This window comes from Rhizobium sophoriradicis, from assembly GCF_003939025.1.
Taxonomy (GTDB): domain Bacteria; phylum Pseudomonadota; class Alphaproteobacteria; order Rhizobiales; family Rhizobiaceae; genus Rhizobium; species Rhizobium sophoriradicis.
Window position 1 is genome coordinate 1 of the sequence record NZ_RQIH01000002.1, and the last position, 447,736, is coordinate 447,736.

Consider the following 447,736-nt stretch of genomic DNA (forward strand, 5'->3'; position numbering starts at 1 on the left):
GGCAAATCCGTCGTCGCCCGGCTGCGCGCCGATGCCGGCATCGCGCCGGGCCAGAACACCCGCCTTGCCTTCAATCTCGACAAGGCCGTGTTCTTCGATCCCGACAGCCAGATGCGGATCGCGTGATCTCCAGGGGCTAAGATGAGCAGTTCACCAGACATCGTCATCATCGGCTCAGGCGTCGGCGGCTCCACAGTCGCCGCGGGCCTGGCCGCGACCGGCGCCGAGATATTGGTCCTCGAAGCCGGTGGTCACATTGCCGATCTTCCGGTCAATCGTGACCAGCGCGCCATCTTCCAGCGAGGGCATTTCCGACCGAGGGAAATCTGGTACGAGGCCAACGGCAAGGGCTTCAATCCCGGCAATTATTACAATGTCGGCGGCAATTCGAAATTCTACGGCGCCGTCCTTTCGCGCTATCGCAAGGAAGATTTCGAGGTCATCGAGCACCGCGAGGGCGTATCACCGGCCTGGCCGTTTCCCTACGAGGAGCTGGAGCCGTGGTATTCGAAGGCGGAACTCATGTATCAGGTCCGCGGCAGTCTCGGTGACGATCCCACGGAACCGTATCACTCCGCCGCCTACGCGTTCCCGCCCGTGCCCGACGAGGCGCCGATCGCCGATGTCAGGGCGCGCCTGCGGGCGAAAGGCCTGCATCCGTTTTCCCTGCCGCTCGGCCTCGACCTTGACGCCTGGCTCTCCAAGGCGCGCACGCCCTGGGACGCACATCCGAACGCGCGAGACGGTAAGATGGATGCCGAGACCGCAGCGCTTGCGGTGGCGCTGAGACACAAGAACGTGCGGCTCGAAATCAATGCGCGCGTGACGCGGCTCGATACGGGAGCCGGCGATCGGATCCACCGCATCACCTATGTCAAGGACGGGCAGACGCTGACTGTCTCGCCTGACATCGTGATCCTGTCGGCCGGGGCGGTTCAATCGTCCGTGCTTTTGCTGCGCTCGAAAAATGATCGCTTCCCCAGAGGCCTCGCCAACTCTTCCGACCAGGTGGGCCGCAACTTCATGAACCACAACGCTTCCGCCGTGATCGGCGTTTCGCCGCCTTTCAGGAACACCGCCGTCTACCAGAAGACCTTTGCCTTCAACGACTTCTATCTCTCGGACGGGGAGGGCGGCCCGCCGCTCGGCAATGTGCAATTGCTGGGGCGTATCTCCGAAAGAGTTCTTAAGGGCTCTCTGCCGCAGGCTCCGGAATGGCTTCTGCGTTTCATGACGGACCATGCCATCGACTTCTATGCCATGAGCGAGGACGTCCCCAATCCCGAAAGCCGCGTCATGGTCGATGGCGATCGGATCATTCTCCAATGGCAGAGAACCAATTGGGACGCGCATCTGGCGCTTGTCGCCAAGCTGAAGGCGATCCTGAAGTCGATCGGATTTCCCATCGTGTTGTCGAGACCCTTCGACAAGCGCACGCCCTCCCATCAGTGCGGAACAATCCGCATCGGCAACAACCCCGCGACGGCGCCGCTGGACCCCTATTGCCGATCCTACGACCACGAAAATCTCTTCGTCGTCGACGCCGGCTTCTTACCCACGTCGGCTGCGGTCAATCCGGCGCTCACCGTCGCCAGCCAGGCGCTCAGAGTTGCAGATCACATCGCGTCGAAAGACTTGCAGACACGAGCAGACCCATTGGCGCGCGCCGGCCTCGAATAGGATAGTGAAATGGCATTCGATTATATCATCACCGGTGCCGGCCCTGCAGGCTGCGTCCTGGCAAGCCGGCTCAGCGAAGATGCCGATGTCAAAGTACTGCTTCTCGAAGCGGGCGGCGGCGACTGGAACCCGCTTTTTCACATGCCTGCCGGCTTCGCCAAGATGACCAAGGGCGTGGCCAGCTGGGGCTGGCAGACCGTTCCCCAGAAGCACATGAAGGGCAGGGTGCTTCGCTATACCCAGGCGAAGGTCATCGGCGGCGGCTCCTCCATCAACGCCCAGCTCTACACGCGCGGAAACGCGGCCGACTACGATCTCTGGGCCAGCGAAGACGGCTGCGAGGGTTGGGACTATCGCTCGATCCTTCCCTATTTCAAACGGGCCGAGGACAATCAGCGCTTCGCCGACGACTACCACGCCTATGGCGGTCCGCTGGGTGTTTCGATGCCGGCGGCAGCGCTGCCGATCTGCGACGCCTATATCCGCGCAGGCCAGGAGCTCGGCATTCCCTATAACCACGATTTCAACGGCCGCCAGCAGGCCGGCGTCGGATTTTACCAGCTGACGCAGCGCAACCGCCGCCGGTCCTCGGCATCGCTCGCCTATCTCTCGCCGATCAAGGACCGGAAGAACCTGACGGTGCGGACGGGCGCGCGCGTCGCGCGGATCATCGTCGAAGCAGGTCGAGCGACAGGGGTCGAGATCGCCACCGCGCGCGGCTTGGAGATCGTGCGCGCCGAACGTGAGATCCTGGTGTCGTCAGGCGCAATCGGATCGCCGAAGTTGCTTTTGCAGTCGGGCATCGGGCCGGCCGATCACCTCAAATCGGTGGGCGTCAAGGTGCACCACGATTTGCCCGGTGTCGGCGGCAACTTGCAGGATCACCTGGATCTTTTCGTCATCGCCGAATGCACCGGCGATCACACCTATGACGGCGCCGCGAAGCTGCACCGCACGCTATGGGCTGGGGTTCAATATGTCCTGTTCCGCACCGGTCCGGTGGCCTCGTCGCTCTTCGAGACCGGCGGCTTCTGGTATGCCGATCCCGAAGCGCGGTCTCCCGATATCCAGTTCCACCTCGGCTTGGGATCAGGCATCGAAGCCGGCGTCGAGCGGCTCAAGAATGCGGGCGTGACGCTCAACTCCGCCTATCTGCATCCGCGCTCGCGAGGGACGGTGCGTCTGTCATCCGCCGACCCGGGTGCAGCACCCTTGATCGATCCCAACTACTGGTCCGATCCGCACGACAGGAAGATGTCGCTGGAGGGGCTCAAGATTGCCCGCGAGATCATGCAGCAGGCGGCGCTGAAGCCCTATGTCATGGCTGAAAGGCTTCCCGGGCCGAAGGTCGTGACCGACGAGCAGCTCTTCGATTATGGCTGCGCCAACGCCAAGACCGATCATCATCCTGTCGGCACCTGCAAGATGGGAACGGGGCCGGAGGCGGTGGTCGGGCTGGATCTCAAGGTCCATGGCCTCGAAGGCCTCAGGGTCTGCGATTCCTCCGTCATGCCGCGCGTGCCGTCCTGCAATACCAACGCGCCGACGATCATGGTCGGCGAAAAGGGCTCGGACCTTATTCGGGGGTTACCTGTGCTGCCCTCCGCCATTTTCGCCTATGAGCGCAACGACACCCGGCCTCGAGCCCGCGCAGAAATCCGCTAAGGAGAACGACGATGTCTGAAGTGAGAGTGGCAGTGCTTGGCGCCTCGGGCTGGATGGGCAAGGTCCACACCATGGCCTATCAGACCTTTCCGCATTTCTTCGGCGTCTCGGACGGAACGGCGCGGATCGTGGCGCTTGTCGAAGGCAATCCTGAGGCCGTCGCGGATATCAGCAACAGGGCGCCGGGCGCCAGGATCTATCAGGACTGGAAGCTGGCGGTCGCCGATCCCGAGGTCGATCTCATCGATATCTGCCTGCCCGACCATCTTCACTATCCTGTGGCCAAGGCGGCCTTGCTGGCCGGCAAACACGTCTATTGCGAGAAGCCACTGGCAAACACCGCCGATGAAGCGCGGGAACTGGCCGAGATCGCCAGAGAGAAGGGTGTGATCACCCGTGTCGGTCACGCCTTCCCCCGAAACCCCGTCCATGATCTCGCGAAAGACATCATCGATTCGGGCGAAATCGGCGAGATCAAGCTGTTCCGCGGCTGCCAGCACGTCGACATGTACGGCGATCCGACAGCGCCCTTCATGTGGCGCGCCGATGGCAAGCTTGCGCCGACGGGGATCGTCGGGGACACGGGCTCGCATATCTTCAGCTTCATGGATTTTCTGGTCGGCCGCGTCAGCTCCCTGATCGCCGACAATCTGATCGTCACGCCGCGACGGCCGGTCGTCGAGGGCCTTGCCTATGGCGAGCAGGTGAAACTGACAGGCGACGAATCCTGGGCCGATATCACCAATCCGGACGCGACGAACCTGTTGTGCCGGTTTGCCAACGGCGCCGGCGGCATCGTCGATTTCAGCCGTGTCGCGACTGGGCGCAAATTCATGCAGACCTACGAAATCTACGGAACGAAAGGCAGCATCGCCTATACCTATGACGAGATAAACCGCTTGCGCTTTTATTCCAACGACGACCGGACGGGACGGCGGGGGTTTCGCGAGATCGACGTGGGGCCGGAGAACCCCACCTTCCGAGCTTTCCTGCCTCTGCCGAACTTCGGCATCGGCTACAACGAAAGCAAGATCATCGAGGTCGCTGAAGTGATCCGCTCGATCGTCTCCAACAGACCGATGTGGCCGACATTCGATACCGGTCACCACATTTGCCAAATCGTCGACGCATGCATGGAGTCTTCCCGGCAAAAGCGCTGGGTTGACATCCCGCTCGGATAAACGCTGATGACCATAGACGTCCCGCAGGAAATTCTCGACGCGCTGACCGATGTCGATATGCCGAGGCTTCCGCCTGAAGCCGGTCCCTCGGCAACGGCTCGGCTCGCTGGTGTCGAGGTGCCGATCTATCGAGCCGGCTGTGTGATCGTTGGATCCGGCGCTGCAGGCCTGCGCGCGGCCGTGGAACTGAAGCGGCGCGGCGACGATGTCGTCATCGTCAGCCAAAGCGCCTGGGGCGGAACCTCGGCCTGCTCCGGTTCGGACAAGCAAACCCTGCACACGGCTAACACGGCCGATCAGGGCGACAACTACAGAGCGATGGCCCGCGCCATCCGCAGCGGCGGCGCCATGGACGAGGACACGGCCTATGTCGAGGCGGTGGGCTCGTCGCGGATGATGGCGTCGCTGCAGTTCCTTGGCCTGCCGCTGCCGCAGGATCCGCTTGGTGGAACGCTGCGATATCAGACCGACCATGACGAGGTCGGCCGCGCCACCAGCTGCGGCCCGCGCACTTCGCGCCTGATGGTCAAAGTGCTGGCAGAGGAGGCGCTCCGTCTCGATGTGCCGTTCTACAATCAGACCACCGCGGTCAAAATCCTCACCGAGGGCGAGGGAGGGGATCACCGCATCGCCGGCATATTGGCCATGCGCGCCGGCGACCGTACGCAGGAGAATCCGCTGGGCATCGCGCTGTTCGTCAGCGGCGTAATCGTGCTTGCGGCCGGCGGGCCTGGCGAGCTCTATCGCGACAGCGTTTACCCCAATGGCTGCTTCGGCTCTCTCGGGCTGGCGCTCGAAGCAGGCGTCGAGCTCGTCAATCTGACCGAAAGCCAGTTCGGTATCGGAACGCGCCGGGAGGGATTTCCGTGGAATCTCTCCGGCACTTATGTCCAGGCAGTCCCACATATCTATTCGGTCGATGGGGAAGGCGTCGAACACCATTTCCTGGCAGGCTATTATCGCAGCACGCAGGAACTGGCGTCGAACATCTTCCGCAAGGGCTATCAATGGCCTTTTCACGCGACGCGCATGCTCGATTTCGGCTCGAGCCTGGTCGATCTTGCCATCTCTAGGGAAACCGCCGCCGGTCGGCGCGTGTTTATGGACTTCAACCGCAATCCGTTGCCTGTTCCCGGCGACCTGCCGTTCAGCCTGGAGCGACTTGGTGAGGACGTTCGCCTGTATCTCGGCAAGGCCGGAGCCGATCAGCAAATGCCGATCGACCGGTTGAAGCACATGAACCCGCTCGCGATCGAGCTCTATCGCCGCTACAAGATCGACATCGCCGCAGAGCCGCTGGAATTCGCGGTCAACAATCAGCACATGAACGGCGGCATCATGGTCGACACCTGGGGCCGCAGCAATCTTGCAGGCTGTTATGCAGTCGGCGAAGCGGCGGGCACGCATGGTGTAACAAGGCCCGGTGGAGCGGCGCTGAATGCCGGGCAGGTCTTCGGCACCAGGGTGGCCGAACACATCGGCGCCAGCGGCAGGGCGAAACGGGCCGCCTCAGTGAGTATACCGGCGGCCGCAGAGGCGGGCATTGCCGACCTCCTTACCGCCCTGCGCGCTGAAAGCGCGCTGACTGTCAAAGCGATCCGCTCAGCAGTACAGGCGCGAATGAGCGAGAAAGCGGGCATCATCTGCGATCAAGAGAGCGTCGCCCAGGCGTTGATCGAGGCCCGCAAACTGAACGCGGAAATTCGCGCCAGCGGCGTCGCCTACGGGCGTGCCGCAGAAGCGGTCCGAGGCGTGCAATGGCGGCACATGGCGCTCGCCTCCGAAGCCGTGCTCAGTGCGCTCGATTTCTTCATTCGCAATGGCGGCGGCAGCCGCGGGGCACGCGCGATCTGCGATGCCGACGGCGAATCCCTTCCGCTGGCAAGCTCTGGTCCGTTGGAGGATTATCGCTTCCGACGGGAGCGCGAAACCCATCGCAACGAGCAGATCGTCGTTCGCCTCGAAGCCGATGAGATCAGGCTTTCAACCCGGCCGAACCGCAAGCTGGATGAAAACGAAAAATCCTTTTTCGAGCGGGATTGGCCCGCCTGGTTGACAGGTGGAATTTATGATCTCGACACGAAGGAACAGGCATAATTCAATCAGGATTGGCAACCGGCGGCGGAACCCGCACGCGCTCGGTATCGTCGGAGCCTTCGGCAACGGCTTCCTCGCTTTTGCGAACCTGCCGCGGCGGGTCCTTTCCCTCGACCGGCTTCGGTGACAGCTGGTCGTCGGCCTGGATCTCGTCAGTATTCAGGTAGTTCTTGGCTTCGTCCATGATGGTCACTTCCGGTTGGAGAATTGTGGGGTGGGAATCCGGTCCTTCTGATCGGTGCGCTAGCCACGGGGCGATCTCCTTTCACAGGCTAACTCCGGCTGGCATCATCAGGTTCCCTGGCCTCTCTGCGCGATACTTACGGGTCAGGCGCCTCCAGCTTCGGGAGTGTCGAGCTCGATCATGACCGGGGCATGATCGCTCGTATGTTCCCAGCCCCTCGGTTTTCGCCGGACACTTGCCGATCGAAGCCACGGCGCCACCGTCGGGCTGAGCAGAAAGTGGTCGATCCGCAGCCCGGCATCGCGTTCGAAACTGTTGCGCCAGTATTTCCAGAAAGTGTAGATGCGCTCGTCCGGATGCAGATGCCTGACGGCATCCGTCCAGCCCTGGGCGACAAGTTGAGCATAGGCCTTGCGGACTTCCGGCCTGAAAAGCGCGTCGTTCAGCCACCGCTCCGGCTTGTAGACATCGATCTCGGTCGGCATGACGTTGAAATCGCCGGCCAGGATCGACGGCACCTCGATCTCGAGGAGTTCGGCGGCATAGGCGTGCAGGCGGCGGAACCAACGTAGCTTGTAATCGAACTTGGCGCTGGGAAAGGGGTTGCCGTTCGGCAGATACAGGCATCCGATCAGCATGCCGTCGACGGCGGCTTCGATATACCGGCTGTGCGTATCGTCTGGATCGCCGGGAATGCCGCGGCGTGTCAGGATCGGTGTCTTGCCTTTCGCCAGGATGGCGACACCGTTCCAGGATCTCTGTCCGTGCCAGACGGCGCCGTAGCCGGCCCGTTCTATCTCCCTTCGCGGAAACCTGGCGTCGTCGGTTTTCAGCTCCTGGAGGCAGGCCACATCGGGGACATCCTCCGACAGCCAGCGCAGCAGGATGTCCAGCCGCCCGTTTATTCCGTTGACGTTATAGGTTGCGATTTTCATGGATATGATGTGGAGGCGATGCGACCATAATCTAGAACCGCTCCTGTGACACTTCCTCCGGGAGCCGGCGCCCGCAATCGGCCCATGCAAGACGGCTCTCCACACCATAGTGCCCCGCCGGTTGAATCCGCTCGGGGTGATCGAGCGAGCCGGCCGTCACGCGGATCAGCTCATCACCGTCGTACTGGAGGTAAAGTGGCGTCCCACACGTGCTGCAAAAGCCGCGCGTTGCAATAGGCGAGGATCGGTAAACGGCGGGAGCAGCATCCGTCCATACGAGTTTCTCGACTTTGGCCTGGACAAGAACCGCGAAAGGACCACCGGTCGCCTTCTTGCACATGTCACAATGGCAGTAACCCGAATGTGGCGTGTCGCCGGTGAATTCATACCGGCAGGATCCGCAGAGGCAGCCGCCGGTCCATCGCGTTGCCATGGCCTACACCTCAACGCGTCGCGCCGAAGACAAAAGCGATGCCGGCGACGATCGCTGCGGCCGTTAACGGCTGCCGCCTTATCCGCTCCTCGATCTCCTGGACGAAGCTCTTCGCTTCCGCCTTTGCCAGGCGGGCCGTGCCGGAAGCGAGCTCCGCAGCGGACTCCGCGATGCGGCCAGCTTCTTTCTGAAGCGCACGCAGTTCCTCGTGGTCGCGGCCGCTCGAGCGCAGGACCTGGTCGACCAGCGGATATTCTTGGTCCATCGCTGTCGGATCAGGCTCACGCTTTACGCGCTCAGCCGCTTCGACGTCGCGACGACCGGCGGGTATCGAGGTATGGGTAATCGAAACCGGATCGGACGCCGGAAACGTGTCTTCGATCGCCTTGTCGAGCTCGCCCTTTCGGGCCTTGCTTCGCTGCTCTGCCTGCTCTTTGCGCAGGGACTGGACCGCCGGGGATTCGTTGGGATTTGGCATGGGGGCTTCCTCTGTTGCACTTTGACAATCAAAGCGATGACAAAGAAAGAAGTTCCAGAAAAATGCGTCAGCGCCTCAAGCCGCAACGTCTTGGCAAGGGAAGGTGAATTATTCGCCCCGCACCCGTTTGCGATGACATCGCCCGCATATGGGCCCATTCAACTGTAGGCCGGTTTGCCGGACCAAAGTCCTGCCTGTTTTAGTACCTTTGGTCCGGTTGCATTTAACCCTCGGAAAAGCGAAAATTCGCGCGCGTAGAGCAAGCATAGAATTGGGAAGAACGGATGAACGAGGCGACGGCATGACAATCTCCAAGCGCAATTTTTTGAGATTGGGTGGTTGTGCGGCCGTCGCGCTGGTTGCTGCCGCATCACCTTTGACGCTTAGTTTGGACGGCTCCCTGCCTACGCTGGCGGTCGAGCATGCGCAGGCAAAGGACGGCAATAACGGCAATGGGGGCGGAAACGGAGGCGGCGGCGGCGGTGGCGGCGGCAACGGCGGTGGCAGTGGTGGAGGCAATGGTGGAGGGAACGGCAATGGGGGCGGAAGCAGCAATAATGGTTCCGGCAACAGCGCGGGCGGAAACTCCGGCAGATCCTCTTCAGCCGCCTCGCGGACAGAAGTGGGGGCGAGGGCGACTGAAGATTCCGACGGATCGATCAACGTTCGCCACGCAAACGGCATCACCGAAAGCCTGCGCAGCGGCCGCTATGTCATGAAGGACCCGAAAGGCAGGACGATCATAAGCCGTCAGGCAACGGCCAACGATGCACGCCGACTGAGCCGCTTCTTTCGCTAGAGCTGATGCCGAACAGTGTGAGCGGTTTTCGGACGACATCCTGTTTTTAGGGCCGGTCGGCGCAGCGCTACCGACGTTCGCGCCATTGCAGGGCCGCTTCGGTCCTGTTTGAGACGCCGAGTTTGCTCAGAATCTGGGTCATATGGTGCTTCACGGTCTTTTCCTGCAGGTTGAGCCGCAAGCCGATATGCTTGTTGGAGAGACCTTGAGCGACGAGATCCATCACCTCGCGTTCCCGTGGCGTAAGGCTGTTCTTGTCGGAGGCTGAGTCATGCAGCGAATTTTCCATGACCTTTGTCGACATCGTCGGCGAGATATACCGTGATCCGCTGAGGACGGTCTGGATCGCTTCGGCAAGACCACGGGAGCCGACACCCTTGAGGACATAGCCCATTGCGCCTTGTTGCAGGGCTCCAAGCAGCGTGTCCACCTCCTCTGATACCGTCAACATCAGCACTTTCGTCGTCGGGCTGCGCGCCAGGACGTCGCCGATGGCAGCCAATCCGCCGCCCGGCATCGAGACATCGAGAAGCATGACGTCTGGGCGGTTGTTCAAAGCGATCATGGCGGCGTCTTCGCTGCTGGCGCCTTCGCCAATGACCACGAAGTCGCTCATCTCCGACAAGCTGCGCGTTACGCCCTCGCGAAAAAGCGGGTGGTCGTCCACGACGCCGACGGTGATTGCTGTCATCTCTCTAGTCTCCAACTTCCATGGGCTCGAAGGTCATGGTCACCATCGTTCCTTCTTCGCCTGTCTTGATATCGAAGGATCCCCCCAGGCTGTCGATGCGTTCGCGAAGCCCCACCAGCCCGAGGCTTGTCGGCCTCACGTCCGCCGGGTCGAAACCATTGCCACGATCGCTGACCTCAACACGAACGTGACCGTTGTGCGACACAGCTTTGACGGTTTGCTGAACGCCGCCGCCGTGGCGATAGGCATTGTTCAGAGCTTCCTGGATGAAGCGATAAATACAGATCTTTACGGCAGTCGCGAGTTCGGGTCCATCCTCGTCGATGATCGTTTCGACAATGGTCCCAGTCTTTTGCTGATGCGCTTCGACGACCCGCAGCACGATCTCGCTGATCGTGGATTTTTCGATCTGCGGGAGCACCAGTCCGCTGCAGATATTGCGAATCTCCGCCATCGCCTCGGCCAGGCTCGAGCGGATCCAGGCAAGTTCCTTTTCCCGGGCTTCGGGTTGGGTAGACGCGTTGATCAAGAGGTCGCTGTCCAGTCGCAATGAAGCATAGGCGATGTGCTGTGCCGGACCGTCGTGCAGATCGGCGCCGATGCTGCGCAGATATGTTTCATTCAGCGCCGCCACCCGTTGCGAGGCGCGCTGCAGCCGCCGCTGCAGCCCGCGGTTTTCGGAGAGCAACGCCGACAATTCCGTAACCCGTTCCTTGAGATCCTTGCGCTGCGCTTCGATCGTGCGGCTGCCGCGAAACACCAGAGCGGAGAGAACGAGGAAGAAGATCGCTGTGAGGGCGGCGACCGCCCCCCAGCTCCGCAGCCTGGCATTTGCCAGGCTATCGGCAAGTCCTTCCGCGCTCTCGTAGAATTCGAGAACGGCGACCGCCTGGCCGGACCAGGGCTGGAGGACCGGGTTGTAGATTTCCATCAGCGGTCTGCCGAGCGCGCGCTCCTTGCCGCTTTCCGGATCGCCGGCGATCTCATAACGCGCGACGAGCGACCCTGCGAATGCCTTCTGAAGTTTGTCGCTTACCGGAAACTTCTGGCCCACCAGCTCCTTCTCGTTCGAATAAAGAACGGTGCCGTCGGCTCGCCACAGCTTGAACGACACAAGCCGCCGGCCCAACGCGCCCTGGCCGAGCGTTTCGTCCAGAGCCTGGGCGCTGCCTTCGTCGAGCAGCGATTCCGTTTGCATGTCGGGAAGCAGCGGCGCGACTACGCTGTCGACGTAGAGCGCCGTTGCCGCGCCGGAATTGTGAATGACGGCCTCCTCGATCAGATGGGTGACGAGAATACCCACCAGAAACATGACGGCGATCGAGACCAGGCCGCCCGCGATGAAAAATTGGGAGGCGAGTGAGCGGGCATTCCAGCGGCGAAGCCAATTCATTTTGATACCGGAAAGTGACTTTGCCGACTAACCTACAGCGTCTTCAGAGTTTTTCCAGGCAGTATCAGGGCAGATTCCTGGTATCGAAGACCTCGGCGCCCCTGACGCTCTCGGTCAACGGGACGCTATCGCCCGACATGGCTGCGCCGAAGACATAGAGGAGGCCGGCCAGAACGACGACGAGAGCGATGACGGAGACGCTCCAGGCCTCATTCACATGGGATCTGTTACTGCGGTTCATGTGCGGGATCTCCTTTCGTGTCTTGCAAACGACGCCATGAGGCACCCGTTCCACGCCGGGGACTTCGGTCGAAGAGGCTTGGGACTATGGTCCGACCACCGTGGACAATGGCTGATTCAGCCATATTTTCCCGTTAGCGGAGTTGGTGTTGGAGACGTGTGAGTGACAATTTCTGCGGACATCGAAGACGGCGCAGCCGCCGCATGGGCCACCTCTCCGGCGACGTTCGGGGAGGGCGTCGCCGACCTTTACCAAACGCTTCTCGTGCCGCTCCTCTTCGAACCCTATGCGTCGGAGATGGTGATTGTCGCCGAACGGTTTAAACCCGTCAGCGTGCTCGAAGTCGCGGCGGGGACCGGCGCCTTGACACGCGCTCTGCGCGCCAGGCTCGATCCGGCGGCTGAGATCGTCGCCACCGATCTCAGCCAGGCAATGATCGACGTCGGTGCCCCGTCCTTGACGCTGTCGCGGACCCATTGGATGCATGCGGACGCACAAGATTTGCCCTTCGCCCACGCAATGTTCGATCTCGTCATCTGTCAGTTCGGCGTCATGTTCTTTCCGGACAAGCTCAAGGCCTATGGCGAAGCAAAAAGAGTTTTGCGCAGCGGAGGCCGTTTCCTGTTTTCGACATGGGATTCGCTTGCGGCCAACGACTTCGCAAGATGTGTGAACGAATGTCTGACACAGCTCTTTCCGTCGGATCCCCCGGACTTCCTGGAACGTTTGCCATACTCCTACTTTGATCCCGATACGATCAAGGCACAGGTTTCTTCGGCGGGATTCGAGGCGGTTTCCTGCGATCGGGTGACGTTGACCTCGAGCGCGGCTACCGCCCACCACGTTGCGGCGGCGTTCTGCAAGGGTTCGCCGCTCAGAGGAGAGATCGAATTGCGGGCGCCGGAGCGCATGTCCGAGATCGTCGATGAGGTGGCGGAGCAGGTAGCGTCGCGCTACGGCGCGAGCCCTAGCGGAGGCATGAGCGCGTTCATCGTCACCGGCCGCGTTCGGTAACTAGAGCGGACGCCTAATCGGCGCGGAGTCTTGATTAAGGGATCATCCAGTAGTTCGCACGGGAGGGTTCGTGCATCGCGTCGATAACGTGCTGTTCGATCTCGATACAGGTCTCGTCATATTCCCGCACCAGCTTCAGATTGAACCCTCGCTTTCGAAGACGATCGCGTGCTTCAACCGCCATCTGATAGGCCTCGAAGAGCTCGAGTTGCCACGGCTCGCGCGCCGCCATGATCAGCGTCCGCATTTGCGGCAGGCGCATCGCCAAGCGCCTGCGTCCAGCTTCCCGGCGGTTGGATCGTGTCATCTCCCTCAGTCTCCTGCCATGTCCGCAACGCGGTTCCCTTCGATTCTCAGATAGGGCCGGCACCGATTATTGACATGGATTTCGGACCAAGGACCGGGACCTCTCAGACTGAGGTCCGAGATCTGGAACGACCCGCTGCGCAGATAGTTGCTCTGCCAGCGGTCGCGAAGACCGTCTTGAAAGAGAAGGAGGAAAACATGCACTTGAAGCTTATTGCCGGGGCGGCAGCCGCCGTGTCCCTGATGTCGAGTATCGCATTCGCCCAGTCCTCAACTGTCAACGGTGCGGCGGGCGGCGCGATCACCGGAGCGATCGTCGGTGGTCCCGCCGGCGCTGCCATCGGCGGTGTTGCCGGCGCAGTTGTCGGCACGGCGATTGATCCGCCGCCGCAAAAGGTCGTCACCTACGTCCGCGAAGCTCCGGCCCCGTCGACGCGCGTGGTCGTGAAGGAGAAGGTTGTCGTCGGCCAGCCGTTGCCGGAGACGGTCGTCGTGACGCCCATCCCGGACGATCCGACATATGCTTACGCGGTGGTCAATGACGAGCGTGTCATAGTCGAACCGTCGTCTCGCAAGGTGATCCAGATTATCAAGTGATCTGATCGTGCACGCGACCCCTGCCGCGTCTTGCCTTGGAAAATCATCTTTCAAAATCATCCGCGCGACAGTCGGGAACGCCGTCGCGCGGTCGAAAAAGCAGAGAGATCGTTATGAAGACCAAGACATTTGCCGTCTATTCCGAAGAAAAATCCACTGGCTTCGCCGTGCCGCTGATCGCGATCCTGCTCGCAATCGCCGGCATTCTCGCCGTGCTTGTCGCCACCGGCGGCGATAGCAGTGCCGGCGCGCGCGTTTGGGTTCCCCAGGCACAACAGCAGGGGGCGGGCCAATGAACGGTATTGCCTCCGTCGCCTTCGGCATCGTCAGCTCGGTCGGCGCCTGTATGGCCGCGGCATCGGTTGCCTCGCACGTCGTGGCGAACTCCGAGCCGCACGCTTTCCCGGAACTGGCCGCGCGCGATCTATGGACGACGCACCCGGTGAAAATCGATCCTCACCAACAGCATTATGAACGAATTGCCCCACTCTATTCCAGTTATGTCACCGAAGCGCCGGCCACCGTGGCGTCGAGGACGACGACGCAGCCCGCTCGTCGCTCGAGCGAACTGCAGACGCCGCAGCCAAAATCGTCTGCCCAGCATCTCGCCTGGTGCGCGCAGCGTTACCGCTCCTTCGATCCGGCGACCAATAGCTACCGATCCTATAGCGGCGAAACCCGCGAATGCTCTTCGCCGTTTCAGACGCAGAATATCGCCGAAAGCGATGACGTAGGCGGCACGAGAGTGAATGCGCAGGCTGCGGCCCGATGCGCCGCCCGCTACCGATCCTATCGGCCGGAAGACAATAGTTATCAACCCTGGGACGGACCGCGGCGAAGCTGCGACATATCCGATTTGGTCGCGACCAGCAATTAACCGTGGCCGGCGGGGCGTACGAAATCGCGCCAATGGGAGAGGCCAGACTAAAGTCCGTGTTGTGATCGCAGCGGTTGTGATATCCGGTTGTATTTGAGGGCGGAGAGCGGGGATGGCGACGACGCTGATAGCAGAAATCCATAAGGCCCAGACAAGGCTTCCGTTCCTGAGCAGAGCGGAGCGGGGAGCCCTTATCATGCGCATCCTTCGCGAGCTGAAGACGCTGCGTCAGGAGGTTCTCGGAAACGTGCCGGCCGATCGCTGTGTCTGGATCGACAAGCTTATTGCCTCGGTCTCCTCGACGATATCGGAAATCGTCAACATGCAGGACGCCGAGTTCAATCGGGTTCTGAACGAATTCGAAAAGCTGATGGCGACGCTGCATAATATTTCGCGCCCGCAAAAGCAGTCGAAGACGATTCACTAGTTCGGCCCTCGCTTAATGCGGCGGCCGATAGTGACCCGACTGGTCACCCTGTCAAGGATGAACCTTACGGCGGCCCGCTGCGCTGGAAACCGATCCCAGCGCGCAAGCGTTCTCCTGGTATGATCGACACAAAAGCTCCCGCTGGTGAAGATAAGGCGCCGTCCGGCGAGGATGATCGAAAGCCGGGCGCTGACGTTTCCTTTCCTTACGACAGGATGACCGTCGAGCAATTCCGAAGACGCTTCCCCCGCGCCCGCTGGAGCGATGATCGCAAGGCCTGGTTCGTTCCCGGCAGGACGGCATCCCGCCGCATCGGACGATGGCTGGCCGAGCTGGAGGCCGAGGCCGACGCGCATGCGGATGCGAAGGGGCGCGATGCCTTCGCCTTCGATCCTATCGACAGCCCATATCTTGAACTCGGCAAGGCAGGCTTTCGAATCCGTACACCCTATTCGAAGACCGTCGTCGACGAACTGCGCGAAGTGCCGTTCTCGCGATGGGATAGCGACCTCCGTTTATGGCACGTCCCCTTCCAGTCCTATGAAGATTTAAGACGCAGATGGTCCGACATCGAAGCGGCGGCTCGCAGAAACGAGCCGGAGGAGAGACGACGGCGCGCGGAGGAGCGTAAGGGAACCGAACAGGATATGCGCAGCAGGCTTCGCTCGGCGGAACGAAAGCGCCGTCGTTACCCGCTTCCTGCCGACGACCTGCCGCCGATAGGACGTCCCGTGTCCACCGCCTATGGGATCGTTGTCTTCACTGGTATTACCGGCGAACTGGTCGATCCCCACCTCGTTGAGGACTTTTATCCCGGCGTCGACAAGGATGATCTCTGGGGATATTGGCGGGTGCCGGTATTGGAAGAGCTTGTCCGTACGTGGCCGGCAAAAACACCGCCCCCTCAAGGTGCCAGATGGTGGCTGCCGACGATCGAAGAATTGAGGCCCGCCCGCCGCGCGGCAAGATCGCGCGCGGCGAGGAGGCAACCAAAGACACCGTGACGGCAGCTGTCGCAAGGGGCCGGACCTGTCGCAGAGGCAGTCCCGGGTCTGCGCAGTCCGCGTGGGAACAAATTCCCACGTCGGCCATTTGTCATCCATGAAAACAGCCCTGCCGATGTCGCTGCTCGCTTTGGCCATCTTCGTTGGCGGCGCCGATGCGCGGGAGCTCCGACCCGACGCGATCAATGCTGCGTCGCTTACCAACATTGAGACGGCAAAGCCATCAACCGCCGATCCGGACCCCGCGATCGTCCGCCTTCAGGTTCTTCTCGACCGCGCCGGGTCGTCTCCCGGCGTTATCGACGGCCTCCCCGGAGAGAACGTCGACAAGGCGGTGGCAGGCTTCGAGGCTATGAACAAGCTTCCGGTGGATGGCCGGCCGGATCCAGATCTCGTCTCCCGTTTGGAAGACAATGCCCCCATTGTCGAGACATATGTCGTCTCGCCGGAGGATGCCGCCGATCTTGTTGACAGCATCCCCGAGGATTACGGCGAGAAGGCCAAGATGCAGAGCCTCGGCTATACCAGTGTCGCGGAAAAGCTGTCCGAACGCTTCCATATGGATCTCGATCTCTTGAACGCGATCAATCCGGGTTCGCAATTCGCAGCCGGAGACACTGTATGGGTCGTAAGCCCCGGTCCGCCAAGGGAGGGCAGGGTCAAGCGGATCGAGGCCGACAAGAAGACGGGGCAGGTACTGGCCTACGGCGAAGACGGGTATTTACTTGCGGTCTATCCGGCGACGATCGGCAGCAAAGACAATCCGTCACCCTCGGGAAAGCACAAAGTTAAAGGCGTCGCGAGAATGCCGGTCTACCGGTACGACCCGAAGCGCAACTTCAAACAGGGTAACAACAATAAGGTCCTGACCATTCCGAAGGGACCGAACGGGCCGGTCGGCACCGTCTGGATCGACCTTACTGAGCCGACCTATGGGATCCATGGCACACCCGAGCCCAAACTAATCGACAAGGTCGGCTCGCATGGTTGCGTGCGGCTGACGAACTGGGACGCCGAAGAACTGGCCGGCATGGTCAAGCCGGGCGTCCTGGTCGATTTCGTCAATCGCAGTCCGGCCGCTCCGAAGTGAGACGCGGCATCTCGCACACCGCTGTTTCCCCGTCGAGGAGCGGCTACGAGGCCTTCGCCTCGAAAGCTGGGGCGAAGTCACCCAGCGTTTTCGCCTTCAGGATCATGCCGCCGATATCCTGCTCCACGATCGCTTCCAGGTCGGCAAAGCTGTCGATGACATAGTAGATCGGTTGCAGGATATCGATGCGGTAAGGAGTCCTGAGAACGCTCAGCAGATCGAACGGCCGGAATTCGCACGCGGTGCCTTCGGTAGCCGCCTTGGCTTCACTCGGCGATGAGACGATGCCGGCGCCGAAGCAGCGGCGGCCTTGCGGCGTATTGATCAGGCCGAATTCGACGGTGAACCAGAAAATCCGGAACAGGTGCCATGAATAGCCCTTGCCGAGGCGCATGGCCGTTTCGCCGAAATGCCGGACGAAATTGGCGTAACTCTGATTGGTCAGCAGCGGGCAATGGCCGAAGACCTCGTGAAACAGGTCCGGCTCCTCGATATAGTCGATATGTTCGCGACGGCGCAGGAAGGTTGCCAGCGGGAATTTGCCTTGTGACAGAAGCTCGTAAAAGCGCGAGGGCGGAATGAGCGCCGGCACGCCTTCGACGCCGAAGCCGGTGGTCTCGTTGAGGCGTCTGTTCACATCGAGAAGCTGAGGCACTTTCTCCGGCTTCAAGCCGAGCAGCTTGACGCCATCCAGATATTCCTGGCAGGCCGTTTCGGCCAATATCTTCATCTGGCGCCTGTAGAGTTCGCCCCAGATCGCATCTTCCTCGGGGCTGTAGTCGTAGAGGCCGTCCGGGCCGGGCAGTTTGGCGGTGTAGCTGCTTTCTTTGGTCATCGGCTAATCCTCCCAGGAATGGCGCTATTTCTGCGATTATGCTCCGTGCCGGGCGGATTTTCTTTTCTTTCGTGCCGCTCCTCGCCATAGTGATGAAAAATATTCTCCATCAAGAGAGTGAAAATGAAAGAAACCGGGAACTTTCGCCGCAAGCTTTTGAAGCTCATCCAGGCCGATGGCAGCCTGTCGCTGGCGGACCTGGCGGAGAAGGCCGGCATGTCGCAGAGCTCCGCCTGGCGGAAGATCCAGGAGCTGGAAGCCGACGGCGTTATCCGCAAGCGCGTAACGCTTCTCGATCCCGGCAAACTCGACCTCAAGCTCTGCGTGATCGCGCATGTGACGCTGGAGGATCACCACGAGGAGGCGGTGGCCTCCTTCGCTTCCGTTGTGCTGGAGCGGCCCGAGATCATGGAGTGTTACGCCTTGTCGGGCGCCTTCGATTATATGTTGAAGATCCGCGCCAGCGACGTGGAAAGCTACGAAGCCTTCATGACGCGTTATCTGATGCGCAACCCGCATGTGCGCACCGTGGTCTCGAGCTTTGTGCTGCGCGAGCTGAAGTTCTCGACCGAACTACCGCTTTGACGCTTGTCGCCAAATAAGTCGCCGATCGGTGGCAACGGGAGATCAACGGGCGCTGTCGCCGTGCGAGCTGCCGGGCATGCGCACCGGAAAGCCCTCGAAGGTCTTCAGCGTATCGAGCACGATCGAGGTCTTCACGTGCTGCACCGACTCGTGCGGCAACAGAACGTCATTGACGAACTTGGAGAGGTCGGCGAGCCCGCGTGTTGCCACCTTCAGGTGATAGTCCATTTCACCGGTCAAAGCATAGGCTTCGAGAACCTCCGGCAGTCCGTTGATCAGTTGGGAGAAACGCTGGGCATTGTCTCTGTTGTGGGTGGCAAGCGTCACGGAAATGACCACCAGCATATCCAGACCCAGCTTTTCCCGATCGAGATAGGCCCGGTAGCTGCGGATATAGCCCTCGGCCTCTAGCCGCGTCCGCCGGCGCGAGCATTGCGACGGAGAAAGCGCGATCCGATCGCCCAGCTCGTTATTCGTCAGCCTGCCATCTTTTTGCAGTTCCTGGAGCAGGCGCAAATCCAATTTGTCGATCTGTTCATCCATTGCGTGGAATCTCCAAAACACTCACGAACCGTGCATAATATCTTCCTGCAGCCTAAAGAATGCAAGGATTTTGCACGCGTTTTGCGCCACACTTTGCGCAGTTAAACTCCATCTCGTTAGGAGGAGAAAATGGGTCCTTTCCCGCATGATGCGCCGCCATCCGAAATCACCGCCGACAACCCGGCCGGCACCGACGGTTTCGAATTCGTCGAGTTCGCGCATCCCGAACCCGAGAAGCTCAGTGAGCTCTTCACGCGCATGGGTTATGTCGCCGTCGCCAGGCATAAGACGAAAGACATCACCGTCTGGCGCCAGGGCGACATCAACTATGTCGTCAATGCCGAACCCGGCAGTCACGCCGCCCGCTTCGTCGAAAAGCACGGTCCCTGCGCGGCATCGATGGCATGGCGGGTCGTCGACGCCAAACACGCCTTCGACCATGCTGTGTCGAAGGGCGCCGTTCCCTATGAAGGCGATGACAAGATGCTCGACGTCCCGGCGATTGAAGGTATCGGCGGCTCGCTGCTTTATTTCGTCGAGACCTATGGCGCCAAGGGATCGGCCTACGATGCCGAGTTCGATTGGCTGGGCGAACGTAACCCGCGTCCTGAAGGGATCGGCTTCTACTATCTCGACCACCTCACGCATAATGTCTTCCGGGGCAACATGGACAAGTGGTGGGATTTCTACCGCGAGCTGTTCAATTTCAAGCAGATCCACTTCTTCGATATTGACGGCCGCATCACCGGTCTGGTCAGCCGCGCCATCACCTCACCTTGCGGCAAGATCCGCATTCCGCTGAATGAATCGAAGGACGACACCAGCCAGATCGAGGAATATCTGAAGAAGTACCGGGGCGAGGGCATCCAGCACATCGCCGTCGGCACCGAGGATATTTACGCGGCCACCGACCGGCTTGCCGACAACGGGTTGCGTTTCATGCCGGGTCCGCCGGAGACCTATTACGACATGTCCTATGAACGGGTGAACGGCCACAGTGAACCCATCGAGCGCATGAAGAAGCACGGCATCCTCATCGATGGCGAAGGTGTGGTGAATGGCGGCATGACGAAAATCCTGCTGCAGATCTTCTCGAAAACCGTCATCGGCCCGATCTTCTTCGAATTCATCCAGCGCAAGGGTGACGAGGGTTTCGGCGAAGGCAACTTCCGCGCTCTTTTCGAGTCGATCGAGGCCGATCAGATCAAGCGTGGTGTCATCGGGACCGCAGCGGAGTAAACTCTACGGGCGCCCGTGCGTCTGAAGGGCGCGCGGCGCCGGAGTTTTCGGGCCTTGAGTTTTCGGGGAGGAGTTGAGCAATGGACCAGACATCGATCCAGGCTTCCGGCGGTGAAGCAGCGGCGGCAGACAAAGTGAAATATATGCCGGGCTTCGGCAACGACTTCGAGACCGAGTCGCTTCCCGGCGCTTTGCCGCAGGGCCAGAACAGCCCGCAGAAATGCAATTACGGTCTTTATGCCGAGCAGCTGTCCGGCTCGCCGTTTACCGCGCCGCGCGGGACGAACGAAAGGTCCTGGCTTTATCGCATTCGCCCGAGCGTGCGCCATACGCGGCGCTTCTCCAACGCTTCCTATCCGCTTTGGAAGACCGCGCCCTGCCTCGACGAACATTCGCTGCCTCTCGGCCAGCTTCGCTGGGACCCTATCCCTGCGCCCGAGGAAAGACTGAATTTTCTGGAAGGTGTGCGCACGATCACGACGGCCGGCGACGCCACGACCCAGGTGGGCATGTCGGCCCATGCCTATGTCTTCAACGAGGACATGGTCGACGACTATTTCTTCAATGCCGATGGCGAACTGCTGATCGTGCCGCAGCTCGGCGCCATCCGGGTGTTCACCGAAATGGGCATCATGGATGTCGAGCCTGCGGAAATATGCCTCATCCCCCGCGGCATGATGTTCAAAATCCTCACGTCAGACGAGCAGACGGCCTGGCGTGGTTATATGTGCGAGAACTACGGCGCCAAATTCACGCTGCCGGAGCGTGGCCCGATCGGCGCCAATTGCCTGGCGAACCCGCGCGATTTCAAGACGCCCGTCGCCGCCTACGAGGACAAGGAGAAGCCCTGCCGCGTTCATGTGAAGTGGTGCGGAAAATTCTACGTCACCGAGATCGGCCATTCGCCGCTCGATGTCGTGGCCTGGCACGGCAATTATGCCCCGTTCAAATACGATCTCAGGACATTTTCTCCGGTCGGCGCCATCCTCTTCGATCACCCGGATCCGTCGATCTTTTCGGTGCTGACCGCGCCGACCGAAGATGCCGGTACGGCCAATGTCGATTTCGTGATCTTTCCGCCGCGCTGGCTGGTGGCCGAGCACACATTCCGTCCGCCCTGGTATCACCGCAACATCATGAGCGAATTCATGGGGCTAATCCATGGACAGTATGACGCCAAGGAAGAGGGTTTCGTGCCGGGCGGCATGAGCCTGCACAATATGATGCTGCCACATGGGCCGGATGCGGTCGCCTTCGAAAAGGCCGCCAATGCCGAGCTCAAACCCGTGAAGCTCGATCACACCATGGCTTTCATGTTCGAGACCCGATACCCGCAGCAACTGACGAAATACGCCGCCGAGCTGGAAACGCTGCAGGACGATTATCTCGAGTGCTGGGACGGTCTGGAACGCAAGTTCGACGGAACCCCAGGTATCAAGTGATAACATCGGAAATTGGAACATGAAACTTGCGACGTTAAAGGACTCCACCCGGGACGGCCGCCTCGTCGTCGTTTCCCGCGACCTTACCCGCTGCTCGGAAGTCGGTCACATCGCCCGCACGCTGCAGGCAGCTCTCGACGACTGGGAGCATGTCGCGCCGCGCCTTCAGCTGATTGCCGAAGGCATCGAAACCGGCGCCCAGCCGACGCTCCGCTTTCACGAGCATGACGCTGCGTCACCTCTGCCGCGGGCCTATCAATGGGCCGATGGTTCCGCCTACGTCAACCATGTCGAACTGGTGCGCAAGGCGCGCGGCGCCGAAATGCCGGCAAGCTTCTGGACCGATCCGCTGATTTATCAAGGCGGCTCGGACAGTTTCCTTGCGCCGCGCGATCCGATCGTAATGGCAGACGCCGCTTATGGCATCGACATGGAGGGGGAGGTCGCCGTTATCACCGGCGACGTCGCCATGGGATCGGACCCGCAGGCGGCGCGCGACGCCATCTGCCTGGTGATGCTCGTCAACGACGTCTCGCTGCGCGGCCTGATCCCCGACGAACTCGCCAAAGGGTTCGGTTTCTTCCAGTCGAAGCCCGCTTCGGCCTTTTCGCCGGTAGCGGTGACGCCGGACGAGCTTGGCGACGCCTGGGATGGCGGCAGACTGCATCTGCCGCTGCTCGTCAGCCTGAACGGCAAGCCTTTCGGCAAGGCCAATGCCGGTATCGACATGACCTTCGATTTCGGCGAGCTGATCGCCCATGCCGCCAAAACCCGCCATCTCGCGGCCGGAACGATCATCGGCTCGGGAACGGTTTCCAACAAGCGGGACGGCGGCCCGGGCAGGCCGGTCGAAGACGGCGGCGACGGCTGTTCCTGCATCGCCGAAATCCGGATGATCGAGACGATCGAAAGCGGCTCGCCGAAGACCCCCTTCATGCAGTTCGGCGACCAGGTCCGCATCGAGATGAAGGACCGGGCCGGCCATTCGATCTTCGGGGCGATCGATCAGACCGTCGAACGCTATGGAGGAGCGGGACCGCAATGAGCGAGGTCGTTCTTTACGACTACTGGCGATCGTCGGCGAGCTACCGCGTCCGCATCGCCCTCAACCTGCTGGAGATCGACTACAGGACGGTGCCGGTCAACCTCTTGGAGGGGGCGCACAGGAAGCTTGACTATCTCGCGCTCAACCCGCAGGGGCTCGTGCCGACCCTGGTGATCGATGGAAGGCCCCTGACGCAGTCGCTGGCGATCATCGAATATCTGGCCGAGCTGCGGCCGGAATGCGGATTGCTGCCAACAGACAGTGCCGATCGCCAGCATGTGCGCGGGCTTGCCTATGCAGTCGCCATGGACATCCATCCGATCTGCAACATGCACGTCGTGTCGCATGTCATGACCCTGACCGAGAAGGCGGATGCCCGCGAGGAATGGATGAAGCATTTCATCGCCGACGGACTTGGCAAACTGGAAGCGATGATCGGCGAAGCCGGCGGAACCTTCAGCTTCGGCGATGCGCCGACAATGGCGGACCTCTGCCTTGTCCCGCAAGTTTATAACGCCCGCCGCTGGGGCGTCGATCTCACGCATCTCAGGCGCATCGTCGCGATCGACGCCCGGTGTGCCGAACTGCCGGCCTTCCAGGCGGCGCATCCCGACCGCGTAAAGCCGTGACGTCACCGCCCGGGTACAATGCATCAGCCTGAGGCCCGGCGGCTGGCCGGCGAGCCTACGCGTCCCGCCACGAAGGGAATATCGCAGCCTGGCCCAAACGTTTGCCGCTTTCGTCGATAAGCTGCCAGACAGTCACCTTCTCGATCCAGAAACGGCGCCCCGATTTCGCGATCCTGACGCCGCGGCCATTCTCGACAAAACCGTCGCGCGTCACGCTATCCAGCAGCCGCTGACGCTCGGCGCGATCCGGCTGCTCGGCCGAAAGCCGCGACGGCAGCGCGATGAATTCATCCCAGCTATATTCGAAACAGGTCTGCGCGGTGCGATTCGCGTAGATGAAGCGCGGGTCGGGTTCGGTATTGTGGGCGAGGACCACGAAAGGAGCAGAGTTGTAAAGCCAGTCCGGCCCCTGTCCGTCCTGGACAAGAGGACGGCCGACGATGCGCATGTAGCTGCCGGTGAGAAGGGAGAAAAAATCGGGATCGCTCGTCAGGTCGAGGGCGTGATTGTCATAGATAGATGTCACGAAGTGCCTCGCTGGTCAAATGCCTCGGAGCAGGCGACATGGTGGCAGCTTGCCTCAGGCCGAGGCGATCATCTGCGGCGACTGTGGTCATGCTAAAGCTATTGCTTAACAGCCGTCCAGTGCCGTGATCTTCGAGACCAGCGTCTTGCCAAAGGCGTAAGTGGTCTGGACATCGGCCCGGCCCTGACAGCGCCGTCCATCACGGGTGACGTATTCGTACGAAACCCGCACATCATTATCGCCGCGCAGCGCGGTGCCCGTGAGTTTGAGCGGCTGCGACATCGCACCGAAGAAGGCGTGGATCGAAGCTTCGTTGAAGGGGCCTTTGCCGCGCTTTTCCGGAATGACCAGAGCCGAAGCGGTTTCACCATCGGCCACCGCGAGTGCGGAGTAGAACGCCGTCACCGTGCCCATCGGATCATACGGAAACGTCTTGCCATCGTCGGACGCCGCATCCGCCGCGTCCAGCTGAACCGTATCATAGGCGATGCCGACGCCTTGTGCCTTGGCGGGCGTCAGCCACTCGATGCCTTCAGGCGGCGCTGACGTCACGTAAGCGATCGCGGTGTCGGGCAGTCCCAGCTGATTGAGATAGGCGCCAACCAGAGCATTGGCGACGCCGCTTTCGGTGGCCTTGCCATCTATCACGCGATAGGCAGCATGGAAGCCGAGATTGGATGTGGCCTCAAGCATGCGCGGCGAACCGGCAAGCCAGGTGAGGGCGCAAGCTGAAGCGCACAAGGTCCCCGGAGGGACGGCCGTGGCAAAGTTCCGAAGACGTATCGCGCGTCCGATCTCAATGCCGGCTTTGAGATCCCCGCCCTCGCTGTTTAGAAATACCAGCGCCTTGTTGGGGGCCGCGGCCACGTTTCTGAAAACGATTTCGTCACCTTCGTTTAAGACGCCCGTGACCGAGATCAGGTCCGTGTCACCTTCCAACGGCTCTCGCGTGATCTCCGCTGCTGACAGAGGAAATGCGCATAGAAACAACAACCCAGCCACGATGTAACGCATCGATTCCCCCGCCTTCGCTCGCGTTATTGAACATCGCAAGGGATGTTTTGCAAGACTGATCATGCAACCCTGCAGAGGGCTCGGCCTGTGGATCGAAGTGAAGGAAGGCGGACGCCAATCTCTTGGCAAATCCGCTATGACATTCCTTCGCGCGGGTCTCGATCTGATATACAGCGAATGTCGCCATCCTTGTTAACGTGATACGACAGAGCATGTCAGACGACGAGCATCCTGAGGAAAACGCGGTCTTGTCTGGATCCGACGAACCCGAGAAGCCGGCGAAGCGTTATCAACTCGGCCTCTGCCTTTCGGGCGGCGGCTATCGGGCCATGCTTTTCCATGCGGGATCGCTGGCGAGGCTGAACGAGGCCGGTCTTCTGGCGAAGCTCGATATGGTCTCCTCGGTCTCAGGCGGATCGATCACCTCCGGCCTGCTTGCCCATGTGTGGCCGCGGCTGATCTTTGAGAATGACGTCGCCGTCAACTTCAAGACGGAATACCTGGATCGCATCCTGGCCTTCAGCCAGGTCTTTGCGGATGGGCCAAGCTTCCTGAAGGGCGTGTTAAACCCCTTCTCGAGTGCGGCGGAGGAAGCAGCCAAACTCTACGACCGACATCTGTTCGACGGAACGTCGCCGAGCCTGAAAGACCTGCCGGGATCGCCCTGGTTCGTTTTCTGCGCCAGCAATCTCAGCACTGGTTCGCTCTTCCGCATGTCCAATCGCTATATCACGGATTATCGGATCGGTCTCTCGCTTCATCCGGCGCTTCCGCTTGCGACCGCAGTTGCCGCCTCGGCCGCATTCCCGCCCGTGCTGTCACCGCTGCGATTGGACCTGTCGCAGTTTTCATGGAAGAGAGAAAAGCTCGATGAGACGGTCGGCGAACCTGTCACTCCGGGCAGGGCAATATTGAGCGATGGCGGCGTTTACGACAATCACGGCATCGAGCCGGCGTTGAAACGCTGCGACTGCCTGCTCGTCAGCGATGCCGGCGCGCCCTGGCGTTCCTCCACCCGCGGATATTGGAACTACTTCAGCCAGCTCAAGCGGGTGCTCGACACGGCGGACAATCAGGTGAGGGCGCTGAGGCGGCGGGACCTGATCGGCGGCTTCAAGGCAGCAAAACAGGCTGATCTGCTTGGCCTCGACGACCTTACAAGATCGGCTCTGCGCGCAAGAACGCAAGGCGTCTATTGGTCAATCGACAGCAGGGATGTCGAACTCAAGCCATATGCCTCCTTCACACTGCCGCCGTCGTCAGTCGTTCCCTCCGAGGTCGGCACCTACCTCCATTTCCTCGGCGCGAGAGAGACGGAGCGCCTGGCGAATTGGGGGCACTATGTCTGCGATGCGATGCTCAACCGGTTTTACCCATCGCCGCTGGCTCCATCGTCTGGGCCGCCGTTCTCCGCCGGGGCCGTGAAGCCGTCTTGGGGGGCGAGGGCGAGCAAGCGCCTATTCGACATTCTGCCCTTTTGACAATGGCCGGAGGTGCCGGCTAAGGAGAGCCGAAGGCGGAACTCTGGCGGGGTGAGGGAAGCGGCTGCCCAGCGTGTAGCAATCCGCCACCATATAGGGGAAGAGATGCCCGCAATGGATTACCTTGTAGAACCGATCCAAATTCGTTGACGAGAACGGGTTCTCCAGCCAAGTCGGGGTTGTCGAACCATTGTTCCGTGAATGGCCAGTTCGGACACGCGGGGTGGAATCAGCGCCGGGCACCTTGGCCGTCAAATTCAAAACCAGACAGTGTCGTACTATCCCAAGGATCTCGGGGTTACGAACCGCTCGAGATAACCGGTGCCCGCCGCAATCTCGTCCCATCCGCCGAGATCGAGGTCGATGACGGCGAGTCCCGCCGTCGGGAACTTCTCCCGCATGCGTCCCACGGCAGCGGCATCGCCGTCCGCCACGATAAGCGAGGCCGCGTTCTCCATGCCGGGATTGTGGCCAACAATGAGCAGCGTGCGGATATCAGGTTCGACGGCCCGGATCACATCGAGGATGCGCTCGGCCGACACCTCGTAGATATCAGCCGCCTCGCGGTCGGAGACCTTTTTCGAAAGGGCCTGGCGGATGAGCTTCCAGGTTTCCTGCGCCCGGCGGGCCGGCGAGACGAGGGCGAGATCGGGGATCAGCTTTTCGCGCGCCATATAGGTGCCGATGACGGGTGCTGCCTTGCGCCCGCGACCGGCCAATGGCCGTTCACGGTCGGCCACACCGTTGGGCCAGGCGGATTTGGCGTGGCGCAGAAGGATGAGGCGGTGTTTCGGCATGGGCTTGAGCGTCATTTTATCGCGAGGCCGATGTGTTGACTCCTGAAGCGTAAAGAGTCTGCGAACAACCTCAATAATTGTCCGCCATTTTGTAGCGGGAGGTGATCACGTTGGGGTTATACAGCTTAGTTGCTTGTAAGCTAACTGGCGATACGCGGAAAATCGCTCACGTGAACTTTATCTTCTGCCGCCATTTCTAGCGCTGACTTGTAGGCATTTAGTTGTTTTTCTTCAAATACCTGCTGGCCGAGAGTGCGCGTAAGTTCCTGCAGGACGTCAACAAGTTCTATGAACTGCGGACAATCTGCACCCAGGCGATTTTTTAGATTTCTATTGTAAAAATTCTTAAAGCCCTTGAGTTTGAAACCAATTAGCGAGCGATCTTCCATTGAAAGTACAAGTGTTAGAGCTGTATCTATTCTCCTATAGATTGCAGGAACGGACGCGCGCAGATATTCCAGGCTATCTGAATCTTCATAGTAGATAGCCGCTGGCTCGTACTCCTTTGAAGCTACCAAATCAAACTTCATATTTTCTCGCTTCTCTACCACATTTTGCGGCGATAACGCTGTCGATAGTCAATAGGAAGTTGGCCTGTATCATCGGCTTCCACGAGTTCCCAATGCGTGACAACCCCGCGGCTAATCGGTGTCGCCTTCTTGGAAGTGGCATATCTGCCATAGGGATAATCCATCCTAACGTAGATAACACAAACCAAATCGTTTGGTATCTCTACTGGCTCGACCACGCAACTCATAGACGGAGCATATTTGAAAAGTATGCTCGGCTTCGAAACCTAAGCGTAGATATCATATCCCTGATCGTCATCACCCAGGGGTCTCTTTATACCACGGAAGCAGGCATGCGCGCCATCGATTCCGCAAAGGCCCTGCTGCACGTCAGCATTTCCCCACTTTATCTGAGCGTTGTTAACAGGGGGTATTTGCCCCAATACGAGGCTCCACAAATCAAGCAATGGCTGTCTATGACCAAACTCGAGGGCCTTCCGAACCCCCGCGGCTGTTATGCGAAAAGTCGCTGCTTCTGAGCGACTTGTAGGTGACGAACAAATTATAGTCTTTGGAATTTCAATCCAGGCGGAGGGCTTGCGCCCTCCGCCTTCGATTACGACTAACTTATGGTTTTCCACAGGTCGCCGCACTGCGATTGTCCCCTATCAAGAGCACCCACTCGTCGCGCCACACGTGTCGCACTTCTCGCAGGTGCCATTCCGCACCATCGTGAAGTTCTGGCACTCCGAGCACATGTTGCCGGTATAGCCCTGCATGATCGAGCGCTGGCGGCGTTCGGCTTCCACCTTCTTGGCTTCGGTCTTGGCCGTTGCCGCGTCCGCTGCCGCCTTGTCGGAGAAGAGGGCGGTGGCGTCGCTGGTGATTTCTTCCATCACCTCTTCGGCGATCTCTTCGGCCAGTTCCTTGGCGCGCTCCTCGTAGTCGCGCTTGAAGGCGACGATTTCGGAGGTGGAGATGGCCGTGGTCGGTTCCAGCTTGCGGGCGGCACTGCCGGCAAAGGCGGTGACGGTGCCGGTGGAGGCGGCGCGGGCAGGGGCTGCGGTGGCGGCACCCTTGGGTTCGCCCGCCTGGCGTTCACCGCCGGTGCCGGAAACCAGCGTCGGCTTGTAGCCGCGGGTCCAGCCGGTCGACAGCAGGTTGGTCTTGCCTTCCTGGATGCCCTTGCCGAGCGCCGTGTTGGAGAAATCCGACGTATCGACATGGGCGAGGTCATGACGGCCGAGATAGGAGACGGCCAGCTCGCGGAAGACGTAGTCGAGGATCGACGTGGCGTTCTTGATCGCATCATTGCCGATGACCATGCCGGCCGGCTCGAACTTGGTGAAGGTGAAGGCCTCGACATATTCCTCGAGCGGCACGCCATATTGCAGGCCGAGCGAGATGGCGATGGCGAAATTATTCATCATCGCACGGAAGGCAGCGCCTTCCTTGTGCATGTCGATGAAGATCTCGCCGAGGCGGCCGTCGCCGAATTCGCCGGTGCGCAGATACACCTTGTGTCCGCCGACGGCGGCCTTCTGGGTATAGCCCTGGCGGCGGTTGGGCAGCTTCTCGCGTTCGCGCGAAACGCGTTCGATCACCCGCTCGATGATCTTCTCGGTGATGGTGACGGCCTGGGCGGCGACGGGCGCCTGCAGCAGTTCCTCCAGCGCATCCTCGTCGTCCTCGTCCTCGATCAGCGAGGCGTTGAGCGGCTGCGACAGCTTCGAGCCGTCGCGATAGAGCGCGTTGGCCTTAAGGCCGAGCTTCCAGGAGAGCAGATAGGCGTTCTTGCAATCCTCGACGGTCGCCTCGTTCGGCATGTTGATCGTCTTGGAAATCGCACCGGAGATGAAGGGCTGGGCGGCCGCCATCATGCGGATGTGGCTCTCGACCGAGAGGTAGCGCTTGCCGATCTTGCCGCAGGGGTTGGCGCAATCGAAGACCGGCAGGTGCTCGGCCTTCAGGAAGGGCGCGCCTTCCAGCGTCATCGCGCCGCAGACATGGATGTTGGCGGCTTCGATATCCTTCTTCGAGAAGCCCATATGGTCGAGCAGGCTGAAGCTCATGTCGGCGAGCTGTTCGTCGGAAACCTTCAGCGTCTCCTTCAGGAAGTCGGCGCCCAGCGTCCACTGGTTGAAGACGAACTTGATGTCGAAGGCGCTCTTCAGCGCCGCGTTGACGGCTTCCACCTTCTCGTCGGTCAAGCCCTTGGCCTTCAGCGTCGACGGGTTGATCGCGGGCGCCTGGTTCAGATTGCCGTGGCCGACGGCATAGGCTTCGATCTCGGCGATCTGGCTCTCGGAATAACCGAGCGTGCGCAGCGCTTCCGGCACGGCGCGGTTGATGATCTTGAAGTAGCCGCCGCCGGCGAGCTTCTTGAACTTGACGAGGGCGAAGTCGGGCTCAATGCCTGTCGTGTCGCAATCCATGACGAGACCGATCGTGCCGGTCGGGGCGATGACCGAGACCTGAGCATTGCGGTAGCCATGCTGTTCGCCGAGCTCGAGCGCCTTGTCCCAGGCCGATTTGGCATGGGCGGCAAGATCCTGATCCGGGTTTTCCGAATGAATCAGCGCGACCGGGTCGATCGACAGCGCCTCATAGCCGGAGGTTTCGCCGTAAGCGGCGCGGCGATGGTTGCGGATGACCCGCAGCATGCTCTCGCGGTTCGGCGCGAAATTCGGGAACGGCCCGAGTTCGGCAGCCATTTCGGCCGAGGTCGCATAGCAGATGCCGGTCATGATCGCGGTCAGCGAGCCGGCAATGGCGCGGGCTTCGGCCGAGTCATAAGGAATACCCGAGGACATCAGCAGGCCGCCGATATTGGCGTAGCCGAGGCCGAGCGTGCGGTATTCGTAGGAGAGTTCGGCAATGCGCTTCGACGGGAACTGCGCCATCATCACCGAGACTTCGAGCACGACGGTCCACAGCCGAACCGCGTGTTCGTAATCGGCGATATTGATGCGCTTGGTGGCCTTGTCCTTGAACTGCAGGAGGTTCAGCGAAGCAAGGTTGCAGGCGGTGTCGTCGAGGAACATGTATTCCGAGCACGGGTTCGAGCCGCGGATCGGGCCGCCGGCCGGCGAGGTGTGCCAGTCGTTCATCGTCGTGTTGAAGTGGATACCCGGATCGGCCGAAGCCCAGGCGGCGTAGGAAATGGTTTCCCAGAGATCGCGCGCCTTCAGCGTCTTCATCACCCGGCCGTCCTTGCGGGCGGTCAGGTTCCATTCGCCGTCATTTTCGACGGCGCGCAGGAAGTCGTCCTTGATCGAGACGGAGTTGTTGGAATTCTGGCCGGAGACCGTCAGATAGGCTTCCGAATCCCAATCCGTGTCGTAGGTCTTGAATTGAAGATCCTTGTAGCCCTGGCGGGCGAACTGGATGACACGCTGGACGTAATTCTCCGGGACCTGGTCCTTCTTGGCGGCGCGGATTTCGCGCTTCAGGGCAGGGTTCTTGGCCGGATCGAAGCAATCGCCATTGTCGCCGCCGTCGCAATTGACGCAGGCCTTCATGATCGCCTTCAGGTGCCGGGCGACGATCTTCGAGCCGGTGACGAGGGCCGCGACCTTCTGCTCTTCCTTGACCTTCCAGTTGATGTATTCCTCGATATCCGGATGGTCGATATCGACGACCACCATCTTGGCGGCGCGGCGCGTCGTGCCGCCCGATTTGATGGCGCCGGCGGCGCGGTCGCCGATCTTCAGGAAGCTCATCAGGCCGGAGGAGCGGCCGCCGCCGGAAAGCTTTTCGCCTTCGCCGCGCAGCATCGAGAAGTTGGAGCCGGTGCCGGAACCGTATTTGAAGAGGCGCGCTTCACGCACCCAGAGATCCATGATGCCGCCTTCGTTGACGAGGTCGTCTTCGACCGACTGGATGAAGCAGGCATGCGGCTGCGGATGTTCGTAGGCCGACTTGGACTTGGTCAGCTTGCCGGTGAAGGGGTCGACGTAGAAATGGCCCTGGCCGGGGCCGTCGATGCCGTAGGCCCAGTGCAGGCCGGTGTTGAACCATTGCGGCGAGTTCGGCGCTACGCGCTGGGTGGCGAGCATATAGGCAAGCTCGTCCTTGAAGGCCGCCGCATCTTCCTCGGAAGAGAAATAGCCGCCCTTCCAGCCCCAATAGGTCCAGGTGCCGGCAAGACGGTCGAAGACCTGGCGCGCATCGATTTCGGAGCCGGTCTGCTCCTCCTTCGGCAGGGTCTTCAGCGCGGCATCGTCGGGAACGGAGCGCCACAGGAAGGAAGGAACGTCGTTTTCCTCGACCTTCTTCAGCCGGGTGGGAACGCCGGCCTTGCGGAAATACTTCTGCGCCAGAACGTCGGTCGCGACCTGGGAGAACTGGGCGGGGACGTCGATATTCTCGAGGCGGAACACGATCGAACCGTCCGGGTTCTTGATCTCGCTCGTCGCCTTGCGGAATTCGATATCCGCATAGGCGCCTTGGCCGGCCTTCGTGAAACGACGTTCGATGCGCATAGTCTTGACCTCGCGTTGGCGCCTGTCCCCAGGGCGCAAAATTCCTATCCGGCGGCACATTCAGTCGTGCAGCCAGTCTCGTTTCCGTATCGTGACAGGGGTGTCATCCGGAGATGAGCTTCCTGTATATTGTGGTGATGGTGGCTGCAAACACTAAATATAGTATTAACAGCTTATTATCGCCAGTCCCGATGTCACTTTTTTTGGGGGCTGAAAATCGCGCGGAAATCCTGTCGGGCCTGAACCGTTTTTCGGTGCAGCACCCCATTCCGCGTCCTATTTTCAAAAGGGAACCGGGCTCGTTACCTCCGGTCCTGTCGCCGCCGCAACATCAAGGACAGTAAAGTTTGAAACAGCTGATTCCGTCAAGGGCTGGGTTTTAATTGATTGCTAACCACAACATCTTGTGGATGCGCCTGTGGAGATTGGGGAAAGCCGGGGAACGCTGAAATTACAATGGCTTGCGGGCGCTGCCGGCTAAGGAAAATGCCGGAACCACAAAAAAGCGTCCTGCGGCAAATCTTGTGATGGCATTTCCGGCGCAAATGCGCATGGCGATTCGCCGGAAATATCGGGGCTGTCGAACTGCGCCGGCGACGCTGCCGGCGCACTCCGAGAGGTGGCGGTCAGCGCGCCCCCTTGGCGATCGGCTCCTGATAGGTGAAGCCCATATCCCAGGGGAAATAGATCCAGGTATCCTGGCTCACCTCGGTGATGAAGGTGTCGACGGTCGGCACGCCCTTCGGCTTGGCATAGACGCAGGCGAAATGCGCTTTCGGCAGCATGGTGCGCACCTGCGCGGCGGTCTTGCCGGTATCGGTGAGGTCGTCGACGACGAGCACGCCTTCGCCGCCGTTTTCCGCAAGCTCGGGCGCAATTCCCTTGAGCAGCACCATGTCGCCCTGGTTCACATAATCATGGTAGGAGGCGATGCAGACGGTCTCGATCAGGCGGATGTTCAGTTCGCGCGAGATGATCGCGGCCGGAACAAGGCCGCCGCGGGTGATGCAGACGATCGCCTTGAACGTCTGGTCGAGGCCGGCAAGCCGCCAGGCAAGGGCGCGCGCATCGCGGTGGAACTGATCCCAGGAAACGGGAAAGGCTTTATCGGGAAGGGACATCGGGCTGCTCCGCGGCATGATAGAGATGACACGCCGTTTGCCGGCGACCGGACGGGCTTGCAGCGGCGATCGGCAAAACAAGAAATCGCGCAAGCCGGAACTGCGCGAAATCGGCCGAGGCTCGAAGCCCTCATCGGTCGCTGCAATTAGCGGGATTTGCCGGAAAAAGGCAAGAGCGCCGATCCTTGCGGCAGGCAGTCATCGCGACAACAGCGTCAGCGCCGTCATCGATTGCAGCAAGCTCTTCGTCGTGCCGCCGAAGATCATCTGCCACAGCCATGAATGCGTATGCGCGCCCATGACCAGGAGGTCGATGCTGTCGTCCGAAAGCCGGTTTTCGATGACATGCGAGGTGTTCCTGTCCACGCTTCGGGCCGTCGAAAGCGTCGTCTTCACGCCGTGGCGGGCAAGTCCCGCGGCGATCTCGGCGCCTGGGGTCAGCGATGAATGCGGCGCCGTCTCGGCCGGATCGACCGAAAAAATCTCCACCGCCTCGGCCGCCTTCAGGAACGGCAGCGCGTCGAAGGTTGCGCGTGCCGCCTCCTTCGAGCCGTTCCAGGCGATCAGCACGCGTTTGATCGGCTTCGGCTGGCGGATGATATAGGGGATCATCAGCACCGGCCGGCCGGTTTCGAAGAGAAAACTGTCGAGATCGACATGGCTGTCGGACGGGTTGGCCGGGTCGGCCTGCGAAGCGATCAAGAGATCGGCGCTGCGCGCGCTGTCGATCAGCGGCGCCGAACCGTAGCCGGTCGAGGTGGCGAAGCTGCGCCATTCGGAGGAGGCGCCGGCGGCGTGCGCCTTGGCGCGGAATATGGCCTCGATGGCGGTCGTTTCGCTATGCGCCATATCCTGCAGCGCCTGCACGGCGACGGGATCAGGAATTTCCATCGGCGCCACCAGCGGCACGGCGGAGATATTTTCGGCGTGCAACCCGATCACATGAGCGCCGTTTTCGGCGGCAATGGCAAAGGCGAAATCGGCAACGGCGGCGCTATTGTCTCTCGTGTCGAGAATGGCGAGAATGGTTTTGTAAGACATATCAATTCTCCTTGCGCTGAAATGGCTGGCGCGAGGGAAGGGATGCACCGGACCTTCTCCTGTTCCTTGACTGATATCAAGGATGGCCAGTTCCCGTACGGTCCTCACGCCTCGGCGGAATGGTTCTCCGTGACTTCCTTTTTTCGGCGAATGGCGTCGATCATCGCATGCACCTCGGCGCCGGCCGCATCGATCGCCGCCTGCGCGCGGCCGCGCACGACGATCTCGGTCGAGAATTTCTGGCCGATATATCTAGGGTAGGAGCCGATGCTGGTGTCCGGATGAGCTTTCTGGATGGCGGCAAGCGGCGTGCCGATATCGCCTTCGCCATAAGGGCAGGCAATGGCGAGCGACAGCACCGGCGTGCCGGTTCGAAGCGTTGGCAACACATTGTCGACCATCGCCTGAAAAACCTGCGGCACGCCGGCCATGACATAGACATTGCCGATGATGAAGCCCGGCGCGGTCGAAACCGGATTGGCGATATGGGCCGCCCCGCGCGGCATGCGCGCCATGCGCTGGCGCGCCTCGGTGAATTCCATCTCGCGGCGCCGATACATCTCGGCCAGCAGCGTCATGGCCTCCTCGTCATGCTCGCAAGGCAGGCCGAACGCCTTGGCGATGGCATCGGCGGTGATGTCGTCATGCGTCGGCCCGATGCCGCCAGAGGTGAAAACGTAATCATATCGAGCGCGAAGTGCATTCAGCGCCTCGACGATCGCCTCCTCGTCGTCGGCGACGATGCGCACCTCCTTGAGATCGACGCCGGAAAGGGTGAGCAGCTCGGCGAGATGACCGATATTCTTATCCTTGGTGCGGCCGGAAAGAAGTTCGTCGCCGATGGCGAGCATGGCGGCGGTGACGACGGTGTCATGGCTCATGGGGTGTTCCGTGATGTGAGGCTGGTCAATAGGTAGCGCCCTTCGGCGGCTTTGCAAACCACCAGCCCATGCGTCAATTTTGCTGAACGAAAACAGCAGGTGAATTTTCGCCTCGTTGAACACTGAGTTCCTCGCGGCGGTGGCGTATTTGTGCTTGGCCCTTGCAGAATGCGCTCGGTCTTCCTCACCGCTGCCCGCAATCGATGCGGGATTTTTACCGGGGGCTCTTCCCATCGCCGATGACGCAAGATATTGAAAACGCCGCAAGCGGGCGTGGCGAAACTGGTAGACGCAAGGGACTTAAAATCCCTCGGCCTTAGGCTATACGGGTTCGATCCCCGTCGCCCGCACCACCTTCATAATCCTGTATGAGAATGCGGTATTTTGTACAGAAAGGCGCGTTATTGCTTGACAATGGCATTTTCGGTGCAAGTATTGCGCGCGACGAGCGAGTAAGTGTTGTCTTGTGGGAGTAAGACGATGGTTTACGATTGGAGCGGGACCAGGGTCCGGCGCATCCGAATCTTCAAGACCAGCGTCGCACTTGTTTTCGCAACTGCGATGGCTGCGATACCATTGATTTTCTGGGCAGCGGAGTTGCCGGGTTTCTGATCCGGGCAATCAGCGTTCTGCGAAGGGAAGCGTGTTCGCCGCCCGGGTTTCTCGCCACCTGTTGATCACCCAGCCGGCCAGCAACCCGAGGGCCGCGCCCATCGCCTTGACGCCGGCGTCATGCAGGCGCGGATGGCGGGTCGGCGTGAAGTATTGCAGATATTCGATGGCGACGGCGCCCGTTATCAGCAGCACGGCAACCAGTTTCCACTGTCTGGGATAGGCGAGCGCGAAGGCGAGGCCGAGGAGAACATAGGCGCCGCCACGGTCCGTATCGACGCTCGTGACCGTATGCGGTCTCAGCCCGATCGGCGAAACCGTGACAAAGAGAATCAAGGCGAGCAGCAGCCAGGCGAGCGGTCTTGCGAATTTGACGATCATCATCGCTCCATATAAGTGGCAGGCCTTTGCATTGACAGTTAAAATCAGTTCATCTTGCCGCCGATGTTGCGATTGGCTTAAGAAACGCTTCCCGAGGCCGGAACCGGCATCAGGAGATGAGCGGCTCGGTCAGCGAACCGGAAATGGCGGGAGCCGGCTTTCTTTTGCCGGCCGGCCTGTGCCATAGCGGCGGCGGTTAATCTTTAGGAATGGACCACGCCCGTGACAAGACTTGAAGTCGAAAGCGCCGAAGCGGCAATGCGCAGCCTTTTCCCGGCGACGCCACTGCAGCTCAATGACCATCTCTCCGCCCGCTACGGCGCCGATATCTGGCTGAAGCGCGAGGATCTGTCGCCGGTGCGCTCCTACAAGATCCGCGGCGCCTTCAATTTCTTCCGCAAGGCGATCGGGCAGGGTGCTTCAGGCAAGACCTTCGTCTGTGCCTCGGCCGGCAATCACGCCCAGGGCTTCGCCTATGTCTGCCGCCATTTCGGCGTGCCGGGCGTCGTCTTCATGCCGGTGACGACGCCGCAGCAGAAGATCGACAAGACCCGCATGTTCGGCGCCGAATTCATCACCATCCGGCTGTTCGGCGATTTCTTCGACCAGTGCTACCAGGCCGCGCGTGACCATGTCGAGGCGATCGGCGGAGTCATGGTGCCGCCCTTCGATCACGCCGATATCATCGAGGGGCAGGCGACCGTCGCCGCCGAAATCCTGCAGCAGCTGCCTGATGGAGCGGTGCCTGATATGGTCGTGCTACCGGTCGGCGGCGGCGGGCTTGCCGCCGGCTTTACCGGTTATCTCGACGGCGTCGTGCCGAAATCGGCCTTTGTCTTTGCCGAGCCGGCGGGTGCGCCGAGCCTCAGGCGCAGCATCGAGGCGGGCCAGGTGACGACGCTTGCCAAGGTCGACAACTTCGTCGACGGCGCCGCCGTCGCCCGCATCGGCGACCTGAATTTCGCGGCTCTGCGCGATTTTCCGGCAAGCCAAGTGCAACTGATGCCGGAGAACGCCATCTGCGTCACCATTCAGGAGATGCTGAATGTCGAGGGCGTCGTGCTGGAGCCGGCGGGCGCCCTGTCGCTGACGGCGATCGCCGCGATGGATGCCCAGGCGATCCGCGGCAAGACCATCGTCGCGGTCGTCTCCGGCGGCAATTTCGATTTCGAACGCCTGCCTGACGTAAAGGAAAGAGCCATGCGTTACGCAGGGCTGAAGAAATACTTCATTCTCAGGCTTGCCCAGCGCCCCGGCGCGCTCAGGGATTTCCTCAATCTGCTCGGCCCCGACGACGATATCGCCCGCTTCGAATATCTGAAGAAATCGGCGCGCAATTTTGGCTCGATCCTGATCGGCATCGAAACCAAGGCGCCGGAGAATTTCGCCCGGCTGATCGCGAATTTCGAAGCCGCCGGCATGGGTTACGAGGATATTACCGAAAACGAGATCCTCGCCAGTCTGATCATTTGACTTGGCGAGCGCGATACCGCCGTGTTAGAGACGGATCATGGCTTCGTTCCTTTCAAATCTCTTTTCGATGTTCTCCGGCGGCAAGGCCGCTTCGGAGGCGGCAGGCCCCTCGGGCGAGCCGCAGCTTTACGGCGACTGCACGATCTATGCGGAGCCTCGCAAGGAAGGCAGCCAATACCGTCTGGCCGGCCGTATCGAAAAGAAGGTTGGCGACGAGGTGCTGGTGCGCAATTTCATCCGCGCCGATCTCTTCTCCTCCTCCGACGACGCGATCGAGTGCACGGTGCGCAAGGCGCACCAGATCATCGACCAGCATGGCCCGTCGCTCTTTGGCGACGGCGAGAAGCTTCGCCAGGTCTGAAGGTGCGATCTGTTCCGACTCGGGGCGCCGGCAGAAATTCCTTGCTTTTCAATCGTATGACTTGAGCGTTCATCGCAAATATGAGAACGCGCTCACGTAATCTTAAACGATTGCGGTGAAAGCTATGTCCTGCAGGATTTGCAGGGCGCCCTCGTGTTTGACTTTTTCGGACGATCGATCAAAGGATCCGCAGCCGCGATCGCCGCGTCGGCGCGACGCCGGCCTGTAGCCGAGGTGTCGTAATGGAAGCGCTGAACCTCGTTCTCTTCGTCGTCGAAGCCGTCGCCTATTTCGTGCTGATGGTGACGCTTCTGCACTTCCGCCATCGGCTCGGTCTCGGGGTCTTCCTGACGGCGCTCGGCGTCATGCATTTTATGGAAACCTATCTGGCGGCGGTCTTTTACGTCTCGCTGCCGTTCGGGGATGTGTCGCCGGGTTCCTCCGTCTTCTTCTCCGGCAAGCTGATGATGATCCTGATGTTATACTTGTGGGAGGATGCCGCGACGGTGCGCCAGCCGATCTACGGCCTGTTCCTCGGCAACCTGCTTACCGTCGGCATCGCCTGGGTGCTGCAGCTGCACCAGCCGCTGCAACTATCGTCAAACCATGCGCCCGACGTCGATTTTCTAAAGGAGATGGGCTGGCTGATGATTTGGGGCACGGCGCTGCTCTATGTCGATTCGCTCGGTATCATCCTGCTCTACGAAAAACTCGGCGATTTCTTCCGCAGGCGCGCTGTGCTGCGTTTCATGATCTCCGGTTTCGTGCTGCTGACTTTCGACCAGATCGGCTTCTTCGCCGCGCTGCATTATTTCCTCGATGTCCCGGTCGCCGTATTCTGGGGTGGCTGGAAGGCGAAGATGCTTTCCGTCTGCCTCTATGGGGCGATGTTTGCGATCTATGAATATCGTATCCGCCGCCTCGGCGCCGACGCCGCCGCGCGCTCCATCAGCGACGTGTTCGGCGATCTGACATTCCGCGAGCGCTACAACGATCTTCTGGAGCGCACCGGCCGCGACATGCTGACCGGCGTCTATGACCGCACGCGCATGGAGCTGGAGGCGCCGCTGATGTTGCGCGAGGCGCTGCGGCAGGGGCTGTCTGCGACGGTTCTCATTATCGACGCCGATCACTTCAAGGACGTCAATGATGGTTATGGTCATCTCCAGGGGGACGTGGTGCTGAAGTCGATCGCCGCCCGGCTCGGCACGACGCTGCGCTCCAGCGACCGCATCTTCCGCTTCGGCGGCGAGGAGTTCGTCGCCGTCTGCCCCGGCACGAACCATGAGGAAGGACTGCTGCTTGCCGAGCGTCTGCGTTGGACGATCGCGACCAGCGTCAAGACGCCGGATGGCAGTCCGGTCACCGTCAGCATCGGCGTTGCGACCGCCGACGAGGACGGCACCAGTTTCACGACGGTGCTGTCGGCTGCCGACGGCCGGCTTTACGCGGCAAAGAAGAGCGGCCGCAACTGCGTCGTCGGCCGCTCCGGCGTGGTGAACTCGGGTAAGCCGGCCGATCCTCCGATCAATGCGATCGGTTGATTGTTGGTTTGAGGTGTTGCGTCAACCAGAATAAGTGCCCCTCTGATGAGGCGCTGTCGGACGAGATCCTCGAGATGATCCGCAATTTCGTCGGCAGTATCGACAAATAAGGAACGGCCGGCGAAGGCCGGCCGTCCACGGAACATCGAAGAGCCGATCAGGCTGCGAGCGCGATTTCCTCGACGCGCGACTTGGCGGCGTCAATGGCCTTTTCCGCAGCTTCCGGGCCGAAAGCCAGGCCCTCGACATAGATCGTCTCAATGTCAGTGATGCCGAGGAAGCCGAGAACCGACTTCAGGTACGGCACGGCATGGTTCAAGGGAGCAGCCGGTCCCTGCGAATAGACGCCGCCGGAGGCCAGAACCACATAGACCTTCTTGCCGGTGAGCAGGCCGACCGGACCGCTTTCCGTGTATTTGAAGGTCAGGCCGGCGCGGGCGACGTTGTCGATCCAGGTCTTCAGCGACGAATAGATGTTGAAGTTGATGAGCCCGGTGCTGATGACGATGGTGTCGGCGGCAAAGAGTTCGTTGACGAGTTCGTCGGAGGTTTTGACGGCGGCGGCTTCTTCCGCCGTGCGGGCCTCGGCCGGCTTGCGGATGGCGCCGGTGAAGAGGTCATCAATATGCGGCAGCGGGTTGGTTGCCAGGTCGCGGCGAACGACGACGCTGCCCGGCTTCTGGTTCTTCAGCTTTTCGGCGAGATCAGCGGCGATCGGGGTCGAGAGCGACTCAGCGCGCGGGCTGGACGTTAGAAGGAGGATGGACGACATGCTGCATTTCCTTTCGAATGGAATTTGACGGCTCGTTGCTGGGAGGTGAGCCGGCGGTGTCGAGGAGGAAAATAAGTCTGGCCCGCTATCGAAAAAACGGTGATAATGTCGATCGAAATTATCGATGGAATGGATGGAAGATGCTTCCGAACCCGACTTTGGACCAGTTGCAGGTGTTCTTGACCGTTGCCGAAACGGGCAGCTTTTCGGCCGCATCGCGGGCGCTGAACCGGGCACAGTCGGTCGTCAGCTATACGATCGCCAATTTGGAAGCGCAGCTTGAAATGCCGCTTTTCGAGCGGTCCGGCGCGCGCCAGCCGAAGCTGACCGAGTCGGGCAAGGCGATGCTCGAGGATGCGCGTCGCATTCTCGGCGACCTTCAGGTCATGCGGGCGCGCGTCAAGAGCCTGAGGGAGGGCCTCGAAGCCGAGGTTTCCGTCGCCATCAGCGTCATGGTGCCATCGCAGGCGGTCGTGGACGTGCTGCACGAATTCCGCGAAAGATACCCGACCGTTTCGTTGAACCTCAATGTCGGTGAACTCGGAATGGTCATGGATCTCGTTCTGAGCGGCAAGGCAACGATCGGCATCGGCGGCGCGGTGCTCAAGCCGGACGATTCGATGGTCACGGAACGGATCGGCCATTCCTTCATGCTGCCCGTTGCCGCGCCCAACCACCCGCTTGCCGCGATCGACCGGCCGCTCACGCTCGGCGACGTGCGCGAGGAAGTGCAACTCGTCGTCACCGACGCGTCGGGCCGCACAAAGGGGCGGGATTTCAACGTTCTGTCCTACAAGACGTGGCGCGTCAGCGATATCGCGACAAAGCACCAGCTGATCAAGGCCGGCCTTGGCTGGGGCGGTCTTCCGGCGTCCATCATCCATGACGATCTGCGCAGCGGCGCGCTCATCCACCTCGACCTGGATGCCTATGAACAGGGTGAGTATGGCATCTATTCGATGCGCCAGCTCGCCAACCCGCCCGGACCGGCCGCCAGCTGGATGATCGATGCCTTCCGCACGCGGCTTTCCTATTGCCCGAACCAGGCCGATTTTCATGCTGAGATGGCGGAACTGCGGGACACCGCTCCACCGCTCGCGGCCGAATGACGAAGGCGCGGAGCCGCGCCTTCGTCGGAATACTTTTGCTTAAAGTACCAGCCTGAATTTCGAGAATCCGTCGGCCCCGTCGCCGGCCTCCTCGATCTTGACGCTCTTGACCGCAGCGAGGAACTGCTTCGCCTTCGGGCCGCTTTCGAAGGTCGCCGTCGTGCCCGGCAGCGGCTTGAAGGTCCAGTTCGCATCGGCCGACGGATTGATCGTACCTTGCTCGTGGACGTAGCGGACGATGACGTCGCGGTTGGTGTCCGGCGCCTGGAAGATCACCTTGTCGGCAGCGATCTCCGGGAAACTGCCGCCGCCGCCGGCGCGATAATTGTTGGTGACGACGACGAACTTCTGGGCCGGATCGATCGGCTTGCCGTCGAAGGCTAGGTTCTGGATACGGTTGGCATCCGGATTGATCGCCTTGCCGGACGAATCATATTTCGGCGGCTGCGACAGGTCGATCTGGTATGTAACGCCGTCTATCACGTCAAAATTGTAAGACGGGAAGTCGCTATTGAGCAGCGGCGCATCCTTGGTGCCGGCGTTGATGTGATTGAACATGCCGGCCGACATTTCCAGCCAGTTCTTCACCTGGGCGCCGGTGATCGCGACAGCCTGCACCGTGTTCGGATAAAGATAGAGGTCGGCGACGTTCTTGATGGCGATATCGCCGGCCGGGACATCGGTATAATAGTCGGCGCCGCCGCGGCCGCCGGCCTTGAAGGGAGCTGCGGCCGAAAGCACCGGCAGATCCTTGTACTCGGTGTCGGCCAGCATCTGCTTGATGTACCAGGTCTGCGCCTGGCTGACGACCTGCACTGAAGGATCGTCGGCGACCAGCGCGAAATAGGAATAGAGCGGTGCGGAGGTCTTGCCGACCGGCGTGCGGACATAGGCGAGTGTCGCCTCGTGCTCGGCCTTGGCGGCTTCGACCACGTCCTTCTTGTCGGCGTAGTCGGCGATCACTTTCTTCTTGTCGTCGCGATGGTAGATCGGCCGCGCTTCCGAGGTGAAATCGACGATCTTCCAGCTGTTGCCGTCCTTTTCGAGCAGCAGGTCGATGAGGCCGAGATGCGAACCCCAGAAGCCGGCCATCACGGCGGGCTTGCCATGCAGCGTGCCTTTGACGGGATCGGCATTGGCGATGCCGTCCCAGCTCTTCGGGCCGGGGAAGACGAGATGCTGATGGCCGGTGAAGATCGCATCGATCCCCTCGACAGCGGCGAGATGCAGCGAGGCATTCTCCATCTTTTCGGACGGTGCCGCTCCGTCGATGCCGGAATGGGAGAGTGCGATGACGATATCGGCGCCGGCTTCCTTCATGGCGGGAACCCAGGCCTTGGCGGCCTCGACGATGTCGCGGGTCTGCGCCTTGCCTTCGAGGTTCTTGATGTCCCAGAGCATGATCTGCGGCGGTACGAATCCGATGAAGCCGATGTTGACAGGGCTCTCCTTGCCAGCGCCGTCTTTGATCTGCTTTTCGACAATGATGTAGGGTTTGAAGAAGAGATCGTCCTGCTTGGGATCCGAGGCGAGCTGGCCCTTGGTCAGGTTGGCGCAGACGAAGGGGAAGTTCGCGCCGGACAGGACCTTGAACATGAAGTCGAGGCCGTAATTGAACTCGTGATTGCCGAGCGTGCCGACCGTATAGCCGAGCGTGTTCATCGCCTTGATCACGGGATGGACGTCGCCGTCCTTCATGCCGTGCTGATAGGCCATGTAGTCGCCCATCGGATTGCCCTGGAGCACGTCGCCATTGTCGATCAACAGCGAGTTGGCCGCTTCGGCACGGATATTGTCGATGATCGTTCCGGTGCGCGACAGGCCCATCGTGTCGTTCGGCTTGTCGGCGTAATAGTCATAAGGGAAGACGTTGACGTGAATGTCGGTCGTTTCCATCAGCCGCAGATGCGCCTGATTGGCGTTGGCACGGGCGCTGAAAGGGTGCAGCAGCACCAGGGCGGAAGTCGCGGCGAGACCGCCAAGCAGGGAACGGCGGCTCATGAGACCGACATCAAAAATGGAAGACATGGAACTCTCCTATGGGATCATGCATCGTCCGGCCCGTCAGAATTACGGACGATTTGGCGAGGAGTACACTGCCAAAATGACAGGACGGCAAAACAATCGCTAGCAAGGGCGGCGCGATCTGAAAATGCAATGTATAGTGCGGCACTCCGGCTCAAATCCATCGAGGGCGGGATCATGAACAGGGTCGTCATCGGGTGGCGCCATCGACATCGGGACCATCGACCTTAGCCTGCGGCAGACGCAAGGCTCTTGTTGAGCTCGACGTCAATGTCAACCAGCAGCTCCTGGAACGATGTCAGTCGTTCCTTTGCTGCAGAAGCGGTGCTGTCCTAAGACTTCAGCGTCACTGTCGCCGAACGAAGCGGGCGCTCGACGTTGGTAGCGGCTCTCAGTTGGCGCACCGCCAGCACAGGGCGTATTTCCTGATGGAAGAAGCGGAAATAGGAGGAGACCTGCGCCCGCGCATTCGAATTCACGTCGAACTGGATGCCGACGCGGCCATTGTGCTTCCAGCGGATGATGCCTTCGAGCATTCCGAGGTTTTCGGCTTCGATGCGCACCTTGCTGCCGGAAGCGGCATGGAGCGGCGTCTTCGTCTCCAGCGCGGCGCCGGTCGCCGACAGGTTGAGAATTCGCACATCCACTTGGCTGTTCAGATATTTGACACTGCCGAAGACGCGGCAATTCTTCCGATCCGCCTTCCGTGCCGTGATTTTCAAGTTGCTGCTCATACTGTCTCCCTTTGAAACGCGAGGGGAGCATAGCGACGGAAAATTGAAATGGTTTTAGGGGCTTGGCTAAAATTGCAGTGAAACTTCAGTTGGCGGCCGCCGCCCTGCGCCCCACCACATGTTCGCGCCAGATGGTGAAGATGCCGGCGGCAACGACGATGACCGAGCCGATGACCGTGTTGAGACTGAGCGTTTCGTCATAGATCGTCACACCGATGATCGAGGCGTAGACCAGTGACAGATAGGTCAGCGGCTGCACGGCGGCGGCATCGAGAACATCGTAGGCGCGGATCAGGAAATAGTGGCTGGAAATGCTGGTGATGCAGACGAGCGCCATCCAGCCCCAGTCGCCCGGCGACATCCAGCTCCAGTAGAACGGGCCGACGAGCGTCATCGTGATGCCGCCGATAACGCCGGTATAGAAGAAGCTGGTCATCGACGAATCGTCGCGGCTGACGAAACGGGTGACGATGACGTAGAAGGCGAAGTTGAAGCAGGAAAGAATGGCGAGAAGCAATTTCACGTCGAAAAACTCGCCTTCCGGCTTCAGGATCAGCAGCACCCCGCAAAGCCCGACGCCGATCGCCGTCCACCGTCGCCATCCAACCCGCTCGCCGAGGATCGGCATCGACAGCAGCGCGATCAGGATCGGCGTCGCGGAAAAGATCGCTTGCGAACGGGCAAGGCCGATTACGGAAAAGCAGGTGATGGCCAGAACCACCTGGACGGCCAGCAGCACGCCGCGCACCACCTGAAGAAGCGGGCGTTTTGTGCGGGCCGTCGCCTGGAGGCCGCCGCGCATTTTCGAAGCGAGGACGATCGTGAACAGCGCGAAGGCCCAGTAGCGGATCATCGTCACGAAGATCGGCGGATAAGTCGACGCCAGATGTTTCGAGATGGCGTCCTGTAAAGAGAAGATGGTGGTCGCCAGCAGGGCGAAAATATAACCGTGGGTCTTCGATGTCATGATATGCCGTAAAGGGGAAAACGTCCGCGAGCCCCGAAAGTCTGGGCAGCGTTTCGGCAAATAAGCAAGGCCTCAAAGTCCCACATTCGGCCTGTCGATGATTTCTCTGAGTGCGAAGCTCGAATTGATCTTGACCACATGCGGAAGCGCCGACAGCCAGTCGCGATGAATGCGCTCGTAATCCTCGAGATCCCGGGCGGCGACCCTGAGGATATAGTCGTATTCGCCGGACATCAGGTAGCAGACGAGCACGTTTGGGCAGAGTTTCACAGCGGCTTCGAATTCCGCCAGCGTTTTGGCGAACTGGCCGGACAGCGAGATATGCACAATCGCGATCATCTTGTAATCGAGCGCCTTGTGCGAAAGCCGCGCATGATAGCCGCCGATGACACCGCTTCTTTCGAGTATGTCGAGCCGGCGCGAACAGGCCGAAGGCGACAGCCCGATCTTTTCGGCAAGCTCGGCGTTGGTGATCCGGGCATTGGCCTGCAAGACCTTGAGAATCGCAAGATCGATAGTGTCGAGATCAGTCATTCGCAGACCCTTCGAAGAAAAAGGAGATACACGCAACAATCATCGAAAAATCCCTTCCGCGCAAATCGTCTTTGCAAGGACATTTCACGCCCTTGATGGTTGGATTCATCGTCCGAGGAGATCCGCGGCTGCGGAGAGGAAATGGAGAGGAACGCCAATGCGTGTCGGTTGCCCGAAGGAAATCAAGAACCATGAATATCGTGTCGGCCTGACGCCGGCCTCGGTGCGCGAATACGTCGCCCATGGCCACGAGGTCTGGGTAGAGACCAAGGCGGGCGCCGGCATCGGCGCCGATGACGCTGCCTACGCGGCGGCTGGCGCGAAGATCGCCGCCTCCGCCAAGGATATCTTCGAAAAGTGCGACATGATCGTCAAGGTGAAGGAGCCGCAGCCCGCCGAATGGGCGCAGCTGCGCGACGGTCAGCTTCTCTATACCTATCTGCATCTGGCACCCGACCCCGAACAGACCAAGGGTCTGATCGCCTCCGGCGTCACCGCGATCGCCTATGAGACGGTGACCGACGAGCGCGGCGGCCTGCCGCTGCTGGCGCCGATGTCGGAGGTGGCAGGACGCCTGTCGATCCAGGCGGGAGCCACCGCGTTGCAGAAAGCCAATGGCGGTCTCGGCGTCCTGCTCGGCGGCGTACCCGGCGTGCTGCCGGCCAAGGTCGCCGTCATCGGCGGCGGCGTTGTCGGCCTGCACGCCGCCAGAATGGCCGCCGGCCTCGGCGCCGATGTCAGCATTCTCGACAAATCGCTGCCGCGCCTTCGCCAGCTCGACGACATTTTTGCGGGCCGTGTGCACACCCGTTATTCCAGCATCCAGGCACTGGAGGAGGAGGTCTTCTCGGCCGACCTCGTCATCGGCGCCGTGCTCATTCCCGGGGCCGCTGCCCCGAAGCTCGTCACGCGCGAAATGCTGTCCGGCATGAAGAAGGGTTCCGTCATCGTCGACGTCGCCATCGACCAGGGCGGTTGCTTCGAGACCTCGCATGCAACCACTCATTCCGATCCGACCTATGAAGTCGACGGCGTGGTGCATTATTGCGTCGCCAACATGCCGGGCGCTGTGCCCGTCACCTCGGCGCACGCGCTGAACAACGCCACGCTGGTTCATGGCCTGGCGCTCGCCGATCGCGGCCTGCGCGCCATTGCCGAAGACAAGCACCTGAGAAACGGCCTCAATGTGCACAAGGGCCGCATCACCAGCAAGCCGGTCGCCGAAGCCCTCGGCTACGAAGCCTTCGCGCCCGAGAGCGTGCTGAACGTAGCGTAAGCTTCCTCACTCAAGGTCAGGTCAAGGCGCCGATTTCCGCAAGGGCCGGCGCCTCTATGTTGTCAATCCGGCACTGAAAGCAGTTGTTGCGTGCCGAACGCACGTGGACATAGGCGACGTCCGGCCGTGCCAGCAGCTTTTGGCCATAGGCTGCGATTTCGTCGATCACGGTCACCGCGCCGGTGCCATAGACGATGCGGTTGTCTTCATTGTAGCCGCGGAGAATAAAGTCCGGACTCGTCGTCAACACCGGCGGCAGGATCTCCTCGGCAGCATAGCGTTTGCAAGGCCGCTTGTGCAGGAAGATCGGGCCGGTTTCGGCATAGGGCTGCAACTCCGGGAATGGCCGATAAGCGAAAACCAGCAGTTCCTCGCCCTCATCGATATTCTCAAGGCAGTGGCGGCAGGGATGACCCGGGCCGTCGGAAATGATCGTCTCAGGCAGCCTGTCGTAAGCATCGCGGCCGCCGCTCCAGAGATGCTCGGCGTCGATGGTCGGCATGGCGGCAAAGCAAATGGCGGTCATGGCAAATCTCCTTTGTGGTTGCCATGAAGTGCATTCGTATCATTGTATAAGCCACCCGTTTCTTGCCACGCTGCATCGTCAAAGGAGAGTTGCCATGGCTGAAGTCGATTTGGCGCTGCTGGCGCAGCAGAGCGCCGAAATATTGGAGGAACTCAGGGCCTTGCGCCGGGAGGTGGCGGAACTTAGGGAGCTGTCGGGCCGTACGCTCGACTTCGAGCGCCGCAATGATCCACGCCGACCAAGCAGCCTGACGCGGCGTTAGCTGCTGTGGCCCGCGCGACCGATCCGACCCTGAAGCCCGGCACCGCAGCACATCCGGTGTATCAACCGTTGGTCTGCACAGGTTGCGGCTCTGCTGTGGCCGGCATCGGAACCGCGGAAAGCGCCTTGATGACAAGAAGCGCGGTGACCATTACGGGGACCACCACCCAGTAGGACATGCGGATGCCGAAATATTCGGCAATAAAACCAAGCAGGGGCGGGCCGGCGAAAAACACGAGGAAGGTCGTCTGCCCAAGGGCCGCGACGTTAACCGGAGCCGGCCGGTACGTGCGGCGGGCCGCAGCCGAGATGGCAAGCGGATAGACCGATGAGCAGCCGATGCCGGTCAGGCCGAAGCCTATGAGTGCTGTGGCCGGATGTGCCGCCGTCGCGACCATAACAAGCCCGACGACGACGATTCCGAGAAGGACTATTGCGACCGGGTGTGGGTTGAAGCGGTCGATCACAGGGTCCATTGCGAGCCGTCCGATGGCGATGCACAGGGAGAATATCGTCACGCTGAGCCCGCCGATGAAGGGTTCGGCCGCAAAGACGTCACGCATATAGATCGCTGACCAGTCGACGCTCGCGCCTTCAGCCAAAAGTGGCGCTGCGCCTATCAGGCAAAGGGACAACAGCCCCATTGTGGGAAAAGCGATGAGCGGGATTTCTCCGGAGTGCGCGTCCTGCCGAGGAGGCGCGTTCTCGATCTTCGAGAAAACGACGGAACCTGAAATGAGGACGGTCAGGAGGACGAAGAAGGTGTGGAGTTCGATGGAGATGGCGGCTTGCCGCATGCCGGCGGCGATAAGGGCAGTCATGCAGAAACCGAGGCTCCACATGCCATGAGCGCGGCTCATGATGCGGTAACCAAGCAGAGCCTCGTGTCGGTCGGTTTCGATATTGGCATTGATCTCGAACGCCCCGGTGAAAAGACCGGCGATGAAGAACAGAGGCATTGCCGATAGCGCTGAAGGCATCCAGGAGATCAGCGACAAAAACAAGGATGCACCGAACACCGTGACGAAAGCTGTGGTGCGCGCACCGAACCTCTCGATTATCCTCACCGAAAATGTCAGCCCGCAAAGAACCCCCAATGACATGACAGCGAGCAAAAGCCCGAGTTCGCCCTCGGTGAGACCGAACTTGCGCTGAAGATCAGGCAGTCGCGATAGGAAGGCACCCACGGAAAGGGCGACAGCAAACTGGATGAAGAAAATGCGGTGGTGCGGCTTCATCTCGGGACCTGCTCCGATCGGATTGGATTGAGGCCCAGCCAACGGCAGAATAGCAGGGCTCTACGGTGAGATGGCGGCGGGTTCAGAAACCGGCGGCTTACGGATTATCTACACCGCTGCTGACAGACACTGTCAACATGAAGTCCGCCGTCCGCGATAATCCTCAACTTTTCCGCGCCAGCTCCAGAAGCTCCTTGTCACTCAGCGGCCGGACGATGCCGGTGCCGGTCGAGACCGGGGAGAAGCCGTACATCTGGTAGAGCTGCAGCGCGCGCGGGTGGTCGAGATTGTTTGTTGTGGTGGTGACCCGCTTCGGATTGAGCGACCAGATGGCATAAAGCGCCTGCAGCAGAAACCACTTGCCGATGCCGAGGCCGAGTGCATGTTCGATCAGGCCGAAATGGCTGAGTTCGATCGTATCCTCGTCCTCACAGAAATATTCATAGAAGCCGGCCGGGGCGCCGTTCACATAGAGGACGCTGATATTGTTGCGCTTGTCGGTCAGCATTTCCGCCAGTTGCTCGTCGCTCATGCGCAGCCGGTCCACCCACTGCCAGCGCGCGCCCACCTGTCGGTAGAGATAGCGGTAGAAGGGCAGCGGGATGCCGGGCGCGCGCATGATCGCCGTCTGGATATTGACCGGCACCGGCAGGCTGGCTTTTGGTGGCGCCGTCATTTCGAGACGGGTGATGTGCGCTTTGAGCGAAGCGGGCGTCTTTCCCATGGCGGTCAAGCTTTGACCGGCGTCGGCGGGCCGGTGACGACAGGCGTATCGTCACGGCTTCCCCATTCGCTCCAAGAGCCGTCGTAAAGCTTGTTGTCCTGATGGCCGAGCGATTCCAGTGCCAGCGTGATGATCGCCGCAGTGATTCCCGAGCCGCAGGAGGTGACGACCGGCTTAGAAAGATCGATGCCGGCATCCTCGATCGTCTGGCGGAGTTCGGGCAATGATTTGAACCGGCCCTGGTTGGCAAAGACGCCGGAGGGCAGGCTGCGGGCGCCGGGCATATGGCCGGAGCGCATGCCGGCCCGCGGCTCGGGCTCGGTGGCGGCGAAGCGGCCGGCGCTGCGGGCATCGGCGATCTGCATCGCGCCGCTCGAGACGATGTCGCGCATGGTATCGAGCGTCACCACGCGGCTCGCATCGAAGTTCGGCGTAAACGTCGCCGGCGCATGGCCGGGCGTCGTCGTTTCGAGCGGACGCCCCTCGGCCTTCCAGCCGTCGAGACCGCCGTCGAGCACGAAGACGTTCTTTGCCCCCATCACCCGGAACAGCCACCACACTCGCGGCGAGGCAAACAGGCCAATGCCGTCATAGACGACGATGCGATCGTTCTCGCTGATGCCGAGGCGGCCGGCTTCGGTGGCGAAATAGTCGGGCGAGGGGATCGTGTGCGGCAGCGACGTCGAATGGTCGGCGATCTTGTCCTGATCGAAACGGATGGCGCTGGGAATATGGCCGGCAGCATATTCGGCATCGGCATCGCGTTTCTGCGCCGGCAGATAGAAGGATGCGTCGAGCACACGCAGATCCGGTTTGCCGAGCTCGGCCTGCAGCCAGTCGGCGGAGACGACGAAACGGCTCTTGCTCTCAGTCATTATGCTCTCCCCTGTCAGGCTTCTTCGCCGGGCGCGCCGAAGCGGATACGGAAGCGCCGGTTCTCCTTGCCCTTCTTTTCAATCTTGGCGATATGGATCTGGCCGACTTCCTGCGTTTCCGAGACATGTGTGCCGCCGCAGGGCTGGCTGTCAATCGAGGAGTTTTCGCCGATGCAGACGAGGCTGACACGACCGAGGCCGATCGGCGGGCGCACATTCTTCGATTTGACAATATCAGGATTGGCCGCAAGCTCGTCGTCGGTGATCCATTGCAGGTAGACCGGATGGTTCTGGCCTACCAGTTCCATCAGCCTCGCCGTGACCTCGTCCTTATCGATCGTCTCGCTCATGTCGAAGTCGATGCGGCTTTCTTCCTCGCCGACAGCGGCCCCGGTGATCGGATAGGAGCAGATGACCGACAGCAGGTGGCAAGCCGTGTGCATGCGCATCAGCCTGTAGCGGCGCGGCCAATCGACATGCAGCACCAGTGTCTCGCCGATCTCAGGCTGCGGCTCATTGTCGAGCGGCACATGGATGATGATATCCTTGCTCGCGCCATGTTTCGTCTGGCCGAGCACGATCTTGCTGCCGTCGGCGCGTTCAAGCTGTCCGGTGTCCCCGGGCTGGCCGCCCGACGCCGCATAGAAGCAGGTCTGGTCGAGTTCGATGCCCCCGTCGTCGTGAACGGCGGTGACGACCGCCTCGCATGTGGAGAGATAGAAGTCGTCACGATAGAGGGCATTGACGGGCATGGGTATCACACGGGTTCGTAGGGAACGTGTATGTCGGAGGACCTAGCCATCCAGCCCGGAACGGGCAGCCCCTTCGACCGCAGAAAATCCGGGTTGAAGAGTTTCGACTGATAGCGGTTGCCGTAGTCGCAGAGGATTGTCACCACCGTGTGACCGGGTCCGAGATCCCGGGCGAGATTGACGGCGCCGGCAATATTGATCGCCGTCGAGCCGCCGAGGCACAGGCCTTCATTTTCGACGAGATTGAAAAGATAGGGAAGGGATTCGGCATCGGAGATCCGATAGGAAAAGTCCGGCGTGAAGCCTTCGAGATTGGCGGTGATGCGGCCCTGGCCGATGCCCTCCGTGATCGATGAACCTTCGGATTTCAGCGTGCCGTTCTGGTAGAATTCATAGAGAGCGGCGCCGTCGGGATCGGCGATGCCGATCTTGACGTCGGCGTTGAAAGCCTTGAGGCCGGCCGCGACACCTGCCAGCGTGCCGCCGGAGCCGACGGAGCAGATAAAGCCGTCGACCTTGCCGTCGGTGTCCTTCCAGATTTCCGGCGCGGTCGTCTCGACATGCGCCTGCCGGTTGGCGACGTTGTCGAACTGGTTCGCCCAGATGGCTCCGTTCGGCTCGCTCTTCGCCATTTGTTCGGCAAGCCGCCCCGACACCTTCACGTAATTGTTCGGGTTCTTGTAGGGAACGGCGGGCACTTCGACGAGTTCGGCGCCGAGCAGTTTCAACGCGTCCTTCTTTTCCTGGCTCTGCGTTTCCGGGATGACGATGACGGTGCGGTAGCCGAGGGCCTTGGCGACCAGCGTCAGGCCGATGCCGGTATTGCCGGCCGTGCCTTCGACGATGACGCCGCCGGGCCGAAGCAGCCCCTTCCGCTCGGCGTCGCGGATGATGAAGAGCGCGGCACGATCCTTGACCGACTGGCCGGGGTTCAGGAACTCCGCCTTGCCGAGAATGGTGCAGCCGGTTGCCGCCGAGGCGCCCTTGAGTTTGATCAGGGGCGTATTGCCGATGGCTTCGAGGACGGAGGGATGGAAGGTCATGGAATCTGCCTCTTTCGAACTCTTACTTTAAGAACGGTCTTTTCCCTTCACAAGGCTGTGTTGGCAAGAAATGCTATTCCATGCCGCTGTCGGCCACGACAAAATTTCGCTTTCCCTGCCCGAAAAGGCCCATCACCCGCCATCCGGCGGTTGCGCGGTGATCCGAAGATTGACTTTACCCGTACGGATGATGACAAAGCGAAGCGGGGCGCAGCAACAGGGCGTGACCAAAACCGACATGGTTCACGAGCAGATCGATACGATCGACACATTGATGGCGCATTACGTCGCCGGTTCCTTGCCCGAGCCGGCGCGGGTGCTCGTTCGATCCCATCTGCAAATGAAGCCGGACAATCGATACCTGGTGAGCAGCCTCGAGCTTTTGGCCGGGGAAGCCCTTGAAAGCACACCGGAAGCCGCCATAGCCGATCGCGACCAGCGGCTTGCGGCGATATTTTCCTCTATGCCTTCTGCTTCGGAATACTATGTTTCCAAAAAGGTGGCCAAAAGGGCGCCGTTTCCCCAGGCTTTGCGCGATCTCCTCGGCTTCGACGCCGAGGATGTGCCCTGGCGCAGGCGCTTGCCCGGCTTCAAGGACTATTCGTTCGACATGGAAGGTTGCGAGGTCAGCCTGATGTGGATCCGGCCGGGCCGTGCCTTACCGGCCCACACCCATAAAGGCCTGGAACTGATCCTGATCCTCGACGGCGCCTTCAACGATGAACGCGGCCGTTTTGGTCCCGGTGACATCTCCATCGCCGACGAGACGGTCGAGCATCGGCCGGTCGCCGAAAAGGCCCGGCCCTGCATCGCCTTTGTCGTTTCCGACGGGCCGGTCAAGCTCACCGGATCCCTTCGTCAGATGATCGGCGACCTGATCGGCTGAAAGCAGCCACAATGGTGTGATAGAGCCGTAAATCCGGGAGGAGATGATAACTTCCGGACCCGTTGTCGTGTTGGTCAGGCAGAGCCGGAGGACATGTCATGCGTGATTTCATCGCCCGTCCCGAACATGGAATTGTCTGGATTTCGGGCGCGAGTTCCGGCATCGGCCGGGCGCTTGCGCTGAAGCTCGCCGGCGAGGGATACAAGGTCGCCGTCACCGCCAAAAGCCATGAGAAACTGGTCGAACTGCAGGCCGAGGCCAGCGGCCTTGACGGCAGCATCGTCGTTCTCGACGGCGACGTCACCGATGCAGAGGACATGGAACATGCCATGGCCTCCATCGAATACGAGCACGGCACGCTCGCCATGGCGATCCTCAATGCCGGCATCTATCTGCCTGTTCATGCCGAGGACCTGCACCGCGCCGATTTCGAAAAGAGCTTCGCCATCAATCTTTCCGGCGTCGTCAACTGTCTCTTGCCGGCGATCCGCCATATGAAGGCGAAAGGGCAGGGGCAGATCGCCATCGTCTCCTCCGTTTCCGGCTATGGCGGCCTGCCGACGGGGGCGGCCTATGGCGCCACCAAGGCGGCGCTGATCAACATGGCCGAAAGCCTGAAGTTCGATCTCGACAAGATGGGCATCCGCATCCAACTCGTCAGCCCGGGCTTCATCGATGCCCCGGCGACAGGCAAGAGCGCCTTGCCGATGCCGGCGCTGGTGTCGCCCGAGGAGGCTGCCCGGCAGATCGCAGCCGGACTGAAATTGCAAGCCTTCGAGATCACGTTCCCCGGGCGCTTCACCACGATGCTGAAGCTTGCGCGTCTGCTTCCCTACGGCGCTTATTTCCCGCTGGTGAACCGCTTGACCGGCTGGCGCGAACGGCCGTCATCGGCAGGTCACCAACCGGCGACACCGCATCCGGCGGAATGATCAGCTGCGCGAGAACACCACCTGGCGCACATCGATATTGCGGGCCCGGAAACCGGCTTCGCAATAGAACAGATAGAATTCCCAGAAGCGCTTGAAGCGCTCGTCGAAACCCATCGGGCGGATGCATTCCCAGACCGACCGGAAGCGCTCGCGCCATTCGGCAAGCGTACGGGGAGCCCGAAGCTGAAGTCCCTGACCAGTGACAGGTCGACCCTGCCGGCGAGATCGGCCAGGTGGTTGCGCGTCGGCAGCATGCCGCCGGGAAAGACGTATTTCTGAATGAAGTCGGGATTGCTGCGATATTGGTCGAAGGCTTCAGGCCGGATGGTTATGATCTGCAGGCCGGCCTTGCCGCCCGGCTTCAGGCATTGCCGGAGCTTGGAGAAATAGGACGGCCAATATTTTTCGCCGACAGCCTCGAACATTTCGATCGAGACGATCCGGTCGTGGAGCCCGGCTTCATCACGGTAATCCTGAAAACGAAATTTGACGCGATCGCCAAGACCTGCCTTTTCGATGCGCGCTTCGGCATAGGCGAGCTGCTCCCGGCTGATCGTCAGCCCGGTGACCTTGCAGTCCAGCTCGCCGGCTGCGAATTCGGCAAAACCGCCCCAACCGCAGCCGATCTCCAGGACGTGATCCTGGTTCGCCGGCACTCTCCAGTGCGCGCCAGAACGGCGTGTAGACCCGGTAGGGGGTGCCCTTGCCGGTCACCAGCCGGCACGGATCGTGCGGCAGCTGGCCGGTGAAACTCCTTGCTTCGATCCCCTGCTTTTCCAGTTCAGCCTTGATGCGAACATCGATCGACATTCCGGACGGGTCGTAGCGCCGGTTCCAGTAAACGGCGTCTGCGCTGCTCTTCCTGATGACGCCACGCAGCACCTCGAGCGCCTCGCCGCTTGCAAGCACCAGCCGTCCCTGCCGCTTGCGCAACGACATATCCAGCGCTTCCAGCGAATGATGCAGCCACCAAGCCTGAGCGGCACCGAGCGGACCTGTGCCCGCGGGCGTCGGCTCGCGGATATAGAGGGGGGATGATCGGTCGCCCGGAACGATGAGCGGCCCCAAGAGCCTGGTTGTCGTCAAGGCGCAAATCCTTGCGAAACCACAGTATGACAGGTTTTGTCTCGCCCGCTGCCAAGAAGCCGTCTCCGCTCGTGTCATTGACGCTGCTACGAATCGACGGAATGGCCGGATCAAATTTTCAGCCGAAGACATGAAAAAGGCCGGCGTGAACCGGCCTTTCTCAAAGTGGGCGATGGCCTGCTCAGTTGTCGTATTCGCGGCAGGCTTCGCTGATCGATGCGCCGCTCTGACCGCCACGGGTGTCGACGCCTGAATTCTGCTGCGGCATGCCGGGGCATTCCATCGTCTGGGGCCGGCCGATGCTCTGTGTCGTGGTCGGATCGACCGGGGCGACCTGCACCGGACGGATGCCATTGTCGCTGTTGGTGTAATCGGACGAATAGTTACCCGAACTCGGATCGGTCGAACCGCCATTGGTCGGCCCGATCGGATCGGGGTTCGACTGGGCAAAGGCCGACGATGCCATGCCGATCGCGAGCAGCGAAGCGGCGATAAGAGATCTGGTCATGAGGATATCCTCCTTTGATTTTCATCTTGGATGACCGTTGGGTAACTGGCCCACGGAGGCATTGTTCCAAAATTTAGGAAAAACCTGCACGCTGGCCTTGCATGGTTACGCATAAACCTTAACCGGCCAAGCCGCTGGATCGCTGCCACTGTCTGCCTTAGGCACACGAAACGCTAATCCGCAGCATGAGGCCGCTATGTTCGTTTCCCCTCGCGAGGCCGCAGATCTCGGTCTGCAGATTGCGCTTTCACTTGCTTTGACGGCAGGTGGAATGGCGATCGCTGCCACGGCCATAGGCGGCGAAAGAGCCGATATTTCCGCGATCGACGTCAGCCGCCCCTCCTTGTGGACCGCCATTCCGACACGCGTCGATCCGACAGGACAGGCCCGTCTCCGGGCGGACGCGCCGGCTGAACTGCGGCTAGCCGCCAGAACTGGCGACCTTTGCCATGACCGGATCGGCCTTCGCCTCTCCTGCGATCTGATAGCGGCTTCGGGCGCCGCCGCCTTTTAGGACAGATTTGCGACATCGTCGCAGTCACGCTCGAAAACTTGCAAAACATGGCGATTTGCCGTTTCATCGCGTCCAGCGACTGCCATCCGACTCTCTTTCCCGAAGGATTCAGCATTTTGTCCCAGCCGATGCCGCGTGGCTTCGAGAAGCCTTATGCCGCCTTCCTGTTCGATATGGACGGTACCATTCTCAATTCGATCCGTGCGGCCGAACGGGTGTGGAGCGATTGGGCCAGGCGTCAAGGGCTCGATGTTGCGGACTTTCTGCCGAAGATGCATGGATCACGCGGCATCGACACGATCGCCCGGCTGAACCTGCCGGGCGTCGATCCCGAACATGAAGCCAAATTGGTGACCGAGGCCGAAATCGCCGATGTCAGCGATGTCGTCGCCATTTCTGGCGCTGCCGCCTTCCTAAGTTCGCTGCCGCCGGATCGCTGGGCGATCGTCACCTCCTCGCCCTTGCGTCTTGCCCGCCGGCGGCTGGAAGCGGCAGGCCTGTCACTGCCGAAATTCATGGTGACGGCGGAGGACGTCAAAGTCGGAAAGCCCGATCCGCAATGTTACATTCTCGGCGCCGAACGTCTCGGCGTCAGCACCCAGGACTGCCTGGTGTTCGAGGATGTCACAGCCGGCATCATCGCCGGCGAGGCCGCGGGCGCCGACGTGATGGTAGTGACGGCAACCCATCACCAGAAGATGGAGACGTCGCATCCGACCCTCGCATCCTACGACGAAATTTCGGTGCGCATCTCGGCCGACCACAAGATGTTGATCGCCCCGAACGTGGCCTGATATCGCCACGTTACAGTTTTTCGCCTTTCACTCCGCGGCCGCGGCAAGACAGCGATCGATGATCCGGCCGATTTCGCCGCGGCAGGAGCCGCAATTGGTCCCGGCGCTGGTTTCCTTGCCGACCGCCTCGACGCTGTGGCATCCGCCGCGCACGGCAGCGGCGATCTGATTGACCCCGACGCTGAAGCAAGAGCAGACGGTGGCGCCCGGATCCGGTCTGCCGGCCCCAGGGCGGCCTGCTACCAGCGCGAAGCGTTTCCGCAGGTCACCATGCGGCACCGAGAGCTGCGAGATTGCCCAGTTGCGCGCCACGGCGACCGGCGCGCGCGCGAGGAACAGCGCGGCGAGCAGCGTCTCGCCGTCGAAGAAGGCGAGCCTGAGGTCGCCGGTTTGCCGGTCGGCGTAACCCAGCGGTTCGATTTCGTCGGGAATGGCAAAAACCGCCCGGCACCAGGCCGTCCAGTCCTCGACGGTTTCGCCGAAGGCAAGCTCCAGCCGCCAGCCGCCGTCGGCTTTCGCCAGCGCCCAATAAGCCGCCTCCGGCGTGGCCGGTTTGACGGCCGAGACCGCGAAGCCGTAATGCGCGGCGCGGAAGGGGCGGACGGCGACGGCGACGTTTTTCGATGCCGGCTGGCCGGAAATCGGATCGGTGATCGGCGCGACCACGGCGTCGATCCGCGCTTTTGCCGCGAACTGGTCGTTCCAGTGCATCGGCGCGAAAATGCTGCCGCGCGCCTGGCGATCGGTCACCAGCGCGCGGACGATCGCCTTGCCGTGCGGGCTGTCGATCTCGGCGAGACCGGCGCTCGATATACCGGTCTCGATCGCATCGCGCGGATGGATCTCGGCAAAGGGTTCGGCGATATGGGCGGAAAGCCGCGCGCTCTTTCCGGTTCGCGTCATCGTATGCCACTGGTCGCGGATGCGTCCGGTATTCAGCGTAAAGGGGAAGTCGGCATTGGTGCGATCGGTTGCCGGCGGTTCCACCGCAACGAAGCGCGCCTTGCCATCGGCATGGTAGAAGCCGCCATCGGCGAAGAAGCGGGTGACGCCAGGCGCGCTCCCTGCCGCCTGCGGCCATTGGAAGGGCGACAGTTCCTCATAGGCGGCGCCTGAGATACCGGCGCGGGAGCCGATGTCGAAGTCGCGGCTGCCGTTGTTTTCGAAGGCGGAAAGGGCCGCGTGTTCGGCGAAGATTTCGGCCGGCGCATCGAAATCAAAGGCAGCGGCAAATCCCATGCGGCGTCCGACCTCCGCAAGCTGCCACCAGTCGGCCTTCGCATCGCCAGGGATGCCGAGAAACGGCCGCTGCCTGGAAATGCGCCGTTCGGAATTGGTGACTGTGCCATCCTTTTCGCCCCAGCCGAGCGAGGGCAGAAGCACATCTGCATGCCGGGTCGTATCCGTCTCTCTCAGAATGTCGGAGACGACGACGAAGGGACAGGCGGCGATCGCGCTTTTGACGCTATCGGCATCCGGCATCGAGACGACGGGGTTGGTGGCCATGATCCAGAGCGCCTTGATGCGCCCGTCGACGACGGCGCGGAACATGTCGACCGCCTTCAGGCCCCCTTTTGCGGCGATGACTGGCGAATCCCAGAAGCGCTGCACGCGGTCGCGGTCGTCAGGATTTTCGATCGCCATATGGGCGGCGAGCATGTTGGCGAGACCGCCGACTTCGCGCCCGCCCATGGCGTTCGGCTGGCCGGTCAGCGAGAACGGGCCCATGCCCGGACGGCCGATGCGGCCGGTCGCCAGATGGCAGTTGAGGATGGCATTGACCTTGTCAGTGCCGGAAGAGGATTGGTTGACGCCCTGGCTGTAGCAGGTGACGACCTTCGACGTTGTCTCGAACAGGCGGAAGAATTCCCGGATCTGCATGGCCGGCAGGCCGGTCCGCTCCAGGAGATCGTTGATATCAAGTGCTGCGGCCGCCGCAAAGGCGCCGGCGAAGCCTTCCGTATGGGAGGCGATATAATTCTGGTCGATCGCTTGGCTTGTGGCGAGATGGGCGAGCAGCCCCATGAACAGCGCGACGTCGCCGTCCGGGCGGATAGCCAGATGCAGGTCGGCGATATCGCATGTCATCGTCCGGCGCGGATCGATGACGACGATCCGCATGTTCGGCCGCGCCGCTTTTGCGGCGGCCAGCCGCTGGTAGATGACGGGATGACACCAGGCGAGGTTGGAGCCCGTGAGCACCACGAGATCCGCAAGTTCGATATCCTCATAGGTCCCTGGCACGGTATCGGCGCCGAAGGCGCGGCGATGCCCGGCCACCGACGAGGACATGCAGAGCCTGGAATTGGTGTCGATATTGGCCGAACCGATGAAGCCCTTCATCAGCTTGTTGGCGACATAATAATCCTCGGTCAGTAACTGGCCGGAGACGTAGAAGGCAACAGAGTCAGGCCCGTGTTCGGCTATCGTTTCGGAAAAACGCCGGGCGACCAAATCGAGCGCCTCGTCCCAATCGCTCCGTTCGCCTGCAATTTCGGGATAAAGCAGCCGGCCGTCGAGATCGATGGTTTCGGCAAGCGCCGAACCCTTCGAGCAGAGCCGGCCGAAATTCGACGGATGCTCGGGATCGCCCTTGACGCTGACGGCGCCGGCCTCGTCCACCGTGGCGATAACGCCGCAGCCGACGCCGCAATAGGGGCAGGTGGTCTTGACCTCAGCCGCCATTATTCAGCCGCCATCATCAGGCTTTCGAGCGCGATGAACAGGGCGCCGTCCTCGTTGCGGACCGGTATGGTCCGCACCGCGCCATCGTCGGCGCCGAGCGCCTTGCCGGTTTCCAGAGAGATCACCCAATTGTGCAGCGGGCAGGTGACGGCCTTTGCATGCACGATGCCCTGGGAGAGCGGACCACCCTTGTGCGGGCAGTGATCCTCGATGGCAAAGACCTCGTTTTCGGCCGTACGGAAGACGGCGATCTTGCCCTGCGGCGTCTTCACGCAGCGCGCGCCGCGCAGCGGGATATCGGAGATGTCACCGATTGCAACCCAATTCATGTCCATCTCCTTACTCGGCAGCCTGCGGATAGCCGATCGTCGCCATCGGCTTGAATTCATGCTTGTCCTTGCCGGAGACGCGCTCCGACCAGGGATCGACTTGGGCGAATTTCTGGCTGAAGACGAAGCGGTCGTAATAGGCCTTGCGCTTTTCGGCATCGTCCATGATCTGGCGGCGAATTTCATCCAGGCCGACGCGCTTGGCCCATTTGTAGATGCGCTCGAGATAGCGGGCCTGCTCGCGGTACATCTGCGTCAATGCCACGATATGCTCCAGCGCCTCGTCCTCGGTCTTCACCAGGCCGAGCACTTCGGTGCCCTTGATATCGAGACCGGCGGCGCCGGCGAAATGGATCTCGAAACCGGAGTCGACGCAGATCACGCCGATATCCTTGCAAGTCGCTTCGGCGCAATTGCGCGGGCAGCCGGAGACGGCCATCTTCAGCTTGGCCGGTGTCCATGAGCCCCACATGAATTTCTCGATGCGGATGCCGAGACCGGTCGAATCCTGCGTGCCGAAGCGGCACCAGTCCGAACCAACGCAGGTCTTCACCGTGCGCAAGCCCTTGGCATAGGCCTGGCCGGAGACGAAACCGGCTTTACCGAGATCGGCCCAGACGGCGGGGAGGTCTTCCTTCTCGATGCCGAGCAAGTCGATGCGCTGGCCGCCCGTCACTTTCACCATCGGGATTTCGAACTTGTCGACGACATCGGCGATGGCGCGCAACTCGTTCGAATTGGTGACGCCGCCCCACATGCGCGGAACGACGGAGTAGGTGCCGTCCTTCTGGATGTTGGCGTGGACGCGCTCATTGATGAAACGCGACTGGTAGTCGTCGGCATATTCGTCCGGCCAGTCGCAGACGAGGTAATAGTTGAGCGCCGGCCGACACTTGGCGCAGCCGCAGGAGGTCTTCCATTCCAATTCCTGCATGACGGCGGGGATGCTCTTCAGACCTTTCGCCTTGATCAGGCGGCGAACATCGTCATGGCCGAGTTCGGTGCAGGTGCACATCGGCTGCACGGCAGCCGGATTGTAGCCGTCGCCGAGCGTCAGCGCCATCAGTTGCTCGACGAGGCCGGTGCAGGAGCCGCACGAGGCGGAGGCCTTTGTATGGGCGCGTACGTCGTCGAGTGACGTCAGCCCTTTGCTCGTGATCGTCGAGGTGATCTTGCCCTTGCATACGCCGTTGCAGCCACAGATTTCCGCGTCATCCGGCAAGGCTGCAACGGCCGCCATAGGGTCCAGCGGCGACCCTCCCTGATAGGCTTGACCGAAGATCAGCGTCTCGCGCATCTCCGAAATATCGGTCGCCTTCTTCTTCAGATCGTTAAACCAGGCGCCGTCGGCGGTTTCGCCGTAAAGCACGGTGCCGATGATCTTGTTGTCCTTCAGCACCAGGCGCTTGTAGATGCCAGCGCTGGCATCGCGCAGTACGATCTCCTCGCGGTCGTCGCCATCGGCGAAATCGCCGAGCGAATAGAGTTCGATGCCGGTGACCTTAAGCTTGGTCGGGGTGTCCGCATGCACGAAAGCAGGCGAACGGTCGCCGGAGAGATGCGCTGCGGCGATGCGGGCCATTTCGTAGAGCGGCGCGACGAGGCCGTAGACCATGCCGCCCACCTCGGCGCATTCGCCGAGCGCGAAAATGTCGCCATCCGAAGTCTGCATGCCGGCATCGACGACGATGCCGCGATTGACCGCAAGGCCGGCGTCCTTCGCCAGGCCGACACTCGGGCGAATGCCGACGGCCATGACGACGAGGGTGGCCGGGATGATGCGGCCGTCGTCGAGTTCGATGCCTTCGACCTTGCCATTGCCGATGATCGCCTTGGTGTTGGCCTTGCAGATGACCTTGATGCCGCGTTCTTCGACCGCCTTCTGCAGCAGATAACCGGCGGCGGGATCGAGCTGGCGCTCCATCAGCGTCGGCATGACGTGCAGGACGGTGACGTCCATGCCGCGCTGGGCAAGGCCGGCCGCCGCTTCGAGGCCAAGCAGGCCGCCGCCGATGACGACCGCCTTTTCGCGCGACTGGGCGGCAAGCAGCATCGCTTGCACGTCGTCGAGATCGCGATAGGTGATGACGCCGGGCAGATCCTTGCCGGGAACCGGGATGATGAAGGGCACGGAACCGGTGGCGATCACCAGCTTGTCGTAGCTTTCGGTGACGCCGTGGTCGGAGGTGACGGTCTTGGCGGCGCGATCGATGTTGACGATCTTGTGGCCCTTGTAGAGCATGATGCCGTGCTTGATGTACCAGCCGTCACCGTGAATGATGATCTGCTCGTAGTCTTTCTCTCCGGAGAGAACCGGCGACAGCATGATGCGGTCGTAATTGACGCGCGGTTCGGCATTGAAGATCGTGACGTCGTAGCGTCCGGGCGCCCGTTCGAAGAGGTGCTCCAGCATGCGCCCCGGCGCCATGCCATTGCCGATGATGACGAGTTTTTCGGTCATACGTTCAAGTCCCTTGGATTAGGTTGCAGGCACGGGCGCGGAGTGCCCTTGGCGCGACAGTTGCTTGACGGACAGGTGCATCCAGATGAGCGAGATCGCGACGATTGCGAAGAGCAGCAGGAAGCAGCTGGACCAGAGGCCCGTCATGTCCTTGAGGAGGCCGAAGGCGATCGGCAGGATGAAACCGCCGAGACCGCCCATCATGCCGACGACGCCGCCGACGGCGCCGACGCTGTCGGGATAGTAGCCCGGAATGTGCTTGTAGACGGCGGCCTTGCCGAGGCTCATGAAGAAGCCCAGCACGAAGATGACGGCGATGAAGATGACGGGTGTGATTGTCGCGACCGGCAGCGACAGGATGAGCGTGGCCACGGCCGACACGGCGAACATTGCGTACATCACGCTGCGTGCGCCCTTCTTATCGGACAGCACGCCGCCGAAGGCCCGGAAGATGCTGCCGGGGATCGAGTAGGCCGCCGCGATCATGCCGGCAGTTTCGAGGTTGAAGCCGTAGACGCCGACCAGATAGCGCGGCAGCCACAGCGACAGGGCGACGAAGCCGCCGAAGGCGAAGAAATAGTAGAGCGAGAAGCGCCAGACCTGGACGTTCTGCAGCGGTGCGAATTCCTGGGCTAGGCTCTTCGAAGCGGCGCCGCGCTCGCGGCGAAGACGGAAGGCCGGATCGTCCGTGGTGGTGAACCAAAAGACGATGGCCATCACCGCCAGACAGACGGCCCAGATTTCCGCAACCGCCTGCCAGCCCCAGGCGAGCAGAACGAAGGGAGCGGCGAATTTGGTCACAGCCGCGCCGACATTGCCGGCGCCGAAGATGCCGAGCGCCGTTCCCTGCTTCTCCGCCGGGAAGAACGGCGAGACATAGGCGACACCGACCGCGAAGGAGCCGCCGGCAAGCCCGACGCCGAGGCCGGCGATCAGCATCTGCGTATAGGTGTGGGCGTAGGAGAGCAGGAAGGTCGCCACTGCGGCGGCAAGCATCGTGAGCGTGTAAACGAGACGGCCACCGTAACGCCCCGTCCAGATACCGAGCACGATGCGCACGAGCGAACCGGTCAGAACCGGAGTGCCGATCAACAATCCGAACTCAGCCTCGTTGAGGTTGAGCTCCTGCTTGATGCGGACGCCGATGATCGCAAAGATCGTCCAGACGGCGAAACAGAGGGTGAAGGCAACCGTGGAGATCCACAATGCTTTGGCTGGTTCGCCGGCGGACATAGGCTTCGCTTTCTCGATGACAGACATGGCTTCTCCGTGGCCCGACAAGGTCGCGCCGATCCATCGCTGGGGGTTAAAAACAAAAAAGCCGCTGGTCAGGCTGCGCTGCACGAGGTGCGCGAAATATCCTGATCAGCGGCTTTGCTGGTGGCGCCCGCCGTTGGACGCCGAATTCATGGTCTTCTGCGAGCGCCTGTTGCGCTCACATACTGCGCTGATCGCCATTGATCTGTGCGCTAATAGTCTTGCAAACTGCGTGCCAGTTTTGTGGTTTTTCTTTAAGTTGTTGGATATAAAGGGAATTTGCCGCCAGCATCCATCTGCTCGTTTTTACGGCTGCCAAAAATCGTGCAAATCTTTTGTGCGTCGCGGTGATGGTGGGCATCGAACTTTGCTGGCGTTTTGTGCAGTCCGGCAAGGATCAGGTCTCATCGCTGTGGGGAGCGAAGGGCAGGGTGCTTTTGACGGCAAAGCTCGCTACATAGCTCGGCAGTTCCGTCGGATCGAAGACGTGGCCGTCCATGAAGCGGTCGCCCTCGTCATTGCCTTCGATACGGATATCGGCGTCGTCAGGTGCGTTGGCGTCGCCGAGAGCGGTGCGATAGAGATCGGGGCGGTAGGCGGAGGCGGCGGCCCGCGCCTTGACGAGGCTGGCCTCGGCCTGCCCCCAGCGCATCATCTGGCTGTAAATCCACAGCGCATGGCTCGGCCGGGGATAATTGGCGAAGCCGGAATGAAACTGGAAATAATCGGCGATGATGCGCCGGTTTCCCCTGCCATCGAGGCTGAATTCGCCGGCGAGAACGCGGCGAATGATGTCGACGGGGGCGGCAATATAGCGCGGATCGGCGAGGGCGGCGGCCAGCGCGTTGTGATTGTCTGGCCGGTCGCACCAGCGGGCAGCCGCGTCGAGCGCTACGATCAGCCGGGAAACGGTCTCCGGATGGCTTTCCGCCCAATCCGGCCGCATGCCGATCACCTTTTCCGGCGCCGACGGCCAGATGTCCTGTTTGGCGGCGACGATGCGGCCGAGACCGCGCTCCGAGGCGACCATGTTCCAGGGAGCGCCGACGCAGAAGCCGTCGATCGCGCCTGCCGCCAGAGCATCCGATGTCAGCGGCGGCGGCACGACGACGAGCTTGACGTCCTTGTCGGGATCGATGCCGCCGGCCGCCAGCCAGTAGCGGAATTCGTAATTGTGCGAGGAGAAGGGATAAGTGACCCCGAAGGTCGGCAGCGGCTCGCCGCGCGCCTTGATCGCGGCGATCGTTTTTGCCAGAGCATGGGCGTTATCCAGCGCGGTTGCTGTTTCCGGCAATCCGGTGTCATCCCGCATCCTGTCGAAGAGCCGCGCCGACAGCGTGATCGCATTGCCGCCCCGGCCAAGGGAAAACGGCGTGATTGTCGGCGAGGGATTGGAGCCGAGGCCGAGCATGGACGCGACCGGCATCGGCGACAGCATATGGGCGATATCGAATTGGCGGAATGCCAGGCGGTCACGGACATTCGCCCAGGAGACGTCCTTGACGAGATGGAGCGTCAGGCCTTCCTTCTGCGCGAAGCCGAATTCCGCTGCCGCGATCAGCACCGATGCATCGACGAGCGGAATGAAGCCAGCCCGCAGCACTTTCGGGCCTTCATTGTTGATCTGCGCGGGCGAGGGCAGCCCGCCGCTGGAACTGGCGGTCTTCGTCATCATGTCCACTCCGGTTTCCTCCGGAAATTTAGGAGGCCCGCCATCACATCAAAAGCCCCGCGGCGGTGACAACGCTCTGGGCGATTTCCGACATCTTCTTCTTCTCGTTCATCGCGGTCTGGCGCAGTAGGGCGAAGGCCTCTTCCTCGCTCAGGCCCCGTTTCTTCATCAATATGCCCTTGGCGCGCTCGATGAGCTTGCGTTCCTCCAGCGCCGAACGGGCATCGGCAAGCTCCCGCCGCAATCGGCTGAAGGCGTTGAAGCGGCTGACGGCCATGTCGAGGATCGGTTTGACGCGTTCCTTCTTCAGTCCGTCGACGATATAGGCGGATACCCCGGCCTCGACCGCAGCCTCGATCGAGGCGGTGTCGGAGCGATCGACGAACATGGCGATCGGTCGGCTGACGGTGCGCGTCAACTGAAACAGATGCTCCATCATATCGCGGTTGGGATTTTCGATATCGATGATGATCACGTCAGGCATCAGCGTTTCGATGGTTCGTGCAATGCCGTTGACTTCATGCACTACGGTAACGCGCGCGTGCCCAGCCTCGCGCAGCCCTTCCTCGATGATGGAAGCGCGAATGGTATTTTCGTCGATCACCAGAATCGTCAGATCGAGATGCGTCATGCCTCTAATAATGACGCAGTGCAGCAATTTTGGCAAGATATCCGCCCTAAAATTGTGCATAAATAAGATCGCACAAAAAATAGCCAGTGTGCTGCGCTTTTAAGCGCGGGATCGGAAGAAAATTTCGAAAGAGCTCCTGCTGGGCTGTGACAAGACCGATCAAAATTGATCGGTCTTGTCATCGCGCCAGCTTGCCGGGAAAAATAATGCCGGCGGAGGCTGCAAATCGAAAGAGCGTACCTTCGGTTATCGTGGTATATAGCTTAAAGAAATGCAGCGAAAACCGTGGGATGGGAGAGTTTTCCGCTCGCAGCCGATGCTATCCGGTCGATCGCAATTAATCACGACTGCGGCAGGCAGTCCCATGGCCGCCGTTTTGAGATAATGAAACCAACAACGGCTTTGGAGGGCCGACCATGAGCTTACGTATCAACGATATCGCTCCCGACTTTACCGCTGACACCACGCAGGGACCGATCAGCTTCCATGACTGGATCGGCAACGGCTGGGCCGTGCTGTTCTCACATCCGAAGAATTTCACGCCGGTCTGCACAACCGAGCTCGGCGCGATGGCAGGCTTGGCGGGCGAATTTTCCAAGCGCGGCGTCAAGATCATCGGCATCTCAGTCGATCCGGTCGAAAGCCACTCCAAGTGGAAGGGCGACATTAAGACGGCAACCGGCTTCGACGTCGATTATCCGCTGATCGGTGACAAGGATCTTAAGGTCGCCAAGCTCTACGACATGCTGCCGGCCGGCGCCGGCGACAGCTCGGAAGGCCGCACGCCCGCTGACAACGCGACGGTGCGTTCGGTTTTCATCATCGGACCCGACAAGAAGATCAAGCTGATCCTTACCTATCCGATGACGACGGGCCGCAATTTCAACGAGATCCTGCGCGCCATCGACTCCATCCAACTGACGGCCAAGCACCAGGTAGCGACACCGGCAAACTGGAACCAGGGCGAGGACGTCATCATCACCGCCGCGGTGTCCAACGAGGACGCGATCACGCGTTTCGGCTCCTTCGATACGGTTCTGCCCTATCTCCGGAAGACTAAGCAGCCGACGGCCTGATCGCTGTTTTCAAGCTGTTTCCAAGCCGCCGCGGCCATATGGTCCGGCGGCTTTTTCGTGCCGGCATTGCTGAAATGGGGAAGCTTCGCGCCTCGATTGATGTTATCTAAGATCAGCGTCGCGATGGAAGTCGAACCTGCCGAGATGATAGGGCGAAAACGTCAGTCCGACATGGGGAGGAGATCGGCGAAGGTCATGCTTTCGCTCGGCTTGCTGTTTTCCACGGCGGACACGCCAAAAGCCCAGCCGGAAGGAAGCGATGCGCCACCGGCCTGCCTCTATTCCGGGCCTGCTGCCTCAGGATCAGGCGAGACGCTCTGCATCCGCAAGGACAATTTCAATCGCGACCTCTGCGCCGCTATCGAGCATTTCGCCGGGGCCAGTCGCTTGCCGCCGGATTATTTCGCCCGTCTCATTTGGCGCGAAAGCACCTTTCGCCCCGATGCCGTCAGCTATAAAGGCGCGCAGGGTATTGCGCAGTTCATGCCCGGCACGGCGAAACTGCGCGGCCTCGACGACAGCTACCAGGTGCTGGAGGCGCTGCGGAAATCGGCGCAGTATCTCGACGAATTGCGCAACCGTTTCGGCAATCTCGGCCTTGCCGCCGCCGCCTATAATGCCGGCGAAAACGGTCTTGCTTCTTACCTTGCGTCAGGGAGATTACCTTACGAGACGCGGAGCTACGTCATGGCGATCACCGCCCATACGGTCGAGGAGTGGAAGGACAATCCGCCGAAAGACGCGGCAGCCCCGCTCGACAAGGACAAGCCCTTTCTCGATGGCTGCGTGGCGCTCGCCGAAAGGCGGAGGTTGAAGGACACGCCCTGGCGTCAGGAGGGCAATTGGGCGCCCTGGGGCGTTCAACTGGCCGCGAATGCCGATGTGGCGGTGGCACGGCGCTTGTTTCTCGATGCCGTGCAGGATCTGCCTTCACCTCTGAATGCGGAACAGCCGCTGATCCTGCGCCAGCGCGATCGCAGCTTCGGTTTCCGCCCGCGTTATGTCGCCCGCATCGCCCGGCAGACGCGTGGGGAAGCCAACGACGTCTGCAACCAGATCCGCCGGCATGGCGGCACGTGTCTTGTTTTCAAGAATCGATAGCCGGCCCGCTCGCCACTCTCGGGGAAAACTCCGCTTGCAGGATCTTGGGCCGGCGCAGCATAGTCGGTGCGGATCACGCCAACGGAGGAACGACAATGCGGGTTTTGGTCATCGGGGCGACGGGCCATGTCGGAACCTATCTCGTTCCGCGCCTGGTGGAGGCAGGTCACGACGTCGTCACCATCAGCCGCGGCGCGGCAAAACCTTATATGGAAAACCGGGCCTGGGCCTCCGTCGACCAGCGCCGGATGGATCGAGCCGGGATGGAGCGGGCCGGCGAATTCGCCCCTGCCGTGCGCGCATTGAAAGCCGATATCGTCATCGACATGATCTGCTTCACGCTGGCAAGTGCCGAGCAGCTGGTGACGGCCTTGTCCGGGCATGTCGGACACTTCCTGCACACCGGCACGATCTGGACACATGGCTATCCCGTGTCTGTGCCAACCTGCGAGGAAGCCCCGAAGTCTCCGTTCGGTGACTATGGTATTCAGAAGGCGGCGATCGAAACCTATCTGCTGCAGCAGGCAAGGCTGCAAGGCTTCCCGGCAACCATCATCCACCCTGGCCATATCGTCGGCACCGGATGGGCGCCGCTCAACCCGGCCGGCAACTTCAACCTGGAGGTCTTCTCGACCCTTGCCCGGGGCGAAACCCTGACCCTGCCCAATTTCGGCCTGGAGACCGTTCATCACGTCCACGCCGATGACGTGGCGGCGATGTTCATGGATGCAATTGCCCACTGGAACGCGTCGATCGGTGAGAGTTTCCACGCAGTTTCCGAGCAGGCCTTGACCCTTCGCGGTTATGCGGAAGCCATGTCGCGCTGGTTCGGGCGGGAGCCGAGGCTCACGTTCGCGCCTTTCGATGCCTGGGCCGAAGGCCAGACGGCCGAGGATGCGGAGGCGACATGGGAGCATATTGCCCGCAGTCCAAATTGCTCGATCGCGAAAGCCCGACGCCTGCTCGGTTATGCGCCGCGATATACGTCGCTGCAGGCAGTGCAGGAATCAGTCGGCTGGCTGGTGGGGCAGGGGCGGATCAAGACGTGATCCGGCCGGATCTCAAGCGATCAGGATGGCTCTGAAATCATTGACATTGGTGCCGGTCGGGCCTGTCTCGAAGAGATCGCCGACGGCAGCAAAGCCCGAATAGCTGTCATTGCCGTCCAGCAGCCGCCGCGCATCGAGCCCGGCGGCGCGAAGGCGCTTGACGGTGCCGCCATCGACAAAGGCGCCGGCATTGTCCTCCGAGCCGTCGATGCCGTCCGTGTCGGCAGCAAGGAGATGAATGCCTTCCTGTCCGTTGATCGCGAGCGCCATGGCGAGCGCGAATTCGCCGTTGCGCCCACCCCTGCCGCCCTTGGCCCGGAGCGTCACCGTCGTCTCGCCACCGGACAGGATGACGACCGGCTTCGAAAAAGGCCTGTTCCGGCCGAGCACTTCGCGGGCGATCGCCGCATGCACCTGCGCCACGTCGCGCGATTCACCTTCGATCGCATCCGAAAGGATCGCCGGTTCGATGCCATGCTCTTTCGCCTGGGCGGCCGCCGCCTCCAGCGATACGCCGGCCGAGGCGATGACGTGATGCTCGTGCCGTGAAAACACCGGATCGTCGGGCCGCGGCGCATCGGCCTTCGGCGAGTTCAGATGATCGAGGGCGGCCTGCGGCAGCTGCAATCCGTATTGCCTGATAATCTCAAGGGCCTCGTGCCGAGTCGAACCGTCGGGCACGGTCGGCCCGGAGGCGACATGGGCGGGATTATCGCCCGGAATGTCGGAAACGATCAGGCTGACGACCTTCGCTTTCGTCGCCGCTGCAAGCCTGCCGCCCTTGATGGTGGAGAGATGCTTGCGCACGATATTCATCGCCGAGATCGGCGCACCCGAAGCAAGCAGCATCTCGTTGAGCGCGATCTCGTCTTCGAGGGTCAGCCCCTCCGGCGGGGCGGGTAGCAGCGCCGAGCCGCCGCCGCAGATCAGGGCAATCACCAGATCGTCTTCCGTCAGCCGGTTCACCGTTTCCATCAACCGTCTTGCCGCGGCAAGCCCCGCCGCATCGGGCACAGGGTGGGCGGCCTCGATGATCTCGGTCTGGCGCGTTCCGCAGCCATAGCCGTATCTGGTAACCACCAGTCCCTCGAGCGGTCCGTCCCAGACGCTTTCGAGCGCCTGCGCCATTTGCGCCGCGCCCTTGCCGGCGCCGATCACCACGGTTCTGCCTTTCGGCTTCTCCGGCAGGCGCGCCTTTATGCCGGTCAGAGGATCGGCGGCACGAACCGCCGCGTCGAACAGGCTTTTCAGGAAGTCGCGGGGGGCGGCGGTTATTGTCATCATTGGTCTCTGCTGGCTGAGGTGTCGGTCACGACTGTCGGCGCATCGGCGTGCCGCCGTCAAGGTCGAAGACACTGCGATTTGACCACGCGGCACCACGTCTTGCCGCCGAACCAGTCAAATGAATAGAAAGCATTAACCATCGTCCCGTAGACAACATATAGGATCAAAGGAAACCTGTGTTCGATGGCCACTGAAACGACCCGCCGCCCTGCTATCTCTCATGAAGGCAAGGTTATCGCCTTTCCCTCCGGAACCGGAATCGCCAATATCGAGCGCTGCGCCCGAGAGCTCGGCCGCCGGCATGGCGCCGAGGCGATCGAATTCTGGAAGAGCGAATGCCGCAGGCTCGCCGATCAGCTTTTGGCCGCAGGGATGTCGGAGAGTGAGGTCGGTCAGCGAGTGCTGGAGTTTCAACAAGATGTCCAGATCGAGCTCGTCCTAAGCCACCAAAAACGGGCTGTTGCAAAATCTCAGAAAGGCTGATGCAGGTCGCCGGAGGCGCGCAGCGGCTGTGAAGAGAATACGATTTAATGCCATCCACGTGCATCTGGTCTAATGCAATGTACTGTGGCGGCAACTTCGAAGATTGAGCCGCCGCCCCCCCGGACAGGTCCTACGGCATGAGGAACTTCCGCCCGGATCTGGAGTTGATTTGTCGAATGACAGCATTGACGACGCGGGAGCCTGCTCAAATGTCAAACAAATCAAACTTCTTCTCTTCTTTTTCAACCGCCGTCGCCGAGCTTTCGGGAAGACCATATACCTTTGTCGCCGCTCTGGCGCTCGTCCTCGCCTGGGCGGTTACCGGACCCTATTTCGACTATTCTGAAACCTGGCAGCTTGTGATCAACACGACGACCACCATCATCACCTTTCTGATGGTGTTTGTGCTGCAGAACACTCAGAACCGTGATGGAAAGGCTCTGCAGGCCAAGCTCGACGAGCTCATTCTCACGAGCCAGGCCGCCAATAAATTCGTCGGCATCGAAAAGCTGGATGAGGGCGAACTGAGGGAAATGAGCAAGTCGCTCGCTGAAAAGGCCGAATGCGTCGAGGAGAAAGCGGAGGAGAAATCTGACGCAGAGGCAACATCCGCCTAAATTCGTCGCGCTTCAGGCTTGCCTTTCCGAAATCTGTGCTTGGTGTTGCCGGCGCATAGCCTCGATGGCGTCGGCATCTCTCTTCTCGGCCGCAATCCAGTGGTTTCCCGCCTCGCTTGAACGGATGAGTTCGTCAAGCTTGGCATGGAGCGCCTTCGTGTCTCGATTTTGGGCGTGTTGCACCAGCAGCACTACAAAGAACGCGATGAGCGTGCAGAAAGTATTGGTCAGCAAAAACCACCGCCGAGGAAAGGAAAAGTTCAGACCGACCGCCGTCCATATGACAACGAACGCGATCAGCGCGACGGGCAGCACACGATGTCCTGCCCAGGACGCGGCGAGGTCAGAAATCTGTCGAAAGCGCCAGCGCATACGGCTCTCCACAGCCTGTAATCAGAGATGGAGCAGATTGGAGCCTTGTCCATCACCCGAACGCGTGGCGAGCCTAAAGTTCGAAAGGTTGGCACCTACAAACTGAAGCTTTGCGGCGGCCCCGTGTTCGGCGCGAGCGAAGCCTATGACAAAAGCGGCCGCCTGGATGACGCCTCATCCGACCTGAGAGAGCCGAGGGTGTTTACATGGGGGCACAGCATTTCCGCGCCCCCATTGCTCATCCTCTACACCCGGGGGGTGACGATGAGATCTTCCTCTTCGTCGCGCTGCGATCCTCCGAGAGCCGCGGCCGCAGCGGCGATGAAAGCACCGACCAGAAGCGACAGGGATCCAAGCAATGCCGTGGTGGAAGCGGCCTTGCGTGCCTCGTCGGCAGCCTTCTGGGTGGCGACCTTGGCGTCGTCGACACGTTTCAGAACCGTGTCAACGCGGGCGCGCGCATCGGCTTCGGAAAGACCGGTCCGGGCAGAGACGATGGTGGCAAGATAGGCCTTGTCCTCATCGGGAACTTGCCCCTCGGCGGCACCATTGAGGAGAATGCGGGAGACTTCCGATGTCGCCGCGACATCATTGGATGTGGCCGCCGCACGCGCCTGATCAGGACGCAGCAAGGCGTCGGTGAAATAGGCGGTGGAAAGATCCAGCGGCGACGTTGCTGACGATGCGGCTGCCGTACCGGCGGCTGTGGCAGTGGAACCCACGGCGTGTGCGGCCGATCCCACCGCTTGGGCGCCGGCGCCGGCGAGCGATGACAGCGACGATGCGAGGAACCCGGCGACAAAGATCGTCGCCAGAGCCCAGCTTAAGAACCCATGTGCGGTGTCCCGGAAGAACACCTCATCGGTGTGGACGGCCGCCCATTTGGTCCGCAAGCGGCCGGTAACATAGCCTCCAAGCGCAGAGGAGAGCCATTGCACGAGAACGAGCCAGATTGCCGCCGTAACGCCAAGTGTTCCGAGCGAACTGCTTTGCCCCGACCAGGGAGACACCATCGTCAGCCCGAGCCCGGATCCCAGAAGCAGAAGGATGAGGGTCACTCCGATGGCGGCGGCTGCGCCGCCGAAGATGGGTCCCCATGTCATGGCCGATTTGGAGGATTCGACCGGAGTGGCAACTTCTCCGGAACCTGTCATTGAAACCGACATGATCTGTTCCTATCGCATAAACAGAGCCAGAAGAATGATGATAGGCAGTGGAACACCGAGCAGCCAAAGTAGAATACCGCGACCCATGAGAGACCTCCTGTCAAAGTCGACGTTACATGGTTGATGCCACACAACTTTTAACCACGAGGTTTGTTCCCGGCAGACTATGTCGTCGCGCAACGCGCGGGGACGTCCTCAATCGCGCGGCAGCATCCGAAGGAGCAGCAGGTTGGCGGAGCGGTTGTCGCATTCCCGACATCTGAGGCGCTTGGCCAGCGTGGCGAGGGATAGGTTTTGGCCGCAGCGCCAGGCAACGTCCCGCCGGTCTATAGGCGCTTGGTGGCGGCAAGCACGGCAACGGGCGTAGATGACGAACCACTCCGGCAGGTTCGCCAGCGTTGCCTTGTCGATTTCAATGGCATGACGATCAGGCGGCACGAGCTCGATGCTGCGACGATGTTTCATGTCCCTTCGCGAGACGTCGAGCGTTCACATGCCGTGCCGCGGCTCACCCCTCCATCTCGAAGGGCAAGCTGAAGTCGCAGGTGACGGCAATCCAGCAGCAGCGTCGTAATGGCGGCACGAATGTCGCCGTCGTGAAAAGCGACGACTGCGTCGACTTCTCCTTTCAGCGCGTCTTCTGCCAGTTTTTCAGCTGCCTGCGGACGCACGACCCCGATCTCCTTCAAAACTTTCGACCATGTTTTCAGCTTTTGCCATACGGATGTTCTCATTATGTTCCGACTGGTCGTCGAGTCAAGAAAGAACGCGTCTCGCGCATCGATCGTGCAAGTGCGAGACGCTGCACGCGAAAATATCGGTGGTGAAGGAGGTCGCGCAAAGCGAGGGTGGTGCGTGCGGGACAGAGCCTCCGTCTGCGCGATCCAGCTCAGGCAACAAAATCGGCGAGGGCGGAAGTTCCAGTACGCTTTCGAACTGAAACAATCTTCTGGGGCTCTTGTTTGCTGCCTATCGGCAATGAAGCCTCGAGGAGGATACCATGCTTCTGAGAATGATGGCAGTAACGGCAATTTCGATTGGCCTGGCAACATCGGCAATGGCGCAATCGGGCGGCGGGGGATCTGGCAGCGGTAGCAGTGGCGGAGCTTCAGGTTCCGGCAGCGGCACCACGTCTGGTACTGATGCTTCAGGCTCCGGCAATACCAACGCCAGCGGCACCGGCGCAAATACCACCATCGGCGCCGGCGCGACTGGTGCGAACAGCTCCGGTGGCGACCCGAACGACTGTCAGCGCCAGCAGGCCGGTGGCACCGGCAACCCGGCTCCCACTTCCGGCAACAGCTCGACACAGCCCGATGCTGCAAATGCATGCCAGTAAGCCCGGGCGCCGCGTCACAAAGCTACCCCGGAAGGAACATCGCTTCCGGGGTACGCATCCAATGCTATTCGAGATGCCTTAGCAAAGGCGGTCATATCGGACCGCCTGCACGCGAAATTCATGACGATCGGCAAGAATACGCGCTGCTGGAGCTGCGTCCCTTGCAGAAGTGCCTATATCTCTAAGCGCAAGCGATTTCGGAGTAAGTTTGGAAAACGACTCCCTTTGTTCCTGGGGAGCTCGCTCACCGATCGCGGCGACAATGGGAGAAGTAGAGATGAAGAGATTTCGGGCATTTTTAGCGGCCGGCACAATTACTCTGGCCGCCCTTGCCTCAGCCTGCTCGACGCCACCAAACTCATACGGCTCGGCATCGGGATATCAGCCGGGCGATTCAATGAACCCGGCCTGTGCCGACGGCTTCCGACCCGGCAACGGTCGGTCGTGCAGTTATTAGAGATGGTACCGTGGTCAATCCGCGGAGGCCACTGTGATTGATCTGTGGTGTGTGAATATTTTTCCGCAAGGTGGAACCGCCACCGCTGACCGAAGCGGAACCCTTATCGTTCGTCCCCGTTCCTCTATCCCAAGATAGGAGGAACTAACCATGGATTGGAATCGCGTCGAAGGTAACTGGAAGCAGATGAAAGGTAAGGTCAAGGAGCAATGGGGCAAGCTGACCGACGATGATCTTGATGTCATCAACGGTAAGCGCGATCAGCTCGAAGGCAAGATCCAAGAGCGCTACGGCTATGAAAAAGACCGCACCAGGAGAGATATCGACGATTGGTATAATCGCCAGACCTGGTAATTCACCTGCACCGCGCAGCGGCTGCCGTTAGCCTTAATCGCTGACCTGCTGCGCCTAATTTCGCGACGGGCGTTCTCATCTCTTTCGGCTGCGTCCCGTCGCAAGTTGGGCGCTGTCAATTGATCGATTTACATTGGCTTCCGCGGCGCTCGGAAAAAATGCCCCGCCGTGGCGGGGCAAGCTTGGCGAGCGGACCGCACAGAAAAAACGAGGAACACCCGTGCGATCCTACGCCTTAACGGCAGGGGCTCGGCCAAGTTCCTGTACGGTATTTGACAGAGGATATTCCGCTAGTCGCACCAGTCGTTACGCTGCTTCGAACTCCAGGGGGTCGAAAACCCTCCGTAAGCATCTTCTTCCCAATCTCTTCCCTTTTTTATGCTCCAGGTGACTCAGAATATCTTCGTTCCAATAAACCGTACTTGTTGAAAAACTTATGAGAGGGGTATGGCGCACCTTCGATCCGCAGCGGAGAGCCGTTCATCCTAGGTTAATGCCTATTAACCCAGACTTGCGGGCTGGAAAGGATGCGCCGATGAACAAGCTTTTACCCGCAGTCGCAGCGTCAGTCTTGGCTGCATGTTTCGCTCTGCCGCTAAACGCCATGCCGATCGTCGTGCCAAAAGCGGTAGCTGTGCACACCTCCGACGTCGAGCAGGTCAAACACCGTCGTCACGGTAATGGACATGCGTATGGCCACTGGAAGAAACGCCGGTACGCTTCCCGCGACTGCCGGTACTACGACTCTTGCTACCGTCCGCGGTATTATCGCGAGCGTTACGGCTATCGCGATTATTCCCCCTATCGCCGTCGGTCGGGTGTGACTGTGTACTTCAATTTTTAGGCGGCAGTGCCCGGGCCACTTGGCCGTCGGCCTCACAGGCCGGCGGCACGCTTCCGTATCGCCGGCATCTTGTCTGAAACCGGCTGTATGCGAACACAACCCGTTTTACATCTCCGACAGAAACGCGTGCGCCATCGGGGCGCACCGATTTCGCTCGGAATAAACATGCATCACAAAAGAAGGCGCCCGCGCAAAGCTGCGTGCGGTGCAGAACTTCAACCGCGAATTATCACAGGATGCTAAAGCGGGGAGGGAAGGTGGGAAGTAAATGCCTGTCTTCGGATTTCTCAACAAAACAGGCAATTAAGAAATGGCTCCCCGGGCCGGATTCGAACCGGCGACCTGTCGATTAACAGTCGAATGCTCTACCGCTGAGCTACCAGGGATCACTGCTTGGCGCGGTGTGAGTGGGCTAATACAAATGCTTGCCCGATTTGCCAAGCGGTTTTTTCAAAAAAATGAAATGAACTTGTATTTGGGTGGCTTATGCCCATCTCTGGGAAATGACAAAAAGGGATGATCGCCAGAACACGGGTAGCGAGAAGCGCAGGGTGCGGGCACGGCGCTTCGGCATCGATCACGCTAGCCACAGGCTTATGCTCGGCTCCTTCAGCATCGGTATGCCGCGTTCGCGCATCGGGCGGATGGCAATCGGCGTGGCCCTCGTCTTGTGCGGCTTCCTGGGCTTTCTTCCGATCCTGGGTTTCTGGATGATACCGCTCGGCCTCCTGGTGCTCTCGCATGATCTTCCCATAGCGCGCAGGCTTCGACGCCGGCTGGCAGTCTGGTGGCATAAGCGGGGAAGACCGGCCGGATGAGGCTGATCACCGCAGAGCCCCGCGGGAGTGCGGATCGCTTGCGCCAACACGGCACTACCGAGGGTGAGGTAATGAAAGTGTTCTTGATTGTCGTCCTGTCAGCGGCGGCGATTCTTTCGGCGAGGTCCGCCGGAGCCCAACCCGTCGACAGCCGCGGATTTGACGCCGGCGGTATTTGCCGCCGTCCGGAAGGCTGCGTCATCGATCAAGGCCAGGGCGGCGGATATAGCGGGCCTCGCAACTATCGCAATTTTAACGGCCGCAATGAGCGCGACGGCGAGAACGACCGTGGCCGGGACGATCGCCGCTACCGCTCCCGGAGCAGGACCTCGCTTGCGACGGTCAGCATCGTTGCCTGATTGCGCGCTGCAGGCTGTCGGGATCGAGACGCATGGACCCGGGGGCGCACGCGGTTCTAATTCGATCTCAGTTGGCTTTCCTCGAAAATCACGTCATGGCCCGGATCGAGATCGGTTGCCATCAACAGGCTGCAGGCGGCCAGAAGCAGAACGAGCTTCAGTCCGTAGGAGACCATCGAGATCGGCCCTCGACGAGCCGGCGAGACGCGCGATGGCGCGATATAGTACTGGTAATAGAAATGGGGATCGTTCGTTTCCAGCAGGTTCTGGTAGACATGCGGCGGAATGTCGGCATGTCGTACCGCCGCGGAACCGGAGAACTTTACGCGGAGATCGCCGGTTTCGGCGTTATACGCCGCACGTCCCTGATTTGACTTGAGGGCAGCCCATTTCATACAGCAGCTCCTATACCCTCCCGGGGCGGAAGATGGCGGGTAGGCGTCCGAAGTCAAGTTAAGAGTTGGTTCAAATGCTGTGGTTGGTGCGAAACAGGGCGTGATCGCCGAGAGGAAGTTTCAGCCTGGGCCGCGGCGTGTCCCGGGATGGAAAAATGGTCTTCTCGGCTGCCGCGGAATGGCGTTTTTGCAAAATGCCCTCTTGCGATTTCCTTACGATCATTCTAAACGCTCGCCACGGCTCAGATGATGAGCATGTGAGGCCTCGTGGCGGAGTGGTGACGCAGAGGACTGCAAATCCTTGTACCCCGGTTCAATTCCGGGCGAGGCCTCCAATATTTCCCCACCGCTGATAAATGATTGTGAAACCTTGATATTTCAAGGCTATCGCGCCGAATTGCAGCCGCCGCTCGGTCCAGCCTATGCCAACCGGCGTGCGCAGCCCGCGTCCGCCCGGATGAGATCGTGACCGGCGCCAGCGGCTCCATGCCGCAGCGCGCGCTCCTCAGCTTGTTTCACCGTCCAGCAACCTGCAACAGAAGATGCCGATGAGCGCTGCGAGGATGAAGAAATCGAACAGCGTCAGATATTCGAAAATCGCAGACATGGCCTGCTCCTCCCATTTCCTCCGCTGCAAATCATACCATGAAGGGGCAGGGGATTCCATGTTTGGTCTGCAGCGCCTTTCCCCTCCTGTGGCTCGAAAGAGGCGTCCGCCGGATTCTTTTCGCCGACTGCTGCCAAGCCTTGAAAGCATTCGTGTCGGAGATTAAGAGACGGGGGACAGGAACCGCTTTCAAGAGCGAGAGGACATGATGGATTTCGAAGCAGCGCGCGCAAAGATGGTCGACAACCAAGTTCGCACGACCGACGTGACCTCGCATTCCGTGCTGACGGCGTTTCTCACGGTGCCGCGTGAGGCTTTCGTGCCGGAGAAGGCAAAGCTCCTGGCCTATGTCGACAACGATGTCGAGATCTCCGCTGCCGCACCGGGCAAGCCGGCCCGCTTCCTGATGGAAGCTTCGCCACTCGCCAAGCTGCTGCAGCTCGCTGCTATCAGCAAGGATGATTTCGTGCTCGAAGTCGGTTGCGGCACCGGTTACACATCGGCGCTGCTGTCGATTATCGCCGGCTCGGTCATCGCGCTCGAATGCGACGAGGGTCTGGCCGCCGAGGCGAAGGAAAAGCTTGCCGGCTACGGCAAGGTCGAAGTTGTCACCGGCCCGCTCGAAATGGGCTACGCTGCCGGCGCTCCCTATGATCTGATCTTTATCAATGGCGCGGTCGAGGAAGTTCCGGCCGCTCTTCTCGGCCAATTGCGCGATGGCGGCCGTCTGGTCACGGTCGAAGGTCATGGCAATGCCGCCCGCGCCAAGGTCTTCGTCGCCGAGCGCGGCGCCATTTCGGAGAACGTCTTCTTCAATGCTTCAGTCAAGCCGCTGCCGGGTTTCGCCAAGGCGCGCGAATTCGTTTTCTGACGCTGGTCTCCTCGACGAATTGCAGCGACGGGCGCCGATGGCGCCCGCTTTTATTTGCGCGCCGCGTGTCTTTTCAGACGCGCAAAGGACGCTGTGACAGTTTGCATCAGCGCATCCGCCCTCAAGATCGATTCCGATTTCCGGGCGGAGTCGTTCGCGCTGCCGGAAACCCTTCACAAACATCATTTATCCTGACGCCTCGGCCGCGAATTGCCGACGGCATTCATTGGGTAACAAAACTGTGCATGGCCGCATTCATTTGATTCGCGATGATTTTTTTCACGTCTGGGGTATTCTAAGGTCGTGGTGATTCGGATGAACGCTCCACACCATCCGGTCGTTGTTTTGGGATAACGGGGATAGATATGGCTCAGCCAAGTGTAGCGCGTGAACCGTCCATGGAAGAAATTCTGGCGTCCATCCGCCAGATCATCGAAAGCAATGAACCCGGCGCCGGCAAGGCGATTTCCGCATCCCTGCCGCCGGTTTACGGCTCCGACGAGGACGTGAACGGCTCCGAGATCCATCTGACCGTCGATGACACCTATGCCGGCGTCGAGTTCCCCGAGCCGGCCATGCGCTCTTCCGATCCGCGTTTCGTCGCCGCCAATTCGGCCGGGACCGCCCCCGAGACGGAAGCGCCGGCCCGCGCCCTGTCGCTTGCCGATGTCGCCGCCCGCGTGCGCGCCGCCTCCGAGCGCAGTGCCGTGCAGGCCGGTCAGGCCCTGCGGGAAATTCCGAGCGGCTTCCGTCAGCCCGAACCGCAGCCGGCCGTGACGCCGGAACCGTCGCGCGCGACGGCGCCGCAGCCGCAGCCGGTCCAGCCCGTTTTCCCGGCCGCTGCAGCACCCGTTCCGCCGCATGGCATTCAGCAGCCGGCCGAGCCGGCTCCTGTCGAAACGCCACGGGTGGCCGTCGCCGAGCCGGCCCCGGTCGTCGAAACGGCGCCGCCTGCCTTAGAGCCCGCCGGTTCGTCGACCGAGCGCTTCCTGCCGAGCGTTGTCGATGAGGTCCAGTCGACGCTTCTCTCCGAAGATGCCGGTCTGCAGATCAGCCGTTCCTTCGAGGAGCTTGCTGCGGCGATCGACGGCGCGGAGCGCCGCTCGCTGGATGAAATCGCAGAGGACATGCTGCGCCCGATGCTGCGCGAATGGCTTGATGATAATCTGCCGACGCTGGTCGAGCGGTTGGTGCGCGAGGAAATCGAGCGCGTGGCGCGCGGCCCGCGCCGTTGATCGGATTGCTTTTTCTTGGAAAAGCCGCTCCGGTCTCCGGGGCGGCTTTTTTATTGACTTGGCCGTGGCCATCCTATTTACAAACGCCACCCTCGAACCTCGAAAATTGGTCAGAAAATGCTCGACAAGACCTATGATTCCGCCGCCGTCGAACCAAAAATCGCAGCGAAATGGGATGAAGAGGACGCCTTCCGCGCTGGCGCCAACGCCAAGCCCGGGGCCGAGACCTTCACCATCGTCATCCCGCCGCCGAATGTCACCGGTTCGCTGCATATGGGCCATGCGCTCAACAACACGCTGCAGGACATCCTGGTGCGTTTCGAGCGCATGCGCGGCAAGAACGTGCTCTGGCAGCCGGGCATGGATCACGCCGGCATCGCCACGCAGATGGTCGTCGAGCGCAAGCTGATGGAACAGCAGCTGCCGGGCCGCCGCGACATGGGCCGCGACGCCTTCATCGACAAGGTCTGGGAGTGGAAGGCTGAATCGGGCGGCCTGATCTTCAATCAGCTGAAGCGCCTGGGTGCCTCATGCGACTGGTCGCGCGAACGCTTCACCATGGACGAAGGCCTGTCGAAGGCCGTTCTCGAGGTTTTCGTCACGCTCTACAAGGAAGGTCTGATTTACCGCGACAAGCGTCTGGTCAATTGGGATCCGAAGCTGCTGACGGCAATTTCCGATATCGAAGTCGAGCAGCACGAGGTCAAGGGCAATCTCTGGCACCTGCGTTATCCGCTAGAAAAGGGCGTCACCTATCAGTTCCCGATCGCTTTCGATGAGGAAGGCAAGCCGACCGAATTCGAGACGCGCGACTATGTGGTTGTCGCAACCACACGGCCGGAGACAATGCTGGGCGACACCGGTGTTGCCGTCAATCCGAAAGACGAACGCTACCAGGGCATTGTCGGCAAGCATGTCATTCTGCCGATCGTCGGCCGCAGGATTCCGATCGTTGCCGACGACTATGCCGATCCGGCCGCCGGCAGCGGCGCGGTGAAGATCACGCCCGCGCATGATTTCAACGACTTCGACGTCGGCAAGCGCGCAGGCCTTCGCATCATCAATATCATGAATGGCGACGGTACGATTACCATCAAGGACAATGAGGATTTCCTCGAAGGTCTCGATAATCCGGCGGCGCTGCACGGCGCCTGGGATCGCCTGGAAGGGCAGGATCGTTTCTTTGCGCGCAAGGTCATCGTCGAGATTTTCGAAGAGGCCGGTCTCGTCGACAAGATCGAGCCGCACAAGCACATGGTCCCGCACGGTGACCGCGGCGGCGTGCCGATCGAGCCGCGGCTGACCGAGCAATGGTATGTCGATGCCAAGACGCTCGCCGAACCGGCGATCGCTTCGGTGCGCGAGGGCCGCACCAGGATGGTGCCGAAGAGCTGGGACAAGACCTATTACGAATGGATGGAAAACATCCAGCCCTGGTGCGTTTCCCGCCAGCTCTGGTGGGGTCACCAGATCCCCGCCTGGTACGGTCCGGACGGCCAGGTCTTCGTCGAAAAGACGGAGGAAGAGGCGTTGCAGGCGGCGATCCAGCATTACCTCTCACATGAGGGGCCGATGAAGGCCTATGTTGAGGACCTCCTCGAAAACTTCAAGCCGGGCGAGATCCTGACGCGGGACGAGGACGTGCTCGACACGTGGTTCTCCTCCGCTCTCTGGCCCTTCTCGACACTCGGCTGGCCGGACGAAACGCCGGAACTCGCCCGTTATTATCCGACCAACGTTCTCGTCACCGGCTTCGACATCATCTTTTTCTGGGTTGCCCGCATGATGATGATGGGCCTGCACTTCATGAAGGATGACGACGGCAACCCCGTTGAGCCCTTCAGTACCGTCTATGTCCACGCGCTGGTGCGCGACAAGAACGGGCAGAAGATGTCGAAGTCGAAAGGCAACGTCATCGACCCCCTGGAACTGGTCGACGAATACGGCGCCGACGCGCTGCGCTTCACCCTGGCGATCATGGCCGCACAGGGCCGCGACGTGAAGCTCGATCCGGCCCGCATCGCCGGCTACCGCAATTTTGGCACCAAGCTCTGGAACGCCACGCGCTTTGCCGAGATGAACGGTGCAAAAAGCGATCCGCATTTCGTGCCGGAGGCGGCCGAACTCACCATCAATCGCTGGATCCTGACGGAACTTGCCCGTACGGAACGTGACGTTACGGAAGCGCTTGAAGCCTTCCGCTTCAACGACGCGGCCGGCGCGCTTTATCGTTTCGTCTGGAACGAGGTCTGCGACTGGTATCTCGAACTTTTGAAGCCGGTCTTCAACGGCGAGGACGAAGGCGCCAAGGCCGAAGCCCAGGCCTGCAGCGCCTATATTCTCGAAGAGATCTACAAGCTGCTGCATCCCTTCATGCCCTTCATGACCGAAGAGCTCTGGGCGCATACGGCAGGTGAAGGCAAAGAGCGCGACACGCTGGTCTGCCATGCCGAATGGCCGGCGCCCTCCTATGCTGACGACGCGGCTGCCGACGAGATCAACTGGCTGATCGACCTCGTCTCCGGCATTCGTTCCGTGCGCGCCGAAATGAACGTGCCGCCGTCGGCCACAGCGCCGCTCGTCGTGGTCAAGGCCAACAACCTGACCCGCGAACGGCTGTTCCGCCACGACGCCGCCATCAAGCGACTCGCGCGTGTCGAGGCGATCTCGCTGGCCGACGATGCGCCGAAGGGAGCAGCCCAGATCGTCGTCGCCGAGGCCACCATCTGCCTGCCGCTCGGCAATCTGATCGACCTTTCCGCGGAAAAGGCGCGTCTCGAAAAGGCGATTGGCAAGATGGAAGGCGAGATGTCGCGCATCGACGGTAAGCTCTCCAACGAGAAGTTCGTCGCCAATGCCAATCCCGAAGTGGTCGAGGCTGAGCGCGAGCGTTTAGAGGAACTGAAGGGTCAGATGGCGAGCCTGAAGATCGCCCTTTCCAGGGTGAGCGAAGCCGGATAAGTTTCGCTGCCCATTTTGGCAAATCATTTCAAAGACGCGCCCGGCTAAGGCGCGTCTTTTGTCGTTCTAGGCGCCCGCGTGATTCGGTCATGAAAGCGGCTGATTTCAGGCCCTGAGCCTGTGGATTGTGGCTCTGCTGGCATGCCAAGGGCGAAAACTGCCACTGTTGTCGGATTGATACAGCTTTCGCAATGTGTGGAATGAAAACCCAAAAGCGAGACTGAAACCCGGTGGTTTCGGAATAGAATTTTATTAACCAGATTTTTTGACGTGTCCGTCAATTTCTTTACGTAAGTTGGCCACTGCAATGCCCGGGAGCGCTGCCGTGGGGCGCGTTGCCATGTCAGGCGAACACTTACTAGAGTGGCGCAACATCAATTGCTGGAGTGGGGGAGACACAATGGCATCGCGTAGGTTTTCCAAGGGCGTAACGTCGCTCGTTCTTCTTTCGTCGCTTACATCGCCGTCCTTCGCCGGCGGTCTGGAGCGCGGCGGCTACAATATTGACCAACTGTTCGACACGTCGCCTTTTTCGTTCCAGTCGGGTGTGACCTACGTCACCCCGCAGCGCAAGCTGAAGGACGTCCGTGACACGAATACCTCCGTCTTAACTGGGGGTGGCAATCTCAACACCCGTTCGGACACCGCCGACGAGACGTCGAATTACACCATTCCCTATGTCGGCTTCAAAGCCGGCTTCGCCGATACGATCGATTGCCTCGTCGATTATTCCGAGCCCTTCGGCGGCCACTCCGATCCTGGTCTGAACTGGGCGGGCGCCAACAACAACATCGAAACGGAAATCAAGACCCGCAACTATGGCGGCACTTGCTCCTATCGGTTCGATGTCGGCCCTGGACAGCTTCGCTTCATCGGCGGTGCCTTCTATCAGGAAGTCGAGGGCTTCAAGGAACGTCTGGTTTCAACACTTCCGCTTCTACTCGGCGTAGGCACGGGCGTCGGCCGCCTTGATCTGGAAGATAGCGGTTGGGGTTGGCGGGCCGGCCTCGCCTATGAGATTCCGGAATATGCGATGCGCGCGAGCCTCGTTTATAACAGCCGCGTCAAGTACGACGACCTGACCGGAACTGTTGATCTCCGTCAGGTTCCAGTTGTGCCGGTTTATGGAGGTCAAGTCACACCTGTTTTTGGTTCCGCCGAAGCGCCGGATTCACTTGAGCTGAAGTTGCAAAGCGGTATTGCTCCAGACTGGCTCGCCTTCGGCTCGGTGAAATGGACGAACTGGAGTGTGCTTCAATCCGTGCCTTTCTGCCCGACCTCGACAAAGGGATTGGCCGCCTGCAAATCCGGCGGCGCGACGGAACTGACCTCCCTCGACCTGCTTTATCGTGACGGTTGGACGATCTCCGGTGGTGTCGGCCACAAGTTCACCGATCAATGGGCCGGTGCGGTAAGCCTGACCTGGGACCGCGGCACCAGCCAGGGCTATGGTGCACAGACAGACAGCTGGACGCTGGGTGTCGGTGCAGCCTATACGCCGACCGAACATATCGAATGGCGCATCGCCGGCGCCGTGGGTCTGTTGACGAGCGGATCGTCCGGCGTTGTGACCCAGAATGGTGTCACCTTTGGAGATGATGTCTCCTATTCCTTCGGCAACGATCTGGTCACTGCACTGTCGACGAGCCTAAAGGTCAAGTTCTAATACTCCGGTTTGAAGAATTGAGAGCCCGGCACTGCCGGGCTTTTCTGTTTTACGTCCGTTAATCATACTATTCCCCGCCGATTTTGTGACGATTCAGCAACACTTTTTTACGACGGTTGGCATATGGTGACTGCGCGGCGAATTTGTCTATTTCCCGCCACAAAGAGAGCGCAGCGATATTGGCAGGCGACGAGACGGCAGACGTAGGGTGCGTGTAAAGAGTAGCATGGGTCGATTTTTTTCCGGCAACAGCAGGTCATACGACGCGATTGGCGACATTCGTTCGATTGCGGCCGTTTCGCTCTCTGGACAAGGCTGTTCCGGCCGCAGATCCAGCCTCGCAACGAGGTTGTCGATCCGTCGAGTGCCGGTTTTTTCGGCCAACACGCCTGAGCAGCGCGGCTTTGGCGGAGAAGCCGATACTGGTTTCGTCACATTTGCTGTTTACCAAAGCGATCAAGGCAGGAAGGCGAATACCGCGCCTGCCAAAGGAATGCCAGGCAGATTGCAGTGGGGCCATGCCGGGAGCCGGGTGGTTCTAGATGACATGCTGAAAATTCGGCTGGGAAACGGCCAATGGGCTGGATGCGACGCGGGCAAAGGGGCCATGGAGCCCACCGCGGGATCGCTCGCCTCGAATGAATACATCGACCGTCTGCCCGGCGCCCGCGCCGGCTGCGTGCGATGAACGAAAGAAATCGGTTGAAATGGTAACGTCCGAGTTCAAGTTGTTCAAATTCATGCTGATAGGCATAGGGATCGCGCTGGCAATGTCTGGCCCGGTTCGCGCTTTCGACATCAAAAGCGACGTCAGCAAGGAATCCGGTCCTTTCGACCTCTTCAAGTTCGGCTTCAAGGCCTACAAAAACGGACAGAAGGAGGAGGCGGTCGAAGCTTACAAATATGCCGCCGAAAAAGGCCATACCGGTTCACGCTGGGCGCTCGCCAATATGTATGCCGACGGCGACGGCGTCACTCAGGATGATTTCGAAGCCTTCAAGATCTACAGCGAGATTGCCCAGCAGGGTGTCGAACCCGGCTCGGAGGACACCGGCTTCTTCGTCAACGCGCTTCTCTCGCTCGCAAATTATTACAAGCACGGCATATCCGGCAGCCCGGTCAAGATCGATCTCACCCAGGCACGCCAGCTTTATTTCCAGGTGGCCTCCACCTTTGGCGTTCCCGAAGCTCAGTTCCAGCTGGCGCAGATGATGCTGGCCGGCGAGGGCGGCAATGCCAGCCCGCAGCAGGCGAAGAAATGGTTGAACCAGGCGCGCAAGAGTGGCCATCCCGGCGCCATGGCAATTTTCGGAAATATTCTCTTCGACGAAGGCCAGACGGCCCGCGGTCTCGCGCTGATGACCGCCGCTCTCGACCGCTGCAAGCCCAAGGACTGCGGCTGGATGGAAGCCCTGCAGGAGCAGGCTTTCTCGGTTGCGAACGAGGCCGACCGCCGCACGGCAGTATCGCTGTCGCACGCCATCGCGAGCGGCTCCGACTGAAGCCTGCGATGCAGCGCCCTGATACGCGCTTGCAATGACGCGGTGCTATGGGCTGCGAATGTCAGGCCGCAAAATCGAAATAGGCGATGACAGGCACGTGGTCGGACGGCTTTTCCCAGGCCCGCACATGTTTTTCGATCGCCGCCGACGTCATCCGGTCGGCAGCCTCCGGTGAGAGCAGCAGGTGGTCGATGCGGATGCCGTTGTTCTTCGGCCACGCACCTGCCTGATAGTCCCAGAAGGAATAGAGCCGCGTCGCGTCCGTCGTTGCGCGCACCGCATCCGTCAGCCCGAGATTTTCGAGCCTGCGGAATGCCTCCCGCGTCTGCGGCAGAAACAGCGCATCGTTTTCCCAGACCTTGGGGTCGAAGCAGTCGTGCGGCTCAGGGATGACGTTATAATCGCCGGCAAGCACCAGCATCTCCTCATAGGCGAGGCGCTCTGCGGCAAAGCTCCGCAGGCGTTCCATCCAGGCGAGCTTGTAGGGATATTTCTCCGTTTCGACGGGATTGCCGTTCGGCAAATAGATGCAGCAGACGCGCAGGATGCGCGTGTTCGGCAGCGTGAACACCGCCTCGAGGAAACGCGACTGTTCATCCAGCGCATCGCCGGGCAGGCCGCGGTTGACTTCGGAAGGCGAAGTCTTGGAGAGAATCGCCACACCATTGAAGCCCTTCTGGCCGTGCGTCTCGACGTGATAGCCGAGCGCCTCGATCTCCAGCCTGGGAAAACCTTCGTCGATCGTCTTGATCTCCTGCAGGCAGACTATATCAGGATCGGAATCCTTGAGCCATTGCGTCAGATTGTCGATGCGCGCCTTGACGCCGTTGATGTTCCAAGTCGCGATCTTCATCTCTTCGTCCTATTTCGCTGCGTGCGCTTCTTTTATCGTGGTCTTTCACAACAGGACAAGACGATAAACCGGCCGGAAGCGCTTCTTCGGCCGGTTCGTTCGCACAGCGAAATGTTTCTGGAAGGTCAGATCGAGAAGCTGGTGCCGCAGCCGCAGCTTGCCACCGCATTCGGGTTCTTGATCTGGAAGGATTGACCAAGCAGATTATCGACGAAGTCGATCTCGGAGCCAGCCATATAGACGAGCGACAGGCTGTCGATCAGCACTTTCGCGTCGTTCTTTTCGACGATGATGTCATCGTCGCCCGCGCTGTCGGCAAGGTCGAACTTATAGGAAAAGCCCGAACAGCCGCCGCCTTCGACCGAAACGCGCAACGCGCTCTTGCCGGCCTCCGCGCCGATGATCGCAGCGATACGCTTTGCGGCGGCATCTGAAAGGGTTACACTCGTATCCGTCATGTTTCCTCCTGCCGGGGTCAAGATCCGGAGAGAATGGGTTTTGGCACTGAAATGTTCAAATGCCTGATATCAAAAGAACTTACCATGATCTTCGCAAAAAGGCCATGATGTGCGAAACGGTCGGCGGGCGCCTTTGTCGTTTCGTCGGGCTATAGGTATGAACAGGGCAAAGCGGCGTCAATGGGCAGATGCGGCAACAGGCAGAATGACGGTGAAGAATGACGGTTGACAGGCGGGCTTTGGGTTTCGGCAACAGCGAAAGGGCGGTCTATGCGGCGGACCCCTGGACGACGCGCGGGCGCCTCTATCAGGAGGATGAAAGTCCGACGCGATCCGATTTTCAGCGCGACCGCGACCGCATCGTCCACACGACGGCTTTCCGCCGGCTGAAGCACAAGACCCAGGTCTTCATCGCCCAGGATGGCGATCACTACCGCACCCGGCTGACGCATACGATCGAGGTGGCGCAGATCGCCCGCGCGCTCGCCCGCGCCCTGAAACTTGACGAGGATCTGGCCGAGGGCGTGGCGCTCGTGCACGACTTCGGCCACACGCCGTTCGGCCATACCGGCGAGGACGCATTGCACGAGGTGCTGCTGCCCTATGGCGGCTTCGACCACAATGCCCAATCGCTGCGCATCGTGACCAAGCTGGAGCGGCGTTATGCCGAATTCGACGGCATCAACCTGACGTGGGAAAGTCTCGAAGGCCTCGTCAAGCACAATGGTCCGCTGCTGACGCCGGATGGTGTCGGCACACGCGGCCCGGTTCCGCAGCCGATCCTCGACTATTGCGAACTGCACGATCTCGAGCTTGCAACCTACGCCAGCCTCGAGGCCCAGGTCGCGGCGATTGCCGACGATATCGCCTATAATACCCACGATATCGATGACGGCCTGCGCTCCGGCTACCTGACTTTCGACATGCTTGAGGAAATCCCGTTTCTGGCCGGGCTGATGGCCGAGGTGAGGGCGCGATACCCGCATCTGGAGCCGAGCCGCTTCACTCACGAGATCATGCGCCGGCAGATCACCCGTATGGTCGAAGACGTGATCGGCGTCGCGCAACAGCGTCTTTCACTTCTTCGCCCTGAGAGCGCAGCCGACATTCGCGCTGCCGACCGGGTTATCGCCACCTTCTCCGACGCGATGGCCGAAACCGACAGGCAAATCAAGGCGATGCTCTTCAAACGCATCTACCGCAATCCCGATATCATGCGTATCCGCGCCGGCGCCGCCCAGATCGTCTCCGATCTTTTCGGCGCCTACATGGCCAGCCCCAAGGAGATGCAAAGCCATTACTGGGTCGATCATATCGCCGGCCTCGCCGATGCGCCGAAGGCTCGCCATGTCGGCGACTATTTGGCCGGCATGACCGACACCTATGCAATCAGTGCCCACAGGCGATTGTTTGACCACACTCCGGATTTGCGATAGGCAGCGGTCGCCCGCCGAAGGCCGATTTGCGCCTTTGGCACAGCCTATGCATGGAAGAGTGCGATGAACCTTTTTACCGACTTCGAAGCCAGGATCAAAACCGCCCTTGAACAGATCGATCTGGTCAGGGAAAAGCGATCCGAGCTCGATTTCGGCCGCATCACCGTCGAGCCGCCGCGCGATGCGAGCCATGGCGATGTTGCGACCAACGCCGCGATGGTCCTGGCAAAGCCGCTCGGGTCCAATCCTCGCGCGCTTGCCGATGTCATCATCGCCAAGCTCAAAGAGGATGCCGACGTCGCCGATGTCTCGGTCGCCGGTCCCGGCTTCATCAACATCCGTCTCGCCGTCGGTTATTGGCAGCGGCTGCTCGCCTCGATGATCGCCTCCGGCACCGACTACGGCCGCTCGACCCTCGGGGAGGGGCGCAAGGTCAACGTCGAATATGTCTCGGCCAATCCGACCGGGCCGATGCATGTCGGTCATTGCCGCGGCGCCGTCGTCGGCGATGCGCTCGCCAACCTGCTCGCCTTTGCCGGTTACGGCGTCGAGAAGGAATATTACATCAACGACGCCGGTTCGCAGATCGACGTGCTCGCCCGCTCGGTCTTCCTGCGTTATCGCGAAGCGCTCGGGGAACGGATCGGCGAAATCCCCTCGGGTCTCTATCCAGGCGATTATCTCGTGCCCGTCGGCCAGTCGCTTGCCGCCGATTACGGCGTGCGGCTGCATAACATGCCGGAAGTGCAATGGATGCCGATCGTCAAGGATCGCACCATCAGTGCGATGATGGTGATGATCCGGGAAGATCTGGCGGCGTTGAACGTCCATCACGATATCTTCTTCTCCGAACGCACGTTGCATGCCAATGGCGCCGCCGCGATCCGCACGGCGATCAATGACCTGACGTTCAAGGGTTACGTCTACAAGGGCACTCTGCCGCCGCCGAAGGGCCAGTTGCCTGAGGATTGGGAGGATCGCGAACAGACGCTGTTCCGCTCGACCGAGGTGGGCGACGACATGGACCGGCCGCTGATCAAGTCGGACGGCTCCTACACCTATTTCGCCGCCGATGTCGCCTACTTCAAGAACAAGTTCGACCGCGGTTTCGACGAGATGATCTATGTGCTCGGCGCCGACCACGGCGGTTACGTCAAGCGCCTGGAAGCGGTTGCGCGTGGTGTTTCGGACGGTAAGGCGAAGCTGACGGTGCTGCTTTGCCAACTGGTCAAGCTCTATCGCAACGGCGAGCCGGTGAAGATGTCGAAACGCTCGGGCGATTTCGTCACGCTTCGGGACGTGGTCGAGGAAGTCGGCCGTGATTCGGTCCGCTTCATGATGCTTTACCGCAAGAATTCCGAACCGCTGGACTTCGATTTCGCCAAAGTGACGGAACAGTCGAAGGACAATCCTGTTTTTTACGTGCAGTATGCGCATGCCCGCTGCATGTCGGTCTTCCGGCAGGCGAGGGAGGCTTTCCCAGGCCTCGATGTTTCGTCTGAAGATCTGGCGAAAGCCGTTGCTGGCATTGGCGATCCGGCCGAATTGCAGCTCGTCGCCAAGCTCGCCGAATTCCCGCGTGTGGTCGAAGCAGCGGCTCAATCGCAGGAGCCGCATCGCATCGCTTTTTACCTCTACGACCTCGCCAGTTCCTTCCACGCGCACTGGAACAAAGGTAAAGATCAGACGGAATTACGATTTGTTAATGATAAAAACCGAGAATCAAGTATTGCCAGACTAGGGCTGGTGTACGCCGTCGCGTCGGTTTTGAAGTCGGGACTTGCCATTACAGGCACTGCCGCACCTGACGAAATGCGATAACGTCACCATTTCCCCACAATGCGCTGGCATTTGAGCGTTGGCGTTTGCGAGTGGGAAAAGCATGGCTGAGAAACAACTTGCGTATGATACGCGCGGAAGAGACGATCTGTTTGCTGACGACGATCCGTTGGCCGAGCTTGCTCGTATCGTCGGCTTCGAACCGCGTGTTGCAGCAAATACGGTGACCGAAGCCGCACGGCGCGAGCCCGCCTTCGATCTCGAAGATGAGCTCGGGCGCGAATTCGACCGTTACGATTCGCCGCGTCCGCTCGCAGAGCTCGACCATCCGGCCGAGCCGATTTCCGACGAGGTTGCGCCCGAGGATTATGTCGAGCCCGTTCTCGATGCCTCTCCCGCTGTCGGACATGCCGAGATTTCCGAGCCGGTTTCCGTCGCCCCCGTTGTGGTCGAAGAAATAGCTGCCGCACCTGCCGCAAGCGGTGCAGACGAGCAGGCCGCCGCCTGGGCGGTTGCTCCTCAGCCGGTCTCCATCGATCCCGCTTTCGAGGCGCCGGTGCAATCGGCCTTCGGCGGTGCGCGCGACCTCATCGAAGAGCTCGAATTGTCGATCGGTGCGGCGCCGGTCTCTGCTGTGCCGCAGCCTGTCAAGGCGCCACAATGGTCGGCTGCCAGCATCCGGCTGCCGCTTGCCAATTTTCATGCGACCAAACGCGAGGAGCCGGTCGTTCAGCCGGAGCGGGTCGAGCCGGTGGCTGAACCGACCGCCGCAGCGCCGGCCGAGACGTCGCTTGCCGATCTTCCCGAGGTGGAGCCGGCGCCCGTGATCGAGGAGCCGGCGCCCGTCGCCGCTATTGAAGCTTCGGCCGCCGTCGAACCTCCCGAGGAGTTCGCATCCGTTTCTCCGTCGCTCGGCTTCCCCGCCGAACTCGATCGTCACGATGATGAGATGGTCGCGCCGGAAGAGATTGCAGAAGCAGAGGATTTCGTTGAGATCGAGGAGGACCTTCAGGAATTTAGGCCCGACGCCGGTTTCGATCTCATTGCCGCCGCCGTCGAAGGCGAGATCCAGGCCGATGCGGCGCTGACCGAGGTCGTGCCTGAAGTGCCGCATACTGCCGGCACGTTCGATCTCGACGATCTGCTCGCCGATGTCTCGCGTTATCCCGTGCCGCATCCGGTATTGCAGCGTACCAATCCGGTGCCTGTCACATCGCAGCCTGCCTCGATCGACGTCGCGCCCGTGGCTGCTGCCCCCGTGGCCGAAGCGCCCGTCCGGCCTGCGCCGGCCGAATCGGCTCCGGCCCATGCTGTCGAAGCCGTAAGGCCGATCGCGCCGCCGCCTACTGCGGTTGCCGCACCCCAGCCTGCCGCGCCGTCATATTCGCGGGCGCCGCAGCCGGTGCCGGAAGCCGACGACCCCTTCGCCGGCCACGATTTCGAGCTGGATCTTGCCGGCATCGAGCTGGAACTTTCCGATCTCGATTTCTCGGAAGCATCCGAACCCGCGCCGCAGCCAAAGCCGCAGGCGCCGGTCATCGCGCCTCAGCCGCAGGCGGTCGCTCCCGCACCCCAGCCGATGGTGCCTGCGCCCCAGCCGGAAATGCGCCCGATCGCCGCTGCCGCTCCACGACCCGCGCCGGCTTTCGTTCCCGAGCCGCCGGCCCCAGTTGCGGCTTTCAACTGGGCGCCGCCAGTCGCAGAATCGACTGAAGACCTGCCTTTCGATCCGGCGATGATCTCTGACCCGGAGGAACGTCCCGAAACCGTCGACGACATGCACGTGCCGGCGCTGCCGCCGGTCGAGCAACCTGCTCCGGTCGCGAAAACGGCAGACTTCGATTTCGATCTCGACGCGGAGATCGCGAGCTTCTTCGAACCGGCCAAGCCGCGGGAAATGCCGGCGTCGCCCCGGGATACCGCAGCCGCGGCCAAGCCGGTCAAGCCGACCATTGCCGACGGCCTCGACGATTTTGAACGGGCGCTGGAGGAGGATTTCCGCCGCAGCGTGCGCGAGCCGGTCGAGCGCCGCGAGACCTCCGAGGTCCGCATCGAGTCAGCAAGCCAGGCCGCCGATTTCAGCCGCGCCCGCTCGATGCGCCGGTTGCTAGCCGGGGCTGTCGTGCTCGTGGTCTTCGCCGGCGTCGGTTATGGCGTCTATTCCTCCGTCTGGAACGGCGAGGGACTTGGCATTGTCGCATCCGGCGAGCCGCGCGTGATCACCGCCGACAAGGAGCCGGTCAAGGTCGTTCCGGAAAATCCCGGCGGCAAGACCGTGCCCAACCAGGACAAGGCCGTTTATGATCGGGTTGCGGGTTCTGCCGAGGATCCGAAGCAGAAGGCGCTCGTGTCGTCCGACGAGGCGCCCGTCGATGTCGTCCAGCGGACACTGACACCGGAAGCGCTGCCCGAGGACGACGAGAACGCCGGCGCCGACGATCGGGTCACGCCGACTGCGGTCGGTGAGACGGAGGATCCGCGTCTGTTGCCGAACCAGGCGAACGCCGACGACGCGCCCGCAAGCAGCGCCGACAAGACGCCGTCCGTTTCGCCGCGCAAGGTCCGCACGATGATCGTCAAGCCTGACGGCACCCTGGTCGCCCGCGAGGAGATTGCGCCGCTCGATCAGCCGGAGCCGCCTGCACAGTCTGCCCAGACAACGCCGTCTGCCCAGCCGCCGGTCACCGCCCAGTCCGCGCCGTCGACCCCCGCCGTGCCGCCGGTCGGCGGAACGGCTGCAAGCTTCCCGGCAAGCGCCGAGGTTGCTTCCGCCGATTCGCGTTCGGCAGCACCTGTTGAAGCAGCGCCGGCTCAGCCGTCGCCTGCGGCAACTGCCGATGTGCAGCAGGAAAATCCCGCCCCGGTCGATGCGCCGGTACGGCCGGTCAAGACGACGGCGGTCGCCGATACGGCCCCGGTTCCGATCGCCCGCCCGGCCGATCAGCCCGTCAATGTCGTCGGCACCGTCACCGAAAGGGGCAATGTCCGCACGCCCGCGCAGCAGCCGAAGCCGACGCAGGTCGCCTCTGCCGCGCCGGCCGCCGCCCAGCCGCAGCAGGCCGCATCCACCGGCGGCTACGGCCTCCAGATCGCGTCCCTGCCGTCGGAGGACGAGGCCAACAAATCCTATGCCAACCTCTCGAAGAAATTCGCCGGGGTGCTGGGTGGCCGTGCTCACGAGATCCGCAGGGCCGATATCGCCGGCAAGGGCACTTTCTACCGTGTTCGCATCCCGGTCGGCTCCAAGGATGAGGCCGCAGCACTTTGCGAAAAGTATCGCGCAGCCGGTGGAAGCTGCCTGATCTCCAAATAAAATCAGGTCACAGAATTGTGAGAGCGGCGGGCCGATCGGCCCGCCGCTCTTTTTTGTGCATCGCGCCCGCGCTTGCTCGCATTTGGCCCGGGACGGTCTATGATTCCCAAATGACCGAATCAAAAGCGATGATCCTGGGCTGCAGCGGCCTTGCCCTCACATCCGAAGAGAAAGCCTTCTACCGGGGCGAACGGCCCTGGGGCTTCATCCTTTTTGGGCGCAACATTTCCGAAGCTTCGCAGATTGCCGATCTTGTCGCCGAACTGCGCGACAGCGTCGGTTGGCATGCGCCGGTGCTGATCGACCAGGAGGGTGGTCGCGTCCAGCGCATCCGCCCGCCGGTCCTGCCGCGTTATCCATCGGGTCAGGCGCTCGGTGATCTTTATCGCCGCGACACAGCACTCGGCCTGCGCGCCGCCTGGGTGATGTCGCGGCTGCATGCTTTCGACCTTGCGCGGCTCGGCATCAATGTCGATTGCCTGCCGGTGCTCGACGTGCCGGTCGAAGGCAGCAGCAATGTCATCGGCGACCGCGCCTATGGCGGCGATCCCGGGACCGTCATCGCCATGGGCCGGGCGGCGGCCGAAGGGTTGAAGGCAGGCGGCCTGTTGCCTGTGATGAAACATATGCCCGGCCATGGTCGCGGTTTTGCCGATTCCCATCTGGAACTGCCTGTCGTCACCGTCTCGCGCGATGAGTTGGAAACCCATGATTTCCCGCCCTTTATCGCCATGAAGGACGAGCTGATGGCGATGACCTGCCACCTCGTCTTCACCGCCATCGACCCCGACAATCCGGCGACGACCTCACGCAAGGTGATCGACGGCGTTATCCGTCAGCATATCGGCTTTACCGGTCTGCTGCTTTCCGACGACAGCTCGATGAACGCTCTTTCCGGCACAATCGGCGAGCGTGCGGCGAATATCATTGCAGGCGGATGCGATATCGTGCTGCATTGCAATGGCAAGATGGACGAGATGCTGGATGTCGTGGCAAACGTTCCGCCGCTCGCCGGCGCGTCGCTTGCGCGCGCAAAAGCGGTAGAAGCAGGTTTTGCCGCGCCGGATACAGCCCATGAGGCTGAGTTGCGGGCGGAATTCGAGGCGATGTTTGCGATTGTCTGATCGCAGAGGAGCAGGTTGGTGAACACGGTCAAGGGCACGGAGCGTCCGCAGGCGGCAACGCCGATGGACAAGCTGTGGCAGGACAACGGCGCCGAGCGCGCCAGCCATGAGCCGGCGCTGGTGATCGACGTCGCCGGTTTCGAAGGTCCGCTTGACCTGTTGCTCTATCTCGCCCGCAACCAGAAGGTCGATCTGTCGCGCATTTCGGTGCTGGCGCTCGCCGAGCAATATCTGCAGTTCGTCGAGAGCGCCCGGCGCATCCGCATCGAACTTGCCGCCGATTATCTCGTCATGGCGGCCTGGCTTGCCTATCTCAAGTCTCGCCTGCTCATTCCCCAGCAGGTCAAGGATGACGGCCCCTCGGGCGAGGAGATGGCGGCAACGCTCGCCTTCCGTCTGAAACGTCTCGAAGCCATGCGCCAGGCGGCCGAAGGCCTCGTCAACCGTAACCGCCTCGGCCGCGATATTTTTGCGCGCGGCGCGCCTGAGCATATTCCCGACCGGCAGCAGTCGGCTTATGCGGCCAGCCTCTACGATCTCCTGACCGCCTATGCGGCGCTGCGCCAGCGCCACGCCATCACCCAAGTGACGATCGAGAGGCGCAATGTCTGGTCGTTGACCGATGCCCGCGAGCTACTGACCCAGATGATCGGCGAGGTCGGGGACTGGACGGCGATGGAGCACTATCTGCTGCGTTATCTCGCGGCGCCCGAGGAACGTGTTACCGCCATCGCCAGCGCCTTTGCCGCTTCGCTGGAACTGGTGCGCGAGGGCAAGCTCGAAATCCGCCAAGACGGCGCCTTTCAGCCGATCTATATGCGCCGAGGCCCGAAACATGCGACGCTGCAGGTGGTGGAACAGGAGCGGCCGGCTTGATCGATCTGAAGGGCGACGAGGATTTCGAGGACGAGGGCCGCGATCTGCAGGCCGCGATCGAGGCCGAGCGCATCGCCGAGGCGCTGGTCTTCGCCTCATCGCAGCCGGTCCCCGAAGCTTTCCTCGCCGAGCGCCTGCCTGAGAAAGTCGATGTGCGGGCGATCATGCTGCGCCTGAAGGCGCAATATGCGCCGCGCGGCGTCAACCTCGTGCAGGTGGAGGGAGCCTGGGCCTTCCGGACTGCCGCCGATCTCTCCTTCGTCATCCGCCGCGATGAAAACGAGGTGAAAAAGCTTTCGCGCGCCGCCCTGGAAGTGCTTGCAATTATCGCTTATCACCAGCCGGTGACGCGCGCCGAAATCGAGGATATCCGCGGCGTGCAGACTTCGCGCGGCACGCTCGACGTGCTGATGGAAGCGGGCTGGGTGCGGTTTCGAGGCCGCCGGCGCACGCCGGGCCGGCCGGTTACATTGGGCACCACGCGGGATTTTCTCGACCATTTCGGCCTCGAGGAATTGCGCGATCTGCCCGGTCTCGAAGAATTAAAGGGAGCAGGCCTGCTCTCGGGCCGCATTCCGGCGAATTTCAATATTCCCTCGCCATTGATGAACGACGAGCTGAGCGAGGACGAAGACCCCATTACCCAGATGGATCTCGAAGAACTTGGGTTGCTTGCCCCGCGTTCTACGTCCGAAGATTGAAGGACTTCCTCTTGCTTTTGCCATGCTTGACGAAAACAATGGTGCTCACCATTTTTCGGCGGTTCTGTGGCTTGTCACAAAGGGCGATACCGTGACATTAAGCGCAGTTCGAAGGACTTGATGTTGGAAACGGTGTGGGAAATCCTTACATCGAGGGAACATCACAACAGGGAGTAAGCGTAATGGGTTCTTTTGGCATCTGGCACTGGCTGATCGTTCTGGTCGTCGTGCTGTTGTTGTTCGGTCGCGGCAAGATCCCGGAACTGATGGGCGATGTCGCCAAGGGCATCAAGAGTTTCAAGAAGGGCATGACGGACGAAGACGCGCCGGAAACGGCAAAGACCGTCGATCACAAGGCCGACGAAACGAAGTAACCAAAGTCCGGGAAAAAGCGCCGCCCCCGCGCTTCCCGTCCAGGAGCCTTGCATGTTCGATATTGGTTGGACCGAGCTTTTGGTCATCGCGGTCGTGCTGATCGTCGTTGTCGGTCCCAAGGATTTGCCGCCGATGCTGCGCGCTTTCGGCAAGATGACGCAGCGCGCCCGCAAGGTGGCGGGTGACTTCCGTGCGCAGTTCGATGAGGCGTTGCGTGAAGCCGAGCTTGACGATGTCCGCCAGACCATCGGCGACGCCCAGAAGCTCAACCCGGTCAACAGTCTGCGCGAGGCAATGAACCCCCTTCGTCAGATGGGTAACGAGATCAAGGCCGATCTGCAGAAGGCAAGCACACCTCCTCAGAACAAGACCGAAGTGCCGCCGACTGCGGCTTCGGCCCCGGCGCCTTCGATGAGCCTGCCGGAAACGCCGCCACTGGTGCCGACACCGGCGCCGACGCCGGAACCCGTCGCCGCAGCGGCCGTCCAGGCCGACACGATTGCCGCCAAGCCGAAGGCTCCGAGGAAGCCGCGCGGCAAGGCCGCTGATAAGGCCGATGCCGTCGCGGCCACTGCAGCGCAGGTGGAAAAGCCGAAGCGCGCGACGGCAACCAGGAAGCCCGCAACGCCGAAAACGCCGGCGCAGACTGAGAAGAAGGACGAGGCATGAGCGGTGATATCGAAGACAAGCCGCAGCCGTTGATCGAGCACCTGATGGAGCTGCGCACGCGGCTTATGTGGTCGATCGGCGCGTTCTTCATCGCCTTCGTCGTGTGCTTCTTTTTCGCCAAGCACATCTTCAACTATCTGGTCTATCCCTATAAGCTCGCCGTCAGCTGGGCCAACCTCGATGTCGAGAAGGCGCAGCTCATCTACACCGCGCCGCAGGAATTCTTCTTCACGCAGGTCAAGGTCGCCATGTTCGGTGGCCTTGTGATCGCTTTTCCGATCATCGCCGCCCAGATCTACAAGTTTGTCGCTCCAGGCCTCTATAAGAATGAACGGGCGGCCTTCCTTCCGTTCCTGATCGCTTCCCCACTTCTGTTCCTCTTGGGCGCCGCGCTGGTCTATTTTTTCTTCACGCCGATGGTCATGTGGTTTTTCCTGTCGATGCAGCAAGCGCCGGGCCATGACGAGGTAGCGATCTCGCTTCTGCCGAAGGTCTCGGAATATCTGAGTCTGATCATGACGCTGGTCTTCTCCTTCGGCCTCGTCTTCCAGCTGCCTGTTGTCACGACACTGCTTGCCCGTGTCGGCCTGCTGACGTCGGAATGGCTCGCCGAAAAGCGTAAATTCGCCATCGTGCTGGCCTTTGTCGTCGCTGCCGTGCTGACGCCGCCGGACCCCTTATCCCAGATCGGCCTTGCGATACCGGCGATCCTTCTCTACGAGATTGCCATCTATGCGGCGCGACTCGTGGAGCGCCAGCGTGCCCGGCAGGCGGTCGAGAAGGAAACCGGATCCGCAGACGTTGCCAAGACGGACAGCGTCTGAAGCGGCGATCCGGCAATCCTTTCATGAGCGCCGTCCCATCCGGTCGAAGCCGATCAGGCTTTGGCCGGGTCACTTCTGTTGCAACGACCTGGAACGACGATGCTCGATATCAAATGGATCCGTGAGAATCCCAAAGCGCTCGATGCCGCCCTTGCCAAGCGCGGTGCGGAGCCTCTTGCGCAAAGCCTCATTTCCCTCGATGAAAAGCGCCGCTCCGCCGTGCAGAAGGCGCAGGACCTGCTGTCCCGCCGCAATCTCGCCTCCAAGGAGATCGGCGCGGCGCTGTCCCAGAAGAACGGCGAACTCGCCGAGAAGCTGAAGGCCGAGGTCGCCGAGCTGAAGACGTTGCTGCCGATGGTCGAGGAAGAGGACCGGCAGCTGACGGCCGAGCTCAACGACGCGCTCTCGCGCATCCCGAACGTGCCTTTCGACGACGTCCCGGTCGGCAAGGACGAGCATGACAATGTCGTCACCCGCACCGTCGGCGAAAAGCCGCGCTGGAACCACACGCCGAAGGAGCACTTCGAAATCGGCGAGGCGCTCGGCTATATGGACTTCGACCGCGCCGCCAAGCTCTCCGGCTCGCGCTTCACGGTGCTGACCGGGCCGCTCGCCAGGCTCGAGCGCGCGCTCGGCCAGTTCATGATCGATCTCCACACCCGCGAGCACGGTTATACCGAAGTAAGCTCGCCGCTGATGGTTCGGGCTGAAGCGGTGTTCGGCACCGGCAGCCTGCCGAAGTTCGAAGAGGATCTCTTCAAGACGACGGATGGCCGCTATCTCATTCCGACGGCGGAGGTGACGCTGACCAATCTGGTGCGCGAGGAGATCCTCGACCAGGAAGAGCTGCCGCTGCGCTTTACCGCGCTGACGCCGTCCTTCCGCTCGGAAGCGGGCTCGGCCGGCCGCGACACGCGTGGCATGCTGCGCCAGCACCAGTTCTGGAAATGCGAGCTCGTTTCGATTACCGACGCCGAGAGCGCCATCGCCGAGCATGAAAGGATGACCGCCTGCGCCGAAGAAGTGCTAAAGCGTCTCGGCCTGCACTTCCGCACCATGACCCTTTGCACCGGCGACATGGGCTTCGGTTCGCGCAAGACCTACGATCTGGAAGTCTGGCTGCCGGGACAGAACACCTTCCGCGAAATCTCCTCCTGCTCGGTCTGCGGCGATTTCCAGGCCCGTCGCATGAACGCGCGCTATCGCGGCAAGGATGACAAGACCAACAGGTTCGTCCACACGCTGAACGGCTCCGGCACGGCCGTCGGCCGCTGCCTGATCGCCGTGCTTGAAAATTATTTGAACGAGGACGGTTCGGTCACGATTCCGGACGTTTTGCTGCCTTATATGGGCGGATTGACCAAGATCGAACGGGCGGCCTGAGGCGATGCGCATCCTGCTTACGAATGACGACGGCATTCACGCAGAGGGCCTGGCCGCACTGGAGCGGATCGCCCGCACGCTGTCCGACGATGTCTGGATCGTGGCGCCCGAGACCGACCAGAGCGGTCTTGCCCATTCGCTGAGCCTGTCCGAACCTCTGCGGCTGCGCAAGATTTCCGACAAGCATTTCGCCTTGCGCGGCACGCCGACCGATTGCGTCATCATGGGTATCCGCCAGGTGATGGACATCAAGCCCGATCTCGTTCTATCCGGCGTCAATTCGGGTTCGAACGTTGCCGACGATGTGACCTATTCCGGTACGATCGCCGGTGCCATCGAAGGCACGATGCAGGGCGTGCGCTCCTTCGCGCTCAGCCAAGCCTATCTCTATGAGGATGGCGCACGCATCGTGCCCTGGGAAGTCTGCGAGGCACATGCCCCGGCTCTTCTGGAAAAGCTGATGGGTCTGGACTTGCCGGAGGGCACGTTCCTCAATCTCAACTTCCCGAACTGCCGTCCCGATGAGGTCGATGGCGCCGAAGTGACCATGCAAGGCAAGCTCGCCTTCAATCTGCAGGTCGATGCCCGCTCCGACGGCCGGGGCTTTCCCTATTACTGGCTGAAGTTCGGCGAACGCGCCGGCGCCTTCATCGAAGGTACCGATATTCACGCCCTCAAGCATAACAAGATTTCGGTAACGCCTTTGAAACTGGATCTGACCGATTATTCCGTGACGGACCGCGTGGCGCGGGCCCTGGGATACGGAGCACAGGTTTGACGGCAAGACTGGCGGAGAAGGAGGGCTTTGCGGCGCTCGTCCTCAGATTGCGTGCCGAAGGCATCTCCGACCTCGATCTGCTGACGGCGGTCGAGCAGACGCCGCGCTCGCAGTTCGTGCCGGCGCAATTTTCCGACAATGCCTATTCGAGCCGAACGATCCCGATCGAATGCGGATCCTTCCTCGAAGGCATCGATTTTGCGGTCCGCATCCTGCATCACCTGAAGCTCAAGCCGGGCCAGCGGGTCCTGGAAATCGGCACCGGCAGCGGCTTCACCGCCGCCGTCATGGGGCGCCTGGCCGAGCGTGTGCTGTCGATCGACCGCTACAAGACGCTGACATCGGCAGCGCAGCGGCGCATGGAATGGCTTGGCCTGCGCAACGTCGTCATCCGCCATGCCGACGGCAGCGCCGGCATGCAGGGCGAGGGCACCTTCGACCGTATCCTGGTGACGGCGGCGTTCAATGCGATGCCGCGCTTTTATACCGACCAGCTCGTTTCCGGCGGTTCGATGATCGCGCCGCTGATGATTTCCGAAAACGAATGTCGCATGGTGCGGCTGACGAAAACCGGCAGCCGTTTCGAACGCGAGGAACTGTTCGAAGCCCCTTATCTGCCGATCGTTCCGCGTCTTGCCTCGCTGCTGTAGGCACTGCGATTTTTCACCCGTAAGCTATGGTTATCAACTCCTCAAAAATATCGCACTGATTCCAGCATCTTAACCGCGTGGTAATACTAACGCGTTTTAATAGACTCACAAATGGTTGCGTTCTCAGTGGGTCGAGTCAATGCGTTTCAGTCTTTCGCCAAAGTTCGGTAAGTCGGCCGGTAATCTTCTGGTTGTGGGCCTGCTGGCGAGTGCCGCAACGGGCTGCAGTTCCGATGTGACACGGTTTGGCAGTTTGTTTTCCTCCTCCGGTCAGGATCAGATCACCACAAGTTCCATTCCGCGCCGGGGCGGCGTCCAGGGCGATCCGGTGCCGCGTGCCGATCTCGGCGGTACGGCCCTCGCCAGCCAGCCCGGTTACGGCGGCAACAATGCGCCGAACCAGCCCTATCCGGTAAACCCGGGCTACGAGCCGGTCCGTCCATCGAGCGCACGTCTGGCTTCCTCGCCGGTCTCGATACAGCGTTCCGAGCTTGCCGCGCCGACCGCTGCCGCGCCATCCCGTCAGCGGGAAAAGGAAGTGGCGCTCGCCCAGCCGTTCCCAGCTTCGCCACGGGCTGAAAAACCGCGGCTGGTGGCGCCGAAGGCGGCGCCCGATTCGCTGACGACCGGCACGACGCCGAAGATTTCCGGCTGGTCGGCGACCAATGCGCCTTCCGTGACACTGCGTCCGGGCGAAAACATCGCCACGCTGTCCAGACGTTTCGGCGTTCCGGAAAAGGAAATCCTGCGCGTCAACAATCTGAAGACGGCCTCTGCCGCCCAACCCGGCCAGGCGATCCTGATACCGACTTTCAATGGCGGCAATGCCGCCAAGGCGGCATCGCAGGCGGCCGACCTTTCCAAGCCCGGCAATATGCCGGGACCGGCCAAGGCGCCGGAGCAGAAGGTCGCCGTCGTCCCGGGCGCCAATTCCGCGCGTGACAAGACCATGGCGAGCGCCGAGCCGACCGGCAAGCTTCCCGCCGGCGCGGGCAAGGATCCGAAGGCGCCTGCCGGCACTTATGTCGTCAAGCAGGGCGATTCGCTGGCAAAGATTGCCAAGGCGACCGGCGCCAATATCGACGATCTCAAGGCCGCCAACAATATTTCGGCGAGCTCGCTGCGTGTCGGCCAGGCCCTGAAGATTCCGAACGGCAAAGCCGACACGATCAAGACCGCCTCGATCCCGGCTGAAAAGGTCGAGTCGAAGCCGGTCGAGCCCGCGCCTGCCCAGCAGACGGCGTCCGTTCAGCCCGCACCCTATAAGGCGCCGGCCGCCACCCAGACCCTCGACGAGGTCGAGAAGAAGGCCGATGTCAGCGCCGACGCGCCGGAATCCACCGGCATCGGCAAGTATCGCTGGCCGGTGCGCGGCCAGGTCATTGCCGCCTATGGCGCCAACGTCAATGGCAACCGCAACGACGGCATCGATATCTCGGTACCGCAGGGTACGCCGATCAAGGCGGCCGAAAACGGCGTCGTCATCTATGCCGGCAACGGCCTGAAGGAACTCGGCAACACGGTTCTCGTCCGTCACGACGACGGCACCGTCACCGTCTACGGCAATGCCGACACGCTGAGCGTTGCCCGCGGCCAGAAGATCCAGCGCGGTCAGACCGTCGCGGTCTCCGGCATGAGCGGCGACGTCAAGCAGCCGCAGGTCCATTTCGAGGTGCGCAAGGACGCGTCACCGGTCAACCCGATGACTTTCCTGGAATAGGTACAGCGTACCAGGAAGCGCAAAAGCCCGGCCAACCGCCGGGCTTTTGTCATTTTAGACTCTATCGATATGGACGCGCATGCGTCCCGCCAGATCCTGAATATACTGCCAGGCAACGCGGCCCGAGCGCGCACCGCGCGTCGTTGCCCATTCCAGCGCCTCGGCATGCAGCGTGTCGCGCGCGAGCCCGAGTTTGAAGTGATCGGCATAGCCGTCGATCATGCCGAGATAGTCTTCTTGGCTGCATTTATGAAATCCGAGCCAGAGGCCGAAACGGTCAGACAGCGAGACCTTCTCCTCGACGGCTTCGGACGGATTGATCGCCGTCGATTGTTCGTTTTCCATCATGTGGCGCGGCAGCAGGTGGCGCCGGTTCGAGGTGGCGTAGAAGAGCACGTTGTCCGGCCGTCCTTCGACGCCGCCGTCAAGCGCCGCCTTCAGCGACTTGTAGGCGGTGTCGTCGTGATCGAAGGAGAGGTCGTCGCAGAAGACGATCACCCGGTACGGCGTGTCCTTTAAGAGGTCGAGCAGGTTGGGCAGGCTGGCGATATCCTCGCGGTGAACTTCGACCAGCTTCAGCGCGACGCCGCTTTCGCGCCTGACATCCTCGTGCACGGCCTTGACCAGCGATGATTTGCCCATGCCCCGTGCACCCCAGAGCAAAACGTTGTTGGCCGCATAACCCTCGGCGAAACGCACCGTATTTTCATGCAGGATATCGCGCACGTGGTCGACACCGCGGATGAGCTTCAGCGCCACCCGGTTGGGTTTCTTGACAGGCTGCAGATGCTGGCGCAGCGGCGCCCAGACGAAACAGTCGGCCGCATCCCAGTCATTGACGGAGGGTGCCGGTCCGGCAAGACGCTGGACGGCATCAGCGAGGCGCTTGAGCTCGGCAAGCAGGGCGGTGTTGATTTCCTCGGTCATCGCAAGCTCCTGATTTCTTGCTGCGGCTATCCGCTTTATCTTTCGATGCGGGTAGCATGGCGTTTTGCCGCCGGAAAGGTTATGAGGCAGCGGAATCGGTACTGTTCCCGGCTGTTTCTGTTGCATTCATCGAAGCGGCAACTATAGTCCGGCAACCTGAAAAACGAGGCGGAGTTCCGCCGCCAAGCCTGAGGAGTTTAGCATGTTCATCACCCCGGCATTCGCCCAGAGTGCGACCGATACCGCAACCGGTTTCGGCGGCTCCGGTTTCGAAATGATCATTCTGTTCGTGCCGCTGATGGTCGTCTGGTATTTCCTGCTGATCCGCCCGCAGCGCGCCCAGGCCAAGAAGCGTGAGGAAACCCTGAAGGCGATCCGTCGCGGCGACCAGGTCGTGACCGGCGGCGGTCTCGTCGGCAAGGTGACGAAAGTCGTCGACGACAAGGAAGTCGAAGTCGAGATTGCCGAAGGCGTTCGCGTGCGCATCGTCCGCAGCGGAATTTCGGAAGTTCGCGTCAAGGGTGAACCTGTAAAGGCCGACGCGGCGTAACAGGCGATAACGGCAAACCGCCGGATCGGAAGATCGTCGAGAGAATGTTGCATTTTTCCCGCTGGAAAACACTTCTGATTTGGCTGGTTGCGTTTGCGGCCGTCGTCATCGCTGCGCCCAATCTGCTGAGCGAGGCACAGCGTGCCTCTCTGCCGGATTGGCTGCGAAACGATCGCGTGATGCTCGGCCTCGATCTGCAGGGCGGTTCGCATATCGTTCTGAAGGTCGAGCGTTCCGATATCGTCAAGGACCGCCTGGAAGAGGCAGTCGCGAATGTGCGCAACGCGCTGCGCGGCGCCGGCATCCGCTATACCGGGCTGACCGGCAACGACCGGACCGTCACTGTCCGGATCACCGATCCTGCCGAGACGCAGAAAGCGGTCGATCGTCTGAAATCCCTGACGATGACCGGCGGCGATTCCGCCGCCGGACTCGCGCTGCAGCAGGGCGGCGAAGGGCAGCTTTCGCTGCAGATTTCCGACGCCGGCATTACAGCTGATGTCGCCTCCGCCCGGACCCGGTCGCTCGATATCGTCGGCCGGCGCATCGCCGGATTCGGTTACGAGAATTTCCTCGTTCGCCCCGACGGGGACGACCGAATCACCGTGCAGGTGCTGGGATCGGTCGATGCCGAGCGGTTGAAGAATCTCCTTAACCAGCCGGCCAAGCTTTCCTTTCATCTGATCGATGAAAGCATGTCGGGGCAGGAGGCGCTGAACGGCCGCTGGCCGGCGACATCGCAGGTGCTCTATTCGCTGGACGATCCGCCGGTTCCCTATCTCGTCGACCGTACGGCCTTTGTCACCGGCAGCAACATGGTCGACGTCGAGCCTGTGGTGGATCCGCAGACCCAGGATGTCTCGATCACCTATCGCCTGGACGCGGAAGGCACGCAGCGGCTGGCTGAGGCGACGGCGCGGAATATCGGCAAGCACCTTGCCGTCGTCTTCGACGACCAGGTTATGTCGGCGCCGGCCATCGATGCGGCGATAACCAACGGCGAAGGTCGGATCTCAGCGAACTTCTCCGAGGATGGCGTCCGCGACCTGGCAGTCATGCTGCGGGCAGGGGCCCTGCCGGCAACGCTGACGAGCGTCGAGGAACGCAGCGTCAGCCCGCGCTTCGGCGCCGACTCCATCTTCTCCGGCCTCATCGCCGGCTTCAGCGCCGTCGTGCTGGTCGCAGCATTGATGATCGCGCTCTATCGTATTCTCGGCCTTGTCGCCGTCGTCTCGCTCTTCTTCAATCTGATCTTGATCATTGCGGCGCTCAGCCTTGCCGGCGCGACGCTGACCTTGCCCGGTATTGCCGGCATCGTGCTCATCGTCGGCATGGCGGTCGATTCCAACGTGCTGATCTACGAGCGCATCCGCGAGGAGGAGAAAACCGCCCATTCCTTTGCGCAGGCCGTCGAGCGCGGTTTCTCGCGCGCCTTCGCAACCATCGTCGATGCGAATGTCACGATCTTCATCGCCGCCGTCATTCTCTTTTTCCTCGGCAGCGAATCCATTCGTGGATTCGCCGTGACACTGGCGGTCGGCATTCTGACGACGGTTTTAACGGCATTCACGCTGACCCGCTCGATCGTCGCCGTATGGCTGGCGCGACTCCATCCACGGCACCTGCCGAAAAGCGTCCTGACCCATCTCTTCGAGCACGCCAATATCCGGTTCATGGGGATCCGCCGCTATGTCTTCACGGCGTCGGCTGCGATCTCGCTGATTGCCATGGCGGCTTTTGCCACTGTCGGCCTGCAGCTCGGCATCGACTTCACCGGCGGCTCGCTTATCGAGGTGACGGCGAAACAGGGCAATGCCGACATCGCCGATCTCAGATCGCGCCTCAACGATCTCAATCTCGGCGAGGTCGGGGTCGAACGCACCGGCGGGCCGGCCAACGCGCGAATCCGCATCGCGTCCCAGGGCGGCGGAGAGAATGCCGAGCAATCGGCAGCGACGCTGGTGCGCGGCGAGCTCGAGGCGGATTATGATTTCCGCCGCGTCGAAGTCGTCGGCCCTGCGATCTCGGGCGAATTGACGATGATGGCGACGCTTGGCGTCGTTGCCGCGCTGGCGGCAATCCTGCTCTACATCTGGATCCGCTTCGAGTGGCAGTTCGCCATCGGCGCCATCGTCGCAACGCTGCACGACGTCATCATCATGCTGGGGCTTTTCGTGCTAACCGGTATCGAATTCAATCTGACGAGTATCGCCGCGGTGCTGACGATTGTCGGCTATTCCCTGAACGACACCGTCGTTGTCTATGACCGGATGCGCGAGAACCTGAAGCGTTACACGAAGATGCCGCTGCCGATCCTGATCGATGCCTCGATCAATCAGACATTGTCGCGCACCGTCCTGACGGCGGCGACGACGCTGCTTGCCTTGCTGGCGCTCTACCTGTTCGGCGGCGACGTCATGCGGTCGTTCGCCTTTGCGATGCTCTTCGGTGTCGCTCTCGGAACTTTCTCTTCGATCTATATCGCCGCTCCCGTGCTGATCGTCTTCCGGCTGCGGCCGGAAAGCCCCGACGGGCAAGAGAGCAACAAGACGGATGCTAGTGTAAGATCCGGCACGGTGGTTTGAAAACATGGCAAAAGGCATAGAAATCCGCGCCGCGCATTTTCCCGGCCGCGCCCCGATCGATACTTACGGCAATGGCGGTTTCCGTTTTGCCGACATGTCGCATCGCGGCTCGATCCTTTGCCTGCCCTCCGGGGTTCATGGCTGGGACATGGACATGTCGAAGCCGCTGTCGCCTGAAAATTTTCGCCGCGTGTTGGAAGAGGCCGGCGATATTGAGGTTCTGCTCGTCGGCACAGGAACCGAGCTTCGCCGTCTGCCCGAGGAATTGAAGCAGGCGCTGAAGGCGCGCGGCGTCGCCTCCGATCCGATGAGCACGGGTGCCGCAGTGCGCACGTTTAATATCATGCTCGCCGAACAGCGCGCCGTCGCCGCGGCATTGATTGCGGTCTGACGATGGCGGAAGGAAATATTGCGACGAACCAGGATATCTGCCTGGCGATGCTGCGCGACAATGATCGCGACCGCTATCTCGCCTGCCTTCTGTCACCGCAGGACAAGCGCGGGGCGCTTGCGGCGCTTTACGCTTTCAATGCCGAGCTTGCCCGCATCCGCGACCTGGTGCACGAGCCGCTGCCAGGCGAGGTGCGCATGCAATATTGGCGTGACCTGCTGGAAGGCAGTGCGCATGGCTCGACGGCGGCCAATCCCGTCGCCGTGGGCCTTCTGGGCGCAATCGAAACGCATCGCCTGCCTCGTAAGACGCTGATCGATATGATCGAGGCTCGCACTTTCGATCTCTACGACGACCCTATGGAAACGCGTGTTTCGCTTGAAGGTTATGCCGGCGAAACGGCGTCCGCGCTGATCCAACTCGCAAGCCTTGTGTTGTCGCCTGAGGCAGCCGCCCAATCGGCCGGCGCGGCCGGCCATGCCGGTGTCGCCCAGGCGGTCGCCGGCCTGCTGCTGCTGATGCCGCTGCATCGTCGCCGCGGCCAGCTCTATATTCCGCTGCAGATCCTTTCGGCCACCGGCCTCGACCGCGATACCTTCCTTGCCGGCGAAGACCGGCCGCGCATCTCCGCCGCCGTCGAGGCCTTCGCCGGCCTCGGCCGCGAGCATCTGGCAAAGGCAAGGGGGGCAGGACCGATTGCGCCGGCCGTCTTTCCGGCCTTCCTGCCGGTCACGCTGGCCGAGCCGGTGCTCCGCAAGGCACAGAGGCGTGGCGCCCTTGTGTTCGAGCGGCCGCTGCAGCCGCCGCAATGGCGCCGCCAGCTCGCAATGGCGCTGGCTGCATCGCGCAGGAAAATCTGAGATCGGTCAAATTCGCGCAAGTCTCGCGCGCTACAAGCTCCTCACCGCTACCCATTGAACGGAGACTCGGCGTGGGCATTATCGTCTGGTGCGTCCTTTTCGCCATCGTCATTTTCTTTGCCTTCGTGGCAACACGCATGGCTGCGCAAAACAAGGACGACAGCCTGCACGACACCGGTCTCGCCATCATCGAGTTCGGCCGCGCCTTTCCCAACGAGGCGATCCGGCAGTTGCAGGCGACTGAAAACGGCCAGGCGATCTTCGTGCGTCTACACGACAACAAGGCTGGCCTGATGCGCAACATGGCGCGCCACTTCTCCTGCCATCTGATCGAGCCCGGCCGTGTGCGCGTGGTAAGCTCGGAGACGGGCAGGGGACTGGCGATCGATTTTCTCGACGCCCCTCATCACAACGGCAAGTTCGAATTCGCCTCGCCCAAGGAGGCGTCCGAGGTCGCGCTCTGGCTGCTCGGCAACTACATCGCCGAGCCGGATAAGGATCTGCCTCCGGGCACTATCGCCGCGGCGAACAAACAGTAGAAGTGTTGCTTACGGCTTTGCGCGCTTGAAAAGACGCCCAAAAACGGTTTCAGCATTATGCAGAGGCGCTTTCGGCAACCCCCTGCGTCTGGCCGAGCCAGGCGGCGCAGTCAGCAAGCGCGCGACGCGCGATCAACTGCCGTTTCATGATCGTCTTGTCCTTGCCGCGGAAACGCTTCACGCCCTCGGGCTTGACGATCGAACCCGGCTGAAGCTCCGGAAACAGCCCGAAATTGATGTTCATCGGCTGGAATGATCGTTTGCCGGGCTCCTCGTCGGAGACGATGTGGCCGCCGGTGATATGACCGAGCAGCGAGCCGAGCGCGGTCGTTGCCGGCGGCAGCAAGATCGCTTCGCCCTTGCGTTCGGCGGCGGCGAAACGGCCGGCCATCAGCCCGACGCTGGCGCTTTCGACATAACCCTCGCAGCCGGTGATCTGGCCGGCAAAGCGCAGGCCGGGCCGCGATTTCAATGTCAGCGACGGATCGAGCAAGGTCGGGGAGTTGATGTAGGTGTTGCGATGCAGACCGCCGAGGCGGGCGAATTCGGCATTTTCCAGTCCGGGGATCATCCGGAAGATTTCCGCCTGCGCGCCGTATTTCAGCTTCGTCTGGAAACCGACCATGTTGTAGAGCGTGCCGAGCGCATTGTCCTGGCGCAATTGCACAACGGCATAGGCCTTGACTGTCGGATTATGCGCGTTCGTCAGCCCCATCGGCTTCATCGGCCCGTGGCGCAGCGTCTCGCGGCCGCGTTCGGCCATCACTTCGATCGGCAGGCAGCCGTCGAAATAGGGGGTGCCTTCCCATTCCTTGAAGCCGACGGTGTCGCCCGCTATCAACGCATCGACGAAGGCATTGTACTGCGCCTCGTCCATCGGGCAGTTGATGTAGTCCTTGCCGGTGCCGCCGGGGCCGACCTTGTCGTAGCGCGACTGATACCAACAAATATCCATGTCGATGCTGTCACGATAGACGATCGGCGCGATGGCGTCGAAGAAGGCGAGCGAATCCTCGCCCGTCTGCGCCTGGATGGCGCTGGCGAGCGATGGCGCCGTCAGTGGCCCGGTGGCGACGATGGCAAGATCCCAGTCGCGCGGCGGCAGGCCGGTGACTTCCTCGCGCACGACGGTGATGAGCGGGTGATCGTGGATCGCCTTGGTCACGGCTTCAGAAAAGCCGTCGCGATCGACGGCCAGCGCGCCGCCGGCCGGCACCTGGTGGCGATCGGCGGCGGCCATGATCAGCGAGCCCGCCATGCGCATCTCGGCGTGGATGACGCCGACGGCATTGCTGGTCGCATCGTCGGACCGGAAGGAATTGGAGCACACGAGCTCGGCAAGAGCGTCAGTCTTATGTGCGTCCGTGCCGCGCACCCCTCGCATTTCATGCAGAATGACGGGAACGCCGGAGCTGGCGATCTGCCAGGCGGCTTCCGAACCGGCAAGCCCGCCGCCGACGACGTGAATAGGAGGATAGGAGATCGTGTTCATTCCGGGCTGATATCATGTCGGCAGATGCGATCCAACACCCCCGAATCAAAAACGGCGCCCTGATGGCGCCGTCTTGAAGCATCGTGCCGGTTACCCGCTATTAGCGGAACGAGCGGGATGCAATATTGCGGATGTCGTAGCGGCTGACGCCGATGTCGGACAGGGTCTGGTTCGACAGGCTGCCGAGTTCGTTGAGTGTACGGCGGTAGCTGAGCCAGCTTTTTGCAATGCGGATCGGGTTCATTGTCATCTTCCTCGAACAAATGTCCGCTGGACGGCGGGATCGCCTGTCTCTCTGCGGTTGATGTTTACATAGGCGCAAACCCTCTCATTGTGCAGTGCAAATAAAAGGCGTCTGCCATGCAAATGTGCAATATGATGCTTCAGAAATAAGCGGTGAACATTTTTTGAGCGGACAAAGGAACCAGGAAGATCCTGTAACCGCGACGACCGTCGATCGCCGAAAAAGAAAACGCCCGCTGTGGTGCAGCGGGCGTTTTAATCTTGGAGGGATCTGCTTGGGAGGAAGCAGAAACCTTTGAATTAACGCGAAGAAGCTTCGCGGGCAACGCGATGGATGTCCGAACGGTCGATGCCGAGGTCATGCAATTCGCGGTTGGTCATGCGGCCGAGTTCGGTGACCGTCTGACGATACTTGCGCCAGTTGTTGAAAGAGCGTGTGATGTTCATGTTAAGCCCCTTTCCGAGGGTTTGATCTGCCAGCAGCCACCCATCGGCGCTGACCTCTATTTGATGGCCGGAATATATGTTGCGGCGCGAAGAACGAAAACAGCCAAGTTTTCAGGTCACCTATGCGAGATATGCAATGCTTTACACAATCTTACCGCACTCTGGTCAACGATTAGGCAAAGTCACTTGAGCGAATACTCGAGCTTTGAAGTGGCGAAGGGGCTGCGATGAGGAAAACCCGCCTCTGGCGAGTTGCGCGCTGGGCAAGTGATCCGGTGCCGGTTCGACAAGCCTGTCCGTCATTGCGTCTGGCCGCCGCAAAGCGTCGCGATCACGAATCCGGCGCCACGGCTTGATGCGAAGAAAAATCCGGTGAACCTTGTTTTCTCGGTGGCGCAGCGCAACCAGCCTCGAGGTGCTAACGCCTTGAACTTACGTAGTATGCCGTCATCAAATAAAACGCCCGCCGGGGGAGGATCCGGCGGGCGCATTATAGTGACTGGCAACTGGGAGGAGGAGTGTCGCCAGTCTATCGCGGCGCGCTTGGGAGGAGGAGTGCGCGGCTGCGAATCTCGTCACGGACAAAGCCATCCGCGGGCGTCCGGCAGTGCCGGGCCGGGGCGCCACCCCCGTGCTTCGATATGTCGGTAAATAGTATGACTAATTGATATTTTGCAGTGCAATAATTACATGTGAGATATGCCGATCGCGCATACCTCGTCCTTCATATGCTGATGTTAGCAGTTCCGACGTTAGCGCCCGGTTAACACCTGACCCAAATTAGACCAATGAGGAATTTGCATATTCAGCGCTGAGGCGTTTGCGAAGCTGCCTGCTGCGTCTATAAATGACGAAGCCGCAGCGCCGGGCGAGCGTCGCGAAACTGAGGGGTGGAATCATGTATCGCGGCAGATTGGAGCGGGATCTCTCGCTCTGGGTGGGCAAGGGTCTGCTGGCAAAGGAAACGGCCGGCGCGCTTCTCGCCGAATATGACAGCCGCCCGGCCAGCTTCAGCCTCGGCCGGGTGCTGATGGGGCTGGCGGCGGTGCTGCTTGCTGCTGCCGTTCTGCTGGTCGTCGCCTCCAATTGGGAAGCCATTCCGCGCCTCGTCCGCGTCGGCGCCATCCTCGCTCTGATCTGGGCGGTGCATATCGCCGCCGCCCTGATGCTCGCACGCGGTGCGACAGCCGCTGCAAGCGGCCTGCTGGTCATCGGGGCGATGAGCTTCGGGGGTGCCATTTCTCTGGTCGGGCAGATGTATCATCTCTCCGGCGACCAGCAGACGGTGATGTATCTCTGGTTCGCCATCGCGACGATCTCGGCGATCCTGTTCCGTTCGGGCGCTGTGGTGGTCGTCGCCGGCTTCCTCTCCTGGGCCTCCTTTGCCGTTTACCTCGAGAATAATGACACGCATTGGATCGGGCCTGATCCCTGGATGGCGCCTGTTATGGCGGTGATCGTCATCGCGCTGGTGCGTTACACCGGCGCTGCGCGGGCTCGTCATCTGGCCTATTTGCTGATGATCGGCTGGCTTGCATGGCTCTACACGCTTTATGAGGAGATGGCGGTAGCGCTTGCCTTCGCCATCGGCGGCATGGCGGTTTTCGTGCTGACGGCGTTGCCGCATCCCCGTATCGCGCCACTGGTCAGGAGTGCCGGCGCGGCCCCGGCATTCTACAGCTTCCTCGTCGCGGCGATCGGCTTGCTGCTGCTGCATATCGAGATAGAGCAGGGATGGCGGCTGGTGGTGCTCGGTCTGGCGACACTTGCCGCCGCCGTGCTGGCGATCGCGCTGCATGGCAGGAACAACGGTGCCGTGCGTTACCTTGCCTATACGGCCTTCGCTGCAGAGATGCTCTATCTCGCTTCCGTGACCGTCGGCTCGATCCTCGGCACGTCGAGCCTCTTCCTGTTTTCCGGTCTCGTGGTTGCGCTGGTCGCATGGATCGTCATCCGTCTCGAGCGGCGCTTTTCGGCAAATGCACGGGAGGAGCTCGCATGAGCTCGTTGATGGCACGGCTGCAGTCCGGCAAGGGCTACCTGCTTTCGGCAATCATCGTCGCCGGCCTGCAGACTGTGATCCTCGGCACGATCATCCAGAGCCGGGCGTCGATTCTCACCAACGGCACCGAAGTGCTGCTGAAGACGGCCCCGGTCGATCCGCGTGATTTCCTGCGCGGCGATTATGTCGTCCTGAACTACGACATTTCCACTGTGCCGGTGCAGACAGTTTCCGGCGGCATTCCGGCGGAGCCGGGCGAACGCACGCTGTGGGTCCGGTTGAAGAAGCAGGGGGACGGTTTTTGGACGGTGACCGAATCGTCCTTCCAGACGCTGCCGCGTCAGCCGGAAACGGTGATCCTGCGCAGCCAGCCATTCTATAGCGGCGGACTGGCTGCGGGTGACAGCAACCGCGTCGAATACGGCATCGAGCGCTATTACGTCCCCGAAGGTCAGGGTAAACCGCTGGAGGAGGCGCGCAATGATGGCAATGTCGCCATAGCGGTGCGCGTTTCGCCTGACGGAAGCGCGCAGATTCGCAGTCTGCTCGTTGACGGCAAGCCGGTTTACGACGAGCCGCTTTACTGATCCCGCAAGCCTTCGGAGCAGGGCGGCTGGAGACCTTAAATCCCTTGTCATTTGCCGTTCATTTTTCCTTTGCCTCGACCAAATCGGGTGATATAGAGACGCCGCGCTCCGGAAGGCCTCATGCGCAGGCATAGGCATGCGGTTCTGTGGACGCGGGTATGGTGAAATTGGTAGACACGCCAGATTTAGGTTCTGGTGCCGCAAGGCGTGGGAGTTCAAGTCTCTCTACCCGCACCAGGCTGTTTGCAGGGGGAGACTAAGATCTTAGTTGTCCCCGAATGACCGAAGGTTGTTCCGAATACTCGGAAGTGAGTGCCGTTCCCCTTTTTGGCGGAATGATACAGGAATTGGGAAAAGCCACGCGCGGCACGCAGCCGGCGTCGTGCTCATCGAAACGAACGGCGTCTGGGCACGGCCGCCACGACATGAAGGTAGGAAGACATGCAGGTTATCGAAACGCTCGCTGAAGGGCTGAAGCGCGAAATCAAGGTCGTTATCCCGGCCAAGGACATGGAAGACAAGATGAATGCGCGTCTTGCCGATGTGAAGGACAAGGTTCGCATCAACGGCTTCCGTCCGGGCAAGGTCCCCGCAGCTCACCTGAAGAAGGTCTATGGCAAGTCGATCATGGCCGAACTCGTCAACGAGATCGTCCGCGAACAGCCGTCCGCCATCCTGTCCAGCCGCGGCGAAAAGTCGGCCACGCAGCCGGAAATCGCCATGACGGAAGACAAGGACGAAGCCGACAAGATCCTCTCCGCCCAGCAGGATTTCGAATTCACCCTTTCCTATGAAGTGCTGCCGCCGATCGAGCTGAAGTCGGTCAAGGGCATCAAGGTCACGCGCGAAGTCATCGACATCTCGGATGACGAAGTCAACGAGCAGGTCCTGAAGGTTGCCGAAAGCGCCCGTTCCTACGAAAGCAAAACCGGCAAGGCCGCCAACGGCGACCGCGTCACCATGGATTATGTCGGCAAGGTCGACGGTGAAGCCTTCGAAGGCGGCACCGACCAGGGCGCCGAGCTGGTGATCGGTTCCGGCCGCTTCATCCCGGGCTTCGAAGACCAGCTCGTCGGCGTCAAGGCCGGCGAAGAGAAGACCATCACCGTGACCTTCCCGGCCGACTACCCGGCCAAGAACCTCGCTGGCAAGGACGCGACCTTCGACATCACGGTCAAGGATGTTGCAGCCCCCGGCGCTGTCGAGATCAACGACGAACTCGCCTCCAAGCTCGGCATCGAATCCGCCGACCGCCTGAAGGAGATCGTCCGTGGCCAGATCGAATCGCAGTACGGCTCGCTGACCCGCCAGAAGCTGAAGCGTCAGATCCTCGACCAGCTCGACGAGATGTACAAGTTCGACACTCCGGCTTCGCTCGTCGACGCCGAATACAACGGCATCTGGAGCCAGGTGAACAACGACCTCGCCCAGTCGGGCAAGACCTTCGAGGACGAAGACACGACCGAAGAGAAGGCGCGTGAGGAATACAAGACGCTCGCCGAGCGTCGCGTCCGCCTCGGTCTCGTTCTCTCCGAGATCGGTGAAAAGGCCGGCGTCGAAGTGACCGAAGACGAAATGCAGCGCGCCATCTACGATCAGCTGCGCCAGTATCCCGGCCAGGAAAAGCAGATCCTCGAATTCTTCCGCAGCCAGCCGGGCGCCGCCGCCTCGATCCGCGCCCCGATCTTCGAAGAGAAGGTCATTGATCACCTGCTGACCGAAATCGACGTCACCGACAAGAAGGTGACGAAGGAAGAACTGCTCGCCGAGGGAGAAGGCGAGGCCAAGGCTGACACCAAGAAGGCGGCGCCGAAGAAGAAGGCTGCCGCCAAGGCCGAAGCTGCCGACGCCGCTGAAGGCGAGGAAGCCGCTCCGAAGAAGAAGGCTGCTCCGAAGAAGAAGGCAGCCGACGAAAGCGCCTAATAATCGCTTTTCAGTTCTGAAGCTTGGAAAGGCCCCGCCATCGCGCGGGGCCTTTTGTTTTTTCGGATCATCCGGACGGTTCATTCTCCAATGCCGTCTTCGTGGTCTTGTCTTGAATGCAACAACAAAGAGTTGAAATGAAGTAGTATTCAAGGCAGATTTTACGGGGGAATGGGAGGACCGGAAAATGACTTCAACGCATGAGATGAAAAAGCTGGTAGAGGAAATCTATGCTGTGCGTGGTCGCGGCGATATCGAGGGCACGCTGGCGCTGCTCGGCGAGAATTGCACCTTTCGCATTGTCGGCAATACGCGGATGGCGCCTTTTTCTACTGAAACAGGCGGACCTGCCTTTCGCCAAGCGATTACGCAGCTGATCAATGACTGGGATCTGTCCGGCATGAGGACAGCTGGGATGTATGCCGATGAGGACCATGAGGTGGTCGTTGCGCATCGTGAAGGCGAGGTCCGACATATCCCGTCAGGGGTGCGCTTCCGCACCGAGTTCATCGACAAGATCCATTTCAGTGGCGGCAAACCAGTGAAGATCGTGGAATTTCTCGATACCCTGCAGGTGGCTGAGACCAGCCAAATGATCCGAGTGGCTTAGTCGCCGGTCAAAGTCGGAGCGCCAGGCTTCGCCTTTGACGTCTCCGGTGATTTCCGGCCAACAGGGCGTCAGCCGCCGTTGCCGGGATTGCAGCTCAATGCCGTGTCAGCTCCGCGACTTTCCGGACATGGCTGACGGCCGCCGCTCCCCCGGCGGTTTTGGTGAAGAGGCTGAGCGTCTCTTCCTCGTCGTCGGCGACCGGCGTCAGAGCCTGATCCGTGTAGCTCTTCGATTTGGCATCCCACGAAATCAGGAATGCCGAAATTGTCAGGCCGATAATCGTGCCGGCGAGCGAAGCATGTTTGCTCAAAGTTTCCCAGGCAAAGCGCGGCCAGAAGACCAGCGGGTTTTCGCGCGGCAGTTCCGGGCGTCGCTCGGCCGGCGTCTTCAGGCGCATGAGGCCGCTCTGCAGCGGATGCACGTTTTCCAGCGGAACGGTGGTCGCGAAGGAGACGAGAACCTTGACGAGCCTTGCGAGCGGCACCCCGGTCGCGACAGCGCGGCGCAGCAGCGTCTTCATATGATCAGGCGAATAATAGAGCGACCAGGCCTCGTGGTAGATGTCCTCCCACTCCTGCTTGCTCATCTTCTGATGCGCGGTGCAGACGTGCTCGACATCGTAGATGTTGAGGTCGCCATCCATCTCGACGCCCTTCTTCCACAGGACCTGATGGTCCTCGGAACCCGGCAACGGCGTCAGGATGAAGAATTCGATGACGTCGAGCGGCAGCTCTTCCTGAATGATCGCAATATCGCGGCGGATCGATTCCGGCGTGTCGGCGGGGAAGCCCAGAATGTAACCGGCCAGCGTCATGATGCCCTGCGCCTTCCAGGCGAGCAGCATCTTGCGGTATTCGGTGATCTTGTTCTGGTTCTTCTTGGCGGCGGTCAGATTGTCCGGATTGACGTTTTCAAGACCGATGAACACGCGGGTGACGCCGGCGCGCCGGGATTTCTCGATGAAGTTCGGGATTTTGTGGCAGAGCGTGTCGACCTGGATCATCAGGCCGAGCGGAATTCCGTCCCGCTCCTTGAGCTCGATCAACCGGTCGAAGATCGCTTCCCAATCTTTGTTGCGGGCGAAATTATCGTCGGTGATGAAGAATTTGTGGATGCCCTGCGCCCAGTTCATCCGCACCAGCTTTTCGACATCGTCGGCCGAGCGGAAGCGCGACTTGCGTCCCTGCACGTTGATGATGGTGCAGAACGAGCACTGGTAAGGACAGCCGCGCCCGGCATCGAAGCTGGTGCTGAGGCCGAGCGTGCGCTGGATATTGTCCTTCGGCAGGAAGGGAACCGGTGTGCCGCCGATGCCGGGAAGGTCGTTCATGAAATTGTAGAGGGGCTTCAGCTCGCCGTTGGCGGCATCGCGCAACACCATGTCCAGCCGCCCCTCGGCCTCGCCGGCGAACATCGAGATGCCCATGTCGCGGCAGGCGTCGAGCCCGACCGCCTTGCCGTCGAGCATCGACAGGCAGCCGGATACATGAAAGCCGCCCATCGAAACCGGCAGGCCGGCATCACGGAAGGGGCGGGCGATATCGAGCGCGCGCGGATACTGGTTTGACTGGACGCCGACCAGCGCGACCATGCCGAAATTGCCGTGGCGCTTGAACTGGGCGAGCAGCCTGGGGAAATCGATCCGCGTATTGGTCTCGTCGATGACGGTGATATCGATTGCGGTATCGGGCCCGAGCACCTGGCGCTCGGCGCATTCGGCGGCGATGCCGTAGAGAGCTGCGAGTGAATTGGAAGGGATCATCGCCCGCCACCAGCGGATGACGTAGCCGTCGTCATCATAATGCGACGGCTTGATCAGGATGAGCTGAAAACGTCTGCGTGCGGCTTCCAAAGCATGGGACAAGAGTATCTATCTTTCTTTAGAAACGTCTGCCCGGAGGCAAAATGGCGTTGAGGGCACAAATCAGGCACGGCGTATTAATGCGATTGATCACGGTTCAACCTAAGGCGTAAAATCGTACATTGCGCGCAAAAGTTTGGGCGGCGCGCGCCGTTCCTCAATATACTACACGATATCGAGCAGCAATGCGCGGTGGTCGGAGACCTCGGGGCTCGCCACCACCTCGAACTTGGCAATTTTCACCTCCGGCGTCACCAGCATGTAGTCGGCAAAGCGGCCTTGCTTCAGATAGTAGGAGGTCCGCGTATCGACAAGGCCGTTTCCGGTGACGAGATCGGAAAGACCTAATCGGGCGAGGATCTTAAAGGTCGCACTGTCAAAGTCTATCGCCTGGGCGATGACGGAATGCGATTTGCGCACGAAGGTCGCCAGCCCGAATTCGGCGACAATGGCGGCATCGCCGTCGAAGAGCGTGCCTCGCGATGTCGGGCAGAAGAAGCCGTCATGGCCGGGCAGGGCGGCGCTGATCTCCGCAAACAGATTGGCGCGCTGCGGCAGCTCCAGCCCCGAATCGCGATAGATCGGCCATCCGGAACCAGGATCCGGCGCCCGCAGCACCTCCTGCAGGCACAGCACATCAGCATCGGACTGCCTGACATAATCGATCAGGGCTTCATGCAGCCTGCCGCCCCATGCGTTCAGGGAAATGATGCGCAATGCCTTCGGCGCCCTTCAGGTGGCGGGATTGAGATGGCTGCTCTGTCGCCGTGCGGCTACAGTTCCGACTTGATGTCGCCCATCCGGTTCCAAGCATCGAGCCCGGCGATCTTGTAGGCTTCGGCGAGCGTCGGATAGTTGAAGGTGTTCTCCACGAAATATTCGACCGTGCCTTTGAGATTGAGCACCGCCTGGCCGATATGCACCAGCTCGGTGGCGCCTTCGCCGACGATATGCACGCCGAGCAGGCGGCGCGTCTTCAGCGAGAAGATCAGCTTCAGAAGTCCGGTGTCGAGACCCATGATGTGGCCGCGCGAGGTCTCGCGAAAGCGGGCAATACCGCATTCATAGGGAATACCGCGCTCTTTCATTTCCTCTTCGGTCAGGCCGCAAGTCGAAATCTCCGGCACGGCATAGATGCCGTAGGGGAAATATTTCTGCGGCTCCTTGGCAACCGCCCCGATCGCTACGCGCGCGGCGATGCGGCCCTGTTCCATCGAGGTCGAGGCGAGGCTCGGAAAGCCGACGACGTCGCCGGCGGCGTAGACGTTGGCAACCGATGTTTGAAACGTCTCCGGGTTGACCTTGAGGCGGCCGCGGCTGTCGGCTTCGAGGCCGATGGCCTCAAGGTTCAGCATGTCGGTCGCCCCCATACGGCCGGCGGCGAAGAGCACCATATCGGTGGTCAGGCGCCGACCGCTATCGAGCGTCAGCTCGACCTTGCCGTTTTCGAGCTTCTCAACTTTGTCGGCCTTCTGGCCGAGCAGTAGCTTCATGTTGCGGTCGCGCAGCTGATAGGTGAAGTCCTCGATGATTTCCTTGTCGATGAAGTCGAGCATCGTCGCCTTGGGGTCGATGACGGTGACGGCGGTGTCGAGTGCGCTGAAGATCGTCGCGTATTCGATGCCGATGACGCCGGCGCCGATGACGATCATCGAGCGCGGCAGCTCCTCGATGTCGAGCAGTTCGTCGCTGTCGAGGACCGTCTTGCCGTCGAAGGGGATGTAATCGGGGCGGAACGGCTTGGTGCCGACGGCGAGCAGCACGCTGGCGGCGCTGACCTGGGTGATCTCGCCGTCATCCTTGATGACCTGCAGCGTCGACGTATCGACGAAGCTCGCCCTGCCGCGCATATGGTGCACACGATTGCGGGCGAACTGATGCTCCAGCACTTCCACTTCATGGTTGAGCGTAATCAGCAGGCGACGGCGCAGATCTTCGGCGCTGATCTCCTGCTTGACGCGGTAGGATCGGCCGTAAAAACCGCGTTCGCGCCAGCCGGAAAGATTGAGCGCGGTCTCGCGCAGCGTCTTCGAGGGAATGGTGCCGGTATGGACGGACACACCGCCGACGCGCTTACCCTGCTCGATGACAAGCACTTTCTTGCCGAGCTTGGCAGCCTGGATCGCGCCGCGGCGCCCCGCAGGACCGCTACCCACCACAACGAGATCGTACTGAAACATCATCAAGCCCCGGATTGGAATGGAATCATTTGCGACAAAAATGTCGCGCCTCATCGGTAGCCGGTCAATGTTACAGATTGTTTTACGACCGCCGATTCAGCCGGACCTGTGTTTTATCAGCTTCAGCATCTTCAGGCGACATGGCCGTTCTTGCCGATGATGATCTGGTCGTGGACGATGATATCAAGTGCTTTCACCGCGTCGATGATCAGCTTCGTCCTATCGATGTCAGCACGCGACGGCTTTTCATGCGCGGGTGATGTAGTCCGCAGAAATATCGCCCACCTTGGTAACGCCGAGCAACGCCATATTGCTATGCAGTTCCGCCGTCAGGATATCCGCCGCCTTCAGCACGCCCGGCAGCCCCGCGACGGCTGCGGCATAGAGGAACGGCCTGCCGACGAACACGAAACGGGCCCCCAGCGCCAGCGCCTTCATGATATCAGTTCCCCGCCTGATGCCGCCGTCGATCATGACGGCAATGCTGTCTCCGACGCGTGCCGCAATCTCCGGAAGGACCTGAAGGGGAGATGCGGTGCCGTCGAGCTGGCGGCCGCCATGATTGGAGACGATCACGCCATCCGCCCCGGTATCGGCCGCCCGTGCTGCGTCTTCGGGATGCATGATCCCCTTGACCACGAGCTTGCCGGACCACCTCTTGCGGATCTGCTCCAAATGGGCCCAGTTGAGATGGTCACGCCTGCCGAAATCGCGCATGACGTTGGAGGAGATGATCGGCGCGCCTCTTGTGGCATAGGAATTTTCAAAATGCGGAATGCCGTGCCGGGCGATCGTGCGCAGCAATGTGCCGGTGGTCCAGCGGGGATGCGAGATGCCTTGCCATGCCAAGCGGAGGCCGGGACGCAAAGGCGTCGAAAATCCAGCCCTGACATTGTTTTCGCGGTTGGGCAGCGTGGCAGTGTCCACGGTCAGCAGAAGCGTGTCGATGCCGGCCGCACCGACGCGATCGATGAGGGCATCAATACGATCGGGTTCGCCGGGCAGATAGGCCTGAAACCATGCTGGTGGCGAAGCCGCAGCGATCTCTTCCAAGGGGATAAGCGACGAGCCGCTGATGATCATCGGGATTCCCGATTGGTCCGCGCCTTGCGCGAGCACGATGTCCCCCCGATAGGCCATCAGCGCGCTGATCCCCATCGGCGCGATGCCAAACGGGGCGGCGTGGGTCTTGCCAAAGAGGCTCGTCTCGGTGCTGCGCGTCGAGACGTCTCGAAGGACCCGAGGCCGGAAGGCATAGGCCTGGAAGGCCTCGGCGTTACGCCGCAGCGACGCATTGGTCTCGGTCGCGCCGGCGATGTAACCGAACAGCGGCTTCGGCAAATGTCGCCGTGCCTTCATTTCAAAGTCGTCGAGGCAGAGCACGCCGCGGCAGAGCCGGGTCGATCGATCAATGTTACCGCTGCGGATCGTCATGGAGCTTCATCTTCTCGGTATCCCCAGCGGGCATTGTTCAGCGAATGGAGCGCAGATTGCATACAATCGCGCGCCACCGACTGCTGTCAACTCCAGCCTTGCTTCTCAGATCAGCTTCAGCCCCTTGAGGCTGACATGTCCGTCCTTGCCGATGATGATGTGGTCGTGGACGGTGATGTCGAGCGCCTTGGCCGCCTCGATGATCACCTTCGTCATGTCGATGTCGGCGCGAGAGGGCGTCGGGTCGCCGGAGGGGTGGTTGTGGACGAGGATGATCGCTGTTGCCGAAAGCTCGAGCGCGCGCTTGACCACTTCGCGCGGATAGACTGGCGTATGGTCGACCGTGCCGCGGCCCTGTACCTCGTCGGCGATCAGCACGTTGCGCTTGTCGAGGAAGAGGATGCGGAACTGTTCGCGGGTCTCGTGCGCCATGGCGGCGTGGCAGTATTGAATGACCGAGGACCAGGAGGAGAGCACCTGTTTGCTTCTGATCTCGCTTTTCAACGTCCGGTGGGCCACCGTCGAGATCAGTTTCAGGTCGAGGGCTACATTCTCGCCGACGCCTTTGACCTCGGTCAGCAACGCCGCCGGCGCGCCAAAAACGCCGGAAAGTGAGCCGAAGCGTTCGATCAGCGCCTTGGCGATCGGCTTGGTGTCGCGCCGCGGGATCAGGCGGAAAAGCAGGAGCTCGAGGATTTCATAATCGGCCAGCGCCGTGTCGCCCTGCTCGCGGAAGCGGTCACGCAGCCGCTCGCGATGACCGTGGTAATGTTCCGGTGCGGAGAGCGAGGCGGGCAGGGCGGTCCGGGCATTCGGCACGGTTGGGTTTTGCGGCCGGCCGCCGAAGAACGAACGTTCGTCGGCAACAGGCTCTTCAGTCGCGAAAGGCAGCTCGTCGTCAGAAGATGTTGCAGCAGGCCCCTTCGCCATCGGATCGTCACCTGGCAAGCGACGGCAGTCCGGGCCGGTCGAGCCCAGCAGGTGACAGCGTGAAGATCTCGCAGCCGTCGGCGGTGACGCCGACCGTATGTTCGTATTGTGCCGAAAGCGAGCGGTCGCGGGTCACCGCCGTCCAGCCGTCGGCCAGCACCTTCACATGCGGCCGGCCGAGATTAATCATCGGCTCGATGGTGAAGATCATGCCTTCACGCAGTTCGGGCCCTTCATTGGCGCGGCCGTAATGCAGGATGTTCGGTGAATCATGGAACAGCCGGCCGACGCCGTGGCCGCAGAAATCGCGCACCACCGAACAGCGCTCGGCCTCCGCATAGGTCTGGATCGCTTCGCCGATCGCCCCGGTGCGGGTGCCCGGCCTGACCGCGGCAATGCCGCGCATCAGCGATTCATAGGTCACTTCGAGCAGTCGCTCGGCGGCGCGCTTAACGGTGCCGACGGGATACATCCGGCTGGAATCGCCGTGCCAGCCGTCGAGCACGAAGGTGACGTCGATATTGACGATATCGCCTTCGCGCAGCGGCTTGTCGTTCGGAATGCCGTGGCAGACCACATGGTTGATCGACGTGCAGGTCGACTTGGTGTAGCCGCGATAGTTCAGCGTCGCCGGATAGGCGCCGTGGTCCATGCCGAAATCGAAGACGAACCGGTCGATCTCATCGGTCAGCAGGCCGGGCTTGACGATATCGGCCAGCGCATCGAGGCAGCGGGCGGTCAGCTGGCATGCCTTGCGCATGCCTTCGAATGCTTGCGTGTCGTAAAGCCGGATGGCGCCGGTGTTCTTCGGCGGCGCGGAAGAGGCTTCGATATAGTTCACCATTGCAGGGCCTTAGCGGAGAATATTAGCTTTGTTCATAATTCAGCTATGACGGGTTCGTCCATCGCGATCAACCGTCGGGGTGAGATTTCTCAAGGGATTTGGCCGCCTCAAGCAGCCATTCGCAGCCGAATTATTCGTGCCGAACGAAATATCCACAATCTTCCCAAAGGGATAGGATTGATCGGAGGAAGCCTCCCCGCTATTCACCGATTGGTGACAGCGGGGAAGGGTCGGTCATGCTGAATGAAGCAATAAATCTTGATAGTTCGCCCGGCGCCGGTGGCGAGCCGGAACGGCGGGTGCGCGATCGCGGCGCCACCGAGCGCGCCATCCTTGCCGCCGCAAAGGGCCTGCTGGCGGAAGAAGGCTTCCAGAATTTCGGCATCAATGCCGTCGCCCGCCGCGCCGGTTGCGACAAGCAACTGATCTACCGGTATTATGGCGGCCTTGACGGTCTGGTCGAGGCGATCGGCGCCGATCTCGGCACATGGGTGAGGGATCGCATTCCGGAAGATGCTGGCGGCATGTTCCTGCTCACTTACGGCGATCTGATGGAGCGGTTGGCGCTGCTTCTGCTCGACGCCTTGAGAAATGATCCGCTGATGCGCCGCATCCTCGCTTGGGAGGTATCGGAAAATACCGAGCAGGTGAGGCGCCTTTCCGAAGCACGATCGAAGGCTCTCGCCCTTTGGCTGGATCGCATGCGCGGCTCGCTGGCGCCGCCGAAGGGTGTGGATGCGGCGGCTGTCAATGCCGTCGTCATCGCTGCAATCCAGCATCTCGTGCTTGCCGGGTCCGCCGGCGGCCAATGCGCCGGCCTGTCGCTCAAGACATCAAAGGACTGGGAGAAGGCGGCGACGGCGCTGAAGCGTCTCGTTCGCGGCGTCTATGGCTGACATTTCCGTTACCCACAGGAGGCGGATGCGGCGTTAACCTTAACGAATGGTTTACGTTGCGTGGGGCGGGTTAAGCCGACACTGTGACACCAGCAGAGATGGTACGAGTGAAAGTCCCCGAGTTGACATCCATGGGAAGCAAGATCGCCAAAGCCGCATTTTTGGTGACGGCAATGATGTTCTTCGCGCTCCTGGCGCTGGATATTGCAATTCCGACGCTGGTGCTTTGCACCATGGCATTGTCGACTTGGTTGGTCTCCCTCGATCTGCCCGTCGCGCGCAAGCATGGAGGAGAGGCCGCATGAAGTGGTTTCTGATCTTCTGGGCCGGCCCCATCGTCTTTCTGGGCGGATGGTACTGGCTCTCTTATTACGACATCAATTTCGGCATCTTCATGCTGACACGGCAGGTCCATGACCTGACGTTCCAGATCTACGGCGAGGCGCTCGGCATGCCGCCGGAGGCTATCCCGCCGCTCGTTGCCCGGGCAATCGCCGTCGACAGTGTCATCGTCTTCGCCCTCCTTGGCTTCAGAAAGCGCAAGTCGATCATTGCCTGGTGGCAGGCGCGTCAGGCGCTGAATTCCTCCCCTGCAGATCTTGCCAGCAAGGAAAGTCTGTCGAGCGCGCCCTGAAGAATGAAGCTGGCCGCGGCCGAATCGATCCGTTCGGCGCGTTTGGCGCGCGAGACGTCCATTTCGAGCAGCGTCCGTTCGGCCGCAACCGTTGAAAGCCGCTCATCCCAATAGACGAAGGGCAGCGCCGTTTTCTGCTCCATGTTGCGTACGAAGGCACGCGTCGCCTGCACGCGCGGGCCCGCCGATCCGTCCATATTCATCGGCAGGCCGATCACGAAGCCCGCGACCTTTTCCGTTGCCGCGAAATCCAGCAGCGCCTGCGCATCGATGGTGAATTTGACACGGCGGATCACCGGCCGTGGCGTGGCGAAACGCCGTCCGAGGTCGGACATCGAAAGCCCGATCGTCTTGGTGCCGAGATCGAGGCCGGCAATCGCCTTCCCGGGGGCGAGGGTTGCGGCCATTTCCTCGATGGTCAGCACCGTCATTGCCATTTCATCCCGTCAAAAGAAATTGAAGTCGCCGCCGCTTTCCTTCGCCGGCGCATGAGATATGTCCTTACCATCGAAATCAGATTTTGCATCACGTAAGGAGAGATTTTATGAAGATCACCTGGCTTGGCCATTCCGCCTTTCGCATCGAGACCGGAAAGGCGAAGATCCTGCTCGACCCGTTCCTCAATCATAACGCTTCCTTTGCCGGCCAGGACATCAAGGATGTTTCTTCAGGCATCACCCATATCCTGCTGACGCACGGCCATGGCGACCATGTAGGCGATACGGTCGCGCTCGCCAAGGAAACCGGCGCCGTCGTTCTCGCCAATGCCGATCTCGCCGGTTGGCTGGGTTCCAAGGGCGTCGACAGGATCGAAATGGGCAATACCGGCGGCACGATCACCTTCGGCGGCTTCTCGGCGACCTTCACCAATGCGCTGCATTCCTCCGCCCAGATCACCGAGGACGGCGTCTCGCATGCGCTTGGCAACGCCAACGGACTGATGCTGCATTTCGACGACGAAGCCTCGATCTTCGCCATGGGCGACACCGATATCTTTTCCGACATGGGGCTGATCAACGAACTGCACCAGCCGGATATCGGCTTCGTGCCGGTCGGCGACCGCTTCACCATGGGCGGCGCAGTGGCGGCACTCGCCTGCCAGCGTTACTTCAGCTTCAAGACCGCGATCCCCTGTCATTTCGGCACCTTCCCGATCATCGATCAGACGGCCGATAAGTTCATTGACGGCATGGAGGGATCGAAGACTGAGGTGAAGGCGCTGAAGCCTGCCGAGAGCCTGTCGATCTGACGAAACCCCGTTGCACCGGGCGGACATGGCCTTTATAGCGATAGGAAAAATCCTATCCGGAGAATGCCATGTCCGTCGATCTTGCCACCGTGAAGCGCGTCGCCAAACTTGCCCGTATTGCCGTCTCCGAGGACGAGGCAAACCGCATGGTCGGCGAGCTGAACGGCATCTTGGGCTTCGTCGAGCAGCTCTCCGAAGTCAATGTCGACGGCGTCGAGGCGATGACGTCGGTCACCCCGATGGCGATGAAGAAGCGGACCGACGAGGTGACCGATGGCAACAAGGCGGCCGATATCGTCGCTAACGCACCGGTCACCGACCACAATTTCTTCCTGGTGCCGAAAGTCGTCGAATAGGGCGCCACAAGCCTCTTTCCGACCCTGTTGCCATTTAAGATCTGAAGCGAAAACACGATGAGCGAACTTACCAGCCTGACCATTGCCGAAGCCCGCCGGAAGCTGCGCGCCAAGGAAATCACCGCACTCGAACTGACCGACGCTTACATCGCGGCGATCGATGCGGCCAATGAGCGGCTGAACGCCTATGTGAAGGTCACGCCGGATCTGGCCCGCGTCATGGCCAGGAAATCGGACGAGCGCATCGCCGCCGGCACGGCGGGCGAGCTCGAAGGCATTCCGCTCGGCATCAAGGATCTCTTCGCCACCGTCGGTGTCCACACCCAGGCCTGCAGCCATATCCTCGATGGGTTCGAGCCGCGTTATGAATCAACCGTCACGCAGAACCTTTGGGACGACGGCGCCGTTATGCTCGGCAAGCTGAACATGGACGAATTCGCCATGGGCTCGTCCAACGAGACCTCCTATTACGGCCCGGTGATCAATCCCTGGCGGGCTGAGGGCTCCAACCAGCAGCTCGTTCCGGGCGGCTCCTCCGGCGGCTCGGCCGCCGCCGTCGCCGCGCATCTTTGCGCCGGCGCCACCGCAACCGATACCGGCGGCTCCATCCGCCAGCCGGCTGCCTTCACCGGTACGGTCGGCATCAAGCCGACCTATGGCCGCTGCTCGCGCTGGGGCACCGTGGCTTTCGCGTCCTCGCTCGATCAGGCCGGTCCGATCGCCCGCGACGTGCGCGATGCCGCGATCCTTTTGAAGTCGATGGCAAGCGTTGACGCCAAGGACACGACCTCGGTCGATCTGCCCGTGCCGGATTATGAGGCAGCCCTCGGCCAGTCGCTGAAGGGCATGAAGATCGGCATCCCGAACGAATATCGCGTCGACGGCATGCCCGAGGAGATCGAGACCCTGTGGCGCCAGGGCATTGCCTGGCTGAAGGATGCCGGCGCCGAGATCGTCGATATTTCGCTGCCGCACACCAAATATGCGCTTCCGGCCTATTACATCGTCGCCCCCGCCGAGGCCTCCTCGAATCTGGCGCGCTACGACGGCGTGCGCTACGGCCTGCGCGTCGACGGCAAGGATATCGTCGACATGTACGAGAAGACGCGCGCCGCCGGCTTCGGCCAGGAAGTCAAGCGCCGCATCATGATCGGCACCTATGTGCTGTCGGCCGGCTATTACGATGCCTATTACATCCGCGCCCAGAAGGTCCGCACGCTGATCAAGCACGATTTCGAACTCGCCTTCGACGCCGGTGTCGACGCCATCCTGACCCCGGCCACCCCATCCTCTGCCTTCGGCGTCGCCGACGAGAACCTCGCCGCCGATCCGGTGAAAATGTATCTGAACGACATCTTCACCGTGACGGTCAACATGGCTGGCCTGCCGGGCATCGCCGTGCCTGCCGGCCTCGACCACAAGGGCCTGCCGCTCGGCCTGCAGCTGATCGGCAAGGCCTTCGACGAGGAAACTCTCTTCAAGACCGCTTACGTCATCGAACAGGCCGCCGGCAAGTTTACGCCGGCCAAGTGGTGGTAACGGATCTCACGATCCGAACGATAGTCCCCGCCGACCACGAAGCGGTCGGTGCCGTCGGCTTCGCCGCATGGGCCGCAGGCGGCGCCTTCGAGGATTGCTATCGCGATCCTCATGTGATCGCCAAGGTACAGCAAGAGTTCGCCGCCTTTCCACATGAGACGAAGGGCGAAATCTTCGTTGCTGAACAAGCGGGCGAGATCGTCGGCTGGACAGCACGGGAAGGCGAACGGAATTATGTGTCCGATCTCTGGGTGCATCCGTATTCTCAGGGCAAGGGTGTCGGCCGGGCTCTGCTGTCGTATTTATATGAGCTGATGGCGGCCGAAGGGCTGGCGACGGTCCGGCTCGACACACATGCAAGGAATGAGCGCGCGATCCGTCTCTACGAACGCTGCGGCTTCACCATCATCTGGCATGGCGTCGAATTCTCCAAGAGCATGGGCGTTCCGCTCGAAAAGGTGCATATGGAGAAGCAATTGGCTGATCGACCAAATCGGAGATGAGGTCTTATGGCGAATAGTGATCTTGTGCGACTGATCGAGGCAATCGATCGTCTGGCGGCAGGCGGTTTCGTCATGGGCGCGGATTGGCAGGCGGTTCACGATATCTGTCAGCGCCATGAAGGCGAACAGCCGTTCGACTGGGGCCATGCCCTCTGCCACCGCATCGAGGGCGACGACTGGAATGCCGATTACTGGTATCGCCGCGCCGGCAAGACGCGCGGCACCGGCACGATGGCCGACGAATGGTCGGCGATGCGAGCGGTATTGTCTCAGAAGGCTTGAGGCCGTGCCCTGACCGCGCCGGTTTGAGGCGCGATCAGGTTGATGGCCCTATTATCTGTTGTCCAGCTGTGATCTGACCAGCTTCAACCCCCTTTCGGTAATCCGGTAGGGCTGGCCGCCAGACGATTTGATCGCCTTCAGCCGCTTCAGCCTGCGGAAGAGATCGAGGTCGACGCCGGGATAGAGCCAGCCGTCACGGGTGAAGCAACTGACGTTCTCGATCTTCCTGTCGTCGTCGCGGGTGATTTCGATGCGGCCGCCTTGGGCCATGAGATGCAGGATGCGCTGATCCGTGCGGGAAATATCCATGTGTTGAGATCCGGTATTGCGCCCGGCAGGGCGCACAAAAACGGTCTGACGCTCAATCGAACGTCAGGGCTTCGTTTTTTCGGGCCCATGCGCGCAAGAAAACTTGCGGGCAGGGCCTTTACCGGGTCTCAGGCAGGTTCAACATAAACACCTCGATAATGTTTTGTATTGAGGTCGCAAAAAGCGGTCAAGAGCGCCCTTGTCGTTCAAAACCGGTCGAAAACCATGGTTTCCACCAGTCATCCTTTTGGGGGCACTGGTAAAATCCGCGACTCAATGGTCTAGTTGTGGGCTAACGCGGAGGTGTCGTTGATCCACATTCGCAATGCCCGCGACGGGGAAGCGGAACTTTTGAGTGAGATCGGGCTGAGGGCCTGGCAAAAGGCGATGGCGTCGATCGGCGAATCGGACGCGATGATCGACGCAGCGCGTAGCGCCTTTCGCAACTTCGTGGAAAACGACTGGCTGACCATCACCGTCCTCGAACAGAACGGCCAGGTCGCCGGCTGGGCGGCGCGCGAGGGCCTGGATGAAACCATCTCGGATTTCTGGATCGACCCCGTCTTCACTCGACAGGGGCTGGGTTCGGCGCTCCTCGAGCGCATTGAAAAGGAGATCGCCGAACAGGGCTTGGAGAAGGCGGCGATGCAGACTCACTCTGGCAACAGCGAGGCGATCGGTTTCTTTCGGAAGCACGGCTACAGCATCCATTGGCTCTCGGTCGCCTATAATCCGAAGCTCGACCGCGACGTACCCTCCGTCGGACTGACGAAGCAGCTCGTCTCCGACGGCGGCGGATACGGACAGGAATTCTGAGGTTTCAAATCCCCGCAGAAGGCGGATGAGTGCTTGCGGCGCGCATGTGCAAATGTCGCCGGGCGCCGTACGCGAGGCTATTCGGAGGTGACGCAGAAGTTGTTGCCTTCGGGGTCATTCAAGACCGTGTAGGCATCCGTCTCACGCACGAAAGTCGCGCCGAGGGATAAGAGCCGTTCCACTTCTTGTCTGCGATCCGAAGCGGCGATGTCGAGATGGACACGGTTGCGGGCGGGGCGCTCTCCCTGGCGAAGGTGGAAGCAGAGGCGTGTTCCGGGACCGTCGACCATCACGGTCGGGTCCGTCTCAGGTGTCAGCCCCATCTCGGCAAGGCGGGCCAGCTCCGCATCGTCATAAGGCATCACTTCGTAGCCATCGAGCGCCGCGGCCCAGAAACGGGCGACACGCGAGGGGATGTCGCAGTCGATGACGATCTCCTTCAGCCTTCCCATGACGCTTCTATGACTTGCGGGATCGGCGCTGGGAAACGCGCTCGACGATCGCGCCACCGATAGCCGGTAGCAGTGCGAAAAGCATGAGCTGCGGTGTTCCCTGCAGCGTCAACAAGGCGGAAATGATGAGCGCGACCAGCACCCCCGTGAGGGTTCCGACCAGATAGGGCAGATAATCCTTCAATCGAGCCTCCATATTGTCAGGGCCTCAAGTCCGAACGGTATTTTGAGACAAACATAGAGAGGACTGCGGTATCGACAATCGGGGACGGTCGAAGCTCGTTTCGGTCGCTTCGCATATCGGAGCATACCGCGCTCCGGTGCAAAGCAGCGTCTCGGCCTTAAGCGACCATAGGCGGCTGCTAACGCCGCGAAAGCCTTGCACCGGCACGCCATTTCCTTTACCTCACCAATGGAAAAGAACAGCCTGCAAAGAGTATCAGATGACCCTTGTCGACGTCCGCACGCCTGATCCGAAACGCTTCATCCCCGGCGCCACCGGCGACTGGGAAGTCATTGTCGGCATGGAGGTTCATGCCCAGGTGCTGTCCAATTCGAAGCTCTTCTCCGGCGCCTCGACGGAATTCGGTAAGCCGCAGAATTCGAACGTGTCGCTGGTCGATGCCGCCATGCCCGGCATGCTGCCCGTCATCAACGAGGAATGCGTCAAGCAGGCGGTGCGCACCGGTCTCGGCCTCAAGGCTCGGATCAACAAGCGCTCGCTCTTCGACCGCAAGAACTATTTCTATCCCGATCTGCCGCAGGGCTATCAGATCTCGCAGTTCAAGGATCCGATCGTCGGCGAGGGCAAGATCGTCATTTCGCTCGGGCCGGACCGTCAGGGCCAGTTCGAGGATATCGAGATCGGCATCGAGCGCCTGCATCTGGAACAGGATGCCGGCAAGTCGATGCATGACCAGCATGCGACCATGTCCTATGTCGATCTGAACCGGTCCGGCGTGGCGCTGATGGAAATCGTTTCCAAGCCCGACATGCGTTCCTCCGACGAAGCCAAGGCCTATATGACCAAGCTGCGTTCGATCGTGCGTTATCTCGGCACTTGCGACGGCAACATGGACGAGGGCTCGATGCGCGCCGACGTCAACGTCTCCGTCCGCCGCCCGGGCGAGGCTTTCGGCACCCGTTGCGAGATCAAGAACGTCAACTCCATCCGCTTCATCGGCCAGGCGATCGAATATGAAGCCCGTCGCCAGATCGGCATTCTCGAGGATGGCGGCGAGATCGAGCAGGAGACGCGCCTCTTCGACCCGAACAAGGGCGAGACGCGCTCGATGCGCTCCAAGGAGGATGCGCACGACTATCGTTACTTCCCCGACCCGGACCTGCTGCCGCTCGAATTCGACGATGCCTTCGTCACGGCGCTGGCAGCCGATCTGCCGGAACTGCCTGACGACAAGAAGGAGCGCTTCGTGCGCGAGCTCGGCCTGTCGGTTTACGACGCCTCCGTGCTTGTCTCCGAAAAGGCGATCGCCGACTATTTTGAGGCTGTGGCCGCGGGCCGCGACGGCAAGACAGCGGCAAACTGGGTGATCAACGACCTGCTCGGCGCGCTGAACCGCACCGGCAAGGACATCGAGCAAACGCCGGTCTCGCCGGCCCAGCTCGGCGCCATCATCGACCTTATCAAGGCTGGAACCATATCAGGCAAGATCGCCAAGGACCTCTTCGAGATCGTGCTGACCGAAGGCGGCGACCCCGCCGAAATCGTCGAAGCGCGCGGCATGAAGCAGGTGACGGATACCGGCGCGATCGAAAAGGCCGTCGACGAGATCATCGCTGCCAATCCCGATCAGGTGGAAAAGGTCAAGGCGAAGCCGACCATGGCCGCATGGTTTGTCGGCCAGGTGATGAAGGCGACCGGTGGCAAAGCCAATCCGCAGGCCGTCCAGGCGCTGGTCAAGGCAAAGCTCGGCATCGAGGAATAAGCGGTGTATTTCGTCCGCACCGCCGGCGAGGGCGACCTGGAGAAGGTTCGCGCTCTTCTGGTGGAGAGCTTTCACGCCACCTATGACGACCTGCATGGCAAGACCAAGGTGGACGAGCTGATCGCCCATCTTTTCACACCGGCGGCGCTGAAGGCGCGCCTTGCGCGCAAAGATGCCGAGTTCCTCATTGCCGACGACGGCCGCAAGTTCGGCGGCGTGGGGTATGCGGCGATGTCGCAGGCGTTGACGAAAACGGTCATGCTGCATCTGCTCTATGTCAGCCCGACGCTGCAGCGCCAGGGCATCGGCCGCGACATCTTCGCTGAACTCGAAACCTGCTTTCCCGATGCGGAAATCATGCGTCTCGAAGTCGAGCCGCAAAATGCGGCGGCCATCGCCTTCTACCATGCGCACGGCTTCACCGAGGTCGGACGCAACGAGTATAGCGCGCCCGGGCAATCCGGCATTCCGGCGCTGATCTTGGAAAAACCGCTCGAGGGGCACTGAGCCATGCAGGTCGGGGTGCCTGATATTCTCGTTCGTCAGGCGCGAAAGGACGATCTCCCGGCCCTCGTGGCAATCTTTGCCGCCGATGCGCTCGGCGGTCACGGCGATACGACGGATCCTGAGGCCTTTGTCGATTATGTCAGGGCTTTCACAGCCATCGAGGCCTCGCCCAACCAGACGCTTTACATTGCCGAGCGCGGCGGCGAGGTCGTCGGTACGTTCCAGACGATGCTGACGATCTCGTTAACCGGCCGCGGCTCCTCGGCGATGATCATCGAGGCGGTGCAGACGCGCTCCGATATGCGCGGGCAGGGGATCGGCGCGCGGATGATCGAATTCGCCATCGCCGAGGCAAAAGGTCGCGGTGTGCGCCTTGTGCAATTGACCTCGAATGCGATACGCAAAGACGCCCATCGTTTCTATGAAAGGCTTGGCTTCAAACCTTCGCATCTGGGCTTCAAGATGGCCTTGAAATGACCCTTGGCTCTCGTGGAATCGCTGGACAATTCGGCTTGGCGACGGCATAAGCGAGAAAACGAATTCTGGTTTGGTCCGCGCTGGCGGGCACAAGGAAAAGACATGTGGAATCTTCTGGTTCAGACCTTCACCTGGTGGAATAGTCAGACGATGGGCACGCGTTTTGCGACCTGGCGTTTCGGCAAACGCGTCGGCGAGGATGAATTCGGCAACGTCTATTATGAAGGCGGCATGTCGTCCTACGGTCTGCCGAAGCGCTGGGTGATCTACAAGGGTTATGCCGAAGCCTCGGCCATTCCGCCGGGCTGGCACGGCTGGATGCACCATCGCACCGATGTACCTCCGTCCAAGGAAAACTACGTCGCCAAGGAATGGCAGAAGACGCACCGCCCCAACCTCACCGGATCGCCACAGGCTTACCGCCCGCCGGGCTCTCTCGCGGTTCCCGGCGAGCGTCCGCGCGTCACCGGCGATTACGACGCCTGGACGCCAGGCAACTGAGACGGCTGACCGGGCGATCCCCAAGCCCGGCTTTTGGCCACAATTGACCTTTACCCGCAGGTTGGCCGCGCTTGACCGCGGATGAAACTGAAAATTATCTGGAGACGGGTACATGAAGCTCTTCACGCGGAACATGGTCCTGCGTGCCGCCGGATCGCTGCTGGCGCTCACGGCTTTGCTTCCGATCGGTGCGGCACATGCCACCCGCATCGAAAACCCGGTTGCCGTCTTCTCCGGCCTCGACAAGATCACCGGCCGCATCACGACCTTCGACGTCTATGTCAACGAGACGGTGCAGTTCGGCGCGTTGCAGGTGACGCCGAAGGTCTGCTATTCGCGCGATCAGGCTGAAGCGCAGAAGATCGACGGTTTTGTCGAGGTCGACGAGATCACCCTCGACCGCAAGATCCGCCGCATCTTCACCGGCTGGATGTTTGCCGCCAGCCCCGGCCTCAACGCTGTCGAGCACCCGATCTATGACGTCTGGCTGAAGGACTGCAAGACAAGCTCCGACGTCCCGGCTCCTGACGGCACCAAGGCGACCGCCCGTTAACACGTGCCGCGCGAGGGCACCGCAGCGTCAGCGCGTCTTTTGAGACACGCAGGGGAAGCCGCAGCACTTTGCTGCGCTCGCGCGCGTACCGGTGGTGTTTTGTTCCTCGATCGCGCTTAAAACTTGAGGTGTGGCGATTCCATCGCGGCGGCAAGCAGCAGGGCATAATCGGCCTTCGGAACGTCGATCGCTCCGAACGTCTTCAGATGCTCGGTGGTGAACTGGGTGTCGAGCAGGGTGAAGCCCTTTTGCCGAAGCCGGTCGACCAGATGCACGAGGCAGATCTTCGACGCGTCCGTTCGGCGTGAAAACATGCTTTCGCCGAAGAAGGCCGAGCCGAGCGAGACGCCGTAGAGGCCGCCGACCAGTTCATCGCCGTGCCAGGCTTCAACGGTGTGGGCGTGGCCCATGTCGAACAGCGTCGAATAGAGCGATCGGATTGTCTGGTTGATCCAGGTGCTCGGGCGACCCGATGTCTCCTCGGCGCAAGCCGCAATCACCTGCTCGAAGGCGTGGTCGAAACGGATCTCGAAAGGATGCCGGCGCACCGTCTTGGCGAGGCTCTTCGATACATGGAAACGATCGAGCGGCAATACGCCGCGCATTTCCGGCTCGACCCAGAAAATCTCCGGGTCGTCTGCGGATTCGGCCATCGGGAAGAGGCCGATGGAATAGGCGCGCAGGAGAATGTCAGGGGTGATGCCTGGTGATTTCCTGCGCGGTCCTGCCATTCCTATCCTATGCCGCCGGTGTGTTGGCGAGGTGGTGTTCCAGCCAGTGGATGTCGTAGTCGCCGTTGGCGATATCCTGGTTGGAGACGAGTTCCTGGAACAACGGCAGCGTCGTCTTGATGCCGTCCACGACGAATTCATCGAGCGCGCGGCGCAACCGCATCATGCACTCGACGCGGGTGCGGCCGTGCACGATCAGCTTGCCGATCAGGCTGTCGTAATAGGGCGGGATCTTGTAGCCCTGATAGGCGCCGGAATCGATGCGCACGCCAAGGCCGCCCGGCGCATGGAAATGCGTGATCGTGCCGGGCGAGGGCACGAAGGTGCGCGCATCCTCGGCATTGATGCGGCATTCGATGGCGTGGCCGGAAAAATGCACTTCGTCCTGCGTCACCGACAGGCCGCCGCCGGAAGCGACACGGATCTGCTCGTGCACGAGGTCGATACCGGTGATCGCTTCGGTGATCGGATGTTCCACCTGCAGGCGGGTATTCATTTCGATGAAATAGAACTCGCCATTCTCGTAGAGGAATTCGATCGTGCCGGCGCCGCGATATTTCAGCTTCTTCATGGCGTCGGCGCAGATCTGGCCGATCTTCATCCGCTGCTCGACATTGAGCGCCGGCGAATTCGCTTCTTCCCAGACCTTCTGGTGGCGGCGCTGCAGCGAGCAGTCGCGTTCGCCGAGATGGATGGCGTTGCCTTCGCCGTCGCCGAACACCTGGATTTCGATGTGGCGCGGCTTGCCGAGATATTTTTCCATGTAGACGGCATCGTTGCCGAAGGCGGCTGCCGCCTCCGTGCGGGCCGTCGACCAGGCCTCGATCAGATCGGCCTCGCTCCTGGCGACCTTCATGCCGCGCCCGCCGCCGCCGGCGGTTGCTTTGATCAGCACGGGATAGCCGATTTCGGCGGCCGTCCGCAGCGCATCCTCTTCGGTCTTCACTTCGCCGTCCGAGCCTGGAACGACGGGAATGCCGAGTTCCAGTGCCGTCGTCTTGGCGGTGATCTTGTCGCCCATAATGCGAATATGATCCGCAGTCGGTCCAATGAAGGTGATGCCGTGGGCTTCGAGAATGTCGGCGAACTTTGCGTTCTCGGAGAGAAAGCCGTAGCCCGGATGCACGGCGTCGGCGCCGGTGATCTCGCAGGCGGCGACGATCTGGTGGATATTGAGATAGCTCTCGCGCGAGGAGGGCGGACCGATGCAGACGCTTTCGTCGGCAAGGCGCACATGCATGGCATCGGCGTCGGCGGTGGAATGCACCACGACGCAGGCAATGCCGAGCTCTTTGCAGGCCCGGAGCACGCGAAGGGCGATTTCCCCGCGATTGGCGATGAGGATTTTCGAAATCATGGGCATAGGCCTATTCGATGACGACGAGGGCTTGGCCGTATTCGACGGGATGTCCGTCATCGACGAGGATCTCAGTGACCTTGCCCGACTTCGGCGAAGGGATCTGGTTCATCGTCTTCATCGCTTCGATAATGATCAGCGTCTGGCCTTCCTTGACGGTGGCGCCGATCTCGATGAAGGGGCGCGCGCCCGGAGCCGGCGCCATGTAGACGGTGCCGACCATCGGCGCATTGACGACATTGGCCGGATTGCGGGTGGGTGCTGCGGCCGGTGCTGCGCCTGCCGCTGCCGGAGCGGCGACTGCGGGCGCGGCAAAGGCCGGTGCTGCGATCGGCGCCTGCACGTATTGCGTCGCGCCGGCGCGCGAAACGCGGATGCGCAGGTCGTCCTGCTCGACCTCGATCTCCGTCAGATCCGTCTCATTGAGGATGTTGGCGAGATCGCGGATCAGTGCCTGATCGATACCCGATTTCTTTTCAGCCATGGTGTTGCCCTGTCTTCTTCTTATGCCGTGATGTTTTTCAGCGCATGCAGCGCCAGGATGTAGCTGTGAGGCCCGAAACCGCAGATCACGCCCTTGCATGCAGGCGCGATCATCGATTTGTGGCGGAATTCTTCCCGTGCATGGACGTTGGAAATGTGCAGTTCGACGACGGGAATGGAAATAGCGCGGATCGCATCATGCAGCGCGACCGATGTGTGCGTATAAGCGCCTGCATTGATGGCGACGCCGACGGCCTTTTCGTCGGCCTCGTGAAACCAATCCACAAGCGTACCTTCGTGATTGCTCTGGCGGAAATCAATATCGAAGCCGAGTTCGCGGCCGGCGGCCCTGCAGTCCGTCTCGATGTCCTTCAGCGTCTTGCCGCCATAAATGCCGGGCTCTCTTTTACCGAGCATGTTCAGGTTGGGGCCGTTCAGGACAAAAATCGTTTGCGTCATCGAATGTTCCGTAAAATGCACGACGGCAACCTATAGACTCCGCGAGGGCTGAATGAAAGCCCTTACGGATTGGCCGGCCGGAATCGCGCCACATTTGTCCACATGGCTGAAACGCTTCGATTTTGGCGATTTGATGAGATGGCCGCTTTGCTCAGCAGGCGGTCTTGCCGCAGTTGCGCATATTCTTGACCTTGGCTTCGAGATCGTCGAGGCCGACGGCGCCCGGCACCAGTTCGTTGCCGATTACGTAGGACGGCGTGCCGCTGATGCCGAGGCTGGAGGCGAGCTGGTAGGTCGCCTGGACGATGCCGTCATTCGGGCTCTTCGCCATCTCGGCGCGGATCTTGTCTTCGCTGACGCCGAGCGAGGCGGCAACCCCGATCGCGCTTTCGTCGGAGGCGCGGCCCTCGCTGCTGAGCAAGGCAAAATGGAAATCGGCGTATTTCTCCGGCGCCAACTTGCGGAAGGCGTCCGCCACCTTGTGGGCGGCAACCGAATCCGGCCCGAGGATCGGAAATTCCTTGAGCACGAATCGGACATTCTTGTCCTTCTTCAGCATCGCCTGCATGTCGGAAAGCGCATGACGGCAGTAGCTGCAATTATAATCGAAGAACTCGACGACGGTGACATCGCCCTTCGGATTGCCGAGCGTGACGTCGTTCTTCGAATCGAAGATCGCGGCCGTGTTCTCTTCGATCGCCATATTGGCCTTCACCAGCCGCTGGGCTTCCTGCTTCTTCTGCAGCGCCTCCTGGACATCGAGCATGATCTCGGGATTCTCGATCAGATATTGCTTGATGAATTCGCCGAATTCCTTCTTCTGCTGGTCGTCGAGCGCTGCCGCCGGAAACGGAAGGGCGATCGATGCGGCAAGCGCCAGTGCGGTGAAGGTTTTCGGGAAGAAGGCCATGATATCCTCGTCAACGGCGATGGGTGGTCTCCTATTGAGAAGACCGTCGCCGGGTTAATGGACTTGAATGCGTCGCGTCAAGGTAGAGGGCGTTCGGTTCCGCTCAAACAGGAATTTTTCATCCCCGCGTAACGCTCGCGGGATTGTGATGAGCCGATTAATGCGGCAATTGTCGGGCCGTCATCGAAGAAGCCGAGCGAGAAACGACCTTGTTTTCCATATCCAAACGCAGCGAAGTCGAGCCTTTTCACGCCATGGATGTCCTGGCCGAGGCGACGAAGCGGCGCGCCGGCGGCCATCCCGTCATCTCCATGGCGGTCGGTCAACCCTCGCATCCGGCCCCTCAGGCGGCCCTCCAAGCGGCCCGCGAAGCGCTGGCAGAAGGCCGGATCGGTTACACCAATGCGCTGGGAACGGCGCGGTTGAAATCGGCACTTGCCTGGCATTACCGGAATCGCCACGGCCTGGAGATCGATCCGGCGCGTATCGCCGTCACCACAGGTTCCTCGGCCGGCTTCAATCTCGCCTTCCTGTCCCTCTTCGATGCCGGCGATGCGGTGGCGATCGCAAGACCCGGTTATCCCGCCTATCGCAACATCCTGGGCGCGCTGGGCCTGAAGGTTGTCGAAGTGCCGGTAAGTGCCGAGACTCACTTCACCCTGACGCCCGAGAGCCTCGAGGCGGCGCAGAGGGAAAACGACGTGACGCTGAAAGGCGTGCTGCTCGCAAGCCCAGCCAACCCGACCGGAACCGTGACTGGCCGGGACGGACTGAAGGCGCTTGCGGATTATTGCGCGGCGCATTCCATCGCCTTCATCTCCGATGAAATCTATCACGGGCTGACCTTCGCCAGTGAAGAGGCGAGCGCGCTGGAGCTGACCGACGAGGCGATCGTCATCAACTCCTTCTCCAAATATTATTGCATGACCGGCTGGCGAATCGGCTGGATGGTGCTGCCCGAGCGCCTGGTGCGGCCGATCGAGCGGGTGGCGCAGAGCCTTTATATCTCCCCGCCCGAGCTCTCCCAGATCGCCGCCACGGCGGCGCTCGGCGCAGCCGAAGAGCTTGACAAAGTCAAAGCAAGTTACGCCGCCAATCGTGATCTGCTGCTCGACCGCCTGCCGAAGATCGGCCTAGCACCCGCTTCACCGATGGACGGCGCCTTCTATGCCTATCTCGATGTCTCGCGCTTCACCAATGACAGCATGGGCTTTGCCAAGCGGATGCTCACCGAAATCAATGTCGCCGCAACCCCTGGGCTGGACTTCGATCCGCTGGAGGGACACCGCACCCTGCGCGTGTCTTATGCGGGATCGCAGGCAGAGATCGCTGAGGCGGTGGAGCGAATCGCTGCCTGGTTGAAGTAGCGTTCGGCGAGAGCAAAACTGCTTGTTCTCTTATCCATCAGCTGCGCGATGAAAACAGCGAGGCAAGCGTCGAAGCCGGCTTGTTGTTCAGCCGCGGCACGACCACGAGCTGCTTGATCTCGCCACGCTTGTAGGCGGCCAAGAAGCGCTTGTAATCCTTGAAGGAAACGCAGCCGTTGGAATCGCCGTTCTTGCCGAGCATGTAGGTGTGGGCGAGCAGGCCGACCCGATCGTAGATGGCGTCAGAGCCCTCGACCGGCGTCAGCCGCAATGCCTCGACGCCGTGGAACGGGGCCTCGCGCATGGTGAGGACATAGGTGTGGGGCGGTGTCGGTCCGCGCATCTTCTTGTTGGCGTAACGCGGATTGTCGCGCATCTTGCCGAGGCCGGAATGGGCCTCCAGCCGCTCGCCGTTCGGCAGATAGACGGTGCTGTTTTCGATATCGTAGATGGCGACGCCGGCGCGCAGCTTCGGCGAGAAGACCGGCTTGTCGTAACGCGGGACGGCGTCGTCCTCATCGTCCTCGATCGGCGCGTTCGGCTTGGCATAGGCAAGCACGGGCGCGGCGGAACGCTGCACCTCCTTGGAACCCAGGGCCGGTTTGCCGATCAGGCCATCCGGACGCGCCATCGGCAGCGGCACTGAACCGGCATCCGGCGCCAGCACGAGATCGAAGGGTTGCTGTTCTTCGGCCTCGGCAACTTCTACCGGCGCAGGCTTTTCCTGCGGCAGCGACGCCGTCTTGAGGGCGGGTGCGGCCGGCTCGACCGGGGCTGGCGCAATCTGCTGGGGCCCGGCATCCGCAAGGGCGAGCAGGGCAGGAAGTTCAACGGCTGCGACGGTTTCCTTGGAAGGAATGATGATGCGGTCGCCGTCGTTCTCTTCCGTATCCGCCCGGGCAAGCTCGACCGACGGCGTGATGCTGTCGTCCTTGACGAATTTCGCGGTGTCGGAAGGCGTTGCTGCGGCAACGGCGACCGGCGGTTCGGCAGGGGTGACAGGGCGATTCTTTGCAAGCGCCAGCGATGCCGCTGCGGCAGCGTTGGTCTTTTGCGCATGCGATTGGATGAGATGAGCCGTCAGGGCAACGACCGGCTTGGCATTGAAGGCGGCCAGCCGATCGGCTTTGCCGACATGGATCAGTCGTTCGTGCGACGTCGCCGGCTTAGACTTCGGCGCCGACGCGACATGCGTGAAGCTCTCGGACGGAGAAACGGGTGCGCCGATCGAATGCATTGTCGCGAAGGTCGCGATCAGCCATGTCGAGGTCAGGAATCCGGCGCCGACGACGCCGTAAAGAAAGCCGCGAGATCTGCGCAAACGAACAGCAGATCCACCAAGTGAGGTGGCGCCATTAAACGCCCCGACCGCAAACGCCATACCAGACTCGTCTTTCAAACTCGCTACGCAGGCCGGCGGCACTGACTGACTACACTTCGCCGGGGCCGGTAATGGCGCAAATGGGCCGAATTTAGACCATTCGCGACATCCGACTGTTTCGCAAGAATGACGAATTATGGTTTCTAATTTGTTTACGCGGGATTGCTCTTTCCCAAGACGTCTCAAAGAGAGATGCGGGTAGGCTTCTCAGACGCGTTCCATCACGTAACTTCCCGGCGCTTCCTCGATCGCATTCAGCGCATCGCCGCCGGGTTTGCGCGCCGCAACGCGTCTGCCGTCATGCGTCTCGATCCAGGCCCGCCAATGCGGCCACCACGATCCCGGCGTCTCGGTCGCCTGCTCGAGCCAGGTTTCGTACTCGCCCTTGGCCGGGCCGCCCGTCCAGAATTGATACTTCTTCTTGTCGGGCGGGTTGACAACGCCGGCGATATGTCCCGAGCCGGTGACGACGAATTCCACCTTGCCGCCGAAGAACCGGCTGCCGAGGAAGACGGATTTGGCAGGGGCGATGTGGTCCTCGCGGGTGGCGAGATTATAGATCGGGATCTTCACGTCCTTCAGCGACACGGGCTTGCCGTCGAGGATCATCTCGTTCTGCGTCAGCGCGTTGCGGAGATAGCAGTTGCGCAGATAGAAGGCATGATTTGCCGCCGCCATGCGGGTCGAATCGGCGTTCCAGAACAACAGGTCGAAGGGCAGTGGCTCCTGGCCCTTGAGGTAGCTGTTGACGAAATAGGGCCAGATCAGCTCGGAAGCGCGCAGCATGTTGAAGGCCATCGACATTTTCGAGCCGTCAAGATAGCCGGCGGACTTCATATGCTCTTCGAGCGCGGCAAGCTGCTCCTCGTCGACGAAGACTTTCAGGTCGCCGGCATGGGTGAAGTCGACCTGGGTGGTGAAGAGCGTCGCAGTCTTGATGCGCTTGTTCTTCTCCTTGGCGTGCAAGGCCAGCGTCGCCGCCAGCAGCGTGCCGCCGACGCAGTAGCCGACGGCATTGACCTCCTTCTCGCCGGTCGCCTTCTCGATTATCTCGAGCGCGAAATCGATGCCTTCTCGGGCATAGGCCGCCCAGTCCTTCTCGGCGTGCCGCGCATCCGGGTTGACCCAGGAAATCACGAAGACGGTCTGCCCCTGGTCGACGCACCATTTGATGAAGGATTTCTGCGGGTTGAGGTCGAGAATATAGAATTTGTTGATCCAGGGCGGGCAGATCAGCAGGGGCCGCTTCAGCACCGTCTCGGTGGACGCCTCGTACTGGATGATCTGGCAGATATCGTTCTGGGCGATCACCTTGCCCGGCGTCAGCGCCATGTCGCGGCCGACGGCGAATTTCGTCATGTCGGTCTGGCGAAGGCGAAGCTCGCCCCTGCCGGCGGCGATATCCTCGGCGAGCATTTTCATCCCGCGCACCAGGTTTTCGCCGTTGCTGGCAATCGTCTCGCGATAGAGCTGCGGATTGGTGGGGATAAAGTTGCTCGGCGAAAGCGCTGCCGTGATCTGCTTCACATAGAAGCCGGCCTTGTGCTTCGTGTGCTCGTCAAGGCCGTCGGTCTCCGACACCAGCTTCTCCACCCAGTCGGTGGTTACGAAATAGACCTGGCGGAGAAAATCGAAGAAGGGATTCTTCTGCCAGTCCTCGTCGGAGAAGCGCTTGTCCTTGCGGGTGTCCGGCTCGGGCGGCAGGGGCTCGCCTGGCAGTCCGCTCATGCTTTGCATGCGCTGCATCGAGCGCATCCAGATGCCGAAGAACGAAGACATCAGCTGCGTCTGCGCCTCGAAGGTGCGGCGGGGATCGGAGATCCAGTATTCGCTGACCTTGGAAAGCGTCTTGACCATGTCTGCCATCGGATCGATGACGGTTTCGCTGATCTCGCCGCGTTCGCGCGGCGCAAGCCAGGCCGAAGCGGCTTGCCCGAGATTTTCGAGCGCCCGGGCGAAATTCATCGCCATGGTCTCGGGATCCTTCAACACATAGGGATCGAGATCGGTTGCGTCGAAACCGGCCTTGCCGCCATTCTTCTGGCCGCCACTCTCCTGCTTGCTGTCGGTCACCATTTCCTCCGGCGGCAGCACCCTATTTATCCGTTCGTTGTACATCGTGATCGAACGAGAAAACAAGTTCCACCCGCATCGGCTCGTGCTATTGCTTTGTGGCTGCGACAAATTTAACAGTCGAAGCAGTCAGAACTGGATTTTGAGGCATGACGAAGAACGGCATTCGGCGCATCGCAACCTTCAACCGCACCGCATTGATTTGCGCCGCGGCGGCGATGGCCCTTGCCGGATGCAATCTTACGACGGAGGAGAAGGCCGCGGCCGCTGCCAAGCGAGCGGCGCCGACCGCCGTCGTCATGCCGGCCACCAAGGGCGATGCAATCGAAGGTGGGCTTGCGAAGTCGCCGGACGGCTATCCGAATTTCGGCGCGCCGCTGACGGCCGCCAATGTCCAGATGAGCGACGAGCAGGCGGCCGAACTGCAGCATCAGCTGACAGCACTTGCCGCCCGGCGCAAGGCCGGCACGATCTCGGAAGCCGAATATCAGGCCAAGGTCGCCGAAATGCGCCGCCTGGCCGCCGAGCACGGCGAGCAGACGCTCTCCGAAATCTCCAAATAAACCTTGCCTTTCAAGCGATTTGGACGCAAAGCCTTCGGCAAGGATCGGAAGATGCAATTTTCCTGATAATGCGCTTTGCGCGGCCTTTTCGTCAAAGATTTGCCGCGTGGCTTGGGTCTGATGAATACGGCGCTGCGATTCTGAAGTTCGTGTCGCAGCCGCCGGGAGACGGAACGAACTTCGACTGCGGCCCGAAATGCCGCCTTTCCATGGGGAATGAAATGGAAGAGTTTCACAAAGTCCGGCGTTTGCCGCCTTATGTTTTCGAACAGGTCAACCGTTTGAAAGCAAGCGCGCGAGCGGGCGGCGCCGATATCATCGATCTCGGCATGGGAAACCCTGACCTTCCCACTCCCCAGGCGATCGTCGACAAGCTCTGCGAAGTCGTGCAGGACCCGCGCACGCACCGTTATTCGTCGTCCAAGGGCATTCCGGGGCTGCGTCGCGCTCAGGCCGCCTATTATGCCCGCCGTTTCGGCGTCAAGCTCAACCCGGATACGCAGGTGGTCGCCACCTTGGGCTCCAAGGAAGGCTTCGCCAATATGGCCCAGGCGATCACGGCGCCCGGCGATGTCATCCTCTGCCCGAACCCGACCTATCCGATCCACGCCTTCGGCTTCCTGATGGCGGGCGGCGTGATCCGCTCCATGTCGGTCGAGCCGGACGAGAGCTTTTTTCCGCCGCTCGAGCGCGCCGTCCGGCATTCGATCCCGAAGCCGCTGGCGCTGATCCTCAACTATCCCTCGAACCCGACCGCCCTCGTCGCGACGCTCGATTTCTACAAGGACGTCGTCGCCTTCGCCAAGAAGCACGACATCATCGTGCTGTCCGACCTTGCCTATTCGGAGATTTACTTCGACGGCGCTCCGCCGCCGTCGGTTCTCGAAGTGCCGGGCGCGATGGATGTGACGGTCGAGTTCACCTCGATGTCGAAGACCTTCTCCATGCCCGGCTGGCGCATGGGCTTTGCCGTCGGCAACGAGCGGCTGATCGCGGCGCTCACCCGCGTCAAGTCCTATCTTGACTACGGCGCCTTCACGCCGATCCAGGTGGCGGCGACGCACGCGCTGAACGGCGATGGTTCCGACATTGCCGAAGTCCGCAACGTCTATAAGCGCCGTCGCGACGTCATGGTCGAAAGCTTCGGCAAGGCCGGCTTCGAAGTGCCGCCGCCGGCTGCCACCATGTTCGCCTGGGCGAAGATTCCGGAAAAGTTCCGTCATCTCGGCTCGTTGGAATTCTCCAAGCTCTTGGTCGAAAAGGCCGACGTCGCCGTTGCCCCCGGTATCGGCTTCGGCGAACAGGGCGACGACTATGTCCGTCTGGCGCTTGTCGAGAACGAACACCGCATCCGCCAGGCTGCGCGCAACATCAAGAAGTTCATGTCGACGGCGGACGAGACGATGCATAACGTCATTTCGCTGAACGCACACCGCTAATTTCAACGCTCGGCAGCCGCCTTCCGCGGCTGCCGCCACACAGACATTTCAGGATCGATCCATGGCAGATGCCCTCAAAATCGGCATTGCGGGCTTGGGCACCGTTGGCGCCTCGCTTGTCCGCATCATTCAGCAGAAGAGCAACGAGCTTGCCGTCACCTGCGGGCGTCCGATCACGATCACGGCGGTCTCCGCGCGCGACAAGACGCGGGACCGCGGGATCGACCTTTCCGGCGTCACCTGGTTCGACCGGCCGGAAGAGCTTGCCGAAAAGGGCGACATCGATGTCTTCGTCGAGCTGATGGGCGGGGCCGAAGGGCCTGCCAACGTCTCGGTGCGTACAGCACTGCGGCGCGGTCTCCATGTGGTGACGGCCAACAAGGCTCTGCTTGCCTATCACGGCGTCGAGCTTGCAACGATCGCCGAGGAGAAAGGCTCGCTCCTGAACTTCGAAGCAGCGGTCGCCGGCGGCATTCCCGTCATCAAGGCCCTGCGCGAATCTCTGACGGGCAATGCCGTCTCGCGCATCTACGGCATCATGAACGGCACCTGCAATTACATCCTGACCAAGATGGAGAAGGAAGGGCTTTCCTTCGCCGAATGCCTCAAGGAAGCGCAGCGGCTGGGTTATGCCGAGGCCGATCCTGCCTTCGATATCGAGGGCAACGACACCGCCCACAAGCTCGCCATCCTGACGACGCTTGCCTTCGGCAATCGCATCGCCGCCGACGATATCTATCTCGAGGGTATCACCAACATTTCGATCGAGGATATCCATGCCGCGGCCGAGCTCGGCTACCGCATCAAGCTGTTGGGCGTTGCCCAGCGCACCGAGACCGGCATTGAGCAGCGCGTCCATCCCACAATGGTGCCGGTCGATTCGGTCATCGCCCAGGTGGACGGCGTCACCAATGCGGTGGCGATCGAATCCGATGTGCTCGGCGAGCTGCTGATGGTCGGTCCCGGTGCCGGCGGCAATGCCACGGCCTCGTCGGTGCTCGGTGACATCGCCGATATCGCCAAGAGCCGGCCGGGCGCCCAGCGCGTGCCGGTGCTCGGCCATCCTGCAAAGGCGCTCGAGCCCTACCGCAAGGCGCAGATGCAGAGCCACGAGGGCGGCTATTTCATCCGCCTGACGGTGCTCGACCGCACCGGCGTCTTTGCAAGCGTCGCCACCCGCATGGCCGAAAACCACATCTCGCTCGAATCGATCGTGCAGCGCTCCAAGCAGCATCTGGCGCCGTCGCACCACCAGACGATCATTCTCGTTACCCATGCGACGATGGAGGAATCGGTGCGTAAGGCCGTCGCCTCGATCAGGTCGGAAGGTTATCTCTTCGGCGAGCCGCAGGTCATCCGCATCGAGCGGCCGAAAGAGGAAGCTTGATCCTTTCCCGTTCGGGAACACGAGCCGCCCTGTCTTCTTGAACTGACCCGCGAAAGTTGGACATCAAACTTCGGGGCAGTTCACGATGGCAGCGCGGCTATTTCTGTTGATCGTGCAACCCGTCCGTAATGAAGTCTATATTAACAAAGACGCAAATATTGATATAAATAAAACCATAGATGGTGAGTCGTCGGCGTGGAGAATTTCATGAGCAAGGACAGCCATGCCGGGAAGGGGTATGGCTGCCCGAGCGAGGCGCCGCCAAACCGTCCTGATGTGCCTGGGGCAATTCTCAAGCCGGTCCATCGCGACATTCGCGGGGAGATTGCCGATGACATTGACGACGAAGAAAACACCGAGGGCCGCAACTGGGCCATTCTGCTGACGCTCTTTTCGTTCCTGCTGGTGCAAATCGGCGGCATTGCCATGATCATCTGGGCGATCTTCTGGTAAAAATCCGTGTCTGCACGTCGATCCCTATGTTATCTCCGCTGCTCCTGTAGAAAGAACAGATGACATCAGCGGAGTTTGGCATGGCAGATCTCGTCGATCCGGTACAACGCGCGTTTCTCGGCGTGGAGAAGTCCGCGCTCGACAATCGCTGGGTTGCGCGGCTCGACCAGGCCGGCCAGAATCGGGCGCTCGCCATGTCGCAGGTTCACGGGCTGCCGGATCTGATCGCTCGCGTGCTCGCCGGACGCGGCGTCCCGGTGGACGAGGCGATCGAATTTCTCGATCCGACGATCCGCAGCCTGATGCCCGATCCCCACACGCTGACCGACTGCGAGAAGGCGGCGACCCGCCTCATGCGGGCGATCGAGCGCGGCGAGAGCGTGGCGATTTTCGGCGACTACGATGTCGACGGCGCGGCCTCATCGGCGCTGATGTTTCGCTTTCTCAGCCATTTCGGCGTCAAGACGAACATCTACATTCCCGACCGGATCTTTGAAGGCTACGGCCCCAATCCGGCAGCGATCAACCAGCTGATCGACAATGGCGCCCGGCTGATCGTCACCGTCGATTGCGGCTCCACCAGTCACGAGGCGCTTGCGGCGGCTGCGGCGCGCAATATCGATGTCGTCGTTATCGATCACCACCAGGTGACACACGAGCTGCCGCCTTGCCATGCGCTGGTCAACCCGAACCGCGAAGACGATCTCTCGGGGCAGGGGCATCTGTGCGCGGCCGGCGTCGTCTTCATGGTGCTGGTCGCGACGCTGAGGCTGCTGCGCGCGGCCGGCAACAAGGGCATCCTGGCCATCGACCTGTTGCAATGGCTGGATATCGTCGCACTTGCGACGGTCTGCGATGTCGTGCCGCTGAAGGGGCTCAACCGCGCCTATGTGGTGAAGGGGCTGGTCGCCGCCCGCCACCAGAGCAATGCCGGACTTGCCGCGCTCTTCCGCAAGGCCGGGCTCGCCGGCCCGGTGACACCCTATCATTTCGGCTTCCTGATCGGCCCGCGCATCAATGCGGGTGGGCGAATCGGCGATGCCGCACTCGGAAGCCGCCTGCTGACGCTCGACGATGCGGGCGAGGCTGAAATGATCGCCCAACGCCTCGACGAGCTCAACCGCGAGCGCCAGGCAATGGAGGCCGTGATGCTACAGGAGGCGGAAGCCGAGGCGCTGGCCGAGTACGGCGACGGCGAGGGCGCCTCCGTCATCGTCACCGCCCACGAGAAATGGCATCCCGGCATCGTCGGGCTGATCGCGGCGCGGCTGAAGGAAAAGTTCAAACGGCCGGCCTTCGCGATAGCCTTCGATCCCTCCGGCCGCGGCACCGGCTCGGGCCGCTCCATCAACGGCTTCGACATGGGCAAAATGGTGCGGGCGGCGGTCGACGAGGGGCTGCTCGTCAAGGGCGGCGGCCACGCCATGGCCGCGGGCCTGACCGTCGAGCGCGCCGATCTCGGCAGGCTCAGAACTTTCTTTACCGAAAAGGCGGCAAGGACGGTGGCGAACCTCGTCGCCAACGAGACGCTGAAGATCGACGGGGCGATCGGCGCCAGCGGCGCCACGCTCGAACTCATCGATCGCCTGGAGGCCGCCGGCCCCTACGGCTCCGGCCACGCCCAGCCGCTCTTTGCCGTGCCGGCGCACCGCGTGCGCGACGCGCGCCTAGTCGGTGAGAAACATGTGAAGGTGACGCTGGAGGCGATGGACGGGTCGCGGCTCGATGGAATCGCGTTCCGCGCCGCCGATACGGCGCTCGGCAATCTTCTCGTCAATTCACGCGGCGCCAGCCTGCATGTGGCCGGTACGCTCGGCGCCGAGCATTACCAGGGCGCCCGCCGCCTCCAGCTGCGCGTCTGCGATGCCGCGCCGGCAAAATAGAAGGCCGCACAAAAGGGCTGATGTTGAGGAATTCGCGGGGAGAAAAGTGGCACGCCCTAGGGGAGTCGAACCCCTCTTCCCAGAATGAAAATCTGGTGTCCTAACCGATAGACGAAGGGCGCTTCCTTCGTGGTGGCGCCCTTATAGTCAGCACCTTCAAAAGCCGCAAGCGCCAAGGCGCGAAAAAATCATCGTTTTCGCCGATTTTTTTGCTGCTGTGGAAAACGTGGCGAACGGTATGGCGGACCGGGAGAATTCAAGCCCGGCGGATCATTTGGGGGGCACGCCCCACCCCTTACGAGAGCTCTGCGCAACGTCGGTTGTGTGCGTCAAGTTCAGCAAAATGGGGCAGTCATGAGACTGGTCATGCGGCATTGCGGAGAGCGAGTTTCTTGTGCTCTCTGAGGTCGTCCATGTTGATGTAGCGGTTGGCCTCCATCCAGTTTTCGTGGGTTTCGACGGCTAGTGCCCGGACTAGGCGCAAGCAGCTGTCGGTGTTGGGAAAGATGCGCACGACATAGGTTCGCAACGTCTTACGAGAGCTGTCGCCGCGATGACTGCCGCAAAGCGGTCGCCTCCTCGATGATCAGATTTTCTTCGGCGCGCCTTCGTCAAAGGCAAGCTCTAGCCCAAATGTGGTACGCCCTAGGGGAGTCGAACCCCTCTTTACAGAATGAGAATCTGTCGTCCTAACCGATAGACGAAGGGCGCAGGCCGGCTTTGCTAAAATAGGAGCGCACGCCGGCTTCTGCAAGCGGATGCGTTGGCTTCAATGTGGAGGAGAATGGCACGCCCTAGGGGAGTCGAACCCCTCTTCCCAGAATGAAAATCTGGTGTCCTAACCGATAGACGAAGGGCGCTTCCTTCGTGGTGGCGCCCTTATAGTCAGCACCTTCAAAAGCCGCAAGCGGCAAATTCAATTTTTTTCAAAAAAATGACAGATATTTTCGCGGCTCAAGGATGGGACATTACCGCTGCCGAATCAACGGCTTGTATGGCTTGCCGGAAGCGCGGCAAGCCGAGATGACGTAACGTGATGCCATTCCATGCGGTCGATATCAGATCGCTTTGGCGGTCGTCATGGGCGCGCGTTTGCCGCCGCAGCCCCAGTTCCAGTCGCGGCTCTTGCCGGTGTCGAGGTGGACGGACTCCGTGTGGCAATAGGTGCCGACGCCGCCGCGATCCGGCAAGGAGCGGATATAGGCGGCGACATCCCATTTCGACACGCCGTCGATCCGGATGTCGGCGGCCTCACAGCTCTTGTGCATCGATTCGTCAGCGCCGCCGACCAGGCGGTTATGCTCTTCGTCGCGATAGCCCGAGGTGACGATGACGGGCCGGCCGAAATGGTTTTCGACCATTTTGATCACTTTCAACAGGTCGGGCTTGAAGCAGCCGACCTCGACATGATCGTTCTGGACATGCAGCCCGTTCGGGGCGACACGCGTCACACCGGGCAGGGCGGCCTTGTGCAGGAGGCCGGAAAGGCTGCCGAGCAGGTTCTGCTTCGGCGCGCTGTAGAGCGCGTTCGTCGTCGAGGCCGGAATGCCCCCTGTTGCCAGCGCGGCGGTTTGAACGGGTAGAGGCTGCGTGCCGGAGTTCTCCGAGGATTGCTGCGGCAGCACCGGCGTCGCCGGCTGTGCGGGCACGGCAGGCTGGCTGTAAACGCTGCTTCTTGTCGGTGCCACGCCCTGCGTCGGCGCATAGGCTTGCGGCTGGATGATGGTGGACGTGCTGTTATTTTGCGGCAGCGGCTGGCGATCGGAAAAGATGCTCATCGCCTGGGCGTTGATCCGTGTCGACTGCATGACCAGCCCGCCGATATTGGCAGGCGCTGCCATTGCCGGATCGGCCGGCGGAACGGCGGCATTCGGATCCGCTAGCACGCCCTGGGGCGCGGCCTGGGCGCCGGAGACATTGACAAGGCGGGGGTCGGTGTAGACTGAGCGCGGCGCAGATTTCGCCGGCGCTGTCGCGGCAAGTTGGGGCGCTGCGGCGGCCGTTGCCGGAACGACCGGAACAGCGGCGGCTGAATCGAGCGCCTTCTTGTCCGACGCGCAGCCAGACAGCGCCAGCATCGAGGTGGCGATCAGCAAAGCGCCTGTTACGGGCATCCGCATCTCATTGTTACGCAAGCAACCAGTCTCCAGTTGATGCGGAAAACGGCCGAAAATCGCCATTTTCCGCGTCGAGTCAGCTGGAGATTGCCTGCGGGGCCGGACCGCGGCAAGCACCAAGGCGCCGGCCGGACCCGAAATCGCAAAAGCCGCAAGCTTCGCAAAAGCCTTGCGGCGAAAACCCTTACCAGGCGCCGGTATTGCCCATGGACGCCCAGGGTTCGGAAGGTGGAAGCGGGCTTCCCTTCTGCAGGATTTCGATCGAGATGCCGTCGGGCGAGCGCACAAAGGCCATATTGCCGTCGCGCGGCGGCCGGTTGATCGTGATGCCGTTGTCCATCAGCTTCTGGCAGATCGCATAAATATCGTCGACTTCATAGGCGAGGTGGCCGAAATTGCGTCCTCCGCTATAATCCTCTGTATCCCAGTTGTAGGTAAGCTCGAGGCAGGGCGCTTTTTCGCTGCGCGCACGCTCAAGATCGTCGCGGGCAGCCAGGAAAACCAGGGTGAAACGGCCCTTCTCGTTTTCGTGGCGGCGAATCTCCTCCAGCCCGAACAGGGTGGTGTAAAAGGCGAGCGAAGCGTCCAGATCTTTGACGCGAACCATCGTATGAAGATAACGCATTCTATCTACTCCTTTATTGGGGCTGGCCCTTATCGGCCAGCCGTGGTCAGCTTCGGGCAAGTCATCTTTATAAAATGTGCAGCTGGGAATAACCGAAAACTAGGACTTGCGCTTATCCGTTACCAAGATGTTAATCTTGATTTCAAGAATCAGTTAACCGTAACAGTGTGACGCGTATTCGAGGGGCTGGCGACTATGGCTGATAGGATTTCATCGAACGAATACACTGATCTCGACGAGCTGTCGTCAGAGACGGTCGATCTTGTTGAAATCACCGGGGTCGTCAAGTGGTTCGACGTCGCCAAGGGCTTCGGCTTCATCGTTCCGGACAATGGCATGCAGGATGTTCTCCTGCACGTGACTTGCCTGCGCCGCGACGGTTACCAGACGATCCTCGAGGGAACGCGGATCGTTGCCCTCATCCAGCGCCGCGAGCGTGGCTACCAGGCTTTCAAGATCCTTTCAATGGATCAGTCGACCGCGGTTCATCCCTCGCAGCTGCCCCCGGTCCGCACCCATGTGCAGGTCACCGCCACCAGCGGTCTCGAGCGTGCGCTCGTCAAGTGGTTCAACCGCACCAAGGGCTTCGGCTTCCTGACGCGCGGCGAGGGCACGGAAGACATATTCGTGCATATGGAGACGCTGCGCCGTTTCGGCCTGACGGAGCTGCGCCCCGGTCAGGTGGTTCTCGTCCGCTTCGGCGATGGCGAAAAAGGCCTGATGGCCGCGGAAATTCACCCCGATATTCCGAGCCCGGCAAGCCGGTCGCACTGAGATGCGAGATCTCGTCCTTCATGCGATTAGAAGCGCCATCACGGCGCTTTTTTTCTTGGTCGCCCTGCCGGCCCTGGCTGAGGAGCCGATGCGGTTCGACAAGGAGCCGCTGCTCATCCAGACGGCCGCCGGCAAGACGCTGCATTTCACCGTCGAGGTCGCGGTGACCCCCGACCAGCGCGCCCATGGACTGATGTTCCGCAAGACGATGGGCGATGACGCCGGCATGATCTTCGATTTCGGCGAGCCGCGGCGCGTCGCCATGTGGATGGAAAACACCTTCCTGCCGCTCGACATGCTCTTTGCCGACGACACCGGCACGATCCGCCACATCAAGGAAAACGCAACGCCCTATTCGCGCGACATCATCGATTCGATGAGCCCGGTGAAATACGTCGTTGAACTCAATGCCGGCATTGTCGACAAATTCGGAATCAAGGTGGGCGACAGGATCATGAGCGCCACGACGACAAAGGTGAAATGACGGCGCGCAAGCGTGTGCGCCCGCGGGCTGCGACGCAACTATCGAAAACTCGGGAATATCGGGATATTGAATGGTCGGAGTGGAGAGATTCGAACTCCCGACCCTCTGGTCCCAAACCAGATGCGCTACCAGACTGCGCTACACTCCGTGCCGTGATTGGCAGGGGGAATACACGGTTCACTTCGCCCTCGCAACCCATAAATCCCGCTCTGCCCGGAGATTTCTCACCGGCCTGTGGACGCAATGCGGAAAATCTTCAGCGGCCCCCGATTTGTTGGTGCGATCAGCCGCCAGCATGGTTCAGCCTTCAGCCGCGGGCGAGCAGGCCGATATATTGGGCATAGCTGATGGCGACATAGAAGAACGCGGTGATGCCGGCTCCTATCACAATGGCATTGAACTCTGCCGAACGTCTCATCATGCTTGCAAATCCACTGAAGTCGATTACGCCGTAAACTAGTTCCCGGCACCGACTGCGGCAATCAGGTTGTGATCACAACATGAGACAATCGGTTACATTGCGAAATCCGTCGGATTGGCCGTGACGGCGGGCGATAGGATGGAAGATGTCTGCAGCCGCCTGATCCGCCTTTTTTCTTGAAAAGGCAGGGATTCGCGGATAAGCAAAATTCACCTCTTCGCGTTATCCCTGACGACGAAGCAAAGCCCGGCGACGGGATTGAGACCATGAAAGGCGGGCACTGTCCCCGCATATTCGGAGATGCCGCAGTCATGTCTGCCAAGATCTATCGTCCTGCTAAGACCGCCATGCAGTCCGGCAAGGCCAAGACCCATCTCTGGGTGCTCGAATTCGATCAGGAGTCGCCCCGCAAAATCGATCCGATGATGGGATATACCTCCTCCAGCGATACCCGCCAGCAGGTCAAGCTTACCTTTGAAACGCAGGCGCTCGCGGAAGCCTATGCCCAGCGCAATGGCATCGAATACCGCGTCATCGCGCCGAAAGAGCCGGCTCGCCAGGTCGTGGCCTATCCGGATAATTTCCGATATACCCGCACGCAGCCCTGGACGCATTGAGGTTTCTCGTCCACATATGCCGCATCCGGTCGCGCTTCTTGGGCGCGGCCAGCAGACGGCCCCTTAGCTCAGCTGGATAGAGCACCTGCCTTCTAAGCAGGTTGTCGCAGGTTCGATTCCTGCAGGGGTCGCCACCATTTCAAAAAGTTAGCAGTCCTTGTTCTCTTTGGCCACTTACTACGAACATCTGATGGTTTTTCGCAGAAGGGCTTTAGCATTGATGTTTGTCAGCGAGGTATTGCCGGACCTTTTGCCCAACGGTGCTTCACTCGCATTCATAGGCATTTAGCACAAAGCTCGAATGCCCGTCTTTGAATGTGTAATCATACAAGGCTGACGTAAATTCACCTGCCTTGAATTTGGGCTTCCAAAAGTCGCACGCCTCTTTGCCCAACCCAGCCTTCATCACTTCTCCGCTAGCGGTGGGGACTGTGTCGCTCAGACGATAGAAGTACCTGATCGCCTTCCCATCCATCTCGACGCAACGTCGTGATTGCGTCTAGCTTCCTTGGAAGACCCTTATTGGCGTAATCGCTCGCCACTCTTGCAGCAACGAAATTTTCGGTAATGGGTCTGGAGAGAACTATCCCAATGATCACAAGGATCGTGCGGGCCTTGTCAAAACGCGCTGATAATAACCCGCCAATTAGGGCGCCAGCGGCCCCGCACACCGCGCCCACAAATCCATACATGGCCCAACTTGGCCACTCGCCCATAAATGCAAACATTTTCCCCCTCAGTCCGAAGCGCAGCCCTTCAATAGGTCGTCCCAGGTCTAGATTTTGGCATCAACATGTAGCTACTCCCGCGTGGAAAAGCCCTTTCTGGACTGCGACCGAAGGACTGATGCCCGGCAGTCACGGCAGCATGGACGATCATCGACGACGGCCGATGTTTCCGACCGGCCTCGCTTGACCTGATACCGTTTCGCTTGGCTGTGGCGCTCCCCCGAAAGCTGCTACCCGTGTCACATGGACCCCACAGTGTTGTCCAGGTCGAAACCCTCAGTCGATCAGAGCGGGTTCTGCACGGCAACGGGTGCGCCGGTAGAATATCACTGTGGTTGTAAATTGCGAGTGTGATTGCAGACCGTAGGCTCCGATCAAAAGCGATTGAGTTAGCGCGCCTTTAAGTATGCCTTTCACAAGTCGCCTTACCCCGACGAACCGCTCGGCAGAATTCTTCAAACTAACGCGGGAGAGGCACGAGACCGGTGCGGAATTATTGTTCGAGCTGATATCGCAACACCACGAACGCATTGCCACCTTGATCGCCAGCAGCTTTTCCGTTCGACGAATGCACGGCCTGCCCCGTATCCGGGCGCCCGACCGGCGCTCTGCTCGATCGCGTCACCCGCCATGTCAACATCCTCGAGATGAACGGCGACCGCTATCGCCTCCCGCAAAGCGGCACCGGAAAGGTCGGCTGACACCCGTCAAAAACGCAGCGCGTGGATGAGATCGCCGCTCGGGCTATGCCCTCCCAGCTTGCTCATCCACGCGCTGAAGTAAACCGAAGTTTGCGCGCCGTGGGGCGGTTTTTACTCCGCCGTCGACATGTTTCCGATTGTTGCGGCGGTCCGACGACCGCCGCAACGGATCGTTACAGGAGAAAATCGGCTGCCCCCAGCTGGACGTGGCCCTTCAGCTGAATCTCGAAGTCATGAACGCCGTCGCCGTTCAAGTCGGCCTGGATAACGGTATCATCGTCCTGGTAGTGCCAAGCGAGCGCGCCGGCCTTCCTATCGAACAAGGCATTCTCCTGCGCCTGGAAATGGAAGGTTGCATCGCCCTGCGCAGAGCCATTCGCATCGATCGCCGAGACGTCGATCTTATCGATGCCATGCCGGAAGTCGGTGATGAGGTCGCGGGCCCAGCCGGACCCGGTCTCTGTCGGTGCCTTGAAGGCGAAGGTATCCGAGCTGGTGCCACCGGTCATGATGTCCTTTCCGGTACCACCAATGAGGATGTCCGAGCCGGCGCCGCCCTTCAACACGTCATTGCCGCCGAGACCCTTGTAGGTTTCGTTACCGCCGTTGGACTGGCCGGTGTGTGGCAGGTAGTCGTTACCACTGGTGCCGGTGTATACCTTCGTCGATGTGGTCGGCGCGGTGGGCGCGGTGGGCGCGGTGGGCGCGGTCGGCGCGGTGGGCGCTGTCGGCGCGGTGGGCGCTGTCGGCTCTGTCGGCGTGGTTGGCGCTGTCGGTTGCGTCGGCGTGGTTGGCGTTCCCGAAACCGGGGCGGAGCCAGATTCGTAGGCACCCATATCGATAGTTCCAACGACGCGGGCGTCGCCGTCCAGGTCGACCGAGTCGACGCCGTACTTGGTGGTTCCGCTGTCGATTGCCGCCGAGCCCGAGGCGAGGTGGAAGTCGCCGTTCGCTGCATTCACGAAATGCGGGTCGACGCCAAGCTTGTTGCCGTTCGCTGTGCTCGGCATCGCGTTGCCGCCGTCGGTCTTGACCGAGGCCTGGCCGGCCGTGCCGTTATAGGTGATGTTGTTGGCCCAGACGACGTTGTTGTTGGTGTAGCCGCCGGTTGACGTGTTATCGATCGCAGTGTTGTTCTTGTTCAGCGATGGGTCGGCTACGCCAATGTTGTTGACCCAGGTGTTGTTGCTCGACGCCGAGTTGCTGAGCTCGCCGCGCCAGGTGCCGTCATTCTGCGGGTCCTGATTGTTGTGGTATGCGGTGTTGTTCGACACAGTGACGGAGTCGCTCCAGGTAACCTGGATGCCTTTGCCGCCGTTCTCGTAGACAAGGTTGTTGTCGACCAGGGTCTTGAATGTGTAGTTCGGATGACCGCTCGTCTGCGTGCTCTGGAAATCGTCGATGATGATACCGTTACCATCGGTGTGCGCACCCGATTTCGTGACGTTGTCATGGGAGATGTTGTCGCGCACGATGTTCCGGTAGCCGTCCGTCGAGGTATCACCGGTGATGTTCCGGTTCTGGTAGAGCGAGATGCCCGAGAACCAGCCCGACGACGCATTGTTGTAGGTCTCGTTGCCTTCGACGTGGATGAAGTCCGACTGGTTGAACTGGATGCCCGACTCCCCGTTGCCGTGGACCTTGTTATTGAGGATCTGGACGTGGTGGACACCGTTCGCTTCGATGCCGTCGCCGGCGGCGCCGCCGATGTCAAAGCCGTCGATGACCACGTAGTTGGCGTTGACACTGATCGCGTTCCACGAGCCCGCGGGCGGCCGGATCAGCGCTGCGCCGGGCACTTCCGAGCGCAGCGTGATGTCGGCTGCCGCCGAGCCGTCCTTATCGAAGTTGATGCTCTCATTGTAGGTCCCGGGCTTCACCACGACCTCGTCGCCTGGCTTAAGGTCCGCCCTCATCGCCTCACTGATCGTGCGAAAGGGGGAAGAGGCACTGCCGTTTCCGCCGCTGCTGGTCGTCGATACGTAATATGTTGTCATAGTCCTGTTCCTCAACTCTGACGTTGTGTTTGTCAGTTAATATTTTCTAGCTAATCAGCCGTTACGGCGGGGGTTATAGGACGTCATCCTGGGAAAGTGCAACAGCATCGCGACAGTAAGTACTTGAGAAGTATGGCCATATTGCTGCCATAATGTGCCGATCACTCCGGAGTTACATTTTGAAATATTTGCGGAATTTTGACTGACTCAAAATGTGGCAGTATTTCTATCCCGCAAGCCGCGAATTATTCTTTCTGCAACTATAGCGATATGCACAGATTGAAAACATTACAAAAAACTTGGTGGGCGTGAGCGAATTCCTCCGGCCAAAGGTGGAATCTGCATTTTTTGTGAATCCAGCCCTTTTTGGGTAGATTCGCCCTCAAAAGTGATACTTATCGACATGGTAAGGGAGGACATGACCGTCGAATCGCCCACACCTCGAACGTCAAAATGAGCCCCCAATCAAGGGAATTGCCGGTAAGGCAATGCTCTCGTGTTGAGCCCGACAACGATCGAGGTACTCGGAAAGCATGCCGCAAGGAACCGCGCCAACCACTCACTCGAGCGAGGCTGAACCAATTCCCAGTTATCCGCAGAGCAGGCGATCGCTTTGGATCGACCGTCAACATTGCAGCACGAACCGCAGCACTCGCATCACTCGGTCAATTGCTCGCCGCCGCAAACCCGTTGCCGACTGATGTCACAGGGAAAGCCCCGGCTCAGGCTAGGCGTTGACAAAGTCGAGAAGCAAAGATTTCCTCAAGGGACTGCTGCGGCAATTGGTCTGTCGTCAGCAGGCCGACCCGGACGGAACGTCACGGTCACTTTCTTCGCGCGGATGAAACCATCCAGCCCGTAACAGGGTCGGAGCTCGATTTCGATGTCTTCCGGTAGTAGCCAGCTCGACCGCGATCTCTTGCGTAGCGGAGGACGAGACCATTGATCACGTTCTGGTGGCTGAAGCCGTCCAACTGCAGGTCCATAATATCTTCGAAGGCGAAAGTGACGACTGCATGCTTGTCAAGGATGCAGTATCCATCTTGATCAACACCATCGGTGGCGATCCACCCATGAATCGTCAACTCGCTGACCCCAGTGCGATTGAGTGAGAGACTCAGAATTTCCGCGTCATGAAAGGTCGGCTTCTGGCCAAACCATGCCAGCAGTTCCGGGCCTCCTGCTATCTTCTCGTAGGTCATCTCTCATCTCACGCGTCAGATTGGTGATGCCACATGCCACACGATAGCAATCTCAGATGAGTTGGCCATCGGCGCTGAATGCACCGCGTGCGTCGCTTTCTGGGCGGCGGCTTCGCTCCGGAGCGAGTTGTCGACGGCTTGAGCTTGAGGCTGCAAGCCGCCGCGCGATCTTGTTTAGCGACCTTGGAAAATTTTGATTATTTTGGGAGTGGGCCGTTGGCGTTTGATATCAACGACGTCGTCATAGGTGGCGCGACCGGAAACGACCGCTGCAATAAAACGATCGCAACCAACGCGTACAGCGTCCTTGTCCGATGTGTCTGTCAAAAGGCCGAGGTTGCGACTGGACTTTCCATCGAAGCCCCTCACGCAATCTTTAGTTGCTTCATTTCTTGCTCTTGAGCTGCCCTGTAGCAATGTGACGTATGCATCATAGTCCTGGCGCGTCGGCACGCAGGCAGTCAGAAGTCCCATGGCAATTAATACTGTTGTGGTACGAGCGCGCATTATTATTCTATTCCCTAATTACCCAATGATCGGCGTCCGATGTTTATTTCGATTCGTGTGACGCCGGAAAGACCTCGCGCGAAATCACAAGGTTTTCACCGGAGCTGGAAGCAATTGCTTATTGTGGATTGCCGCAGCGACGGCCGAATTTCATCGCGTTCCCAGCCGTCGCGCTGAAGCTCTTCTCAGCGATCCAGGAAATGATCGAAGTAAACCTTGGGAATGGGGTAGGCATAGACGCCACGGTCGACGAAGCCGCGTCTGTAAAGGCAGTTTCTGAGCGCTGCGTTGTAATGCAGGCTTTGCGAATCCGGCGAGCCGCGTCGCGATGAACCGGCCTCCGGTACGCACCAGCCGAGGGCTTTGTCGTATCGAGCCAGGAGGACGGGATCGGTATCGACCCGAACACCGCTGTAGGATCGATAGTTTGAAGGGGATTCTGCGGCCGAGATACAGCCCAAGCTAAGTGCAACGCCAACGACTGCCATCAATCTCATTGGATTTAGATTCTCCCCTGATCGATCCTCGAAGTAATCGAGCGTGAGGTTATTTGCTTCAACGCCTGCGGGCAAGAGGGGGCGCACTGCCGGCGCATGGTGCCCAAAGTGTGAGCGGTTTTCGGATGACATCCTGTTCTAGCCTGGCCGGATGACCACCGCCGCAGCGTGGCGGCTGTGGTCATCCATCATTTTGATGGATCAATCCAGGAGATCGGCCGGCACCTTGCCGCCATTTTGCGAAAGCCGCTTCATCAGCGCCTTGTGCAGCCACATATTCATTTTTGCGGAATCACCGCTGTCGCCGGTATAGCCGAGCTCGGCGGCGAGCTCCTTGCGCTCGGTCAGGCTCGCATCCATCCCGACGGCTTTCATCAGGTCGACGATCGAGTGACGCCAATCGAGTTTCTGGCCGCTCTTTTTTACCGCCGCGTCGAGGATAGGGACGATATCCACTGCGGCTGTGGCCGGGGCGGTGGCCGGCTTGCTCTGAGCGGGGGAGGCCGCAGGCGCCGGACTGGGTGCTGGTGACGGCGAAACGGGCTGTGTCTTCGGCGCGCTGGCCGGTTCGGCTGCTTTCGCTTCTCGAAAGATTGCCTGTTTGATCTTGTCGAAAATGCCCATTCCAGAACCTCCACTCGGTTAGATGAGAACATGCTGAAACATGGATTTCTCGCCCGATATATCCAGGCGGAAGAGGAGTTATTTTTGGCGGCATCGATCAGCGGCAGAACGTCCGGTTCTGGACAAGGTATTGGCGATCTGCGCGACAGCGTTGCGATAGATCAATCGCGGCAATTCCGTCGACAACTGAGCTTTTCTTGCTCACCCCGGGGATTTCCTGATGCAACCCAAAAGGACATAATCGGTCGGCGTTCTACTCGCTGCAGGACACGTTTGTTTTTGGCACAGTCTGGCCGGCAATTGGTATTTCAATAACCCTGAAAGAACATTGCTCGCCCTAGAGCCAACTTGCCGGGCAGTGTCGTGAAACATTTGTCATCTCCTCACGTTGCCTTGCCGTGGACGCCCTGTAGGTTTGCAGGCGTCCGGACGATCGACGGCACGCGCGTTCCTCGATTTTCAACTGCCGGACAAGTTCGCCCGGCAAATGACAACGGAGAGGAAAACATGACCCACAAGCACCATAGACTATCCCTCGTAGCGCTTGCATCCACCTGCGTCCTGTTTGCCATACCCGCAGGCGATGCGCATGCGATTGATGTCGGCGTGTCCGTGAATGCAGGCAATGCCGCCAGCGCCGATGTCGGGGCTTCGCTTGGCGGCGGCATCAGCGCCGATGCCAATGCGTCACTCGGCGGCTCGAGTGGTGTCAATGCCGATGCGGCGGCCAATTTCGGCGGCGGCAGGGGCGTCGATGCCGATATCAATGCCGGTCGCGGCGGCGGCAATGGTCTCGACACGAATGCCAATGCCAGGCTCGGCGGCGGCCGCGGCGCCAATGCCGATCTCAATGCGCGCATCGGGAGGTCCGATAGGCTCGATAACGCCACCGCCTCCGTCAGACGCGGTAGCGGCGTCGAAGCTCTTGCGGTCGGCAGAGGAGCGGGGGCAGACGGCAGCAACGGGTCCGCGGCTGACGGCACGCTTAGCGCTGCCCAGGCTCGCACCCTGAAAGACTTCCGGGCAAGGCCGGTCAGTGAGCAGCGCAAGATGCTTGTCCGCTGCGCTGATATCTCGTCGCCGGGCGGCTCTGCTTCAGGTGGCTCCGATTCCGGTCTTGCCGGCCTCTGCAGCCTGTTACAGGCGGCAACCTTCCGCTGAATGTAAAAGGCCCGCCGAACCGGAAGGCTGCGGCGGGTCTTTGAAAGCTTCGGCCTTGGCTCAGTGCAGAATCTGGCTGAGGAACAGCTTGGTGCGCTCGTGCTGCGGATTGTCGAAGAACTCGGCGGGCGAATTCTGCTCGACGATCTGGCCCTGATCCATGAAGATGACGCGGTTGGCGACCTGGCGGGCAAAGCCCATTTCATGGGTGACGCAGAGCATGGTCATGCCTTCCTCGGCAAGACCCACCATGGTGTCGAGTACTTCCTTGATCATTTCGGGATCGAGCGCCGAGGTCGGCTCGTCGAACAGCATGATCTTCGGGTTCATGCAGAGCGACCGGGCGATCGCCACGCGCTGCTGCTGGCCGCCGGAAAGCTGTCCCGGATATTTATTGGCCTGTTCCGGGATCTTGACGCGCTTCAGGAAGTGCATAGCGATCTCTTCCGCCTGCTTCTTCGGCATTTTGCGCACCCAGATCGGCGCCAGCGTGCAGTTTTCGAGGATCGTCAGGTGCGGGAAGAGGTTGAAGTGCTGGAACACCATGCCGACTTCGCGCCTGACTTCATCGATCTTCTTCAGATCGTTGGTTAGCTCTGTGCCATCGACGATGATCTGGCCCTTCTGATGCTCTTCCAGGCGGTTGATGCAGCGGATCATGGTCGATTTACCCGAGCCGGATGGGCCGGCGATGACGATGCGCTCGCCGCGCATGACCTTCAGGTTGATGTCGCGCAACACGTGGAAATCGCCGTACCACTTGTTCATGTTGATGATTTCGATCGCCACTTCCGTTGCGGAAACGGTGAGCTTTTTAGCTGGAGCTTCAGCCATGATTGTTTTCCCTCATTCTTATCGTTTGTGGCCGGTGTCGAGGTGACGTTCGACGAATGCTGAATAGCGCGACATGCCGAAGCAGAAGAGCCAGAAGGCGAAGCCGGCAAATATCAGTCCCGTCAGCGGCGTTACTGCGGTCGCCCAGTTCGGATCGACGAAGTTGAGGCGAACGATGCCGAGAAGGTCGAACATGCTGATGATCGAAACCAGCGAGGTGTCCTTGAACATGCCGATAAAGGTGTTGACGATGCCAGGGATCACCAGCTTGATTGCCTGCGGCATGATGACCAACCGCATCTTCTGCCAGTAGCCGAGCCCCAGCGAATCCGCTCCTTCGAACTGCCCCTTAGGGATTGCCTGCAGACCGCCGCGAATGACCTCAGCCATATAGGCGGAGGCAAAGATCGATACCCCGATGATCGCGCGCAAGAGCTTGTCCACCGTCCAGCCGGCAGGCAGGAAAAGCGGCAGCATGACGCTCGCCATGAAGAGGACCGTAATCAGCGGCACGCCGCGGACGACCTCGATGAAGACGATGCAGACCGTGCGGATGATCGGCATTTGCGAGCGCCTTCCGAGCGCCAGGATGATGCCGAGCGGGAAGGAGACGGCGATGCCGACGAAGGAGAGGACCAGCGTCACCAGCAAGCCGCCCCAGAGCGGGGTCTCGACGATTTCCAGGCCAAATCCACCATAAAGCACAAAGAAGGAAATGACCGGCAGCACGCCGAAGAGCAGGATGGCGTTGAGGCCCTTGCGTGGTGCCGAAGGGATGAGCATCGGCACCAGCAGGAGCACGAAAAGAATGCCGACCAGCGTCGGGCGCCAGCGCTCGTCAAGCGGATAACGACCAAAAATGAATTGGTCGAATTTGGCGTTGACGAAGGCCCAGCACGCACCGTTCCAGCTATCCGGCTGGATGCCGCCCTGTACGGCAGTGGCACAGAAGGTGCGGTCTGGGCCACTCCAGACAGCCTGTACGAAGAGCCAGTCGATCGCGTGGAGCATCGCCCAGGAGATAAAGACTAGCGCCACGATGGTAAGAACGATGTCTTTCGGCGTGGCAAGCAGGTTGCGGCGAATCCAGGCGACCGCGCCCCTTTCTCCCGGTGGAGGCGGCTCCGGCGCGAGTATGGCGGTTCTGACGAAACTGTTGCTCATCTTACCTCTCCACTAGCGCCATCTTGGCATTGAACCAGTTCATGAACAGCGAAGTCACGATACTGAGCGCGAGGTAAATGACCATCCAGATGAGAATCACCTCGACGGCCTGACCGGTCTGGTTCAGCGTTGTGCTGCCGACGGCGACGAGATCGGCGAAACCGATGGCGATCGCCAGCGATGAGTTCTTGGTCAGATTGAGATATTGGCTGCTCAGCGGCGGAATGATGATGCGGAACGCCTGCGGAATGACGACCAGCCGGGTGATCGACGAGGGATGAAGCCCAAGTGCACCTGCCGCCTCCGTTTGTCCCTTCGCCACGCCGCGAATGCCCGCGCGCACGATCTCGGCGATGAAGGCTGCGGTGTAGAAGGAAAGCGCCAGGAAGAGCGACATGAACTCAGGCCCGACGACGGAGCCGCCGGTGAGGTTGAATTTACCCACGATCGGATAATCGAAGGAAAGCGGCGCGCCTGCGATCAGGAAGGCGATGAGCGGCAGGCCGATCAGCAGGCCGATCGAAGCCCAGATCGTGTGGAACGGCTGACCAGTGGCCGCCTGCCGGCGATGCGCCCATCGGGCCGTCGCGATGACGGCGATGATCGCGATGACGAAGGAGACGCCGACGAGCCAGAAACCCTCACCGAAAATCGGCTTGGGGAAGGCAAGGCCGCGATTGTTCAGATAGGATCCGAGCGGCAGATGCAGCGATTCGCGCGCATTCGGCAGAACCGCCAGAACGCCCGAATACCAGAAGAAGATCACCAGCAGCGGCGGAATATTGCGGAAAACTTCCACGTAGACCGTACACAGCTTGGCAATCAGCCAGTTCCGCGACAAACGGCCGATGCCGATGATGAAGCCGATGATGGTGGCGGTGATGATGCCGGTCACCGCGATTAGCAGCGTGTTCAGAAGGCCGACGAGCAGCGCGCGGCCGTAGGTCGAATCGCTTGAATAGGCGATCAGCGACTGACCGACCTCGAAGCCGGCGCGGCCATTCAGAAAGCCGAATCCCGATGCGATGTTGGCGCGCGCCAGATTGACGGCAGTGTTATGTGCAACCCACCAGACGAAGGCCACCAGCAATACGATGGTAAGAATCTGGAAGAAAATGCCCCGAATTCTCGGGTCGTAGAGGGCAGTCTGGAAGCTCCAGCCGCTCTTGGGTAAATGTGTCGAATCCACAGCCTGATGCGTCATGCCTGGCCAATTCCCCATTACGCTCCTTTTCGGAGCTTTTTTATTGGAGGAGGAAAGGCGGTCGCCCGCCTTTCCGGCTTTCCTGCGTGATACCCCTCAGCGAACCGGCGGGGCGTACTGGATGCCGCCCTTGCTCCACAGGGCGTTGAGGCCGCGATCGATCTTCAACTGGCTGCCCTGGCCGATATTGCGCTCGAAGACTTCGCCGTAATTGCCGACGTTCTTGACGATGTTGTAGGCCCACTCATTGGTCAGCCCGAGATCGGTGCCGATCTTGGTGTCTGCTTCCACGCCGAGGAAGCGCTTGATGTCAGGGTTCGGCGAATTTTTCATGTCGTCGACATTGGCCTGAGTGATGCCGAACTCTTCAGCATTGATCATGGCGTAGCCAACCCAGCTGACGATGTCGAACCACTGGTCGTCACCCTGGCGAACAGCCGGCGCCAGCGGCTCCTTGGAAATGATTTCCGGAAGGATCGCGTGCTCGTCGGGGTTCTTCAGCGTCAGGCGCAGCGAATAGAGACCGGACTGGTCGGTCGTGTAGACGTCGCAGCGGCCGGCGTCATAGGCGGCGTTGACCTCATCCAGCTTTTCGAAAACAACCGGATTGTACTGAAGGTTGTTTGCCTTGAAGTAGTCGGCGAGGTTGAGCTCGGTGGTGGTGCCCGACTGGACGCAGACGGATGCGCCGGAGAGTTCGAGCGCCGACTTCACGTTCAGGCTCTTGCGGACCATGAAGCCTTGGCCGTCATAATAGTTAACGAAACGGAAGTTCAGGCCGAGAGCGGTGTCGCGGTTGATCGACCAGGTCGTGTTGCGAGCCAGAACATCGACTTCGCCGGATTGAAGCGCCGGGAAACGGTTGGCGGCGCTGAGCGGGGTGAACTTCACCTTCGTGGGGTCGCCGAAGACGGCTGAAGCGACGGCCTTGCAGAAATCGACGTCGAAGCCGGCCCAATTGCCGGAAGCGTCGGGTGCAGCAAAGCCGGCCAGGCCGGTATTGACGCCGCATTGTACGAAACCCTTCGCCTTGACGTCACCGAGAGTGGTGGCCGAGGCTGCCGATGCGCCAAGTGCCAAAACCGCTGCGCCGATGGCGGCGGACAGGAGCTTATTCTTCATTTTCCCAACCTTTTTCCGTTGTCTTATCTTTATCTTGTGGGGAGTGCGCCCGAACGTTGCGTCGGCCTCCCCAATCGTCTCGACACCCTCCCGGCGCGAGTGGGTCTATCACAGTCGCAAATGTCACCATGGTCAAGTGTCGCCATCGATAATTGCGGCAAAATTCAGAAATTTGGTCAATTGCGCCGCATTCATGGGCGGTTGGCCAGGAAATGGGCGTCCAATTGCGGAAAAATAACGCGAAAATCATACTTTTCGATGGGATCTACCCCAAGGTCCCAAGGGGTTGACCGGAGGCGGCGAGGTGTCCAAAAGTCTCGTTTTCGCGTTCTTCGCCAAAGGCTATTCCCGACCATGAAAGACAAAGACAGCTTGCTGCAGAATGCCGGTATCAACACCCGCTTGAGCCATATCGGCAACGATCCCTTCGACTATCACGGTTTCGTCAATCCGCCAGTCGTGCATGCCTCGACGGTGCTGTTTCCGAATGCCCGGACGATGGAGACGCGTTCGCAGAAATACACCTACGGGACCCGCGGCACGCCGACCACGGATGCGCTCTGCGAGGCGATCGACGCGCTCGAAGGTTCGGCCGGCACCATCCTCGTTCCCTCGGGGCTTGCGGCCGTCACCATTCCGTTCCTGGGTTTCGCCGCCGCCGGCGACCATGCTCTCGTCGTCGATTCGGTTTACGGTCCGACCCGACATTTCTGCGACACGATGCTGAAGCGCCTCGGCGTTGAGGTGGAATATTACGACCCGTCGATCGGCGGCGGCATAGAGGCGCTTTTCCGGCCGAACACGAAGATCGTGCACACCGAGGCTCCCGGCTCCAACACCTTCGAGATGCAGGATATTCCGGCGATCTCGGCGGTTGCCCACCGCCACGGCGCCGTCGTCATGATGGACAATACCTGGGCGACGCCGCTTTATTTCCGGCCGCTCGATCATGGCGTCGACATCTCCATCCACGCGGCGACGAAATATCCGTCCGGCCATTCCGACATTCTGCTCGGGACGGTGTCGGCCAATGCCGAGCATTGGGAGCGGCTGAAGGAGGCGAACGGCGCCCTCGGCATCTGCGGCGCGCCCGATGATGCCTATCAGATCCTGCGCGGATTGCGCACTATGGGCCTGCGCCTCGAGCGCCATTATGAAAGTGCGCTTGCGATCGCCGAATGGCTGGAGGGCAGGGACGATGTTGCCCGCGTGCTGCACCCGGCGCTGCCGAGCTTCCCCTCCCATCATCTCTGGAAGCGCGATTTCAAGGGGGCCAGCGGCATCTTTTCCTTCGTGCTTGCCGCCAATGGTCCCGAGCAGTCCAGGGCAAAGGCGCATGCCTTCCTCGATGCGCTGCGGATCTTCGGCCTCGGCTATTCCTGGGGCGGTTTCGAAAGCCTCGCTCTGCACGCCTATCTCAACGACCGCAGGGTCGCCAAGGCCCCGACCGACGGTGCGGTCATCCGCCTGCAGATCGGCATCGAAGACGTGGCTGACCTCAAGGCCGATATCGAACGCGGGTTTGCCGCGGCAAGCGCCGTCTGAGGGCAGGCGTGGGCGCCTCCGTCTCTTGCGGCGCTCTATGGCCGCATGGCGCGATAACCGTAGATCCAGTCGAGATCCGCCGCCAGGCTTTGCGGCGGCTTCAGCCCGAGCACGAGGTCGCGGCCGATGCGGATCGGCCCTCTCGCATGATAGGCAAACCGGTTGAAGGCGCCGCGCTGGCGAAGCTTGGCGATGCGCGGCGCGCGATGCCTTTCGAAATGCGCCAGCGCTTCGGTCACGGGACTATCCGACAGAAACGCGGCAAGTTCGTAGGCATCTTCGATTGCCATCGCCGCTCCCTGGGCGGCAAAGGGCATCATCGCGTGAGCGGCGTCGCCGATCAGAACCGCCCTGCCGTCCTGCCACGCGCCTGACGTCGTTTCGAACAGCGGCCAGAAGGTCAGCTTCCGCTGCCTTTCGAGCAGCGAGACGATGGCCGCGTTCCAGCCGGCGAGACGCGCTCGCAGCTGTGCGCGTTGCTCTGTCGTCGGCTCGCTTTGCCAGGTCTGGGGCGCAATGTTGCCGGCAGTGATTGCCACCATGTTGAAGCTGCCGGTCTCTTTTAGCGGATAGCTGACCAGATGCGCCGACCCGCCGAGGAAAGCGGAAACGCTTGTCCGATCGAGGAAGCCGGGGGCTTCATCCTCGGCAATGGTGAAGCGGTAGGCGATATTGCCGGAAAAACGTGGCGAGGGGCCGCCCGCAATAGATTGCCGCAGCTTCGACCAGACGCCGTCGGCCCCGATCACGACATCGGCCGGCCGCTCGGAAGGCGGACCCGCTTCCATGCGCACGCCGAGACGAAGCCGGCAGAGCGGATCGGCTTCGACCGCGGCGAGCAGCGCTTTCTGCAAAGTGGTGCGGTGCAGGACGCCATAGGGCGCGCCCCAGCGCTGCCGCGCGAATTTGCCTGCCGGCACTGCCGCAAGCTGGCGCAGCGAACTGCCCGAAATCAGTCGGATGCTCTCTGGTTCGAGCCAGATCTTGGAAAGTCCGTCGAGGATGTCGAGGTCGGCAAGAATACGCGAGGCATTCGGCGAAAGCTGCAATCCGGCGCCGATTTCGGTGAGTTCGTCCGCCTGCTCGACAATCTCCGACCTGATGCCCCGGCGCGAAAGCGACAGCGCAGCGGTCAGCCCGGCAATTCCGGCGCCGATGATGACGGCATGTTCGACGGGCATTGCCAGTCCGTTCCGGCTTCTAGTCGGGCTACGCCGCCTTCACATGGAAAACGCAGCCGGCCGGATTGGTCTGGCTGGGCTTGAGGGAGGAATTGAAGCGATAGAGCGTCGAACAGTAGGAGCAGACCTTCTCGTTGTCGTCGCCCATGTCGATGAAGATGTGCGGGTGATCGAAGGGAACCGAAGCGCCCGTGCACATGAATTCCTTGACGCCTACTTCGATGACGCGATGACCGCCGTCGTTCTGGAAGTGAGGAATGTTGTGGCCGGCCATGTCGCTCTCCGAATGCTTTGCAAGGTGCGCGGACCTTATAAGCCTTCGCCGCAAATGTGTAGAGCCAAAGCGCCGCGGCAAGCACAGTTTTCAGCTACGGTTTTTGGCTTCACGCTGGCAGGCGGCTCAATTATGGTCGCGCCAAAAAGGAAGACCCGATGAACCTGAACACGCCCGCATTTTCAAGCTTCACTCATGACGGATTGCGGCTCGCCTTTTTCGACGAAGGCGATCCCTCCGGTGTGCCTGTCCTGTTGATTCACGGCTTTGCCTCGACGGCAAACGTCAACTGGGTGCATCCGGCCTGGCTGAAGACGCTCGGCGATGCCGGCTACCGGGTGATCGCCATCGACAATCGCGGTCATGGCGCAAGCGACAAGCCGCATGACGCCGAAGCTTATCGTCCGTGGGTGATGGCCGGTGACGCAATTGCACTGCTCGACCATCTCGGCATCGCCGAAGCCAATGTCATGGGCTATTCCATGGGCGCGCGCATTTCCGTCTTTGCCGCACTTGCCAATCCGCATCGCGTCCGCTCGCTGGTGCTCGGCGGCCTTGGCATAGGCATGACCGACGGCGTCGGCGACTGGGACCCGATTGCCGATGCGCTGCTGGCTCCGTCGCTGGACGTCGTGACGCATGAGCGCGGCCGCATGTTCCGCGCCTTTGCCGAACAGACAAAGAGCGACCGCACCGCGCTCGCCGCCTGCATTCGCGGCTCGCGCGATCTCGTCGCTCGCTCGGATATGGCCAAACTCGATATGCCGGCACTGATCGGCGTCGGCACCAAGGATGATATCGCCGGCTCGCCGCAGCAGCTGGCCGCACTGATGCCCGAGGCCGAGGCGCTCGATATTCCCGGCCGCGATCATATGCTCGCCGTCGGCGATAAGGTCTTCAAGCAGGCGGTGCTGGCCTTTTACGCAAGGGTCGGCGAGGGCTGACATCATCGTGATGTCGAAAAACCACGCTAAAAAACCATGGTGACGGCACCCATTTATGTTATGGGCGTTTTCCACTATATACTGGCATTGCGAAAACGGCATTCCTGTTGGTACCGAGGAGAGTGGCGATGGTCGCCAAGACAGACATTCGTGCTTTTGAGACAGGCCATCCGCTGAAAGTGATGGATCCCATCTGGGACAGCCTGCGCGAGGAAGCCCGCGCCGCCGCCGAAACGGATCCGGTTCTCGCCGCCTTTCTCTATTCGACGGTGATCAATCACCGTTCGCTCGAGGAATGCGTCATTCACCGCATCTGCGAACGCCTCGATCACCCCGACATGCAGGCGATCCTCCTGCGCCAGACCTTCGAGGAAATGCTCGCCGATTGGCCGGAATGGAGCTCGATCCTGCGAGTCGATATCCAGGCGGTCTATGACCGCGATCCCGCTTGCCTCCGCTTCATGGAGGCCGTGCTCTATTTCAAGGGTTTCCATGCGCTGCAGACGCATCGTCTGGCCCACTGGCTGCTGAACCGCGGCAGACGTGACTTCGCCCTCTATCTGCAAAGCCGCTCCTCCAGCGTCTTCCAGACCGACATCAATCCGGCCGCCCGTATCGGCAAGGGCATCTTCCTCGATCATGCTACCGGCCTCGTTATCGGCGAAACGGCTGTTGTCGGCGACAATGTCTCGATCCTGCATGGCGTCACGCTCGGCGGCACCGGCAAGGAGGGCGCCGACCGCCACCCGAAGATTGGCAGCGGCGTGATGATCGGCGCCGGCGCGAAGATCCTCGGCAACATCGAAATCGGCTTCTGCTCGCGCGTTGCCGCCGGCTCCGTCGTGCTCAAGGCAGTGCCGCCAAAGAAGACGGTAGCCGGCGTGCCGGCCAAGGTCGTCGGCGAGGCCGGTTGTTCCGAACCGTCGCGCAACATGGACCAGGTGATCGGCGCCGATATCTGAGCGCCTGTTGGAAAAAGGATAGGAAACCGGCAGGAGCCGAGCGGGGACAGCCACTGCGCAAGCAGCAGCCCGCCTTTACACCGCTGCTTTTCCTGTGCGAGAAGCGGCCAATTAAGACCGCTTACGGAGATGACAGAGTGAAGCCTGAAGAAATCAAGAAGCTCGACGCCTATTTCAAGCGCATGTTCAACCCGCAGATCATCGTCAAGGCGCGTCCGCGCAAGAATGATTCCGCGGAAGTCTATCTCGGCGAAGAGTTTCTGGGCGTCGTCTATATCGATGACGAGGACGGCGACCGCTCCTACAACTTTTCGATGGCGATCCTCGACGTCGATCTTTGATCGCGCGCAAACGTTTCAAGAGGACCGGGCGGCGCGATCCGCCCGGTTTTTTCGTTTTTTGGCTTGTCAAAAAAATTTTTTTTTAAAATCTTGGGTTGTGGGCATTTGATATATATTAGCAAAATCAGTTAAAGACGTACGTGCCCCGGCGCGCGGCCTTTGTTTTATTACTGCCATGCAACCTCAGGGTTGTTTTGCATTGCACAAGACTACTTGACTATTTGTGCGTCGCAGTTACCCTGCCGCCATCCACAGCCCAACGGAGGACGGTCATGTTCAACTTTGATGATGCAAACAGGAAGAGCAAGGAAGCCGTCGATACGGCGCTGAGAACCTATTCCGAAACGGCGAGGGGCTTTCAGGCAATCGCCGCCGAAGCTGCTGATTATTCGAAGAAGTCCTTTCAGGATGCGGTGACGCATTTCGAAACGCTGGCCGGGGCCAAGAGCTTCGAGGCCGTGTTCGAACTGCAGACCAGCTACGTCAAGTCCAGCTATGAGAGCTTCGTTTCCGAGGCCACCAAGCTCGGCGAAATGTACGCCGATCTCGCCAAGTCCGCCTACAAGCCTTACGAGGCTCCGATCGCCGCTGCCGTCGCCAAGACGGGCAGGCAGGCGCCGGCGGCAACGCCTGCCGCCGCATGAGTTGATTGCGACGGCGCAACCTGCGCGACATATTGAAATACCGGGGCCGGCTACGCATCTGTAGCCGGTCTTTTTTGTTTCCACTTTCGCCACAGCGTCCGCTTGGATCGGCCCGGGGACTTTTTTGGTCTTTCCCGTGCATGCCGGCATTTCTTGATTGCAGTGTCTGACAGGGGGCTTAAAATCGGCCTATTATGAACTAAGTTAGTGTTTCAGATATTCGGCGGGAAAAGCACCCTCCCATGCTCCGCCGGATTGATTGAGGAATGAATGACAATGATCGCAAAGCCGATCCGGATGCAGAACGACAGCGAAAGGAACGGGGACAACGGAAATCGCGGAACCTCGGTCATCACGCGCACCAAGCCGAAGACCAAGAAGCCCAACCTCTATCGCGTGCTGCTTTTGAATGACGATTACACGCCCATGGAATTCGTCATTCATATTCTGGAGCGGTTTTTTCAGAAGGATCGTGAAAGTGCCACCCGCATCATGCTCCATGTCCACAATCACGGCGTCGGCGAATGCGGAATATTCACATACGAGGTAGCGGAAACGAAGGTCAGCCAGGTGATGGACTTCGCCCGGCAGCACCAGCATCCGCTGCAATGCGTCATGGAAAAGAAGTGAGGATCTGAACGTGCCAACATTTTCGCCTAGTTTAGAGAAGGCGCTCCATCAGGCACTGACCTTTGCCAACGAGCGGCATCACGAATATGCGACGCTCGAGCATCTGCTGCTCGCCCTGATCGACGATGCCGATGCGGCCGCGGTCATGGGTGCCTGCAATGTCGATCTCGACGCGTTGCGCAAGACGCTCGTCGAATATGTCGATAATGAACTTTCCAATCTGATCACCGGATATGACGAGGATTCGAAGCCGACCTCCGGCTTCCAGCGCGTCATCCAGCGCGCCGTCATCCATGTGCAGTCTTCCGGGCGCGAGGAAGTCACCGGCGCCAACGTGCTCGTCGCGATTTTCGCCGAGCGCGAAAGCCATGCCGCCTATTTCCTGCAGGAGCAGGAAATGACCCGCTACGATGCCGTCAACTACATCTCTCACGGCATTGGCAAGCGGCCGGGCGCGTCTGAGGCCCGCCCTCCGCGCGGCGCCGAAGAGGAAGCCGAGAGCAAGCCGACGGCACGCGGCGGCGAGGAAGAGGGCGGCCCCAAGAAGCAGCAGGATGCGCTGAAAGCCTATTGCGTCAACCTCAATGAGAAGGCCAAGGGCGGCAAGATCGATCCGCTGATCGGCCGTCACGCCGAGGTGAGCCGTACCATCCAGATCCTGTGCCGCCGTTCGAAGAACAATCCGCTCTATGTCGGTGATCCCGGCGTCGGCAAAACGGCGATCGCCGAGGGCCTCGCCAAGCGCATCGTCGAGGGCAAGGTTCCCGAGGCGCTTGCCGATGCGACGATCTTCTCGCTCGACATGGGCACGCTGCTTGCCGGCACGCGCTACCGCGGCGATTTCGAGGAGCGCCTGAAGCAGGTCGTCAAGGAGCTGGAGGAATATCCGGGTGCGGTGCTGTTCATCGACGAGATCCATACGGTGATCGGCGCCGGCGCCACCTCGGGCGGCGCGATGGATGCATCGAACCTGCTGAAGCCGGCGCTGTCATCCGGCGCGATTCGCTGCATCGGTTCGACCACCTACAAGGAATATCGCCAGTTCTTCGAGAAGGACCGGGCGCTGGTGCGTCGTTTCCAGAAGATCGACGTCAGCGAGCCGTCGATCAACGATGCGATCGAGATCATGAAGGGCCTGAAGCCCTATTTCGAAGAGTATCACCACCTGCGTTATTCGAACGACGCCATCAAATCGGCCGTCGAACTCTCGGCCCGCTACATCTCCGACCGCAAGCTGCCGGACAAGGCGATCGACGTGATCGACGAAACCGGTGCGGCCCAGATGCTGCTGCCGCCGTCGAAGCGCCGCAAGCTGATCACCGAAAAGGAAATCGAGGCAACGATCGCTACGATGGCGCGCATTCCGCCGAAGACCGTCTCCAAGGATGACGAAGCGGTGCTCGCCAATCTCGAGCAGGAACTGCGCTCGGTCGTCTACGGCCAGGATATCGCCATCGAAGCCCTTTCGACCTCGATCAAGCTGGCGCGTGCCGGCCTTCGCGAGCCGAACAAGCCGATCGGCTCCTATGTTTTCTCCGGTCCGACCGGCGTCGGCAAGACCGAGGTCGCAAAGCAGCTGGCGTCGTCGCTCGGCGTCGAGCTTCTGCGCTTCGACATGTCGGAATATATGGAGCGGCATACGGTCTCGCGTCTGCTCGGTGCACCCCCCGGCTATGTCGGTTTCGATCAGGGCGGTCTTCTCACAGATGGCGTCGACCAGCATCCGCATTGCGTGGTCCTGCTCGACGAAATCGAAAAGGCGCATCCTGACATCTACAACATCCTGCTGCAGGTCATGGACCATGGCACGCTGACCGACCATAACGGCAAGAAGATCGACTTCCGCAACGTCATCCTGATCATGACGACCAATGCCGGCGCGTCCGAAATGGCCAAGGCTGCGATCGGCTTCGGCTCGTCCAAGCGCACCGGCGAGGACGAGGAGGCGCTGACCCGTCTGTTCACGCCGGAGTTCCGCAACCGTCTCGACGCGATCATTCCCTTCGCGGCGCTGCCGACGGCTGTCATTCACAAGGTCGTACAGAAGTTCATCATGCAGCTGGAGGCCCAGCTTTCCGAACGGAACGTCACCTTCGACCTGCATGAGGACGCGATCGCCTGGCTGGCGGAAAAGGGTTACGACGAGAAGATGGGCGCCCGCCCGCTGGCCCGCGTCATCCAGGACACCATCAAGAAGCCGCTTGCCAACGAAATCCTCTTCGGCAAGCTGAAGAAGGGCGGCGTCGTCAACGTCACCGTCGGTCCCAAGGAAGACGGCAAGCCCGGCATCGTGCTGGAAGCCATACCGGATACGGCGCCGATCAAGCCGAAGCCGGAAGCCGAAGTCGTGCATCCCGAAGCCGATGACGAGGGCGACGGCGAGCTGAAGACGAAGACGGCCCGCAAGACCCGCGCCAAGACGGTCCCGCAGGCAGAACCTGAAGTCCGCGACGCCCCGAAGAAGGGAAGCACGGTCCCCAAGGTTCCCCGCAAGAAGTGAGATCTTGCCACTGAATTGGAAAAGGCCGCGTCATCCGCGGCCTTTTTGATTTTCCGCTTTGTTTGTTAGCTAAGGGCGCACTGTAAAATCGCGTACGAAATCTGCGAAAAAGGCTGAGGCATGAACGGATCGCTTATGCACGGCGATCGTCTGGGGGATTTCGGAGAATGTTCCTTCCACGAGCCGGAAGCCTGAAATTCTTTCCGAAGTTTGGATGAGATACTCGGTCAGTCCAGCCGCCGCAGCGCACTGCGATTCGACAAGCAGATTAATGGCCGTTGCAGGGCTATCGGTGTAGGAGACTGAACCTCTTTGAAGGATTCGTTCGAGCTGCTTCGTATAGGCTGCACTCCTTGCAGAGGCGATCTGGACTCCTTCGACGTCAATATCTTGGACACGCCGGAATGACGAACTGTCAGGCACGAGATAGGTCGCTTTGACGGAGATGTATGGAGGTGAGAAGGAGAAGCGGTCGGCTCTTGATGGATCCGAGGCAATGAAAGCGATGTCCCATTCGTCGCCGTCGGCATTGGCAAGTATGTCGGCAGCCGAGCCGTACTGGATTAGAGAGAGGCCGCAATCCAATTGTTCGGCAATCTCGTGGGCTATCTGGGCGCTCGGACCGACCAGGGCGCCCGCCTCATCGTCCCATCGGACCAACGCCGCATTTGACATATTGATGGCGGCCCTGATAGCGCCGGTCGGCGCTATCTCAGCCAAAATCTGCTTCCGCGTCGACATCTTCGAACTCCCTAAGATGCGAACCTGGCCGCGAGCGCTTCGGATCCTCTTGCGAGTAGGGCGACATCTACACCGACTGCGGTAAACAGCGTCCCCAGCGAAATGCAGCGGGCTGCGAACTTCTCGTCGGGGGTGAGTATGCCCGTCGGCTTTCCAAGCGCCTTCAAGCGCCTTATCGCATCCTCGATCGCCACAACCACTTCCGGGTGGCCCGGTTGACCAGGATGGCCAAAGCTCGCCGCGAGATCAGCCGGGCCGATGAAGATGCCGTCCACTCCTTCGACAGCGGCGATGGACTCGAGATGATCGAGCGCTTCCCGGGTCTCGATTTGAAGAAGCAAGCATATCTCCTGCTCCGCGACCTGTGCGTAGTTCAAAACGCGCCCGAAGCGCGTGGCACGCGTCAAGGCGGAGACACCGCGAATCCCGCGCGGCGGATACCGAATGGCTGCTACGGCGGCCATCGCCTCCTCTTCATTCTGCACATACGGAACGAGCAGCGTCTGCACGCCAATGTCCAGGAACCGCTTGATCAGCACAGGGTCATTGAAGGCAGGGCGTACGACGGGAGAAACGCTGTAGGGCGCGACCGCCTGCAATTGGGGCAGGACGGTGAGGACGTCGCTGGGAGAGTGCTCGGTGTCGAACAGCAACCAGTCGAAGCCTGCCGGCGCCACGATTTCCGCTGCGTAGCTTCCCGGAAGGCCGCACCATAGACCGATCTGGCTTTGCCCAGCCATAAGATTCCGCTTAAAGTGATTGACGGGGAGTTCCATCGCCACCTCACACGAACGAAACGCCGATGGAGCCGACCGGCCCGTAATCAGCCTGGATGACATCGCCCTTGGCGATATCCACGGGGCGGGTGAACGAACCGGCAAGAACGATCTGGCCCTTCTTCAAGCCACCTCCGACAGCATGGAGCTTGTTCACGAGCCATGCGATTCCGGCGGCTGGATGCCCCATGATGGCTGCGGAAACGCCAGACTCCTCGATGATGCCATTTTTCGAAAGCGTCGCGCCGACCCAGCGGATATCGATATCCATCGGCCGGACGATACGACCACCCACGACGATCGCTCCGAAAGCCGCGTTGTCGGCGATCGTGTCGGTGATCGCTCTTGGCACTTCGGTTCGATAGTCGATGATTTCGAGAGCTGGAACGACAAATTCGGTCGCCCTCATCACGTCATAGATACGGGTGCTTGGACCTTCAAGATCCTCGCCCATTACGAATGCGAGTTCGACTTCGAGACGAGGCTTGATGAACAGATCCGCTTTGATCTGCGCTCCATCATTGAAGAGAGCGTCGTCGAGAATGACGCCGTAATCGGGCTCCGTCATCTTCGAGGCCATCTGCATTGCCCGCGACGTCAGTCCGATCTTGTGGCCGACGATCCGTGCACCTTTCGCAACCCGCGCCTGCGCCCAGAGCGCTTGTATATTGTAGGCGTCTTCGAGTTCCAGGTTCGGGTATGTCTTGCTTGGCTGGACGATTGGCTTGCGTTCGACTTCGGCCCTCAGCAGCGCGTCGGCTGCCTCCTGGCGTTCCTTTTCCGTGATCATGATTTGGCTCTGCTGGTTTCGTTATTTGATCGGAGGGCGCGGCAGGGCGGCCTCGCCCCGCTCCATGACATAGGTGTAATCGAGCGAGAACCACGGGCCTGCGACGTCTGAGTAGGACGGGTGCGGCTCTTCATGCCGGACAAAGTCGCCCGTCAGCGCCGCGGTCACGCCAAACTGCACGTCGGAGTCGATATTTGGATCGCTCGGGTCGAAGACCTGGGAGATGAGTGTCTTGTACCCGTGCTTGAAGATGAGTGCATGGAGGTGGGCGGGGCGATAGGGGTGACGGCCTTGCGCCTTGAGAAGGCGGCCCACGACCCCGTCGACGGGGATAGGATAACCAACCATCTTGACCGTTCTGAACCAGAAGCGGCCTTCTTCGTTCGTGGTGAGCTTGCCGCGGAGATTCATTTCTGCCTGATCGGGATCCTGGTTTTCGTAAAGACCGACAGGCGACGCATGCCACACGTCGACCTCGGCGCCTGCTATAGGCTTGCCGTCCCGATCAATCACCTTCGCGTGGACGAACAAAGGCGTTCCTGGAGTCTCGGACCGGATGATGGTTCCGCCGTTCTCGACCCGCGGGGAGTTAAGCCGCCAGAATGGTCCGAGCAACGATTGCGACGTCTCCGTCTGCCCCTTGTCACCGTTATTGAGCAGGCAGACGAGCGAAGAGACGCCGAGCGATCCTGCCATCAGCACGAACTCGTTGTGGCTATTAGTCTGCAATTGGCCAATTTCGTTGAGGACCGCTGTGGCCTCGCGGAATTCAGCTTCCGAAAGCCTGACCTCCCGTACGAACGCGTGGAGATGCTTCACCATTGCGACGAGTATTTCGCGCAGTCTGGGATCCTCGGTGCGGTTCATCACGGCGAGGACGGCGGGCGTCAACTCGCTCTCGGTTCTGATTGGCATGCTGCCACCTCCTCATGGCGCTCCAGTATTGAAATAATCGATTATTTGTCAAGCTGATTAAGTGCGTCTCAACCGCCAAGTTTGTCTAGCTGGCCGGTAAAGCAGAATTAACCTATTGATTATGAATAATATTTTTAAAAATCGTGAATCGATTTGTGGGAGTCGAGGAGCTTTTCTTAGGGGAAGTTGACATCAATAATCGTTTATTATATCGATCATCGAAAGTTTTGATAGTCTGGGAGGAGAGATGGACTCGAGCGACGACGGCGCCCGTGGCGCACTGACAGAAGAAGACGCGCCGTCCGCTGCTTTTGCCGATGATGGAAAAAACACCATCGGCAGCCAGCTGGCTTCGCGTCTTCGAGAGGCCATCATTTCTGGGGAACTGGAGGCGGGCAGCAAGATCAATCTCGACAGGGCGCGAAAGACGTTCAACGTCAGCCTGAGCCCGTTGCGCGAAGGCCTGGCCCGACTCATTTCCGACGGCTTGGTTGAGTTTCAGGACAATCGAGGCTATCGCGTCGCCCCGATCTCGCTTGCCAATCTCGAAGAAGTTACGACACTTCGGGAGGAGCTCGAGGTCTTCGCGCTACGCGAATCTATTCGCGTCGGCGACGTCGAGTGGGAGGGCAACATCATGCGTGCGCTCCATCGTTTGAACCGCACTGAGCGCGATGCCGCCCGTCCCGAAACCCTGGAGCACTGGGAAGCGCTGCACCGCGAATTCCACCTCACCTTGATCTCGGGCTGTGGCAAGCCCCTGCTTCTTCACTTTTGCAATCTTCTGCTGAATCTGAACGACCGATACCGCCGCGCCTTCCTTGTCCGCACATCCGGGGACCGCAATGTAGGTCAGGAACACAGCGAGATTGCGCAGGGCGCCGTGGCGCGCGACGTTGAATATGCTTGCGAGAAGCTGCGACAGCACATCCACCGCACCGGAACCAATCTTCGCAACCATCTTGCGACGAAAGGCGTCGCATGATGGCCGCCTCAAGACCAAGAGCGACGCTCCCGATCGGCGTCGCGCACTTCTCGTCTATAATGCTGCCCCCTGCGGAGTTCGCAAAGATAGCCGGACGCGCAGGTTTCTCCAGGATCGGCCTCAGGCTCCACCCAGCCTTTCCCGGTGCGCCGTACTATGAGCTGCCTGTCGGTAGCGCAGCAGCCGGAGAGTTGAAGGCTGTGCTTGCCGGTGAAGAAGTAGAGGTCTTCGACATCGAGTTCTTCGTCATCGATCCCTCTTTCGACGCGTCGTCAGTGGAGTCGACCCTCGCCGCTGCTGCCAACATTGGAGCGCGTCGGCTCAGCGTCTGTGGTGACGATCAGGATCATGCCAGACTGTTATCGAACTTTTCGGATTTCTGCGTTCTCGCGGGACGGTACGGCTTGGCGGTCGACGTCGAAAACATGGGCTGGCGGGTGGTCAAAGCCTTTGAAGACAGCATTGATCTCGTGAGAGGGGCGGGGATCGAGAATGCCGGCGTTCTCGTCGATGGCATCCATTTTTTCAGGAACGGCGCGGCTCTGGCAGAGTTGCGGGCCAACCTCGACAAAGTGAAACATGTTCAAATATGCGACGTAGCCGGCCCGGCGCCGACAAAGCCGGAGGAAATGATCGCGGAAGCACGAAGCGGCCGACTGCCTCCAGGCGAGGGGGAGCTGCCGCTGAGGGATTTGGTTGCTGTGGTCGGCACCGCCGCTTCCATCTCGGTGGAGGTGCCTCTGGTCGGATCCGTGGCGCCGGAGGTCCACCTTAAACATCTTTTCAACTGCGCGGAAAGAATGGTCAGACCGGATCGATAGTCCGGCGCGGGTGCAAATTTTCCGCACGGGGAGGAGGAAATCATACATGGGTTATACGTTCGATTTTGGTGCGGTCTTTGACCGCGCCCCGGAGTTGCTTTGGGGTTCGCTCGGTACGATGGGGCTGGCGCTGGCCGGAATGCTCCTCGCGCTCCTAATCGGCGTTCTCGGCGTTGCCGCCAGAACGTCCAAGATTCCGCTCGTTCGAGCTCTCGTCATCGGGTTCGTTGAAGTCGTCCGGAACACGCCTTTCCTCGTGCAGATTTTCTTCATCTACTTCGCGCTTCCCTTGATGGGGATACGCCTAAACCCGACCGTCACCGCGATCATCGCGCTGGGCATCAACGGCGGTGCATACGCGATCGAGATCATCCGGGGCGGCGTCGAGAGCATCAGCAAAGGTCAGATCGAGGCAGGCTTCGCGCTTGGCCTCCATAAGGGCGACGTCTTCCGGTTGATCGTGCTGAAGCCGGCTCTGCGGGCAATCTACCCGTCGCTCACAAGTCAGTTCGTGATGCTGACCCTCACGACCTCCGTCTGCACCTCGATCGCAGCCTACGAGCTGACATCGGCGGCGCAGAGAATCGAATCCGATACGTTCCGCAGCTTCGAGGTCTACTTCACCGTAACAGCCATCTACCTCGTCATTTCGACCCTGATGATGGGTATGTTCGCCCTCATTTCCCGCCACCAGTTCAATTACCCGACGCGATAGGAGGCACTTATGAGTCCCATCGGCGAAAACGAATTTCTCTTCATCTTGCAGGGCCTCAAATGGACCGTACTGCTAGCGATCATCGGCTTTGTAGGTGGAGGCGTGTTCGGGATATTGATCGCCCTGGCGCGCACATCGAGAAATCGGACCGCGCGCATCGCGACTTCGGGCTACATCGCACTCTTCCAGGGCACGCCGCTCCTGATGCAGCTTTTCGTCGTGTACTACGGCGTGGCGCTGCTCGGCATTGATGTCAATGCCTGGCTCGCGGTGGCTATTGCCTTCACTCTTCATGCGAGTGCCTTCCTCGGCGAGATCTGGCGCGGCTCCATCGAAGCCGTTCCGAAAGGTCAGAGCGAAGCCGCAAACGCGCTCGGCCTCCACTACGTATCGCGGATGAGGGACGTCATCCTTCCGCAAGCCCTGAAAATCTCCATGCCTGCGACCATCGGCTTCCTTGTCCAGCTCATCAAAGGAACCTCGCTCGCGGCGATCGTCGGCTTCATCGAGCTGACCCGAGCTGGACAGATTATCTCGAACCAGACCTACCGGCCGCTCCTCGTCTTCGGGGTCGTCGGCGTGATCTATTTCATCATTTGCTGGCCGCTGTCGCACCTTGGAAGCGGCCTCGAAAAACGGATGGCGAAAGCAGTCCGCTAACCGCTTCGTTCGAAGCAAAACCAAAGAGGAGGAATAAGCAATGCAGATCAACCGTAGGAAATTTCTGGGGATCGCTTTTGCGACGGCCGCTTTCGCCACCATCGGCGCTGCCGCCGCATCGGCCGCCACGGTCGAAGAGATCAAAGCCAAAGGCACTCTCGTCGTCGGCATCCAAGGCGACAACGCACCATGGGGCTTTGTGAATACGAGCGGCAAGCAGGACGGCTTCGACGCAGATATCGCAACGCTGTTCGCCAAGGAACTCGGCGTGAAGGTCGAGTTCCAGCCGCTCGCCGTCGCCAACCGAATTCCGGCGCTGACGACGGGGAAGGTGGATATCCTGTTCGCCACAATGGCCATGACCGAGGAGCGCGCCAAATCGATCCAGTACAGCAAGCCGTATGCGGCGAACACAATCTCGCTCTATGCCGCGAAGGCCGATGCCGCAAAGGCGCCGGCCGATGTAGCTGGCTGGGAGATCGGTGTGCCGAAGTCGAGCTCGCAGGATAAGGCTGTGACGGACGCCGTAGGATCGACTGCAACGATCCGCCGCTTCGACGATGACGCCGCCACTATCCAGGCTCTCATCTCGGGACAGGTAAAGGCTGTCGGCGGCAACCAGTTCTACGGACAGAGGCTCGATACGGCCAGCGCCGGGACTTACGAGCGTAAGATCGACTTCCTGAAGACCTATAACGGCGTCGGAACTCGCCTTGGCGAGAAGGACTGGAACGAAGCCGCCAACAGCTTCATCGACAAGATCAAGGCAAGCGGGGAGCTGGCGGCCATCACCAAGAAGTGGATGGGCATCGACCTTCCGACATTCCCCGAATCCATCCCCAACATCCCGTTCACTGTCAAGTAAAGCATAGATGGAGGGCGCCGTGCTCAATTCTTCAAACGATCAGTCGACGTTGATTTCACTCGAGAAGCTGGAGAAATGGTACGGCTCCTTCCATGCTCTGAAAAACGTCAGCCTGTCGGTTCGCAAAGGCGAGAAGATCGTCCTTTGCGGCCCATCGGGTTCTGGCAAATCTACTTTGATCCGCTGCATCAACGCGCTTGAAACGGTCCAGGACGGGAAGATTGTCGTCGAGGGACAGCTGCTGGATGGCAGCACCAAGGCTGTCGACACGATCCGACGCGAAGTGGGCATGGTGTTCCAGAGTTTCAATTTGTTCCCTCACATGACCGTACTTCAGAACTGCACGCTAGCGCCCATGCGCGTTCGCGGCACCAGCCGCGCCGACGCCGAACGACTGGCACGAAAATATCTGGAGCGTGTCAGAATTCTTGATCAGGCGGCAAAATATCCCGCCCAGCTTTCCGGAGGCCAGCAGCAGCGCGTCGCGATCGCGCGTGCGCTCTGCATGGAGCCGAAAGTGATGCTGTTCGACGAGCCCACGAGCGCGCTTGACCCTGAGATGGTCAAGGAAGTGCTGGATACGATGATCGGGCTCGCACGCGACGGCATGACCATGATCTGTGTGACCCATGAAATGGGCTTCGCCCGCCAGGTCGCAGACAGGGTCATCTTCATGGCCTCCGGTGAGATCATCGAAGAGGCTCAACCGGAGATTTTCTTCAAGTCTCCTCGGCACGAGCGCACCAAGGCGTTTCTCGGCGAAATACTTGCCCATCACTGATCCGGTAGAGCTATCAAAATGGACAACAGGAAATTTCATGTCGGGCTGATCGGAGCGGACATTCAGATGTCGAAGTCGCCCGCTCTCCATGAGACCGAAGCATGTCAGCTTGGACTGGAATATCGGTACGAGCTGCTCGATCTGGCCGAGCGTGGTCTCCCTGCATCTGCGCTGCCAGACCTTCTCGACGAGATCGAACGCCGGGGCTTTGCGGGAAGCAACATCACTCACCCGTGCAAGCAGACCGTCATCGCTCACCTTACCGATCTGTCGGAAGATGCCCGGATGCTCGGTGCAGTCAACACGGTCGTGCTTCGCAATGGAAAGCGGATTGGGCACAACACCGATTGGTATGGCTTCTATAAGAATTTCGAGCTTGGATTGCCCGATGTTGCCAAAACGCATGCGGTCCTGCTTGGCGCAGGCGGCGCGGGGGTCGCAGTCGCGCACGCAGCCATCAAGCTCGGAATCGAGCTGCTTTCGATCTTCGATCAGGACGCAAATCGCGCCGCCACGCTTGCCGATCAGCTCAATCAGCGCTTCTCAAAAAGGTGCGCGCAGGCGATCAGGGATGTCAGGGCCACGCTCGCTTCGGCCGACGGGCTGATCCACGCCACGCCGACGGGTATGCGAAGCCATCCTGGCATTCCGATCGACCCGGAAGCGCTTCAGTCGCGTCACTGGGTGGCCGATATTGTCTACATGCCCGTCGTGACCGAACTTCTGGCTTTGGCCGAGAAGAAGGGCTGCAGAACGCTGCCCGGTGGTGGAATGACGGTATTCCAGGCCGCCGCGGCGTTCGAATTGTTCACCAGCGTGCAGCCGGACGCGGAACGAATGTCGCGTCATTTTGAAGAGTTGTGCTGAGCTGGAGGACATGCGATGCCGCATATCATCATTGATTATAGCCGGGGCGCTGCCGAGCGCGTCGTTATCGACGAGCTGACCAGAGCAGTGCATCGCCGAGTCCGCGACGGGGGACTGGTAAAGCCTACTATAGTTCGTACATTCGCCAGGGAAGCGACTTTCTCCTGCGTCGGTGACGAACATGCCGACAATCACTTCATTCAAATAATTGTGCGTGTGGCTCCCGGACGGCCGACGGAGACCAAGCGAGAACTGCTGAAAGCGGTTCTCGACGCCGCTCAGAATGTCGCAGCACCCGCACTGCAGGAAGGGCGGCTTGGGCTTCGCGCGGATCTCTACGAATCCGATCCGAATTTCGCATTCCAGGAAATAGCACTCGCCTGAACTTGTCGGTGCTTTCACAAGGGTAATTGCAATGAGCCTGATCTATGTTTTGAACGGCCCAAACCTCAACCTACTGGGCAAGCGCCAGCCCCACATCTACGGCCACGAGACACTGGCCGACGTCGAGGCGTCCTGTCGGAGGCTGGCATCGGAACTCGGACACGAGCTCCGCTTCCACCAGAGCAACCGCGAATACGAAATCATCGACTGGATCCATGAAGCGCGTGAGAATGGAGCCGGGATCGTGGTCAACCCAGCTGCATTCACGCACACGTCGCTTGCCATCCTCGACGCTCTGAATACGTTCGAAGGTCCCGTCATCGAGATCCATATCTCCAACGTGCATAAGCGCGAAAGCTTCCGCCATCACTCCTTTGTCTCCCATCGGGCAGACGGCGTAATCGCCGGCCTTGGGACGGAAGGCTACCAGCTCGGTATCCGCCGCGTCGCGACAATGCTGAAGACCCCGAAGAACGACTAGCGCAAAATGGTCGACCGGTTCAAACGAGCGGTCGGCCGGTCTTCCTAAACCTCATCCACGACATCGACGATCTTCGCTACCTGTTGGGGGATATCGCGGCCGTCCAGGCGCGGCTCCAACGCAATGCGCGGAAACACCGTCGAGGAGACAGCCGGGATCCTCATCGCTTAAGCGCGTTGCGCTGCCCTGAAGCACGTCACGTGCTACCTATGCCAGAGCTGCCCTGATTTTCTCGGCGTTGGCGGCAAGCACCGCGCCGTCCTCCATCTTGCCGGAATGCGGCTTGAGCGCCACGCCTTCATGGCGGGGAATGACGTGGAAATGCAGATGAAACACCGTCTGCCCGGCGGCCGGTTCGTTGAATTGGGCGATGAACACACCATCGGCATCGAAGACCTCTTCGAGCGCCTTGGCGACCTTCTGGACGACAGTGATGGCATGGGCGAGGGTGGCGGGATCGGCATCGAGGATATTGCGGGAAGGCGCCTTCGGGACGACGAGCACATGGCCCGGCGCCTGCGGCATCACATCCATGAAGGCGACCGCATGCTGATCCTCATAGATACGGTGCGAGGGAATTTCGCCGCGCAGGATCTTGGCGAAGATGTTGTTGTCGTCATAGGCGGCCGGCTTGGTCATCGCGAAATCTCCTCGTTTCTGGTTGGGGTAACGCGGCCGGCAGGGCAACGTCAATCCTCCTGCTGGCGCTCGCCCTTGCGGAAGGGGCTGTGCTCGGCCAAGAGCTCACCCATCTGTTCGACATCGGCGCGCTCGCGGGCGAGATAATCGTCGATCGCCCGACGAAGGCCGGCATGGGCGACATAATGGGCCGAATGCGTCGTCACCGGCAGGTAGCCGCGGGCGAGCTTGTGTTCGCCCTGGGCGCCCGCCTCGACCCGCTTCAACCCTTTCGTAAGGGCAAAATCGATCGCCTGGTGATAGCAGACCTCGAAATGCAGGAAGGGATGGTCCTCGATGCAGCCCCAGTGACGGCCGTAGAGCGTATCGCCGCCGATGAAGTTGATCGCGCCGGCGATATAGCGCCCGTCGCGCTTGGCCATGACGAGCAGGATGTCGTCGGCCATGCGCTCGCCGATCAGCGAGTAGAATTTGCGGGTGAGATAGGGCCGGCCCCATTTGCGCCCACCCGTATCCATGTAGAATTTGAAGAACTGGTCCCAGATGCGTTCGGTCAGGTCGCGGCCGGTCAGCCAGTCGATGCTGATGCCGTTCTCCAGCGCGACACGGCGCTCCTTGCGCAGCGCTTTGCGTTTGCGCGAAGCGAGCGTTTCGAGGAATTCCTCGTGATTGGCATAGCCGTCATTGATAAAATGGAACTGCTGGTCGGTGCGGTGCAGATAGCCGTCCATCTCGAAGACGCCGATCTCTTCATCAGGCACGAAGGTGACATGGGCCGAGGAGATGCCGAGCCGGCGCACGACCTCCTTCAGGCTTTCGGCGATCGCACTCTGGATCGGCAGCCGTTGCAGCCCCTCGGTGACGAGAAGCCGCGGGCCCGTCGCAGGAGTGAATGGGATAGAGCATTGAAGTTTGGGATAATAGCGCCCGCCGGCCCGCTCGAAAGCATCGGCCCAGCCATGGTCGAAGACATATTCGCCCTGGCTGTGATTCTTGAGGTAGGCGGGCAGGGTGCCGATCAGTTCGCCGCGATCGGTCTCGAGCAGCAGGTGATGGCCGAGCCAGCCGGTCTCGGCAGTGGCCGAACCCGATTCTTCCAGCGACGACAAAAAGGCGTGCGAGACGAAGGGATTGTAAGCGATCGTGGTGGCGCTCTTCGATGCCCCGGAAAGCCTGGACCAGCTCTCCGGGGAAATCGCGGTGAAGGAGCGTTCTACGCGAATGGATAATTCATCGGTCATGGAGCAGATGCGAAGCCTGTGGGAAGATGGTCTCGGCTTTGCTTCAGTCTGCGCATGATCTTGGCCAAAAAGCGAGCCTCAAACCGCCGCACGCGGATCGAACCCTTCGAAGGTCATTTGGTCTGCGTTGGCGAAGGTCCGCTGGCGCGCCTCTTCGTCGCGGACCGTCCAGGTGATGACGGGAATGCCCTTTTCGCGTTCGCCTGATATGAAGGCATTCGGCAGGTCGTCGTAATAGTAGGAGATGAAATCGAGACCGATCTCCATCGCCTGGGCGTGGGTTGCGAACTCCTCCGGTGTGTTGCCGATGGCGGTCAGCCCGAGCGGGTAAGGGGGGCCAAGCGCCTTCAGATCGCGCAGCAGCCAATGGTCGAAGCTCATCAGCGCCACCTTGCCTTCATAGCCTTCCAGCACTTCGAGAACAGATTCGGCAAACCCTTCGTCATCGGCCTCGCGGCCCTTCAGCTCCAGTACCAGCGGCACCTTGCCCTGGACGAGATCGAGAAGCTGGCTGAGCGTCGGCACCTTGTCGCTGGTGCCGCCGACGGCGATCAGTCCAAGCTCCCGGGAGGTGCGCTCGCGAACGTCGCCGGTGAGACTGCACAGTCGCTGCAGGTCCTCGTCATGAAAAATGACCGGCACGCCGTCGGAGGCGTAATGCAGATCACATTCGATCGCAAAGCCCGCTTCGACGGCGCGCGAAAAAGCCGAAAGCGTATTTTCCCAGACGAGCTTATTGAGGTCGTGAAAGCCGCGATGGGCGACCGGCACGTCCTTGATCCAGTCTGCATTGGTCATTCTGTGATTTCCATGATAGCATCGATCTCGACGGCGGCGTTCAGCGGCAGGGCTGCCATGCCGACGGCGGCACGCGCATGTTTGCCGGCCTCGCCGAGCACGCCGGCAATCAGGTTCGAAGCGCCGTTGATGACGAGATGCTGCTCGACGAAGTCGGGCGCCGAGGCGACGAAGCCGTTCAGCTTGATCACCCGGCGGATGCGGCCGAGATCGCCGCCAAGTGCGGCCTTGGCCTGAGCGAGGATGTTGATGGCGCAGAGTTCGGCGCCGCGTTGACCGCTTGCAACATCAACCGTCTTGCCGAGATGGCCGGCGACGGCGACCTTGCCGCCTTCGAGCGGCAGCTGGCCGGAGATGTAGAGAAGATTGCCGCTGATGACATAGGGAACGTAATTTGCGGCTGGGGCTGCGGCTTCGGGCAGGGTTATCCCCATCTCAGTCAGGCGCGCAGCAATTTCATCGGACATTTTCGTCTCCGCTTTTGTTGTCAATGTTTCAAAAATTATGCATCAAGACTAGAATCTTTATTATGACAGCTTCGAGCCTCGATTTGGCCGAAAGAGTTCATATAACATTGCGGCCGAGTCCAACAGGAGTGAATGAATGTTCCGATCGTCGCTTGCCGCTCTGCTTCTTGCCAGCGTATCCGCCAATGCATGGGCGGGCGCGCCTGCGGCAAGCGCTGCGGCCGCGACCGGCCTCATCGCCCATCGCGCCGTCTACGATCTGGAATTGAAGGACGCTTCGGACCGCTCCGGCATCGCCGGCATGTACGGCCGCATGGTCTACGAGTTCGACGGCAGCTATTGCCAGGGCTTCACCACCAATTTCCGCTTCGTGACGCAAATCGACACCGGCGACAGCGTGCGCGTCAGCGACCAGCAGACGACGACCTTCGAGAACCTGAAGGACGGCAAGTTCACCTTCGACACCAAATCCTTCACCGACGACCAGCTCGACAAGGAGGTCAACGGCGCCGCTCAGGACCAGCCTGATGGCGTCAAGGTCGATCTCAAGCAGCCGGCGAGCCGCGAGTTGCAACTGGCCGAAAGCCGCTTTCCCACCGAACACATGCTTGATGTGATCCAGAACGCCAAGGACGGCAAGCGCTTCTTCGAGGCGCGCGTTTTCGACGGTTCCGATGACGGCGACAAGGCGCTGGTGACGACGACGATCGTCGGCAAGCAGCAGACGCCGGTTGCCGAGGAGGCCGATGCCGGCAATGCCGGCGCCTTCTCGAAGACCGCGTTCTGGCCGGTGACGATCGCCTATTTCAACGAGAATGCGAAATCGGATGCGCTGCCGGTCTATCGCATGTCCTTCAAGCTTTATGAGAACGGCATCACCCGCGACCTGACGATGGATTACGGCGATTTCGTCCTGACCGGCAAGCTGGCCAAGCTGGAACTGCTTGAACGCAAGGCCGAGGCTTGTCAGTAAACTGCGGCTTGTCCACTGTCATAAATCTGTAGCATAAAGTTCATTATTGTGTCGGGACCAGCGATGATTGAGTCGCATTCTATCGTCCTGCTCACCGGGTCGATGCGATCCCAGCGGCCAGTCCATCGCGATGAGGCCTGTTTGTTGCGAAGATGGGCCTCCAGACGATTCCTGCCGCAAGCCTGGAAAGCCCTGCCTCATGGCCGATACCGATCTCGCGACTGTTCAAAACGCCGCCCTGCCGGTCGTCGCCGCCGATCCGGCGGAAATTGCCCGCATTTCCGATACGATCAACATCACCGACCGCGCCGGCATCTCGGTCTATGGCGACCGAGCCCAGCAGGCGGTCAGCGACTATGCCGACAGGATCCTGCGCGAGGTCCGCAGCAAGGATCTCGGCGAGATCGGCCGACTCCTGAGCGATATCATCCTCAAGTCGAAAGGCCTCGATCCGGCGTCGCTGAAGGACAAGGGTTTCCTCAGCCGCATATTTCTTTCCGCCAAGGCCCGGCTCGAACGGTTCAAGGCGGAGTTCGAGGACGTGGCCGGCCAGATCGACCGGATCGGCCTGGAGCTCGACCGTCACAAGGATACGCTGCGGCGCGACATCGCGCTGCTCGACGACCTGCATGAGGAAACCCGGCAGTCGATCATGCGGCTCGAAGCCTATGTGCAGGCCGGCAAGACTTTCGCCGAGCGTTTTCGCAGCACCGAGCTGCCGAGGTTGAAAGCGCAGGCCGAAGCGGCCGCAACCGGCCCCGGCGGCGGCATGCTGGAGGCGCAGACCTATCAGGACAGTCTGCAGGCGCTCGACCGGCTGGAAAAGCGGGTGTTCTACCTGCAGCAGGCGCGCCAGCTCGGCATTCAGCAACTGCCGCAAATTCGCATCGTCCAAGCGGGTGACGAGACGCTGATCGAGAACCTGCAGGCGACTTCGGCGCTGACGGTGCCGGCCTGGAAGCAGAAGATGGTGATCCTGCTCGGCCTGACGCGGCAGAAATCGGCGCTCGAGCTGCAGAAGGCGGTGACCGACGCCACCAACGACATGATCCGCCAGGCATCCGAGATGATGAAGGACCAGGCGATATCAATCGAGCAGCAGTCGCAGCGCGGCATCGTCGATATCGACACGCTCGCCAAGGCGAACAAGGATCTGATCGATACGATATCAGGCGTGCTTCGGGTTCAGGAGGAGGGGCGTCGGAAGCGGGCGCTCGCCGAACAGCAGATGGAGCAGATGACGAGCGAGCTCAAGAAGGCGATGACTCAGGCGTGATCGACAGGATGACGATGCGAGCGCTGCTTTCAGGCCTGGCACTTCTTGCCGCTCTCCCCCTTGCCGGCTGCAATCCCTTCGGCCAGGGGCCGGAGTTCTCGATCGTGTCGGGATCGGAGAATACCGTCCTGCAGCCAATCGTCGAGGAATTCTGCAAGCAGAAGAATGCCACCTGCACCTTCAAATACGAAGGCACGCTCGATATCGGCCTGGCGCTGCAGAGCGACCAGGGTGTCGCCCAGGATGCGGTCTGGCCGGCCTCGAGCGTCTGGGTGGACATGTTCGACACCAAACGCCGCGTCAAGAGCCTGACCTCTATCGCCCAGACGCCGGTGGTCTTGGGCGTGCGCCGGTCGAAGGCCGAGCAGCTCGGCTGGATCGGCAAGGATGTCTTCATGAAGGACATTCTTGCTGCCGTCGAAAGCGGATCGCTGAAATTCCTGATGACTTCGGCGACGCAATCCAATTCCGGCGCCAGCGCCTATCTCTCCATGCTGTCGAGCGCGCTCGGCAATAAGCCTGTGATCGAACCCGGTGATCTCGACGACAGAGCAGTCCAGGAGAGCGTCCGGTCGCTGCTGTCGGGTGTCGTGCGCTCTTCCGGGTCCTCCGGCTGGCTTGCCGATCTCTATGTCGAATCCGCCGGCAAGGGCACGATTTACGACGCGATGTGGAATTACGAGGCGGTGCTGAAGGAAACCAACGACAGGCTCGCCGGCCTGTCGCAGGAACCGCTTTACGCGATCTATCCGGCCGACGGCGTCGCCATGGCGGATTCGCCGATCGGCTTCGTCGATCATGGCCGCGGGCCCGAAGTCCAGACCTTCTTCAACGATCTGCTCGCCTATCTCCGCTCAGGCCCCGTGCAGCAGCGCATTGCTGATACGGGCCGGCGCATCCCGTTGACCGACGTCGCCGCGAAGCCGGAACCAAACTGGAATTTCGATCCGACCCGGCTGGTGACGGCGATCCGTATGCCGGAGCCGGGCGTTATCCGCCAGGCGCTCAACCTTTATCAGGCGGCGCTGCGCAAGCCGTCCCTGACCGCGCTCTGCCTCGACTTTTCCGGCTCGATGCAGGGCGACGGCGAGGACCAGCTGCAGAAGGCTATGCGATTCCTGCTGACACCGGACGAAGCGAGCAAAGTGCTGGTGCAATGGTCGCCGGCCGACCAGATCATCGTCATCCCTTTCGACGGCCGCGTGCGCAACACCTTCATGGCAAGTGGAAATCCGCTGGAGCAGGAAGGACTGCTGAACGAGATTTCCCGGCAGAAGGCCAACGGCGGCACCAACATGTATGCTTGCGCCGAACGGGCGCTGCAGCAGATCGCCGGAACCGACCGGCTCTCGACTTATCTGCCGGCCATCGTCATCATGACCGACGGCAGGTCCGATGATCAAAGCCGGGCCTTCATGAGCGAGTGGAACGCGATCGAGCCGCGTGTACCGATCTTCGGCATCACATTCGGCGACGCCGACAAGACCCAGCTTGACAGTCTTGCCAAGCAGACCTCGGCGCGTGTGTTCGACGGTGGTTCGGATCTCGCCACCGCCTTCCGCACCGCGCGCGGTTATAATTAGGACAGGCATGCGCAACTGGCTCGGCAATGACGGCAACTGGATCGTGGCGGGACTGGCGGCGGCCATCACCGTGCCGCTGTTGAGTTTTGCCGCCGGCATGCCCTTCTGGATTGCCGCCATCATCGCCCTTCTGGTCTTTGTCGGGCTCGTATCTCTGCTGGCGCCGCGTCGGCTGTTCGAAGGTCTCGATTTCAAGCGCATCGGCAGCGGGCGCGTCGCTTTTGCCCGCGACCTCTTGGAGGCGGCCGTTCCCTTTGCTGAAAGGCTGGAGACTGCCGCCGATGCGATCGGCGACAAGCCGGCTGCAGCCGCCGTCCGGCACCTTGCCGAAATCGCCGCCGATGTCTTTCGCAAGGTCGAGGCCAAGCCCGAAAGCGCCAACGCCGTTCGCCGGTTTCTCTCCTATTATCTGCCGCGCGCCGCCGAGGTGGCGGAGGGGTTTGCCGTGATCGAAGCCAAGCGCGTTCCCGACCCGAAGCAGTTGGGGGAGGTGCGCGGCGTTCTGGTGAAGCTCGAAGAGGCTTTCGTTCATTATGCCGATAGTCTCGTCGACGAGGAACTCGGCACGCTCGACACCGACCTGCGCCTCATCCAGGCATCGCTCAAAGAGGATATCGGACGCTGATGGCCCTTTCTCGTCGCGCCTTTGGAGTGGGATTGCTCGGAGCCGGTGTCGTCGGCACCGGCGGTTATTTCGCCGTTCGGGACCGGCCGGAATTGCAGGGCTTGCTGGGCAGCCGCACGACGCTGTTTGGCTTCGTCGGCGGTGAGAAGGAGGCCTTCCTCGCCGACCCCGAAGTTGTCAGGGCGCTCGGTTCATACGGATTGACGATGGACAGCCGCGTCGCCGGCTCCGTCGAGATGGTGCGCGAACAGGCGCTGCTGTCGCAGCATCCGCAATATTTATGGCCGTCCTCTTCGATCATGGTCGATATCGCCCGGCAGAGCGGCATCGGTATCCGCAACGACCGCGTCGTGCTGAATACGCCGATCGTCGTCTATTCCTGGCAGCCGGTGGTCGATGGGTTGATGAAGGCGGGTTTGGTGACGGTGATCAGCGAAGGTCATCATCAGCTCGATCTGAAGGCCCTGCTCGATGCGATCCTCGCTGGCGCCAACTGGTCGAAGCTCGGCGTCAATTCGCTCTATGGCCGCGCTCGCATCGTCTCGACCGATCCCAACCGCTCCAACTCCGGCTTCATGTTCGCGGGGCTGGTGCTGAGCCTTTTCAGTGGCAATGTCGCGACGGCAAGCGATCTTGCGACGTTCGGCGGCAAGGCGCAGGCGATCTTCCGCAATATGGGTTTCAAATCGCCGTCGTCAGGCAAGCTTTTCGACCAGTATCTGGCCGGCGGCCTTGGCGGCGAGCCGATGATCGTCGGCTATGAGAACCAGCTGGTCGAATGGATCCTCGCCGACCCCACGCGCTGGGATCGCATCAAGACGAGCGCGGGCGCGAAGCCGGTGGTGCTCTATCCCAGACCGACCGTCTATTCCGCGCATCCGCTGATCGTCGTCGACGAAAACGCCAACCGACTGATCGAGGCGCTGGTGAGCCCGCGGCTACAGGAACTTGCCTGGACGAGACACGGCTTCCGCGGTCCCTTGGGCACTGCGACCGGCAATGCCGACAGTGCGATCGGCAGCCTGTTGCCGGCCGAGGTCGACGCTATTCTGCCGATGCCGGACGCAGGCGTGATGCTGTCGCTGCTGTCGACGCTGGTGAGCTGAGCGGCGGCATTTGCAGGGCAGGGCAGCGTGGGGATGGGCGGCGGAATCCGTGTTTCTGTGCCGAATGGAATGTTTTCCTTGCTTTTATGCCGAACGGGATGTATGGGCACCGGCATTCCACACGTAAGGCATGGGATCGTCCGGGAGAAATCCGGGCTGTTCCGCCCGGTGGCATCCTCGAAGAGGATGCTGTTCGCCTTGCGGAGGTTCAACCGGAAAAGGATAAAAAGGCATGGCATTGCCCGATTTCTCTATGCGCCAGCTTCTTGAGGCAGGCGTCCACTTCGGCCACCAGACGCACCGCTGGAACCCGAAGATGAAGCCGTATATCTTCGGCGATCGCAATAACATTCACATCATCGACCTGGCACAGACCGTTCCGATGCTGTCGCGCGCCCTGCAGGTTGTCAGCGACACCGTTGCTCGCGGCGGCCGCGTTCTCTTCGTCGGCACCAAGCGCCAGGCGTCCGAGATCATCGCCGACAGCGCCAAGCGCTCGGCCCAGTACTACGTCAACTCGCGCTGGCTCGGCGGCATGATGACAAACTGGAAGACGATCTCCAACTCGATACAGCGCCTGCGCAAGCTCGATGAAATCCTCGGCGGCGAAGCCCAGGGCTTCACCAAGAAGGAACGTCTGAACCTCGAGCGCGAGCGTGAAAAGCTCGACAAGGCTCTCGGCGGTATCCGCGATATGGGCGGCACTCCCGACCTGATGTTCATCATCGACACCAACAAGGAAAAGATCGCGATCGACGAAGCTAAGCGCCTCGGCATCCCGGTTGTCGCCATCATCGACTCGAACTGCGATCCCGACCTGATCGACTATCCGATCCCGGGCAACGACGACGCATCGCGCGCAATCGCTCTTTACTGCGAACTGATCTCCCGCGCTGCCATCGACGGCATCGCGCGTCAGCAGAGCTCTTCCGGCCGTGATCTCGGCGCATCCTCCGAAGTTCCGGTCGAGCCGGCTCTCGAAGAAGCAGCCGAAGGCTGATGAAAGCGGGCGGATCGGAAACTCCGCCAAAGCTTGCATAGACTGGGAAGGCCGCTCGCGACTCATCGAAGTTCGGCGGCCTTACCTGTTTCAGGGCGGAGGCGTCAGCCGTTCGCCAGATAAGTTTTCGTTATGACGCGTCTTCATCACGCTGTCATACATACAGGTACATTTCGTGCCTCAATCCGGTGCCGCGCCGCGCTTTGCGGTCCACCGTTTGAACCGACAAGAGGAAGATAATGAGCGAGATTACGGCTGCAATGGTGAAGGAACTGCGCGAAAAGACCGGCGCAGGCATGATGGACTGCAAGAAGGCGCTTGCCGAAACCAATGGCGACATGGAAGCGGCAATCGACTGGCTGCGCGCCAAGGGCATTGCCAAGGCCGACAAGAAGTCCGGCCGTACCGCTGCCGAAGGCCTCATCGGCGTCTCGAGCGAGGGTACCAAGGCCGTCGTCGTCGAAGTCAACTCCGAAACCGACTTCGTCGCCCGCAACGACGCCTTCCAGGATCTCGTCCGCGGCATCGCCAAGGTCGCCGTCTCCACGAACGGCAGCGTCGAGGCCGTTGCGGCCGCGACCTACCCGGCATCCGGCAAGTCGGTTTCCGACACGATCAAGGATGCGATCGCAACGATCGGCGAGAACATGAACCTGCGCCGCTCGGTCGCTCTCTCCGTCGAGGACGGCGTTGTTGCCACCTATATCCACAATGCCGTTTCCGACGGCCTCGGCAAGCTCGGCGTCCTCGTCGCGCTGAAGTCGACCGGCGACAAGGAAGCCCTGAACGCAATCGGCCGCCAGGTCGCCATGCATATTGCCGCGACCGCGCCGCTGGCGATCCGCCCCGAAGAAGTCGATGCCGCCGTCGCCGAGCGCGAGCGCAACGTCTTCATCGAGCAGTCGCGCGCCTCCGGCAAGCCGGACAATATCATCGAGAAGATGGTGGAAGGCCGCATGCGCAAGTTCTTCGAAGAAGTCGCCCTTCTCTCGCAGGCTTTCGTCATCAATCCTGATCTGACCGTCGCAGCCGCCGTCAAGGAAGCTGAAAAGGCCGTCGGCGCTCCGATCGAAGTTGCCGGCATGGCCCGTCTTCTGCTCGGCGAAGGCGTCGAGAAGGAAGAAACCGATTTCGCAGCCGAAGTCGCGGCTGCCGTCAAGGGTTGATCTTCCAGCCATAATTCTGAAAACAAGAAGGGCATCGCGTGACAACGCGGTGCCCTTCGTGTATCGGGCATTCACGGCAATTTACGAGGAGCCAAGATGTCTTTAGAGCCTGTCTATAAACGCGTTCTGCTCAAGGCTTCCGGCGAAGCGCTCATGGGTGCTCAGGGTTTCGGGATCGATGTCGCGGTGGCGGACCGCATTGCATCCGATATCGCCGAGGCAAGGCATATGGGCGTGGAAGTCGGCGTCGTCGTCGGTGGCGGCAATATCTTCCGCGGTGTCGCGGTGGCATCCAAGGGCGGCGACCGGGTGACCGGCGACCATATGGGCATGCTCGGCACCATCATCAACGCGCTGGCGCTGGCGACCTCGCTGCGCAAGCTCAACATCGACACGGTGGTACTTTCGGCCATCTCCATGCCGGAGATCTGCGAGAGCTTTTCGCAGCGCGCGACCCTCTATCATCTGTCGATGGGACGCGTGGTGATCTTTGCCGGCGGCACCGGCAACCCCTTCTTCACCACCGATTCCGCCGCCGCGCTGCGCGCTGCCGAAATGGGTGCGCAAGCGATTTTCAAAGGCACGCAGGTCGACGGCATCTATACCGCCGATCCGAAGAAATATCCCGACGCGACGCGGCTTGATCGTCTGACGCACCAGGAAGTGCTGGACAGGGGGCTTGCGGTGATGGACGTTGCCGCCGTGGCGCTCGCCAGGGAGAATTCCATTCCGATCATCGTCTTCTCGATTCACGAGAAGGGCGGTTTTGCCCAAATCTTGACGGGCGGTGGCCTCAAGACCATCGTCTCCGACAATTGACAATAGTTAGAGCATGATGGTGTCCGAAACCGCTGACGCTTTTTCGGCATCGTGCTTGAGACGGGAGCATCGACATGAGTGAAGGTATCGATATCAAGGAACTGAAGCGTCGCATGGATGGCGCAGTTTCCGCATTCAAGAGCGACATCGCATCGCTGCGCACCGGCCGTGCCTCGGCCAACATTCTCGATCCGGTGACGATTGAGGCCTATGGTTCGCGCGTGCCGTTGAACCAGGTGGCCAACATCACCGTGCCCGAGCCGCGCATGCTGACTGTTTCCGTCTGGGACAAGTCGATGGTCAGCGCCGTCGAGCGCGGGATCCGCGAATCCAACCTCGGCCTCAACCCGATCGTCGACGGCCAGAGCCTGCGCATCCCGCTGCCGGAGTTGAACGAGGAGCGTCGCAAATCGCTCGTCAAGGTCGCTCACGACTATGCCGAAAAGAGCAAGGTCGCGATTCGCCATGTCCGCCGCGACGGCATGGACGGTCTCAAGAAGGCCGAAAAGGATGGCGTGATCGGCCAGGACGAGAGCCGTGCACAGTCGGAACGCGTACAGAAGATGACGGACGAGACGATTTCCGAAATCGACCGCTTGCTTGGCGAGAAGGAAAAGGAAATCATGCAGGTCTAGTGGATCTGTGCCTTTGCCTGGAAAGACCGGACGGGAAATGTCGGAAACTGTATTTTTGACTGTGCCAGAGCATGTTGCCATCATCATGGATGGCAATGGCCGCTGGGCCAAGCAACGTGGCCTGCCGCGCACGATGGGCCATCGCAAGGGCGTCGAGGCTGTGCGCGAGACAGTGCGCGCGGCCGGCGCGGCCGGCATAAAATATCTGACCCTCTTTGCCTTCTCCTCGGAGAACTGGCGCCGGCCCGAGGCTGAAGTCTCCGATCTGCTTGGTCTGCTCAAGGCTTTCATCCGCCGTGACCTGGCCGAGCTTCATCGCCAGAATGTGCGCATCAGGGTGATCGGCGATCGCCACAGCCTGCGCAGCGATATCCTCGGTCTGCTGCTCGAGGCGGAGGAGACGACCAAGGATAATACGGCGCTGACGCTGGTCATCGCGTTCAATTACGGCTCGCGTGATGAAATCTCCCGCGCTGTGGTGAGCCTGGCCAAGGACGTCGAGTCCGGCCGCCTGAGGGCGCAGGATATCACGCCTGCGCTGATCGACGCCCGTCTCGACACGGCGGGCATCCCCGATCCGGATCTCATCATCCGGACCAGCGGCGAGGAGCGGCTTTCCAATTTCCTGCTGTGGCAGGCCGCCTATTCGGAATTCATCTTCGTTCCGGAATATTGGCCGGATTTCAGCCCGGAAATCTTTCGCTCGGCGCTCGAAAAATTCGCCTCCCGCGACAGGCGTTTCGGCGGCCTGTCGTCGCAGGCAGCCGCGGTTGGCACCTGATGCAGCAGGAACTGAAACTGCGCATCGCTTCCGGGCTGATTCTCGCAGTCATCGTTCTTGCCGCCACCTGGTATGGCGGCCTTGCCTTCCGCATTCTGGCGGCCGTGATCGGCCTGCTGATCTATTATGAATGGTCGAAAATATCAGGCGTCGCACGTGACTGGGTTTCCAATGCCGTCGGCTGGATCGGCGAGGCGGCGATCGCTTTGCTGGTGCTTGTCGGCAATTTCGAATTTGCCGCCGGCATGCTGGCCGGCGTGACCGCCGTCGGCATCGCGCTGATCATCCTTCACGGCACCAGCCGCTGGTTCCCGGCGGGCCTGTTTTATGCCGGCGCCACCGGCGTGGCGCTCGCCGGTATCAGAGGCGACGACCGGCCCGGCCTTTATGCCATGCTCTTTGTCTTCGCCGTCGTCTGGACAACCGATATCCTCGCCTATTTCGTCGGCAGGGCTCTGCGCGGGCCGAAGCTTGCGCCCTCGATCTCGCCCGGAAAGACCTGGTCCGGCGCCATCGGCGGCGCCGTCTCGGCGGTCGCAGCCGGCGTCGTTCTTGTCCATTTTCTTGTTCCGGGCGCGGAAGTCGTTGCCGCCGGCGTGGCGCTCATTCTGTCGGTTTGCAGCCAGTCGGGCGATCTGTTCGAATCTTTCATCAAGCGAAAATTCGGGGTCAAGGATTCAAGCCGTCTCATCCCGGGCCACGGCGGCGTCATGGATCGAGTCGACGGACTGATTTTCGCCTGTTTTTCGGCGTTCTTGCTTGCTGGGCTTTTTTCCTTGATAAAGGGGGCTGAAATGACGTCTCTCGGCTCGGCATTGTTCGGCCTCTGATGAGGCTGCAGGCTGACGGAAGGAACTCAAGGAAGTGATGAGCGGCCTATATACATTTTTGATGGGGAATGTCGTCACCTTCATCCTGGTGCTGTCGCTGCTCGTCTTCGTGCATGAGATGGGCCATTACCTCGTCGGGCGCTGGAGCGGCATCCGCATCCTGGCCTTTTCTGTCGGCTTCGGTCCGGAGATATTCGGCTTCACCGATCGCCATGGGACACGCTGGAAGATTTCGGCAATCCCGCTTGGCGGTTACGTCCGTTTCTTCGGCGATGAGGATGTTTCGAGCAAGCCCGACAACGATGGGATCGCCGCCATGTCCGAGGAGGACAGGGCGCGCTCCTTTGCCGGCGCCAAGCTGTGGAAACGCGCCGCGACCGTCGCCGCCGGCCCGATCGCCAACTTCCTGCTGGCAATCGCCATTTTCGCCGTTCTTTTCTCGGTTTATGGCCGCATGATCGCCGATCCCGTCGTTGCCGAAGTTGCGCCGGACGGAGCGGCTGCTGCCGCCGGCATCCTTCCCGGCGATCTGCTGGTTGCCATCGACGGCAACAAGGTCGAGACCTTCGACGACGTGCGCCGCTACGTCGCCATTCGTCCAAGCCAGAAGATTATTGTGACGGTCGAGCGCGGCGGCCAGAAGCTCGATGTGCCGATGGTGCCGCAGCGGACCGACCGGACAGACCAATTCGGCAACAAGATCGAACTCGGCCAGATCGGCATCATCACCAACAAGGAAGCGGGCAATTTCCGCCTGCGGACCTACACGCCGCTTGAGGCGGTGCGTGAGGGTGTGATCGAAAGCGCTGGCATCGTTACCGGCACCTTCAAATATATCGCCAATATCTTCGCCGGGTCGATGCGGGCCGATCAACTGGGCGGGCCGATCCGCGTGGCGCAGGCGTCCGGCCAGATGGCAAGCCTTGGTATCGGCGCAGTGCTGCAACTTGCTGCCGCACTTTCAGTTTCGATAGGATTGCTTAACCTGATGCCCGTTCCGGTACTTGATGGCGGCCACCTGATGTTCTATGCGGTGGAGGCGGTGAGGGGCAGACCCCTGGGTTCCAAGGCTCAGGAAATTGCGTTTCGCATCGGCTTGGCAATGATACTGACATTGATGGTTTTTACGACCTGGAACGACATAAGCGTGAGCTCAGGGTAAACGCGCAAGGCAAGGGAATTACTATTTATTTACGATGTTTCAAGGCTGTAGTGGCGAATGGGTCACGCTTCGAAATGAAGTAAACAGAAATTAACGCCCTCCCTTGCTTGTATGTCAAAAGCGGGTAAAACGACACACGTGACCGGAATCGGGTTCTCCCGGGGACGGGGACGAGGGAAAAAGGTAATAGGTGAAATGAAGGCTGGTTCAAAGTTTTTGAACGCAGTATCGGCGGTTGCGCTGTCTGCTAGTGTTGTTGCTTCGGGCGCAGGCGCTTTGACGTTCGTTTCCGCTACGGCCGCCGAGGCCGCGGTTATCCAGCGCATTGATGTGCGCGGCGCCAGCCGCGTCGGCGCGGAAGCTGTCCGGTCGAACCTGACCATCACGCCCGGCAAGAGTTTTTCGAACACAGACATCGATGACTCGGTCAAGCAGCTCTATGGCACCGGTTACTTCTCCGACGTCAAGATTTCGGTCTCCGGCGGTACGCTCGTCGTCAATGTCCAGGAGGCCCAGCTCGTCAATCAGGTCGTCTTCAACGGCAACCGCAAGATCAAGGACGACAAGCTCGCGACGATCGTCCAGACCCATGCCGCCGGCCCCTACAGCGACACCCAGATCCAGGCCGATATCCAGGCGATCAAGGAAGCCTATGCCGCCACCGGCCGCAGCGAAGTCGAAGTGACGACGCAGGTCGTGCCGCTCGGCGAGGGCCGCGTCAACCTTGCCTTCGTCATCAACGAGGGTGACCGCACCAAGATCGATGCGATCAATTTCGTCGGTAACAATGCCTACAGCGCCGGCCGCCTGGCTGCCGTCATCAACACCAAGCGTTCGAACTTCCTTTCGTTCCTGACCCGCAAGGACGTCTACAACGAAGACAAGCTCCACGCGGACGAAGAAGCGCTTCGCCAGTTCTATTACAACCGCGGCTATGCCGATATGCGCATTGTCTCTTCCGATGCGAGCTTCGACGAGGCAACCAACAAGTACACGCTCACCTTCAACATCGAGGAAGGTCAGCGTTATGACTTCGGACCGGTGACCGTGCAGTCGACCGTCGAAGGCGTCGGCTCGGATCAGCTGCTGCCGCTGGTGCGCACGAAGGAAGGCCATGTCTACAGCGCCAAGGAGGTGCAGAAGTCAATCGAAGCGATCTCCGATCAGGTGGCCTCTGCCGGTTATCCCTTCGCGCGCGTCACGCCACGCGGTAACCGCGACCTCAACAACAACACGATCGGGGTCGAATATCTGGTCGACCAGGGCGAGCGCGCCTATGTCGAGCGCATCGAAATCCGCGGCAACAGCCGCACGCGCGATTACGTCATCCGCCGCGAATTCGACATGAGCGAAGGCGACGCCTTCAATCAGCAGATGATCACCAAGGCCAAGCGCCGCCTCGAAGCGCTCGGCTATTTCTCCTCCGTCAATATCTCCACCCAGCCGGGCAGCTCGCCGGATCGCGTCGTGGTGGTCGTCGACGTGCAGGATCAGTCCACCGGTTCGTTCGGCGTCGGTGCGGGTTATGCCGCCGGCGGTGACGGTCTGCTGCTCGAAGCTTCGATCGAAGAGAAGAACTTCCTCGGCCGCGGCCAGTACATCCGCATCTCGGCCGGCGGCGGTCAGGAAGGTTCGCGCGCCTACGGCGTCAGCTTCACCGAGCCCTATTTCCTCGGCTATCGTCTGGCGGCGGGCTTCGACGTCAACCACAGCGAGACGTCGAGCAACGACAACTACGATTACGAGGAAACCAGCGTCGTCCTGCGCGTCACCGCGCCGATCACCGAAGATCTGGCGACGACCTTCCGTTATAACTACAAGCAGATGAAGTATGACGCTGATAACGGCGATCTTTCCGACCTGTCGGCTCCATATCAGCACCTCGTCGAGGACAGCCCGTGGACGCGGTCTTCCATCTCGCAGACGCTGACCTACAACACGCTCGACGACACCGTCCTGCCGCGCGAGGGCATCTACGCGACGGCGACGCAGGAAATCGCCGGTCTCGGCGGTGACTCGCAGTTCTACAAGATCTACGGCAAGGCGCGTTATTACCACCTGCTCGCTGACGATGCCGATATCATCGGCTCGGTTTCGGCCTCGGCTGGTTATGTCGTCGGCTTCGGCGAGCACCTGAACGTCTTCGACCAGTTCACGCTGACCAACGGCGACATTCGCGGTTTCGAAAACAAGGGCATCGGCCCTCGCGTTGCCGGCACCAACGACGATCCGCTGGGTGGTACGACGTATTTCACGGCGTCGGCCGAAGCAACCTTCCCGATGCCGGGCTTCCCGCGTGACTTCAATCTGCGCGGCGCGGTCTTCGCCGATGCGGGCACGCTGTTCGGCAACGACGTCGACCTCAGGGGCGACGGCATCGAGGGTGAAGACGCCTCGCTGCGCGCTTCCGTCGGTGTCGGCGTCGTCTGGCAGTCTCCTTTCGGTTCATTGCGTCTGGATTACGCAATCCCAGTGCTCAAGGAAGACTTTGACAAGACGCAGAACTTCAAGTTTGGCATCAACAACCAATTCTGATATCGGCAGTCCGGAACTGTAAGACTCAATTCCGTTCTGGAGCATTGCCGATGGAGCAAAACGTTTTTTTTCTGCCCCATGAAGGTCTGAAGCTCGCTGAGCTGGCAGAGTTTCTTGGGGCGGAACTCGCCAATTCCGATCATGCCGATGTCATTGTCCGATCCGTCGCTCCCATCAACCGGGCGCGGGCGGGCGATGTTTGTTACATCCTGTCGCGCCGCAGCCGGGATGAGCTGCTGACCTGCGAGGCTTCGGCGGTGATCTGCGACAAGGCGCTCGCCGACCTCGTACCTCAGCATATCCCGATCATCCTGTCGTCCAATCCGCATGCGGCTTTTGCGATGGCAGGCGGCCTGTTCTATCCGGCAGCACTGCGTCCGGTCGCCATTTCGCCGGGTGAAAGCGAGATCGCGCCGAGCGCGGTGATCGATCCGAGCGCCAGGCTGGAAAAGGGCGTGATCGTCGAGCCGCTGGCGGTTATCGGCGCCCATGCCGAAATCGGCGAAGGCACCCGCATCGGCGCGCACAGTATCATCGGTCCGGGCGTCAAGATCGGCCGGGATTGTTCGATTGCAGCCGGCGCCAGCATTCTCTGTGCGCTGATCGGCAACGGCGTCATCATCCACAACGGCGTTCGCATCGGCCAGGACGGTTTCGGGTATGCGCCCGGTCCGCGCGGCATGATCAAGATCGTCCAGATCGGCCGGGTGATCATCCAGGATAATGTCGAGATCGGCGCCAATACCACGATCGACCGCGGCGCCATGGACGATACGGTAATCGGCGAGGGGACCAAGATCGATAACCAGGTCCAGATCGGCCACAACGTCCAGATGGGCCGCCATTGCGCCATTGTCGCGCAGGTCGGCATCGCCGGCAGCACCAAGATCGGCAACGGCGTGCAGATCGGCGGCCAGGCCGGCATCAAGGGCCATGTGACGATCGGCGACGGCGTGCAGATCGCCGCCAAAAGCGGTATCATGACCGATCTTGCCGCCGGCGGGCAATATGGCGGCGTGCCGGCTCGTCCGCTGAAAGACTATCTGAGAGAGGCGGCGCAACAAGTGGCGAAGTCCAAGTTGCGCGGGCGGAACCCTGGAGGCAAGGAAAATGACTGAGGAAGCCACGACGACGCTTTCTTCGGCTGACATCATCGAGATCATGAAGCTGTTGCCGCATCGCTATCCGTTTCTGATGGTCGACAAGATCATTGAGATCGATGGCGACAACTCAGCGGTCGGCATCAAGAACGTCACGGTGAACGAGCCGCATTTCACCGGCCATTTTCCGGAGTCGCCGATCATGCCGGGCGTGCTGCTGATCGAGGGCATGGCGCAGACGGCGGGGGCGATCTGTGCCAAGAAGGAAGGCCAGCCCGGCAACCTTGTCTACTTCATGACCATTGAGAATGCGCGCTTCCGCAAGCCGGTTGTGCCCGGCGATCGCGTCGAATTCCACGTTAAGAAGCACAAGCAGCGTGGTAATATCTGGAAATTTCATTGCGACGCCAAAGTGGACGGCGCGCTGGTCGCCGAGGCCGATATCGGCGCGATGATCGTTCGTAAGGATCAGGCATGAGTACGATTGCCGAAAGCGCCCGCATTCACCCGATGGCCGTCGTCGAAGACGGGGCCACCATTGGTGAGGGCGTGAAGATCGGTCCCTTCTGCCATGTCGGGCCGCACGTCGTCCTGCATGAAAATGTCGAGCTCCTGGCGCATGCGATCGTCACCGGCCGGACCGTGATCGGCAAGGGCACGCGCATCTTCCCGATGGCGGTCGTCGGCGGCGATCCGCAGAGCGTGCATCACGCCGGCGAAGAGACGACGCTTTCGGTCGGCGCCAACTGCACGATCCGTGAAGGCGTGACGATGAATACCGGTACCGCAGATTTCGGCGGCCAGACGATCGTCGGCGACAACAATCTGTTCCTGGCCAATTCGCATGTGGCACATGATTGCCGCGTCGGCAACCACGTGATCATGTCGAACAACGTCATGCTCGCCGGCCACGTCGTCATTGAGGATCGTGTCATTCTCGGCGGCGGGTCGGCCGTTCATCAGTTCACCCGCGTCGGCCGCCAGGCTTTCGTCGGCGGGCTGTCGGCAGTGAGTTACGACGTCATTCCCTACGGCATGCTGAACGGCAATCCCGGGCTGCTGGGCGGCCTCAATGTCGTCGGCATGACGCGCGCCGGCATCGACCGCGCTGTCATCCACAGGGTCCGCCGCGCCTACAAGGCGATCTTTGAGGGAACGGCCTCCGTGCGTGAGAACGCCGCGGCCATCCGCGAGGAATATGCCGATTGCGCAGAGGTGATGCAGATCCTGGATTTCATCGCCGCCGATAGCGACCGCGCCCTGTCCTCGCCGACCCGAGGTCAGAAGGGCTAGCCGTGGCTTTATCAAGCGACACCGCGGCGGGCCGGCTAGCGATCATCGCCGGCGGCGGCCTTCTGCCTTCCTATGTCGCGGAAGCCGCACGCGCCGCTGGCGAAAATCCTGTTATCGTCGCCCTGAAGGACGAAAGCGACCGGCGTTGGGAAGGCTACGACCACGCCATTATCGGCATCGGCGATTTCGCCGCTCTCGATAGTCTTCTCAACCGTTATGGCATCGGCCGCGTGGTGATGTCGGGCAGCGTGCGCCGCCGGCCGGAATGGCGTGAGGTGCGCCCGACGCTGCGTATTCTGATGAGGGTGCCGGCTGCGATCCGCACCCTGCTCTCCGGCGGCGACGATACGGTCCTGCAGATGGTGATCCGGCTGATCGAGGGAAATGGCCGGCGCGTCGTCGGCGCCCATGAGATCGCCCCCGACCTGCTGGCTTCCGTCGGTCCGCTTGGCGCCGTCACACCCGGTGACGAAGATCGGCGCGATATCAGCCGTGCTGCCGAAGCCGCCGAGACGCTCGGCCGGCTGGATGTCGGGCAGGGCGCCGTCAGCATCGGCGGGCGGGTTGTCGCACTGGAGGGTCTTGAGGGCACCGACGAGATGCTTGACCGTGTCGCCGGGCTCAGAGCCGCCGGGCGCATTTCGACGCGCCGCCGCGGCGTGCTCGTCAAGCTCTGCAAGCCGCAGCAGGATATTCGTGCCGACCTGCCGGCGATCGGCGTTTCCACGGTGCTGAACGCCGGTAAAGCCGGCCTTGCCGGTATCGCCGTCGAAGCCGGCCGCTCGCTGGTGCTCGATCGTGCTGCCGTCATCCGCGCCGCCGACGAGACAGAGCTTTTCGTCTGCGGCATTGATCGCGGCCTGCCGGAATGGGGGCTGGAATGAACGGCGCGCCGCTGAAGATTGCCGTCATTGCCGGTGAGGTGTCAGGCGATCTCCTCGGCGCCGACCTCATCGCTGCGCTGAAGCGCATCCATGACGGACCGGTGGAACTTGTCGGCGTCGGCGGGGAGGGGCTGCAGGCGGAGGGCCTGCGATCCCTGTTCGATTTTTCCGAACTGTCGATCATGGGCATCACCCAGGTGCTGAGCCGGCTGCCGAAGCTGTTTGGCCTTATCCGCCGGACAACGGCCGAGATCATCGCCGCGAAGCCTGACATTCTGCTCATCATCGACAGCCCGGATTTCACTCATCGCGTGGCAAAACGTGTCCGCACGGCGCTGCCGGATTTGCCTGTCGTCAATTATGTCTGTCCGAGCGTCTGGGCCTGGAAGGAATATCGCGCCAACCGCATGCTTGCCTATGTCGATCACGTGCTCGCCGTTCTGCCTTTCGAACCGGCGACGATGCAGCGCCTCAACGGCCCGGCAACGACCTATGTGGGGCATCGCCTGACCGCTGACCCTGCGCTCCTGGAGACCCGACGCCTGCGCGCCGGAAGACGGCCCGGCAGCGGCACAATCCTGCTTCTGCCCGGCTCACGCTCCTCGGAAATCCAGAAGCTCCTGCCGCATTTCGAGGCGGCGGTGAGCGAACTTGTCTCCCGCAATGGGCCGATGCGTTTTATCCTGCCGACGATGAGACACAAGGAAGGGCTTGTGCGCGAATTGACTGCGAAATGGGCGGTAACGCCGGAGATCGTTATCGGCGCAGAAGCAAAGTGGAAGGCTTTCGTCGAGGCCGATGCGGCCATGGCCGCATCCGGAACCGTTATTCTCGAGCTGGCGCTTGCCGACGTTCCCGTCGTCTCAGCCTACAAGGTCGACTGGATCATGCGGTTGCTGACATCGGGCATCAAGACCTGGACAGGAGCGCTGCCGAACCTGATCGCCGATTACGCGGTCGTGCCGGAATATCTGAACGATATCGTTCGCGGGGCAAGTCTCGCACGCTGGATGGAAAGGCTGTCGGCCGACACTCTCCAGCTCAAGGCGATGAAGGAAGGCTATGAGCTGATCTGGCAGCGCATGCAGACCGAAAAGCCGCCCGGCGAACATGCTGCCGAAATCCTGCTCGAGGTGCTGAAAAAGAAAAAACCCGGTCGTTTCTGACCGGGTTTTCGTTTGAGCCGATTGGTCTCAAGCGATCAGCGCTTCGAAACCGGGATGTAGTCGCGCTTCGGTTCGCCGACATAGAGCTGGCGCGGACGGCCGATGCGCTGTTCCGGATCCTCGATCATCTCGTTCCACTGCGCGATCCAGCCGACGGTGCGGGCAAGCGCGAAGAGCACGGTGAACATGGTCGTGGGGAAGCCCAGCGCCTTCAACGTGATGCCGGAATAGAAGTCGATGTTCGGATAGAGCTTCTTCTCGATGAAATATTCGTCGGTGAGCGCGATGCGCTCCAGCTCCATCGCCACTTCCAGCAACGGATCATCCTTGATGCCGAGTTCGCCGAGCACTTCATGCGTCGTCTTCTGCATGATCTTGGCGCGCGGATCGTAGTTCTTGTAGACGCGGTGGCCGAAGCCCATCAGGCGGAACGGATCGTTCTTGTCCTTGGCGCGGGCAATATACTCAGGAATGTGGTCGACCGTGCCGATCTCCGTCAGCATGTTGAGCGCTGCTTCATTGGCGCCGCCATGCGCCGGGCCCCAGAGGCAGGCGATGCCGGCGGCGATGCAGGCGAACGGGTTGGCGCCCGACGAACCGGCGAGGCGGACCGTCGAGGTCGAAGCATTCTGCTCGTGGTCGGCATGCAGGATGAAGATGCGGTCCATGGCGCGCGAAAGCACCGGATTGACCACATATTCCTCACACGGAACGGCAAAGCACATGCGCAGGAAGTTCGACGCATAGTCGAGGTCGTTCTTCGGGTAAACGAAGGGCTGGCCGATATGGTACTTGTAGGCCATGGCGGCAAGCGTCGGCATCTTGGCGATCATGCGCAAGCTGGCGACCATGCGCTGGTGCGGATCGGTGATGTCGGTCGAGTCATGATAGAAGGCCGACAGCGCGCCGACGCAGCCGCACATGACGGCCATCGGATGCGCATCGCGGCGGAAGCCGGTAAAGAAGCGGCTCATCTGCTCATGCACCATGGTGTGATGCGTGACGCGATAGTCGAAGTCCTTCTTCTGCGCTGCCGTCGGCAGTTCGCCGTAGAGAAGCAGATAGCAGACCTCGAGGAAGTCGCCATGTTCGGCGAGCTGCTCGATCGGATAGCCGCGGTGCAGCAGAACGCCTTCGTCGCCATCGATATAGGTGATTTTGGATTCACAGGATGCGGTCGAGGTGAAACCCGGATCGTACGTGAAGGAGGCGGTGTTCTTGTAGAGAGCACCGATATCGATGACGCTCGGGCCGATCGTGCCGCTTTTGACGGCGAGGTCGACTGATTTGTCACCGATTTTTATTGTTGCGCTTTGATCCGTCATGCTGATCCTCCGAAATGTCGGTGGCGCCACAAAAGCGCCATAGGGGTTAAGCGTCCTTTGCGATAGCTATATGATCGCGAGGCTAATGCCAAGTTACCGTGACGCCATTTTGTGCATTGCGGCATCACCTTTTAGGCACTGCAGCGATGAGCAGCACGCATAGCGGAAGCCGATGATTCAACTGATCTTTTCGCGCTCGCAATTTTCGCCCGTATTTCAATCGATTATTCTTGCCGGATGAGCTCGGAGGTTGCATTCTGGGCCCAGGGTAAGGTCATTTTGGGCGGCGCATGCAGGAGTTGACGACAGTCGAATTGCGGCCGCAAGCAGGCGTCGGCCTTGCCGATCCCGTCGCGTTTCCGGCTCCTGCCGTGGGATCGCGGCCGGCAAAAACGCAGTCTGCGGTGCCATTGCGCCACCGGCTGACGACCGCGGTCGCACAATTGCTGCGCGCTGCCGGCCGTTTGCTCAGCGAGGAGGCCGACCACGGCCGCCTGCTCCTGTTCTCGCCGGTCTTCCTCGGCGCCGGCGCGGCATACTGGTTTCTTGCTGCAACGGATTTTCCGCTCCTTCCATCGTTGCTCTGCCTGTCGGTGCTGATGCTTGCGGTGCTCGTCGCCGGCCGCAGCCGGCCGGCCTTGCGGGCAACCTTTATGGCGCTTGCCCTCGTGGCATGCGGCATGCTCTGTGCGCAGCTCGAAAGCTGGCGGGCGTCGACTGTCATCCTCGATTCATCCGTGACAACGACGGTGACGGGCCGCGTCGAGCGGCGCGAAGGCGACGATCGCGGGCGGTGGCGCTATGTTCTTGCGGTCACCGGCACCGAGGCGCCACAGGTGAAGCGGCCGCCGAGGCGCATAACCGTGATCGCCCGCGGCGCCGATGCGTCCTTCGAGATCGGTGACGTCATCACCGGCCGAGCACGGTTGACGCCGCCGGCGGGACCGGCGCTTCCCACCCTCAACGACTTTTCCTTCGGTGCCTATTTCGATGGCATCGGGGCCAACGGCTTCTTCTACGGCGCGCCCGAGAAAGTCGATTCGCAGGCAGGCCCGCAGCCTGCGAGATCGACGTCCGAAGCTCTGCTCGAATGGCTTTACCAGTTGCGCAGCGGCATCGGCGATCGCATACGCTCGATTCTGCCCGGCGACACGGGCGCTTTTGCCGCTGCTCTGGTGACCGACGAGCGGCGCGCCATCTCGAAGGAAACGACGGAGGCGCTGCGCCAGTCCGGCCTTGCGCATATCGTGGCGATCTCGGGCCTCAACATGGCGTTGTCGGCCGGCATCTTCTTCGTCGGTTTCCGGATGCTGCTCAGCCTCGTTCCTGGTGTCGCCCAAGCCTATCCGACAAAGAAGATCGCCGCCGCCGGCGCGCTCATCGCCGTCACGGCCTACTTCCTGATCTCAGGATTCGGGGTTTCGGCCGAGCGCGCCTTCATCATGATGGCGATCATGCTGATTGCCGTCTTCTTCGATCGGCCGTCGATCAGCCTGCGCAATGTCGTTCTCTCGGCGCTCGTCATCATCGCCATTTCACCCTCCGAAGTCCTGGGTCCGAGCTTCCAGATGTCCTTTGCCGCGACTTTGGCACTGGTATCGGGCTACCAGCTGTGGAAGGAGCGGCGCGTCCGGGAAAACCCGTTGCTGAAGCTGCCGGTGCTGCGGCTGGTCGTGGCGGTCGCCGGTTTCTTCGGCGGCGTCTTCCTGACCTCGCTGATCGGCGGCTTTTCCACGGCGTTGTTTGCGGTCGAGCATTTTCATCGCCTGACAGCTTATGGCCTGCCGGCGAACCTTGCGACGATGCCGATCATCTCCTTCATCGTCATGCCGGCCGGGCTGCTGGCGATGTTGCTCATGCCATTCGGCCTGGACGCTCCGCTCTGGACGGTGGTCGGCTTCGGCCTCGATCTGGTGATTGCGGTCGCCAAGACGGTGTCCGCCTGGGGCGGCGATATCGACCTCGGCCGTTTGCCCGCCTGGTATTTCGCGGTGGCCGTGGCAGGCTTTCTGCTGCTGACGCTGCTCCGCACCCGATTGCGCCATGCCGGCACATCGATCCTCGCCGTCTCGACGCTTATCGTGCTGATCCTGCCGGGTTCCCGACCGCCGGATCTGGTGATTTCCGAGGATGGTGGTCTGGTCGCGCTCGTCGCGACGGCGGCAATGGCTTCCAACCGTGAAAACCCGCCGGACTTCATCTTCGACCAGTGGCAGAGAGCGCTGGTCCTGCCGACGCACCACCCGCCGAAGATGCTGGATGGCCCTGCCATCCCGCCGCAGGGTGAGGACCGCCGCCTCAGGCTTTCCCGCGATCAGCAGAATGAGGCGAGGACGGCAATGATGGCCGCCGCAGCCGGCGGTGAGGCAAATCGTTTTTCCTGCGTCAAGAAAGCCTGGTGTATCGCCAGGCTCGGCAATGGCCATGTCGTCGCCGTCATCGACAATGCCGCCTATCTCGGCCCGGCCTGCGACGCCAGCGAGATTGTCGTGACCGCGGTGCGCCTGCGTTTCGACCGCTGCCACTCGGGTGCGACACTCTTCACCGGCGAGACGCTGCGCAGGACCGGTTCCGTCGAATTGCGTTTTGCGCAGACAGGCCCCGAGGTCGCAACCGCATTCGATACCTTGTCGCGTCCATGGATGCGCCATCGCGCCTATGATTGGCGCAAAGACGCTTTTACCGAATCAGCCCCGTTGGCTGTCAGTGATAGCGGCGAATGAGGCCGACCAGCTTGCCCTGCACCTTGACCCGGTCAGGCCCGAAGATGCGGGTCTCGTAAGCCGGGTTGGCGGCTTCGAGGGCGATCGAGGCGCCCTTGCGGCGAAAGCGTTTCAGCGTCGCTTCCTCGTCGTCGACGAGCGCAACGACGATATCGCCGGGGCTTGCGGTGCTGCCGTTGCGGATGATCACGGTGTCGCCGTCGAAGATCCCGGCGTCGATCATCGAATCGCCCTTGACCTCCAGCGCGTAATGTTCGCCCGAGCCGAGCATATCCGCAGGAACGACGATGTCGTGCGTATTGTTCTGGATCGCCGAGATCGGCACGCCGGCGGCGATCCGGCCCATGACCGGCACGGAGACAGAGCTGCCGTTGTCGGCGATCGGCTTTGCGGCAGCGGGGGCGGCGACCGGCTGGGGCTTGCCGAGGCTGCCTTCGATAACGCTCGGTGAAAAACCGCGGCGCGGCTGAAGACTGGGGCTATAGGCCTCCGGCAGCTTGATCACTTCCAAGGCCCGGGCCCGGTTCGGTAGGCGGCGAATGAAACCACGTTCCTCCAGCGCCGTGATCAGGCGATGAATGCCGGATTTCGAGGCGAGATCCAGGGCATCCTTCATCTCGTCGAAAGAGGGAGGAACGCCGGATTCCTTCATGCGCTCATGAATGAAAAGGAGAAGCTCCTGTTGTTTGCGCGTGAGCATCGACGTCAGACCCCTGATTGAAACAAATCCAGAACGGACCCTATATGTTCCATATGTGTTCCGCAAGTAGCTAAATTTCCGTAAAACTTCGCGCCAACTCGTCCAGATTTTTATTTTCCTTCGCCGGATTGGCGCACATGTCTTGCATTGGGAATGGGGCTGTCGCACATCTCTTTGACGTGTCAGGAGGGATCCTATGATCGCACATTCCGCCAAGCCGCACCCGCTGGATCATGTCGTGCTGCCCGTCGTCAATATCGATCTGGCGCGCGAAAGGCTCGGGAAGCTCGGCTTTACCGTCGCCGCCGATGCGCGCCATCCGTTCGGAACGGAAAATGCCTGCGTCTTTTTCGCCGACAAGACCTATATCGAGCCGCTCGGCGTGGCGAGCGTCGAGGAGAGCGAGGCGGCGGCCCGTCAGGGGAATGTCTTCATCGCCCGCAATCGTGCCTTTCGCTTCCGCTGCGGCGAGGAGGGGCTTTCGGCGCTGGCCTTCCTCACCGAGGATGCCGGCCTCGATCATCGGCGATTCGTCGGCAACGGCGCGAGTGCCGGCGAGATGCTGCAGTTCAGCCGGCCGATGCGAATGCCGGACGGTTCGGAAAGCGTCGGCAGCTTCAAACTGGCCTTTTCAAGCGATCTGCGCGCGCCCGACTTCTTTCTCTTCACCTGTCAGCGCATCAATTCGTTCCCGGCCGACCGCGCGGCGCTGGAGGCGCATGCCAACGGCGTGACGGGCCTTGCCGAGATCGCGCTTTGTGCGCCGGAGCCGGCTGCGTTTGCCGCCTTCGTTGGTCTTGCCGTCGGGCAAACGGCGGTGGAAAAAACCGGTTTCGGCATGAATATCGCGGCATCGAATGCCAAGATCAGCCTGATGACGCCGGAAGGGCTGGAGGCCTATTTCGAGCTTGTCGTCTCCTCCGCCGATCGTGGTCTGCGCGGCCGGGCAATCCTCTTCACCGTTACCGATCTTGCCGTGACAGAAGCGCATTTGGCTGCTAACGGAGTGACATACACACGCAAGAACAATCGCATTCTGGTGAAGCCCACGCCCGGGCAGGGCGCGCTTTTTGCCTTCGAGGAACCACGATGAGCACTGATACAAATTCCGAGGTCAAGATCGGCGAAGGCGAAGGCCAGGTCACCTTTTCCAATACCGGCCGCCTGTCGCTGATTGCCGGCCCCTGCCAGATGGAGAGCCGTGATCACGCTTTCATGGTCGCCGGCACGCTGAAAGAGCTCTGCGCAAAGCTCGGCATCGGCCTCGTCTATAAGAGTTCCTTCGATAAGGCGAACCGCACCTCACTCTCGGCCGAGCGCGGCATCGGGCTTGAAAAGGGCATGCAGGTCTTCGCCGACCTGAAGCGGGAATTCGGCTTTCCCGTCCTGACCGACGTCCACACCGCCGAGCAATGCGCCGAGGTGGCGGAGGTGATCGACGTTCTGCAGATCCCCGCCTTCCTATGCCGCCAGACGGATCTTCTGATCGCTGCCGCCAAGACGGGCCGCGTCGTCAACGTCAAGAAGGGCCAGTTCCTCGCCCCCTGGGACATGAAGAATGTCCTGAAGAAGCTCAATGCCAGCGGCAATCCGAACGTGCTGCTGTGCGAGCGCGGCGCCTCCTTCGGCTACAACACGCTGGTTTCCGACATGCGCTCGCTGCCGATCATGGCGGCGATGGGCGCGCCCGTCATTTTCGATGCGACCCATTCCGTCGCCCAGCCCGGCGGGCAGGGCGAGTCCTCCGGCGGCCAGCGCGAATTCGTCGAAACGCTGGCGCGCGCAGCCGTGGCGACGGGTATTGCCGGTGTCTTTCTCGAAACCCACCAGGACCCTGACAACGCTCCGTCCGACGGCCCGAACATGGTCTATCTCAAGGACATGCCGCGGCTGCTTGAGAAATTGCTTGCGTTCGATGCGGTTGCCAAGGCTTGACGTTCAACAGGTTGACATGATCGTGGTTTAGGCCACTTCAGAACGCCGGTACGAAGGCTGGAAATTGCGGCATTGTAATTTGCACGCCTTCGATTATGACAGGCTTCGAACGATTGATCACCCACCGAGCAGGAAGAACCCATGACTGCAATCACCGATATCATCGCCCGCGAGATCCTCGATAGCCGTGGCAACCCCACCGTCGAAGTCGACGTCTATCTCGAAGACGGCAGCATGGGCCGCGCGGCTGTTCCCTCGGGCGCCTCGACGGGCGCCCATGAGGCGGTCGAGCTGCGCGACGGCGGCAAGCGCTACCTCGGCAAGGGCGTAGAGAAGGCCGTCGAGGCCGCCAACACCGAGATCTTCGACGCCATCGGCGGCATCGACGCCGAAAACCAGATCCAGATCGACAACATCATGATCGAACTGGACGGCACGCCGAACAAGTCGCGTCTCGGCGCCAACGCCATCCTCGGTGTGTCGCTCGCCGTCGCCAAGGCTGCCGCCCAGGCCTCCGGCCTGCCGCTCTACCGTTATGTCGGCGGCGCTTCGGCGAGCCTGCTGCCGGTGCCGATGATGAATATCATCAACGGCGGCGCTCATGCCGACAATCCGATCGACTTCCAGGAATTCATGATCCTGCCGGTCGGCGCCGATTCGATCGCCGAAGCCGTGCGCATGGGTTCGGAAGTCTTCCATACGCTCCGCAAGGAGCTTGCAGCCCAGGGCCACAACACCAATGTCGGCGACGAAGGCGGTTTCGCACCGGGCCTGAAGAGCGCTTCGGAAGCCCTCGACTTCATCGTCAAGTCGGTTGAAAAAGCCGGCTACAAGCCGGGTGAGGACATTTACCTCGGCCTCGACTGCGCCTCGACGGAATTCTTCAAGGACGGCAAATACGTGCTCGAAGGCGAAGGCCGCACGCTCGAATCGGGCGCCATGGCCGAATATCTGGCCGAACTCGCCGCCAAGTACCCGATCATCTCGATCGAGGACGGCATGGCTGAAGACGATTGGGACGGCTGGAAGGCGCTGACCGACCTCACCGGCAAGAAGACGCAGCTCGTCGGAGACGATCTCTTCGTCACCAACTCCGCCCGTCTGCGCGACGGCATCCGCATGGGTGTCGCCAACTCGATCCTCGTCAAGGTCAACCAGATCGGTTCGCTGACGGAAACGCTCGATGCGGTCAATACGGCGCACAAGGCGGCCTACACCGCCGTCATGTCGCACCGCTCCGGCGAGACCGAGGATTCGACCATCGCCGATCTCGCGGTTGCCACCAACTGCGGCCAGATCAAGACCGGTTCGCTGTCGCGTTCCGACCGCCTCGCCAAGTACAACCAGCTGATCCGCATCGAGGAAGGCCTTGGGCCGCAGGCCCAGTATGCCGGCCGCTCGATCATCCGCGGCTGAGCAAATCTGATTTCAATGGCTTCACCCGCGCCCACCTGGCGCGGGTTTTTTATTGCCTGATTTTTACGGTCAACGAACGGTTAATCTCTGCGCATTATGCTGAACGAATTGGTAATGCGTTCAAGAGCATACGTGTATGTGGACAAAGCATCATAAGAAGAGAAAGCTCGGTCGCTTCGTCATTCCGGCCATGACGGTCGCCTTCCTTTCCTATTTCGGTTATCATTGCATCCATGGCGATTACGGGTTGCGGGCGACGGAGACGTTCGAGCGTCAGCGCGTCGAGCGCGAAAAAGAGCTTGCGGTATTGAAGGCGAAGCGCGAACATCTGGAAAGTCAGGTCGCGCTCCTCAGTGACGGTTCGCTCGACAAGGATATGCTGGACGAAAAGGCGCGCTATCAGCTGAATATGTCGCGCGCGGACGAGATCGTCATATTCAACCATTATTCCAATTAACCTGAATTCGGTTAATTTCAATTTCTGCTGTATTTCCAACAGCTTGGTGACGAATACGAGCCATGCAATTATGGCATTGCTGTGGTCATATTTCTTCCCTATGGTACGCGCCATCGAGAAACGACAAACCCATAGGGAGGGTTGAATGGCGCCGCGAAAGACCGCGACCGTTTCCAGCCGCAAAACTGCAGCAAAACCAGCAGCCAAAGCATCGAATGGAGGCCCGGTAGCCGACTTCGATCGGGATGAGGAACTCAAGGCCTATCGCGAGATGCTATTGATCCGCCGCTTCGAGGAGAAGGCCGGTCAGCTTTACGGCATGGGCTTCATCGGCGGCTTTTGCCATCTCTACATCGGTCAGGAAGCTGTCGTCGTCGGCATGCAGATGGCGCAGAAGGAAGGCGACCAGGTCATCACCGCCTATCGCGACCACGGCCATATGCTGGCAACCGGCATGGAAGCGCGCGGCGTCATGGCCGAGCTGACCGGGCGCCGCAGCGGCTATTCCCACGGGAAGGGCGGCTCGATGCATATGTTCTCGAAAGAGAAGCATTTCTACGGCGGTCACGGCATCGTCGGCGCCCAGGTTTCGCTCGGAACCGGTCTCGCCTTTGCCAATCGCTACCGTAACAACGGCAATGTCGCGATCGCCTATTTCGGCGACGGCGCCGCCAACCAGGGCCAGGTCTACGAGAGCTTCAACATGGCCGCTCTCTGGAAGCTGCCGATCGTCTATATCGTCGAGAACAACCGCTACGCCATGGGCACGTCGACGGCCCGCGCCACCGCGCAGTCGAACTATTCGCTGCGCGGCTCCGGCTTCGGCATCCCCGGCATCCAGGTCGACGGCATGGACGTGCGCGCCGTCAAGGCGGCGGCCGACGAGGCGCTCGAACATTGCCGCTCCGGCAAGGGCCCGATCATTCTCGAAATGCTGACCTACCGTTATCGCGGCCACTCCATGTCCGACCCGGCGAAGTATCGCTCCAAGGAAGAAGTGCAGAAGATGCGCTCCGAGCAGGATCCGATCGAGCAGGTCAAGGCGCGCCTCATCGAAAAGGGCTGGGCCTCCGAAGACGATCTGAAGGCGATCGACAAGGATGTCCGCGACATCGTCGCCGACAGCGCCGACTTCGCCCAGGCCGATCCGGAGCCGGATGCATCCGAGCTCTACACCGACATTCTGCTCTAATCGGGGGAGGGAACCCATGCCTATCGATATCCTCATGCCCGCCCTCTCTCCGACGATGGAAGAAGGCACGCTGTCCAAATGGCTGAAGCAGGAAGGTGACAAGGTCACCTCCGGTGACGTGATCGCCGAAATCGAAACCGATAAGGCGACGATGGAAGTCGAAGCCGTCGACGAAGGCATCATCGGCAAGCTGCTGGTCGATGCCGGCACTGAAGGCGTCAAGGTCAACACCAGGATCGCAGTGCTGCTGCAGGACGGCGAATCGGCTGACGCGATTTCCACCGCTCCTGCCGCTGCTCAGCCGGCTCCGGTCGCTGCTCCGCAGGTTGCTCAGGAAGAAAAGCCGACAAATACCGGTTCCGCTTCTGCTCCCGTTCCCGCAGAGCCCAAGGCCGTCGTTCCGAACGACCCGGAAATCCCGGCCGGCACCGAAATGGTGTCGATGACCGTGCGCGAAGCGCTCCGCGACGCCATGGCCGAAGAAATGCGCGCCAGTGACGACGTCTTCGTCATGGGCGAGGAAGTCGCCGAATACCAGGGCGCCTACAAGGTCACTCAAGGACTGCTGCAGGAATTCGGCCCCCGTCGCGTCATCGATACGCCGATCACCGAACACGGCTTTGCCGGTGTCGGCGTCGGCGCCGCCATGGCCGGCCTTCGCCCGATCGTCGAATTCATGACCTTCAACTTCGCCATGCAGGCGATCGACCACATCATCAACTCGGCCGCCAAGACGCTCTATATGTCCGGCGGCCAGATGGGCGCTCCGATCGTCTTCCGCGGCCCGAATGGTGCAGCCGCCCGCGTCGGCGCCCAGCACAGCCAGGATTATGCGGCCTGGTACAGCGCCATCCCCGGCCTGAAGGTTGTCATGCCCTACACGGCATCCGACGCCAAGGGCCTGCTCAAGGCGGCGATCCGCGATCCGAACCCGGTCATCTTCCTCGAAAACGAAATTCTCTACGGCCAGCACTTCGATGTGCCGAAGCTCGATAATTTCGTCCTGCCGATCGGCAAGGCCCGCATCCATCGTCAGGGCAAGGACGCTACCGTCGTCTCCTTCGGCATCGGCATGACCTATGCGACGAAGGCGGTTGCCGAACTCGAAAAGATCGGCATCGACGTCGAACTGATCGACCTTCGCACTATCCGCCCGATGGACCTGCCGACGGTTATCGAATCGGTCAAGAAGACCGGCCGCCTCGTCACCGTCGAGGAAGGTTATCCGCAGTCCTCCGTCGGCACCGAAATCGCCACCCGCGTCATGCAGCAGGCCTTCGACTATCTCGATGCGCCGATCCTGACGATTGCGGGCAAGGACGTGCCGATGCCTTACGCCGCCAATCTCGAAAAGCTGGCGCTTCCGAACGTCGGCGAAGTCGTCGATGCGGTGAAGGCTGTTTGCTACAAATAAGGGGAGGGTATCTCGATGCCGATCAATATCACGATGCCCGCCCTCTCTCCGACCATGGAAGAAGGCAATCTTTCCAAGTGGCTGGTCAAGGAAGGCGACAAGGTCAAGTCTGGCGATGTGATCGCCGAGATCGAGACCGACAAGGCGACGATGGAAGTCGAAGCCGTCGATGAAGGCACGGTCGCCAAGCTCGTCGTTGCCGCCGGCACCGAGGGTGTCAAGGTCAACGCGCTGATCGCCGTTCTCGCCGCCGATGGCGAGGATGTCGCCGCCGCCGCAAGCGGCGCAGGATCCGCCGCTCCGGGAAAAGCTGAGGCCGCCCCGGCTGCGAAGGCCGAGGCTGCACCGGCCCCGGCCGCTCCGGCTGCTGCGCCCGCTGCCGCACCCGCGGCAGTTTCGGCCGGCGGCAACCGCACCTTCTCTTCGCCGCTTGCCCGCAGGCTAGCGAGAGAAGCCGGCATCGACCTTTCGGCTGTCGCAGGCTCGGGCCCGCACGGTCGTGTCGTCAAGAGCGATGTCGAAGCCGCCGTTGCCGGCGGTGGCGCCAAGGCTGCGCCCGCACCGGCTGCTGCTGCTCCGCAGGCCGCCGCGGCTCCGGCCGCCGCAGCGCCGAAGGGCGCTTCCGAGGAAGCCGTGCTCAAGCTCTTCGAGCCGGGCTCCTACGAGCTCGTGCCGCATGATGGCATGCGCAAGACGATCGCCCGGCGCCTGGTTGAATCCAAGCAGACGATCCCGCATTTCTATGTCAGCGTCGATTGTGAGCTCGACGCTCTGATGGCGCTGCGTGCCCAGCTGAACGATGCGGCGCCCCGCAAGGACAACGCTCCGGCCTATAAGCTTTCGGTCAACGACATGGTCATCAAGGCCATGGCGCTGGCGCTGCGCGACGTTCCCGAGGCCAACGTGTCGTGGACGGACAGCAACATGGTCAAGCACAAGCACGCCGATGTCGGCGTCGCCGTCTCGATCCCCGGCGGCCTGATCACCCCGATCATCCGCAAGGCCGAGCAGAAGACGCTGTCTGTCATCTCCAACGAGATGCGCGACCTCGGCAAGCGGGCCAAGGATCGCAAGCTGAAGCCCGAGGAATATCAGGGCGGCACCAGCTCCGTCTCCAACATGGGCATGATGGGCGTCAAGAACTTCGCCGCCGTCGTCAACCCGCCGCATGCGACGATCCTGGCGGTCGGCGCCGGCGAGCAGCGGGTCGTCGTCAAGAACGGCGAAATGGCGATCGCCACGGTCATGAGCGTCACGCTTTCGACCGACCATCGCTGCGTCGACGGCGCGCTGGGCGCCGAGCTTCTCCAGGCCTTCAAGGGCTACATCGAAAACCCGATGGGCATGCTTGTCTGATCGCGAAGCGGAGGCGGAAATGACCAAGACCGTTCTTTGCTATGGCGACTCGCTGACCTGGGGTTATGACGCCGAGACGATCGGCCGTCATGACTACAAGAATCGCTGGCCGAGCGTGCTTCAGGCAGCGCTCGGCAGCGAGGCCCGCATCATTGCCGAAGGCCTGAACGGTCGCACCACCGCCTTCGACGATCACCTCGCCGATTGCGACCGCAACGGGGCGCGCGTCCTGCCGACGATCCTGCAGACGCATGCGCCGCTCGATCTTGTCATCCTCCTGCTCGGCACCAACGACATGAAGCCGGTCGTGGCGGGTTCGGCCTTTGCCGCCTGCCAGGGCATCAGCCGCCTCGTGCGGCTGATCCGCAATCACGCCTGGCCCTTCGAATTCGATGGGCCGGAGATCCTGATCGTGGCGCCACCGGCGATCTGCGCGACGGGCAATGTGCCTTTTGCCGCATCCTTTCCCGGCGGAATCGAAGAATCGGCCAAGCTTGCAACGCTCTATCGTGACCTTGCCGACGAACTTGGCTGCGGCTTTTTCGACGGCAATTCCGTCGCCAAGACCACGCCGATCGACGGCATTCATCTCGACGCGGAGAACACGCGTGCGCTCGGACGCGGCCTGGAATCGATCGTGCGGATGATGCTGGGGATCTGAAAATGGCTGCCTTCGTCGCCCTGCGGCAGGCCTCGCGGCGGGATGCCTCGGAGCTGGCGATCCTGGCGGATATCGCCTCGCATGGCTTTGCCTCCTGGCTCTGGTTCGCCGATGTGGCGAACGGCATAAGCGACACGCCTTTGGAGCGGGGGCGGCTGAAAATGAGTGAGGAGGAGGCTGTCGGCGGCTGGCGGGATGCGGTGATCGCCGAGGCTTATGGCGAGGTTGCGGGCGTGGCAATCGGCCATACGCTCGGGGAAGGCATAGGCGATATCGAGGCGACGAGCGCGGCGACCGAGCCGATGCTCGTCTTGCAGAAGACGGTTGTGGGAAGCTGGTTCATTGGCAGTCTCGGCGTCTACCGCCATCTGCGTGGCATCGGCATCGGGCGAACGTTGCTGGAGGATCAGATCGACAGGGCCGATGGCCGGCCTGTCAGTCTCATTACCGCAAGTGATAACGAGGCGGCTCTGTCGCTTTATGGAAGAAACGGATTCTCGGAGGCTGCGCGCGCTGATGCCGTGCCGCTCTTCGAAAACAGCAAGAGACACGCGTGGGTGCTCATGACCCGCAGCGCAGCGTAAACGAAGGGCAGGACACATATGGCTGAATCCTACGACGTCATCATCATCGGCTCCGGCCCCGGCGGCTATGTCGCCGCCATCCGTGCGGCCCAGCTCGGCCTGAAGACGGCGATCGTCGAGCGCGAGCATATGGGTGGCATCTGCCTGAACTGGGGCTGCATACCCACAAAGGCGCTACTGCGTTCGGCCGAGGTGCTGGATCACGCCAACCACTTCAAGGATTTCGGTCTCGTTCTCGAAGGTACCGTCAAGCCGGACGCCAAGGCCGTCGTCGGCCGCTCGCGCGCCGTCTCCGCCCGTCTCAATGCCGGCGTCGGCTTCCTGATGAAGAAGAACAAGATCGACATCATCTGGGGCGAGGCAAAGATCACCAAACCAGGCGAGATCGTCGTCGGCAAGTCGTCGAAGCCGGTCGTCGAGCCGCAGCATCCGCTGCCGAAGAACGTCAAGGGCGAGGGCACCTATACTGCCAAGCACATCATCATCGCCACCGGCGCCCGTCCGCGCGCACTGCCCGGAATCGAGCCGGACGGCAAGCTGATCTGGACCTATTTCGAGGCGCTGAAGCCCGACGCGCTGCCGAAGTCGCTGATCGTCATGGGCTCGGGCGCGATCGGCATCGAATTCGCCAGCTTCTACCGCTCGATGGGCGTCGATGTGACGGTTGTCGAAGTCATGCCGACGATCATGCCGGTCGAGGATGCCGAAATCACCGCCATCGCCCGCAAGCAGCTGGAAAAGCGCGGCCTGAAGATCTTCACCAGCGCCAAGGTCACCAAGGTCGAGAAGGGGGCGGGCAGCATCACTGCCCATGTCGAGACGTCGGACGGCAAGGTGCAGCAGATCACCGCCGACCGGATGATTTCGGCTGTCGGCGTTCAGGGCAACATCGAAAATCTCGGCCTCGAAGCGCTCGGCATCAAGACCGATCGCGGCTGCGTCGTCGCCGACGGTTACGGCAAGACCAATGTCGCCGGCATCTATGCCATCGGCGACGTCGCCGGCCCGCCGATGCTGGCGCACAAGGCGGAACATGAAGGTGTCGTCTGCGTCGAAAAGATCGCCGGCCTGCCGAACGTTCATCCCACAGACAAGGGCAAGGTCCCCGGCTGCACCTATTGCAATCCGCAGGTCGCCTCTGTCGGCCTCACCGAAGCCAAGGCCAAGGAGCTCGGCCGCGACATCCGCGTCGGCCGCTTCTCCTTTGCCGCCAACGGCAAGGCGATCGCGCTCGGCGAAGACCAGGGCATGGTCAAGGTGATCTTCGACAAGAAGACCGGCGAGCTGCTCGGCGCCCACATGGTCGGCGCCGAAGTCACCGAACTCATCCAGGGCTTCGTCGTTGCGATGAACCTCGAGACGACAGAGGAAGAGCTGATGCACACGATCTTCCCGCATCCCACAGTTTCCGAGACGATGAAGGAAGCGGTGCTCGATGCCTATGGCCGTGTGCTGAACGCTTGATAATTTCCGGGGCCGCCCTCTTTGTCCGGGGTGGAAATTTGCTCCCGGGGTGGAAAGCCACGCCGGGAGTGGAAAAATCGAAAGGAAATCCTCATGTCTATGGAGACGCAGGCGTTGCTGGTGTTTTTGCTGATCGGCCTGGTGGCGGGCTTCCTTGCAAGTCTCGTCGTCGGTGGCGGCGGCTTGATCAGGTGCCTGCTGAGCGGCATCATCGGCGCCTTCGTCGGCGGCTATCTGTTCAGCGCGCTCGGCATTTCGCTGGGCATTGAGAACGCGCTGGTCGTACAGATCATCCACGCCACCGTCGGTGCCATCATAGTGGTTCTGGTCGCCAGAGCGGTCGCTTAGGGGTAAGGGCGGGTATGGAAGGCGTGGGCTGGATCTCGGCAATCATCATCGGCGGGCTTGCAGGCTGGCTCGCCGGCAAGCTGATGGAGGCGCGGTACGGGATTTTCCTGAACATCGTGCTCGGCATCGCCGGCTCGGTCGTCGCCACCGCCATCCTCGCCCAATTCCATGTCCAGCTCGCCGGCGGCCGGCTCGGTTATTTCGTGACGGGTTTCCTTGGCGCCTGCCTGCTGATATTCCTTGCGCGGCTGGTGCGGCGCTAGATCAAGAGATGATGCCGCTTAAAGGGCGACGGAAAGCTGAAACTGCAATGGTGACCATTCTCGACACGATCAATCCCGACGCCAAGCGCGTGCGCCATCCCGAAAAGGCGCATCGGCCGGATACGGAAGTCATGCGCAAGCCGGACTGGATCCGCGTCAAGGCGCCGACCTCCAAAGGTTATGCCGAGACGCGGGCGATCGTGAAGGAGCACAAGCTCGTCACCGTCTGCGAGGAGGCCGGCTGCCCGAATATCGGCGAGTGCTGGGACAAGAAGCACGCCACCTTCATGATCATGGGCGAGATCTGTACCCGCGCCTGCGCCTTCTGCAATGTCGCCACCGGCAAGCCGAATGCGCTCGACATGGCCGAACCGGAAAATGTCGCCAAGGCGGTCAAGGAGATGGGCCTGTCCCACGTCGTCATCACCTCGGTCGACCGCGACGACCTCGAGGACGGCGGCGCCGAACATTTCGAAAAGGTGATCTGGGCGATCCGCGCCGCCTCGCCAATGACGACGATCGAAATCCTGACGCCGGACTTCCTGAAGAAACCGGGCGCGCTGGAGCGTGTTGTCGCCGCCAAACCCGACGTCTTCAACCACAATATGGAAACGGTCGCCGGCAACTATCTGACGGTTCGCCCCGGCGCCCGCTACTTCCACTCCATCCGGCTGCTGCAGCGGGTGAAGGAACTCGATCCCACCATGTTCACCAAGTCTGGCATCATGGTCGGCCTCGGCGAGGAGCGCAACGAAGTGCTGCAGCTGATGGACGACCTGCGCACTGCCGATGTCGATTTCCTGACGATCGGCCAATACCTGCAGCCGACCCGCAAGCACCACAAGGTCGAAAGCTTCGTCACCCCCGAAGAGTTCAAGTCCTATGAGACGGTCGCCTACAGCAAGGGCTTCCTGATGGTCGCCTCAAGCCCGCTGACCCGCTCCTCCCACCATGCCGGCGACGACTTCGCCCGGCTGAGAGCGGCTCGGGAAAAGAAGCTGTTGATGGCGGCTGAGTAAGGTTCGGCGCGCAATCTTTCGCCCTGGTCGGTCTGCGGACGACAATGCTTGCTAACCTCTCCTGCGTCATGCTCGGGCTTGTCCGACGGTTGTTCGGTTCACACTCACGATTGCCCCTCACCCTAACCCTCTCCCCGTTCTGACGGGGAGAGCCCTGCGAGTGACTGGAGAGAGGCGGAGAGGTCGCGACCCGCGGCTCGACCCCGGTCGGTGGCGGCAGGCGGATGAGGGGCAGCCTTCGCCGATCTCCCAGGCCGGGGGATGTCGCCTAGGTAGTGAGCTGCCGTTCGTGTCCCGAACAGCGAAAAACGCCAGAATCAAAGACAATCAGTGTCTTCCGTCCAGTCCAAATTTTTTAACCGGACGGCTGTGGGCTTGTCCGGAGCATCTGCTACCGATTAATGCGCAGCAGATCCTCCTTCTAATGATGCTCAAGCTGTGCAGATGCCGGCTACGGCGACCTTCTGAAACAGGTGCGGCCGAGCGACGGCGGATGCCGGGTATGCAGCGACCTGGGCGCGAAAGTCGGGATGAGTGAAGGCGGCTCGGAATGCCTCGTTCGATTCCCACATCGCATAATTCAGGTAGGTCATGCTCTCGCCGAGTGCTCGATGAAGCTGCGTCGAGATGAAGCCGGGCTGCCGCTTCATAAACTCGGCATCACGGCTCCAGACTTCGAGAAAACGCGGCTCATCAGCGGGATCGAGCGTGAAGAGGTTGATCAGCACGACCGGGGCTGCATCGACATCGAGCTGGCGGTGGATCGGAAAATTCTCATCAAGTGGTTGCATGTGCATGACTTCAGATCCCTTTCGTATTGGTGTAATGATGTCAATTTGGTGTGGTGCATACGTAATAACTTGACATGATGATGTCAATAACAATATATGGTGACAAATGGATGAAGCGACGAGAACCACGACAGGCGACGCCTTGACGGAACTGATCCTTTCAATGTTTCGGGTGAATAACTTGACCTTGACCTGGGGAGACAGACTTGTGGCGGCCTTTGGGCTGACCAGCGCACGCTGGCAAATCCTCGGGGCCATCGTCTATGCGGATCGGCCGCAGCCGGTGGCATGGCTGGCCCGGGACCTTGGTGCCAACCGCCAGAACGTGCAGCGCATCGTCAATGATCTGCACGGAGAGGGGCTGGTCGCCTTTGAACCCAATCCGCATCACCGGCGGGCGCAGCTCGTCGTGCTGACCGACAAAGGACGACAAACCTACGATGCTGCGATCGCAGCCTACAACCCGCGCGTCAACGCCATGGCCGCAGGGCTTTCACTTGCCGAAATCCAAACCGCACATCGCGTCATGACGAGGCTGCGGCACAGTCTCGAAGGAGAAATTGATGCTGAAAAGCACGACTGATCGCTACGGCGCCATCGCCGTCTCCATGCATTGGCTGACCGCCATATTCTTGCTCGTTGCCCTCGTCTCCGGCTTTCGAGCAGGCAATATCGTCGAACCGGTCGCAAAGGTGGCGCTCCTTCGTGTTCATATCCCAGCGGCGATCATGGTTCTTCTGCTGACCGTGTGCCGCATCGTGTGGTGGTGGCTTTTCGACAGGAAGCCGCTGCCTGTTCAGGGCGCGCCCTCGTGGCAAGAGTGGCTGGCCCGCGCCGTCCATCTTGCCTTCTACGTGGTCATCCTCGGCATGATTGCGAGCGGCGTCGGCATCATCGCGCTGAGCGGCGCGGCGCAAGCCATATTCGGTGCTGGCACGGAATTGCCGAACTTCCATCTCTATCCGCCGCGCCTGCCGCATGGGCTTGGGGCAAATCTCCTGCTGGCACTGCTTTCCGCACATATTGGAGCGGCACTGTTCCATCAGTTCGTCCGCAGCGACAGGTTGCTCCAGCGTATGTGGTATAGGCGCTGAGACCGCGCCGCCTTCGCCCCGTTCTCAGCTAAAATCCCGCCGTCGTATGCGCCAGCTTCTTGATCTTCTTGGCGCAGCCGCTTAAGTGCCGCCTATGCCGCACTTCGAAACGCACCGTTCCGTACCGCATACGCCCGACCAGATGTTCGATCTCGTTGCCGATGTCGAACGTTATCCCGAGTTCCTGCCGCTTTGCGAGGCGCTGTCGGTCAGAAGCCGCAAGGAGCGTGACGGCAGGATCCTGCTCGTGGCCGATATGACCGTCGGCTACAAGGCGATCCGCGAGACCTTCACGACCCAGGTGCTGTTGAACCGGGCCGAGCGTGTCATCGAAGTCAAATATATCGACGGTCCGTTCAAATATCTCGACAATCGCTGGCATTTCATCGAGACACCGGCTGGCGGCTGCACCATCAATTTCTTCATCGATTACGAATTCAAAAGCCGCATCCTTGGCGCTTTGATGGGCTCGATGTTCGACCGCGCCTTCCGCATGTTCACCGAAGCCTTCGAAACGCGCGCGAGTAAGATCTACGCTCCGGTCTGACGGCCGGTTGCAGGCACATCAATGCGTGAGCAGCAAACGCACCATCTCCAGCGCCGTCCTGACCGTTGCCAGCCGAACCTCACTGCGGCCGATGTCGCCATAGAGCATTTTCCGATGGATAAGGACGCCGGCGCGCGATTTGGCAGCGAGATGCACGAGGCCGACCGGCTTCTCGGCTGATCCGCCGCCGGGGCCGGCAATGCCGGTGACGGCGACGGCGATATCGGCGCGCGAGCGGAAGAGGGCGCCGTGCGCCATTTGCCGGGCGGTCTCCTCGGAGACTGCGCCGAAACGCAGCAATGTTTCCGCCTGCACCCCGAGCAGCTCGGTCTTGGCGCTATTCGTATAGGTGACGAAGCCGCGGTCGACGACGGCGGATGAGCCGGATATCTCCGTCAGCGCGCCTGATATCAGCCCGCCGGTGCAGGATTCGGCGGTTGACACCATCAGCCCTGCCGCGGTGAAGTCACGGATGATCGCCTCTGCCGCCGTAAGGATATCTGGAGGGAAAGGGCTCATCATTTCCTCCCGCGATAGACGACGGTCGCCGTGGCGATCGCCGCGATGCCTTCGCGCCTGCCCACGAAGCCGATCGTCTCGTTGGTCGTCGCCTTGACCGAGCAGCGCTCGAGATCGATGCCGAGATATTCCGACAGGTTCGCCCGCATGGCCTCGCGATGCGGGCCGACCTTCGGCGCCTCGGCGATCAGCGAGACATCGGCATTCATGATCGTGCCGCCGCGTTCGCGCACGATTCGCGCGGCATGCTCGATGAAGATCCGCGAAGCCGCTCCCTTCCACTGCGGGTCGGATGGCGGGAAATGATCGCCGATGTCGCCGGCGCCGCAGGTGGCAAGCAGCGCGTCGGTCAGCGCATGCAGCGCCACGTCGGCATCCGAATGGCCTTTCAGCTTCTGGTCGTGCGGAATGAACACGCCGCAGAGCGTGACGCCGTCGCCTGCTTCGAGCTGGTGCACATCGTAGCCGTTGCCGGTGCGCACATCAGGAAGCAGCGACGCCGACAGCTTGTCGTCGGCCATGACAATATCGCTTTTAACAGTCAGCTTGACGTTATCTCCCGTGCCCTCGACGATCGTCACCGGAATGCCCAGCCATTCGGCGATCGAGGCATCGTCGGTGAAATCGCTGCGCCCGCTCGCCGCCGCCTTTTCATGCGCGTCGAGAATGGTTTCGAAAGCGAAGGATTGCGGCGTCTGCGCCGAATAAAGCTGCTCGCGTGAAACCGTCGTCAGCACCGTGCCGGCGCCGTCGGCGCGTTTCAGAGTATCGGTTACCGGCATGGCCGGCAGCACTGCCGCTGCGCCGTTGCCAAGGCTTTCGGCAATGCGGTCGAGAAGCGCGTGGTCGAAAAAGGGTCGCACCGCATCGTGAATCAGCACATGGCTGACATGCTTGTCCTTGAGGTATCGAAGGCCCGCCAGCACCGATTGCTGCCGGGTCGGGCCGCCATGCACCGTTTGGATCGGCGTTGCCGAAATGATATGGCGGAGCGCCTTGGCAAACAGCGCCTCGTCATCGGGATGAATGACGACGACGATCTCGGTCGCCAGCTCCCATGTCATGAAGTTTTCAAGCGTATGAACGATAACCGGCGTGCCGCCAATCGGGCGATATTGCTTGGGGCCGTCCTTGGAGGATCCGGCCCGCTCGCCGCGGCCGGCGGCAACGATGACAATTCCGGCCGATATCAGTTGCTTGGACGGCATTTGCAGCATAAATCCCCTAAAATACGCGGAATTGACCGGAGTGCTCTAACCGCTTGCTTTGGCCTTTTCCAGCATCTGCCCGAAAAATATCGATTCCGACCCAAGCCCCCTTGGCAAAGCCATGGATCTGTGGCTAAAAATAATGCAGTTACATGGTGTGCCTGAAAGATAATCATTTGATTTGCAAGGACCTCGCAGCGCCTCTCCGAATCGGATCCGTATCCGTGCGGAACCGCGTTGTGCTGGCGCCGATGTCCGGCGTCACGGACGTGCCGTTCCGCGAGCTGGCTTGGCGCTTTGGCGCCGGGCTCGTGGTCACCGAGATGGTGGCGAGCCGCGAGCTGGTCAACGACACGGCCGAATCCTGGTCGCGGCTCAAGGCGGCGGGCTTCCGGCCGCACATGGTGCAGCTTGCCGGCCGCGAGGCGCACTGGATGGCGGAGGCGGCGAAAATCGCCGCCGATCACGGCGCCGATATCATCGACATCAATATGGGCTGCCCGGCAAAGAAGGTGATCGGCGGTTATTCCGGCTCGGCGCTGATGCGCGACCCCGATCACGCGCTCGGCCTGATCGAGGCGACGGTCAAGGCCGTCGACATTCCGGTGACGCTCAAGATGCGCCTTGGCTGGGACGAGAATTCCATCAACGCGCCCGACATTGCGCGCCGCGCCGAAGCCGCCGGTATTCAGCTCGTTACCATTCATGGGCGGACCCGCATGCAATTCTACGAAGGCCGCGCCGATTGGGATGCGATCCATGCCGTCCGTGACGTCATCTCCATCCCGCTGATCGCCAATGGCGATGTCGAAACCGCCGCGGATGCGCAGGAAATCCTGCGCCGTTCCGGCGCCGATGCAGTGATGATCGGCAGGGGCTGCCAGGGCAGGCCGTGGCATGCCGGCGTGCTTGCCGGTGCCGCGGAGCCGCGGCGCGAAGACATTGCCGATATCGCCGTCGAACATTACCGGATGATGCTCGATTTCTACGGCGAGGCGGTGGCGATCCGCCATGCCCGCAAGCATCTCGGCTGGTATCTCGAGCGGTTTGCCCCCGCGCTGGCCGGCGGCGAGAAGGCTGCGATCATGACCTCGCGCGATCCGGGCGAGGTGGCCGCGCGCCTTTACGATGCGCTTAGCGCAGCTCTTGTCGATAGCCGGGAGGCGGCATGACGAAGGATACGATATCTCCGCCCGATCAGACCGGGGGAACCGTCGCCATGGCCGTGCTGAACGCCATCCAGAACCCGGTCGTCATGGTCGACGAATCCGGCTTCGTCGCCTTCGCCAATTGGGAGGCGGAAGCCTTCTTCGGCGCCAGCGCCCCGCATCTGGCGCGTTACCGCATCTCCACCTTCATTCCCTTCGGCAGCCCGCTGCTCGCCCTGATCGATCAGGTGCGGGAGCGCAAGGCGCCGGTCAACGAATATCGCGTCGACCTGAGTTCGCCCCGCCTCGGCCAGGACAAGCTCGTCGATCTCTACGTCGCCCCGGTGCTCAGCGAGCCCGGCGCCGTCGTCATCGTGTTTCAGGAACGATCGATGGCCGACAAGATCGACCGGCAGCTGACGCATCGCGCCGCCGCCCGCTCGGTGACCGGTCTCGCCTCGATGCTGGCGCATGAGATCAAGAACCCGCTCTCCGGCATCCGTGGCGCCGCCCAGCTGCTCGAACAGTCCGCGGTTGACGACGACCGGGCGCTGACCCGGCTGATCTGCGACGAGACCGACCGCATCGTCTCGCTGGTCGACCGCATGGAAGTCTTTTCCGACGAACGTCCTGTTGACCGCATGCCGGTCAATATCCATTCCGTTCTCGATCATGTGAAGGCCGTCGCCAAGGCCGGTTTTGCTCGCAACATCCGCGTCACCGAAAGCTACGACCCGTCGCTGCCGGCCGTCTATGCCAATCGCGACCAGCTCGTCCAGGTCTTCCTCAATCTGGTGAAGAACGCCGCCGAAGCGGTCGGCGATCGGGCGGACGGCGAGATCATGCTGACGACCGCCTATCGCCCGGGCATCCGTCTTTCCGTCGCCGGCACCCGTGAAAAGATCTCGCTGCCCTTGGAATTCTGCGTTCACGACAATGGCCCCGGCGTTCCCGCCGATCTGCTGCCGCATCTCTTCGATCCCTTCATCACCACCAAGACGAACGGCAGCGGACTCGGCCTGGCGCTGGTCGCCAAAATCATCGGTGATCACGGCGGCATCATCGAATGCGACAGCCAGAACAGCCGCACGACTTTCCGCGTTCTCATGCCGGCGTCGAAAGACGTTTCGCTCGAGGATGCCTCTTCCGCAAGCTCGACAGGACCTTCTCGATGACAGCCACGATCCTCGTTGCAGATGATGATGCGGCGATCCGCACCGTGCTCAATCAGGCTTTGAGCCGCGCCGGCTATGACGTTCGCATCACTTCCAACGCCGCTACCCTCTGGCGCTGGATTTCGGCGGGCGAGGGCGATCTTGTCGTCACCGACGTGGTGATGCCTGACGAAAACGCCTTCGACCTCTTGCCGCGCATCAAGAAGGCGCGTCCCGATCTGCCGGTTCTCGTCATGAGCGCGCAGAACACCTTCATGACCGCCATCAAGGCTTCGGAGAAGGGCGCCTACGATTATCTGCCGAAGCCCTTCGACCTGACCGAGCTGATCGGCATCATCGGCCGCGCGCTCGCCGAGCCGAAGCGCAAGCCCGCCAAGCTCGAAGAGGATATGCAGGACGGCATGCCGCTCGTCGGCCGGTCGGCGGCGATGCAGGAAATCTACCGCGTGCTCGCCCGTCTGATGCAGACGGATCTGACGCTGATGATCACCGGCGAATCCGGTACCGGCAAGGAGCTTGTCGCCCGCGCGCTGCATGATTACGGCAAGCGCCGCAACGGCCCCTTCGTCGCGATCAACATGGCGGCCATTCCGCGCGACCTGATCGAATCCGAGCTCTTCGGCCATGAGAAGGGCGCCTTCACCGGCGCGCAGACCCGCTCGACCGGCCGTTTCGAGCAGGCCGAAGGCGGCACGCTCTTCCTCGACGAGATCGGCGACATGCCGATGGACGCCCAGACCCGGCTTCTGCGCGTGTTGCAGCAGGGCGAATACACCACCGTCGGCGGCCGCACGCCGATCCGCACCGACGTGCGCATCGTCGCCGCCACCAACAAGGATCTGAAGCAGGCGATCAACCAGGGCCTCTTCCGCGAGGACCTCTATTACCGCCTCAACGTCGTGCCGCTGCGCCTGCCGCCGCTGCGCGACCGCGCCGAGGATATTCCCGATCTCGTGCGCCATTTCATCCAGCAGGCCGAAAAGGAAGGCCTCGGCTCCAAACGCTTCGATCAGGAGGCGCTGGAACTGATGAAGGCCTATGCCTGGCCGGGCAATGTGCGCGAACTGGAAAACCTCATCCGCCGCCTGATGGCGCTCTATCCGCAGGATGTCATTACCCGCGAGATCATCGATGCCGAGCTGCGCTCCGACGTTCCCGACAGCCCGATCGACAAGGGGCCGATCCGCAACGGCTCGATGACGATCGCGCAAGCGGTCGAGGAGAACATGCGCACCTACTTCTCCAGCTTCGGCGAAAACCTGCCGCCGCCCGGCCTCTATGACCGGGTGCTGACCGAGATGGAATACCCGTTGATCCTTGCTGCGCTCACGGCAACGCGCGGCAACCAAATCAAGGCGGCCGATCTCCTCGGCCTCAACCGCAACACATTGCGCAAGAAGATCAGGGAACTCGGCGTTTCGGTTTACAGAAGCTCCCGCACGGCCTGAAAAAAAGGCGGTGGGCTCCTCGTTTGCCCACCGCCTCCTCCTCCCAGTATCCGCCGCCACGGTCGGGAACAAAATTAAATCTATCGCAGCCCCGTCACGGTTTGTATCTGCGCCGGAAAACAAAAACGCAGTGTCATTTGATAGTCACATAGTATTTGCGAGCTATTGTTTGCCGCCGCGCAAATGTCATTGAAGTTGCTGCGGTCGCCGCCACCACGCCTGTGGATAAGCTGTGGATAACAGGTGGATGGCATGGGCCGGTCAGCGGGCGACGGCGGCCCGATTTCGCCCGGATGTTGCTAATTCGTTCCAAGGAGCGTCATCGCCGTTGCTTCCGTCGGGCTTAGGTCATTGAGGAAGTAGCTCTTCGCGGTCAGAGTGACGAGACAACCGCCGAAACAGCCTGTTTCGCAGCGGCTACGGCCCCGGCAAGAAAGCCGGGTTCAATCGCGCTCGTCTCGCTGCCGGCCATGGCCAGCCGCCGGCTCCACCGTCCCGACACCCAATTCGTGTCCTCGGCCGATAGGTGTCCCGCCGCGACGCGGTCACGGCTTGTGGCAGTCAATGGATCGGCTGCCCAGTCTTTCAAAATAGTGCTGCGCGGCTCCAATGCGCCAGCGCCGAAAATTCGCCCGAACTGAGCAAGGCAGGCCTTGTTCAACAGCTCTTCGCCGAGTGCCGCTCGCTGATCCGCGCCGGTGCCGATGAAGCCGAAGAGGGCTGCCTTTCCATCCGCGAGGGTCGCGTCATGCATTTCGACCATGGGGCCAACCATGCTCTGGGCGGTTCCCGACAACCCGCCGTCGCGCCAGAAAGGCCGATCATAGATCGCGAAAAACTTGGCGTGTGGCGCCATCCAGGTCGGCGTATCCCGCCAGCGAGCCAAGGTGGATTGGTCCTGCTGCGGCGTGAACGTCACATTCGCCTCAAGCAGTCGAGGCGGCAGGGCGCAAATGACCTGCTGCGCCTGGATCACTGCGGCCGTGCCGTCCGCAGCGTTCGAGGTAATCTCGACACCGTCACCGGTAAGCGCCATCGCCGACACATGGGTATTGAGTTGAATTTTGCCCGCAGGGATGTCTCGTTCCAAAGCACGCACCAGCGCCGCCGACCCGCCGGTCAAGCGAAGAGATTTTCCTTGCTGTTCGACAGGACGATACCTCTGCGGTCCTTCGCGCGACATTCGCTCGAAGATCACATCGCCGTCGTTGGCTTGCGCGAACGACAAAAGCCCAAGTTCCAGCACCAGGTCGGCAAGCTCCGGCTGCATCATCGGCCAGAACCAGGACGGACCGAGATCGAACCCGTTGTCGGAGGCAATCCCATGTTCATCTGTCGTCAGGATGCGACCGCCCAGTCGATCTCTAGCTTCGAACAAAAGGAAGTCGACGCCCTTCGAATTCAAGGCCCGTGCGGCGCAGAGCCCAGCGAGCCCTCCGCCGACAATCGCGACTTGGTATCTTTTCATCAACATACCCCTGGCTTACCGGCAGAATGCGGATGCGGGCGAATTCAGCGCGGGCACGCACGGGCCGGCGTCTAGTCAAAGCACAGAGGTTGCCTTGCTAGGGGAGTTTCAAAACATCGGCATGCTGCAATGGCGCGTCCTTGATCCAAGCATAGGCACCCTGTGCACCGGCGCTCGTCATCAGGTTTTCGCCTGCGGGCAGCCGCATCCAGCTCTGGGATACAAGTCGTTGCGCGCCGACGGACAGCTCGCCTTCGAGAACCAGCAGCTCCAATCCACGATGATTCGAGAGTCTGATCGAGGCGCTGCTACCCCACCTTTGCAGATAGACCTGCTCATGACCGTCATCGAACAGGATCGTTGCGGTGACGGCATCGTTTTGAAGTCCAGGCTCTCCTTCACCCGTTCTGCGCACGATTTGCGCCTCGTCGCCCTCGCGAAACTGCCAGAGCTTGACGAAGATGGTGCAGCCGTCAGCGGATGCAGGCGCATGCGACGTACCCGGCGGATTTCGGAAGTATGATCCGGCCGGGAAACGACCGTGTTCGTCCTCGAATATCCCATCGAGCACCAATATTTCCTCACCGCCCGTGTGGGTATGAGACGGAAATACGCTGCCTGCGGCATAGCGGACAATCGAGGTCGCCCGAGCCACTTCCTCGCCGACACGATAAAGCATCCGACGATCGACCCCGCGGGCCGGACTGGCAACCCAGTCGAGTTTCGCGGCGTGCACAACGGTCGGCTTAGTGAAATCATCATTCAGACGCATTGTTTTTCTCCATGGTCAGCACCACCCGAAACTTGACGCCACCGGACTTCATCTTTTCGAAAGCGCTCGCGGCCTGTTCGAACGGCATGGTCTCGAACTGGGGACGCACGCCAACGAGGACTGAAAAGTCCAAGGTTTTTTCGTTCTCGAAAGGCGTTCCGGTGATCGAACCCAACACGCTGCGCTCGCCGCCGACCAGCGGTCCTGACGACACCGTCAAAGGGTCCTTTCCGATCCCAAGGACGACAAGCCGGCCTTGCGCCGCGATCCCCGGCATGAGTGCCGAAACCATCTGCAGGTCTCCGATGGTGGAAATAACGGCCTTCGCACCGCCAAGGCGCTGCAGATACTCTACTGCGTTTTCCCTCGCCGTATCGATATAATCATGGGCGCCGAGCGATCTGGCGTCGTCAGCAATGTCGTCGCCCCGTCCGATGGTAATCACCTTGAATCCCATCTTGCGGGCATATTGCAGCGCCATGTGGCCAAGACCGCCTATGCCGACAATGGCCACGACGTCGCCGGCTTCCGCGCCGCATTTCTTCAGTGCGTTGAAGGTGGCGAGCCCCGCGCACAGGATCGGCGCGGCCTCCTCGGCCGTGAGTTCGTCGGGTATCGCGACAAGCCCGGTATTGCGGGCGATCATCATCTCGGCATAGCCGCCGTCACAGGTCGCGCCGACGATCGGCTGGTTCGTGCACAGCTGAAATTGGCCGCGTCGGCACGGGTCGCATTCGTTGCAGTGACCGCCAAGGCGGCCGACGCCAACTCTCTGGCCGATTTTCCATCGTCCGGGTGTTCCCCGTCCTATGGCGGCAATCCTGCCGACCACCTCGTGCCCCGGCACTCGTGGCAAACGGCCATTGGTGTCCGGCCCCTCAATGTCTTTGGCGTCCGCACCGCAGATTCCACAGGCATCGACCTCAATCAGCACTTCGCCATCGCCCGGCGTCGGAATTGCTCTCTGCACCAGTTCAAGCGTGCCGGGGCTCGTCACCTGCATCGCGCGATATGTCCGTTTCATATGAACCTCCTGGAATGTCACAAGGTGGATGCCGAGGCCGAGCGCCTGGGAAGGCCTTGCCATATCCGTTCAATGTCTGCCGCGACCCGTGGAGCCGCTTCCGCCGCGCCTTCCAGGTAGCCCGGGTTGGTCACGCTGGTTTCGGAACCGGCCAGCATCAGCACCGGCGACCAGTCTCCCGATACCCACGGCCGAGCGTCGGGGAGGGGATGACCGGCGGCGATCAGGTCGTCCTCGGTCGCCGTCAACGCGTCGGCGGCCCAGTCTTTGTACAACGTCGCCACCGGTGTCCGGGCTTTATCTCCGAACAGTCGGACGAGCTGTTCAACAGACGCTTGGATGATCGGTTCGGGTCCGATCGTTCGACGCTGCGCGGCAGTTAGGCCGACGAAGCCGAACAGCGCTGCCACCGTCGAGGCAAGGCAGGATCGATGGGCGGCTCGAACGTAATGGAGCGGTCGATCAGGCGGGGCGGCATTGCGAGCACCACGATCGCAGCCTCCATCGTCTCGGCGGCTCCATCCGGGCCTTCCAGCGTTACCGACACCGAGCCGTCCGGACGAGTGAGACCCGTCACTCTCATGCCGAGCCGCACATGTTCGGCGGCAATTCGACCTCTCAATGCCGCGATGAGCGAGGCGGTGCCGCCCTTTATGCGCATCGAGCGCGGCTCGCGTTGAAAGGTTGGAAAGCGCTGAGGCGCGATGCTTGCGGACCGCTCAAGGACGATGTCGCCCTCGTCATTCTGTGCAAAAAGCCGGATGCCCAGCCTCTCTGCCAGAGAACAGAGGACTGGCTGCATCTCCGGCCAAATCCAGGATGGGCCGAGATCGAATCCGTCTTCGGACGGCAATCCGCCGTTCCCGGCCGAAAGAATTCGGCCTCCCAAGCGGTCACGCGCTTCGACGAGCACGAATTCAATGTCTGCCGACTGCATTGCATGAGCAACCGTCAGGCCCGCAATACCGCCGCCAACAATCATAACCGGAAGGCTCATTGGCCGCCCCAAAGGCAGGTCTCGTTGTTCAACATGATCTGCTTCCCCAAACCCCGGCGGAGAGCGCCAGGATTTGATTGAAAGAAAAACTTTGTGTCTCCGCAAACCGCAATCGCGTCGCGAGCAGCGACACAGCGCCGGAGATACTCCACCGATGTCAGGATTGATCGAAGCTGCACGAACTCGCAAACGCGAAGTTCTTCGTCGATCGGAAAGAAAAACTATTCAGGCCGCGGGCCGCTCGGCGAGCGCTTCCTCGAACAGCCAGTCCCGGAATGCGGCAAGGCGCGGCAGTCCGGCAAAATCGGGCCGATAGGTCACGTAATAGGCCAGCGGCGAAGCGGCCGACCGATCGGGGAACAGTCTGACCAGCCGGCCGGCCGCAAGGTCGTCATGCGCCAAAATACTTCGGGCCAAAGCAACGCCACGCCCATCGATTGCGGCTTGCAGCACAGCTGCCGAATTGTTGATGGTTAAGCCCCTTGGCTGCGTCGTCTGCGTAGAGCCGACCGTCTTGAACCACAAATCCCAGGTCATGAAGCCGGAACTCGGATCGACCGAGACGTCGTGAATAAGCGTGCAGGCAGCAAGTTCATCCGGCTGCTGTAATTTAAGGGAGCCCCTCAGCGTCGGAGAACACACTGGAAAAACCTCTTCCTCCATCAATTTCTCCGAAACCAGGCCGGGCCAATCACCGGCGCCGTATCGGACGCCGATATCGATGCCCTGGGCAGCATAGTCGGCCAGCTTCAGGCTGGTGTCCAAGCGAATATCGACCTCCGGTACCCTCGCTTGGAACCGCTCGATTCTGGGAAGCAGCCACTTTGCCGCAAAAGCGGGACTGACCGTGACCGTGAGGACCCGGCCGGCCGCCCCTTCCTTCAGGCGCTCAAGTCCGAGGCTCAGTCGATCCAATCCTTCCCGGATGTCAGGCAAGGCCCGGTTTGCCGCCTCCGTTGGCATCAGCCGGGTTTTCCCCGTCGCCGTTCGATAAAAGAGCGGCGTGCCGAGCCATTCTTCAAGGCCGCGCACGATCTGTCCGACGGCAGGAGCCGTCACATTGAGCTCGGCGGCGGCTTCGACGAAGCTGCCATGCCTGGCGCTGGCTTCGAACGCGCGGAGAGCATTGAGATAGACGGGCGATTTCATGGAAATGTTTTCTTTGTCGTGAGCGGAATTTTTCGATGTTGTCAGAACGGGGTGAAACTCTAAATTGCCTCCGCCTTCCCATGGCGATGTCGCGAGGGGTGCCGGCCCCTTTCTTGCATTATGGGTCAGTTTTTCTATTCGAGACAAGTCCGGGAAGTCGCCGCTGCGGGCGCCGGTCTGGCAGAACGAATTGCAGGTGAAGCTTGATCGATGAACGCGCCAAAAACCGAAACACATACATTCTGGCGGGAAGCCAGGTTTTTGGCGGCGCCAATGGTCCGATCGTGATTTCCCTGGGTGGATTGGTCGGACAGCATCTCTCCTCGAACCCGGCGCTCGCCACACTTCCCGTCAGTCTCTACAATGTCGGGCTGGCGCTCGGCACCCTTCCAGCCGCTTACTTCATGCGCCGTCTGGGCCGCCGCAATGCCTATATCCTTGGAGCCTTCCTGGGGATATCAGGCGGTTTGATTGCCGCTTTCGGGATCATCGCGAATCTGTTCTTGATCTTTTGCCTGGGAACAATGGCTGCCGGCTTTTATGGCTCCTATGTTCAAAGCTATAGGTTCGCAGCCGGCGACGAGATGTCGGGATCGCAGCGGGACAAGGCTATTTCCCGCGTCATGGTGGGCGGGCTGCTTGCTGCTATCATCGGGCCGCAGCTCGTCATCTGGACGCGGGATTCCGTGCCCGGCTTTGCCTTCGCCGGCAGCTTTGTCAGCCAGGCGGGCCTGGCGCTCCTCGCGATCCCGCTGCTTCTGGCCTACCGCAGCACGCCTCCTGCAGCGAAGACTGGCCGCGGCGGTGGCGGACGTAGATTATCCGAGATCCTCACCACGCCCCGGTACGTCCTGTCGGTGGCCGCGGGCGTCGTCTCCTACGGTCTCATGACCTTCGTCATGACGGCAGCGCCGATAGCAATGGTCGGTCACGGCCATTCGATGGACAATGCGGCGCTCGGCATTCAGTGGCATGTTCTTGCCATGTATGCTCCGAGCTTCCTGACGGGTCGCTTGATGGCGCGTTTCGGCAAAGAGAAGATCACCGCCGTCGGACTGCTTTTGATCGGCGGCTCGGCGATGGTGGCGCTTTCCGGCCTCGATATCGGACATTTCTGGGGTTCGCTTATCCTCCTTGGCATCGGCGCGACGGCAATGGTGTCGGATTGCCACACGCCTGAGGAACGGGGCAAAGTCCAAGGGGCAAACGACTTCGTCGTGTTCGGGACCGTGGCGATGGCTTCGTTCTTCTCGGGCTCGCTGATGTTCAGCTCCGGCTGGGAGACGGTGAACTGGTTCGTCATCCCGCCGTCGCCCTGGTGCTCGTTCCGCTTGTATGGCAGTCGGCGCGGGCGTGATTGGCAGTTAGAGGTATCGAGGAGGCATCAAAACCGCATTGAGCGTTTTTCTTGGGGCTGGTTTAAGCAGGTTGTTGCGCCGAGGCTCGCCTATCGTTGTTCATGCCATAGATTAAGCCGGTCGGTCGTTGATCGATTGTGTGAATGTCGAGGCCGGCACCGGCCGGCACATGCTCAAAACCTGCGGGAGCTGCATGATGGAATATCGTCGTTTGGGAAAGTCGGGCCTGAAGGTGAGCGAGTTCTCCTTCGGCTCATGGGTGACTTTCGGCAAGCAGGTGGACGGCGGTGACGCCGTCGACCTCATGAGGCTTGCCTACGATAACGGGGTGAACTTCTTCGACAATGCCGAAGGCTATGAGAGCGGCAAGTCCGAAATCGTCATGGGCGAGGCGCTGAAGGCGCTGGGTTGGAGCCGCGACAGCTACGTCGTCTCCAGCAAGGTCTTTTGGGGAGGGGAGAAGCCGACGCAGCGCGGCCTGTCGCGCAAGCATGTGACCGACGCCTGCCATGCAGCGTTGAAGCGGCTTCAGGTCGATTATCTGGACCTCTATTTCTGCCATCGCCCTGACATCGACACGCCGATCGAGGAAACTGTGCGGGCGATGCACGATCTCGTCGCCCAGGGTAAGGTGCTCTATTGGGGAACATCGGAATGGTCGGCGCAGCAACTAACGGAAGCCTACGCCGTTGCCCGGGACCTGCGCATCACGCCGCCGACCATGGAGCAGCCGCAGTACAACATCTTCGAGCGCCAGAAGGTCGAGGCCGATTATCTCCCCCTCTATGACCTTATCGGCCTCGGCACCACCATCTGGTCGCCGCTCGCCTCGGGCGTGCTCACCGGCAAATACAATAACGGCGTGCCGGACGACAGCCGCATGAACCTGCCCGGCTATGAATGGCTGAAGGAGAAGTGGTCGAGCGATGCCGGCCGCGCCCAGCTCCAGCAGGTCGGCCAACTGGCAAAACTCGCCGGCGATGTCGGCCTGTCGATCACCCATCTCGCCCTTCTGTGGTGCCTCGCCAATTCCAACGTCTCCACCGTCATTCTCGGCGCCTCACGCGCCAGCCAGCTGCAGGACAACCTCGCGGCCCTCTCGCACCGGCACAAGATGACGCCTGAGGTGATGGAGCGGATCGATGCAATTGCAGGAAATAAGCCGGAAGGTGCACGTCGATTCTGACGCGTGTCGCGCAAAAGTGTCCGAGGCGGGGCTCCACCGGAGCTTGACAATGTGACAAGGCGCGTTGCATTTTCGCCACAATGCGTTGCTTAAAGGTCACGCAGGGTTTTGGACATTTCGCTCCCGATCGAGTCGTCTTGGCGCTGGCTTTCTCAAGCCGGCGTTGGCTGGTTTCGGTCGGAGGGCAGGGCGGCGGGCGCCGCCTGAAGAGAGGCCGAATGACGCAGGATGGGGTAGCGCCGGCGGCGGCGGGCGAGGCGGTGACGACGGTGACCGATCGCCGCGCCCTTTTTGCCGTGCCCGGCCTCGTGCTCGCCGGCGGGGCGCTTCTCTGCGCCACGATTACGCTTTTCATACTGCTGGGCCTGACGCCGATTGCGCCGACCTCGCATGTCGTCATCACCTCGGTCATCGTCAATTCCTTCTTCGTGCTGACGCTGCTGGCGTTGATCGGCCGCGAGGTGGCAAGGCTGCTCAAGGCCCGCACCCGGGGTAGGGCGGCCGCGCGCCTGCATATCCGCATCGTCGTGCTCTTCTCGATTGTCGCGATCACGCCGGCGATCCTCGTCGCCATCTTTGCCAGTATTACGCTGAATGCCGGCCTCGACCGCTGGTTTGCCCTGCGCACCCAGTCGATCGTCAGCTCGTCGCGCAATATCGGCCAGGCCTATATGATGGAGAACGCCAGCTACCTGCAGGGGCAGACGGTTTCCATGGCCAACGACCTGGAGCGCAACCGCGCCCTCTACAGTCTCGACCGGACGGGGTTCGCCGAATTGATGACGCGCCAGGCGAGGGGCCGCGGCCTCCTCGGCGCCTTCCTGGTTGAGAGCGACGGCTCGGTAAAGGTCCAGGCTGACATCGCCACCGAAAAACCGTTGCCGGCCATTCCGCAGGACGCTCTGCAAAAGGCGGCGGCCGGTCAGCCGACGCTGATCCCGCCCGGCGTCACCAACCTTGTCGGCGCCATCATCAGGCTCGATGCCATCCAGGGTACCTTCCTCTACACTGTGCGTGCGGTCGATCCCAAGGTCATGGGCGCCATGCGCATGATGGAGGAGAACGCCACCGAATACCGTTCGATGGAGGCCAACCGTTTCTCGCTGCAGATCGCCTTTGCCGTGCTTTACATCGGCTTTGCGCTGATCGTGCTCCTGGCGGCGATCTGGACGGCGATCGCCGTTGCCGACCGCATCGTCCGGCCGATCCGGCTGCTGATCACCGCGGCCGACAGCGTCGCCTCGGGCAATATGGACATCGTCGTGCCGGTGCATGCCGTCGATGGCGACGTCGCCAATCTGTCGCGCACCTTCAACAAGATGATCTCGGAAATCCGCACCCAGCGCGACGAGATCCTTGAGGCCAAGGACGAGGTCGACGACCGCCGGCGCTTCATCGAGGCGGTGCTGTCGGGTGTTACCGCCGCCGTCATCGGCGTCGAGCAGGAGCGCCGCATCGCCATCGTCAACAGTTCGGCCGAGACGCTGATGTCATTGTCGGCCGACGCAATGCTCGGCAAGCAATTGGCAGACATTGCGCCGGAGGTCGATCAGGTGCTGACCGAGGCGGCGGTGCGCCATCGCGGCGATTTCCGCAAGCAGATCGCGCTGGTGCGCGGCGGCACGGTCAGGACGCTGAGCGTCCAGGTCACCCGCGAGGAAGTGCGTGACATGAGCGAATCCTATGTGATTACGCTCGACGACATCACCGACCTCGTCATTGCCCAGCGTTCGACCGCCTGGGGCGACGTCGCACGGCGCATCGCCCATGAGATCAAGAACCCGCTGACGCCGATTCAGCTGTCCGCGGAACGCATCCAGCGCCGCTATGGCAAGCAGATCGACCAGAACGACCGAACCGTCTTCGACCAATGCACGGATACGATCATCCGTCAGGTCGGCGATATCGGCCGCATGGTCGACGAATTCTCCGCCTTTGCCCGCATGCCGAAGCCGACCAAGGAGCCGAGCGATCTGCGCGAGATTCTGCGCGACGCGATCTTCCTGCGTGAGATGGGCAACCAGCATGTCGCCTTCCAGCAGGATTTCGGTGACCAGCCTCTGGAGGGCCTGTTCGACAGCCGCATGCTCGGCCAGGCCTTCGGCAATCTCATCAAGAATGCCGTGGAAGCAATCGAGGCGGTTCCGAGCGATGAACGCGACGAGCGCAAGATTCTCGTCCGCGCCGCCCTCGACGCCGGCCGCGACCGCTTCACCGTCGACGTGATCGACAATGGCCGCGGCCTGCCGGTGGAAAACCGCCACAGCATTCTGGAGCCCTATATGACGATGCGCGAGAAGGGCACCGGCCTTGGCCTCGCCATCGTCAAGAAGATCATCGAGGAACATGGCGGGCAGCTCGAACTGCACGATGCGCCCGCCGATTTTGACCGGGGAAGTGGGGCCATGATCCGCGTGCATCTGCCACGCCGGGATCCGACGCCTGCTGCCCCCGCAGCCAATGACAAGGAAAGCGTTTATGGCCTCTGATATTCTCGTCGTCGATGACGAGCACGATATTCGCGAGATCGTTTCCGGCATTCTCTCGGACGAGGGACACGAAACACGCACCGCCCATGACAGCGACAGCGCGCTGGCGGCGATCTCCGACCGCGTGCCGCGGCTGATCTTCCTCGATATCTGGATGCAGGGCAGCAAGCTCGACGGCCTGTCGCTGCTCGACGAGATCAAGACCCGCCATCCCGATCTGCCCGTCGTGATGATCTCGGGCCACGGCAACATCGAGACCGCCGTCTCGGCGATCAAACGCGGCGCCTTCGATTTCATCGAAAAGCCGTTCAAGGCCGACCGGCTGATCCTGATCGCTGAACGGGCGCTCGAAAATTCTAAACTCAAGCGCGAGGTTTCCGAGCTGAAGCGGCGCACCGGCGATGCCCTGGAGTTGATCGGCACCTCGGTCGCCGTCTCGCAGCTGCGCCAGACGATCGAGAAGGTTTCGCCGACTAACAGCCGCATCATGATCCTCGGCGCCTCCGGCTCCGGCAAGGAGCTGGTGGCGCGGATGATCCACAAGAAGTCGGCCCGCGCCAACGGTCCCTTCGTGGCGATCAATGCCGCCAACATCACGCCCGATCGTATGGAAGTCGCGCTGTTCGGAACCGAGGGCACGCCCGGCCAGGCGCGCAAGATCGGCGCGCTCGAGGAAGCCCATCGCGGCATCCTCTATCTCGACGAGGTCGGCGAGATGCCGCGCGAGACGCAGAACAAGATCCTGCGGGTGCTGGTCGATCAGCAGTTCGAACGGGTCGGCGGTTCCAAGCGCGTCAAGGTCGATGTCCGCATCATTTCCTCGACCGCCTATAATCTCGAGAGCCGCATCGCCGAAGGCTGGTTCCGCGAGGATCTCTATCATCGCCTCGCCGTCGTGCCGGTGCGCGTACCCGCCCTTGCCGAGCGGCGCGAAGACATTCCCTTCCTCGTCGATCAGCTGATGCGGCAGATTTCCGAACAGGCCGGCATTCGTCCGCGCCGCATCGGCGACGACGCCATGGCGGTGCTGCAAGCGCATGACTGGCCGGGCAATATCCGCCAGCTGCGCAACAATATCGAGCGGCTGATGATTCTTGCCCGCACCGACGGGCCGGATGCGCCGATCACCGCCGACATGCTGCCGACAGATCTCGGCGACATGCTGCCGAAGGTGTCGGCCAAGAATGACTATCACATCATGACGCTGCCGCTGCGCGAAGCCCGAGAGATGTTCGAGAAGGATTATCTGATCGCCCAGATCAACCGCTTCGGCGGCAACATCTCACGCACCGCCGAATTCGTCGGCATGGAGCGTTCGGCGCTGCACCGCAAGCTGAAGTCGCTCGGCGTCTAAAGCATGACGCCGAAATGTGTGAGCGGTTTTCGGGCAATATCTTGCTCCAGTTTGTGATCTAGCAGGCGCGGCCATTGCCGCGCCATATCCTTCTCTCGCTTCCCGGAAGACCAGGTTTCCCATGCCGAGAATCGCCTATGTGAACGGCCGTTACGTCAAGCATTCCGATGCGAGCGTCCATATCGAGGACCGCGGCTATCAGTTCGCCGACGGCGTCTACGAAGTCTGCGAGGTCCGTCACGGCTATATCGTCGATCTCACCCGCCACCTGAACCGTCTCGACCGGTCGCTCGGTGAATTGCGCATCGTCTGGCCGATGAGCCGGGCGGCGCTGACGCAGGTCATTCGCGAGACCCTGCGCCGCAATCATGTCCGCAACGGGCTTTTCTACCTGCAGGTGACGCGCGGTGTCGCACGCCGCGATCATGTCTTTCCCGCCGAGGGCACGCCGCCGTCGCTTGTCATCACTGCCAAGAGCACCGACCCGAAGATCATCGCCGCCAAGAACGCCAACGGCATCAAGGCGATCACCGTTGCCGACAATCGCTGGGACCGCGTCGACATCAAGTCCGTCGGCCTGCTGCCGAACGCCATGGCGCGTCAGCAGGCGAAGGAAGCCGGCGCCCAGGAGGCGATCTATGTCGATGGCGACGGCATGGTGAAGGAAGGGGCGGCGACCAATGTCTGGATCGTCGACCGGGACGGAACTCTGGTGACGCGGCCCGCCGAACACGGCATTCTGCGCGGCATTACGCGCACCACCTTGATCGACGTCGCAGCCCGGCTGGGGCTTGAGATCACCGAGCGGAATTTCTCCGTTTCAGAGATGCTCGCGGCCCGCGAGGTTTTCTTGACGGCAGCCACAAGTATTTGTTTTCCGGTGGTTTCCGTCGATGGCCAAGCCATTGCCAACGGTCATCCGGGCAGCGTCTCGCAGAAAGTCCGTGAAGCCTTTTTCGACGTTGCGGAAAAGATTGCGATTTGATACCAAGATTTGCTGGACAGGTGGAATGAGGGTGCCGCCGGTCTTGCATTGAGAGGTTGATTAATATTCAACCGGCCAGATCAGGTCGGCAATAAAGAAAGAAGCGGCGCGATGGCGGAACGTTCTCAGAATCTGCAGGACTTATTTCTCAATACTGTTCGCAAGCAAAAGATTTCCCTGACAATCTTTTTGATCAACGGCGTGAAACTCACGGGCGTTGTTACCTCTTTCGACAATTTCTGTGTTCTTCTTCGCCGTGACGGCCACTCGCAGCTGGTGTATAAGCATGCGATCTCGACGATCATGCCGGGTCAGCCGATGCAGATGTTCGAGAGTGAAGAAGCCGCGTCCTAACAGGATCAGCCGTCATTTCGACACGCGATACCAAGAACGATTCGATCATCCCTGAGGCAGCCAAGCACAGGGATGACATGCGCGCGACCGTCGTCGTGCCGGTTCTGAAATCCCGCAACCGCGGCGGCCAGACCGAATCGGCCTCGACCCGCACGCCGGAAAGCCGGCTGGAGGAGGCGACGGGCCTTGCCCAGGCGATCGACCTCGATGTCGTTAACGGCTCGATCGTCCCAGTCAATGATCCCCGACCGGCGACGCTGCTCGGCACCGGCAAGATCGAGGAGATCAAGGCGCTACTCGACGAGCGCGATTCCGGTCTGGTCATCGTCGATCATCCGCTGACCCCTGTGCAGCAGCGCAATCTCGAAAAGGAATGGAACGCCAAGGTCATCGACCGCACCGGCCTGATCCTTGAAATCTTCGGCCGCCGCGCCTCCACCAAAGAGGGCACGCTGCAGGTCGATCTGGCGCATCTGAATTATCAGAAGGGCCGGCTGGTTCGCAGCTGGACCCACCTTGAACGCCAGCGCGGCGGCGGCGGCTTCATGGGCGGCCCCGGCGAAACTCAGATCGAAGCCGACCGGCGGCTGCTGCAGGACCGCATCATCAAGCTCGAGCGCGAGCTGGAGCAGGTCGTGCGCACCCGCCAGCTCCACCGCGCCAAGCGCCGCAAGGTGCCGCATCCGATCGTGGCGCTCGTCGGTTATACCAATGCCGGCAAGTCGACCTTGTTCAACCGCATCACCGGCGCCGGCGTGCTGGCCGAAGACATGCTCTTTGCCACGCTCGACCCGACGCTGCGCCGCATGAAGCTGCCGCACGGCCGCACCGTCATCCTGTCCGACACCGTCGGCTTCATCTCCGACCTGCCCACCCATCTCGTCGCCGCTTTCCGGGCGACGCTGGAGGAGGTGCTCGAAGCCGATCTCATCCTGCATGTCCGCGATATGTCGGATGACGACAATCAGGCGCAGAGCTCCGACGTGATGCGTATCCTCGGTGATCTCGGCATCGATGAGGCCGAAGCCGAGAAGCGACTGATCGAGGTCTGGAACAAGATCGACCGGTTGGAGCCCGAGGTGCATGATGCGATGGTGCAGAAGGCTGCCGGCGCTAGCAACGTGGTGGCGGTTTCAGCCGTCAGCGGCGAGGGCGTCGACACGCTGATGGACGAGATCAGCCGCCGGCTCTCCGGCGTGATGACCGAAACCACCATCCGCCTTCCGGTCGACAAGCTGGCGCTGCTGCCCTGGCTCTACGACCACGCGATCGTCGATGCCCGCGAGGACAACGAAGACGGCTCGATCACGCTCGACCTGCGCCTCTCCGAAACCGAAGCCGCCGAACTCGAACGCCGCATCGGCAACGGGCCGAAGGCTCCGAAGGAAGATTGGGAGCGGTAGCGTACGCGTTTGGTGCTACGCCTCTGACGGGGTTGAGTGGTGAGAAGCCACCCCGCTGGTGGGTGCGGTGTGGATGCTCGGCTCAGGGCCGAGCATGACGGAGGGTGGGGTTGAACCTCACGCCAACTCACTCAGCCGCAGTCATCACAGCCCTCTCAATCGCCTTCCCGGCTACAAGCTGGCGCTGCCGCTCTGGCACTACGAAGCCGCCGCGCGAGGATTGGGAGCGGGGCACGCATTTGGATGCTAAAACATTGATGGGGTTGAATTTGGCGAGAAGCCAACCCCACTCTAGGCCGAGCATGACGGAGGGTGGGGCTGACCCCACGCCAACTCACTCAGCCCCAGCCGTCACAGCCCGCTCAATCGCCTTCGCCGCCTGCCAGATCTCCTCCATCCGCTCCAGACTGGCCGCCTCCAGCGTCTCGCCTTCCGCATCAAGAACCTGCTCGATATGATTGAACCGACGTCAAAATTTCGTATTCGTTCCGCGCAGCGCTTGTTCCGGATCCGCCTTCACATGCCGGCCGATATTGACGACCGCGAAGATCAGGTCGCCAAGTTCGTCGTTGACCTTCGCGCGGTCACCGTCTCTGAGCGCCATCCGCAATTCGCCGATCTCCTCCTCGATCTTGTCGAGGATCGGCTCGGGCGCCGACCAGTCGAAGCCGACTTTGGCGGCGCGTTCCTGCAGCTTCAGCGCTTCCGTCAAGGCCGGGAAGCTGCGCTGCACCGAGCCGAGGAAGCCGCCGTTGAAATCCTCGGTAATCCCGCGCCGTGAGCGGCGCTCGGCGCGCTCGCGTTTTTCCGCTTGCTTGATCTCGTCCCACTGGATCTTCACCGCGTCGGGTGTATCCGCTTCCGAGCGGGCAAAGACATGCGGGTGGCGGCGGATCATCTTGGTGGTGATGGCGTTGACCACGTCGCCGAAGGAGAATTCGCCGGCTTCCTCGGCCATGCGGGCATGGAAGACCACCTGCAGCAGCAGGTCGCCGAGCTCGTCGCAGAGATCGTCCATATCGCCGCGCTCGATTGCGTCGGAAACTTCATAGGCCTCCTCGATCGTATAGGGCTTGATCGTCTGAAAATTCTGCTCGATGTCCCAGGGGCAACCAGTCTCGGGATGGCGCAATGCCGCCATGATCTCGATCAGCCGCGAAATGTCTTTTGAAGGTTCCATGGTGCCTCGGTTCAGCATCCTCAGTTGAGGGGAATATCGTTGGCGCTCTTCGATGACTGGTAGCTGGCCGACAATGCGTCGTAGCGCGCCTTGATGCGGGCGGTCTGCGCCTTGAGCGCCTCTCTCATTTGAGCCTCTTCGGTCTCGACGAGATCGGCGACCGCAAAGCTGTTCCAGAAGGCGTTCTGCCTGCGATAGCCGCCGGGTTCAAGCCCGAAGACCTCCTTCAGGATCTTCAGGTCATGCGGAATGGCGAAGGCATCGCGGGAATCCTCGTGGCTGAAGAAATAATAGAAATTGTCGAAGCCCGCCCAGGTAATCGCCGACATGCACATGGTGCAGGGTTCGTGGGTGGAAAGGAAGATCAAATCCTTGGTCGCGGGCTTGTCGCCAAGTTCGTAGAAGCGCTTGAGCGTATGCACCTCGCCGTGCCACAGCGGATTCTCCAACTCGTTGTTGGTCTCGGCGACGACGAGCGACAGATCGGATTTGCGCAGGATCGCCGCGCCGAACACCTTGTTGCCAAGCGAAACGCCGCGTTCGGTAAGCGGCAGGATATCGTCCTCGATCACCGAAAGCAGGCGGGCGGCGATGGTCTTGTCAGGCATTGGCGTCTCCGGTTTTTCCCAGTCTATCGCCTTGGAGGCGCGAGCGAAATGCGCCAAACGCCGGTGGACGCCGTTTATCACAGGCTTTATACTGCAATGCAACAAAGGGAGTGGGCAAAGAGAATGGGAACAGGTGGTTTTCGTCGGCACGGTTGACTTTTCTCAAATCGCCGATGGCGCGAGCATAAGAATACGCGCTTGCTGGGGCTTTCGAATTTCTGTTCCTTCAATCGCTTGTCGATCACGGGCATATTCTGGCAACTTCGAAGTGGATTGATGATGTCTCCCAAGACTGAGCAGCTTTCGGTATTTCCAGCCTTCTTTCGCGTCGAAGGCCAGAAGACGGCTGTCTTCGGTAATGGCGACGAAGCCTTCGCCAAGGTGCGGCTGCTGCTCAACACGCGGGCGCGGATCGTCGCCTACGCCGAGCGGCCGGAAGCCGATTATCATGCCTTCCTGATCGCCAACCGGATCGAGACCGTGCGCGCCGCCTTTGCCGCCAAGCAGGTCGAGGGAGCTGCACTGGTCTTTGCCGCAACCGGTGACGAAGCTAGCGATCGGGCCATCGTCGATGCCGCGCGCGCCGCCAAAGTTCCGGCCAACGCCGTCGATCAGCCCGATTACTGCGATTTCTTCACACCGGCGCTGGTCAATCGTGCGCCGGTTGCCGTCGCAATCGGCACCGAAGGGGCAGGGCCGGTCCTGGCGCAGATGATCCGAGCCCAGATCGATCAGCTTCTCTCTCCTTCGCTTGGGCGTCTGGCCGCGCTGGCGACGAGCTACAGAAAGGCCGTCGATCAACTGATCCCCCGTGGCGTTTCCCGCCGCGTCTTCTGGCGCCGCTTTTTCTCCGGCGCCGTTGCCGATGCTGTTGCAAACGGCAACCTGCCGCAGGCCCGCCACGCCGCCGACCGGCTGCTGGGCGCGATGGACAAGGTCGCGGGCCACGTCTGGCTGGTCGGTGCCGGTCCGGGGGCTGAGGATCTGCTGACGCTGCGCGCCCAGCGCGTGATGATGGAAGCCGACGTCATCGTTTTTGACGCGCTCGTGCCGCAGGCGATCGTCGATATGGGCCGCCGCGATGCCGAGCGGCTCTCCGTCGGCAAGCGCAAGGGCTGCCATTCGAAATCGCAGGAAGAGATCAACGAGCTGCTGGTCGAGCTCGGCCGCCAGGGCAAACGTGTCGTCCGCCTCAAGTCCGGCGATCCGCTGGTCTATGGCCGGGCAGGCGAAGAGATGGCTGCATTGCGCGCTGCCGGCATCACCTATGAGGTCGTGCCCGGCATCACCTCGGCTTTCGCCGCCGCCGCCGATTTCGAGCTGCCGCTGACGCTGCGCGGCGTTGCCTCCTCGCTGGTCTTCACCACGGGCCATGATCTCACCGGCGATGTACTGCCCGATTGGGCGAGCCTTGCCGTCTCCGGCGCGACGATCGCGGTCTATATGGGCCGCACCGTTGCCGCCTCGGTCGCCGAGCGACTGATGCAGGCCGGTATTCCCGCCGAGACGACAGTCGCCGTCATCGAAAATGCCAGCCGCGCGGAGCGCCGCCTGCTGCATGGCACGCTTGCCGATCTTCCCGATCTGCAGCACCGCGACGAGCTGACCGGACCGGTCATGGTCATTATCGGCGATGCGGTCGCCGGCGCCAATTTCGAACTGTCCGAGCCGCTGGTGCGTGCGAACGCCCGGCTCGAGGAACTTGCAAGGAGCTGAATATGGTAGACAAGGTTCTGACGGCCAACCGGCTGACGGACGGCATTGCCGTCTGGCTGGATGCGAACGGGAAATGGTCCACCTCGCTGCAGGAGGCGCTTGTCGCCCGCCACAACGAAGCCGTCGAAGCGCTAGAAGCGATCGGCAAGAAATCCTATGCCGACAACGAAGTCGTTGACGTCGCCGTCGTCGACGTTCAGGAAACCAACGGCATTCTCTGGCCGCTTCGCCTTCGCGAGCGCATTCGCGCGCATGGGCCGACCATGGAATATGCTCCGGGCTACGCTCCCGCCGATCCCGAATTCATTGCAGTCTGAGGAAGACGATGTACCGTTACGACGAATTTGATCATGCCTTTGTCAGCGAGCGCGTCGAGCAGTTCCGCGACCAGGTTCAGCGCCGCCTTTCCGGCGAGCTTGCCGAGGATGCGTTCAAGCCGCTGCGCCTGATGAACGGCGTCTACCTGCAGCTTCATGCCTATATGCTGCGCATTGCCATTCCCTATGGCACGCTGAGCGCGCGCCAGATGCGCATGCTCGCCCATATCGCCCGCACCTATGACCGCGGCTACGGCCATTTCACCACGCGCCAGAACCTGCAGTTCAACTGGCCGAAGCTGTCGGAGATCCCCGATGCGCTGGCCGATCTCGCCAGCGTCGAGATGCATGCCCTGCAGACCTCGGGCAACTGCATCAGAAACGTGACGGCCGATCACTTTGCCGGTGCGGCCGCCGACGAGGTCGCCGATCCCAGGCCTTATGCGGAAATCCTGCGCCAGTGGTCGTCGGTCCATCCGGAATTCTCCTTCCTGCCGCGCAAGTTCAAGATTGCCGTCACGGGCGCCGAGCGCGACCGCGCCGCCATCCAGGTCCATGATATCGGCCTGCATCTGAAGAAGAACGACAAGGGTGAGATCGGCTTTGCCGTCTATGTCGGCGGTGGCCAGGGCCGCACGCCGATGATCGCCAAGCTGATCCGCGACTTCCTGCCGGAGGAGGATCTGCTCTCCTACACAACGGCGATCGTCCGCGTGTACAATCTGCACGGCCGCCGCGACAACAAGTACAAGGCTCGCATCAAGATCCTCGTGCACGAAACCGGCGCCGAGGAACTGGCCCGCCAGGTGGAGGCTGAATTCGCTGCCTTGAAGGATAGCGAGCTCAAGCTGCCGGAACAGGATGTCGAGGCGATCGCCGCCTATTTCGCGCTGCCTGATCTGCCGCAGCGCCCCGAGGGCTGGGAAAACCTCGCCCGTTGGAAGAAGGCCGATCCGGCTTTCGCCCGCTGGGTCCAGCAGAATGTGCAGCCGCACAAGAACCCCGATTACGGCATGGTGACGATCTCGCTGAAGCCGATCGGCGGCATTCCGGGCGACGCCACCGACGCGCAGATGGATGCGGTAGCCGATCTCGCCGAGGAATATGCCTTCGACGAAATCCGCGTCAGCCATGAGCAGAACCTGATCTTGCCGCATGTGGCGCTGGCCGATCTCGAAGCCGTCTATCGCGGCCTTGTCGCCATCGACCTCGCCGAAGCCAACGCCGGCCTGATCACCGATATCATTGCCTGTCCCGGGCTGGACTACTGCGCGCTTGCCAACGCGCGCTCCATTCCGGTCGCGCAGGAAATCTCCCGCCGCTTCGGCAATCCCGAACGCCAGGCCGAGATCGGCGAACTGAAGATCAAGATCTCCGGCTGCATCAATGCCTGCGGCCATCACCATGTGGGCCATATCGGCCTGCTCGGTGTGGAGAAGAAGGGCGCCGAACTCTATCAGATCACGCTCGGCGGCTCCGGCGACGAGCATACGTCGATCGGCGAAATCATCGGCCGCGGCTTCGAGCCGGACCGGGTGACGGATGCAATCGAGACGATCGTCGATACCTATCTCGGCCTGCGCCTCGATCCGTCCGAAACTTTCCTCGCTGCCTATCGCCGCGTCGGGCCGCAGCCCTTCAAGACTGCGCTCTACGGCTCGGCCGCCGAAGCGGCATAAGGAGGGGGATGATGACGAAGATCTGGAGAGAAACCGGTTTTGTCGAAAACGATCCCTGGGTGATCGAGACCGACGAGGTGAAGGCGACTGGCGAGGAGAAGCCGCTGCTCGGCCTCGACGAGCTGATCGCCAAGGCTGATGAAAGCAATGAAGTTGGCCTTGGCGTGCTGATCAAGCCGGCTGACGACGTGCGGAGGCTGGAGCCCTATCTCTGTCGCCTTGACATCGTCGCCGTCGCCTTCCCGGCCTTCAACGACGGCCGCGCCTTCAGCCACGCCTCGCTGCTGCGCCAGCGCTTGGGCTACACCAACGAGCTGCGCGCCGTGGGCGACGTGCTGATCGATCAGGTGCCGCTGATGCTGCGCGTCGGCATCGACAGCTTTGCCGTCAGCAATGCGACCGCACTCAAGCGGCTTTCCGAAAACCGTCTTCCCGCCATTCCCCATCATTATCAGCCGGCGGTGCGTGACGCCGAAGCCGGCAAGGGCTATAGTTGGCGCCGTCAGGCGAAGCCGGCCGCATAAGCGGCTGGTCCGCCTCTTGCGATGGCGGAACAATAGCATGAAGACATTTGAAATCGCGGTGATCGGTGGCGGGCTCGCCGGCATGATCACCGCAATCGCGCTCGCCCGCGGTGGCCGCAGCGTGGCGCTGGTTGCACCCGTTGCCGCGAAGGAGGACCGGCGCACCACGGCGCTGATGGATCAATCGATCCGCTTCCTCGATCGCCTGACGCTCTGGGACAGGCTGCGCCCGGCGGCAGCACCTCTCACCAGCATGCGCATCATCGACGGCACCGACCGGCTGCTGCGCGCGCCGACGACGACATTCCGCGCCGCTGAGGTCGGCCTTGATGCCTTCGGCTATAATTTCCCCAACAAGGCGCTGATCGACATCCTCGAACAGGCCACGGCCGGCGAGGGCAACATCAGCCGCTTCACCGACATGGCCGAATCGATCGAGATCTCGGCCGAGAAGGTGTCGATCACACTTGCCGGCGGCGATACGCTCGCAGCGGATTTTGCCGTCGGCGCCGACGGCCGCGGCTCGAAGCTGCGCGAGACATCAGGGATCCGCGTTCGCAACTGGTCCTATCCGCAATCAGCCATGGTGCTGAATTTTGCCCATTCGCTGCCGCACCAGAACATCTCGAGCGAATTCCACACCAAACACGGCCCCTTCACCCAGGTGCCGCTGTCGGGAAGCCGCTCCAGCCTCGTCTGGGTGCAGAATCCCGCTGAGGCCGCCGCTCGCATGGAATTGCCGCTGGCCGAACTCTCGGCCATGGTCGAGGCGCAGATGCAGTCCATGCTCGGCAAAGTCGACGTGGAGGAGGGCGTCCAGCTCTGGCCGCTGTCCGGCATGATGGCGCATCGTTTCGGCAAGGGGCGCATCGCGCTGATCGGCGAGGCGGCGCATGTTTTCCCGCCGATCGGGGCGCAGGGGCTGAACCTCAGCCTGCGTGATATCATGGCGCTCGTCGACATCCTCTGTGACAGGGCCGAATTGCCGTTGCCGGCCGATGCCGGCGACAGCTTCGACCGCAAACGCCGCGCCGACATCATGACGCGCACCGCCAGTGTCGATCTTCTCAACCGCTCGCTGCTCTCCGATTTCCTGCCGGTGCAAATGCTGCGGGCTGCCGGCCTGCATATTCTTTCGGCCATTCCGCCGCTGCGCAACCTCGTCATGCGTGAGGGCATTGAGCCCGGCCGGGTCTTCCGTGATATTCCCGATTCCTTAAAGGAAAAGCTGAAGCGGAAGAAGGCCTGAGCGGATCACGACCAGCCAGAGCGAAACGCTCGCCACCGAAAGCACCGTCGTGATCAGGATCGTCGCCGAGGCGCGCTCCTGCCAGACGCCATATTGCTGGCCGATGACGAAGACGTTGGTCGCCGTCGGCAATGAGGCGAGCAGCACGGCTGCCTGGATCCAGACCGGCTCGAAACCGCCGACAGCTGTCAGCGCCAGAAAAACCGCGATGGGATGCAGGATCAGCTTGGCCGGCACGATATAGGAGATTTCCGCCGGGATGCGCTTCAGCGGCCGCAGCGCCAGCGTCACGCCCATGGCAAAGAGCGCGCAGGGGGCGGCCGCCTGGGCGAGGTAATCGACCAGGCGCTGAAACGCCAGCGGCTGGGCGATATCGAAGGCGGCGACGGCAAAGCCTGCCGCCGTCGACAGGATGAAGGGATGCAGCGTCACCTTCCGGGCGATATCGGCCGCAAGCTGGCCCGCTGAACGCTTGTCGTCGCCGGCCGCCATCAGCGTCGGCGCGACGATGAAATGCAGCGCATTCTCGAAGCAGATGATCAGCGCCACTGGCACGGCGGCGCCTTCGCCGAGCGCCAAGAACGCCAGCCCCGGCCCCATATAGCCGATATTGCCATAGGCGCCGGCAAAGGACTGGATGGTGCAGTCATCAAGCGCATTGCCGCGCACGAAACGGCCGATGGCAAAGAGCAGGATGAAGACTGCATAGGTCGCGGCGATATCGGTGACGATGAAATCGACCCGCGTCAGCTCTTCGATCGGCGTGCGCGAGACGAGCTTGAAAAACAGAGCGGGCAGGGCGGCATAGATGATGAATGTGTTCAGCCAGCCGAGCGCTTCCGCCGGCTGCTTCGTCGCCTTGGCGGCGAAGTAACCGATCAGGATCAGGCCGAAGAACGGCAGAAGTAGACTGACGAAATCAGCCAAAAGAGTTTTCCAATGTGCGGGGACAGATCGGCGAGGCTAAGAGCTGTTTAGCCGATTTTCATAAGGATCGGAAAGGTCTGCTGAAACCAGATCGCCACATCGCTGACCCAGCCGAACAGGAAGGCGAGGCCGGTGAGGATGAGGAAGACGCCCATCACCTTTTCCACCGTGCCGAGATGGCGGCGGAAGCGCGACAGGAAGCGCATGAAGGCGCCGGAAAATCCGGCGGCGATCCAGAAGGGAACGGCAAGGCCCAACGAATAGATGGCGAGCAACCCGGCGCCGGAGCCGACCGTGTCGCGCGAGGCGGCCACACCGAGAATCGCGCCGAGCACCGGGCCGATGCAGGGCGTCCAGCCGAAGGCGAAGGCCAGGCCCATGACATAGGCGCCCGTCAGAGTCGCGGGCTTCCCGCCACTTTGGAAGCGTGCCTCGCGGCCCAGAATTCCGATTCGGAAGAGCCCGAGGAAATTCAGCCCCATGACGATGATGATCAGCCCGCCGATCTTGGAGAGCAGGTCGAGATGCTGGCGCAGCGCCATGCCGATGCTGGAAGCGCCGGCGCCGAGCGCCACGAAGACGGTGGCAAAGCCGAGCGTGAAAAGCAGCGCGGAGAACAGCACGCCGCGCCTGACATCGGGCGCCACCGCCACCGCGGAGCCGCCCCGGAACTGCTCGACTGAAATACCGGCCATATAACAGAGATAGGGCGGGACGAGGGGAAGCACGCAGGGCGAGAGGAAGGAAAGCGCCCCGGCTATCAAAGCGCTCCACAGGGAAATATCGGCAATCGACACGCACTCTCTCCGGCTGCAATCTGCGCCCTGTTCCTAGCTTTGCGAGGCCCGGATTGCCAATCACCTTTTTGCGTGCGCAAGAACTCAAGTTGTCGCACGCAGGCGATAAGCCTTGAAAGCACAAGGGATACCCTTGAACGCGCAGGGATAACCCTTGCACGCGCGGGGGATAAGCCTTGCGCCCGCAAGAAATGTGCCGATCGCTGGAAAAAGCCGAATTTTTCGGTTGACCACAATGGGTCGCCTGCCTATGTTCCGCCCACTTCCAGCCGGGCTGCTTCACACCCGCGGAGAGGGAGAGCGTAGCTCAGCCGGTAGAGCAACTGACTTTTAATCAGTAGGTCTCGGGTTCGAACCCCGACGCTCTCACCATAAATCAAAGAACAAGTAAATTAGTGGCTTTTGCGACGCGGCGGAAGTCACACGCGTCACACGGTTAATTCGTCGACCGCTTTTGCGTCGTCTCGATCCGTTGCAGGTTCTCTTTCGTCGCGCGAGATGATTGACCTGTCATCTGATGACAGGAATGGCGGGAGTCTATCTAGCCAGGATTGGACGCGTAAGCCTACGGAGAAAACGAGTGACCGCACTCTTGGCCGTGATCTGAACTGGGGGCGTAACTACGCCTGTTCCAATGTACTGTCGGCCTTTATTCGTCAGGGAGAGTGTTTCGGTGAAGCCAAAACCGCCGCCATTATTCTCTCTTTTGATCAAGCCAAGCAACTCTGCCTCTGCATCACAAGGGCAATAGTGATCTTCCAAGACCTCGACACTGCCACCTTTGTCAGCGATCTCGCCAAGCATAGTCTTGATATCCACACGAAGCCCTTACCCAAATAGACCGCCAGCCGAACGTGAGAGCATTATCCCATCGCTTCTAAGAGCGAATAGTACAATTTCTCGGCATGAAAATTTACACCTGGATCGAGCTGCTTTCGCAATAGATCGGGATCGATAACGTCTGGCGATCTCAGGTAAGATATGCGGCAACTAGCGCAGAGGGCTGATTGGCCGGTGCGAGCAAAATACCGGGGCTTGGGTCGCGCCGGGTCGAAGTGGCGCCGCTCCGCCTGCGGCGGTGATGGGTGCGGCAGAGATTCTTCTCGTGTCGGTGGGTTGGAAGCGCTGTCCTGCGCGTCTAGAACGACGAGATCAGCAGGATAGCGACTGGCAAGGCTGAAGACGCCACTGAGAATCAATGCGCGAGAAGTTTGGCGAAATCGGATCTGCAAGTGGCGCCGAGCGCGATAGTCGCCTCAGAGTAGCGGCAGGTGATTGAGAGTAATCATTTCTTTTCGCTCGGCGCGCGGCTCGCCGCTAAACGGCTGCGCCGGCCTATGCAGCGAAACGCGGTGCGAATTTTGGTAGAGGCAGGGATTGACGATTTCATCGATGTCGCCGGCGCGGCGCGGCGTTTTCAACAATTCGACGACCAGCGAAGATGTCCGGTCGGCCGCATGCTCAGATCGTATTCTCAATGAAGAGGTTCCAATACCCAGCGGCGTCTTCGGGCGCCGTCTTTTATTGAGGCGCCGCCGATCCGCGGACGTTTGAGACTCTGAATTCGCCGGGCCAGCCTCACACCCACCGGATACGATAGCAGACATCAAGCCACTGCTAATGCTACCATCACGCTGCGCCTGACATCGTGCTCTGCGGCCAGAGCAGCGGCGCGCTGTTGCGTTGTGGATGGTGCGGTCGAGCCGCAGATCCTTTTTCTCAACGGAAGCCGAAGAAGCTCAGGATAGCGAGCACGATGACGACGGCACCGACGATCCAAATAAGCTGGTTCATGTGAAATCTCCTTCGAAATGGAATGAGCCAAGTTGCAAGCAGGTAATGCGTCGCGGCAGCTCTGGTTCCAATTTCGCATTACCATGCGCGTCTCCTCGCAATGACGCCCTGCGACCTCAGGCGAGACATGCGGCAACTGGGGCCGAGGGCTGATCGGCCAGTGCGAGCAAAAAATAAGCGGCGGTTTGATCGCCGTGTCGAAGCGCCGCCGCTCCGCCTGCCGTTTTGATGGGGGCGGCAAAGACCGCCACACCGAGATCGACGCGCGAGAAAATTGGCGAAATTGGATCTGGAAGTGGCGCCGAGCGGGATCGTCGCTCAGGGCAGGGGCAGGGAGACTAATGATTTCGTTTCGATCACGGAGCGGCTCACCGCTAAACGGTCCGGCCCCATATGTCGCGCGTGAACCGCGACGTGATCCGGAGGAATGAAAAAGCCCCGCCGAAACACGGCGAGGCTCTGATGCTATCGATCCGAGGAATTCTTATTAGAACTTCACACCGATACCGAACTTCAGTTCGTGCTGATCGAGGTCGACGTCAACGCCCAGGATATCTTGTTCGCCATAGTCATTGTAGCGGTATTCGCCGCGGGCGAAGATGTTGTTGGTGATAGCAAAGTCAACGCCTGCTCCAACCGTGTACCCGTTGAACGTCTCGGTTTCCTTATCGAAGCCGGGCGCATCGACGTAACCGCGCGTGGCGGCCCAGCCGGCTGCGCCGTAGATCAGAGCCTTATCGAAGGCGTAGCCGACACGACCGCGAACGGCTCCAGCCCAATCCGTCCCGACTTCTGCGCCGAGCGCGTCCTCTTCATTCCAATTGTGTTCGAGGTTTCCTTCGATGCCCACGACAAAGTTATCGAACTGGAAATTGTAACCTGCGAACCCGCCGAAGACGCCGCCGTTAAAATCCTCAGAGGCAGAGGCACCGCCGGCGCTGAAATCACCGTTCAACCAAGCGGCGCCGCCATCGATACCGAAATACGGACCAGACCAGGTGAAAACAGGCGCTGCCGCAAGCGGGGCGGTCGGGGCCTCCTGAACGACATCTGCCGCGAACGCAGTCGTAGCGACAAGTGCGAGAAAGGTAGTGGCGATAGTTAACTTCATTTTCGTACCCCGTGGATTACATTAGAACCAAAGGATATACAGCTATTCAACAGAAGGCTGTAGCAATAAGGACACACTCGCGGAATTGTAAGCTGTCGTACAAGTTGTCATGTCGCCGGACGAGAGGGCGAGCCGAAGCCGGCGTCGTCAGAAACTGTCCTGATGCGGGCACATAGACCGACGATTTGCCTTTTCAAGATGTTCAACCCCGGAACCAAACGCGCTCGCATTTACTTTGACGGCTGAGCAATTTTGGAGATCCCATATGGAAGAGACACCCAAAACCGCTATCCGGGGAATGATGTTATACGTGCTTGCTCTCCTAGTCCTGGGCGTTCTGGCAGGCGCTGTCTACACGATCTACGGCCATCCCGCCGATCCCTCGGAGCCGCCGGCGGCTGAAACGATTCCGCAAAAGGCCACGGCTCCGCAGTGAGCGGCAACCACACCCAGCTAATATTGATCGCCCTTCGAGAACGAATGGTGAAATTGATGGCGTTTTGCCAAATCCGGCGCTGACCCGGTTTGGTCGTGTTGAAGCGCCTGGGTCTAAGCCAAGAAGCCGCACGAGCGGCAACGAAAAGGGCTTTGGAAGGCAAGCCGAAATCCTGTCGCAAGTCCTTCCCACCAGTAGAGAGCTTATATTTATAGGGGGAACAACCTGCGACAGGGGAATTCGGCACCTGAGAGAGCCGGTCAAACAGCAGGAGCACCAAGCCGCCGGTCGGTGTGGAATGCTGAGACGTTATCCTGACAGTCGGAGCAGAGGAGTTTGCGGATGAGGGAACATGCGGTCGTGATTGCCGGAGGAGGCCCCACGGGGCTGATGCTGGCGGGCGAGCTGGCCTTGGCGGGCGTCGATGTCGCCATTGTCGAGCGTCGCCTGAACCAGGAGATCGTCGGTTCGCGTGCCGGCGGCGTGAGCGCGCGCACGCTCGAGGTTTTCGATCAGCGGGGCATAGTCGAGCGGTTCCTGGCCGAGGGGCAGGTGGCCCAGGTGACCGGATTTGCGGTCACGCGGCTTGATATCAGCGATTTTCCGACGCGGCACAATTACGGGCTGGCGCTGCGGCAGAAGCATATCGAGCGCATCCTGGCCGGCTGGGTCGAAGAGCTGCCGGTCGTGATCTATCGCGGTTGCGAGCTGACGGGCTTCGTGCAGGACGCTACTGCTGTGACCGTCGAACTCTCCGACGCTTCGGAAATCCGCGCAGATTACCTGGTCGGCTGCGATGGCGGCCGCAGCCTGGTTCGCAAGCTGGCCAATATTGAATTTCCCGGCTGGGACGCGACGACCAGCAATATTCTCGCCGAGGCCGAGATGGAGGAGGAGCCGCCGCTCGGCGTCCATCGCACGGCGCTCGGCATGCATGCCTTCGGCCGCGAGGATTATGAAATTCGCGACGGCAAGGTCGTCTTTGCCAGCGAAGGCCCGATCAACATCATGGTGACGGAAAGCAATGCCGGCGCAGCAGGCGAGCCGACGCTCGGCGATCTCAGGCAAGCGCTGATCGCCGCCTGCGGCACGGATTACCGAATTCATGGTCTCAAGTGGATTTCCAGATTCACCGACATGTCGCGGCAGGCGGCGGCCTATCGCAAGGGCCGGGTATTCCTGGCGGGGGACGCAGCGCATGTGCATTCGCCGGTGGGCGGGCAGGGCCTCAATACCGGCGTCCAGGATGCCGTCAATCTCGGCTGGAAGCTTGCCCAGGTGGTGAAGGGACTATCGCCTGAGCCCCTGCTCGATACCTATCATGCCGAGCGGCATCCGGTCGCCGCCCGCGTGTTGCGCACGACAATGGCCCAGGTCGCCCTGCAGCGCTCAGATGACCGCACCGAAGCTCTGAGAGACATCGTGCTGGAGCTGCTTGGGCTGGAGGAGGCCCGCAAGACGATTGCCGGCGAGATGTCCGGACTTGCCCTCCGCTACGATCTCGGCGAGGGGCACCCGCTGCTCGGCCGCCGCATGCCCGACCTCGACCTCGCCACCCCGGACGGGGCCATGCGTGTCTTTGCGCTGCTCAGAAACGCGCGGCCGGTGCTGTTGAATCTCGGCGCCGCCGGCAGCCTCGACATCGCGCCATGGTCAGGCCGCGTCCGGCTGGTTCAGGCGAGCTATGGCGGTCCATGGGAACTGCCGACGCTCGGGGCAGTTTCGGCGCCGAGCGCGGTGCTGATCCGGCCCGACGGATATGTGGCATGGGTCGGCGAGGGGACGCAGGATGGGCTTCACGACGCGATGATCCCCTGGTTCGGACCACCCGCCTGAGAGCCGCAGCCCCGGTTAAGCGGCGAGCGGGATCGAGCCGCCCTCCGGTATCGCCTCGGGTTCCGGCATCGGCCTGCCGCGCCGTTCCCACGTCCGACGGCTGATGCCGAAGGCCTCCCATGGGCGGGACTGGCTGAGGGAGTTGGAGAGATAGTCGGCTCTGGGAACAGCGCCGGCGGCGCGGCGTTGCTGCTCTTTGCGGTTCTGCTCGCGCTGGCGGCGCTTTGCCTTTTGCAGTTTTGCCCTTTTCGCCGTCGGTACGTCGAAGGCGCCGACGGTGCGGATATCGAGCGCGCAGCGTTCGGCGTAGCTCAGATGCAGGGCATGGCCGAGCGCGTCGGCGGAAAGCGGGGAAAAGCGCACCTTTGTCCGCTCATAGATGATTTCCTCGATCGCGGCCTTCCCAGCCCAGGGGACCCACCGCGCCGCCCAGCCGAGCACCACCTCGACAAACCCTTCCTTGAACTCGACGAAAGCAAGGCTGGCGATCACCTCGACATAGATCAGGGCGTCATCCGCCTCCGGCACGATCTCTCCATGGCGGTGCCGGATCAATTTCTCGATCTCGCGCATGCGACCGCGGAAATGGTTCCAGCGGCCGCCCCGCATCCGGCGCTGCACGGCCTTGTAGCCCAGCAGACAATCGCCGATTTTGATCGCCGTGATATCCCGTGCGAGCGCGTCCGCATGAGCGGCTTTTTCCGCCGGCTTTGCCGATCGAGCCCCTTTCTCCTCAAGACGATCCATCGCTTCTCCTTCGTCGATCGGCCGGAGCCGAACCGATCGATTGTAAAGGAGGGCGAGGGGGTGATGCTCGCACTTTTCTCCGTTGTCCTGCAAATTGTTGAAACGGAGATGCAACGGGGACGGGCGGCCCGACAGGCGATTGCTACCGGCGGACTCTGTCGATCGGCAAGCAAGCGGCCCCATCGATTTCTATTGGCAGGTTGTCGTGTTATGATCGCGCATTGACGTTGTCTGTCCTGTCATGCGCGTAGAGACTATCCAAATGAGCGAAATGGACGTGCTTTTTGCCACCCTGCGACAGGCGGCTGACCCGCAGGTAGTCGAGTGCATCGAAAACGTCGTCAGGCATGGCGCCGATCGCGAGCTCAATCGCATCAATGTACTCGCCTTCGCCGAAAAACATCATCTCGAGGAAGAGAAAACCATTGCCGCCTTTCTGCATGCCGCCCGCATAGGCGCGTTCGAGATGACCTGGAACGTGCTTTGTCCGGGATGCGGCGGCGTTCTGGACAGCGGCGCGACCCTGAAAGGCGTCGTCCAGGACACCTATCATTGCGCGCTTTGCGCGGCCGGATACGAACCGACCCTCGACGAGATGGTCGAGGTCACCTTTACCGTCAGTCCGCGGGTGCGCGGGATTGCCGCCCACGATCCCGACAGGCTGCCGCCGCTCGAATATTATCGCCAGATATTCTTCAGTTCCGGCGTCGACCTGCCGCAGGATCTGGAAGCGAAGTTTCAACGCATACTGCTGGAGATGATCGAGCTGGCGCCGGGCGAGAAGGCTTTCGTCTCGCTGCAGCTACCGGCGCAATTCGTCATCATCTTCGAGGCGGTCACGCACTCGGCGCAGTTTATCGATGTGCAGGGTGAACCCACCAGCGAACGCCAGGCCCTGTCGATGGTCATCAGCCGCGGGCATGCGCTGAACGAAACCGTGACGCTGCGCCCGGGTCTGCTGCGGCTCACCCTGGAGAACCATACCGATCGCCGGGTGGTGCCGAATGTCTGCATCGCCGGAGATGATTTGCACGATCTCCTGGGCCGCCGGCGGCCGTTTCTGACGGCCAAGCGCCTGCTGACCAACCAGAGCTTCCGCGACATCTACAGGACCGATACGCTCGACGTCGACCAGCGCCTGAAGATCACCAGCCTGACTTTTCTGTTCACTGATCTGAGGGGCTCGACCGCGCTTTACGAGCGTGTCGGTGATCTTGCCGCCTTCGACCTGGTGCGGGCGCATTTCCGCGTTCTTCACGAGATCGTCGCCACCGAAGCGGGCGCCGTCGTCAAGACGATCGGCGATGCTGTCATGGCGACCTTCCCGAGCCCTGACCGTGCGGTGGCGGCAGCGCTCAGAATGCGCGAGGCGATGCGCCGGTTGAATGCCGAACACGGCAGCGAGGACCTGCTCCTGAAGATCGGCATTCACGAGGGACCGTGCCTCGCCGTCAACCTCAACGATCGGCAGGACTATTTCGGCCAGACCGTCAACATCGCCTCGCGCGTCCAGGGCCTTGCCGACCCCAACGTGATCATGACGACGGAGGCGATCGTCGAGGATGTCAATGTCTCGGAGATCCTGCGTGACAGCGGCATCAGCTCGGCCTCCCGGATGGCGGAACTCCAGGGCATCGGCAGGGAGGTCAGGATCTTTGCCCTGTCGTGAGCGTCGTTGCGCTGAACGCCGGCATCGAGGCGAAAGCGCGTTCGACCTGAACACAGCCCGGATGAGAAGGTCTGTGCGGTTTTGACTGGCGGGAGCTGGGACTTGTGCGACCTGGCCGAGATATACCGGGTGGTCGAGTAGGATGCACGCCTAGTGAGAGGTTACGCGAGCACCGAATATCCGCTGCAGGAAGGGCCGAAGGGCCGCCTGAGAGTGTTCGCGCGGGATACGATGCCCGCATTCGAAGATGCTGAGACTAACCGGGACTCCGGCATCGGACAGAGCCTTCGAGAAACTTTCGGCCTGAGCAACGGGAGCGCGATCGTCGTGCCGTCCGTGCAGAAGGAGTGTTTCCGAGCGGATATTTTGCGCATGGTGCAAGGCTGAGCGCTTTAGGAAAGCCTCTTTCGACAGGCCGGCTTCGGTTTCGATCGCTCTTTGCAGGCCGGGTGGGCTGTTTATGAAGACGGCTTCAAGATCATAGACGCCGCTCGAGAGAACGATGGCTCTAAGGTCGGGAAACTGAGCCGCGACCATTGCCGAAGCAACGGCTCCCCTGCTGTTGCCGTAGAGGACGATGCGCTCGGGAGCGACGGACGGTTGTTGCTTCAGGAAGGAGAGGGCGGCCATGATCGCCCGCTGAGTGGATGGACCGCAGAAATCGGCCGGGCCGTCCGAAGCCCCAAAGCCGGGCTGTGATACAGCCGCCGCCGTGATATTCAGGCGGGACGAGAAGCGAAGCAAGGTTCCATTATCGGCGAATTCCTTCGCTCCAAGCAGAAGGCCGCCCTGATTGCCGTGGACGAACAGGATCGCACCGGCCGGCGCCGCACCGGCGGCCTCAGCCTGGAAAAGCTCGACAGCAGCGCCATCGCCTCGATCAATCAGATGCCGCGTCACTCCAGGCATGAACACCAAAAGGTTTTCCCGCCGGCCGACGATAGGCGGGCAGGGGAGGTTGTCAATCTCTGATGTTGGTAGAAGGCGGAGGTGGTTTGGGAGCAGTGGCCTTGGCGTTTCGGCCATTGGCAAACCTTGCCCTTAGCTCTGGTGCTTGCCAAGCCCCCTGACGAAACGAAGGGGCGCCTCTTGTCAGTCGTCTGAATGCCGGGACGTCAGCCCCGGCATTCAGGTTCAGGCCACCAGTCCCTTGGTCAGTTCCAGTGCCTGGCGTTCGAACAGCCGGCGATAGATGCCGCCATTGAGCCGGATCAGCGCCTGGTGGTCACCCTCCTCGACGATCTTGCCCTTGTCGAAGACGAGCAGCCGGTCGAGCGCCCGCACCGTCGACAGGCGGTGGGCGACGACGAGCGTCGTGCGGCCGACCATCAGCCGTTCCATGGCCTGCTGGATCTGCTGTTCGCTCTCGCTGTCGAGGCTCGAGGTCGCCTCGTCCAGGATCAGGATTGGCGCATCGGCCAGAAAGGCGCGGGCGAGGGCGACGCGCTGGCGTTCGCCGCCCGACAGCTTGACTCCGCGTTCGCCGACCATCGTCTCATAGCCCTTGGGCAGGCCGATGATGAAGCCGTGCGCATTGGCCTGTTTCGCCGCCTGCTCGATCTCGCGCCGCGAGGCGTTCGGCCTGGAATAGGCGATGTTTTCCGCCAGCGTGCGATGGAACAGGATCGGCTCCTGCTGCACGATGGCGATCTGGCCGCGCAGGTCCGATTGCCTGACATCGGCGATATCCTGTCCGTCAATGCGGATGGCGCCTGAATTGACGTCGTAGAGGCGCTGGATGAGCTTGACGAAGGTCGTCTTGCCCGAGCCCGAATGCCCCACGAGGCCGACACGCTCGCCCGCTTTGATGGTGACTGAAAAGTCCTGATAGAGCGGATCGGGATGAGCACCATACTGGAAGGTGACGCGATCGAAGACGATCTCGCCCGTATCGATCGCGATCGGCCTGGCGTCCGGCCTGTCCTCGACGCCAAGCGGCATCTTGTCGAGCAGCACCAGCTCTTCCATGTCGTTGACGGCGCGCTGCAGGTTGCGGATGTCCTGGCCGACATTGCGCAAATAGCCTTGCAGAACGAAGAACATGGCGAGCACGAAGGTGATGTCGCCGGGCGTCGCCAACCCCCGCTGCCACATGACCAGACCCGTTCCGAGGATGCCCGCCTGCATGGACACCATCATGAAGCCCTGGATCGTGCCACTCAACGTGCCGCGCTTCCATGTCCGCCGGGTGCGCCTGTCCCATCTTGCCAGCACGTGGCGCAGGCGCGCCTCTTCGCGGCTTTCGGCGCCGAAGGCCTTGACCACCGAATTGCAGCTGATGGCATCGGCCAGCGCGCCGCCGAGCTTGGTGTCCCAGGCATTGGCAAGCCGCGCTGCCGGGGACACGAAACCCATGGAAAGCGCCACCGTCGCGCCGATATAGATCAGCGATCCCACTGCCACGAACAGTCCCATGACCGGCCAGTAGCTGCCGAGCACGATGCTGGCGCCGATCAGCATGACGATGGAGGGCAGCAGGGCGACGAGCAGCAGGTCATTGAGCGAATCGAGCGCCCACATGCCGCGGGTGATCTTGCGCACTGTCGAGCCGGCAAAGCTGTTGGCGTGCCAGTCGGTCGAAAAGCGCTGCACCTTGTGGAAGCCGTTATTGACCACATCCGCCATGATGCGGAGCGTCAGCCGGATAATGCCGTTGAAGATGAACCAGCGCAACACCACGCTGGTGAGGCCGAGAACCACGACGACGGCGAAAGCGTTTAGGGCGCCGTCGGCTGCCGTGGCGCCGGCAATGGCATCGACGATGCGGCCGGAAAACACCGGCACCATGACTTCGGCGAGCGTGCTTGATATCACCAGCACGACAATAGCGCCGACAAGAGAGCGCTGATGGCTCCAATGATGAAAAACGAAGCCGAGCACCTGGCGATAGGCATCGGCACGGAAATCGAGCTTCTTGCGCGTCATTTTAACCTGCCCGGCCCGTAATTCGGCAACCGGCCTCAAAATCGAGAGTTGGATGACACAGCCCGGGCGGGAGGCGAAATGATCCCGTCAGATCAATCGGGCTATGAAGAGTGGAAAAACCGCATGTGGCGCGCTCGGGGCGGGCCGCGAATGGCAAGGACCTAGTGTCGTCGCATGCCGTGCGGGAAGCTGTCGATGAATGCTGCTGTCATGCAACGCCTCCCTATGTTCGATCTGAAGCGGTGAGCTTTATGTACCGGAGCATTTCGCCATTGCCAAGCGGATTTTTACAACCCTGCAGGCAGTGGTGCGGAAACGACACAATTTAAAGGCTGAAGAGGGCGGGAAGGGACGCATTCCAACGACGCTCGAGGCGGCCGGTCGGGCAGCCTGCGAACAGCTGTTACGGACAGATCGCATCCCCTATCGGTTGGCCTCGATCCACCTGCGCAGACAGGGCTCCCAGCCGCACGGGGAAGCTCCGTCACCGCTCTGCCGCTTCAGATGGTGCCTCGCAGTACATATTCTGCTTTACAAATATGCAAAAATCTGTGAAGCAGTGTAAAGCTTCACAGACGGGACGAATGCCTTGAGCGAGACACGTTTTGCCACACGATTGAATTCCTTCGCCTCTGGTGCGCACCTCGCCTGGCCCGGGCAGTCTGGAAAGCCGTCCGTCCTGCAGATGGCGGAGCGTGCGGCTCGCGTGCAAGGATTGACCGACCTCGACCTGAATTACCCCGATCACGTGAACGACAATCCGGCTGAGTTGGCCCGGAAGTTTGGCGATTTCGGCCTGTCGATCAATGGCTTCGCGATGCGCTACTACACCAATCCGGATTTCAAGCTCGGCGCCTTCACACATCCGGAGGAAGCGGTTCGCCGCGAAGCGATCAATCTGACGAAGAAAGGCATCGACGCAGCGCGCGAGGCCGGCGCGAACCTGATGACCATCTGGCTCGGGCAGGATGGCTTCGATTACGCTTTCCAGGCCGATTATGCTCGGTTGTGGCAACACGAAATCGACGGAATCCGTGAAGTTTGTCAACATGACCCGGATTGCCTGATCTCCATCGAATACAAGCCGAACGAGCCGCGCTCCTACAGCCTGCTGCCTGATGCCGCGACAACGCTGCTCGCCATCAAGGAAGTGGGGGCCGGGAATCTCGGCGTGACGCTTGATTTCGCCCATGTCCTCTATGCCGACGAACAACCCGCCTTCGCGGCGGCCCTGATCGCACGTCACAGCCGGGTTCTCGGCGTCCATCTGAATGATGGCTACGCCAAGCGCGACGACGGGCTGATGGTCGGCGCCGTTCATTCGCTGCAGACCATCGAGTTGCTCCGCCAGATTCGCCGGGATGGCTATGACGGCGCGATCTATTTCGACACGTTCCCCGATCTGACCGGTCTCGACCCGGTCCGCGAATGCGAGGTCAACATCAAGACCGTCCGACGGATGTTGAGGGTCGTCGACCGCCTCGAGCAGGACAACCGCCTATCGAGCGCGATTGACCGACAGGACGCCCTTTCCACGCTGGCCATTGTACAGGAGTTGATGCTCGGCGCGGACCACTGAACCGACTTAACTCTCCGGGAGGAATTCCATGAACAGATTTTTTGCCGCGGCTCTTGCCGCCACCCTTTGTGCTGGCATCGCGACAGCGCAGGAACTGAAGCCGCTCAACTCGGACTCCGAGCCGGACCGCATGGACTGGTCCGACCTCGATGCCAAGCTCGGCGCACTGGCGAAACCGCCCGAAGGTCTCAAGGTCGGCGGTGTCTCCAAGACGCTGACCAATGAATACTGGCGCTCGCTCGGCGAGGGTTACCAGAAGTTCGCGGACAAGCTCGGTGTGAGCGTCGCCTATCAGGCTGCCCAAAGCGAAGGCGATCAGCTCGGCCAGCTGACGATCGCCGAAGGCATGGTCACGCAGGGCTACAATGTTCTGCTCGTCTCTCCGCAGACTGACGCCAATCTCCAACCGGTCATGGAACAGGCCAAGGCGGCCAATGTCCCTGTCGTCAATGTCAACGACGCCGTGATCCCGCAGGCGGAGCACTATGTCGGCAATGTCCAGCGCGACAACGGCGTCCGCGTCGCCAAGTGGTTCGTCGAAAACCGCCTGAACGGCGGCAAGGTCGCGATCATCGAAGGGCAGGCGGGAGTCTACGCCGCCGTGCAGCGCACCAGCGGCTTCAAGAGCACGATCGAGGAAGGTGGCAAGTTCACCGTGGTCGCAAGCGTTCCCGGCAACTGGGATCGGCAGATGTCCTATGACGCCGCGACCACCATCCTGCAGCAACATCCCGATCTCGTCGGCTTCTACTGCAACAATGACGGCATGGCGCTCGGCGTCGTCGAAGCCGTGAAGGCGGCGGGACTGCAGGACAAGGTCGTGGTGTTCGGCACCGACGGCATATCGGACGCCTATAAGTCGATCGAAGCCGGCGAGCTCACGGGCACCGTCGACAGCTTCCCGATTCTGACGGGCGAGGTCGCGATGGAAGTCGCTCTTCGCCTCGTTGCGGGCCAGAAGCTGCCGCGCGTTGTGGCGACGCCGCAGGCGCTGATTACCAAGGACAACGTCAAGGACTTCCAGGGTCAGGGCGTCGACATACGCACGGTGCTGATGAAGGCCGCAGGCAAGTAAGCGCCTCCCAAGGCGGGACGGCCGGCGCTCGGCCGGTCGTCCTCATTCACAAAGGGTTCGGTTCCATGGCTCCTTCCAGACTGGCATTCGAAGACATTTCCAAGGTCTTTCCCGGCGTCAAGGCGCTCTCGGAAGTCTCCTTCGACGTCGCGCCAGGTGAAATTCACGCGCTTCTTGGGGAGAACGGGGCGGGAAAGTCGACACTCCTGCGCATCCTCTCCGGTGTCTTTCGGCCGACGCAGGGCGAGGTGAAGGTCGATGGGACGGTCCATCATTTCCGCAAGCCGGAAAGCGCCCGCCAGGCAGGGATCGCCATGATCCATCAGGAGCTCCAGCAGGTTCCCCATCTCACCGTCGCCCAGAATATGTTTCTTGGTCATTCCCTCACCAGGCTTGGAGGCATCATCGTTGACCGACGCGAGCAGGAGCGCCGAGCGGCTGAAGCTCTGGCGATGATCGATCCGGCGATCGACCCGTCTGCGCCGATTTCCTCGTTGAAGGTGGCCCGGCGGCAAGTCGTCGAGATCGCCCGCGCGCTGCTCGACAAAGCCAGGATCGTTGCCATGGACGAGCCGACATCGAGCCTGACGCCCAGTGAGTTTGACCGGCTGGCCGAGATCATCGAACGGCTTGCCGCCAGCGGCGTGTCGATCATCTATGTGTCCCACAAGATGGACGAGGTCTTCCAAGTTTGCCGCAGGGCGACGGTTATGCGTGACGGAAGGGTCGTGCGCACAGGCATCGATCTCAGGGCGAGCGCGCCTGATGAAGTCATCGGCATGATGGTCGGCCGCGAATTGCTGGCTGAAGAGCACCATTCGCACGCGACCCGCACGGTGAGTGTCGAAGTCCGCAATCTTTCAACGCACCGTATCCGCGACGTATCGTTCGACCTGCACCAGGGCGAGGTTCTCGGCGTGGCTGGTCTGGTCGGCTCCGGCCGGACGGAGCTTCTGCGCGCCATATCCGGCGCTGATAGGCTGACGTCAGGCACCGTCAAAGTCGATGGGACGACCTTGGCGCTATCCAATCCTCGTGCCGCGATCGCCGCCGGCATCGGTCTGCTCCCAGAGGAGCGTAAGCGGGAAGGGATTATTCCGGGGAGGTCGGTGACCTCGAACATGGCGCTGCCTTCGATGGCGCGTTTCTCCAAGGCAGGTATGATCAACCACCGCAAGCTCAAGCGAACCGCGGAAGACCTTCTCAAACGCGTCAATCTGCGGCCATTTCAGCTAGATCGCCAGATCAAGCTTTTCAGCGGCGGCAATCAGCAGAAGGCGATCATTGCACGGTGGCTGGCGGCCGGCTCGCGCATTCTCCTTTTCGATGAGCCGACCCGCGGCATCGACGTCGGCGCCAAATCCGAAATCTATCAGCTGATCGAAGACCTTGCCGCCGACGGGCACTGCGTCGTCGTCGTCTCCTCCGAACTCCCGGAGGTGCTGAGGGTATCCGACCGTGTGCTCGTGATGCGCGACGGCGCTATCGCGGCTGAACTCGGCCGCGACCAACTCAGCGAAGAAACCATCGTCTCCCATGCCGTCGGCACGACCGCAAGCCGCATCGGCTCGGTGTGACCAACAGGAAAGAGCCTATGTCTGACACCATCGAGAATACCGCAGCGCCATCAACCAGGCTTGTCGGATCCTTATCGGTCCGCGACGCCGGCACGCTGATCGGCCTTGTCGCCATCGTGATCATCTTCGGCCTTCTGGCTCCCGATTTTCTCTCGCAGCGAAACCTCCTGAACATCCTCCAGCAGTCCAGCATCAACGCCTGTCTGGCGCTCGGCATGACCCTGGTGATCATCTCCGGCGGCATCGACCTCTCCGTTGGTCCGACGGCGGCGATTGCGGCCGTCATTTCGGCGACGCTGCTCGTGGCCGGCGTCCCGGTTCCTCTCGCCATCCTTGCCGGGCTCGGCATCGGCGTCCTCTGTGGCCTCGTCAATGGCGTGCTTGTCGCCTATGCCGGGCTGCAGCCCTTCATTGTGACGCTCGGCACGCTCAGCACCTATCGAGCTATTGCGCTCATCTATACCGGCGGCAACCCTGTGCTCGGTGTCCCGCAAAACTTCCGGACGCTGTTCAACGGCAGCGCCGCTGGCATTCCAAATTCCGTCGTGATGGTGGCGGTCGTCGCTCTCCTGGCCTGGGTGCTTCTCAAGAAGACTCCGCTGGGTGAATATCTGCTTGCGGTCGGCGGCAATGAAGAGGCGGCCTACGTCGCCGGTGTCCCGATCGCCATGACCAAGATCACGGCCTATGTGATCTCCGGTGTACTGGCGGCGCTCGCCTCGATGATCCTCATCGGTCGGCTTGGGGCCGCCGAACCGATCCTCGGCAATCTGTGGGAGCTCGACGCAATCGCCGCAGCGGCAATCGGCGGGGCGTCGCTGATGGGCGGCAAGGGCAGCGTCATCGGCACGCTGCTCGGGGCGATCATTCTAGGGGCGATGCGCAATGGATTGACGTTGATGAACGTGCAGGCCTTCTACCAACTTCTTGCCACTGGCCTTATTATCCTTGTCGCGATGATGATCGATCGCGTCACAAGGGGACGGGGATGAATTCTGCAAATGATCTCAAGGCGGTGGGCCCGCGCATCCGGATGATGATGCCTCAGCTCACCCCCTTGGAGGCGCGTGTCGTCGAGACGGTTTTCGGGCTGAGGGATTTCTCCGAAGACACCGCTCTCAAGGACCTGGCGGCCGAGGCCGGGGTTTCCGAGGCAATGGTCGTGAAGATCACCAAGAAACTGGGATTCAGCGGCTTTCGTGACTTCCGCACCGCCGTCTCAAGTTACAACAAGCTACCGACCGCGGAAATGCATCAGGAACTTTCCGCGGAAGACAGTTCCGCCGAAATTATCCAGAAAGTCTTCCGTACATCGATCAACGCGCTGGAGGAAACCCTTGCGATCCTTGATGTCGATGCCTTCGATCGCGCTGCCGACTTGTTGGCGAAACCGGGACAACGCGATTTCTATGGTGTCGGAGGTTCGGCGCAAATCGCCCGCGATGTCGCGCACAAATTCCTGAGGATCGGCGTGCGCTGCAGCGTCCAGGACGACTCGCACATGATGCTGATGTCGGCCTCCCTGCTGGGGACAGACGACGTGGCTATAGGATTCTCCCATTCGGGCAACACGACGGCGGTGATCGAGGCGATACAGCTCGCGCGGAAGTCCGGCGCGCGTACGATCGCCATCACCAATTACGGCGGATCGGCTTTGGCTCAGATCGCCGACATCGTTCTGTGTTCGACGGCGCAGGGATCGCCGCTGATGGGCGAAAACGCCGCGGCGCGGATTGCGCAGCTCAACATACTCGACGCGCTTTTCATGGCCGTCGCCAAGAGAAACTACCAGGCGGCGGAGAGAAACCTCGAAAGGACGATGTCCGCCGTTACATCCAAACGCAAGGACAAGCTTCCATGACCAGTGCTTCACCCTCCGTCGTCGTCTTCGGCAGCCTGCACTACGACATTATGGTGTACGGCCCGGCGCGGCCGCGCAAGGGTGAAACGGTGACGGGAAGCAGCTGGCATCCCAAATGCGGCGGCAAGGGCGGCAACCAGGCGCTGTCGGCCGCCAAGGCAGGCGTCTCGTCACATATGGTCGGTGCTGTCGCCGACGATGATTTCGGACGCGCTTTGACCGACCACCTTGCGCTTGGCAACGTGGATCACCGCTTCGTCAAGACGGTGGCCGGCGTCGGCAGCGGCATGAGCGTTGCAATCTTCGATGGGCAAGGCGATTACGGCGCGGTCATCGTATCGGGCAGCAACCTTGCGCTCGGCCAGTCGGATGTCGATGCCGCCCGGGAGGTGTTTGCCGGCGGCGGCGTCCTGGTGTTGCAGAATGAAGTCCCCGATCCTGCCAACGTCGCGGCGGCACGGGCGATGAAGGAGGCCGGCGGGCAGGTGGTGCTGAATGCGGCGCCGGCGCGGCCCTTGTCGGACGGCCTCGCGGAGCTTGTCGATATCGTCGTCGTGAATGCGATCGAGGCGGAGCAGTTGGCGCAGGTTCCGGTCGTCGACAGCTTGGCCGGGGCGCTGGAGGCGGCAAGGCGGCTGGCGGAACGTTTCCCGGTGGTCGTGGTCACGGCGGGTGGGGAGGGGGTAGCCTGCGCGACGAAGAACGGCGAAACCTTCTCGATTGCAGCGGTCAAGGTCGACGTGGTGAGCACGCACGGCGCCGGTGACGAGTTCACGGGTGTGCTCGCCGCCGAGCTCGCCCGCGGTCGTGACATCCGCTCGGCGCTGGCTTCGGCGAACCGCGCCGCTGCTGTGCTGGTCAGCACGCCCCGCACCAGCTGAACGCGGCGCGCTTGGAGCGGCGCCCCTGGCGAGGTTGGCGCTCAGGGAAATCCCTGATGCTTTTCAATAGCTGCAGGAGCGAGCATTGCCGGGCCTGAACCCGCCTGCGCAAGCCGGGTTCCTCGATGTATCCAGCTGATACTGATAATCCTCCCTGTCGTGTTTCGCAGGTGAGGTGCAGGCGGAGCCCAGAGCGGAAAAGCCGATCAGCACGCCGGCTGCGGCCAATCTGATAATCCGGTTCATCTGCATCTCCTTCGGCTCGATTCTCGCAATCTATCATGGCAGCCCATGGATTCGCGAGCAGGGATGGACGTGATCACGCGCGCGGCAAAAGCTGTAATTGCATATTTTATGTTCAGCTGATCTGTCGCGCTATTCTGCCGTTATGGAAGTAGTTGCATTGTCTTTGTTGGCAAAAAATACTCGATTCATGTTGAAATATTCAAGCTTTTTCAGTAATATAAACCCATAAAAAAGTAATATAAATGGGAGGATACTATGCCAGAAGCTCGGTTCGAGCCGGTTTTTCTTCGCCGTCAGCATTTCGTCGCTGAGATCACGAGTCTCGACGAAATCATGGATTTTCTGGACGAATGGCCGCAGGACAAGCGAGGCCTGGCATATGACACGCTTCTGAAGGCGTGCAGAGATACGGCGAGCGGCCGCTTCCCGTTGAACGCGGCGAGGGAGAATTTCCGCCGCTTCCTAAAAATGTCGGGCGTGCTTGCAAAAGGCGAGGGCGCGCCAAAATTCGAGCAGCTGATGAACGATCGAACGATCGGCGCTGCTTGATCTGATTGAGACAGGCGACGGATAAGGGCGCTGCCACGGCCGCATCGAGGCGGGTTCGGCCACCGCGAGAAATCGGCGGCGTGCTTGTCATGGCGCGTGGCGACGCGCACCGACCCGAAAATCGGGATGGTTTTTTCGGGTCGGTGCGCTAGCTCACCTGCCGGCGGGCGTTGGCCCAGTCGCATCGGAAGGCCAGCACGGGCTTGGCAAATCCCTTGAGACGGCGGCGTGTCGCGTGGGCGAAGAGATCGGCGGCGCCGTATTCCCGGAAAATATTCTCCGAGACGAGGATCTGGTCGCTGGCGGCTGCCGCGCAGAGGCGGGCCGCCAGCTGCACGGTCGAGCCGAAGAGGTCGTTGCTGTCCTCGACCGGCTCGCCGCAATCGATCCCGATGCGGATATGGATCGGCTGGGCATTGTTGCCGCTGTTGTAATGCTGGAATTCCTGCTGGATCGCCATGGCGCATTCGACGGCTGCCGTTGTCGCCGAGAAGGCCGCCATGATGCCGTCGCCGGTATGCTTGACTTCGCGGCCTGAATTCTTGCCGAGGCATCGGCGCACGATTGCGTCATGCGCCCTGACCAGCTCTGTCCCCATACGGTCTCCAAGGCGCGCCGTCATCTCGGTCGAGCCGACGATATCGGTAAAAAGGATCGCCCGGTGGCCTGGATCCATTTGTGGCGACGACTGGCCGGGCGCCGGATCAGGGTCATTGATGCGGCCGAGAAAGGCCTCCACCGCCGACAGCGCCACCTCGACGATCTCATTGGCGACAAAGCCGTGCGCCTCGCGATGCACGCATTGGACGGTTGCCATATCGGGCGCATCCACCAGGCAGAAGGCCGTCCCTCGCCGCTCGTCGAACCAGTAGGTGAGGAACTTGACGCCGTATCGATCCTGAATGTCGATATCCATGCGATGTGCCTGGGCAACCTCGGCGGGCGAGGTACCTTCGAGAAAGTGCCGATCCATGAAGATGGGCATCGCGCGTCCTCCCAGATCCGCCGCGTGCAAGAGGCGGGCATTGTACGATCTGGATATCTCCCCGTCCACCTTCGGGATTATCGACGTTGCATTGTTGCGCTGCGTTGCTTCCGCAAAAGCAACGCGTTGCTGCATCGTCGGTAGAATAATCAAGAAAATAGCCAGTTTTAACGAGTAGGCCTGGCGCGCTAAGTCTGATATTTACCATAGTCTGTCGTTTATTGACTGATGGCAGGGTTTCCGGACCCCCTCGAGAGGCTGCAGGCGTTTCCTGTCTCAAGCCTAGCCCGCCGGATCCTGGATGGAGAGACATGTTTATCGCGGCCATGATTGGCCAGGATCGAAAAGCCGCCGCCAACGGCACGCAAATTGCTTATTATCGATTAGCTCGCCGAAATCAGGAAAAGCTGTAGCAAAGTGAGACAGAGGGCACATTTTCGACCGGTCGGCCTGGCCTCGATTCGGCTCGGGCACTATGCGGTTATTAACTCTGTGTGGGATGCCGCGCGCACGCTCCTCCATGACTGGCCGGTGGACGACGGCGAGGAATATTTCGAAGCCGTCAAAGCCTGCCTGGATGCGATCATCGGCGATCTGCCGCCGGATCATGTGCGGGCCGCCTTCGTCAGGGCTGCTCAGGAGGCGGGCATCGCCGTCATAGAAGCCGCCGACTGAACAGCGGTCGCATCTCGATCTCTGTTTTCTCCCGTTTCCACGAGAAGGTCGCGCCGCACTTGACTTCTGCGGGTCAGGGTCTAAATTAGAACAAAACAGGAACACTGGAGATGGTCATGACACATACGGAACAGGTGATCGCCAACGCCCTGGCCCTCGTTGAAGCCTCCCGCGCGGCCCGCGAACGGGATCAGCAGCGTCGCGCTGCCTGGCAGAAAAAGGTCGAACTCAGCCGGCCGCTGCCGCCCTTGCCGCGGCCGGTCCAATTGCCGCTGGCGTTGAACTGATGCAGCCGGCAAAGTCATTCAGGCTCGATCTCGCTTGCTCCACCCCGGCTTGGCCTGATCGCGCATGGGAAGTGGAGGCCGTGCTCGCCTGGCATGACGACGATGCCAAGGCGGCGATCCGCACTCTGCTCGACGACTGCAGGCATCTGCGCCGGCAACTGGCGCTGGCGGAAAGCGTGATGAGCCGCGGGATGGCCCGCGGCTGGACACCGCGATACGAACGCGACACACTCTGAAACATGCCTGCCCGTGATATCAGTGACGATATCGGTAACGGCGCCGAGGAAGCGCAGGAAGAGGGCGGCTGATCGAAGCCGCAGAGAAGGCAGCGGGCATCCGAGTGATGGTGCAGGATGTCCGCCACGCCATCTAGGAACGGCAGGATTGGTTCTGACCTGGAAGACTCTAGTCGACCGGCGTCACACGGGTCCAAAAGGCGTTGAACGCGACCGAATCGAAGAAGGCCGAGGCACGGACGATGCGGCCGTCGCGCATGTCGAGAAACCAGGCATAGGTGTTTGCGTAGGGCTCTCCGTCGCGGGCGACGCCGCGGGCGTCGAAAAAGACGATCACAGTGTCGCCGTCGACATATACGTTGCGGATCGCCGGCTTCAGCGGTGCCTTCATTCGGGCGTTAAACGGGCGGATCACCTCTCGCAGGAATGCCTCGCGGCTGGGATAGGTCTTCGATGCCAGCGAATAGCCCTCGATTGTCCAGCGGGCGTCGTCGGCGAGGAGGTCGTAAGGACTGCCTGTACCGGCCGCCCAGGCTTCGAATCCAGCCTCGACGGCTGCCTTGTTGCGGCGTTCGGCTTCAGTGAGAGACTGCGCTGCGGCGCGAGCTTCGAGCCCGCCCAGAGCAAGGATGGCGGCGGCGACGCCGAGAGTTGCATTGAAGATGCGCTTGGCCAGGGATTGCGGGCGGCAGACGGTTGCCGTTGCAGTGTAGGACATGGTTTTCTCCAGAGGTAAACGAGTGGGGCGACACCCGCTGGCCGGGTGCCGCTTGCGGCGCACGCAGCCGGCAATCTGCTTAGATCTGGTTTTCCCAGGCTCTCAGCTGATGCTCCTTCAGCATGTCCTCGATGACCTTCGGAACGACGTTGCGGAACCTGCCGATATCGGCCGGAACGACTTCGATCATCCGGTCGATCATCTCCTTCGGATCCATCTTGCCTTCGGGCGTCGCGAAGAAATCATCGAAGCCCTTTCGCAGATCTGCGCGCTTTGTGAAGTTCTTGCTGTCATCCAGCCAGCGGAACGGATTGTCCGCCATCGTCTCGTTATAGCCGGTGTAGTAGGCGCCTGGGTTGATCGTCTGGATCTTGATGCCATAAGGGGCGAGTTCCTGCTGCAGCGCTTCGGCGATCGATTCCAACGCGTGCTTGGTGGAGACATAGGTGCCCCAGTTGGCCGGAGTGAAAAGGCCGCCCATCGAGGAGGTGAACACGACTTTGCCCCTCTTGCCTTCGCGCACCCATCTCTGGACGACGCCCTGAGTCAGCACCAGCGGCAGGAAGACGTTGACTTCGTAATTTTTGCGAACAAGTTCGATCGGGATTTCCCAAACCGGGCCGGCTTCGCCCATGCCGGCATTGTTCCAAAGAACGTCGAAATCCCAGCCCTGCGCCTGCTTGATGTCGTAGGGATCGGTGAGGTCGAGCCGCTCGACACGGACGTTCTTGAGGCCGAGGGCGGCGACCTCCTCACGCAGTGGCGTAACCTGCGAGGAAACCTGCGTGGTCGCGATGATGCTGTGGCCGTTCCTGGCCATGCCGATGGCCGCACCCTTGCCGAAGCCGGAGCCTGCGCCAGTGATCAAAATGGTCTTGCTCATGAGACATTCCTTTCGATGGTTTCGGGTTGGTGGAAATCAGGTCTTGGCACAGCTCACGCGACGGCCGCAGCCGCTGCCTGCGCGATTTCGAGATCCTGTGGAACCGCTCCGCCGGAAACGCCAACGGCGCCGATCACCGTGCCGTCGCGGGCAAAGAGCGAGATGCCGCCGGCAAAGGGAGTTAGGCCGCCATTGGACAATTCGAGGCCATGGGCGGGAGCGCCGGGCTTGCAATATTCCCAGACGGCCTCGCTTGTCGTTTGAAACAATACGGCCGTTCGCGCTTTGCCCATAGCGAGGTCGATCGAGCCGAGCACTGCGCCGTCCATTCGGCTGAACGCCTTGAGATGCGCTCCGGCGTCCAAGACCGTGATATTGACTGGCACACCGATCTCATTGGCCCGCGCCTCACCTGCGGCGATGACCCTGCGAGTGTCGTCAATGGTAATCATCTCCTGTCTCCTCTTTTCGTTCGGGCGCTAGCGCTCCCCGCGCGATGAGACAGGTGTATAGGCGGAACCGCTCTGCAGTATTTTCAGCTCTTGCTGCGCTATGCTCAAATCTTGCTCTCCGGCTTGCCGGCATACGCGAACGGAGAACTATGTCCGATAGGCGGAACCCGCTAACCGGTGATGAGCGAGCGGTATTGGCCGGGCGTCAAGCCGGTCATCTTGCGGAAGACCCGGGTGAAATTCGCCTGCGAGCCGAAGCCGGTGTCGAGCGCGATCTCCACCAGCGAGGACCGTGCGAGCCGCAGCTTTTCCTTGGCCGCTTCGATCCGTCGCTCGGTGACGTAGCGATGCGGCGTCAGGCCGGTAGCCTTGCGAAACATGCGGGCAAAATGAAAGGGGCTGAGGCAAGCCTCCGCCGCAAGGTCATCCAGCGAGATTTCTGCCGCGATGCGGGCTTCAATGAAATCGAAGACGCGTTGCAGCCTTTTTCGGTCGACATTCGGCGCCCGTGCGGCGGGTTGCCAGCGAACGGGTGAATAGGTGCCGAGCAGGTGCGCCGCCAGCGCCATCTGAAGTCCGTCGAGGAAGAGTCGGTCAGTAGGCTCGAGGCGTCTGTTCAACAAACCCCGAAAGAGCTGACCGATCTGCAGCACCGTAGGATCAGGGACGCCTCCTGCATAGGCAAGCTGCACCTTGGCCGGGTCAATGTCGAAGTTTGAAAGCGCGCTCTCACCGACGAGCGACGGCGGTAGGAAGATGTGCAGGGACTCGGGCATGGTACCCACAATTTCTACGCCGCTCTCATGCACACCCGCCGGACATACCCAAGCGACACCGGGGCGAGCGATCGCCTCCCGCCTGTGGCCGTCACCGGTCCACCTGATCTTCGACTGACCCGAGAGCAGGACGGCTATTTCCGTGCATTCGAGTGTCAGGTCGACCTGCCAGCCCGGATCGAAATGCCTGAGTTCGACCTGCAGCGATGAGCAGTCAACAAGCCCGCCCACCCGCTCGCTGGTCCGATACTTTTTGTCCCCTTGCGATTCCACGAAAGTCATGTCGCATCCACGCCGTGAAGATAGGAGAAAAGTTCGAATTGTTCAGTCTCGGCGGGCCGATTACGCTGCCGTCAATCTGCAATCATCTTTGATCTATTAAATGGATAGCCAGGCGCGCCGCATTGCCGTCCGGGGGCGGGTATTGCGATGAGGATTTTTCGCTAAATTTCAGGGGAGCGCAAGTCTCATGACACGAAGCGATACCGCACCCCTTGTTGCGGCTTCCGAATGTGTCGGACGAAAGTCCGCCAAAGTCGCAGCTATTCAAAGCGAAGTTGAGGCAATGAATTCGCGGCAGCCTTGCGCCGGCGCGTCCGCAATGGTTTGGTAGCGTCCTGCATTCGCAACACTTTCCGGTGATTCCCGATGTTCGATATTCTATTGCGCGGCCTGGCGATCGGCGCCGGCGCAACCATCCTCATGGATCTCTGGGCGATCGTGCTTACCAAGGTCTTCGGCCAGACACCGGCCAATTGGGCGCCGGTCGGCCGCTGGTTCTGGCATCTTCGCCGCGGCAAGGTCTTTCATGACAACATCGCCGATGCCGAACCTTATGCCGGGGAATTGGCGCTCGGCTGGATCAGCCACTACGCCGTCGGCATTCTCTATGGCGTGATCTTCGCGATCATCATGGGGCAGGGTTGGCTCGCTACACCGACATTTCTCCCCGCCTGGATTTTCGGCATCATCACCGTCGGGGCAGGGTGGTTCCTGCTGCTGCCCGGCCTCGGTCTCGGCTGGGCGGCTTCCAAACATCCGAAGCCGATGAAAGTCCGGTGCTTCAACCTGCTTGCGCATACGGTGTTTGCGCTGGGGCTATTTGGGACGGCGTTGATTCTGCGCTGAGATTGCCAAAAACCCCTCCCCACAAGGGGGAGGGACTATGCTGTGGCGTCCGGCGGCGACCGAACGCAGAGGTCTTGCTGGCTGTTACCGTTCGACGGATTGATACAGTAGAGTTTATGTTAAGCGGTGCGGCGTCTTAGTCCCTCCCCCTTGTGGGGAGGGGTTGGGGAGGGGTCTTTTGGTTCCCCGCGAAAGGCCCTATCTCACCGCGCCGCCCAGTTCGCGCCACGGCGGAAGATCGTCTTCATCTCCGGCACGTCGAATTCCTTGGCCTGATGGCCCAGCGAGGAATAGAAGACGCGGCCCTTGCCGTATTTGCGCTTCCAGACGACAGGCATGACGACGCCGTCGATCCAGTAGGCGTGCTCGCCGGTGAATTTGGTTGTCGCCAGAACCTCGTTCGAGGGGTCGACATGCATGTAATATTGCTCCGACCTATAGGGGAAATCAGAGATCCCCCCCATCAGCGGATCGTCCGGTCTGGTGATGTTGACGGTATAGTCGATGATGTTGCCGGGATGGGCCACCCACTGGCCGCCGATGATGAATTGGTAGTCGACGGAGTCGCGGAAGGCGTCGCCCGCGCCGCCGTGATAGCCGGCAATGCCGACGCCGCTCTCGATCGCCGCGGCGAGGTTCTTGACCTCCTCCTTCTCGATCTTCGACATCGTCATGATCGGCACGACCAGGCTGAGATCATGGACGGAAGGGTCGGCAAGCGCCTCGGTGCCATGTTCGAGATAGACTTTGAACCCGTCCTCCTCGAGCATCCCCTTGATGATTTCGGCGCATTCCTGCGGCTCATGCCCGCTCCAGCCGCCCCAGACGATCAGTGCTTCACGCATAGTCATTCCTCCTGAAATTATTTCGCCAGCCGTCCGTCGATGATGGAATCCGACAAGGGGGCAGGGCGCTCCGTCACCGTGGTGATGGTGACCGTCCGGCCGGTTTTGGCGGCGGTGTGGAAAGCTTCCATGACTTCGAGCACATGCAGCGCCAGGTCGCCATTGGCGCGATGTGGCCGGTTGGAGCGGATTGCATGCGCCATGTCGGCGACGCCAAGCGACCGGTAATTGCCCTCGGCATAGGGTGATGTGACCGGCTGATCCTCGAATGCGGCGCCCTTCTTCAGATATTCCACCGGGCCGCCAAATTTGTTCGGATCGGGAACGATCAACGTTCCTTCGGTGCCGTAGACTTCGAGCGGCACATGCTTGTGACCGGCGACATCGAAGCTCATGGCGATCTGGACAACGGCGCCGTTCTCAAAAGCCATCATGCCGGCAACATGGGTCGGCACATGGACTGGAATGCGTTCGCCGTTGCGCGGCGCGCTTGATATCAGCCGTTCTGACCGCGGCGTCGTCGCAAAGCCGGAGACTTGAGCAACCGGCCCGAGAAGATTGACGAGATCGGTGATGTAATAGGGACCCATGTCGAGCATCGGCCCGCCACCGACTTCGTAATAGAAGGCCGGGTTCGGATGCCAGCGCTCATGGCCGGGGCACATGAAGGTGGCCGAACCGCCGACCGGCTGGCCGATGGCGCCCTGGTCGATCAGGGCCCGCGCCGTCTGATGGCCGCCGCCGAGGAAGGTGTCGGGCGCCGCGCCGATGCGCAGATTGCGGGCGCGCGCCGCTTCGGCCAATTTTTTCCCTTCCGCGAAATTAATCCCGAGCGGCTTTTCCGAATAGGTGTGTTTGCCGGCTTCGAGCGCCTGCAGCGCGACAGCGACATGGGCTTTCGGGATCGTCAGATTGACGATGATCTCGACCTTGGGGTCGGCGAAAAGCTCCTCGACCGACCTGGCGGGAACGTTGAATTCGCGTGCCTTGGCTTCCGCCAGTTCCCGGTTGAGATCGGCGACGCCGCGGATGTCGAGAATAGGAAATGACGCCATTGCCGTGAGATAGGCGCCCGAAATATTGCCGCATCCGATGATGCCGATACCGACTTTATCCATAAACTCCTCCATTCATTGTGATTTTGTCGCTAGTCAGAGCGCCGGCCCGGTCGTGCTCCAGGGCGATTCGTAGAGCTCGTAGAGCGCCACCGCGGCGGCACCCTGCGCCCAGAAATCATCACTCGAATCGTCGAAGACGAGTTCGCTGACCCCCTTCAGCGAAGGCGGAATGGCGAGCGCATAGGCATCGCGCAGGCTGTTCAAAAAGGGTTCGCCAAGCGCCAGGCTCGACCCGACAAGAATGACCCGCGGCGGCGCAAACAGCGTGACGATATTGGCGATGGTCAATCCCACCGCTTCGCCGGCGCGAATGGCGGCGCTGATCAGCCGGTCGTCATCGGCCTTGATCAGCGCCTGGGCGTGGGTCATGCCGCGGCCGAGCCGGATTGCTTCGGCAAAACGCCCATCGGCCTGCTGTTCGCCGAGTATGGCGCTTTCGCCGGCCTGGCTGAACAGCCGCACGACGCCATTCGGCCCCATGCCGAGCACGAGATCGCCGAGATTGTGGCTGAGGCCGCCGGCACCACGAAACAGGCTGTTGCCGTGCAGAACGCCGAGACCCAGCGTCTGCTCCAATGAAATCAACACCATATCCTCGAGATCGCGCGCTTTGCCGAACCAGTGATGGCCGAGCGTGATGGCATGCGCGTCGCTTTCGACAATGGTCGGCGTTGCGAGCCGCGTCGACATCTCGGCGGCGAAATCGACATTGATGTCGCGGAAGATCGGGCTGCTTCTGATGTAGCCGGTGCGGTGCTCGATGACGCCGGGAAAGCCGAGGCAGACGCTGTCGACATCTTCGAGCGATAGCCCGGCGTCGACGACGCAACGCCGCACACCATCCTCGACGAGATCGGCGATGACGCCGATTGGCTGCCGGTCGATGCGGATCGGCAGCGCGAGCTTCGACAGCACGTCGCCGCGGAAATTGGTCACGACGAAGACCATCCGGTTGGCGGCGATTTTGCCGCCGACCACTCGCGCGGCGTCGGGATTGAGCTCCAGCGCCACGCGTGGCCTGCCGCGCACCGCTTCGTTGCGGATATCGCCTTCGTGGCGCGGCAGAATAAGCCCGTCGTCGAGCAGCGAAGCGGTGATGGCGGAAACCGTGGTGGTTGAGAGTTCGGTGCGTTCGCTGATCTCGATGCGCGAGATCGGCCCATGGCGCCGGACGGTATCAAGCACGTTCAAGCGATTGATCGCGCGCATCAATTCTGGATCTGCGGTCTTCATGAAAAACTAGCCGGCATCGTTCGTTGGGCGGAAGCCAATATTTTTAACGGGTTACGAAATAAATAGCAGGCAATCCCACGAGCCTGTCAAGCGCATTTGGTAAAAATAGCGCCTATTGGGTTGACATCCGACGAAAGCTCCGTTGAATTAATCCGCATAGGGGAAAAATTATGAGGATAGGTCCCCTGGGAGGAAAATCATGAAGTTCATGCTGAAGAACGCAGCATTCGGCGGCAGGCGTTTCGTATCCATGGCCGCGGCAGCCGGCATGCTGCTGGCGGGAGCAGGCGCTGCCTCGGCGACCACGGTGGTCAAATGGCTGCATCTCGAGCTCGACCCGAAAAATGTTGCGGCCTGGGAAGACATCGTCAAGAAATACGAAGCCCAGCATCCCGACGTCGACATCCAGATGCAGTTCCTCGAAAACGAGGCGTTCAAGGCCAAACTTCCGACGCTGTTGCAGTCCGACGACGTGCCGGATTTCTTCTATAGCTGGGGCGGCGGAGTGTTAAAGCAGCAGTCCGAGACCGGCGCTCTGCAAAATGTGACGGCAGCCCTCGACGCCGATGGCGGCAAACTGCGCAAGGCTTATACGCCGGCATCGGTCAAAGGCCTGACTTTCGAGGGCAAGACCTGGGCTATCCCCTATAAGGTCGGCCTGGTCAGCTTCTTCTACAATAAGGCGCTGTTTGCCAAGGCAGGCGTCAAGGCCGAGGACATCAAGAGCTGGGCTGATTTTCTCGACACGGTGAAGAAGATCAAGGCGGCCGGTATCGTCCCGATTGCCGGCGGCGGCGGTGAGAAATGGCCGATCCATTTCTATTGGAGCTATCTCGTCATGCGCGAGGGTGGCCAGAAGGTCTTCGACGCGGCCAAGAACGGTGAAGGTGAAGGCTTCCTCGATCCCGCTATCATCAAGGCCGGCGACGATCTCGCCGAACTCGGCAAGCTCGAACCGTTCCAGCCCGGCTATCTCGGCGCCACCTGGCCGCAGACGCTCGGCGTTTTTGGTGACGGCAAGGCTGCGATGATCCTCGGCTTCGAAAACACCGAAGCTAACCAGCGCAAGAATGCCGGTGACGGTAAGGGGCTAGCGACCGACAATATCGGCCGTTTTGCCTTCCCGGCGGTCGAGGGCGGCGCCGGCAAGCCGACCGATACGCTCGGCGGTTTGAACGGCTGGGCCGTCACCAAGAAGGCGTCCAAGGAAGCGATCGACTTCCTCGCATTCCTGACGAACGCGGAGAATGAGCGGGCAATGGCCAAGGCCGGCATGCTTCTGCCGGTTGCCGTCGGCGCCGGCGACGGTGTCACAAGCCCGCTGCTCGCCGAATCGGCCAAGCAGCTTGCGGGTTCGACCTGGCATCAGAACTTCTTCGACCAGGATCTCGGCGCCGCCGTCGGCCGCGTCGTCAACGACGTCTCGGTGGAAATCGTCTCTGGCCAGATGAATTCCAAGGACGGCGCCCAGATGATCCAGGACGCTTTCGAACTGGAACAATAACCAGCGCCCGCAGAGCCTTCCCGGCGCTCCTGCCAAAAGCGGCGGAGCGCCGGCATTGCTGCCGACGAACGAAAGCAGGATCCATGGCCAATATTTCAGTCCCCTCGATGACATCGGCTGCAAGGCCGGCCCGACGAGCCGCAAACCGGAAAAGCTCGGTCGCTCACGACCGGCTGGCCGTGCTATTGCTCTTCCTGCCGCCGGCGCTGCTGCTGTTCACGCTCTTCGTCATCATGCCGATGGGCGAGGCGGCCTGGTACAGCCTCTATAAATGGAATGGCTACGGCACGCCGACCGAGTTCATCGCCCTGCGCAATTTCCAGGTCCTGTTCAGAAATGCGGCATTTACCCAGGCACTGGTCAATAACGGCCTGATCATCGTCATCTCGATCTGCATCCAGGTGCCGCTCGCCATCTGGCTTGCCACCATGCTCGCCCACCGCATTCCCGGTGTCGTCGGCTACCGGCTGATCTTCTTCCTGCCCTATGTTCTGGCGGATGTCGCCGCCGGCCTGATCTGGCGCTTCGTCTATGACGGCGATTACGGCCTGTTTGCCGCCATTTCCAACTTCTTCGGCTTCGCCAACCCCTATGTGCTCGCCGACAAGGACGTGGCGATCTATGCCGTGCTCGGGGTCGTCGTGTGGAAGTATTTCGGCTTTCACATGATGCTGTTCATCGCCGGCCTGCAATCGGTCGACAAGAGCGTGCTTGAGGCGGCCGAGATCGACGGCGCCACCGGCTGGCAGAAATTCCGTTACGTCACCTTGCCGCTGCTCGGCTCGACCTTGCGCCTGTCGATCTTCTTTGCCGTCGTCGGCTCGCTGCAGCTCTTCGACATGATCATGCCGCTGACCGGCGGAGGACCGTCCAACTCCACCCAGACGATGGTCACCTTCCTCTACACCTATGGCGTCATGCGCATGCAGGTCGGTCTCGGCAGCGCCGTCGGCGTCGTGCTCTTCATCATCTGCGTGACGCTCGCCTTCGGTTACAAAAGGATCTTCATGCGCCATGACTGATATGAGCTCTTCCATCCGCATGCGCACATCGACCCGCATCTACCTCTACGTGTCGCTGAGCCTGATTGCCGCCATCGTGCTGATCCCGCTGCTGACGACAGCGCTTGGCGGCTTCAAGACGCTGGGCGACCTGCGCACCAATCCATTCGGCCTGCCGACCGAATGGCAGTGGACGAACTACACCGATATCCTCTTCGGCGAGCGTTACTGGCTGCAGATCGGCAATTCGCTTGTCATTGCAGCGCTCACCGTGCTGCTGACGCTGATCGTCTCGTCGATGGCGGCCTTTGCCTTTGCCCATGTCCGTTTCTTCGGCTCGTCCTTCCTGCTCAATTATTTCCTGCTCGGCCTGATGTTTCCGGCGGCGACCGCGATCCTGCCGCTCTTCATCCGCATTCGCGATCTCGGCTTGCTGAACACCTATTGGGGCGTGGTGCTGCCGCAGGTGGCCTTCGGCCTCGGCATGAGCATCCTCTTGTTCCGCAATTATTTCCGCAATCTGCCGGAGGAGTTATTTCAGGCGGCCTTCGTCGACGGCTGCGGTTATCTCCGGTTCTTCTGGCATATCTCGCTGCCGCTTTCGCGGCCGATCGTCGCCACCGTCAGCATCATTTCCTTCGTCGGCAGCTGGAACAGCTACATCTTGCCGCTGATCATGCTGAACTCGGAATCGAAATATCCCTGGCCACTCGGCATCATGGTCTATCGCGGCGAATACGGCACGGAATGGCAGCTGGTGCTGGCCTTCATCACGCTGACCATCCTTCCCACCATCATCGTCTTTTTCGTCGCCCAGCGGCACATCATCGCCGGCCTGACCGCAGGCGCCGTCAAGTCCTGAGCCGAACCATTGGAGTTGCAATCATGGCATCCGTTTCACTGCACGATGTAAGCAAGGCCTATGGCGCCGTCGACGTCATCCACGGCATTTCGCTTCATATCGAAGATGGCGAATTCGTTGCCCTGGTCGGGCCGTCCGGCTGCGGAAAATCGACGCTGTTGCGGATGATCGCCGGCCTGGAAGAGATCACCGACGGCGAGATCGCGATCGGCGGCAATGTCGTCAACGGCATGACGCCGCGCGAGCGCAATATCGCCATGGTCTTCCAGTCCTACGCGCTCTATCCGCATATGACCGTCGCCGAAAACATGGGCTTCAACCTGAAGCTTGCCGGCGTTCAGAAGCCTGAGATCGAGGCCCGCGTTGCTGAAGCCGCCCGCATGCTCGATCTCGCCCAGTTGCTCGACCGCAAGCCGGCCCAGCTTTCCGGCGGTCAGCGCCAGCGTGTCGCCATGGGCCGCGCCATCGTGCGCAATCCGGCCGTCTTCCTGTTTGATGAGCCGCTCTCCAACCTCGATGCTAAACTCCGCGTGCAGATGCGTTCGGAGATCAAGACGCTGCACCAGAAGGTGAAGACCACCTCAATCTATGTCACCCACGACCAGATCGAGGCGATGACGCTCGCTGACCGCATCGTCGTGCTCAACCAGGGCAGGGTGGAGCAGTCGGGGACGCCGCTCGAGCTTTACAAAAAGCCGGCCAACCTCTTCGTCGCCGCCTTCATCGGCTCGCCGGCGATGAACATGCTCGACGGCACCGTCGACGGTGAAAATGGCGCACCCGCCGCCCGCCTCGAAGACGGCACGGCGATCCGCCTTGCGCCCGACCGCAGGGTCAGACCCGGCCAGGCCATCACCATCGGCCTGCGCCCCGAACATCTCGTTCCCGGCCTGTCAGCCGGCACGCCGCTCGCCGGCCGCACCATGCTGGTGGAACCGACAGGCGCCCAGACCCATGTGGTCTTCGATCTCGCCGGCCAGCAGGTGACCGCAATTGTCGACGGCGAATATCCTGCCCGCTACGGCGCCGTCTTCGAGGCAAGCATCGCCAGCGACCAGGTGCATGTCTTTGATCGCGGCAGCGGGATGGCGCTGTAAACGCGGTTAAGTCTGCTGGGGAACGGAGAGGGTGCGGCGCATCCTCTTCTCCCCTCGGGGAGAAGGTGCCGGCAGGCGGATGAGGGGGCGGCACCCCCTCACGTAAATTCTATTCCGGCTCGCCGACGGAAATGTTGTGCCCAGCACCCCGAGCATGGTCGAGATGAGCCGGACGGTCGAAGCCCGCAGAGGGGTGAAGGAGAGACCGGCAATGCCGGCCCCCTCATCCGCCCTACGGGCACCTTCTCCCCGAGGGGAGAAGAGGAATCGAGAGGGCGCGGCAGATACTCCTGCTGTCCTCCGTCGACGATTATTCCGCCGCGATCTTCGAGACGCCGTTGGCCTGGACGATCTTGTCCAAGAGCACCAGCTCCTCCTGCGTGAGATCCGTCAAAGGCGGGCGCACAGGCCCTGGGTTCTGCCCGAGGACGCGAAGACCCGCCTTGATGATTGAGACGGCATAACCCTTCTTGCGATTGCGCAAGGCGACGAAGGGGAAGAAGAAGCTCTTCAGGATTTCGTCGACGGTCGGCTGGTCGCCGGTGCGCAAGGCGCCGTAAAAGCGCTGGGCGAGGGCAGGGACGAAGTTGAAAACTGCGGACGAGTAGGTCGTCACACCGGCGGCAAAATAGGCTTGCGCATAGACCTCGTGGGTCGGCATGCCACCGACATAGACGAGACGGTCGCCGAGCCGTGTGGTGATCTCGATGACCTTGTCGACATCGCCGACGCCGTCCTTGAAGCCGATCAGGTTCGGGCATTCCTCGGCAAGCCGCGCGATGCTCTCGGCGGTGAGAACGGCGTTGTCGCGGTTATAGACGATGACGCCGATGCCGACCGATTGGCAGACCGCCTTGACGTGGGCGATCAGGCCGGCCTGTTCGGCAAACATCAGATAGGGCGGGAGCAGCAGCAATCCGTCGGCGCCTGCCCTTTCGGCCGCCTGTGCGATTTCGATGGCAAGCGACGTGCCGTAGCCGGTTCCGGAGATGATCGGCGTATTGCCCGCCGATGCCTTGGCGGCTCGTACGACCTGCGGAATCTCGCTCGGATTGAGCGAGAAGAACTCCCCGGTGCCGCCGGCGGCAAACAGTGCGGCGGCGTCGTAACCGGCAAGCCACTCGACATGGCGGCGGTACTTCGCCTCGTCGAATTTCAGGTGGTCGTCGAAATGCGTGACCGGAAACGAGAGCAGGCCACTGCCGACGGCCTTCTTCAATTCAATCGGGTTCATCATCAAGTCCTATTCCTTAGGTGTTGAAAATCGGCGGCGTCAGGCGCTCTCGAGCACTTGCAGAAGCGCTGCGATATAGCCGTAGCAGAAGGCGAATGCGGTGGCGGACGGATCCTTGCCGCTGACGGTCGGCACATGGTCGGGCATCAGCATGTATTTGAAGCCGACTTCCTTGTAGATCCTGGCCGAGCGGACCATGTCCATGTCGCCTTCGTCGGGGAAGGTCTCCATGAAGGAAAGCTTGCCGCCGCGAATATTGCGGAAGTGGACGTTGAAGATCTTGCCGCGCTGGCCGAACCAGCGAATGACGTCGTCGATCTCCTCGCCGGGATTTTCGAGCATCTCGCCGATCGATCCCTGGCAGAAATTCAGGCCGTGATACGGGTTCTCGCGCATCTGCACGAACTTCTTCAGCCCTTCCACCGTGCCCAGCACCCGCGTGACGCCGCGATAGCCGGGCGGTGTATAGGGATCGTGCGGATGGCAGGCGAGCCTGACGCGACTGCTTTCCGCAACCGGCACAACGCGTTCCAGGAAATAGTCGATCCGCTCCCAGTTTTCGTCTTCGGAAAGCACGCCGGCAAGACCGGGTGCTGCCTGCTGATCGGTCTTGTCCCAGCGGAAGCTGGCATTCATCGAGCCGCCGCGCCCAGGCTCATCCGGGGTGCGGGGAATGCCGATCAGGTTGAGATTGTATTTCACCGCCGGAATGCCCGCCTTCGCGACATTCTCGATCATTGTGCAGACCGCATCGATCTGCCGGTCGCGCTCGGGACCGGCGAGCAGAATATCGGGGTAAGAGGCCTTCTCGATCGGCTGCGAGGGCAGGGGCAGCTGGATCATGTCGAGGATCAGGCCGAAGCTTTCGACCTTGTCGCGATGGCGCTCGATGTCGGCAAGCGTCCAGCTGCTCGGCTTGCCCGGCGGATCGGCGCTGATATGCTTGACGCCCAGTTGCGCGAAGATGCGATAATCGTCGTCATCCCGCGCCGCCACCTGTGTTCCCAAATACATTAGAGACCCTCTCGAATTCAACAATGTCATATGACATAATATGAATCTGGGAGGGTGTCGAGCCCTATTGCTGCTCCGCGAGCATTCGATAGCGCCTTTGGCTCGCCATCAAATGGGCGCGCATCGCTTGGCGGGCGCGGTCCGGATCCTGATCGGCGATCGCCGACAGGATCTCCACATGTTCGGCATGGACCTTTTGCAGATAGTCGCGGTCATTGGCTTCGGGCAGGGTCGGGAACTGCCCGCGCGGGATGGCGCGGGGGCCGAAATGGCGCAGCACGTCGACATAGAATCGATTGTTGGTGGCCGCGGCGATCGCCATGTGAAAGGCATAGTCCGCCTCGACGGTTTGCTGTCCGCTCTCGATCAGTTGCGCCATTTTGCGATTGGCCTCGCGGATCGCGGCCTCCTGCTCGGCGGTGCGGCGATAGGCGGCAATCGCCGCCGCTTCGCCCTCGGTCGCCATGCGAAACTCCAGCAATTCCAAGGTTTCCGGAATGCTTTTGATTTCCACCGGCGTCAACGACATCGCCGAATGGACCTTCGGATCCGCGACGAAAACGCCTTTGCCCTGGATCGGCCGGACGAAACCGGCAGCCCTCAGATCGGCGATGGCCTCGCGCACGACGGTGCGGCTGACGCCGAAGGTCGATTCGAGCTGCGGTTCGGTCGGCAGTTGGTCGCCGACACGCAATTTCCCCGTCTCGATTTGTGCCCGCAGCTGATCGATGACCTGCTGCGCCAGTCTTTGCCGCCCACGGCCGAGTGTCGTCATTTCCTATTCCCCAGTTCCTTCGCCTCAAGTCTTCCGCACGGCTCTTGCAAATCGTTTTGGACTTCGCTAAATCATAATACGACATACGGACGACATAATATGTCTCTTATAGTAATTCAGGGAGGAGTGACAATGAAGCATTTTTCTAAAGGCCTGTTCGTCGGCGCCGTCTTCGGTGCTCTGACGATCGCTGCGCCGCTCTCATACGCCGCCACGCCCAAGGACCAGCTGGTGATCGGAACATCATTGGCGCAGGTTCTGTCGCTCGATCCGCATCAGGCGACCGAGGGCAAGGCGGTCGAGATCATGTCGAACCTTTATGACCGGCTGGTCAACAGCACGCCTGATGGCAAGATCGTGCCGCAGCTCGCCGAAAGCTGGAAGGTCGACGACAAGGGCATCACCTTCACGCTGCGCCAGGCAAATTTCGCCTCCGGCAATCCTGTCACGGCAAAGGATGTCGTCTATTCGCTGGGGCGGCTGTTGAAGCTCGACCAGGCGGCCGCCGCCAACCTTAAGCGCATCGGTTATGACAAGAGCAATGTCGACAAGCTTGTCACGGCGGTCGACGACAAGACCGTTCGCATCGATTTTTCCGGGCAGGTGACGGCGGAAATGCTGCTCTACCGGCTTGCGGCATCGACCACCAGCGTCGTCGACAGCGTCGAAGTGCAGAAGCATGTCACCGACAACGACTGGGGAAACGCCTGGATGCGCACGCACTCGGCCGGCTCCGGTCCGTTCACCCTGAACCGCTGGTCTCCTAACGAACTCGTGATCCTCGACGCCAACAAGGATTATGTCACCGGTGCTCCGAAGATGAAGCGCGTCATCGTCCGCCATGTTCCGGAAAGCCAGGTCGAGCGGCTGATGCTGGAGCGAGGCGACATCGATATCGCCAGCGCGCTGACCGCAGCCGATCTCGCGACCTTCAAGGACAAAAAGGGCTTTACCATTCAGCGCATCCCGACAGGCGGCTTCTACGTGCTGTCGATGAATGCCGGCAACCAGTATCTCTCCAACCCGAAGGTCCGCGAGGCGATCGCCTACGGCATCGATTACAAGGGCATCGAGAAGACCATCATGGGTCCTTACGGGCGGGCGAGAACCGTTCCCGTGCCAGAGAATTTCGAATCTGCGATCCCGAGCCCCGATTGGCATCTCGACGTCGAGAAGTCCAAGCAGCTGCTGGCTGAGGCAGGCTACAAGGACGGCTTCTCGCTGACGCTGAAGACGATCGCGCAGACGCCGCGCATCGATCTTGCCACCGCCATCCAGGCATCGCTTGCCCAGGTCGGCATCAAGGTCGATATCCAGCAAGGCAACGGCTCGGAAATCATCGCCGCCCACCGCGCCCGGGATTTCGACCTGCTGATCCCGCAGACCAGCGCCTACATGCCGAATGTGCTCGGATCGATGGAGCAGTTCTCGTCGAACCCGGACAATTCGAAGGAAGCCAACAATGCCGGCAACTTCGTCTGGCGCTCGGCCTGGGACATTCCGGAACTGACGGCTTTGACGGCCAAGGCTTCGATGGAGCCGGACGCGACGAAGCGCGGCGAGCTCTATGTTCAGATGCAGAACATGTTCGTCGAGCAGAAGCCGGCGGTGCTGCCGATGTTCGAGCGCTTCGAGCCGATCGTCCTGTCGAGCAAGGTTGAGGGATATGTCGGGCACCCGACCCAGCTGACGCGGCTTGAGGGCGTCACGAAGTCCGAAACCCAGTAATACTCCCGAGGCAGCCGATCATGAAGGAACTCTCTGTAGCCGAATTTGGCCGACGCCTGGCGCATCTGCTCGTCAGCCTGTTCATCCTCTTGTGTGTGACCTTCGTGATCGGCCGCGTCCTGCCCACGGATCCCGTCGGCGCCATCGTCGGCGAACTCGCCGATCCCGCCGCCTATGCGGCGATGCGGACGCGCCTGGGGCTTGATCTGCCGATCTATCAGCAGTTCTTCCTCTATCTGAACGGCCTCGCCCATGGTGATTTCGGCACGGCTGTGCTCACCGGCAATCCCGTTTCTTCGGACCTCGCACAGGCCTTTCCCGCGACATTCGAACTTGCGACGCTGGCGGTGATCATTTCGACCTTCGTCGGCGTGCCGCTCGGCCTGGTCGCGGCGCTGTTTCGCGACAGCCTGATCGACAAGATCGCCCGGGTTGTCGCCCTCGTCGGCCATTCGATCCCGGTCTTCTGGTTCGGTATCGTCGGACTCGTCATCTTCTATGCCGGCCTGAACTGGGTCGGCGGGCCGGGCAGGGTTGACGTCTTCTACGAGGGGCTGGTCACACCGCAGACCGGTCTGCTGCTGGTCGACAGCCTGCTGCAGGGCGAGACCGAAATCTTCTGGAACGCGCTCGGCCACATCATTCTTCCGGCCATCATCCTTGCCTATGCGGCGATGGCATACATCACCCGCATGACCCGCAGCTTCACGCTGGAGCAGCTGAGCCAGGATTATGTCATTGCCGCCCGCGCCAAGGGTGTCAGCCCGACCGGCACGGTTCTGCGCCATGTCCTGCCGAATATTGCGGTGCAGCTGATCACCATCCTTGCCATTTCCTATGGCGGGCTGCTCGAAGGCGCCGTCGTCACCGAGATCGTCTTCTCCTGGCCGGGCATCGGCCAATATATGACGAACGCGCTGATGATCGGAGACATGAACGCTATCGTCGCAGCCACCATCATCGTTGGATTCATCTTCATGTTCCTGAACTTCCTGGCCGATGTCGCCTACGCCCTGCTCGATCCGCGCATGCGGGAGGCGACCCGATGAGCGACGCCGTCCACAGCGAGATCCGGATCCGCCCGCCGAGCATGCCGAGCCGCGTTGCCGCCTCGTTCGGGCGCGCCGGCCGCAAACTGGCCGACGAGCCGCTCGGTCTTGCCGGCTTCGTCATTCTCGGCCTGCTTTGCATCGTCGCGATTTTCGCGCCGCTTCTGGCGCCCTACGATCCCACAATCCAGGCGCTTGGTGATGCCTTGCAGCCTCCAAGCCTTGCGCATCTGGCCGGCACCGACGAATTCGGCCGCGATATCTTGAGCCGCCTGATCTTCGGCACCCGCATCACCATCCAGACAGTGCTCTCGGTGTCCCTGATCGTCGGGCCGATCGGATTACTGATTGGCGTCGTCGCCGGTTTCTTCGGCGGCAATATCGACGCCCTCCTGATGCGCGCCACCGATATCGTGCTGTCATTCCCCTCGCTGATCCTGGCGCTTGCCTTTGCCGCCGCGCTCGGCGCCGGTCTCGGCACGGCGATCATCGCCATTTCGCTGACGGCCTGGCCGCCGATTGCCAGGCTTGCCCGCGCCGAAGCGCTGGTCGTCAGAAATGCCGATTATGTGGTCGCTGCCCGCCTTTACGGCGCTTCGCCGCTGCGCATCCTGCTGCTCTATATCGCGCCCATGTGCATTCCATCGGTGATCGTCCGCCTGACCCTCAACATGGCCGGCATCATCCTGACGGCCGCCTCGCTCGGCTTCCTCGGCCTCGGTGCTCAGCCGCCGGCGCCGGAATGGGGGGCGATGATCTCCAACGGCCGCAAGTTCATGCTCGATTACTGGTGGGTCGCCGTCATGCCGGGTATCGCCATCCTGCTGACGAGCCTTGCCTTCAACATCGCCGGAGATGCTCTGCGCGACATTCTGGATCCCCGCCATGCCAGATCGTGAAAAGAAAGATCGTGACATGCAAGATCTTCAACCTGTTCTCTCCGTCAAGGATTTGACCGTCCGCTTCGGACGGGGTGCTGTGCCCGCGGTCTCCAGTGTCAGCTTCGATGTCGGGCGCGAACGTGTCGGCATCGTTGGCGAATCCGGTTCCGGCAAGTCGACGACCGGGCGCGCTGTCATGCGCCTGTTGCCGCCGGCTGCAATCGTCTCCGCCGAACGCCTCGATCTTGGCGGCAGTTCGCTGCTTGCCAAGACCGAGCGCCAGATGGGGGCGCTGCGCGGCAAGGATATCGCGCTGATCATGCAGGATCCGCGTTATTCCCTGAACCCGGTGCTGTCGATCGGCAAGCAGATCGCCGAGGCCGCCCGTCTTCACCTCGGCCTTCGCGGCAAGCAGGCGCAGGATGCCGTCCGCGCCATGCTGGAGCGTGTGCGCATCAGCGATCCCGATCGGGTCATGGCGCTTTATCCCCATCAAATATCGGGCGGCATGGGCCAGCGCGTGATGATCGCCATGATGCTCTTGGCGCGGCCGAAGCTCGTCATCGCCGACGAACCGACCTCGGCGCTCGATGTCAGTGTCCGAAAGGACGTGCTGCTGCTGCTTGACAAGCTGGTGCGCGAAAACAATTCCGGCCTGCTTTTGATCAGCCATGACATCCGCATGGTCGCGGCCTTCTGCGAACGCATCATCGTCATGTATGCCGGCCGCATTGTCGAGACGCTGACCAGTCTTGAGGAGGCCCGCCATCCCTATACCCGCGGGCTGATATCGGCGCTGCCCGACCCAAAGAACCCGGTTCGCCGGCTCGCCGTTCTCGACAGGGCGAAACTCGATCTGGAGACGGCGCAATGATCAATGTCCGTGATCTCGATGTCGTCTTTTCCTCCGGGAATTCCAGCAACCATGTCGTCAGGGGCATCAGCTTCGAGGTGAAGCGGGGTGAGACGCTTGGCATCGTCGGCGAATCCGGCTGCGGCAAATCGACGGTGCTGCGTTGCCTCGCCGGCATGGAGGCCGGTTGGACCGGTCAGATCGCGCTTGGCGGCAAACCGATCGGCAAGAAGCGCTCCCGCGAGGAACTGACGTCGGCACAGATGGTGTTTCAGGATCCTTACGGCTCGCTGCATCCCCGCCATCGCATCGGCACGGCGCTTGCCGAGCCGCTGCGCGCCATGCGCCATTCCGATATCTGGCCGAAGGTCGAAAGGGCACTGATCCAGGTGGGCCTGCCGGCCAGCTTCGCCAATCGTTTTCCGCATGAGCTTTCCGGCGGCCAGCGGCAGCGCGTGGCGATCGCCCGGGCGCTGATCCTGTCGCCGCCCATCCTGCTGCTCGACGAGCCGACATCGGCGCTCGACGTCTCCGTCCAGGCCGAAATCCTCAATCTGCTGGCCGATCAGCGTGAGGAAAAGGGGCTGACCTATCTGCTCGTCAGCCACGATCTCGCAGTGATCGCCCATATGTGCGACCGGGTGCTGATCATGAAGAACGGCGGCTTCGTCGACGAACTGACCAAGGAGGATCTGCAGGCCGGCACCACCCATGATGCCTATGCGCGCGAGCTGTTCGAGGCGAGCTTCATCGCGGCTTGATAACCTCTGCCTCTTGCCGTTGCTGTCCGGTTCGCACCGATCGCTCTTGCCCCTCACCCTACCGACCGGGGTCGAGCCATCCGATCCGTCCTTCGGACCCCCGTAAACGGGGCGAGGGGACGTGCCATGTGAGAGGTGGACAACGGACGGCGGCATGTCTCTTCGCACGTTTACGGGGAGAAGGTGCCGGCAGGCGGATGAGGGGCGGGTGCCCGCAATCTCTCGGCCGAGATCATCAGCGATCTGCCGGCGCCGCAGCAGGCCGACTGACAGCCGCCACACTGCCCCTTTCGACGAGATGGCAGGCAAGCTCGACCCGCCGGCGCGGCGCGGCAAGGCCGAGCATCATGTCGCGCAGGAGATCGAGCGCAGTGGCGCCGAGTTCGCGCATCGGAATATGCACCGTCGAAAGCGGCGGGTTGAGAAAGGCCGATTGCGGCAGGTCGTCGATGCCCATGACGGAAATGTCCTGTGGTACCGCATATCCCATCGCCTGCAATCCACGCATGGCGCCATTGGCAAGGCTGTCGCCCGCCGTCAGAACGGCGGTGAAGGTGAGGCCCTTGTCGCGCACGAGGCGGGTGATGGCTTCGGCGCCGAGTTCCGGCAGCCAGTCGTCGACCTCGAGCACCAGCTCGGCACCGGCCTTCAGCCCGTGATGCAGCAGGGCATCACGCCAGCCCTCCAGGCGCCGCTCGATCGTCCGCCGGCCCGGGCGCAGCATGAAAAGGATCTGTCGATGCCCGGCCTCGATCAGCCGCTCGGCGGCAATGAAGGCGGCCGAGCGGTTGCAGGGCGTGACACTCGAAAGCCGCATATAGGGGTCGTCGGTATTGACCAGCACGACCGGTTTTCCCAAGCGGGCAGCCGCCGCCAGCATATCCTCCTCGTCGACGGTCAGGATCAGCATGCCGCCAAAGCTCGGATCGTCGCGCATCTCGGCAATGATGCGGGCTTCGTCTGCCTTGTCGGCGACTGGGCGCATCGCCATCTCGATGCCGAGGGCGGCCGCGCGCGCATTTAGGCCCTCGAGGACGTAGAGGGTGAACTGGTTGCGGACATAATCGATCATCGCCGCGCCGGAGGCGACGAGCATGACCTTCTTGCCGGCGACACTGGCCGGCAGGGCGTAGCTAACGGCACTGGCCGTTTCCAGGACCAGCTTGCGGATCTCGGGTCTGACGCCCTTTTCGCCGGCAAGCGCTCGCGACACCGTGCTGATCGACACCCCGCATCGGGCGGCGATGTCGTCGAGGCGCGTGCGCCTGCCTTTCTTCTGGTCCGGGGCCATGTCGTTTTCCTCGCTCCCACTCCTTTATGCAAAAATCTTTCAGATTGCGCAAATGGAATGCCTATGCACAATTGCCATTGAGGAGTCCGCAACAACCGGCAAAGCAGGGAGGCTTTGAAGATGCGGCTTGACCGCCATCCATGCGTCGGCGTTTTCTCGGAAATCCCAAGGCCGGAGCAGATTTCAGATGGCCGCTGAGCAGCAAGCCCGTCTCCGCCGCGAGACTGCAAAGAATAGTCCGATCGTCTATTGGCAGCTCGGCCATCTCTCGCAGGCGCGATACGATGTCGCCGACCGTCCGATGGAAGGCAGGATGGATCCGTTTTTCTTCGTCACCAAGACGAAGAACTTCATTCCGCATGAATATCCCTGCCGCACCGAATTCAAGAATGCTTTTTCCGGCCGGCGGCCGCAGCCGGCAGCCGGCTTCGAGGCCGTCCGCTGGTGGCTGCCCTTTGCCTCGCCGCGTGTCGATCTCTCCGGATTCTGGTTTCGTCCGACACGCATCGGCTGCTGGGCGCGCACCTTCCTCAATGCCCGCACGGCCGGGCCTGCTAACCTCCGCCTGTCGACCTGCGGCGGCGCCATCCTCTTCGTCAATGGCAGCGAGCAGGGCTTCATAGCGCCTTACGAGCGCAACCTCGAAGCCCAGCAGACCTTCGAGGTTGAGCTGACGGCCGGCCTCAACGAGATCCGCATCTATTTCGACGATCTCGCCGAGCGCGACGCCCGCTTCTATTTCCAGCTGGACTATCTCGACGGGCCCGAAGTCGAAACATCGCTTCCCGTTCCGATCGCCGCCGATGCGGCGGACGGGCTGGAGGCGATCCTCGAAGGCATGCGCTTCGACCGCACCGCCTATCTCGGCGAGGACGTGACGATCCTGTTTCCCGCGCCGCTGCCGGTATCGCTGAACTGCCATGTCGAGATCGAGGGCGACTTCATGTCGGTCGAACGCTTCGACTATGATTTCGCGCTGGAAGCGGGGGCAACCAGGCTGGAACTCGGCACTTCGGCTGATATGCCCGCCGATTTCCGCCATTTCCGCATCACCTTCAAGACAGGCGAACTTTGGCTTGGCCGCACGCTGGGCGTCGAGATCTGTCATCCCCACCGTCAGGGGCCGGCGCCCACCGCGCTTGATGAGCGTGTCGTCGAGGCGCTTGAAGAAGTCGCCGCCCATTCCGAGCCGGACACGGTCTGCGCTTTCGCACGCCTGGCGCTGGGGCAGGGCGGCGAGCAGACCGAGACGATGATTTCGGCCATGCTGCCGGTCATCGAGGATTGTCACGACTGCGCCGATTTCGTGCTGGTGCCGCTGCTCTTTGCCTATACGCACTGGAGCGAGCTGCTGTCACCGGCGCTACGCGACAGGATCGAGCGGGCGGTCCTCAATTACCGCTATTGGATGGACGAGCCGGGCAACGACGTTCAGTGGTATTTTTCGGAAAACCATGCGCTGCTCTTCCATACCGCCGCTTATCTCGGCGGCAGGCTGTTTCCTGATGCCATCTTCGTCCGTTCCGGCCGCACCGGCGCTGAGCAGATGAAGGTCGGCGAAGAGCGGATCCGCGCCTGGCTCGATCATTTCGAACGCTGGGAAATGGCCGAGTGGAATTCCGTTCCCTATTTCCCGATCGACTTGAAGGGCCTGACGGCGCTCGCCGCTTGCGCGCCGGATGAGACGATCCGCGCCCGGGCCAGCGCCAGCATCGTCCGCTTGATGGAAATCGTCGCCCGCTCGGCCCATCACGGCATGCTGACCGGCAGCCAGGGCCGCTCCTACGAACATACGCTGCGCCCAGGCCGCTCGGTCGAGCTGTCGGCCATCGCCCGGCTGCTCTGGGGTCGCGGCTGGTACGGCCGGCGCGTCCATGCGCTGCCGCAGCTTGCCGTCTGCATCCGCGATCATGGCCTGCAGTTCCCCGAGGCGCTCGCCGAAATGGCCGCGCACCAGTCCGACGACGCGCAGGAATGGACCTTCTCCCAGGGCGAAAATCGGTTCGCCGCCCTCTATCACTACAAGACGCGCGACACCGCGCTCGGCACCATCGCCCATTACCGCCCCGGCGCCTGGGGCTATCAGGAAACGGTGCTGCACCTGCGCTTAGGTCAACGGCCGGAAGCGCAGATCTGGATCAACCATCCCGGCGAAACCATCCAGTTCGGTTACGGCCGGCCGAGCTTCTGGGGCGGCTGCGGAACGCTGCCGCGCGTGCATCAATATCGCGATCTAGCGATCCTCGATTTCGAGATCCACGAGGGCCAGCCGGATTTCACCCATGCCTGGTTCCCGCTGGAGGCTTTCGACGAGGCGGCGGTCGATGCCAATCTGGCGCTCGCCCGCTCCGGCGGCGGCGTCGCCATGCTGATCGGCAACGGACCGCTGGAGCCGGTGAAGCAGGGCCCGACCACCGATGTCGAGCTGCGGCTTGCCGGCCGCCGGAGCCGCTGGATCGTCCGTCTCTCCGATCTCGGTCGCGAAGGCGGCCTTGACGGCATGCAGGCGCGTTTCGCCAGCCTTAGGGCCCGCCGCACTAATGAGGGCGCATTGATCGTCATCGATCCGGATTACGGCGAGGTTGTCTTCGAGGAGGACGGCACTGTGCGCGCCGAAGGCCGCATTCTTCGTCCCTCGGACTGGTCGGTGCGGGGAGACGCGGTACATCTAAAGATACCGGGCAGGCAGCTTCGCCGCGCCGCCTCGTAAACGACATGCCCGGCAGGTGGAGGACCGGCCGGACCTGCTGCATAATTCCTTAGATCGGAATCGATTTAAGGATAAAATTATGCAGCAATTCAAAGTGTTACAGCGTCCTTTGCGCGTCTGAAAAGACGCGCGGCGCTGTAGGAATTCATCGGTCAAGAGGAGGAGAAAATGACCAGAATGAAATCGATCGGCGCGGCCTTTGCCGCGGTTCTGTTGAGTTCCGTGGCTGCCCATGCCGGCGACGTGCGCATCATGTGGTATTCCGATGGCGGCGAAGGCGCTGTCATCAAGGACTTGCTGTCGCGCTTCTCCAAGGCCAATCCCGACGTCAACGTCATCCTCGACGAAGTCTCCTACGATGTCGTCAAGGAACAGCTGCCGGTGCAGCTCGAAGCCGGCAAGGGGCCCGACATCGCCCGCGTCACCAATCTGAAGGCGCAGGCGCAGCACTGGCTCGATCTTCGCCCGCTGCTGGCCGATGCGAAATATTGGGACGACAATTTCGGCGCCCAGGCCGACTGGATGCGTCCCGACGGCTCGAACGCCATTACCGGCTTCATGACCCAGCTGACGCTGACCGGCGGCTTCGTCAACAAGACGCTGTTCGAGCAGGCCGGTGTCGAAATCCCCGGCCCGAAGGCCACCTGGGATGATTGGGCAGCGGCCGCCAAGAAGGTCGCCGACAGCCAGAAGGTCTTCGCCATGGCGATCGACCGCTCCGGGCACCGCGTCTCCGGCCCTAATATCTCCTACGGCGCCAACTACATCGGCTCCGACGGCAAGCCGGCGCCAATCGATCAGGGCGCCAAGGAGTTCCTCAGCCGCTTCGTCAAGTGGAACGAGGAGGGCATCGTCAACAAGGATGTCTGGGTGAGTGCGGCCGGCACCACCTATCGCGCCGCGGCCGAGGACTTCATCAATGGCGGCCTTGCCTATTATTACTCCGGCAGCTGGCAGATTTCGGCCTTCGCCCAGAAGATCGGCGACAGTTTCGACTGGGTGATGGCGGGAAGCCCGTGCGGCACGGCCGCCTGCACCGGCATGCTCGGCGGCGCCGGTCTGGTCGCCGTCAAATACACCCAGAACCCGAAGGACGTCGCCAAGGTGATGGATTACCTGGCAAGTGCCGACGTGCAGAAGGAATTTGCCGAGCGCAGCCTGTTCATTCCGGCGCATAAGGGTGTGGCCGCCGGCCAGATGGACTTCAAGACCGACAATCAGCATGTGCAGGCGGCGCTGAAGGCCTTCGTCGAATCGTCCGGCCAGACGGCCGCACCCGCAGTCAAACTGCCGGGCTGGAAGTGGTCGGACGCCTATTACAGCGCCATCGTCGCCCGCATCAGCCAGGTGATCGCCGGCGAAATGAAGCTTGACGACGCCTATGCCCGCATCGACGAGGACATCAAGGCCAAGGTCGCCGGCAACTGACGGAACAGCGCATGGCGGGAAAGACGGTTTCTTCCGAACCACCGGCAAAGGCCGGTCTGCGGCAGGCGCTCTCAGCGCCTGTCCGGCTTGTCATGGGGCTGGTCGACATCCCCATGCGCGCCTGGCAGAAGCTGACGGGGCTGAACGGCATGGCGGGCGTCTTCCTGGCGCCCAACATGCTGATCTTCACTGTCTTCGTGCTCCTGCCGCTGGTCATCAACTTCATCTATTCGACGACCAGCGGCAGCGCCATTTTCCTGCCGAACAGAACCTATGTCGGCGCCGACCAGTACCGCATTCTCTTCGATTGCGGCTCTTATCTCGATCCTTCGACCTGCGCGGCCGACACCTTCTGGGCGGCCGTGCGCAACACCGCCGTCTTCGTCGTCTTCCAGGTCACGGCGATGCTGATCGCGGCACTGGCGACGGCCTTGATCCTCAATCGCGAGCTTTCCAATCGCGGCTTCTGGCGCGCCGTCTTTTTCTTCCCGGTGCTGCTATCGCCTGTTGTCGTAGGGCTGATCTGGAAATGGATCCTGCAGCGCGAGGGGCTGTTGAACTATGCGTTGAGCCCCTTCGGCTTCGAGCCCTTCTCCTGGCTCAGCGATCGTTTCTGGGCCTTCTTCTTCGCCGTCTTCGTCTCGGTCTGGGCGCATATGGGCTTTTACGCGCTCATCCTGCTCGCCGGCCTGCAGGCGATCCCGAAAGATCTCTATGAGGCGGCAGCGATGGACAAGGCGAGCCCCACCCGCATCTTCCGGCGCATCACCCTGCCGCTATTGATGCCGAACCTCATCGTCGTCCTGGTTCTGGCGCTGATCCGCGCCGTGCAGATCTTCGACGAGGTCTTCGTGCTCACAGGCGGCGGGCCGGGCACGAGCACCATGTACATCACCCAGTATATTTATGAGACCGGCTTTGCGAGTTCCTTGCGCAATCCGGGGCTTGCGTCGGCCGCCTCGATCCTGATGGGCATCGTGCTCGTCATCCTGACGCTGATCCAACTCAGCGCCAGCAATCGCAACGAGAAGAAGGGGAAACGCCAATGAGCGCCGTCGGCACCTTTCTCCTCCGCCGCCGCGGCGGCCGGGGCTGGCACTGGACTGACGTCGTCACCTGGATCTGGCTGATCTCGGGCGTCTTCCTGATGTTCGGCCCAGCCGTCTGGCTGGTCTTCTCCTCCTTCAAGACGCCGGCGGCCCTTGCCGAATTCCCGCCCTCCGTCCTGCCCTATGTCACCGAACAGGCTGTGGTGCCGGGCCACGACAAGCCATTGCCGCTCTATAACGTCACCATGCCGGATGGCAGCAGCCGCGTGCTCGCCGAAGTCCGCCGCATCGGTATCATGGGCCAGATGGTCGATCCGAAACAGCCGGGTGAAATCGTCAAAGTCAACATCAAGGACCGCACGCCGGTGCGTAAGGTCGAATTCGCCGCCGGCAACTACACCGAACCATTCCAGCGCTTCGATTTCCTCCTGTTCCTGCGCAACTCGGTCTTCGTAACTGTGACGGCGACGGCAATCACGCTGCTTGTCAATTCCATGGCCGCCTTCGCCCTGTCGAAATACCAGTTCCCCGGCCGCACCGCCGTCATGCTGATGATCCTGGCGACGCTGATGGTGCCGCTCTCGGTCATCGTCGTGCCGCTCTATTCCGTCATCGGCACATTGAACCTATTCGACAGTCTCTGGGGCGTCATCCTGCCGACGGTGGCCACCCCGACCGGGGTTTTCCTGCTGCGGCAATATATGCTGACCATCCCCGACGAGCTGATCGACGCGGCACGCATGGACAAGGCCAGCGAATGGCAGATCTACTGGCGCATCATCCTGCCGCTGTCAGCACCCGCCCTTGCGGTGCTGGCGATCTTCTCGGTCGTCTGGCGCTGGAACGATTTCCTCTGGCCGCTGATCGTGCTGTCGCGCAAGGAACTCTATACGCTGCAGGTCGGCCTCAACGTCTATGCCGGCGAACTCAATGTGCAATGGCATTATATCCTCGCCATGACCGTCGTCTCGATGATCCCGGTGGTGCTGATCTTCGTCTTCCTGCAGCGCTTCATCACCACGGGCATTGCCGGCTCCGGACTGAAATAAGATGACACAGGAGAGTGCATGAGCGGCCTTGAGCTCAGAAACATCGTCAAGAATTTCGGCGCCGTCGAGGTCATCCGCGATGTCTCGCTTGCCGTCAATGACGGCGAGTTCGTCGCCTTCGTCGGCCCCTCCGGCTGCGGGAAATCAACGCTGCTGCGCCTGATCGCCGGCCTCGACAAGCCGACGGGCGGCAGCATTGCCATCGACGGCAAGGATGTGACCGAGATCGGCGCCGCCGACCGCGGCCTTGCCATGGTCTTCCAGTCCTATGCGCTCTATCCGCATATGAGTGTGCGGGAAAATCTGGCTTTCGGCCTGGAGAATACCAAGGTGGCGAAGCCCGAGATCGAAGCCCGCATCACCGACGCCGCCCGCATGCTGGAGATCGAGCCTTTCCTGCAGCGCCGTCCGGGTCAGCTTTCCGGCGGCCAGCGCCAGCGCGTGGCGATCGGCCGCGCCATCGTCCGCCGCCCGGACGCCTTCCTGCTCGACGAGCCACTTTCCAATCTCGACGCAGAACTCAGGGTCAGCATGCGCGCCGAGCTCGCCGCGCTTCACGCCCGGCTGAAGGCGACGATGATCTATGTCACCCATGACCAGGTCGAGGCGATGACGCTTGCCAACCGCATCGTCGTGCTGAGAAGCGGCCGGTTCGAACAGGTCGGAACACCGCTTGAACTCTATAACAGCCCGGCCAACCGCTTCGTCGCCGGCTTCATCGGCACCCCGCACATGAATTTCCTGGAAGGCTCGATCATCGGCCACGAGAACGGTTATGCCGAGGTCGAAACCGTTGGTGGCCATCGTCTTTCAGTCACTGCCCGGGAGACGCGCCCGGCGGGTGAAAGGGTCAGCATCGGCATCCGGCCGCAACACATCACCCTGGCCGATGGAGCCGCCGCAGGCCGGCTGGACACCCGCGTCACCCTTGTCGAGGAACTGGGCTCGGAGACCGTCGTCCACGCCGACGCATCAGGCAAGAAACTGATCGCGGTCTTTGCCGGCCAGCAGAAGATGAAATCGGGCGACAGCCTGCCGCTGCATCTCGATCCCGCCGTGCTGCATCTCTTCGCCGAGGATGGCCGGCGTTTGTCCTGACACAAGCCAAGGAAAAAGGCCCGCGCCGAAGCGCGAGCCCAATTTTCATTTCAGGACAGCTTTAGTGGCTGTTCTTGTGGCTTTGTTGACCAGCCTTCACATGCTGCTCATGGCTGCCGAGCGGGTTCCGCTGGACTGCGCGTCGCGGCCGCCTGAAGAGGCGCTGCGGGTATTGGAGTCGTTCTTGTGACTCTGCTGCCCGGCTTTGACGTGCTGTTCGTGGGTTCCACCTTGGTTGGCCATTTGGTTTCTCCTTGGTTTTATCAACTGAGGCCACGTCGACCTCGTGTGAACAACCTCGCTTCGGCGCGCGCGTTCCGCATTTTAACATTTCGTGATCTCATGCCGAAACGGGGAGATGAGGAAGCGGACCGGGCGGGTAGGGAGCTCGCCTGCCGTTTCGTTGGCCCTCGGGAGAAAGCGGAAAAATCCCGAGGTTCTCAAGCACCGCCGCGTCCGCTTGGCGCGGCCCGCAACCTCGCTTCGCAAACCAGCTATCGGTGAAAAGGTTCCGGAAAATCAGCCGCATCCGCCCCCTTTCACGGCCATGCGACTCTTTCCAAATGGGTGCGGCGCTCTAACTTAAAGGGCAGTTAATGAAAGGAGAAAACCATGACCGACGCACCGAAAACGGCGACCCCGGCGCGAAGAGTCCTGCGTGGCCGCCCCTACAGCTTCAGCGAATTCGCCAGGAAATACCGGCTGGACGACAAGGAGGCCAAGCGCCTCTATGAGAAGTTCGGCCCCTCTGCCACCGAACTCGATCTGCTGATGGCGGCAAAGCGGCGCCCGCCAGGGCTGCCCACCAGTCTCGATTCCTGACAACCGCGATGCGGAGGCGAACGGGAGGCTGCCTTTGCGGGGCGGTTGTCTACAGCGTCGAGGGTGAGCCCCTCCGCGTCGGTCTCTGCCATTGCGCCGATTGCCGCAAAACGAGCGGTTCAGCCTTTGTCTTCTTCGCCGTCTGGCCGCGCCCGGCTTTTTCCCACACCGGCCAGATCGCCACTTTCGCCGGCCGCAGCTTCTGCCCCGCCTGCGGCGGTAGGCTCTTCTGCCTGCAGGAGAAGTCGGTGGAAGTCCGGCTCGGTTCCCTCGACAATCCCCCGACCGACCTTGAACCGAATTATGAACTCTGGATCAAGCGGCGCGAAGCGTGGCTGCATCCGCTGCCGGGTGCGGATCAATATGCCGAGGATGCCGATTGACCGGCGCCGAGGCGTGTCGTTTGTCACGCGTCAGCTCTTTGGTTTCCCGATGTCATCATTGGGAAAAACGCTGCGCAGTTTCGCACGATAGGCTCCGCCGCGTCGAAACTTGAGTTTTCTTACCAATATTTCATTTCACCCGTCGGCAATTCCGTGCCAGTTCGGCGGCGACGCTAATTCCCGGTTCATCTGCGGTGTGATTAGTTCACTGCAGGGCCGAGGCGGCCACTGACTGATCGAGGATGACATGAACAAAATCGTGAGCGGCAACGAAACCGGAGCAAAGGCGGGCCCGACGCCCGACCTCGCAGCGGTTCTTGCCGCATCGGGCAAGCGGGACAAGCGCAGCCGCTGGCGCGGACGGCTGTTCATCCTGCTGATCCTCGTCGCTGCCGCCGCGGCCGCCGCTTATTTCTATGCCGCCCGCGGGCAAAGTGAAGTGAGCTACACCACGCAGCCGGTCAAACGCGGCGACCTGACGGTACTCGTCACCGCCACCGGATCGGTGCAGCCGACCGAGCAGGTGGATATATCGAGCGAACTTTCCGGCACCGTCCGCGACGTCAACGTCGATTACAACAGCACGATCAAGGCGGGCGATGTGTTGGCGCAGCTCGATACCAACAAGCTCGAGGCGGATGTGAAGAGTTCGCGCGCCAAGGTCAATTCGGCCAAGGCGAACGTCGCCAAGGCCAATGCCGATCTCCAGTCGGCAAGCACTTCGCTCGAGCGGCTGAAGAGCCTGGTCCGGAGTAATGTCTCCACCCAGCAGAGCCTCGACGATGCCACCTACAAATATGATTCCGCCGTCGCCGCCAAACAGATCAACGAAGCCGAAGTGCTCGCCTCGGAGGCCGACCTGCAGCTTGCCGAGGTCAATCTCGCCAAGGCTAAGATCATCTCGCCGATCGATGGCGTCATCCTCACCCGCTCGGTCAATCCCGGCGCCACCGTCGCAGCCTCGCTTTCGGCGCCGATCCTCTTCACCATCGCCGGCGATTTGAAGAAGATGGAGTTGCAGGTCGATGTCGACGAGGCCGATGTCGGCAAGATCGCCGTCGGCCAGAAGGCGAAATTTACCGTCGACGCCTATCCCGACCGGTCCTTCCCCGCCGAGATCGAGCAGATCCGCTTCGCCTCCGAAGTGGTCAACAACGTCGTGACCTATAAGGCGGTTCTCTCCGTCGACAATGCCGACCTGCTGCTGCGCCCCGGCATGACGGCGACCGCCGATATCACTGTCGAGGCTGTCAAGGATACGCTGATGGTGCCGAATGCCGCGCTGCGTTACGCTCCACCGCAGGCCGAGCGCCGCGGCCGCGGCATTTTGGGGATATTCGGCCCGCCACGCCGGCGCGGCGGCAATGCACCTCAGGCGTTGACGGGAGCGGAGCGCCGCGTCTGGGTGCTGCGCGACGGCCGCCCCACGCCCGTCGTCATCCAGGTCGGCTCGTCCGACGGCCAGTTCACCCAGGTCATCTCCGGCGAAATCAAGGAAAACGACGCGCTGGTGACCGACGCCGCGGTGCGGGCGAACTAGGCGGAGAGATGGATGACAAGCCCGCCGCTCATCGAATTCAGGCAGGTCTCGAAAATCTACGGCGAGGGCGAGGCGGCGATCCGCGCCCTCGACCATGTCGACCTGGCGATCGAGGCCCATGAATTTGTCGCGATCATGGGGCCGTCAGGCTCCGGCAAGTCGACGGCGATGAACATCCTCGGCTGCCTCGACGTGCCGACATCCGGCGAATACGTCTTCCAGGGTATTGCGACCAGCGGCTTCGACCGCGCCCAGTTGACGCTCCTGCGCCGCCACATGCTCGGCTTCGTCTTCCAGGGCTTCAACCTCCTGTCGCGCACCTCGGCGGTCGAGAATGTCGAGCTGCCGCTGATCTATCGTGGCATGGCGGTGCGCGAGCGGCGCGAACGCGCAAGGGAAGCTCTGGCCCTGGTCGGCCTCTCCGGCCGCGAACATCACAAGACGCAAGAACTGTCAGGCGGCCAGCAGCAGCGCGTCGCCATTGCCCGCGCCATCGTCACCGAGCCGGCGCTGCTGCTCGCCGATGAACCGACGGGCAATCTCGACACCAAGACCAGCGTCGAGATCATGGACCTGATGACGCGGCTGAACCGCGAGCAGGGCATCACCATCGTCATGGTCACGCACGAGCCCGATATCGCCGCCTATGCCGAGCGGCTGCTCAGGTTTGTCGACGGTAAGTTGGAGACCGAGGTCGAGCACCGGAGGAGGGCGGATCATGTTCTTTGAGACGCTGAAACTCGCGCTGCGCGCCATCAGCCGCAACATGCTGCGCTCCTTCCTGACCGTGCTCGGCGTCGTCATCGGCGTGGCCGCCGTCATCGCGCTGGTGACGATCGGCAACGGCACGACGGCGCAGGTCTCGACCGAATTGTCGCGGCTCGGTACCAACATGCTGTTCGTCCGTCCCGGCCAGTTCGGCCCCGGCCGGGCAAGCTCCGAGGCCAAACGCTTCAGCGTCAAGGACGTCGCCGCCATCCGCGACCAGATCGGTGGCCTGAGGGCCGTCGCGCCGCTCAATCAGTCGACGGCGACCGTTATTTTCGGCGGCCAGAACCATTCGACCAGTGTTTATGGCACCACGAACGACTATTTCGTCGCGCAGGACTGGAACCTGGCGCTCGGCCGCAATTTCACGCCTGCCGAGGAACGCGGCCAGTCCCGCTGCATCATCGGCGAGACGGTTCGCTCACAGCTCTTCGGCGCCGCCGACCCGATCGGCCAGCAGATCCGTGTCGGCAAGGTCTCATGCCCCGTCATCGGCGTGCTCGCCAGGCGCGGCCAGTCCGGCATGGGCACCGATCAGGACGACGTCGTCATCATGCCGGTCAAGGTGTTTCAGCGGCGCATCAGCGGCAACAGCAACGTGCCGCAGATCGTCATCTCGGCGCGCGACGGTGTATCGACTGCCAAGGTGCAGGCCGATGTCGAAAACCTGCTGCGCGAGCGCCGCAAGATCATGCCCGGCCGGCAGGACGATTTCAACGTCAACGACATGACCCAGATCGCCGAGGCGATGACCGGCACGACGACGCTGCTCACCGGCCTGCTCGGCGCGGTGGCTGCCATCAGCCTGCTTGTCGGCGGCATAGGCATCATGAACATTATGCTGGTCTCCGTCACCGAGCGAACCCGCGAAATCGGCATCCGGCTAGCGATCGGCGCCCTCGAAAGCCAGGTGCTCACCCAGTTCCTGGTCGAAGCGGTGGCGCTCTCGCTCTTCGGCGGCATCACCGGGATCGTGCTGGGGCTTAGCCTCGGCCTGGTGTCGGTCACCCTCCTGAAGGTCCCCTTCGTCTTCAGCCCGATGATGGTCGCCGTCGCCTTCCTCTTCTCCGCCGCAATCGGCATGATCTTCGGTTATTTTCCGGCAAGACGGGCAGCCCAGCTCAACCCGATAGAGGCGCTGCGGCATGAGTGACGCAAGATAAAGGCGTTGTGGCAAAGCGCGCGATCTCGTTCTTTATGCCGAGTGAGTTTGGGAGGAGCTCCAACCTGTCCTCCGTCTTCCTCGGCCTTGAGCCGAGGATCCATGCCGCGACTGCTGGCGGTTGCGGCGTGGATGCTCGGCTCAGGGGCCGAGCATGACGGAGAGTGGGGCTAAAGTCGCCGGAGATAGCTCACTCCAACAGACTTAGTCTCAGATCCGACCCTACCGCTCCCAATCTTCCCGCGGCGGCCTCGGCGTGGACAACCAAGTTATCAATGCATTCGCCGAAACTCACGCCGCTGTTATCTATTTGTCTCTGTTCTGGTATTTCAATGTTGTCTTCGGTTTTTGACCGTGCCACTATGTGATATATCAGTTTGGCCAGCGGACTTTCAGCATGCAGACGTCACAAAGCCATCGTGCCTATCTCGCGCTGGAGCACCTGATTGTCACCCTGGCGCTGAAGCCAGGCGCGCTCGTCACTGAGAAGCAGCTGATCGATCTGGCGGGCCATGGGCGCACGCCGGTGCGCGAGGCGATCCAGAAGCTTGCCTGGCAGGGGCTGATCCTGGTGAAGCCGCGCGTCGGGCTGCAGGTGGCCGAGATTGCGCCTGAGGATCATGGCAATGTCATGCAGGTTCGCCGCGAGCTGGAGCCGATTGCGGCCGCATCAGTCGCCGAACATGCGACTGATGAGCAGCGCGACCGCCTTGGCGACTGCGCCCGGGCGATGGAGGAATGCGCGGTGACCGGCGATCTCGCCGGGTTCTTCGCCGCCGACAAGGCCTTCGATGAAATCCTCGAGGATGCCTGCCCGAACGGCTTCATCGTGGCAGCACTCGGGCCGGTGCAGACGCATTCGCGTCGCCTTTGGTACTCGACGGCAAGCCCGGAGCGAATGGATCGCGCCATCGCGCTGCATGTTGCCGTCATTCACGCTATCCAAGAGGGCAGGGCGGAGGAGGCGCGCGCTACGATGACAGTGCTGATCGACTATCTGGCCGACAAATAGAAACGGCCCCGTTTCCGGAGCCGCCGCCTGATTTGATTATCGGGAAAAGTTCAGCCGACGAAAGCGCGTTCGATGACGAATTCCGCGGGCTTGCTGTTGGCGCCTTCATTGAGGCCTGCCTTTTCGAGCAGCTCCTTGGTGTCCTTCAGCATGGCCGAGGAACCGCAGATCATGCCGCGGTCGATTGCCGGGTCGAGCGGCGGCACGCCGAGATCGGTAAACAGCTTGCCTGACGAAATCAGGTCGGTGATGCGGCCGCGATATTCGAAGTCTTCGCGCGTGACGGTCGCATAATGGCGCAGCTTGTCACCGACAACTTCCTTCAGCAGCTCGTCGTTCTGGATTTCATGCACCAGGTCGAAGCCGTATTTCAGCTCGGCGACGTCGCGGGTCGTATGGGTGAGGATGACTTCCTCGAACTTCTCGTAAGTCTCGGGATCGCGGATCAGGCTGGCGAAGGGCGCAACGCCCGTTCCCGTCGAGAACATGTAGAGGCGGCGGCCGGGGGTCAGGGCATCGAGCACCAGCGTGCCGGTCGGCTTCTTGCGCATCAGCACCTGATCGCCAGGCTTGATCGCCTGCAGATGCGAGGTGAGCGGGCCGTCCGGCACCTTGATAGAGAAGAATTCGAGCTCTTCGGCCCAGGCGGGGCTGGCGATCGAATAGGCGCGGAACACCGGCTTGCCTTCGACCATCAAGCCGATCATCGCGAATTCGCCGGAACGGAAACGGAAGCCCTGCGGCCGGGTCATCGTGAAGCGGAAGAGCCGGTCGGTGTAATGCGTCACGGCAAGCACCGTCTCGGCATAGACGCCGGCGGGGATGGACGAGGCGAAGTCTTCGGTCTTTGCAGGCGCGTTCATTGCGGTAGAGGATCCCGTTTCGTCGGATGAACCATCAGATGCGAGGCAGATATTACATATCCGGCCGGAATTAAAGGCATTCCATTCCACGCAGCGCTCATGAAGGGAAATATGCATGTCATTGTCAGGATTCAATGGCCGCCGGGGAATGTCTCATTTCCCGCTGGCGAAGCCCGGCAAAGGATGCATATTAGGGCGGCGTGCCTGATGTGGACGCCGGTTTTCGGCAAAAGCGGTGCGACAACAACGATCTACGAGAACCGATTCAGCGACGGGATCGGTGCTGGTGGCAAAAAGACGCTTGCAGGGGCGAGCGCGATAGGGCGGTCGGGGAATATGAAGATTTTCAACTATAAGCGTGTTCCTTACGCGGAGATGCGCGCCTTTTCCGTCCATATATTAACGGCTTCCGGTTCCTTCCTGGCCTTTCTCGGTGTCGTCGCCGCCGCCGAGCACCGCTTCATCGACATGTTCTGGTGGCTGGGCCTTGCCCTCCTCGTCGACGGCATCGATGGCCCGATTGCCCGTAAGGTGCGCGTCAAGGAAGTGCTGCCGAACTGGTCGGGGGATACGCTCGACAATATCATCGATTACGTCACCTATGTGCTGCTGCCGGCCTTTGCGCTTTATCAGAGCGGCATGATTGGCGAGCCCTGGTCCTTCGTCGCCGCCGGCATGATTGTTGTTTCCAGCGCCATCTATTATGCCGATATGGGCATGAAGACGGAGGAATACTTCTTCTCCGGCTTTCCCGTTGTCTGGAACATGATCGTCTTCACCCTGTTCGTCATCGACGCCAGCGCGACGACGGCACTTGCCGTCGTCATCGTTTCTGTGGTGCTGACCTTCCTGCCGATCAATTTCCTGCACCCGGTTCGCGTCCAAAGGCTGCGCCCGCTCAATCTCGGCGTCTTTTTCCTCTGGTCGGCGCTCGGCATCTATTCGCTGCTGAAAAATTTCCAGACGCCCGAATGGGCGCTCATTCTCTTCATTGTGACCGGGATCTATCTTTACGTCATCGGCGCGGTGCTGCAATTCTTCCCGGCCCTCGGACGGAAAGCTTAAGGACGGCAATATGACGAAGACCCAGGCAGTTTCATTCTCCAAGACCGGCGGACCTGAGGTGTTCGAGTACGTCGACATCGACCTTGCGCCACCTGCTGCAGGTGAGGTGCAGATTCGTCAGGCCGCAGTCGGCCTCAACTTTATTGATGTCTATTTCCGCAATGGCTCCTACAAGGTGCCGCATCTTCCCTTTGTCACCGGCAAGGAGGGCGCCGGCACCGTGACGGCAGTCGGCCCTGGTGTGGAGGATTTCAAGGTCGGCGACCGTGTCGCCTATGCCAGCGCCGACGGCGCCTACAGTGTCGAGCGCAATATCGAGGCGCGTCATCTGGTTCATGTGCCCGGCGGCATAGAGCTCGAAACCGCGGCGGCAATGATGCTGAAGGGTATGACCGCGGAATATCTGCTGAACCGCACCTTCAAAGTTGGCCCTGAGACGGTACTGCTGTTTCATGCCGCCGCCGGCGGCGTCGGCCTGATCGCCGGCCAATGGGCGAAGGCGCTCGGCGCCACCGTCATCGGCACGGCGGGATCTGAAGACAAGGTCGCGCTTGCGCTCGCCCATGGCTACGACCATGTGATCAATTACAAGAGCGAAGACTTCGTCGGCCGGGTCCGCGACATAACAAGCGGCAAGGGCGTCGATGTCGTCTATGATTCGATCGGCCGCGATACTTTTCCACAGTCGCTCGACTGCCTGAAACCGCGTGGTCTTTTCGCCTCCTTCGGCCAGTCCTCCGGCCCGGTCGAGAATTTCACGCTTTCCCAGCTGGCGCAGAAGGGCTCACTCTTTGCGACACGGCCGACGCTCTTCACCTACATCGCCGCGCGTCAGGAACTGATCGACAGTGCGAAAGCGCTATTTAATGTTGTGCAAAGCAACAAAGTGCGTATCAATGTCAATCAAACCTATCCGCTGCGTGAGGTTGGGCGGGCTCACGCGGATCTGGAATCAAGAAAAACAACAGGAACGACGCTGCTGATTCCATGAGATCCGAACGGACCGGTTGGCAGAAGAAATGAGGGGAACGTGTCGCCATTGAATGTGCCGGATTCCGGTGCGTTACTATCCGTCCAGAAGTTGACGAAATTTTTCGGTGGCTTTGCCGCCTGCAATGAAATCGATCTCGATATCGCGCCGGGCGAAATTCACGCGCTTCTCGGTGAAAATGGCGCAGGCAAATCCACGCTGGTAAAGATGCTGTTCGGCGTTCTGGAGCCGACCCATGGTCATATCCGCTGGGAGGGCGCGCCGGTCACCGTTGCTTCGCCCGGTGAGGCCCGCAGGCTCGGCATCGGCATGGTGTTCCAGCATTTTTCGCTGTTCGAAGCGCTGACCGTTGCCGAGAACATTGCGCTGTCGCTCGATGACGCCATTCCAATCGACAGGATCGCCGAAGAGGCGAGGGCTCTCTCCGTCGCCTACGGCCTGCCGCTTGACCCCCATGCCCATGTCGCCGATCTCTCGGTCGGCGAACGCCAGCGCATCGAGATCGTCCGTGCGCTGCTGCAGAACCCCAAGCTGATCATTCTCGACGAGCCGACCTCGGTGCTGACGCCGCAGGAAGCCGACAGGCTGTTCGAAACGCTGTTCAAGCTGCGCGCCGAAGGGCGCTCGGTTCTTTATATCAGCCACCGCCTGGAAGAGGTGCAGCGCATCTGCGATCGCGCCACCGTGCTGCGCCATGGGCGCGTGACCGGCGCCTGTGATCCGAAGCAGGAGACGCCAGCCTCGCTTGCCCGCATGATGGTTGGCAGCGAGGTGGCGACTGTCACCCACCCCGAGCGTTCGGACAAGGGCGAGGTGCAGCTTGCCGTATCGAGCCTATCAGTTGCCGCGCGCACGCCTTTCGCCATGGCTTTGCGCGACATCTCGCTCTCGGTGCGATCAGGCGAGATCCTTGCCATCGCCGGTGTTGCCGGCAACGGGCAGAGCGAGCTCTTCGATGCGCTATCCGGCGAATATCCGGTCGCCTCGGCCGAAGCGATCGTGATCCGCAAAAAGCCTGTGGGCAGCGAGGGCATCACGGCCCGCCGCTTGCTCGGAGCCGGCTTCGTTCCGGAGGAGCGTCACGGCCACGCCGCCGTTTCTACCATGAAGCTCTCCGACAATCTGGTGCTTGCCCGCAGCCAATCGGATCGCAAAGCCTTTCTCGGCGTGCTTGGCATTATCCGCCACGGCGCGGTGAAATCTGCCGCACGGCGCATTTCCGAAGCGATGGATGTTCGCAAGAGCGGCGATGACCCGGCCGCCGGATCGCTATCCGGCGGCAATCTGCAGAAGTTCATTGTCGGCCGTGAACTCGACCGCCAACCGGCCGTCCTCGTCGTCAACCAGCCGACCTGGGGCGTGGATGCCGGAGCGGCGAGCCGCATCCGCCAAGCTTTGGTCGATCTCGCAAAAACCGGCTCCGCCGTCGTCGTCATCAGCCAGGATCTCGACGAAATCTTCGAGGTGGCGACCGATATCGCCGTCATTTCCGAAGGCCGCCTTTCCAGGCCTTTCCCGGCGGGCGAGCTGACGCGCGAAAAGATCGGTCTGCTGATGGGTGGCCTGCATGAGAGCAGTTCTGCCGCGGAGGCAGCCCATGCGCATTGAACTGGAAAAACGCCCCGACGTTTCGAAGCTCTTCGGCTTCGTCTCGCCGCTCCTCGCTCTCGTCCTGACGCTGACTTTCGGCGCTATCATGTTCGCCTTGCTCGGCAAGGACCCCGCCGCGGCACTGAGCGCCTTCTTCGTCGAACCGCTGCTCGAGGTCTGGTCGCTGCATGAGCTGGCGATCAAGGCCGCCCCGCTGATCCTGATCGCGGTCGGCCTCGCCGTCTGTTATCGCTCGAACAACTGGAACATCGGCGCCGAGGGACAGTTCACCATCGGCGCCATCACCGGCTCCTATCTGCCGATCGTCTTCTACGACTGGCATTCGCCGCTAGTCCTGCCGCTGATGCTGATCCTGGGAGCGCTCGGCGGCGCGCTTTTCGCCGCCATTCCGGCGCTGTTGAAGGCGCATTTCAACACCAACGAAATCCTGACATCGCTGATGCTGGTCTATATCGCCCAGCTCTTCCTCGATTGGCTGGTTCGCGGCGCCTGGCGCGATCCGAAAGGCTTCAACTTTCCTGTTTCACGCGATTTCGCGCCGGAGGCCGTGCTGCCGGCAATCTGGGAAGAGTCGGGCCGAGCCCATTGGGCCTTCATCTTCGCCGTCATTGCGGCGATCGGCGTCTGGTTCATGCTGCGTTATACGCTGAAAGGCTTCGAGATCGTCGTGCTCGGCCAGTCGGAGCGGGCAGGGCGCTTTGCCGGCTTCTCCTCGAAGAAGATGATCTGGTTCAGCTTCCTCTCCTCTGGCGCTCTTGCGGGCCTCGCCGGAATATCGGAGGTGTCCGGTTCGATCGGCCATCTCCAGCCGGCAATCTCTCCGGGCTACGGCTTCACCGCCATTATCGTCGCCTTCCTCGGCCGTCTCAACCCGCTCGGGATCATCGCATCGGGACTGGTGCTGGCGCTGACCTATCTCGGCGGCGAGGCCGCGCAGCTTTCGATCGGCATTTCCGATAAGGTCACCCGCGTTTTCCAGGGGCTGCTGCTCTTTTTCGTACTCTCCTGCGATATGCTCATCTATTATAAAATCCGCTTTGTCTGGTCGCGGGTCAGGGGCGAGGCGGCATGAGCATCTTCGAAGCCATTCTGCTGACTGTCATCACCGCCTCGACACCGCTCGTTATCGCAGCCCTTGGCGAACTGGTGACGGAACGCTCCGGCGTTCTCAACCTCGGTGTCGAAGGCATGATGATCATCGGCGCCGTCGGTGCCTTTGCCGCAGCTCAGCTTACCGGATCGGCCTATATCGGCATTGTCGGCGGCATCGCCAGCGGAGCGGTTTTTTCGCTGCTCTTCGCCTTTCTGACGCTGACGCTCGTCACCAATCAGGTGGCGACGGGCCTTGCCCTGACGATCCTCGGCCTTGGCGCTTCCGGTATGCTCGGCGAACCCTTCGTCGGCGCGCCCGGCATCCGGCTTCTGCCGATCGAAATCCCGGTGCTCTCGGCTATTCCATATATCGGAACCGTCCTCTTCAAGCAGGATCTGATCTTCTACCTGTCGATCCTACTCGTTATCGGCGTCAACTGGTTCCTCTTCAGGAGCCGCACCGGCCTGAAGATACGCGCCATCGGCGATAATCACGCCTCCGCCCATGCGCTCGGCATCAACGTCATCCGCACGCGTTATCTCGCCGTAATGTTCGGCGGTGCGTGCGCCGGCCTTGCAGGGGCGCAGCTGTCGCTGATCTATACGCCGCAATGGACCGAGAATATGTCGTCCGGGCGGGGCTGGATCGCGCTGGCGCTTGTCGTCTTCTCCTCATGGCGGCCTTGGCGGCTGCTGGCTGGCGGTTATCTCTTCGGGGCTGTGACGATCCTGCAACTGCACGCGCAGGCCTTCGGCATCGGCATTCCGTCGCAGTTCCTGTCGATGCTGCCCTATGCGGCGACAGTTGTGGTCCTCATCATGATCTCGCATAATCGGCGCACGACGATGATCAATACGCCGGCCTCGCTTGGCAAAGCCTTCGTGCCTGACCGGTGAGCAACAACAAAAAAGACGGGTTTCAAACTTCCAACCAACAGGGATCAAAATGAAAAAACTTGCACTTGCTCTCGCAGCGACAGCTGCCCTTGTCCTGAGCATCGGTTCTGCCGCCGAGGCTGCCGACAAGACCAAGGTCTGCTTCGTCTATGTCGGCACCCGCACCGATGGCGGCTGGACGCAGGCCCATGAAAACGGCCGACTCCAGGTCGAGAAGGAATTCGCCGACAAGGTCGAAACGTCCTTCCTCGAAAGTGTGCCGGAGGGTCCGGATGCCGAACGCGCCATCGAGCGCATGGCCCGTTCCGGCTGCGCTCTGATCTTTACCACTTCCTTCGGCTACATGGACGCGACCGTTGCCGTCGCCAAGAAGTTTCCGAAGGTGAAATTCGAGCATGCGACGGGCTTCAAGGCCGCAGACAATGTCGCGACCTACAACTCGCGCTTCTATGAAGGCCGCTACATCAGCGGCATTATCGCCGGCAAGCTGTCGAAGAACGGCACGGCAGGCTATATCGCCTCCTTTCCGATTCCCGAAGTGGTGATGGGCATCAACGCCTTCGAAACTGGCGCCAAGTCGGTCAACCCGAACTTCAAGATGAAGGTCATCTGGGTCAATACCTGGTTCGACCCGGGCAAGGAGGCTGATGCCGCCAAGGCGCTGCTCGACCAAGGCGTCGATATTCTCACCCAGCACACGGACACCACCGCACCGATGCAGGTTGCCGAGCAACGCGGCGTCAAGGCCTTCGGCCAGGCGTCCGACATGATCAAGGCTGGCCCGAACGTACAGCTTACCGCGATCATCGACACCTGGGGCAACTATTACGTCAAGCGCGTCCAGGCGCTCCTCGACGGCACCTGGAAGTCGGAACAGAGCTGGGATGGCCTCAAGGACGGCATTCTGACGATGGCGCCCTATACGAACATGCCCGATGATGTGAAGAAACTCGCCGAAGAGACCGAAGCCAAGATCAAGTCAGGCGAGTTGCATCCCTTCACCGGCCCGATCAACAAGCAGGACGGTACGCCCTGGCTGAAGGCGGGTGAGAAGGCCGATGACGGCACGCTGCTCGGCATGAACTTCTACGTCGAAGGCGTCGACGACAAGCTGCCGGCGCAATAACCGGTTACCGATTTTGCATGTGCGAAGGGCGTCCCTGTGGACGCCCTTTTTTTTGCTGCAGCGCATCCTAAAAAACCGATTTACAAAAGTAATACTATATGATTTTTTGACCTTGCGCCGCGAAGGAGCGGCATTGGGAGGATATCATGAAATTGAAGACTGCACTCTTGAGTGCTACGATTCTTGCTGCCTGCATGTTCGGTTCGGCTTCGGCCGCCGGCCTGACCGTCGGCTTCTCGCAGATCGGCTCGGAATCGGGCTGGCGTGCGGCTGAAACGACCGTGACCAAGGAGCAAGCCAAGAAGCGCGGCATCGATCTGAAGTTTGCCGATGCCCAGCAGAAGCAGGAAAACCAGATCAAGGCTCTGCGCTCCTTCATCGCCCAGGGCGTCGACGCCATCCTGATTGCTCCGGTAGTCGAAACCGGCTGGGACGATGTTCTCAAGGAAGCCAAGGAAGCCAAGATCCCGGTCATCCTGCTCGACCGCACCATCAAGGCTCCTGATGATCTCTACCTGACGGCTGTCACGTCGGACCTCGTCCATGAAGGCAAGGTCGCAGGCGACTTCCTGGTCAAGACCGTTGGCGACAAGAAGTGCAATGTCGTCGAGTTGCAGGGCACGACCGGTTCGTCGCCGGCCATCGCCCGCAAGAAGGGCTTCGAAGAAGCTCTCGCCGGCCACGACAACCTCAAGATCGTTCGCAGCCAGACCGGCGACTTCACCCGCACCAAGGGCAAGGAAGTCATGGAAAGCTTCCTGAAGGCCGAGAATGGCGGCAAGGATATCTGCGCGCTCTACGCCCATAACGACGACATGGCCGTTGGCGCCATCCAGGCGATCAAGGAAGCCGGCCTGAAGCCCGGCAAGGATATCCTCGTCGTCTCGATCGACGCCGTTCCCGACATTTTCAAGGCCATGTCCGAAGGCGAAGCCAATGCCACGGTCGAGCTGACGCCGAACATGGCTGGTCCGGCCTTCGATGCGCTCGAAGCCTATCTGAAGGACAAGAAGGCTCCGGCAAAGTGGATCCAGACCGAATCCAAGCTTTACACGCCCGCCGACGAGCCGATGAAGGTCTACGAAGAGAAGAAGGGTCAGGGCTACTGATTTGAACCTGGAACCGCACCGGTCCATCATGGACCGGTGCGGAACTGCCGGTGCCGGGCCGGGCGTCATGCCCGGTTTTGGCGCAGGCGCAAGGCGCAATATCAGGAAACAGCAGCCCTCATGGTTCAAAATAACGAGACTATTCTCGCAGCCTCGGCGATATCGAAATTCTTTCCCGGTGCCATCGCATTGGACAAGGTGGATTTCACGCTGCGCCGCGGCGAGGTTCATGCCCTTCTTGGCGAGAACGGCGCCGGCAAATCGACGCTGATCAAGTGCATCACCGGCGCCTACCATCGTGACGAAGGCAGCCTGATGCTGGACGGCCAGGAGATCAATCCGGCCAACACGCTCGCTGCCCAGAAGCTTGGTATCGGCACCGTCTATCAGGAGGTCAACCTCCTCTCTAATCTGAGCGTCGCCGAAAATCTCTTTCTCGGTCGCCAGCCGAAGCGTTTCGGCATGACCGACGTGCGCGCGATGAACCACAAGGCGCGCGAACTGCTCGCCGGCTACGGCATCGATATCGACGTCACCGCCGAACTCAGCCGCTTCTCCGTTGCCGTCCAGCAGGTGGTGGCGATCGCTCGCGCCGTCGATCTCTCCGGCAAGGTGCTGATATTGGATGAGCCGACGGCAAGCCTCGACAACCAGGAAGTGGCGCTGCTCTTCCGCATCATCGACGGCCTGAAGAAACGCGGCCTCGGCATCGTCTTCATTACCCATTTCCTCGAGCAGGTCTATGCGATCAGCGATCGCATCACCGTGCTGCGCAATGGCAAGCTGGTCGGCACCCGCGACGCCGCCGATCTGCCGCGCCAGGGCCTGATCGCCATGATGCTCGGCCGCGAGCTCGCCCAGGCCGAAGAGACGGTCAGGAAACACAGCATTGCGGCGGGCGAGGTCCGCTACAGATTTGCCGGCTACGGCAAACGCGGCAAGGTCAAACCCTTCGATCTCGATGTGCGCGCGGGCGAGGTGGTCGGCATCGCCGGCCTGCTCGGCTCCGGGCGCACCGAAACCGCCGAACTGCTCTTCGGCGTCGAGCATGCCGATAGCGGCAGCGCCACGATCGACGGCCAGCCTGCAACCCTGTCCAGTCCGCGTGCCGCGATCGAAAAGGGCTTCGGCTTCTGCCCCGAGGACCGCAAGACCGATGGCATCGTCGGCGACCTGTCGATCAGGGAAAATATCGCCTTGGCGCTGCAGGCCCGCCGCGGCTGGACCCGGCCGCTGTCGCGCGCCGAGCAGAATGCGCTGGCCGACCGCTACATCAAGGCGCTCGACATCAGAACGACCGACCGCGAGAAGCCGATCCGGCTGCTCTCCGGCGGCAACCAGCAGAAGGCAATTCTTGCCCGCTGGCTGGCGACCAACCCCAAGTTTCTCATCCTCGACGAGCCAACCCGCGGTATCGATGTCGGCGCCCATGCCGAGATTATCCGGCTCATCGAACAGCTCTGCGCCGAAGGCATGTCATTGATCGTAATTTCCTCGGAACTTGAAGAGCTTGTCGCCTATAGTTCACGTGTTATCGTACTTCGCGACAGGCAGCATATCGCCGAACTCACGGGCGAGCGCATCACCGCCGCTGGTATCGTCGATGCCATTGCCGCCGCCGAACACAAGACGGAGGACGCATGAAATCCTCCCGGAATGCGCTGGCCTATCGCCTGGCGCCGCAATTGATCGCTCTCGCTGTCATTCTTCTGTTGAATTTCATAACGTCACCGCAGTTCTTTAATGTGGTGGTTCAGAACGGACGCCTCTATGGCAGCCTGATCGACGTTCTGAATCGCGGCGCGCCGGTGGCGCTCTTGGCGATCGGCATGACGCTGGTGATTGCCACCAAAGGCATCGACCTGTCCGTCGGCGCGATAATCGCCATCTGCGGCGCCGTTGCCGCATCATCGATCGTGTCTGGAAATTCAGTTGCCTACACCATTCTGTTGACGCTGGCGATCGGACTTGCCTGCGGCGTCTGGAACGGTTTCCTGGTGGCGATCCTCAACATCCAGCCGATTATCGCCACGCTGGTGCTGATGGTCGCCGGCCGCGGCATCGCCCAGCTCATCACCGAGGGCGCCATCCTGACCTTCAACGATGACGGGCTGATCTTCTTCGGCAGCGGCTCCATGGCTCTCCTGCCGATGCCCGTCGTCATCTGGTTCCTCGTCGGCCTGCTCGTCATCCTGCTCGTCCGCCGAACGGCGCTCGGCATGCTGCTCGAGGCCGTCGGCATCAACCGCCGCGCCAGCACGCTCTCCGGCATCCAGACGCCGGTGCTGCTGATGGCCGTCTATATGCTGAGCGGGCTCTGCGCGTCGATTGCAGGCATCATCGTCGCAGCCGACATCAAGGGCGCCGACGCCAACAATGCCGGTCTCTGGCTCGAACTCGACGCCATCCTCGCCGTGGTGGTCGGCGGCAATTCGCTGCTCGGCGGTCGCTTCAGCATCGTGGGATCGCTGATCGGCGCGATGATCATCCAGGCTGTCAATACCGGCATTTTGTCCTCCGGCTTTCCGCCCGAATTCAATCTGATCATCAAGGCGGTGATTATCATCGTGATCCTCGTCATTCAGTCGCCGGCGGTGCAGTCGCTCGCCATCTTTGCCAGCCGCCGGCAGGGCGGAAGGGAGCAGCCGAAATGAACTCCAAATACCTGCCGCTGCTTGCGACGATCGTCATTTTCGTGCTCGCCTATGCCGGCTGCACGCTGCAATATCCGAACATGCTGTCAACGCGCGTCATCGGCAATCTGCTGACCGACAACGCCTTCCTCGGAATTGCCGCGGTCGGCATGACCTTCGTCATCATTTCCGGCGGCATCGATCTGTCGATCGGCTCGATCATCGCATTTACCGGTGTCTTCCTTGCCGTTATCCTGCAGAACACCTCGATCCATCCGCTGCTCGCCTTCGCGCTCGTCCTCGTCATCACCACCGCCTTCGGTGCCGTCATGGGCGCGATCATCCATTATCTCGAAATGCCGGCCTTTATCGTGACACTTGCCGGTATGTTCCTGGCGCGCGGTATCGCCTTTGTGCTCTCGATCGACAGCATTCCGATCAACCACGACTATTATTCGACGCTGACGAGCCTCTATTGGCGGCTGCCCGGAGGCGGGCGGTTGACGCTGATCGGCGCCATCATGCTTCTGGTTTTCGCCGCCGGCATCTTCATCGCCCACCGCACCCGCTTCGGCACCAATGTCTATGCGCTCGGCGGTGGTCCGCAGACGGCGCGGCTGATGGGCGTGCCTGTGGGACGCACGACGATCCAGATCTATGCGCTGTCGGGTTTTCTCGCCGGCCTATCCGGAATCGTTTTTTCGCTGTACACCTCTGCTGGATATTCTCTTGCGGCGGTCGGCGTCGAACTCGACGCCATCGCGGCAGTCGTCATCGGAGGGACGCTGCTGACCGGAGGAGCGGGATTCGTGGCAGGAACCTTGATCGGTATCCTGATCCAGGGGCTCATTCAGACCTACATCACCTTCGACGGCACGCTGTCGAGCTGGTGGACGAAGATCCTGATCGGCCTTCTGCTGTTTGCATTCATCCTGATGCAGAAGGCGATCCTGTTCCTTTCCAGTTTGAACAAGAGGTATGCCTGAGGGGGAGACGGATCGCTTGCGCAACAAATTGATCGAGACACGCAAGACAGGGCGCCGGACGCGGACGAGCCACGCGCAGGTAGTCGACGAGCTCGGCAAGGGGATCGTCGCAGGCACCTATCCCGTCGGCTCGATCCTGCCGGGCGATACGGAACTGGCGCAACGCTTCAAGGTGTCGCGCACGGTCTTGCGCGAGACGATGAAGACGCTCGCCGCTAAGGGCATGGTCGTCGCCAAGGCGCGCGTCGGCACGCGTGTGACCGAGAAGAACCTCTGGAACATGTTCGACAGCGAGATTATCGCTTGGCACTTCGACAGTGGTGTGACGGAAGAATTCCTGTTGCAGCTTTACGATATCCGTCTTGCCGTCGAACCCTTCGCCGCCGGCCTCGTCGCCGAGCGGGCCAATGCCGAGGAAATCGAAACGCTGCGCGGGCTGGCGGAGGAGATGGCGGCAAGCGGCCATACGGCCGACAGCTTGGCGCTCGCCGACCTACACTTTCACCTGGCGCTCGCCGAAGCCTCGCACAATCCCTTCATGCGCACCCTCGGCAGCCTCATCGAGGCGGCTCTCGTCGGCATGTTCCGCATCAGTACGCCGCCTTCCGAAAATGGCTTTGCCAATATTGCCGACACCCATATGCGCATCGTCGATGCCATCGCTTCCGGTGACAGCGCCGCCGCGCGCCGGGCGATGGAAGTCGTCATCTTGGACGGCCGCGATCATGTGCGCGAATCCTTTGCGACCAGCGGCTCTCCTGATGTCATGGAGCCGCTTTCGCCGGAAATTTCACCTAAGTAAGGGCTTTGCCTGAGCTGTGGCTTTGTGCTTCTTTGGAGACGCGCAAAGCACGCCATCGCACTTTCGATCCTTCCATCGCGGCTTCCGAAAATCGATTCCGATTTCAGGAATTATGCAGTATGAGGCAGCAAAGCCGCCTTATCGCGCGGATTCGCGGAGCAGATCATGGAACGTACTTGCCTTGCCGTCATCCTTGCTGCCGGTGACAGCACGCGGATGAAATCCTCGAAATCGAAGGTGCTGCATCCGGTCGCCGGGCGGCCGATGATCGCCCATGTGGTCGAGGCGGTCGCCTCCGCCGGTATTTCCTCCGTCGCCCTTGTCGTCGGCCGCGACGCCGAGGCGGTTGCAAAGGCCGCAAGCACCGATGGTGTTGGCGTCGAATCCTATCTGCAGCAGCAGCGCCTCGGCACCGGCCATGCGGTGCTGGCGGCGCGCGAAGCGATCGCCAGGGGTTATGACGATATCCTCGTCACCTATGGCGACGTGCCCCTGCAGACCGACGGCCCGCTCAAAGCCGCCCGCCAGGGTCTTGCCGATGGCAGCGACATCGTCGTCATCGGTTTTCACACCGACCGTCCGACCGGCTACGGCCGGCTGCTTGTCAAGGACGGCGAACTCATCGCCATCCGCGAGGAGAAGGATGCGACCGATGCCGAGCGCGCCGTTACCTGGTGCAACAGCGGGCTGATGGCGATCAACGGCCGCAAGGCGCTCGATCTGCTCTCACGCATCGGCAATGCCAATGCTAAGGGCGAATTCTATCTGACCGATCTCGTCGAGATCGCCCGCTCGCTCGGCGGCCGCGTCACCGCCGTCGATGCCCCTGAAATCGAGATGACCGGCTGCAACAACCGCGCGGAACTCGCCGTCATCGAGCGCTTCTGGCAGGAACGCCGCCGCCGCGAGATGATGCTGGCGGGCGTCACCATGATCGCACCGGAAACGGTGTTCCTCTCCTACGATACCGTCATTGGCCAGGATGCGCTGATCGAGCCGAATGTCGTTTTCGGTCCCGGCGCAGTGATCGACAGCGGCGCCGTCATTCACGCCTTCTCGCATATCGAAGGCGCCCATGTCAGTGAGAGCGCGACCGTCGGTCCCTTCGCGCGGCTGCGGCCGGGGGCCGATCTCGCCAATGGTTCCAAGGTCGGCAATTTCTGCGAGGTTAAGAATGGCCGGTTGGGCGAGGGCGCCAAGGTCAACCATCTCACTTACATCGGCGATGCCGTCGTCGGCGCCGGCAGCAATATCGGCGCCGGCACGATCACCTGCAATTATGACGGGGTCAACAAGAGCGAGACGGTGATCGGCGAGAACGCCTTTATCGGTTCCAACTCGTCGCTGGTCGCGCCGGTGACGATCGGCGACGGCGCCTATGTCGGCTCTGGCAGCGTCATCACCGCCGACGTGCCGGCCGATGCGCTGGCGCTCGGCCGCGCCCGCCAAGAGATCAAGCCCGGCCGGGCGACCCTGCTGCGCGAGCGTGCGCTCGCCAGCAAGGCGGCGAAGAAGGCCAAGGCTTGAGGCCGCTTTCCGTAACCGGCGGAAATTGAAAGTGACCGCCGAGGCCATTGAGAAATAAGCGGAAATCAGTAGGACTAGCCTCATTGTTGGAGGCTCATGGGGATATTGCATGTGCGGAATTGTGGGGATCGTCGGAACTCAGCCCGTTGCCGGGCGCCTGGTCGATGCGCTGAAGCGTCTCGAATATCGCGGTTATGATTCCGCCGGTGTCGCCACCATCCATGAGGGCGTGATGGATCGCCGCCGCGCCGAGGGCAAGCTCTTCAATCTGGAAAAACGCCTCGATGCGGAACCGCTGCCGGGTTTGGTCGGAATCGCCCATACGCGCTGGGCGACCCACGGCGTGCCGAACGAAACCAATGCCCATCCGCATTTCGTCGAAGGCGTCGCCGTCGTCCATAACGGCATCATCGAGAACTTCTCCGAGCTTCGCGACGAACTGACCGCGGACGGCTCGGTCTTCGAAACCCAGACCGACACCGAGGTCGTCGCCCAGCTGATGGCAAAATATCTGCGCGAGGGCTTCGAGCCGCGCGCCGCCATGCTGAAAATGCTGAACCGGGTGACCGGCGCCTATGCGCTGGCCGTCATGCTCAAGGCCGATCCCGGCACGATCATGGCCGCCCGTTCCGGTCCGCCGCTTGCCGTCGGCTACGGCCGCGGCGAGATGTTCCTCGGCTCGGATGCCATCGCGCTCTCGCCCTTCACCAACGAAATCACCTATCTCGTCGACGGCGACTGCGCCGTCATCACCCGCGATAGCGTCTCGGTGCTGGATTTTACCGGCAAGCCGGTCGAGCGCGCCCGGCAGATCTCGCAGGCGACCGCTTATGTCGTCGACAAGGGCAATCACCGCCACTTCATGGAAAAGGAAATCTACGAGCAGCCGGAGGTCATCTCCCATGCGCTCAGCCACTATGTCGATTTCGCCGAGAACAGGATCGGCGCCAATGCCGCGGCGATCGACTTCAAAGCGGCGACCGGCTTGGCGATCTCGGCCTGTGGCACCGCCTATCTCGCCGGCCTTGTCGGCAAATACTGGTTCGAGCGCTATGCCCGCCTGCCGGTCGAGATCGACGTCGCCTCGGAATTCCGCTACCGCGAAATGCCGCTTTCGCCGACGCAGGCGGCCCTCTTCATCTCGCAGTCCGGCGAAACCGCCGACACGCTGGCATCGCTGCGTTACTGCCGCGACAACGGCCTGAAGATCGGCGCCGTCGTCAATGTCCGCGAATCGACTATGGCGCGCGAATCCGACGCCGTGTTCCCGATCATGGCAGGCCCGGAAATCGGCGTCGCCTCGACCAAGGCCTTCACCTGCCAGCTCGCCGTGCTGGCGTCGCTGGCGATCGGTGCCGGCAAGGCGCGCGGCACGGTCAGCGCCGAAGAGGAGAGGGCGCTGGTGCGGCATCTTGCCGAAATGCCGCGCATCATGAGCCGGGTGCTGAACCTCATCCAGCCGCAGATGGAAAGCCTGTCGCGGGAACTGTCGAAATGCAAGGACGTGCTCTATCTCGGCCGCGGCACCAGCTTCCCGCTCGCCATGGAAGGCGCGCTGAAGCTCAAGGAAATCTCCTATATCCACGCCGAGGGTTATGCCGCCGGCGAATTGAAGCACGGGCCGATCGCGCTGATCGACGAGAACATGCCTGTTATCGTCATTGCTCCCTATGACCGCTTCTTCGAAAAGACCGTCTCCAACATGCAGGAGGTCGCAGCCCGCGGCGGCCGCATCGTCTTCATCACCGACGAAGCCGGTGCCGCCGCCTCGAAACTGCCGACCATGGCGACGATTACCCTGCCTGTCGTCGACGAAATCATCGCGCCGATGATCTTCTCGCTGCCGATCCAGCTGCTCGCCTATCATACGGCCGTCTTCATGGGCACCGACGTCGATCAGCCGCGCAATCTCGCGAAATCCGTGACCGTGGAATAAGCCTTTTGGACCGGGGTCTTCGCCCCGAAACATATTGTGCGACGCCCCGAATTCTGGCAATTTTGGGATGCGGACAAGGGGGAAGGGCCGGCGTTCCGGCCCGTCCAGGACTGAGATGGAGTTCATCAGGAAACGATGGCCGACAACGCCCCCAGAATGCCGGTCGCGACCCGGCTGAGGAACAATTTTCTCGCAGGCCTGATCATCTGCGCGCCGATCGCCATTACCATCTGGCTGACCTGGACCTTCATCCATTGGTCGGACAGCTGGGTCAGGCCCTATATTCCGGCGCGCTGGAATCCGGAAAGCTATCTCAATTTCGCCATTCCCGGCTTCGGCCTGCTGATCGCCATCGTGCTGATCACCGTCGTCGGTTTCCTCGGCAAGAACCTCATCGGCCAGAGCATCGTCCGTTTCGGCGAATCGATTGTCCAGCGCATGCCGCTAGTGCGCACGATCTACAGAAGCGTGAAGCAGATTTTCGAAACCGTGCTGAAGGAGCAGTCGAACTCCTTCAAGAAGGTCGGGCTTATTGAATATCCAGGCCCCGGCCTCTGGGCGCTGGTCTTCGTCGCAACCGACGCCAAGGGCGAGATCGCCTCGAAGTTCAATGCCATGGGCCAGGATATGGTCGCCGTCTTCCTGCCGCCGACGCCGGTGCCGACGGCCGGCTTCCTGATCTTCGTGCCGCGCGAAAAGATCGTGATGCTCGACATGAGCCCGGAGGACGCCGCCAAGTTCCTGATCTCAGGCGGCCTCGTCGCCCCCGAACACAAGCCGTCCGAGCCGAAGCAGAAGCATCTGCCGCGGCCGAAGCCGGTGGCGGTGTCCAAGGCGGATTGATGCATATCGCCCAAAAGTGTTTGGCGCTTTGAGATAACGACATGCATGGAAAGAAGATTGAAGCGCCGCGGCGCGATTTATCCTGCTCTTAAGAACCGGATCGCCTCGTCGCGGCGGAACAGGTAGAGCAGCGTGCGGATCGCCTGTCCTCTGTCGCTGGTCAACTCCGGATCGCGCTCGATGAGATAGGCCGCATCCTTGCGGGCAATTTCCAGCAGGTCGGCATGCGCCTCGAGGCTGGCGATACGAAAACCCGGCGTGCCGGACTGCCGGGTGCCGAGCAGCTCGCCTTCGCCGCGCAGCTTCAGATCCTCCTCGGCGATGCGGAATCCGTCCTCCGTTTCCCGCATGATCGAAAGCCTGGCATGGCCAGTCTCGCCGAGCGGCCCCTTGTAGAGCAGGATGCAGGTCGACGCTTCGTCGCCGCGTCCGACCCGGCCGCGCAGCTGGTGCAATTGCGCCAGGCCGAAGCGTTCGGCATGTTCGATCACCATGATCGTCGCATCCGGCACGTCGACTCCGACTTCGACGACAGAGGTGGCGACGAGCAGCCGGCTCTCGCCGTTCTTGAACGCCATCATCGCCGCATCCTTCTCCGGCCCGCTCATGCGGCCGTGGATGAGGCCGATATCGGGGCCGAGTGCGGCAACAAGTGTCGCATGCCGCTCCTCGGCCGACATCAGGTCGAGCTCTTCGGACTCTTCGACCAGCGGGCAGATCCAGTAGGCCTTCTTGCCCTCGGCAAGCGCGCTCTGCAGCCGGCCGACGATCTCGCCGGTGCGCTCCATCGGCACGGTGATCGTCTGGATCGGCTTGCGGCCGGCCGGCTTTTCCGTGAGCTTGGAAACGTCCATGTCGCCGAAGGCGGCAAGCACCAGCGTGCGCGGGATCGGCGTCGCCGTCATCACAAGCATGTGCGGCGAGATGCCCTTGGCCGTCAGCCTGAGCCGCTGATGCACGCCGAAACGGTGCTGCTCGTCGACGACGGCCAGCATGAGGTTGGCGTAAGATACAGTATCCTGGAACAGCGCATGGGTGCCGATGATGACCTGCGCCGCACCCGAGGCGATGCGCTCCAGGATCTCCTCCCGCTCGCGTCCCTTGGTGCGCCCGGTCAACACCTCGATGCCGAGCCCGGCGGAGGCGGCGAATTTCGAGATCGTCGCGTGGTGCTGGCGCGCCAGGATTTCGGTCGGCGCCATCAGAACGGCCTGGCCGCCGCTCTCGATCACCGCCGCCATCGACATCAACGCCACCAGCGTCTTGCCGGAACCGACATCGCCCTGCAGCAGCCGCAGCATGCGCTCGTTGCCGGCCATGTCATTCAAAATGTCGGCGATCGCCTCGTTCTGGCTTGATGTGGGTGAGAAGGGCAGCGCCTTCAGGATCTTGCCGCTGACCGCACCCGTCGCCTGCACAGGCTGGCCCGCCACCTTGCGCAGCCGCTGGCGCACCAGGCTCAGCGACAGCTGGCCGGCGAGGAACTCATCATAGGCGAGCCGCCGCCGCGCCGGGGCTTGCGGGTCGATATCGGCGGGGTCGCGCGGCTCGTGCAGCATATGGAAACTGTCGCGGATCGACGGCAGGCCCTGCTTCTGCGCCAGCGCCGAGTTGATCCATTCCGGCAGCTCGGGAAATCGCGGCAGGGCGGCATCGATGATCTTGCGCAATGTCTTCGGTGAAAGCCCCGCCGTCAGCGGATAGATCGGCTCAACCAGCGGCAGGTTCTCCGCTTCCTCCGCTCTGACGATATAGTCCGGATGCACCATCGAGGCGCGGCCGTTGAACCAGTCGACCTTGCCGCTGACCGTCACCTCGGCATCAACAGGCAGCTGCTTTTCCAGCCAAGCCGCTTGGCCGCGGAAGAAGACCAGCGTCAGTTCGCCGGTCTCGTCATGCAGGAAGACGCGATAGGGCACATTGGTCTTGCCGCGCGGCGGAACCTGGTGGCGGTCGACGCGGGCGGTTATCGTCACGATCGCACCCTGCGGCGACAAGGCGATTCCCGGCTGATTGCGCCGGTCGATCAGCGAGAAGGGCGCGTGGAAGAGGAGATCGATGACCCGGCAATCCTCCGGCGTCTCGCGACCGAGCAGCTTGACCAGCAGTTCGGCGATCTTCGGGCCGACGCCCGGAAGGCCCGAAATGGGGGAAAACAGCGGATCGAGAATGGCGGGGCGCATGCGGTCAAAATGCGATGAACAATGCGGCCTTGGCAAGGCTGACAAGCCGCTTTCGAGTGGCTATAGAGGCGCATCAACAGGAAGGTAATGCCATGACAGGTGTCACGCTCACGAGTGCCGGTCTCGACCCGCGCCGCCGCCGCATCCTTTTCCGCTGCTGGCATCGAGGCATCCGCGAGATGGATCTGGTCTTCGGCCAGTTCGCCGAAGCCGAGATCGCGACGCTTTCGGACGCCGAGCTCGACGAGTTCGAGACGATCATGGCCGAAGAGGATAATGACCTGCTCCGCTGGATCATGGGAACCTGGCCGGTGCCAGAGCGTTTCCAGACACCGATGTTTGCCCGCCTTGCCGCCTATACGCCCGATTTCGACAAGCCCCTCAGGACGCCGGAATGATCCCTGGTTTCGATGCGAAGAAGCTTGCGGCCATTGCCGAGCCGCTGACGATCGGCAATGTGCCTGCCGGCCTCGAACCGCTGCTGCTCGCCGAACTCGCCCGCACGGGAGAGCCGGTCGCCTATGTCATGTCAGACGGCCACCGCATGGCCGATCTCGAGCAGATGCTGGGCTTCGTCGCCCCCGACATTCCGGTTCTCACCCTGCCGGCCTGGGACTGTCTGCCCTATGACCGCGTCTCGCCGAGCGCCGATACCTCGGCCCGCCGGCTTGCGGCACTCGGCGGCCTCATCGCCCACCGGAAAAAGCCGCATGCGGCCATCGTGCTCGTCACCGCCAATGCCATGCTGCAGAAGGTGGCGCCGCATGATGTCATCGAAAGCCTGAGCTTTTCGGCCCGACCCGGCAACCAGCTGCGCATGGACGATCTCGCGGGGCGCCTGGAGCGCAACGGCTTCGATCGCGTTGCGACCGTTCGCGAGGTCGGCGAATATGCCGTGCGCGGCGGCATTCTCGACGTCTTCGTGCCGGGTTCGGAAGAGCCGGTCCGCCTCGATTTCTTCGGCGATACGCTGGAATCGATCCGCAGCTTCGATCCGGCGAGCCAACGCACGACGGGTCAGGTGCGCTCGCTCGATCTCAACCCGATGAGCGAGGTGACGCTGACGCCGGATACGATCAGCCGCTTCCGCAAGAATTACCTCTCGGCTTTCGGCGCGACGACCCGTGATGACGCGCTCTATCTCGCCGTCTCCGAAGGCCGCCGTTATCCCGGCATGGAGCATTGGCTGCCGTTCTTCTACGAGAAGCTCGATACCGTCTTCGATTATCTCAGCGGCTTCCGAGTCGTCACCGACCACACCGTGCGGGAGGCGGCGGAGGAACGCTCCAAGCTCGTCCTCGATTATTTCGATGCCCGCCTGAATTCCGGCCAGCCGTCCAAGGGTCAGATGGCGCAGGGCACACCCTACAAGCCGGTGGCGCCGGGGCAGCTCTACCTGGACAGCAAGCTTTTCGCCAAGACTCTCGACGCGCTCGGCGCGATCCGCATCAGCCCCTTCAACGAGATAGAGGGCGAGGCGAGGCGGGTCGTCAATATCGAGGCCCGCCAGGGCCAGCGCTGGGCCCGCTCGAATGCCGAAGGCGGCGGCGATGCCGAACGCGTCAATATCTTCGACGTCGTCGTCAAGCATATCGCCGACCGACGCGCCGACGGGGCGAAGGTGCTGGTCACCGCCTGGACCGAAGGTTCGCTGGAGCGCCTGCTGCAGGTGCTGAACGAGCACGGCTTGGAAAAGGTGAAGCCGGTCGAGGCGCTGAAGGATCTCGCGGCGCTGGGCAAAGGCGAGGCCGCCGCCGCCGTGCTCAATCTCGAATCCGGCTTCGAGGCCGGTGATCTCGTCGTCATCGGCGAGCAGGATATTCTCGGCGACCGCATGGTGCGCCGCTCCAAGCGCCGCAAGCGCGCCGCCGATTTCATCGCCGAGGTCGCCGGCCTCGACGAAGGCTCGATCGTCGTCCATGCCGAACACGGCATCGGCCGCTTCATCGGCCTCAAGACCATCGAGGCGGCGGGCGCCCCGCATGCCTGCCTCGAACTGCAATATGCCGATGAGGCCAAACTCTTCCTGCCGGTCGAAAACATCGACCTGCTCTCGCGCTACGGCGGCGAGGGCACCGACGCCCAGCTCGACAAGCTCGGCGGCGGCGCGTGGCAGATGCGCAAGGCCAAGCTCAAGAAGCGCCTGCTCGACATGGCCGATGCGCTGATCCGTATCGCCGCCGAGCGCCTGACGCGCCATGCGCCCGTTCTGACGACGCCGGACGGCCTTTACGACGAATTTGCCGCCCGCTTCCCCTATGATGAGACCGAGGACCAGGATAACGCCATCGACGCGGTGCGCTCCGATCTGGGCGCCGGCCGGCCGATGGATCGTCTCGTCTGCGGTGACGTCGGTTTCGGCAAGACCGAAGTGGCACTGCGCGCCGCCTTCGTCGCCGCGATGAATGGCGTCCAGGTTGCCATCGTCGTGCCGACGACACTGCTCGCGCGCCAGCATTTCAAAACCTTTTCCGAGCGCTTCCGCGGCCTGCCGGTGCGCATCCAGCAGGCCTCACGCCTGGTTGGCGCCAAGGAGCTGGCGCTGACCAAGAAGGAAGTGGCGGAAGGGAAGACCGATATTGTCGTCGGCACCCATGCGCTGCTCGGCGCCGGCATCAAATTTGCCAATCTCGGCCTGCTCGTCATCGACGAGGAGCAGCATTTCGGCGTCAAGCACAAGGAGCGGCTAAAGGAGCTGAAGAGCGACGTGCACGTGCTGACGCTGTCGGCCACACCGATCCCGCGCACGCTGCAGCTTGCCATGACCGGCGTGCGCGAACTGTCGCTGATCACCACGCCGCCGGTCGATCGCATGGCGGTGCGCACCTTCATCTCGCCTTTCGACAGCCTGGTCATCCGCGAGACGCTGATGCGCGAGCACTATCGCGGCGGCCAGAGTTTTTACGTCTGCCCGAGGCTTGCCGATCTCGCCGATGTGCACGCCTTCCTGCAGTCCGATGTGCCGGAGCTGAAGGTTGCCGTGGCGCATGGTCAAATGCCGGCCGGCGAACTCGAAGATATCATGAACGCCTTTTATGAAGGCCGTTACGACGTGCTGTTGTCGACCACCATCGTCGAATCCGGCCTCGACGTGCCGACAGCCAACACGTTGATCGTTCACCGCGCCGATATGTTCGGCCTTGCCCAGCTCTATCAGTTGCGCGGTCGCGTCGGACGCTCGAAGGTGCGCGCCTTCGCACTCTTCACCCTGCCTGTGAACAAGGTGCTGACGCCGACGGCAGATCGCCGCCTCAAGGTGCTGCAGTCGCTCGATACGCTCGGCGCCGGCTTCCAGCTGGCAAGCCACGACCTCGATATCCGCGGCGCTGGCAACCTGCTCGGCGAAGAGCAGTCTGGCCATATCAAAGAGGTTGGCTTCGAACTCTACCAGCAGATGCTGGAAGAAGCGGTCGCCGAGGTGAAGGGCGTCGACGAGATCCACGATACCGGCTGGTCGCCGCAAATCTCGGTCGGCACGACGGTGATGATCCCGGAGGACTACGTTCCCGATCTGCATCTGCGCATGGCGCTTTACCGCCGTCTCGGCGAACTCACCGAGCTCAAGGAGATCGACGGCTTCGGCGCCGAGATGATCGACCGCTTCGGCCCGATGCCGATCGAAGTCCAGCACCTCCTCAAGATCGTCTACATCAAGTCGCTCTGCCGCACCGCCAATGTCGAAAAACTCGATGCCGGCCCGAAGGGCGTCGTCGTGCAGTTCCGCAACAAGGAATTCCCGAACCCGGCAAATCTCGTCGGTTATATAGGCAAGCAGGGTACGATGGCGAAGATCCGCCCCGACCACAGCCTGTTCCTGACCCGCGACCTGCCGACACCGGAAAAACGCCTCCAGGGGGCCGCGGTCATCATGACGCAACTGGCAGAGATGGCGAGATAAACCGAGGGAAAAGGGCATGGCGACATACGGCGCAACAATCGCCTGGCGGCGAAACGGCGAGACCTTCACGGACAACCGCTACAGCCGCGTCCATCGCTGGACGTTCGACGGCGGCATCCAGGTGAGGGCGTCCTCATCGTCGCATGTCGTTCCGCTTCCCTATTCCGCCCAAGACGCCGTCGATCCCGAAGAGGCTTTCGTCGCCTCGCTCTCCAGCTGCCACATGCTCTGGTTCCTGTCGATCGCCGCCAAACAGGGCTTCTGCGTCGACGGCTACACCGATGCCGCCGAGGGCATCATGGAGAAGAATGCCGAAGGCCGCCTCGCCATGACCGTCGTAACGCTCCGCCCGCATGTCGTCTTCTCCGGCGACAAGCAGCCCTCGTTGAGCCAACTCGAAGCGCTGCACCATCGCGCCCACGACGAATGTTTCATCGCCAATTCGGTGAAGACCGAGGTGCGCTGCGTGCCGGTTCTGGGGTAAATCTAGGGCCGTGTCCGGCCTTGCCCTCTGTTAGTTAAGCCCCGATCGCGCCTCGGCCTTCGCCTTGGCGATATCGCGCAGTGCATTCGCCAGCACATCCGGTGTCTGCGCGCCGCTGACGGCATATTGCTGGTCGAAGATGAAGAAGGGCACGCCGTTGACGCCCATTTCCTGCGCCGCCTTGATTTCGGCACCGATCAGATCACGATCGGCGTCGGAGGCGAGCAGCGAGGCGATGACCGAACGGTCTAGGCCGGCCTTTTCGCCGATATCGAGCAGCACCGCGTGGTCGCCGACATTGCGGCCTTCTTCGAAGTTGGCCTTGAACAGGGCGGCGACGACCCGGTCCTGCGCCTCGCGTCCTTCGATCATCGCCCAGTGGATTAGCCGATGGGCATCGAGCGTGTTGGGGCCGATCTTGATCGCCTCGAAATCGAAGGCAATGCCGACTTCGCGGCCGAGATCGGTCAGCATCTTGTGGGCCTGCGCCACACGCTCCTCGCCGCCGAGCTTCTCGGCCAGTGCCTTCTTCTGGTCGACCCCCTCCTTGGGATAGTCGGGATTGAGCCGGTACGGCCGCCAGTTGATGTCGACGCCGATCTCGTCCTGCACCTCGGCGATGGCGAGTTCCAGCCGCGCCTTGCCTAGATAGCACCAGGGGCAGACGACATCCGAGACCACGTCGATGGTGATGCGCTCCATGATCGTTTTCCTTATTCTCTGTGTCTCCGGAGGAGACATCGGGCCGAGGCGTTCGGCCGCTTCTATTGCGCGCTTGTATCCCACCATATCGGCAGCTGATAGCCATAAAGCGGAACCCTCTCGGGATGGCCGATGCGTTTGCTGCGCGCCACCCACTGCTGGTCCATGTGGTAGAGCGGCAGCACATAGTGGCTCGAGAGCAGCAGCCGGTCGTAGGAGCGAACCGCCGCGGTGAATTCTTCCGCCGAGCGCGCCCTCAGCAGATGGTCGATCAGCGTGTCGAGATCGGGATCGTTGGCGCCGGCAAAGCTGTCCGAGCCCTCGCGCGTGCGGGCAGCCGAAGACCATCGGCCGAGCTGCTCGTTTCCAGGTGACAGCGAAGAGGTAAAGGACTTCATGATCATGTCGTAATCGAAGCTGTTCGTTCGGCTCTGATATTGCGAATCATCGACCGTGCGAATCGACGCCGCGATGCCGATCGCCTGTAGCGAACGCTGGTAAGCGACGGCGAGCTTCTCCTGGTCGGCATTCTGCGTCATGATTTCAAAAGCGAGTTGCCGCCCCGAGGCATCGGCCATCTTGCCGCCCTGGATCGTATAGCCGCCCTGTTTCAACTGCGCGACCGCCTGTTTCAGTACGTTGCGGTCGCGGCCGGAGCCGTCGGTAACCGGCAGCTTGTAGGTGCCGTCGAGAATCGCGGGCGCGATCTTGTCCTTGATCGGTCCGAGTAGCGCAAGCTCCGCGGCATTGGCGGGCACGCCGAAGCTCGAAAGCTCGGAATTCTGCCAGAAGCTCTGCGTGCGCTTGTAGGCGCCGGAATAGAGGTTCTTGTTCGCCCATTCGAAATCGAACACCAGCGACAGGCCTTCACGCACTTTCGGATCGGCAAAGATCGGCCGGCGCGTGTTGAAGACGAAGCCGAGCATGCCGCTCGGCAGTTTCGGCGTGAACACATCCTTGATGATAGCCCCGGAGGTGACCGCGGGGAAGTTATAGGCATTGGCCCAGTGACCGGGATTGCCGTCGGGATAGATGTCGACATCGCCCTTTTTGAAGGCTTCGAACAAGGTCGTGTCCTGCAGATAATACTGGACAGTGATCTGATCGTAATTGTCGGTGCCGACCTTGGCAGGAATGTCCTTGCCCCAGTAATTCGGGTCGCGCTCATAGGTAATACTTTCGCCGGGCTTGACCACCTTCACCTTGTAGGGGCCGGAACCGACCGGCGGCGTCAGCGATGTGCGATCAAAGGTTTCGGCATCGATCGCATGTTTCGGCAGCACCGGGAAAAGGCCGAAAATTAAAGGCGTCTCTCGGTCGGCCTTGTCATTGAAGGTAAAGCGCACGCTGTGTTCGCCGACCTTCTCCATCTTGGCGACGACCTTGAGGCGGTTGGCGAAAGGGACGCGGCCCCTGTCACGCAACAGCTCGAAGCTGAACATCACATCCTCGGGCGTTACCGGCTGACCGTCGGACCATTTTGCCTTCGGATTGAGGTTGAACTGAATGAAGCTCCTGTCGTCGTCCCATTCGACGGTCTGGGCAAGCAGGCCGTAAAGCGTGAAGGGCTCGTCCCTGGAGCGCTGCATCAGCGATTCGTAGACGAGGTTGCCGTAGTCCGGGTCCCACATGCCGCGTGCTGTCGTGCGCATGCTCTTCAGAATGAATGGATTGAGGTTGTCGAAGGTGCCGACGACGCCATAAGTGATCTTGCCGCCCTTCTTGACGTCGGGATTGACGTAAGGGAAGTGCTTGTAGTCAGGCGGCAGAGCCGGCTCGCCATGCATCGCGATTCCATGCAACGGCTCGGCGGCAACAGTGCCGCACAGCAGCGAGAGGACGAGCGGGACGACGATCCGGAGCATTCGGCAATCCTTGATCCGTGAAAGGGCATGATTCATCGCGAGATTATCATCTGGTCGACCGATTCCAACACGTGAGAGCCATTTCTTTGGCGTAGCGGCGAAATTGCTCCTTAAATTGCCAAAGAAAAGCTGGATATCTTGAACGCTGCGATGTAACAGGTGAACCCGAAGTTTCGGGGTCATGCATTTGCCTCATTTTTCCATGAGGTGGAGTGCCGAACGACCCGATGGTTGGGGCGGCAGGTCGCTGCCCCGAACGGATATCAGGAGACGGAATTCGTTATGATGTTCAAGTCTGAAAAGAAAATGCGGGCAGCACTGTCCGTTCTGGCAGTGATGTTCGGCGCCGCTTCGGCTCCGGTCTCCTCCTTCGCTCAGGATGCTGCGGCACAGGCTCCGGCCCAGGGCGTCGGCGCTCCCAAGCTCGGTTGGTATAAGACCTGCAGCAAGCAGGAAGACAACGACATCTGTGTCGTCCAGAACCTGATCCTCGCCAATGGCGGCCAGCTCGTTACGGCCGTCGGCCTGATCTCGGTCTCCGGCAAGATCAACCGCAAGCTCTTGCAGGTTTCCGTTCCGACCGCACGCCTGATTCCCCCCGGCATCATGATGCAGATCGATGGCGGCAAGGGTCAGAAGCTCGATTATGCCGTTTGCCTGCCGGACAAGTGCACCGCCGAAATCCCGCTGACCGACGCGATGATCGCCAGCCTGAAGAAGGGCAGCGACGTAATCTTCACGTCGATCAATTTCCGCCGCGCCCCGAACCCGATCAAGATCTCGCTCGAAGGCTTCACCGGCGCTTATGATGGCGAACCGGTCACCGAAAACAAGCTCGCCGAAAGCCAGCGCAGCCTGCAGGAAGGCATGCAGAAGAAGGCTGACGAAGCCCGCAAGAAACTGGAAGAGGCCCAGAAGGCAGCCAAGGCGCAGTAGTCCTGCCGCCATATCGAATGGAAACCCGGCTTCAGGCCGGGTTTTTTATTGGCCAACAGTTGTCTCGGTTTGGCTTTGCGCCTCGGTTGTGTGTTCGTGCTCTGGATATGCCCTTCACCCTAACCCTCTCCCCGTAAACGGGCGAGGGGACGTGCCCTGCGCGAGGTAAGTGCGAACCGAGACGCGGCTTGCTCCCTTCGCCCCGTCAGAACGGGGAGAAGGTGGCGGCAGCCGGAAGAGGGGCTTCCCAATGAAAAGCAAAAAGCCGGATCTGATAACAAAAGAAAAAGGCCTCGCTGGGAGAGGCGAGGCCTTGTTCAATGATCGGTACGTCTGACCTTAGTGGGCGAAGCTCATCTTGGGTTTGAACTGCCCGGATGGGGCTTGGTCGAAAATCTGGTAGACCTGCTGATTGCGAAGGGGCGTGCCGCTTTCGTCATTCACCAGGTTCTGCTCGGAGACATAGGCGACGTATTCGCTTTCGTCATTCTCGGCGAGCAGATGGTAGAATGGCTGGTCCTTGCTGGGGCGCACCTCGGCGGGAATGGAATTCCACCACTCCTCCGTATTCGCGAACTCCGGATCAACGTCGAAGATGACGCCGCGAAACGGGAATACCTTGTGCCGGACCACTTCGCCGATACTGAACTTTGCTACTCTTTCTTTCATGGTACGACTTCCTTTCATCACCGAATTTGGTGATTGGTGTCGTGCAAATCAAGATTTTTGCACTTGTCCGTCACATGAACGTCATATCCTCCTTCTGCCGTTCATGACCTGGGAAGGTGAAAGCCCCGGCGAACCGGGACTTTCAATATTGCAGCCGATCAGGCTGAGTAATACATGTCGTATTCGACCGGGTGCGGCGTCATTTCGAAACGCATCACCTCTGCCATCTTCAGTTCGATGAAGGCATCGATCTGATCATCGTCGAAGACACCGCCGGCCGTCAGGAACTTGCGGTCCTTGTCGAGGCTTTCGAGCGCTTCGCGCAACGAGCCGCAGACGGTCGGGATCTTCTTCAATTCCTTCGGCGGCAGGTCGTAAAGATCCTTGTCCATGGCCTTGCCGGGGTGGATCTTGTTCTTGATACCGTCGAGGCCGGCCATCAGCATGGCGGCGAAGGCGAGGTAGGGGTTGGCGGTCGGATCCGGGAAGCGGACTTCGACACGCTTGGCCTTGGGATTGGAGCCGAACGGAATGCGGCAGGAGGCCGAGCGGTTGCGGGCCGAATAGGCGAGCAGTACCGGCGCTTCATAACCCGGCACCAGACGCTTGTAGGAGTTCGTCGACGGATTGGTAAAGGCGTTGATCGCCTTTGCATGCTTGATGATGCCGCCGATATAGTAGAGGCAGCTCTCGGAGAGACCGGCATATTCGTCGCCGGCGAAGGTCGGCTTACCGCCCTTCCAGATGGACTGGTGGACGTGCATGCCGGATCCGTTGTCGCCGAAGATCGGCTTCGGCATGAAGGTCGCCGTCTTGCCGTAGGCATTGGCCACCTGATGCACGACGTATTTGTAGATTTGCATCTTGTCGGCGTTGCGCACCAGCGTATCGAACTTGATGCCGAGTTCGTGTTGGGCGGCTGCGACTTCATGGTGATGCTTTTCGACGACGACGCCCATTTCGGAGAGAACCGTAAGCATTTCCGAACGCATATCCTGGGCGCTGTCGACCGGCGGAACCGGGAAATAGCCGCCCTTGACGCGGGGACGATGGCCAAGGTTGCCGGTTTCGTAATCGGTGTCGTCGTTCGACGGCAGTTCGGTCGAATCCAGCTTGAAGCCGGTATTGTAGGGATCGGCCTTGTACTTGACGTCGTCGAAAACGAAGAATTCGGCTTCCGGGCCGACGAAGATTGTGTCGCCGATGCCGGAGGCCTTGAGATAGGCTTCGGCCTTCTTGGCGGTGCCGCGCGGATCGCGATTATACGCCTCGCCGGAGACCGGATCGAGGATGTCGCAGACGATGACCATGGTCGACTGGGCGAAGAATGGGTCCATATGCACCGTTTCGGTATCGGGCATCAGCACCATGTCGGACTCGTTGATGGCCTTCCAGCCACCGATCGAGGAGCCGTCGAACATCACGCCGTCGGCGAACATGTCTTCGTCGACGACGGCAACGTCCATCGTCACGTGCTGCAACTTGCCCTTCGGATCGGTGAAACGCAGATCGACGAACTTCACGTCGTTTTCCTGGATCTGCTTCAGAATTTCGCTTGCGGTCGCCATTAAATACCTTCCTCCAATTTGCAATGACAATAGGTGGGCGCGGTGACGGTATCGGACTTTGCGCGGTAGGCAAAGTGGTCAGATGGCATCGATGCCGGTCTCGCCGGTGCGGATGCGGATAACCTCTTCGACATTGGAGACGAAGATCTTTCCGTCGCCGATGCGGCCGGTTTGCGCCGCCTTGCGGATCGCGTCGATGACGGCCTCCGCGTTTTCGTCGGCCAGCACGACCTCGACTTTCACCTTCGGCAGGAAATCGACGACATATTCGGCACCGCGGTAGAGTTCCGTGTGGCCCTTCTGACGACCGAAGCCCTTGGCTTCCGTGACTGTGATACCCTGGAGGCCGACTTCCTGAAGGGCTTCCTTCACTTCGTCCAGCTTGAAAGGCTTAATGATCGCTTCGATCTTTTTCATGAGAAAATGCTCTCCGCTTCTCCCGTTATGGCAGGATGTTTCCCGCTCGCCGAATATGATGCAGATATCGTGCCAGTTTGAAATCCGTCTTTTCGAAAAAATACGCCGATTCTGTCAAAACCGGCGCGTTTGCGGGGCATTCGATATGGTTTTGGTGATGGAAAAGTGAAAAAACATGGCCTCCCGCCCAAAATCAGATCGAAAACCGCGAAAGTCACATTTTCCGGTGGTTGCCAAAGCAGATCTCGATTCGGTGAAAAGATAGGCAAATGCATAAAATAAGGGCTTCCGCTGGACGGTTCATGCGGTTGTTTTTTGAGCGTTTTTTGAATTGAATAGGCTGATGAGCAAACATCTCTCCGACCTTCTCCTTACGCCAGCCGAAATGGCAGCCGTCGATGCGGCTGCCGCCGCGTCGGGCATCGACTCCTTCGGTCTGATGGAACGAGCGGGGGCTGCGGTCGCCGCTGCCGCGCTGAGGCTTTACCCGGCTGCTCTGCGTTTCGTCGTGCTCTGCGGCCCGGGCAACAATGGCGGCGACGCCTATGTCGCGGCAAGGCATCTGCAGGAAGGCGGAGCGACAGTGGCGCTTTTCCATCTCGGCGATCCCTCCGGGCTGAAAGGCTACGCCGCCCGCGCTCGGGCCGGCTGTGCGCTTCAGGGTCAGGGGCTCGAGCTCTACCGGCCCGAAAGCGGCGATGTCGTCGTCGACGGCCTGTTCGGCGCGGGGCTCGCACGCGCGGTGCCGGCCGCTGTCCGCACGGTGGTCGAGCAGGTCGCCGAGGCCGACATCCCCGTGCTTGCCATCGACCTGCCCTCCGGCCTCGACGGCCGCACGGGTAAGGTGCTGGGCGCAGCCTTCGGCGCTCGCAACACCATCACTTTCATGACACGCAAGCCCGGCCATCTCTTGATGCCGGGCAGGGAGCTTTGCGGCGAGCTGGCGGTCTTCGATATCGGCATTCCCGCCCGCATCATCAGGGCCGAGGCAGGCGGTCTGATTGCCGAGAACAAGCCGGATGCCTGGAAGGCCGCGCTGCCGCCCGAGCAGCTGGAGACCCACAAATACAAGCGCGGCCATCTGGTCGTCTTTTCGGGCGACGCCGACAAGACGGGTGCCGCGCGCATGTCGGCGGCCTCCGGCCTGAGGGCTGGCGCCGGCCTGGTGACCATCGCAGCGCCCCATGCGGCAATGGCCGCCAATGCCGCCCATCTCACAGCCGTCATGCTGCATGCGATCGACGGCGAGGCCGAACTCGAAGACTGGCTGTCCGACTCCCGGCTGCAGACTTTCGTCCTCGGCCCCGGTTTCGGCATCGGCGCCAGGGCGCGCGCCTATGTCACTGCCCTTGCCGATCGCCGGCTGGTTCTCGACGCCGACGGCATCTCCTCGTTCAAGGACGATCCGCAACAGCTCTTCGATCTGTTCCAAGGCGAGCCGCGCCTGGTGCTGACGCCGCACGAGGGCGAATTTTCGCGGCTATTTCCTGAGATCGGCGGCGACGATGCGCTGGGCAAGGTCGACAAGGCGCTCGCCGCCGCCCGCCGCGCCAATGCCGCGATCGTCTATAAGGGCGCCGACACCGTCATCGCCTCACCGGACGGCCGCGCGCTGATCAATACCAATGCGCCGGCCTGGCTTGCGACCGCCGGTTCAGGCGATGTGCTCGCCGGCATCATCGGAGGACTGCTTGCGCAGGGCCTGCCGGCCTTCGAGGCGGCAGCCGCCGGCGTCTGGCTGCATGGAGAGGCAGGCCGCCGCGCCGGCAAAGGTCTGACAGCGGAAGATCTCGCAACGGCGGTACTGCCGTTGTAACTCGATTTATTTCGTCAGCAATTTCTGCAGGGCGATCGCCCCATGCGGTGCGTTCACCTTGCCCTCATGGATCATGAAGGCGAAGACGTCGCGCGGCTCGACCTTGATCTTGCGGTCTTTATCGATCAGCGGTAGGTCGTCAGGAACCTTGCCTTCCGCCCAGGTCTCGAGCCGGTCCGCCCAGGCCTTCAGGTCCTTGTCGGGATAGCAGGTCGCAATATCGTCCGATCCCTTCTGCAGCCTGGCATAGATGAAAGCGGCCGTGACGTCGGCAATCATCGGATATTCGAAATGTTCGGCGCAAACCGGCGCCACGCCGTATTTGGCAAGCAGGGCGACGAATTCCGGCACCTTGAAGGAATCGTGCCGGACCTCGACAACGTGGCGAAGCGCCAGCCCGTCCTGTTTTGCCGGCAGCAGCTTCAGGAAGGCTTCGAAGTCTTCCGGATCGAACTTCTTCGTCGGCGCGAACTGCCAGAGCAGCGGCCCGAGATGGTCGCCGAGTTCACTGATCCCGGATGTCAGAAAGCGCTCCATCGATTCCCCAGCCTCAGCGAGCACCCGCCGATTGGTGACGAACCGCGTCGCCTTCAGCGAAAAGATGAAGCCGTCGGGCACATCGGCCGCCCATTTCGCAAAGACCGCCGGCTTCTGAGTGCTGTAATAGGTGCCATTGACCTCGATGACCTTCAGCTGGCGGCTGGCATAATGCAGCTCGTCCTTCTGTTTGAGATCATCGGGAAAGAAATGCCCGCGCCAGGGCTCGAAGGTCCAGCCGCCGATGCCAGTGCGGATAGTGCCGGATTTCGTCATGTCGTCCTCCCCTTTGGCAGCCGCTCAGGCCGCAACAATCTCTTTCGCCATGTCGACGAGCGTCCATCCTGGCCGATAAGGCTTTTGCCGGCGACCCGTTTCCTGAAATCCGAAGGCGCGATAGAGCGCGACGTTCCGCTCCATCCGCGCATTCGTATAGAGCCGGATCTGCGGCGTGGCCCATTCCCGCGCCTTGCCTTTCAGCCAGCGCAGCATCGCAAGCCCGTGCCCGGCGCCCTGAAAGGCCGGCGAGACCCCGATGCTGAACAGCATGAGGTGGTCGGGATGCTGCTCGACGAAGACGAGGCCGACCGTTTCATCGCCGATCTCGCGCAGCCAGACCTCGCCGCGTTCGATGCGCGGCACGTAATCTTCTGTCGCTGGCACCGGTGGAACGCCGAAAAGTTCGGTATGGGGCAGATAGGCGGCTGCCGTCAGCGTCGTGATCGTTTGGAGATCGTCGCGCGACGCCAGCCTCATCGTCATTCCGCCGCCGCCGCCCTCTTCGCCGGGCGCCGCTCCAGCAATTCCTTGAGGAACTGTCCGGTATAGGAATGCTTCTCCTTGACGATTGCCTCGGGCGTGCCGGCTGCGACGATCTCGCCGCCGCCATCGCCGCCCTCGGGACCGAAATCGAGCACCCAGTCGGCCGTCTTGATGACTTCGAGATTGTGCTCGATCACTACAACTGAATTGCCCTGGTTGACCAGTTCGTGCAGCATTTCGAGCAGTTTGGCGACGTCGTGGAAATGCAGGCCGGTCGTCGGTTCGTCGAGAATATAAAGCGTGCGTCCGGTCGAGCGCTTCGACAGTTCCTTGGCGAGCTTGACGCGCTGCGCCTCGCCGCCGGAAAGCGTGTTGGCCTGCTGGCCGACCTTGATGTAACCGAGGCCGACATCCTTCAGCGATTGCAGCTTGTCGCGTACGGCGGGCACCGCCGCGAAGAAATCGACGCCTTCCTCCACCGTCATGTCGAGCACGTCTGCGATAGACCTCTGCTTGAAGGTGACGTCGAGCGTCTCTCTGTTATAGCGCTTGCCATGGCAGACATCGCAGGTGACGTAGACGTCGGGCAGGAAGTGCATTTCGATCTTGATGACGCCGTCGCCCTGGCAGGCCTCGCAGCGTCCGCCCTTGACGTTGAAGGAGAAGCGGCCCGGCTGATAACCGCGCGCCTTGGCTTCCGGCAAGCCGGCGAACCAGTCGCGGATCGGCGTGAAGGCGCCGGTATAGGTCGCCGGGTTCGAGCGCGGCGTGCGGCCGATCGGCGACTGGTCGATGTCGATCACTTTGTCGATATGCTCGAAACCGTCGATCCGGTCGTGGTCGGCAGGGATTTCGCGCGCACCCATGACGCGGCGCGCCGCCGATTTATACAGCGTCTCGATCAGGAAGGTGGACTTGCCGCCGCCGGAAACGCCGGTCACCGCCGTAAAGACGCCGAGCGGGATCGAGGCCGTGACATTCTTCAGATTGTTGCCGCGCGCGCCGACGACCTTGATCTCGCGACCCTTCTTCGGCTTGCGGCGCTGGTCGGGAACCGGCACGCCGAGTTCGCCAGAGAGATATTTGCCAGTCAGCGACTTCGGATTATCCATGATATCCTGCGGCGTGCCATGGGCGATGACCTGGCCGCCATGGATACCGGCCGCCGGGCCGATGTCGACGACGTCGTCGGCCGTCAGGATCGCATCCTCGTCATGCTCGACGACGATGACCGTGTTGCCGATATCGCGCAGGTGCTTCAGCGTGTCGAGCAGCCGGGCATTGTCGCGCTGATGCAGGCCGATCGACGGCTCATCGAGCACGTAGAGCACGCCCGTCAGCCCCGAGCCGATCTGCGAGGCAAGCCGGATGCGCTGGCTCTCGCCGCCCGACAGCGTGCCGGAATTGCGCGACAGGCTGAGATATTCCAGACCGACATCGTTCAAAAAGCGCAGCCGGTCGCGGATCTCCTTGAGGATGCGCACGGCGATCTCGTTCTGCTTGGCGTTGAAGCTGGCTGGCAGCGTCTCGAACCAGTCGCGCGCGACACGGATCGACATCTCAGTGACTTCGCCGATATGCAGCCTGTTGATCTTCACAGCCAGCGCTTCGGGTTTCAGGCGATAGCCGTTGCAGGCCGGGCAGGGGGCTGCCGACATGAAGCGCTCGATATCCTCGCGCGCCCAGGCGGAATCGGTTTCTTTCCAGCGGCGCTCGAGATTGGTGATGATGCCTTCGAAATTCTTGTGGGTGGTAAAGGAGCGCGCGCCGTCGGCGTAGTGGAACTCGATCTTGTCGTCGGTGCCGTTGAGGATGACGTCCTTGGCCTCTGCGGAAAGATCGTTCCAGCGGGTGCCGAGCTTGAAGCCGTAATGTTTTCCGAGCGCTTCCAGCGTCTGATTATAATAAGGCGACGTCGACTTCGCCCAGGGCGCGATCGCCCCGTCGCGCAGCGTCCGCTCCGGCTCGGGTACGATCAGATCGGGGTCGATCTTCTGCTGAGCGCCGAGGCCGTCGCAGGTCGGGCAGGCGCCGAAGGGATTGTTGAACGAAAAGAGCCGAGGTTCGATTTCCGGAATGGTGAAGCCGGAGACCGGGCAGGCGAATTTTTCGGAAAACAGCACGCGCTCATGCGTCTCGTTCAGCGACTTGTTGGCCGATCCGCCAGCCGAGGTCTCTTCCGGCGGCAGCGGCTTGTCGGCGAATTCGGCGACCGCCAGCCCGTCGGCGAGCTTCAGGCACGTCTCCAGGCTGTCGGCCAGCCGCGCCGAAACATCGGAGCGCACGACGATGCGGTCGACCACCACGTCGATGTCGTGCTTGTATTTCTTGTCGAGAACAGGCGCCTCGGCGATTTCGTAGAACTGGCCGTCCACCTTGACGCGCTGGAAGCCCTTCTTCATCAGCTCCGCCAGTTCCTTCTTGTATTCGCCCTTGCGCCCGCGCACCAGCGGCGCGAGAATATAAAGACGGGTGCCTTCGCCGAAAGCGAGGATGCGGTCGACCATCTGGCTGACGGTCTGGCTCTCGATCGGCAGGCCGGTCGCCGGCGAATAGGGAACGCCGACGCGGGCAAAGAGCAGGCGCATATAGTCGTAGATCTCGGTGACGGTGCCGACGGTCGAGCGCGGGTTTCGCGAGGTGGTCTTCTGCTCGATCGAAATGGCCGGCGACAGCCCGTCGATCTGGTCGACATCGGGCTTCTGCATCATTTCGAGGAACTGCCGGGCATAGGCCGACAGGCTTTCGACATAGCGCCGCTGGCCCTCGGCATAGATCGTGTCGAAGGCGAGCGAGGATTTGCCCGAGCCAGAAAGACCGGTCATGACGATCAGCTTGTTGCGCGGCAGATCGAGATCGATGCTCTTCAGATTGTGCTCGCGCGCGCCGCGGATGGAGATCGTCTTCAGTTCGCTCATCGTCTCTGCTTTGGTTTTCTGGATAACAGCCCTTATTTAGTGATGCCGGCGGGCGAGTCGAGGCTGAATATCCGGGAAGGTTCAAGGTTTTCGATTCTGTTGACAGGATGATACGGATAAACTAGAACAAATAAAGAACAAATTTCCTGATGAATGCATGCGGCTTTCTGATGGATAAACATGTGGATTAGATGCCGCCCATGCGCATCGGCGGTCCGTGATGGTTTAAGGTGCGCCGATCGATTGAAACGCCGCCGGGCAGGGCGGCAGGCAGGGTGAGAAGATGGCTGGTAGCGTGAACAAGGTAATTCTGGTTGGAAACGTGGGTGCAGACCCCGAAATCCGCCGCACTCAGGACGGCCGGCCGATCGCCAATCTTCGTATCGCGACCTCGGAGACCTGGCGTGATCGCAATTCCGGCGAACGCCGCGAAAAGACCGAATGGCATACTGTCGTCGTCTTCAACGAAGGCCTCTGCAAGGTGGTCGAGCAATATGTGAAGAAGGGCGCCAAGCTTTATATCGAAGGCCAGCTGCAGACCCGCAAATGGCAGGACCAGCAGGGCCAGGACCGTTATTCGACGGAAGTGGTGCTGCAGGGCTTCAGCTCGACGCTGACCATGCTCGACGGCCGCGGCGACGCGAGCTCCGGTTTCGGCGGCAGCCGCGGCGGCAGCAGCAATAATGATTACGGCGACGATTACGGCGCCCCGGCTTCGTCCCCATCGTCGAACCGCGGTGGTGGCGGCAACTTCTCGCGCGATCTCGACGACGACATCCCGTTCTGATCGGCGCCTATCCCGGCTTGAAGAAGATCCGAGAGCATGATGCCTTTGACGGCGTCATGCTCTTTTTGTTTGCTCTCGCGCTGTTCAGTGCGGCGTCGCGCTGATCAGATTAAGCGCTGCCTTCGCGCCGTCGACGACGAACTGTACTGCAAGGGCGGCAAGGATGACGCCGAGGAGCCGTGTCAGGATCGCCCGCCCGGTGACGCCGAGGAAACGGTCGAGCCTGTCGGCAATCAGCAGCATGAGCAGTGTCAGCAGTAGGTTGGCGGCGATGACGGCGATCAGCTGGGCCTTTTCCACCGAGGTCGGCAGCGTGCCGGCCAATAGGATTGTCGCCGAGATCGCACCCGGGCCGGCGATCAGCGGCAAGGCGAGGGGGAAGACGGCGATATTCTCGATATGGTCCTTGGTGACAGCTGCCTCGCTGGCTTTCTCCTTCCGCTCCTGGCGCCGCTCGAACACCATTTCGAAGGCGATCCAGAAGAGCAGCAGCCCGCCGGCGATGCGGAAGGCGCCGATCGAAATACCGAGCACGCCGAGAACGCTTGAGCCGAACAGGGCGAAGACGGCGAGGATGATGAAGGCGATCGTTGAGCCGCGTAGCGCTACCTGGGTTCGCTGGCTCCGACTCATGCCGGTCGTCAGTCCCAGGAAGATCGGGGCGAGCCCGGGCGGATCGATGGTGACGAGAAGCGTCGTGAAGGCGTTGATCAACTGGTCGGCGCTTGCCATCGTCTCTCCGAAAGCCCATATGGGTGCGTGATTTTCTGCGATTGTGAAGCGGGGATTTGGATTTGGCAAATATGCCGCGGGCGGCCGCTGCGGATTTGTCCGGTCCGGCCGCACAAGTCCCGTGCTTTACCCTTTTTCGGCCGCAAAAGCCTGTTCAAAACGCGCTCGGAAATTGGCGCGGCAACAGGCTTTCCGCTATAAATCTTCAAGTGATTCTAGAAGAGATCGTGATCTGTTTTGACTGAGCAAACACCCCCCGGCGGCGGGAAGCTCCCGCCAGGCATCGAGCCCATCTCCATCATGGAGGAAATGCAGCGGTCGTATCTCGATTACGCGATGAGCGTCATCGTCAGCCGCGCGCTGCCCGACGTGCGCGACGGCCTGAAGCCCGTGCACCGGCGCATCCTTTACGGCATGTCCGAGCTCGGCATCGACTGGAACAAGAAATACGTCAAATGCGCCCGCGTCACCGGCGACGTGATGGGTAAATACCATCCGCACGGCAATGCCGCGATCTACGATGCGCTCGCCCGCATGGCGCAGCCTTGGTCGCTGCGGCTGCCGCTGATCGATGGTCAGGGCAATTTCGGCTCCGTCGACGGCGATCCGCCGGCGGCCGAACGTTACACCGAATGCCGCCTGGAAAAGGCCGCCCATTCGCTGCTCGATGATCTCGACAAGGAAACCGTCGACTTCCGCGACAACTATGACGGCACGCTCTCCGAGCCGGTGGTGGTTCCCGCCAAGTTCCCGAACCTGCTCGTCAACGGCGCCGGCGGCATCGCCGTCGGCATGGCGACCAACATTCCGCCGCATAACCTGTCGGAAGTGATCGACGGCTGTATCGCGCTGATCAACGATCCGGCGATCGAGCTGCCGGAACTGATGCAGATCATTCCCGGCCCGGATTTTCCGACAGGCGCAAAGATCCTCGGTCGCGCCGGCATCCGCTCGGCTTACGAGACCGGCCGCGGTTCCGTCATCATGCGCGGTGTCGCGACGATCGAGCCGATGCGCGGCGACCGTGAGCAGATCATCATCACCGAAATCCCCTATCAGGTGAACAAGGCGACGATGATCGAAAAGATGGCTGAACTGGTGCGCGAAAAGCGCATCGAGGGCATCTCCGACCTGCGCGATGAATCCGACCGCCAGGGCTATCGCGTCGTCATCGAGCTGAAGCGCGACGCCAATGCTGAGGTCATCCTTAACCAGCTCTACCGCTATACGCCGCTGCAGACCTCCTTCGGCTGCAACATGGTGGCGCTGAACGGCGGTAAGCCGGAACAGCTGACGCTGCTCGATATGCTGCGAGCCTTCGTCACCTTCCGCGAAGAAGTCGTTAGCCGGAGAACGAAATTCCTCCTGCGCAAGGCGCGCGAGCGCGCCCATGTGTTGGTCGGCCTTGCCATTGCGGTGGCCAACATCGACGAAGTCATCCGCGTCATCCGCCAGGCGCCGGACCCCCAGTCGGCCCGTGAAGAGCTGATGACCCGCCGCTGGCCGGCAGAAGATGTCGAAAGCCTGATCCGTCTGATCGACGATCCGCGCCACCGCATCAACGAGGACATGACGTACAACCTGTCGGAAGAACAGGCCCGCGCCATCCTCGAACTGCGTCTTGCCCGCCTCACGGCCCTCGGCCGTGACGAAATCGGCGATGAACTCAACAAGATCGGCGAGGAAATCCGGGATTATCTCGATATTCTTTCCTCGCGTGTCCGCATCCAGACCATCGTCAAGGATGAGCTCACCGCTGTGCGCGACGAGTTCGGCACACCGCGCCGCACCGAGATCGTCGATGGCGGTCTCGAAATGGACGATGAGGATCTGATCGCCCGCGAGGACATGGTCGTCACCGTCTCGCATCTTGGTTATATCAAGCGCGTACCGCTGACCACCTACCGCGCCCAGCGCCGTGGCGGCAAGGGTCGCTCCGGCATGACCACCCGCGACGAAGATTTCGTTAGCCGGCTATTCGTAGTCAATACCCATACGCCGGTTCTGTTCTTCTCCTCGCGCGGCATCGTCTACAAGGAGAAGGTCTGGCGCCTGCCGATCGGCACGCCGACCTCGCGCGGCAAGGCGCTGATCAACATGCTGCCGCTCGCCCCCGGCGAGCGCATCACCACCATCCTGCCCTTGCCCGAGGACGAGGCGAGCTGGGACAATCTCGACGTCATGTTCTCGACGACGCGCGGCACGGTTCGCCGCAACAAGCTGTCGGACTTCGTTCAGGTCAACCGCAACGGCAAGATCGCCATGAAGCTCGAGGAGGAGGGCGATGAGATCCTCTCCGTCGAGACTTGCACGGAACATGACGACGTTCTGCTGACGACCGCGCTCGGCCAGTGCATCCGCTTCTCCGTCGACGACGTTCGCGTCTTCGCCGGCCGCAACTCGATCGGCGTGCGCGGCATCAATCTCGGTGAAGGCGATCGCATCATCTCGATGACCATCGTCGGCCATGTTGATGCCGAGCCGTGGGAGCGCGCAGCCTATCTGAAACGCTCTGCCGCCGAACGTCGCGCGACGGGCGTCGATGAAGAGGATATCGCTCTCGTCGGCGAGGAAGTCACCGAAGAGGGACAGCTCTCGGACGAGCGTTATGAAGAGCTGAAGGCACGCGAGCAGTTCGTGCTCACGGTCTCTGTGAAGGGCTTCGGCAAGCGTTCGTCGTCCTACGATTTCCGCATCTCCGGCCGCGGCGGCAAGGGCATCCGCGCCACCGACACGTCGAAGACCGGCGAAATCGGCGAACTGGTCGCCGCCTTCCCGGTCGATGACGGCGATCAGATCATGCTGGTTTCGGATGGCGGCCAGCTGATCCGAGTGCCGGTCGGCGGCATCCGCATCGCCAGCCGCGCCACCAAGGGCGTCACCATCTTCTCGACGGCTAAGGATGAGAAGGTCGTTTCCGTCGAGCGCATCAGCGAGCCGGAAGAGGACGAGACGGAGGAAGCCGTCGAGACCGCCGAAGGTGCTCCTGTTGCTGAGGAAGGTTCAACCGGCGAGACGCCGGTTGCCGATGGCGATCCCGCCGGGACCACCGAGGAATGATCAAGAGAAAGGGCGGCTTCGGGCCGCCCTTTTCTGTTCGGGCTTAGCCTGGTTTATCCCAAGAAAAAAGCCGGATGCTGGGTGCATCCGGCTTTGTAGGGCCCGAGGCGGCGGAAGGGTGCCGCTCTTGGGTGGGGAAGAGAGGAATATCAGAATGCGCTATGCTTTTCGTTCAGCGCTTTCACCTCTTCGCCTTCGCGCCGGAGCGCTGAAATCGTCGAGGCCACAGACACGATGAACATGACGCTGATGAGGGCGGTGAGCACTGTCAAGATCGTGAACATAGGCATTCCTTTCCTGGGGAGTTGCGTTCTCGCCCCTCAGTACTGGCCAAGTACGGCCGTGCGGGCCGAAGCATAGGGACCATAAACCTTGGACGTATCTACCTTCTGATCATATAGAGCGACAGTTGCGGTGAGCATGCCCGTGACCATTACCATCCAGAGCACGTTAATCATCGTAATCTTGCCGGGCATCTTTAGTCCTTCCTGCCGCGATAATCGCATCTATGTGTCGGTTGAATGAACGCATCCGTTTTAAATTGGTTCCGCCGGATGTTGAGGCGGTGTTTACCAATGCCGATCTGAAGCCTCCTTGAATGTGTCGTTCATCTGGCGTTCAGATTCGAGGCCCGGTTTTGTTCGCGCAGCCGGCCTTGGGCGCGCACGATCGCGGCATGTTCGGCAACCTCCGGCCGCACCCAGCTCACTTGGTAGCGATTGGCGAAAAAGCCATAGGCCATTTCGGCAGCGAGAGAGAAAAAGACGGCAAGCGCAACGAGCACGATCAGCATGGATATGGTCCTTCGGGGAACGCCGGATGCCGGAATGGCATCGGCTGCCTTGATGATCCGAGTTAAGCAGGTCCTGTCTGAAACAGCCTTGAATGGCATGTTCATTCGCTGTTCAGCCGCAGGAAGCGGCGGGGCAAATCACTTGCGGCAAACCGGCATCCGTGACAAAAGGCGTCAAACCAACGGCCGAGCCAGATGACGACAGCTTTTTATCCTGGGTCCTTCGACCCGATCACCAACGGACATGTGGATGTTCTGGTTCAGGCCCTGAACGTCGCCGAAAAGGTGATCGTCGCGATCGGCATCCACCCCGGCAAGGCGCCGCTCTTTTCGTTCGACGAACGAGCCGAGCTGATCCGCCTTTCCCTGGCGCAAGCGCTGCCCGGCAAGACCGGCGGCATCACCGTCGTCGCCTTCGACAATCTGGTCGTCGATGCCGCCCGTGCCCATGGCGCAACGCTTTTGATCCGCGGCCTTCGCGACGGCACCGACCTCGACTACGAAATGCAGATGGCCGGCATGAACAGGGCGATGGCGCCCGACATCCAGACCATCTTTTTGCCGGCGGGCACGGCGTCGCGGCCCATTACCGCCACATTGGTCCGCCAGATCGCCGCCATGGGCGGCGATGTCAGCGCTTTCGTGCCGGCCGCCGTCTTGCAAGCCCTCACATCCAAGCGCCCGAACTAGCAAGTAAAAAGTCTAGCAAACGCAGACCAGGCGGAACCCGCCGCAACGGAGCCCATATGAAACTCTTTTATCTCGCATTTGCCGGCGTGCTCTATTTGGCCTCCTTCGCCGGGGATGCCTTCGCCCAGGCGGCCGATCATTATCTCACCATCCAGCTGAAGAGCGGCCCTGTCGTCATCCAGTTGATGCCCGGGGTGGCGCCGAAGCACGTCGCCCAGATCGAGGCGCTGGCCAAGAAGGGCGAATACGACAATGTCGCCTTCCACCGCGTCATCGACGGCTTCATGGCCCAGACCGGCGACGTCAAATACGGCAACATGGAAAAGGGCTTCGATGCCAGCCTTGCCGGCACCGGCTCCTCCGACATGCCCGATATCCCGGCTGAGTTCTCCAAGACCCCGTTCGTGCGCGGCACGGTCGGCATGGCCCGTTCGCAGGATCCGAATTCCGCCAATTCGCAGTTCTTCATCATGTTCGCCGACGGTTCCTTCCTGAACGGCCAGTATACCGTCGTCGGCAAGGTCGTTTCCGGCATGGAAAACGTCGACAAGATCAAACGCGGCGAAGGCCAGAACGGCGAAGTCAGCAATCCCGACCGGATGATCAAGGTCACGCTGGGCAAGAAGTAAGTTACGAGACAAACAAGAGGAGTAGACAATGGCCGAGATCAAGGATCCCGAGAACACCATCATTCTGGAAACCACGAAGGGCAAGGTTGTCATTCAGCTGCTGCCGCAGGTCGCCCCGGAACACGTCGCCCGCGTCAAGGAACTCGCCCGCGAGAAGGCCTATGACGGCGTCGTGTTCCACCGCGTCATTCAGGATTTCATGGCCCAGACGGGCGATGTCGAATATGGCAAGAAGGGTTCTGAAACATTCAATCCCGGCCGGGCCGGCATGGGCGGCTCGTCCAAGCCGGACCTGAAGGCTGAATTCTCCGCCACGCCGCATGTGCGCGGCACCTGCTCGATGGCCCGTTCGCAGAACCCGAACTCGGCCAACTCGCAGTTCTTCATCTGCTTCACCGACGCTCCGTGGCTGAACAAGCAGTATTCCGTCTGGGGACAGGTGATCGAAGGCATGGACAATGTGGACAAGATCAAGCGCGGCGAACCGGTTTCCGATCCGGATTCGATCGTCTCGATGCGGGTTGCCGCCGACGTCTGATTGTGATTTCTGCTGGAACCCGCCCTTGCGCGAAAGCGCGGGGGCGGGTTTCGCTTTGAAAGTGCTCTTATGCGCGTAGACCTTTTCGATTTCGATCTGCCCGATGAACGCATCGCGTTGCGGCCCGCCGAACCGCGCGATAGCGCGCGCTTACTGGTCGTCGATCCCCATGCGGAAAGCGCGCTGTCTGATCATCACGTTTACGATCTGCCGTCGTTTCTGCGTGCCGGTGACGCGCTCGTCTTCAACGATACCAAGGTCATTCCAGCGCAGCTCGAGGGCATCCGCCACCGCGACGGCGCCGGCGGCCAGCAGGTGTCGGCAACGCTGCATATGCGCCTCGGCCCCAGCCGTTGGAAGGCCTTTGCCAAGCCCGGCAAACGCATCAAGGAGGGCGACCGCATCGCCTTCGGCCATTCCGGTGAAAGCTGCTTCCTCGGCTCGCTCGATGCCACCGTCGAGGAAAAGGGCGAGGCCGGCGAAGTGACGCTCGCCTTCGATCTCACAGGCCCGGCCCTCGACGAGGCGATCGCCGCCGTCGGCCATATTCCGCTGCCGCCCTATATCGCCGCCAAACGTCCCGAGGACGAGCGCGACCGCGCCGATTACCAGACGATCTATGCTCGCGAGGAGGGCGCCGTCGCCGCCCCCACCGCCGGCCTGCATTTCACGCCGGATCTGTTTGCGGCGTTGGACAAGGCCGGCATCGAGCGCCATTTCGTCACGCTGCATGTCGGGGCCGGCACCTTCCTGCCGGTCAAGGCCGACGATACCGACGATCACAAGATGCATCTCGAAAGCGGTTATGTCAGCGGTGAAATCGCCGCCCGGCTGAATGCCGTCAAGGCAAGGGGCGGGCGTATCGTCTGCGTCGGCACGACCTCGCTGCGGCTGATCGAAAGCGCGGCCGGGGAAAGCGGAGAGATCAAGCCGTGGGCCGGCGCCACCGGTATCTTCATTACACCCGGCTACCGTTTTAAAGCGGTCGACATGCTGATGACCAATTTCCACCTGCCGCGCTCGACGCTGTTCATGCTGGTCTCCGCCTTCTCAGGCTTCGAAACCATGCACGCGGCCTATGAACATGCCATTTCGACAGGCTACCGCTTCTACTCCTACGGCGACGCGAGCCTACTTTTCCGGAAAGACCAATGACCGAGAACTTCCAATTCACCCTGAATAAGACCGATGCCGGCGCGCGTCTCGGCGAAATCTCCATGCCGCGCGGCGAAATCCGCACGCCGGCCTTCATGCCTGTTGGAACGGTCGGTACCGTCAAGGCCATGTATCTCGACCAGGTGCGCGAGACCGGCGCCGACATCATCCTCGGCAATACCTATCACCTGATGTTGCGCCCGACCGCCGAACGCGTCGCCCGTCTGGGTGGTCTGCACAAGCTCATTCGTTGGGAACATCCGATCCTGACCGATTCCGGCGGCTTCCAGGTCATGTCGCTCTCCGGCCTGCGTAAGCTCGACGAACAGGGCGTCACCTTCAAATCGCATGTCGACGGCAGCCTGCATCACATGTCGCCGGAGCGCTCCATCGAAATTCAGGGGTTGCTCGGCTCCGATATTCAGATGCAGCTCGACGAATGCGTGGCGCTGCCGGCCGAGCCGAAGGAGATCGAGCGCGCCATGGAGATGTCGCTGCGCTGGGCCGAGCGCTGCAGGGTCGCCTTCGGCGAGCAGCCCGGAAAGGCGATGTTCGGCATCGTCCAGGGCGGCGACATCCCGGCGCTGCGCGTCCGCTCGGCCGAGGCGCTGAGCCAGCTCGATCTCAAGGGCTATGCCGTCGGCGGTCTTGCCGTCGGCGAGCCGCAGGACGTCATGCTGCGGATGCTGGAAACGACGCTGCCCGTGCTTCCGGTGGAAAAGCCGCGCTACCTCATGGGCGTCGGCACGCCTGACGATATCCTGAAATCGGTCGCCCGCGGCATCGACATGTTCGATTGCGTGATGCCGACCCGCTCCGGCCGCCATGGCCTCGCCTTTACCCGCCGCGGCAAGGTCAATATCCGCAATGCCCGTCATGCCGAGGATATGCGTCCGCTCGACGAACAGTCGAACTGCCCGGCCTCGCGCGATTATTCACGCGCCTATCTGCACCATCTCGTCCGCGCCAACGAAGCGCTCGGCGGCATGCTGCTCTCCTGGCACAACCTCGCCTATTACCAGGAACTGATGCAGGGCATTCGCAAGGCAATTGCCGAAGGCCGCTTTGCCGATTTCATGGCGGAAACGCAGGAGGAATGGGCGAGGGGCGACCTCGAACCTGTCTGATCGCGGCCTCAGCCTAGGTTGCTGATTGCGGGGCGATAGACGTCGGCTTCGGCAAAACCATGATTTTGAGCTTTTTGCGCACGGGCTCGTCGAAGCGAACGGCGAAGATGCCGGCAGCAATGAAAACTGCGATAACCACGATGATGCCGGCTCCCGGAGAGGCGGGAAGGTTGAAGCCCTTTTGCCGCAACGACTGCAGCAGGCTGAAGATGGGCCCATGCAGGATATAAATCGGATAGGACAGCCTCCCCAGCCACCGGAATGTCAGGTCAATTGAGCCGGTCTGCGTCGTGCGCATCGCAATCCAGACAATGGTCGGGAAAACCGTAAGGCATATTAGAAGATCGAAATACGGGAAGCCGAAGAATAGGGCGGCTGGTATGTTCGTGATCGTGAGTAAGCAACCACAGACAAGAAGGCCGATAAGATTGCCGTTCTCGGCAGTATTCGGTTTGCGGACGTCAAATAGCCTGTAGAGGCAAATTCCGAGCGAGAACGAGAAAAGCACGCGCGAAAAGCCAAATCCTAAATAGCCCGCCTGGTGGCCAATATCGAAATTGCCTCCGATCGATGCCCCATACGTTGTGATGCAGGCAGACCCCAGAGCCACCGCCAGCAAGCTTTGGAATGACAGCCGCATTAGCAGAACGGAGAACAGCAGTCCGGCCCAGAACTCGAAGAAAAGGGACCAACTGGGCTCGTTTAATGGAAACGCGCCTGCCGCATTCAGGTTTGGGACGAGCAGGATCGCCCTCACCAGAAGGCCTGCCAGAGCGCCGTAGTCCAGACCGAAGTGAACCGCATAGTTAACAAGGCCAATCGGGAGCGAAAGCAGATAGAGAGGGTAAAGCCGGATAATACGCTGGAGCAGAAATTTGACGGGTGAGATCTGTCCTGCGATCAACTGCTTCTCGTAGGAATTTGCCAGAACGACGCCGCTGAGAAGAAAGAAGAGGTCGACGGCAAGGTAACCGATGTTCGCCGGGATCGGGCCAAGCGTGCCTCCGGTATGCAGGAACATGACCATGATGGCCGCGATTCCTCGCAAGGCTTCAAGCGCCGTGAAAAATTGCTTGCCAGTATTCAATACGACAGTCCCCCGCTGGCGTTATCTTGCAACGGCAGGGTTTCAAAATTATTAGTGCAACCAGTCTGTGTTACGGCGAGCTTTCCTTAGCCCGTCAGATCCCCTTGCTGTCCGCATCCGGCATGATCTGCAAGCCGTTGATCCCGTAGCTGCCGTCCGGCTGGCGGGTGATCTGGTAGATCGCTGTCCAATCCTTGCCGTCGCGGCCCGATATCAGCACCTCGTGGTAGATCAGCGCGCCGTTGTCGATCGAGCGGCTGCGGCCGAAGGCGTAGTTGCCGGGGTGGTAGACCGGCTCGTAGCTCTTCTTGACCATGGCGAAGAACAGGTTCTTGTCGGGATACATCGCCTTGATAGCGGGAGCGGCGAAGGAATAGGCGGTTTCGGCATCGTCCTTGAGGAAGGCTTTGATCTGCGCCTCGATCATCGTTCGCGTTGTGTCGATCGGATCTTCGGCGTGGGCCGAGACGATGGAGAGGAGGGACGCGGCACACAGAATGACAACTGCGAAGAAGGCGCGCATTGGGTGATCTCCGGCTCTATCGGAGAATAATCCCCGACAGAGCAGAGTGTAGGCCATTTCCAGCGTAAGAAAAGTGGACTTTACGACCAGCGCCGGAAGAGAGCACTGGCATTGACCCCGCCGAAGCCGAAACCGTTGGTGATGGCATAGTCCATCGCCACGGGTCGCGCTGTCTTGCCGACGATATCGATGCCGTCGGCATCAGGATCGGCTTCATCGAGGTTGCGGGTCGGCGGCGCGATCTGGTCGCGCAGCGCCAGGATGGTGAAGATTGCCTCCAGCCCGCCGGCGGCCCCGAGCAGATGGCCGGTCGCCGATTTCGTCGCGCTGACGGCAATGGCGCCATCGCGGCCGAAGACGGTGCCGATCGCAGCGATCTCGCCTTTGTCACCGACCGGCGTCGAAGTGGCGTGCGCATTCAGGTGCTTGACCTCGGAAGCAGGGATATTCGCCTGCCTGAGCGCGGCCTCCATGGCCCGGCGCGCGCCGTCGCCGTCTTCGGGACCTGCGGTCATGTGGTAGGCATCCGCCGCCGTGCCGTAGCCGACCAGTTCGGCAAGCGGTGTGGCGCCGCGGGCGAGCGCATGCTCCAGCGTCTCGATCACCAGGATGCCGGCGCCTTCGCCCATGACGAAACCGTCGCGTGCCGTGTCGAAGGGGCGCGAGGCCAGCTCCGGCGTCTCGTTGAAGCCTGTGGAAAGGGCGCGCGCAGCGGCGAAGCCGCCAAGGCTCACCTTGTCGATGCAGGCCTCGGCGCCGCCGCAGATCGCCACATCCGCCTCGCCGGAGCGGATCAGCCGTGCCGCATCGCCGATCGCCTGGACGCTGGCAGCGCAGGCCGTCACCGGCGCGCCGAGCGGCCCCTTGAAGCCGTAGCGGATGCTGACCTGGCCGGCGGCGAGGTTGACGAGGAAGGAGGGGATGGTGAAGGGCGACAGCCGCCGCACGCCGCGTGCCTCACCGATCCGCACCGCTTCAGCAATGGCCGGAAAGCCGCCGACGCCGGAGGCAATGATCGTTGCAGTGCGTTCGCGCTCACCTTCGTCGGTCGGCATCCAGCCGGCCTGCTTCACCGCTTCCTCCGTTGCCGCCATGGCGAACTGGATGAAGCGGTCCATCTTTTTCTGGTCCTTGGGTGTGATGTAGCGGTCGGGGTCGAAGCCCGCCTCAACATCCTCGGTGATACCGGGAACGATACCGCCGACCTTGGCCGCGAGTTCGCCGACGACATCCTCGGGCAGTGTCCTCAGACCCGAGGCTCCGCCGACAAGGCGTTTCCAGGCGGGCTCGACGCCGGTTCCGAGTGGCGAGGCAAGTCCCATGCCGGTGACAACGATGCGATCCATTTTATTATCCTTTCTATGCGTCGATGCCGAGATACCAGGCGCGCATGCGGGCGATCCGCGCGCGCACCTCGTCATCGGCTGCAGGGCCTGCAAGCAGGCCGGTGTTTTCGGGTGTCACTTGTTCGCCGGTCTGCGCATCGACCAACACGGTCTCGCGCGCTCTGCCCGAGGCCGCATCGCTGAGGAAAAAGGCGAGATCCTCTTCCGGAATGTGGCGGCTTCCCCAGGAAAACAGCGCCATCAGCACCGGAAAGAAATCGCGGCCCTTCGCCGTCAGCTGATATTCGTAACGGGCAGGGCGCTGCTGGTAGAGCCGTCGTTCGAACAGCCCCTGATCCGTCAGGTGTTTGAGCCGCCGCGTCAGGATGTTCGGCGCCACGCCAAGGCTTTTCTGGAATTCATCGAAGCGGGACAGACCCTGGAAGGCATCACGCACTATCAGAATGCTCCACCAGTCGCCGACGCTGTCGAGCGCGCGCGCCGCCGGGCATTTGGACTCACTGAAGCTGGTTCGTTGCATGATGATAGTCACTACAGCAGTGACTGTCATCATGCAAGTTACATCTATCGCGCAAAAGAAAACGGGCGGGCAGGGTGCCAGTGACGCATGCCAGTTCTGCGGCAAACCGCGGGGCGCCCCACTTATCCCGAAGGAATGTCAGGCGAAACCGAGCGGCAGGTTTTCCGGTTTCCTGTCGGCGCCGTAATCGCGCTCATGCGGCGACCGGCGGCGGTCGTCGCGGCGCGAGGAAAGGTCGATACGGTTTTCGGCAAAGATCCCGTCGGGATAGGTGCCGGTATCATGGCAGTCGGCGTCGGTCTTCGGCGCAAGGATTTTCAGGATCATCGGGGTTCCTCCACGGCGCAGCATCAACACTCGGAAAGGCCGCATGGTTCCAACTATAGAAGCTGAATTATTAATAAATTAACCATAAATTCCGGCCGAGGGTAAGCCGCTGCAACCTCGGCGCGGCATTCACCCCGATTGAAATGGTATTGTCGCTGGAACTCCTGATGTTGCTCGCCGTTGATCTGGCATGAACACAGGAGGTTTCCATGCAGTTGATCGATACACGCGTGACACAGTCCGGCGACTTCTTCATCGTCGAATTCCTGGGCGAGGGAGGAGAATCGGTTTCCGTCAAAATCGATAATTCCCATGGCGAACTCGACAGCTCGACGGCGCTGGACCACGCCAAGGTGATGATGGTTCAGCTGACTGCATTTCCCGGCCGCGGCGCTGACGGCAGCATCAACCGTTACGACGCCTTGAGCAACGGCAACTTCGACGAAGGCAGCAAGGGTTTGAAAGGCCAGCCGAGCGCACGTTCGACCCATGACAGCGAAACGCTGGAAGAGGAGCTGAACGAAGGCCTCGAAGATAGCTTTCCGGCAAGCGACCCCGTTTCGGCAACCGTGTCGTCTATTCCCGCCACTGCGCCTCGGCACTGATCTCCGCGGAGCTTGCCGCTGACCGCCCCTTCGCGGGGGCGATCAGCGCCCGTATGACGGATTGATGTCAAAACTGAAAAACAGCTGAAATCCGCGGATGTCTGATTGACATGCGAGCCTTCTAGAGAGGGTCCGAGAAGGGAGCGTCCGTGACGCGCTTCCCAGGTCTTGGAGACGCGCCCTCATGAAAATCATCCAGATCACCGACACTCATTTCAGCCCGAACAAACCGCATTTCAACGGCAATTGGGCGCCGCTTCTGAGCTGGATCGAAGCGACCGGCGCCGATCTGATCGTGCATACCGGTGATCTCACCGTCGACGGCGCCGACAAGGACGAGGATATAATCTTCTCGATGGATCTGATGCGGCAAGTGTCGATCCCGATGCTGATCGTTCCCGGCAATCACGATGTCGGCCACTTCAGGGAAACCGACCAGCCCGTCAACGCCGAGCGGCTGGCCCGCTGGCGCAGCCTAGCCGGTGACGATCGCTGGCTCGAGGATGCGGCCGGCTGGCGCTTCATCGGCTTGAATTCGCTGCTTCTCGGTCATGAGGATGACGAGGAAGAGGCCCAGTTCGAATGGCTCGCCAAGGCGCTCGAAGACAGGGCGGGGCGGCGCGTGGCTCTCTTCGCGCATAAGCCTCTGTTCGTCGATGCACCCGATGAAGGCGATACCGGCTACTGGAGCGTTCGCCCGGCTCAGCGCCGGCGGCTTTATGATCTGATCGCAGCCCATGACGTGGCGCTGTTTGCCAGCGGCCACCTTCACTGGGCCTGGCAGGGCCGTTTCGACAATACTCAGCTGACCTGGGGTCCATCGGCTGCCTTCATCATCGACAAGATGGAGCGCGAGATGCCGGGCGAGCGCCTGATCGGCGCCGTCGTTCACGAGTTCGATACCTGGGTCGAAAGCCAGATCGTCGCCGTTCCCGGCATGACCGCCCATGTGCTCGATGATGTTGTGCTCGATGTCTATCCCCAAGCGGTCAAGCAGCGGGAACCTGTCGAATGAGCGCGCTCTCGCTTCGCGGCATCACCAAGGCCTTCGGCGGAAACCAGATCCTCAACGGCGTCAGCCTCGATGTCGGCGCCGGTGAATTCATCGCCCTGGTCGGCCCCTCCGGCTGCGGCAAGAGCACGCTTTTGCGCGTCCTTGCCGGCCTCGACCATGCCGATAGCGGCGAAATTCTGATCGGTGGGCAAGACATGTCGGGCGTCGCGGCTGCCGAGCGCAACATCGCCATGGTCTTTCAGTCCTACGCGCTCTATCCGCATCTGACGGCGTCTCAGAATATCGCCGTGCCGCTGGCGATGCGCCGGCTCTCGAGGGTGCAGCGGCTGCCCTTCATCGGATCGCTGATACCAGGCCAGCGCGCCACTCGTGCGGCGATCGCCCGCGACGTCCGCGATATGGCGACCTCGCTGAAGATCGACCATCTGCTCGACCGCAAACCCGGCCAGATGTCGGGTGGCCAGCGTCAGCGCGTGGCGCTGGCCCGGGCAATGGTGCGCCAGCCGAGCATCTTCCTGATGGACGAGCCGCTGTCCAATCTCGACGCCAATCTGCGCGTTCACGCCAGAGGCGAGATCGTCGACCTGCATCGCCGCGCCGGCGTGCCGACGCTCTATGTCACCCATGACCAGGCGGAAGCACTGTCGATGGCGGATCGCGTCGCGGTGATGATGGGCGGCCGATTGCTGCAGATCGCAAGTCCTCAGCTCATCTACGACGATCCAGCCCATATCGAGGTCGCCCGCTTCATCGGCCAGCCGCGCATCAACCTGCTTCCGGCCTTTGCCGAAGGCGGCGTCGTTCTCTGCGGCGGCCTGCGGCTGACGCTTGAAAATTCACCCGCCGGAAAGATGCCGGTCACGCTCGCCATTCGCCCTGAATTCGTCTTTCTCGCCAAGAGCCGGCATGACGGCCTTGCCGCCCGGATCGAACGCGTCGAATTCCTGGGGTCCGAGGTTATCCTCCATTGTCGGCTCGACGCGATCGGTGAGACCGTCATCGCCAAGGTACAGCCGTCCGAAGCCTCCGGGCTTGCGGCCGGCGATGCCGTGGGACTGCGACTGTCGCCCGGCCGCACGCTGATCTTTGCCGAGGACGGCAGCCGGCTGGCCGGCTTCGTCGCCGGTAGTGATGCCGGGCTCAGCGCCGCTGATGCCGGGCTCAGCGCTGCTGATGCCGACGTCCAGCGGGAGTGGGCGCATGGCTAGCCTCGCCTCCATGGCCATCCCTGATAACTCCGCCGTTGCCCATCGCCGCAGCGAGGCCCGCATAGCCTGGATGCTGGTGCTGCCGGCGATGATCCTGCTCTTTCTCTTCGTGCTGTTGCCGGTCGCGGCTGTCGTCGTGCTCGGCTTTACCGATTTCGAACTCGGCTACGGCAAGTTCCGTTTCGTCGGCTTCGAGAATTACGCTCACCTGATCACCGACCGCACCTTCCGCAAATCGCTGTGGAATACGACGCTCTATACGGCGATCGTGGCGCCGGTCTCGATCCTGCTCGGTCTCGGCATCGCCTTGCTGATCGAGAGCGAGACCGCGGCGCGCAGCTTCTTCCGCACGGCCTATTTCCTGCCGGTCGCCTCGCTGATCGTCGCCATGGCGACCGTCTGGCAATATATGTTCCACCCGACGATCGGCCCGCTCAACGCGCTGCTGTCACTTGTCGGTCTGGCCGGTCCGAACTGGCTGGGCAGCTCCGGCACCGTGCTTTACAGCCTGTCGATCATCGGCGTCTGGCAATCGGCCGGCTTCAACATGGTGCTGTTTCTGGCCGGTCTGACGGCAATCCCGCGGGAGCTTTACGCAGCGGCCGAAGTGGACGGCGCCAGATCCGCCTTCGATCGCTTCCTGCTGGTCACCTGGCCGATGCTCGGGCCGACGACGCTCTTCGTCATCACCATTAGCATCACCAATGCGGTCAAGGTCTTCGAGACTGTCAAAACGCTGACCGAGGGCGGCCCGAACAAGGCGTCTGAAGTGCTGCTCTTCACGATCTACCAGGAGGGTTTCGTCTACCTACGCATCGGTTACGCCTCGGCGATGACCGTGGTCTTCCTGCTGATCCTCGTGGTGCTGATGTTCCTGCAATACCGCCTTCTCGATCGCCGGGTGCATTACACATGACGAGCGCATTTTCCCTTGGCAGGATCATCCGCCTGACGCTGCTTTCGCTGGGCGCAATCATCTTCCTGTCGCCCTACGTCTTCATGATCTCGGCGGCGGGCAAGACGCAGAGCGACATCTTTACCTCGTCGCTGTCGCTCATCCCGGCGCATCTCGCCTATGCCGAGAATTTCGCCAAGGCCTTGAGCCGGGTGCCGATGGCGCGGCTCCTGTGGAACGGCGTTGTCGTCTGCGGGCTGATCTTCTTCTTTCAGGTGCTGGTGGCCATCCCCTGCGCCTATGCCATGGCGAAGCTGCGTTTCGGCGCGGCGCGGGCCATGATGGTGCTGGTCATGCTCGGACTTCTCGTGCCGATCCATGCGACCGCGCTGCCGCTTTATGTCGCCTTCGACCGCGCCGCGCTGCTCAACAGCTATGCCGCCCTGGTCGCGCCTTTTACGATTTCGGTCTTCGCGATCTTCATGTTCCTGCAGTTCTTCCGTGCCATGCCTGACGACCTCATCCATGCCGCACGCCTCGACGGCATGTCGGAGCTCGGCATCGTCGCCCGCGTCATCGTGCCGAATGCCTGGCCAGCCGTCACCGCCTTCGCCATCTTCTCGGTCGTCGCCCACTGGAACGATCTCTACTGGCCATTGATCGTCATCAGCAAGCAGGACTATGCCACGCCACCGCTCGGGCTGATGTATTTCCGCGCCGCCGAGGCCGGCGACGACTACGGCGCACTGATGGCGGCGACCCTCATCATAACCCTTCCCCTCGTCGCCGCCTTCCTGCTTGCGCAGAAGCGTTTCGTCGAGGGCATCACCATGACCGGTCTCAAAGGCTGACCGGCTTCAACCAGGAGAACGAGCGATGAAACTTATCACCCAGATTCTCGCCGCAGCGGCCGTATCGATGGCAATCGCGCTTCCCGCGCATGCCGAGACGACGCTGACGGTTCACTACCCGATGCCGGGTTTCTTCAAGGACGTGATGGACACGATCTCGAAGAAGTTCATGGCTGAGAACCCCGATATCAAGATCCAGTTCGCCAGCCCCTCGGCCACCTATGAAGAAGGCATCCAGACGATCCTTCGCCAGGCCGGCACCAGCGAAATGCCCGATATCACCTTCATCGGCCTGAACCGCCTGCGCATGCTCGACGAACGCGATGTCGCCGTCGACCTCGGCCCGCTCGTCAAGAAGGACGGCAACATGGCCGAGCAGGGCTTCTCCGACACGATCCTCAAGCTCGCCCAGGTCAAGGGCAAGCAGGTTGGCCTCGCTTTCGCGACCTCCAACCCGATCATGTATTACAACGCCGATCTCGTGAAGGCGGCCGGCGGCGATCCCGACAATCCGCCGAAGACCTGGGATGAGGTCATTGCGCTCGGAGGCAAGATCAAGGCGCTCGGCAACGGCGTCGACGGCATCGATTTCCGCTGGCAGGGCGACGACTGGATGTTTTCGGCGCTGCTCTTCGGCGCCGGCGGCAAGATGCTGAGCGATGACGAAAGCAAGGTCGCCTTCAACGGTCCGGAAGGTCAGAAGGCCGTCGAGGTCCTGCATCGTCTGGTCACCGAGGGCGGCATGCCCGTCTTCACCAAGCCCGCCGGCGAACAGGCTTTCGCCGCCGGCAAGGTCGGTTTCGAATTCCAGACCACAGGCGCTCTGCGCAACACGATCAAGAATGTCGGCAATAAATTCGATCTGCGCACCGCCAAGATCCCGCTGATCGATCCGGTGAACGGCCGCCTTCCCACAGGCGGTAATGCCGTCGTCATCCTGACCCATGACGCCGCCAAGCAAGACGCCGCCTGGAAGTTCGCCAAGTTCGCCGCCGGCCCTTACGGCGCCTCGGTAGTCGTGCCCGGCACCGGTTATGTCCCGAACAACGAGCTTGCCGCCAAGTCGCCCGAATATCTCGGCGATTTCTACAAGCAGAACCCGCTGTTCCAGGCGGGCCTCAGCCAGATGCCGGTCATGATCCCCTGGTATGCCTTCCCCGGCTCCAACGGTGTCAAGGTCACCCAGACGATCGTCGACAATCTTTCGCGCATCGTCGACCAGTCGGCCGAGCCGAAGGAAGCGCTCGACGATGCAGCCGCCGATGTCGAAGGGATGCTGCCGCGCAGCTGATCGTTTTCCGCGTCAGAAGAAGGGGCCGCCACGCCGAGCGCGCGGCGGCCCTTTATTCCGGGTGGTTAGATGGCGCGCACCGTGCCGCCGCGGCGCAGCGTATAGGCGACGTCGAGGTGGCGGGCAGGGGCGGCATTCTCTGCCATGTCGAGCAGCAGCGAGGCGGCCGTCGCGCCCATGCTGGCATCCGGCATTTCGATGGTTGTCAGCGGCGGATCGATCAGCCGGCCGATGGCGATGCCGTCGAAGCCGGCGACCGAAACATCCCCCGGCACCGACAGCCCCTCGCGCTTCAGCGCGCCGATGACGCCGAGCGCCAGAAGATCGTTGGAGGCGATGATCGCCGTCGGCGAAAGCGAGGTCATCGCCGCACTGAGATCGAGCTGGTCATAGCCGCCGACGAAGGAGATCTGAATAGCGTCGAGCGGCGTCAGGCCGTTCTCGGCCATGGCGTCGAGGTAACCCTGGTAGCGAAGACGAGCGCGATCGGAGGCGGCGAAATTGCCGGAGAGAAAGAGGATGTGGCGGTGGCCCATGCCGATCAGGAACGTCGTGATCACCCGGCCGGCGCCGCGATTATCGGCGGTGACGGCCGCCGGAAACTGCGCCGTCGGCAGGTTGTTGAGAAGCACGGTCGGCGGCAGCTTGGGGAGCAGCGCCTCGCTCGTCGACGGGTCGCAGACGGTGAGGATCAGCCCGGTCGGCCGGTCATTCAGGAGTGCGGCGACGGCATCGGCCTCGCGTGCCGGATCGTAATTCGACTGAGCGATCAACACCCCATGGCCGGCGACCAGCATGCGGTTCTGGATGCTCGACAGCGACGAGGCAAAGACCGGATTGGTGATGCTCGGGATCAAGACGCCGATTACCGGCCTGCGCCCGAGCCGCACGACAGCATGGCCGGCCGGGCGATAACCGAGTTCGGCGGCGGCACGGCGCACCTTGCGCACCATCAGATCGCTGGCCGGTCCGTTGCGATTGAGAACCCGGCTTGCCGTCGCCAGCGAACATCCTGCCCGGAATGCGACTTGCTGCAATGTCGCCATCGAATGCGCCCTCCTGGTCACAGCGTCGAAGCGCAATCTTTTAGTCGGGCTCGATGACAGTGATCTGACAATTGACGAGGTGTGGGGAATTCATCGGGAATGACGACGGAAGCCACGATCATAAGATTTAAATATCAACAGCCTATACAATAATTCTAAGATTTCTATGGAGCTCCCGCGAGCTCTAACCCGAATTATCTGCGTCTTATCCATTCACACATGGAAGTTGAAGCAATATGCAACTTATGGAATGGTCGGTTCAAAGTCGTTTCCTCTCTTCATGCTCATCGCCTGGATAAGAATGTCTCCCAAACAAATGGAATGCGCCGCCGCTTGGCGGTTTCTCGCGACGGTCTCCCTTGTCGCAATTTTTGCATCGCCGGCCCATGCCGACACGCCGTCCACCGCTTGGCCGCAAACGCAAAGCGACATCCAAGCCGATTCCAATGTCCATTTCGGCGTGCTCGCCAATGGCATGCGCTTTGCAATCATGCGCAACGCCACGCCATCAGGACAGGCAGCGATCCGCTTTCGCATCGGCTCCGGCTCACTGGAGGAAAACGACGACCAGCAGGGCCTGGCGCATGTTCTCGAACATATGGCCTTCAAAGGTTCGACGCATGTCGCCGAAGGCGAAATGATCCGTATCCTGCAGCGCAAGGGCCTGGCCTTTGGACCGGACACCAACGCCCATACCTCTTATGACGAGACTGTCTATGCACTGGATTTGCCCGAGGTCGATCCAGAGACGCTATCCACGGGCCTGATGCTGATGCGAGAAACCGCGAGCGAGCTGACCCTCGATGCCGGCGCCCTCGATCGCGAGCGCCGCGTCATCCTGTCGGAAGAGCGGCTGCGCGATACGCCGCAGTACCGCGCGGGGCTCGCAATCCTGAATTCATTGCTCGCCGGCCGGCGCGTGACCATGCGCCCGCCGATCGGTAAAGCCGATATTATCAGCAATGCGCCTGTAGACCTCGTCCGCGATTACTACCGGGCCAATTACCGGCCCGATCGGGCAACGCTTATCGTGGTGGGCGATATCGACCCCGCTGCCATGGAAATCGAAATCCGGCAGCGCTTCGGCGACTGGAAAGCCATAGGACCTACGCCTGCAAGTCAGGATACTGGCGCGCTACAGGCGAAAGGCGAAAGCGCGGATGTCATCGTCGTTCCCGGCGGCATGACCAGCGTCCAGATCGCCTGGACGCGTCCTTATGACGCCGCACCCGACACCTTGGCCAAGCGCCGCACGCAGCTTATTGAAGATCTGGGCCTGATGGTGCTCAAACGCCGAGTCAGCACCATCGCCAGCAAGCCGGATGCGCCTTTCATCAGCGCGGGCGTCGGCTCCCAGGATCTCCTAGATTCCGCTCATGTCGTCCTGGTCACGGCGAATTCCGAACCGGACAAATGGCAGACGGCACTCGGGGCCATTGACCAGGAACAGCGTCGTATTCAACAGTTCGGCGTTGCCCAGGCTGAGATCGATCGCGAAATCCTCGAATATCGCTCAGCCCTGAAGGCTGCTGCCGCCGGAGCCACGACGCGCACGACCACCGATATCGCTTCGGCGCTGGCTGGCAGCGTCGATGACAATCAAGTCTTCACGTCGCCTGCCGACGACCTCTCGCTCTTTGAGAGGGTGACGAACGGCGTCACCGCGGCCGAGGTCAATAAGGCCCTGCAGCGTGCTTTCTCCGGCAATGGTCCGCAGATCGTGCTCCAGACCGCCCAATCGCCGCAGGGCGGAGCCGACGCGCTCCGGCAGGTCTATCACGCTTCCAAGGCGATTGCCGTCTCGGCGCCCTCCAGTGCAGCCGATGTCGCCTGGCCCTACACCCATTTCGGCGCGCCGGGCGCTGTGGTCGAACGCCGCGCCGTCGAAGATCTCGGCCTGACCATGGTCCGCTTTTCCAACGGCGTACGGCTTACCGTCAAGCCGACCAAGCTGCGCGCCAATGAAGTGCTGGTGCGCGAGGATATCGGCCGGGGCCGGCTGGACTTGCCGCATGACCGTCCCCTCCCGATCTGGGCATCGCCGGCGGTCGCGCTGTCCGGCGTGAAGGCCATGGACTACCAGGATATCCAGAAGGCGCTGACCGCCAACATCGTCGGCCTTGACGTCTCGGTAGGCGACAGCTCCTTCAAGTTCGACGGTCGCACGCGGACTGAGGATCTGGCGACGCAATTGCAGCTCATGACGGCATACACCTCCGATCCCGCATACCGCCCCGAGGCGTTCAGGCGGGTGCAGCAGGCCTTTTTGAGCGGCCTCGATCAGTATGAGGCCACCCCTGGCGGCGTTGTCAGCCGTAACCTCGGAGGTCTGGTCCACTCCGGCGATCCGCGCTGGACCTTTCCGGATCGCGCCCAGTTGTCCGCCGCCAGGCCGGACGATTTCGAGGCGCTGTTCCGGCCTGTGGTGTCTAATGGCCCGATCGATATCACCATCGTCGGCGACGTGACGGTGGACGACGCCATCCGGCTGACAGCTGAAACCTTTGGCGCTTTGCTGCCACGCCCGGAGGCGGCGCCGAGTAATGATTGGGGTAACGTGCGTTTTCCGGCGGCCACTGAGAAGCCCGTTCTGCAGACCCATAACGGAAGGGCAGATAGCGCCGCCGCCGTCGTCGGAGTTCCCGTCGGCGATTTGCTCTCCGATCTCCCGCGCTCCTTCACCGCCAATGTTGCCACCCAGATTTTCCAGAATAGGCTGACCGACCAGTTTCGTATTGCAGAAGGAGCAAGCTACGCGCTGGACGGCGACGTTAATCTGTCGAGGGAAATTCCCGGCTATGGCTACGCCTATTTCTACGTCGAGACGGATCCGACAAAGCTCGCGCGCTTCTATGCACTTGTCGACGAGATCGCCAACGATCTCGGGTCGCATGATGTTTCTGCCGACGAGCTCGCACGCGCTCGCGAACCCATCATCGAGACACTGAAACACCAGCGGCAGGGCAACGAGTACTGGATTGAATATCTGCGCGGCGCCCAGACGGATCCGCGTCGTTTGGACCGCATACGCAGCAATCTCAGCGGCTACAACGAGGTTACGGCCGCAAATATCCGCGAATTCGCCACAACCTATTTCCGCCCGGAAAAATTCTGGAAGTTCGAAGTGCTGCCGGCGGCCGTAAGGTAGTTTCTCGAACCGAAGCCCCTTAAATTGGACGGTGTTGGGGAGGAGACACCGTCCCGGCCGTTGAGCAACAACTCAGGCGCGGCGTTTGACCACCCGCATGTTCATCTCCGAGCGAAGCGTGAAGCCTTGCGCCTTGTAGAGGGAAATGGCGGAGGTGTTCCCGGCATAGACATGCAGATAGGCCGTGTCGCCGTTAGCAGCGATTTCGCCGGCAACGAAGCGGAACAGCAGGGTGCCGAGGCCACGCCCTTGGAAGTCGGGATGGGTGCAAAGGCCACTCAGCTCGATGAAACCGGTCTGCCGCATACGCTGCCCGGCCATCGCCACCACACGGCCTTCATGCCTGATCCCCCAGAAGCTGCCCAGGCTCTGAGCGCGCAGGGTGAACGGCCCGGGTCTGGTCAAGCTCGCCAGATCAAGCATGTCGGCGGCGTCGGCCTCGGTCAGCGGCTGAATGCGGGAATCCGAAATCCTCTCATGAGGCCGCTCGGCAACCATCTGGGTCACCGGCGCCTCCATGACGACGGCAAGACCCGCTGGAATCGCGATCGGCCCGGCCTCGACGAGAAACATCTTCTCTTCCGCTGACGGCAGATTCTCCAAGGCATCGAGGCTCTCAAGGCTATCGTCGGCAGAGGCCGCGAAGGGAACGATGGAGGGTGGGTATCGCCGTGCGTAGCTGTTGCCTTCGGCAAGAGCGGCATGCGCGGTTTTGAGCGCGCTCCAGATCGGCCGGTCAAGCACGTGATTCATCGTCTTTCTCTCCCTATTGCGCGGTGGAAAGGGCGTGCGGGCCTGCAACCGTGCTCCGTCGTATGAGCGGCAGTGCCGCCAGCCCGTCCTCGATGGCAGCGAGTTGCTCGAGGATCGGTCCGTCGAGGTCGCCGCAGAGATCCGCAACCGCAGCCGCAACGCACGGCCAGATGGTTGCCTTCGAATGATCGACGAGTTCCTGTCCTTTGTCGGATAGCGACACCAATCTGCGGCGCTGATCGTCCGGCGCCGACTGCATATCGACGAAGCCGAGTTCGAGAAGCTGCCCGATGGTCCGCGTCACGCCGGGCTGGGTGATGCCCACCGCCTGCGCAAGCTCGCCGATCGTCAGCGGCCCGGCCCGGTCGATCGCTGCGAGGAACGGATACTGACCTGCCTGGATGCCGACGCCGGCCTCGTCGATGACCTGCTGCGTATCGGCCTGCAGTCTCTCGCCGATGCGACGCAACCGGCTGCCCAGGCACAAAAAGCCAAGTGTTCGCACCACATCTTCGACCATTCAATCTCTCCAATTGCATTGAATGTTATATAACACGTTATATATTTGCAACGCGAAATTCAAGAGTAGGTATCTAGCGGCCGGAGGGGACTTATCGAAAGCACGCGAGGTCCTTCATTGGTCACGCCGCCTCGCGGCCAACAGAGAAATCGCCAGGACACAACTGAGTAGGGCGAGGGACGACGGCAGCCCCTGGTGCCCGACCAGTTGCATTGCCAATCCGGCCGCGGGCGAGCCCGCCATGCCGCCGATGCCCCATGCGAAGGCGAAGGCCGCATTGCCGGCAATCAGGGCTTGACCGCTGAAACGCTCGCCGAGTTGGATCAGCGACATGGTGTAGAGCCCGAACGAGACGCCGCCCCAGATGAAAACGAGCGGCCAGATGAGCCAGGTGGTGAAGGTTGACGCCAGCAGCAGGCAGCCGGAAAGACAAGTGAGGACGCAGAACAACATGGTCCGCGTCGCGCCGAACCGTTCCGCCACGCGCCCGAGCAGGATCTGCAGCACGGCATTGCCGGCAACGAAACAGGTGATAAGCGAAGCGATGCGGCTTTCAGTGCTGCCGAGTGCCGCGCCATAGACGGCAAGCAGGGAGAGCAGGATCTGCTCGAAGGCGGCGGCGGTGAAAACCGCAAACAGCAGCAGCGGCGCCCGCGCAAGGAAGCCGCCGACCGATATTGCCTCGCCTTCGCCGGGCATGTCAGGCAGGCGGAGGGCAACAACAAGCACGATCAGGCCGCAGCCAAGGAAGGCCCCAATGCCGATCAGGAAGGGTGCCCAGCCTTCCGTGCCACTGAGGCCGAGCGAGAGCGGACCGACGGCAAAGCCGGCCGAAACGATCGATGAATAGAGGCCCATGATGCGGCCCCGGCGCGACGCCGGCGTGATCGCGATCAGCCAGGTCTCGCTGATGACATAGAGTGGATTGGCAAAGAAGCCGAGCAGGAAACGCAGCGGCATCCAGGCCCAGACGTCCTGCCGCCCGGCTATTGCAATAAGGGTGAAGGCGGCCAGGATCGAACAGAGGGTTGCAAGCCGCGCTGCGCCCACCCGCCGCGAGAGCGCTGGAATTACGGGTGCCGATATGATGAAGCCCAGGGGCGTCATCGCCGCCGACAGACCGATCAGACCAGAGGCCGTTCCTTGGCGCTCCAGGATGAAGCTCAGCAGCGGATAGGTTAGCCCTTGCGCCACGGCAAACACCGTGACCGTCGCTATGATGCCTGCCATCGCGGCCCCGCGGATCCGATCGTCTTGCTGTGCTGTCGTGCTTGCGGCAGTCATGCAGATCTCCTCGTCAGTCGGCATAGGTGAGGGGGCAGAAGCCCCGCCCGAAAGAGGATAAATTCTGCGGAATAGAAGGAGCGGCGTAATTAAGCCGCTCCAAAAAGTTCTCAAAAACTTCCAAACGGACTATAGATCCGCTCTATGCAGGGATTGCGCTTTGCCTTTGGTCCGTTCGTGCTTGATCCGGAGGCGGGAACGCTCCTTCGGAATGATGAACCCGTTGCCATTGGTCATCGCGGGTTGAAGCTGCTTGCGGCGCTCGTCGGGCGATCCGGCGAAATCCTTGCCAAGGCCGAACTGATGGACGCGGCTTGGCCGGGCATGGCGGTCGAGGAGGGCAACCTCACCGTCCAGATCGCGCAGCTGCGCAAGCTGCTCGGCCCCGCTGCCGACGGCGGCGAATGGATTGCAACGGTTCCGCGCGTCGGCTACCGCTTCACGGGTGCCATGCAGCGGCTGAGCGGCGTGAAGCGAAAGACCTTGCCGCTGCCTGCCAAACCATCGATCGCCGTGCTGCCCTTCCTGAACATCGGCAACGATCCCGAACAGGAATTTTTCGTGGACGGGCTGACCGAGGACCTGATTACCGACCTTTCGAGAATGCCGGGTCTGTTCGTCATCGCCCGCAACTCGGCCTTCGCCTATAAGGTCAGGGCGGTTGACGTACGGGAGATCGCCGAGGAGCTCGGCGTACGCTACCTGCTGGAGGGCAGCGCGAGGCGCGCCGCGGGGCGCGTGCGCGTCAACGCCAAGCTGGTCGACACCCTCAGCGGCACTCATTTGTGGGCGGAACGCTTCGATCGCAGCATGGACGATATTTTCGTCGTTCAGGACGAGGTCACCGCCAGAATCGTCGAGGCGTTGCTCGGCCGACTGCGCACCCCGCCGCCGCGCCATCGGCCCAGAAGTCTTGAGGCCTACGATCTCTGCGTGCGGGCGCGCAAGCTGATGGATGATTCCCCGCAGGCGGCTGAGGAGGCGCATCTGATGCTGACCCGCGCAGTCGCTCTCGACCCCGACTATGCCGAGGCCTATCGCTGGTTGGCCATGAACCACTGGATGGGGTGGGTTCATAGTGGCGGGCCGACGGAAGCGACCCGCAGCATCGCCTTAAACTTAGCGCGCAAGGCCGTTGCGATCGACCCCAACGATGCCGGCTGCCGCTGGGTGCTGGCCTACCTTCTTGCCTATGAACGCGATTTTGCCGCGGCGGATGCGGAGTTCGCCAAGGCGATCGAACTTGACCCGAACGAGGCCGATACCTTTGCGGCATTATCCGACGTTACCGTTCTAGCAGGGCGGGTCGAGGAGGGGCTTGAGCAGATTCGCAAGGCGTTCCGGCTGAACCCGTTTCCGGCAAGCTGGTATTATCTGACGCTCGGCCAGGCACAATATGCGGCCGGGCAATATGCGGCCGCCGTCGAGACGTTGCGCCGCGACGAGACGTATCGCACAAGCTCGCGCCGTTTCCTGGCGGCAAGCCTTGCTCAGCTCGGCCGGCTCGACGAGGCGCAGGCGGAGACCGAACTCTTCCTTGTTGCCAACCCCGGCTTTTCCATCCGCCATTGGGCGGCGACCGAACCGTTTCGCGACGCTCGCGTGCTTGACCATTTCGTAGAAGGCTACCGCAAGGCCGGTCTTCCGGATTGATCCGCCGCAGCACTCACGGCCGGCGAGCGTGCCATGGATGGCGCGGCGACGTCCGGATATCGACAAGAGGCCGCCCGGACACGCCTTCGCCGACCGCGGGCGCCGGCTTCCAATTTCGGATCAGGCGATTTAAGGCGGCCGCTTCAGACCGCCATATTGGCCGCCGCCGACATCACTTCCCGAGGGGCGGGAACGCCGAACATATGACGGCCGGCCTCCTCGACTTCGGTAAAGCACCAGCGCACGACGCCATCGCGATCGAGCAGGAATTCGCCGACAAGCTGGCCTTCGCCGGGGACGAGCATCCGTTTGTCATCCTCTGTCATTTCGTAGCCGTCGGCCCTGTCGAGAATTTCCATCGCCGCCATCGGGTTCATCGGTTCGGGAAGCTCGCCCGGCATGTCGACGCGCATCGACATCACCGTGTCCTTGCTGACCTTGTGCGGCCACTCGTTTTCGGTCTCGGTGAAATGAACGCGCGGCAGGCCGAAGGCGCGATGCGATACCCGTTCGGGATCGGAGGCCGCCAGCAGGTTGGGAAGCGGGTGGTAGCGGAAGTAAAGGCGGGCTCGCTCGATTGGGGTATTGACGACGGTCAGGCTGTCGATGCCCTTCTCCTGCAATGCAGCGGTCAGTTCGGCCATGGCGGCGATCTGCCTGCGGCAGAAGGGGCAATGCAGTCCCCGGAACAGGCCGACGAGCAGCGGCTTCTGGCCGCGAAAGTCGTCGATGGCGATCTTGCCCTGGCGGGTGATCGCATCCAGCACCACGTTTGGCGCGCGATCTCCAGGCTGCAATGGTCTATCGGCGCGGTTCTCTTGCATTGTTCATTCCTCCCATTATATGTTTGAATCTCTTGATGGATTCGATATTGCAAGGTTATTGCGACGCGAACCATTCAGTCGAGAAACGGCAAGACGACGAGCGTACCTGGGTCGAGGTTGTGGCGGATGCACACATTCTGTGCCAGCGTGAAGTACCGTTCCGCTTCGTCCATATCGTCATGTTCGAGGCTCAACGTCGCCAAGCCATCATAACACGGAAAGAGCAGTTGCGGCTCGTCTATTTCCTGAGCAACCTCAAGAGCTTCTTCGTAATACTTACGAGCTAGCTTCGGCTGCCCATGGCATTGGTGGATCTGGCCGAGGACAATCAGCGGCACGGATAGATGATCGCGCTGATCGAGCGCCCGGTCGATTTCGACTGCCTTTTCCGCCGCCGGCACGCCTTCGGCGGCGCAGCGATCGGTGAAGGTGCAGCAGGACACTGCGAGATTGGCGAGAAGGCGCGCCTGAAAGCCGAGATCGCCGATGCGGGTTGCGACCTCCAGGCCACGGCGGCAGATCGTGATGGCGTTGGCCGGATCGACGATCGTGTAGAGAACGCCGAGATTGGAATAGGCGCGGCAGGCGGCACTTTGCAGATCGGCTTTTTCGGCGACCGAGAGGCTGCGCTCCACTTCCTGCACGGCATCGCGCCGGCGTCCGAGCCGCGCGAGCGCGGCACCCTTGGTGTTCAACGCTTCCGCCATCGCCCGGGCTGCCTCGCGACCGGCTTCGGTCGTGCCGTCGATCGGCAGCGTCTGCAGGCATTGCAGCGCCTGTGTCGCCCACTCGGCGGCGGCGGCCTGATCACCCATGCGGAAGGCGAGATGGCCGCGCTCCTGCAGTAGGTGGGCATGTTCGACCGGGGCATCGATCGTCGCAATCATCGCTTCCGCGGCGGCGCAATGCGTCTCCGCCTGGTCGCGGCGCCCCGCATCGAGATGCAGGCGGCCGATCTTTCGCAATATCCTTCCTGCGGCGATCCGGTCGTCGTTGGCGCGGTGGATCGCAAGTGCCTGCTGATAATAGGTCAAGGCATCGTCGCGGCGGCCGGCAGGGCCGCAGAGATCGGCAAGGCGCTCCAGCAGCTCCAATTGCTCCGGCGTCACCTCCGGCTCGTCAGCGAAGGCCGCGAGGGCTTGACGATAGAGGCGCATCGCATCGTCATTGGCATAGGTCTTGCGCGCCTGATCACCCGCCGCCATTAGGTAGGCTGCGCCTTTGGCTTTATCAGTCGTGAGGCTGAAGTGATGGCCGAGTTGCGCCAGATGCTCGGGACGCTCGGGCGCCAGGCCATATTGGCGCTCCAGAACCCGGCCGATCCTGCCATGGAGCTCCATGCGCCGTTGCAGCAGCAGATTCTGGTAGATGACGTCGTGCATCAGCGTTTGGCTGAAGCGATAGCCGGGCGACCCGCCGGCATCGGGGCCGCGCAATTCCTCGATGATATTGGCATCGCAGAGATAGTCCAGCGCGGCATCGATGGCGGCCGGCTCGGTGGCGACGGCGCGGAGCAGGGCGGTATCAAATTTCGGGCCGACCACCGCCGCCTCCTGCGCCAACCGTCTCATCTCCTGCGGCAGACGATCGACGCGGGCAAGCAACAAGGCTTGCAGGTTCACCGGGATGGCGACATCCGTGTCGTCGGCCGCAACATGCCAGCGCTCACCGTCATGATGCAACGTGCCCATGTCGATCAGTCCACGCAGGATTTCTTCGATGAAGAGCGGATTGCCCCCGGCGCGGTCGAGGATGCGTTTGCGCATTGCGACCGGTAGCTTGCCATGCGCCTCGCCAAAAAAGGCGGCAAGCAGCCTCTGCCCGTCGGCCGCGGCGAGTGGGCCAAGACGCTGCACGGTGACGTTGACGCGATTGGAGTTCAGTGGGTCGGTCTGCGATGTCGGCCGGTAGATCACAAGCAGCATCAGCCGGCTGCGCTCCAGCCGATCCATCATGAAACGAAGCACTTCCAACGAAGCCGCGTCTGCCCAATGTAGATCCTCGATGACCAGCAGAAGAGGGCCTTGCGCCAGCCGCCGCTCGAAGACGGTGCGGATCGCGTAGAAGATCTGCCGCCGCAACTGCTCCGGCTCGATGTGGCGCAACGCGCCATCGGGATCACCGAGGCCGAGCACATGCAGAAAAAGCGGCAGGAGCCCGTCGACATCGTCCTGCGTCAGATCGAGTGCGCGAAACCCCGTCGTCAACAGCTGTCGTGTCCTGTCGCGATCGTCGCGCTCGCCGATCCCGTAAGCGCTTCGCACGACCGCGGCGAGGGTGCCGTAGGATTGTTCGCCAAGGGGAGAGCAGGTGGCTTTGCGGATGGCAAGGCCAGGAAAGCGGGTCGCATTCGCGGCGATCCCGACGAATTCGGTGGCAAGACGCGACTTACCGATACCCGCTTCGCCGATCAGGCGGACGAGCTGCGCGGCACCGTCGCAGGCGAGATCGAGGCAGGCGAGCAGCCGCGACAATTCCGCATCCCGTCCGATCATCGGCGCCTGAAGGCCGAAACTTTCGAGCCCGCGCGCTGTATGCGGCGCGTCCAGCAGCCCGGTCAGCCGATGGACGTGGACGTTTCCGCTTTTGCCGCGCAAGGTCTGCGCGCCGAGGCTGTCGAAGGCAAAGGCATGCCGGGTGAGGCGGTAAGTCAGTGGACCGACAAGAATATCGTTTTCGCCGGCCATGGATTGCAGCCGTTGGGCGGTGTTCACCGTATCGCCGGTCACGGAATAGGATTTGGCGCCGACCGCGCCGAAGCCGCCGGTAACGACAGGGCCGCTATTGATGCCGATATGCAGGCGCAGCGGCACACCGGCGCGCGACTGCCAGCGTGTGCCGACCGCGGCGGCTCGGTCGATCATATCAAGCGCGGCGCCAAGCGCCCGCACCGGATCGTCCTCGTGGGCAACCGGCGCGCCGAACAGCGCCAGAAGGGCGTCGCCGACGAACTTGTCGACGAAGCCGCCATAGGCTTCCACCGCCCGGGTCATCTCTTCGAACAATTCGTTCTGCAGCGCCCGCATGGTTTCGGGGTCGATCTGCTCGCTCAGCGTGGTGAAGCCGCAGAGATCGGCAAACAGCACCGTCACCGGCCGTCGGTCGGCATCGCCGTCGGATTTCGCCGGCACGAGCTCAATAGTCGGCTTCGGCGCAGGCGGGGCTCTACCTGAGATCGATGCACCGCATTTGGGGCAGAAAGCAAAATCGGGCTGACACGCATAGCCGCAGGCGGCGCAGGAGAGGGGCTGCCTTGCGCCGCATCGCGGACAGAAAGCAAAACCGCTCTGAATATCGAAACCGCAGCCAGCGCAATCCATCGCAGGCGTCTCACGAACCCGGTATGCGACGGCTATATCAGCCGCAACCAACGGGCCTCAACAGAAGAGCAGCATGAACCTGTTGCCCTGTGCCCGCAAGCATCAAATCAGGGCACAGAACGACGATCGCCGTTGAACGCCGGGCTCTCTTGCTATCGGCGTCGGAGGTCAAACGAGGTCACCTCGTCCCTGCCAGAAACTGGCGGAAGCGATCCGATTTCGGATGCGTGAAAAGCTCGGTGGGCTCCCCTGCTTCTTCGACGACGCCCCGGTGAAGAAAAACCACATTGCTCGACACGTCTCGCGCGAAGGCCATTTCGTGGGTTACGACAAGCATGGTCCGACCTTCCTCAGCGAGAGAGCGCATCACTTTCAGCACTTCGCCGACGAGTTCGGGATCAAGCGCCGAGGTCGGCTCGTCAAACAGCATGACCCTCGGCCGCTGTGCGAGAGCGCGGGCGATCGCAGCGCGTTGCTGCTGCCCGCCAGACAAATGCGCCGGATAAAAATTTCGTTTTTCGGCGATGCCGACCCGTTCGAGCAGAGCTTCGGCCTCAGCGATACATTCCGCCCGGTTGCGCTTCTGCACGTGCACCGGCGCTTCGATTACGTTCTCCAGGATCGTCATATGCGACCAAAGGTTGAAATTTTGAAACACCATGCCGATGTGTTCGCGCATCCGGTCGACTTGCCTGCGGTCAGCCGGCACCGTTCTATGCCCCGATTTCTTCAGAGCATACATCTCGCCACCGATGCGAATTTCCCCGCTGTCGGGGATTTCGAGCATGTTGAGGCATCTCAGCATCGTCGATTTGCCGGAGCCGGATGAGCCGAGGATGGAAATCACGTCCCCCTCATGTGCTTCAAGCGAAATTCCCTTAAGGACTTCCAGCGGGCCGAAGCATTTGCGAAGATCCTTGACCGAAACGGCAGCGCTTTTGTCCTTATTGTCGCTGACCAAACCTGTTCCCCTGTCAGACATGCACACTCCCGTTTAAGATTGCAGCCGCATGCGCATATGAGGCGAAAGCCAGAAATCGACCACCATGAGCATTCGTGTGACGACGAAAATGATCGCAAGGTAGATCGCACCTGCGACGATGAATATCTCGAAAGCGCGAAAGCTGTCGGCGATCAATTTTCCAGCCGGTGACTTCCATGATCGTGATCACAGACGCGAGTGCCGTTGCTTTGATCATCAGGATGATTTCGTTGCCATAGGCGGGCAGGGCATGCCTGATGGCAATCGGCAGGATGATCCGTCTGAACAAGAGAACGCCCGACATGCCGCATGCGCGCGCCGCCTCGATCTCCTGGACGGAAACGGCCTGCAGGCCGCCACGGAAAATCTCACTGCAGTAAGCGGCGGTGTTCAAAGTGAGCGCCAGCACCGCGCACCAGTATGGTTCGCGAAAGAAGCCCCACAGGCCGAGGTCCTGCAGTTCATGCCGAAATTGGCCTAGGCCATAATAGATCAGAAACATCTGGACCAGCAGGGGCGAACCTCTGAATACGAAGACATAAGCACTGGTCATGTTTCGACCCACTGCACCGCCCGTGACGGCCAGGAGCGAGATCGCAAGCGCCAAGATGCTTCCTGCCAAGATGGACGTAACGGCAAGCTCAAGCGTTAGCGGCAAACCGCTTAGAAGCGTGAGAAACGTATCCCACAGAAAGCCGGTATCCATTACAACGCTCCCCGTATGCCCTGGGTCGTTCGAGCTTCCATTCGTCTGAACAGGATTGAAGAGAACCAGGTGATGACGAGATAGAGAACGACGGCCATCAGATAGAACTCGAAGGGGCGGCGGGTCGATCCGGCAGCGATTTGCGATTGGCGCAGGAGCTCTACGAGACCGGTGACGGAGACCAATGCCGATTCCTTCAGCACCAGTTGCCAGGTATTTCCGAGACCCGGAATAGCGTAGCGCAGGACGAGGGGGGCGACGATGCGCCTGAATTTGGGCCATCGCCGCATGCCGACGGCGCTGGCAGCTTCGATTTCGCCGCGTGCAACCGACCTGTAGGCGCCGCGAAATACCTCAGCCTGATAGGCCGCCGAAACCACGCCAAGCGCCAGGGTTCCGGTGAGAAATGCCGGCATTCCGATGAACCCTTGATAGCCGAACAGGCCGCCCAAGGATCCCAGGAATGCGCTGCCGCCGAAATAGAAAAGATAGATGACCAGAAGGTCCGGGACGCCGCGCAGAACGGTGGTGTAACAGTCCGCAAGCCAGCGAATGGCCATGTGGCGGGACAGCTGCATGAAGGTGATCATCGTACCGATCACCGTTCCGGCCAGAAAGCCGCAGACGGATACGCCGATTGTCATGGCCGCTGCAGTGAGGAGGAGCCAACCCCAACCCGTCTGCCCGAAGCCGACGATAGCAAGGTAACTGTCGATGGGTGCCATGCGGGGACCTCTTTGAGAAGGATCGGGTTTGCGTCAGTCGGCTGCTCGCCGATGCGCCCAGATGCGCTGGAGCTTCGACATGTTTTTGAGCGAGCTTTGCACATGCGCTCGCGCGGCCGCGGCCGCCGCCTCCCGGTCGCGTGCGCAGATGGCGTCCGCGATCGCCCGGTGCTCGTCGAGGTCCGTATGCTCCAGATCGACCCAGAGAACTTCGAGCCAAAGGGCCAGGCGAAGCTGCTGATAAACTTGATCCGTCACCCTGACGAGGGCCTCGTTTCGGGTCGATTCCACGATGACGCGATGGATGTATAGTCCAAGATCGAGGTTGCGGGCCGCGTCAGACGGCGTCTTGTTGGTCGTATCCTTGAGTTCGACCATCTGGGCAATGACGCCCCTGAGCCTATCGAGGTCTTCCTCGCTCGCCACCTCGCAGGCGAGTTGCGCCGCACAAACGTCGAGCGCTTCGCGGACGACCAGCAGATTGCAGAACTTCGTGACGTCGAGATCGGTCACCGTGTAACCAAAATTCCGCTGACCGACGATAAGCCCTTCTTCTTCCAGCTTCATCAGCGCTTCACGCAGCGGTGTTCGGCTGACGCCGAAGCGCTTGGCGAGCGTCACTTCCGAAAGGCGCTCGGAGGGGCGAAGCTGGCCGGTGAGGATCAGGTCCTTCAATTGCGAATAGGTGCTCTCACGCAACGATCCCCGCTGTTCCGTTTTGGTCGATTCCAATCGATTCCCCTTCCGTCTCCGGTCCATTTCACCGCTCGGTGAGCGTCACCATAACTTTTTCCCTCTTGCTCGATCAAGAAGAATACGATTATGTATACAATGTTGGCTACAACAAGCAATCGTCTTTTCGCCGGCTTTCAAAGTCGCTGGCGATCTGGTCGCAACACGTGGAGGTCCGATGCCAGAGATTCTCAATCTGGACGAACTGCGGAAGCGCTTTTCGAACGCCTCAGGCGGTGAGATGTTCGATCCGGAGTTCCGCAAGGTGGCCGACATGGTCTTCGGCGAGGGCGATCGTCGCCAAGCGCCTTACTGCGGCGTCCCGACATTGCTGAAAGCGCCATATCGTCCAGATGCCGCACCCAGCTTTGCTGATATAGATATTGCGCTTTTCGGTATTCCGATGGATCTCGGGGTGACGAACCGATCTGGAGCGCGGTTCGGGCCCCGGGCTGTGCGCAACGTCGACCGGGTTGGCCCTTACGATCATGTCTTGCGGACCGTCCCGACCGCCCATGCACGTGTTGCCGATGTCGGCGATGTCCCGTTCAAAAGCCGCTTCGATCTAGCTGCATCCCATGACGATATCGAAGAATTTGTCGGCGGCTTGATAAAGGCGGGGGTCGTGCCCCTGGCAGTCGGCGGCGATCACTCTATCGGCCTTCCGATCCTCAGGGCGGTCGGCAGGGATCGTCCTGTGGGGATGATCCACATCGACGCCCATTGCGACACGGGGGGTTCGTTCGAGGGATGCAAATTCCACCATGGCGGACCGTTTCGCCAGGCGGTTCTGGACGGTGTGCTCGATCCCAGGCGGACGATCCAGATCGGAATTCGCGGCAATTCCGAATATCTGTGGGAATTCTCGTATGCGTCCGGCATGACCGTCATTCATGCGGAGGAGGTCGGCGATCTCGGCATAAGCGCCGTCATCGCCAAGGCGCGAGAGATCGCCGGGGCGGGGCCCACCTATGTCAGCTTCGACGTCGATTCTCTCGATCCCGCATTTGCACCAGGGACGGGAACGCCAGAGGTAGGCGGACTGACCTCGGCGCAGGCCCTGGGCATTCTGCGCGGTCTTATCGGCTTGAACATTGTTGGCGGCGACGTTGTCGAGATCGCTCCGCAGTACGACCCGACGTCGAATACGGCGCAAATTGCCGCTCAGGTTTTGTTCGAACTCCTCTGCCTCGCGGCCGAGGCAATCAAGGTTCGCGCGTCCTAGCTTACGGACGTCGCGGAGTCTGCAACCGCCTTGCCTGGGAAAAGGGCATGGCGCACCAAAAGGGGAATAAAAACATGCAAGTATCAAAGCTTTTTCTGACGTCCGCTCTGCTCGGCGTCATCTCGGCCGGCGCTGCCGTTGCGCAGACGAAACCAACCGAGATCACCATTGCGACCGAGGGCGCATACGAGCCCTGGAATTTTTCCGGTCCCGACGGCAAGCTCGCAGGGTTCGAGATCGATCTCGCCAACGACCTCTGCGCCCGCATGAAAGTGAAATGCACCATCGTGGCGCAGGACTGGGATGGGCTTATTCCATCGCTTACGGCCAAAAAGTTCGACGCCATCATGGCCTCGATGATCGTGACCGAAAAACGCCTTGCGGTCATCTCCTTCAGCAAGCCCTATGCCCCGACCGCCGCCACCTTCATGGTCGAGAAAACCGGCCCTCTCGCCGATCTGCCGGGGACGGGGACGACGGTCGACCTCGCCGCCGACAAGGCGAAGGTGGAGCAGGAATTACAGCCGCTTCGGGACGCCCTCAAAGGCAAGGCCGTGGGCGCGCAGGTATCGACGGCGAACGCCGCCTTTCTCGACAGCTATTTCAAGGGCGTTGTCGATCCGAGAGAATACAAGACCGTCGAGCAGCATGATCTCGACCTCCAGGCCGGCCGCATCGACGCCGTCGTTGCCCAGAAAACGTCACTGACTGCAACGCTCGGCAAGGACGACTTCAAAGACTACAAGATCGCCGGCCCGACCTTCAAAGGCGGGGTCTTCGGACAGGGGATCGCGGCGGGGATCCGTAAGGACGATACGGTGTTGAAGTCGATGTTCGACGCGGCGATCGAAGCGGCGGAAGCCGACGGCACGATCAACAAGCTTGCGCAGAAATGGATCAAGACATCCCTTGATTGATTAAGCGGCAAAGCTCCCTCGGCAGCAATTGGCAGCTGGTGCACCGACTAGGTCGCGCCGGCTGCCGGTGCAGCTTGCCAGGCGTCGCCTATGAATAAGATCCACATTTGGAGAACCTCTGTGACCATCCTTCTCAATTCCGTCGAATCCCGGGACGCTGCGTTTGTTCTTCATCCCTATACCAACGCTTCGCAGCATCTGAAGGACGGCCCGCTGGTGATCACCAGGGGCGAGGGGATCCATATCGTCGACAGCGAAGGCAACAAATACATCGAAGGTCTCGGCGGGCTGTTCTGCGCGTCGCTGGGCTTCAGCGAACAACGTCTGGTAGACGCGGCGACCCGCCAGATGAAGGAACTGCCTTTCTATCACAGCTTCGGCGGCAAAACGCATGAGACGGCGGTCGAGCTGGCCGAAAGGCTTATTCAGCTTTCACCAGTCGCCATGTCCAAAGTCTTCTTCGCAAATTCGGGTTCCGAGGCCAACGACACGGCCATGAAGCTTGTCTGGTATTATCACAATGCCATCGGCATACCGGAAAAGAAGAAGATCATCTCGCGCATGCGGGCTTACCACGGCGTGACCATCGCTTCGGCAAGCCTGACCGGACTGCCGAACAATCACCGCGATTTCGATCTGCCGATTGATCGGGTGCTGCATACGGATTGCCCGGAGTTTTATCGCTATGGCCGGCCGGGCGAAACGGAGGAAGAATTCGCCACGCGCTGTGCCCACTCGCTTGAACAGATGATCCTCGCAGAGGGACCGGAGACCATCGGCGCGTTCTTCGCCGAGCCCTTGATGGCATCCGGCGGCTGTATCGTTCCGCCGCCAACCTATTACGAGAAGATCCAGGCAATCCTCAAGAAATATGACGTACTGCTGATCGCCGACGAAGTTATCTGCGGCTTTGGCAGGCTCGGTACGATGTTCGGTTCGGAAAGCTTTGGGCTCCAGCCGGATATGATCGTCATGGCAAAGCAGCTTTCTGCCGCCTATCAGCCGATCTCGGCACTGATGATCAATGAAAAGATCCATTCCGCAGTCGTTGCTGAGAGCGAGAAAATCGGAACATTCGGCCATGGCTTCACCTATAGTGGCCATCCCGTCGCGACGGCCGTCGCATTGGAAACCCTGAAAATCTACGAGGAACGCGACATCCTTGGCCACGTCCGCACCATCGCCCCGGTATTCCAGCGGCGGTTGAACGAACTTGGCGACCATCCGCTCGTCGGAAACGCTCGCGGTCGTGGACTCATCGGCACCCTTGAACTGGTTCGCAACAAAGAAACGAAAGAGCCGTTCAAGCCGACGGACGGCATTGCCATTCACGCAGGCAAGCAGGCTCAGCTCCATGGCGTCATCACACGCGCCCTTGGCGACAACTACTCTCTTTGCCCGCCGCTCATCATCACCGAGGCAGAAATCCACGAATTGTTCGATCGCTCCACGCGCGCATTGGATGATACCTATACATGGGCGAGGGCAACCGGCCTCTATTGAGCGAAGGAAGCGACGATATGCGAAATTTCGAATTGCCGGGAAGATCGATGGCCGTCGGCCGCAATGGCATGGCCGCGACATCGCACCCGATGGCGACTTTGACTGCGATCGAGATCCTGAAAGCCGGCGGAAAGGCCATCGACGCCGCAGTCGGCGCCTGTGCCGTGCAATGTGTCGTGGAGGCCGGATCCACCGGCATAGGCGGCGATTGCTTTGCATTGCTGGCGTCGAATGGAAATGATGATGTCATTGCCTATAACGGCTCGGGGCGCACGCCGGCGGCGGCGCATTTTGACTGGTTTCAGGAAAACGGCATCAGTTCGATCGAGCGGTCATCGCCGCATGCGGTGACCGTTCCTGGGGCGGTGGACGCCTGGACCCGCCTCGTTGCCGATCACGGCAGGATGCCGCTGTCGGAAATTCTTGCGCCGGCAATTGCACTGGCTCGCGACGGCTATGCGATCACGCCACGGGTTGCCGCCGACATCTCTAACCAACGGGACCTGCTGCTGCGCGATCCATCGACCCGTCGCCTTTTCCTGATCGATGATCGGGCTCCGCCGGTCGGATCGGTTCAACATCAGCCGGAACTGGCGCAGACGCTGGAAACGATCGCAGCGTCGGGCCGTGACGGCTTCTATCGCGGTCCGGTGGCAGCCGACATGGTGGCCCGGCTGAATTCCCTTGGCGGCCTCCATACAGTTGAGGATTTTGCCGCAACTGCCGGCGAATATGTGAAGCCCGTCAGCGCGACATTTCGGGGATGGACGGTGCATGAATGTCCACCGAACGGGCAGGGCATCGTCGCTCTGATGATCCTGAAGATCTTGGAGCGTTTCGAACGCAAAGGCGATCCGCTTGGTGTGGACAATCTGCACATCGAAGTCGAGGCCACGCGGCTAGCTTATGCGGCTCGTGATCGATGGGTTGCCGACATGGCGGCCTCAGACGTTCCGGTCGACTTCCTGTTATCCGATGAACTCGCCGACAGCCTTGCCGCCAGGATCGATCTGAATACCATCGCCGATGCCGGGGCCGTTATCGACGGCGCAGAGCATGCGGACACTGTCTACATTACGGTTGTCGACAAGGACCGAAATGTCGCCAGCTTCATCAACTCGATCTTTCATTCTTACGGAAGCGGATTGATGGCGCCGAATTGCGGTGTGTTGTTCCACAATCGCGGGCAGAGCTTCAGTATGAGGCAGGGGCATCCGAACGCGATAGGGCCGCGCAAGAGGCCCATGCACACCATCATCCCGGGTCTGGTCACCCGCAATGGCAAGAGCGTCTTGTCGTTCGGTGTGATGGGTGGGCACTATCAGGCGATGGGCCACGCCCACTTCCTCTCCAAGCTGTTCGAGTTCAATCTGGACATACAAAGTGCGATTGATCTGCCTCGGCTCTTTCCGCTTCCCGGCACGGCATCGATCGAAACCGAGGCGCTTCTGAGAACCTCGATCGGGCGTGAGCTCGAAGCCCGCGGCTTTAAGGTCGTCGCCCCGAATTGGGCGATCGGCGGCGCCCAGGCGATCTGGATAGATGATCAAAACAACACACTGCTCGGCGCCTCCGATCATCGAAAAGATGGTTGCGCGCTCGGTTACTAACAGCAGGAGAGCTGAATGTCGGCGTATCCGAGTACCCAACTTTATATCAATGGCCGCTGGAGGCAGGGTTCAAACGACGATCTGCCTGTCGTCAATCCGGCCTCGGGCGAAGTCATCGGCCGTGTTTCCAATGCCGGCGCTCCTGATCTCGACGAAGCGCTTTCGGCAGCCGCCGCCGGGTTTGAGCAGTGGCGGCGCATAAGTGCGTTCGACCGGGCAAAGCTGATGCGTGAGTCGGCCGAGATCCTGCGCCAACGCTCTGCGGCGATCTCTCGAATAATGACATTGGAACAAGGAAAACCGCTCGCCGAGTCCAAGGCGGAGGCAGCCGCGGCTGCAGACATCATAGACTGGTTCGCCGAGGAAACCCGCCGTGCCTACGGCCGGCTGATCCCACCGCGAGCGAGCAATGTCAGGCAGATGGCGGTCAAGGAACCTGTCGGCCCGGTAGCGGCCTTCAGTCCCTGGAACTTTCCGCTGAACCAGGCTGTGCGCAAGGTCGCGGCCGCCCTTGCAGCCGGCTGCTCGATCATATTGAAGGGGCCGGAGGAGACGCCGGCGAGCTGCGCCGAACTGGTTCGCGCCTTTGCCGATGCGGGTCTGCCGGCGGGCGTCCTCAACCTCGTTTTCGGAATTCCGGCCGATATTTCAAATCACCTGATCCCGCACCCCGTTATCCGGAAAATTTCCTTCACCGGATCGACCGTCGTCGGAAAGCAGTTGGCCTCCCTGGCCGGCGCCCACATGAAGCGGGTGACTATGGAACTCGGAGGCCATGCGCCTGCGCTCGTTTTCGATGATGCCGATATCGATCTCGCCGTCAGGCTATTGGCCGCTGCCAAATTTCGAAATGCCGGACAAGTCTGCGTCGCGCCGACCCGGTTTCTCATTCAGCAACGCGTCTTCGATAAATTCCTCGATGGCCTGGTAAAGGCGGCCGAGGCGATCACAGTCGGCGATGGATTGAGCGACGGCGTCACCATGGGACCGCTTGCCAACGCGAGGAGGGTAGGGGCCATGGAGGCGCTGATAGCAGACGCGGAGATGCGTGGTGCGAAGATTGCGACCGGCGGCAAAAGGATCGGCAATCTCGGTAACTTCTTCCAGCCGACGGTTCTCACCGACGTTCCGCAGCATGCCCGCGTGCTGAGCGAAGAACCATTCGGCCCCTTGGCGATCGTAAGTGCATTTTCGGACTACGACTCTGCCATTGCGGAGGCCAACCGTCTGCCATACGGCCTGGCGGCCTTTGCCTACACAACTTCGGCAAGGACCAGCGCAGGCCTTGCTCGCGATATCGAAAGTGGGATGCTGTCGATCAATCATCATGGGTTGGCGCTGCCGGAGCTGCCGTTCGGAGGCATCAAGGATTCCGGCTACGGCTCGGAAGGCGGCGCTGAAGCAATGGAGAGTTACTTCAATACGAAACTCGTGACCGAGGCGGCTTGAGCAGGCTATCGGCTTGCCTTTGCCGTTCCCTTGCCCTTCATCCGGCAAAATTCGATCAACTGATCCGAGGTCATGGGTCGGGCCAGGGCGTAACCTTGCAGCAAATGGCAACCGAGATCTTTCAGGATCTTCGCATGCTCCATTGTCTCCACGCCCTCGGCAACGATGTCGATGTTTTGCGACCGGCCGATTTCGATGATGGAGGAGACCAGACGGCGTTGCGAGGGGGAGGCGATGATCGGCTTGATGATTTCTCGATCGATCTTAAGTCTGCGCGGCTCAAATCGAAGCAAGCTGACGATGCTGGCATGTTCCGTGCCGAAATCGTCGATCTCGATTTCAATGCCGAGCGCCTTGATCGTCGGAATGATCTCGCTGAGGGCAGGTTGAAGATCGTCGAAAGAGATCGTCTCGAGCAGCTCGAAACACAGACGGCCTCTCGCTATGGGAAGCTCCGACAGTTCGGTAAGCAGGCTCGGCTGCGCCAGGCGGCGCGCTGAAATATTGACGGAGACCCGCGGAATTTGCATTCCCAAGCCGTCCCATCTCGTCAGCTCGAACAGCGCCTTTTGCAGGATCAGCCGATCCATCTCGCCGGTGCGCCCCAGCTTTTCCGCGGCGTCAAGGAATTTGTCGGGTCCGAGCACACCCTTTCGCGGGTGGTTCCAGCGGGCGAGCGCCTCGACGCCTGCGATATCAAGCGTGACCGCGTTAAACTGCGGCTGGAAGAATGCGACGAGTTCGTCGCGATCGAGCGCCTGATTGAAGTCATCCGCCAATTCTTTTGAATGGATTGCGGCGCTGCGGAGCTCTTCGGTGAAAACGGCCGCGCGGCCGCGGCCGGCTTTCTTCGCCTCGTACAGAGCCAGATCGGCATTCAGAAGCAACTGACCGAGGTCCCGGTCGCGAGCCCGTTCCCAGGCGACACCGACGCTTGCGCCGACCACATAACCGGCTCCATCGATAAAGATGGTCTGCTGCAGTGCGTCGACAATCTGCCTGGCCAATTCGGTTGCTTTGGGCTCGGGATCGCTGCTCCAGCTGGCGAAGACGAACTCGTCTCCGCCGATGCGCGCCGCGACATCGTTGGGGCCGGTCATTTCGGCAAGCCGCGAAGCCGTTGTTTGCAGGACCATGTCGCCGCCGGCGTGCCCCTTCGTGTCGTTGATCTCTTTAAAGCGGTCGAGGTCGATATGGATGAGGATCAGGCGGTCTTGCGGATCGGGCCTCGGCGGCTGCGAGATCATCTGGTCGACAAACCGCCGATTGGGTAGCCCGGTGAGGGCGTCATGCAGTGACAGGTGCTCCAGCCTCTGTCGTGCTCGTACGAGCTTGCTCTTGTGAAGGCGCAATTTTTCGATGGTCTTCTGGCGCGATTTGGTCAGAAAGCCGACCCAGACGATCGGCGCGACGACACACAAGGCCAACAGACTGGCATAGAGCTCAAAAGTGCCCATGCCGTTATTCTGCCCCCATCCATGCCTGGGCAGTGCGGCGAGGGACCATCGGCCGTAAGTCATATCGACGGAGGCCACGACCGGTTTCTTCTCAAAGGTTTCCAGGCTGCCAAAAAAGACCTGTTTGGGCGAGTTCGGCTCCGGCGTCGTGCTGATGGCGATCTCCAGGTCGGTCGAACTAAGACCGCTATCCCGGTATAGCCTCGGAATATCGATGATGCCGGAAAGCAGACCCCAAAAGATCTGGCTGTTTCCATCGTCGATATAGACCGGGCACCTGACAACGAAAGCCGTTCCGCCTTGGACAAGCTCCACCGGGCCTGTCAGGACGATATTGTGTGTGTTGCGCGCCAGCATCGCGGCGGCCCGTTGCTTCTCATTTCTTCGGTAGTCGAGTCCGATGGCCCTTTCGTTTCCTTTTTCCGGATAGACCCACTGGACCACCATGTCGGGCGCAGCAGCGAAGCTTCGCAATTGTGAATCCGGCTGCAGAATCTGCGCGGCAAGTTTGGAAAATCTGTTCTGGCCCATCGCCGGATCGACCGCGATACCCGCCGCCAAACCTTGCAACAGCTTCACATTGCTATTGAGGTTGGTCTGAAGCCGAGATGACATCGTCGCAAGCTCGCCGGCAACAACCGAGCGCTCGTTGGCCAACGATCGCTCAAGCCGCCAGTTCGTTGCCACCCAGACGACGATGGCTGCGATAATGGCCGCAAATAGTGCCGGAGCAAATGCGCTCGCATGGCTCATCAGGGAACCAGCGAGGCCACGAATTGTCTTTGTGTTTCTTCGAAACTTCATCAAGTCGCCAGTATGAATGACAGGCTGGCATCCTTGCACAGTTTCTTTAAGGCAACGCTAAGCGGCCGATCCGGGTGCAGGAAGGACAATCCAGTGGGAATATGGTCAGTCCGGCGCGCGCGGGTTGCGGAGTCAGGAGGGCGAGGAGGAGGCGGGACCGTCGCACTTGGAAATAGAATGTACCCGGCTACATCAAAAGATCACATAAGATAGATTATGGAACATAAGCCTTCATCAACCAGGCCAAAGGCTTACGCCGCTCCGCCTTTGCGCTGCCCAGTCCGGCTCAGCTCCGATCGCGTTGCGGGTCCAGCGCGATATTCAGGCCTACCTTCACCCTGTCCATCGCTACAAAACTGCGGAACCGCTTGACGTTCTTGTTGGCGAAGAACAGACGCCGGGTCATGGCTTCGTAGTCTCCCATGGTTCGGACGACGACGAGAAGAATGAAATCCACCTCGCCCGTCACGTAGTAGCACTGCTGGACTTCAGGAGCCTCGGAGAAGGATTTCTTCGTCGCGTCGTGCGTGGCGCCGGACTCGCTGTGCATCTCGACTTCGACAAAGACCGTGATCTCGTGCCGCACATGGGAAGGCTCGATCACCGCGACGTTGGCGGCGATCGTACCCGTCTCCTCCATTCGCTTGATCCGGCGCTGCACGGCTGGCGCCGACAGACCGATGACGTCTGCGATCGAGCGCTGCGGTGTCTTGTTGTCCCGCTGGAGAATCTCGAGAATGGCGAGGTCGAAGCGGTCAAGCTCCACCATATCCGCGGAAATCTTGTCGATCATACGGTGATCCCTTTGAGAGGAGCATCTGGCGACAAGTGAGGAAACGCTCCATTTTGGCGGCTGCAATGAGCGAATGTTGCAGAATGGGTACCAAAATATAGCGCTAATTTCTATCGGGATGAAGTAATTATCAGGGCAACGCATTTTCGAAAGGATGTCCGGATGCTTCTCCTGAACGAACACGCCGACTACCGCAAACCTATCGATGCAGCCGACGACGAGATTTTGGGGATTGAAGCAGCAAAGATCGTCGAACGTTTCCTGCATCATCGCGATGGTCACAAGCCGACCCCTCTGCTCTCGCTCGCAAATCTTGCGCGTGAGATCGGGGTCGGTTCGATCCTGATCAAGGATGAGGGCCATCGCCTCGGTCTCGGCAGCTTCAAGGCGCTCGGCGGTTCCTATGCCGTGATCCGGCTCGTTCTGGAGGAGGCTTCGAAGCGCCTTGGCCGCGAAGTGGACGTGGCAGATTTGCAGACCGTCGATGTGAGAGCCATCGCATCGAAAATGACGGTCGCCTGCGCAACCGATGGCAACCACGGGCGCTCCGTCGCCATGGGTGCGCAGCTCGTCGGCGCCAAATGCTCGATCTTCGTTCATTCCGGCGTCAGCAAGGAGCGGATCGACGCAATCGCCCGCTATGGCGCAGATATGATCCGCGTCGACGGCAATTATGATGACTCCGTTCGCGAAGCGGCGCGCGTTGCCGAGGAGAAGAACTGGATCACGGTCTCCGACACGTCTTGGCCCGGCTACGAACGCATCCCGGGCTTCGTCATGCAGGGCTACACCGCGTTGCTGACCGAGGCGCTCCGCCAGATGCCGGAGCCGCCGACCCATGTTTTTGTGCAGGCCGGCGTGGGCGGCATCGCCGCTACGGTCGCGGGCCACTTCTCCGTCCTTTTTGGCAACAAACGCCCCTACTTCGTGGTCGTCGATCCCTCCCGCGCAGCCTGCATCGTCGGGACAGCGCGCGCCGGACATCCGGTGAAAGTCGATCACGGAGAGGCCACCGTGATGGCGATGCTGGAGTGTTATGAGCCGTCGCTGGTGGCATGGCGGATCCTGTCGCATGCTGCGGACGCATTCATGACGGTCGACGATCCCGACGCGATCGATGCGATGAAACTGCTTGCGAGCCCTGGTGGGTCCGACCCAGCGGTCGTTGCCGGCGAAAGCGGCGGCGTAGGTCTCGCGGCCCTTCTGAAAGTTGCCGCCGACACGGAACTGCGGACGAAGATCGGCCTTGATGCGCAATCCCGCGTCTTCCTCATCAACACCGAGGGCGCGACCGACCCCCTCCTCTACGAGAAGTTTGTCGGCGCAACGCCGGCGGACATAGCAGCGAAAAACTTCGGCCAAAGCGGAGTTAAGGAAAAGGTGGTGTGATGAGCGAGATTTCCATCAACTCCGAACGGCTGCTCGGCCGGATCCTTGAGCTCGGCGAAATCGGTCGTGACGACGACGGTCGGCTTACCCGTCTCGCGGCTTCGGATACGGAGAAGCTCGGACGTGACAAGTTCGTCTCGTGGATTGAGCAGGCCGGCTTGGGAGTTGCCGTCGACCGTATCGGCAACATATTCGGCATCTGGAGGCCCGCAGCCGTTTCCGACGAAGCACCGCTCATGCTCGGATCGCACATCGATACCGTGATCAACGCGGGCATTTATGACGGATGTTATGGCGTTCTGTCTGGCCTTGAAGTCATCGAGACGCTTGTCGCAGCGGGTTTCCAGCCGTCGCGTCCGATCGTGGTCGCCGCCTTCACCAATGAGGAAGGTGTGCGCTACGCCCCCGACATGATGGGATCGCTCGTCTATGCGGGCGGCCTCGATGTCGACGCCGCTCACGCAACTGTGGGAACAGATGGCACGAAACTTGGTGAGGAGCTGCGGCGCATCGGCTACGATGGAGAGCATCACCCAGACTTCATCCGGCCGCATGCCTACATCGAGCTGCATATCGAACAAGGTCCGGTTCTCGAGCGCGAAGGCATTCAGATCGGCGCCGTGGAAAACCTGCAGGGCATCTCCTGGCAGCGGGTGACCATCAGCGGCGACGCCAACCATGCGGGAACCACACCAATCTCGATGCGTCGCGACGCCGGACATGCCGCCGCGCTCGTCATCACCTTCCTGCGGGAACGCGCAAGGAACTCGAACACGCCGACAGTGGCAACGGTTGGCTGCATGAGCTTCGAGCCGAACGCGATCAACGTCATCCCTTCCCGCGCAACCTTTACGGTGGATCTACGCGATCCGGACGAGGATCGGCTGAAGCAAGAGGAGGCCGCTCTCGAAGCCTACCTTGCGCAACTGGCGAAGGAGGAGGACGTGTCCTTCGAGGTCGAACGCCTCGCCCGCTTTCAGCCGGTGGCGTTCGACGGGAAGATCATCGAACTGATCGAGAAAGCGGCGGCCGGGCGCGGACACACGGTCCGCCGCATGACGTCGGGGGCGGGCCATGATGCGCAGATGATCGCGCGGATCGCCCCCTCGGCGATGATCTTCGTGCCGAGCCTCGGCGGCATCAGCCATAATCCGAGGGAAAAGACCCAGGACGAAGATCTGGTCGCCGGAGCGAACATGCTTCTCGACGTTGTAAAGCAGATTACGGGCGGAGGAGTTTGAGATGGCGATCGATATCGATGCTCTGAGGAACGAAATGACGGCGTGGCGGCGCGACCTGCATGCCCACCCCGAGTTCGGATTCGAGGAGCAACGCACCTCGGCCTTCGTCGCCGCCAAGCTGCGCGAGTTCGGCCTCGACGATGTGGCGGAGGGTGTTGGAGGAACCGGTGTCGTCGGCACGCTCAAGCGCGGATCCGGCAACCGCTCGATTGCGCTGCGGGCCGACATGGACGCGCTTCGAATCCCGGAGCAGGGAAATCTTCTCTACAAATCGTCGAACCCTGGGGTCATGCACGCCTGCGGCCACGACGGGCACACCACCATGCTCCTCGGAGCCGCCAAGCTGCTCGCCGAGGAAGGTGGTTTCGACGGAACCGTCCGCTTCATTTTTCAGCCAGCGGAGGAATGGGGACGCGGCGCACTTGCCATGCTCGCGGACGGATTGATGGAGCGCTATCCGTTTGAGGAGATCTACGGCATTCACAACATGCCCGGCCTCCCCGTCGGCACATTCGAAACCCGGCCGGGGGCGATCATGTCGGCCGAAGACAATTTCGAGATCGTGCTTCGCGGCGTCGGCGGCCATGCTGCCCGCCCTCACAGGGGCAACGAGGTTCTCATCGCCGCCTGCGCCCTTGTGACCAACCTGCAGACGATCGTCTCCCGCCGCCTCAGTCCCACGGACACCTCCGTGGTTTCGGTCACTGAACTCATCACCGACGGAACTCGAAACGCTCTGCCCGGAGAGGCGAGGATCCTGGGCGACGCACGAAGCTTCCGTTCGGAAGTCAGCGCCGAAATCGAGAAGCAGATGCGCATCATCGCTGAGGGAACCGCTCTCGCCTATAATGTCTCGGCCGAGGTGACTTACACCAGGGAATTCGTTCCGCTCCTAAACGATCCCGATCTGGTCGAGGAGACTTTCGCCGCCGCTTACAGCATTTTCCCTGAGAAAAATGTTCGCATGGCACGGGAGCCGATGACGGGAAGCGAGGATTTCGCACACTTTCTGGAGCATGCGCCCGGTGTGTTCGTATTCCTTGGCAACGGTGACTCGCCACCGTTGCACAATCCTCGCTATGACTTCTGCGACGATGGCCTGATCCATGGGACGAATTTCCACACGGCGATCGTCCGCCGCCGGCTGCCCCTGCCCTGATTTCCGCAGGCGGCTGCTATCTCACAGCCTTTGAGAACGACTAAGTCTTCTCGATACCGAGGCGCGCTGGATCGTTCACCACCGTCTGGTTTGCGAGACATGACCGGCAAATCCGCCCAGCAATACGCCGAACGGCAAGCGCCTGATCGCCCTCGCCGCGACGAAGGCTGCGCCGGTGGCGAAGGCGAGTTTCAGCCACGGATAGTCACCGAGCTGGACATGGGCATTCGCATCGACGGATGTAGCCTTGGCTTTCAGCGCCGCTTCCGCATCGTCACGCAGAAGGCCGATGCGGGCGTGCAGCAGCCTCAATTCCCGCTGCAGGTGGTGCAGACTTTGGTCGGCCTTGTCACGCGCGGACTCGGCGGCCGCATCGGCAAAAGGCAGTTCGCCCTCTGCGACCAGCTCATCGGGATCGGGCGGAAGAAAGCCGTCGCGATTGATGGATGATTGCATCGACATGTCCTCGAATTAGTCAGCGAAGCAACGCCCGGCATTGCCGCCGGCCTCGCTGCACATCAATGATCGCGCCGGAAACTCTGGCTCTGCTGTGATCCGCCTTGCGTCTGCGACTGCCGATCCGCATCGTTTGACGATGCGGAGGCGCCGGTGAATCTGTAAGCACGAACCTTGGCGCTTCCATGCGTTGTGTCGCGCATTGCGACCGGGCGCGCCTCGTCGGAAGCCGGCGCTTCGAACGCGCTTTCCGATACGGCCAGATCGTCCGCGGCTTTGCCGCCGCGGGCTGCACCGGCGTAACCGGTATTGGATCCGCCTTGGCGTCCGCTTTCCGATAACCAGAGATCCGCCCGCTCGTCGATGTCGATGCTGCCCTCGTCGTCCAGGATATCGTGAACGGTTTCGTAGAGTGCGTCGTCGATATCGTTGACCTGGACGAGGAAGCCGCCTCGCCTCAGCCCTTCTGCGTACATAGCGCGATCCTCGTCAGGGAAGAAGAAGTCGGCAAGGGCATCGAAGAAGCCGCTGCGATCATCGCTCATGACGCCGGCATTTTTTTCATCCGCCTCATATCCCGGCATCAACCTTATTCTGGCGACGGGGACGCCTGCGTCTTCAAGACGGGAGACCGCTGATTCGGCGTCCGACCGGCTGTCGAAAAATGCGGTAAGGCTGCCGCCGCCCACGGGGCCTGAAAAACCCGGGTTGGTATCGTTGTGAATGTTGCTCACGGAACTCTCCTCTCGATGTCGCGTTCCAGCCGCCGACCCGACGCCTGGTTTCCTGACTCGGAGAACCGGCAGCCGAGATGAATGTTCCACGACGAAGACGATGGCTTTGGCGGCGGCGGCGCAGACGGTTCATAACGTCATCGCCAGCTGTTTCGGATGCACTGCCCGCTGAATTGCATCGCCTACGGCGTCCTTCAGCGGTTGACGTTAAACCGTCGAGACGCTAGCACGGCTCTGGACGCATTGGGGATATTTCATATGGACATGTTTACGGCAGCCGGTATGACGGCTTTGCTGCAGGTCATTGCTATCGACCTCGTTCTCGCCGGCGACAACGCCGTGGTTATCGGTCTTGCCGCTGCCGGCCTCGAGGCTACGCAGCGCCGCAAGGCGATCATCGTCGGCATCGTCGCCGCGACCCTTCTTCGTATTCTGTTTGCCAGCGTTGCAGTCTATCTGCTGGCGATCGTCGGCCTGCTGCTGGCCGGCGGACTCCTGCTCCTGTGGGTCTGCTGGAAGATGTGGCGCGAGCTTCGCGCCGGTCATCACGAGAGCCACGAGGCGGTGGGCGGCGAAGGCGCGCCGAAAAAGACCTTCTTCCAGGCGGCGACCCAGATCGTCATCGCCGACGTCTCGATGTCGCTCGACAACGTCCTCGCCGTTGCCGGTGCTGCGCGCGAACATCCGAGCGTGCTGGTCATCGGTCTTGCCCTGTCAATCGCGCTGATGGGTATCGCCGCAAACCTGATCGCCCGGTTGCTCAGCAGCCATCGCTGGATCGCCTATGTCGGTCTGCTAATCATCCTCTACGTCTCGCTCGACATGATCCACCGCGGTGGCGTCGAACTGTGGCCGTACGTGCAAGCGAGCGGGTTCAAGCTTTAGTCTAGAGCCTGATCTCGGTCTCGAAGCTCATCTGGTCATACGCCGGCACCACATGGTCCGGCGTCTCGGCCATCACCACGTCGTAGTCGAGCGGCGTGTGCATATGGGTGAGGATCGCCCGTTTCGGCTTCAGCCGGCCGATCCAATCGAGCGACTGTTCCAGCGACAGATGGCTCGGGTGATAGGTATATTGCAGCGCGTCGATGACCAGCACATCGAGATCCTGCAGCTTCTCGACGGTCTGCGGCGGGAAATCGCTGATATCGCTGCAATAAGCCACATCGCCGATGCGGAACCCGAGCGAATGGATATCGCCATGCTGCTGGATGTGCGGGTAAAAGTCGATCTTGCCGCCGGGACCGCGGATTTCGACGGGTTCGTCGATATTTTTGATGACAACAGGCAGCACGATCGGCGGGTAATTGCTGCCGGGCGGCGTTTCCAGGCAATAGCGGAAGGCTTCACGCAGCCTGTCCATCGTATACTGGTCGGCAAAGATCGGCACCCGGCGGCGCGTATTGTGGAAATAGCCGCGCAGATCATCGATGCCGTGAATATGGTCGGCATGCGGGTGGCTGTAAAGCACGGCATCGACATGGTCCGCCCCTGCCCTGATCATCTGCTCACGAAAATCCGGCCCGGTATCGACGACAACCGTCGTGACGCCGTCAGGGCCGAATTGCTGCACCATGAACGAGGCGCGCGTGCGCCGGTTTTTCGGATTGTCGGGGTTGCAGGCGCCCCAGTCGCCGGTAATGCGCGGCACGCCCGGTGACGACGAACAGCCGAGAATGGTGAAACGCCGCCGGTAGAGCACGCCGCTAGATCCTCGGCATTTTCGTAAACAGGCGCAAAGCGTTCTCGGTCGTGATCCGCGCGGTATCGGCGTAGGAAAGGCCGATCGTCTCGGCGAGCACTTCGGCCGTGTTGACGACATAGGACGGCTCGTTGCGCTTGCCGCGCCAGCGCTTCGGCGCCAGATACGGCGCGTCCGTTTCCACCAGCAGCCGCTCATGCGGGACCGTCTTGGCAATCTCGCGCAGCTCTTCCGATTTCGGGAACGTCAGGATGCCAGAGAAGGAGATATAGCCGCCGAGTTCGACACCGGTTCGCGCCAGTTCCGGACCCGCTGAAAAGCAGTGCAAGATAAAGGGGAAAGCCCCCTTCCCTGTTTCCTCGGTCAGGATGGAAGCCATATCTTCGTCAGCGCTGCGGCTGTGGATGACGAGCGGAAGCTGCGTTTCCCGAGCGGCGGCAATATGCCGGCGAAAGCCGGTCTGCTGGTCCTCGGGCTTCTGCGTGTCATAGAAATAGTCGAGGCCGGCCTCGCCGATCGCCACTACCTTTTCATGGGCGTTTGCCAAGCGCACCAGATCTTCCGTCTGGATGTCCAGCTCGTCGCCAGCATTGTTCGGATGCGTACCGACCGAGCAGAACACCGATGGATATTTCTCGGTGAGAGCGAGCAACCCGTCGAGCTTCCGCACGCGCGTCGAGATCGTCACCATCTGTTTGACACCAGCCTGATGCGCGCGCGTGACAATCTCGTCGCGCTCGGCCTCGAAGTCGGCGAAATCGAGATGGCAATGCGTATCGATCAGCACGGCCTCAAGCCTCCGGAGCCACGTAACGCGGGAAGACCGGCGTCGGCGCCTCGAGCGGCGTTCCGGCGATCAGGCGGCCGGCCTCGCCGAGGGCGGCAAAATCGCGCTTGTCGGCAGGCGCAGCCACGAGATCGAGCAGTTTGCCCGATGAGTCCGGCATGAACGGCTGCAACAGGATGGCGATCTGGCGCACGACTTCGGCGGTGACGTAAAGCACCGTACCCATGCGCTCCGGATCCGTCTTTTTCAGCGCCCACGGCGCCTGGCCGGCGAAATAGCGATCGGTATCGGAAACGACGGCTATGATCGAGGCAAGCGCCCGGTGAATCTGCTGCTTGCCCATGTCTTCGCGCGTCGACGCGTGCAGCGCGTCGACCTGCGCCAGCATCGCCTTGTCCTCGTCGGTCAGCGGCCCGCATTCCGGGATTTTGCCGTCACAGTTCTTGACGATCATCGACAGCGAGCGGCTGGCGAGATTGCCGATGCCGTTGGCGAGGTCGGAATTGATGCGGATGCCGATCGCCTCTTCGCTGTAGCTGCCGTCCTGGCCGAAGGACACTTCGCGCAGGAAGAAGTAGCGCACCTGATCGAGACCGAAATGGTTCACCAGATTGACGGGATCGACGACATTGCCGAGCGACTTCGACATCTTCTCGCCCTTGTTGAGCAGGAAGCCGTGGGCAAAGACCCGCTTCGGCAGCGGCAGCTTCGCCGACATCAGGAAGGCCGGCCAGTAGACGGCATGGAAGCGGATAATATCCTTGCCAATGATGTGCACATCGGCGGGCCAGTACTTCGCCCGCGGGCCGTTCCTGTCCTCGATATAACCTGTGGCGGTGATGTAGTTGGTCAGTGCGTCCACCCAGACATACATGACGTGGGACGGATCGTTCGGCACTTTGATGCCCCAGTCGAAGGTCGTGCGCGAGACCGACAGGTCCTTGAGGCCCGATTTGACGAAGGAGATCACCTCGTTCCGGCGCTCGGCCGGACCGATGAAATCGGGATTGGCCTCGTAATGCGCCAGCAGCTTCTCCTGGTATTCGGAGAGCTTGAAGAAATAGCTTGCCTCTTCCACCCACTCGACCGGCGTGCCCTGCGGGCCGTAGCGCACACCGTCGGCGCGCAGTTCCGTCTCGTTCTCCTGGTAATAGGCCTCGTCGCGCACCGAATACCAGCCGGCATAGCTGTCCTTGTAGATGTCGCCATTGTCGGCCATCAGCTTCCAGATATTCCGCGAGGTCTCGTGATGACGCTCCTGCGTGGTGCGGATGAAGTCGTCATTCGAGGCGTTGAGCAGCGTCGCCATCGCCTGGAATTCGCCGGAGTTGCGGTCGGCGAGCGCCTGCGGTTCGATTCCTTCGGCGCGCGCTGTCTGCTGCATCTTTTGGCCGTGTTCGTCGGTGCCGGTCAGGAAGAAGACATCCTTGCCGTCCAGGCGCTGGTAGCGCGCCATCGCATCCGTCGCGATCAGCTCATAGGCATGGCCGATATGCGGCTTGCCGTTGGGATAGGAAATCGCGGTGGTGATGTAGAAGGGTGTCTTGTCTGTCATGGCGGCCAATGTCCGGCTTACTCTATAAAAATGGTCAGCCGCTCTTAGCGCATGTCACCGACAAGCGAAACATCAAGTTTTGGCGCCTTCGATGATTTCCGGGACACCGTCGTGAACTTGACTCGGCTTCGCACGCAATTTACCGGTCGTCCCAAAGAGGGCGGGACAGAACGAAGTGCCAGTTTTCATCTACCGGGATAGTCGTGGTCGCGCGCCGTCGGGGGCGCTTGCTTGACATTCGAGCCGCTCTATTCGCTTTCCGGCCTGTTCGTCGGCGCGCTTGTGGGCATCACCGGCGTTGGTGGCGGTTCGCTGATGACGCCGCTGCTGGTGCTGCTCTTCGGCGTTCATCCCGCAACCGCGGTCGGCACCGATCTCCTCTATGCGGCGATCACCAAGACGGCGGGCACTGCCGTGCACGGCATGCATGGACGGATTAACTGGAAGATCGTCGGCAGCCTTGCCGCCGGCAGCGTGCCGGCCGCCGTGCTGATGCTCTGGCTGTTGGCCGGCGTCGATCGCAAAAGCATCGGCGTGACCAACACCATCACGGTTGCGCTCGGCTGGCTGCTTGTCATGACCGCGATCATGCTGGTCTTCCGCGGTTCCATATTGGAATTGGCGCGCCGCGCCATCGGCGATCGCACACCGCCGCGGCCCACAACCATTCTGATCCTCACCGTCATTCTCGGATTCTGTCTCGGCGTCTTGGTCACGCTGACTTCGGTCGGCGCGGGTGCGCTCGGTGTGACGATCCTGCTGGTCCTCTATCCCAGGCTCAATGTGCGTGAGATCGTCGGGTCCGACATTGTTCACGCAGTTCCGCTGACCCTGATCGGCGGCATGGGCTATTGGCTCATCGGCGAGATCGACTGGGCGATGCTGTTTGCCCTGCTCATCGGCTCGATCCCCGGCATCATCATCGGCAGCCTTTTGGCGCCGAAGCTGCATGAACGCACGATCCGCATCGTCCTGGCCGCCACGCTCGCCGTCGTCGCCGGCAAGCTCTTGACCGGCTGATCAGCCATCAGAATTCGAATACATTTCGCCCGGAAGTGTGCAGCGGTTCCGGGACAACGACATGCATAAAAACAAAAAGCTAAAGCGCGTCGCATGAATCAAATTCGATGCGGCGCGCTTTAGAGGCCCGGCTGCTTGATATCGGAGAGAATGCTGATGATCGTCTGCTTGCGGTCGAGATTATAGGCATCCGAAATGGTGAGCCGCTCGGTGATCTCGGAATAGAGCCGCGCCAGACGTTCGGCAGCAGCGATCTGCCCCTCACCCGCTGCCACACGCGCACGATTCATGATGTCGTCGCCGACATGGCTGACGAAGAAATCGAAAATCGTGTCGCTTTCCTTTCCCGACAGCGCATCGGCCAGCCGGTGCATCGCCTTGCGGGCCGCCGGCCCTTCGGCCGAAAGCACCTCGCCATAGGCCGCAATGATCTCTCCGCCGCCATAGTTCAAGAGCTTCAGTGCTTCGCCGACGCTGCCCTTGGCCGCCGCAAGCACCGCCCCGCCCTCTCCCGATATGCCGAGATGGTCAAGGGCTGCCGCCAGCGCATCGTCCGAAAGCGGCGACAGTTTCAGCGGCAGGCAGCGCGAGCGGATCGTCGGCAGCAGCCGACCCGGCGCATGCGACATCACCAGAAACAGCGCCCGCTTCGGCGGTTCCTCGAGGATTTTTAGAATAGCGTTGGCCGCATTGCGGTTCATGTCGTCGGCCGGGTCGATGATGACGATCCGCCAGTTGCCGGTGCCTGACGTCTGCGAGAAGAACTTGCCGGCGCGGCGCACCTCGTCGACTGTTATCGCCGATTTCACCTTGCCGGTCTTTTCGTCCACCGGCCGCGCGAGATGCAGGAGATTGTGCGAGGCGCCGGAGACGATCTGCCGGCTGACGGCGGAGTCAGGATGCGGATCACCGATCGTCTCGGGCGCAGTCTCGGGATCGGGATACGAGAGCACGTGGTTGGCGAAACGGAAAGCGAGCGTCGCCTTGCCGATGCCCTCCGGCCCTTCGATCAGGATGGCGTGATGGCCTTTGCCAGATCGGTAGGATTGCGCAAGGAAGGCCTCCGCCTCCTCATGGCCGAATAATCTGGTGTTCTCGGCGGGCCAGATGGCGCCGTCGAGCAGTCCCGGCCTCTCCTCACTCATAATGGACTTCACTCATGATGGGCGGCTTCCGGCATTCGGGCGCGGTCTGCGGGCGACTTGAGCTGCTTGACGATCGCCAGGATCTCGGCCGCGATCGCCTCTTCCGTCTGCATGGCGTTGATCACGCGGCAGCGCTCCGGCTCGCGCGCGGCAATATCGAGAAAGGCTTCGCGCCGTTTCTCGTGGGTTTCGAGCCGCTCCTTCTCGAATCGGTCGGGCGCTTCGGCAGCGCTGCGCTTCTGCGCCCGCTCCAGGCCGACCTTTGCGGGAATGTCGAGTATCAAGGTGCAATCCGGCACGACGCCATTGATGGCGATGCGCTGCAGCGTCTCGATAAAATCGGGTTCAAGGTTGCCGGTGATCCCCTGATAGACGCGGGAGGAATCCATGAACCGGTCGCAGAGCACGATCTTGCCGGCAGCAAGCGCCGGCCGGATCACCTCTTCGACATGGTCGTTGCGCGCAGCGGCAAAAAGGATCGCCTCCATCCGGGTGCCGAAGGCCTCGGCAGCCCCCGACAAAAGCACGTGGCGCACAGCCTCGGCGCCGGGCGACCCGCCCGGTTCCCGCGTCACCAGCACCTCGTGACCTTCGCCCTTCAGCGCCTCCGCGAGGCGGCGGATCTGCGTGGATTTGCCCGCGCCTTCCCCGCCTTCAAACGTAACGAACAATCCCGTACCGGATGACAATGACAGCTTCCCGCATTCCCGGCGCCGCACGCGCGCGCCCTGCCTCTTCTATCTATCCGAAGACATCGAGAAGGAAAACCTTTCGCCGCGGCGACATAATCACCTTCCCCGGCAAATTGTATCAGAAGGCTGGGCGCTCAAGTCCAGAACATGTGGCGTGCGACACTGGACAATCGCTTCAGCCGGGCGCGGACTTTTCCCAGAGCCAGGAGAAGAACAGCGATTCGCCGAGTTCCAGCATGGCATCGACCGCGCGGCTGCTGAGCGAGCCTTCGCCAACCGCCTGTGCCGTATAGAGCGGAACTTCCCTGAGAAGCCGGCTGCCGGCGAAAATCCTGAGCGTGCCGGCCTGATAATCCGGCGGCACCGGCGCTGTCAGCGGCCAGCGATAGACGATGCGCGCCGACAGCCGGTCGGGGTTGCTGACCGGAATATAGACGCTGACCGGCGCTTTGGCGATCAGATCGACGGTGCGCGCTGTGCCGCCATAAACGCTGGCTGCGCCGATCACTTCATGCTCGGCGAAAATCTGCCGGTTCTCGAAGGCCGTCAGACCCCATTCAAGCACACGCTTGGCCTCTTCCGTCCGCTCCTTGTCGGAGGCGATTCCGGCAAGCGCCAGAAACAGCCGCCGGCCGTCACGCTGGACCGAGGCAACGATCGAATACCCCTCACCCTCTGTAAAGCCCGTCGCAAGTCCGTCAGCGCCGAGATCGAGCCCGAGCAGCGGGTTGCGGTTGCGCTGGAAGATCTTGTTCCACTCGAAATCGGGCAGGGCAAAATAGGGATAGAGATTGGGATAGGATTGCTGGAGGGCGGCGGCAAGCGTCACCATTTCGCGCGCCGTCACCTTGCTCTTACCATCCGGAAGGCCGGTGGAATTGCCGAAAACCGCCTTGTCCATGCCGATTTCGCGGGCGCGGCGCGTCATCGATTCGGCGAATTGCTGCTCGCTTCCGGCCATACCCTCGGCGAGGATGATGCAGCTGTCATTGGCACCCTGGATGGCGACGCCCTTGATCAGATCCTCGACGCGCACACGCGATTTCAGGGCGGCGAACATGGTGGCCGTCCGCGACGGCGCGCCGCCGGTGCGCCAGGCATATTCGGAAACCGGATATTCGGTGTCGAGCGTGATCTGGCCCTTGGTCACCGCATCGAAGACGAGGTTCATCGTCATCAGCTTGGCAAGCGAAGCCGGCGAAAAACCCTGATCCTCGTTCTTGGCGAGAAGCACCGTGCCGGTGGACGCCTCGATCATATAGGCCTGCGCCGCCTTGGTGGCGAAACCGGCAGCACCCCCATCGGCTGCCTGCGCGCCTGCGGCGAGCGGCATCAGGCATGCAAGAGCAACGGCAGCTAAAGTCAGGAGCGGTTTTACGTCCGGAATTGCAGAAAGACAAAAGGTTAGAGCGGCTCTGCGCTTCGGTGAAAAGCGCAACCGCTCTAGAGGGCGAAGCACAGGCCTCAGCATCGCAATTCCCATCGGTCAACGGCAGTTTTGAGAAGGTTAGAGCGCGGCGAAATCCGATGCAATCGCGATGCTCAGCGCGCCGCGGATTTTGCCTGCTGTCGCTTGGCCGAGGCAAGGATCGAGGCCTGCGTCAGCCCGTCATTGCGCACCATCACCGCGTCGAAAGCGAGATCGACGGTCACCGTCTTCACGTCCTCGTTCTGATAGCCGAGCGCGAGGGAAGGCTGGGAGCCGCCGTAGGGCCGCTCATAGGGCATGGGACCGATCTCCGGCAGCACGACCATCTGTTCGAAGGCCGGCGCGGCGTTTGCGGACGGTGCCGGTGGCGCCACCAGAACATGGGCGCCGGGGGCAAGCGCGGGCGTCGCATTGTAGCGCACGCTCGGCGTCGAACCGGCAAAGGAGGTCGCCGACATCGGCACCGGCACCTTGGCCGGCTGCGCCTGGTAATCTTCGGCGCTCTGCAGCTGATCGCGGGTGATCTTGCGGCTGTTGGAGGCAACCATGACGCCGCTTGCAATCTGCCCTTCCGGATTGACGCCGGGAATGCGGCTGCCCTTCGGTACGTAGGAAGCCATCAGATAGGGCATATCGTGGCCGTCCATGCGGGCGCGTCCGACATATTGCACACGCACCTTGCCGGTGCCGCTGTGCTGCAGATCCAGCATATTGGCGGTCTTGTTGGAAAGATCAATGATGCGGCCTTCATGATAGGGACCGCGATCGTTGACGCGCACGATGACCGACGAGCCGTTCTCGACATTGGTGACGCGAGCATAGCTCGGCAGCGGGAAAGTCGGATGCGCGGCGGAAAGATGCATCTGGTCGTAGACTTCGCCGTTCGCCGTGAGGCGTCCATGAAAGGCCGAACCATACCAGGAAGCGATGCCGACCTTGCTATAGGAGAAATCTTCCTTCGGATAATACCATTTACCCTTCACCACGTAAGGATTGCCGACGATGTAGCGGCCGCCGCCCTTCGGGATGTTGTTGCCGGTGGCGACGCGGGGGCTGGCCTTCACGCCATATTCGGATTCGGAGAAATATTCTTTGCCATGGGCTTTTTTCTTCGGCACGGCCTGTGTCGTGCCGCATGCAGCAACCGTCGCACACATCGCCGATATCGCCAGCCACCGCGCTGTCGTTGCGAAAGACGCCGCCCCGTATCCCAATGTCATATGTCCCACGCCGCTCAAAGATCATTATGGTTAAGGAACTTTGCCCCACACTGGGCCAATACGCCTTATCCCCGCCCGCCTAACGAGGCTTTAATCTTGTTAAGTTCGTGGCAAATTTGCGAACGTTTTCCCAGCGATAGCAACAATTCCATTGATTATGGTTTATAAGTTGCTAACGCCGCAGCTCCTCCCCTGCTCTCCCATTGCCGCAATCGGGCTCGAAATGAGCGTGCCGATGCGAGACATTGCCTAGACCCGCCGCCTGCTCTTGAAAGGGCAGGACGTACCGGATCGACACGCAGGAGACCGTTGTCGAATGCGGTTACGCAGCTATTCCTCAAGCGCCCGATGAGGCGTGATACCTCTCCCCATAGTAGTGGATTTCCTTCCGTGATCTCCCGCATAGGTGCGTATGACAGCCCAGGTACGGGCTCCCGCTCCCTTAGCGCGTGTAGTTTGTTGCTTGACTCAAAGTGGAGTAGAAAGTTTATTTGCGACGTTCGGGTGGTAGCCCGGCGTCCTTTCCACGCTCATCTTTAGGGAGACGAGCTATGGCAAATCACAAACCAGCAGTGCCTGACGTGTCGATCCACGACTACGCACCAGCGGAAGCCATTGAAGGAAACCTTCTCGACAACGCCTCAGATTCCGACGGCGACCTGCTTCAGGTTCAATTCGTCAACGGAATAAGAATTCCCAACAAGGCGGGTGAAGCAGGCTATCTGACCATCGAGGGTGAACACGGAACGCTGACGATCTGGAGCAACGGCAGCTATAGTTACACGGTCAGTGATCCCGCAAGCCTTGAGTCCGGCGAAGTCTTCGCCGAAAAATTCTCCTTCAAGATCTCCGATGGAAAAGGCGGCACCGATGTCGCCAGTCTCAACATCGGCGTGCATGCGCCGCCGCAAGGGCTGTATTCCATCGATTTCGAAAACGCTCCGACGGAATATCCCGGGCAGCCGGATATCGCTTCGGGCTATGGTGGTTTCAGGTTTGGCGACAAGCTCGACGGCAATCTGTGGACGGTCGCCGAATCCGGCGGCAACGAATACGTCGTCACCAACCCCTACAATCCTTTCTTCGACCGCGTTGACGGCAAGCTCTTCACGATCGAGGGTGTCGACGTCGCGACTGTCTTCGACCCGGCCTATCAAGGTGTCGATGCGCTTGTGACGTTCGAAGGCTATATCGGCGGCAACAAGGTGAGCGAGATGTCGCTAACGGTCTATGGGGACACCATTGGCGATGGCCAGCACATTTCGCTGGAAGCCTTGGGAGCAGTCGATTTCATCCGCTTCGATATTCAGCCCGATGTAGAGCCGACGGGCTTTCCGCAGCTCGCATTTGACAACTTCACCGTCCTGGTCTGACGACGGCAGAGAGAAGCGGCTGTCGAAGCCGCTTCTCTGCAGAACAAGTTGACGCTGCGGTCAAAGCTGCTAAAAAGCCGGCCTGTGAGTGAATGGGCAGCAAATCGGCAGAAACCACCGATGCACCAGAAATCCAGCAACGGAATTTCTTTGGGCTTCTCAATTACTTGGAAGAGTGTCCGAGTGGTTTAAGGAACCGGTCTTGAAAACCGGCGTGCGGGAAACCGTACCGTGGGTTCGAATCCCACCTCTTCCGCCAGTTTCCATTTTCATGTGCCAGCGTTCTGCCGCCCGAATAAGCGGTCTTTGGGGCGTGCCGTTAAGAGATCGAGTGCAGGCGGCGAGAGAAAACGGCGGCTCCGCCGTTTTCTGCAGCGATAATCCTCATGTCGAAAAGAAAGCCGCCGGACTTGCCGCAGCCTAGTCGCTTACGGCCGTTATTCCAGAACGACGACGGCTTCGACCTCGAAGAGCATCGGGTCTATTGCAAGTTTGGGAACCGGGACAAGGGTCTGCGCCGGCAGCGCCGCGCCGAAGGTTTCTTTGACGTTTCTGGTCAGTACTTCGAGCTTGGACATGTCGTGATCGACCACGAAAACAGTAAGCTTGGCGACCTGATCCGGCCTTGCGCCGAGCCCATCGAGAGCGGCGCGCAGATTTGCGTAGGCCTGCTTAACCTGGGCGGCGAAGTCCGGCGACAAGGCGCCGCTGCTGTCCTGGCCACCCTGTCCTGAAATAAAGGCCAACCTGGCGCCGCGCGGTGCGATCACCGCCATGCTGTAGCCGTTCGGCGTCGGGTCGTAGAGGTTTTTCGGATTGACGATGGTTGGCTTGAGGTCGCCCGCATTCGCCGTCGTCGCAGTGGAAATTCCCGTGGTCATGATGATCAGCCCTCCGATAAGCAGATTGATGGTGTGTGACATGATTTTCTCTGGCCGTGCGGACTGCGAGCAACGTCGCCCGCGGTCTCCGGTTGAATTTTCGTTCGATCGTCGCATAATTGACTCGTACAAGGTACGATCAAATCGCATCGTACGTTGTACGAGTCAATCGGGCGGAGTCGACATTCGTAGCTTTGTCGGCTTAAAACGACCTTCAGATCATTTAGGAAGGACGCATGGCAGCCAAAGGCGGCGGCGCTCAGGGTAAACGGCCTCAACGGCAAGCTGGGTCGGTCCCGTCCATGCAGCAGGCGGGCAGTGAACCGGCGCTATCGATCGAACGGATCGTGGCGACCGCGGTCGAATTGCTGGATGCCGAAGGTGTCGACGGATTGAAGATGCGCCGCCTGGCCGATCGCCTCGGCGCGGGCGCGATGAGCCTCTACTGGCACGTCGACAACAAAGAGGAAGTCTTTGATCTGGCGCTCGACGCAGTGCTCGAATATCGCGGGCCGCCGCAAAGGATCGAGGCTGCCGACTGGCGTGGTGCAATCTTTCACATGCTGGAGGACTGGCGCGCCAGCATGCTCCGCCATCCCTGGTCGGCATCGCTGCTGCCGCGCCGGGCACTCGGCCCGAACATCCTCAATCGTCTGGAACTGCTGGGCAGGATTCTATCCGGAGCCGGCGTCGCAGAGGCAGATTTGAACGGCGCGATATGGTCGCTCTGGAACTATGTGATCGGCGCGACCATCACCCGGGCGAATTTCGACCTTTCCGACGACGACATGGCCGCCGCGCAGCAGCGCCTTGCTCATCTCAGCGAAAAATATCCGACGATCGAGCGTGCTCGTCTGCTGCTGGATAATGATTGGGACGGCGCTTTCAGGAAAGGTCTGGATTTCCTGCTTGACGGGCTCGTGCCAAGACAATGAACCGGGCTCGGCCTTCCAGTTGATCAGCACTCTTGGTCCGAAGCTTTGACCATGATCCCGGTTTGATTGAGATTGCCCAGGACCGGCGCCGGCCATGACTTCGCTTCGCCCGACTGCCCGATGAAATGATCGAGGACTGAAGGTGTGAGGAGCCCTCACGATAACAGCGAGTAGACCCAGACGCCGATAGAACCCCAGAAGATCACCGGCGTCAGTATCATTCCTACAACGATAAATTTCGTCACGGCTATAAAACTCCGCAATTCCGCCCCGCCGCGAGAACCTATTGCAGCAACCAAGCGTTTGGTATCGGCACGAAGTCCGGGTCTGATCGGACCTTGGTCTCAGTTTTGCAGAGGCGCCAATTAAGGCCGGCCAGAAGCGTGCATGGCCGACGCCTGGGCTTATGACGGCATCAGAGCTGCGAACGAAACGTTCAGCCGTGCGATAAGGCGCTCTTTTCGGGCGTGGAATTCGAGGATCGAATGCAGCCGGCGGGTGAAATCGGCGGTATCGCCGTTTTCGTCAGCGATCGCTTTCAGGTCGATGAGAAGGCTGGTTGCTTTGTCGTAGCCGGAAGCGTTGCGGTGTTCGATCTCGACCTCGACCTCGCGCCAGACATGATCGCCCCGCTCTATGATGGCGTTCAGCCGGGCGGATGTCGTCGGCTGCAGCCACTTTTTCCCTTGGCGATACCCTGATCCACTGTTTCTTGCGGCGCCATATCCTCGGCCTATATTCGTTGAGAATATCGGTTGTGTTTCGTGAATCCGGCGGGATAGAATGGCAAACCACGAGAGGTGAGCAGTGCGATGAAACTGGGCTGGCAGCCACGGAAATGGCTCGAGAAAAAGACCAAGCGAGGTGTACGCAGCTATCCCATCGGTACGATCGCTTACTATGGTCCCGACAATCGCCGAGCCACGAAGGCGGCCGTCAGCATCATCCTGGCGCCGCATGCGGAGCCGGCCGACCTGCGCCGATGGTTTGCTGAAACCGGTGATCTCAGGACGGACGAAACCATTGTCGCTGAGATCGTGGCATTCCTGCGCGAGAATGACGTGAAATCAGTGGCGGCGATGGATGGGATCATCGGCTGCCCTCACGAAGAGGGAATCGACTATCCGCTTGGTGAGGACTGCCCGGCTTGCTCATATTGGAAGGGGCGAAACCGCTGGAGCGGCAAGCTCGAAGCGAGTTGAATTCCCGACGGCCTGTGCTCGATAAATCCGTTCAGCGCACCGCAGGCTGCCGTGCTCTGCCGCCCCTCGCCGCGGTTGACTATCCCCCGTCGCCGTGATTTTGCGTCTCGCATCATCAAGCGAGGACATCATGGCCGACGACATCAACATAAGGGACAGCAACGGAAGCCAGCTTCACGACGGCGATTCGGTGACGCTGATCAAAGACCTCAAGGTCAAGGGCACCTCGGAGACGCTGAAGCGTGGAACCCTGGTCAAGGGCATTCGCCTGACCGACAATCCCGGTGAGATCGAGTGCAACACCAAGCAGGTAAAAGGGCTCGTGCTCAGAACGGAATTTCTGAAGAAGGCATAGATTGCTCACCCCGGCGATCCCTGAGCGTCCTTTACGGCACTTCCTCGGTAATCACCTCGAAGCGAGAAAGTGTGGCCGGGCCGAATGCCGTCGACATGGCGACGTCGGTTGCGTCGCGGCCGGTCGCCATCAATATTCTGCCGATGCGCGGGGTGTTGTGGCGGGCATCGACCGTATGCCAGTGGCCGCCGAGAAAGACCTCGAACCAGGCGCTGAAATCCATGGGATTGGGATCGGCTGGAACGCCGATATCGCCGAGATAACCCGTGCAATATCTGGCAGGAATATTCATGCATCGGCAAAGCGCCATGGCGAGATGCGCAAAGTCGCGGCAGACGCCGCTCTTGTCGGTGAAGCCGCCATGCGCGGTTCTGAGAACGTCGGCCTTCTGATAATCGAAGGTGATGTGATTGTGGACGAAATCGCTGATTGCCTGCACGCGCGCCCAGCCGAGCGGTGTCGACGAGAAGGTTTCCCAGGCGAAATCCGAAAGCCTGTCGATGTCGCAGTAACGGCTGCCGAGCAGGAAGACGAGTACCTCGTCCGGCAGGTCCTTGATCGCGTGCTGTACGGCCTCGGTCGGCACGGTATCGGGTTGCCCTGTATCGTAGATCTCGAACTCGGTCGAAATCGTCGTCAGCCCCGGCGGAGCGACGATCCGGCTGCAGGCGTTGCCGAAACTGTCGGTATATTCCCAGGCGTCGATCGGCCGATCGAATGTCAGGACCTGCTCGCTCAGAAGATCGGCGCGACGCGAGGGGTGAATGTTGAGGACCAGCAGCATCGGAGTCGGCTGGATGCATTCATAGCCCAGATGAAACCCGGCGCGTATCTTCATTGCGGTTTCCTCGTCCTCCCCCTGCATGGGTGGAGGTGAGTATGGAACGCCGATCGCGCTGCCCGGTTCCGCCGACCGCGGCTATCGTCCGGCGCCGATCCAGCATCGCCGGCTGGCAATCGACCGCTACCCCTCATTGATCCATGGCTGCTGCGTGGTCACGTTGACCTGCACCGTCATGCTGTCGAAATCCGACCCGTTTCCGTCATAGCTGCCGCTCAAAGGAACTGCCTGGCGCGGATCACGGGCAACGGCCACGCGAATGAGATCGCGGTTGCCGACGATGCCGTTGGTCGGATCGAATTCCGCCCAACCGGCCCCGGGAAGATAGACCTGGCACCAGGCATGCGTGGCGCCGCCGCCGAGCACCGTGGAGCCGTCCCGATCGGGAACGTAAACATAGCCGCTGACGAAACGCGCTGCCAGGCCGAGCGTGCGGGCAGCCTCCATCATCAGAAGCGCGAAATCCCGGCACGTGCCGGAGCGAAGATGCAAGGTCTCAAGCGGTGCCTGCGTCCCGTGTTCGTGGCGCCGCGCATAAACGAAGCTTTCCCGAATGGCATAACAGAGCGTCATCAGCAGGTGCCCGGTCTCGGTCGGGTGCCCCAGGCGCACAAACCGGCGCGCCCAGCGGCCGATCTCATCGCCCGGATCGGGATAATGGCGCTGCATCGCCGGCGCGAGATCGGCGATTTCGTCCTTGTCGTAGGAGAAGGGATAGGTGAGCGCCGCCTCGTCGATTCGAATATCCGGGGCGAACTGGGGTGTATGGTCGAGCGTGATCCAGGTTTCGAAGCGAAGCTCGGCCGACGGCCGCGAAAAATCGACGAGCGCCACGCAATTGCCGAAAACATCATGGATCCAGCGCACATGACTTTGCTCCGGGTAGGTCGTCAGCGACGCCTCGATCAGCCGCTGGTCGAAACTGTCGCGCGGCCGGAACATCAGGCGATGCTCGCCGAAATCGACCTCCCTGCGGTATCGATAGGCCGTGATATGGCGGACCGTAAAAATCGTCATGGCCCGCCACCGGGTGATCTATTCACCTTACTGCTCCCAAGATGGCGACTCCGTCTTCTCATGAAGCGCCCTTCCCGCTTCCCCGCATATCCCGATTTCTTGTCATATAAGCAGGTTTGAAAGATTGCTATTGTACTTTGACCGATCGACGGCAGAGCCGTCCAACCTAAGAGGATACCATGCATATCATCTGGGACGTTCTGACGCTTCTGCTGACCATCGGTTCGCTCTATGGCGGTCGCGAATATCGGATTATTCGCGCCCGCGCTCGCGCTCAGAATTGGGGCAACTTTTGAACCCCATCCTGGCGGTCGCGGCCGGAATCTGTCGGTCGCGGTTACGTCGAATGACGCAAGGCCATACGCTTAAGGAAATGCTGTATTAGTCGGGGCGGTTTCCATCCGTCCATTCTCTCTGTTATGCCAAGCCCGCCTCACCCCAGGCGGGCTTTTTCATGCAAGCTTGGCCGCTCGGTGACGGCGCGCATTTCGCTGCTGCCCTTACTTCTTGGCACCGGCCGAAAGCACCCGATGCGTCGCGTTGTCCATTGCGTGGCTGGCCTCCTGTCCATCCTTCTTCAATCCGTACGCGGTATTGCCGCAGGCGGAAAGCGTGAGCAGGCAGAGGCAGGCAAAGGCGACAGCAGCTTTTGACATCGAGTTTTTCCTTGATAGAGGCGAACTCCCGGAAAAATGATGCAGTCGGCGCCAAAATCAATCCGCCGCATCAGGACATGAAAGCGGGCTCTAGCCGAAGAGTTTAAGCACCCGCGCCAAATCGGGGTACATTCTGGCGCCCATTCCACAATGGTCCAGCTTATGCCAGGTAAAAACTCCACGAAATGACGCATTGTTTGACATTGGCGAGAGCACCACCAGTAAGCGGTGTATATTTACTTCGAATCATAATACATCGGTGGTATTTATAATTTTACTTAAATATCGCACTTAACTACTTATTAACAATAATCTTGCGTCGACCGCACTTAGGCTTATTCTTTACTCAATAGGGGAGAGGAAAGAATGTTTAGCAAAAGCCTGATCATGCCTTTCGGCTTCGCAATGCTTGCTGTAGCCGGCCTGCTGTTCCAGCTGATGGCCTACCTGCTGGAGGCGCCGGTTACCCTGCTTCAGCCATAATCGACTAAGTTCCTCCAGGAGTGGAACTTTCTGCGGTTTCGTGCTTACTTGCGAGTCGGTTTACCAGGAGGGATTACCATGGAAGGCGTGGGTTGGATTGCAGCCATCATCATCGGCGGCATCGCCGGCTGGCTGGCGGAAAAAGTCATGAGCAGCAGCATGGGCGTGCTCATGAACATATTGCTTGGCATCGTCGGCGCGATCGTCGCCAACTGGATCCTCGGTCTTTTGCACATTCAACCGCTGGCCGGCTGGCTGGGTTACCTGATCACCGGCTTCGTCGGTGCCTGCCTTCTGATTTTCATCGGCCGCGCCATCCGCCGCTGAGGGCCCGGATATAACTATTTAGACACGACTGGCCGGGCGCGCCTTGCGTCCGGCTTTTTCTGTTCCGAATTCCGTGTCAGCGGCGGCTCAGCAGGCCGAAAACATAGGCGATGCCCGCCGTCACCGCGAGCGCCATGATCGGTTCTTCGCGAACCTTGTCGCGCAGCCGTTCCGTCATCAGCGAAGCTTCGTCCGTAACCACCGACTTCGCGCCCTGTCCCAGCGACCGCACACTGTCCGTGAGTCTGGACAGATCTTCACGGAGTGCCGTGACCTGGGCCGACAGATCGTCTGCTGCGATATCCGCCTTGACGCGCGCAGCGGTGGATTCGGCGGAAGCGGTTTTCAAATCTGCCATGGTCTGCTCCTGTTTCATGGGATGCCGCTTCAACGAAATGGCGGCCCGAAAGGTTCCGCCGAAGCCGATCTTTTGTTTGCCGTCAACGCCTTGCGCCGCCACCGCCGCTCTGCGCAGCTTTTCGCGTGACAACCCTTCATTTCCTGTCGGGTTTGTTCTAAGGAACGTCGAATGTCTGCCCGCGCGCGGGTCAATGAATACTGCGAGGTTTGCGTTTCCATGTTCCATTTTCTGAGAAGAGCCGCTCAGACCTGGGTTGCCAAGCTGCTCCTGCTTCTCTTGGTCGCCTCCTTCGGCGTCTGGGGCGTATCGCGCGAGCTGATATCAGGCGGCAACAGCACCACGGTCGTGACCGTCGGCGATCAGCGTGTCGATGTGAACGAATTCCACCTCGCCTATCAACGTCAGGTGGCAAGCCTCGGCCAGCAATTCGGCATGCGCCTCACGCCGGAACAGGCCCGCGCCTTCGGCGTCGAACAGCAGGTCCTCTCTCAGCTCATCGCGGGCGCTTCGCTCGACCAGCTCGCCGCAGACATGAATCTCGGCCTGTCCGAGGATCGCCTCGCCCAACTGATCGGCGATGATCCGGCGTTCAAGGCCGTTAACGGCCAGTTCGACCGCGACCTGTTCGTCTCGCGCCTGCGCAATGCCAACATCCGCCAGGACGATTACATCCAGGAGCGCAGCAAGGTCGCCGTCCGCAGCCAGATCGTCGATGCGGTTTCCAACGGCTTCACCGCGCCGAAGACGCTGGTCGACGCAATGAAGCTTTATGGCGGTGAAAGCCGCAGTGTCGATTATCTCTTGCTGACCAACGCCAATATCGAACCGATCAAGGCGCCGGCCGACGACGTGCTGGCCTCCTGGTTCGAGGGCGTCAAGCAGCGTTACCGCGCGCCGGAATATCGCAAGATCGCCTATCTGAAGCTGCAGCCGGCCGACATCGCCGATGCCGCGACGGTCACCGACGACCAGGTGCGCGAGGCATTCGACAAGGGCAAGGATAGCTACCGTACACCCGAAAGCCGCACCATCGAGCAGCTGACCTTCACCAGCAAGGATCTTGCCGCCGCCGCCGAAACCGCGCTGAAGAGCGGTACCAGCTTCGATCAGCTGGTCTCCGACCAGGGCAAGACGGCAAGCGACGTGCTGCTCGGCGAATTCACCAAGGACAAGGTTCCCGATCAGGCCGTTGCCGAAGCCGCCTTTGCGGTTTCCAAGGATGGTGGCACGACGCCGGTTGTCGACGGTTCCTTTGGTCCCGTCATCCTGCGCATCACCAACATCAAGGCGGAAACGGTGAAGAATTTCGACGAGGTGAAGGAGGAGATCCGCAAGCAGCTGGCCCTTTCCAATGCCTCTCAGGAAGTGATCAACGTTCACGACCAGATCGAGGATCTGCGCGCCGGCGGCGCCACGCTTGAAGATATCGCCAGCCAGCTGAAGCTCAACGCCGTCACCATCGACGCCGTCGACGCGACCGGTGCCGACAAGGACGGCAAGGAGGTCAAGGATATCCCCGTCAAGCAGCAGCTGCTCGGCGAAGCGTTCAAGACCGAGGTCGGCGTCGATGCGCCGCCGCTTCCGATCGGCAATGACGGCTATGTCTGGTTCAATGTCCGCGAAATCACGCCGGACCGTGACCGCCCGATCGCCGAAGTGCGCGAGAAAGCCGTCGAGGACTGGACGGCGGAGCAGCAGAAGGCCGAACTCGCCAAAAAGGCCGACGAATTGAAGGCCCAGGCGCAAAAGGGCACCGCCCTTGCCGACATTGCGACGCCACTCGGCATCGCCGTCGAAAGCAAGAGCGGCATCACCCGCTCCACCGACGATCCGGTTCTGGGCCGCGCCGGCGTCAAGGCCGCCTTCTCCGGCCCTCTCGACACGGTGGCGAGCGCTGTCGGCGCCGATCCCTCGACCCAGATCCTGATGAAGGTCACCGAGGTCAACAGCCAGCCGACCGGCGACGTGCTGAACAACCGCGATGCCCAGCTCACCGCCCTGGCCAACGCCGCCGGCGATGATATCCTCGATCAGATGGTCAACCTGCTGCAGACGCAGTACGGCGCTGAAGTCAACCAGACGCTCGCCGAACAGACGGCGGCCCGCTAGAACAGGATGATTTTAGGCCAGGTCGGCTTAAAATCTGAATCCCGTTCCGAATTCAACAGTTAGAGCATGATGTCCGCCGAAGGTCGCTCACAGTTTTCGGCGTCATGCTCTGGGAGGTTTTATGTCCGATCTGAAACCGTTCCTGGCCAAGGCCGCAAGCCGCGAGCCGCTGACGCGTGACGAGGCGCGCGCCGCCTTCGACATCCTGATGTCGGGCCAGGCCACACCTTCGCAGATCGGCGGCTTCCTGATGGCGCTGCGCGTGCGCGGCGAAAGCGTCGACGAGATCGTCGGCGCCGTCACCACCATGCGGTCGAAAATGCTGACCGTCGAGGCGCCGGCCGATGCCATCGACATCGTCGGCACCGGCGGCGACGCCAGCGGCACCTACAATATTTCGACGCTGGCGGCGCTGATCGTTGCCGGCGCCGGTGTGCCGGTGGCAAAGCACGGCAACCGGGCGCTGAGTTCGAAATCCGGTGCGGCGGATAATCTGTCGGCCCTTGGCGTCAATATCGATGTCGGTCCCGAGATCATTTCCCGCTGCATTGCGGAGGCTAGCGTCGGCTTCATGTTCGCGCAGCTTCATCATGCCGCCATGCGCCATGTCGGCCCGTCCCGCGTCGAACTCGGCACCCGCACGATCTTCAACCTTCTGGGGCCGCTCTCCAATCCGGCCGGTGTGCGCCGCCAGCTGCTTGGTGTCTTTTCGCCGCAGTGGCTGGTGCCGCTGGCCGAAGTCATGCGCGACCTCGGATCCGAATGCGTCTGGGTGGTCCATGGCGACGGTCTCGACGAGATCACCACAACCGGCATCACCAAGGTTGCAGCCCTCGAAGACGGCAAGATCCGCACCTTCGAACTGTCGCCGGCCGACTTCGGCGTCAGCCCCTGCGTGCTCGCCGATATCAAGGGCGGCGATGGTATCGCCAATGCCGCAGCACTTCGCGAGGTTCTTAGCGGCGCGAAAAATGCCTACCGCGATGTCTCTCTGGCCAATGCCGCCGCCTCGCTTGTCATCGCGGGCAAGGTCGAAACGATCCGCGACGGCATGACCCTTGCCGCGCATTCGCTCGATAGCGGCGCCACGGCGCTCGCTCTCGACAAACTCATCGCCGTTTCCAACGATATCGATTAGGATTGCCGGATGAGCGATATCCTGAAGAAGATCGAACTCTACAAGCGCGAGGAAATCGCTGCCGCCAAGGCGACGGTGTCGCTGGCTGACCTGAAGGCGATGCAGGCCGGGCAGTCGGCGCCGCGCGGTTTTTACCAGGCGCTTACGGCCAAGCGTGAGGCTGGCCATTTTGGGCTGATCGCCGAGATCAAGAAGGCAAGCCCGTCCAAGGGCCTCATCCGTCCGGATTTCGATCCGCCGGCGCTGGCAAAGGCCTACGAAGCCGGCGGCGCAGCCTGCCTTTCCGTGCTCACCGATACGCCGAGCTTTCAGGGTGCGCCGGAATTCCTGACGGCGGCACGGGCCGCCTGCGCCCTGCCCGCTTTGCGCAAGGACTTCATGTTCGAGACCTATCAGGTCCATGAGGCCCGCGCCTGGGGCGCCGATTGCATTCTGCTGATCATGGCGTCGCTCACCGATGACGAGGCGGAGCGTCTGCAGGACGAAGCTTTTTCGCTTGGTATGGATGTTCTGGTCGAGGTTCACGACGCGCCGGAAATGGAACGCGCGCTGAAGCTCTCTTCACCGCTTATCGGCATCAACAACCGCAACCTCAGGACTTTCGAAGTCAGCCTGACCGTCAGCGAGACGCTTGCCTCCCTGGTTCCTGATGATCGGTTCCTCGTCGGCGAAAGCGGCATCTTCACCCATGCAGATTGCAAGCGCCTGCAGGCCGCCGGCATCAATAGCTTCCTGGTCGGCGAAAGCCTGATGCGCAAGGACGACGTGACGGCCGCCACCCGCGCGCTGCTCATTGGCGAAGCGGCAATCGCGGCCGAATAAGATGAGCGGCGGAAAGCCCGGCCTCACCCATATCGACGCGTCAGGCGAGGCGCATATGGTCGATGTTTCCGCTAAGGCCGAGACGGTGCGCGCCGCCACCGCCGAAGGCCATGTGAAAATGGCGCCGGAAACGCTCGCGCTGATTCGCCAGGGCAATGCCAAGAAGGGCGATGTGATCGGCACGGCCCGGCTTGCCGGCATCATGGCCGCCAAACAGACCGCCAATCTGATCCCGCTCTGCCATCCTCTGATGCTGACGAAGGTCACCGTCGAGATCGCGGAAGATGCGACCTTGCCCGGTCTGCGCGTCACGGCAACCGCCAAGCTGACCGGCAAGACCGGCGTTGAGATGGAGGCGCTGACCGCCGTCTCCGTCGCATGTCTGACGATCTACGATATGGCCAAGGCCGCCGACAAGGCAATGGAGATCGGCGGCATTAGGCTGCTCGAAAAATCCGGCGGAAAATCCGGCGATTTCCGTCATCCGGAGGCGAGATGAACCTTCTCCCCGTCACCGAGGCGCAAAACCGCCTGCTCTCTCGGGCTAAGCCGGTCGCAGAATCCGAAACGCTGCCGCTCGCCGAAGCAGAGGGCCGGGTCCTGGCCGTCGATCTGACGGCGGGCCTGACGCAGCCACCATTCAATGCGTCGGCGATGGACGGCTATGCGCTGCGCCGTGACGACGCGCCGGAGCCGGGTGCTGTGCTGAAGGTCATCGGCACCTCGGCCGCCGGCCACGGCTTCGAGGGAACCGTCAGCCACGGCGAAGCCGTCCGCATCTTCACCGGCGCGCCGGTTCCGCAAGGCGCCGACAGCGTCCTGCTGCAGGAGGATGCGGAGAAGATCGAAGGCGGCATCCGAACCAATTTTCCCGTGCGGCAGGGACAGCATATCCGTCCCCGTGGCCAGGATTTTGTCGAAGGCGAAGCCGTGCTTTCTGCCGGAACGGTGATCGATTTCTCGCGGCTGACGGTCGCAGCCGGCATGAACCGGCCCGACGTCGAGGTGCTCCGGCGCCCGCTGATCGCCATCCTGGCGACCGGCGACGAATTGCTGCCGCCGGGAAGCACACCCGGCCATTCGCAAATCATCGCGTCCAACACCTTCGGTATCGCAGCCCTTGCCCGCAAAGCCGGCGCCGATGTGCTCGACCTCGGCATCGTCCCGGATGACAAGGCCAGGATCACCGCGGCGATCGACACGGCGCGGGGAGCCAAGGTCGATGTCATCGTCACGCTCGGTGGCGCCTCGGTCGGCGATCACGATCTGGTGCAGCCGACGCTGATCGAGGCCGGCATGCAGCTGGATTTCTGGCGCATTGCCATGCGTCCCGGCAAACCGCTGATGGTCGGCAGCTTCGGTGAGACCCATGTGCTCGGCCTGCCCGGCAATCCGGTCTCGAGCCTCGTCTGTTCGCTGCTCTTCCTGGAACCGCTGATCCGCAAGCTCGCCTCCCTGCCGCCGGCACGGCGCGAGGCGACGATGGAGGCAGCCGTCCCGCTGCGCGCCAATGACCATCGGCAAGACTATATCAGGGCAAAACTGTCGAAGTCCGCCGCCGGGACTTGGCTCGCCGAACCCTTCGACAAGCAGGACTCGTCGATGATGAAAACCTTCGCCCGTTCGGACTGCCTTATCATCCGCCCGCCGCATGCACCGGAATTGCCCGCTGGAGCACCCTGCCCGGTCATGCTGTTGCGGCCGGACCTTCTGGCTTAATTGCGTCTTTAAGCATCGCGGAAAGCGAAAAGACGCCCGCCTGCACCGCCTTGGCCGCCGATCCCGCCCCGAAATCCGCAACCCCATGGGTTGCGATTCGCGTAAGTTCCCCATGCGGCAGATGTGCGCGCTCGGGATCGCCGATCAACATCTCGATACCGGCTGCCTGGCAGCGCCGCAGGAAGGCCATTACCCGTAAAGCAAGTGAGGGATCGTAGAACAGGTCGCCCACCAAAAGGAGATCGATCTCCTCCGGCGGCGGCTCGTCGATGATATCGGCGGCGACCGCAACGATGCTCACACCGTTCACCGCCGCGTTGAGGCCGATCGCGGCAATGGCATTGGCATCGACATCAATCGCCGTCACGGCGGCAGCGCCGGCCTTCGCCGCCGCGATGGCGACGAGCCCGGAGCCCGCGCCGAGATCGAAGACACGGCGGCCGATAACCTTTTCCGGCCGATCGAGCAGGTGGCGGGCAAGCACGGCGCCGCCAGCCCAGGGATAGGCCCAGTAAGGCGGCGGATCGGCTTCTTCGCGGCCGGCAAGCCGCCAGAGCCCGCTCGCAGGCCCTGCCGTATGCAGCAGAATCTCGGGAATGGCCGGAACGGGTGAGATCGACAGATTGGCCTGGATGAAGGCGGCCGGATCGGGATGCGGCATGCCGGAGCTTTTCATCGTCATCCTCCCGATCCCATTTAGGCACAAGCAGTAGAAAATTGTCGCCCTAGGAGATCGCCGCCTGCCCCTCATCCGGCTGCCGCCACCTTCTCCCCGCGAGCGGGGCGAAGGGACATGCCGCACCGGCTTTCCGTACCCTCGACGTTGCGTTTGGCACGTCCCCTCTCCCCGTTTTTACGGGGAGAGGGTTAGGGTGAGGGGCAGCTTCGCCACCCGGCTGCCGGCGAAATCAGCCGGGCTTCTTCTTCGAAAACTTGCTTTTCGCCCCGGCGCCGCCCTTGCCCTCGTATTTCGGGCGTTCAGATTTGGCGCCTTCGAATTTCGGCTTGTCATATCTCGGCTTATCGCCTTTCGGGCCATCGAAGCCGGGCTTGCCTGGTTTCTTGCTCCAGGGCTTGCTGTCCCGCTTCTCCCCGCCGGCATTCTCAACCGCGGCATATCCGCCGCCCGGGCCTTTGCCGAACTTATTCTTCGGCCGCTCATCGCGGAAGCCCTCGCCCGGCCGTTCGTCACGCGACTTGCCGGCATAGGGCTTCGGCGCCGCCGCGCGGCTGAAATCCGGCGTGCCGGAAAGCCTGGTCACGCGGATGCCGCGTTCGAGCGTCTTGTTCGGCCCCAGCGCTTCCTGGAAACTGTCGGCGCTTGCCGTGGCAATCTCGACATAGGTTTCCTCAGGCTGCATCTTGATTGCGCCGATCTCGCGCTTCGTCACGTTGCCGTTGCGGCAAAGCATCGGGATCAGCCAGCGCGGCTCGGCATTCTGCTTGCGCCCGACCGAGACGGAGAACCACACGCTGGGGCCGAAATCCTCGCGCGGTCCCTTTTGTGCCGGCGCGTATGGCTCGGCATTGTCGCGGCGCTTGCGGCTGCGCTCATCCTGCACGGTGACCTCGATCAGGTCCTCCGGCGCCGAATGATTGGTGCGGTAGAGACGCAGGAAGGCGGCGGCGAGCTTCTCGGCGCCGTGGCTGGAAAGCAGCTGCTGCACCAGCCCCTGTTCTTCTTCCTGCGGCGCTTCGCTGAAGATCGGATCGGCGAGCAGCCGCTCGTCGTCGCGCTCATTCACCTCTTCGGCCGACGGCGGCCGTGCCCAGGCCGCGGAAATGCCGGCATTCTCCAGCAGACGCTCGGCCTTGCGCCGTGCATTCAGCGGCACGATCATGGCGCTGATGCCTTTGCGCCCGGCCCGGCCGGTGCGGCCGCTGCGGTGCAGCAGCGTTTCCGGATTGGTCGGCAGGTCGGCGTGGATAACGAGATCGAGGCCCGGCAGATCGATGCCGCGGGCGGCGACATCGGTTGCGATGCAGACGCGGGCGCGCCCGTCGCGCATCGCCTGCAGCGCATGGCTGCGTTCGTTCTGCGTCAGCTCGCCGGAGAGCGCCACCACGGCGAAATTGCGGTTGTTGAAACGCGCGGTCAGATGGTTGACGGCGGCGCGCGTCGAACAGAAGACGATGGCATTGGTCGCCTCGTAATAACGCAGCACGTTAATGATCGCGTTCTCGCGGTCGCTCGGGGCCACCATCAGCGCGCGATATTCGATGTCGATATGCTGCTTTTCCTCGGCGGCGGTGCTGATGCGCACCGCGTCGCGCTGGTAGCTCTTGGCAAGCTTGGCGATCGCCGCCGGCACGGTTGCCGAAAACATCAGCGTCCGGCGTTCGTCCGGCGCCGAATCGAGAATGAATTCCAGATCTTCGCGGAAGCCGAGATCGAGCATCTCGTCGGCCTCGTCGAGCACGGCGGCCTTCAGTTCCGACATGTCGAGCGCGTTGCGGCGGATATGATCGCAGAGCCGGCCCGGCGTGCCGACGACGATATGGGCGCCGCGTTCGAGCGAACGGCGCTCACTGCGGATGTCCATGCCGCCGACGCAGCTGGCGATCACCGCGCCGGTCATCTCATAGAGCCATTCGAGCTCGCGCTTAACCTGCAGGGCAAGCTCGCGGGTCGGGGCGATAACGAGGGCGAGCGGAGCGCCGGCATTGCCGAAGCGTTCCCTACCCTCGAGCAGCGTCGGCGCCAGCGCCAGCCCGAAGGCGACGGTCTTGCCGGAACCGGTCTGGGCGGAAACCAGAGCGTCGGATGCGGCAAGATCAGGATCGAGCATCGACTTCTGCACCGGGGTGAGTTCGGCGTAACCGCGCTTCTGCAACGCCTTGGCGATCGCCGGAACGACGCCGTTGAATTCTGTCATGAGTTCGATCTTTCGGAGCTGTCAGGCGCGAAATGCGCCATGGCCGGAGCCAGCCGGCGGGATATTTGCGCCGTTCCTAGCCGCTCCCGCAGCGATTGTCAAAGCGTGCGGCTGCGCCACAGCCAGGCGTCGATATGGCTTGCCCGGCCGCGCAGCTCCGTTTCCAGCGGACCATCCATCCGCCCGGCCCGCAGCAGCACGCTGTCGGGGCCTGCGGCACGGACGATTTCGGCGCTCAGCGCCAGCTCGACGCCGTTGCGGGCGGCGACCTCCATCAGCCGGGCGCCGACATTCACCGTGTCGCCCGCCGCCGTGATCTGCTGCCGGTCGCCGGTGCCTAGCCGCGAGGCGACGATCGGGCCGCAATGGGCGCCGACCTTGAAGCCGATCTTCTTCTCGGCAAAGCCCGCATGCGCGCCAAGCCAGGTCCGCGTACGCTCGCAGAGGCTGACCGCGCAGGCGACGGCGCGGGCGGCATCGTCATCGGCCGGCTCCGGCAGGCCGAACAGGATCATTGCCCCGTCGCCCATGAAGCTGGTGATGGCGCCGCCGTGAGAGCGGGCCTCCTCGTCGATGATTTCGAAGAAACCGCTGAGCACTTCGCTGACCTTGACCGGCCCGAGCGTTTCGCTGAGGCCCGTGAAGCCTGAGAGATCGATGAAGATGACGGCAGCGTTCTGACGCACCGGCGTCGCAAGGAAATTCGGATGGCGCGCCAGCCATTCGCCGAGGCCGGGAGCCTCGATACGCTGCAGCAGCGCGCTCTGCTCGGCGAAATGGCGGGCGCGGCCGCGGTCGAGCCAGAGTTCGGCCGCACCGAGCATCAACGCCGGCGGAAGCGCCGCGGCGATCGGCAGCGCCGCACTCAGCCAATAGCCATGGGCGAAGGCCGACAGATTGAGCATGGCCCAGACCACCAGCACCAGCACCATGATGAGATAGCCCGCAGCACTCCGCCGCCAAGCCACCAGTGAAACGAGCAGGAGCGCCAGGCCGATGGCCGTGCCGGCATCGATCAGCCTCATCCTGTGGTCGCGCACCATGCCGTCGCCGGTGACGAGATGGGTGATTGCCGTCGACATCACCTCGACGCCGGGCATGACGGGATCGAACGGCGTCGGGAAGACGTCGCCGCCGCCGGTGACCGTCGAACCGATGACGACAATACGGCCTGCCACAGTCGCCGCCGGCAGCTTGCCGTCAAGCGCATCGGCGGCGCTGAACGTGGCGATGCTGCCGCGTCCGCCATAGAAGGTCACCGGCAGGCGTTGACCGATATCCGTCGGAATACGCAGCGCTCCGAGCATGACGGCACCGCGCTCGATACGGGGATCGGCGCCCACCGCGACGGAGGCGGCACGCAGCGGAAAAGCCGGATCCAGCCGGTCGGCGCTGCGCGAAATCAGCGGAATGAAACGCGGCGTGCCGGTCCGATCGGTTGCGACATTGACGATGCCGACGGCGGAGGCCTCGGCAAAGCGCGGGAGCGGCAGCAGAAGCTGGTTTGCCTCGGGTATGGCGGCCAACGGATCCTCGGCGGCGTCGGTGACCCGCTGCCTGCTTTGCGCAAAGGTGGCCGCCCCCGCGATCACGGTTGGCCCCTGGCGCAAGGCGGCGGTCAGCGCCGCATCACCCTCCTCCGCCCCGGGATCGACGAGCAGAATGTCGAGCGCCAGGGCTTTCGGCTTACCCGCATTGATCGCGCCGACAAGGCGGGCAAGCGTCGCCCGGTCGAGCGGATAGCCGTGGGCGGCGGCGGTGCGGTCATCGATCGCGACGATCGTCACGACGGGCGGCGGCTCTCTTGCCCCAACGACGAGGCTGCGGATATCAGCAAGCGTCGCCTCCATCCGGTCGAGAAGGCCGACCTCGCCGTTGAGATTGAGATAACCGAGCGCCGCGCCCCAGAGACCGGCGAACAGCAGCGCGATCACGGTCAGCAGACGATGGCTCATGATATTTACTGGCCGAGGCGGGCAAGAAGGGCAGCGACGCGTGGCGCAGGCCAGCGGCGCACGACAAGAGGTTCGGTTGAGCTGGACACATCGACGCCCTCGCCTGGCGACAGCACCACCGGCTCGCCGGCCGGCCGACGGACGGCAACGCTGCCGCTGACCACCAGCACCGAGGTCTTGCCGCCTGCGACGTCGACAGCCCACTGCGTGCCACGGACGGCAGCAATCGCCTGCGGCGTTACCACCTGGAAGCCACCTGTGTGCTGACTGCTGTCGACATCGACGAGAATGGCCTTGCGCCGTAGCGACGCCGAATCGGGACTGCCGTCACGGTTGCCGTCGGTGAGGCGGAAAGACGCCCCGGCTTCTGCCGTCACCTTGACGCCGCCGGGGCAGCTCAGCACCTGACGGGCGCCGGCGTCACGCGATATCGCGCAGCCCGCAGACTGCGCTAAGGCCGCCTCATACGGAATGAGGCCGGCAGCCAGCGCGGCGACAAACAGGTTGCGAAGCGTCGTATGCATGGAAAGCCCCCGTGACCGGGCGGAGCAGCTTTTGCGAAAGCGCCCGCCAACCGTCTTCTTCCATATCGGGCATGATAGCCGAATTCCGATATTTCCCTAGGCGAAAAGTACACCGCTGAGACCGCCGGCGAATTCTCAGACACCGCTTCTCATCTGCGGCGCCGGCCCGGCATAACGCGCGCGCGGGCGGATCAACTCTCCGCTCTCGATCTGCTCCATCGCATGAGCGAGCCAGCCGGTGGAACGGGCAAGCGAAAAAATGATGATCGGCGCCTCTCGAGGCAGATCGAAAGCGGCCGCCATGGCGGCAAGCGCGAAATCGACATTGACCTTCTCGCCGACCATCTCCTCGCCCCTTTCCCGAAGCTCGGTAAATTGCGGCGGCAGGGAAAAATGCGAAAGCAGCGCCAAAGCCCTAATATCGCCATCGGGATAGAGCGGATGGCCGAAGGCAGAAAGGTGATTGCCCTGGACAAGCGAGCGGCGGATCGCCTGCTCCGCGCCAAGCGCCGAAGATGACTGGATCAAGGCGTCGACGCCTTGCCAGGCAGCGCCGTGCAGCGGCCCCGTCAGTGTCGCCAGACCGGAGAGCACCGCAGCCGACAGTGCGGCACCCGCCGAGGCGGTGACCCGCGCCGCAAATGCCGACGCGTTGAGTTCGTGATCGGCAAGCAATACCAGGGCGCGGCGCAGGCAATCGGCGGCATCCGGCCGCTTCCAGCTCGCCGCCAGCCGCAGATGCAGCGGCTGGTCTGAAGGCCCCGGCGCCACCGCATCGGCGATGGTCGAGAGAACGCCGTGCGCCTCGCGCCGCAGGGCGGCTTGCGAACGGCCGAGCGATGGCAGATCCGCCATCACCCGCCCGGCCAGCGCCAGGAACGCAGCCTGAAGCGACGGCGGGCCATTTCCGGCTACCGTGCCCGAGAACAGCGTTTCCGTGCCGTTCCAGAGCAGTGCCGCCGTCTGCTCCAGCGTCGCTGCCTCGGCGAAATCGGCGGCATCCCGTCCGCGATAGAACAGCCGTCCTGCGATGATGGTGGAGATCGCCGAGGCGAGAACCGGGTCGCCCCAGCGGATCGTCTCGGCAGCAACCGTTTCGGCATTGCGGCGGCCGGCTTGGCGTTCGGCCAGTCGCTGCACGTCGGCAGCCTGGTAGAGGCTGCGGCGCGGGTCGGCGGGATCGGGCTTGGCGCGGATGCGCCCGCGGCTGACATTGGCGTAAAGCGTCTGCGGCTTGGTCTTCAGCGCCTGCAGCGCCTCCTCGGCGGTCAGCCACGGCATCGGAGCCTCATATTGATCAATTACATCAAGATTGACGTCAATGAGACTAGGTCGGATCATCCTTATCGTAAAGGAGAAACAACATGAAAAATGGCTTGGAAGACTTCATTGCCGCCGAAACGCAGCTCTCGGATGTCGATGGCGAAGCGGGGCGGCTGATCATCCGCGGCGTATCGCTGGATCAACTCGTCGCCGGTGGGACCTATGAGGGCGTTGCCGCCCTGTTGCTCGATGGCCTGATGGAACGAAGCTTCGATGAAGCGGAATTGCGCGGCTGGCTGGCGAAAGCGCGAACGAAGGTCTTCGTCCATATCGAGGCCGCCGACACTGCCCTGCTCACTCTGCCGCCGGTCGATGCGATGCGGGCGCTGATCGCCCGGCTGCCGGACGGCGACGATTTCGACACCGCGCTTAACCTTCTGGCAGCGCCCGCAGTCTTCCTGCCTGCATTGCTGCGGCTGCAGCGCGGGCAAAAGCCGATCGCGCCGGACACCGCGCTATCGAAGGCGGCCGATATACTGCGCATGCTGACTGGAAAATTGCCGAGCAAGGAGCAGGTGGCGGCGCTCGACACCTATCTCGTGACGATCTCAGACCACGGCCTCAACGCCTCGACCTTCGCATCACGGGTCATCGCCTCGACCCAGGCAGGCCTCACCTCTTCGGTGCTGGCGGCACTGAGCGCACTGAAGGGACCGCTGCACGGCGGCGCGCCTGGGCCTGTCCTCGACATGCTGGATGCCGTGGGAAGGGCGGAGAATGCCGGCCGTTGGCTGGCCGAAGCGCTCGATCGCGGCGAAAGGCTGATGGGCTTCGGCCACCGCATCTACCGCGTGCGCGATCCACGCGCCGATGCGCTGAAAGGCGCGCTGAAGCCGCTGATCACGTCAGGGCAGGTGGACAGCGCCCGCGGCGCGCTCGCCGAAGCCGTCGAGGCCGCCGCGTTGGCGATCTTGAAGGCGCGCAAGCCGGACCGGCCGCTCGACGTCAACGTCGAATTCAACACCGCCTTGCTGCTCGAAGCGCTCGGCTTCCCGCGCGAAGCCTTTACCGGCGTGTTCGCGATCGGCCGAACGGTTGGATGGCTGGCGCATGCCCGCGAACAGTCGCTCGACGGCCGGCTGATCCGCCCCCGTTCGGTCTATGTCGGACCGCTTCCGGCCGCAGCCTGACGCTTGGATTCGGCGGCGGGGCATGTCCTGGATTGGCCGCCGATCTCAACCACCGACGAAAGCGGCAAGTTTGTCGAGCGTCAAGCGGCAACCTTCTTCATTGTCTTCAAGCCGAATGCCGGTGGGAATGTTCTCGCAGACGATCGTCACGTCGGTGCCGCCGTCAGCAGGCGACAAGATCGTGCTGACGGTCATCTCGCCTGAAAAACCCTCATCCTCGGCATCGAATACGGTCGCCCAGACGATCCGTTCGTCAGGCACGAGTCTGGCAAAACGGCCCTCGAATCTGTCGGTCTTGTCGGAGGTTTTTCCTGGCTGCGATGCCTCGTCGTCGGGGTAGACGAGCGACATGCTGAAGGCACCGCCTTCCCGGCATTCGAAGGCTGGACAACGCCGGTCATCGAACCGGGCGGAAGCCATGTAGCGACGGCTTCCGCATCGAGAAAGGCACTGTAGATGCGCTCGCGCGGCGCGGCGATGAAGCGTGAGACGGTCGTGCTGCGGGCTGCCATGCCGCCAAGATAGTGCAAGCATCGCCATTATCCAGATCGCGCGAAGGCGGCGCGATCTGGTAGGAGCATTCGTCAGACGAGGCGGCTCTGTTCCGTTGCCGCTTCGATGAAGCTGGCAAACAGCGGATGCGGGTCAAGCGGCCGGCTCTTCAGTTCGGGATGATACTGCACGCCGATGAACCAGGGGTGATCGGGATATTCGATCGTCTCCGGCAGAACGCCGTCCGGCGACATGCCGGAGAAGACGAGGCCGCAACTCTCGAGGCGGTCCTTGTAGTCGACATTGACCTCATAGCGGTGGCGATGACGCTCGGAAATATCGGTCGAACCGTAGATTTCCGAGATTTTCGTGCCCTTCTTCAGCGCCGCCTTGTAGGCGCCGAGGCGCATCGTGCCGCCGAGATCGCCGGCTGCGGTGCGCTTCTGCAGTTCGTTGCCCTTGACCCATTCGGTCATCAGGCCGACCACCGGTTCCTTCGTCGGGCCGAATTCGGTCGACGAAGCGGCCTGTACGTCGGCGAGATTGCGCGCCGCCTCGATGACGGCCATCTGCATGCCGAAGCAGATGCCGAAATACGGCACCTTGCGCTCACGGGCGAAGCGCGCAGCGTGGATCTTGCCTTCCGAACCACGTTCGCCGAAGCCACCCGGCACGAGGATGCCATGCACCTTTTCGAGATAAGGTGCCGGATCTTCCTTCTCGAAGACCTCGGACTCGATCCATTCGAGCTTGACCTTGACGCGATTGGCGATGCCGCCGTGATGCAGGGCCTCGATCAGCGACTTATAGGCATCCTTAAGGCCGGTATATTTGCCGACGATCGCGATCGTCACCTCGCCTTCCGGCGTCCGGATGCGATTGCAGACCTCTTCCCACTGGTCAAGGCGCGGCTTCGGCGCCGGCTCGATGCCGAAGGCGGCAAGCACTTCGTCGTCGAGGCCTTCCTTGTGGTAGGCCATCGGCACGTCGTAGATATTGGCGACATCGAGCGCCTGGATGACGGCGGACGGGCGCACATTGCAGAACAGCGACAGCTTGCGGCGTTCGGCTTCCGGGATTTCGCGATCGGCGCGCACCAGCAGGATATCGGGATGAATACCGAGCGCCTGCAGTTCCTTCACCGAGTGCTGGGTCGGCTTGGTCTTCAGTTCGCCGGCCGCCGGAATATAGGGCATCAGCGTCAGATGGACGTAGACGGCGGTGCCGCGCGGCAGGTCGTTGCCGAGCTGGCGGATCGCCTCCATGAAGGGCATCGCCTCGATGTCGCCGACCGTGCCGCCGATCTCGCAGATGACGAAGTCGTAGTCCTTATTGCCCTCGGTGACGAAATCTTTGATCTCGTTGGTGACGTGCGGGATGACCTGCACCGTCGCGCCGAGGTAGTCGCCGCGCCGTTCCTTGTCGATGATGTTCTTGTAGATGCGGCCGGTGGTGATGTTGTCGGTCTTGGTTGCCGAACGCCCTGTGAAGCGCTCGTAGTGGCCGAGATCGAGATCGGTTTCCGCGCCGTCGTCGGTGACGAAGACCTCGCCGTGCTGGGTCGGGCTCATCGTGCCCGGATCCACGTTCAGATAGGGGTCGAGCTTGCGAAGCCGGACTCGATAACCACGAGCCTGCAGCAAGGCTCCGAGAGCAGCGGCCGCGATTCCTTTTCCGAGGGAGGAAACCACGCCGCCTGTGATAAATACGTATCGCGCCATGGGATTCACCGGATACCTTTTCAAAAACGATTCCACCAGCCCAAAAATTCTTTTCCAGAACTTTCGAAGCCTGACGCGGGAATCTGAACAAAAGAAAACCGGCAGACCCGAGGGCCTGCCGGCGGTTTATGTCGAAGACCGGTTTACTGTCCCGTCGGGACGCCGGAGGGCTGAGCCGGCGCCGGAGCGGCCGGAGCTGCGGGCGTTGCCGGGGCAGTCGTTGCCGGAGCGCTTGCTGCCGGCGCATCCGTTGAAGGCGCGCTGGCCGCCGGGGCCTGGGCTGCCGGAGCCTGCGGAACAGGTGCGGCGGCGCCGCTGCTCGGAACGCCGTTGCCGGCCGGCTGGTTGGCCGGCGCCTGTGCGCCGCCGAGCGAATCGAGAATGCCGTTGCCCTGGCCGCTCGTGGCAGGGATGCGGTCGAGAATATCGCCCGGACGACCCTCGTAACGCGTCAGTATGCCGAGGCCGAGCGACGTCAGGAAGAACAGCGTGGCAAGGATCGCGGTCGTGCGCGTCAGCGCATTGGCCGTGCCGCGGGCCGACATGAAGCCCGAACCGCCGCCGATGCCGAGGCCGCCGCCTTCCGAGCGCTGGATGAGCACGACGCCGACGAGGGCGAGCACGATCATGAGATGGATGACAATCAATACTGTCTGCATGGGTCCAGTCCTGCCCGCCGGAAGACGGACATAATTAAAAATTCTGGCGGCTCTTTACATGAGGCGTTCGTCTATTCCAAGCCCTTCGGCCGAGAATACGCCCCGGATTGAACGAATTAGCCCGGGAACAAACAACGCCTCAGGCGAGCAGCGCCTCGTAGGCCCGGTAGATGGCGAGGAAGTCGGCGGCTTTCAAGCTCGCCCCGCCGATCAGTGCGCCGTCGACATTGGCAATGCCCATCAGTTCGCCGGCATTGGCCGGCTTGACCGAGCCGCCATAGAGAAGGCGCATCTTGCGGCCCTGATCGCCGAAGCGAGCCGCCATTTCGGCGCGCATGAAGGCATGCGCCTTTTCCACGTCGCCCGATGTCGGCGTCACACCGGTACCGATCGCCCAGATCGGCTCATAGGCGATAACCGTATTTTCGGCGGTCGCGCCATCGGGAACGGAGGCCGAAAGCTGGCGCTTGATGATGTCGAGCGCCTGACCGGCGCGGCGTTCATCCGCCGTCTCGCCGATGCAGATGATCGCCGTCAGCCCCGCGGCAAAAGCGGCCTCCGCCTTGGCGCGCACCAGATGGTCCGTTTCGGCGTGGTCGGTACGGCGTTCGGAATGGCCGACGATCACATAGGTGCCGAAACTGTCGGCAATCATTTCTGCCGAGATGTCGCCGGTGTGCGCCCCGGAGGCCTTCTGATGGCAGTCCTGCGCGCCGATCGAAAGCGGGCTGTCGGTGCAAAGCGCGGTCGCCACATAGAGCAGCGTCGCCGGCGGGCAGATCAGCGCCTCGACCTTATCGGCGAGCGGCGGGCGAACACCCTCGGCGATCGCCTTGATCTGATCCAGAGAGGCACGGGTGCCGTTCATTTTCCAATTTCCCGCCACGAGCGGGCGCACGTCAGGTGTCATGCCGGCCTTCCCTAAATCTGCTTATGCCTGCGGCCATATCAAAAGCTTGCGGCAAAGAAAAGCATCATGCCCCTGACGTAAGGGGAATCTCGGCAATCCCAGGCAAATTTTGCCTAAAATCCCGCGCTAAGCCGCAAGAATCCAGTTCAACACCCTGCGCCAGTCGATCATTCGGATCGGCGTTCCGTGATTGCCGGTTTGAAACAGCGTGAAGCGCGCCGGATATTTTGCCTTGCGCAGTCTTTCGAACAGCGCCTGCTGGTCGCTGGCGGCATAGACCGGATCGCGGCTGCCATGCGCGAACCAGAGCGGCAGCTTCGCCCTGTAGAAGGCGCTTTTGGTGAAATCGGGATCGGTAACCCCGCTCATGACAAGCATGCCCTTCAGCCGCTTGACGCTGCCCTCGTCGCGGGCAATGCCCCAGCAGACCTGGCTGCCCATCGAGGCGCAGGAGAGGATGACTGGCCGGCCGGGCGATTGGGCGCTGGCATAGCGGACGAGGCCGGCGATGGCGGCAACGCCGTTGCTGTCGAAGCTCTTGACCGTCGGCGAATAGTAGACGCCGCCATTGCCGGCGGCGAGGTTCTTCAGCCGGTTGAAATTGCCGCCGAAGCTGTAGTCGTTGGCCCCGAGCCTGCGGTCGCCGTCGCGGCCGTGAATGAAGATCACCGTGAATGCGGCATTTTGCGGCGGTCCCACCCTGGTGACATCGAGCTTGATGCCGTCGAGCGAGAGCGTTTCGTCCGCTTGGGCCTTGCGGATGCCGAGCGCCACATATTTCTGCTGCACCCGCTTTTGCGGGATCTGGTCGCGGCCGTTGATATCGCGCATTTCGTCGTAGTCGATGACCTCGAAAGCACCGTCGTCGCCGGTCTGCAGGATGGTCTGCTTCGAGAACAGTTCATCCTTGAAGGGCGCCAGCGTGCCGGCCGCTTGCGCCGGCCCGCCTGATGACAGCATGGCCGCAGACAGGAAAAACGCCGCAATTACCGATATAACAGCGCAATCACTTGTGGACATTCGCATGCGGATGGTTTCCTGAAGCCTGCCGCCGCTTGCCATTCCGCGCCCGGCAACGCAAATCATGTGTCAACTCCGCCAGAATTGGCGGTGTCGCGTATTGAGGTGCTTTCTGGCAGAATCTGCCTGATTCGCAAACGTGACATGAAATGCGGTGATTTTGGGTCGGCGGCGGATGCAAGCCCAAGACAGGATGAAGATCTGAACGGCTCCATGGACGACAGCAACGACCTTTTTTCCGGACTGCCCCTTTCTGAAAAACGCGAGGAGGCACAGAAGCCCGTAGCGCCGGCCGAGCGGCCGGCAGCCGCAGCGCCCGTCGCCGCGACGCCGCCCGCCGCCTCCGCGCGCCCGGCGCCCGCCGGATCGAACTCGGACGAATACGGCGCCTCGTCGATCCGCGTCCTCGAAGGGCTCGAGCCGGTGCGTATGCGCCCGGGCATGTATATCGGCGGCACCGACGAAAAGGCGCTGCATCACCTCTTTGCCGAAGTCATCGACAATGCGATGGACGAGGCGGTCGCCGGACACGCCAATTTCATCGAAGTGCATCTCGATCTGCAGGGTTATCTCACCGTCACCGACAACGGCCGCGGCATCCCCGTCGAGAACCATCCGCAGGTTCCCGGCAAATCGACGCTCGAAGTCATCATGACCAAGCTGCATGCCGGCGGCAAGTTCGACGGCAAGGCCTACGAGACATCGGGCGGTCTGCACGGCGTCGGCGTCTCGGTCGTCAACGCGCTGTCCGACTTCCTCGAGGTCGAGGTGGCGCGCAACCGCAAGCTCTACCGCCAGCGCTTCTCCCGCGGCCTGCCTCAGGGCGGGCTCGAGGAACTGGGCGACGTCCATAATCGCCGCGGCACCCGCGTGCGCTTCCATCCCGACGCCCAGATATTCGGCGATCATATGAAGTTCGACGCCGCCCGCGTCTTTCGCATGGCGCGCTCAAAGGCTTACCTCTTCGGTGGCGTCGAGATCCGCTGGAGCTGCGAGCCCGGCGTTCTGCCGGAAGGATCCGAGGTGCCTGATAAGGCCACCTTCCATTTCCCCGGCGGCCTCAAGGATTATCTCCAGGCGACGATGGGCAAGGAGTTCACCGTTACCCGCGAGATCTTCGCCGGCAAGACGGAGAAGGCCAGCGGCCACGGCTCGATGGAATGGGCGATCACTTGGTATGGCGGCGATCCGCAGGTGCATTCCTATTGCAACACCATCCCGACCCCGGAAGGCGGCACGCACGAGGCAGGCCTGCGCATCGCGCTGACCAAGGGGCTGAAGGCCTATGCCGAGCTGACGCAGAACAAGCGGGCCGCACAGATCACCACCGACGACGTGATGATCTCGGCCGTCGGCATGCTGTCGGTCTTCATCCGCGAGCCGGAATTCGTCGGCCAGACCAAGGACAAGCTGGCGACCGTCGAGGCCCAGCGCATCGTCGAGAACGCGCTGCGCGACCCGTTCGATCACTATCTCGCCGACAATCCGAACGAGGCGGCCAAGCTGCTCGACTGGGTGATCGAGCGCGCCGAGGAGCGCCTACGCCGCCGCAAGGAAAAGGAAGTCAACCGCAAGACGGCGGTGCGTAAGCTGCGCCTGCCCGGCAAGCTCGCCGACTGCTCGCAGAATACCGCCGAGGGCGCCGAATTGTTCATCGTCGAGGGTGACTCGGCAGGCGGCTCGGCCAAGCAGGCGCGCAACCGCGCCAATCAGGCGATCCTGCCGCTGCGCGGCAAGATCCTCAACGTCGCCAGCGCCGGCCGCGAAAAACTCGGCGCAAACCAGCAGCTCGCCGATCTCATCCAGGCGCTCGGCTGCGGCACGCGTTCGAAGTATCGCCAGGAAGACCTGCGCTACGAGCGCATCATCGTCATGACCGATGCCGACGTCGATGGCGCCCACATCGCCTCGCTGCTCATCACCTTCTTCTATCAGGAGATGCCGGAGCTGGTGCGTGGCGGTCACCTCTTCCTTGCCGTGCCGCCGCTCTACAAGATCACGCAAGGGGCGAAATCCGCCTATGCCCGCGACGATAATCACCGCGCCGAGCTGATGCAGACGGAGTTCAAGGGCAAGGCCAAGGTCGAGATCAGCCGCTTCAAGGGTCTCGGCGAAATGATGCCTGCCCAGCTCAAGGAAACCACGATGGATCCGTCCAAGCGCACCCTGCTGAAGGTGCTGATCGACGAGGTGGATTTTGAGGGTACCCGCAGCGCCGTCGACGATCTCATGGGCACCAAGCCGGAAGCCCGCTTCCGTTTCATCCAGGAGCGTGCGGCCTTCGCCGAAAACCTCGACATTTGAGCAGGCCTGAGGCGCGCCGAACCTGCGACAAATACTCTCGGCGTGCCCTTATTTTAGCATTCGCGATTTCACGGAACTGACGAAGAACCGTAACAACTCCGTCAAACAACCGGCGCATGAAGCGGTCGGCGCGCCCTCCCCGGGGAGGAACGCCTGCCTCCGTTCGAAACTTTTCAACCCTTGCCGGATATTTTTCATGACCAAGCGTTTTCTCGCGACTGCCGCTTTCGTTCTCCTGTCCAGCACCGTGACTGTCCGCGCCACCGATATCGGCGCTACCTTCGAGACCGCCTGCCCGTTCGGCGATTGCGCCGCCGGCATCGCGCTCTCCTATCTCGGTGAATTCGTCATCCCGACCGGGCAGATGGAAAACGGCGTCGAATTCGGCGGCATTTCCGGCCTCGATTTTGATGCCGCCACCGGCCACTATATCGCCATCAGCGACGATCGCTCGGACAAGGCCCCGGCCCGCTTCTATGAACTCGACGTCGATGTCGACGCATCCGGCCTCAAGGGTGTTTCCGTCGTCAAGCACGTGACCCTGAAGGACAAGAACGGCGAGCCTTTCGCGGCAAAAACCGTCGATCCGGAATCGATCCGCCTCGGCAAGGACGGCATCTATTGGGGCAGCGAAGGCGACGCCAAGGTGCTGTTGCCGCCCTTCATCCGCGTCGCTGCGCCGGACGGTTCTTTCCTGCGCGAATTCAAGCTGCCGGAAGGCTTTGCACCGACCATCGACAGGTCGACCGGCATCCGAGACAATCTCGCCTTCGAGGATCTCGCCGTCGCACCCTCGGGCGACGTTTTCGTCGGCCTCGAAGCCGCCCTCTACCAGGACGGTCCGAAGCCGTCGCTGACGACGGGCAGCCTGTCGCGCATCATCCGTTACGACGGCGCATCCGGCGAGCCGAAGGCGCAATATGTCTACCCGGTATCGCCTATACCGCAGGCCGCCGCCAAGGCCGACGGCGGCAATGACAACGGCATGTCGGAAATGCTCGCGCTCGACGATCACCGCCTGCTCGCCGTCGAGCGAAGCTATGCCGAAGGGGTCGGCAACAACATCAAGATCATGATGATGGATCTCGCCGACGCGACCGACATATCGGCCATCTCCTCGCTCGCCAAGAACGACCAGCGCGTCGTCCCGGTTCGCAAGAGCCAGATCCTTGATCTCAGAGCAATCGGCCTTGTCCCCGACAATATCGAGGCGATGTCGTTCGGCAAGGCCAAGGATGGAAGCGACGTCCTCATTCTCGGCTCGGACAATAATTTCTCGGCCGCGCAGAAGACGCAGTTCTACGCCTTCAAGATTTTGCGTCGTCCGCAACAGTAAGACATCGGCTCATGTATACGCTTTCACGGCGCGGACCTTGAAACCGCCGGGTTCATAGCCCATAACCAGAAGACAAGAACAAGAAGAGGCGCGCGTGGGTGTGTTTGACCGTCAGAGAAGCAATCATGAACCGCGATGGCTGGGCTCGTCGGCGCCGACACGCACGCCGCTGATACCCTCCATCTCAGCGGCGCGCTGGCTGCTGGTGCTGATCGTCGCCGCCGGCGTTTATTTCTTCTACGGTTTCCTTGTGCCGGTGCTGGCCGCCCTCGTCATCGGTTTCGCCAGCTGGCCGCTCTACCGCAAGCTTCTCGCCCGTGTCGGCGGCAATACGACGATCGCCGCGACCATCGCCATCATCATGATTGTCACGTTCCTGGTCATCCCGATCGGATTTGCGGCCACCTATACCACGGGCGAAGTGCGCACCTGGCTCGCCTGGGCAATCCACGCCAACCGTTCAGGGGCCGCGACACCTGGCTGGATCGTCGCCTTGCCGTTTGCCGGCCCCTATCTCGACGACCTTTGGACAAAATACATCGGCAGCCCGGGCGCGCTCGGCGAGCTCATCCAGGCGGTCAGCGGCGCCCATATCGGCAATATCTACCGTGCCGTTCTTGCGGCCGGCGGTGGCGCCTTCCATCTTCTGCTGACGCTGCTCTTCATGCTGATCGCGTTGTTCTTCGTCTATCGCGACGGCGTCTCATTCTCTAAGCAGATCGACATGCTGGGCGAGCGCATCCTGCCGAACCGCTGGGAACGCATTTCCCGCGTCGTTCCGGCGACAATCAGTTCCACCGTCATGGGCATGACGCTGATTGCGATTGGCGAAGGCATCGTGCTCGGCCTTGCCTATTGGGTCGCCGGCGTGCCGTCGCCGGTGACGCTCGGCGTGCTGACGGGCGTGATGGCACTGATACCGGGCGGTGCGCCCCTCTCCTTCACGCTGGTCTCGATCTATCTCCTGGCGAGCGGCTCGCATGTCGCCGGCGTCGGCCTCTTCGTCTGGGGCACGGTCGAGCTCTTCATCGTCGACAAGACGTTGCGGCCGAAGCTCGTCGGTGGTCCGATAAAGCTGCCCTTCCTGCCGACCTTCTTCGGCCTTGTCGGCGGCGTCAAGACAATGGGTTTCCTCGGCCTCTTCATCGGCCCGGTACTGATGGCGCTGATCGTCGCCATCTGGCGCGAATGGATCCACGAAGCCCGCAACGCCGATACTAGCGAGAGCGGGCCGCAGTTCGTCATCGACGAACAGGCCCCGCCGTCCAAGCCGGTTCCCCGCGTCGCAGAAGGCTGAACCAGGCCTTTTGGCCCTATCCCAGCCGCTTTTCCATGAACAGGCTGAGCGGGTCCGGCAGATAGGCGCCGAAAGCCTCGATCTCCCTATATCCGTATTTGCGATAAAGAGCGATCGCCTCGGGCTGATAGATGCCGGTTTCGAGCCGGATCGCCGTCAGCCGCTTTTCCCTTGCGACAGCCTCCAGCCCGTTCATCAAGCAGCTGGCGACCCTCAGTCCCCTCGCCTGCGGGTCGACGAACATGCGCTTGATCTCCGCCGTATCGTCGCCGGCCTCCACCAATGCGCAGCATCCGACGATTGCGCCGTGGTTGCGCGCGACGAAAAAACTCACGGAAGGCTTTTCCAAGAGAGAAAGATCCACCAGATGATTGCTCTCGGCCGGATAGAGCGACTGCGCATAAGCATCGGAAAGATCGAGAAGGCGGAGTACGCCCTCCTGCCGCGGCGGCTCCTGGGCAATGGTGACGGACATGCTGGCTCCCGATGCTTGCGAGGCGCAATTTTTCGCGGAGATGACGAAGAGTTAATCCTCTTGCCTTCATTCGGTTGGAATTGCGCCGTCTAAGGCGATGTCAGGTTCAATAGCCAAGGAAGCAGAGTATGCAAGCGGTGCTCATCGCGATGACGATTCTAGGTTGCGACGATTCCGTCAGCCAATGCAGCTATGTCGCGACAGTCGACAAGCGTTGGGAAACGGTTGCCGCCTGCGATGCCGAGGCCGAGCGCCGGCTGAAGTCCTATGCCAATGTCCACTATCCCTCGGTGATCGCGGTCTGCGAGGCGCCGAAAGCCGTCGCCGCCGCCGAGCCGCCGAAGCCGGCGCCCATACCGGCCCCCGTTCCTGCGCCCGAGCCTGTCGAAGAACCCGTGGGAAAACTCGCCAGCTTCGCTGAAAATATCGCCGGCCAGGTTCGCGCACATCTTCCCTCGGGCCGGGACGTCAAGGAGACGCTCTCCAAGCCCGTGCATTTCGTATCCGCCAGCTATTCCTGGGTGGTGACACGGATCGCCGATTAAAGCATGTCGCGCAAAAGTGTGCGCGGTTTTGCGGCAACAACATGCGTGAAAACAAAGAGCTAAAGCGCAGGATCGAATCTGAAAGATCGCGATGGGGCTTTAGGCCGCTGCAAGCGCCGCATAGACGCGGGCTGATTGCCGCTGTTCGGCGACGTGCAGTTTCTCCACCATGTCGAGCAGTTCGCCGACCGCAGCATGGGCGCCGTCGTGATGGCGGAATTTTTCGAGAAGACGACCGCAGACAGTGCCGAGCACGCTGCCTGGCGCCTTGCGGGCTGCCTCGCGCCACAGAAGCGTCGCCTCCACGAAGATCACGCTGATATCCCTCGGGAGGCCGGCGGATTCATAGAGCGCGCGCACCGCATGCATGCGTCCCGTCGCCAGGATCGCGCGCACGCGGCGCTCGCCGCAGCCTGTCAGATCGACGATCGCTCCGGCGAAGAAGTCCACCTTGCCGGAGCAGAGGGCGTGCATCAGGAAGGACGGCGTCAGGCGGCCGTTGAGGCGCAAATGCTCGACGAGATCAGGTATCTCCCGCGGCGCGATATCGCCGGCGATCGATACGATTGCCGCTTCCGTCGCCTCGCGGCTGATCCGCTGCAGCCGCTGCAGCCCGATCGCCGCCTGAACAAGCGGCAGACCGACCAGCGCATTGCTGACATGCTGGGTGAGCAGCTGGCGGGCATCGGCCGGGAGATCGCTGCGTTCGAGAAGCAGATTGCGGATATCGCAGCAGTCGCCGAGCCGTTCGGCGATGCGCTTCAACGACAGGCTGGAAATGACAGCGCCCTCGTTCTCGAGCAGGCAGAGCAGCTCCTCTTCATCGCCGACCTCCGCAAGGGCGGCCGAAACCGGCCGCGTCACACGCGCCCTCGCCGCGATCAGCATCCGGGTCGCGCCATTGCCGCGTGCCGCGAGATCGACGAGATCGGCATCGGTCAGAAGCGGTGAACAGGTGACGGCGTGGCAGGCGATCTCAGGCTGATCCGCGGCAAGCGAAAGGACCAGGCTGCGGGGCGCGTCGGGCGACCAGGCGACCGCCTCGGCAAGCGCAAGCCGCACGCGCGGCGACGAATCGTCGAGCAGAAAGGTCATTGCCATCTCGGCCGCCGCCCGCTCCTCCGCGCTCATCTGAGATTGCAGATAGGCTCGACCGAGTGCATTCGCGGCCCGGGCCCGATCGCCGGTCTTGGCCGTTTCGATCCAACGAAGGAAAGCTTCTACGATCACGCGACGCCCCAGCACTTGAACGCGATTCCCTCGCGTTCCTTTCATTGCTGCGACCGTAGCGGCAAAAGGTTTAAGATTCGTTCACCATATTTCTTAAGCCCTTGTATGCCTTCTTGTATGCCTTCGCGTCAGCCCGCGACCTGCGGCCGAAGCATCTCGAAGACATCGCTGCCCTCGCTGTAATCCATGTAGCCCATGCGGGCCACAGGCCGGGCAATCGACATGTCGAGCCGGCCGTCCCTGACAATCGCTTCGTCGATGCGGATGCCGATCACCTCGCCGAACACCATGACGTTTTCGGATGGCATACCCGACAGCGTCTTCGGCTCGATGATCTCGGTCACCCTGCATTCGAGCACCGCGAAGGCCTCGCCGACATAGGGGGCATCGATGAGTTCGGCCTGCTTCGGCGTCAGCCCGGCGAAGCCGAATTCGCTCTCGCCGTAGGGCAGTGCGGCAGAGGAGAGGTTCATCTTTTCGGCGAGATCGCGGCTGACGAAATTGCAGGTAAAGACGCCGGTCTCCGCCGCGTTGCGCTGGCTGTGCTTGCGCCCGGCGGACGAAAACATCACCAGCTTCGGACGGTCGGCGACGGCGTTGAAGAAGGAATAGGGCGCGAGATTGATCGAGCCATCCCTGCCCTTGCTGCCGATCCAGCCGATCGGCCGCGGCGACACGATCGCCTTGAAGGGATCATGCGCCAGCCCATGGCGGTTGCTGTCGGTGGTGTAGAACATCAATCCTCTCCGCCGACCCAGGTGACGGTGTCGGTAAGCTCCGGCCGCGGCCGCTCGATTGCCGGAAATGTCGTCGAGCCGATATGGATGAAGCCGGCCACCTTTTCATCGGCTCCGACGCCGAGCAGTGGATAGGCGCGCTCGTCATAGGCGAACCACTCCGTTAGCCAGTTGGCGACGTAGCCGTGGGCATTGGCTGACAGGAGGACGTTGAGGCAGAGTGCGCCGGCCGACATCAGCTGCTCCCATTCCGGGATCTTGATGTGCGGCCCCGCCTTGCTGACGACGGCCACGACCACAGGCGCGCGGGTGAAGCGGGTGCGCTCGACCTGGATCATCTCTTCGGAAAGATCGGGTTTCGTCTCGAGCGCCAGCTTCAGCAGCGCCTCTCCGAGGCGGACGCGTTCCTGTCCGCGATAGACGATGAAGCGCCAGGGTGCGATCTTGCCGTGATCGGGAACACGCGAGGCGAGACGCAGGATTTCTTCGATTTCCGCCTTCTCGGGGCCCGGCTCGCACATCTGGAAAGCGGGGATGGAGCGGCGCACGGCGAGATAGTCGATCAGCTTAATATCGGATTTCATGCGGGAGAAACTTTCATTTTTATGCTGCTGCAAAGGGTGGGTCTTGAATTTGCCATCGCGTTGGTCTTGAAGTGGCCTTTGCGATTTCAGAAGTCAATCGGTTCACGAAACAGATGTTTGGCATTTCGCCTCTTGTACGCACCGGCCTCGCCATCGCGCTGATGGTATTGATGCCTCTCAGCGCCGGGGCGCAGGATGCCTTCAAGGATTTCAAACAGCTCGATTCGACATCGAAGATGCCGAAGCTCAACGCCTTCATCGCTCCTGGCACCGCGCCCGAAGGCGCAAAACTGCGCGATGTCGCAATGGAAGCCAAGCTGACGACCGACGGCACGGCTGTCGAGGACGGCCTGTCCTGGTACGTCTTCAGCCCGATCGCCGGACCGGACGGCAAGCTGCCGCTAATCGCCAGCGCCAAGGGCGGACCCGCCGCCTTCCAACTCGCTCCAGGCGATTATTTCGTCAATGTCTCCTTCGGCCGTGCCGGCGTCACCAAGAAGCTGACGGTTCCGGCCGACGGTGAGGTCGACAAGCAGGTGATGGTGCTCGATGCCGGCGGCCTGCTGCTCAATGCCGTCTCCGGCACCGATGCCCGCATCCGACCCGATCAGTTGAGCTTCTCGATCTATTCCTCGGAAGTGCGCGACGATGGCGAGCGCGGCCTCGTCGTGGCCGACGTCTCCCCGAACACGGTAGTGCGCCTCAATGCCGGCACCTATCACATCGTTTCCGAATACGGCAACGTCAATGCCGTTATCCGCGCCGACATCCAGGTTGATGCCGGCAAACTGACTGAGGCGACGATCCAGCACCGCGCCGCCCAGATCACCTTCAAGCTGGTCTCCGAAGCCGGCGGCGAGGCGATCGCCGATACGGCCTGGTCGATCCTGACGGCAGCCGGCGACAGCGTCGGCGAAAGCGTCAGCGCCTTTCCAACCATGGTTCTTGCCGAAGGCGAATATTCGGCCGTTGCCCGCAACAAGGACAAGATCTACCAGCGGGATTTCAAAGTGGTCGCCGGCAGGAACACCGATGTCGAGGTTCTGATGAAGGACCAGCAGCCGCAGCAGCCGGCGAGTGCGGCCCGCACGGTGCAGCAGGTGCCCGCCGGCACACCGCCGCCACCGGGCGTCCAGCCGCCCCCCGAAACGCCTCTGCCCTCCTATGAACAGCTCGTGCCGCAAAGCGGCGACGGCGCCAGCCTGGATTGATTTTCCCGCGCACGCGCCTCGGACGGATGCAAAACTCACGCGGATCGGCCAGCGCTTTAAGCGCCGGTTTCCATCATTGCTGAAAGATACTTCGAAGAGCAGCCGGGTTCGGAATGCACCGCTTTTATTCGACAGCGCCGAGGTTCGGCGCTGTCGTATTCCGGCTGTTTTCAGGCCGCCTTGGCTTTTCTTGCTTCGGCCTTGCGGCGGATATCAGGCGGTGTCGCCTCGAGCGTCAGGCTCTCGACCGCAGCGTCGAGCCCCATCGAAACCTGGTCCTGGCTGCCGAGGCGGCGAATGTTGACCGTACGCTCCTCGGCTTCCTTCCTGCCGCAGACGATGATGACGGGAACCTTGGTGACCGAGTGCTCGCGGATCTTGTAGTTGATCTTCTCGTTGCGGAAGTCGGTCTCGACGTTGAGACCGGCCTCGCGCAACGCCTCGGCCACTTCGAGGCCGTAGGCATCGGCCTCCGAGGTGATCGTCGCGACGACCACCTGCAGCGGCGATACCCAGAGCGGCATGTGGCCGGCGAAGTTCTCGATCAGGATGCCAAGGAAGCGTTCCATCGAGCCGCAGATGGCACGGTGGATCATCACCGGCTGCGTCTTTTCGGAATTGCTGTCGATGTAGAAGGCGCCGAAGCGTTCCGGCAAGTTGAAGTCGACCTGCGTCGTGCCGCACTGCCATTCGCGGCCGATCGCATCCTTCAGCGTGTATTCGAACTTCGGACCGTAGAAGGCGCCCTCGCCCGGCAGGATACCGGTCTTGATGCGGCCCTCGGACTGTGCCTCGATCGTCTTCAAGACGTCGGTCATCACGGCTTCGGCGCGATCCCAGAGCGCATTGGAACCGACGCGTTTCTCCGGCCGGGTGGAGAGCTTGACGACGATTTCCTTGAAGCCGAAATCTTCATAGACCGACAGGATCAGATCGTTGATCTTCAGGCATTCGGCCGCCATCTGCTCGTCGGTGCAGAAGATATGCGCGTCGTCCTGCGTAAAGCCGCGCACGCGCATCAGCCCGTGCAGCGCGCCCGACGGCTCGTAACGATGCACCAGACCGAATTCGGCAAGCCGGATCGGCAGCTCGCGATAGGACTTCAGGCCATGCTTGAAGATCTGCACATGGCCGGGGCAGTTCATCGGCTTCAGCGCAAAGACGCGGTTGTCGGCTTCCTTGTCTTGTGGGTGCGTCATCGCATGTGCCGATTTCACGGCGAACATGTTCTCCTGATACCAGCCCCAGTGACCCGAGGTTTCCCAGAGCGACGTGTCGAGCACCTGCGGCGCGTTGACCTCTTCATAATCGACGGCAAGCCGACGGCGCATATAGGCAACGAGCGTCTGGAAGATGCGCCAGCCCTTGCCATGCCAGAAGACGACACCGGGGCCTTCCTCCTGGAAGTGGAAGAGATCCATCTCGCGGCCGAGCTTACGATGGTCGCGCTTCTCGGCTTCGGCCAGCATATGCAGGTAGTTGTCGAGATCGGCCTGGTCAGCCCATGCCGTGCCGTAGATGCGCGACAGCATGGCGTTGTTGCTGTCGCCGCGCCAGTAGGCGCCGGCGACCTTCATCAGCTTGAAGGCGGTACCGACCTGACCGGTGGAGGCCATGTGCGGGCCGCGGCAAAGGTCGAACCAGTCCCCCTGATGATAGATCTTCAGATCCTGCCCTTCCGGGATCGCATCGACGAGCTCGACCTTGTACTGTTCGCCCTTGGCGGCAAAAACTTCCTTGGCCTTGTCGCGCGACCAGATCTGCTTGGTGAAGGGCGCGTTGCGGGCGATGATCTCCTTCATCTTCTTTTCGATCTTCGGCAGATCGTCGGGCGTAAACGGCTCGTTCTTGGCGAAGTCGTAATAGAAGCCGTTCTCGATCACAGGGCCGATCGTCACCTGGGTGCCGGGCCAGAGTTCCTGCACGGCTTCGGCCATCACGTGCGCGGCGTCATGGCGGATGAGTTCCAGCGCGCGCTGATCCTTGCGGGTGATGATTTCGATCTTGCCATCGGTGACGGCGTCGGAAAGGTCGCGCACGGCGCCGTCGATCGCAATGGCGACGGCGCTCTTGGCAAGCGACTTGGAAATGGATTCGGCGACATCCTTGCCAGTTGCGCCGGCCGGGAAGCTGCGCACGGAACCATTGGGAAATGTCAGGGAAATAGCTTGGGACATCGAAATTCTCCTTGTCCAGTCCCGCCAACGAATGCGGGTGGTTGAAACGAAGCGCCTCCGTCCTTTGGAGGCGCTGCCGCCTGATACCCAGATTTCCCTCGGGAGTAAAGAAGAAGACGGTCTACATGATCATCTGAGCGAGGCCGCACACCGTGTTCCAGTTGCGCATCGTACCGATGCCTATCCGCTTGGTGGTCAGCGCCGAAAGCAGCTTGGACTGGCTCGGCTTGCCGGCGAAATCGATCCAGAGGTCGCCGCCGACGATTGCGATGCGCTGGCCTTCCGTCATCAGCGGCTTCAAAGCCTCGACCTTCTCAGGGTCGACCGGCAGACGCATCACCCGGACGATCACCTGGTCGCCGCTGCCGTCCCTGAACGGATTGGTACTGCAAAGCGCCATCCAGGTGCAGTCGCTGCGCACGATGATATCGACATGTTTGCCGAACTTCTCTTCGAAGCCCTCTTCCAGCGCGACCTCGAGTTCATGCGGCCGCATTTCGTCGGCTTCGAAAACGAGATTGCCGGTTGAAACCAAGGTCCGCGGTTCGCGATAACCCAGCTCTTTGGCAAGCGCGCGCAAATCTTCCATGATCACGCGGCGATCCGGCGTCAGGACGATGCTGTGCAGGAGAGCGATGAAGGTGCTCATGGCCGCCAGGACTCCTCAATTATCCCAGGTGAGAAACGCCAGGGCGTCCACCAGTGGAAGCCGTCGCCGAGCGCTTCGGGCACCGGGTCGAGGCCGCTGGTGCCGCCCGGGCCGCAGCGGCTGACGCGAAACAGCGTCATCCAGCCGCCGGCCCACAATCCGTGCCGGGCGATCGACTCATAGCCATATTCGGAACAGGTCGGGATATGGCGGCAGGAATTGCCGACGAAGCCGGAAAGCGTCAACTGATAGAGGCGGATCAGCCCCATGCCGAGCAGGCGGTCGGGACTCTTGCGGAACGCGCCGGTATAATTGCGGGAATAACGCGCCGGCCTTCCGCGCGGCTGGCTCGATCCGGCCGCGCCGCCATCGTCCTCATCCTCAGCCTGCCGGACGCAGAACTCGCACATCTCGGTTACGCCTCGATCACTTCCGCCCGTTTCGCCTCGATCTGTCCGATCGCTTCGACGACCGCGTCGAAGGTCAGCATCGTCGAGGCATGGCGGGCCTTATAGTCGCGCACGGGCAACAGATAGCGCATGTCCTCGAACCGTCCGGTGGGACCCACCCCGTCTGCCTTCAACATGGCAAGCATATCCTGACGGGCCTGCCGCAATTCACCCGATGTGGCGCCAACGACATGGCGGGCCATGATCGAGGACGATGCCTGGCCGAGTGCGCAGGCTTTCACGTCATGCGAAAAGGCAGTGACGACATCGCCGTCCATCTTCAGCCAGATCCGAACCTTCGAGCCGCAAAGCCTGGAGTGTGCCTGTGCGGTCGCATCGGCGTCCGCCAGCGTGCCGGTCAACGGAATATTGCCGGCGAATTCGAGGATTTTGCTGTTGTAGATGTCGTCCATGCTGGGTTTCCGCTCCAAAATCGCTGCGGATCGGCCTTAATGGCGCTGTTATTGTTATTGAAACAAAAAACACACCGTGTCATCTGAGGATACTTACATAAGGTGGCCGTCTTCCTATATGTATGTCGTTCGAAGGCCATGAAAATGCAATGGCCTCGTGTAAGTTTGATTGGGAAACCGTGCCGGACGGGCGTTGAATTTGCCCCGAAAGCCCCGGAGCCTGCCAAAGGTGCATGAATTCCCGCATGGGACTGACCAGTGGCAATTCCGACAGATGGGTTCGCGGTGCGGACCAGGAGACCATTGATCATGGACGCCATCGTAAAGAACTTTCCGCAGCCGAACCGCGACTCGGACCGCCCCTCCCAGCAGGAGGCGGAGGAAGCCGTGCGCGTTCTGCTGCGCTGGGCCGGTGACGATCCGACGCGCGAAGGCCTCATCGAGACACCCGCCCGTGTCGCCAAGGCCTATCGCGAGCTCTTCGCCGGTTATGACATGGCGGCCGAGGACGTGCTCGGCCGGACCTTCGAAGAGGTCGCAGGTTACGACGACATGGTCCTCGTCAAGGACATTCCCTTCTACTCGCATTGCGAACACCACATGGTGCCGATCATCGGCAAGGCCCATGTCGCCTATATGCCGGATGGACGCGTGCTCGGCCTGTCGAAAATTGCCCGTGTCGTCGAGATCTATGGCCGCCGCCTGCAGACGCAGGAAACGATGACGGCCCAGATTGCCCGCGCCATCGACGATACGCTGCAGCCGCGCGGTGTTGCAGTGATGATCGAGGCCGAACATATGTGCATGGCGATGCGCGGCGTTCAGAAGCAGGGTTCGACGACGTTGACGACCACGTTCACGGGAACGTTCAAGACGGAACCGGCCGATCAGGCCCGTTTCATGAGCATGGTGCGGAGCCGCTGATACCGGCTCCCGCAGGAGGGCCGCGATGAGTCACCTGATCTTCAATCAACCATCCGAGGACAAATCGGCGTTGGAAGACGCCGGCGATTTCACGCCGCGGTTCGACGATCGCGGCCTGATCACCGCGATCGTCACTGACGCCGGCGACGGCGAACTGCTGATGGTCGCGCATATGAACGCCCAGGCGCTGGCGCTGACCATCCAGACGGGAACGGCCCATTATTTCAGCCGCTCGCGCGGCAAGATCTGGAAGAAGGGCGAGACCTCGGGCAACCTTCAGACGGTCAAGGAAATTCGCACCGATTGCGATCAGGACGCCATCTGGCTGAAGGTCGAGGTCGCCGGCCATGACGCCACCTGTCACACCGGCCGCCGCTCCTGCTTCTATCGCACAGTCACGCTTCGGGACGGAAAACCAATGCTCGATATCGTTGACGACGAACGTCATTTCGATCCGCAGGACGTCTACGGAAAATAGGTCGAACTTCCCGCATTTGCCCCTTATTGTGCCAGAAACTGCTTCTATATACCATTTGGCAACTGAACGGGCACACTATGGGACATACGTGTTCTGCTGGGAGGGGAGAGCGCAATGCTGAACTGGAGTCTGCATCGTCAAAGCGCTGAAGGCGAAGATTCCGGTTCCAGCATGTCGACGATACTCGAGACAATCCCTTCCCCTGCGCCAGCCAAGAAAATCAAGATCGCGCTCGCGCTTGGCGGCGGCGCGGCCCGCGGCTGGGCCCATATCGGCGTATTGCGCGCCCTTGACGAAGCCGGGGTCGAAATCGGCATGATTGCCGGGACGTCGATCGGCGCCCTGGTCGGCGGCTGCTATCTTGCCGGCAAACTCGACGAACTCGAAACCTTCGC

436 protein-coding genes, 11 tRNA genes and 12 pseudogenes (1 of these 459 cut by a window edge) are annotated in these 447,736 nt (G+C 61.4%); 265 read left to right on the forward strand and 194 right to left on the reverse strand.

Annotation, left to right across the window (positions count from 1 at the left end; genetic code table 11):
- From EFR00_RS02275 to EFR00_RS02295, 5 genes and pseudogenes are all read left to right on the forward strand, one after another.
- Positions 1-126, forward strand: a pseudogene (locus EFR00_RS02275) (sugar ABC transporter ATP-binding protein); the annotation flags it as partial.
- Positions 127-141: 15 nt separating this feature from the next.
- On the forward strand, positions 142-1,680 hold the full coding sequence (locus EFR00_RS02280; protein WP_077994066.1) for a GMC oxidoreductase: 1,539 nt from the start codon (positions 142-144) through the stop codon (positions 1,678-1,680).
- Positions 1,681-1,689: 9 nt separating this feature from the next.
- Positions 1,690-3,345 carry a GMC family oxidoreductase gene (locus EFR00_RS02285; protein WP_077994065.1) on the forward strand — a complete coding sequence of 552 codons (1,656 nt, stop codon included), beginning with the start codon at positions 1,690-1,692 and terminating at the stop codon, positions 3,343-3,345.
- Between the two features lie 11 nt (positions 3,346-3,356).
- On the forward strand, positions 3,357-4,526 hold the full coding sequence (locus tag EFR00_RS02290; RefSeq protein ID WP_077994063.1) for a Gfo/Idh/MocA family protein: 1,170 nt from the start codon (positions 3,357-3,359) through the stop codon (positions 4,524-4,526).
- A gap of 6 nt (positions 4,527-4,532) precedes the next feature.
- Complete coding sequence (locus EFR00_RS02295) at positions 4,533-6,623, forward strand: FAD-dependent oxidoreductase (protein WP_077994061.1); 2,091 nt, start codon at positions 4,533-4,535, stop codon at positions 6,621-6,623.
- 1 nt (position 6,624) lies between these two features.
- Here the strand turns inward: EFR00_RS02295 and EFR00_RS02300 are convergent, their stop codons facing one another.
- The 4 genes from EFR00_RS02300 to EFR00_RS02315 form a co-directional block, all read right to left on the reverse strand.
- Positions 6,625-6,807: a hypothetical protein gene (locus EFR00_RS02300; protein ID WP_038688354.1), complete on the reverse strand. Its 183-nt coding sequence runs from the start codon at positions 6,805-6,807 to the stop codon at positions 6,625-6,627.
- A 143-nt stretch (positions 6,808-6,950) separates the two neighbouring features.
- A complete protein-coding gene (gene xth / locus EFR00_RS02305; protein WP_077994058.1) occupies positions 6,951-7,742 on the reverse strand; it encodes an exodeoxyribonuclease III in 792 nt (263 codons plus the stop codon).
- Between the two features lie 31 nt (positions 7,743-7,773).
- On the reverse strand, positions 7,774-8,175 hold the full coding sequence (locus EFR00_RS02310; RefSeq protein ID WP_077994056.1) for a GFA family protein: 402 nt from the start codon (positions 8,173-8,175) through the stop codon (positions 7,774-7,776).
- A 10-nt stretch (positions 8,176-8,185) separates the two neighbouring features.
- Positions 8,186-8,653: a hypothetical protein gene (locus EFR00_RS02315; protein ID WP_009994251.1), complete on the reverse strand. Its 468-nt coding sequence runs from the start codon at positions 8,651-8,653 to the stop codon at positions 8,186-8,188.
- A gap of 301 nt (positions 8,654-8,954) precedes the next feature.
- On the opposite strand from EFR00_RS02315, the gene EFR00_RS33265 reads away from it, so the two are divergent.
- Positions 8,955-9,452, forward strand: coding sequence for a hypothetical protein (locus EFR00_RS33265; RefSeq protein ID WP_009994250.1), 498 nt, complete (start codon positions 8,955-8,957; stop codon positions 9,450-9,452).
- 67 nt (positions 9,453-9,519) lie between these two features.
- Here the strand turns inward: EFR00_RS33265 and EFR00_RS02325 are convergent, their stop codons facing one another.
- The 3 genes from EFR00_RS02325 to EFR00_RS32885 all read right to left on the reverse strand — a co-directional run bounded on the left by EFR00_RS02325 (position 9,520) and on the right by EFR00_RS32885 (position 11,777).
- Positions 9,520-10,143: a LuxR C-terminal-related transcriptional regulator gene (locus EFR00_RS02325; protein ID WP_077994053.1), complete on the reverse strand. Its 624-nt coding sequence runs from the start codon at positions 10,141-10,143 to the stop codon at positions 9,520-9,522.
- 4 nt (positions 10,144-10,147) lie between these two features.
- Complete coding sequence (locus tag EFR00_RS02330; protein ID WP_077994052.1) at positions 10,148-11,536, reverse strand: sensor histidine kinase; 1,389 nt, start codon at positions 11,534-11,536, stop codon at positions 10,148-10,150.
- Between the two features lie 64 nt (positions 11,537-11,600).
- Complete coding sequence (locus EFR00_RS32885; RefSeq protein ID WP_038688363.1) at positions 11,601-11,777, reverse strand: hypothetical protein; 177 nt, start codon at positions 11,775-11,777, stop codon at positions 11,601-11,603.
- Positions 11,778-11,939: 162 nt separating this feature from the next.
- On the opposite strand from EFR00_RS32885, the gene EFR00_RS02335 reads away from it, so the two are divergent.
- Positions 11,940-12,791, forward strand: coding sequence for a class I SAM-dependent methyltransferase (locus tag EFR00_RS02335; protein ID WP_077994051.1), 852 nt, complete (start codon positions 11,940-11,942; stop codon positions 12,789-12,791).
- Positions 12,792-12,825: 34 nt separating this feature from the next.
- Here the strand turns inward: EFR00_RS02335 and EFR00_RS02340 are convergent, their stop codons facing one another.
- The gene (locus EFR00_RS02340; RefSeq protein WP_038688367.1) at positions 12,826-13,098 is read right to left on the reverse strand and encodes a hypothetical protein; all 273 of its coding nucleotides are present in this window, start codon (positions 13,096-13,098) and stop codon (positions 12,826-12,828) included.
- Positions 13,099-13,295: 197 nt separating this feature from the next.
- Here EFR00_RS02340 and EFR00_RS02345 point away from each other — a divergent pair, with 197 nt between their 5' ends.
- The 6 genes from EFR00_RS02345 (at position 13,296) to EFR00_RS02370 (ending at position 17,092) form a co-directional block, all read left to right on the forward strand.
- Positions 13,296-13,694 (forward strand): DUF1236 domain-containing protein, encoded by a 399-nt coding sequence (locus EFR00_RS02345; protein ID WP_039623193.1) that lies wholly within the window; start codon positions 13,296-13,298, stop codon positions 13,692-13,694.
- A 113-nt stretch (positions 13,695-13,807) separates the two neighbouring features.
- Positions 13,808-13,990 carry a hypothetical protein gene (locus EFR00_RS02350; protein WP_039619253.1) on the forward strand — a complete coding sequence of 61 codons (183 nt, stop codon included), beginning with the start codon at positions 13,808-13,810 and terminating at the stop codon, positions 13,988-13,990.
- Positions 13,987-14,571: a BA14K family protein gene (locus EFR00_RS02355; RefSeq protein WP_077994050.1), complete on the forward strand. Its 585-nt coding sequence runs from the start codon at positions 13,987-13,989 to the stop codon at positions 14,569-14,571. Before EFR00_RS02350 ends, EFR00_RS02355 begins: the two co-directional genes overlap by 4 nt.
- Before the next feature lie 112 nt (positions 14,572-14,683).
- Positions 14,684-14,998, forward strand: a complete 315-nt coding sequence (locus tag EFR00_RS02360; protein WP_010054979.1) for a hypothetical protein — start codon at positions 14,684-14,686, stop codon at positions 14,996-14,998.
- A 119-nt stretch (positions 14,999-15,117) separates the two neighbouring features.
- Entirely contained in the window at positions 15,118-16,002 is an 885-nt protein-coding gene (locus EFR00_RS02365; RefSeq protein WP_077994048.1) for a hypothetical protein, read from the forward strand.
- Positions 16,003-16,090: 88 nt separating this feature from the next.
- Entirely contained in the window at positions 16,091-17,092 is a 1,002-nt protein-coding gene (locus EFR00_RS02370; RefSeq protein WP_183739867.1) for a L,D-transpeptidase family protein, read from the forward strand.
- 43 nt (positions 17,093-17,135) lie between these two features.
- On the opposite strand, the gene EFR00_RS02375 is transcribed toward EFR00_RS02370, so the two are convergent.
- Positions 17,136-17,927, reverse strand: coding sequence for a phenylalanine 4-monooxygenase (locus EFR00_RS02375; RefSeq protein WP_009993882.1), 792 nt, complete (start codon positions 17,925-17,927; stop codon positions 17,136-17,138).
- A gap of 123 nt (positions 17,928-18,050) precedes the next feature.
- Between EFR00_RS02375 and EFR00_RS02380 the strand changes: the two genes are divergently transcribed.
- A complete protein-coding gene (locus EFR00_RS02380; protein WP_010030248.1) occupies positions 18,051-18,512 on the forward strand; it encodes an Lrp/AsnC family transcriptional regulator in 462 nt (153 codons plus the stop codon).
- A 42-nt stretch (positions 18,513-18,554) separates the two neighbouring features.
- Here the strand turns inward: EFR00_RS02380 and EFR00_RS02385 are convergent, their stop codons facing one another.
- The gene (locus EFR00_RS02385; protein WP_009995541.1) at positions 18,555-19,055 is read right to left on the reverse strand and encodes an Lrp/AsnC family transcriptional regulator; all 501 of its coding nucleotides are present in this window, start codon (positions 19,053-19,055) and stop codon (positions 18,555-18,557) included.
- Positions 19,056-19,184: 129 nt separating this feature from the next.
- Here EFR00_RS02385 and hppD point away from each other — a divergent pair, with 129 nt between their 5' ends.
- The 4 genes from hppD (at position 19,185) to maiA (ending at position 23,410) form a co-directional block, all read left to right on the forward strand.
- Positions 19,185-20,294, forward strand: coding sequence for a 4-hydroxyphenylpyruvate dioxygenase (gene hppD / locus EFR00_RS02390; RefSeq protein ID WP_009995542.1), 1,110 nt, complete (start codon positions 19,185-19,187; stop codon positions 20,292-20,294).
- 80 nt (positions 20,295-20,374) lie between these two features.
- On the forward strand, positions 20,375-21,736 hold the full coding sequence (gene hmgA, locus EFR00_RS02395) for a homogentisate 1,2-dioxygenase (RefSeq protein WP_077994044.1): 1,362 nt from the start codon (positions 20,375-20,377) through the stop codon (positions 21,734-21,736).
- Positions 21,737-21,755: 19 nt separating this feature from the next.
- Positions 21,756-22,781 carry a fumarylacetoacetate hydrolase family protein gene (locus EFR00_RS02400; protein WP_077994041.1) on the forward strand — a complete coding sequence of 342 codons (1,026 nt, stop codon included), beginning with the start codon at positions 21,756-21,758 and terminating at the stop codon, positions 22,779-22,781.
- On the forward strand, positions 22,778-23,410 hold the full coding sequence (gene maiA / locus EFR00_RS02405) for a maleylacetoacetate isomerase (RefSeq protein WP_077994039.1): 633 nt from the start codon (positions 22,778-22,780) through the stop codon (positions 23,408-23,410). The genes EFR00_RS02400 and maiA overlap by 4 nt, the downstream gene beginning before the upstream one ends.
- Positions 23,411-23,465: 55 nt before the next feature.
- Here maiA and EFR00_RS02410 read toward each other — a convergent pair whose 3' ends face one another.
- Together EFR00_RS02410 and EFR00_RS02415 are read right to left on the reverse strand one after the other, a co-directional pair.
- On the reverse strand, positions 23,466-23,936 hold the full coding sequence (locus EFR00_RS02410; RefSeq protein WP_077994036.1) for an MEKHLA domain-containing protein: 471 nt from the start codon (positions 23,934-23,936) through the stop codon (positions 23,466-23,468).
- A gap of 105 nt (positions 23,937-24,041) precedes the next feature.
- On the reverse strand, positions 24,042-24,950 hold the full coding sequence (locus tag EFR00_RS02415) for a COG3904 family protein (protein ID WP_077994035.1): 909 nt from the start codon (positions 24,948-24,950) through the stop codon (positions 24,042-24,044).
- A 212-nt stretch (positions 24,951-25,162) separates the two neighbouring features.
- On the opposite strand from EFR00_RS02415, the gene EFR00_RS02420 reads away from it, so the two are divergent.
- Complete coding sequence (locus tag EFR00_RS02420; RefSeq protein ID WP_077994034.1) at positions 25,163-26,431, forward strand: patatin-like phospholipase family protein; 1,269 nt, start codon at positions 25,163-25,165, stop codon at positions 26,429-26,431.
- A 278-nt stretch (positions 26,432-26,709) separates the two neighbouring features.
- On the opposite strand, the gene EFR00_RS02425 is transcribed toward EFR00_RS02420, so the two are convergent.
- The 6 genes from EFR00_RS02425 to EFR00_RS02450 all read right to left on the reverse strand — a co-directional run bounded on the left by EFR00_RS02425 (position 26,710) and on the right by EFR00_RS02450 (position 35,264).
- Positions 26,710-27,243: a SixA phosphatase family protein gene (locus tag EFR00_RS02425; RefSeq protein WP_077994033.1), complete on the reverse strand. Its 534-nt coding sequence runs from the start codon at positions 27,241-27,243 to the stop codon at positions 26,710-26,712.
- 125 nt (positions 27,244-27,368) lie between these two features.
- Positions 27,369-27,758 (reverse strand): hypothetical protein, encoded by a 390-nt coding sequence (locus EFR00_RS02430; RefSeq protein ID WP_077994032.1) that lies wholly within the window; start codon positions 27,756-27,758, stop codon positions 27,369-27,371.
- 647 nt (positions 27,759-28,405) lie between these two features.
- Entirely contained in the window at positions 28,406-32,221 is a 3,816-nt protein-coding gene (locus EFR00_RS02435) for a vitamin B12-dependent ribonucleotide reductase (protein WP_077994030.1), read from the reverse strand.
- Positions 32,222-32,847: 626 nt separating this feature from the next.
- Positions 32,848-33,342, reverse strand: coding sequence for a xanthine phosphoribosyltransferase (gene gpt / locus EFR00_RS02440; protein ID WP_010025058.1), 495 nt, complete (start codon positions 33,340-33,342; stop codon positions 32,848-32,850).
- A 198-nt stretch (positions 33,343-33,540) separates the two neighbouring features.
- On the reverse strand, positions 33,541-34,383 hold the full coding sequence (locus EFR00_RS02445) for a universal stress protein (protein ID WP_077994023.1): 843 nt from the start codon (positions 34,381-34,383) through the stop codon (positions 33,541-33,543).
- 104 nt (positions 34,384-34,487) lie between these two features.
- Positions 34,488-35,264: a competence/damage-inducible protein A gene (locus tag EFR00_RS02450; protein ID WP_077994021.1), complete on the reverse strand. Its 777-nt coding sequence runs from the start codon at positions 35,262-35,264 to the stop codon at positions 34,488-34,490.
- A gap of 267 nt (positions 35,265-35,531) precedes the next feature.
- Between EFR00_RS02450 and EFR00_RS02455 the strand changes: the two genes are divergently transcribed.
- A tRNA-Leu gene (locus EFR00_RS02455) sits at positions 35,532-35,617 on the forward strand.
- 268 nt (positions 35,618-35,885) lie between these two features.
- Here the strand turns inward: EFR00_RS02455 and EFR00_RS02460 are convergent.
- On the reverse strand, positions 35,886-36,260 hold the full coding sequence (locus EFR00_RS02460) for a VanZ family protein (RefSeq protein WP_077994018.1): 375 nt from the start codon (positions 36,258-36,260) through the stop codon (positions 35,886-35,888).
- Positions 36,261-36,479: 219 nt separating this feature from the next.
- On the opposite strand from EFR00_RS02460, the gene ilvA reads away from it, so the two are divergent.
- The 3 genes from ilvA (at position 36,480) to EFR00_RS02475 (ending at position 39,635) form a co-directional block, all read left to right on the forward strand.
- Complete coding sequence (gene ilvA, locus EFR00_RS02465; RefSeq protein ID WP_077994011.1) at positions 36,480-37,730, forward strand: threonine ammonia-lyase; 1,251 nt, start codon at positions 36,480-36,482, stop codon at positions 37,728-37,730.
- Positions 37,731-37,767: 37 nt separating this feature from the next.
- A complete protein-coding gene (locus EFR00_RS02470; protein WP_077994009.1) occupies positions 37,768-38,091 on the forward strand; it encodes an HlyU family transcriptional regulator in 324 nt (107 codons plus the stop codon).
- Positions 38,092-38,333: 242 nt separating this feature from the next.
- Entirely contained in the window at positions 38,334-39,635 is a 1,302-nt protein-coding gene (locus tag EFR00_RS02475; protein WP_077994006.1) for a GGDEF domain-containing protein, read from the forward strand.
- Positions 39,636-39,792: 157 nt separating this feature from the next.
- Here EFR00_RS02475 and EFR00_RS02480 read toward each other — a convergent pair whose 3' ends face one another.
- Positions 39,793-40,407: an FMN-dependent NADH-azoreductase gene (locus EFR00_RS02480; protein WP_039619307.1), complete on the reverse strand. Its 615-nt coding sequence runs from the start codon at positions 40,405-40,407 to the stop codon at positions 39,793-39,795.
- A gap of 140 nt (positions 40,408-40,547) precedes the next feature.
- On the opposite strand from EFR00_RS02480, the gene EFR00_RS02485 reads away from it, so the two are divergent.
- Positions 40,548-41,516, forward strand: a complete 969-nt coding sequence (locus EFR00_RS02485) for a LysR family transcriptional regulator (protein WP_039619310.1) — start codon at positions 40,548-40,550, stop codon at positions 41,514-41,516.
- Between the two features lie 39 nt (positions 41,517-41,555).
- Here the strand turns inward: EFR00_RS02485 and EFR00_RS02490 are convergent, their stop codons facing one another.
- The 4 genes from EFR00_RS02490 to EFR00_RS02505 form a co-directional block, all read right to left on the reverse strand.
- Positions 41,556-43,544, reverse strand: a complete 1,989-nt coding sequence (locus EFR00_RS02490; RefSeq protein ID WP_077994003.1) for a bifunctional 2',3'-cyclic-nucleotide 2'-phosphodiesterase/3'-nucleotidase — start codon at positions 43,542-43,544, stop codon at positions 41,556-41,558.
- A 329-nt stretch (positions 43,545-43,873) separates the two neighbouring features.
- Positions 43,874-44,275 (reverse strand): PilZ domain-containing protein, encoded by a 402-nt coding sequence (locus EFR00_RS02495; RefSeq protein WP_009993080.1) that lies wholly within the window; start codon positions 44,273-44,275, stop codon positions 43,874-43,876.
- An 85-nt stretch (positions 44,276-44,360) separates the two neighbouring features.
- Positions 44,361-45,242, reverse strand: a complete 882-nt coding sequence (locus EFR00_RS02500) for a DMT family transporter (RefSeq protein ID WP_077994000.1) — start codon at positions 45,240-45,242, stop codon at positions 44,361-44,363.
- A 72-nt stretch (positions 45,243-45,314) separates the two neighbouring features.
- Positions 45,315-45,776 carry an Lrp/AsnC family transcriptional regulator gene (locus EFR00_RS02505; RefSeq protein ID WP_004672173.1) on the reverse strand — a complete coding sequence of 154 codons (462 nt, stop codon included), beginning with the start codon at positions 45,774-45,776 and terminating at the stop codon, positions 45,315-45,317.
- A 157-nt stretch (positions 45,777-45,933) separates the two neighbouring features.
- Here EFR00_RS02505 and ald point away from each other — a divergent pair, with 157 nt between their 5' ends.
- Positions 45,934-47,052, forward strand: coding sequence for an alanine dehydrogenase (gene ald, locus EFR00_RS02510; RefSeq protein WP_038688430.1), 1,119 nt, complete (start codon positions 45,934-45,936; stop codon positions 47,050-47,052).
- Between the two features lie 16 nt (positions 47,053-47,068).
- On the opposite strand, the gene EFR00_RS02515 is transcribed toward ald, so the two are convergent.
- Positions 47,069-47,578, reverse strand: a complete 510-nt coding sequence (locus EFR00_RS02515) for a DUF1203 domain-containing protein (RefSeq protein ID WP_009989798.1) — start codon at positions 47,576-47,578, stop codon at positions 47,069-47,071.
- On the opposite strand from EFR00_RS02515, the gene EFR00_RS34015 reads away from it, so the two are divergent.
- On the forward strand, positions 47,577-47,840 hold the full coding sequence (locus EFR00_RS34015; RefSeq protein WP_342588680.1) for a hypothetical protein: 264 nt from the start codon (positions 47,577-47,579) through the stop codon (positions 47,838-47,840). The genes EFR00_RS02515 and EFR00_RS34015 overlap by 2 nt on opposite strands.
- Positions 47,841-47,901: 61 nt before the next feature.
- Here the strand turns inward: EFR00_RS34015 and EFR00_RS02520 are convergent, their stop codons facing one another.
- The 5 genes from EFR00_RS02520 to EFR00_RS02540 all read right to left on the reverse strand — a co-directional run bounded on the left by EFR00_RS02520 (position 47,902) and on the right by EFR00_RS02540 (position 52,471).
- Complete coding sequence (locus EFR00_RS02520) at positions 47,902-49,077, reverse strand: MFS transporter (RefSeq protein ID WP_077993997.1); 1,176 nt, start codon at positions 49,075-49,077, stop codon at positions 47,902-47,904.
- A 163-nt stretch (positions 49,078-49,240) separates the two neighbouring features.
- Complete coding sequence (locus EFR00_RS02525; protein ID WP_077993994.1) at positions 49,241-49,801, reverse strand: GNAT family N-acetyltransferase; 561 nt, start codon at positions 49,799-49,801, stop codon at positions 49,241-49,243.
- A gap of 5 nt (positions 49,802-49,806) precedes the next feature.
- Positions 49,807-50,676, reverse strand: a complete 870-nt coding sequence (gene sseA / locus EFR00_RS02530; protein WP_077993992.1) for a 3-mercaptopyruvate sulfurtransferase — start codon at positions 50,674-50,676, stop codon at positions 49,807-49,809.
- Positions 50,677-50,690: 14 nt separating this feature from the next.
- Positions 50,691-51,428 carry an alanyl-tRNA editing protein gene (locus EFR00_RS02535; protein WP_009996397.1) on the reverse strand — a complete coding sequence of 246 codons (738 nt, stop codon included), beginning with the start codon at positions 51,426-51,428 and terminating at the stop codon, positions 50,691-50,693.
- Between the two features lie 5 nt (positions 51,429-51,433).
- Positions 51,434-52,471 (reverse strand): cysteine synthase A, encoded by a 1,038-nt coding sequence (locus tag EFR00_RS02540; RefSeq protein WP_009996396.1) that lies wholly within the window; start codon positions 52,469-52,471, stop codon positions 51,434-51,436.
- A gap of 223 nt (positions 52,472-52,694) precedes the next feature.
- Here EFR00_RS02540 and EFR00_RS02545 point away from each other — a divergent pair, with 223 nt between their 5' ends.
- Positions 52,695-53,357, forward strand: coding sequence for a ChrR family anti-sigma-E factor (locus tag EFR00_RS02545; protein ID WP_245345070.1), 663 nt, complete (start codon positions 52,695-52,697; stop codon positions 53,355-53,357).
- A gap of 98 nt (positions 53,358-53,455) precedes the next feature.
- Positions 53,456-54,289: an SDR family NAD(P)-dependent oxidoreductase gene (locus EFR00_RS02550; RefSeq protein WP_077993990.1), complete on the forward strand. Its 834-nt coding sequence runs from the start codon at positions 53,456-53,458 to the stop codon at positions 54,287-54,289.
- On the opposite strand, the pseudogene EFR00_RS02555 reads toward EFR00_RS02550, so the two are convergent.
- The 3 genes and pseudogenes from EFR00_RS02555 to EFR00_RS02565 form a co-directional block, all read right to left on the reverse strand.
- A pseudogene (locus EFR00_RS02555) lies at positions 54,290-54,930 on the reverse strand (class I SAM-dependent methyltransferase); the annotation flags it as partial.
- Position 54,931: 1 nt separating this feature from the next.
- Positions 54,932-55,430, reverse strand: a pseudogene (locus EFR00_RS02560) (deoxyribodipyrimidine photo-lyase); the annotation flags it as partial.
- 126 nt (positions 55,431-55,556) lie between these two features.
- A complete protein-coding gene (locus tag EFR00_RS02565) occupies positions 55,557-55,883 on the reverse strand; it encodes a hypothetical protein (RefSeq protein WP_010038239.1) in 327 nt (108 codons plus the stop codon).
- 196 nt (positions 55,884-56,079) lie between these two features.
- Here EFR00_RS02565 and EFR00_RS02570 point away from each other — a divergent pair, with 196 nt between their 5' ends.
- Positions 56,080-56,397, forward strand: a complete 318-nt coding sequence (locus tag EFR00_RS02570; RefSeq protein WP_009990197.1) for a hypothetical protein — start codon at positions 56,080-56,082, stop codon at positions 56,395-56,397.
- Positions 56,398-56,513: 116 nt separating this feature from the next.
- Positions 56,514-57,191 (forward strand): HAD family hydrolase, encoded by a 678-nt coding sequence (locus tag EFR00_RS02575; protein ID WP_039623202.1) that lies wholly within the window; start codon positions 56,514-56,516, stop codon positions 57,189-57,191.
- Between the two features lie 27 nt (positions 57,192-57,218).
- Here EFR00_RS02575 and EFR00_RS02580 read toward each other — a convergent pair whose 3' ends face one another.
- The 7 genes from EFR00_RS02580 to EFR00_RS02610 form a co-directional block, all read right to left on the reverse strand.
- Positions 57,219-59,876 carry a nitrate reductase gene (locus tag EFR00_RS02580; protein WP_077993988.1) on the reverse strand — a complete coding sequence of 886 codons (2,658 nt, stop codon included), beginning with the start codon at positions 59,874-59,876 and terminating at the stop codon, positions 57,219-57,221.
- Positions 59,876-60,211 (reverse strand): nitrite reductase small subunit NirD, encoded by a 336-nt coding sequence (gene nirD, locus EFR00_RS02585; protein WP_010048597.1) that lies wholly within the window; start codon positions 60,209-60,211, stop codon positions 59,876-59,878. Before nirD ends, EFR00_RS02580 begins: the two co-directional genes overlap by 1 nt.
- A gap of 4 nt (positions 60,212-60,215) precedes the next feature.
- Positions 60,216-62,666, reverse strand: a complete 2,451-nt coding sequence (gene nirB / locus EFR00_RS02590) for a nitrite reductase large subunit NirB (RefSeq protein ID WP_077993986.1) — start codon at positions 62,664-62,666, stop codon at positions 60,216-60,218.
- 18 nt (positions 62,667-62,684) lie between these two features.
- A complete protein-coding gene (locus EFR00_RS02595) occupies positions 62,685-63,926 on the reverse strand; it encodes an MFS transporter (RefSeq protein ID WP_077993984.1) in 1,242 nt (413 codons plus the stop codon).
- 175 nt (positions 63,927-64,101) lie between these two features.
- The gene (locus tag EFR00_RS02600; RefSeq protein ID WP_125864846.1) at positions 64,102-64,284 is read right to left on the reverse strand and encodes a hypothetical protein; all 183 of its coding nucleotides are present in this window, start codon (positions 64,282-64,284) and stop codon (positions 64,102-64,104) included.
- 36 nt (positions 64,285-64,320) lie between these two features.
- On the reverse strand, positions 64,321-65,604 hold the full coding sequence (locus EFR00_RS02605; RefSeq protein ID WP_009995378.1) for a CmpA/NrtA family ABC transporter substrate-binding protein: 1,284 nt from the start codon (positions 65,602-65,604) through the stop codon (positions 64,321-64,323).
- A gap of 34 nt (positions 65,605-65,638) precedes the next feature.
- The gene (locus EFR00_RS02610; RefSeq protein ID WP_010058808.1) at positions 65,639-66,226 is read right to left on the reverse strand and encodes an ANTAR domain-containing response regulator; all 588 of its coding nucleotides are present in this window, start codon (positions 66,224-66,226) and stop codon (positions 65,639-65,641) included.
- A gap of 416 nt (positions 66,227-66,642) precedes the next feature.
- Between EFR00_RS02610 and EFR00_RS02620 the strand changes: the two genes are divergently transcribed.
- The 3 genes from EFR00_RS02620 to EFR00_RS02630 all read left to right on the forward strand — a co-directional run bounded on the left by EFR00_RS02620 (position 66,643) and on the right by EFR00_RS02630 (position 69,452).
- Positions 66,643-67,302 carry a peroxiredoxin gene (locus EFR00_RS02620; protein WP_038688456.1) on the forward strand — a complete coding sequence of 220 codons (660 nt, stop codon included), beginning with the start codon at positions 66,643-66,645 and terminating at the stop codon, positions 67,300-67,302.
- 144 nt (positions 67,303-67,446) lie between these two features.
- A complete protein-coding gene (locus EFR00_RS02625; protein WP_077994106.1) occupies positions 67,447-68,403 on the forward strand; it encodes a lytic transglycosylase domain-containing protein in 957 nt (318 codons plus the stop codon).
- Positions 68,404-68,498: 95 nt separating this feature from the next.
- Positions 68,499-69,452, forward strand: a complete 954-nt coding sequence (locus EFR00_RS02630; RefSeq protein WP_009995843.1) for an NAD-dependent epimerase/dehydratase family protein — start codon at positions 68,499-68,501, stop codon at positions 69,450-69,452.
- A 12-nt stretch (positions 69,453-69,464) separates the two neighbouring features.
- Here the strand turns inward: EFR00_RS02630 and EFR00_RS02635 are convergent, their stop codons facing one another.
- Complete coding sequence (locus EFR00_RS02635) at positions 69,465-70,733, reverse strand: glycerate kinase type-2 family protein (RefSeq protein WP_077994105.1); 1,269 nt, start codon at positions 70,731-70,733, stop codon at positions 69,465-69,467.
- Positions 70,734-70,919: 186 nt separating this feature from the next.
- Between EFR00_RS02635 and EFR00_RS02640 the strand changes: the two genes are divergently transcribed.
- Both EFR00_RS02640 and EFR00_RS02645 read left to right on the forward strand, forming a co-directional pair.
- Complete coding sequence (locus EFR00_RS02640; RefSeq protein WP_038688460.1) at positions 70,920-71,219, forward strand: DUF6074 family protein; 300 nt, start codon at positions 70,920-70,922, stop codon at positions 71,217-71,219.
- Positions 71,220-71,428: 209 nt separating this feature from the next.
- Entirely contained in the window at positions 71,429-71,836 is a 408-nt protein-coding gene (locus EFR00_RS02645) for a low affinity iron permease family protein (protein WP_009996380.1), read from the forward strand.
- 12 nt (positions 71,837-71,848) lie between these two features.
- On the opposite strand, the gene EFR00_RS02650 is transcribed toward EFR00_RS02645, so the two are convergent.
- The 4 genes from EFR00_RS02650 to EFR00_RS02665 all read right to left on the reverse strand — a co-directional run bounded on the left by EFR00_RS02650 (position 71,849) and on the right by EFR00_RS02665 (position 74,108).
- Positions 71,849-72,208, reverse strand: coding sequence for a low affinity iron permease family protein (locus tag EFR00_RS02650; protein WP_009996378.1), 360 nt, complete (start codon positions 72,206-72,208; stop codon positions 71,849-71,851).
- A gap of 245 nt (positions 72,209-72,453) precedes the next feature.
- Positions 72,454-73,374, reverse strand: a complete 921-nt coding sequence (locus EFR00_RS02655) for a hypothetical protein (RefSeq protein ID WP_009996377.1) — start codon at positions 73,372-73,374, stop codon at positions 72,454-72,456.
- Between the two features lie 195 nt (positions 73,375-73,569).
- On the reverse strand, positions 73,570-73,839 hold the full coding sequence (locus tag EFR00_RS02660) for a hypothetical protein (RefSeq protein WP_077993979.1): 270 nt from the start codon (positions 73,837-73,839) through the stop codon (positions 73,570-73,572).
- Positions 73,836-74,108 (reverse strand): hypothetical protein, encoded by a 273-nt coding sequence (locus tag EFR00_RS02665; RefSeq protein WP_009996375.1) that lies wholly within the window; start codon positions 74,106-74,108, stop codon positions 73,836-73,838. Before EFR00_RS02665 ends, EFR00_RS02660 begins: the two co-directional genes overlap by 4 nt.
- A gap of 266 nt (positions 74,109-74,374) precedes the next feature.
- Here EFR00_RS02665 and EFR00_RS02670 point away from each other — a divergent pair, with 266 nt between their 5' ends.
- From EFR00_RS02670 to EFR00_RS02685, 4 genes are all read left to right on the forward strand, one after another.
- Positions 74,375-74,713 carry an oxidoreductase gene (locus EFR00_RS02670; RefSeq protein WP_077993978.1) on the forward strand — a complete coding sequence of 113 codons (339 nt, stop codon included), beginning with the start codon at positions 74,375-74,377 and terminating at the stop codon, positions 74,711-74,713.
- Between the two features lie 277 nt (positions 74,714-74,990).
- Positions 74,991-75,170: a hypothetical protein gene (locus EFR00_RS33430; RefSeq protein ID WP_077993976.1), complete on the forward strand. Its 180-nt coding sequence runs from the start codon at positions 74,991-74,993 to the stop codon at positions 75,168-75,170.
- A gap of 150 nt (positions 75,171-75,320) precedes the next feature.
- Entirely contained in the window at positions 75,321-75,524 is a 204-nt protein-coding gene (locus EFR00_RS02680; RefSeq protein ID WP_009986102.1) for a CsbD family protein, read from the forward strand.
- Positions 75,525-76,059: 535 nt separating this feature from the next.
- Positions 76,060-76,368, forward strand: coding sequence for a hypothetical protein (locus tag EFR00_RS02685; RefSeq protein ID WP_077994103.1), 309 nt, complete (start codon positions 76,060-76,062; stop codon positions 76,366-76,368).
- Positions 76,369-76,679: 311 nt separating this feature from the next.
- Here EFR00_RS02685 and EFR00_RS02690 read toward each other — a convergent pair.
- A tRNA-Asn gene (locus EFR00_RS02690) sits at positions 76,680-76,754 on the reverse strand.
- A gap of 117 nt (positions 76,755-76,871) precedes the next feature.
- Between EFR00_RS02690 and EFR00_RS02695 the strand changes: the two genes are divergently transcribed.
- Both EFR00_RS02695 and EFR00_RS02700 read left to right on the forward strand, forming a co-directional pair.
- Positions 76,872-77,186 (forward strand): PGPGW domain-containing protein, encoded by a 315-nt coding sequence (locus tag EFR00_RS02695; protein ID WP_077994101.1) that lies wholly within the window; start codon positions 76,872-76,874, stop codon positions 77,184-77,186.
- Positions 77,187-77,257: 71 nt separating this feature from the next.
- Positions 77,258-77,545: a hypothetical protein gene (locus tag EFR00_RS02700; protein WP_009995501.1), complete on the forward strand. Its 288-nt coding sequence runs from the start codon at positions 77,258-77,260 to the stop codon at positions 77,543-77,545.
- Positions 77,546-77,601: 56 nt separating this feature from the next.
- Here EFR00_RS02700 and EFR00_RS02705 read toward each other — a convergent pair whose 3' ends face one another.
- On the reverse strand, positions 77,602-77,940 hold the full coding sequence (locus EFR00_RS02705) for a KTSC domain-containing protein (RefSeq protein WP_009995503.1): 339 nt from the start codon (positions 77,938-77,940) through the stop codon (positions 77,602-77,604).
- A 261-nt stretch (positions 77,941-78,201) separates the two neighbouring features.
- On the opposite strand from EFR00_RS02705, the gene EFR00_RS02710 reads away from it, so the two are divergent.
- The 7 genes from EFR00_RS02710 to exoR all read left to right on the forward strand — a co-directional run bounded on the left by EFR00_RS02710 (position 78,202) and on the right by exoR (position 86,782).
- Positions 78,202-78,275 (forward strand) — tRNA-Cys (locus EFR00_RS02710).
- Positions 78,276-78,752: 477 nt separating this feature from the next.
- Positions 78,753-79,418, forward strand: a complete 666-nt coding sequence (locus EFR00_RS02715; RefSeq protein WP_009995508.1) for a protein-L-isoaspartate O-methyltransferase family protein — start codon at positions 78,753-78,755, stop codon at positions 79,416-79,418.
- Positions 79,419-79,783: 365 nt separating this feature from the next.
- Positions 79,784-80,653, forward strand: coding sequence for a DUF2497 domain-containing protein (locus EFR00_RS02720; RefSeq protein WP_077993974.1), 870 nt, complete (start codon positions 79,784-79,786; stop codon positions 80,651-80,653).
- 117 nt (positions 80,654-80,770) lie between these two features.
- Positions 80,771-83,614, forward strand: a complete 2,844-nt coding sequence (locus tag EFR00_RS02725; protein WP_077993972.1) for a valine--tRNA ligase — start codon at positions 80,771-80,773, stop codon at positions 83,612-83,614.
- Between the two features lie 400 nt (positions 83,615-84,014).
- Complete coding sequence (locus EFR00_RS02730) at positions 84,015-85,280, forward strand: OmpP1/FadL family transporter (protein WP_077993970.1); 1,266 nt, start codon at positions 84,015-84,017, stop codon at positions 85,278-85,280.
- 226 nt (positions 85,281-85,506) lie between these two features.
- Positions 85,507-85,968: a hypothetical protein gene (locus EFR00_RS02735; protein ID WP_077993969.1), complete on the forward strand. Its 462-nt coding sequence runs from the start codon at positions 85,507-85,509 to the stop codon at positions 85,966-85,968.
- Positions 85,969-85,987: 19 nt separating this feature from the next.
- Positions 85,988-86,782 carry an exopolysaccharide production regulator ExoR gene (exoR, locus tag EFR00_RS02740; RefSeq protein ID WP_009996187.1) on the forward strand — a complete coding sequence of 265 codons (795 nt, stop codon included), beginning with the start codon at positions 85,988-85,990 and terminating at the stop codon, positions 86,780-86,782.
- A 61-nt stretch (positions 86,783-86,843) separates the two neighbouring features.
- Here exoR and xth (EFR00_RS02745) read toward each other — a convergent pair whose 3' ends face one another.
- Both xth (EFR00_RS02745) and erpA read right to left on the reverse strand, forming a co-directional pair.
- Entirely contained in the window at positions 86,844-87,635 is a 792-nt protein-coding gene (gene xth / locus EFR00_RS02745) for an exodeoxyribonuclease III (RefSeq protein ID WP_039619369.1), read from the reverse strand.
- A gap of 125 nt (positions 87,636-87,760) precedes the next feature.
- Positions 87,761-88,093: an iron-sulfur cluster insertion protein ErpA gene (gene erpA / locus EFR00_RS02750; protein WP_009996185.1), complete on the reverse strand. Its 333-nt coding sequence runs from the start codon at positions 88,091-88,093 to the stop codon at positions 87,761-87,763.
- 218 nt (positions 88,094-88,311) lie between these two features.
- Between erpA and EFR00_RS02755 the strand changes: the two genes are divergently transcribed.
- The 13 genes from EFR00_RS02755 to EFR00_RS02815 all read left to right on the forward strand — a co-directional run bounded on the left by EFR00_RS02755 (position 88,312) and on the right by EFR00_RS02815 (position 103,721).
- On the forward strand, positions 88,312-89,529 hold the full coding sequence (locus tag EFR00_RS02755) for a deoxyguanosinetriphosphate triphosphohydrolase (protein WP_077993968.1): 1,218 nt from the start codon (positions 88,312-88,314) through the stop codon (positions 89,527-89,529).
- Positions 89,530-89,592: 63 nt separating this feature from the next.
- Positions 89,593-91,350: an arginine--tRNA ligase gene (gene argS / locus EFR00_RS02760; protein WP_077993966.1), complete on the forward strand. Its 1,758-nt coding sequence runs from the start codon at positions 89,593-89,595 to the stop codon at positions 91,348-91,350.
- Positions 91,351-91,411: 61 nt separating this feature from the next.
- Positions 91,412-94,621: an SPOR domain-containing protein gene (locus EFR00_RS02765; RefSeq protein ID WP_077993965.1), complete on the forward strand. Its 3,210-nt coding sequence runs from the start codon at positions 91,412-91,414 to the stop codon at positions 94,619-94,621.
- Positions 94,622-94,731: 110 nt separating this feature from the next.
- Positions 94,732-95,745 (forward strand): beta-N-acetylhexosaminidase, encoded by a 1,014-nt coding sequence (nagZ, locus tag EFR00_RS02770; RefSeq protein WP_077994098.1) that lies wholly within the window; start codon positions 94,732-94,734, stop codon positions 95,743-95,745.
- Positions 95,746-95,763: 18 nt separating this feature from the next.
- Positions 95,764-96,621: a segregation and condensation protein A gene (locus EFR00_RS02775; protein ID WP_038688483.1), complete on the forward strand. Its 858-nt coding sequence runs from the start codon at positions 95,764-95,766 to the stop codon at positions 96,619-96,621.
- Complete coding sequence (gene scpB / locus EFR00_RS02780; protein WP_077993964.1) at positions 96,618-97,322, forward strand: SMC-Scp complex subunit ScpB; 705 nt, start codon at positions 96,618-96,620, stop codon at positions 97,320-97,322. The genes EFR00_RS02775 and scpB overlap by 4 nt, the downstream gene beginning before the upstream one ends.
- 182 nt (positions 97,323-97,504) lie before the next feature.
- On the forward strand, positions 97,505-97,696 hold the full coding sequence (locus tag EFR00_RS02785) for a twin-arginine translocase TatA/TatE family subunit (RefSeq protein WP_009990121.1): 192 nt from the start codon (positions 97,505-97,507) through the stop codon (positions 97,694-97,696).
- Positions 97,697-97,748: 52 nt separating this feature from the next.
- Positions 97,749-98,366, forward strand: coding sequence for a Sec-independent protein translocase protein TatB (gene tatB / locus EFR00_RS02790; RefSeq protein ID WP_009990120.1), 618 nt, complete (start codon positions 97,749-97,751; stop codon positions 98,364-98,366).
- On the forward strand, positions 98,363-99,190 hold the full coding sequence (tatC, locus tag EFR00_RS02795; RefSeq protein ID WP_038688492.1) for a twin-arginine translocase subunit TatC: 828 nt from the start codon (positions 98,363-98,365) through the stop codon (positions 99,188-99,190). Before tatB ends, tatC begins: the two co-directional genes overlap by 4 nt.
- Positions 99,191-99,289: 99 nt before the next feature.
- A complete protein-coding gene (serS, locus tag EFR00_RS02800; protein WP_077993961.1) occupies positions 99,290-100,573 on the forward strand; it encodes a serine--tRNA ligase in 1,284 nt (427 codons plus the stop codon).
- Positions 100,574-100,577: 4 nt separating this feature from the next.
- Positions 100,578-101,351 carry a 5'/3'-nucleotidase SurE gene (gene surE, locus EFR00_RS02805; RefSeq protein WP_038688496.1) on the forward strand — a complete coding sequence of 258 codons (774 nt, stop codon included), beginning with the start codon at positions 100,578-100,580 and terminating at the stop codon, positions 101,349-101,351.
- A complete protein-coding gene (locus EFR00_RS02810) occupies positions 101,348-102,001 on the forward strand; it encodes a protein-L-isoaspartate(D-aspartate) O-methyltransferase (RefSeq protein WP_077993958.1) in 654 nt (217 codons plus the stop codon). Before surE ends, EFR00_RS02810 begins: the two co-directional genes overlap by 4 nt.
- 139 nt (positions 102,002-102,140) lie before the next feature.
- Positions 102,141-103,721 (forward strand): peptidoglycan DD-metalloendopeptidase family protein, encoded by a 1,581-nt coding sequence (locus tag EFR00_RS02815; protein ID WP_077993955.1) that lies wholly within the window; start codon positions 102,141-102,143, stop codon positions 103,719-103,721.
- Positions 103,722-103,775: 54 nt separating this feature from the next.
- Here EFR00_RS02815 and EFR00_RS02820 read toward each other — a convergent pair whose 3' ends face one another.
- The gene (locus tag EFR00_RS02820) at positions 103,776-104,648 is read right to left on the reverse strand and encodes an ATP-binding protein (protein WP_009990833.1); all 873 of its coding nucleotides are present in this window, start codon (positions 104,646-104,648) and stop codon (positions 103,776-103,778) included.
- 202 nt (positions 104,649-104,850) lie between these two features.
- Between EFR00_RS02820 and yajC the strand changes: the two genes are divergently transcribed.
- The 5 genes from yajC (at position 104,851) to EFR00_RS02845 (ending at position 109,573) form a co-directional block, all read left to right on the forward strand.
- Positions 104,851-105,198 (forward strand): preprotein translocase subunit YajC, encoded by a 348-nt coding sequence (gene yajC, locus EFR00_RS02825; protein ID WP_004678848.1) that lies wholly within the window; start codon positions 104,851-104,853, stop codon positions 105,196-105,198.
- 44 nt (positions 105,199-105,242) lie between these two features.
- Entirely contained in the window at positions 105,243-107,783 is a 2,541-nt protein-coding gene (secDF, locus tag EFR00_RS02830) for a protein translocase subunit SecDF (protein WP_077993953.1), read from the forward strand.
- Between the two features lie 4 nt (positions 107,784-107,787).
- The gene (locus EFR00_RS02835) at positions 107,788-108,174 is read left to right on the forward strand and encodes an Mth938-like domain-containing protein (protein ID WP_077993951.1); all 387 of its coding nucleotides are present in this window, start codon (positions 107,788-107,790) and stop codon (positions 108,172-108,174) included.
- A 2-nt stretch (positions 108,175-108,176) separates the two neighbouring features.
- Positions 108,177-109,034: a phytoene/squalene synthase family protein gene (locus EFR00_RS02840; RefSeq protein ID WP_077993948.1), complete on the forward strand. Its 858-nt coding sequence runs from the start codon at positions 108,177-108,179 to the stop codon at positions 109,032-109,034.
- A gap of 71 nt (positions 109,035-109,105) precedes the next feature.
- Positions 109,106-109,573, forward strand: a complete 468-nt coding sequence (locus EFR00_RS02845; RefSeq protein ID WP_077993945.1) for a hypothetical protein — start codon at positions 109,106-109,108, stop codon at positions 109,571-109,573.
- Between the two features lie 55 nt (positions 109,574-109,628).
- Here the strand turns inward: EFR00_RS02845 and trmFO are convergent, their stop codons facing one another.
- From trmFO to EFR00_RS02860, 3 genes are all read right to left on the reverse strand, one after another.
- Complete coding sequence (gene trmFO / locus EFR00_RS02850; protein ID WP_077993943.1) at positions 109,629-111,065, reverse strand: methylenetetrahydrofolate--tRNA-(uracil(54)-C(5))-methyltransferase (FADH(2)-oxidizing) TrmFO; 1,437 nt, start codon at positions 111,063-111,065, stop codon at positions 109,629-109,631.
- 100 nt (positions 111,066-111,165) lie between these two features.
- The gene (locus EFR00_RS34170; protein ID WP_004678841.1) at positions 111,166-111,309 is read right to left on the reverse strand and encodes a DUF1127 domain-containing protein; all 144 of its coding nucleotides are present in this window, start codon (positions 111,307-111,309) and stop codon (positions 111,166-111,168) included.
- 299 nt (positions 111,310-111,608) lie between these two features.
- On the reverse strand, positions 111,609-111,755 hold the full coding sequence (locus EFR00_RS02860; protein WP_004678838.1) for a DUF1127 domain-containing protein: 147 nt from the start codon (positions 111,753-111,755) through the stop codon (positions 111,609-111,611).
- 898 nt (positions 111,756-112,653) lie between these two features.
- Between EFR00_RS02860 and EFR00_RS02865 the strand changes: the two genes are divergently transcribed.
- From EFR00_RS02865 to EFR00_RS02885, 5 genes are all read left to right on the forward strand, one after another.
- Positions 112,654-113,757: a DUF2157 domain-containing protein gene (locus tag EFR00_RS02865; protein ID WP_077993941.1), complete on the forward strand. Its 1,104-nt coding sequence runs from the start codon at positions 112,654-112,656 to the stop codon at positions 113,755-113,757.
- Positions 113,754-114,344, forward strand: coding sequence for a GDYXXLXY domain-containing protein (locus EFR00_RS02870; RefSeq protein ID WP_077993938.1), 591 nt, complete (start codon positions 113,754-113,756; stop codon positions 114,342-114,344). Before EFR00_RS02865 ends, EFR00_RS02870 begins: the two co-directional genes overlap by 4 nt.
- Positions 114,345-114,496: 152 nt before the next feature.
- Positions 114,497-114,581: transfer RNA gene (locus tag EFR00_RS02875), tRNA-Leu, on the forward strand.
- 204 nt (positions 114,582-114,785) lie between these two features.
- Positions 114,786-116,267 carry a trigger factor gene (tig, locus tag EFR00_RS02880; RefSeq protein ID WP_077993935.1) on the forward strand — a complete coding sequence of 494 codons (1,482 nt, stop codon included), beginning with the start codon at positions 114,786-114,788 and terminating at the stop codon, positions 116,265-116,267.
- A 187-nt stretch (positions 116,268-116,454) separates the two neighbouring features.
- A complete protein-coding gene (locus tag EFR00_RS02885; RefSeq protein ID WP_009996534.1) occupies positions 116,455-116,877 on the forward strand; it encodes a nuclear transport factor 2 family protein in 423 nt (140 codons plus the stop codon).
- A 94-nt stretch (positions 116,878-116,971) separates the two neighbouring features.
- On the opposite strand, the gene EFR00_RS02890 is transcribed toward EFR00_RS02885, so the two are convergent.
- The 7 genes and pseudogenes from EFR00_RS02890 to map all read right to left on the reverse strand — a co-directional run bounded on the left by EFR00_RS02890 (position 116,972) and on the right by map (position 124,126).
- On the reverse strand, positions 116,972-118,741 hold the full coding sequence (locus EFR00_RS02890; RefSeq protein ID WP_077993934.1) for a B12-binding domain-containing radical SAM protein: 1,770 nt from the start codon (positions 118,739-118,741) through the stop codon (positions 116,972-116,974).
- A 162-nt stretch (positions 118,742-118,903) separates the two neighbouring features.
- Entirely contained in the window at positions 118,904-119,455 is a 552-nt protein-coding gene (locus EFR00_RS02895) for an exonuclease/endonuclease/phosphatase family protein (RefSeq protein ID WP_009996532.1), read from the reverse strand.
- Positions 119,456-119,511: 56 nt separating this feature from the next.
- The gene (gene sthA, locus EFR00_RS02900) at positions 119,512-120,918 is read right to left on the reverse strand and encodes a Si-specific NAD(P)(+) transhydrogenase (RefSeq protein ID WP_077994095.1); all 1,407 of its coding nucleotides are present in this window, start codon (positions 120,916-120,918) and stop codon (positions 119,512-119,514) included.
- A 131-nt stretch (positions 120,919-121,049) separates the two neighbouring features.
- Positions 121,050-121,160: pseudogene (locus EFR00_RS02905) on the reverse strand (JAB domain-containing protein); the annotation flags it as partial.
- 4 nt (positions 121,161-121,164) lie between these two features.
- Positions 121,165-122,352, reverse strand: a complete 1,188-nt coding sequence (locus EFR00_RS02910) for an alpha-hydroxy acid oxidase (RefSeq protein ID WP_077993933.1) — start codon at positions 122,350-122,352, stop codon at positions 121,165-121,167.
- Between the two features lie 105 nt (positions 122,353-122,457).
- Complete coding sequence (gene radC, locus EFR00_RS02915; RefSeq protein WP_077993932.1) at positions 122,458-123,282, reverse strand: RadC family protein; 825 nt, start codon at positions 123,280-123,282, stop codon at positions 122,458-122,460.
- Positions 123,283-123,289: 7 nt separating this feature from the next.
- Positions 123,290-124,126 carry a type I methionyl aminopeptidase gene (gene map / locus EFR00_RS02920; RefSeq protein WP_077993931.1) on the reverse strand — a complete coding sequence of 279 codons (837 nt, stop codon included), beginning with the start codon at positions 124,124-124,126 and terminating at the stop codon, positions 123,290-123,292.
- A gap of 236 nt (positions 124,127-124,362) precedes the next feature.
- Here map and EFR00_RS02925 point away from each other — a divergent pair, with 236 nt between their 5' ends.
- The 3 genes from EFR00_RS02925 to EFR00_RS02930 all read left to right on the forward strand — a co-directional run bounded on the left by EFR00_RS02925 (position 124,363) and on the right by EFR00_RS02930 (position 125,656).
- Positions 124,363-125,022, forward strand: a complete 660-nt coding sequence (locus tag EFR00_RS02925; RefSeq protein ID WP_009994753.1) for a TetR/AcrR family transcriptional regulator — start codon at positions 124,363-124,365, stop codon at positions 125,020-125,022.
- A 131-nt stretch (positions 125,023-125,153) separates the two neighbouring features.
- Entirely contained in the window at positions 125,154-125,327 is a 174-nt protein-coding gene (locus EFR00_RS32895; protein WP_009994755.1) for a hypothetical protein, read from the forward strand.
- The gene (locus EFR00_RS02930) at positions 125,324-125,656 is read left to right on the forward strand and encodes a DUF6105 family protein (protein WP_077993930.1); all 333 of its coding nucleotides are present in this window, start codon (positions 125,324-125,326) and stop codon (positions 125,654-125,656) included. The genes EFR00_RS32895 and EFR00_RS02930 overlap by 4 nt, the downstream gene beginning before the upstream one ends.
- On the opposite strand, the gene ruvX is transcribed toward EFR00_RS02930, so the two are convergent.
- The gene (ruvX, locus tag EFR00_RS02935) at positions 125,593-126,087 is read right to left on the reverse strand and encodes a Holliday junction resolvase RuvX (protein ID WP_038692501.1); all 495 of its coding nucleotides are present in this window, start codon (positions 126,085-126,087) and stop codon (positions 125,593-125,595) included. The two genes, EFR00_RS02930 and ruvX, sit on opposite strands and share 64 nt — an antisense overlap.
- Before the next feature lie 113 nt (positions 126,088-126,200).
- On the opposite strand from ruvX, the gene EFR00_RS02940 reads away from it, so the two are divergent.
- From EFR00_RS02940 to EFR00_RS02960, 5 genes are all read left to right on the forward strand, one after another.
- On the forward strand, positions 126,201-126,905 hold the full coding sequence (locus EFR00_RS02940) for a metal-dependent hydrolase (RefSeq protein ID WP_009992750.1): 705 nt from the start codon (positions 126,201-126,203) through the stop codon (positions 126,903-126,905).
- A 68-nt stretch (positions 126,906-126,973) separates the two neighbouring features.
- A complete protein-coding gene (gene gatC / locus EFR00_RS02945) occupies positions 126,974-127,261 on the forward strand; it encodes an Asp-tRNA(Asn)/Glu-tRNA(Gln) amidotransferase subunit GatC (RefSeq protein ID WP_009992749.1) in 288 nt (95 codons plus the stop codon).
- A gap of 57 nt (positions 127,262-127,318) precedes the next feature.
- Positions 127,319-128,800, forward strand: a complete 1,482-nt coding sequence (gene gatA / locus EFR00_RS02950; RefSeq protein ID WP_077993928.1) for an Asp-tRNA(Asn)/Glu-tRNA(Gln) amidotransferase subunit GatA — start codon at positions 127,319-127,321, stop codon at positions 128,798-128,800.
- Positions 128,791-129,303 (forward strand): GNAT family N-acetyltransferase, encoded by a 513-nt coding sequence (locus EFR00_RS02955; RefSeq protein WP_077993925.1) that lies wholly within the window; start codon positions 128,791-128,793, stop codon positions 129,301-129,303. The genes gatA and EFR00_RS02955 overlap by 10 nt, the downstream gene beginning before the upstream one ends.
- 6 nt (positions 129,304-129,309) lie before the next feature.
- On the forward strand, positions 129,310-129,585 hold the full coding sequence (locus EFR00_RS02960) for a hypothetical protein (RefSeq protein WP_077993923.1): 276 nt from the start codon (positions 129,310-129,312) through the stop codon (positions 129,583-129,585).
- 51 nt (positions 129,586-129,636) lie between these two features.
- On the opposite strand, the gene EFR00_RS02965 is transcribed toward EFR00_RS02960, so the two are convergent.
- The gene (locus EFR00_RS02965; RefSeq protein ID WP_039619461.1) at positions 129,637-129,894 is read right to left on the reverse strand and encodes a YjhX family toxin; all 258 of its coding nucleotides are present in this window, start codon (positions 129,892-129,894) and stop codon (positions 129,637-129,639) included.
- Positions 129,895-130,203: 309 nt separating this feature from the next.
- On the opposite strand from EFR00_RS02965, the gene EFR00_RS02970 reads away from it, so the two are divergent.
- Complete coding sequence (locus EFR00_RS02970) at positions 130,204-130,710, forward strand: GNAT family N-acetyltransferase (protein ID WP_077993920.1); 507 nt, start codon at positions 130,204-130,206, stop codon at positions 130,708-130,710.
- A gap of 77 nt (positions 130,711-130,787) precedes the next feature.
- Here EFR00_RS02970 and EFR00_RS02975 read toward each other — a convergent pair whose 3' ends face one another.
- Together EFR00_RS02975 and EFR00_RS32900 are read right to left on the reverse strand one after the other, a co-directional pair.
- A complete protein-coding gene (locus tag EFR00_RS02975) occupies positions 130,788-131,162 on the reverse strand; it encodes a VOC family protein (protein WP_039619465.1) in 375 nt (124 codons plus the stop codon).
- Between the two features lie 7 nt (positions 131,163-131,169).
- On the reverse strand, positions 131,170-131,346 hold the full coding sequence (locus EFR00_RS32900; RefSeq protein WP_009991334.1) for a hypothetical protein: 177 nt from the start codon (positions 131,344-131,346) through the stop codon (positions 131,170-131,172).
- A 259-nt stretch (positions 131,347-131,605) separates the two neighbouring features.
- On the opposite strand from EFR00_RS32900, the gene gatB reads away from it, so the two are divergent.
- The 5 genes from gatB to EFR00_RS03000 all read left to right on the forward strand — a co-directional run bounded on the left by gatB (position 131,606) and on the right by EFR00_RS03000 (position 135,146).
- On the forward strand, positions 131,606-133,108 hold the full coding sequence (gene gatB / locus EFR00_RS02980) for an Asp-tRNA(Asn)/Glu-tRNA(Gln) amidotransferase subunit GatB (protein WP_077993918.1): 1,503 nt from the start codon (positions 131,606-131,608) through the stop codon (positions 133,106-133,108).
- A gap of 3 nt (positions 133,109-133,111) precedes the next feature.
- Positions 133,112-133,615 (forward strand): GNAT family N-acetyltransferase, encoded by a 504-nt coding sequence (locus EFR00_RS02985; RefSeq protein ID WP_077993915.1) that lies wholly within the window; start codon positions 133,112-133,114, stop codon positions 133,613-133,615.
- 3 nt (positions 133,616-133,618) lie between these two features.
- Positions 133,619-134,092 carry a GNAT family N-acetyltransferase gene (locus EFR00_RS02990; protein ID WP_009995150.1) on the forward strand — a complete coding sequence of 158 codons (474 nt, stop codon included), beginning with the start codon at positions 133,619-133,621 and terminating at the stop codon, positions 134,090-134,092.
- A gap of 102 nt (positions 134,093-134,194) precedes the next feature.
- A complete protein-coding gene (locus tag EFR00_RS02995; protein ID WP_004671258.1) occupies positions 134,195-134,593 on the forward strand; it encodes an NADH:ubiquinone oxidoreductase subunit NDUFA12 in 399 nt (132 codons plus the stop codon).
- A gap of 112 nt (positions 134,594-134,705) precedes the next feature.
- On the forward strand, positions 134,706-135,146 hold the full coding sequence (locus EFR00_RS03000) for a DUF2155 domain-containing protein (RefSeq protein ID WP_009995152.1): 441 nt from the start codon (positions 134,706-134,708) through the stop codon (positions 135,144-135,146).
- 116 nt (positions 135,147-135,262) lie between these two features.
- Here the strand turns inward: EFR00_RS03000 and aat are convergent, their stop codons facing one another.
- From aat to EFR00_RS03025, 5 genes are all read right to left on the reverse strand, one after another.
- On the reverse strand, positions 135,263-135,877 hold the full coding sequence (gene aat / locus EFR00_RS03005; RefSeq protein WP_009995153.1) for a leucyl/phenylalanyl-tRNA--protein transferase: 615 nt from the start codon (positions 135,875-135,877) through the stop codon (positions 135,263-135,265).
- A 7-nt stretch (positions 135,878-135,884) separates the two neighbouring features.
- Positions 135,885-137,240 (reverse strand): acetyl-CoA carboxylase biotin carboxylase subunit, encoded by a 1,356-nt coding sequence (gene accC / locus EFR00_RS03010; RefSeq protein WP_179363877.1) that lies wholly within the window; start codon positions 137,238-137,240, stop codon positions 135,885-135,887.
- Between the two features lie 4 nt (positions 137,241-137,244).
- Positions 137,245-137,718 (reverse strand): acetyl-CoA carboxylase biotin carboxyl carrier protein, encoded by a 474-nt coding sequence (gene accB / locus EFR00_RS03015; RefSeq protein WP_077993912.1) that lies wholly within the window; start codon positions 137,716-137,718, stop codon positions 137,245-137,247.
- Between the two features lie 20 nt (positions 137,719-137,738).
- Positions 137,739-138,176 carry a type II 3-dehydroquinate dehydratase gene (gene aroQ / locus EFR00_RS03020; RefSeq protein ID WP_038688586.1) on the reverse strand — a complete coding sequence of 146 codons (438 nt, stop codon included), beginning with the start codon at positions 138,174-138,176 and terminating at the stop codon, positions 137,739-137,741.
- A 151-nt stretch (positions 138,177-138,327) separates the two neighbouring features.
- Positions 138,328-139,086, reverse strand: a complete 759-nt coding sequence (locus EFR00_RS03025; RefSeq protein ID WP_039619477.1) for a DsbA family protein — start codon at positions 139,084-139,086, stop codon at positions 138,328-138,330.
- Between the two features lie 209 nt (positions 139,087-139,295).
- Here EFR00_RS03025 and EFR00_RS03030 point away from each other — a divergent pair, with 209 nt between their 5' ends.
- Positions 139,296-140,453 carry a pyridoxal phosphate-dependent aminotransferase gene (locus EFR00_RS03030; RefSeq protein WP_077993910.1) on the forward strand — a complete coding sequence of 386 codons (1,158 nt, stop codon included), beginning with the start codon at positions 139,296-139,298 and terminating at the stop codon, positions 140,451-140,453.
- Positions 140,454-140,490: 37 nt separating this feature from the next.
- On the opposite strand, the gene EFR00_RS03035 is transcribed toward EFR00_RS03030, so the two are convergent.
- Entirely contained in the window at positions 140,491-141,834 is a 1,344-nt protein-coding gene (locus EFR00_RS03035) for a DUF2778 domain-containing protein (protein WP_077993908.1), read from the reverse strand.
- Positions 141,835-142,041: 207 nt separating this feature from the next.
- Complete coding sequence (locus tag EFR00_RS03040) at positions 142,042-143,910, reverse strand: PHA/PHB synthase family protein (RefSeq protein WP_225881373.1); 1,869 nt, start codon at positions 143,908-143,910, stop codon at positions 142,042-142,044.
- 146 nt (positions 143,911-144,056) lie between these two features.
- On the opposite strand from EFR00_RS03040, the gene EFR00_RS03045 reads away from it, so the two are divergent.
- From EFR00_RS03045 to recJ, 5 genes are all read left to right on the forward strand, one after another.
- Complete coding sequence (locus EFR00_RS03045; protein ID WP_077993906.1) at positions 144,057-144,470, forward strand: hypothetical protein; 414 nt, start codon at positions 144,057-144,059, stop codon at positions 144,468-144,470.
- A gap of 221 nt (positions 144,471-144,691) precedes the next feature.
- On the forward strand, positions 144,692-145,909 hold the full coding sequence (locus EFR00_RS03050; RefSeq protein WP_038692505.1) for an LL-diaminopimelate aminotransferase: 1,218 nt from the start codon (positions 144,692-144,694) through the stop codon (positions 145,907-145,909).
- Positions 145,910-145,970: 61 nt separating this feature from the next.
- The gene (locus EFR00_RS03055) at positions 145,971-147,296 is read left to right on the forward strand and encodes a homoserine dehydrogenase (RefSeq protein WP_077993904.1); all 1,326 of its coding nucleotides are present in this window, start codon (positions 145,971-145,973) and stop codon (positions 147,294-147,296) included.
- A 207-nt stretch (positions 147,297-147,503) separates the two neighbouring features.
- Entirely contained in the window at positions 147,504-147,749 is a 246-nt protein-coding gene (locus tag EFR00_RS03060; RefSeq protein WP_009996435.1) for a hypothetical protein, read from the forward strand.
- Positions 147,750-147,829: 80 nt separating this feature from the next.
- Positions 147,830-149,632: a single-stranded-DNA-specific exonuclease RecJ gene (gene recJ / locus EFR00_RS03065; RefSeq protein WP_077993902.1), complete on the forward strand. Its 1,803-nt coding sequence runs from the start codon at positions 147,830-147,832 to the stop codon at positions 149,630-149,632.
- Between the two features lie 47 nt (positions 149,633-149,679).
- On the opposite strand, the gene EFR00_RS03070 is transcribed toward recJ, so the two are convergent.
- The 6 genes and pseudogenes from EFR00_RS03070 to gloA all read right to left on the reverse strand — a co-directional run bounded on the left by EFR00_RS03070 (position 149,680) and on the right by gloA (position 152,374).
- Positions 149,680-149,754, reverse strand: a tRNA-Glu gene (locus tag EFR00_RS03070).
- Between the two features lie 242 nt (positions 149,755-149,996).
- Positions 149,997-150,158, reverse strand: a pseudogene (locus EFR00_RS03075) (transposase); the annotation flags it as partial.
- Positions 150,159-150,268: 110 nt separating this feature from the next.
- Positions 150,269-150,343 (reverse strand) — tRNA-Glu (locus EFR00_RS03080).
- A gap of 74 nt (positions 150,344-150,417) precedes the next feature.
- Positions 150,418-150,492, reverse strand: a tRNA-Glu gene (locus EFR00_RS03085).
- Between the two features lie 198 nt (positions 150,493-150,690).
- Positions 150,691-151,767, reverse strand: coding sequence for a D-Ala-D-Ala carboxypeptidase family metallohydrolase (locus EFR00_RS03090; protein WP_077994093.1), 1,077 nt, complete (start codon positions 151,765-151,767; stop codon positions 150,691-150,693).
- Positions 151,768-151,933: 166 nt separating this feature from the next.
- A complete protein-coding gene (gene gloA, locus EFR00_RS03095; protein ID WP_038688600.1) occupies positions 151,934-152,374 on the reverse strand; it encodes a lactoylglutathione lyase in 441 nt (146 codons plus the stop codon).
- 195 nt (positions 152,375-152,569) lie between these two features.
- On the opposite strand from gloA, the gene EFR00_RS03100 reads away from it, so the two are divergent.
- On the forward strand, positions 152,570-153,148 hold the full coding sequence (locus EFR00_RS03100) for a cold-shock protein (RefSeq protein WP_004675946.1): 579 nt from the start codon (positions 152,570-152,572) through the stop codon (positions 153,146-153,148).
- A gap of 1 nt (position 153,149) precedes the next feature.
- Positions 153,150-153,632 carry a DUF192 domain-containing protein gene (locus EFR00_RS03105; RefSeq protein WP_077993901.1) on the forward strand — a complete coding sequence of 161 codons (483 nt, stop codon included), beginning with the start codon at positions 153,150-153,152 and terminating at the stop codon, positions 153,630-153,632.
- A 71-nt stretch (positions 153,633-153,703) separates the two neighbouring features.
- On the opposite strand, the gene EFR00_RS03110 is transcribed toward EFR00_RS03105, so the two are convergent.
- Positions 153,704-153,780: transfer RNA gene (locus tag EFR00_RS03110), tRNA-Pro, on the reverse strand.
- A gap of 584 nt (positions 153,781-154,364) precedes the next feature.
- Between EFR00_RS03110 and EFR00_RS03115 the strand changes: the two genes are divergently transcribed.
- The 3 genes and pseudogenes from EFR00_RS03115 to EFR00_RS33440 all read left to right on the forward strand — a co-directional run.
- On the forward strand, positions 154,365-154,670 hold the full coding sequence (locus EFR00_RS03115) for an ETC complex I subunit (RefSeq protein WP_009995432.1): 306 nt from the start codon (positions 154,365-154,367) through the stop codon (positions 154,668-154,670).
- 57 nt (positions 154,671-154,727) lie between these two features.
- Positions 154,728-154,804, forward strand: a tRNA-Arg gene (locus EFR00_RS03120).
- A gap of 1,072 nt (positions 154,805-155,876) precedes the next feature.
- Positions 155,877-156,099, forward strand: a pseudogene (locus tag EFR00_RS33440) (ATP-binding protein); the annotation flags it as partial.
- 173 nt (positions 156,100-156,272) lie between these two features.
- Here EFR00_RS33440 and EFR00_RS03130 read toward each other — a convergent pair.
- The 5 genes from EFR00_RS03130 to EFR00_RS03155 form a co-directional block, all read right to left on the reverse strand.
- Positions 156,273-158,096, reverse strand: a complete 1,824-nt coding sequence (locus EFR00_RS03130; RefSeq protein ID WP_077993899.1) for a M10 family metallopeptidase C-terminal domain-containing protein — start codon at positions 158,094-158,096, stop codon at positions 156,273-156,275.
- An 824-nt stretch (positions 158,097-158,920) separates the two neighbouring features.
- Positions 158,921-159,298, reverse strand: coding sequence for an Imm50 family immunity protein (locus EFR00_RS03140; protein WP_164519032.1), 378 nt, complete (start codon positions 159,296-159,298; stop codon positions 158,921-158,923).
- Between the two features lie 174 nt (positions 159,299-159,472).
- Positions 159,473-159,805, reverse strand: coding sequence for a hypothetical protein (locus EFR00_RS03145; RefSeq protein WP_077993898.1), 333 nt, complete (start codon positions 159,803-159,805; stop codon positions 159,473-159,475).
- A gap of 185 nt (positions 159,806-159,990) precedes the next feature.
- Positions 159,991-160,302: a hypothetical protein gene (locus tag EFR00_RS03150; RefSeq protein ID WP_009990942.1), complete on the reverse strand. Its 312-nt coding sequence runs from the start codon at positions 160,300-160,302 to the stop codon at positions 159,991-159,993.
- 201 nt (positions 160,303-160,503) lie between these two features.
- The gene (locus EFR00_RS03155; RefSeq protein ID WP_077993897.1) at positions 160,504-160,926 is read right to left on the reverse strand and encodes a DUF3597 domain-containing protein; all 423 of its coding nucleotides are present in this window, start codon (positions 160,924-160,926) and stop codon (positions 160,504-160,506) included.
- Between the two features lie 507 nt (positions 160,927-161,433).
- On the opposite strand from EFR00_RS03155, the gene EFR00_RS03160 reads away from it, so the two are divergent.
- Positions 161,434-162,087 carry a hypothetical protein gene (locus tag EFR00_RS03160; protein ID WP_077993895.1) on the forward strand — a complete coding sequence of 218 codons (654 nt, stop codon included), beginning with the start codon at positions 161,434-161,436 and terminating at the stop codon, positions 162,085-162,087.
- 60 nt (positions 162,088-162,147) lie between these two features.
- Here the strand turns inward: EFR00_RS03160 and EFR00_RS03165 are convergent, their stop codons facing one another.
- The 4 genes from EFR00_RS03165 to EFR00_RS03180 all read right to left on the reverse strand — a co-directional run bounded on the left by EFR00_RS03165 (position 162,148) and on the right by EFR00_RS03180 (position 166,411).
- The gene (locus tag EFR00_RS03165) at positions 162,148-162,921 is read right to left on the reverse strand and encodes an amino acid ABC transporter ATP-binding protein (RefSeq protein WP_038688615.1); all 774 of its coding nucleotides are present in this window, start codon (positions 162,919-162,921) and stop codon (positions 162,148-162,150) included.
- Between the two features lie 18 nt (positions 162,922-162,939).
- On the reverse strand, positions 162,940-164,085 hold the full coding sequence (locus EFR00_RS03170) for an amino acid ABC transporter permease (protein ID WP_077993892.1): 1,146 nt from the start codon (positions 164,083-164,085) through the stop codon (positions 162,940-162,942).
- A 1-nt stretch (position 164,086) separates the two neighbouring features.
- Positions 164,087-165,289: an amino acid ABC transporter permease gene (locus EFR00_RS03175; protein ID WP_077993889.1), complete on the reverse strand. Its 1,203-nt coding sequence runs from the start codon at positions 165,287-165,289 to the stop codon at positions 164,087-164,089.
- Positions 165,290-165,385: 96 nt separating this feature from the next.
- Positions 165,386-166,411: an amino acid ABC transporter substrate-binding protein gene (locus EFR00_RS03180; protein WP_077993886.1), complete on the reverse strand. Its 1,026-nt coding sequence runs from the start codon at positions 166,409-166,411 to the stop codon at positions 165,386-165,388.
- Between the two features lie 354 nt (positions 166,412-166,765).
- Here EFR00_RS03180 and EFR00_RS03185 point away from each other — a divergent pair, with 354 nt between their 5' ends.
- Positions 166,766-167,956: a cystathionine beta-lyase gene (locus EFR00_RS03185; protein WP_077993884.1), complete on the forward strand. Its 1,191-nt coding sequence runs from the start codon at positions 166,766-166,768 to the stop codon at positions 167,954-167,956.
- 35 nt (positions 167,957-167,991) lie between these two features.
- On the opposite strand, the gene EFR00_RS03190 is transcribed toward EFR00_RS03185, so the two are convergent.
- Together EFR00_RS03190 and EFR00_RS03195 are read right to left on the reverse strand one after the other, a co-directional pair.
- A complete protein-coding gene (locus tag EFR00_RS03190) occupies positions 167,992-169,137 on the reverse strand; it encodes an FAD-dependent monooxygenase (protein WP_077993881.1) in 1,146 nt (381 codons plus the stop codon).
- Positions 169,138-169,165: 28 nt separating this feature from the next.
- Entirely contained in the window at positions 169,166-169,411 is a 246-nt protein-coding gene (locus tag EFR00_RS03195) for a zinc-finger domain-containing protein (RefSeq protein WP_010024961.1), read from the reverse strand.
- Between the two features lie 158 nt (positions 169,412-169,569).
- On the opposite strand from EFR00_RS03195, the gene EFR00_RS03200 reads away from it, so the two are divergent.
- The 6 genes from EFR00_RS03200 (at position 169,570) to clpA (ending at position 175,432) form a co-directional block, all read left to right on the forward strand.
- Entirely contained in the window at positions 169,570-170,355 is a 786-nt protein-coding gene (locus EFR00_RS03200) for an alpha/beta fold hydrolase (protein WP_077993879.1), read from the forward strand.
- Positions 170,356-170,483: 128 nt separating this feature from the next.
- Complete coding sequence (gene cysE, locus EFR00_RS03205; RefSeq protein WP_039619506.1) at positions 170,484-171,317, forward strand: serine O-acetyltransferase; 834 nt, start codon at positions 170,484-170,486, stop codon at positions 171,315-171,317.
- Positions 171,318-171,454: 137 nt separating this feature from the next.
- On the forward strand, positions 171,455-171,658 hold the full coding sequence (locus EFR00_RS03210) for a DUF3126 family protein (protein WP_010021897.1): 204 nt from the start codon (positions 171,455-171,457) through the stop codon (positions 171,656-171,658).
- A 272-nt stretch (positions 171,659-171,930) separates the two neighbouring features.
- On the forward strand, positions 171,931-172,302 hold the full coding sequence (locus EFR00_RS03215; protein WP_038688629.1) for a phasin family protein: 372 nt from the start codon (positions 171,931-171,933) through the stop codon (positions 172,300-172,302).
- A gap of 276 nt (positions 172,303-172,578) precedes the next feature.
- Positions 172,579-172,932, forward strand: coding sequence for an ATP-dependent Clp protease adapter ClpS (gene clpS / locus EFR00_RS03220; RefSeq protein ID WP_008526939.1), 354 nt, complete (start codon positions 172,579-172,581; stop codon positions 172,930-172,932).
- 10 nt (positions 172,933-172,942) lie between these two features.
- Positions 172,943-175,432, forward strand: a complete 2,490-nt coding sequence (gene clpA / locus EFR00_RS03225; RefSeq protein ID WP_038688631.1) for an ATP-dependent Clp protease ATP-binding subunit ClpA — start codon at positions 172,943-172,945, stop codon at positions 175,430-175,432.
- Between the two features lie 69 nt (positions 175,433-175,501).
- Here the strand turns inward: clpA and EFR00_RS03230 are convergent, their stop codons facing one another.
- The 4 genes from EFR00_RS03230 to EFR00_RS03245 are packed head-to-tail and all read right to left on the reverse strand — an operon-like array spanning position 175,502 to position 178,654.
- Positions 175,502-176,173 (reverse strand): transporter substrate-binding domain-containing protein, encoded by a 672-nt coding sequence (locus tag EFR00_RS03230; RefSeq protein WP_077993876.1) that lies wholly within the window; start codon positions 176,171-176,173, stop codon positions 175,502-175,504.
- Positions 176,174-176,184: 11 nt separating this feature from the next.
- Positions 176,185-176,949 carry a 4-hydroxy-2-oxoheptanedioate aldolase gene (hpaI, locus tag EFR00_RS03235; protein WP_077993875.1) on the reverse strand — a complete coding sequence of 255 codons (765 nt, stop codon included), beginning with the start codon at positions 176,947-176,949 and terminating at the stop codon, positions 176,185-176,187.
- 7 nt (positions 176,950-176,956) lie between these two features.
- Positions 176,957-177,739, reverse strand: a complete 783-nt coding sequence (hpaH, locus tag EFR00_RS03240; protein WP_077993872.1) for a 2-oxo-hept-4-ene-1,7-dioate hydratase — start codon at positions 177,737-177,739, stop codon at positions 176,957-176,959.
- A gap of 21 nt (positions 177,740-177,760) precedes the next feature.
- The gene (locus EFR00_RS03245; protein ID WP_039619514.1) at positions 177,761-178,654 is read right to left on the reverse strand and encodes an intradiol ring-cleavage dioxygenase; all 894 of its coding nucleotides are present in this window, start codon (positions 178,652-178,654) and stop codon (positions 177,761-177,763) included.
- 247 nt (positions 178,655-178,901) lie between these two features.
- On the opposite strand from EFR00_RS03245, the gene EFR00_RS03250 reads away from it, so the two are divergent.
- The 10 genes and pseudogenes from EFR00_RS03250 to EFR00_RS33445 form a co-directional block, all read left to right on the forward strand.
- Positions 178,902-179,639, forward strand: coding sequence for a GntR family transcriptional regulator (locus EFR00_RS03250; RefSeq protein WP_038688642.1), 738 nt, complete (start codon positions 178,902-178,904; stop codon positions 179,637-179,639).
- Entirely contained in the window at positions 179,639-180,460 is an 822-nt protein-coding gene (locus EFR00_RS03255; protein ID WP_164519052.1) for a sugar phosphate isomerase/epimerase family protein, read from the forward strand. Before EFR00_RS03250 ends, EFR00_RS03255 begins: the two co-directional genes overlap by 1 nt.
- Before the next feature lie 46 nt (positions 180,461-180,506).
- A complete protein-coding gene (locus EFR00_RS03260; RefSeq protein WP_039619521.1) occupies positions 180,507-181,175 on the forward strand; it encodes an amino acid ABC transporter permease in 669 nt (222 codons plus the stop codon).
- Positions 181,176-181,184: 9 nt separating this feature from the next.
- A complete protein-coding gene (locus EFR00_RS03265; protein ID WP_039619523.1) occupies positions 181,185-181,835 on the forward strand; it encodes an amino acid ABC transporter permease in 651 nt (216 codons plus the stop codon).
- A gap of 40 nt (positions 181,836-181,875) precedes the next feature.
- Positions 181,876-182,700, forward strand: a complete 825-nt coding sequence (locus tag EFR00_RS03270) for a transporter substrate-binding domain-containing protein (protein ID WP_077993867.1) — start codon at positions 181,876-181,878, stop codon at positions 182,698-182,700.
- 19 nt (positions 182,701-182,719) lie between these two features.
- Positions 182,720-183,481: an amino acid ABC transporter ATP-binding protein gene (locus tag EFR00_RS03275; protein ID WP_039623222.1), complete on the forward strand. Its 762-nt coding sequence runs from the start codon at positions 182,720-182,722 to the stop codon at positions 183,479-183,481.
- A gap of 18 nt (positions 183,482-183,499) precedes the next feature.
- Positions 183,500-184,348 carry a shikimate dehydrogenase gene (locus EFR00_RS03280; protein WP_010057705.1) on the forward strand — a complete coding sequence of 283 codons (849 nt, stop codon included), beginning with the start codon at positions 183,500-183,502 and terminating at the stop codon, positions 184,346-184,348.
- A 15-nt stretch (positions 184,349-184,363) separates the two neighbouring features.
- Positions 184,364-184,732, forward strand: a complete 369-nt coding sequence (locus EFR00_RS03285) for a 5-carboxymethyl-2-hydroxymuconate Delta-isomerase (protein ID WP_077993864.1) — start codon at positions 184,364-184,366, stop codon at positions 184,730-184,732.
- A gap of 31 nt (positions 184,733-184,763) precedes the next feature.
- Positions 184,764-185,213: a type II 3-dehydroquinate dehydratase gene (gene aroQ / locus EFR00_RS03290; protein ID WP_077993862.1), complete on the forward strand. Its 450-nt coding sequence runs from the start codon at positions 184,764-184,766 to the stop codon at positions 185,211-185,213.
- A gap of 35 nt (positions 185,214-185,248) precedes the next feature.
- Positions 185,249-185,378: pseudogene (locus EFR00_RS33445) on the forward strand (gfo/Idh/MocA family oxidoreductase); the annotation flags it as partial.
- A gap of 42 nt (positions 185,379-185,420) precedes the next feature.
- Here EFR00_RS33445 and EFR00_RS03300 read toward each other — a convergent pair.
- The 4 genes from EFR00_RS03300 to EFR00_RS03315 form a co-directional block, all read right to left on the reverse strand.
- Entirely contained in the window at positions 185,421-185,852 is a 432-nt protein-coding gene (locus tag EFR00_RS03300) for an HIT family protein (RefSeq protein WP_009985296.1), read from the reverse strand.
- A 50-nt stretch (positions 185,853-185,902) separates the two neighbouring features.
- Positions 185,903-187,093, reverse strand: a complete 1,191-nt coding sequence (locus EFR00_RS03305; RefSeq protein ID WP_077993860.1) for a GNAT family N-acetyltransferase — start codon at positions 187,091-187,093, stop codon at positions 185,903-185,905.
- A 78-nt stretch (positions 187,094-187,171) separates the two neighbouring features.
- A complete protein-coding gene (locus EFR00_RS03310; protein WP_077993857.1) occupies positions 187,172-187,891 on the reverse strand; it encodes a glycerophosphodiester phosphodiesterase in 720 nt (239 codons plus the stop codon).
- Positions 187,888-188,358 (reverse strand): RidA family protein, encoded by a 471-nt coding sequence (locus EFR00_RS03315; RefSeq protein ID WP_009986485.1) that lies wholly within the window; start codon positions 188,356-188,358, stop codon positions 187,888-187,890. Before EFR00_RS03315 ends, EFR00_RS03310 begins: the two co-directional genes overlap by 4 nt.
- 136 nt (positions 188,359-188,494) lie before the next feature.
- Here EFR00_RS03315 and EFR00_RS03320 point away from each other — a divergent pair, with 136 nt between their 5' ends.
- The 18 genes from EFR00_RS03320 to lpxB all read left to right on the forward strand — a co-directional run bounded on the left by EFR00_RS03320 (position 188,495) and on the right by lpxB (position 207,292).
- Entirely contained in the window at positions 188,495-189,331 is an 837-nt protein-coding gene (locus EFR00_RS03320) for a cell envelope integrity EipB family protein (protein ID WP_038688665.1), read from the forward strand.
- Between the two features lie 199 nt (positions 189,332-189,530).
- Positions 189,531-190,607, forward strand: a complete 1,077-nt coding sequence (locus tag EFR00_RS03325) for a toxic anion resistance protein (protein ID WP_038688667.1) — start codon at positions 189,531-189,533, stop codon at positions 190,605-190,607.
- 14 nt (positions 190,608-190,621) lie between these two features.
- Positions 190,622-192,190, forward strand: a complete 1,569-nt coding sequence (locus tag EFR00_RS03330; RefSeq protein WP_077994092.1) for a substrate-binding domain-containing protein — start codon at positions 190,622-190,624, stop codon at positions 192,188-192,190.
- A 7-nt stretch (positions 192,191-192,197) separates the two neighbouring features.
- The gene (locus EFR00_RS03335; protein ID WP_077993855.1) at positions 192,198-192,815 is read left to right on the forward strand and encodes a 5-bromo-4-chloroindolyl phosphate hydrolysis family protein; all 618 of its coding nucleotides are present in this window, start codon (positions 192,198-192,200) and stop codon (positions 192,813-192,815) included.
- A complete protein-coding gene (locus tag EFR00_RS03340) occupies positions 192,815-193,921 on the forward strand; it encodes a type 2 periplasmic-binding domain-containing protein (protein ID WP_009996073.1) in 1,107 nt (368 codons plus the stop codon). Before EFR00_RS03335 ends, EFR00_RS03340 begins: the two co-directional genes overlap by 1 nt.
- A 232-nt stretch (positions 193,922-194,153) precedes the next feature.
- A complete protein-coding gene (gene rpsB, locus EFR00_RS03345) occupies positions 194,154-194,921 on the forward strand; it encodes a 30S ribosomal protein S2 (RefSeq protein ID WP_008526906.1) in 768 nt (255 codons plus the stop codon).
- A gap of 239 nt (positions 194,922-195,160) precedes the next feature.
- Complete coding sequence (gene tsf, locus EFR00_RS03350; RefSeq protein ID WP_009994369.1) at positions 195,161-196,087, forward strand: translation elongation factor Ts; 927 nt, start codon at positions 195,161-195,163, stop codon at positions 196,085-196,087.
- 96 nt (positions 196,088-196,183) lie between these two features.
- Complete coding sequence (pyrH, locus tag EFR00_RS03355; protein WP_038688672.1) at positions 196,184-196,906, forward strand: UMP kinase; 723 nt, start codon at positions 196,184-196,186, stop codon at positions 196,904-196,906.
- 74 nt (positions 196,907-196,980) lie between these two features.
- The gene (gene frr / locus EFR00_RS03360) at positions 196,981-197,541 is read left to right on the forward strand and encodes a ribosome recycling factor (protein ID WP_004678618.1); all 561 of its coding nucleotides are present in this window, start codon (positions 196,981-196,983) and stop codon (positions 197,539-197,541) included.
- Positions 197,542-197,578: 37 nt separating this feature from the next.
- Positions 197,579-198,322: an isoprenyl transferase gene (locus tag EFR00_RS03365; RefSeq protein ID WP_077993852.1), complete on the forward strand. Its 744-nt coding sequence runs from the start codon at positions 197,579-197,581 to the stop codon at positions 198,320-198,322.
- Positions 198,322-199,152 (forward strand): phosphatidate cytidylyltransferase, encoded by an 831-nt coding sequence (locus tag EFR00_RS03370; protein ID WP_077993842.1) that lies wholly within the window; start codon positions 198,322-198,324, stop codon positions 199,150-199,152. Before EFR00_RS03365 ends, EFR00_RS03370 begins: the two co-directional genes overlap by 1 nt.
- Before the next feature lie 37 nt (positions 199,153-199,189).
- A complete protein-coding gene (gene rseP / locus EFR00_RS03375) occupies positions 199,190-200,314 on the forward strand; it encodes an RIP metalloprotease RseP (RefSeq protein WP_038688678.1) in 1,125 nt (374 codons plus the stop codon).
- A gap of 195 nt (positions 200,315-200,509) precedes the next feature.
- Entirely contained in the window at positions 200,510-202,849 is a 2,340-nt protein-coding gene (gene bamA, locus EFR00_RS03380; RefSeq protein ID WP_038688680.1) for an outer membrane protein assembly factor BamA, read from the forward strand.
- 50 nt (positions 202,850-202,899) lie between these two features.
- Complete coding sequence (gene lpxD / locus EFR00_RS03385) at positions 202,900-203,967, forward strand: UDP-3-O-(3-hydroxymyristoyl)glucosamine N-acyltransferase (protein WP_038688682.1); 1,068 nt, start codon at positions 202,900-202,902, stop codon at positions 203,965-203,967.
- The gene (gene fabZ, locus EFR00_RS03390; RefSeq protein ID WP_077993839.1) at positions 203,960-204,427 is read left to right on the forward strand and encodes a 3-hydroxyacyl-ACP dehydratase FabZ; all 468 of its coding nucleotides are present in this window, start codon (positions 203,960-203,962) and stop codon (positions 204,425-204,427) included. The genes lpxD and fabZ overlap by 8 nt, the downstream gene beginning before the upstream one ends.
- Positions 204,424-205,242, forward strand: coding sequence for an acyl-ACP--UDP-N-acetylglucosamine O-acyltransferase (lpxA, locus tag EFR00_RS03395; RefSeq protein ID WP_038688686.1), 819 nt, complete (start codon positions 204,424-204,426; stop codon positions 205,240-205,242). Before fabZ ends, lpxA begins: the two co-directional genes overlap by 4 nt.
- 2 nt (positions 205,243-205,244) lie before the next feature.
- Positions 205,245-206,126 (forward strand): LpxI family protein, encoded by an 882-nt coding sequence (locus EFR00_RS03400; RefSeq protein ID WP_077993838.1) that lies wholly within the window; start codon positions 205,245-205,247, stop codon positions 206,124-206,126.
- Positions 206,123-207,292, forward strand: a complete 1,170-nt coding sequence (gene lpxB, locus EFR00_RS03405) for a lipid-A-disaccharide synthase (RefSeq protein ID WP_009986721.1) — start codon at positions 206,123-206,125, stop codon at positions 207,290-207,292. The genes EFR00_RS03400 and lpxB overlap by 4 nt, the downstream gene beginning before the upstream one ends.
- Positions 207,293-207,327: 35 nt before the next feature.
- Here lpxB and gltA read toward each other — a convergent pair whose 3' ends face one another.
- Positions 207,328-208,617 (reverse strand): citrate synthase, encoded by a 1,290-nt coding sequence (gene gltA, locus EFR00_RS03410; RefSeq protein ID WP_038688692.1) that lies wholly within the window; start codon positions 208,615-208,617, stop codon positions 207,328-207,330.
- A 290-nt stretch (positions 208,618-208,907) separates the two neighbouring features.
- Between gltA and EFR00_RS03415 the strand changes: the two genes are divergently transcribed.
- Positions 208,908-211,340, forward strand: coding sequence for a ComEC/Rec2 family competence protein (locus EFR00_RS03415; protein WP_077993837.1), 2,433 nt, complete (start codon positions 208,908-208,910; stop codon positions 211,338-211,340).
- Here the strand turns inward: EFR00_RS03415 and lexA are convergent.
- Positions 211,321-212,040, reverse strand: a complete 720-nt coding sequence (gene lexA, locus EFR00_RS03420; RefSeq protein WP_009995727.1) for a transcriptional repressor LexA — start codon at positions 212,038-212,040, stop codon at positions 211,321-211,323. The genes EFR00_RS03415 and lexA overlap by 20 nt on opposite strands.
- A 196-nt stretch (positions 212,041-212,236) precedes the next feature.
- Here lexA and EFR00_RS03425 point away from each other — a divergent pair, with 196 nt between their 5' ends.
- From EFR00_RS03425 to lipA, 13 genes are all read left to right on the forward strand, one after another.
- Positions 212,237-213,133 carry a VOC family protein gene (locus EFR00_RS03425; protein ID WP_077993835.1) on the forward strand — a complete coding sequence of 299 codons (897 nt, stop codon included), beginning with the start codon at positions 212,237-212,239 and terminating at the stop codon, positions 213,131-213,133.
- Positions 213,130-213,975, forward strand: a complete 846-nt coding sequence (gene kdsA, locus EFR00_RS03430; protein WP_009994476.1) for a 3-deoxy-8-phosphooctulonate synthase — start codon at positions 213,130-213,132, stop codon at positions 213,973-213,975. Before EFR00_RS03425 ends, kdsA begins: the two co-directional genes overlap by 4 nt.
- 141 nt (positions 213,976-214,116) lie before the next feature.
- On the forward strand, positions 214,117-215,391 hold the full coding sequence (eno, locus tag EFR00_RS03435) for a phosphopyruvate hydratase (protein WP_038688698.1): 1,275 nt from the start codon (positions 214,117-214,119) through the stop codon (positions 215,389-215,391).
- 136 nt (positions 215,392-215,527) lie between these two features.
- The gene (locus tag EFR00_RS03440; protein ID WP_009993749.1) at positions 215,528-215,848 is read left to right on the forward strand and encodes an FtsB family cell division protein; all 321 of its coding nucleotides are present in this window, start codon (positions 215,528-215,530) and stop codon (positions 215,846-215,848) included.
- A gap of 145 nt (positions 215,849-215,993) precedes the next feature.
- Positions 215,994-217,040 carry a pyruvate dehydrogenase (acetyl-transferring) E1 component subunit alpha gene (gene pdhA, locus EFR00_RS03445; protein ID WP_038688700.1) on the forward strand — a complete coding sequence of 349 codons (1,047 nt, stop codon included), beginning with the start codon at positions 215,994-215,996 and terminating at the stop codon, positions 217,038-217,040.
- 16 nt (positions 217,041-217,056) lie between these two features.
- On the forward strand, positions 217,057-218,454 hold the full coding sequence (locus EFR00_RS03450; RefSeq protein ID WP_077993834.1) for a pyruvate dehydrogenase complex E1 component subunit beta: 1,398 nt from the start codon (positions 217,057-217,059) through the stop codon (positions 218,452-218,454).
- A gap of 15 nt (positions 218,455-218,469) precedes the next feature.
- Entirely contained in the window at positions 218,470-219,810 is a 1,341-nt protein-coding gene (locus EFR00_RS03455; protein WP_077993831.1) for a pyruvate dehydrogenase complex dihydrolipoamide acetyltransferase, read from the forward strand.
- Positions 219,811-219,829: 19 nt separating this feature from the next.
- Positions 219,830-220,471: an SGNH/GDSL hydrolase family protein gene (locus tag EFR00_RS03460; protein ID WP_039619569.1), complete on the forward strand. Its 642-nt coding sequence runs from the start codon at positions 219,830-219,832 to the stop codon at positions 220,469-220,471.
- 2 nt (positions 220,472-220,473) lie between these two features.
- Complete coding sequence (locus tag EFR00_RS03465) at positions 220,474-221,055, forward strand: GNAT family N-acetyltransferase (protein WP_077993829.1); 582 nt, start codon at positions 220,474-220,476, stop codon at positions 221,053-221,055.
- A gap of 18 nt (positions 221,056-221,073) precedes the next feature.
- The gene (lpdA, locus tag EFR00_RS03470; RefSeq protein WP_077993826.1) at positions 221,074-222,519 is read left to right on the forward strand and encodes a dihydrolipoyl dehydrogenase; all 1,446 of its coding nucleotides are present in this window, start codon (positions 221,074-221,076) and stop codon (positions 222,517-222,519) included.
- A gap of 93 nt (positions 222,520-222,612) precedes the next feature.
- Positions 222,613-222,867 (forward strand): GlsB/YeaQ/YmgE family stress response membrane protein, encoded by a 255-nt coding sequence (locus EFR00_RS03475; protein ID WP_011425215.1) that lies wholly within the window; start codon positions 222,613-222,615, stop codon positions 222,865-222,867.
- A 14-nt stretch (positions 222,868-222,881) separates the two neighbouring features.
- Complete coding sequence (locus EFR00_RS03480) at positions 222,882-223,130, forward strand: GlsB/YeaQ/YmgE family stress response membrane protein (RefSeq protein WP_009984605.1); 249 nt, start codon at positions 222,882-222,884, stop codon at positions 223,128-223,130.
- A gap of 47 nt (positions 223,131-223,177) precedes the next feature.
- Positions 223,178-224,149 (forward strand): lipoyl synthase, encoded by a 972-nt coding sequence (lipA, locus tag EFR00_RS03485; protein ID WP_077993824.1) that lies wholly within the window; start codon positions 223,178-223,180, stop codon positions 224,147-224,149.
- A 431-nt stretch (positions 224,150-224,580) separates the two neighbouring features.
- On the opposite strand, the gene EFR00_RS03490 is transcribed toward lipA, so the two are convergent.
- Positions 224,581-224,940, reverse strand: a complete 360-nt coding sequence (locus EFR00_RS03490; protein WP_077993821.1) for an antibiotic biosynthesis monooxygenase family protein — start codon at positions 224,938-224,940, stop codon at positions 224,581-224,583.
- 106 nt (positions 224,941-225,046) lie between these two features.
- Here EFR00_RS03490 and EFR00_RS03495 point away from each other — a divergent pair, with 106 nt between their 5' ends.
- From EFR00_RS03495 to EFR00_RS03505, 3 genes are all read left to right on the forward strand, one after another.
- The gene (locus EFR00_RS03495; RefSeq protein ID WP_009991209.1) at positions 225,047-225,523 is read left to right on the forward strand and encodes a MarR family winged helix-turn-helix transcriptional regulator; all 477 of its coding nucleotides are present in this window, start codon (positions 225,047-225,049) and stop codon (positions 225,521-225,523) included.
- A complete protein-coding gene (locus EFR00_RS03500; protein WP_077993818.1) occupies positions 225,504-226,034 on the forward strand; it encodes a cytochrome b in 531 nt (176 codons plus the stop codon). The genes EFR00_RS03495 and EFR00_RS03500 overlap by 20 nt, the downstream gene beginning before the upstream one ends.
- A gap of 94 nt (positions 226,035-226,128) precedes the next feature.
- Entirely contained in the window at positions 226,129-226,581 is a 453-nt protein-coding gene (locus EFR00_RS03505) for a type II toxin-antitoxin system RatA family toxin (protein ID WP_077993816.1), read from the forward strand.
- Positions 226,582-226,599: 18 nt separating this feature from the next.
- On the opposite strand, the gene EFR00_RS03510 is transcribed toward EFR00_RS03505, so the two are convergent.
- Both EFR00_RS03510 and EFR00_RS03515 read right to left on the reverse strand, forming a co-directional pair.
- The gene (locus tag EFR00_RS03510) at positions 226,600-227,100 is read right to left on the reverse strand and encodes a CinA family protein (RefSeq protein WP_077993813.1); all 501 of its coding nucleotides are present in this window, start codon (positions 227,098-227,100) and stop codon (positions 226,600-226,602) included.
- Entirely contained in the window at positions 227,100-228,317 is a 1,218-nt protein-coding gene (locus EFR00_RS03515; RefSeq protein WP_077993811.1) for a bifunctional 2-C-methyl-D-erythritol 4-phosphate cytidylyltransferase/2-C-methyl-D-erythritol 2,4-cyclodiphosphate synthase, read from the reverse strand. The genes EFR00_RS03510 and EFR00_RS03515 overlap by 1 nt, the downstream gene beginning before the upstream one ends.
- Positions 228,318-228,460: 143 nt before the next feature.
- Between EFR00_RS03515 and dusB the strand changes: the two genes are divergently transcribed.
- The 3 genes from dusB to ntrC are packed head-to-tail and all read left to right on the forward strand — an operon-like array spanning position 228,461 to position 232,079.
- Positions 228,461-229,480: a tRNA dihydrouridine synthase DusB gene (dusB, locus tag EFR00_RS03520; protein WP_077993810.1), complete on the forward strand. Its 1,020-nt coding sequence runs from the start codon at positions 228,461-228,463 to the stop codon at positions 229,478-229,480.
- Positions 229,477-230,631 (forward strand): two-component system sensor histidine kinase NtrB, encoded by a 1,155-nt coding sequence (locus tag EFR00_RS03525; RefSeq protein WP_077993809.1) that lies wholly within the window; start codon positions 229,477-229,479, stop codon positions 230,629-230,631. The genes dusB and EFR00_RS03525 overlap by 4 nt, the downstream gene beginning before the upstream one ends.
- Entirely contained in the window at positions 230,628-232,079 is a 1,452-nt protein-coding gene (gene ntrC, locus EFR00_RS03530) for a nitrogen regulation protein NR(I) (RefSeq protein ID WP_038688732.1), read from the forward strand. Before EFR00_RS03525 ends, ntrC begins: the two co-directional genes overlap by 4 nt.
- A gap of 373 nt (positions 232,080-232,452) precedes the next feature.
- Here ntrC and EFR00_RS03535 read toward each other — a convergent pair whose 3' ends face one another.
- The 6 genes from EFR00_RS03535 to gcvA all read right to left on the reverse strand — a co-directional run bounded on the left by EFR00_RS03535 (position 232,453) and on the right by gcvA (position 237,489).
- Entirely contained in the window at positions 232,453-233,547 is a 1,095-nt protein-coding gene (locus EFR00_RS03535) for a flavin monoamine oxidase family protein (protein WP_077994091.1), read from the reverse strand.
- Positions 233,548-233,644: 97 nt separating this feature from the next.
- Positions 233,645-234,319, reverse strand: coding sequence for a cupin domain-containing protein (locus tag EFR00_RS03540; RefSeq protein ID WP_077993808.1), 675 nt, complete (start codon positions 234,317-234,319; stop codon positions 233,645-233,647).
- Positions 234,306-235,322: an alcohol dehydrogenase gene (locus tag EFR00_RS03545; RefSeq protein WP_225887839.1), complete on the reverse strand. Its 1,017-nt coding sequence runs from the start codon at positions 235,320-235,322 to the stop codon at positions 234,306-234,308. Before EFR00_RS03545 ends, EFR00_RS03540 begins: the two co-directional genes overlap by 14 nt.
- 38 nt (positions 235,323-235,360) lie before the next feature.
- Complete coding sequence (locus EFR00_RS32905; protein WP_086156211.1) at positions 235,361-235,753, reverse strand: FAD-dependent oxidoreductase; 393 nt, start codon at positions 235,751-235,753, stop codon at positions 235,361-235,363.
- The gene (locus tag EFR00_RS03555) at positions 235,723-236,325 is read right to left on the reverse strand and encodes an FAD-dependent oxidoreductase (RefSeq protein ID WP_164519033.1); all 603 of its coding nucleotides are present in this window, start codon (positions 236,323-236,325) and stop codon (positions 235,723-235,725) included. Before EFR00_RS03555 ends, EFR00_RS32905 begins: the two co-directional genes overlap by 31 nt.
- Positions 236,326-236,565: 240 nt before the next feature.
- Entirely contained in the window at positions 236,566-237,489 is a 924-nt protein-coding gene (gene gcvA / locus EFR00_RS03560; protein ID WP_179363816.1) for a transcriptional regulator GcvA, read from the reverse strand.
- Positions 237,490-237,692: 203 nt separating this feature from the next.
- On the opposite strand from gcvA, the pseudogene EFR00_RS03565 reads away from it, so the two are divergent.
- From EFR00_RS03565 to hflX, 7 genes and pseudogenes are all read left to right on the forward strand, one after another.
- Positions 237,693-238,846, forward strand: a pseudogene (locus EFR00_RS03565) (MFS transporter).
- A gap of 197 nt (positions 238,847-239,043) precedes the next feature.
- The gene (locus EFR00_RS03570) at positions 239,044-240,033 is read left to right on the forward strand and encodes a potassium channel beta subunit family protein (RefSeq protein WP_077994089.1); all 990 of its coding nucleotides are present in this window, start codon (positions 239,044-239,046) and stop codon (positions 240,031-240,033) included.
- 218 nt (positions 240,034-240,251) lie between these two features.
- The gene (locus tag EFR00_RS03575; protein WP_077993800.1) at positions 240,252-242,522 is read left to right on the forward strand and encodes a sensor histidine kinase NtrY-like; all 2,271 of its coding nucleotides are present in this window, start codon (positions 240,252-240,254) and stop codon (positions 242,520-242,522) included.
- Positions 242,512-243,876 carry a nitrogen assimilation response regulator NtrX gene (gene ntrX, locus EFR00_RS03580; protein ID WP_038688769.1) on the forward strand — a complete coding sequence of 455 codons (1,365 nt, stop codon included), beginning with the start codon at positions 242,512-242,514 and terminating at the stop codon, positions 243,874-243,876. The genes EFR00_RS03575 and ntrX overlap by 11 nt, the downstream gene beginning before the upstream one ends.
- A gap of 121 nt (positions 243,877-243,997) precedes the next feature.
- Positions 243,998-244,861 carry a D-amino-acid transaminase gene (locus EFR00_RS03585; RefSeq protein WP_038688771.1) on the forward strand — a complete coding sequence of 288 codons (864 nt, stop codon included), beginning with the start codon at positions 243,998-244,000 and terminating at the stop codon, positions 244,859-244,861.
- 111 nt (positions 244,862-244,972) lie between these two features.
- Positions 244,973-245,215, forward strand: a complete 243-nt coding sequence (gene hfq, locus EFR00_RS03590; RefSeq protein WP_003539403.1) for an RNA chaperone Hfq — start codon at positions 244,973-244,975, stop codon at positions 245,213-245,215.
- 77 nt (positions 245,216-245,292) lie between these two features.
- Positions 245,293-246,618, forward strand: a complete 1,326-nt coding sequence (gene hflX / locus EFR00_RS03595) for a GTPase HflX (protein WP_077993797.1) — start codon at positions 245,293-245,295, stop codon at positions 246,616-246,618.
- A 334-nt stretch (positions 246,619-246,952) separates the two neighbouring features.
- Here the strand turns inward: hflX and mazG are convergent.
- A pseudogene (gene mazG, locus EFR00_RS03600) lies at positions 246,953-247,798 on the reverse strand (nucleoside triphosphate pyrophosphohydrolase).
- Positions 247,799-247,818: 20 nt separating this feature from the next.
- Positions 247,819-248,406: a deaminase gene (locus tag EFR00_RS03605; RefSeq protein WP_077993795.1), complete on the reverse strand. Its 588-nt coding sequence runs from the start codon at positions 248,404-248,406 to the stop codon at positions 247,819-247,821.
- Positions 248,407-248,685: 279 nt separating this feature from the next.
- Here EFR00_RS03605 and cysG point away from each other — a divergent pair, with 279 nt between their 5' ends.
- From cysG to EFR00_RS03630, 5 genes are read left to right on the forward strand one after another with little or no spacing between them, the layout of a single operon-like run.
- Positions 248,686-250,122 carry a siroheme synthase CysG gene (gene cysG / locus EFR00_RS03610; protein ID WP_077994087.1) on the forward strand — a complete coding sequence of 479 codons (1,437 nt, stop codon included), beginning with the start codon at positions 248,686-248,688 and terminating at the stop codon, positions 250,120-250,122.
- A 2-nt stretch (positions 250,123-250,124) separates the two neighbouring features.
- Positions 250,125-250,439 carry a DUF2849 domain-containing protein gene (locus tag EFR00_RS03615; RefSeq protein ID WP_009988931.1) on the forward strand — a complete coding sequence of 105 codons (315 nt, stop codon included), beginning with the start codon at positions 250,125-250,127 and terminating at the stop codon, positions 250,437-250,439.
- A gap of 8 nt (positions 250,440-250,447) precedes the next feature.
- Positions 250,448-252,118: a nitrite/sulfite reductase gene (locus EFR00_RS03620; protein ID WP_077993793.1), complete on the forward strand. Its 1,671-nt coding sequence runs from the start codon at positions 250,448-250,450 to the stop codon at positions 252,116-252,118.
- Between the two features lie 11 nt (positions 252,119-252,129).
- Positions 252,130-252,642, forward strand: coding sequence for a DUF934 domain-containing protein (locus EFR00_RS03625; protein WP_077993790.1), 513 nt, complete (start codon positions 252,130-252,132; stop codon positions 252,640-252,642).
- A 37-nt stretch (positions 252,643-252,679) separates the two neighbouring features.
- The gene (locus EFR00_RS03630) at positions 252,680-253,891 is read left to right on the forward strand and encodes a UbiH/UbiF family hydroxylase (protein ID WP_077993788.1); all 1,212 of its coding nucleotides are present in this window, start codon (positions 252,680-252,682) and stop codon (positions 253,889-253,891) included.
- On the opposite strand, the gene EFR00_RS03635 is transcribed toward EFR00_RS03630, so the two are convergent.
- On the reverse strand, positions 253,859-254,818 hold the full coding sequence (locus tag EFR00_RS03635; RefSeq protein ID WP_077993786.1) for an AEC family transporter: 960 nt from the start codon (positions 254,816-254,818) through the stop codon (positions 253,859-253,861). The genes EFR00_RS03630 and EFR00_RS03635 overlap by 33 nt on opposite strands.
- Positions 254,819-254,865: 47 nt before the next feature.
- The gene (locus EFR00_RS03640) at positions 254,866-255,615 is read right to left on the reverse strand and encodes a cytochrome c biogenesis CcdA family protein (protein WP_077993784.1); all 750 of its coding nucleotides are present in this window, start codon (positions 255,613-255,615) and stop codon (positions 254,866-254,868) included.
- A gap of 296 nt (positions 255,616-255,911) precedes the next feature.
- Here EFR00_RS03640 and EFR00_RS03645 point away from each other — a divergent pair.
- Together EFR00_RS03645 and EFR00_RS32910 are read left to right on the forward strand one after the other, a co-directional pair.
- Positions 255,912-255,987: transfer RNA gene (locus EFR00_RS03645), tRNA-Lys, on the forward strand.
- A gap of 126 nt (positions 255,988-256,113) precedes the next feature.
- On the forward strand, positions 256,114-256,455 hold the full coding sequence (locus tag EFR00_RS32910; RefSeq protein ID WP_164519035.1) for a hypothetical protein: 342 nt from the start codon (positions 256,114-256,116) through the stop codon (positions 256,453-256,455).
- A gap of 416 nt (positions 256,456-256,871) precedes the next feature.
- Here the strand turns inward: EFR00_RS32910 and EFR00_RS03655 are convergent, their stop codons facing one another.
- Together EFR00_RS03655 and EFR00_RS03660 are read right to left on the reverse strand one after the other, a co-directional pair.
- On the reverse strand, positions 256,872-257,222 hold the full coding sequence (locus EFR00_RS03655; protein WP_125461973.1) for a hypothetical protein: 351 nt from the start codon (positions 257,220-257,222) through the stop codon (positions 256,872-256,874).
- A 674-nt stretch (positions 257,223-257,896) separates the two neighbouring features.
- Positions 257,897-258,520, reverse strand: coding sequence for an outer membrane protein (locus EFR00_RS03660; protein WP_009992255.1), 624 nt, complete (start codon positions 258,518-258,520; stop codon positions 257,897-257,899).
- A gap of 265 nt (positions 258,521-258,785) precedes the next feature.
- On the opposite strand from EFR00_RS03660, the gene EFR00_RS32915 reads away from it, so the two are divergent.
- Complete coding sequence (locus EFR00_RS32915; protein ID WP_010053075.1) at positions 258,786-258,956, forward strand: hypothetical protein; 171 nt, start codon at positions 258,786-258,788, stop codon at positions 258,954-258,956.
- A 342-nt stretch (positions 258,957-259,298) separates the two neighbouring features.
- Positions 259,299-260,792: an FAD-dependent monooxygenase gene (locus tag EFR00_RS03665; RefSeq protein ID WP_077993780.1), complete on the forward strand. Its 1,494-nt coding sequence runs from the start codon at positions 259,299-259,301 to the stop codon at positions 260,790-260,792.
- A gap of 15 nt (positions 260,793-260,807) precedes the next feature.
- On the opposite strand, the gene EFR00_RS03670 is transcribed toward EFR00_RS03665, so the two are convergent.
- The gene (locus EFR00_RS03670; protein ID WP_077993778.1) at positions 260,808-261,539 is read right to left on the reverse strand and encodes a hypothetical protein; all 732 of its coding nucleotides are present in this window, start codon (positions 261,537-261,539) and stop codon (positions 260,808-260,810) included.
- Positions 261,540-261,801: 262 nt separating this feature from the next.
- Between EFR00_RS03670 and EFR00_RS03675 the strand changes: the two genes are divergently transcribed.
- Complete coding sequence (locus EFR00_RS03675; RefSeq protein ID WP_077993775.1) at positions 261,802-263,208, forward strand: adenylate/guanylate cyclase domain-containing protein; 1,407 nt, start codon at positions 261,802-261,804, stop codon at positions 263,206-263,208.
- A 150-nt stretch (positions 263,209-263,358) separates the two neighbouring features.
- Here the strand turns inward: EFR00_RS03675 and EFR00_RS03680 are convergent, their stop codons facing one another.
- Both EFR00_RS03680 and EFR00_RS03685 read right to left on the reverse strand, forming a co-directional pair.
- On the reverse strand, positions 263,359-264,117 hold the full coding sequence (locus tag EFR00_RS03680) for an alpha/beta hydrolase family protein (protein ID WP_077994085.1): 759 nt from the start codon (positions 264,115-264,117) through the stop codon (positions 263,359-263,361).
- 225 nt (positions 264,118-264,342) lie between these two features.
- Positions 264,343-266,133: an ABC transporter ATP-binding protein gene (locus EFR00_RS03685; protein ID WP_077993773.1), complete on the reverse strand. Its 1,791-nt coding sequence runs from the start codon at positions 266,131-266,133 to the stop codon at positions 264,343-264,345.
- A gap of 589 nt (positions 266,134-266,722) precedes the next feature.
- Here EFR00_RS03685 and EFR00_RS03690 point away from each other — a divergent pair.
- The 6 genes from EFR00_RS03690 to EFR00_RS03715 all read left to right on the forward strand — a co-directional run bounded on the left by EFR00_RS03690 (position 266,723) and on the right by EFR00_RS03715 (position 273,106).
- A complete protein-coding gene (locus EFR00_RS03690) occupies positions 266,723-267,712 on the forward strand; it encodes a sugar phosphate isomerase/epimerase family protein (protein WP_077993771.1) in 990 nt (329 codons plus the stop codon).
- A 28-nt stretch (positions 267,713-267,740) separates the two neighbouring features.
- Positions 267,741-268,787, forward strand: coding sequence for a sugar ABC transporter substrate-binding protein (locus EFR00_RS03695; protein ID WP_077993768.1), 1,047 nt, complete (start codon positions 267,741-267,743; stop codon positions 268,785-268,787).
- 65 nt (positions 268,788-268,852) lie between these two features.
- Positions 268,853-270,364 (forward strand): sugar ABC transporter ATP-binding protein, encoded by a 1,512-nt coding sequence (locus tag EFR00_RS03700; RefSeq protein WP_077993765.1) that lies wholly within the window; start codon positions 268,853-268,855, stop codon positions 270,362-270,364.
- Between the two features lie 17 nt (positions 270,365-270,381).
- On the forward strand, positions 270,382-271,356 hold the full coding sequence (locus tag EFR00_RS03705) for an ABC transporter permease (protein ID WP_077993763.1): 975 nt from the start codon (positions 270,382-270,384) through the stop codon (positions 271,354-271,356).
- A complete protein-coding gene (locus EFR00_RS03710) occupies positions 271,353-272,225 on the forward strand; it encodes a MurR/RpiR family transcriptional regulator (protein ID WP_038688805.1) in 873 nt (290 codons plus the stop codon). The genes EFR00_RS03705 and EFR00_RS03710 overlap by 4 nt, the downstream gene beginning before the upstream one ends.
- A complete protein-coding gene (locus tag EFR00_RS03715; protein WP_077993761.1) occupies positions 272,222-273,106 on the forward strand; it encodes a ribokinase in 885 nt (294 codons plus the stop codon). The genes EFR00_RS03710 and EFR00_RS03715 overlap by 4 nt, the downstream gene beginning before the upstream one ends.
- Positions 273,107-273,169: 63 nt before the next feature.
- On the opposite strand, the gene EFR00_RS03720 is transcribed toward EFR00_RS03715, so the two are convergent.
- On the reverse strand, positions 273,170-273,352 hold the full coding sequence (locus EFR00_RS03720; protein WP_077993759.1) for a hypothetical protein: 183 nt from the start codon (positions 273,350-273,352) through the stop codon (positions 273,170-273,172).
- 255 nt (positions 273,353-273,607) lie between these two features.
- Between EFR00_RS03720 and EFR00_RS03725 the strand changes: the two genes are divergently transcribed.
- The gene (locus EFR00_RS03725; protein WP_010055560.1) at positions 273,608-273,901 is read left to right on the forward strand and encodes a DUF982 domain-containing protein; all 294 of its coding nucleotides are present in this window, start codon (positions 273,608-273,610) and stop codon (positions 273,899-273,901) included.
- 148 nt (positions 273,902-274,049) lie between these two features.
- Here EFR00_RS03725 and EFR00_RS03730 read toward each other — a convergent pair whose 3' ends face one another.
- Positions 274,050-274,886: a nickel-binding protein gene (locus EFR00_RS03730; RefSeq protein ID WP_077993757.1), complete on the reverse strand. Its 837-nt coding sequence runs from the start codon at positions 274,884-274,886 to the stop codon at positions 274,050-274,052.
- A 417-nt stretch (positions 274,887-275,303) separates the two neighbouring features.
- Between EFR00_RS03730 and EFR00_RS03735 the strand changes: the two genes are divergently transcribed.
- The 3 genes from EFR00_RS03735 (at position 275,304) to EFR00_RS03745 (ending at position 276,084) form a co-directional block, all read left to right on the forward strand.
- Complete coding sequence (locus EFR00_RS03735) at positions 275,304-275,561, forward strand: DUF982 domain-containing protein (protein ID WP_077993755.1); 258 nt, start codon at positions 275,304-275,306, stop codon at positions 275,559-275,561.
- A 116-nt stretch (positions 275,562-275,677) separates the two neighbouring features.
- A complete protein-coding gene (locus tag EFR00_RS03740) occupies positions 275,678-275,848 on the forward strand; it encodes a hypothetical protein (protein WP_164517744.1) in 171 nt (56 codons plus the stop codon).
- The gene (locus EFR00_RS03745) at positions 275,848-276,084 is read left to right on the forward strand and encodes a hypothetical protein (RefSeq protein WP_077993752.1); all 237 of its coding nucleotides are present in this window, start codon (positions 275,848-275,850) and stop codon (positions 276,082-276,084) included. The genes EFR00_RS03740 and EFR00_RS03745 overlap by 1 nt, the downstream gene beginning before the upstream one ends.
- Before the next feature lie 169 nt (positions 276,085-276,253).
- Here EFR00_RS03745 and EFR00_RS03750 read toward each other — a convergent pair whose 3' ends face one another.
- The 4 genes from EFR00_RS03750 to EFR00_RS03765 all read right to left on the reverse strand — a co-directional run bounded on the left by EFR00_RS03750 (position 276,254) and on the right by EFR00_RS03765 (position 279,195).
- Positions 276,254-276,802: a nuclear transport factor 2 family protein gene (locus EFR00_RS03750; RefSeq protein WP_077993750.1), complete on the reverse strand. Its 549-nt coding sequence runs from the start codon at positions 276,800-276,802 to the stop codon at positions 276,254-276,256.
- A gap of 79 nt (positions 276,803-276,881) precedes the next feature.
- The gene (locus EFR00_RS03755; RefSeq protein WP_077993748.1) at positions 276,882-277,685 is read right to left on the reverse strand and encodes an SDR family oxidoreductase; all 804 of its coding nucleotides are present in this window, start codon (positions 277,683-277,685) and stop codon (positions 276,882-276,884) included.
- 53 nt (positions 277,686-277,738) lie between these two features.
- Positions 277,739-278,137, reverse strand: coding sequence for a GlcG/HbpS family heme-binding protein (locus tag EFR00_RS03760; RefSeq protein ID WP_077993746.1), 399 nt, complete (start codon positions 278,135-278,137; stop codon positions 277,739-277,741).
- A gap of 170 nt (positions 278,138-278,307) precedes the next feature.
- Positions 278,308-279,195, reverse strand: a complete 888-nt coding sequence (locus EFR00_RS03765; protein ID WP_077993744.1) for an AraC family transcriptional regulator — start codon at positions 279,193-279,195, stop codon at positions 278,308-278,310.
- A gap of 366 nt (positions 279,196-279,561) precedes the next feature.
- Here EFR00_RS03765 and EFR00_RS03770 point away from each other — a divergent pair, with 366 nt between their 5' ends.
- On the forward strand, positions 279,562-280,041 hold the full coding sequence (locus tag EFR00_RS03770) for a DUF2938 domain-containing protein (RefSeq protein ID WP_077993739.1): 480 nt from the start codon (positions 279,562-279,564) through the stop codon (positions 280,039-280,041).
- Positions 280,042-280,244: 203 nt separating this feature from the next.
- On the opposite strand, the gene EFR00_RS03775 is transcribed toward EFR00_RS03770, so the two are convergent.
- Genes EFR00_RS03775 through EFR00_RS03785 form a run of 3 tightly spaced genes read right to left on the reverse strand, consistent with a single transcriptional unit; the run spans position 280,245 to position 283,237 of the window.
- Complete coding sequence (locus EFR00_RS03775; protein WP_077993736.1) at positions 280,245-280,886, reverse strand: ThuA domain-containing protein; 642 nt, start codon at positions 280,884-280,886, stop codon at positions 280,245-280,247.
- 17 nt (positions 280,887-280,903) lie between these two features.
- Entirely contained in the window at positions 280,904-282,004 is a 1,101-nt protein-coding gene (locus EFR00_RS03780) for a Gfo/Idh/MocA family protein (RefSeq protein ID WP_009996613.1), read from the reverse strand.
- A gap of 33 nt (positions 282,005-282,037) precedes the next feature.
- The gene (locus tag EFR00_RS03785; RefSeq protein WP_077993734.1) at positions 282,038-283,237 is read right to left on the reverse strand and encodes an ROK family transcriptional regulator; all 1,200 of its coding nucleotides are present in this window, start codon (positions 283,235-283,237) and stop codon (positions 282,038-282,040) included.
- A gap of 199 nt (positions 283,238-283,436) precedes the next feature.
- Here EFR00_RS03785 and EFR00_RS03790 point away from each other — a divergent pair, with 199 nt between their 5' ends.
- The 4 genes from EFR00_RS03790 (at position 283,437) to EFR00_RS03805 (ending at position 287,701) form a co-directional block, all read left to right on the forward strand.
- On the forward strand, positions 283,437-284,741 hold the full coding sequence (locus EFR00_RS03790) for an ABC transporter substrate-binding protein (protein ID WP_077993732.1): 1,305 nt from the start codon (positions 283,437-283,439) through the stop codon (positions 284,739-284,741).
- An 83-nt stretch (positions 284,742-284,824) separates the two neighbouring features.
- A complete protein-coding gene (locus EFR00_RS03795; RefSeq protein WP_009989437.1) occupies positions 284,825-285,763 on the forward strand; it encodes a carbohydrate ABC transporter permease in 939 nt (312 codons plus the stop codon).
- On the forward strand, positions 285,756-286,604 hold the full coding sequence (locus EFR00_RS03800) for a carbohydrate ABC transporter permease (RefSeq protein WP_038688829.1): 849 nt from the start codon (positions 285,756-285,758) through the stop codon (positions 286,602-286,604). Before EFR00_RS03795 ends, EFR00_RS03800 begins: the two co-directional genes overlap by 8 nt.
- Before the next feature lie 23 nt (positions 286,605-286,627).
- Positions 286,628-287,701 carry an ABC transporter ATP-binding protein gene (locus EFR00_RS03805; protein WP_077993730.1) on the forward strand — a complete coding sequence of 358 codons (1,074 nt, stop codon included), beginning with the start codon at positions 286,628-286,630 and terminating at the stop codon, positions 287,699-287,701.
- Positions 287,702-288,011: 310 nt separating this feature from the next.
- On the opposite strand, the gene kdgD is transcribed toward EFR00_RS03805, so the two are convergent.
- From kdgD to EFR00_RS03820, 3 genes are all read right to left on the reverse strand, one after another.
- Positions 288,012-288,938 carry a 5-dehydro-4-deoxyglucarate dehydratase gene (kdgD, locus tag EFR00_RS03810; protein ID WP_009996298.1) on the reverse strand — a complete coding sequence of 309 codons (927 nt, stop codon included), beginning with the start codon at positions 288,936-288,938 and terminating at the stop codon, positions 288,012-288,014.
- A 36-nt stretch (positions 288,939-288,974) separates the two neighbouring features.
- The gene (locus tag EFR00_RS03815; protein WP_009996299.1) at positions 288,975-289,949 is read right to left on the reverse strand and encodes a mannonate dehydratase; all 975 of its coding nucleotides are present in this window, start codon (positions 289,947-289,949) and stop codon (positions 288,975-288,977) included.
- Positions 289,950-290,013: 64 nt separating this feature from the next.
- On the reverse strand, positions 290,014-290,724 hold the full coding sequence (locus tag EFR00_RS03820; RefSeq protein WP_009996300.1) for a FadR/GntR family transcriptional regulator: 711 nt from the start codon (positions 290,722-290,724) through the stop codon (positions 290,014-290,016).
- 132 nt (positions 290,725-290,856) lie between these two features.
- Between EFR00_RS03820 and EFR00_RS03825 the strand changes: the two genes are divergently transcribed.
- Genes EFR00_RS03825 through EFR00_RS03845 form a run of 5 tightly spaced genes read left to right on the forward strand, consistent with a single transcriptional unit; the run spans position 290,857 to position 295,996 of the window.
- Positions 290,857-292,452 (forward strand): ABC transporter substrate-binding protein, encoded by a 1,596-nt coding sequence (locus tag EFR00_RS03825; protein WP_077993728.1) that lies wholly within the window; start codon positions 290,857-290,859, stop codon positions 292,450-292,452.
- 20 nt (positions 292,453-292,472) lie between these two features.
- Positions 292,473-293,501 (forward strand): ABC transporter permease, encoded by a 1,029-nt coding sequence (locus EFR00_RS03830; protein WP_038688838.1) that lies wholly within the window; start codon positions 292,473-292,475, stop codon positions 293,499-293,501.
- On the forward strand, positions 293,498-294,400 hold the full coding sequence (locus EFR00_RS03835; protein WP_077993726.1) for an ABC transporter permease: 903 nt from the start codon (positions 293,498-293,500) through the stop codon (positions 294,398-294,400). The genes EFR00_RS03830 and EFR00_RS03835 overlap by 4 nt, the downstream gene beginning before the upstream one ends.
- A complete protein-coding gene (locus EFR00_RS03840; RefSeq protein WP_406550298.1) occupies positions 294,387-295,256 on the forward strand; it encodes an ABC transporter ATP-binding protein in 870 nt (289 codons plus the stop codon). The genes EFR00_RS03835 and EFR00_RS03840 overlap by 14 nt, the downstream gene beginning before the upstream one ends.
- A complete protein-coding gene (locus EFR00_RS03845; protein WP_077993724.1) occupies positions 295,253-295,996 on the forward strand; it encodes an ABC transporter ATP-binding protein in 744 nt (247 codons plus the stop codon). Before EFR00_RS03840 ends, EFR00_RS03845 begins: the two co-directional genes overlap by 4 nt.
- A gap of 235 nt (positions 295,997-296,231) precedes the next feature.
- On the opposite strand, the gene EFR00_RS03850 is transcribed toward EFR00_RS03845, so the two are convergent.
- Positions 296,232-297,287, reverse strand: coding sequence for a LacI family DNA-binding transcriptional regulator (locus EFR00_RS03850; RefSeq protein ID WP_077993722.1), 1,056 nt, complete (start codon positions 297,285-297,287; stop codon positions 296,232-296,234).
- Positions 297,288-297,474: 187 nt separating this feature from the next.
- Between EFR00_RS03850 and EFR00_RS03855 the strand changes: the two genes are divergently transcribed.
- The 5 genes from EFR00_RS03855 (at position 297,475) to EFR00_RS03875 (ending at position 304,621) form a co-directional block, all read left to right on the forward strand.
- Positions 297,475-299,997, forward strand: coding sequence for a hypothetical protein (locus EFR00_RS03855; RefSeq protein ID WP_077993720.1), 2,523 nt, complete (start codon positions 297,475-297,477; stop codon positions 299,995-299,997).
- A gap of 168 nt (positions 299,998-300,165) precedes the next feature.
- Complete coding sequence (locus EFR00_RS03860; protein ID WP_077993716.1) at positions 300,166-301,425, forward strand: ABC transporter substrate-binding protein; 1,260 nt, start codon at positions 300,166-300,168, stop codon at positions 301,423-301,425.
- A gap of 11 nt (positions 301,426-301,436) precedes the next feature.
- Complete coding sequence (locus tag EFR00_RS03865; protein WP_077993714.1) at positions 301,437-302,474, forward strand: carbohydrate ABC transporter permease; 1,038 nt, start codon at positions 301,437-301,439, stop codon at positions 302,472-302,474.
- Entirely contained in the window at positions 302,471-303,523 is a 1,053-nt protein-coding gene (locus EFR00_RS03870) for a carbohydrate ABC transporter permease (RefSeq protein ID WP_009994086.1), read from the forward strand. The genes EFR00_RS03865 and EFR00_RS03870 overlap by 4 nt, the downstream gene beginning before the upstream one ends.
- A gap of 18 nt (positions 303,524-303,541) precedes the next feature.
- Positions 303,542-304,621: an ABC transporter ATP-binding protein gene (locus EFR00_RS03875; RefSeq protein ID WP_077993712.1), complete on the forward strand. Its 1,080-nt coding sequence runs from the start codon at positions 303,542-303,544 to the stop codon at positions 304,619-304,621.
- A 61-nt stretch (positions 304,622-304,682) separates the two neighbouring features.
- Here the strand turns inward: EFR00_RS03875 and EFR00_RS03880 are convergent.
- Positions 304,683-304,864: pseudogene (locus tag EFR00_RS03880) on the reverse strand (hypothetical protein).
- Between the two features lie 369 nt (positions 304,865-305,233).
- On the opposite strand from EFR00_RS03880, the gene EFR00_RS03885 reads away from it, so the two are divergent.
- From EFR00_RS03885 to EFR00_RS03910, 6 genes are all read left to right on the forward strand, one after another.
- Positions 305,234-305,443 (forward strand): hypothetical protein, encoded by a 210-nt coding sequence (locus tag EFR00_RS03885; RefSeq protein ID WP_009993527.1) that lies wholly within the window; start codon positions 305,234-305,236, stop codon positions 305,441-305,443.
- Positions 305,444-305,451: 8 nt separating this feature from the next.
- Positions 305,452-305,826 (forward strand): GFA family protein, encoded by a 375-nt coding sequence (locus tag EFR00_RS03890; protein WP_009993529.1) that lies wholly within the window; start codon positions 305,452-305,454, stop codon positions 305,824-305,826.
- Between the two features lie 247 nt (positions 305,827-306,073).
- Positions 306,074-307,366, forward strand: coding sequence for an efflux RND transporter periplasmic adaptor subunit (locus tag EFR00_RS03895; protein WP_077993710.1), 1,293 nt, complete (start codon positions 306,074-306,076; stop codon positions 307,364-307,366).
- 12 nt (positions 307,367-307,378) lie between these two features.
- Positions 307,379-308,095, forward strand: a complete 717-nt coding sequence (locus tag EFR00_RS03900) for an ABC transporter ATP-binding protein (RefSeq protein WP_009996316.1) — start codon at positions 307,379-307,381, stop codon at positions 308,093-308,095.
- Complete coding sequence (locus EFR00_RS03905) at positions 308,085-309,287, forward strand: ABC transporter permease (RefSeq protein WP_009996317.1); 1,203 nt, start codon at positions 308,085-308,087, stop codon at positions 309,285-309,287. Before EFR00_RS03900 ends, EFR00_RS03905 begins: the two co-directional genes overlap by 11 nt.
- A 406-nt stretch (positions 309,288-309,693) precedes the next feature.
- A complete protein-coding gene (locus EFR00_RS03910) occupies positions 309,694-310,308 on the forward strand; it encodes a GntR family transcriptional regulator (RefSeq protein WP_010060956.1) in 615 nt (204 codons plus the stop codon).
- A 50-nt stretch (positions 310,309-310,358) separates the two neighbouring features.
- On the opposite strand, the gene EFR00_RS03915 is transcribed toward EFR00_RS03910, so the two are convergent.
- Positions 310,359-311,171 (reverse strand): ferredoxin--NADP reductase, encoded by an 813-nt coding sequence (locus tag EFR00_RS03915; protein WP_010060954.1) that lies wholly within the window; start codon positions 311,169-311,171, stop codon positions 310,359-310,361.
- A 336-nt stretch (positions 311,172-311,507) separates the two neighbouring features.
- Here EFR00_RS03915 and pcsA point away from each other — a divergent pair, with 336 nt between their 5' ends.
- The 14 genes from pcsA to EFR00_RS03985 all read left to right on the forward strand — a co-directional run bounded on the left by pcsA (position 311,508) and on the right by EFR00_RS03985 (position 327,789).
- A complete protein-coding gene (gene pcsA, locus EFR00_RS03920; protein WP_010060952.1) occupies positions 311,508-312,236 on the forward strand; it encodes a phosphatidylcholine synthase in 729 nt (242 codons plus the stop codon).
- 10 nt (positions 312,237-312,246) lie between these two features.
- Entirely contained in the window at positions 312,247-313,227 is a 981-nt protein-coding gene (locus EFR00_RS03925) for a quinone oxidoreductase family protein (RefSeq protein ID WP_077993708.1), read from the forward strand.
- A gap of 39 nt (positions 313,228-313,266) precedes the next feature.
- Positions 313,267-314,835, forward strand: coding sequence for an ABC transporter ATP-binding protein (locus tag EFR00_RS03930; RefSeq protein ID WP_077993706.1), 1,569 nt, complete (start codon positions 313,267-313,269; stop codon positions 314,833-314,835).
- A complete protein-coding gene (locus EFR00_RS03935; RefSeq protein ID WP_077993704.1) occupies positions 314,825-315,910 on the forward strand; it encodes an ABC transporter permease in 1,086 nt (361 codons plus the stop codon). The genes EFR00_RS03930 and EFR00_RS03935 overlap by 11 nt, the downstream gene beginning before the upstream one ends.
- A complete protein-coding gene (locus EFR00_RS03940) occupies positions 315,907-316,827 on the forward strand; it encodes an ABC transporter permease (protein ID WP_038688869.1) in 921 nt (306 codons plus the stop codon). Before EFR00_RS03935 ends, EFR00_RS03940 begins: the two co-directional genes overlap by 4 nt.
- 49 nt (positions 316,828-316,876) lie before the next feature.
- Complete coding sequence (locus EFR00_RS03945) at positions 316,877-317,953, forward strand: BMP family ABC transporter substrate-binding protein (protein WP_038688871.1); 1,077 nt, start codon at positions 316,877-316,879, stop codon at positions 317,951-317,953.
- A gap of 146 nt (positions 317,954-318,099) precedes the next feature.
- Positions 318,100-319,062 carry a galactofuranose ABC transporter, galactofuranose-binding protein YtfQ gene (ytfQ, locus tag EFR00_RS03950; protein WP_003559333.1) on the forward strand — a complete coding sequence of 321 codons (963 nt, stop codon included), beginning with the start codon at positions 318,100-318,102 and terminating at the stop codon, positions 319,060-319,062.
- A 120-nt stretch (positions 319,063-319,182) separates the two neighbouring features.
- Positions 319,183-320,706, forward strand: a complete 1,524-nt coding sequence (gene ytfR / locus EFR00_RS03955; RefSeq protein ID WP_077993702.1) for a galactofuranose ABC transporter, ATP-binding protein YtfR — start codon at positions 319,183-319,185, stop codon at positions 320,704-320,706.
- Positions 320,703-321,716, forward strand: coding sequence for an ABC transporter permease (locus tag EFR00_RS03960; protein ID WP_009995723.1), 1,014 nt, complete (start codon positions 320,703-320,705; stop codon positions 321,714-321,716). Before ytfR ends, EFR00_RS03960 begins: the two co-directional genes overlap by 4 nt.
- Positions 321,713-322,681, forward strand: coding sequence for a galactofuranose ABC transporter, permease protein YjfF (yjfF, locus tag EFR00_RS03965; protein ID WP_009995722.1), 969 nt, complete (start codon positions 321,713-321,715; stop codon positions 322,679-322,681). The genes EFR00_RS03960 and yjfF overlap by 4 nt, the downstream gene beginning before the upstream one ends.
- A gap of 16 nt (positions 322,682-322,697) precedes the next feature.
- A complete protein-coding gene (locus EFR00_RS03970; protein WP_039623240.1) occupies positions 322,698-323,483 on the forward strand; it encodes a FadR/GntR family transcriptional regulator in 786 nt (261 codons plus the stop codon).
- 165 nt (positions 323,484-323,648) lie between these two features.
- Positions 323,649-325,010 (forward strand): bifunctional UDP-N-acetylglucosamine diphosphorylase/glucosamine-1-phosphate N-acetyltransferase GlmU, encoded by a 1,362-nt coding sequence (gene glmU, locus EFR00_RS03975; RefSeq protein WP_077993700.1) that lies wholly within the window; start codon positions 323,649-323,651, stop codon positions 325,008-325,010.
- Positions 325,011-325,119: 109 nt separating this feature from the next.
- On the forward strand, positions 325,120-326,946 hold the full coding sequence (gene glmS, locus EFR00_RS03980; RefSeq protein WP_077993698.1) for a glutamine--fructose-6-phosphate transaminase (isomerizing): 1,827 nt from the start codon (positions 325,120-325,122) through the stop codon (positions 326,944-326,946).
- Positions 326,947-327,081: 135 nt separating this feature from the next.
- Positions 327,082-327,789: a DUF502 domain-containing protein gene (locus tag EFR00_RS03985; RefSeq protein ID WP_038688880.1), complete on the forward strand. Its 708-nt coding sequence runs from the start codon at positions 327,082-327,084 to the stop codon at positions 327,787-327,789.
- 77 nt (positions 327,790-327,866) lie between these two features.
- On the opposite strand, the gene recG is transcribed toward EFR00_RS03985, so the two are convergent.
- Positions 327,867-329,972, reverse strand: a complete 2,106-nt coding sequence (gene recG / locus EFR00_RS03990; RefSeq protein ID WP_077993696.1) for an ATP-dependent DNA helicase RecG — start codon at positions 329,970-329,972, stop codon at positions 327,867-327,869.
- Positions 329,973-330,064: 92 nt separating this feature from the next.
- Between recG and EFR00_RS03995 the strand changes: the two genes are divergently transcribed.
- The 3 genes from EFR00_RS03995 to EFR00_RS04005 are packed head-to-tail and all read left to right on the forward strand — an operon-like array spanning position 330,065 to position 334,354.
- Positions 330,065-330,370, forward strand: coding sequence for an FAD assembly factor SdhE (locus EFR00_RS03995; RefSeq protein WP_009993873.1), 306 nt, complete (start codon positions 330,065-330,067; stop codon positions 330,368-330,370).
- Entirely contained in the window at positions 330,367-333,870 is a 3,504-nt protein-coding gene (gene mfd / locus EFR00_RS04000) for a transcription-repair coupling factor (protein ID WP_077993694.1), read from the forward strand. The genes EFR00_RS03995 and mfd overlap by 4 nt, the downstream gene beginning before the upstream one ends.
- 16 nt (positions 333,871-333,886) lie before the next feature.
- Positions 333,887-334,354, forward strand: a complete 468-nt coding sequence (locus tag EFR00_RS04005; protein WP_077993692.1) for an OsmC family protein — start codon at positions 333,887-333,889, stop codon at positions 334,352-334,354.
- A gap of 30 nt (positions 334,355-334,384) precedes the next feature.
- Here the strand turns inward: EFR00_RS04005 and EFR00_RS04010 are convergent, their stop codons facing one another.
- A complete protein-coding gene (locus tag EFR00_RS04010; RefSeq protein WP_038688886.1) occupies positions 334,385-335,056 on the reverse strand; it encodes a DsbA family oxidoreductase in 672 nt (223 codons plus the stop codon).
- Positions 335,057-335,118: 62 nt separating this feature from the next.
- On the reverse strand, positions 335,119-336,921 hold the full coding sequence (locus EFR00_RS04015) for an extracellular solute-binding protein (RefSeq protein WP_077994080.1): 1,803 nt from the start codon (positions 336,919-336,921) through the stop codon (positions 335,119-335,121).
- A gap of 282 nt (positions 336,922-337,203) precedes the next feature.
- On the opposite strand from EFR00_RS04015, the gene EFR00_RS04020 reads away from it, so the two are divergent.
- Positions 337,204-337,857, forward strand: a complete 654-nt coding sequence (locus EFR00_RS04020) for an invasion associated locus B family protein (RefSeq protein WP_009994474.1) — start codon at positions 337,204-337,206, stop codon at positions 337,855-337,857.
- 339 nt (positions 337,858-338,196) lie between these two features.
- Here the strand turns inward: EFR00_RS04020 and hspQ are convergent, their stop codons facing one another.
- The 3 genes from hspQ to EFR00_RS04035 all read right to left on the reverse strand — a co-directional run bounded on the left by hspQ (position 338,197) and on the right by EFR00_RS04035 (position 340,511).
- Positions 338,197-338,526, reverse strand: coding sequence for a heat shock protein HspQ (gene hspQ / locus EFR00_RS04025; RefSeq protein WP_009992774.1), 330 nt, complete (start codon positions 338,524-338,526; stop codon positions 338,197-338,199).
- A 158-nt stretch (positions 338,527-338,684) separates the two neighbouring features.
- A complete protein-coding gene (glnA, locus tag EFR00_RS04030) occupies positions 338,685-340,094 on the reverse strand; it encodes a type I glutamate--ammonia ligase (RefSeq protein WP_038688890.1) in 1,410 nt (469 codons plus the stop codon).
- 78 nt (positions 340,095-340,172) lie between these two features.
- Entirely contained in the window at positions 340,173-340,511 is a 339-nt protein-coding gene (locus EFR00_RS04035) for a P-II family nitrogen regulator (protein WP_003539626.1), read from the reverse strand.
- A 343-nt stretch (positions 340,512-340,854) separates the two neighbouring features.
- On the opposite strand from EFR00_RS04035, the gene EFR00_RS04040 reads away from it, so the two are divergent.
- Positions 340,855-342,327, forward strand: coding sequence for an NAD(P)H-hydrate dehydratase (locus EFR00_RS04040; RefSeq protein ID WP_077993690.1), 1,473 nt, complete (start codon positions 340,855-340,857; stop codon positions 342,325-342,327).
- Between the two features lie 6 nt (positions 342,328-342,333).
- On the opposite strand, the gene EFR00_RS04045 is transcribed toward EFR00_RS04040, so the two are convergent.
- Genes EFR00_RS04045 through uvrA form a run of 3 tightly spaced genes read right to left on the reverse strand, consistent with a single transcriptional unit; the run spans position 342,334 to position 346,544 of the window.
- Positions 342,334-343,140: a DUF72 domain-containing protein gene (locus tag EFR00_RS04045; protein WP_077993688.1), complete on the reverse strand. Its 807-nt coding sequence runs from the start codon at positions 343,138-343,140 to the stop codon at positions 342,334-342,336.
- Between the two features lie 24 nt (positions 343,141-343,164).
- Positions 343,165-343,626: a GNAT family N-acetyltransferase gene (locus EFR00_RS04050; protein ID WP_077993686.1), complete on the reverse strand. Its 462-nt coding sequence runs from the start codon at positions 343,624-343,626 to the stop codon at positions 343,165-343,167.
- Positions 343,623-346,544 carry an excinuclease ABC subunit UvrA gene (gene uvrA, locus EFR00_RS04055; RefSeq protein ID WP_077993685.1) on the reverse strand — a complete coding sequence of 974 codons (2,922 nt, stop codon included), beginning with the start codon at positions 346,542-346,544 and terminating at the stop codon, positions 343,623-343,625. The genes EFR00_RS04050 and uvrA overlap by 4 nt, the downstream gene beginning before the upstream one ends.
- A gap of 283 nt (positions 346,545-346,827) precedes the next feature.
- Here uvrA and EFR00_RS04060 point away from each other — a divergent pair, with 283 nt between their 5' ends.
- Positions 346,828-347,331 carry a single-stranded DNA-binding protein gene (locus EFR00_RS04060; protein WP_077993683.1) on the forward strand — a complete coding sequence of 168 codons (504 nt, stop codon included), beginning with the start codon at positions 346,828-346,830 and terminating at the stop codon, positions 347,329-347,331.
- An 84-nt stretch (positions 347,332-347,415) separates the two neighbouring features.
- On the opposite strand, the gene EFR00_RS04065 is transcribed toward EFR00_RS04060, so the two are convergent.
- Positions 347,416-348,063, reverse strand: a complete 648-nt coding sequence (locus EFR00_RS04065) for a MarC family protein (RefSeq protein WP_038688903.1) — start codon at positions 348,061-348,063, stop codon at positions 347,416-347,418.
- Positions 348,064-348,300: 237 nt separating this feature from the next.
- On the opposite strand from EFR00_RS04065, the gene gyrA reads away from it, so the two are divergent.
- Positions 348,301-351,123 (forward strand): DNA gyrase subunit A, encoded by a 2,823-nt coding sequence (gyrA, locus tag EFR00_RS04070; protein ID WP_077993681.1) that lies wholly within the window; start codon positions 348,301-348,303, stop codon positions 351,121-351,123.
- A gap of 149 nt (positions 351,124-351,272) precedes the next feature.
- Here the strand turns inward: gyrA and EFR00_RS33870 are convergent, their stop codons facing one another.
- The 3 genes from EFR00_RS33870 to EFR00_RS34020 form a co-directional block, all read right to left on the reverse strand.
- On the reverse strand, positions 351,273-351,407 hold the full coding sequence (locus tag EFR00_RS33870; protein ID WP_010056528.1) for a hypothetical protein: 135 nt from the start codon (positions 351,405-351,407) through the stop codon (positions 351,273-351,275).
- Between the two features lie 36 nt (positions 351,408-351,443).
- A complete protein-coding gene (locus tag EFR00_RS32920; RefSeq protein WP_003539654.1) occupies positions 351,444-351,599 on the reverse strand; it encodes a hypothetical protein in 156 nt (51 codons plus the stop codon).
- Between the two features lie 131 nt (positions 351,600-351,730).
- Entirely contained in the window at positions 351,731-352,021 is a 291-nt protein-coding gene (locus EFR00_RS34020; RefSeq protein ID WP_125461974.1) for a hypothetical protein, read from the reverse strand.
- A gap of 90 nt (positions 352,022-352,111) precedes the next feature.
- Between EFR00_RS34020 and coaD the strand changes: the two genes are divergently transcribed.
- The 5 genes from coaD (at position 352,112) to tgt (ending at position 356,055) form a co-directional block, all read left to right on the forward strand.
- Positions 352,112-352,606, forward strand: a complete 495-nt coding sequence (gene coaD / locus EFR00_RS04080) for a pantetheine-phosphate adenylyltransferase (protein ID WP_077993679.1) — start codon at positions 352,112-352,114, stop codon at positions 352,604-352,606.
- A 56-nt stretch (positions 352,607-352,662) separates the two neighbouring features.
- On the forward strand, positions 352,663-353,235 hold the full coding sequence (locus EFR00_RS04085) for a peptidylprolyl isomerase (RefSeq protein ID WP_077993677.1): 573 nt from the start codon (positions 352,663-352,665) through the stop codon (positions 353,233-353,235).
- A 28-nt stretch (positions 353,236-353,263) separates the two neighbouring features.
- A complete protein-coding gene (locus EFR00_RS04090) occupies positions 353,264-353,773 on the forward strand; it encodes a peptidylprolyl isomerase (protein ID WP_004671916.1) in 510 nt (169 codons plus the stop codon).
- 69 nt (positions 353,774-353,842) lie between these two features.
- Entirely contained in the window at positions 353,843-354,928 is a 1,086-nt protein-coding gene (queA, locus tag EFR00_RS04095) for a tRNA preQ1(34) S-adenosylmethionine ribosyltransferase-isomerase QueA (protein WP_077993675.1), read from the forward strand.
- Positions 354,925-356,055 carry a tRNA guanosine(34) transglycosylase Tgt gene (gene tgt / locus EFR00_RS04100; protein WP_077993673.1) on the forward strand — a complete coding sequence of 377 codons (1,131 nt, stop codon included), beginning with the start codon at positions 354,925-354,927 and terminating at the stop codon, positions 356,053-356,055. The genes queA and tgt overlap by 4 nt, the downstream gene beginning before the upstream one ends.
- Positions 356,056-356,068: 13 nt before the next feature.
- On the opposite strand, the gene EFR00_RS04105 is transcribed toward tgt, so the two are convergent.
- The 5 genes from EFR00_RS04105 to EFR00_RS04125 form a co-directional block, all read right to left on the reverse strand.
- Complete coding sequence (locus EFR00_RS04105; RefSeq protein WP_077993671.1) at positions 356,069-357,142, reverse strand: acyltransferase family protein; 1,074 nt, start codon at positions 357,140-357,142, stop codon at positions 356,069-356,071.
- 94 nt (positions 357,143-357,236) lie between these two features.
- Entirely contained in the window at positions 357,237-357,665 is a 429-nt protein-coding gene (locus tag EFR00_RS04110; RefSeq protein ID WP_077993669.1) for a DUF4864 domain-containing protein, read from the reverse strand.
- An 80-nt stretch (positions 357,666-357,745) separates the two neighbouring features.
- Positions 357,746-359,011: a beta-ketoacyl-ACP synthase II gene (gene fabF / locus EFR00_RS04115; protein ID WP_077993667.1), complete on the reverse strand. Its 1,266-nt coding sequence runs from the start codon at positions 359,009-359,011 to the stop codon at positions 357,746-357,748.
- Positions 359,012-359,024: 13 nt separating this feature from the next.
- A complete protein-coding gene (locus EFR00_RS04120; protein WP_077993665.1) occupies positions 359,025-359,531 on the reverse strand; it encodes a winged helix-turn-helix transcriptional regulator in 507 nt (168 codons plus the stop codon).
- A 138-nt stretch (positions 359,532-359,669) separates the two neighbouring features.
- Positions 359,670-359,858, reverse strand: a complete 189-nt coding sequence (locus EFR00_RS04125; protein ID WP_039619729.1) for a hypothetical protein — start codon at positions 359,856-359,858, stop codon at positions 359,670-359,672.
- Between the two features lie 209 nt (positions 359,859-360,067).
- On the opposite strand from EFR00_RS04125, the gene EFR00_RS04130 reads away from it, so the two are divergent.
- From EFR00_RS04130 to EFR00_RS04155, 6 genes are all read left to right on the forward strand, one after another.
- Positions 360,068-360,463 carry a hypothetical protein gene (locus EFR00_RS04130; protein ID WP_077993663.1) on the forward strand — a complete coding sequence of 132 codons (396 nt, stop codon included), beginning with the start codon at positions 360,068-360,070 and terminating at the stop codon, positions 360,461-360,463.
- Positions 360,464-360,647: 184 nt separating this feature from the next.
- A complete protein-coding gene (locus EFR00_RS04135; protein WP_077993661.1) occupies positions 360,648-361,478 on the forward strand; it encodes a metallophosphoesterase family protein in 831 nt (276 codons plus the stop codon).
- On the forward strand, positions 361,475-362,686 hold the full coding sequence (locus EFR00_RS04140) for an ABC transporter ATP-binding protein (RefSeq protein WP_009994136.1): 1,212 nt from the start codon (positions 361,475-361,477) through the stop codon (positions 362,684-362,686). The genes EFR00_RS04135 and EFR00_RS04140 overlap by 4 nt, the downstream gene beginning before the upstream one ends.
- Complete coding sequence (locus EFR00_RS04145) at positions 362,679-363,602, forward strand: carbohydrate ABC transporter permease (protein ID WP_077993659.1); 924 nt, start codon at positions 362,679-362,681, stop codon at positions 363,600-363,602. The genes EFR00_RS04140 and EFR00_RS04145 overlap by 8 nt, the downstream gene beginning before the upstream one ends.
- The gene (locus tag EFR00_RS04150; protein WP_077993657.1) at positions 363,599-364,432 is read left to right on the forward strand and encodes a carbohydrate ABC transporter permease; all 834 of its coding nucleotides are present in this window, start codon (positions 363,599-363,601) and stop codon (positions 364,430-364,432) included. Before EFR00_RS04145 ends, EFR00_RS04150 begins: the two co-directional genes overlap by 4 nt.
- Before the next feature lie 25 nt (positions 364,433-364,457).
- Positions 364,458-365,723 carry an ABC transporter substrate-binding protein gene (locus EFR00_RS04155; RefSeq protein ID WP_009992734.1) on the forward strand — a complete coding sequence of 422 codons (1,266 nt, stop codon included), beginning with the start codon at positions 364,458-364,460 and terminating at the stop codon, positions 365,721-365,723.
- A gap of 65 nt (positions 365,724-365,788) precedes the next feature.
- Here EFR00_RS04155 and EFR00_RS04160 read toward each other — a convergent pair whose 3' ends face one another.
- A complete protein-coding gene (locus EFR00_RS04160) occupies positions 365,789-366,769 on the reverse strand; it encodes a substrate-binding domain-containing protein (RefSeq protein WP_077993655.1) in 981 nt (326 codons plus the stop codon).
- 301 nt (positions 366,770-367,070) lie between these two features.
- Here EFR00_RS04160 and EFR00_RS04165 point away from each other — a divergent pair, with 301 nt between their 5' ends.
- On the forward strand, positions 367,071-369,917 hold the full coding sequence (locus tag EFR00_RS04165) for a M16 family metallopeptidase (protein WP_077994077.1): 2,847 nt from the start codon (positions 367,071-367,073) through the stop codon (positions 369,915-369,917).
- A gap of 72 nt (positions 369,918-369,989) precedes the next feature.
- Here the strand turns inward: EFR00_RS04165 and EFR00_RS04170 are convergent, their stop codons facing one another.
- From EFR00_RS04170 to EFR00_RS04180, 3 genes are all read right to left on the reverse strand, one after another.
- Positions 369,990-370,670, reverse strand: a complete 681-nt coding sequence (locus EFR00_RS04170; RefSeq protein ID WP_009996873.1) for a GNAT family N-acetyltransferase — start codon at positions 370,668-370,670, stop codon at positions 369,990-369,992.
- Between the two features lie 13 nt (positions 370,671-370,683).
- Positions 370,684-371,190, reverse strand: a complete 507-nt coding sequence (locus tag EFR00_RS04175) for a MarR family winged helix-turn-helix transcriptional regulator (RefSeq protein WP_077993653.1) — start codon at positions 371,188-371,190, stop codon at positions 370,684-370,686.
- 114 nt (positions 371,191-371,304) lie between these two features.
- Positions 371,305-372,474: an MFS transporter gene (locus EFR00_RS04180; protein WP_077993651.1), complete on the reverse strand. Its 1,170-nt coding sequence runs from the start codon at positions 372,472-372,474 to the stop codon at positions 371,305-371,307.
- Positions 372,475-372,618: 144 nt separating this feature from the next.
- On the opposite strand from EFR00_RS04180, the gene EFR00_RS04185 reads away from it, so the two are divergent.
- A complete protein-coding gene (locus tag EFR00_RS04185) occupies positions 372,619-374,127 on the forward strand; it encodes a winged helix-turn-helix domain-containing tetratricopeptide repeat protein (protein WP_077993648.1) in 1,509 nt (502 codons plus the stop codon).
- Positions 374,128-374,270: 143 nt separating this feature from the next.
- Here the strand turns inward: EFR00_RS04185 and EFR00_RS04190 are convergent, their stop codons facing one another.
- From EFR00_RS04190 to EFR00_RS04215, 6 genes and pseudogenes are all read right to left on the reverse strand, one after another.
- Positions 374,271-374,951, reverse strand: coding sequence for a peroxiredoxin-like family protein (locus EFR00_RS04190; RefSeq protein ID WP_077993646.1), 681 nt, complete (start codon positions 374,949-374,951; stop codon positions 374,271-374,273).
- Between the two features lie 74 nt (positions 374,952-375,025).
- Entirely contained in the window at positions 375,026-378,271 is a 3,246-nt protein-coding gene (locus tag EFR00_RS04195; protein WP_077993644.1) for an adenylate/guanylate cyclase domain-containing protein, read from the reverse strand.
- 178 nt (positions 378,272-378,449) lie between these two features.
- Positions 378,450-379,253: an ABC transporter ATP-binding protein gene (locus EFR00_RS04200; RefSeq protein ID WP_077993642.1), complete on the reverse strand. Its 804-nt coding sequence runs from the start codon at positions 379,251-379,253 to the stop codon at positions 378,450-378,452.
- A gap of 12 nt (positions 379,254-379,265) precedes the next feature.
- A pseudogene (locus EFR00_RS04205) lies at positions 379,266-379,959 on the reverse strand (ABC transporter permease).
- Positions 379,959-380,684 carry an ABC transporter permease gene (locus tag EFR00_RS04210; RefSeq protein ID WP_077993641.1) on the reverse strand — a complete coding sequence of 242 codons (726 nt, stop codon included), beginning with the start codon at positions 380,682-380,684 and terminating at the stop codon, positions 379,959-379,961. The pseudogene EFR00_RS04205 and the gene EFR00_RS04210 overlap by 1 nt, the downstream one beginning before the upstream one ends.
- Positions 380,685-380,717: 33 nt before the next feature.
- Positions 380,718-381,443 (reverse strand): GntR family transcriptional regulator, encoded by a 726-nt coding sequence (locus tag EFR00_RS04215; RefSeq protein WP_039619746.1) that lies wholly within the window; start codon positions 381,441-381,443, stop codon positions 380,718-380,720.
- Positions 381,444-381,594: 151 nt separating this feature from the next.
- On the opposite strand from EFR00_RS04215, the gene speB reads away from it, so the two are divergent.
- The 5 genes from speB to EFR00_RS04240 all read left to right on the forward strand — a co-directional run bounded on the left by speB (position 381,595) and on the right by EFR00_RS04240 (position 388,120).
- The gene (speB, locus tag EFR00_RS04220) at positions 381,595-382,641 is read left to right on the forward strand and encodes an agmatinase (RefSeq protein WP_077993639.1); all 1,047 of its coding nucleotides are present in this window, start codon (positions 381,595-381,597) and stop codon (positions 382,639-382,641) included.
- Positions 382,642-382,715: 74 nt separating this feature from the next.
- Positions 382,716-383,558 carry a transporter substrate-binding domain-containing protein gene (locus EFR00_RS04225; protein ID WP_077994075.1) on the forward strand — a complete coding sequence of 281 codons (843 nt, stop codon included), beginning with the start codon at positions 382,716-382,718 and terminating at the stop codon, positions 383,556-383,558.
- Between the two features lie 120 nt (positions 383,559-383,678).
- A complete protein-coding gene (locus EFR00_RS04230; RefSeq protein WP_077993637.1) occupies positions 383,679-385,061 on the forward strand; it encodes an aspartate aminotransferase family protein in 1,383 nt (460 codons plus the stop codon).
- A gap of 17 nt (positions 385,062-385,078) precedes the next feature.
- On the forward strand, positions 385,079-386,671 hold the full coding sequence (gene ggt, locus EFR00_RS04235; protein ID WP_077994073.1) for a gamma-glutamyltransferase: 1,593 nt from the start codon (positions 385,079-385,081) through the stop codon (positions 386,669-386,671).
- Positions 386,672-386,686: 15 nt separating this feature from the next.
- The gene (locus EFR00_RS04240; RefSeq protein WP_077993633.1) at positions 386,687-388,120 is read left to right on the forward strand and encodes an NAD-dependent succinate-semialdehyde dehydrogenase; all 1,434 of its coding nucleotides are present in this window, start codon (positions 386,687-386,689) and stop codon (positions 388,118-388,120) included.
- Between the two features lie 5 nt (positions 388,121-388,125).
- Here the strand turns inward: EFR00_RS04240 and EFR00_RS04245 are convergent, their stop codons facing one another.
- Together EFR00_RS04245 and EFR00_RS04250 are read right to left on the reverse strand one after the other, a co-directional pair.
- Positions 388,126-390,381, reverse strand: coding sequence for a bifunctional diguanylate cyclase/phosphodiesterase (locus EFR00_RS04245; protein WP_077993632.1), 2,256 nt, complete (start codon positions 390,379-390,381; stop codon positions 388,126-388,128).
- Positions 390,382-390,667: 286 nt separating this feature from the next.
- A complete protein-coding gene (locus EFR00_RS04250; RefSeq protein ID WP_009996500.1) occupies positions 390,668-391,174 on the reverse strand; it encodes an Lrp/AsnC family transcriptional regulator in 507 nt (168 codons plus the stop codon).
- Positions 391,175-391,336: 162 nt separating this feature from the next.
- On the opposite strand from EFR00_RS04250, the gene EFR00_RS04255 reads away from it, so the two are divergent.
- Genes EFR00_RS04255 through EFR00_RS04265 form a run of 3 tightly spaced genes read left to right on the forward strand, consistent with a single transcriptional unit; the run spans position 391,337 to position 394,963 of the window.
- Positions 391,337-392,563, forward strand: coding sequence for a diaminopropionate ammonia-lyase (locus tag EFR00_RS04255; RefSeq protein ID WP_077993630.1), 1,227 nt, complete (start codon positions 391,337-391,339; stop codon positions 392,561-392,563).
- Positions 392,563-393,804 carry a Zn-dependent hydrolase gene (locus EFR00_RS04260; RefSeq protein ID WP_009996502.1) on the forward strand — a complete coding sequence of 414 codons (1,242 nt, stop codon included), beginning with the start codon at positions 392,563-392,565 and terminating at the stop codon, positions 393,802-393,804. Before EFR00_RS04255 ends, EFR00_RS04260 begins: the two co-directional genes overlap by 1 nt.
- Position 393,805: 1 nt before the next feature.
- Positions 393,806-394,963 (forward strand): M20 aminoacylase family protein, encoded by a 1,158-nt coding sequence (locus tag EFR00_RS04265; RefSeq protein WP_077993629.1) that lies wholly within the window; start codon positions 393,806-393,808, stop codon positions 394,961-394,963.
- Positions 394,964-395,038: 75 nt separating this feature from the next.
- Here EFR00_RS04265 and EFR00_RS04270 read toward each other — a convergent pair whose 3' ends face one another.
- Both EFR00_RS04270 and EFR00_RS04275 read right to left on the reverse strand, forming a co-directional pair.
- A complete protein-coding gene (locus tag EFR00_RS04270; RefSeq protein WP_077994070.1) occupies positions 395,039-395,419 on the reverse strand; it encodes a hypothetical protein in 381 nt (126 codons plus the stop codon).
- 62 nt (positions 395,420-395,481) lie between these two features.
- Entirely contained in the window at positions 395,482-396,153 is a 672-nt protein-coding gene (locus tag EFR00_RS04275) for a hypothetical protein (RefSeq protein WP_077993628.1), read from the reverse strand.
- 258 nt (positions 396,154-396,411) lie between these two features.
- Here EFR00_RS04275 and EFR00_RS04280 point away from each other — a divergent pair, with 258 nt between their 5' ends.
- Positions 396,412-397,038, forward strand: coding sequence for a TerC family protein (locus EFR00_RS04280; protein WP_009996016.1), 627 nt, complete (start codon positions 396,412-396,414; stop codon positions 397,036-397,038).
- Position 397,039: 1 nt separating this feature from the next.
- Here the strand turns inward: EFR00_RS04280 and EFR00_RS04285 are convergent, their stop codons facing one another.
- Genes EFR00_RS04285 through metG form a run of 3 tightly spaced genes read right to left on the reverse strand, consistent with a single transcriptional unit; the run spans position 397,040 to position 400,197 of the window.
- Entirely contained in the window at positions 397,040-397,855 is an 816-nt protein-coding gene (locus EFR00_RS04285) for an MBL fold metallo-hydrolase (protein ID WP_077993627.1), read from the reverse strand.
- 4 nt (positions 397,856-397,859) lie between these two features.
- Positions 397,860-398,642, reverse strand: coding sequence for a TatD family hydrolase (locus tag EFR00_RS04290; protein ID WP_039619766.1), 783 nt, complete (start codon positions 398,640-398,642; stop codon positions 397,860-397,862).
- Positions 398,643-398,646: 4 nt separating this feature from the next.
- On the reverse strand, positions 398,647-400,197 hold the full coding sequence (metG, locus tag EFR00_RS04295; RefSeq protein ID WP_077993626.1) for a methionine--tRNA ligase: 1,551 nt from the start codon (positions 400,195-400,197) through the stop codon (positions 398,647-398,649).
- Between the two features lie 231 nt (positions 400,198-400,428).
- Here metG and EFR00_RS04300 point away from each other — a divergent pair, with 231 nt between their 5' ends.
- Complete coding sequence (locus EFR00_RS04300; protein WP_077993625.1) at positions 400,429-401,217, forward strand: sulfite exporter TauE/SafE family protein; 789 nt, start codon at positions 400,429-400,431, stop codon at positions 401,215-401,217.
- Positions 401,218-401,336: 119 nt separating this feature from the next.
- Here the strand turns inward: EFR00_RS04300 and EFR00_RS04305 are convergent, their stop codons facing one another.
- The 4 genes from EFR00_RS04305 to EFR00_RS04320 all read right to left on the reverse strand — a co-directional run bounded on the left by EFR00_RS04305 (position 401,337) and on the right by EFR00_RS04320 (position 405,703).
- The gene (locus EFR00_RS04305) at positions 401,337-402,362 is read right to left on the reverse strand and encodes a DNA polymerase III subunit delta' (RefSeq protein ID WP_009997073.1); all 1,026 of its coding nucleotides are present in this window, start codon (positions 402,360-402,362) and stop codon (positions 401,337-401,339) included.
- Positions 402,363-402,370: 8 nt separating this feature from the next.
- Positions 402,371-403,051 (reverse strand): dTMP kinase, encoded by a 681-nt coding sequence (tmk, locus tag EFR00_RS04310; RefSeq protein ID WP_039619772.1) that lies wholly within the window; start codon positions 403,049-403,051, stop codon positions 402,371-402,373.
- Between the two features lie 178 nt (positions 403,052-403,229).
- Positions 403,230-404,387, reverse strand: a complete 1,158-nt coding sequence (locus EFR00_RS04315; RefSeq protein WP_009997069.1) for a D-alanyl-D-alanine carboxypeptidase family protein — start codon at positions 404,385-404,387, stop codon at positions 403,230-403,232.
- 209 nt (positions 404,388-404,596) lie between these two features.
- Positions 404,597-405,703 carry a septal ring lytic transglycosylase RlpA family protein gene (locus EFR00_RS04320; RefSeq protein ID WP_077993623.1) on the reverse strand — a complete coding sequence of 369 codons (1,107 nt, stop codon included), beginning with the start codon at positions 405,701-405,703 and terminating at the stop codon, positions 404,597-404,599.
- A gap of 551 nt (positions 405,704-406,254) precedes the next feature.
- Between EFR00_RS04320 and EFR00_RS04325 the strand changes: the two genes are divergently transcribed.
- The gene (locus tag EFR00_RS04325) at positions 406,255-407,076 is read left to right on the forward strand and encodes an Ig-like domain-containing protein (RefSeq protein WP_038688989.1); all 822 of its coding nucleotides are present in this window, start codon (positions 406,255-406,257) and stop codon (positions 407,074-407,076) included.
- Between the two features lie 169 nt (positions 407,077-407,245).
- Positions 407,246-407,335 (forward strand) — tRNA-Ser (locus EFR00_RS04330).
- 178 nt (positions 407,336-407,513) lie between these two features.
- Here the strand turns inward: EFR00_RS04330 and EFR00_RS04335 are convergent.
- On the reverse strand, positions 407,514-407,999 hold the full coding sequence (locus EFR00_RS04335; RefSeq protein ID WP_009987341.1) for a RidA family protein: 486 nt from the start codon (positions 407,997-407,999) through the stop codon (positions 407,514-407,516).
- Positions 408,000-408,193: 194 nt separating this feature from the next.
- On the opposite strand from EFR00_RS04335, the gene EFR00_RS04340 reads away from it, so the two are divergent.
- The 4 genes from EFR00_RS04340 to EFR00_RS04355 all read left to right on the forward strand — a co-directional run bounded on the left by EFR00_RS04340 (position 408,194) and on the right by EFR00_RS04355 (position 410,449).
- Positions 408,194-408,892 (forward strand): TetR/AcrR family transcriptional regulator, encoded by a 699-nt coding sequence (locus EFR00_RS04340; protein WP_077993621.1) that lies wholly within the window; start codon positions 408,194-408,196, stop codon positions 408,890-408,892.
- A gap of 467 nt (positions 408,893-409,359) precedes the next feature.
- Complete coding sequence (locus tag EFR00_RS32925; RefSeq protein WP_167482288.1) at positions 409,360-409,593, forward strand: hypothetical protein; 234 nt, start codon at positions 409,360-409,362, stop codon at positions 409,591-409,593.
- A 111-nt stretch (positions 409,594-409,704) separates the two neighbouring features.
- Entirely contained in the window at positions 409,705-410,094 is a 390-nt protein-coding gene (locus tag EFR00_RS04350) for a hypothetical protein (RefSeq protein WP_009993553.1), read from the forward strand.
- A gap of 130 nt (positions 410,095-410,224) precedes the next feature.
- A complete protein-coding gene (locus EFR00_RS04355) occupies positions 410,225-410,449 on the forward strand; it encodes an alkylphosphonate utilization protein (RefSeq protein WP_009993554.1) in 225 nt (74 codons plus the stop codon).
- Positions 410,450-410,480: 31 nt separating this feature from the next.
- On the opposite strand, the gene EFR00_RS04360 is transcribed toward EFR00_RS04355, so the two are convergent.
- From EFR00_RS04360 to EFR00_RS04370, 3 genes are all read right to left on the reverse strand, one after another.
- Complete coding sequence (locus EFR00_RS04360; RefSeq protein ID WP_077993618.1) at positions 410,481-411,287, reverse strand: transglutaminase-like domain-containing protein; 807 nt, start codon at positions 411,285-411,287, stop codon at positions 410,481-410,483.
- 126 nt (positions 411,288-411,413) lie between these two features.
- Positions 411,414-412,307 carry a transglutaminase family protein gene (locus EFR00_RS04365; protein ID WP_038689003.1) on the reverse strand — a complete coding sequence of 298 codons (894 nt, stop codon included), beginning with the start codon at positions 412,305-412,307 and terminating at the stop codon, positions 411,414-411,416.
- A 500-nt stretch (positions 412,308-412,807) separates the two neighbouring features.
- A complete protein-coding gene (locus EFR00_RS04370) occupies positions 412,808-412,963 on the reverse strand; it encodes a hypothetical protein (protein WP_009995299.1) in 156 nt (51 codons plus the stop codon).
- Positions 412,964-413,524: 561 nt separating this feature from the next.
- Between EFR00_RS04370 and EFR00_RS04375 the strand changes: the two genes are divergently transcribed.
- Positions 413,525-413,773, forward strand: coding sequence for a GlsB/YeaQ/YmgE family stress response membrane protein (locus EFR00_RS04375; RefSeq protein WP_038689007.1), 249 nt, complete (start codon positions 413,525-413,527; stop codon positions 413,771-413,773).
- 76 nt (positions 413,774-413,849) lie between these two features.
- On the opposite strand, the gene EFR00_RS04380 is transcribed toward EFR00_RS04375, so the two are convergent.
- Positions 413,850-414,131 (reverse strand): hypothetical protein, encoded by a 282-nt coding sequence (locus tag EFR00_RS04380; RefSeq protein ID WP_038692554.1) that lies wholly within the window; start codon positions 414,129-414,131, stop codon positions 413,850-413,852.
- Between the two features lie 219 nt (positions 414,132-414,350).
- Here EFR00_RS04380 and EFR00_RS04385 point away from each other — a divergent pair, with 219 nt between their 5' ends.
- The 5 genes from EFR00_RS04385 (at position 414,351) to EFR00_RS04405 (ending at position 419,922) form a co-directional block, all read left to right on the forward strand.
- Complete coding sequence (locus tag EFR00_RS04385; protein WP_077994069.1) at positions 414,351-416,243, forward strand: peptidylprolyl isomerase; 1,893 nt, start codon at positions 414,351-414,353, stop codon at positions 416,241-416,243.
- Between the two features lie 121 nt (positions 416,244-416,364).
- Entirely contained in the window at positions 416,365-417,381 is a 1,017-nt protein-coding gene (trpD, locus tag EFR00_RS04390) for an anthranilate phosphoribosyltransferase (protein ID WP_077993616.1), read from the forward strand.
- A gap of 9 nt (positions 417,382-417,390) precedes the next feature.
- On the forward strand, positions 417,391-418,203 hold the full coding sequence (gene trpC / locus EFR00_RS04395; protein ID WP_077993614.1) for an indole-3-glycerol phosphate synthase TrpC: 813 nt from the start codon (positions 417,391-417,393) through the stop codon (positions 418,201-418,203).
- Between the two features lies 1 nt (position 418,204).
- Entirely contained in the window at positions 418,205-418,702 is a 498-nt protein-coding gene (moaC, locus tag EFR00_RS04400) for a cyclic pyranopterin monophosphate synthase MoaC (protein ID WP_077993612.1), read from the forward strand.
- Positions 418,699-419,922, forward strand: coding sequence for a molybdopterin molybdotransferase MoeA (locus EFR00_RS04405; RefSeq protein WP_077993610.1), 1,224 nt, complete (start codon positions 418,699-418,701; stop codon positions 419,920-419,922). The genes moaC and EFR00_RS04405 overlap by 4 nt, the downstream gene beginning before the upstream one ends.
- Here EFR00_RS04405 and EFR00_RS04410 read toward each other — a convergent pair.
- The 5 genes from EFR00_RS04410 to EFR00_RS04430 form a co-directional block, all read right to left on the reverse strand.
- Positions 419,891-420,598 carry a class I SAM-dependent methyltransferase gene (locus EFR00_RS04410; RefSeq protein WP_009992086.1) on the reverse strand — a complete coding sequence of 236 codons (708 nt, stop codon included), beginning with the start codon at positions 420,596-420,598 and terminating at the stop codon, positions 419,891-419,893. The two genes, EFR00_RS04405 and EFR00_RS04410, sit on opposite strands and share 32 nt — an antisense overlap.
- 232 nt (positions 420,599-420,830) lie before the next feature.
- Positions 420,831-422,798 (reverse strand): DEAD/DEAH box helicase, encoded by a 1,968-nt coding sequence (locus EFR00_RS04415; RefSeq protein ID WP_077993608.1) that lies wholly within the window; start codon positions 422,796-422,798, stop codon positions 420,831-420,833.
- 98 nt (positions 422,799-422,896) lie between these two features.
- Entirely contained in the window at positions 422,897-424,753 is a 1,857-nt protein-coding gene (locus tag EFR00_RS04420; protein WP_077993606.1) for a CHASE2 domain-containing protein, read from the reverse strand.
- A 5-nt stretch (positions 424,754-424,758) separates the two neighbouring features.
- Positions 424,759-425,277, reverse strand: coding sequence for a FecR domain-containing protein (locus EFR00_RS04425; protein WP_077993604.1), 519 nt, complete (start codon positions 425,275-425,277; stop codon positions 424,759-424,761).
- Between the two features lie 135 nt (positions 425,278-425,412).
- Entirely contained in the window at positions 425,413-426,558 is a 1,146-nt protein-coding gene (locus EFR00_RS04430; protein WP_009995114.1) for a citrate synthase, read from the reverse strand.
- 83 nt (positions 426,559-426,641) lie between these two features.
- On the opposite strand from EFR00_RS04430, the gene EFR00_RS04435 reads away from it, so the two are divergent.
- Positions 426,642-427,730, forward strand: coding sequence for a citrate synthase/methylcitrate synthase (locus tag EFR00_RS04435; RefSeq protein ID WP_077993598.1), 1,089 nt, complete (start codon positions 426,642-426,644; stop codon positions 427,728-427,730).
- Positions 427,731-427,775: 45 nt separating this feature from the next.
- On the opposite strand, the pseudogene EFR00_RS04440 reads toward EFR00_RS04435, so the two are convergent.
- From EFR00_RS04440 to EFR00_RS04460, 5 genes and pseudogenes are all read right to left on the reverse strand, one after another.
- A pseudogene (locus EFR00_RS04440) lies at positions 427,776-428,242 on the reverse strand (SRPBCC family protein).
- 72 nt (positions 428,243-428,314) lie between these two features.
- On the reverse strand, positions 428,315-429,943 hold the full coding sequence (locus EFR00_RS04445) for a CTP synthase (RefSeq protein WP_038689027.1): 1,629 nt from the start codon (positions 429,941-429,943) through the stop codon (positions 428,315-428,317).
- Between the two features lie 143 nt (positions 429,944-430,086).
- Positions 430,087-430,602 carry a preprotein translocase subunit SecG gene (gene secG, locus EFR00_RS04450; RefSeq protein WP_009994957.1) on the reverse strand — a complete coding sequence of 172 codons (516 nt, stop codon included), beginning with the start codon at positions 430,600-430,602 and terminating at the stop codon, positions 430,087-430,089.
- 139 nt (positions 430,603-430,741) lie between these two features.
- Positions 430,742-431,512 carry a triose-phosphate isomerase gene (gene tpiA / locus EFR00_RS04455; protein ID WP_038689029.1) on the reverse strand — a complete coding sequence of 257 codons (771 nt, stop codon included), beginning with the start codon at positions 431,510-431,512 and terminating at the stop codon, positions 430,742-430,744.
- Positions 431,513-431,638: 126 nt separating this feature from the next.
- The gene (locus EFR00_RS04460; protein ID WP_077994068.1) at positions 431,639-432,538 is read right to left on the reverse strand and encodes a phospholipase; all 900 of its coding nucleotides are present in this window, start codon (positions 432,536-432,538) and stop codon (positions 431,639-431,641) included.
- 207 nt (positions 432,539-432,745) lie between these two features.
- On the opposite strand from EFR00_RS04460, the gene parE reads away from it, so the two are divergent.
- The 3 genes from parE (at position 432,746) to EFR00_RS04475 (ending at position 437,469) form a co-directional block, all read left to right on the forward strand.
- Positions 432,746-434,836 carry a DNA topoisomerase IV subunit B gene (parE, locus tag EFR00_RS04465; RefSeq protein WP_077994067.1) on the forward strand — a complete coding sequence of 697 codons (2,091 nt, stop codon included), beginning with the start codon at positions 432,746-432,748 and terminating at the stop codon, positions 434,834-434,836.
- Positions 434,837-435,032: 196 nt separating this feature from the next.
- Entirely contained in the window at positions 435,033-436,172 is a 1,140-nt protein-coding gene (locus tag EFR00_RS04470) for an esterase-like activity of phytase family protein (RefSeq protein ID WP_077993596.1), read from the forward strand.
- A 94-nt stretch (positions 436,173-436,266) separates the two neighbouring features.
- Positions 436,267-437,469 carry an AI-2E family transporter gene (locus tag EFR00_RS04475; RefSeq protein WP_077993595.1) on the forward strand — a complete coding sequence of 401 codons (1,203 nt, stop codon included), beginning with the start codon at positions 436,267-436,269 and terminating at the stop codon, positions 437,467-437,469.
- A 16-nt stretch (positions 437,470-437,485) separates the two neighbouring features.
- Here the strand turns inward: EFR00_RS04475 and EFR00_RS04480 are convergent, their stop codons facing one another.
- A complete protein-coding gene (locus EFR00_RS04480; RefSeq protein WP_077993594.1) occupies positions 437,486-437,944 on the reverse strand; it encodes a GNAT family N-acetyltransferase in 459 nt (152 codons plus the stop codon).
- A gap of 128 nt (positions 437,945-438,072) precedes the next feature.
- Here EFR00_RS04480 and EFR00_RS04485 point away from each other — a divergent pair, with 128 nt between their 5' ends.
- Positions 438,073-438,489: a hypothetical protein gene (locus EFR00_RS04485; RefSeq protein ID WP_009986704.1), complete on the forward strand. Its 417-nt coding sequence runs from the start codon at positions 438,073-438,075 to the stop codon at positions 438,487-438,489.
- Positions 438,490-438,588: 99 nt separating this feature from the next.
- Here the strand turns inward: EFR00_RS04485 and EFR00_RS04490 are convergent, their stop codons facing one another.
- The 3 genes from EFR00_RS04490 to EFR00_RS04500 all read right to left on the reverse strand — a co-directional run bounded on the left by EFR00_RS04490 (position 438,589) and on the right by EFR00_RS04500 (position 441,040).
- The gene (locus EFR00_RS04490; protein WP_077993592.1) at positions 438,589-439,734 is read right to left on the reverse strand and encodes a DUF2336 domain-containing protein; all 1,146 of its coding nucleotides are present in this window, start codon (positions 439,732-439,734) and stop codon (positions 438,589-438,591) included.
- Between the two features lie 113 nt (positions 439,735-439,847).
- Entirely contained in the window at positions 439,848-440,456 is a 609-nt protein-coding gene (locus EFR00_RS04495; protein WP_077993591.1) for a flavin reductase family protein, read from the reverse strand.
- Positions 440,456-441,040, reverse strand: a complete 585-nt coding sequence (locus tag EFR00_RS04500) for a nitroreductase family protein (RefSeq protein ID WP_077993590.1) — start codon at positions 441,038-441,040, stop codon at positions 440,456-440,458. Before EFR00_RS04500 ends, EFR00_RS04495 begins: the two co-directional genes overlap by 1 nt.
- A gap of 113 nt (positions 441,041-441,153) precedes the next feature.
- Between EFR00_RS04500 and EFR00_RS04505 the strand changes: the two genes are divergently transcribed.
- A complete protein-coding gene (locus EFR00_RS04505; RefSeq protein WP_077993588.1) occupies positions 441,154-442,251 on the forward strand; it encodes a hypothetical protein in 1,098 nt (365 codons plus the stop codon).
- Positions 442,252-442,421: 170 nt separating this feature from the next.
- On the opposite strand, the gene thrS is transcribed toward EFR00_RS04505, so the two are convergent.
- From thrS to EFR00_RS04525, 4 genes are all read right to left on the reverse strand, one after another.
- Positions 442,422-444,428, reverse strand: coding sequence for a threonine--tRNA ligase (gene thrS / locus EFR00_RS04510; protein ID WP_077993586.1), 2,007 nt, complete (start codon positions 444,426-444,428; stop codon positions 442,422-442,424).
- Positions 444,429-444,549: 121 nt separating this feature from the next.
- Positions 444,550-445,077 (reverse strand): DUF1697 domain-containing protein, encoded by a 528-nt coding sequence (locus tag EFR00_RS04515; RefSeq protein WP_010020106.1) that lies wholly within the window; start codon positions 445,075-445,077, stop codon positions 444,550-444,552.
- Positions 445,074-445,487, reverse strand: a complete 414-nt coding sequence (gene yidD, locus EFR00_RS04520) for a membrane protein insertion efficiency factor YidD (RefSeq protein ID WP_077993584.1) — start codon at positions 445,485-445,487, stop codon at positions 445,074-445,076. The genes EFR00_RS04515 and yidD overlap by 4 nt, the downstream gene beginning before the upstream one ends.
- A gap of 5 nt (positions 445,488-445,492) precedes the next feature.
- Positions 445,493-445,939, reverse strand: coding sequence for an iron-sulfur cluster assembly scaffold protein (locus tag EFR00_RS04525; protein WP_077993582.1), 447 nt, complete (start codon positions 445,937-445,939; stop codon positions 445,493-445,495).
- A gap of 309 nt (positions 445,940-446,248) precedes the next feature.
- Between EFR00_RS04525 and folE the strand changes: the two genes are divergently transcribed.
- The 3 genes from folE to EFR00_RS04540 form a co-directional block, all read left to right on the forward strand.
- Positions 446,249-446,863 carry a GTP cyclohydrolase I FolE gene (gene folE, locus EFR00_RS04530; RefSeq protein WP_009986788.1) on the forward strand — a complete coding sequence of 205 codons (615 nt, stop codon included), beginning with the start codon at positions 446,249-446,251 and terminating at the stop codon, positions 446,861-446,863.
- A 25-nt stretch (positions 446,864-446,888) separates the two neighbouring features.
- Positions 446,889-447,341, forward strand: coding sequence for a phosphoribosyl-AMP cyclohydrolase (gene hisI, locus EFR00_RS04535; RefSeq protein WP_077993581.1), 453 nt, complete (start codon positions 446,889-446,891; stop codon positions 447,339-447,341).
- Between the two features lie 114 nt (positions 447,342-447,455).
- Positions 447,456-447,736: the 5' end (the start) of a patatin-like phospholipase family protein gene (locus EFR00_RS04540; RefSeq protein WP_010059921.1), read on the forward strand. It continues 682 nt past the right edge of the window; the window shows 281 of its 963 coding nt (coding positions 1-281); it begins with the start codon at positions 447,456-447,458; the stop codon falls past the right edge of the window.

What these genes read in the sequence shown, in the direction of transcription:
- EFR00_RS02280 (WP_077994066.1), top strand. Translation starts at nt 142, where the DNA reads ATGAGCAGTTCACCAGACATCGTCATCATCGGCTCAGGCGTCGGCGGC.
- EFR00_RS02285 (WP_077994065.1), top strand. Translation starts at nt 1,690, where the DNA reads ATGGCATTCGATTATATCATCACCGGTGCCGGCCCTGCAGGCTGCGTC.
- EFR00_RS02290 (WP_077994063.1), top strand. Translation starts at nt 3,357, where the DNA reads ATGTCTGAAGTGAGAGTGGCAGTGCTTGGCGCCTCGGGCTGGATGGGC.
- EFR00_RS02295 (WP_077994061.1), top strand. Translation starts at nt 4,533, where the DNA reads ATGACCATAGACGTCCCGCAGGAAATTCTCGACGCGCTGACCGATGTC.
- EFR00_RS02300 (WP_038688354.1), bottom strand. Translation starts at nt 6,807, where the DNA reads ATGGACGAAGCCAAGAACTACCTGAATACTGACGAGATCCAGGCCGAC.
- xth (WP_077994058.1), bottom strand. Translation starts at nt 7,742, where the DNA reads ATGAAAATCGCAACCTATAACGTCAACGGAATAAACGGGCGGCTGGAC.
- EFR00_RS02310 (WP_077994056.1), bottom strand. Translation starts at nt 8,175, where the DNA reads ATGGCAACGCGATGGACCGGCGGCTGCCTCTGCGGATCCTGCCGGTAT.
- EFR00_RS02315 (WP_009994251.1), bottom strand. Translation starts at nt 8,653, where the DNA reads ATGCCAAATCCCAACGAATCCCCGGCGGTCCAGTCCCTGCGCAAAGAG.
- EFR00_RS33265 (WP_009994250.1), top strand. Translation starts at nt 8,955, where the DNA reads ATGACAATCTCCAAGCGCAATTTTTTGAGATTGGGTGGTTGTGCGGCC.
- EFR00_RS02325 (WP_077994053.1), bottom strand. Translation starts at nt 10,143, where the DNA reads ATGACAGCAATCACCGTCGGCGTCGTGGACGACCACCCGCTTTTTCGC.
- EFR00_RS02330 (WP_077994052.1), bottom strand. Translation starts at nt 11,536, where the DNA reads ATGAATTGGCTTCGCCGCTGGAATGCCCGCTCACTCGCCTCCCAATTT.
- EFR00_RS32885 (WP_038688363.1), bottom strand. Translation starts at nt 11,777, where the DNA reads ATGAACCGCAGTAACAGATCCCATGTGAATGAGGCCTGGAGCGTCTCC.
- EFR00_RS02340 (WP_038688367.1), bottom strand. Translation starts at nt 13,098, where the DNA reads ATGACACGATCCAACCGCCGGGAAGCTGGACGCAGGCGCTTGGCGATG.
- EFR00_RS02345 (WP_039623193.1), top strand. Translation starts at nt 13,296, where the DNA reads ATGCACTTGAAGCTTATTGCCGGGGCGGCAGCCGCCGTGTCCCTGATG.
- EFR00_RS02350 (WP_039619253.1), top strand. Translation starts at nt 13,808, where the DNA reads ATGAAGACCAAGACATTTGCCGTCTATTCCGAAGAAAAATCCACTGGC.
- EFR00_RS02355 (WP_077994050.1), top strand. Translation starts at nt 13,987, where the DNA reads ATGAACGGTATTGCCTCCGTCGCCTTCGGCATCGTCAGCTCGGTCGGC.
- EFR00_RS02360 (WP_010054979.1), top strand. Translation starts at nt 14,684, where the DNA reads ATGGCGACGACGCTGATAGCAGAAATCCATAAGGCCCAGACAAGGCTT.
- EFR00_RS02365 (WP_077994048.1), top strand. Translation starts at nt 15,118, where the DNA reads ATGATCGACACAAAAGCTCCCGCTGGTGAAGATAAGGCGCCGTCCGGC.
- EFR00_RS02375 (WP_009993882.1), bottom strand. Translation starts at nt 17,927, where the DNA reads ATGACCAAAGAAAGCAGCTACACCGCCAAACTGCCCGGCCCGGACGGC.
- EFR00_RS02380 (WP_010030248.1), top strand. Translation starts at nt 18,051, where the DNA reads ATGAAAGAAACCGGGAACTTTCGCCGCAAGCTTTTGAAGCTCATCCAG.
- EFR00_RS02385 (WP_009995541.1), bottom strand. Translation starts at nt 19,055, where the DNA reads ATGGATGAACAGATCGACAAATTGGATTTGCGCCTGCTCCAGGAACTG.
- hppD (WP_009995542.1), top strand. Translation starts at nt 19,185, where the DNA reads ATGGGTCCTTTCCCGCATGATGCGCCGCCATCCGAAATCACCGCCGAC.
- hmgA (WP_077994044.1), top strand. Translation starts at nt 20,375, where the DNA reads ATGGACCAGACATCGATCCAGGCTTCCGGCGGTGAAGCAGCGGCGGCA.
- EFR00_RS02400 (WP_077994041.1), top strand. Translation starts at nt 21,756, where the DNA reads ATGAAACTTGCGACGTTAAAGGACTCCACCCGGGACGGCCGCCTCGTC.
- maiA (WP_077994039.1), top strand. Translation starts at nt 22,778, where the DNA reads ATGAGCGAGGTCGTTCTTTACGACTACTGGCGATCGTCGGCGAGCTAC.
- EFR00_RS02415 (WP_077994035.1), bottom strand. Translation starts at nt 24,950, where the DNA reads ATGCGTTACATCGTGGCTGGGTTGTTGTTTCTATGCGCATTTCCTCTG.
- EFR00_RS02420 (WP_077994034.1), top strand. Translation starts at nt 25,163, where the DNA reads ATGTCAGACGACGAGCATCCTGAGGAAAACGCGGTCTTGTCTGGATCC.
- EFR00_RS02425 (WP_077994033.1), bottom strand. Translation starts at nt 27,243, where the DNA reads ATGACGCTCAAGCCCATGCCGAAACACCGCCTCATCCTTCTGCGCCAC.
- EFR00_RS02430 (WP_077994032.1), bottom strand. Translation starts at nt 27,758, where the DNA reads ATGAAGTTTGATTTGGTAGCTTCAAAGGAGTACGAGCCAGCGGCTATC.
- EFR00_RS02435 (WP_077994030.1), bottom strand. Translation starts at nt 32,221, where the DNA reads ATGCGCATCGAACGTCGTTTCACGAAGGCCGGCCAAGGCGCCTATGCG.
- gpt (WP_010025058.1), bottom strand. Translation starts at nt 33,342, where the DNA reads ATGTCCCTTCCCGATAAAGCCTTTCCCGTTTCCTGGGATCAGTTCCAC.
- EFR00_RS02445 (WP_077994023.1), bottom strand. Translation starts at nt 34,383, where the DNA reads ATGTCTTACAAAACCATTCTCGCCATTCTCGACACGAGAGACAATAGC.
- EFR00_RS02450 (WP_077994021.1), bottom strand. Translation starts at nt 35,264, where the DNA reads ATGAGCCATGACACCGTCGTCACCGCCGCCATGCTCGCCATCGGCGAC.
- EFR00_RS02460 (WP_077994018.1), bottom strand. Translation starts at nt 36,260, where the DNA reads ATGATGATCGTCAAATTCGCAAGACCGCTCGCCTGGCTGCTGCTCGCC.
- EFR00_RS02470 (WP_077994009.1), top strand. Translation starts at nt 37,768, where the DNA reads ATGGCTTCGTTCCTTTCAAATCTCTTTTCGATGTTCTCCGGCGGCAAG.
- EFR00_RS02475 (WP_077994006.1), top strand. Translation starts at nt 38,334, where the DNA reads ATGGAAGCGCTGAACCTCGTTCTCTTCGTCGTCGAAGCCGTCGCCTAT.
- EFR00_RS02480 (WP_039619307.1), bottom strand. Translation starts at nt 40,407, where the DNA reads ATGTCGTCCATCCTCCTTCTAACGTCCAGCCCGCGCGCTGAGTCGCTC.
- EFR00_RS02485 (WP_039619310.1), top strand. Translation starts at nt 40,548, where the DNA reads ATGCTTCCGAACCCGACTTTGGACCAGTTGCAGGTGTTCTTGACCGTT.
- EFR00_RS02490 (WP_077994003.1), bottom strand. Translation starts at nt 43,544, where the DNA reads ATGTCTTCCATTTTTGATGTCGGTCTCATGAGCCGCCGTTCCCTGCTT.
- EFR00_RS02495 (WP_009993080.1), bottom strand. Translation starts at nt 44,275, where the DNA reads ATGAGCAGCAACTTGAAAATCACGGCACGGAAGGCGGATCGGAAGAAT.
- EFR00_RS02500 (WP_077994000.1), bottom strand. Translation starts at nt 45,242, where the DNA reads ATGACATCGAAGACCCACGGTTATATTTTCGCCCTGCTGGCGACCACC.
- EFR00_RS02505 (WP_004672173.1), bottom strand. Translation starts at nt 45,776, where the DNA reads ATGACTGATCTCGACACTATCGATCTTGCGATTCTCAAGGTCTTGCAG.
- ald (WP_038688430.1), top strand. Translation starts at nt 45,934, where the DNA reads ATGCGTGTCGGTTGCCCGAAGGAAATCAAGAACCATGAATATCGTGTC.
- EFR00_RS34015 (WP_342588680.1), top strand. Translation starts at nt 47,577, where the DNA reads ATGGCAAATCTCCTTTGTGGTTGCCATGAAGTGCATTCGTATCATTGT.
- EFR00_RS02515 (WP_009989798.1), bottom strand. Translation starts at nt 47,578, where the DNA reads ATGACCGCCATTTGCTTTGCCGCCATGCCGACCATCGACGCCGAGCAT.
- EFR00_RS02520 (WP_077993997.1), bottom strand. Translation starts at nt 49,077, where the DNA reads ATGAAGCCGCACCACCGCATTTTCTTCATCCAGTTTGCTGTCGCCCTT.
- EFR00_RS02525 (WP_077993994.1), bottom strand. Translation starts at nt 49,801, where the DNA reads ATGGGAAAGACGCCCGCTTCGCTCAAAGCGCACATCACCCGTCTCGAA.
- sseA (WP_077993992.1), bottom strand. Translation starts at nt 50,676, where the DNA reads ATGACTGAGAGCAAGAGCCGTTTCGTCGTCTCCGCCGACTGGCTGCAG.
- EFR00_RS02535 (WP_009996397.1), bottom strand. Translation starts at nt 51,428, where the DNA reads ATGCCCGTCAATGCCCTCTATCGTGACGACTTCTATCTCTCCACATGC.
- EFR00_RS02540 (WP_009996396.1), bottom strand. Translation starts at nt 52,471, where the DNA reads ATGACCTTCCATCCCTCCGTCCTCGAAGCCATCGGCAATACGCCCCTG.
- EFR00_RS02550 (WP_077993990.1), top strand. Translation starts at nt 53,456, where the DNA reads ATGCGTGATTTCATCGCCCGTCCCGAACATGGAATTGTCTGGATTTCG.
- EFR00_RS02565 (WP_010038239.1), bottom strand. Translation starts at nt 55,883, where the DNA reads ATGACCAGATCTCTTATCGCCGCTTCGCTGCTCGCGATCGGCATGGCA.
- EFR00_RS02570 (WP_009990197.1), top strand. Translation starts at nt 56,080, where the DNA reads ATGTTCGTTTCCCCTCGCGAGGCCGCAGATCTCGGTCTGCAGATTGCG.
- EFR00_RS02580 (WP_077993988.1), bottom strand. Translation starts at nt 59,876, where the DNA reads ATGGCGGCTGAGGTCAAGACCACCTGCCCCTATTGCGGCGTCGGCTGC.
- nirD (WP_010048597.1), bottom strand. Translation starts at nt 60,211, where the DNA reads ATGGACATGAATTGGGTTGCAATCGGTGACATCTCCGATATCCCGCTG.
- nirB (WP_077993986.1), bottom strand. Translation starts at nt 62,666, where the DNA reads ATGACCGAAAAACTCGTCATCATCGGCAATGGCATGGCGCCGGGGCGC.
- EFR00_RS02595 (WP_077993984.1), bottom strand. Translation starts at nt 63,926, where the DNA reads ATGTCTGTCATCGAGAAAGCGAAGCCTATGTCCGCCGGCGAACCAGCC.
- EFR00_RS02600 (WP_125864846.1), bottom strand. Translation starts at nt 64,284, where the DNA reads ATGCCCACCATCACCGCGACGCACAAAAGATTTGCACGATTTTTGGCA.
- EFR00_RS02610 (WP_010058808.1), bottom strand. Translation starts at nt 66,226, where the DNA reads ATGACGCATCTCGATCTGACGATTCTGGTGATCGACGAAAATACCATT.
- EFR00_RS02620 (WP_038688456.1), top strand. Translation starts at nt 66,643, where the DNA reads ATGAGCTTACGTATCAACGATATCGCTCCCGACTTTACCGCTGACACC.
- EFR00_RS02625 (WP_077994106.1), top strand. Translation starts at nt 67,447, where the DNA reads ATGATAGGGCGAAAACGTCAGTCCGACATGGGGAGGAGATCGGCGAAG.
- EFR00_RS02630 (WP_009995843.1), top strand. Translation starts at nt 68,499, where the DNA reads ATGCGGGTTTTGGTCATCGGGGCGACGGGCCATGTCGGAACCTATCTC.
- EFR00_RS02635 (WP_077994105.1), bottom strand. Translation starts at nt 70,733, where the DNA reads ATGACAATAACCGCCGCCCCCCGCGACTTCCTGAAAAGCCTGTTCGAC.
- EFR00_RS02640 (WP_038688460.1), top strand. Translation starts at nt 70,920, where the DNA reads ATGGCCACTGAAACGACCCGCCGCCCTGCTATCTCTCATGAAGGCAAG.
- EFR00_RS02645 (WP_009996380.1), top strand. Translation starts at nt 71,429, where the DNA reads ATGTCAAACAAATCAAACTTCTTCTCTTCTTTTTCAACCGCCGTCGCC.
- EFR00_RS02650 (WP_009996378.1), bottom strand. Translation starts at nt 72,208, where the DNA reads ATGCGCTGGCGCTTTCGACAGATTTCTGACCTCGCCGCGTCCTGGGCA.
- EFR00_RS02655 (WP_009996377.1), bottom strand. Translation starts at nt 73,374, where the DNA reads ATGTCGGTTTCAATGACAGGTTCCGGAGAAGTTGCCACTCCGGTCGAA.
- EFR00_RS02660 (WP_077993979.1), bottom strand. Translation starts at nt 73,839, where the DNA reads ATGAAACATCGTCGCAGCATCGAGCTCGTGCCGCCTGATCGTCATGCC.
- EFR00_RS02665 (WP_009996375.1), bottom strand. Translation starts at nt 74,108, where the DNA reads ATGAGAACATCCGTATGGCAAAAGCTGAAAACATGGTCGAAAGTTTTG.
- EFR00_RS02670 (WP_077993978.1), top strand. Translation starts at nt 74,375, where the DNA reads ATGCTTCTGAGAATGATGGCAGTAACGGCAATTTCGATTGGCCTGGCA.
- EFR00_RS33430 (WP_077993976.1), top strand. Translation starts at nt 74,991, where the DNA reads ATGAAGAGATTTCGGGCATTTTTAGCGGCCGGCACAATTACTCTGGCC.
- EFR00_RS02680 (WP_009986102.1), top strand. Translation starts at nt 75,321, where the DNA reads ATGGATTGGAATCGCGTCGAAGGTAACTGGAAGCAGATGAAAGGTAAG.
- EFR00_RS02685 (WP_077994103.1), top strand. Translation starts at nt 76,060, where the DNA reads ATGAACAAGCTTTTACCCGCAGTCGCAGCGTCAGTCTTGGCTGCATGT.
- EFR00_RS02695 (WP_077994101.1), top strand. Translation starts at nt 76,872, where the DNA reads ATGACAAAAAGGGATGATCGCCAGAACACGGGTAGCGAGAAGCGCAGG.
- EFR00_RS02700 (WP_009995501.1), top strand. Translation starts at nt 77,258, where the DNA reads ATGAAAGTGTTCTTGATTGTCGTCCTGTCAGCGGCGGCGATTCTTTCG.
- EFR00_RS02705 (WP_009995503.1), bottom strand. Translation starts at nt 77,940, where the DNA reads ATGAAATGGGCTGCCCTCAAGTCAAATCAGGGACGTGCGGCGTATAAC.
- EFR00_RS02715 (WP_009995508.1), top strand. Translation starts at nt 78,753, where the DNA reads ATGATGGATTTCGAAGCAGCGCGCGCAAAGATGGTCGACAACCAAGTT.
- EFR00_RS02720 (WP_077993974.1), top strand. Translation starts at nt 79,784, where the DNA reads ATGGCTCAGCCAAGTGTAGCGCGTGAACCGTCCATGGAAGAAATTCTG.
- EFR00_RS02725 (WP_077993972.1), top strand. Translation starts at nt 80,771, where the DNA reads ATGCTCGACAAGACCTATGATTCCGCCGCCGTCGAACCAAAAATCGCA.
- EFR00_RS02730 (WP_077993970.1), top strand. Translation starts at nt 84,015, where the DNA reads ATGGCATCGCGTAGGTTTTCCAAGGGCGTAACGTCGCTCGTTCTTCTT.
- EFR00_RS02735 (WP_077993969.1), top strand. Translation starts at nt 85,507, where the DNA reads ATGGGTCGATTTTTTTCCGGCAACAGCAGGTCATACGACGCGATTGGC.
- exoR (WP_009996187.1), top strand. Translation starts at nt 85,988, where the DNA reads ATGGTAACGTCCGAGTTCAAGTTGTTCAAATTCATGCTGATAGGCATA.
- xth (WP_039619369.1), bottom strand. Translation starts at nt 87,635, where the DNA reads ATGAAGATCGCGACTTGGAACATCAACGGCGTCAAGGCGCGCATCGAC.
- erpA (WP_009996185.1), bottom strand. Translation starts at nt 88,093, where the DNA reads ATGACGGATACGAGTGTAACCCTTTCAGATGCCGCCGCAAAGCGTATC.
- EFR00_RS02755 (WP_077993968.1), top strand. Translation starts at nt 88,312, where the DNA reads ATGACGGTTGACAGGCGGGCTTTGGGTTTCGGCAACAGCGAAAGGGCG.
- argS (WP_077993966.1), top strand. Translation starts at nt 89,593, where the DNA reads ATGAACCTTTTTACCGACTTCGAAGCCAGGATCAAAACCGCCCTTGAA.
- EFR00_RS02765 (WP_077993965.1), top strand. Translation starts at nt 91,412, where the DNA reads ATGGCTGAGAAACAACTTGCGTATGATACGCGCGGAAGAGACGATCTG.
- nagZ (WP_077994098.1), top strand. Translation starts at nt 94,732, where the DNA reads ATGACCGAATCAAAAGCGATGATCCTGGGCTGCAGCGGCCTTGCCCTC.
- EFR00_RS02785 (WP_009990121.1), top strand. Translation starts at nt 97,505, where the DNA reads ATGGGTTCTTTTGGCATCTGGCACTGGCTGATCGTTCTGGTCGTCGTG.
- tatB (WP_009990120.1), top strand. Translation starts at nt 97,749, where the DNA reads ATGTTCGATATTGGTTGGACCGAGCTTTTGGTCATCGCGGTCGTGCTG.
- tatC (WP_038688492.1), top strand. Translation starts at nt 98,363, where the DNA reads ATGAGCGGTGATATCGAAGACAAGCCGCAGCCGTTGATCGAGCACCTG.
- serS (WP_077993961.1), top strand. Translation starts at nt 99,290, where the DNA reads ATGCTCGATATCAAATGGATCCGTGAGAATCCCAAAGCGCTCGATGCC.
- surE (WP_038688496.1), top strand. Translation starts at nt 100,578, where the DNA reads ATGCGCATCCTGCTTACGAATGACGACGGCATTCACGCAGAGGGCCTG.
- EFR00_RS02815 (WP_077993955.1), top strand. Translation starts at nt 102,141, where the DNA reads ATGCGTTTCAGTCTTTCGCCAAAGTTCGGTAAGTCGGCCGGTAATCTT.
- EFR00_RS02820 (WP_009990833.1), bottom strand. Translation starts at nt 104,648, where the DNA reads ATGACCGAGGAAATCAACACCGCCCTGCTTGCCGAGCTCAAGCGCCTC.
- yajC (WP_004678848.1), top strand. Translation starts at nt 104,851, where the DNA reads ATGTTCATCACCCCGGCATTCGCCCAGAGTGCGACCGATACCGCAACC.
- secDF (WP_077993953.1), top strand. Translation starts at nt 105,243, where the DNA reads ATGTTGCATTTTTCCCGCTGGAAAACACTTCTGATTTGGCTGGTTGCG.
- EFR00_RS02835 (WP_077993951.1), top strand. Translation starts at nt 107,788, where the DNA reads ATGGCAAAAGGCATAGAAATCCGCGCCGCGCATTTTCCCGGCCGCGCC.
- EFR00_RS02840 (WP_077993948.1), top strand. Translation starts at nt 108,177, where the DNA reads ATGGCGGAAGGAAATATTGCGACGAACCAGGATATCTGCCTGGCGATG.
- trmFO (WP_077993943.1), bottom strand. Translation starts at nt 111,065, where the DNA reads ATGAACACGATCTCCTATCCTCCTATTCACGTCGTCGGCGGCGGGCTT.
- EFR00_RS34170 (WP_004678841.1), bottom strand. Translation starts at nt 111,309, where the DNA reads ATGAACCCGATCCGCATTGCAAAAAGCTGGCTCAGCTACCGCCGTACA.
- EFR00_RS02860 (WP_004678838.1), bottom strand. Translation starts at nt 111,755, where the DNA reads ATGAACATCACACGCTCTTTCAACAACTGGCGCAAGTATCGTCAGACG.
- EFR00_RS02865 (WP_077993941.1), top strand. Translation starts at nt 112,654, where the DNA reads ATGTATCGCGGCAGATTGGAGCGGGATCTCTCGCTCTGGGTGGGCAAG.
- EFR00_RS02870 (WP_077993938.1), top strand. Translation starts at nt 113,754, where the DNA reads ATGAGCTCGTTGATGGCACGGCTGCAGTCCGGCAAGGGCTACCTGCTT.
- tig (WP_077993935.1), top strand. Translation starts at nt 114,786, where the DNA reads ATGCAGGTTATCGAAACGCTCGCTGAAGGGCTGAAGCGCGAAATCAAG.
- EFR00_RS02885 (WP_009996534.1), top strand. Translation starts at nt 116,455, where the DNA reads ATGACTTCAACGCATGAGATGAAAAAGCTGGTAGAGGAAATCTATGCT.
- sthA (WP_077994095.1), bottom strand. Translation starts at nt 120,918, where the DNA reads ATGTTTCAGTACGATCTCGTTGTGGTGGGTAGCGGTCCTGCGGGGCGC.
- EFR00_RS02910 (WP_077993933.1), bottom strand. Translation starts at nt 122,352, where the DNA reads ATGACGATCCGCAGCGGTAACATTGATCGATCGACCCGGCTCTGCCGC.
- radC (WP_077993932.1), bottom strand. Translation starts at nt 123,282, where the DNA reads ATGGCGAAGGGGCCTGCTGCAACATCTTCTGACGACGAGCTGCCTTTC.
- map (WP_077993931.1), bottom strand. Translation starts at nt 124,126, where the DNA reads ATGGTGAACTATATCGAAGCCTCTTCCGCGCCGCCGAAGAACACCGGC.
- EFR00_RS02925 (WP_009994753.1), top strand. Translation starts at nt 124,363, where the DNA reads ATGCTGAATGAAGCAATAAATCTTGATAGTTCGCCCGGCGCCGGTGGC.
- EFR00_RS32895 (WP_009994755.1), top strand. Translation starts at nt 125,154, where the DNA reads ATGGGAAGCAAGATCGCCAAAGCCGCATTTTTGGTGACGGCAATGATG.
- EFR00_RS02930 (WP_077993930.1), top strand. Translation starts at nt 125,324, where the DNA reads ATGAAGTGGTTTCTGATCTTCTGGGCCGGCCCCATCGTCTTTCTGGGC.
- ruvX (WP_038692501.1), bottom strand. Translation starts at nt 126,087, where the DNA reads ATGACGGTGCTGACCATCGAGGAAATGGCCGCAACCCTCGCCCCCGGG.
- EFR00_RS02940 (WP_009992750.1), top strand. Translation starts at nt 126,201, where the DNA reads ATGAAGATCACCTGGCTTGGCCATTCCGCCTTTCGCATCGAGACCGGA.
- gatC (WP_009992749.1), top strand. Translation starts at nt 126,974, where the DNA reads ATGTCCGTCGATCTTGCCACCGTGAAGCGCGTCGCCAAACTTGCCCGT.
- gatA (WP_077993928.1), top strand. Translation starts at nt 127,319, where the DNA reads ATGAGCGAACTTACCAGCCTGACCATTGCCGAAGCCCGCCGGAAGCTG.
- EFR00_RS02960 (WP_077993923.1), top strand. Translation starts at nt 129,310, where the DNA reads ATGGCGAATAGTGATCTTGTGCGACTGATCGAGGCAATCGATCGTCTG.
- EFR00_RS02965 (WP_039619461.1), bottom strand. Translation starts at nt 129,894, where the DNA reads ATGGATATTTCCCGCACGGATCAGCGCATCCTGCATCTCATGGCCCAA.
- EFR00_RS02975 (WP_039619465.1), bottom strand. Translation starts at nt 131,162, where the DNA reads ATGGGAAGGCTGAAGGAGATCGTCATCGACTGCGACATCCCCTCGCGT.
- gatB (WP_077993918.1), top strand. Translation starts at nt 131,606, where the DNA reads ATGACCCTTGTCGACGTCCGCACGCCTGATCCGAAACGCTTCATCCCC.
- EFR00_RS02990 (WP_009995150.1), top strand. Translation starts at nt 133,619, where the DNA reads ATGCAGGTCGGGGTGCCTGATATTCTCGTTCGTCAGGCGCGAAAGGAC.
- EFR00_RS02995 (WP_004671258.1), top strand. Translation starts at nt 134,195, where the DNA reads ATGTGGAATCTTCTGGTTCAGACCTTCACCTGGTGGAATAGTCAGACG.
- EFR00_RS03000 (WP_009995152.1), top strand. Translation starts at nt 134,706, where the DNA reads ATGAAGCTCTTCACGCGGAACATGGTCCTGCGTGCCGCCGGATCGCTG.
- aat (WP_009995153.1), bottom strand. Translation starts at nt 135,877, where the DNA reads ATGGCAGGACCGCGCAGGAAATCACCAGGCATCACCCCTGACATTCTC.
- accC (WP_179363877.1), bottom strand. Translation starts at nt 137,240, where the DNA reads ATGCCCATGATTTCGAAAATCCTCATCGCCAATCGCGGGGAAATCGCC.
- accB (WP_077993912.1), bottom strand. Translation starts at nt 137,718, where the DNA reads ATGGCTGAAAAGAAATCGGGTATCGATCAGGCACTGATCCGCGATCTC.
- aroQ (WP_038688586.1), bottom strand. Translation starts at nt 138,176, where the DNA reads ATGACGCAAACGATTTTTGTCCTGAACGGCCCCAACCTGAACATGCTC.
- EFR00_RS03025 (WP_039619477.1), bottom strand. Translation starts at nt 139,086, where the DNA reads ATGGCCTTCTTCCCGAAAACCTTCACCGCACTGGCGCTTGCCGCATCG.
- EFR00_RS03035 (WP_077993908.1), bottom strand. Translation starts at nt 141,834, where the DNA reads ATGGCGTTTGCGGTCGGGGCGTTTAATGGCGCCACCTCACTTGGTGGA.
- EFR00_RS03040 (WP_225881373.1), bottom strand. Translation starts at nt 143,910, where the DNA reads ATGGTGACCGACAGCAAGCAGGAGAGTGGCGGCCAGAAGAATGGCGGC.
- EFR00_RS03045 (WP_077993906.1), top strand. Translation starts at nt 144,057, where the DNA reads ATGACGAAGAACGGCATTCGGCGCATCGCAACCTTCAACCGCACCGCA.
- EFR00_RS03050 (WP_038692505.1), top strand. Translation starts at nt 144,692, where the DNA reads ATGGAAGAGTTTCACAAAGTCCGGCGTTTGCCGCCTTATGTTTTCGAA.
- EFR00_RS03055 (WP_077993904.1), top strand. Translation starts at nt 145,971, where the DNA reads ATGGCAGATGCCCTCAAAATCGGCATTGCGGGCTTGGGCACCGTTGGC.
- EFR00_RS03060 (WP_009996435.1), top strand. Translation starts at nt 147,504, where the DNA reads ATGAGCAAGGACAGCCATGCCGGGAAGGGGTATGGCTGCCCGAGCGAG.
- recJ (WP_077993902.1), top strand. Translation starts at nt 147,830, where the DNA reads ATGGCAGATCTCGTCGATCCGGTACAACGCGCGTTTCTCGGCGTGGAG.
- gloA (WP_038688600.1), bottom strand. Translation starts at nt 152,374, where the DNA reads ATGCGTTATCTTCATACGATGGTTCGCGTCAAAGATCTGGACGCTTCG.
- EFR00_RS03100 (WP_004675946.1), top strand. Translation starts at nt 152,570, where the DNA reads ATGGCTGATAGGATTTCATCGAACGAATACACTGATCTCGACGAGCTG.
- EFR00_RS03105 (WP_077993901.1), top strand. Translation starts at nt 153,150, where the DNA reads ATGCGAGATCTCGTCCTTCATGCGATTAGAAGCGCCATCACGGCGCTT.
- EFR00_RS03115 (WP_009995432.1), top strand. Translation starts at nt 154,365, where the DNA reads ATGTCTGCCAAGATCTATCGTCCTGCTAAGACCGCCATGCAGTCCGGC.
- EFR00_RS03130 (WP_077993899.1), bottom strand. Translation starts at nt 158,096, where the DNA reads ATGACAACATATTACGTATCGACGACCAGCAGCGGCGGAAACGGCAGT.
- EFR00_RS03140 (WP_164519032.1), bottom strand. Translation starts at nt 159,298, where the DNA reads ATGACCTACGAGAAGATAGCAGGAGGCCCGGAACTGCTGGCATGGTTT.
- EFR00_RS03145 (WP_077993898.1), bottom strand. Translation starts at nt 159,805, where the DNA reads ATGCGCGCTCGTACCACAACAGTATTAATTGCCATGGGACTTCTGACT.
- EFR00_RS03150 (WP_009990942.1), bottom strand. Translation starts at nt 160,302, where the DNA reads ATGAGATTGATGGCAGTCGTTGGCGTTGCACTTAGCTTGGGCTGTATC.
- EFR00_RS03155 (WP_077993897.1), bottom strand. Translation starts at nt 160,926, where the DNA reads ATGGGCATTTTCGACAAGATCAAACAGGCAATCTTTCGAGAAGCGAAA.
- EFR00_RS03160 (WP_077993895.1), top strand. Translation starts at nt 161,434, where the DNA reads ATGACCCACAAGCACCATAGACTATCCCTCGTAGCGCTTGCATCCACC.
- EFR00_RS03165 (WP_038688615.1), bottom strand. Translation starts at nt 162,921, where the DNA reads ATGGCTGAAGCTCCAGCTAAAAAGCTCACCGTTTCCGCAACGGAAGTG.
- EFR00_RS03170 (WP_077993892.1), bottom strand. Translation starts at nt 164,085, where the DNA reads ATGAGCAACAGTTTCGTCAGAACCGCCATACTCGCGCCGGAGCCGCCT.
- EFR00_RS03175 (WP_077993889.1), bottom strand. Translation starts at nt 165,289, where the DNA reads ATGACGCATCAGGCTGTGGATTCGACACATTTACCCAAGAGCGGCTGG.
- EFR00_RS03180 (WP_077993886.1), bottom strand. Translation starts at nt 166,411, where the DNA reads ATGAAGAATAAGCTCCTGTCCGCCGCCATCGGCGCAGCGGTTTTGGCA.
- EFR00_RS03185 (WP_077993884.1), top strand. Translation starts at nt 166,766, where the DNA reads ATGAAAGACAAAGACAGCTTGCTGCAGAATGCCGGTATCAACACCCGC.
- EFR00_RS03190 (WP_077993881.1), bottom strand. Translation starts at nt 169,137, where the DNA reads ATGCCCGTCGAACATGCCGTCATCATCGGCGCCGGAATTGCCGGGCTG.
- EFR00_RS03195 (WP_010024961.1), bottom strand. Translation starts at nt 169,411, where the DNA reads ATGGCCGGCCACAACATTCCTCACTTCCAGAACGACGGCGGTCATCGC.
- EFR00_RS03200 (WP_077993879.1), top strand. Translation starts at nt 169,570, where the DNA reads ATGAACCTGAACACGCCCGCATTTTCAAGCTTCACTCATGACGGATTG.
- cysE (WP_039619506.1), top strand. Translation starts at nt 170,484, where the DNA reads ATGGTCGCCAAGACAGACATTCGTGCTTTTGAGACAGGCCATCCGCTG.
- EFR00_RS03215 (WP_038688629.1), top strand. Translation starts at nt 171,931, where the DNA reads ATGTTCAACTTTGATGATGCAAACAGGAAGAGCAAGGAAGCCGTCGAT.
- clpS (WP_008526939.1), top strand. Translation starts at nt 172,579, where the DNA reads ATGATCGCAAAGCCGATCCGGATGCAGAACGACAGCGAAAGGAACGGG.
- EFR00_RS03230 (WP_077993876.1), bottom strand. Translation starts at nt 176,173, where the DNA reads ATGTCGACGCGGAAGCAGATTTTGGCTGAGATAGCGCCGACCGGCGCT.
- hpaI (WP_077993875.1), bottom strand. Translation starts at nt 176,949, where the DNA reads ATGGAACTCCCCGTCAATCACTTTAAGCGGAATCTTATGGCTGGGCAA.
- hpaH (WP_077993872.1), bottom strand. Translation starts at nt 177,739, where the DNA reads ATGATCACGGAAAAGGAACGCCAGGAGGCAGCCGACGCGCTGCTGAGG.
- EFR00_RS03245 (WP_039619514.1), bottom strand. Translation starts at nt 178,654, where the DNA reads ATGCCAATCAGAACCGAGAGCGAGTTGACGCCCGCCGTCCTCGCCGTG.
- EFR00_RS03250 (WP_038688642.1), top strand. Translation starts at nt 178,902, where the DNA reads ATGGACTCGAGCGACGACGGCGCCCGTGGCGCACTGACAGAAGAAGAC.
- EFR00_RS03255 (WP_164519052.1), top strand. Translation starts at nt 179,639, where the DNA reads ATGGCCGCCTCAAGACCAAGAGCGACGCTCCCGATCGGCGTCGCGCAC.
- EFR00_RS03260 (WP_039619521.1), top strand. Translation starts at nt 180,507, where the DNA reads ATGGGTTATACGTTCGATTTTGGTGCGGTCTTTGACCGCGCCCCGGAG.
- EFR00_RS03265 (WP_039619523.1), top strand. Translation starts at nt 181,185, where the DNA reads ATGAGTCCCATCGGCGAAAACGAATTTCTCTTCATCTTGCAGGGCCTC.
- EFR00_RS03270 (WP_077993867.1), top strand. Translation starts at nt 181,876, where the DNA reads ATGCAGATCAACCGTAGGAAATTTCTGGGGATCGCTTTTGCGACGGCC.
- EFR00_RS03280 (WP_010057705.1), top strand. Translation starts at nt 183,500, where the DNA reads ATGGACAACAGGAAATTTCATGTCGGGCTGATCGGAGCGGACATTCAG.
- EFR00_RS03285 (WP_077993864.1), top strand. Translation starts at nt 184,364, where the DNA reads ATGCCGCATATCATCATTGATTATAGCCGGGGCGCTGCCGAGCGCGTC.
- aroQ (WP_077993862.1), top strand. Translation starts at nt 184,764, where the DNA reads ATGAGCCTGATCTATGTTTTGAACGGCCCAAACCTCAACCTACTGGGC.
- EFR00_RS03300 (WP_009985296.1), bottom strand. Translation starts at nt 185,852, where the DNA reads ATGACCAAGCCGGCCGCCTATGACGACAACAACATCTTCGCCAAGATC.
- EFR00_RS03305 (WP_077993860.1), bottom strand. Translation starts at nt 187,093, where the DNA reads ATGACCGATGAATTATCCATTCGCGTAGAACGCTCCTTCACCGCGATT.
- EFR00_RS03310 (WP_077993857.1), bottom strand. Translation starts at nt 187,891, where the DNA reads ATGACCAATGCAGACTGGATCAAGGACGTGCCGGTCGCCCATCGCGGC.
- EFR00_RS03315 (WP_009986485.1), bottom strand. Translation starts at nt 188,358, where the DNA reads ATGTCCGATGAAATTGCTGCGCGCCTGACTGAGATGGGGATAACCCTG.
- EFR00_RS03320 (WP_038688665.1), top strand. Translation starts at nt 188,495, where the DNA reads ATGTTCCGATCGTCGCTTGCCGCTCTGCTTCTTGCCAGCGTATCCGCC.
- EFR00_RS03325 (WP_038688667.1), top strand. Translation starts at nt 189,531, where the DNA reads ATGGCCGATACCGATCTCGCGACTGTTCAAAACGCCGCCCTGCCGGTC.
- EFR00_RS03330 (WP_077994092.1), top strand. Translation starts at nt 190,622, where the DNA reads ATGCGAGCGCTGCTTTCAGGCCTGGCACTTCTTGCCGCTCTCCCCCTT.
- EFR00_RS03335 (WP_077993855.1), top strand. Translation starts at nt 192,198, where the DNA reads ATGCGCAACTGGCTCGGCAATGACGGCAACTGGATCGTGGCGGGACTG.
- EFR00_RS03340 (WP_009996073.1), top strand. Translation starts at nt 192,815, where the DNA reads ATGGCCCTTTCTCGTCGCGCCTTTGGAGTGGGATTGCTCGGAGCCGGT.
- rpsB (WP_008526906.1), top strand. Translation starts at nt 194,154, where the DNA reads ATGGCATTGCCCGATTTCTCTATGCGCCAGCTTCTTGAGGCAGGCGTC.
- tsf (WP_009994369.1), top strand. Translation starts at nt 195,161, where the DNA reads ATGAGCGAGATTACGGCTGCAATGGTGAAGGAACTGCGCGAAAAGACC.
- pyrH (WP_038688672.1), top strand. Translation starts at nt 196,184, where the DNA reads ATGTCTTTAGAGCCTGTCTATAAACGCGTTCTGCTCAAGGCTTCCGGC.
- frr (WP_004678618.1), top strand. Translation starts at nt 196,981, where the DNA reads ATGAGTGAAGGTATCGATATCAAGGAACTGAAGCGTCGCATGGATGGC.
- EFR00_RS03365 (WP_077993852.1), top strand. Translation starts at nt 197,579, where the DNA reads ATGTCGGAAACTGTATTTTTGACTGTGCCAGAGCATGTTGCCATCATC.
- EFR00_RS03370 (WP_077993842.1), top strand. Translation starts at nt 198,322, where the DNA reads ATGCAGCAGGAACTGAAACTGCGCATCGCTTCCGGGCTGATTCTCGCA.
- rseP (WP_038688678.1), top strand. Translation starts at nt 199,190, where the DNA reads ATGAGCGGCCTATATACATTTTTGATGGGGAATGTCGTCACCTTCATC.
- bamA (WP_038688680.1), top strand. Translation starts at nt 200,510, where the DNA reads ATGAAGGCTGGTTCAAAGTTTTTGAACGCAGTATCGGCGGTTGCGCTG.
- lpxD (WP_038688682.1), top strand. Translation starts at nt 202,900, where the DNA reads ATGGAGCAAAACGTTTTTTTTCTGCCCCATGAAGGTCTGAAGCTCGCT.
- fabZ (WP_077993839.1), top strand. Translation starts at nt 203,960, where the DNA reads ATGACTGAGGAAGCCACGACGACGCTTTCTTCGGCTGACATCATCGAG.
- lpxA (WP_038688686.1), top strand. Translation starts at nt 204,424, where the DNA reads ATGAGTACGATTGCCGAAAGCGCCCGCATTCACCCGATGGCCGTCGTC.
- lpxB (WP_009986721.1), top strand. Translation starts at nt 206,123, where the DNA reads ATGAACGGCGCGCCGCTGAAGATTGCCGTCATTGCCGGTGAGGTGTCA.
- gltA (WP_038688692.1), bottom strand. Translation starts at nt 208,617, where the DNA reads ATGACGGATCAAAGCGCAACAATAAAAATCGGTGACAAATCAGTCGAC.
- EFR00_RS03415 (WP_077993837.1), top strand. Translation starts at nt 208,908, where the DNA reads ATGCAGGAGTTGACGACAGTCGAATTGCGGCCGCAAGCAGGCGTCGGC.
- lexA (WP_009995727.1), bottom strand. Translation starts at nt 212,040, where the DNA reads ATGCTCACGCGCAAACAACAGGAGCTTCTCCTTTTCATTCATGAGCGC.
- EFR00_RS03425 (WP_077993835.1), top strand. Translation starts at nt 212,237, where the DNA reads ATGATCGCACATTCCGCCAAGCCGCACCCGCTGGATCATGTCGTGCTG.
- kdsA (WP_009994476.1), top strand. Translation starts at nt 213,130, where the DNA reads ATGAGCACTGATACAAATTCCGAGGTCAAGATCGGCGAAGGCGAAGGC.
- eno (WP_038688698.1), top strand. Translation starts at nt 214,117, where the DNA reads ATGACTGCAATCACCGATATCATCGCCCGCGAGATCCTCGATAGCCGT.
- EFR00_RS03440 (WP_009993749.1), top strand. Translation starts at nt 215,528, where the DNA reads ATGTGGACAAAGCATCATAAGAAGAGAAAGCTCGGTCGCTTCGTCATT.
- pdhA (WP_038688700.1), top strand. Translation starts at nt 215,994, where the DNA reads ATGGCGCCGCGAAAGACCGCGACCGTTTCCAGCCGCAAAACTGCAGCA.
- EFR00_RS03450 (WP_077993834.1), top strand. Translation starts at nt 217,057, where the DNA reads ATGCCTATCGATATCCTCATGCCCGCCCTCTCTCCGACGATGGAAGAA.
- EFR00_RS03455 (WP_077993831.1), top strand. Translation starts at nt 218,470, where the DNA reads ATGCCGATCAATATCACGATGCCCGCCCTCTCTCCGACCATGGAAGAA.
- EFR00_RS03460 (WP_039619569.1), top strand. Translation starts at nt 219,830, where the DNA reads ATGACCAAGACCGTTCTTTGCTATGGCGACTCGCTGACCTGGGGTTAT.
- EFR00_RS03465 (WP_077993829.1), top strand. Translation starts at nt 220,474, where the DNA reads ATGGCTGCCTTCGTCGCCCTGCGGCAGGCCTCGCGGCGGGATGCCTCG.
- lpdA (WP_077993826.1), top strand. Translation starts at nt 221,074, where the DNA reads ATGGCTGAATCCTACGACGTCATCATCATCGGCTCCGGCCCCGGCGGC.
- EFR00_RS03475 (WP_011425215.1), top strand. Translation starts at nt 222,613, where the DNA reads ATGTCTATGGAGACGCAGGCGTTGCTGGTGTTTTTGCTGATCGGCCTG.
- EFR00_RS03480 (WP_009984605.1), top strand. Translation starts at nt 222,882, where the DNA reads ATGGAAGGCGTGGGCTGGATCTCGGCAATCATCATCGGCGGGCTTGCA.
- lipA (WP_077993824.1), top strand. Translation starts at nt 223,178, where the DNA reads ATGGTGACCATTCTCGACACGATCAATCCCGACGCCAAGCGCGTGCGC.
- EFR00_RS03490 (WP_077993821.1), bottom strand. Translation starts at nt 224,940, where the DNA reads ATGCAACCACTTGATGAGAATTTTCCGATCCACCGCCAGCTCGATGTC.
- EFR00_RS03495 (WP_009991209.1), top strand. Translation starts at nt 225,047, where the DNA reads ATGGATGAAGCGACGAGAACCACGACAGGCGACGCCTTGACGGAACTG.
- EFR00_RS03500 (WP_077993818.1), top strand. Translation starts at nt 225,504, where the DNA reads ATGCTGAAAAGCACGACTGATCGCTACGGCGCCATCGCCGTCTCCATG.
- EFR00_RS03505 (WP_077993816.1), top strand. Translation starts at nt 226,129, where the DNA reads ATGCCGCACTTCGAAACGCACCGTTCCGTACCGCATACGCCCGACCAG.
- EFR00_RS03510 (WP_077993813.1), bottom strand. Translation starts at nt 227,100, where the DNA reads ATGAGCCCTTTCCCTCCAGATATCCTTACGGCGGCAGAGGCGATCATC.
- EFR00_RS03515 (WP_077993811.1), bottom strand. Translation starts at nt 228,317, where the DNA reads ATGCTGCAAATGCCGTCCAAGCAACTGATATCGGCCGGAATTGTCATC.
- dusB (WP_077993810.1), top strand. Translation starts at nt 228,461, where the DNA reads ATGGTGTGCCTGAAAGATAATCATTTGATTTGCAAGGACCTCGCAGCG.
- EFR00_RS03525 (WP_077993809.1), top strand. Translation starts at nt 229,477, where the DNA reads ATGACGAAGGATACGATATCTCCGCCCGATCAGACCGGGGGAACCGTC.
- ntrC (WP_038688732.1), top strand. Translation starts at nt 230,628, where the DNA reads ATGACAGCCACGATCCTCGTTGCAGATGATGATGCGGCGATCCGCACC.
- EFR00_RS03535 (WP_077994091.1), bottom strand. Translation starts at nt 233,547, where the DNA reads ATGAAAAGATACCAAGTCGCGATTGTCGGCGGAGGGCTCGCTGGGCTC.
- EFR00_RS03540 (WP_077993808.1), bottom strand. Translation starts at nt 234,319, where the DNA reads ATGCGTCTGAATGATGATTTCACTAAGCCGACCGTTGTGCACGCCGCG.
- EFR00_RS03545 (WP_225887839.1), bottom strand. Translation starts at nt 235,322, where the DNA reads ATGCAGGTGACGAGCCCCGGCACGCTTGAACTGGTGCAGAGAGCAATT.
- EFR00_RS03555 (WP_164519033.1), bottom strand. Translation starts at nt 236,325, where the DNA reads ATGATTGTTGGCGGCGGTATTGCGGGCCTGACGGTTGCTCATGCAATG.
- gcvA (WP_179363816.1), bottom strand. Translation starts at nt 237,489, where the DNA reads ATGAAATCGCCCGTCTATCTCAATGCTCTCCGCGCGTTCGAAGCCAGC.
- EFR00_RS03570 (WP_077994089.1), top strand. Translation starts at nt 239,044, where the DNA reads ATGGAATATCGTCGTTTGGGAAAGTCGGGCCTGAAGGTGAGCGAGTTC.
- EFR00_RS03575 (WP_077993800.1), top strand. Translation starts at nt 240,252, where the DNA reads ATGACGCAGGATGGGGTAGCGCCGGCGGCGGCGGGCGAGGCGGTGACG.
- ntrX (WP_038688769.1), top strand. Translation starts at nt 242,512, where the DNA reads ATGGCCTCTGATATTCTCGTCGTCGATGACGAGCACGATATTCGCGAG.
- EFR00_RS03585 (WP_038688771.1), top strand. Translation starts at nt 243,998, where the DNA reads ATGCCGAGAATCGCCTATGTGAACGGCCGTTACGTCAAGCATTCCGAT.
- hfq (WP_003539403.1), top strand. Translation starts at nt 244,973, where the DNA reads ATGGCGGAACGTTCTCAGAATCTGCAGGACTTATTTCTCAATACTGTT.
- hflX (WP_077993797.1), top strand. Translation starts at nt 245,293, where the DNA reads ATGCGCGCGACCGTCGTCGTGCCGGTTCTGAAATCCCGCAACCGCGGC.
- EFR00_RS03605 (WP_077993795.1), bottom strand. Translation starts at nt 248,406, where the DNA reads ATGCCTGACAAGACCATCGCCGCCCGCCTGCTTTCGGTGATCGAGGAC.
- cysG (WP_077994087.1), top strand. Translation starts at nt 248,686, where the DNA reads ATGTCTCCCAAGACTGAGCAGCTTTCGGTATTTCCAGCCTTCTTTCGC.
- EFR00_RS03615 (WP_009988931.1), top strand. Translation starts at nt 250,125, where the DNA reads ATGGTAGACAAGGTTCTGACGGCCAACCGGCTGACGGACGGCATTGCC.
- EFR00_RS03620 (WP_077993793.1), top strand. Translation starts at nt 250,448, where the DNA reads ATGTACCGTTACGACGAATTTGATCATGCCTTTGTCAGCGAGCGCGTC.
- EFR00_RS03625 (WP_077993790.1), top strand. Translation starts at nt 252,130, where the DNA reads ATGACGAAGATCTGGAGAGAAACCGGTTTTGTCGAAAACGATCCCTGG.
- EFR00_RS03630 (WP_077993788.1), top strand. Translation starts at nt 252,680, where the DNA reads ATGAAGACATTTGAAATCGCGGTGATCGGTGGCGGGCTCGCCGGCATG.
- EFR00_RS32910 (WP_164519035.1), top strand. Translation starts at nt 256,114, where the DNA reads ATGATTGACCTGTCATCTGATGACAGGAATGGCGGGAGTCTATCTAGC.
- EFR00_RS03655 (WP_125461973.1), bottom strand. Translation starts at nt 257,222, where the DNA reads ATGTCTGCTATCGTATCCGGTGGGTGTGAGGCTGGCCCGGCGAATTCA.
- EFR00_RS03660 (WP_009992255.1), bottom strand. Translation starts at nt 258,520, where the DNA reads ATGAAGTTAACTATCGCCACTACCTTTCTCGCACTTGTCGCTACGACT.
- EFR00_RS32915 (WP_010053075.1), top strand. Translation starts at nt 258,786, where the DNA reads ATGGAAGAGACACCCAAAACCGCTATCCGGGGAATGATGTTATACGTG.
- EFR00_RS03665 (WP_077993780.1), top strand. Translation starts at nt 259,299, where the DNA reads ATGAGGGAACATGCGGTCGTGATTGCCGGAGGAGGCCCCACGGGGCTG.
- EFR00_RS03670 (WP_077993778.1), bottom strand. Translation starts at nt 261,539, where the DNA reads ATGGATCGTCTTGAGGAGAAAGGGGCTCGATCGGCAAAGCCGGCGGAA.
- EFR00_RS03675 (WP_077993775.1), top strand. Translation starts at nt 261,802, where the DNA reads ATGAGCGAAATGGACGTGCTTTTTGCCACCCTGCGACAGGCGGCTGAC.
- EFR00_RS03680 (WP_077994085.1), bottom strand. Translation starts at nt 264,117, where the DNA reads ATGCCTGGAGTGACGCGGCATCTGATTGATCGAGGCGATGGCGCTGCT.
- EFR00_RS03685 (WP_077993773.1), bottom strand. Translation starts at nt 266,133, where the DNA reads ATGACGCGCAAGAAGCTCGATTTCCGTGCCGATGCCTATCGCCAGGTG.
- EFR00_RS03695 (WP_077993768.1), top strand. Translation starts at nt 267,741, where the DNA reads ATGAACAGATTTTTTGCCGCGGCTCTTGCCGCCACCCTTTGTGCTGGC.
- EFR00_RS03700 (WP_077993765.1), top strand. Translation starts at nt 268,853, where the DNA reads ATGGCTCCTTCCAGACTGGCATTCGAAGACATTTCCAAGGTCTTTCCC.
- EFR00_RS03705 (WP_077993763.1), top strand. Translation starts at nt 270,382, where the DNA reads ATGTCTGACACCATCGAGAATACCGCAGCGCCATCAACCAGGCTTGTC.
- EFR00_RS03710 (WP_038688805.1), top strand. Translation starts at nt 271,353, where the DNA reads ATGAATTCTGCAAATGATCTCAAGGCGGTGGGCCCGCGCATCCGGATG.
- EFR00_RS03715 (WP_077993761.1), top strand. Translation starts at nt 272,222, where the DNA reads ATGACCAGTGCTTCACCCTCCGTCGTCGTCTTCGGCAGCCTGCACTAC.
- EFR00_RS03720 (WP_077993759.1), bottom strand. Translation starts at nt 273,352, where the DNA reads ATGAACCGGATTATCAGATTGGCCGCAGCCGGCGTGCTGATCGGCTTT.
- EFR00_RS03725 (WP_010055560.1), top strand. Translation starts at nt 273,608, where the DNA reads ATGCCAGAAGCTCGGTTCGAGCCGGTTTTTCTTCGCCGTCAGCATTTC.
- EFR00_RS03730 (WP_077993757.1), bottom strand. Translation starts at nt 274,886, where the DNA reads ATGCCCATCTTCATGGATCGGCACTTTCTCGAAGGTACCTCGCCCGCC.
- EFR00_RS03740 (WP_164517744.1), top strand. Translation starts at nt 275,678, where the DNA reads ATGACACATACGGAACAGGTGATCGCCAACGCCCTGGCCCTCGTTGAA.
- EFR00_RS03745 (WP_077993752.1), top strand. Translation starts at nt 275,848, where the DNA reads ATGCAGCCGGCAAAGTCATTCAGGCTCGATCTCGCTTGCTCCACCCCG.
- EFR00_RS03750 (WP_077993750.1), bottom strand. Translation starts at nt 276,802, where the DNA reads ATGTCCTACACTGCAACGGCAACCGTCTGCCGCCCGCAATCCCTGGCC.
- EFR00_RS03755 (WP_077993748.1), bottom strand. Translation starts at nt 277,685, where the DNA reads ATGAGCAAGACCATTTTGATCACTGGCGCAGGCTCCGGCTTCGGCAAG.
- EFR00_RS03760 (WP_077993746.1), bottom strand. Translation starts at nt 278,137, where the DNA reads ATGATTACCATTGACGACACTCGCAGGGTCATCGCCGCAGGTGAGGCG.
- EFR00_RS03765 (WP_077993744.1), bottom strand. Translation starts at nt 279,195, where the DNA reads ATGACTTTCGTGGAATCGCAAGGGGACAAAAAGTATCGGACCAGCGAG.
- EFR00_RS03770 (WP_077993739.1), top strand. Translation starts at nt 279,562, where the DNA reads ATGTTCGATATTCTATTGCGCGGCCTGGCGATCGGCGCCGGCGCAACC.
- EFR00_RS03775 (WP_077993736.1), bottom strand. Translation starts at nt 280,886, where the DNA reads ATGCGTGAAGCACTGATCGTCTGGGGCGGCTGGAGCGGGCATGAGCCG.
- EFR00_RS03780 (WP_009996613.1), bottom strand. Translation starts at nt 282,004, where the DNA reads ATGGATAAAGTCGGTATCGGCATCATCGGATGCGGCAATATTTCGGGC.
- EFR00_RS03785 (WP_077993734.1), bottom strand. Translation starts at nt 283,237, where the DNA reads ATGAAGACCGCAGATCCAGAATTGATGCGCGCGATCAATCGCTTGAAC.
- EFR00_RS03790 (WP_077993732.1), top strand. Translation starts at nt 283,437, where the DNA reads ATGAAGTTCATGCTGAAGAACGCAGCATTCGGCGGCAGGCGTTTCGTA.
- EFR00_RS03795 (WP_009989437.1), top strand. Translation starts at nt 284,825, where the DNA reads ATGGCCAATATTTCAGTCCCCTCGATGACATCGGCTGCAAGGCCGGCC.
- EFR00_RS03800 (WP_038688829.1), top strand. Translation starts at nt 285,756, where the DNA reads ATGACTGATATGAGCTCTTCCATCCGCATGCGCACATCGACCCGCATC.
- EFR00_RS03805 (WP_077993730.1), top strand. Translation starts at nt 286,628, where the DNA reads ATGGCATCCGTTTCACTGCACGATGTAAGCAAGGCCTATGGCGCCGTC.
- kdgD (WP_009996298.1), bottom strand. Translation starts at nt 288,938, where the DNA reads ATGATGAACCCGATTGAATTGAAGAAGGCCGTCGGCAGTGGCCTGCTC.
- EFR00_RS03815 (WP_009996299.1), bottom strand. Translation starts at nt 289,949, where the DNA reads ATGTATTTGGGAACACAGGTGGCGGCGCGGGATGACGACGATTATCGC.
- EFR00_RS03820 (WP_009996300.1), bottom strand. Translation starts at nt 290,724, where the DNA reads ATGACGACACTCGGCCGTGGGCGGCAAAGACTGGCGCAGCAGGTCATC.
- EFR00_RS03825 (WP_077993728.1), top strand. Translation starts at nt 290,857, where the DNA reads ATGAAGCATTTTTCTAAAGGCCTGTTCGTCGGCGCCGTCTTCGGTGCT.
- EFR00_RS03830 (WP_038688838.1), top strand. Translation starts at nt 292,473, where the DNA reads ATGAAGGAACTCTCTGTAGCCGAATTTGGCCGACGCCTGGCGCATCTG.
- EFR00_RS03835 (WP_077993726.1), top strand. Translation starts at nt 293,498, where the DNA reads ATGAGCGACGCCGTCCACAGCGAGATCCGGATCCGCCCGCCGAGCATG.
- EFR00_RS03840 (WP_406550298.1), top strand. Translation starts at nt 294,387, where the DNA reads ATGCCAGATCGTGAAAAGAAAGATCGTGACATGCAAGATCTTCAACCT.
- EFR00_RS03845 (WP_077993724.1), top strand. Translation starts at nt 295,253, where the DNA reads ATGATCAATGTCCGTGATCTCGATGTCGTCTTTTCCTCCGGGAATTCC.
- EFR00_RS03850 (WP_077993722.1), bottom strand. Translation starts at nt 297,287, where the DNA reads ATGGCCCCGGACCAGAAGAAAGGCAGGCGCACGCGCCTCGACGACATC.
- EFR00_RS03855 (WP_077993720.1), top strand. Translation starts at nt 297,475, where the DNA reads ATGGCCGCTGAGCAGCAAGCCCGTCTCCGCCGCGAGACTGCAAAGAAT.
- EFR00_RS03860 (WP_077993716.1), top strand. Translation starts at nt 300,166, where the DNA reads ATGACCAGAATGAAATCGATCGGCGCGGCCTTTGCCGCGGTTCTGTTG.
- EFR00_RS03865 (WP_077993714.1), top strand. Translation starts at nt 301,437, where the DNA reads ATGGCGGGAAAGACGGTTTCTTCCGAACCACCGGCAAAGGCCGGTCTG.
- EFR00_RS03870 (WP_009994086.1), top strand. Translation starts at nt 302,471, where the DNA reads ATGAGCGCCGTCGGCACCTTTCTCCTCCGCCGCCGCGGCGGCCGGGGC.
- EFR00_RS03875 (WP_077993712.1), top strand. Translation starts at nt 303,542, where the DNA reads ATGAGCGGCCTTGAGCTCAGAAACATCGTCAAGAATTTCGGCGCCGTC.
- EFR00_RS03885 (WP_009993527.1), top strand. Translation starts at nt 305,234, where the DNA reads ATGACCGACGCACCGAAAACGGCGACCCCGGCGCGAAGAGTCCTGCGT.
- EFR00_RS03890 (WP_009993529.1), top strand. Translation starts at nt 305,452, where the DNA reads ATGCGGAGGCGAACGGGAGGCTGCCTTTGCGGGGCGGTTGTCTACAGC.
- EFR00_RS03895 (WP_077993710.1), top strand. Translation starts at nt 306,074, where the DNA reads ATGAACAAAATCGTGAGCGGCAACGAAACCGGAGCAAAGGCGGGCCCG.
- EFR00_RS03900 (WP_009996316.1), top strand. Translation starts at nt 307,379, where the DNA reads ATGACAAGCCCGCCGCTCATCGAATTCAGGCAGGTCTCGAAAATCTAC.
- EFR00_RS03905 (WP_009996317.1), top strand. Translation starts at nt 308,085, where the DNA reads ATGTTCTTTGAGACGCTGAAACTCGCGCTGCGCGCCATCAGCCGCAAC.
- EFR00_RS03910 (WP_010060956.1), top strand. Translation starts at nt 309,694, where the DNA reads ATGCAGACGTCACAAAGCCATCGTGCCTATCTCGCGCTGGAGCACCTG.
- EFR00_RS03915 (WP_010060954.1), bottom strand. Translation starts at nt 311,171, where the DNA reads ATGAACGCGCCTGCAAAGACCGAAGACTTCGCCTCGTCCATCCCCGCC.
- pcsA (WP_010060952.1), top strand. Translation starts at nt 311,508, where the DNA reads ATGAAGATTTTCAACTATAAGCGTGTTCCTTACGCGGAGATGCGCGCC.
- EFR00_RS03925 (WP_077993708.1), top strand. Translation starts at nt 312,247, where the DNA reads ATGACGAAGACCCAGGCAGTTTCATTCTCCAAGACCGGCGGACCTGAG.
- EFR00_RS03935 (WP_077993704.1), top strand. Translation starts at nt 314,825, where the DNA reads ATGCGCATTGAACTGGAAAAACGCCCCGACGTTTCGAAGCTCTTCGGC.
- EFR00_RS03940 (WP_038688869.1), top strand. Translation starts at nt 315,907, where the DNA reads ATGAGCATCTTCGAAGCCATTCTGCTGACTGTCATCACCGCCTCGACA.
- EFR00_RS03945 (WP_038688871.1), top strand. Translation starts at nt 316,877, where the DNA reads ATGAAAAAACTTGCACTTGCTCTCGCAGCGACAGCTGCCCTTGTCCTG.
- ytfQ (WP_003559333.1), top strand. Translation starts at nt 318,100, where the DNA reads ATGAAATTGAAGACTGCACTCTTGAGTGCTACGATTCTTGCTGCCTGC.
- ytfR (WP_077993702.1), top strand. Translation starts at nt 319,183, where the DNA reads ATGGTTCAAAATAACGAGACTATTCTCGCAGCCTCGGCGATATCGAAA.
- EFR00_RS03960 (WP_009995723.1), top strand. Translation starts at nt 320,703, where the DNA reads ATGAAATCCTCCCGGAATGCGCTGGCCTATCGCCTGGCGCCGCAATTG.
- yjfF (WP_009995722.1), top strand. Translation starts at nt 321,713, where the DNA reads ATGAACTCCAAATACCTGCCGCTGCTTGCGACGATCGTCATTTTCGTG.
- glmU (WP_077993700.1), top strand. Translation starts at nt 323,649, where the DNA reads ATGGAACGTACTTGCCTTGCCGTCATCCTTGCTGCCGGTGACAGCACG.
- glmS (WP_077993698.1), top strand. Translation starts at nt 325,120, where the DNA reads ATGTGCGGAATTGTGGGGATCGTCGGAACTCAGCCCGTTGCCGGGCGC.
- EFR00_RS03985 (WP_038688880.1), top strand. Translation starts at nt 327,082, where the DNA reads ATGGCCGACAACGCCCCCAGAATGCCGGTCGCGACCCGGCTGAGGAAC.
- recG (WP_077993696.1), bottom strand. Translation starts at nt 329,972, where the DNA reads ATGCGCCCCGCCATTCTCGATCCGCTGTTTTCCCCCATTTCGGGCCTT.
- EFR00_RS03995 (WP_009993873.1), top strand. Translation starts at nt 330,065, where the DNA reads ATGACAGGTGTCACGCTCACGAGTGCCGGTCTCGACCCGCGCCGCCGC.
- mfd (WP_077993694.1), top strand. Translation starts at nt 330,367, where the DNA reads ATGATCCCTGGTTTCGATGCGAAGAAGCTTGCGGCCATTGCCGAGCCG.
- EFR00_RS04005 (WP_077993692.1), top strand. Translation starts at nt 333,887, where the DNA reads ATGGCGACATACGGCGCAACAATCGCCTGGCGGCGAAACGGCGAGACC.
- EFR00_RS04010 (WP_038688886.1), bottom strand. Translation starts at nt 335,056, where the DNA reads ATGGAGCGCATCACCATCGACGTGGTCTCGGATGTCGTCTGCCCCTGG.
- EFR00_RS04015 (WP_077994080.1), bottom strand. Translation starts at nt 336,921, where the DNA reads ATGCTCCGGATCGTCGTCCCGCTCGTCCTCTCGCTGCTGTGCGGCACT.
- EFR00_RS04020 (WP_009994474.1), top strand. Translation starts at nt 337,204, where the DNA reads ATGATGTTCAAGTCTGAAAAGAAAATGCGGGCAGCACTGTCCGTTCTG.
- hspQ (WP_009992774.1), bottom strand. Translation starts at nt 338,526, where the DNA reads ATGAAAGAAAGAGTAGCAAAGTTCAGTATCGGCGAAGTGGTCCGGCAC.
- glnA (WP_038688890.1), bottom strand. Translation starts at nt 340,094, where the DNA reads ATGGCGACCGCAAGCGAAATTCTGAAGCAGATCCAGGAAAACGACGTG.
- EFR00_RS04035 (WP_003539626.1), bottom strand. Translation starts at nt 340,511, where the DNA reads ATGAAAAAGATCGAAGCGATCATTAAGCCTTTCAAGCTGGACGAAGTG.
- EFR00_RS04040 (WP_077993690.1), top strand. Translation starts at nt 340,855, where the DNA reads ATGAGCAAACATCTCTCCGACCTTCTCCTTACGCCAGCCGAAATGGCA.
- EFR00_RS04045 (WP_077993688.1), bottom strand. Translation starts at nt 343,140, where the DNA reads ATGACGAAATCCGGCACTATCCGCACTGGCATCGGCGGCTGGACCTTC.
- EFR00_RS04050 (WP_077993686.1), bottom strand. Translation starts at nt 343,626, where the DNA reads ATGACGATGAGGCTGGCGTCGCGCGACGATCTCCAAACGATCACGACG.
- uvrA (WP_077993685.1), bottom strand. Translation starts at nt 346,544, where the DNA reads ATGAGCGAACTGAAGACGATCTCCATCCGCGGCGCGCGCGAGCACAAT.
- EFR00_RS04060 (WP_077993683.1), top strand. Translation starts at nt 346,828, where the DNA reads ATGGCTGGTAGCGTGAACAAGGTAATTCTGGTTGGAAACGTGGGTGCA.
- EFR00_RS04065 (WP_038688903.1), bottom strand. Translation starts at nt 348,063, where the DNA reads ATGGCAAGCGCCGACCAGTTGATCAACGCCTTCACGACGCTTCTCGTC.
- EFR00_RS33870 (WP_010056528.1), bottom strand. Translation starts at nt 351,407, where the DNA reads ATGTTCACGATCTTGACAGTGCTCACCGCCCTCATCAGCGTCATGTTC.
- EFR00_RS32920 (WP_003539654.1), bottom strand. Translation starts at nt 351,599, where the DNA reads ATGCCCGGCAAGATTACGATGATTAACGTGCTCTGGATGGTAATGGTC.
- EFR00_RS34020 (WP_125461974.1), bottom strand. Translation starts at nt 352,021, where the DNA reads ATGAACATGCCATTCAAGGCTGTTTCAGACAGGACCTGCTTAACTCGG.
- coaD (WP_077993679.1), top strand. Translation starts at nt 352,112, where the DNA reads ATGACGACAGCTTTTTATCCTGGGTCCTTCGACCCGATCACCAACGGA.
- EFR00_RS04085 (WP_077993677.1), top strand. Translation starts at nt 352,663, where the DNA reads ATGAAACTCTTTTATCTCGCATTTGCCGGCGTGCTCTATTTGGCCTCC.
- EFR00_RS04090 (WP_004671916.1), top strand. Translation starts at nt 353,264, where the DNA reads ATGGCCGAGATCAAGGATCCCGAGAACACCATCATTCTGGAAACCACG.
- queA (WP_077993675.1), top strand. Translation starts at nt 353,843, where the DNA reads ATGCGCGTAGACCTTTTCGATTTCGATCTGCCCGATGAACGCATCGCG.
- tgt (WP_077993673.1), top strand. Translation starts at nt 354,925, where the DNA reads ATGACCGAGAACTTCCAATTCACCCTGAATAAGACCGATGCCGGCGCG.
- EFR00_RS04110 (WP_077993669.1), bottom strand. Translation starts at nt 357,665, where the DNA reads ATGCGCGCCTTCTTCGCAGTTGTCATTCTGTGTGCCGCGTCCCTCCTC.
- fabF (WP_077993667.1), bottom strand. Translation starts at nt 359,011, where the DNA reads ATGGATCGCATCGTTGTCACCGGCATGGGACTTGCCTCGCCACTCGGA.
- EFR00_RS04120 (WP_077993665.1), bottom strand. Translation starts at nt 359,531, where the DNA reads ATGCAACGAACCAGCTTCAGTGAGTCCAAATGCCCGGCGGCGCGCGCG.
- EFR00_RS04125 (WP_039619729.1), bottom strand. Translation starts at nt 359,858, where the DNA reads ATGATCCTGAAAATCCTTGCGCCGAAGACCGACGCCGACTGCCATGAT.
- EFR00_RS04130 (WP_077993663.1), top strand. Translation starts at nt 360,068, where the DNA reads ATGCAGTTGATCGATACACGCGTGACACAGTCCGGCGACTTCTTCATC.
- EFR00_RS04135 (WP_077993661.1), top strand. Translation starts at nt 360,648, where the DNA reads ATGAAAATCATCCAGATCACCGACACTCATTTCAGCCCGAACAAACCG.
- EFR00_RS04140 (WP_009994136.1), top strand. Translation starts at nt 361,475, where the DNA reads ATGAGCGCGCTCTCGCTTCGCGGCATCACCAAGGCCTTCGGCGGAAAC.
- EFR00_RS04145 (WP_077993659.1), top strand. Translation starts at nt 362,679, where the DNA reads ATGGCTAGCCTCGCCTCCATGGCCATCCCTGATAACTCCGCCGTTGCC.
- EFR00_RS04150 (WP_077993657.1), top strand. Translation starts at nt 363,599, where the DNA reads ATGACGAGCGCATTTTCCCTTGGCAGGATCATCCGCCTGACGCTGCTT.
- EFR00_RS04155 (WP_009992734.1), top strand. Translation starts at nt 364,458, where the DNA reads ATGAAACTTATCACCCAGATTCTCGCCGCAGCGGCCGTATCGATGGCA.
- EFR00_RS04160 (WP_077993655.1), bottom strand. Translation starts at nt 366,769, where the DNA reads ATGGCGACATTGCAGCAAGTCGCATTCCGGGCAGGATGTTCGCTGGCG.
- EFR00_RS04165 (WP_077994077.1), top strand. Translation starts at nt 367,071, where the DNA reads ATGTCTCCCAAACAAATGGAATGCGCCGCCGCTTGGCGGTTTCTCGCG.
- EFR00_RS04170 (WP_009996873.1), bottom strand. Translation starts at nt 370,670, where the DNA reads ATGAATCACGTGCTTGACCGGCCGATCTGGAGCGCGCTCAAAACCGCG.
- EFR00_RS04175 (WP_077993653.1), bottom strand. Translation starts at nt 371,190, where the DNA reads ATGGTCGAAGATGTGGTGCGAACACTTGGCTTTTTGTGCCTGGGCAGC.
- EFR00_RS04180 (WP_077993651.1), bottom strand. Translation starts at nt 372,474, where the DNA reads ATGACTGCCGCAAGCACGACAGCACAGCAAGACGATCGGATCCGCGGG.
- EFR00_RS04185 (WP_077993648.1), top strand. Translation starts at nt 372,619, where the DNA reads ATGCAGGGATTGCGCTTTGCCTTTGGTCCGTTCGTGCTTGATCCGGAG.
- EFR00_RS04190 (WP_077993646.1), bottom strand. Translation starts at nt 374,951, where the DNA reads ATGCAAGAGAACCGCGCCGATAGACCATTGCAGCCTGGAGATCGCGCG.
- EFR00_RS04195 (WP_077993644.1), bottom strand. Translation starts at nt 378,271, where the DNA reads ATGGATTGCGCTGGCTGCGGTTTCGATATTCAGAGCGGTTTTGCTTTC.
- EFR00_RS04200 (WP_077993642.1), bottom strand. Translation starts at nt 379,253, where the DNA reads ATGTCTGACAGGGGAACAGGTTTGGTCAGCGACAATAAGGACAAAAGC.
- EFR00_RS04210 (WP_077993641.1), bottom strand. Translation starts at nt 380,684, where the DNA reads ATGGCACCCATCGACAGTTACCTTGCTATCGTCGGCTTCGGGCAGACG.
- EFR00_RS04215 (WP_039619746.1), bottom strand. Translation starts at nt 381,443, where the DNA reads ATGGACCGGAGACGGAAGGGGAATCGATTGGAATCGACCAAAACGGAA.
- speB (WP_077993639.1), top strand. Translation starts at nt 381,595, where the DNA reads ATGCCAGAGATTCTCAATCTGGACGAACTGCGGAAGCGCTTTTCGAAC.
- EFR00_RS04225 (WP_077994075.1), top strand. Translation starts at nt 382,716, where the DNA reads ATGCAAGTATCAAAGCTTTTTCTGACGTCCGCTCTGCTCGGCGTCATC.
- ggt (WP_077994073.1), top strand. Translation starts at nt 385,079, where the DNA reads ATGCGAAATTTCGAATTGCCGGGAAGATCGATGGCCGTCGGCCGCAAT.
- EFR00_RS04240 (WP_077993633.1), top strand. Translation starts at nt 386,687, where the DNA reads ATGTCGGCGTATCCGAGTACCCAACTTTATATCAATGGCCGCTGGAGG.
- EFR00_RS04245 (WP_077993632.1), bottom strand. Translation starts at nt 390,381, where the DNA reads ATGAAGTTTCGAAGAAACACAAAGACAATTCGTGGCCTCGCTGGTTCC.
- EFR00_RS04250 (WP_009996500.1), bottom strand. Translation starts at nt 391,174, where the DNA reads ATGATCGACAAGATTTCCGCGGATATGGTGGAGCTTGACCGCTTCGAC.
- EFR00_RS04255 (WP_077993630.1), top strand. Translation starts at nt 391,337, where the DNA reads ATGCTTCTCCTGAACGAACACGCCGACTACCGCAAACCTATCGATGCA.
- EFR00_RS04260 (WP_009996502.1), top strand. Translation starts at nt 392,563, where the DNA reads ATGAGCGAGATTTCCATCAACTCCGAACGGCTGCTCGGCCGGATCCTT.
- EFR00_RS04265 (WP_077993629.1), top strand. Translation starts at nt 393,806, where the DNA reads ATGGCGATCGATATCGATGCTCTGAGGAACGAAATGACGGCGTGGCGG.
- EFR00_RS04270 (WP_077994070.1), bottom strand. Translation starts at nt 395,419, where the DNA reads ATGCAATCATCCATCAATCGCGACGGCTTTCTTCCGCCCGATCCCGAT.
- EFR00_RS04280 (WP_009996016.1), top strand. Translation starts at nt 396,412, where the DNA reads ATGGACATGTTTACGGCAGCCGGTATGACGGCTTTGCTGCAGGTCATT.
- metG (WP_077993626.1), bottom strand. Translation starts at nt 400,197, where the DNA reads ATGACAGACAAGACACCCTTCTACATCACCACCGCGATTTCCTATCCC.
- EFR00_RS04305 (WP_009997073.1), bottom strand. Translation starts at nt 402,362, where the DNA reads ATGAGTGAGGAGAGGCCGGGACTGCTCGACGGCGCCATCTGGCCCGCC.
- EFR00_RS04315 (WP_009997069.1), bottom strand. Translation starts at nt 404,387, where the DNA reads ATGCCGCTCGCCGCAGGCGCGCAGGCAGCCGATGGGGGTGCTGCCGGT.
- EFR00_RS04320 (WP_077993623.1), bottom strand. Translation starts at nt 405,703, where the DNA reads ATGACATTGGGATACGGGGCGGCGTCTTTCGCAACGACAGCGCGGTGG.
- EFR00_RS04325 (WP_038688989.1), top strand. Translation starts at nt 406,255, where the DNA reads ATGGCAAATCACAAACCAGCAGTGCCTGACGTGTCGATCCACGACTAC.
- EFR00_RS04335 (WP_009987341.1), bottom strand. Translation starts at nt 407,999, where the DNA reads ATGTCACACACCATCAATCTGCTTATCGGAGGGCTGATCATCATGACC.
- EFR00_RS04340 (WP_077993621.1), top strand. Translation starts at nt 408,194, where the DNA reads ATGGCAGCCAAAGGCGGCGGCGCTCAGGGTAAACGGCCTCAACGGCAA.
- EFR00_RS04350 (WP_009993553.1), top strand. Translation starts at nt 409,705, where the DNA reads ATGAAACTGGGCTGGCAGCCACGGAAATGGCTCGAGAAAAAGACCAAG.
- EFR00_RS04355 (WP_009993554.1), top strand. Translation starts at nt 410,225, where the DNA reads ATGGCCGACGACATCAACATAAGGGACAGCAACGGAAGCCAGCTTCAC.
- EFR00_RS04360 (WP_077993618.1), bottom strand. Translation starts at nt 411,287, where the DNA reads ATGAAGATACGCGCCGGGTTTCATCTGGGCTATGAATGCATCCAGCCG.
- EFR00_RS04365 (WP_038689003.1), bottom strand. Translation starts at nt 412,307, where the DNA reads ATGACGATTTTTACGGTCCGCCATATCACGGCCTATCGATACCGCAGG.
- EFR00_RS04370 (WP_009995299.1), bottom strand. Translation starts at nt 412,963, where the DNA reads ATGTCAAAAGCTGCTGTCGCCTTTGCCTGCCTCTGCCTGCTCACGCTT.
- EFR00_RS04375 (WP_038689007.1), top strand. Translation starts at nt 413,525, where the DNA reads ATGGAAGGCGTGGGTTGGATTGCAGCCATCATCATCGGCGGCATCGCC.
- EFR00_RS04380 (WP_038692554.1), bottom strand. Translation starts at nt 414,131, where the DNA reads ATGGCAGATTTGAAAACCGCTTCCGCCGAATCCACCGCTGCGCGCGTC.
- EFR00_RS04385 (WP_077994069.1), top strand. Translation starts at nt 414,351, where the DNA reads ATGTTCCATTTTCTGAGAAGAGCCGCTCAGACCTGGGTTGCCAAGCTG.
- trpD (WP_077993616.1), top strand. Translation starts at nt 416,365, where the DNA reads ATGTCCGATCTGAAACCGTTCCTGGCCAAGGCCGCAAGCCGCGAGCCG.
- trpC (WP_077993614.1), top strand. Translation starts at nt 417,391, where the DNA reads ATGAGCGATATCCTGAAGAAGATCGAACTCTACAAGCGCGAGGAAATC.
- moaC (WP_077993612.1), top strand. Translation starts at nt 418,205, where the DNA reads ATGAGCGGCGGAAAGCCCGGCCTCACCCATATCGACGCGTCAGGCGAG.
- EFR00_RS04405 (WP_077993610.1), top strand. Translation starts at nt 418,699, where the DNA reads ATGAACCTTCTCCCCGTCACCGAGGCGCAAAACCGCCTGCTCTCTCGG.
- EFR00_RS04410 (WP_009992086.1), bottom strand. Translation starts at nt 420,598, where the DNA reads ATGAAAAGCTCCGGCATGCCGCATCCCGATCCGGCCGCCTTCATCCAG.
- EFR00_RS04415 (WP_077993608.1), bottom strand. Translation starts at nt 422,798, where the DNA reads ATGACAGAATTCAACGGCGTCGTTCCGGCGATCGCCAAGGCGTTGCAG.
- EFR00_RS04420 (WP_077993606.1), bottom strand. Translation starts at nt 424,753, where the DNA reads ATGAGCCATCGTCTGCTGACCGTGATCGCGCTGCTGTTCGCCGGTCTC.
- EFR00_RS04425 (WP_077993604.1), bottom strand. Translation starts at nt 425,277, where the DNA reads ATGCATACGACGCTTCGCAACCTGTTTGTCGCCGCGCTGGCTGCCGGC.
- EFR00_RS04430 (WP_009995114.1), bottom strand. Translation starts at nt 426,558, where the DNA reads ATGCCGTGGCTGACCGCCGAGGAGGCGCTGCAGGCGCTGAAGACCAAG.
- EFR00_RS04435 (WP_077993598.1), top strand. Translation starts at nt 426,642, where the DNA reads ATGAAAAATGGCTTGGAAGACTTCATTGCCGCCGAAACGCAGCTCTCG.
- EFR00_RS04445 (WP_038689027.1), bottom strand. Translation starts at nt 429,943, where the DNA reads ATGGCGCGATACGTATTTATCACAGGCGGCGTGGTTTCCTCCCTCGGA.
- secG (WP_009994957.1), bottom strand. Translation starts at nt 430,602, where the DNA reads ATGCAGACAGTATTGATTGTCATCCATCTCATGATCGTGCTCGCCCTC.
- tpiA (WP_038689029.1), bottom strand. Translation starts at nt 431,512, where the DNA reads ATGACACCTGACGTGCGCCCGCTCGTGGCGGGAAATTGGAAAATGAAC.
- EFR00_RS04460 (WP_077994068.1), bottom strand. Translation starts at nt 432,538, where the DNA reads ATGCGAATGTCCACAAGTGATTGCGCTGTTATATCGGTAATTGCGGCG.
- parE (WP_077994067.1), top strand. Translation starts at nt 432,746, where the DNA reads ATGGACGACAGCAACGACCTTTTTTCCGGACTGCCCCTTTCTGAAAAA.
- EFR00_RS04470 (WP_077993596.1), top strand. Translation starts at nt 435,033, where the DNA reads ATGACCAAGCGTTTTCTCGCGACTGCCGCTTTCGTTCTCCTGTCCAGC.
- EFR00_RS04480 (WP_077993594.1), bottom strand. Translation starts at nt 437,944, where the DNA reads ATGTCCGTCACCATTGCCCAGGAGCCGCCGCGGCAGGAGGGCGTACTC.
- EFR00_RS04485 (WP_009986704.1), top strand. Translation starts at nt 438,073, where the DNA reads ATGCAAGCGGTGCTCATCGCGATGACGATTCTAGGTTGCGACGATTCC.
- EFR00_RS04495 (WP_077993591.1), bottom strand. Translation starts at nt 440,456, where the DNA reads ATGTTCTACACCACCGACAGCAACCGCCATGGGCTGGCGCATGATCCC.
- EFR00_RS04500 (WP_077993590.1), bottom strand. Translation starts at nt 441,040, where the DNA reads ATGAAATCCGATATTAAGCTGATCGACTATCTCGCCGTGCGCCGCTCC.
- EFR00_RS04505 (WP_077993588.1), top strand. Translation starts at nt 441,154, where the DNA reads ATGTTTGGCATTTCGCCTCTTGTACGCACCGGCCTCGCCATCGCGCTG.
- thrS (WP_077993586.1), bottom strand. Translation starts at nt 444,428, where the DNA reads ATGTCCCAAGCTATTTCCCTGACATTTCCCAATGGTTCCGTGCGCAGC.
- EFR00_RS04515 (WP_010020106.1), bottom strand. Translation starts at nt 445,077, where the DNA reads ATGAGCACCTTCATCGCTCTCCTGCACAGCATCGTCCTGACGCCGGAT.
- yidD (WP_077993584.1), bottom strand. Translation starts at nt 445,487, where the DNA reads ATGTGCGAGTTCTGCGTCCGGCAGGCTGAGGATGAGGACGATGGCGGC.
- EFR00_RS04525 (WP_077993582.1), bottom strand. Translation starts at nt 445,939, where the DNA reads ATGGACGACATCTACAACAGCAAAATCCTCGAATTCGCCGGCAATATT.
- folE (WP_009986788.1), top strand. Translation starts at nt 446,249, where the DNA reads ATGGACGCCATCGTAAAGAACTTTCCGCAGCCGAACCGCGACTCGGAC.
- hisI (WP_077993581.1), top strand. Translation starts at nt 446,889, where the DNA reads ATGAGTCACCTGATCTTCAATCAACCATCCGAGGACAAATCGGCGTTG.